Source organism: Xanthomonas sp. F14 (genome assembly GCF_014199865.1).
Genome location: NZ_JACHOM010000006.1, coordinates 1 through 377474, shown reverse-complemented (window position 1 = coordinate 377474; position 377474 = coordinate 1). Strand labels below are relative to the sequence as shown.

Annotated in this window: 311 protein-coding genes, 1 tRNA gene, 2 other RNA genes, 2 pseudogenes and 1 riboswitch; of the genes and pseudogenes, 142 read left to right on the top strand and 174 right to left on the bottom strand. The window is 66.6% G+C overall.

The genetic code is table 11. The annotated features are described in order from the left end of the window. Positions 1-358 precede the first annotated feature (358 nt). Entirely contained in the window at positions 359-1570 is a 1212-nt protein-coding gene (gene tyrS, locus GGR73_RS19995; protein ID WP_104577262.1) for a tyrosine--tRNA ligase, read from the bottom strand. 170 nt (positions 1571-1740) lie between these two features. On the opposite strand from tyrS, the gene GGR73_RS19990 reads away from it, so the two are divergent. Both GGR73_RS19990 and GGR73_RS19985 read left to right on the top strand, forming a co-directional pair. After that, positions 1741-3159: a M23 family metallopeptidase gene (locus tag GGR73_RS19990; protein ID WP_024940463.1), complete on the top strand. Its 1419-nt coding sequence runs from the start codon at positions 1741-1743 to the stop codon at positions 3157-3159. Between the two features lie 282 nt (positions 3160-3441). Next, positions 3442-4584 (top strand): anhydro-N-acetylmuramic acid kinase, encoded by a 1143-nt coding sequence (locus tag GGR73_RS19985; RefSeq protein WP_184458470.1) that lies wholly within the window; start codon positions 3442-3444, stop codon positions 4582-4584. Between the two features lie 91 nt (positions 4585-4675). Here the strand turns inward: GGR73_RS19985 and GGR73_RS19980 are convergent, their stop codons facing one another. The 3 genes from GGR73_RS19980 to GGR73_RS19970 all read right to left on the bottom strand — a co-directional run bounded on the left by GGR73_RS19980 (position 4676) and on the right by GGR73_RS19970 (position 7299). Further along, complete coding sequence (locus tag GGR73_RS19980; protein ID WP_016901952.1) at positions 4676-4903, bottom strand: hypothetical protein; 228 nt, start codon at positions 4901-4903, stop codon at positions 4676-4678. A 58-nt stretch (positions 4904-4961) separates the two neighbouring features. Next, on the bottom strand, positions 4962-6257 hold the full coding sequence (locus GGR73_RS19975) for an AmpG family muropeptide MFS transporter (protein WP_184458468.1): 1296 nt from the start codon (positions 6255-6257) through the stop codon (positions 4962-4964). 241 nt (positions 6258-6498) lie between these two features. After that, positions 6499-7299 carry an exodeoxyribonuclease III gene (locus tag GGR73_RS19970; RefSeq protein WP_184458466.1) on the bottom strand — a complete coding sequence of 267 codons (801 nt, stop codon included), beginning with the start codon at positions 7297-7299 and terminating at the stop codon, positions 6499-6501. A 127-nt stretch (positions 7300-7426) separates the two neighbouring features. On the opposite strand from GGR73_RS19970, the gene pyrE reads away from it, so the two are divergent. The 10 genes from pyrE (at position 7427) to GGR73_RS19920 (ending at position 14676) form a co-directional block, all read left to right on the top strand. Further along, positions 7427-8086, top strand: a complete 660-nt coding sequence (gene pyrE / locus GGR73_RS19965; protein WP_024940459.1) for an orotate phosphoribosyltransferase — start codon at positions 7427-7429, stop codon at positions 8084-8086. 22 nt (positions 8087-8108) lie between these two features. Further along, positions 8109-8771, top strand: coding sequence for a hypothetical protein (locus GGR73_RS19960; protein ID WP_184458464.1), 663 nt, complete (start codon positions 8109-8111; stop codon positions 8769-8771). A 115-nt stretch (positions 8772-8886) separates the two neighbouring features. Further along, positions 8887-9684, top strand: coding sequence for a ParA family protein (locus GGR73_RS19955; RefSeq protein WP_016901957.1), 798 nt, complete (start codon positions 8887-8889; stop codon positions 9682-9684). Further along, the gene (locus GGR73_RS19950; RefSeq protein ID WP_024940457.1) at positions 9684-10613 is read left to right on the top strand and encodes a ParB/RepB/Spo0J family partition protein; all 930 of its coding nucleotides are present in this window, start codon (positions 9684-9686) and stop codon (positions 10611-10613) included. Before GGR73_RS19955 ends, GGR73_RS19950 begins: the two co-directional genes overlap by 1 nt. A 33-nt stretch (positions 10614-10646) precedes the next feature. Further along, positions 10647-10955, top strand: coding sequence for a helix-hairpin-helix domain-containing protein (locus tag GGR73_RS19945; RefSeq protein ID WP_024940456.1), 309 nt, complete (start codon positions 10647-10649; stop codon positions 10953-10955). Positions 10956-10998: 43 nt separating this feature from the next. Then, on the top strand, positions 10999-11724 hold the full coding sequence (locus GGR73_RS19940; RefSeq protein ID WP_054591270.1) for a suppressor of fused domain protein: 726 nt from the start codon (positions 10999-11001) through the stop codon (positions 11722-11724). Positions 11725-11767: 43 nt separating this feature from the next. Next, complete coding sequence (locus tag GGR73_RS19935; protein WP_184458462.1) at positions 11768-12733, top strand: NAD-dependent epimerase/dehydratase family protein; 966 nt, start codon at positions 11768-11770, stop codon at positions 12731-12733. An 88-nt stretch (positions 12734-12821) separates the two neighbouring features. Beyond that, positions 12822-13544 carry a glycosyltransferase family 2 protein gene (locus tag GGR73_RS19930; RefSeq protein WP_024940453.1) on the top strand — a complete coding sequence of 241 codons (723 nt, stop codon included), beginning with the start codon at positions 12822-12824 and terminating at the stop codon, positions 13542-13544. Further along, positions 13544-13885 carry a lipid-A-disaccharide synthase N-terminal domain-containing protein gene (locus GGR73_RS19925; RefSeq protein WP_016901963.1) on the top strand — a complete coding sequence of 114 codons (342 nt, stop codon included), beginning with the start codon at positions 13544-13546 and terminating at the stop codon, positions 13883-13885. Before GGR73_RS19930 ends, GGR73_RS19925 begins: the two co-directional genes overlap by 1 nt. 257 nt (positions 13886-14142) lie before the next feature. Then, positions 14143-14676, top strand: a complete 534-nt coding sequence (locus GGR73_RS19920; RefSeq protein WP_456363012.1) for a hypothetical protein — start codon at positions 14143-14145, stop codon at positions 14674-14676. Between the two features lie 325 nt (positions 14677-15001). Here GGR73_RS19920 and GGR73_RS20405 read toward each other — a convergent pair. The 3 genes and pseudogenes from GGR73_RS20405 to coaBC form a co-directional block, all read right to left on the bottom strand. Beyond that, positions 15002-17339: pseudogene (locus tag GGR73_RS20405) on the bottom strand (phosphomannomutase/phosphoglucomutase). A 13-nt stretch (positions 17340-17352) separates the two neighbouring features. Continuing rightward, a complete protein-coding gene (dut, locus tag GGR73_RS19910) occupies positions 17353-17820 on the bottom strand; it encodes a dUTP diphosphatase (RefSeq protein WP_016901966.1) in 468 nt (155 codons plus the stop codon). Continuing rightward, positions 17817-19085 carry a bifunctional phosphopantothenoylcysteine decarboxylase/phosphopantothenate--cysteine ligase CoaBC gene (coaBC, locus tag GGR73_RS19905; RefSeq protein ID WP_024940449.1) on the bottom strand — a complete coding sequence of 423 codons (1269 nt, stop codon included), beginning with the start codon at positions 19083-19085 and terminating at the stop codon, positions 17817-17819. Before coaBC ends, dut begins: the two co-directional genes overlap by 4 nt. A gap of 96 nt (positions 19086-19181) precedes the next feature. Between coaBC and radC the strand changes: the two genes are divergently transcribed. The 5 genes from radC (at position 19182) to GGR73_RS19880 (ending at position 23911) form a co-directional block, all read left to right on the top strand. Further along, entirely contained in the window at positions 19182-19859 is a 678-nt protein-coding gene (gene radC, locus GGR73_RS19900; RefSeq protein WP_049818219.1) for a RadC family protein, read from the top strand. Between the two features lie 86 nt (positions 19860-19945). Beyond that, a complete protein-coding gene (gene argS, locus GGR73_RS19895; protein ID WP_016901969.1) occupies positions 19946-21634 on the top strand; it encodes an arginine--tRNA ligase in 1689 nt (562 codons plus the stop codon). Positions 21635-21679: 45 nt separating this feature from the next. After that, a complete protein-coding gene (locus GGR73_RS19890; protein WP_039524849.1) occupies positions 21680-22561 on the top strand; it encodes an SPOR domain-containing protein in 882 nt (293 codons plus the stop codon). Between the two features lie 5 nt (positions 22562-22566). Beyond that, positions 22567-23115 carry a hypothetical protein gene (locus GGR73_RS19885; protein WP_184458458.1) on the top strand — a complete coding sequence of 183 codons (549 nt, stop codon included), beginning with the start codon at positions 22567-22569 and terminating at the stop codon, positions 23113-23115. A 40-nt stretch (positions 23116-23155) separates the two neighbouring features. Further along, the gene (locus GGR73_RS19880) at positions 23156-23911 is read left to right on the top strand and encodes an SDR family NAD(P)-dependent oxidoreductase (protein ID WP_016901972.1); all 756 of its coding nucleotides are present in this window, start codon (positions 23156-23158) and stop codon (positions 23909-23911) included. A gap of 165 nt (positions 23912-24076) precedes the next feature. Here the strand turns inward: GGR73_RS19880 and GGR73_RS19875 are convergent, their stop codons facing one another. From GGR73_RS19875 to speA, 4 genes are all read right to left on the bottom strand, one after another. Continuing rightward, positions 24077-25204 carry an acyltransferase family protein gene (locus tag GGR73_RS19875; protein ID WP_179466000.1) on the bottom strand — a complete coding sequence of 376 codons (1128 nt, stop codon included), beginning with the start codon at positions 25202-25204 and terminating at the stop codon, positions 24077-24079. Positions 25205-25491: 287 nt separating this feature from the next. Then, positions 25492-26829, bottom strand: coding sequence for a glycosyltransferase (locus tag GGR73_RS19870; RefSeq protein WP_184458456.1), 1338 nt, complete (start codon positions 26827-26829; stop codon positions 25492-25494). Beyond that, on the bottom strand, positions 26822-30805 hold the full coding sequence (locus GGR73_RS19865; RefSeq protein ID WP_184458455.1) for a non-ribosomal peptide synthetase: 3984 nt from the start codon (positions 30803-30805) through the stop codon (positions 26822-26824). Before GGR73_RS19865 ends, GGR73_RS19870 begins: the two co-directional genes overlap by 8 nt. An 893-nt stretch (positions 30806-31698) precedes the next feature. Beyond that, positions 31699-33585 (bottom strand): arginine decarboxylase, encoded by a 1887-nt coding sequence (speA, locus tag GGR73_RS19860; RefSeq protein WP_104569597.1) that lies wholly within the window; start codon positions 33583-33585, stop codon positions 31699-31701. 234 nt (positions 33586-33819) lie between these two features. On the opposite strand from speA, the gene speE reads away from it, so the two are divergent. Next, positions 33820-34677: a polyamine aminopropyltransferase gene (speE, locus tag GGR73_RS19855; protein WP_184458453.1), complete on the top strand. Its 858-nt coding sequence runs from the start codon at positions 33820-33822 to the stop codon at positions 34675-34677. A 94-nt stretch (positions 34678-34771) separates the two neighbouring features. Here speE and GGR73_RS19850 read toward each other — a convergent pair whose 3' ends face one another. Both GGR73_RS19850 and GGR73_RS19845 read right to left on the bottom strand, forming a co-directional pair. Further along, positions 34772-35383 carry a PH domain-containing protein gene (locus GGR73_RS19850; RefSeq protein ID WP_184458451.1) on the bottom strand — a complete coding sequence of 204 codons (612 nt, stop codon included), beginning with the start codon at positions 35381-35383 and terminating at the stop codon, positions 34772-34774. 191 nt (positions 35384-35574) lie between these two features. Next, entirely contained in the window at positions 35575-36387 is an 813-nt protein-coding gene (locus GGR73_RS19845) for a hypothetical protein (protein WP_184458504.1), read from the bottom strand. A gap of 563 nt (positions 36388-36950) precedes the next feature. Here GGR73_RS19845 and GGR73_RS19840 point away from each other — a divergent pair. Continuing rightward, a complete protein-coding gene (locus GGR73_RS19840; protein WP_046344826.1) occupies positions 36951-37625 on the top strand; it encodes an RIO1 family regulatory kinase/ATPase domain-containing protein in 675 nt (224 codons plus the stop codon). A gap of 349 nt (positions 37626-37974) precedes the next feature. On the opposite strand, the gene GGR73_RS19835 is transcribed toward GGR73_RS19840, so the two are convergent. Together GGR73_RS19835 and GGR73_RS19830 are read right to left on the bottom strand one after the other, a co-directional pair. After that, positions 37975-39957 (bottom strand): beta-N-acetylglucosaminidase domain-containing protein, encoded by a 1983-nt coding sequence (locus GGR73_RS19835; protein WP_184458449.1) that lies wholly within the window; start codon positions 39955-39957, stop codon positions 37975-37977. A gap of 451 nt (positions 39958-40408) precedes the next feature. Next, positions 40409-40747 (bottom strand): P-II family nitrogen regulator, encoded by a 339-nt coding sequence (locus GGR73_RS19830; RefSeq protein ID WP_016904463.1) that lies wholly within the window; start codon positions 40745-40747, stop codon positions 40409-40411. Between the two features lie 191 nt (positions 40748-40938). Between GGR73_RS19830 and ubiK the strand changes: the two genes are divergently transcribed. The 3 genes from ubiK to GGR73_RS19815 all read left to right on the top strand — a co-directional run bounded on the left by ubiK (position 40939) and on the right by GGR73_RS19815 (position 43544). Further along, the gene (ubiK, locus tag GGR73_RS19825) at positions 40939-41217 is read left to right on the top strand and encodes a ubiquinone biosynthesis accessory factor UbiK (protein WP_167764405.1); all 279 of its coding nucleotides are present in this window, start codon (positions 40939-40941) and stop codon (positions 41215-41217) included. A gap of 15 nt (positions 41218-41232) precedes the next feature. Further along, positions 41233-42753 (top strand): YifB family Mg chelatase-like AAA ATPase, encoded by a 1521-nt coding sequence (locus GGR73_RS19820; RefSeq protein ID WP_184458447.1) that lies wholly within the window; start codon positions 41233-41235, stop codon positions 42751-42753. Between the two features lie 281 nt (positions 42754-43034). Further along, a complete protein-coding gene (locus tag GGR73_RS19815) occupies positions 43035-43544 on the top strand; it encodes a lipocalin family protein (RefSeq protein WP_065033484.1) in 510 nt (169 codons plus the stop codon). A gap of 624 nt (positions 43545-44168) precedes the next feature. Here the strand turns inward: GGR73_RS19815 and GGR73_RS19810 are convergent. Beyond that, entirely contained in the window at positions 44169-44345 is a 177-nt protein-coding gene (locus tag GGR73_RS19810) for a hypothetical protein (RefSeq protein ID WP_184458445.1), read from the bottom strand. A 383-nt stretch (positions 44346-44728) separates the two neighbouring features. On the opposite strand from GGR73_RS19810, the gene GGR73_RS19805 reads away from it, so the two are divergent. After that, positions 44729-46288, top strand: coding sequence for an EAL domain-containing protein (locus GGR73_RS19805; RefSeq protein WP_102582067.1), 1560 nt, complete (start codon positions 44729-44731; stop codon positions 46286-46288). Positions 46289-46603: 315 nt separating this feature from the next. Here the strand turns inward: GGR73_RS19805 and GGR73_RS19800 are convergent, their stop codons facing one another. Then, positions 46604-47728 (bottom strand): fatty acid desaturase family protein, encoded by a 1125-nt coding sequence (locus GGR73_RS19800; RefSeq protein WP_024939708.1) that lies wholly within the window; start codon positions 47726-47728, stop codon positions 46604-46606. A 9-nt stretch (positions 47729-47737) separates the two neighbouring features. Continuing rightward, positions 47738-48814 (bottom strand): ferredoxin reductase, encoded by a 1077-nt coding sequence (locus GGR73_RS19795; protein ID WP_184458443.1) that lies wholly within the window; start codon positions 48812-48814, stop codon positions 47738-47740. A gap of 93 nt (positions 48815-48907) precedes the next feature. Between GGR73_RS19795 and fabR the strand changes: the two genes are divergently transcribed. Together fabR and GGR73_RS19785 are read left to right on the top strand one after the other, a co-directional pair. Then, on the top strand, positions 48908-49555 hold the full coding sequence (gene fabR, locus GGR73_RS19790) for an HTH-type transcriptional repressor FabR (protein WP_016902665.1): 648 nt from the start codon (positions 48908-48910) through the stop codon (positions 49553-49555). Between the two features lie 618 nt (positions 49556-50173). Next, the gene (locus GGR73_RS19785) at positions 50174-50986 is read left to right on the top strand and encodes a hypothetical protein (RefSeq protein ID WP_102251070.1); all 813 of its coding nucleotides are present in this window, start codon (positions 50174-50176) and stop codon (positions 50984-50986) included. Positions 50987-51104: 118 nt separating this feature from the next. On the opposite strand, the gene GGR73_RS19780 is transcribed toward GGR73_RS19785, so the two are convergent. Continuing rightward, positions 51105-51971 (bottom strand): alpha/beta fold hydrolase, encoded by an 867-nt coding sequence (locus GGR73_RS19780; RefSeq protein WP_184458441.1) that lies wholly within the window; start codon positions 51969-51971, stop codon positions 51105-51107. Beyond that, positions 51971-53071, bottom strand: coding sequence for a DUF3182 family protein (locus GGR73_RS19775; RefSeq protein ID WP_184458439.1), 1101 nt, complete (start codon positions 53069-53071; stop codon positions 51971-51973). The genes GGR73_RS19780 and GGR73_RS19775 overlap by 1 nt, the downstream gene beginning before the upstream one ends. Positions 53072-53754: 683 nt before the next feature. On the opposite strand from GGR73_RS19775, the gene GGR73_RS19770 reads away from it, so the two are divergent. From GGR73_RS19770 to GGR73_RS19735, 8 genes are all read left to right on the top strand, one after another. Then, complete coding sequence (locus GGR73_RS19770) at positions 53755-54036, top strand: hypothetical protein (protein WP_003486531.1); 282 nt, start codon at positions 53755-53757, stop codon at positions 54034-54036. Between the two features lie 42 nt (positions 54037-54078). Beyond that, positions 54079-54345 carry a hypothetical protein gene (locus GGR73_RS19765; RefSeq protein ID WP_065033478.1) on the top strand — a complete coding sequence of 89 codons (267 nt, stop codon included), beginning with the start codon at positions 54079-54081 and terminating at the stop codon, positions 54343-54345. Positions 54346-54439: 94 nt separating this feature from the next. After that, entirely contained in the window at positions 54440-55033 is a 594-nt protein-coding gene (locus tag GGR73_RS19760; protein WP_024939702.1) for a DUF4142 domain-containing protein, read from the top strand. Positions 55034-55244: 211 nt separating this feature from the next. Then, a complete protein-coding gene (locus tag GGR73_RS19755) occupies positions 55245-56132 on the top strand; it encodes a TIGR01777 family oxidoreductase (RefSeq protein WP_102582074.1) in 888 nt (295 codons plus the stop codon). A gap of 154 nt (positions 56133-56286) precedes the next feature. Then, positions 56287-56952 (top strand): response regulator transcription factor, encoded by a 666-nt coding sequence (locus GGR73_RS19750; RefSeq protein ID WP_016902656.1) that lies wholly within the window; start codon positions 56287-56289, stop codon positions 56950-56952. Then, positions 56949-58133, top strand: coding sequence for an ATP-binding protein (locus GGR73_RS19745; protein WP_184458437.1), 1185 nt, complete (start codon positions 56949-56951; stop codon positions 58131-58133). Before GGR73_RS19750 ends, GGR73_RS19745 begins: the two co-directional genes overlap by 4 nt. 100 nt (positions 58134-58233) lie before the next feature. Further along, positions 58234-58524, top strand: a complete 291-nt coding sequence (locus tag GGR73_RS19740) for a hypothetical protein (protein WP_102257208.1) — start codon at positions 58234-58236, stop codon at positions 58522-58524. Positions 58525-58583: 59 nt separating this feature from the next. Further along, on the top strand, positions 58584-59246 hold the full coding sequence (locus GGR73_RS19735) for a DUF3313 domain-containing protein (protein WP_104577283.1): 663 nt from the start codon (positions 58584-58586) through the stop codon (positions 59244-59246). Positions 59247-59736: 490 nt separating this feature from the next. On the opposite strand, the gene GGR73_RS19730 is transcribed toward GGR73_RS19735, so the two are convergent. Then, the gene (locus tag GGR73_RS19730) at positions 59737-60555 is read right to left on the bottom strand and encodes a histidine biosynthesis protein HisIE (RefSeq protein ID WP_184458435.1); all 819 of its coding nucleotides are present in this window, start codon (positions 60553-60555) and stop codon (positions 59737-59739) included. A gap of 242 nt (positions 60556-60797) precedes the next feature. Between GGR73_RS19730 and GGR73_RS19725 the strand changes: the two genes are divergently transcribed. From GGR73_RS19725 to GGR73_RS19695, 7 genes are all read left to right on the top strand, one after another. Continuing rightward, on the top strand, positions 60798-62237 hold the full coding sequence (locus tag GGR73_RS19725) for a Do family serine endopeptidase (RefSeq protein ID WP_046344874.1): 1440 nt from the start codon (positions 60798-60800) through the stop codon (positions 62235-62237). Positions 62238-62352: 115 nt separating this feature from the next. Next, positions 62353-62715, top strand: a complete 363-nt coding sequence (locus GGR73_RS19720; protein ID WP_102251076.1) for a hypothetical protein — start codon at positions 62353-62355, stop codon at positions 62713-62715. A 3-nt stretch (positions 62716-62718) separates the two neighbouring features. Beyond that, positions 62719-63207, top strand: coding sequence for a hypothetical protein (locus GGR73_RS19715; RefSeq protein WP_054591248.1), 489 nt, complete (start codon positions 62719-62721; stop codon positions 63205-63207). Next, complete coding sequence (locus GGR73_RS19710) at positions 63204-63587, top strand: hypothetical protein (protein ID WP_054591247.1); 384 nt, start codon at positions 63204-63206, stop codon at positions 63585-63587. Before GGR73_RS19715 ends, GGR73_RS19710 begins: the two co-directional genes overlap by 4 nt. A gap of 184 nt (positions 63588-63771) precedes the next feature. Beyond that, positions 63772-64878: an AI-2E family transporter gene (locus tag GGR73_RS19705; RefSeq protein ID WP_024939693.1), complete on the top strand. Its 1107-nt coding sequence runs from the start codon at positions 63772-63774 to the stop codon at positions 64876-64878. 110 nt (positions 64879-64988) lie between these two features. Further along, positions 64989-65726, top strand: a complete 738-nt coding sequence (locus tag GGR73_RS19700) for an HAD family hydrolase (RefSeq protein WP_184458433.1) — start codon at positions 64989-64991, stop codon at positions 65724-65726. A 43-nt stretch (positions 65727-65769) separates the two neighbouring features. Continuing rightward, complete coding sequence (locus tag GGR73_RS19695; RefSeq protein ID WP_046344885.1) at positions 65770-67140, top strand: leucyl aminopeptidase family protein; 1371 nt, start codon at positions 65770-65772, stop codon at positions 67138-67140. 56 nt (positions 67141-67196) lie between these two features. On the opposite strand, the gene GGR73_RS19690 is transcribed toward GGR73_RS19695, so the two are convergent. Both GGR73_RS19690 and GGR73_RS19685 read right to left on the bottom strand, forming a co-directional pair. Continuing rightward, positions 67197-67952, bottom strand: a complete 756-nt coding sequence (locus tag GGR73_RS19690; protein WP_102251080.1) for an anti-sigma factor family protein — start codon at positions 67950-67952, stop codon at positions 67197-67199. Beyond that, the gene (locus tag GGR73_RS19685) at positions 67949-68464 is read right to left on the bottom strand and encodes an RNA polymerase sigma factor (RefSeq protein WP_184458431.1); all 516 of its coding nucleotides are present in this window, start codon (positions 68462-68464) and stop codon (positions 67949-67951) included. Before GGR73_RS19685 ends, GGR73_RS19690 begins: the two co-directional genes overlap by 4 nt. A 162-nt stretch (positions 68465-68626) precedes the next feature. Between GGR73_RS19685 and GGR73_RS19680 the strand changes: the two genes are divergently transcribed. Both GGR73_RS19680 and GGR73_RS19675 read left to right on the top strand, forming a co-directional pair. After that, the gene (locus tag GGR73_RS19680) at positions 68627-69724 is read left to right on the top strand and encodes a catalase family peroxidase (RefSeq protein ID WP_184458429.1); all 1098 of its coding nucleotides are present in this window, start codon (positions 68627-68629) and stop codon (positions 69722-69724) included. Next, positions 69721-70263 (top strand): cytochrome b, encoded by a 543-nt coding sequence (locus GGR73_RS19675; RefSeq protein ID WP_016902642.1) that lies wholly within the window; start codon positions 69721-69723, stop codon positions 70261-70263. The genes GGR73_RS19680 and GGR73_RS19675 overlap by 4 nt, the downstream gene beginning before the upstream one ends. A 147-nt stretch (positions 70264-70410) precedes the next feature. Here GGR73_RS19675 and GGR73_RS19670 read toward each other — a convergent pair whose 3' ends face one another. The 3 genes from GGR73_RS19670 to GGR73_RS19660 form a co-directional block, all read right to left on the bottom strand. Further along, a complete protein-coding gene (locus GGR73_RS19670) occupies positions 70411-71199 on the bottom strand; it encodes a ThuA domain-containing protein (RefSeq protein ID WP_184381515.1) in 789 nt (262 codons plus the stop codon). 169 nt (positions 71200-71368) lie between these two features. Continuing rightward, positions 71369-71971, bottom strand: a complete 603-nt coding sequence (locus GGR73_RS19665; protein WP_184458427.1) for a response regulator transcription factor — start codon at positions 71969-71971, stop codon at positions 71369-71371. A gap of 91 nt (positions 71972-72062) precedes the next feature. Next, positions 72063-73250: a sensor histidine kinase gene (locus GGR73_RS19660; protein WP_065033469.1), complete on the bottom strand. Its 1188-nt coding sequence runs from the start codon at positions 73248-73250 to the stop codon at positions 72063-72065. A gap of 290 nt (positions 73251-73540) precedes the next feature. Here GGR73_RS19660 and GGR73_RS19655 point away from each other — a divergent pair, with 290 nt between their 5' ends. The 5 genes from GGR73_RS19655 to GGR73_RS19635 all read left to right on the top strand — a co-directional run bounded on the left by GGR73_RS19655 (position 73541) and on the right by GGR73_RS19635 (position 79674). After that, complete coding sequence (locus GGR73_RS19655) at positions 73541-74785, top strand: efflux RND transporter periplasmic adaptor subunit (protein ID WP_161961239.1); 1245 nt, start codon at positions 73541-73543, stop codon at positions 74783-74785. Between the two features lie 384 nt (positions 74786-75169). Beyond that, positions 75170-75859: an ABC transporter ATP-binding protein gene (locus tag GGR73_RS19650; protein WP_024939051.1), complete on the top strand. Its 690-nt coding sequence runs from the start codon at positions 75170-75172 to the stop codon at positions 75857-75859. Positions 75860-75871: 12 nt separating this feature from the next. Continuing rightward, positions 75872-77032, top strand: coding sequence for an ABC transporter permease (locus GGR73_RS19645; protein ID WP_184458426.1), 1161 nt, complete (start codon positions 75872-75874; stop codon positions 77030-77032). Between the two features lie 13 nt (positions 77033-77045). After that, positions 77046-78365 carry an ABC transporter permease gene (locus tag GGR73_RS19640; RefSeq protein WP_039512617.1) on the top strand — a complete coding sequence of 440 codons (1320 nt, stop codon included), beginning with the start codon at positions 77046-77048 and terminating at the stop codon, positions 78363-78365. 193 nt (positions 78366-78558) lie between these two features. Beyond that, on the top strand, positions 78559-79674 hold the full coding sequence (locus tag GGR73_RS19635) for an alpha/beta fold hydrolase (RefSeq protein WP_184458424.1): 1116 nt from the start codon (positions 78559-78561) through the stop codon (positions 79672-79674). A 276-nt stretch (positions 79675-79950) separates the two neighbouring features. Here the strand turns inward: GGR73_RS19635 and rarD are convergent, their stop codons facing one another. Together rarD and yedA are read right to left on the bottom strand one after the other, a co-directional pair. After that, a complete protein-coding gene (gene rarD / locus GGR73_RS19630; RefSeq protein WP_102251087.1) occupies positions 79951-80862 on the bottom strand; it encodes an EamA family transporter RarD in 912 nt (303 codons plus the stop codon). Continuing rightward, positions 80859-81755 (bottom strand): drug/metabolite exporter YedA, encoded by an 897-nt coding sequence (gene yedA, locus GGR73_RS19625; RefSeq protein WP_102251088.1) that lies wholly within the window; start codon positions 81753-81755, stop codon positions 80859-80861. The genes rarD and yedA overlap by 4 nt, the downstream gene beginning before the upstream one ends. An 86-nt stretch (positions 81756-81841) precedes the next feature. On the opposite strand from yedA, the gene GGR73_RS19620 reads away from it, so the two are divergent. Next, the gene (locus GGR73_RS19620) at positions 81842-82258 is read left to right on the top strand and encodes a Rap1a/Tai family immunity protein (RefSeq protein WP_046344903.1); all 417 of its coding nucleotides are present in this window, start codon (positions 81842-81844) and stop codon (positions 82256-82258) included. 124 nt (positions 82259-82382) lie between these two features. On the opposite strand, the gene GGR73_RS19615 is transcribed toward GGR73_RS19620, so the two are convergent. From GGR73_RS19615 to rocF, 7 genes are all read right to left on the bottom strand, one after another. Continuing rightward, positions 82383-84035, bottom strand: a complete 1653-nt coding sequence (locus tag GGR73_RS19615; protein WP_456363015.1) for a M28 family metallopeptidase — start codon at positions 84033-84035, stop codon at positions 82383-82385. An 846-nt stretch (positions 84036-84881) separates the two neighbouring features. Further along, positions 84882-85826, bottom strand: a complete 945-nt coding sequence (locus GGR73_RS19610) for an MBL fold metallo-hydrolase (protein ID WP_184458422.1) — start codon at positions 85824-85826, stop codon at positions 84882-84884. A gap of 58 nt (positions 85827-85884) precedes the next feature. Further along, on the bottom strand, positions 85885-87174 hold the full coding sequence (locus tag GGR73_RS19605) for a tryptophan--tRNA ligase (RefSeq protein ID WP_184458420.1): 1290 nt from the start codon (positions 87172-87174) through the stop codon (positions 85885-85887). Between the two features lie 182 nt (positions 87175-87356). Further along, positions 87357-87566 (bottom strand): CsbD family protein, encoded by a 210-nt coding sequence (locus GGR73_RS19600; protein WP_016904514.1) that lies wholly within the window; start codon positions 87564-87566, stop codon positions 87357-87359. A 249-nt stretch (positions 87567-87815) separates the two neighbouring features. Then, complete coding sequence (locus GGR73_RS19595; protein ID WP_016904515.1) at positions 87816-87950, bottom strand: entericidin A/B family lipoprotein; 135 nt, start codon at positions 87948-87950, stop codon at positions 87816-87818. A 78-nt stretch (positions 87951-88028) separates the two neighbouring features. Further along, positions 88029-88181 carry an entericidin A/B family lipoprotein gene (locus GGR73_RS19590; RefSeq protein ID WP_006451340.1) on the bottom strand — a complete coding sequence of 51 codons (153 nt, stop codon included), beginning with the start codon at positions 88179-88181 and terminating at the stop codon, positions 88029-88031. Between the two features lie 109 nt (positions 88182-88290). After that, positions 88291-89214, bottom strand: a complete 924-nt coding sequence (gene rocF, locus GGR73_RS19585) for an arginase (RefSeq protein ID WP_046346094.1) — start codon at positions 89212-89214, stop codon at positions 88291-88293. A 478-nt stretch (positions 89215-89692) separates the two neighbouring features. On the opposite strand from rocF, the gene GGR73_RS19580 reads away from it, so the two are divergent. From GGR73_RS19580 to tmk, 5 genes are all read left to right on the top strand, one after another. After that, positions 89693-90145, top strand: a complete 453-nt coding sequence (locus tag GGR73_RS19580; RefSeq protein WP_054591235.1) for a roadblock/LC7 domain-containing protein — start codon at positions 89693-89695, stop codon at positions 90143-90145. 64 nt (positions 90146-90209) lie between these two features. Then, the gene (locus tag GGR73_RS19575; protein WP_016904518.1) at positions 90210-90569 is read left to right on the top strand and encodes a roadblock/LC7 domain-containing protein; all 360 of its coding nucleotides are present in this window, start codon (positions 90210-90212) and stop codon (positions 90567-90569) included. Positions 90570-90663: 94 nt separating this feature from the next. After that, on the top strand, positions 90664-91581 hold the full coding sequence (locus tag GGR73_RS19570) for a hypothetical protein (RefSeq protein ID WP_065033461.1): 918 nt from the start codon (positions 90664-90666) through the stop codon (positions 91579-91581). Continuing rightward, positions 91578-92120: a GTP-binding protein gene (locus GGR73_RS19565; protein WP_016904520.1), complete on the top strand. Its 543-nt coding sequence runs from the start codon at positions 91578-91580 to the stop codon at positions 92118-92120. Before GGR73_RS19570 ends, GGR73_RS19565 begins: the two co-directional genes overlap by 4 nt. A gap of 510 nt (positions 92121-92630) precedes the next feature. Further along, a complete protein-coding gene (gene tmk / locus GGR73_RS19560) occupies positions 92631-93308 on the top strand; it encodes a dTMP kinase (RefSeq protein WP_184434811.1) in 678 nt (225 codons plus the stop codon). A 178-nt stretch (positions 93309-93486) separates the two neighbouring features. Here tmk and GGR73_RS19555 read toward each other — a convergent pair. From GGR73_RS19555 to birA, 4 genes are all read right to left on the bottom strand, one after another. Next, positions 93487-93562: transfer RNA gene (locus GGR73_RS19555), tRNA-Thr, on the bottom strand. A 32-nt stretch (positions 93563-93594) separates the two neighbouring features. Next, the gene (locus GGR73_RS19550; protein WP_184458418.1) at positions 93595-94491 is read right to left on the bottom strand and encodes an SPOR domain-containing protein; all 897 of its coding nucleotides are present in this window, start codon (positions 94489-94491) and stop codon (positions 93595-93597) included. Positions 94492-94644: 153 nt separating this feature from the next. After that, positions 94645-95373, bottom strand: coding sequence for a type III pantothenate kinase (locus GGR73_RS19545; RefSeq protein ID WP_184434817.1), 729 nt, complete (start codon positions 95371-95373; stop codon positions 94645-94647). Continuing rightward, on the bottom strand, positions 95370-96383 hold the full coding sequence (gene birA / locus GGR73_RS19540) for a bifunctional biotin--[acetyl-CoA-carboxylase] ligase/biotin operon repressor BirA (protein WP_311542345.1): 1014 nt from the start codon (positions 96381-96383) through the stop codon (positions 95370-95372). The genes GGR73_RS19545 and birA overlap by 4 nt, the downstream gene beginning before the upstream one ends. 40 nt (positions 96384-96423) lie before the next feature. On the opposite strand from birA, the gene GGR73_RS19535 reads away from it, so the two are divergent. After that, positions 96424-96738, top strand: coding sequence for a hypothetical protein (locus GGR73_RS19535; protein WP_024939067.1), 315 nt, complete (start codon positions 96424-96426; stop codon positions 96736-96738). 8 nt (positions 96739-96746) lie between these two features. After that, entirely contained in the window at positions 96747-97502 is a 756-nt protein-coding gene (locus GGR73_RS19530) for a M90 family metallopeptidase (RefSeq protein ID WP_126966447.1), read from the top strand. Between the two features lie 159 nt (positions 97503-97661). Here GGR73_RS19530 and GGR73_RS19525 read toward each other — a convergent pair whose 3' ends face one another. The 14 genes from GGR73_RS19525 to aroE form a co-directional block, all read right to left on the bottom strand. Beyond that, entirely contained in the window at positions 97662-98849 is a 1188-nt protein-coding gene (locus tag GGR73_RS19525) for a DUF1501 domain-containing protein (protein WP_184458416.1), read from the bottom strand. Positions 98850-98932: 83 nt separating this feature from the next. Next, positions 98933-100414, bottom strand: a complete 1482-nt coding sequence (locus GGR73_RS19520; protein WP_456363011.1) for a DUF1800 domain-containing protein — start codon at positions 100412-100414, stop codon at positions 98933-98935. Between the two features lie 231 nt (positions 100415-100645). Next, the gene (locus tag GGR73_RS19515) at positions 100646-102016 is read right to left on the bottom strand and encodes an ATP-binding protein (protein WP_024939071.1); all 1371 of its coding nucleotides are present in this window, start codon (positions 102014-102016) and stop codon (positions 100646-100648) included. A gap of 74 nt (positions 102017-102090) precedes the next feature. Continuing rightward, positions 102091-102774 (bottom strand): response regulator transcription factor, encoded by a 684-nt coding sequence (locus tag GGR73_RS19510; RefSeq protein WP_002808458.1) that lies wholly within the window; start codon positions 102772-102774, stop codon positions 102091-102093. Positions 102775-102845: 71 nt separating this feature from the next. Then, positions 102846-103148, bottom strand: coding sequence for a hypothetical protein (locus GGR73_RS19505; protein WP_054591227.1), 303 nt, complete (start codon positions 103146-103148; stop codon positions 102846-102848). A gap of 334 nt (positions 103149-103482) precedes the next feature. Continuing rightward, a complete protein-coding gene (dusA, locus tag GGR73_RS19500; protein ID WP_065033495.1) occupies positions 103483-104487 on the bottom strand; it encodes a tRNA dihydrouridine(20/20a) synthase DusA in 1005 nt (334 codons plus the stop codon). A 454-nt stretch (positions 104488-104941) separates the two neighbouring features. Next, positions 104942-105166: a hypothetical protein gene (locus tag GGR73_RS19495; RefSeq protein ID WP_016902784.1), complete on the bottom strand. Its 225-nt coding sequence runs from the start codon at positions 105164-105166 to the stop codon at positions 104942-104944. Positions 105167-106010: 844 nt separating this feature from the next. After that, complete coding sequence (locus tag GGR73_RS19490) at positions 106011-106586, bottom strand: ankyrin repeat domain-containing protein (RefSeq protein ID WP_054591226.1); 576 nt, start codon at positions 106584-106586, stop codon at positions 106011-106013. 58 nt (positions 106587-106644) lie between these two features. After that, complete coding sequence (gene katB / locus GGR73_RS19485) at positions 106645-108150, bottom strand: catalase KatB (RefSeq protein WP_184458412.1); 1506 nt, start codon at positions 108148-108150, stop codon at positions 106645-106647. A 326-nt stretch (positions 108151-108476) separates the two neighbouring features. Further along, on the bottom strand, positions 108477-108863 hold the full coding sequence (locus GGR73_RS19480) for a hypothetical protein (protein WP_184458410.1): 387 nt from the start codon (positions 108861-108863) through the stop codon (positions 108477-108479). A 134-nt stretch (positions 108864-108997) separates the two neighbouring features. After that, the gene (dinG, locus tag GGR73_RS19475) at positions 108998-111133 is read right to left on the bottom strand and encodes an ATP-dependent DNA helicase DinG (protein WP_184458408.1); all 2136 of its coding nucleotides are present in this window, start codon (positions 111131-111133) and stop codon (positions 108998-109000) included. Positions 111134-111386: 253 nt separating this feature from the next. Then, on the bottom strand, positions 111387-111623 hold the full coding sequence (locus tag GGR73_RS19470; RefSeq protein ID WP_024939078.1) for a hypothetical protein: 237 nt from the start codon (positions 111621-111623) through the stop codon (positions 111387-111389). Then, complete coding sequence (locus tag GGR73_RS19465) at positions 111620-111994, bottom strand: hypothetical protein (RefSeq protein ID WP_016902791.1); 375 nt, start codon at positions 111992-111994, stop codon at positions 111620-111622. Before GGR73_RS19465 ends, GGR73_RS19470 begins: the two co-directional genes overlap by 4 nt. Next, on the bottom strand, positions 111984-112835 hold the full coding sequence (gene aroE, locus GGR73_RS19460) for a shikimate dehydrogenase (RefSeq protein ID WP_184458406.1): 852 nt from the start codon (positions 112833-112835) through the stop codon (positions 111984-111986). Before aroE ends, GGR73_RS19465 begins: the two co-directional genes overlap by 11 nt. A 52-nt stretch (positions 112836-112887) precedes the next feature. Between aroE and GGR73_RS19455 the strand changes: the two genes are divergently transcribed. Further along, complete coding sequence (locus tag GGR73_RS19455; protein ID WP_184458404.1) at positions 112888-113769, top strand: PD40 domain-containing protein; 882 nt, start codon at positions 112888-112890, stop codon at positions 113767-113769. Positions 113770-114650: 881 nt separating this feature from the next. On the opposite strand, the gene GGR73_RS19450 is transcribed toward GGR73_RS19455, so the two are convergent. The 3 genes from GGR73_RS19450 to GGR73_RS19440 form a co-directional block, all read right to left on the bottom strand. Further along, positions 114651-117170 (bottom strand): sulfite reductase flavoprotein subunit alpha, encoded by a 2520-nt coding sequence (locus GGR73_RS19450; protein ID WP_184458402.1) that lies wholly within the window; start codon positions 117168-117170, stop codon positions 114651-114653. 344 nt (positions 117171-117514) lie between these two features. Next, positions 117515-118504 (bottom strand): porphobilinogen synthase, encoded by a 990-nt coding sequence (hemB, locus tag GGR73_RS19445; RefSeq protein WP_126966439.1) that lies wholly within the window; start codon positions 118502-118504, stop codon positions 117515-117517. A 264-nt stretch (positions 118505-118768) separates the two neighbouring features. Further along, a complete protein-coding gene (locus GGR73_RS19440) occupies positions 118769-119011 on the bottom strand; it encodes a hypothetical protein (protein ID WP_024939083.1) in 243 nt (80 codons plus the stop codon). Between the two features lie 198 nt (positions 119012-119209). Between GGR73_RS19440 and GGR73_RS19435 the strand changes: the two genes are divergently transcribed. Together GGR73_RS19435 and GGR73_RS19430 are read left to right on the top strand one after the other, a co-directional pair. Further along, positions 119210-119671 carry a hypothetical protein gene (locus tag GGR73_RS19435; RefSeq protein WP_154832846.1) on the top strand — a complete coding sequence of 154 codons (462 nt, stop codon included), beginning with the start codon at positions 119210-119212 and terminating at the stop codon, positions 119669-119671. A 262-nt stretch (positions 119672-119933) separates the two neighbouring features. Then, complete coding sequence (locus GGR73_RS19430) at positions 119934-120287, top strand: hypothetical protein (RefSeq protein WP_102251106.1); 354 nt, start codon at positions 119934-119936, stop codon at positions 120285-120287. Between the two features lie 222 nt (positions 120288-120509). On the opposite strand, the gene GGR73_RS19425 is transcribed toward GGR73_RS19430, so the two are convergent. The 3 genes from GGR73_RS19425 to GGR73_RS19415 form a co-directional block, all read right to left on the bottom strand. Continuing rightward, on the bottom strand, positions 120510-122294 hold the full coding sequence (locus GGR73_RS19425; RefSeq protein WP_184458400.1) for a DUF885 domain-containing protein: 1785 nt from the start codon (positions 122292-122294) through the stop codon (positions 120510-120512). 342 nt (positions 122295-122636) lie between these two features. Then, positions 122637-124865, bottom strand: a complete 2229-nt coding sequence (locus GGR73_RS19420) for a S9 family peptidase (RefSeq protein ID WP_184458399.1) — start codon at positions 124863-124865, stop codon at positions 122637-122639. 349 nt (positions 124866-125214) lie between these two features. After that, positions 125215-125904, bottom strand: coding sequence for a glutathione binding-like protein (locus GGR73_RS19415; RefSeq protein WP_184458500.1), 690 nt, complete (start codon positions 125902-125904; stop codon positions 125215-125217). Between the two features lie 249 nt (positions 125905-126153). Here GGR73_RS19415 and GGR73_RS19410 point away from each other — a divergent pair, with 249 nt between their 5' ends. The 5 genes from GGR73_RS19410 to GGR73_RS19390 all read left to right on the top strand — a co-directional run bounded on the left by GGR73_RS19410 (position 126154) and on the right by GGR73_RS19390 (position 133777). Continuing rightward, entirely contained in the window at positions 126154-129168 is a 3015-nt protein-coding gene (locus tag GGR73_RS19410; RefSeq protein ID WP_184458397.1) for a TonB-dependent receptor, read from the top strand. A gap of 174 nt (positions 129169-129342) precedes the next feature. Next, positions 129343-130044, top strand: coding sequence for a SapC family protein (locus GGR73_RS19405; RefSeq protein ID WP_184458395.1), 702 nt, complete (start codon positions 129343-129345; stop codon positions 130042-130044). Continuing rightward, positions 130034-131047 carry a cupin-like domain-containing protein gene (locus GGR73_RS19400; RefSeq protein ID WP_184458393.1) on the top strand — a complete coding sequence of 338 codons (1014 nt, stop codon included), beginning with the start codon at positions 130034-130036 and terminating at the stop codon, positions 131045-131047. The genes GGR73_RS19405 and GGR73_RS19400 overlap by 11 nt, the downstream gene beginning before the upstream one ends. Positions 131048-131059: 12 nt before the next feature. After that, a complete protein-coding gene (locus GGR73_RS19395) occupies positions 131060-132625 on the top strand; it encodes a tryptophan halogenase family protein (RefSeq protein ID WP_184458391.1) in 1566 nt (521 codons plus the stop codon). A 132-nt stretch (positions 132626-132757) separates the two neighbouring features. Further along, positions 132758-133777, top strand: coding sequence for an energy transducer TonB (locus tag GGR73_RS19390; RefSeq protein ID WP_047127581.1), 1020 nt, complete (start codon positions 132758-132760; stop codon positions 133775-133777). Between the two features lie 360 nt (positions 133778-134137). Here GGR73_RS19390 and GGR73_RS19385 read toward each other — a convergent pair whose 3' ends face one another. Genes GGR73_RS19385 through GGR73_RS19365 form a run of 5 tightly spaced genes read right to left on the bottom strand, consistent with a single transcriptional unit; the run spans position 134138 to position 138546 of the window. Further along, the gene (locus GGR73_RS19385; protein ID WP_102251113.1) at positions 134138-135331 is read right to left on the bottom strand and encodes an ABC transporter permease; all 1194 of its coding nucleotides are present in this window, start codon (positions 135329-135331) and stop codon (positions 134138-134140) included. Further along, the gene (locus tag GGR73_RS19380) at positions 135328-136074 is read right to left on the bottom strand and encodes an ABC transporter ATP-binding protein (protein ID WP_104590278.1); all 747 of its coding nucleotides are present in this window, start codon (positions 136072-136074) and stop codon (positions 135328-135330) included. Before GGR73_RS19380 ends, GGR73_RS19385 begins: the two co-directional genes overlap by 4 nt. A 31-nt stretch (positions 136075-136105) precedes the next feature. Then, positions 136106-137701 carry an alpha/beta hydrolase gene (locus GGR73_RS19375; protein ID WP_054591276.1) on the bottom strand — a complete coding sequence of 532 codons (1596 nt, stop codon included), beginning with the start codon at positions 137699-137701 and terminating at the stop codon, positions 136106-136108. Between the two features lie 60 nt (positions 137702-137761). Continuing rightward, complete coding sequence (locus GGR73_RS19370) at positions 137762-137962, bottom strand: helix-turn-helix transcriptional regulator (protein ID WP_016903655.1); 201 nt, start codon at positions 137960-137962, stop codon at positions 137762-137764. Further along, a complete protein-coding gene (locus GGR73_RS19365) occupies positions 137959-138546 on the bottom strand; it encodes a hypothetical protein (RefSeq protein ID WP_184458389.1) in 588 nt (195 codons plus the stop codon). Before GGR73_RS19365 ends, GGR73_RS19370 begins: the two co-directional genes overlap by 4 nt. Before the next feature lie 328 nt (positions 138547-138874). On the opposite strand from GGR73_RS19365, the gene GGR73_RS19360 reads away from it, so the two are divergent. Further along, the gene (locus GGR73_RS19360; protein ID WP_184458387.1) at positions 138875-140440 is read left to right on the top strand and encodes a GH39 family glycosyl hydrolase; all 1566 of its coding nucleotides are present in this window, start codon (positions 138875-138877) and stop codon (positions 140438-140440) included. 392 nt (positions 140441-140832) lie between these two features. Here GGR73_RS19360 and GGR73_RS19355 read toward each other — a convergent pair whose 3' ends face one another. Next, positions 140833-141105, bottom strand: a complete 273-nt coding sequence (locus GGR73_RS19355; RefSeq protein WP_102582115.1) for a metal/formaldehyde-sensitive transcriptional repressor — start codon at positions 141103-141105, stop codon at positions 140833-140835. A 65-nt stretch (positions 141106-141170) separates the two neighbouring features. On the opposite strand from GGR73_RS19355, the gene dmeF reads away from it, so the two are divergent. Then, positions 141171-142145, top strand: a complete 975-nt coding sequence (gene dmeF, locus GGR73_RS19350; RefSeq protein WP_184434868.1) for a CDF family Co(II)/Ni(II) efflux transporter DmeF — start codon at positions 141171-141173, stop codon at positions 142143-142145. Positions 142146-142405: 260 nt separating this feature from the next. On the opposite strand, the gene GGR73_RS19345 is transcribed toward dmeF, so the two are convergent. Next, complete coding sequence (locus GGR73_RS19345; protein ID WP_024940738.1) at positions 142406-143233, bottom strand: ferredoxin--NADP reductase; 828 nt, start codon at positions 143231-143233, stop codon at positions 142406-142408. A gap of 35 nt (positions 143234-143268) precedes the next feature. On the opposite strand from GGR73_RS19345, the gene GGR73_RS19340 reads away from it, so the two are divergent. The 4 genes from GGR73_RS19340 to GGR73_RS19325 all read left to right on the top strand — a co-directional run bounded on the left by GGR73_RS19340 (position 143269) and on the right by GGR73_RS19325 (position 146920). After that, entirely contained in the window at positions 143269-144285 is a 1017-nt protein-coding gene (locus GGR73_RS19340; RefSeq protein ID WP_024940739.1) for an ABC transporter ATP-binding protein, read from the top strand. Next, positions 144282-145085 (top strand): ABC transporter permease, encoded by an 804-nt coding sequence (locus GGR73_RS19335; protein WP_046345017.1) that lies wholly within the window; start codon positions 144282-144284, stop codon positions 145083-145085. Before GGR73_RS19340 ends, GGR73_RS19335 begins: the two co-directional genes overlap by 4 nt. A gap of 5 nt (positions 145086-145090) precedes the next feature. Further along, positions 145091-146035 (top strand): 2-dehydropantoate 2-reductase, encoded by a 945-nt coding sequence (gene panE, locus GGR73_RS19330; RefSeq protein ID WP_184458385.1) that lies wholly within the window; start codon positions 145091-145093, stop codon positions 146033-146035. A gap of 369 nt (positions 146036-146404) precedes the next feature. Continuing rightward, complete coding sequence (locus GGR73_RS19325; protein WP_024940686.1) at positions 146405-146920, top strand: hypothetical protein; 516 nt, start codon at positions 146405-146407, stop codon at positions 146918-146920. 6 nt (positions 146921-146926) lie between these two features. Here the strand turns inward: GGR73_RS19325 and GGR73_RS19320 are convergent, their stop codons facing one another. The 9 genes from GGR73_RS19320 to mgtE all read right to left on the bottom strand — a co-directional run bounded on the left by GGR73_RS19320 (position 146927) and on the right by mgtE (position 159349). Next, a complete protein-coding gene (locus GGR73_RS19320; protein WP_024940687.1) occupies positions 146927-147331 on the bottom strand; it encodes an acyl-CoA thioesterase in 405 nt (134 codons plus the stop codon). Between the two features lie 38 nt (positions 147332-147369). After that, positions 147370-147822, bottom strand: coding sequence for a hypothetical protein (locus tag GGR73_RS19315; protein WP_184458383.1), 453 nt, complete (start codon positions 147820-147822; stop codon positions 147370-147372). Positions 147823-147862: 40 nt separating this feature from the next. Then, positions 147863-148189, bottom strand: coding sequence for a thioredoxin family protein (locus GGR73_RS19310; RefSeq protein WP_024940689.1), 327 nt, complete (start codon positions 148187-148189; stop codon positions 147863-147865). Continuing rightward, positions 148161-148646 (bottom strand): flavodoxin, encoded by a 486-nt coding sequence (locus GGR73_RS19305; RefSeq protein WP_039521114.1) that lies wholly within the window; start codon positions 148644-148646, stop codon positions 148161-148163. Before GGR73_RS19305 ends, GGR73_RS19310 begins: the two co-directional genes overlap by 29 nt. 200 nt (positions 148647-148846) lie before the next feature. Next, entirely contained in the window at positions 148847-149890 is a 1044-nt protein-coding gene (locus tag GGR73_RS19300) for a ribonucleotide-diphosphate reductase subunit beta (protein WP_046345022.1), read from the bottom strand. Positions 149891-150075: 185 nt separating this feature from the next. Continuing rightward, a complete protein-coding gene (locus tag GGR73_RS19295) occupies positions 150076-152574 on the bottom strand; it encodes a ribonucleoside-diphosphate reductase subunit alpha (protein WP_046345023.1) in 2499 nt (832 codons plus the stop codon). A gap of 1291 nt (positions 152575-153865) precedes the next feature. Continuing rightward, positions 153866-154906 carry a DUF475 domain-containing protein gene (locus GGR73_RS19290; protein WP_102252509.1) on the bottom strand — a complete coding sequence of 347 codons (1041 nt, stop codon included), beginning with the start codon at positions 154904-154906 and terminating at the stop codon, positions 153866-153868. 106 nt (positions 154907-155012) lie between these two features. Beyond that, positions 155013-157721 (bottom strand): bifunctional acetate--CoA ligase family protein/GNAT family N-acetyltransferase, encoded by a 2709-nt coding sequence (locus GGR73_RS19285; RefSeq protein WP_039521122.1) that lies wholly within the window; start codon positions 157719-157721, stop codon positions 155013-155015. Between the two features lie 260 nt (positions 157722-157981). Next, on the bottom strand, positions 157982-159349 hold the full coding sequence (gene mgtE / locus GGR73_RS19280) for a magnesium transporter (RefSeq protein WP_065033437.1): 1368 nt from the start codon (positions 159347-159349) through the stop codon (positions 157982-157984). A gap of 548 nt (positions 159350-159897) precedes the next feature. Between mgtE and GGR73_RS19275 the strand changes: the two genes are divergently transcribed. Next, positions 159898-161709 (top strand): monovalent cation:proton antiporter-2 (CPA2) family protein, encoded by a 1812-nt coding sequence (locus tag GGR73_RS19275; RefSeq protein ID WP_053051610.1) that lies wholly within the window; start codon positions 159898-159900, stop codon positions 161707-161709. A 309-nt stretch (positions 161710-162018) separates the two neighbouring features. Here the strand turns inward: GGR73_RS19275 and zwf are convergent, their stop codons facing one another. The 5 genes from zwf to GGR73_RS19250 all read right to left on the bottom strand — a co-directional run bounded on the left by zwf (position 162019) and on the right by GGR73_RS19250 (position 169670). Further along, positions 162019-163881 carry a glucose-6-phosphate dehydrogenase gene (zwf, locus tag GGR73_RS19270; RefSeq protein WP_184458381.1) on the bottom strand — a complete coding sequence of 621 codons (1863 nt, stop codon included), beginning with the start codon at positions 163879-163881 and terminating at the stop codon, positions 162019-162021. Next, positions 163878-165677 carry a glycoside hydrolase family 15 protein gene (locus GGR73_RS19265; protein ID WP_024940582.1) on the bottom strand — a complete coding sequence of 600 codons (1800 nt, stop codon included), beginning with the start codon at positions 165675-165677 and terminating at the stop codon, positions 163878-163880. Before GGR73_RS19265 ends, zwf begins: the two co-directional genes overlap by 4 nt. Before the next feature lie 63 nt (positions 165678-165740). Beyond that, complete coding sequence (locus tag GGR73_RS19260; protein WP_184458379.1) at positions 165741-166070, bottom strand: phosphotyrosine protein phosphatase; 330 nt, start codon at positions 166068-166070, stop codon at positions 165741-165743. A 26-nt stretch (positions 166071-166096) separates the two neighbouring features. Next, on the bottom strand, positions 166097-169417 hold the full coding sequence (locus GGR73_RS19255; protein ID WP_184458376.1) for an ankyrin repeat domain-containing protein: 3321 nt from the start codon (positions 169415-169417) through the stop codon (positions 166097-166099). Next, the gene (locus GGR73_RS19250; RefSeq protein ID WP_039529613.1) at positions 169410-169670 is read right to left on the bottom strand and encodes a YcgL domain-containing protein; all 261 of its coding nucleotides are present in this window, start codon (positions 169668-169670) and stop codon (positions 169410-169412) included. Before GGR73_RS19250 ends, GGR73_RS19255 begins: the two co-directional genes overlap by 8 nt. A gap of 218 nt (positions 169671-169888) precedes the next feature. Between GGR73_RS19250 and GGR73_RS19245 the strand changes: the two genes are divergently transcribed. The 5 genes from GGR73_RS19245 (at position 169889) to GGR73_RS19225 (ending at position 174649) form a co-directional block, all read left to right on the top strand. Next, positions 169889-171085, top strand: coding sequence for a beta-ketoacyl-[acyl-carrier-protein] synthase family protein (locus tag GGR73_RS19245; RefSeq protein ID WP_046345038.1), 1197 nt, complete (start codon positions 169889-169891; stop codon positions 171083-171085). After that, the gene (locus GGR73_RS19240; RefSeq protein WP_024940578.1) at positions 171085-171858 is read left to right on the top strand and encodes a beta-ketoacyl synthase chain length factor; all 774 of its coding nucleotides are present in this window, start codon (positions 171085-171087) and stop codon (positions 171856-171858) included. Before GGR73_RS19245 ends, GGR73_RS19240 begins: the two co-directional genes overlap by 1 nt. Next, complete coding sequence (locus tag GGR73_RS19235; RefSeq protein WP_184458374.1) at positions 171855-172676, top strand: glycosyltransferase family 2 protein; 822 nt, start codon at positions 171855-171857, stop codon at positions 172674-172676. The genes GGR73_RS19240 and GGR73_RS19235 overlap by 4 nt, the downstream gene beginning before the upstream one ends. Further along, positions 172673-174295, top strand: coding sequence for an NAD(P)/FAD-dependent oxidoreductase (locus GGR73_RS19230; protein ID WP_154832863.1), 1623 nt, complete (start codon positions 172673-172675; stop codon positions 174293-174295). Before GGR73_RS19235 ends, GGR73_RS19230 begins: the two co-directional genes overlap by 4 nt. 123 nt (positions 174296-174418) lie before the next feature. After that, positions 174419-174649 carry a hypothetical protein gene (locus GGR73_RS19225; protein WP_228911516.1) on the top strand — a complete coding sequence of 77 codons (231 nt, stop codon included), beginning with the start codon at positions 174419-174421 and terminating at the stop codon, positions 174647-174649. 262 nt (positions 174650-174911) lie between these two features. Here GGR73_RS19225 and fabG read toward each other — a convergent pair whose 3' ends face one another. The 10 genes from fabG to xanC form a co-directional block, all read right to left on the bottom strand. Next, a complete protein-coding gene (gene fabG, locus GGR73_RS19220) occupies positions 174912-175649 on the bottom strand; it encodes a 3-oxoacyl-ACP reductase FabG (RefSeq protein WP_046345042.1) in 738 nt (245 codons plus the stop codon). Between the two features lie 164 nt (positions 175650-175813). Further along, complete coding sequence (locus GGR73_RS19215) at positions 175814-176263, bottom strand: phosphotransferase (RefSeq protein WP_024940573.1); 450 nt, start codon at positions 176261-176263, stop codon at positions 175814-175816. Continuing rightward, a complete protein-coding gene (locus GGR73_RS19210; RefSeq protein WP_184458372.1) occupies positions 176250-178616 on the bottom strand; it encodes an MMPL family transporter in 2367 nt (788 codons plus the stop codon). Before GGR73_RS19210 ends, GGR73_RS19215 begins: the two co-directional genes overlap by 14 nt. Beyond that, complete coding sequence (locus tag GGR73_RS19205) at positions 178606-178881, bottom strand: hypothetical protein (protein WP_160954453.1); 276 nt, start codon at positions 178879-178881, stop codon at positions 178606-178608. Before GGR73_RS19205 ends, GGR73_RS19210 begins: the two co-directional genes overlap by 11 nt. Positions 178882-178923: 42 nt before the next feature. Then, positions 178924-179571 (bottom strand): LolA-related protein, encoded by a 648-nt coding sequence (locus GGR73_RS19200; RefSeq protein WP_039814875.1) that lies wholly within the window; start codon positions 179569-179571, stop codon positions 178924-178926. Beyond that, entirely contained in the window at positions 179495-180469 is a 975-nt protein-coding gene (locus GGR73_RS19195; protein ID WP_039524636.1) for an LpxL/LpxP family acyltransferase, read from the bottom strand. Before GGR73_RS19195 ends, GGR73_RS19200 begins: the two co-directional genes overlap by 77 nt. Beyond that, entirely contained in the window at positions 180466-180753 is a 288-nt protein-coding gene (locus GGR73_RS19190) for a dehydratase (RefSeq protein ID WP_024937534.1), read from the bottom strand. The genes GGR73_RS19195 and GGR73_RS19190 overlap by 4 nt, the downstream gene beginning before the upstream one ends. 11 nt (positions 180754-180764) lie before the next feature. After that, positions 180765-181514 carry a lysophospholipid acyltransferase family protein gene (locus GGR73_RS19185; protein ID WP_166771869.1) on the bottom strand — a complete coding sequence of 250 codons (750 nt, stop codon included), beginning with the start codon at positions 181512-181514 and terminating at the stop codon, positions 180765-180767. Positions 181515-181567: 53 nt separating this feature from the next. Further along, entirely contained in the window at positions 181568-182251 is a 684-nt protein-coding gene (locus GGR73_RS19180) for a ketosynthase (protein WP_184458499.1), read from the bottom strand. Positions 182252-182288: 37 nt separating this feature from the next. Continuing rightward, positions 182289-182558 carry a xanthomonadin biosynthesis acyl carrier protein XanC gene (gene xanC / locus GGR73_RS19175; protein WP_011260626.1) on the bottom strand — a complete coding sequence of 90 codons (270 nt, stop codon included), beginning with the start codon at positions 182556-182558 and terminating at the stop codon, positions 182289-182291. A 288-nt stretch (positions 182559-182846) separates the two neighbouring features. Here xanC and GGR73_RS19170 point away from each other — a divergent pair, with 288 nt between their 5' ends. After that, complete coding sequence (locus GGR73_RS19170; RefSeq protein ID WP_184458370.1) at positions 182847-184229, top strand: FAD-dependent oxidoreductase; 1383 nt, start codon at positions 182847-182849, stop codon at positions 184227-184229. Further along, entirely contained in the window at positions 184226-185233 is a 1008-nt protein-coding gene (locus tag GGR73_RS19165) for a chorismate transformation enzyme, FkbO/Hyg5 family (RefSeq protein WP_181140995.1), read from the top strand. The genes GGR73_RS19170 and GGR73_RS19165 overlap by 4 nt, the downstream gene beginning before the upstream one ends. Positions 185234-185304: 71 nt before the next feature. On the opposite strand, the gene GGR73_RS19160 is transcribed toward GGR73_RS19165, so the two are convergent. Further along, positions 185305-186648, bottom strand: coding sequence for an AMP-binding protein (locus tag GGR73_RS19160; protein ID WP_179466061.1), 1344 nt, complete (start codon positions 186646-186648; stop codon positions 185305-185307). A gap of 366 nt (positions 186649-187014) precedes the next feature. On the opposite strand from GGR73_RS19160, the gene GGR73_RS19155 reads away from it, so the two are divergent. The 4 genes from GGR73_RS19155 (at position 187015) to hemF (ending at position 192467) form a co-directional block, all read left to right on the top strand. Continuing rightward, the gene (locus GGR73_RS19155; protein WP_184458497.1) at positions 187015-189375 is read left to right on the top strand and encodes a S9 family peptidase; all 2361 of its coding nucleotides are present in this window, start codon (positions 187015-187017) and stop codon (positions 189373-189375) included. Positions 189376-189685: 310 nt separating this feature from the next. Continuing rightward, positions 189686-190402 carry a hypothetical protein gene (locus tag GGR73_RS19150; protein WP_184458368.1) on the top strand — a complete coding sequence of 239 codons (717 nt, stop codon included), beginning with the start codon at positions 189686-189688 and terminating at the stop codon, positions 190400-190402. After that, on the top strand, positions 190399-190977 hold the full coding sequence (locus GGR73_RS19145) for a hypothetical protein (RefSeq protein ID WP_184458366.1): 579 nt from the start codon (positions 190399-190401) through the stop codon (positions 190975-190977). Before GGR73_RS19150 ends, GGR73_RS19145 begins: the two co-directional genes overlap by 4 nt. A 590-nt stretch (positions 190978-191567) precedes the next feature. Next, a complete protein-coding gene (hemF, locus tag GGR73_RS19140; protein ID WP_024937543.1) occupies positions 191568-192467 on the top strand; it encodes an oxygen-dependent coproporphyrinogen oxidase in 900 nt (299 codons plus the stop codon). A 429-nt stretch (positions 192468-192896) separates the two neighbouring features. Here hemF and polA read toward each other — a convergent pair whose 3' ends face one another. Beyond that, the gene (gene polA / locus GGR73_RS19135) at positions 192897-195698 is read right to left on the bottom strand and encodes a DNA polymerase I (protein ID WP_184458364.1); all 2802 of its coding nucleotides are present in this window, start codon (positions 195696-195698) and stop codon (positions 192897-192899) included. Positions 195699-195775: 77 nt separating this feature from the next. Between polA and GGR73_RS19130 the strand changes: the two genes are divergently transcribed. Further along, on the top strand, positions 195776-196066 hold the full coding sequence (locus GGR73_RS19130; protein WP_026064381.1) for a DUF2782 domain-containing protein: 291 nt from the start codon (positions 195776-195778) through the stop codon (positions 196064-196066). 183 nt (positions 196067-196249) lie between these two features. Here GGR73_RS19130 and GGR73_RS19125 read toward each other — a convergent pair whose 3' ends face one another. The 5 genes from GGR73_RS19125 to GGR73_RS19105 all read right to left on the bottom strand — a co-directional run bounded on the left by GGR73_RS19125 (position 196250) and on the right by GGR73_RS19105 (position 201253). After that, positions 196250-198778, bottom strand: a complete 2529-nt coding sequence (locus GGR73_RS19125) for a serine/threonine-protein kinase (RefSeq protein WP_184458362.1) — start codon at positions 198776-198778, stop codon at positions 196250-196252. Beyond that, complete coding sequence (gene ecfK / locus GGR73_RS19120; RefSeq protein ID WP_046346102.1) at positions 198757-199296, bottom strand: ECF-type sigma factor EcfK; 540 nt, start codon at positions 199294-199296, stop codon at positions 198757-198759. The genes GGR73_RS19125 and ecfK overlap by 22 nt, the downstream gene beginning before the upstream one ends. A gap of 145 nt (positions 199297-199441) precedes the next feature. Beyond that, complete coding sequence (locus GGR73_RS19115; protein ID WP_258080531.1) at positions 199442-199651, bottom strand: DUF2147 domain-containing protein; 210 nt, start codon at positions 199649-199651, stop codon at positions 199442-199444. 185 nt (positions 199652-199836) lie between these two features. After that, positions 199837-200364: a hypothetical protein gene (locus tag GGR73_RS19110; RefSeq protein ID WP_104628246.1), complete on the bottom strand. Its 528-nt coding sequence runs from the start codon at positions 200362-200364 to the stop codon at positions 199837-199839. A gap of 463 nt (positions 200365-200827) precedes the next feature. Beyond that, positions 200828-201253, bottom strand: coding sequence for a hypothetical protein (locus tag GGR73_RS19105; RefSeq protein ID WP_126966203.1), 426 nt, complete (start codon positions 201251-201253; stop codon positions 200828-200830). Between GGR73_RS19105 and GGR73_RS19100 the strand changes: the two genes are divergently transcribed. Beyond that, complete coding sequence (locus tag GGR73_RS19100; protein WP_160954434.1) at positions 201246-201419, top strand: hypothetical protein; 174 nt, start codon at positions 201246-201248, stop codon at positions 201417-201419. The two genes, GGR73_RS19105 and GGR73_RS19100, sit on opposite strands and share 8 nt — an antisense overlap. Positions 201420-201497: 78 nt before the next feature. On the opposite strand, the gene GGR73_RS19095 is transcribed toward GGR73_RS19100, so the two are convergent. Beyond that, on the bottom strand, positions 201498-202535 hold the full coding sequence (locus GGR73_RS19095) for a patatin-like phospholipase family protein (RefSeq protein WP_326520868.1): 1038 nt from the start codon (positions 202533-202535) through the stop codon (positions 201498-201500). A gap of 515 nt (positions 202536-203050) precedes the next feature. Here GGR73_RS19095 and tagK point away from each other — a divergent pair. Beyond that, positions 203051-203677 carry a transcriptional regulator TagK gene (gene tagK, locus GGR73_RS19090; RefSeq protein WP_184458359.1) on the top strand — a complete coding sequence of 209 codons (627 nt, stop codon included), beginning with the start codon at positions 203051-203053 and terminating at the stop codon, positions 203675-203677. Between the two features lie 154 nt (positions 203678-203831). Here the strand turns inward: tagK and GGR73_RS19085 are convergent, their stop codons facing one another. The 6 genes from GGR73_RS19085 to GGR73_RS19060 form a co-directional block, all read right to left on the bottom strand. Beyond that, positions 203832-204278 carry a universal stress protein gene (locus GGR73_RS19085; protein ID WP_016902734.1) on the bottom strand — a complete coding sequence of 149 codons (447 nt, stop codon included), beginning with the start codon at positions 204276-204278 and terminating at the stop codon, positions 203832-203834. A 109-nt stretch (positions 204279-204387) separates the two neighbouring features. Next, a complete protein-coding gene (locus GGR73_RS19080) occupies positions 204388-204969 on the bottom strand; it encodes a sugar O-acetyltransferase (RefSeq protein WP_126966205.1) in 582 nt (193 codons plus the stop codon). A 182-nt stretch (positions 204970-205151) separates the two neighbouring features. Further along, the gene (gene uvrD / locus GGR73_RS19075; protein WP_184458357.1) at positions 205152-207338 is read right to left on the bottom strand and encodes a DNA helicase II; all 2187 of its coding nucleotides are present in this window, start codon (positions 207336-207338) and stop codon (positions 205152-205154) included. A gap of 239 nt (positions 207339-207577) precedes the next feature. Then, positions 207578-208969, bottom strand: a complete 1392-nt coding sequence (locus GGR73_RS19070) for an FAD/NAD(P)-binding protein (RefSeq protein ID WP_184458355.1) — start codon at positions 208967-208969, stop codon at positions 207578-207580. 262 nt (positions 208970-209231) lie between these two features. Beyond that, positions 209232-210650 carry a cardiolipin synthase gene (gene cls / locus GGR73_RS19065; protein WP_184381456.1) on the bottom strand — a complete coding sequence of 473 codons (1419 nt, stop codon included), beginning with the start codon at positions 210648-210650 and terminating at the stop codon, positions 209232-209234. Between the two features lie 13 nt (positions 210651-210663). Further along, positions 210664-211974, bottom strand: coding sequence for a LysR substrate-binding domain-containing protein (locus GGR73_RS19060; protein ID WP_184458353.1), 1311 nt, complete (start codon positions 211972-211974; stop codon positions 210664-210666). 101 nt (positions 211975-212075) lie between these two features. Between GGR73_RS19060 and GGR73_RS19055 the strand changes: the two genes are divergently transcribed. From GGR73_RS19055 to GGR73_RS19045, 3 genes are all read left to right on the top strand, one after another. After that, positions 212076-212747 (top strand): 4-carboxy-4-hydroxy-2-oxoadipate aldolase/oxaloacetate decarboxylase, encoded by a 672-nt coding sequence (locus GGR73_RS19055; protein WP_184458351.1) that lies wholly within the window; start codon positions 212076-212078, stop codon positions 212745-212747. After that, complete coding sequence (locus GGR73_RS19050; RefSeq protein ID WP_184458349.1) at positions 212740-213795, top strand: 4-oxalomesaconate tautomerase; 1056 nt, start codon at positions 212740-212742, stop codon at positions 213793-213795. The genes GGR73_RS19055 and GGR73_RS19050 overlap by 8 nt, the downstream gene beginning before the upstream one ends. A gap of 234 nt (positions 213796-214029) precedes the next feature. Then, complete coding sequence (locus GGR73_RS19045; protein WP_184458347.1) at positions 214030-215052, top strand: amidohydrolase family protein; 1023 nt, start codon at positions 214030-214032, stop codon at positions 215050-215052. Between the two features lie 342 nt (positions 215053-215394). Here the strand turns inward: GGR73_RS19045 and rpmG are convergent, their stop codons facing one another. The 8 genes from rpmG to rsmG form a co-directional block, all read right to left on the bottom strand. Continuing rightward, complete coding sequence (rpmG, locus tag GGR73_RS19040) at positions 215395-215562, bottom strand: 50S ribosomal protein L33 (protein WP_002809462.1); 168 nt, start codon at positions 215560-215562, stop codon at positions 215395-215397. A 13-nt stretch (positions 215563-215575) separates the two neighbouring features. Continuing rightward, the gene (gene rpmB, locus GGR73_RS19035; protein WP_002809459.1) at positions 215576-215812 is read right to left on the bottom strand and encodes a 50S ribosomal protein L28; all 237 of its coding nucleotides are present in this window, start codon (positions 215810-215812) and stop codon (positions 215576-215578) included. 202 nt (positions 215813-216014) lie between these two features. Next, positions 216015-219194, bottom strand: a complete 3180-nt coding sequence (locus tag GGR73_RS19030) for a CusA/CzcA family heavy metal efflux RND transporter (RefSeq protein WP_184458345.1) — start codon at positions 219192-219194, stop codon at positions 216015-216017. A gap of 323 nt (positions 219195-219517) precedes the next feature. Then, on the bottom strand, positions 219518-220780 hold the full coding sequence (locus GGR73_RS19025; protein WP_184458342.1) for an efflux RND transporter periplasmic adaptor subunit: 1263 nt from the start codon (positions 220778-220780) through the stop codon (positions 219518-219520). Positions 220781-220989: 209 nt separating this feature from the next. Next, a complete protein-coding gene (locus tag GGR73_RS19020; RefSeq protein WP_184458340.1) occupies positions 220990-222261 on the bottom strand; it encodes a TolC family protein in 1272 nt (423 codons plus the stop codon). Positions 222262-222316: 55 nt separating this feature from the next. Beyond that, positions 222317-222700: a hypothetical protein gene (locus GGR73_RS19015; protein ID WP_016902720.1), complete on the bottom strand. Its 384-nt coding sequence runs from the start codon at positions 222698-222700 to the stop codon at positions 222317-222319. Between the two features lie 509 nt (positions 222701-223209). Further along, positions 223210-225030: a DUF885 family protein gene (locus tag GGR73_RS19010; RefSeq protein ID WP_184458338.1), complete on the bottom strand. Its 1821-nt coding sequence runs from the start codon at positions 225028-225030 to the stop codon at positions 223210-223212. 139 nt (positions 225031-225169) lie between these two features. Beyond that, on the bottom strand, positions 225170-225811 hold the full coding sequence (gene rsmG, locus GGR73_RS19005; protein WP_184458337.1) for a 16S rRNA (guanine(527)-N(7))-methyltransferase RsmG: 642 nt from the start codon (positions 225809-225811) through the stop codon (positions 225170-225172). A 348-nt stretch (positions 225812-226159) separates the two neighbouring features. On the opposite strand from rsmG, the gene GGR73_RS19000 reads away from it, so the two are divergent. Beyond that, positions 226160-227788, top strand: coding sequence for an alkaline phosphatase D family protein (locus GGR73_RS19000; protein ID WP_184458495.1), 1629 nt, complete (start codon positions 226160-226162; stop codon positions 227786-227788). A gap of 262 nt (positions 227789-228050) precedes the next feature. Continuing rightward, positions 228051-229637, top strand: coding sequence for an alkaline phosphatase D family protein (locus GGR73_RS18995; RefSeq protein WP_184458334.1), 1587 nt, complete (start codon positions 228051-228053; stop codon positions 229635-229637). 111 nt (positions 229638-229748) lie between these two features. On the opposite strand, the gene GGR73_RS18990 is transcribed toward GGR73_RS18995, so the two are convergent. Beyond that, positions 229749-230345: a 4'-phosphopantetheinyl transferase superfamily protein gene (locus GGR73_RS18990; protein WP_184458332.1), complete on the bottom strand. Its 597-nt coding sequence runs from the start codon at positions 230343-230345 to the stop codon at positions 229749-229751. A 126-nt stretch (positions 230346-230471) separates the two neighbouring features. Between GGR73_RS18990 and GGR73_RS18985 the strand changes: the two genes are divergently transcribed. After that, the gene (locus GGR73_RS18985; RefSeq protein WP_016901812.1) at positions 230472-230723 is read left to right on the top strand and encodes a GlsB/YeaQ/YmgE family stress response membrane protein; all 252 of its coding nucleotides are present in this window, start codon (positions 230472-230474) and stop codon (positions 230721-230723) included. A 55-nt stretch (positions 230724-230778) separates the two neighbouring features. Here the strand turns inward: GGR73_RS18985 and GGR73_RS18980 are convergent, their stop codons facing one another. After that, positions 230779-231216 (bottom strand): GFA family protein, encoded by a 438-nt coding sequence (locus tag GGR73_RS18980; protein WP_043087731.1) that lies wholly within the window; start codon positions 231214-231216, stop codon positions 230779-230781. Further along, positions 231213-231992 (bottom strand): exodeoxyribonuclease III, encoded by a 780-nt coding sequence (gene xth / locus GGR73_RS18975; protein ID WP_039513469.1) that lies wholly within the window; start codon positions 231990-231992, stop codon positions 231213-231215. The genes GGR73_RS18980 and xth overlap by 4 nt, the downstream gene beginning before the upstream one ends. Positions 231993-232486: 494 nt before the next feature. Between xth and GGR73_RS18970 the strand changes: the two genes are divergently transcribed. After that, a complete protein-coding gene (locus GGR73_RS18970; protein ID WP_184458330.1) occupies positions 232487-233635 on the top strand; it encodes an ROK family transcriptional regulator in 1149 nt (382 codons plus the stop codon). Between the two features lie 85 nt (positions 233636-233720). Here the strand turns inward: GGR73_RS18970 and GGR73_RS18965 are convergent, their stop codons facing one another. From GGR73_RS18965 to GGR73_RS18935, 7 genes are all read right to left on the bottom strand, one after another. After that, positions 233721-234434 carry a hypothetical protein gene (locus tag GGR73_RS18965; RefSeq protein ID WP_425522050.1) on the bottom strand — a complete coding sequence of 238 codons (714 nt, stop codon included), beginning with the start codon at positions 234432-234434 and terminating at the stop codon, positions 233721-233723. A gap of 92 nt (positions 234435-234526) precedes the next feature. Beyond that, on the bottom strand, positions 234527-235417 hold the full coding sequence (locus GGR73_RS18960; RefSeq protein WP_081280687.1) for a peptidylprolyl isomerase: 891 nt from the start codon (positions 235415-235417) through the stop codon (positions 234527-234529). 90 nt (positions 235418-235507) lie between these two features. Beyond that, a non-coding RNA gene (locus GGR73_RS18955) (sX9 sRNA) lies at positions 235508-235583 on the bottom strand. A 61-nt stretch (positions 235584-235644) separates the two neighbouring features. Continuing rightward, positions 235645-236652, bottom strand: coding sequence for a glycerophosphodiester phosphodiesterase family protein (locus GGR73_RS18950; RefSeq protein ID WP_024937571.1), 1008 nt, complete (start codon positions 236650-236652; stop codon positions 235645-235647). A gap of 626 nt (positions 236653-237278) precedes the next feature. Then, positions 237279-239006, bottom strand: coding sequence for a cation acetate symporter (locus GGR73_RS18945; RefSeq protein WP_065033399.1), 1728 nt, complete (start codon positions 239004-239006; stop codon positions 237279-237281). Then, positions 239003-239320 (bottom strand): DUF485 domain-containing protein, encoded by a 318-nt coding sequence (locus GGR73_RS18940; RefSeq protein WP_024937573.1) that lies wholly within the window; start codon positions 239318-239320, stop codon positions 239003-239005. Before GGR73_RS18940 ends, GGR73_RS18945 begins: the two co-directional genes overlap by 4 nt. Positions 239321-239404: 84 nt before the next feature. Further along, on the bottom strand, positions 239405-240787 hold the full coding sequence (locus tag GGR73_RS18935; RefSeq protein ID WP_039521213.1) for a DcaP family trimeric outer membrane transporter: 1383 nt from the start codon (positions 240785-240787) through the stop codon (positions 239405-239407). A gap of 294 nt (positions 240788-241081) precedes the next feature. On the opposite strand from GGR73_RS18935, the gene acs reads away from it, so the two are divergent. Together acs and GGR73_RS18925 are read left to right on the top strand one after the other, a co-directional pair. Continuing rightward, on the top strand, positions 241082-243025 hold the full coding sequence (gene acs / locus GGR73_RS18930; protein ID WP_065033398.1) for an acetate--CoA ligase: 1944 nt from the start codon (positions 241082-241084) through the stop codon (positions 243023-243025). A gap of 257 nt (positions 243026-243282) precedes the next feature. After that, on the top strand, positions 243283-243951 hold the full coding sequence (locus GGR73_RS18925; RefSeq protein ID WP_016901792.1) for a response regulator transcription factor: 669 nt from the start codon (positions 243283-243285) through the stop codon (positions 243949-243951). Positions 243952-244033: 82 nt separating this feature from the next. On the opposite strand, the gene GGR73_RS18920 is transcribed toward GGR73_RS18925, so the two are convergent. Continuing rightward, positions 244034-244366, bottom strand: a complete 333-nt coding sequence (locus GGR73_RS18920; protein WP_226427882.1) for a hypothetical protein — start codon at positions 244364-244366, stop codon at positions 244034-244036. Between the two features lie 309 nt (positions 244367-244675). Between GGR73_RS18920 and GGR73_RS18915 the strand changes: the two genes are divergently transcribed. The 3 genes from GGR73_RS18915 to GGR73_RS18905 all read left to right on the top strand — a co-directional run bounded on the left by GGR73_RS18915 (position 244676) and on the right by GGR73_RS18905 (position 246863). Next, positions 244676-245596, top strand: a complete 921-nt coding sequence (locus tag GGR73_RS18915) for a DUF4424 domain-containing protein (RefSeq protein WP_184458328.1) — start codon at positions 244676-244678, stop codon at positions 245594-245596. 496 nt (positions 245597-246092) lie between these two features. Then, complete coding sequence (locus GGR73_RS18910; RefSeq protein ID WP_184458493.1) at positions 246093-246656, top strand: TlpA disulfide reductase family protein; 564 nt, start codon at positions 246093-246095, stop codon at positions 246654-246656. Positions 246657-246659: 3 nt separating this feature from the next. Beyond that, positions 246660-246863: a hypothetical protein gene (locus GGR73_RS18905; protein WP_016901788.1), complete on the top strand. Its 204-nt coding sequence runs from the start codon at positions 246660-246662 to the stop codon at positions 246861-246863. Positions 246864-246963: 100 nt separating this feature from the next. Here the strand turns inward: GGR73_RS18905 and GGR73_RS18900 are convergent, their stop codons facing one another. Beyond that, positions 246964-248592 (bottom strand): family 43 glycosylhydrolase, encoded by a 1629-nt coding sequence (locus GGR73_RS18900; RefSeq protein WP_184458326.1) that lies wholly within the window; start codon positions 248590-248592, stop codon positions 246964-246966. A gap of 362 nt (positions 248593-248954) precedes the next feature. Here GGR73_RS18900 and GGR73_RS18895 point away from each other — a divergent pair, with 362 nt between their 5' ends. The 5 genes from GGR73_RS18895 to GGR73_RS18875 all read left to right on the top strand — a co-directional run bounded on the left by GGR73_RS18895 (position 248955) and on the right by GGR73_RS18875 (position 254396). Continuing rightward, positions 248955-249956 carry an aldo/keto reductase gene (locus GGR73_RS18895; RefSeq protein ID WP_184458492.1) on the top strand — a complete coding sequence of 334 codons (1002 nt, stop codon included), beginning with the start codon at positions 248955-248957 and terminating at the stop codon, positions 249954-249956. After that, the gene (locus GGR73_RS18890; RefSeq protein ID WP_184458324.1) at positions 249953-250825 is read left to right on the top strand and encodes an amidohydrolase family protein; all 873 of its coding nucleotides are present in this window, start codon (positions 249953-249955) and stop codon (positions 250823-250825) included. The genes GGR73_RS18895 and GGR73_RS18890 overlap by 4 nt, the downstream gene beginning before the upstream one ends. Continuing rightward, positions 250822-251592 (top strand): SDR family oxidoreductase, encoded by a 771-nt coding sequence (locus tag GGR73_RS18885; protein ID WP_184458322.1) that lies wholly within the window; start codon positions 250822-250824, stop codon positions 251590-251592. Before GGR73_RS18890 ends, GGR73_RS18885 begins: the two co-directional genes overlap by 4 nt. Positions 251593-251734: 142 nt before the next feature. Next, entirely contained in the window at positions 251735-252592 is an 858-nt protein-coding gene (locus GGR73_RS18880; RefSeq protein ID WP_184458321.1) for a fumarylacetoacetate hydrolase family protein, read from the top strand. A 484-nt stretch (positions 252593-253076) separates the two neighbouring features. Continuing rightward, the gene (locus GGR73_RS18875) at positions 253077-254396 is read left to right on the top strand and encodes an L-fuconate dehydratase (RefSeq protein ID WP_184458319.1); all 1320 of its coding nucleotides are present in this window, start codon (positions 253077-253079) and stop codon (positions 254394-254396) included. Between the two features lie 257 nt (positions 254397-254653). Here the strand turns inward: GGR73_RS18875 and GGR73_RS18870 are convergent, their stop codons facing one another. Both GGR73_RS18870 and fucP read right to left on the bottom strand, forming a co-directional pair. Continuing rightward, a complete protein-coding gene (locus GGR73_RS18870; protein ID WP_184458317.1) occupies positions 254654-255022 on the bottom strand; it encodes an L-fucose mutarotase in 369 nt (122 codons plus the stop codon). Then, positions 255019-256326, bottom strand: coding sequence for an L-fucose:H+ symporter permease (gene fucP / locus GGR73_RS18865; protein WP_046345091.1), 1308 nt, complete (start codon positions 256324-256326; stop codon positions 255019-255021). Before fucP ends, GGR73_RS18870 begins: the two co-directional genes overlap by 4 nt. A 180-nt stretch (positions 256327-256506) precedes the next feature. Here fucP and GGR73_RS18860 point away from each other — a divergent pair, with 180 nt between their 5' ends. Beyond that, the gene (locus GGR73_RS18860) at positions 256507-257256 is read left to right on the top strand and encodes an IclR family transcriptional regulator (protein ID WP_016901778.1); all 750 of its coding nucleotides are present in this window, start codon (positions 256507-256509) and stop codon (positions 257254-257256) included. Between the two features lie 598 nt (positions 257257-257854). After that, a riboswitch (yybP-ykoY riboswitch) is annotated at positions 257855-258017 on the top strand. Positions 258018-258029: 12 nt separating this feature from the next. Then, positions 258030-258614 (top strand): manganese efflux pump MntP, encoded by a 585-nt coding sequence (locus tag GGR73_RS18855; RefSeq protein ID WP_046346108.1) that lies wholly within the window; start codon positions 258030-258032, stop codon positions 258612-258614. A 96-nt stretch (positions 258615-258710) separates the two neighbouring features. Here the strand turns inward: GGR73_RS18855 and GGR73_RS18850 are convergent, their stop codons facing one another. From GGR73_RS18850 to GGR73_RS18840, 3 genes and pseudogenes are all read right to left on the bottom strand, one after another. Beyond that, complete coding sequence (locus tag GGR73_RS18850; protein WP_184458315.1) at positions 258711-262160, bottom strand: hybrid sensor histidine kinase/response regulator; 3450 nt, start codon at positions 262158-262160, stop codon at positions 258711-258713. 257 nt (positions 262161-262417) lie between these two features. Then, a pseudogene (locus GGR73_RS18845) lies at positions 262418-264832 on the bottom strand (GH36-type glycosyl hydrolase domain-containing protein); the annotation flags it as partial. Positions 264833-264834: 2 nt separating this feature from the next. Then, positions 264835-266217, bottom strand: coding sequence for an MFS transporter (locus GGR73_RS18840; RefSeq protein WP_046345094.1), 1383 nt, complete (start codon positions 266215-266217; stop codon positions 264835-264837). A gap of 158 nt (positions 266218-266375) precedes the next feature. On the opposite strand from GGR73_RS18840, the gene GGR73_RS18835 reads away from it, so the two are divergent. Then, positions 266376-266960 carry a gluconokinase gene (locus tag GGR73_RS18835; protein WP_046345095.1) on the top strand — a complete coding sequence of 195 codons (585 nt, stop codon included), beginning with the start codon at positions 266376-266378 and terminating at the stop codon, positions 266958-266960. Between the two features lie 568 nt (positions 266961-267528). Next, positions 267529-269259, top strand: a complete 1731-nt coding sequence (locus tag GGR73_RS18830) for an outer membrane protein assembly factor BamB family protein (RefSeq protein ID WP_166771897.1) — start codon at positions 267529-267531, stop codon at positions 269257-269259. A 90-nt stretch (positions 269260-269349) separates the two neighbouring features. Here the strand turns inward: GGR73_RS18830 and GGR73_RS18825 are convergent, their stop codons facing one another. The 5 genes from GGR73_RS18825 to GGR73_RS18805 form a co-directional block, all read right to left on the bottom strand. Next, complete coding sequence (locus GGR73_RS18825; RefSeq protein ID WP_016903869.1) at positions 269350-269577, bottom strand: hypothetical protein; 228 nt, start codon at positions 269575-269577, stop codon at positions 269350-269352. Further along, positions 269558-270007 carry a 3-dehydroquinate dehydratase gene (locus tag GGR73_RS18820; RefSeq protein WP_164741721.1) on the bottom strand — a complete coding sequence of 150 codons (450 nt, stop codon included), beginning with the start codon at positions 270005-270007 and terminating at the stop codon, positions 269558-269560. Before GGR73_RS18820 ends, GGR73_RS18825 begins: the two co-directional genes overlap by 20 nt. Before the next feature lie 10 nt (positions 270008-270017). After that, positions 270018-270458, bottom strand: a complete 441-nt coding sequence (locus GGR73_RS18815; protein WP_184458313.1) for a hypothetical protein — start codon at positions 270456-270458, stop codon at positions 270018-270020. 286 nt (positions 270459-270744) lie between these two features. Next, positions 270745-274605, bottom strand: coding sequence for a translocation/assembly module TamB domain-containing protein (locus GGR73_RS18810; RefSeq protein ID WP_184458311.1), 3861 nt, complete (start codon positions 274603-274605; stop codon positions 270745-270747). Next, on the bottom strand, positions 274602-276383 hold the full coding sequence (locus tag GGR73_RS18805) for an autotransporter assembly complex protein TamA (protein ID WP_016903873.1): 1782 nt from the start codon (positions 276381-276383) through the stop codon (positions 274602-274604). The genes GGR73_RS18810 and GGR73_RS18805 overlap by 4 nt, the downstream gene beginning before the upstream one ends. 240 nt (positions 276384-276623) lie before the next feature. On the opposite strand from GGR73_RS18805, the gene GGR73_RS18800 reads away from it, so the two are divergent. After that, a complete protein-coding gene (locus GGR73_RS18800) occupies positions 276624-279314 on the top strand; it encodes a TonB-dependent receptor domain-containing protein (RefSeq protein ID WP_184381546.1) in 2691 nt (896 codons plus the stop codon). Positions 279315-279531: 217 nt separating this feature from the next. On the opposite strand, the gene GGR73_RS18795 is transcribed toward GGR73_RS18800, so the two are convergent. From GGR73_RS18795 to glyQ, 3 genes are all read right to left on the bottom strand, one after another. Then, the gene (locus tag GGR73_RS18795; protein WP_184458309.1) at positions 279532-281121 is read right to left on the bottom strand and encodes a sulfotransferase; all 1590 of its coding nucleotides are present in this window, start codon (positions 281119-281121) and stop codon (positions 279532-279534) included. Then, positions 281121-283349 carry a glycine--tRNA ligase subunit beta gene (gene glyS, locus GGR73_RS18790; protein WP_184458307.1) on the bottom strand — a complete coding sequence of 743 codons (2229 nt, stop codon included), beginning with the start codon at positions 283347-283349 and terminating at the stop codon, positions 281121-281123. Before glyS ends, GGR73_RS18795 begins: the two co-directional genes overlap by 1 nt. A gap of 295 nt (positions 283350-283644) precedes the next feature. Next, positions 283645-284553, bottom strand: a complete 909-nt coding sequence (gene glyQ, locus GGR73_RS18785) for a glycine--tRNA ligase subunit alpha (RefSeq protein WP_039513568.1) — start codon at positions 284551-284553, stop codon at positions 283645-283647. Positions 284554-284643: 90 nt separating this feature from the next. On the opposite strand from glyQ, the gene GGR73_RS18780 reads away from it, so the two are divergent. The 3 genes from GGR73_RS18780 (at position 284644) to GGR73_RS18770 (ending at position 288718) form a co-directional block, all read left to right on the top strand. Continuing rightward, complete coding sequence (locus GGR73_RS18780; RefSeq protein WP_184458305.1) at positions 284644-286458, top strand: GspE/PulE family protein; 1815 nt, start codon at positions 284644-284646, stop codon at positions 286456-286458. A 550-nt stretch (positions 286459-287008) separates the two neighbouring features. Beyond that, a complete protein-coding gene (locus GGR73_RS18775) occupies positions 287009-287773 on the top strand; it encodes a glutamine amidotransferase (protein ID WP_016904252.1) in 765 nt (254 codons plus the stop codon). Positions 287774-287818: 45 nt separating this feature from the next. Further along, positions 287819-288718 carry a BPSS1780 family membrane protein gene (locus GGR73_RS18770; protein WP_016904253.1) on the top strand — a complete coding sequence of 300 codons (900 nt, stop codon included), beginning with the start codon at positions 287819-287821 and terminating at the stop codon, positions 288716-288718. 269 nt (positions 288719-288987) lie between these two features. Here GGR73_RS18770 and tatC read toward each other — a convergent pair whose 3' ends face one another. From tatC to GGR73_RS18750, 4 genes are all read right to left on the bottom strand, one after another. Continuing rightward, positions 288988-289725 (bottom strand): twin-arginine translocase subunit TatC, encoded by a 738-nt coding sequence (gene tatC, locus GGR73_RS18765; protein ID WP_039513578.1) that lies wholly within the window; start codon positions 289723-289725, stop codon positions 288988-288990. Next, a complete protein-coding gene (gene tatB / locus GGR73_RS18760; protein WP_184458303.1) occupies positions 289722-290354 on the bottom strand; it encodes a Sec-independent protein translocase protein TatB in 633 nt (210 codons plus the stop codon). Before tatB ends, tatC begins: the two co-directional genes overlap by 4 nt. A 15-nt stretch (positions 290355-290369) precedes the next feature. Beyond that, on the bottom strand, positions 290370-290597 hold the full coding sequence (gene tatA, locus GGR73_RS18755) for a Sec-independent protein translocase subunit TatA (protein ID WP_016904256.1): 228 nt from the start codon (positions 290595-290597) through the stop codon (positions 290370-290372). Between the two features lie 73 nt (positions 290598-290670). Next, complete coding sequence (locus GGR73_RS18750) at positions 290671-291573, bottom strand: lipid-binding SYLF domain-containing protein (protein ID WP_024937602.1); 903 nt, start codon at positions 291571-291573, stop codon at positions 290671-290673. A 152-nt stretch (positions 291574-291725) separates the two neighbouring features. Between GGR73_RS18750 and hemH the strand changes: the two genes are divergently transcribed. From hemH to GGR73_RS18735, 3 genes are all read left to right on the top strand, one after another. Continuing rightward, the gene (hemH, locus tag GGR73_RS18745; RefSeq protein ID WP_039521260.1) at positions 291726-292691 is read left to right on the top strand and encodes a ferrochelatase; all 966 of its coding nucleotides are present in this window, start codon (positions 291726-291728) and stop codon (positions 292689-292691) included. A 2-nt stretch (positions 292692-292693) separates the two neighbouring features. Further along, positions 292694-293560, top strand: coding sequence for an alpha/beta fold hydrolase (locus GGR73_RS18740; RefSeq protein ID WP_184458482.1), 867 nt, complete (start codon positions 292694-292696; stop codon positions 293558-293560). Between the two features lie 140 nt (positions 293561-293700). Then, complete coding sequence (locus GGR73_RS18735; RefSeq protein ID WP_184458301.1) at positions 293701-293988, top strand: hypothetical protein; 288 nt, start codon at positions 293701-293703, stop codon at positions 293986-293988. A gap of 150 nt (positions 293989-294138) precedes the next feature. On the opposite strand, the gene GGR73_RS18730 is transcribed toward GGR73_RS18735, so the two are convergent. The 3 genes from GGR73_RS18730 to ttcA all read right to left on the bottom strand — a co-directional run bounded on the left by GGR73_RS18730 (position 294139) and on the right by ttcA (position 297565). Continuing rightward, entirely contained in the window at positions 294139-294924 is a 786-nt protein-coding gene (locus tag GGR73_RS18730) for a YgjP family zinc-dependent metalloprotease (RefSeq protein WP_184458299.1), read from the bottom strand. Positions 294925-295671: 747 nt separating this feature from the next. Further along, on the bottom strand, positions 295672-296577 hold the full coding sequence (locus tag GGR73_RS18725) for a recombination-associated protein RdgC (RefSeq protein WP_007974628.1): 906 nt from the start codon (positions 296575-296577) through the stop codon (positions 295672-295674). A gap of 67 nt (positions 296578-296644) precedes the next feature. After that, complete coding sequence (gene ttcA, locus GGR73_RS18720) at positions 296645-297565, bottom strand: tRNA 2-thiocytidine(32) synthetase TtcA (RefSeq protein WP_184458297.1); 921 nt, start codon at positions 297563-297565, stop codon at positions 296645-296647. 481 nt (positions 297566-298046) lie between these two features. On the opposite strand from ttcA, the gene xylA reads away from it, so the two are divergent. Next, positions 298047-299384 carry a xylose isomerase gene (gene xylA, locus GGR73_RS18715; RefSeq protein ID WP_046342382.1) on the top strand — a complete coding sequence of 446 codons (1338 nt, stop codon included), beginning with the start codon at positions 298047-298049 and terminating at the stop codon, positions 299382-299384. 69 nt (positions 299385-299453) lie between these two features. Here xylA and GGR73_RS18710 read toward each other — a convergent pair whose 3' ends face one another. Further along, a complete protein-coding gene (locus GGR73_RS18710; RefSeq protein ID WP_039527742.1) occupies positions 299454-300527 on the bottom strand; it encodes a LacI family DNA-binding transcriptional regulator in 1074 nt (357 codons plus the stop codon). Positions 300528-300688: 161 nt separating this feature from the next. Here GGR73_RS18710 and GGR73_RS18705 point away from each other — a divergent pair, with 161 nt between their 5' ends. From GGR73_RS18705 to GGR73_RS18675, 7 genes are all read left to right on the top strand, one after another. After that, positions 300689-302899 carry an alpha-glucuronidase family glycosyl hydrolase gene (locus GGR73_RS18705; RefSeq protein ID WP_456363010.1) on the top strand — a complete coding sequence of 737 codons (2211 nt, stop codon included), beginning with the start codon at positions 300689-300691 and terminating at the stop codon, positions 302897-302899. Then, positions 302896-304860: a sialate O-acetylesterase gene (locus GGR73_RS18700; protein WP_184458295.1), complete on the top strand. Its 1965-nt coding sequence runs from the start codon at positions 302896-302898 to the stop codon at positions 304858-304860. Before GGR73_RS18705 ends, GGR73_RS18700 begins: the two co-directional genes overlap by 4 nt. 11 nt (positions 304861-304871) lie before the next feature. Continuing rightward, positions 304872-306131, top strand: coding sequence for a D-mannonate dehydratase ManD (gene manD, locus GGR73_RS18695; RefSeq protein ID WP_184458293.1), 1260 nt, complete (start codon positions 304872-304874; stop codon positions 306129-306131). Continuing rightward, a complete protein-coding gene (locus GGR73_RS18690) occupies positions 306131-307825 on the top strand; it encodes a glycoside hydrolase family 43 protein (RefSeq protein ID WP_184458291.1) in 1695 nt (564 codons plus the stop codon). Before manD ends, GGR73_RS18690 begins: the two co-directional genes overlap by 1 nt. Before the next feature lie 77 nt (positions 307826-307902). After that, on the top strand, positions 307903-310521 hold the full coding sequence (locus tag GGR73_RS18685; RefSeq protein ID WP_456363014.1) for a glycoside hydrolase family 3 C-terminal domain-containing protein: 2619 nt from the start codon (positions 307903-307905) through the stop codon (positions 310519-310521). A gap of 229 nt (positions 310522-310750) precedes the next feature. Further along, positions 310751-312217, top strand: coding sequence for a mannitol dehydrogenase family protein (locus tag GGR73_RS18680; protein WP_184458476.1), 1467 nt, complete (start codon positions 310751-310753; stop codon positions 312215-312217). Between the two features lie 195 nt (positions 312218-312412). Then, entirely contained in the window at positions 312413-313516 is a 1104-nt protein-coding gene (locus GGR73_RS18675) for a type I restriction endonuclease (protein WP_104575852.1), read from the top strand. 91 nt (positions 313517-313607) lie between these two features. Here GGR73_RS18675 and GGR73_RS18670 read toward each other — a convergent pair whose 3' ends face one another. Then, positions 313608-313994, bottom strand: a complete 387-nt coding sequence (locus tag GGR73_RS18670; protein WP_184458289.1) for a bleomycin resistance protein — start codon at positions 313992-313994, stop codon at positions 313608-313610. Between the two features lie 473 nt (positions 313995-314467). Between GGR73_RS18670 and GGR73_RS18665 the strand changes: the two genes are divergently transcribed. The 3 genes from GGR73_RS18665 (at position 314468) to GGR73_RS18655 (ending at position 316449) form a co-directional block, all read left to right on the top strand. Then, positions 314468-314758 carry a SymE family type I addiction module toxin gene (locus GGR73_RS18665; RefSeq protein ID WP_456363009.1) on the top strand — a complete coding sequence of 97 codons (291 nt, stop codon included), beginning with the start codon at positions 314468-314470 and terminating at the stop codon, positions 314756-314758. 295 nt (positions 314759-315053) lie between these two features. Next, positions 315054-315212, top strand: a complete 159-nt coding sequence (locus GGR73_RS18660) for a DUF2256 domain-containing protein (protein ID WP_172454289.1) — start codon at positions 315054-315056, stop codon at positions 315210-315212. Between the two features lie 232 nt (positions 315213-315444). Then, a complete protein-coding gene (locus GGR73_RS18655; protein WP_184458287.1) occupies positions 315445-316449 on the top strand; it encodes a 2-hydroxyacid dehydrogenase in 1005 nt (334 codons plus the stop codon). 67 nt (positions 316450-316516) lie between these two features. Here GGR73_RS18655 and GGR73_RS18650 read toward each other — a convergent pair whose 3' ends face one another. Both GGR73_RS18650 and GGR73_RS18645 read right to left on the bottom strand, forming a co-directional pair. Continuing rightward, positions 316517-316888 (bottom strand): hypothetical protein, encoded by a 372-nt coding sequence (locus GGR73_RS18650; protein ID WP_167764304.1) that lies wholly within the window; start codon positions 316886-316888, stop codon positions 316517-316519. Positions 316889-316960: 72 nt separating this feature from the next. After that, positions 316961-317383, bottom strand: coding sequence for a hypothetical protein (locus tag GGR73_RS18645; protein WP_046345117.1), 423 nt, complete (start codon positions 317381-317383; stop codon positions 316961-316963). Positions 317384-317610: 227 nt separating this feature from the next. Between GGR73_RS18645 and GGR73_RS18640 the strand changes: the two genes are divergently transcribed. Continuing rightward, positions 317611-317769 carry a DUF2256 domain-containing protein gene (locus GGR73_RS18640; RefSeq protein ID WP_046346114.1) on the top strand — a complete coding sequence of 53 codons (159 nt, stop codon included), beginning with the start codon at positions 317611-317613 and terminating at the stop codon, positions 317767-317769. Between the two features lie 80 nt (positions 317770-317849). On the opposite strand, the gene GGR73_RS20230 is transcribed toward GGR73_RS18640, so the two are convergent. Continuing rightward, positions 317850-318872 (bottom strand): DNA-binding protein, encoded by a 1023-nt coding sequence (locus GGR73_RS20230; RefSeq protein WP_456363008.1) that lies wholly within the window; start codon positions 318870-318872, stop codon positions 317850-317852. 161 nt (positions 318873-319033) lie between these two features. Here GGR73_RS20230 and GGR73_RS18630 point away from each other — a divergent pair, with 161 nt between their 5' ends. Continuing rightward, a complete protein-coding gene (locus GGR73_RS18630) occupies positions 319034-320080 on the top strand; it encodes a Kelch repeat-containing protein (RefSeq protein WP_184458285.1) in 1047 nt (348 codons plus the stop codon). A 148-nt stretch (positions 320081-320228) separates the two neighbouring features. Here the strand turns inward: GGR73_RS18630 and GGR73_RS18625 are convergent, their stop codons facing one another. From GGR73_RS18625 to GGR73_RS18600, 6 genes are all read right to left on the bottom strand, one after another. Further along, positions 320229-321266: an SMP-30/gluconolactonase/LRE family protein gene (locus GGR73_RS18625; protein ID WP_184458283.1), complete on the bottom strand. Its 1038-nt coding sequence runs from the start codon at positions 321264-321266 to the stop codon at positions 320229-320231. Between the two features lie 76 nt (positions 321267-321342). Then, a complete protein-coding gene (locus GGR73_RS18620) occupies positions 321343-322461 on the bottom strand; it encodes an endo-1,4-beta-xylanase (RefSeq protein WP_456363013.1) in 1119 nt (372 codons plus the stop codon). 116 nt (positions 322462-322577) lie between these two features. Beyond that, the gene (gene galB, locus GGR73_RS18615; RefSeq protein WP_456363007.1) at positions 322578-325277 is read right to left on the bottom strand and encodes a beta-galactosidase GalB; all 2700 of its coding nucleotides are present in this window, start codon (positions 325275-325277) and stop codon (positions 322578-322580) included. Positions 325278-325440: 163 nt separating this feature from the next. Continuing rightward, positions 325441-326862: a glucuronate isomerase gene (gene uxaC / locus GGR73_RS18610; protein WP_184458281.1), complete on the bottom strand. Its 1422-nt coding sequence runs from the start codon at positions 326860-326862 to the stop codon at positions 325441-325443. A gap of 43 nt (positions 326863-326905) precedes the next feature. Next, positions 326906-327892: an endo-1,4-beta-xylanase gene (locus GGR73_RS18605; protein ID WP_184458280.1), complete on the bottom strand. Its 987-nt coding sequence runs from the start codon at positions 327890-327892 to the stop codon at positions 326906-326908. Between the two features lie 10 nt (positions 327893-327902). Next, entirely contained in the window at positions 327903-329411 is a 1509-nt protein-coding gene (locus GGR73_RS18600; protein WP_456363006.1) for an MFS transporter, read from the bottom strand. A 282-nt stretch (positions 329412-329693) separates the two neighbouring features. Here GGR73_RS18600 and GGR73_RS18595 point away from each other — a divergent pair, with 282 nt between their 5' ends. From GGR73_RS18595 to GGR73_RS18585, 4 genes are all read left to right on the top strand, one after another. Then, a complete protein-coding gene (locus GGR73_RS18595) occupies positions 329694-332636 on the top strand; it encodes a TonB-dependent receptor (RefSeq protein ID WP_184458278.1) in 2943 nt (980 codons plus the stop codon). Between the two features lie 99 nt (positions 332637-332735). Beyond that, complete coding sequence (locus GGR73_RS20400) at positions 332736-334223, top strand: MFS transporter (RefSeq protein WP_456363005.1); 1488 nt, start codon at positions 332736-332738, stop codon at positions 334221-334223. Between the two features lie 36 nt (positions 334224-334259). Then, positions 334260-335294, top strand: a complete 1035-nt coding sequence (locus GGR73_RS20395; RefSeq protein WP_456363004.1) for a glycoside hydrolase family 43 protein — start codon at positions 334260-334262, stop codon at positions 335292-335294. A 346-nt stretch (positions 335295-335640) separates the two neighbouring features. Further along, entirely contained in the window at positions 335641-336174 is a 534-nt protein-coding gene (locus GGR73_RS18585; RefSeq protein WP_039513140.1) for a lipocalin family protein, read from the top strand. A gap of 83 nt (positions 336175-336257) precedes the next feature. Here the strand turns inward: GGR73_RS18585 and GGR73_RS18580 are convergent, their stop codons facing one another. Continuing rightward, positions 336258-336611 carry a ribonuclease E inhibitor RraB gene (locus GGR73_RS18580; RefSeq protein ID WP_039520877.1) on the bottom strand — a complete coding sequence of 118 codons (354 nt, stop codon included), beginning with the start codon at positions 336609-336611 and terminating at the stop codon, positions 336258-336260. A gap of 189 nt (positions 336612-336800) precedes the next feature. Beyond that, positions 336801-337373, bottom strand: coding sequence for a hypothetical protein (locus GGR73_RS18575; protein WP_039527696.1), 573 nt, complete (start codon positions 337371-337373; stop codon positions 336801-336803). A gap of 156 nt (positions 337374-337529) precedes the next feature. Between GGR73_RS18575 and GGR73_RS18570 the strand changes: the two genes are divergently transcribed. Further along, the gene (locus GGR73_RS18570) at positions 337530-337733 is read left to right on the top strand and encodes a YdcH family protein (RefSeq protein ID WP_023905744.1); all 204 of its coding nucleotides are present in this window, start codon (positions 337530-337532) and stop codon (positions 337731-337733) included. 416 nt (positions 337734-338149) lie between these two features. On the opposite strand, the gene GGR73_RS18565 is transcribed toward GGR73_RS18570, so the two are convergent. The 3 genes from GGR73_RS18565 to GGR73_RS18555 form a co-directional block, all read right to left on the bottom strand. Beyond that, on the bottom strand, positions 338150-339130 hold the full coding sequence (locus GGR73_RS18565) for a zinc-binding dehydrogenase (protein WP_065033358.1): 981 nt from the start codon (positions 339128-339130) through the stop codon (positions 338150-338152). A 323-nt stretch (positions 339131-339453) separates the two neighbouring features. Further along, positions 339454-342123 carry a glycerol-3-phosphate 1-O-acyltransferase PlsB gene (gene plsB / locus GGR73_RS18560; protein ID WP_065033357.1) on the bottom strand — a complete coding sequence of 890 codons (2670 nt, stop codon included), beginning with the start codon at positions 342121-342123 and terminating at the stop codon, positions 339454-339456. Next, positions 342123-343097 (bottom strand): hypothetical protein, encoded by a 975-nt coding sequence (locus tag GGR73_RS18555; RefSeq protein WP_065033356.1) that lies wholly within the window; start codon positions 343095-343097, stop codon positions 342123-342125. The genes plsB and GGR73_RS18555 overlap by 1 nt, the downstream gene beginning before the upstream one ends. 406 nt (positions 343098-343503) lie before the next feature. Between GGR73_RS18555 and GGR73_RS18550 the strand changes: the two genes are divergently transcribed. From GGR73_RS18550 to GGR73_RS18535, 4 genes are all read left to right on the top strand, one after another. Next, positions 343504-344556, top strand: coding sequence for a LacI family DNA-binding transcriptional regulator (locus tag GGR73_RS18550; protein WP_016904027.1), 1053 nt, complete (start codon positions 343504-343506; stop codon positions 344554-344556). Positions 344557-344691: 135 nt separating this feature from the next. Further along, a complete protein-coding gene (locus tag GGR73_RS18545; protein ID WP_184458276.1) occupies positions 344692-347721 on the top strand; it encodes a TonB-dependent receptor in 3030 nt (1009 codons plus the stop codon). A gap of 317 nt (positions 347722-348038) precedes the next feature. Then, positions 348039-351074 (top strand): TonB-dependent receptor domain-containing protein, encoded by a 3036-nt coding sequence (locus GGR73_RS18540; protein ID WP_054592241.1) that lies wholly within the window; start codon positions 348039-348041, stop codon positions 351072-351074. 107 nt (positions 351075-351181) lie between these two features. Beyond that, a complete protein-coding gene (locus tag GGR73_RS18535; protein ID WP_184458274.1) occupies positions 351182-352702 on the top strand; it encodes a tryptophan halogenase family protein in 1521 nt (506 codons plus the stop codon). Positions 352703-352954: 252 nt separating this feature from the next. Here the strand turns inward: GGR73_RS18535 and pyrF are convergent, their stop codons facing one another. Together pyrF and GGR73_RS18525 are read right to left on the bottom strand one after the other, a co-directional pair. Beyond that, positions 352955-353686, bottom strand: coding sequence for an orotidine-5'-phosphate decarboxylase (pyrF, locus tag GGR73_RS18530; RefSeq protein WP_039520894.1), 732 nt, complete (start codon positions 353684-353686; stop codon positions 352955-352957). Beyond that, entirely contained in the window at positions 353683-354648 is a 966-nt protein-coding gene (locus GGR73_RS18525; protein WP_184458272.1) for a 5'-nucleotidase, lipoprotein e(P4) family, read from the bottom strand. Before GGR73_RS18525 ends, pyrF begins: the two co-directional genes overlap by 4 nt. A 281-nt stretch (positions 354649-354929) precedes the next feature. Here GGR73_RS18525 and GGR73_RS18520 point away from each other — a divergent pair, with 281 nt between their 5' ends. Next, a complete protein-coding gene (locus tag GGR73_RS18520; RefSeq protein WP_102252908.1) occupies positions 354930-355586 on the top strand; it encodes a YceH family protein in 657 nt (218 codons plus the stop codon). Positions 355587-355745: 159 nt separating this feature from the next. Here the strand turns inward: GGR73_RS18520 and GGR73_RS18515 are convergent, their stop codons facing one another. The 5 genes from GGR73_RS18515 to GGR73_RS18495 are packed head-to-tail and all read right to left on the bottom strand — an operon-like array spanning position 355746 to position 360826. After that, positions 355746-356597: an STM4011 family radical SAM protein gene (locus GGR73_RS18515; RefSeq protein WP_024937646.1), complete on the bottom strand. Its 852-nt coding sequence runs from the start codon at positions 356595-356597 to the stop codon at positions 355746-355748. Between the two features lie 7 nt (positions 356598-356604). After that, positions 356605-357966 carry an STM4012 family radical SAM protein gene (locus GGR73_RS18510; protein WP_024937647.1) on the bottom strand — a complete coding sequence of 454 codons (1362 nt, stop codon included), beginning with the start codon at positions 357964-357966 and terminating at the stop codon, positions 356605-356607. Next, positions 357963-358781, bottom strand: a complete 819-nt coding sequence (locus GGR73_RS18505) for an STM4013/SEN3800 family hydrolase (protein ID WP_104569492.1) — start codon at positions 358779-358781, stop codon at positions 357963-357965. The genes GGR73_RS18510 and GGR73_RS18505 overlap by 4 nt, the downstream gene beginning before the upstream one ends. Further along, positions 358774-359895, bottom strand: coding sequence for an STM4014 family protein (locus GGR73_RS18500; RefSeq protein WP_104569610.1), 1122 nt, complete (start codon positions 359893-359895; stop codon positions 358774-358776). The genes GGR73_RS18505 and GGR73_RS18500 overlap by 8 nt, the downstream gene beginning before the upstream one ends. 19 nt (positions 359896-359914) lie before the next feature. Continuing rightward, positions 359915-360826: an STM4015 family protein gene (locus GGR73_RS18495; RefSeq protein WP_102256370.1), complete on the bottom strand. Its 912-nt coding sequence runs from the start codon at positions 360824-360826 to the stop codon at positions 359915-359917. Positions 360827-360977: 151 nt separating this feature from the next. Between GGR73_RS18495 and GGR73_RS18490 the strand changes: the two genes are divergently transcribed. Genes GGR73_RS18490 through GGR73_RS18475 form a run of 4 tightly spaced genes read left to right on the top strand, consistent with a single transcriptional unit; the run spans position 360978 to position 367045 of the window. Beyond that, entirely contained in the window at positions 360978-362096 is a 1119-nt protein-coding gene (locus GGR73_RS18490) for an AAA family ATPase (protein WP_054592235.1), read from the top strand. Then, positions 362093-362506: a bpX5 domain-containing protein gene (locus tag GGR73_RS18485; protein ID WP_046345136.1), complete on the top strand. Its 414-nt coding sequence runs from the start codon at positions 362093-362095 to the stop codon at positions 362504-362506. The genes GGR73_RS18490 and GGR73_RS18485 overlap by 4 nt, the downstream gene beginning before the upstream one ends. Then, complete coding sequence (locus tag GGR73_RS18480) at positions 362503-364353, top strand: hypothetical protein (RefSeq protein WP_184458270.1); 1851 nt, start codon at positions 362503-362505, stop codon at positions 364351-364353. Before GGR73_RS18485 ends, GGR73_RS18480 begins: the two co-directional genes overlap by 4 nt. Then, on the top strand, positions 364346-367045 hold the full coding sequence (locus tag GGR73_RS18475; RefSeq protein ID WP_184458268.1) for a bpX6 domain-containing protein: 2700 nt from the start codon (positions 364346-364348) through the stop codon (positions 367043-367045). Before GGR73_RS18480 ends, GGR73_RS18475 begins: the two co-directional genes overlap by 8 nt. 90 nt (positions 367046-367135) lie before the next feature. Here GGR73_RS18475 and GGR73_RS18470 read toward each other — a convergent pair whose 3' ends face one another. Beyond that, positions 367136-368170: a DUF4272 domain-containing protein gene (locus GGR73_RS18470; protein WP_184458266.1), complete on the bottom strand. Its 1035-nt coding sequence runs from the start codon at positions 368168-368170 to the stop codon at positions 367136-367138. A 70-nt stretch (positions 368171-368240) separates the two neighbouring features. Here GGR73_RS18470 and GGR73_RS18465 point away from each other — a divergent pair. After that, a non-coding RNA gene (locus tag GGR73_RS18465) (sX9 sRNA) lies at positions 368241-368316 on the top strand. A 4-nt stretch (positions 368317-368320) separates the two neighbouring features. Here the strand turns inward: GGR73_RS18465 and GGR73_RS18460 are convergent. Both GGR73_RS18460 and rep read right to left on the bottom strand, forming a co-directional pair. Then, positions 368321-368911 (bottom strand): GNAT family N-acetyltransferase, encoded by a 591-nt coding sequence (locus GGR73_RS18460; protein WP_184458264.1) that lies wholly within the window; start codon positions 368909-368911, stop codon positions 368321-368323. A 62-nt stretch (positions 368912-368973) separates the two neighbouring features. After that, entirely contained in the window at positions 368974-370950 is a 1977-nt protein-coding gene (gene rep / locus GGR73_RS18455) for a DNA helicase Rep (RefSeq protein ID WP_024937657.1), read from the bottom strand. A gap of 113 nt (positions 370951-371063) precedes the next feature. Here rep and GGR73_RS18450 point away from each other — a divergent pair, with 113 nt between their 5' ends. Next, the gene (locus GGR73_RS18450; RefSeq protein WP_024937658.1) at positions 371064-371729 is read left to right on the top strand and encodes a thymidine kinase; all 666 of its coding nucleotides are present in this window, start codon (positions 371064-371066) and stop codon (positions 371727-371729) included. Between the two features lie 206 nt (positions 371730-371935). Next, positions 371936-373180, top strand: coding sequence for a sensor histidine kinase (locus GGR73_RS18445; protein WP_184458262.1), 1245 nt, complete (start codon positions 371936-371938; stop codon positions 373178-373180). Positions 373181-373327: 147 nt separating this feature from the next. On the opposite strand, the gene GGR73_RS18440 is transcribed toward GGR73_RS18445, so the two are convergent. The 4 genes from GGR73_RS18440 to GGR73_RS20225 all read right to left on the bottom strand — a co-directional run. Beyond that, positions 373328-374929, bottom strand: coding sequence for a glucan biosynthesis protein (locus GGR73_RS18440; RefSeq protein ID WP_039522777.1), 1602 nt, complete (start codon positions 374927-374929; stop codon positions 373328-373330). 68 nt (positions 374930-374997) lie between these two features. Then, positions 374998-376101, bottom strand: a complete 1104-nt coding sequence (locus GGR73_RS18435; protein WP_184458260.1) for a DUF4380 domain-containing protein — start codon at positions 376099-376101, stop codon at positions 374998-375000. Positions 376102-376285: 184 nt separating this feature from the next. Then, entirely contained in the window at positions 376286-377101 is an 816-nt protein-coding gene (mutM, locus tag GGR73_RS18430; RefSeq protein ID WP_184458259.1) for a bifunctional DNA-formamidopyrimidine glycosylase/DNA-(apurinic or apyrimidinic site) lyase, read from the bottom strand. A gap of 91 nt (positions 377102-377192) precedes the next feature. Then, positions 377193-377474 (bottom strand): hypothetical protein (locus tag GGR73_RS20225; RefSeq protein WP_221234274.1); only part of this gene is annotated, 282 nt, incomplete at its 5' end.

Here is a 377474-nt window from a genome sequence, read left to right as displayed (position 1 = left end):
AGAGGAAGTTGCCGCCGCTGCACTTCAATCCGCCGTAGCGTCTTTCCGTGTAGCGAGCCGCCCATCATAGCCGGCTTTTCCGTTTCGTCAACACCCTAAATCAAGGAATTTTCGAACCCTTTCCGCTCTGGTTCCGCGTTTGCGGGGCCGTTGCGTCGGGGGAGGCGAACTATAGGCCCAACCGGCGAGTTTGGGAAGGGTTTTGTGAAAAAAATTTCACGATTGTTCCCTTCCCCTGCGGTGACACGTTCTGATAGTCCGCTGTGGCAAGCCGCTGATCCGGCTCAGGCATTCCGGTGCACTTATATAGACGTCACCGCAGAGCGGAGGTTGCCGCCATGCAGCAAGCCTTCGCAGCTCAGCCGCTGACCAGCGCCACGCGGGCGAAATTACGTTTGCCCACCTGGATGACACCTTCGAAACCTGGCCCGAACTGGCGTGCCGGATCTTCGACCACTTCGCCATCGATTTTGACCGCTCGCTCCTTGAGCTTGCGCGTGGCCTCCGAATTACTCGGCGTCAGGCCGGCTGCGGTGAGCAGGCTTGCGATGCGCAGACCTTCGGCCGGTACAGCGACCTCATGCAGCGGCAACAGACTGGTGTCGCCCTGCCCTGTCACTACCGCGTGCCAGCCGGCAATGGCCTGCTCTGCGGTAGCAGCGTCGTGGAAACGTGCGGTGAGTTCGCGTGCCAGCCGCAATTTGACCTCACGCGGGTGCAGTTCACCCGAGGCGACCTGCGCCTTCAGGCGCTCTGCTTCGGCCACGCTGATGTCGAAAGACAGCAGATCGATCCAGCGCCAGGTCAGCTCGTCGCCGATCTTCATGGTCTTGGTGACGATGTCGATGGCCGGCTCGTCGATGCCGATGTAGTTGCCCAGCGACTTGGACATCTTGGCCACGCCGTCCAGGCCTTCCAGCAGCGGCATCGTCAGCACGACCTGCGGGGCCTGGCCGTAGTGCTCCTGCAAGCCACGGCCCATCAACAGGTTGAACTTCTGGTCGGTACCGCCCAGTTCGACGTCCGCCTTCAGGGCAACCGAGTCGTAGCCCTGCACCAGCGGATACAGGAATTCGTGGATGGCGATCGGCTGCTGGCCAGTGAAGCGCTTGGCGAAGTCGTCACGCTCTAGCATGCGCGCCACCGTGTGCTGCGCGGACAGCTTGATCATGTCCGCCGCGCTCATCTGGCCGAACCACTCGGAGTTGAAGCGCACCTCGGTGCGTTCGCGGTCCAGGATCTTGAAGACCTGCTCCTCATAGGTGCGCGCATTGGCCAGCACATCGTCGCGGCTCAGCGGCTTGCGGGTGACGTTCTTGCCGCTCGGGTCGCCGATCATGCCGGTGAAGTCACCGATCAGGAAGATCACCTGGTGCCCGAGCTGCTGGAACTGCCGCATCTTGTTGAGCAACACGGTGTGGCCCAGATGCAGATCCGGCGCGGTGGGATCGAAACCGGCCTTGACCCGCAGGGGCACACCTGATTTCAGTCGCGCTTCGAGCTGATCGAGCTTGAGGATCTCCTCGGTGCCGCGACCGATGAGTGCGAGGGATTCTTCGATAGTGGCCAACCACAGACTCCAGCGGCGTTTGCCGTCAACAACGTGAACGATGTTAAACGCGGGTTAATTCCGCGCCAAATGAAAATGTTGAACAGGCTCAATGGTTTGACGCGCTGTTACAGGCTGTCTATGGTACCGGCGATTGGGCTCGCACTTCGAGCCAGCGAGGAATTTGAACGATGCAGAATTCAGAGCAGGGCCGTGCACGCAAGCGGCGCTTTCACGAACGCCTCCACGTCCTCCACGACACTGCCCTGCATCGCAAGCTCAAGGCGCATCTCCCGGCGGCGTTCAACGACCGGTGGACACGCCGTCATTGGATCCATGCCAGCCTGTTCGCGACCATCGGTGCGCTGGTGGCCACGATCGTGCCGGGCTTCTCCAACGCCATCGATACCCCGCTGTCCAGCCATTCCACGCTGGCCTTGCCGCTGCCGCCGTTGGTGCCGAGCCGCAAGCAACTGGCGCCGAGCACCGATTGGGAAATTCTGCAGGTCAAGTCCGGGCAGACGCTGAGCACCTTGTTCGGCGAGTTGGGAATCCCGACCGCGGTGATGTACCAGGTGCTGGCGCATCCGGGCACCAAGGAGGCGCTGACCAAGCTGCGTCCGGGCGCCGAGATTGCCTTCGATATGCCGACGCCGGGCGAGTTGCGCGCATTGCGCTTCGACCGCGACGACAGCCACCGCGTGGAGTTGCGCCTGCTGGGCGATAGCGTGCGCGAGAACGTCACCGAGCGGGCGACGACCACGCGCACCGTGGTGGCAAGCGGGGAAATCAGCAGCTCGCTGTACGCCTCGGCCGGCAAGTCGGGGCTGTCGCCGGCGGCGGTGGCGGTCATGACCGACGAGATCTTCAAGTACGACATCGACTTCGACAAGGATCTGCAGCCGGGCGATCGTTTCAGCGTGGTGATGGACGAAACCTGGCGCGAGGGCGAGCGGATCAATACCGGCGACATCCTGGCAGCGACCTTTACCACCGGCGGCAAGACCTACACCGGCTTCCGCTTCGAGCGTGCCGGCAAGCCGGCCGAGTATTTCGACATCACCGGCCGGCCGTTGAAGAAGAGCTTCATCCGCATGCCGGTGGCCTACAGCCGCATCAGCTCGACCTTTGGCGCACGCAAGCATCCGGTGCTGGGCACCATGCGCATGCACAAGGGCGTGGACTACGCGGCAGCCTCGGGCACGCCGATCATGGCTGCCGGCGATGCGCGGGTGGTGTTCGTCGGCACCCAGCGCGGCTACGGCAATGTGGTGATCCTGGACCACGGCAGGAACTTCAGCACGCTGTATGGGCATATGTCGCGCTTCGGCAAGATCAAGGCCGGCCAGCGCATCAACCAGGGCACGGTGATCGGCTATGTCGGCATGACCGGCCTGGCGACCGGCCCGCATCTGCATTACGAATTCCGCGTTGCCGGGCAGCAGCGCAACCCGATGTCGGTGACCATGCCGCCGCCCGAGCCCTTGCAGGGTGCCGAGCTGGCCGCCTTCCGCGCGCAGACGGCGCCGGCGCTGGCGCGTATCGAAGGCATGGAGAAGTTGATCTACGCCGACGCCGGCAAGCCCGCCAAGGGCAAGCCGCGCGGTTGAGTGGCGGCGGCTGACTTCTTAGCCGCCGACATGGCCATCGCCGGTCGGATGGCTGCGCGGCGTTCGCGAAGGAGCTGATAGCTCATGCAACGTTGCGGCCGGCACCGGATCGCTGCCAGCGTCCAGTGGAAACCATGATGCCGACGCGACAGTCGGCGCTGCCGCTGCAGCGCTGACTGTCGAGCGTAGAGCCGATTGGCCTCACCGTGAGGCGTGCCGGGGCGGTTGACTCTCCCACCCCGGCTGCACAAGCTGCATGACCACTGTGCAACTGGCTCTGGCATGTCTGCTCCGGAACACCTGGAATCCCCGCTCTACCTGGGCCTGATGTCGGGCACCAGCGCCGACGGCATCGATGCCGCACTGGTGCGCTTTGCCGATGACAGCCATCGCTGCTGCGAACTGGTTGCCGGCACCACCGTGGCCTGGGAGCCGCGACTGCGCGACACACTGGTGATGCTGGGCCAGGGCGCCGACGTGATCGCCATCGATGCGCTTGGACACCTGGATGCGCAGGTGGGGCTGGCGTTTGCGGCCGCGGCCAATCAACTGATCCGCGACAGCGGCATCGCGCGTGGGCGCGTTCGTGCGATCGGCTCGCATGGGCAGACCATTCGGCATCGCCCCAAGGCCGATCCGGCCTTTACCTGGCAGATCGGCGATGCCAGCCGGATTGCCGAGCACACCGGCATTACCACGGTGGCCGATTTCCGCCGTCGCGATGTGGCTGCCGGCGGTCAGGGCGCGCCGCTGATGCCGGCCTTTCATCTGGCCATGCTGGGCACGGGCGATGAAGACCGCGCGGTGCTCAATCTGGGCGGCATCGGCAACCTGACGCTGATCCCGCGCGATGGCGCGGTGCTGGGCTTCGATACCGGGCCAGCCAATGCATTGCTGGACAGCTGGTGCCAGCAGCATCGCGGCACGGCGTTCGATGCCGACGGTGCGTTCGCCGCCAGCGGGCGCGTCGATACCCCACTGCTGCAGGCGTTGCTGGCCGACCCGTGGTTTGCGCTGGCGCCGCCCAAGAGCACCGGGCGCGAGCAGTTCCATCTGGACTGGGCGATGCGGGCGATGCGGTCGCTGGGAGACGTGGCGCTGTCTGCGGCCGATGTGCAGGCGACCCTGCTCGAACTGACCGCGGCCAGTGTCGCCGACGCGTTGCTGCGGCTGCAGCCCGATACCCGCCGGGTGCTGGTGTGCGGTGGCGGGGTGCGCAATCCGGTATTGATGGCACGACTGGCGGCGCGACTGCCGGGCGTGGTGGTGGAATCCAGCGCGCGGCATGGGCTGGATCCGGACTATCTGGAGGCGATGGGGTTCGCATGGTTGGCCGCGGAGCTGCTCGCAGGCCGGGCCGCCAATCTGCCGTCGGTGACCGGGGCGGCCGGGCCGCGGTTGCTGGGAGCGATCCATCCGGCGTGACAGGCCTGGATCAGTTGCGAGCGCCCGCAGTCGCAACATCCTCGCGCCGGATGGATTCGCACGCGAGGCAGCGCTGGCTGACCGTTTGCAGCTACGGGCTATTCCCCGCCGGCAGCGCCTTGAGCGCGGCAATCGCTTCGGCCAGGGCATCGACTTCCGGGTGTTGCAGGCCGCCGGTGACTTCGTATTCGCTGGCGAACAGGCCCTGTTCGAGCAGATGCATCACGGTCTGATGCTGGGTCCAGCCGCGAGCGACGGAGATGCGACGGATCCTGTCCACCAGCAATGGATCGATGTCCCGCAACACCAGATCGGTCATGCCCTGCCTCGTGCACTGCGCTGCCCCGCCTGCATCATCGGCAACCTGGGCGGCCGTTTCAATCCGGGCGCCCATCGCGGGCATCCAGCCGCGGCCACAGCCAGGCGAGCAGGGCCAGCGTGGGAACCACGGTCAGGGCGCTGAGGATGAAGAAGGTGCTGTAGGAGGTGGCCTCGACCAGGAACCCGGACACACCGCCGGCGAATTTACCCGGCAAATTGGCCAGCGACACCAGCAAGGCGTACTGGGTGGCGGTGAAATTGCGATTTGTCAGCGATGACATGAAGGCCACCAGCACGGTGCCGGCGAACCCCTGGAACAGATTGTCGGCACTGAGTGCGGCGTAGAACGCCCACAATTTGCCAGGGTTCTGCGCCATCAACAAAAACGCCAGGTTGGACAGCGCCACGCCCAGGGCGGCCACCAGCAGCATGCGACGGAAGCCGAACGCAGCCACCGCCGCACCGCCGGCGAACGCGCCGACGATGCCCATCCACACGCCGAACAGCTTGGACACTGTGGCGATGTCGGCCTTGGTGTAGCCCGAATCCAGATAGAACGGCCCGGCCATCACGCCGATCACCTGATCCGGGAATTTGAACAGGCCGACAAATGCCAGCAGGACGATACCCAGCGCCAGCCCATTGCTGGAGAAGAAACTGGAAATGGGCTGCCAGAATGCGCCGGCTACGTCGATGCGACGCACCACCGTGACCAGCGGCCGGTCCGGCTCGCGGCATACCAGGGTGGTGATGATCGGCAGCAGCATCAGCGCCGACATGGCCAGGTACGCCGAAGTCCAGTTGAGGTATTCGGCCAGATACAGCGCCCCGGCGCCACCGAGGATCAGGCCGATCCGATAGCCCAGGGTGTAAGTCGCCGCCAAGGCGGCCTGCGCGGTATCTGGAGCAATTTCGATGCGGTAGGCATCCACCACCGAATCCTGCGTGGCGCCCCAGAACGAGGCGAACAGCACCCAGGCGACCAGGCCGGTGACACTCATGTCCGGGCGCGAAAACGCCAGTGCGAACAGGCCGGCAGTGACGCCGAGTTGCGAGACCAGCAGCCAGGAACGCCGGCGGCCCAGAAACGCGATGATCGGGAACGCATAGCGGTCGATCAGCGGAGCCCACAGGAACTTGAGCAGGTAGAAGAAGCTGGCCAGGCTGATCAGACCGATGCTGCCCAGATCCAGCCCGACGTCGCGCAGCCGGGTGGACAGGGTCTGCGAGGCGATCAACAGAAACGGCAGACCGCTGCCGAAACCCAGCAGTGCCATGGTTGCCGCCGATGGCGTGGCGAAGGCCTGCCGGATGCCGCGCAGTCCTTTGTAGTTGGGTACAGGCTTAGTCATGCGCGTGGCCGCTGGGAACGGGTGCTGATTGTTGCCGGGCGGGCAGTATCGCTGGCCGCTGCACGGATTGACCTGCCGGAAAGGCATGATTGGCTCCATGAAGGATCAATCACCATCAGGCTGCGGCCAGGCACAGCCTGCACGCACTCGACGTTGATCTGCATGGGGTGGCTAGAAGCACACCGCTGGGGGGCCTGGCCAACCGTTCCCATGCTCGTCGCTGCCAGCCGCGCGCCCTCACTCACTCCGCGTAATCCACGATGTACGGCGCGTGGTCGGAGAAGCGCTGCTCGCGGTAGATGGAGCAGGCCTTCACCTTGTCGCGCAGGCCGGGGGTGACCAGTTGGTAGTCGATGCGCCAACCGACGTTGTTGGTGCGCGCTGCGCCGCGGTTGCTCCACCAGGTGTAGTCCTGGCCCTGGGGATGCAGCACGCGGTAGGTGTCGACCCAGCCGCGGCCGCTGGCGGCGCTGGCGTCTTCCAGCGCATCGGCGCACAGGCCGTTGAGCCAGTCGCGCTCGGGCGGCAGGCAGCCGGAATTCTTCTGGTTGGACTTCCAGTTCTTGATGTCCAGCGCCGAGCGCACGATGTTCCAGTCGCCGCACAGCACGTACTGCCGGCCGCTGGCCAGCCACTGCTCCAGGATCGGCCGCAGCCATTCCATCACCTGGAACTTGTAGCCCTGGCGCAACTCGCCCGAGGAGCCGGACGGGATATAGAAGGACACCACGCTGAGGTTGCCGAAGCGCGCTTCGACATAGCGGCCTTCTTCGTCGAACTCGGGCCAGCCCAGCGCAGTGCGCACTTCATCGGGCTCGTGCCTGCTGTAGATGGCCACGCCGCTGTAGCCCTTCTTGGTGCTGGCGTCGCGGAACCAGGCCTTGTAGCCGCTGGGCAGGAACTTGGGACCGGCCAGCTGATGCTCCTGGGCCTTGGTCTCCTGCACGCACAGCACGTCGGCGTCCTGGTCGGCGAACCACTCGAAGAAACCCTTGGTGACGGCCGAGCGCAGGCCGTTGGCGTTGAAACTGATGATGCGCATGAATGAAGAGCCGGGATTCGGGAATGGGGATTGGAGATTCGGGAAAGCGTACCGCATCAGCGGATGCCGCAAGGCGCGACCGGCTATGCTTTCCAATCCCGAATCCCCATTCCCCAATCTCGTCACCATGACCGACCACCGCACCCGTTTCCTGCAGCTGGCCCTGGGCGCCGATGCCCTGCGCTTTGGCGAGTTCACGCTCAAGTCCGGGCGGCTCAGCCCGTATTTCTTCAATGCCGGGCGCTTCGATTCGGGCGCCAAGACTGCGCAGCTGGCGCAGTGCTACGCCGATGCGATCGACGCGGCCGGGGTGGAGTTCGACCTGTTGTTCGGGCCGGCCTACAAGGGCATCCCGCTGGCGACCGCGCTGGCCTGCGCCTATGCCGGACGCGGGCGCGACCTGCCGCTGGCGTTCAACCGCAAGGAAGCCAAGGACCATGGCGAGGGCGGCAGCCTGATCGGTGCGCCGCTTGAGGGCCGCAAGGTGTTGATCGTCGACGACGTGATCACCGCCGGCACCGCGATCCGCGAGGCGCTGGGCATCATCCGTGGCGCCGGCGGCATTCCGTCCGGGATCGTGGTGGCGCTGGACCGGCAGGAGATCGCCTCCGAGCAGGATCGCCGCTCGGCTGCGCAGGCGGTGGCGGCCGAGGCCGGCATCCCGGTGATCGCGGTGGCCAACCTGGGCGACCTGCTTGCTTTTGCGGCAGGAAACGCCGACCTTGTCGGCTTCCGGGAACCGCTGCTGGCCTATCGTGGCCGCTACGGCACCGACACCACAGGCTGACGGCAGGCGACAGGGGGCTGCGATGATGCCGAGACACACCCGTTTGGCGTTACTCGCCGCCGTTGCGGCAGCCGTCGCCGCGCCTGCCATCGCGCAGGACAAGCCGGCCGCGAAGAAACTGTATTGCTGGAACCAGAACGGCGCCCGGGTGTGCAGCGATACGCTGCCGCCGGAAGCGGTCAATCAGGCGCGTGACGAATTCAACGCCAAGAGCGGCCTGCGCAGCGCCGAGGTGCAGCGCGCCATGAACAGCGACGAGCGCGCCGCAGCAGCCGCCAGCGAGCAGCAACGCCAGGCCGACCTGGCCGCCGAGCAGATGCGCCAACGCACCGACCAGGCGATGTTGATGTCCTACCAGAGCGAGGACGACCTGCGCCGGGTCTTCAACGAGCGCATCGCCATCGTCGACAACAACATCCACACCGCGCGTTTCAACGTGACCAGCCTGCGCGAAGGGCTGGCCAGCATGCTGCGCAGCGCCGGCGACCGCGAACTGGCCGGCCAGGCGGTGGCCGACAAGCTGGCCGCCGACATCCAGCAACGCCATCGCGAGCTGATGGCGCAATTGCGTCTGCAGACCAGCTTCGAGCAGCAACGGGTGGCGCTGGACGGCGAGATCGCCGACATCCTGCAGCGCTACCGGGCGATGAAGGAGCCGCCGGCCGGCGCGGCGCCCACCGGCTGACCGGCGCAGCCGTCATTCCCGCCCGTGCAGCGCACTGCGGCGGGCGGCATTTCCCGATCCGACGCCCTGCCCGCATAATGGCCGGTCTTACTCCCTGCCCACGAGGCTCTCCCGCATGGCCCGGATCATCGCCATTGCCAACCAGAAAGGCGGCGTCGGCAAGACCACGACCGCGGTCAATCTGGCGGCCGGCCTGGCGCGCGCGCCCAAGCGTGTGTTGCTGGTGGATCTGGACTCGCAGGGCAACGCGACCATGGGCAGCGGCATCGACAAGCGCGACGTGGCCGCCTCGACCTGCGACCTGTTGCTGGGCGAAAACACCGCCGCCGAAATCCGCGTCACCGCGCCGGAAGGCTTCGACCTGCTGCCGGGCAACATCGACCTGACCGCGGCCGAGATCCAGCTGATGGATCAGGGCGAGCGCGAGCAGCGGCTCAAGCGCGCCCTGGCGCCGATCCGCGACGAGTACGACTTCATCCTGATCGACTGCCCGCCGGCGTTGTCGCTGCTGACGCTCAATGCCCTGACCGCGGCCGATTCGATCATCGTGCCGATGCAGTGCGAGTACTACGCGCTGGAAGGACTGACCGCGCTGCTGGAAACCATTGAGGCGTTGCGCGCCAACCTCAATCCGGCGCTGGAAATCGAAGGCGTGCTGCGCACGATGTTCGACATCCGCAACAACTTGGCCAATGCGGTGTCGGCCGAGCTGACCGAGCATTTCGGCGACAAGGTGTTCCGCACCATCGTGCCGCGCAACGTGCGCCTGGCCGAGGCGCCCAGCCATGGCCAGAGCATCGTCGGTTACGACCGCACCTCGCGCGGTGGCGTGGCCTACCTGGGGCTGGCCGGCGAAATCGTGCGCCGCCAGAACGACCGCAACAAGGCCTACCGGCCCGTGGAGACCGTCTGATGAACAAGCCGATCCCCGCAAAGAAGCGCGGCCTGGGCCGTGGCCTGGAAGCGCTGCTGGGGCCGAAGGGCGCGGCCGCCGCCGCGGCGCCGAGCGTGGCCAGCGAGGAGGCCTTGCAGCCGGGCGACAGCCTGCGCCGGTTGCCGGTCACCCAGTTGCAGCCGGGCAAGTACCAGCCGCGCAAGGAGATGGACGAGGTCAAGCTGGCCGAGCTGGCGGAGTCGATCAAGGCGCAGGGGGTGATCCAGCCGATCGTGGCGCGCGAGCTGGCACCGGGGCAGTTCGAGATCGTGGCCGGCGAACGTCGCTGGCGCGCCTCGCAGCTGGCCGGGCTGAGCGAAGTCCCGGTGGTGGTGCGCGAGCTGGACGACCGCACCGTTATCGCGATGGCGCTGATCGAGAACATCCAGCGCGAAGACCTCAACCCGCTGGAAGAAGCGCAGGCGCTGCAGCGCTTGATCGACGAATTTTCGCTGACCCACGCCGAGGCTGCCGGTGCGGTGGGCCGCTCGCGTGCGTCGGTGTCCAACCTGCTGCGGCTGCTGGAATTGCCGGTGGCGATCCGCGTGCTGCTGGAAACCCGCCGCCTGGAAATGGGCCATGCGCGGGCGCTGCTGACCCTGGCGCCGGAGCTGGCCAGCAAGCTGGCGCAGGAAGCGGCCGACCAGGGCTGGTCGGTGCGCGAGGTCGAACACCGTGCGCAGCAGTTCGCCGCCGGCAAGGTGCCCGGCGCATTGCGCAAGGGCAAGCCGGCCGCCGCTGCGCCGCAGGCCGATATCGCCTCGCTGGAAACCGAACTGTCCGAATCGCTGGGCACCAAGGTGGTGTTCAACCACGGCCGCGGCGGCAAGGGCAAGCTGGTGATCCACTACACCGACCTGGACACGCTGGACGGCGTGCTCGAACGCCTGCGCCTGCAGCGCAGCTGAGCCTGTGCACCCGCACCAGGAGCATCCCCGGCAATGAATCCCGCCAAGGTCGATCGCAAGCACCTGCTGCATCTGACCGACCTGCCGAACGTGGGGCCGGCCTGCGAAAAGGATCTGCAGCGGATCGGCATCCGGGTTGCCGCGCAGTTGCGCGGTCGCGATGCCTACGACATGTATGCGCAGCTGTGTCTGTGCACCGGCGTGCTGCACGACCCCTGCGTGATCGACGTGTTCCTGTCGATCACGCGCTTCATGCAAGGCGAGGCGCCACGGCCGTGGTGGGCGTTCAGCGCCGAACGCAAGGCAACCCTGGCCAGCGAAGCACCGCTCAGTCTGGGGTGAGTGCGCGCATGCGATCAGGTGCGGCCATCAACCGGAGCAACCCATGAGCACTGAAGACGACCAGATCAGCCCCGGCGGCAGCACGCTGATGCTGCACGCGCAGGAAAAGGCGTTCGAGCCGGCACACGGCGGCGACTGCATCGAGCAGATCAGCGCACATATCGAGCAGCACCTGGGGCCGATCTCGGCCGTGCTGCACGAAATCATTTCCGACGCCGTGCATCTGGACGTACATGTGGTGCCCGCCACCGCGGATGTCCCGTACCTGCGGCTGGTGACCTCGGGCATGAGCGACCGGCCGATGACCCTGCCCGAAGGTGTGGAAGCGCCGCAGTACATGGAGCTGATGCTGAGCCTGCCCGCCGATTGGCCGATGGACCAGCGCGACTTCGAAGACCCGCGCCACTACTGGCCGGTCCGCCTGCTCAAGACCCTGGCCCGGCTGCCGCACAAGTTCGAGACCTGGCTGGGCTTTGGCCACACCATTCCCAATGGCCACCCGGCCGAACCCTACGCACCCGGCGTGCGCTTCGACGGCGCCATCGTGCTGCCGCCGGTGAGCACGCCCGAGGGATTTGCGCGCCTGGCCATCGATGCCGACAAGACCATCGTGTTCATGACGGTGGTGCCGCTGTATCCGGAGGAGATGGCGCTGAAACTGAAGGACGGCAGCGATGCGCTACTGGATCGCTTCGATGCCAAGGGGATTGGGGACATCATTGCGCTCGATCGCGTCAACGTCGCCAAAAAGCGCTTCGGGCTGTTCTGAGCGCCACCTGCCCGCCCGCTCCGATATCTCCAGGACCACTGCAATGACCATTCTCGTCACCGGCGCCGCCGGTTTCATCGGGGCCTACACCTGCCGCGCGCTGACTGCGCGCGGTGAGTCGGTGGTGGGCCTGGACAACTACAACAGCTACTACGACCCGCAGCTCAAACGTGACCGGGTGGCGGCGCTGTGCGCGGGCATCGATATCCGCACGCTGGACCTGACCGACCGCGACGGCCTGGCCGCGTTGTTCGACCAGATCCGGCCCACGCGCGTGGTGCATCTGGCCGCGCAGGCCGGGGTGCGTTACTCGCTGGAAAACCCGTCCGCCTACGTCGACAGCAACCTGGTCGGCTTCGTCAACATGCTCGAACTGTGCCGGCACCGCGGCGTGCAGCATCTGGTGTATGCCTCGAGCAGTTCGGTGTACGGCGACTCGGCCACCCCGCCGTTTTCCGAAGACCAGCGCGTGGACCAGCCGCGCTCGCTGTATGCGGCGACCAAGGCCGCCAACGAACTGATGGGCTATACCTATGCGCAGCTGTACGGCCTGCGCGCGACCGGGCTGCGGTTCTTCACCGTGTACGGGCCGTGGGGCCGGCCGGACATGGCGCCGCTGATCTTCAGCCGCGCGGTGCTGGCGGGGCGGCCGATCGAGGTGTTCAACCACGGCAGGATGCAGCGCGACTTCACCTTCGTCGACGACATCGTGGCCGGCGTGCTGGGCGCGCTGGACGCGCCCAGCGGCGAGCCAGTGCCGCACCGGGTGTTCAACCTGGGCAACCACACCCCGGTGGAGCTGGAATACTTCATCGACGTGATCGCCCAGGCCGCCGGGCGCCCGGCCGAGAAGGTCTACCGGCCAATGCAGCCGGGCGACATGATCCGCACCATGGCCGATACGCAGCGCGCGCACGCCGCCTTCGGCTTCGAGCCGGCCACCCCGGTCGAGCACGGCCTGCCGCAGGTGGTGGACTGGTGCCGCAGTTATTTCGGTGAGCGCGCCTAGGGCACAGGTTCGCTTCATGCCTGACTCAGACAGTCAGGGCACAATGCGCGATCTTTTTCGCTCAGCCTTCATCTGGCACCACGAATCCATGAGCCAACCCCAGCTTTCCGTCGTCGTCCCGGTGTTCAACGAGCGCGACAACGTCGCCGCCCTGGTCGGCGAGATCGTCGCCGCCTTGCGCGGGCTGGTGGCGTTCGAGATCGTCTATGTCGACGACCACTCGCGCGACGACACCCTGGCGGTGCTGCAAGGCCTGAAGACCACCACGCCGGAACTGCGCGTGCTGCATCACGTGACCCAGAGCGGCCAGAGCACGGCGGTGCGCAACGGCGTCAAGGCCGCGCGTGCGAGCTGGATCGCAACGCTCGACGGCGACGGCCAGAACGATCCGGCCGACATTCCCAAATTGCTGACCGCACGCGCCAGTGCCGAGCCGCAGGTGAAGCTGTTCGCCGGCTGGCGGGTGAACCGCCAGGATTCGGGGTCCAAGCGCTGGGCCAGCAAGTGGGCCAACGCGATCCGTTCGCGCATGCTGCACGACAACACCCCCGATACCGGCTGTGGCATCAAGCTGTTCGAGCGCGAGGCGTTCCTGGACCTGCCCTACTTCGATCATATGCACCGCTATCTGCCGGCATTGATGCAGCGTGCCGGCTGGCGCACGGTGAGCGTGCCGGTGCATCACCGCCATCGCACCGCCGGCGTGTCCAAGTACAACAACCTCAATCGCGCGCTGGTCGGCATCCGCGACCTGCGCGGCGTGGCCTGGTTGATCACCCGCAGCAAGCGCACCGTGGTGCAGGAGCGCTGATGGAACTGCATTGGCTGGATCAACCGCTGACCTGGCTGTACTGGACCGGGCTGCATGTCACCGGCTGGAAGCTGATCGGCTATGTGGGCGCACTGATGTTCGGCGGCCGCTGGCTGGTGCAGTTCGTCGCTTCCAAGCGCGCCGGCAAGCCGGTGATCCCGCGCATGTTCTGGTACATGAGCGTGGTCGGCAGCCTAATGACGCTGAGCTACTTCGTGTTCTCGGCCAAGCAGGATTCGGTGGGCGTGCTGCAGAACCTGTTTCCGGCGTTTACCGCGTTCTACAGCCTGTATCTGGATGTGAAGCATCGCGGCTGGAGGCGGGATCGGGCGGTGCATTGAGCGGGGATTGGGGAGTGGGGAGTGGAGATTCGTAAGTGCGGCACTCCTGCTCGACGTTTCCGGGCTTTGAGGCGATGCTGGTTGCGTAGCTGAGCTGATTGAGCGTGCTGCATTGGCTCTGCTTTCGGTGGATAACGTCAGGGGCTCGCTAGCTGCGGTCAACGCGTTTTTTCGTACGTCGCGATGCGCTGGTTACCGACCTGGAATGAGGCGCGTGGCCGATGCCGCGGCTGTTTGCTCATCGGCATGCTGTGCCTATGTCCAGCGCGCTCCTCCATCGTCCGTTGTCCGGGTCGGCGCCGCTTGCGGCGCATTGGCACCTGCGGCTGTACACGCATCAGCAGGTGCCGTTGTTTGCCGACTGGCGTTGCGCGCGGGCGGCAGCGGCCAGCCTTGCGGCGGCCGGTCATTGGCAGGGTGCACAGTTGCTGTGCTGGGTGCTGCTGCCGGACAGTTGGTGCGCGCTGTTGCAGGCGCCGGGCAAGGCTGCGCTGCTGCAACTGGCTTGGGTCGCACGACAGGCGGCTGCCGAGGCGGTCAATCGCGCGCGCGGCCGTGGCGGGACGGTGTGGCAGCCGCAGATGCAGGCGTCGGCGCTTGCGCCGACTGAGGACCATCGACAGTTCGCGCGCGCGCTGGTGGCGTTGCCATTACGCGCAGGGCTGGCCGCGCGGATCGGTGGGTATCCGTACTGGGATGCGGTCTGGCTGTTGCATGACCACGCTGCACACGGCGCCGCGATTGCAGCGCTTGATGATCGCGCACGTATGCCGGGTCCGGAAGGCAGGTGACCGTGATCGCGTGCAGTCGTCTGGCTTGAGCCGGAAAGACCGACCCGCGTCTTCGCCTGTCAGCCTTGCGGGATATCTGTGCGAGCGATGTCTGCTCGATCAACATTTGACGTCCAGCGGCACCTGCTCGATCAACGTCTGACGTCGAGCGGCGTCTGTTCGGTCGACGTCTGAGGTCGACCGCCTACGCCTGTCGGAGCGGGCTGCGCGCTGCGGTGATGGCCTGCATCTGCCTGCGCCGAGCACGGTGTGATCGGCAGCTGTGGCGACGCGACCTGCCCTGGCGGTAAGCCGGCAGGGCAGTCGCCCGGGACGCACCGGTCGATCAGAATTCCAGCGGATGGTCCGGCAGCAGGGCCTGCAACTGGCTGCGGAACAACCCGCGAATCCGCTGCAGTGCGTCTTCGGTGTCGGCCTCGAAGCGCAGCACCAGGATCGGCGTGGTGTTGGAGGCACGCACCAGGCCCCAGCCGTCGGCGAAGTCCGCACGCAGCCCGTCGATCGTCGATAGCCGCGCCGATTCGAATGGCGATTCCTCACCAGCCTGGGCACGCTCGACAATGCGCGCGACCAGCGCGTGCGCATCGCCGTCCACCGGCACCTTGATTTCCGGGGTGGACACGCTTTCGGGCAGGGCGTCCAACACCTCCGACGGGGTTTCCTCGCGCTGGGCCAGGATTTCCAGCAGGCGTGCGGCCGCATAGATGCCGTCGTCGAAGCCGTACCAGCGCTCCTTGAAGAAGAAGTGCCCGCTCATCTCGCCGGCCAGTTCGGCGTCGGTCTCGCGCATCTTGGCCTTGATCAGCGAATGCCCGGTCTTCCACATCAACGGGCTGCCGCCGTTGCGCAGCACGTGATCGGACAACTTGCCGGTGCACTTGACGTCGTAGATCACCAGCGCGCCGGGATTGCGCTGCAGCACATCGGCGGCGAACAGCATCAGCAGACGGTCCGGGAACACCATGGAACCCTGCTTGGTGACCACGCCCAGACGATCGGCATCGCCATCGAAGGCCACGCCGATATCGGCATCGAAGCGCTGCACCATCTTGACCAGGTCGTCGAGGTTGTGCGGCTCGCTCGGGTCGGGATGATGATTGGGGAAGGTGCCGTCGATCTCGCAGTACAGCGGGATGACCTCGGCGCCGATCGCTTCCAGCAGGCGCGGCGCGATATCGCCGGCCACGCCGTTGCCGGCATCCACCACCACCTTGATCGGGCGGTCCAGCTGCACGTCGTCGGCGATGCGCTGGATGTAGGCGTCGCTGATGTCGCGCTGTTCCAGATCGCCAGGCGTTGCCGCAGTGTGCAGGCGGCCTTCGTTGATGCGCTGGTGCAGTTCGGCGATCGCCGCTCCGGACAGGGTCTCGCCACCGATCACGATCTTGAAGCCGTTGTAGTCGGGCGGATTGTGGCTGCCGGTGACCGCCACGCAGCTGCCGGCGCGCAGTTCGTAGGCGCCGAAATACACCACTGGAGTGGGCGCCAGGCCGATGTCGATCACCTGGCAGCCGGCGCGGCGCAGGCCGTCGATCAGGCCATTGGCGAGCTCCGGGCCCGATAGCCGCCCATCGCGGCCGACCACCACCTCGCGCAGGCCCTGCGCCTGCATCACGCTGCCGATGGCCTGGCCGATCAACGCGGCGACGCCGGGATTGAGATCCTTGCCGACCACGCCACGGATGTCGTAGGCGCGGAACATCTCGCTGGCGACCTGCACGGCCGGCACCAGCGCTGGCGGTGAGGGCGGCGCATCTGCGTCCAGCGGGCGCGCCTGGCTGGCGAGGCTGGCGTCGTGCTGCAGGCTCTGGCTGAAGGTGGGTTCGTCGGCGGTTGGCTCGCCGGCCACGCGGCAAGGCGACGCGGCCACGGCTGGCCAGCACCAACAGCACGGCGATGACGAGCAGCAGCGCGGCCACGATCGCGCAGCCCACGGCGCCCAGACCCAGCGGGCCGTCATCGCGTTGTGGTACCGCGGCGGCCACGCGCAGGCCGCTGTTACCCAGGGGCCTGGCCAAGGTCTCGGCAGCATCGGCCAGCACCAGATCGCCCTGCTGGGCAACGTTGTAGCTGCCCTGGCGCAAGGCCAGGTACGCGCTGCCGGGCACTGCGATCGCATCCAGCGGGCCGGTCAGACGTAACAACGGCAGCCGCGCGTACGCCACCGCCGGTTGCGCGCCCAGGCGCACCGCTGCCGCTACGCCGAGACGGACCTGCTTGGCATCGCGCACCACGTGCACCTGCGCACGCTCGGCCACCAGTGCCGACTCGAGCAGGCTCAGCCGCGCGTAGCCGAAGTCCTTGGGATTGTCGTAGGCGGCAGCGAGGTCGCCGGACAGGACCTGCACATCCTCGGCGCCCTTGAAGCGCTCGCGGATGCTCGAAGCGGCCGCCAGCGCGTCGCCATTGGCCAACGCGGCGATGACCTGTGGCTGCTTGAGCACGGCATCGAGCTGGCTGGCCTGCTGGGCCATGGCCCGGCTGATGTCCTGTACGGCGCGGTCGCGCGCCTGTTCCAGCTCCTGCGCAACCGCATCCTGGCGCCATTGCGTGTAGCTGCTCCAGCCGAACCAGGCAGCCAGCAGCACCAACACCCCCCCCAACACCGGACCACTCGTACGCACGCTGGACATCGACTGCCTGCGCTCGTTCGCCTTGCTCATGTGACGTCCCCCGTCAGCGCACGCCGGTGTGGCCGAATCCACCCGCTCCCCGCGCGCTGTCGACGAAAGTATCCACCACTTGCAAGCCCACGCGCACGATCGGCAGGATCACCAGCTGTGCGATGCGGTCGCCCGGCTCGATGGTGAAGGCCTCACGGCCGCGATTCCAGGTGCTGATCAGCAGCGGCCCCTGGTAATCGGCATCGATGAGCCCGGTGCCGTTGCCGAGCACGATGCCGTGGCGATGGCCCAGGCCCGAGCGCGGCAGGATCACCGCGCACAGCTGCGGGTCGGCCAGATGGATGGCGATGCCACTGGGAATCAGCGCCGCATCGCCCGGTTCCAGCGTCATCGGCGCTTCCAGCGCGGCGCGCAGGTCCATGCCGGCGCTGGCGTCGGTGGCGTAGGCCGGCAGCGGCCACAGATCGCCAAAGCGCGGGTCGAGCAGCTTCACCTGCAAGGACTGGGTCGGGGTGCTCATGCCTGCAATCTCTCCGCGATCAGGGCCAACAGCTGGTCGGCCAATTCGGTCTTGCTGCTGCTGGGGAAGGCGCGCTCGCCGCCCTGCCAGTAGGCGGTGGCGGCGTTGTTGTCGCTTTCGAAGCCGCCGCCCTCGATCCCCACCTGGTTGGCGATGATCAGGTCCAGCCGCTTGGCGGCCAGCTTGCCACGCGCGTAATGCTCCACGTCGTGCGTTTCGGCGGCAAAGCCGACCACCAGCTTCAGCGCGCCGGTCTGCGCGGCGACCTCGGCCAGGATGTCCGGGGTGCGCACCAGTTCCAGGGTCAGCGTCTCGCCGGTCTTCTTGATCTTCTGCGCGACCACCCGCTTGGGGGTGTAGTCAGCCACTGCGGCGGCGCCGATGTAGATGTCGGCCGGGAACGCGCCCAGCACCGCATCGCGCATCTGCGCAGCCGAACGCACGTCGATCCGCCGCACCCCGGCCGGGGTGGTCTGGTGCACCGGGCCGCTGACCAGTACCACGTCGGCGCCCTGGCTGGCAGCGGCAGCGGCCAGGGCATAGCCCATCTTGCCGCTGCTGCGGTTGCCCACGTAGCGCACCGGGTCCAGGTCCTCGAAGGTGGGGCCGGCGCTGATCACGATGCGCAGGCCGTCCAGTTGCGCGCTGCTGGGCACGAACGCCGGGGCGGCAGCAGCCTTGGAGGCGAGCGGCGCGGCGCTGCCGGCACCGCCGGCCAGGGCGGCGATGATCGCCGCCGGCTCGGCCAGCCGGCCGGGGCCGGACTCGCCTTCGGCCAGCGGGCCGTCCTCGGGACCGACCACGCGCACGCCGCGCGCGGACAGGGTCGCCACGTTTGCCTGCGTGGCCGGGTGCAGCCACATGCGGTGGTTCATTGCCGGGGCCACGGTCAGCGGCGCGGTGGTGGCCAGGCACAGCGTGCTGACCAGATCGTCGGCCAGGCCGTGCGCCAGCCGCGCCAGCAGGTCGGCGGTGGCCGGGGCGACGATCACCTGATCGGCCCAGCGCGCCAGTTCGATATGTCCCATCGCCTGCTCGGCGGCACTGTCCCACAGCGTGGTGCGGGTGGGCTGCCCGGACAGTGCCTGGAAGCTGAGCGGGGTGACGAATTGTTGCGCGCCGCTGGTCATGGCGACCTGCACCTGCGCACCGGCGTCGCGCAGGCGACGGACCAGTTCGAGCGATTTGTAAGCGGCAATGCCTCCGCCGACGCACAGCAGCAAGCGCTGTCCGTCCAGGGGGCGGGCCTGAGTGGAGCCGATCACGTCGGAGTCGTCCTACGGTTACAAGGACAACTAGATTAGCCGATGCCCCCGTCCGGCCTGATAGGCGTGAGCGATGAGCACCGGCAATCTCGCCATATGCACATTCACGACTGGCCCACCCACGAACGCCCGCGCGAGAAACTGCTGGCGCGCGGGGCGCCTGCCCTGTCCGATGCCGAGCTGCTGGCGATCTTTGTCGGCTCCGGCCTGCGCGGCCAGGACGCCGTCCAGACCGGACGCAATCTGCTGCTGCGCCACGGCCCGCTGCGCGTGCTGCTGGATCACACGGCGCCCGCCCTGGCGCGCCTGCCCGGCCTGGGTCCGGCCTCAGCCTGCAAGCTCAGTGCGGCGCTGGAACTGGCGCACCGCCACCTGCTGAGCGCACTGGAACGCGGCGACGCGCTCAGCGACCCGCCCAGCGTCGGCCGCTACTTTTCGCAGCGGCTGCGTGCGCGCCCCTACGAGGTGTTCGCGGTGCTGTACCTGGACACCCGCCATCACGCCATCGCCTTCGAGGAAGTGTTCACCGGCACCATCGACGGGGCCGACATCCACACGCGCGAAGTGGTGCGGCGGGCGCTACTGCACAATGCCGCGGCGGTGATCGTCGGGCACAACCACCCTTCAGGCAATCCGGAGCCGTCCGAGGCCGACCGCGCGGTCACCCGGCGCCTGCTGGATGCGTTTGAGCTGGTGGATATCCGCCTGCTGGACCACTTCGTGATCGGCGACGGGCGTCCGGTCTCGCTGGCCGAGCGCGGCTGGCTGGGATGAGCGCGCGGCGGTGACCTGAACCATCGGCCCGACCCCGGGGCGCGCGGTCGGGTAAAATCGCTGGTTTCGTTCCAAGCAGATCCCACGTGAAAGCCCAACTCCGCGCACTGATCGGCCAAGGCATTGAAGCCTTGCGCGCCAACGGCACCCTGCCTGCCGACACCCTGCCGCCGGATTTTGTGGTCGAGCGGCCCAAGACGCGCGAGCACGGCGACTTCGCCACCAATGCCGCGATGCTGCTGGCCAAGCCGGCGCGCAGCAACCCGCGCGCGCTGGCCCAGGCGCTGGTCGCCGCATTGCCGGCCAGCGACGACGTGGCCAAGGTGGAGATCGCCGGCCCGGGCTTCATCAACTTCCATCTCGCCCCCACCGCCTACCAGCGCGAAGTGGCGCATGTGCTCAAGCAGGGCCACGACTACGGCCGCGGGCTGGCCGGCAACGGCCGCTCGGTGGGCGTGGAATACGTCTCGGCCAACCCGACCGGCCCGCTGCACGTCGGCCACGGCCGCGCCGCGGCGATCGGCGACAGCCTGGCACGCGTGCTCGATGCCAACGGCTGGAACGTCAAGCGCGAGTTCTACTACAACGATGCCGGCGTGCAGATCGAGAACCTGGCCCTGTCGGTGCAGGCGCGCGCGCAGGGGCTCACCCCCGACAGCGACGGCTGGCCGGAGAACGGCTACCGCGGCGACTACATCGCCGATGTGGCCACCGCCTACCTGGCTGGCGACACCGTCGACCTGGAAGGCCACCTGGTCACCGGCGGCAAGGACCCTGCCGATTTCGACGCGATCCGCCGCTTCGCCGTGGCCTACCTGCGTAACGAGCAGAACCACGACCTGGCCGCGTTCCGCGTCGATTTCGATATCTATTTCCTGGAAAGCTCGCTGTACAAGGACGGCAAGGTCGAAGAGGCGGTGCAGAAGCTGATCGCCTCCGGCCATACCTACGAGGAAGGCGGTGCGTTGTGGTTGAAGTCCACCGACTTCGGCGACGACAAGGACCGGGTGATGCGCAAGTCCGACGGCACCTACACCTACTTCGTGCCGGACGTGGCCTATCACCTGACCAAGTGGCAGCGCGGCTACGAGCGCGCGATCACCGAGCTGGGGGCCGATCACCACGGCTCGCTGACGCGCGTGCGCGCCGGCCTGCAGGCGCTGGAACTGGGCATCCCGCAAGGCTGGCCGGAGTACGTGCTGCACCAGATGGTCACGGTGATGCGCGGCGGCGAGGAAGTGAAACTGTCCAAGCGTGCCGGCAGCTACGTCACCCTGCGCGATCTGATCGAGGAAACCAGCGCCGATGCGGTGCGCTGGTTCCTGATCGCGCGCAAGCCCGACTCGCAGCTCACCTTCGACATCGACCTGGCCCGGCAGCAGAGCAACGACAACCCGGTGTTCTACGTGCAGTACGCGCATGCCCGCGTCTGCAGCGTGCTGCGGCAGGCGCAGGAGAAGGGCTACAAGTACGAGCAGGCGCATGGACTGGCCGAGCTGGCGCGCCTGGACGACGAGCATTCGCTCAACGTCATGGTCGAGCTGTCGCGCTATGCGGAGGTGGTGGAAATCGCCGGGCAGACGCTGGAGCCGTACCAGATCGCGCAATACCTGCGTGAATTGGCGCACGCCTTCCACACGTGGTATCACAACACCAAACTGCTGGTGGACGATGCCGCAGAGCGCGACGCCAAGCTCACCCTCGCCGTCGCCACGCAACAGGTGCTCGCCAACGGCCTGGAACTGCTTGGCGTCAGCGCCCCAGAAAAGATGTAAGCCGGGCCGCATGGCCCGCAACGACGTGATTCGGAGAAGTGGTAGATGGCAGCACGACGCGGTAAGAGTCAGGCGCGACGCAACACCAGCAATGGCACCCCCGGTTGGGTGTGGTTGGTGGCGGGCGCTGCGATTGCGGCAGTGATCTTTCTGGCCGCGCCCAACCTGTTCAAGAAGGACGGCGACGGCTTCCTGCGCGTAGGCCCGCGCGCCAACCCCGACGCACAGCCCGAGCCGGTGGCCGATGCCGACGTGGATACGCCGGCCGAGCTGCCCAAGCCCAGCGCGCAACCGCCCAAGCCGCAGGCCAAGCCGGGCGATGCGCAGACCCAGTACGACTTCTATACCTTGCTGCCCGGCAAGGAGGTGCAGATGTCCGATGCCGAGCTGGCGGCCAGCGCGCGCGCCGAGGAAGCTGCACGTGCGCGCGCCGCATTGGAAGGCAAGCCGGTCGCGCCTGCACCGGGTGCGAGTGTGGCGGCAGCCACGCCGGCCGCCAGCGTGCCGGTCCCGTTGACCGAAACGGCCGCCAGCGCGCCGAAGCCATTGGCCGAGACCGCCCCGGCACGCCCGGCCGCCACCCCGGCCCCGGCCAGCACTGCGGCACTGAGCACGCCGGCTGCAACCGCTGCGCCGAAGCCGGCAGCGACAGCAGCAGCTGCCACCCCGGCAGCTGCCTCTGCAGTGACCGACAACACCCGCTACATCCTGCAGGCCGGCTCGTTCGGCGCCTCCGGCGATGCCGAATCGACCAAGGCCAAGCTGGCGATGATGGGCCTGGCCGCACGCGTGGAGTCGGCCGACATCAGCGGCAAGACCGTCTACCGCGTGCGCATGGGGCCGTACGGCAGCGCCAGCGAACTGGCAGAAGCCAAGCAGAAACTGACCGGTAGCGGCTTGCCCGCCATTGCGATCAAGGCGCAGTAGCCGCCGTGCTGCAGCGCACCGCCGGCCTGTGGTTGTGGTGGGGACTGATCGGCGCGGCGCACGCCACCGAGCAGATTCCCGACCGCATCCGGATCGACGGGCAGGACGCGGTGCTGCTGGCCGAGCCATTGGCGCCGGTGCTGGACGACCAGGCCACCTGGCAACGGTTCGTGGCGCATGCGCGGCCGGCGCTGGGCAGTTGCAGTGCAAACTGGCGCGGCTACCAGGCCGATTGGCGCGTGGAGCAGACGAAGGTGCTGCTGGATCGCATCGTCATCGGTGCCTGCGACACCGCGCCGCCGGCGTTACCGCTCGAGGTGTTGTTCCCCGGACGAACCGCCCCGGTCGCCGCGGACTGGATCGACGGTGAGCTGCTGATCGCCCTGCCAACCGCCGCGAGCGCCGGCGACACCGCACCCGGCACCGCAGAAGCACCGTATCTGCTCCTGCAGGTGCAACACGGCCGCGTAGTGACGCGCGAGCCGCTCAGTGAGGCCGAGCTGCGCGCGCGCCGTGCCCAGGCCCACGCACCCGGCGCTGCCACCACCCCCTGATCCCTTTGCCTGACCCCCTCGTTCGCAGGAGTTATCCCCCATGTCCAAGACTGTTCTGATCACCGGTGCCACCTCCGGATTCGGCAGCGCCGCCGTGCGCCGGTTTGCCGCCGCCGGCTGGAAGATCATCGCCACCGGCCGCCGCGCCGAGCGCCTGGATGCGTTGGCGGCCGAGCTGCCCGCCGGCCAGGTGCACACCGCAGCCTTCGACATGCGCGATGCGCAGGCCTTGTCGGCAGCGATCGACGCATTGCCGGCCGAGTTTGCCGACATCGATGTGCTGGTCAACAACGCCGGGCTGGCGCTGGGCACCGCGCCTGCACAACAGGCCGACCTGACCCAGTGGCAGCAGATGATCGACACCAATGTGACCGCGCTGGTCACCCTCACCCACCGCCTGCTGCCGGCGCTGATCGCACGCCGCGGCGCCATCATCAACATCGCCTCGGTCGCGGCGACCTACCCCTACACCGGCGGCAACGTGTACGGCGGCACCAAGGCGTTCGTGCAGCAGTTTTCGCTGGGCCTGCGCGCGGACCTGCACGGCACCGGCGTACGCGTGACCTCGATCGAACCGGGCATGGCCGAAACCGAATTCACCCTGGTGCGCACCGGCGGCAACCAGGCCGCCTCCGACACGCTGTACCGCGGCGCCACCCCGATGACCGCCGAGGACATCGCCGAGCAGATCTTTTACGTCGCCAGCCTGCCGGCGCATCTGAACATCAATCGGCTGGAAATCATGCCGGTCACGCAGTCGTTCGCTGGTTTCCAGGTGGCGCGCGACGCGCAGTGACGATGGCCTGCAACGCCAATGCCTCGGTCGCGTCGCGATCCGATGGTGGGTTGGTCGGCGCGTTGGCAGATTGCGCCGCATCCAAGCTCGGTGCGGCGCGGCAACCGGCGTACCGCCAGGGCTGATGACAACGCCGCGCATTGCGCGGCGTTTTGCTCTGCCTGGTCAGCCGCGATCGGCGGCAGCCAACGGCTGCGCGCCTGGCCGCAGCATCCTGTCGCGCAGTTGCAGGAACGGGCGCTCCACCGCGTAGTGCAACAGCGCGCCGCCCAGCACTGCCACCAGGCCATACACCGCAAATGCCAGCACGCCCCGCCCCTCCAGCGCCGGGCCGAACCAGCCCTGGGTGAGATGGAAGACGGCCTTGTGGGTCAGATACAGGCTGTAGGAGATGGCCGCCAGCCATGCCGCGCCCGGCACACGCAAACCGCCAAGCACACCGCTGCTGGCAGTGCCGGCGAGCACCAGCAAGGCCAGCCCCAGCGACAGCACCGGCCAGCCCACCGCATTGCCGATCAGGCCGGTGCGCTCGCGGAACAGCCACAGTGCCAGCGCCAGAATCGCCACGCCGGCACACAGGATGGCGTTGCCGTGTTGCTGCAGCCGTTGCCAGAGCGTGGGGCGAAACACCTTCAGTACCGCCAGCACGACACCGGCCAGCAGACCGTCCAGACGGTTCCAGGTCGGGTAGTAGATGTCTTCGATAAACCAGTTGCGCTGCAGACCGACGCCAGCGCTGTCCAGGGCGGTGTTGTGCCACCAGATGCCGGCACGCAGCGCGATGCCTGCAACCACGACCAGCACGCAGAGCACGCCAAAGCGTGCGGCCGAGGGCCGACGCAGCAGCAGCGTCGCCAGCAACGGAAACACCAGATAGAAATGTTCTTCCACGCACAGCGACCAGGCGTGCGAGAACGCGGCATCACGGCCGTAGTCGACGAACAGGTTCAGGGTGAAGGTGACGAACATCCACCACGGCGCCAGCCCCGGCGACTCGCGAAAGTCCGGCCACGCCATGTAGATCACCAGCACCAGCAAGAACGCCGGCAGGATGCGAAACGCGCGGCGCAGATAGAACTCCTTGAAGTCCAGGCGTTGCCCGCGCGCCAGCGGCCTCAGCACCTGCGTGCCGATCAGAAAGCCGCTCAGGACGAAGAACAGGTCCACGCCCATCCAGCCGTAGCGCGACAACCACGCCCAGTCCGGCCCCAGACCGCCGACCACGAAGGAATGGAACAGCATCACCCAGACAATGGCGAGGCCACGCAGCAGATCGAGAGCGGGGTAGCGCATGCGGGCGATGCAAAGCCGAGGGAGCCCGATTGTGCCGCATCCTACCGATGCGACGATGCCGGCGCTGGCCGCATTCGCCAGCTCGGATCAGCAATGCAGACGCTGTTTCCACCTCACTCCGTCATGCAGGCATGGTCCGGCCGCCCCCCCATCGGCGACAGCAACACGCCAGCGACCCGCCCGTGCAGCAGCCAAGGGGCTTCGGTGAGGCCAGCCGCATTGCCGCAGCCAATCCAATGTTGACGCTGTGGCTCCCCACAGCGTCATCCATCACGCATCGGCCTGTGTCACGCGACGGCCTGCTGCTCGATCCGCACGGCCGGCGCCACCGACAGCGCCGGTTGCAGCAATCCCCAGGCTTCCAGCTGCTCCACCGCACGGCCGATTCCGTCCTCCTCGCGGATGCGCTGCCCCAGCGCGCGCGCCGCTGCGCGCATGCTCGGCGCGCTGGCCTGGCCGATGGCATCGGCCAGGGTCTCCGGCTGCAGCCCGACCCGTGCAAGCGCCGGCGGGGCGACGCCGCGTTGGGCCAGGCAGTGCGCCCAGAACGGCTGGTCATAGCCGAACGGCAGCACCACCGACGGAATCCCCGCAGCCAGCGCCGCACCGGTGGTGCCGGCACCACCGTGATGCACTGCCACCGACACCCGCGGAAACAGCCAATCGTGCGGTGCCTGCTCCAGCTGGAAGAAGCGCTCGGCATCGTCGGATGCGTCTTCCGCGGCCGCCAGCCCGCCCCAGCCGCTGGCCAGCAGCGCGCGTTGACCGGTCAGACGCACCGCCGCCTTGACGATGGCGGTGAGCTGGGCCGCATCGCTGCTGATCATGCTGCCGAAACCGATATACAGCGGCGGCGGGCCGGCCTGCAGAAACGCCTGCAGCGCGGCCGGTGGCTGCCACTGCGGCTGCGGCAACTGCCAGAAACCGCTGACCTGGGCCCGGTCCGGCCAGTCCGGCGGGCGTGGGCACAGATGCTCGCTGTAGCCATACACCACGCGCTGCGCACTGCGATCGGGGCCACTCCACGGATATGCCGGCAGTCCCAAGGCCGGGCGCACGATGCCGTTGAGCGCCGGGCGCATCAGCTGCCAGCCGGCAAAGCGCACCGCGTGATGCAGCGCCACACTCACCAGCCCGGGCAGGCGCACGGTGGGCATCACCATCAGCGGCACATGCCGCGAGGCGGTCAGCGGCTGCAATTGCGTGAACACCACCGGCAGGCCATAGGCCTGGCCCAGGCTATGCGCCAGCAGGCTGGCGCTGCCGACGCCGAGAATCAGGCCGGCATCGGCACAGGCCGCGCGGCCCTGCTCGGCCCAGTCGCGCGCCCACTCCAGCAGCTGCGCACGCAAGGTGCCCCAGATGCCGCGCCAGCCACCGCGCATCTCGGCGACATCCGGATGGCCCTGCAGCAGTTTCTGGTGGTCGCCGCTGAGTGGGAAGAAGTCCAGCCCATTGGCGCGGATCAGCGCTTCGAAGTTGGCGCTGGTCAGCACCCGCACCGGGTAACCGCGCGCCTGCAAGCCACGGCCCAGCGCGATGATCGGGCGTACATCGCCATGCGTACCCAGGGTGGCGATCAGCACCGGGCGCTGGCGTCCCGCGTTGAAGGAGGACTCAGGCATATTCGGCCACCCCGTCGCTGGCGGTGGCGATGCTGCCATCGCGTTGTGCGGCTTTCGTGGTGGCCGCGTGCAGCAGTGAGCTGAGCGTGGCCGAATGTGTGGACGACAGCATCGAGTGGTGGTCGCTGTCCAGCACATGCAGTTGCAGGTTGCGCACATACGGGCGCCAGGCCTGCGGCCGATAATCCACCCACACCGTATCGTCACCGCCGGAAGTCATGCGCACGCTCGCTTCGACGAACACCACATCCTGGTCCAGCGGCTTGGGACGGTGACGCCGCGCCAGATGCAGGTGGTGCTGGGTCATGCCGCCCATGTCGTCCAGCAGCGTGGGGCGTTGCTCGAGCAGCTGGCGCACCGCGGGCAGGTCGTTCAAGCCGTAGTGATCGCACAGCAGGCTGGCCAGTTCGGCCACCGTGGTCGGCATCGGCTGGCCGTGTGCCAGATGCAGACCCAGCGCATGCACCGATGCACGCACGTTTTCCGATTCCGGCAGCGACGCGGCCTGCTCCAGGTGCGGGTAGCTGTCGAGCATTGCCAGCAATTCGACTTCTTCGCCCAGCGCATGCAGTTCGGCGGTGATGGCATGGGCGATCAAGCCGCCCAGCGACCAGCCGATCAATCGGTACGGCCCCTGTGGCTGCACCGTGCGCAGCCGCGCCAAGTAATCGCGCGCGATCGCCTCGATGCTTTCCGGGCGATGCTGCGGGTCACTCAAGCCCGGCGACTGCAAGGCATACACCGGCCACTGCGGATCGAGCTGACCGAGCAAGGTGAGATACGACCAGCCCAGGCCGACCACCGGGTGGATGCAGAACAGCGGCGGCGTACCCGGGGTGCCCGCACGCAACGGCAACAGCACGCCGAGCGGGTCGTTCGGAGTCTGCGAGTTGCGCTTGATCACCTCGGCCAGGCCCGCAATCGTCGGCGCATGGAACAGGGTGCCCAATGGCAGTTCGACACCGAACGTCTGCGGGAAGCGTGCTGCCATTTCTGCCGCGCGCAGCGAGTCGCCGCCGAGCTCGAAGAAGTTGTCTTCGACACCCACCACTTCGATGCCCAGCACGTCCTGCAGCATCGCTGCCAGCTGCTGTTCGAGCGCATCGCGCGGCGCCACATGCGCGCGCTGCGGCAGCGCACCTGGCGAGGGCAAGGCGCGGCGATCCAGCTTGCCATTGGGTGTCAGCGGCAGTGCCTGCAATGGCACCCACAAGGTGGGAATCATCGACGCCGGCAGGCGCTGCTGCAGATGGGCGCGCAACAGCTCGGGTGATGGCGTCGCGCCATGCTTGCCCACCACATACGCCAGCAACTGCAGTGTGTCGTGGTCGCCATCGCGATGACCGACCACCACCGCCTGCGCCACCTGCGAGTGGAGCAGCAAGGCGTTTTCGATTTCGGCCGGCTCCACGCGATGGCCGCGGATCTTCAATTGCGCATCGGCGCGGCCGATGAATTCCAGCATGCCGTCGCGGCGCTGACGCACGCGGTCGCCGGTGCGGTACATGTTGCTGCCGTCGTCGGCGAACGGGTCGCGCACAAAGCGCTCGCTGGTCAGCTGGCGCTTGCCGCGATAGCCCTTGGCCACGCCCGCGCCACCGATGTACAACTCACCGATCGCGCCGGTCGGCAGCGGTTGCCGCTGCGCATCGAGCACATAGACGCGGGTATTGAGCAGCGGCCTGCCGATCGGCGGGGCGGCAGCGTCGGTGAGCTGCAACGGCATGATGGTCGACCAGATCGTGGTTTCGGTCGGCCCATACAACTGGGTCAGGCGCCCGACCCGGCTCAGCAACTGGGTCGCCAGTTCCGGCACCAGGGCTTCGCCGCCGACCAGGGCGTGGATACGGTCCAGCGCCAGATCCTGATTGGCCAGCAGGATGCGCCACAGCGACGGGGTCGCCTGCACCATGCTGATCTGCTCCTGCGCGATCAGCCGCGACAGGCTGCGTGGATCGTGGGTGATGCCGGCCGGTGCGATGACCACGCGCGCACCCACCAGCAACGGCAGATACAGCTCCAGCCCGGCGATATCGAAGGTGATGGTGGTGACCGCCAGCACGCGGTCGCGCGGACGCAACGCAAGCTCATGCTCCATCGCATGCAGGAAATTGAACAGGTTGCGATGGCTGATTTCCACACCCTTGGGTGCGCCGGTCGAGCCGGAGGTGTACAGCACATAGGCCGTACCGTCCGGCGTGGCCAGCGGCGCGATTGCCGCCGGCAACACCGCCGGGCGCGGATCCAGCCAGACCATGCCGCCGAGCAGATAGCGCTCACACAACGCCGGCTCGCAGACCAGCGCGATGGCACCGGAATCGTTGAGCATCTGCCGGTTGCGTGCGGCCGGGCTTTCCGGGTCCAGCGGCAGATACGCCGCCCCGCTCCACATCACCGCCAGCAGGGCCACCAGCAATTGCTCGCTGCGCGGCAGCGCGATGGCGACCACGTCGCCAGGGCGGACACCATCGGCCACCCATTGCGCGGCGATGCGCGAGGCCAGTTCGCACAGCGTGGCGTAGTCCAGGGTGCGGTTGTCGTATTGCACCACCACTGCCGCCGGCATCAGCTCGGCACGCTGCAGCATGCCGTGCAGCAGCGTGGCCGGCTCCGGCAGCGCTGCGGCGGTGGCGTTCCAGGTCTGCAACAGGCGGCGGCGTTCCGCATCGCCCAGCACATCAATCTGGCCCAACGCGCATTCCGGATCGGCCAGCACCGCATCGGCCAGATGGGTCAGGCGGCGGCAGTGCTCGGCCAGCTCGTCGCTGTCGTACAGCGCCGGATTGGCATCCAGATCGAAGCGCAACGCGGCACCGTCGCCGCGCTCGTAGCAGAAGATGGTCAGATCGTCGGCCGGGCCGTTGGACAGGTTATGCGGCATCGCATAGGCCTGGCCAAAGCGCAGTGCGTAGTCAAAGGCTTCGATGTTCACTGCCAGGCGTGCGAACTTCTGATCGATCCCGAACATGCCCAGATCGCGGCGCACGTCCTCGAAGCGGTATTGCTGGTGGCGCAGCGCATGCCTGACCACCGAGGACACCTGCGCGAACAGCGCATGCACCGGCTGCTGCGGATCCATTTTCAGGCGCAGCGAAATCACATTGGCCACCAGGCCTGCGGTCTGCCGGTAGCGCGCATTGATGCGGCCGGTCACCGGCATGGCCAGCACCAGATCCTCGGCACCGGTGCAACGGTAGTAGTACGCTGCGATCAGCGAAATCAGCATCTGCGGCAGGCTGGCGCCATAGTCCTTGCCGAGCGCGCGCAGCCGCACCACCTGCTGCGGCGAGAACTGTCCGGTGCCACGCAACAAGCCGGTCGACAGGTGATTGCCCGGACGCGCCAGGGTCGCCGGCGGCGGCAGGTCGGCCAGCTGCTGCATCCAGTAGCTGCGGTCGCGCTGAAAACGATCGGAGTCGCGATACTGCTGTTCCAGCTCGATCAGCGACAGCGCACTACCGTATTGCGCAGGCTCCGGCTCGATGTTTTCTGCGTAGGCGTTATACAGCACCGCCATGCGCTGCATCATGATCGAGGCGCAATAGCCATCCATCACCAGATGGCTGACGCATTGCACCCACATATGGTGGTCTTCGCCAAGGCGAAACACCGCGCAATGCCATAACGGCCCGTTCTGCAGATCTTCCGGCTTGCGGATTTCTTCGTCGACCCAATGCTCGGCGGCGTTGCGCGGGGAAGGATCTTCGCTAACGTTGAAATACGGAATCGCGGCGGTGTATTCGGGCAGGACCACCTGATGCGGCACGCCGTCGTGCTCGGCGATGCATAGCCGCAGCGTGTCGAATTCGCGCGTCAGCTGCATGCTGGCGCGGATCAGCAGCTGCGGATCCAGCGGGCCGAACATTTCCAGGGCTTCGGACAACATCAAGGTGTTGTCGGTATGCAACTTGCTGGCCACCCACAGGCCGCGTTGCGCTTTGGTCAGGGGAAACACGGGAGAGTCGTCAGTGTGCATTGCGTGCATCCTTCTTGTGTGGCGCGCAGTCGCCCGGTGCGCCATGTCCGCAATGCGGTCAGTGGGACGCCGGATCAGCACCTGGCCTTGAGAACGTGAGGTAAGAGACACCGACGACCGCCAACGCATGCCGGCGATATACGATGGAAACGCACAATGGGAACGCACCACGAAGCGACGTGCAGCGTCGCTACCACGACGTGCAACGACATTGCTAAAAGCACTTGTTTCCCGACAAGTTAAACAAACACTAACAATTAGCCACCGCGATAAACCGTGCAAAAATCACGAAATCCGCGTCGCCTGCGAAAATTTTTTGCCGAAGTGTGATTTCAACTAATGTTCTGGATGCATACGCCCATAGCGCGCGTTTTCCGGCGGTTGCGCGCTACCGAACCGACGGCCATGCATCGCACCGCAGCCGGTGAAGGCTTTTTTTCCGGGAATTTTGCATGGCCTGCGCCGCGCCCATGGCCGTATGTATTAAGACCATTGTGTGCAACGGCGTTGACGTTATTGCATTGCCGGCGCAACCACTTCGCAAAATACAGTGATTTTTTGCAATGCCGTCTGCAACCGTGCGGTCACGCCACGGTTACTTGATTGTCATTGCCATGCTAAGGCGATCACGTATGCACAGCTGTTGCTGGTGATTGCCTGGCCCTGGCTGGGCCGATGGCGTGGATCGTGGCACGCCGTCGTTGCAGGCAATGCCTTACCGGGCTCGGCCAGGGCGCGTAGAAACCATGGCGTCCGGCGATGGCACCGGATCATGAACATGAGTTACACCACATTACGGCCGCGCAGCGATGCTGCGGGCCATCGCGTCAATGCAGTGCGCTCGAAGGTGAAACAGAATGGCGCGCCACGGCCCGGCCGCAGCGCGCAGTGCCTCAGCCCAACGGTTCGTCGGACAGATAGGTGTAACCGGTCAACCCTGCTTCCAGCGCATCGCTCAATTCCTGTGCGCGCTCGGGCGACAGCTGCGCGGCGGCGATGCGCTCGGCATAGGTCGCACGCAGCGTGTCCAGCTGATAGCCCACGTAGTCCAGCATCACATCGGTGGTATCGCCGCGGCGCTGCTGCGCGATGCGATAGCCATCGCCGTCCACGGCCACTTCCACCGCATCGGTATCGCCGAACAGGTTATGGATATCGCCCAGGATTTCCTGGTAGGCACCGACCAGGAAGAAACCGATGCGATAACTCTCGCCCGGATTCAGCGTGTGCAGCGGCATCGAGCTGTCCAGGCTTTCGTTCTCGACGTAGGTCTTGACCATGCCGTCCGAGTCGCAGGTCATGTCGGCGATGATGCCGCGCCGCTGCGGCGCTTCGTTCAAGCGCTCGATCGGCACGATCGGGAACACCTGATCGATCGCCCACACATCCGGAATCGACTCGAACACACTGAAGTTGACAAAATACTTGTCCACCAGCCGCTCGTTGAGCTCGTCCAGCACCGGGCGATGGCTCTTCTCGTCGAAGCTCAGGCGTGCACGCACGCCATGCGCAATCGCATAGAACAGGTCGTCGATACGCGCGCGGTGGGTCAGGTCGATCTGGCCCAGTGCATACGCACTCAAGCCTTCGGCATGGAAGTGCTGCGCCTCCTGGAACAGTTCCACCGCCGGGCGCACATCGAGCTCGTCGTGGATCTCGCGCAGGTGGCGGATCGCTGCCGGCTCGTCGTCGTGTGCGTCCGGCACGCGACCTTCCGGCGCCTGCTCCACTTCGGACACGTTGGCGATCAGCACCGCGTGGTGGGCGGTCATCGCGCGGCCACATTCGGTGACGATGCGCGGCGGGGTCAGGCCGTGCTCCTCGCAGGCGCTGGCCAGCGGCTGCACGATGTTGCTGGCGTAGGAATGCAGGCCGTAATTGATCGAGCAATAGCTGCGCGAGCGCGTGCCTTCGTAATCGATGCCCAGGCCGCCGCCAACGTCCACATGGCTGATCCTGGCGCCCAGCCGCGACAGCTCCACGAAGTAGCGCGTGGCCTCGCGCATGCCGTTGGCGATGTCGCGCACATTGGAGATCTGCGAGCCCATGTGGAAATGCAGCAGCTGCAGGCTGTCGGCGTACTCGGTGTCGCGCAGGGTCTTCCACAGGTCCAGCACCTGCCGTGGCGACAGCCCGAACTTGGCCTTGTCGCCACCGCTGTTCTGCCACTTGCCCGCGCCAAGCGAGGCCAGGCGCATGCGCACGCCCAGACCCGGCTTGACGTCCAGCGCGCGCGCCTCCTCCAGCACCAGCTTCAGCTCGGAGGGCTTTTCGATGACGATGAAGGTCTGCAGGCCGAGCTTGCGGCCGATCAGCGCCAGGCGGATGTATTCGCGGTCCTTGTAGCCGTTGCAGACGATCAGCCCGCCCGGACGCGACAGCGCCAGCACCGCCATCAGCTCCGGCTTGCTGCCCGCCTCCAGGCCGAAGCCGTCGCCGTGGTGGCTGGCCAGCGTGCCGGCCACGCCGCGATGCTGGTTGACCTTGATCGGGTAGACGGCCGTGTAGCCGCCGGCGTAGTCCCATTCGGATTGCGCCCGCGCGAACGCCGCCTGCAGCTTGCCCAGGCGCTGGCCCAGGATGTCCGGGAAACGTACCAGCAGCGGCAGCTTGGCACCGGCTGCGCGCGCGGCGTCAACCACCTCGGGCAACGACACCGACGGACCGTCGCTGGTCGGCGTGACCACCACATGTCCGGCGTCGTTCACATCGAAATACCCGTCGGCCCAATGCGGGATCGAATAGGTCTTGCGGGCTTGGTCGAGGGACCAATCGCTCATTTCGCTGACTCGGCTGGGGCAAAAAGGGCGTGAAGTGTAACGCCTGGCACGCGCAGGGTCCGTTACAATCCGCGCCGACTTCACGCCCTGCTCCTGATTGGAGCGGGGTTGGCGGGGGTTCGGGATGGCCGCCAGCAGCTTGCCTGTGCGCGGCTGCGCCCGACCCTCATCCGGCGCTTCGCGCCACCTTCTCCCAAGTGGGAGAAGGAACAGCCCCATCTTTCAGGACCTTGCATGAGCGCCAACGACAACTGGTACATCGAACATTTCCAGCCGACCGGCTCGGCGATCGGCTTCCGCATCAGCGGCAAGCTGGACGAGGTGCAGTCCCCGTTCCAGAAGATCGAGATCTACCAGACCACCGACTGGGGCAAGCTGATGCTGATCGACGGCGCGGTGATGCTGACCAGCCGCGACAATTTCTTCTATCACGAGATGATCAGCCATCCGGCGCTGTTCACCCACGCCGCGCCCAAGCGCGTGGTGATCATCGGCGGCGGCGACTGCGGCACCCTGCGCGAGGTGCTCAAGCACCCGGGCGTGGAAAGCGCCACCCAGTGCGACATCGACGAGCAGGTCACCCGCATGTCGGAGAAGTATTTTCCCGAGCTGTGCGATTCCAACCACGATGCGCGCGCCGAGCTGCTGTTCGACGACGGCGTGGCCTACATGGCCAACTGCCCGGCCGGCAGCGTGGACATCGTGATCGTCGATTCCACCGACCCGGTCGGCCCGGCCGAGGGCCTGTTCAACAAGGCCTTCTACGAGAGCTGCTTCAAGGCATTGAAGGACGACGGCATCCTGGTGCAGCAGTCCGAATCGCCGCTGGCGCTGCTGGAGCTGATCGAGGAAATGCGTACCGAAATGGGCAAGGCCGGCTTCCAGTCGTTCAAGACCCTGCCGTTCCCGCAGCCGTGCTACCCGACCGGCTGGTGGAGCGTGACCATGGCCAGCAAGCAGGCCAACGCCGACTTCGCCTTCCGCCTGGACGCTGCGCAGGCCAAGGGCTTCGAGACGCTGTACTACACCGCGCACCTGCATACCGGCGTGCTGGTCGCACCGCCGTTCGTGGCCAAGGCACTGGGCGAGTAAGCACGGCTCACGCACCGTAGCGCGCCGCCAGCGGATGCGGGCGGCGCGCCAGTAATCACGGCCAGACCGTGACCAGGCAACCGTGCAGAGCGCGCTACAACCGCGCCAGCACCTCGGCTTTCTTGGCGTCGAACTCTTCCTGGGTCACCAGTCCCGCATCCAGCAGTTGCTTGAGCTTGCTCAGCACCTGGATCGGATCGTCCGCGGCCGCTGCCGTGCTCTGCGGTGACGAGGACGCGCTGCCCTGCGCGGTGGGTGCGTGCACCACCACGCCACCTGCCGATGCGCGCAACTTGTCGAACTCCAGCTGCTGGCGCTTTTCGTAGGCCGATTCCTCCACCTGCTGCGCATAGGCGTAGACCCGCCGGGCCTGCTTCTTGGGCAGGCTGTCGATGGACAGGTAACCGCCCTGCGTGGTGCGGCACATGATCGTCGCCCCCAGCATCTGCTCGCTCATATGCACGTCGAGCACCTCGCGCCAGGGGACATCGCGAAACGTCATTCCGAACAGCATGGGGTGCACCACGATGAATCTGCGCGTGGTCAGCACCACCGCGGCGGGCGACAGGTTCACCACCATTTTCTTCTGCACCGCGATGTACTCGACCTGCTCGTCCCGCGTCAGCAGCTCGTTCACCTTGGGCAGGATCTTGCCCACGGCCACCGGATCCTGCTCATCGGTCAGGAATTGCGTAAAGACCTCCATACCTTCCTCGTCGTGATCGCCTGCGCCGCAGCGTTGTCTTGTATGACACCACATCCAGCATGCAGGTTGCGGCATCGCACGCGCTGCAGGCCTCGGTTCATCCAAGGATTCAGCGCTCTCCACGCTCCAAACACGACAGGGCGGATGCCACCATCCGCCCTGTCGTTACACACTTTTGATCAAGCAACCGGTCAGAAGCGAACTTCAGCGCCAACGTTCAACACTTCGGCACGATTGATGGTGATGTCTTCGTCGGAGTAGTAATAGTCGTTGGCATAAAGATAGTTGGTATAGAACACGCTCAAACTGGCGTGCCGGCCAATGTCTACGCCAAAGCCGGCACCCGCGTACGCACCTGACACGCGCTCATTCGATTCGCCGTTGGAATTGGCCGACCAATAGCCCAGGCCTACCACAGCGAAAAGTGGACTGTCACCAAAGTTGAAACGCGCAGTGCCGCCCAGACTGCCGAATTCCACGCCGGGTACGTAGGAGTCCTCGTGATCGCTGATGCGGGCCAGCTTTCCCACCGCCGCTTCGATGCCGATCAGGGTCACCGGGCCTGCCCGCCAGCGATAGCCGGCATTAAAGCCGAGCATGTCCTGATCGATGCCTTCGTATACTTTCCCCTGACCGCCCTGCACACCAAGAAAGACACCGCTCTTGAGACGTTGCTCTTCCTCGCGTGGCGTCGCCGACCGATACGCGAGAGCCGGCGACGGCGCCACGGCCGTGGATGGAGCAGAAGCGATGGTGGTGGCTTCGGCAGGTCCAGCTGTGTAACTACCATTGGCTGCGGCTGACTGCAGCGCGTCGTCGTTCGTTTTTGCAGTGCTCGATGCCGCTGGCGTCGCCAGCTGCGCTGCGCCGCTCTGTGCAGCGGCCTGTTGCTGCTTTTGCTGTTGCCGATAGGTGTCCCAGCCACGCGACAACGACTGCGCGGCCGCGTCGGAAACGCAGCCCAGCGCCGTGCAGGCCAACAGCCATGTTGCGGTCCTTTTCATTGCATTCCCCAATGAGTCGTCCTCCATCGTCCCCGCATCCATGCGCACGCAGGCATGACCTGGCGGCGTCCGGAAGTGGCGCAGTTGCTGTCCCATTCGGGGGCTTTCCCAGCATCACCGGATCGTGCGCGTACTCGGCTTCAGGCATCGTCCGCGTGGACGTGCCGGTACTGACGTGTGATGCAGCCCCCTGACCGCAGCCGGCACAGTGGATCGAGTCTCAGCAGCTGTCAAGAAGGGCTGTGATCGTTGACCGTCGGTGCGCACAGTGCGCGGCCAGCCGCCCCGACAAGCGCTGCTGCCGACGGGTACGGGGTGCGCTGCGCTCCACGCACGCTCGCTGCGGGCAGCGCGTCGTAAGGACGTATCGACAAGATTGACTGCAGCTGACGCGGCAAGCTATTGATTCTTCGAACCGTTCCACTCCCGGAACATTACATTTGTTAAACAAATGTAATTTCAGTACTCGCAAGTTCTAAAATTCACCGGACCGATCCCCCGCGATCATCGTGAACCTGCCAGACGCGTGATTCCTCCGCGCCGCCAAGGTCCGGAGACTTGCCATGCATTACCAGCCGCTGGACACCTCCAGCCTGCAAATCGTCACGCCCGTGCTGCTCAAGCAGGGCACCCGGCTGCTCGAGCCCAACGTCTATCGCACGCATCTGGATGGGCAGCTGGCGGTGGTCAAGGACTACAGCCGCTACCGCCGTACGCTGCTGGCGCCGATCGCGCGGCTGATGGTGCGGCACGAGGCCAAGATGCTGGCCCGCCTGCACGGCTGGCGGCACGCGCCGGCCCTGCTCGGCACGCTGGGCGGGCTGGCGTTGGGCATGGAGTTCATCCCCGGCGACACCCTCAGCGCCAGTGCGGTGGTCGGCCAGGAAGTGTTCCAACAATTGCAGCAGGCGCTGCGCCGCCTGCACGCCGTCGGCATCACCCACAATGATCTGCACGGCACCAATGTGGTGATCAGTGCCGGCGTGCCGGTGCTGATCGATTTCACCTCGGCCTGGCGCTTCCCGCGCTGGTTGCGGCGCGGCACGCTGGCGCGGCAACTGCAGCGCAGCGACCTGGCCAATTTCCAGAAGATGCGCCAGCGCCTGGCCGGGATCGCGCCGACCGCCGACGAGGCCGCACGCAGCGCCGAGCCGCGCTGGGTACGCACCATCCGCGGCAGCTGGAAGCGGCTGTATCGGCACCTGAAGCGCGATGCGCAGCCAACCAGTGCCGACTGAAACCCGCTGACCGGCAGGCCGCAAGCCCGCCACCGAGGCAGCGCGCACGCGCCCTGATGCCTGGCTGGTGACGCGCACCGCGCCCTGCATCCAGCCCCGACACCAGCGCAACAACGCGCATCGATCTGCGTCCCGCATGCTGATCCGGCGACGCGGGCCACGTTCGCCGGGCTGCAAGCCTGGCCATCCCGATGCCACGCCAACGGTGCGCCGATCTTCCTGGCGAGCAATCGCCAGCTGGTGCGCAACGGCGCGGGGAAACCACAGTGGACTGGGTCACGCGCCGATGCCGTGCACCGGCGGCGCCCTCCAGGCGGCTAGCCGGTCGTCCGGTCGCCGCCCCGGCTCCTCACTGCGCGCTTGCCGCTTCGCCTGCCGGCGGCGCGCGGTAGGCGATCAATTGCGGCGCGTCGGCGACGAAGCGGTCCAGCACGCCATCGGCGATCTTGACCGGGCCACCGAAGCGCGTGGCGCCGGGGATCGAGGGGATCGCCGCGGCTTCGGCGGCGATCCGCTTGGCATCGGCAAACGCAACTGCTGCCTGCGCGTCACCGCGATTGGCGGCATCCAGCCCGGCTGCGGTCTGCTGCAGCGCGCGGCCCCAGCCTTCCATCGCCTCCAGCCAGGGGCGCGATTGTTCCGCAAAGCCCTTGTCGGCCACGCCTGCGCGAATGCTCTGCGGCGCGGCCGCGAACGCGTCGGCCGTACGCGCCAGCTCGGCGATGGCCTGGCTGCGCGCTGCCGCATCGCCCAAGGCAATCGTCTCGCGCACATGGTCGAGCACCGCCTTCAGCCGCGGCGCCTGTTCCTGCCACGGCTGGCTGCCGAAGGTCGGCGCCAGATGCTGGGTATCGAAGAAGGTCAGCAGCGCGGCGGTCACCTGCGCGTCGCCACCGGCCAGGTCGCGTGCGGCCGCATGCCAGGTGCGCTGGGCGTCGTAGCCAGTGTCGTTCCAGGCGAAGGCGGTCAGCCCCATCACCGCGACCCGGCTGGGCACTTCCTGATTCATCGGGTTGGAGACGATGCCGGACAACTCCGCCGACAGGCCGGCCTCGCGCCGCGCGTACGGCGCCATCAGCAGGCGCCCGGCCGAGGTTTCGAAATCGTTGACCGGGTAGTTGTCCCACAGCAGCGTCTTGCGGCCGAACGCCTTGGTGGCCGCGCGTGCATCGGGAATGGAAATGGCCGGCGGCACCACGTCGGTGCCGGTCCACTGCACCACGATCTTCGGGTCCAGATGCTTGCGCAGCGCTTCCTTGTACGGGCTTTCCTTGGCGTCGTAATACTCGGTCGGCACCATGATCAGCTCCGAGGCTGCATCGTGGCGGGCGACCAGATCGGCCTGCACCAGGTTGAGCAGATGCGACTGCGCGATACCGGCCGCCTGCGCGCCGGACGCGCCGAAGGTGGTCTTGTCGCGCTCGCAGTTCCACTTGGTGTATTCGATATCGTCCAGCGCCACGTAGAAGCTGCGGACGCCCAGCGCACGGAAGGCATCGAACTTGCGCAGCAGCGCCTTGGCATCGGCCGGATCGGAGAAGCACACCGACGGCCCCGGCGAGATCGCATAGACGAAGTCGACATGGTTGCGCCTGGCGGTGGCCGCCAGCTTGCCCAGCGCCTTCAGCATCGCGGCCGGATATGCCTCGCGCCAGCGATCGCGCGCGTACGGGTCGTCCTTGGGGCTGTAGATGAAGGTATTGGCCTTGCTGCGGGCGAGAAACGCGATGTGCTTGCTGCGGTCGGCCATCGACCATGGCGCGCCGTAGAAACCTTCGATGGTGCCGCGGATCGGCATCGCCGGATGATCCTGGATCGCCAGGGTCGGAATGGCCGGGCGCTCGACCAGCTGGCGCAGCGTCTGCGCCGCATGGAACAGCCCGTCGTTGTCATGACCGGCCAGCGTGATCAGGCTGCCGGTGCCGAGCGCCACGCTGGCGAGCGTATAGCCCTCCTTGTGGGTGTCCTGCACCGCCTTGCTGCGGGTCAGCGCATCGCGCACCACTGCCGCCTCACCGGTGCCGAGCACGATGTGCGGGCGGTCGAGCTTGGCTGGCAGACGCGCCGCGGTGGCGATCTTGGTGACGCCGGCCGTACCGAGGATGCGGCGTACCAGCGCGACCGATTCCGGATCCGCACCCGGCGCCGCCACCAGCACCACTGACTGACCCAGCGTAACGGTGCCGCCCTGCAGCGTGATCGAAACCGGCGTGGGGAAGATCGCCGGCTGGGTGACTGGCTGTGCCAGCGCGGGGACGGTTGCCGCTGCCAGGCCCGCTGCCAGCCAGAGCGAGAGCGGGCGCAAGCCCGACTTCCTATCGCGTCGCTTCATCCCCGAACTCCGGTATTGAAATGGTATTAGGCCCTAGAGTAGGCAAGTCGTCGCGTGGCGACAAGCGGGCCCGGCCTCACGACATTTCCTCAGAGCAGAACGACAGGCTGCATGACGGCACAACGCTGAGGCCGCTGCTGGCCTCAGGCGCCGGATTTAATCTGCGGTATTGAAATGGTATGAGCACACGCGTGGCGTGGTACCGCTCGGGTCATGTCGCGGGCCAACTGCCCCGGATGAGGTTGCGCACGGGGCACCGTCTCGCAGACGCGTCGGCCGTCGATGCCAAATGCCGCCTACCCACGGCGAACGGTGACTCACGACGCAGTGGTGGACGCCGTGGCGCTGTGTCGCGGCAATCGGGCGATGACGGGTGCGGTATCTCAGCAATCGGCCAATCGCCTGAGCACCAACGGCGCAGCAGCGGCCAAAGGCGCTGCCCGCTGACGCCTCACAGCGCGTCGCTGTCCAGCTCGCCGGTGCGGATGCGCACCACACTGCCCAGGTCGTAGACGAACACCTTACCGTCGCCGATCTTGCCGGTCCCGGCCGCGGTCACAATGGCTTCGACCACGCGCTCGGCCTGGTCGTCGGTCACCGCCACTTCGATCTTCACCTTGGGCAGGAAATCGACCACGTATTCGGCACCGCGATACAGCTCGGTGTGCCCCTTCTGGCGCCCGAAGCCCTTGACCTCGGTGACCGTGATACCTGCCACCCCGCAGCCGGCGAGCGCTTCGCGCACATCGTCGAGCTTGAACGGTTTGACGATGGCCATGATCATTTTCATCGGTGCAGATCCAGCGGCATGACAGGGCGCGCAGCATACCGTGGACGGCCGTAACACTCACCCAGCGGCGCGCGGCCGTCACCGCGGCCGACAGTCGAATGGGACTATCCTTACCGCCTGCCGACTGCCTTGCCGATGTCCCGCGTGTCCCGGCCTGCACTAGGCTTCCTACGGACCTGCGGAGAACACCCATGATCGATTTCAACCAGCTCGACGACCTCGCCCGCCGCCTCAGCGACCTGGTGCCGCCGGGCCTGCGCCAATCGCGCGAAGAACTGCAGAGCACCTTCAAGGGCGCGCTGCAGGCCGGCCTGGGCAAGCTGGATCTGGTCACCCGCGAAGAGTTCGACGTGCAGCGCGCGGTGCTGCTGCGCACGCGCGAGAAACTCGAGGCGCTGGAGCAAGCCGTGGCCGCGCTGGAAGCCCGTGCGCCCGCGACGCCGCCCACAGCGCCACCTGCCGCTCCCTGACCAGGGCCCTCCACCATGAGTCTGGCGCTGGTGCACAGCCGTGCCCGCGTGGGGGTGCATGCACCTGAGGTCCGGGTGGAGGTGCATCTCTCCGGCGGGCTTCCCTCCACCCAGATCGTGGGCCTGCCCGAGGCCGCGGTGCGCGAATCGCGCGAACGGGTACGTGCGGCGCTGCTGTGCGCACACTTTGAATTTCCCGCCCGGCGCATCACCATCAATCTGGCCCCGGCCGACTTGCCGAAGGAAGGCGGCCGCTTCGACCTGCCGATCGCCCTCGGCATCCTGGCCGCCAGCGGGCAGATCGATCGCCAGACCCTGGCCGACTACGAGTTTCTCGGCGAGCTGGCGCTGACCGGCGAATTGCGCGGCGTCGATGGCGTGCTGCCGGCCGCCCTGGCTGCCGCGCAGGCCGGGCGACGGCTGATCGTGCCGCTGACCAACGGCGCCGAAGCGGCTGTCGCCGGGCACGTCGAGGCCTTCACCGCGCGTACGCTGCTGGAAGTCTGCGCCGCGCTCAACGGCAGCCAACGGGCGCCCGCTGCCGAGGTAGCGATTCCGGCGCTCGGCGCGCGCGCGCTGCCCGACATGGCCGATGTGCGCGGCCAGCCGCACGCGCGTCGCGCGCTGGAGATCGCCGCTGCCGGTGGTCACCATTTATTGCTGGTCGGCAGCCCTGGCTGCGGCAAGACCCTGCTCGCCTCGCGCCTGCCCGGCCTGTTGCCGGAATCCAGCGAGGCCGAGGCACTGGAAACCGCAGCCATTACCTCGGTCAGCGGCCGCGGGCTGGATCTTGCGCGCTGGCGGCAGCGGCCCTACCGGGCTCCGCACCATACCGCCAGCGCGGTCGCATTGGTCGGGGGCGGCACGCATCCGCGCCCGGGCGAGATCTCGCTGGCCCACAACGGCGTGCTGTTTCTGGACGAATTGCCCGAATGGCAGCGGCAGACGCTGGAAGTATTGCGCGAGCCCCTGGAATCGGGCCTGGTGACGATCTCGCGCGCAGCGCGCAGCGTGGATTTCCCCGCACGCTTCCAGCTGGTTGCTGCCATGAACCCATGCCCATGCGGTTGGGCCGGCGATGGCAGCGGGCGTTGCCGCTGCAGCAGCGACAGCATCCGCCGCTATCGCAGCCGCATCTCCGGCCCGTTGCTGGACCGGATCGACCTGCATGTCGAAGTGCCGCGGCTGCCTCCGCAGGCCTTGCGCAGCGGCGATCCCGGCGAAGACAGCACCAGCATGCGTGCCCGCGTGGTCGCCGCACGCCAACGGCAACTTGCGCGTGCCGGCGCACCCAACGCGCAGCTGGATCAGGCACAGACCGATGACCACTGCCGCCTGGAAGGCGACGATCAGGTGCTGCTGGAACGCGCCATCGAACACCTGCAGCTCTCCGCACGCTCGATGCATCGCATCCTGCGCGTGGCCCGCACCATTGCCGATCTCGACGACAGTGCGGCCATTGCCACCCGGCATCTGACCGAGGCCATTGGTTACCGCAAACTGGATCGCGCCATCGGCACGGCGAGCGCGGCGTAGCAGCGCCGATCCAAACGCCTCAACGTGGTGGCATTGGTCCACCGTACGACGATGCCGCGCAGTTTCGTTAGGACGCTAAGAAATTCCAGACGGCAATGCGATCGATCGCTGTCTCCATCGAAGGGTTATCTGCTGCCGGTTCGTCGGCAGGGCGCGTACGCGTGCTTCCATCCGGCGGCACAGCATTCGCCGATACGTCCACACGCTCTCTCCAGCGTCGCAACATCCATTTCATGGCGATGCACGTACAACGTCCGCCTTCCCATTGCGCAGAGGCCATCATGAGCCGACTTCCCGACCTAGTCACCGTCCCGTCCCTGGATCTGAATCGTTATCTGGGCACCTGGTACGAAATCGCACGGCTGCCGATTCGCTTCGAGGATGCCGATTGCACCGATGTGTCGGCGCACTATTCGTTGCAGGACGATGGCACGGTGCGGGTGCAGAACCGCTGCCTGACCGCCGAGGGCGAGCTGGAAGAAGCGATCGGGCAGGCGCGCGCCATCGACGACAGCAATGCACGGCTGGAGGTCACCTTCCTGCCCGAAGGCCTGCGCTGGATTCCGTTCACCAAAGGCGATTACTGGGTGATGCGCATCGATGCGGACTACACCGCCGCGCTGGTCGGCGGACCAGACCGCAAGTACCTGTGGCTGCTGGCAAGGCTGCCGCAACTGGACGAAAACACCACCCAGGCCTATCTGGCGCATGCGCGCGAGCAGGGCTTCGATCTGGCCCCGCTGATCCACACCCCGCACACCGGGCGACTGACCGAGCAGCCACTTCCCTGACAGCGACGCCAAGCCGACAAAGCAGCCTTCAACGTTTCTCGCCTGGGCACGCTTCCTCGGCCAGCGAATGGCTTGTGTCTTTGGGGATCGGGGTTGCGGGTAGCTCGACCGTAGAGCCAGACCAACTCTAGAGCGGCTGATCTGCGGCCTGGCTGCAGGGCCCTTGCCCGCCCACCATCGCGGGACACGCTGCAAGTACATGCCTGTAGGCTCTTACGCGGCATCCATGCCGTGTAAGGTCCCGCGACGGTAGGCAGGCAAGGACCAGTGGAGATGGTCGGTGCGCGCGGGCAAGCAAGGCAAGACATCGGGTGTTCGGATCACGGTGTATGCCACCGGCTTCCCATCCCAAGCCGCGCGGCAGACAGGTTTTCAACGCGCAACCGACAAACGTCTCCTCTGCCCGCCACAAGCTCAGGAACACGCTTTCGAGAAAGCGGCCGACCAACTTGCTAGTGCGGGACCCCCGCCGGTTGCGGGACCCTTGGCGGCATCAATGCCGCCAAGGAGCCTATACGGACGGATTCACGGCGTGTCCCGCAAGCGGTGAGGGCGCCGCACCCTCGACCTACCCCCCCTCGCCTATCTGATATTGGACGACTGGCGACCGGACTGCAGCCCGACTCAATCGTCGAGCGCACCCAGATCCTTGGCCGCAGCCTGCGCGCCTTCCAGGCTGTCGAAGGCGACGCCGGTGTCGCCGACCACATACTTGGTCAGCTCGCCATCGCGGGTGGTTTCCTGCATCTTGAAGATCGGCACCGCATCGGTGCCGCCGACGCGTTCTTTCTGCGTTGTCATGGTGATTCCTCCAGGGAGAGTGCCTTGCACGGGGCCGGGTGGCGCCGTGGCTCCCGCTTGGGAGCACAGACACTTCGACCCTAGCGCGCCGCCTGGTGCAGGCGCGTGAATCCGTTGACGAGGCCGATTGCCACACCTGCCGGCATCGTCGTTTGCAGAAAATCACGTCTGCTTCGCTCCGCGGACGCGCGCAACCCGCGCGTCTGTCGTACATTCGCGACGTGCAGCCTCATCAGTCCACCGTCACTGTCTCCAGCGTCCTCGCGCGGCACGTCCGCGCGCGGCACCGGCAGGCTGCGCCAGTGGCGGGGCGATACGCGTCAGCGTCGCTCTGCACGGGCTGTCGTGCGTGAGCACCCCTCCACGCAGATGTGGGTGGTGAGGTGAAGCGTCAACGCATCATCAGTCTGACCGTGCTGCTGGTATTGCTGGGCGCAATGCTTCCGATCAGCCTGTCCTACTATCTGGCATGGCGGCTGGCGCTGGACCGCGAGGAGAGCAAACTCGCGCAACTCGCGGCGCTGTCGATCCGACGCACCGACACTGCCTTCGACGAGGCCCATGGCGCGCTCCTGAGTATGGGCGCATCGCAGCTGCCGCCCTGCTCGCAGTCGCATCTGGCGCAGATGCGCGCACTGGTACTGGCCAGTCACTACATCGTCGAACTCGGCTACATGCAGCAGGGCCGGTTGCGCTGTACCTCATGGGGGCCATCGCCGCAGGCGGTTGCGCACACCGCTGCCGACTTCGTGGTCAAGCGTGGCATTGCGGTCACCACGCGGCTGCGTCCGCTGGCCAATCCGCAACACCCGCTGATGGCCCTGCAACTGCGCGACTACAACGTCCTGATCAATCCGACCACGCTGACCGACATCAATCTGCCGCCCGGCCTGCAGTTGGCGATCGGCACGCCGGACGGACAGATACTGAGCAGTACAGGCACTGCCGCCGAGCGGCTGCTGATCGCAGCGCCGACCGACGCCTCCGGCACCGGCGCAGATGCCCAGGTGTTGTCCGGCCGCGACCGTCGCGGCGACTGGGCCGCGGTCGTCACCGAGCCGGCGGCCTATCTGCGCGGGCCGCTGGCGGCCGCGCGGCTGCAGGTGGTACCGGTCGGCATTGCGCTGGCGCTGCTGTTGGTCAGCCTGGTGATCTGGGTGTCGCGGCGGCGCTTGTCGCCGCTGGCACGGCTGGAAATCGCCGTCCAGCGCAACGAGTTCGTCGTGCATTACCAGCCGATCATCGCGCTCGACACCGGCGCCTGCGTCGGTGCCGAGGCGCTGGTACGCTGGCAGCAACCCGATGGCGTGCTGATCCCGCCCGATGCCTTTATCCCGCTGGCCGAAGAAAGCGGCTTGATCCTGCCGATCACCGACCTGGTGGTGGCCGAAGTCATCCGCGACCTCGGCCCCACCCTGGCGGCTGACCCCTCCCTGCACGTGGCCATCAATGTCTCTGCCGAGGACATCAAGAGCGGCCGTGTGCAGACCGTGCTTGCCCAGGCGCTGCACGGCACTAGTGTGGACAGCGGGCAGTTGTGGGTGGAGGCGACCGAACGCAGCCTGATGGACATCGAAGCGGCACGCACCACCATCACCCATTTGCGCGGTGCCGGCCACACGGTGTCGATCGACGACTTCGGCACCGGGTACTCGAGCCTGCAGTACCTGCAGGGATTGCCGCTGGATGCGCTGAAGATCGACAAGTCGTTCGTGGATACCATCGGCACCCATTCGGCCACCAGCGCGGTGACCTCGCACATCATCGACATGGCCAAGACGCTGCAGTTACGCACCATTGCCGAAGGCGTGGAACGGCAGGAGCAGCTGGACTATCTGCGCGCGCACGGCGTGGATCTGGCGCAGGGCTGGCTGTTCTCGCGCGCGCTGCCGGCTACCGGCTTCATCGCCTACCACGCACTAATGCGCGGCGCTGCGCACTGACCGGCGCCGGGACGGCGCCCTGCACTGACCTGGACCGTCAGGACGCGTAAGTCGACCAATAGCCACGGCGATCCAGGCACCACGATAAACGTTGTGCGCGCACGGCATGCTCGAATCGCAGCGCAGGTACTGATCTCGCCCGCACGCAAGCTCAAATTGCCCGAACGCGTGTTGCCCGAGCTGGCGCTACCGCTTTGCGTTCACCCCTGCCGCAAGCACCGATGCCGAGCACCCGGCAAGGTGCAATCTCGTGTGGCGATCCTACAGGGACTGACTGCACCCCAAAAAAAAGGCCGCCAATGGCGGCCCTTTCGATCAGGCGCTTTGCAAGGCGCCTTCGCGTTGGCGGCGTACCGGCTTGGGCCGGCTCGGGAACGCATGCCGCACGATCCGCCACATCACCTGGCCGAACTGACGCGGCAGCGAGCCGGTGTTGTAGTGCTGGCCGTAACGCGCACAGACTTGCTTCACCTCGACCGCAATCTGCGCGTAGCGATTGGCCGGCAGGTCCGGATAGAAGTGATGCTCGATCTGGTGGCTCAGATTGCCCGACAGCACGTTCATCAGCTTGCCACCGGTGAGGTTCGAGGAACCCCGCAGCTGACGCAGATACCAATGGCCGCGCGACTCGTTGCGGATCGACTCCTTCGGGAACACTTCCGCATCGGCGGTGAAGTGGCCGCAGAAGATGATCACGAAGGTCCAGATGCTGCGCAGCACGTTGGCGGCCAGGTTACCCAGCAGCACGGTCAGGAAGAACGGGCCGGCCAGCAGCGGGAACACGATGTAGTCCTTGAGCATCTGGCGGCCCATCTTGCGGCCGACCGGCAGGAACGAGGCGCGCAATTCGGCCGCCTTCATCTTGCCGGCGAACCAGCGGCCCAGGCGCAGGTCCTGGATGGCCACGCCCCATTCGAACAGCAGCGCAAAGAACACCGCCACGAACGGCTGCAGCAGGTAGAACGGGCGCCAGCGCTGTTCGGGGAAGATGCGCAGCAGGCCGTAGCCGATGTCGTCGTCCATGCCGCGCACGTTGGTATAGGTGTGGTGCTTGAAGTTGTGCGTCTTGCGCCAGTTGTCGCCGGTGGCAACGATGTCCCACTCGTAGGTGTTGCCGTTGAGCTGCGGGTCGCCCATCCAGTCGTACTGGCCGTGCATGACGTTGTGGCCCAGCTCCATGTTCTCCAGGATCTTGGACAGGGTCAGCAGCACCACGCCGGCGATCCAGGCCGGGATCAGCACGCTGTGCACGAACGCGCCCAGGAACAGCAGCGCGCGACCGGCCACGCCGGTCCAGCGCACCGCCGCCACGATGCGGCGGATGTAACGCGCATCGGCGGCGCCGACCTGGCTCTGCACGCGGGCGCGGATGGCATCGAGCTCGTCGCCGAAGGACTGCAGTTCGGCAGCGGACAGGGCGCGGTTATGGACTCGGCTCATGAAGATTCCTTACAGATCCAGGATCAGGTCAGTGCTCGGGGCACTGATGCACAGGCGGACCTGTGCGGTGGGTTCATTGCTGCGCTCACCGGTCAACAGGTGGCGCGTGGTGCCGGACTGGCGCGCGCAGGCGCAGCTGTTGCAGATGCCCATGCGGCAGCCGTATTTCGGGCGCAGGCCTTGCGCTTCCAGCCCTTCCAGCAGCGACTGGCCGCGCGGCAGGCTGAGCGTACGGCCACTGCGTGACAGCTGGACCTGCACATCACCGGTTTCGCCGTCTTCCAGCGTCGGCACGCTGAAGGCTTCGGCCTGGAACGCGGCCACGCGGCCCTGCAGGCGCGCACGCGCCGCCTGCACGAAACCGCCCGGCCCGCAGACCATGACGTGACGGCTGGAGAGATCGGCAATCTGCTGCAACGGATAGGTATCGATGCGCGCCGCCGGCGTGGCGCCTTCGCGGGTGGTCAGCAGCCGCACGCGCAAGCGCGGATGGGCGGCGGCCATCGCCTCGAATTCGTCGATGAAGCAGGCTTCGTCGCGCTGGCGCACCCAGTACAGCAGGTCCACGTCCATCGGCATGCCGGCCTGCGCGGCGGCCTGCAGCAGCGCGCGCATCGGGGTGATGCCCGAGCCGGCAGCAAGCAGCAACAGCGGCGTCGGGGTGGTCGGCAGCAGCATGTCGCCGAAGGCCGGATCCAGCGACACCACCGTCCCGATCGGCGCAGCGCCGGCCAGGTAGCGGCTGACCAGACCGCCCTCGATCGCCTTGACGGTGATCGCCAGGCGGCCATCGGCCAGCACGGTCGGGCTATAGCTGCGCAGCAGGCGGCGGCCGTCGATCTCCACGCCCAGGCTCACGTGCTGGCCGGCCTGCAGGCCCTGCCAGTGGCCATTGGGCCGCAGCACCAGGGTCACCGCGTCGCGGCTGGCGGCCGTGCGCGCGACCAGGCGGGCCATCGGCCGTTCCAGCGTCCACAGCGGGTTGAGCCGGGTCGCCCAGAAGTCGAACAGCTGCGGCGACACCAGCCGGCGCGCCAGACGCGTCGGCAATGGGGACTTGGACTTGGGAGGAGATGCCAGGTTCATGGATTGCACTATACGCATGCATGCACAGCCGTGTATACAGTTGTATATCGATCAGAGGAGCTATGATTCAGGCCCACGCCTAGCTGCTGCCTCATGACCTCCATCGCCCTGCCTTCCCAAGACGCGCCGCCGTCACGCAAGCCGGCGATTTCACGCGAGGACCTGATCGCCGCGGCGCTGTCGCTGATCGGACCGCATCGCAGCCTGTCCACGCTGAGCCTGCGCGAGGTGGCACGCGAAGCCGGCATCGCGCCGAACAGCTTCTACCGCCAGTTCCGCGACATGGACGAGTTGGCGGTGGCCTTGATCGATCTGGCCGGGCGTTCGTTGCGCACCATCATCGGCCAGGCCCGCCAGCGCGCCACCTCCACCGACCGCAGCGTCATCCGCGTGTCGGTCGAAGCTTTCATGGAGCAGCTGCGCGCCGACGACAAGTTGCTGCATGTGCTGCTGCGCGAAGGCGCGGTGGGCTCGGACGCATTCAAGCAGGCCGTGGAGCGCGAGCTCAGCTATTTCGAAGACGAGCTGCGGGTGGACCTGATCCGCCTGGCCGCCGCCGACAACGCCAAGCTGCATGCACCGGCGCTGGTGTCCAAGGCGATCACCCGGCTGGTGTTTGCGATGGGCGCGGTGGCGATGGACTCGCCGCCGGAAAAAGATCCCGAATTGATCGAACAGATCTCGCAGATGCTGCGCATGATCTTGACCGGCGCACGTACCTTGGGCACGCACGGCGGGTGAGCGTGGTTTGACGTTGGAAGCGGCGTGCCTGCCCTGCTTTCATCGATGACGCTTGATCGTTGAGCGCTGCAGCCCGGCTGGCTGCGGATGGATTGCATCGCACGTCTGCACTGCCATCGCGTCAATGACCTTGTGGTCATGCTGGCGTCGTCCACCTGCGTTGCCGCGTCGAGCATCGTTCAAGCGCCCGTGCATCGACATGGCCGCAGGTACTGCGTTTCGCACAGCCAGCCAGAAATATCGATCGCTGAAACATCTGTAGTGCCTGCTTTCGAAGGCATTTCGATGACCTGCAGGGCAATACGGCCGCATCTTCTGAAGGCCACCGCTTTGTGGAAATACGCTTGGCGTTATCGGCTGACGTCTTGGTACAGATTATCCGTACACACCAGCCACGTAAGGCCATTCGATAAATCAATACACCTGCGGTGCAAGCTTGCTTGAGCGCGATATTGCAGGCTGGCGTCAGCGACCTCATCCATACCGACAGATGCACAGTTCAGTCTTGTCGCGACGGCACTCACGTCCAAGCACACGCGTTTCACTCCTCGCTGGCCAAGGTGGCGCCACGTTCGCGATCTGCTCGACAGACGCACCTACAGCCACCCCGGAGACGACATGAGCAACCACGATACCCCTCTCGACAAGCAGGAACGCAAGGCCGAAGCGCAGGATTTGAATCGTGATCCGATCTCCGGCGCACCCGGTTCGCATCCGGTAGGCGTGGGTGTGGGCGGCGTTGCAGGCGGCGCTGCCGCAGGCGCGCTGGCCGGTACAGTGTTCGGCCCGCTGGGCACCCTGATCGGCGCTGCGGTGGGCGTGGTGGCCGGCGCTGCAGCCGGCAAGGGCGTGGCCGAGCGCCTGGACCCGACAGTGGAAACCGAATACTGGCGCCAGGAATATCAGAACCGTCCTTACTACAAGGAAGGCACCGATTACGATCGCGATTACGCCACCGTGTACGGCTTCGGCCTGCAGGCGCGTGAAACGCGCCCCACCAGCACCTGGGAAGAAACCGAAGCGACCCTGGCCGGTGAGTGGCCGCGCAATCGCGGCGAATCGCGGCTGGAATGGGAGGAAGCGCGCCTTGCTGCGCGCGATGCATGGGAGCGCGCCGATCGCACCCATAGCGTCTATCGCGAGGGCGACACGCATTACGAAGGCCGCTTCGACAGCGCGAGCTATCGTGATGCCGAGTATTCCTATGACGATTATCGTCCGGCCTATCGTTATGGCATGCAGGCGCGTCAGCAACACGCCGGCCGCCAGTGGGACGACCATCTGGAACGCGACCTGGGCGACGGCTGGGACCGGTTCAAGTCCAACTCGCGCCTGAGCTGGGAAAAGGCCAAGCACGCAGTGCGCGAAGCCTTCGATTCCGAGCATCACGGTGATGCGGCACGTCGCAACCCGACCGACCCGCGCGTCTAAGCTCATACGGCCTGGCGCCGAGCCAGGTTGAAGTCTTGGAAGAAGAACGGGCCCCACGGGCCCGTTCTTCTTTGTGGAAAGCACTGCCATGCACGAGGCGTTCTAGCCAACGCGCGAATCAGCTGGAACTGTTCTCCACCGCACGGATATCGCCACGGAATTCGTTCGTGCCCTGCCCCGGCGAGGAGAGCGCATCGCTCTGCTGCTTGAGCCTCTGCTTGCGCGCGGCCACCACTTCCTTGGCCAGGGCGATGCGCCGGCCGACCACCATCTCGGTCAGCCAGTCGATCAGCGTGCGCGTATATTCCTGCTGGTGTTCCTTGACGCTCAATGCGTGATCGGCACCGGCAATCACGCGCGCGCTCAGCGAGCGCGCATTGACGAAGGCATTGGCGTAGTTGCGCAATACCGGATGCGGCACGATCACATCGTGTTGCGCCTCCACCAACAGCACATCGCCTTTGTAACCGGCACAGGCGGCCAGGGCGATATTGTCGTCGGGGGTCAGCACGCGTTGCCGGTAGTCCATCAACTCCGGATCGGCGTTGAGGCTCACCTTGGGGTGATCCCAGTGCTCGTCCTTGTAGAGCGCGGGCGAGCGTAACGCCAGCCATTCCACCGGGCGTTCGCGCGTCAGCAATGCCGACAGGTAGCCGCCGTAACTGAGCCCGACCACCGCAATCGACTGCGGATCGACGTACGGCAGGCCAGCGAGCTGATCGTAGGCGGCCTTGATGTCGTCCAGGTTCTGTGCGCGTGTCACGCTCTGGCGCATCGATGCATAGCCTTCGTGACCGCGCAGATCGAAGGTCATGCAGATGCAGCCAAGGCCGACCGCTTCGCGCGCACGCACCAGGCTGTGATGCTGGCTGCCGCCCCAACCATGGACGAACAACACCGCGGGAATGCCGGTGGGCGTCAGCAAGGTGCCGCTGAGTTCGTCCTGGTCGACCGGGATCTGAATGCTGGAAAGTTTGGCTTCCATTATGGGGTGGATACCCTCCTGTATTTGAAGCGCGGACCCGGCCCGGCGCGCTCTGCGCGGTAGTAGATCTGCGCATCCGCGGGCGGTTCGCCCTGATAGATCTCATGCGTGGATGCATGCACCCACTGCAGGCTGGCGTCGTCCTGGAAGCTGGAGATCGCGGCAAGCTCGGCCGGTGTCGCGCCGCCGACCCGCCAGGATTGCTCCAGCACACCGCAGACCGGACCGGCCTGCCCGTCGTCGCCACTGACCACGTCGTAGTTGCGCCGCGAGATGTGCAACCCAGGATAGGCGGCGGTGATGAATCGATCGTATCTGCAGGCCTGCTCGACCACCCGCTGTTGCAGCGACGGAAGCGCGGTCGCGGCCAGTGCCTCGAGCGATCCGCGATACACATGCAGCGACGAGCCGCCGTAGACCTCTTCATCCTGCATGTTGCGCACGCTGCATTGCGTGCCGTAATACGCAATCTGGACACCCGCAAGGCAGAGCTCGCCCACGCTATGCGTCACGGGCTGCAGGATGTTGCGCTCCAGCACCGCGCCATGCGTGCGCAAATAGTGCTCCGGCAGGCTGTCCAGCACCTGCGCGAGGTGCGCTGCACCGGCGATACGCCACTGGCCGTTGCCACCCACGCCAGTCGGCAGCTTCAGTCGCACACCGCCATCCGGAAGCAGGAGCTCCAATGTACGCAGGGCATCGATGCGCGAAAATACCGTATAGCCCGCCAATGTGGCCGGAATCAGTGCAGTGGCCAGCGTCTGGTTCCATCCGGCGATGCTGGCTGCATGGTCGGCAATGAGCGGGTGGCCGATCACCTTGGTCGCCAGGAAGGCATGCGGCACGATGCCGCCCAGCAAATCCGCCGCATCATCGATACCGAGTCCATGCGCCTGTTCCGAGGTCAAGGTCTCATCGGGCACATGAAACACGGTCTCAGGGACAGCATGCTTGAAGTCACTGGCGTGCCCTGCGCCGCGAACGCCCAGCAACCGTGCGATTTCACCGCAGACCCAGGCATGCGTGGCACGCTCGTGACCGTCCTCGGGCACCGGACGCGTGACATGCCCCACGACCTGGCAGTACTGCTTGTGCGCCATCACGTCTCCCCTCGCAGCATCGAGCCGAGTGCCGTTGCTGGCTTGTTCAAACAGTTGAGACGCACGCAGGGATTGATGTATCGCTACGCGATGCCCGGGAGAACCGGCTTATTTCAGCGTCAGATAGAACGCGAATACGATCACAAGGACGACGATCAAGCTGATGGCGACACGTCCCCCTCGTAGCTCCACCAAGGCATGCCACCACACGCGTGCTTCGGAGGTACCGCTGGCGGCTTGCGGCTTACGGCTGCTTTCGCTGTCCTGCATCCTGAGTACTCTCATCTCCCTAAAGTCATCCCACATCCTAAGCATCAGACGTTACACAAGTGTGGAACGATTCAGAATCTTCCGTAAATTGCGGCATTGCGCAGGGGTTTTCTCGCTCACCAACGCAGCTACCAGCCGATGCGCGATGGCAAGCCTCACACCTCGATTGCCGACATTGCAGCCAATGCAATCGATTGCTGGCTATTGCTCAGCACGACGCTACGGCTTCGATCACAACTGCAGTTCTCGCGAGACATTGCCTGCATACGTAGCGTGTAGAGGCGCAAATGCAAGCTGACCAGTTAAGCACGCACCACTGCAGTGCGTTGAATAGTCGGGTTCGATGATCATTCGTTGACACAGCCGCAGTTACCCTGCATGTCAAGTTTGTTTAACCCGGACCACGCGAAGTCATGAGCAGAGACCCATCCGTCATCGATGTACAAGCCGAAATCGCGCATTGGCAGGCGCGGCACGCGCAGGGCAACCTGGGTGCAGGCAAGTTCAGCGAATTGTCCCCGGTGGTGAAAATGGCCTGCGATATCTACCTGCAGGCACCGCGTTCGAGCGATCAGGAACGTCTGCGCCTGTTTCGCGACCGCCTGGAACATCACTTCATTTCATCCAGCACCCAGTCCAATTACGAGCAATTGGCCACCGACTGCTGGCAGCGGCTGGGTGCACGCAATAGTTGAGCAGTATGTATTGAGCAAGACCGTTACTCATTGGAGAGCATCATGAAAACCCCGTATCAAGTGCAGCAGGAGCTGGAACGATTGGAGCGGTTGGTTCCGCACATCGTCAGCGACCAGGGCGACCGCGCGGAGGACATCCTAGGCTTCCATGTCGCCAGCTTGTTGGGCAGTGCCCCGGCTAGCGAACACGCTTTGATTCGCGAGCGCACCGCACGCATGGCGCGCGTGTGCCGCACCGCACAGGACAGCGTGCGTCCGCCAGCCAGACCGTTGGGCCTTGGCGCAGCCGCCCAGGCGCAGCTGGCCTGACCGGCAGGCGCCGATCCACGCATCACCGGAGCCGCGTAGCGGCTCCTTTGCATTTCACCGTCGGCAGTATTGGCCGCATTCTTTTAGGACCTCCATGAAATCCCTTCTTGTCGCGACATCACTCCTTGCCGTGCTCTCCCTGACCGCCTGCGATCGCCCCGGCGGCGATGCCTCGCGGACTGCGCCGGCAGTATCGCCCGAACCGACTGCCGCACCGGTCAGCGGCACCGGCGCTGCCGAACTGGCCAAGGGCGATCCCGCCGTGCTCGGCGTGCTGGCGGCGCTGGATGAAAACGAGATCGCGCTGGCCAAGCAGGCCATCTCCCAGGATCTGGGCGGTGCGACCGACACCTTCGCCAAGCAGTTGCTGCACGACCACGAAGCCAACCTGGAAAAGAGCAAGGCACTGGGTGCCACCGACAGCCCGCGCGCCGATGCAATGCGCGCCAAGGGCAAGGCAGCGGTGGACGCACTGGCAAAGACAGCGACCCTGCCCGATGGCAAGGACGCCTACCGCAATGCCTTCCTGCGCACGATGGTCAGCGACCACGGCGACACCATCAAGATCATCGACGCCGAACTGCTGCCCGCCGCCGAAAGCGCGCCGGTCAAGCAGCATCTGGAAGAAAGCCGGCGCGTGGTGTCGGCGCACTTCGAGCGTGCCCACGCGGTGTCATCCTCGCGCTGAGCCTGTTGCAGCGTCTGCAAGCACCCAACGCGCCGGCCTGTCCGGCGCGTTGGCGTTTGGGCCTTGCTGGTCTTTACTGGTGGACGCGCGCTGCGCCCGGCCGCCGTCCTGGTGTCGCACACGGCCATCGCAGCGGGTGCAGCAGCGACTTCACTTTGCAGCAGGCAGCGCTGGCCTATCGTGCCGCATCGATTCGGCGCAGGAATGTCCCATGCAGTTGCTCATCACCGGCGGCACCGGGTTCATCGGCCAGGCCTTGTGTCCGGCACTGGTGCAGGCCGGGCACCAGGTCAGCGTGCTGACCCGCGACCTACGGCGCGCGGCGCGTCGCCTGCCCGGCGTGACCGTGGTGGACACGCTGGACGGCGTGCAGGCCGATGCGGTCATCAATCTGGCGGGCGAGCCGCTGGCGGCCGGCCGCTGGACCGATGCGCGCAAGCAGCGCTTCCGCGCCTCGCGCCTGGGCATCACCGGCCAGCTGCATGCCTGGATCGCGCAGCAGCCGGCCGAACGGCGCCCGGCGGTGCTGATTTCCGGCTCGGCGGTAGGCTATTACGGCGAGCGGGGCGACAGCGTCCTGACCGAGGCGGACCACGCCGGCAACGATTTCTCTGCGCAGTTGTGCCGCGACTGGGAAGCCGAAGCGGCAAAGATCGGCGCACTCGGCCCGCGCGTGAGCTGGGTCCGCACCGGCATCGTGCTCGACCGCGACGGCGGCGCCCTGGCCCGCATGCTGCCGGCGTTCCGCTTCGGCGGCGGCGGCCCGTTCGGCGATGGACGCCACTGGATGAGCTGGATCCACCGCGCCGACATGGTGGCCTTGCTGCTGTGGTTGCTGGAACACGGCCAGCCCGGCGCCTACAACGCCACCGCACCGACCCCGGTCACCAATGCCGAGTTCGCGCGCACCCTGGCCCACGTGCTGCATCGTCCGGCACTGCTGGCGCTGCCAGCCGGCCTGCTGCGGCTGGGCTTCGGCGAGATGGCCGAGCTGCTGCTGATCAGCCAGCGCGTGCTGCCGCAACGCGCGCTGGATGCCGGCTTCCGCTTCCAGTATGTCCATCTGGAAGCGGCGTTGCGCGCCATCCTGCAGCGCTAGCGCCTGCGTGGCCCTGGGGCCCTGGGGCCCTGCGCAATGGCAGGGCTGCCGGCCGCCTGTAACGGCCCGGAGGGCCATGCACTAATATTTGCCTAACGACCATCTCCGACAGTGCTGCCGATCTCGGACTGGCCCTGGGCCCGGCGGAACACCTATGCACCTGCTGCTTGTCGAAGACGACACCATGCTGGCCAACGCGATCTGCGATGGCGTCCGCCAGCAGTCCTGGACCATCGACCACGTCGGCAGCGCCAATGCCGCCAAGACCGTGCTGGTGGACCACCGCTACACCGCGGTGCTGCTGGATATCGGCCTGCCGGGCGAGTCCGGGCTGACGGTGATCCGCTTCATGCGCGGCCATTACGACGCCACGCCGGTGATCGCACTGACCGCGCGCGGCCAGCTCACCGACCGCATCCGCGGCCTGGATGCCGGTGCCGACGACTATCTGGTCAAACCGTTCCAGTTCGACGAGCTGATGGCTCGGCTGCGTGCGATCACCCGGCGCAGCCAGGGACGCGTGGTGCCGCTGCTCACGCAGGGCGATGTCTGCGTGGACCCGAGCAGCCGCAAGGTCACCCGCGACGGCAAGTGGGTGGCGCTGAGCGCGCACGAATACCGCCTGCTGCTGGCGCTGATGGAACGCGCCGGTCGCGTGGTCACCAAGGATCAACTGGAAGAAGGCGTCTACGGCGGTCCATCCGAAGGCGGCAGCAACATGATTGCGGTGTACGTGCACCAGCTGCGCCGCAAGCTGGGCGACGAGCTGATCTCCACGGTGTATGGCCAGGGCTACATGGTCGGCAAGGCACCGGAATGAAATCGCTGCAGGCACGCATGCTGGCGGCGCTGGCCGCAATCGTGTTGTTGAGCTGGTCCACCTCGTTGTGGATCCTGGTCGCCCTGGTCACCCAGGGCCATCACAGCGTGTTCGAGCAGGAGCTCAACATGTTCGGCGACCAGTTGATCAGCGCCCTGCCCGACGCGCTGGAGCACCGCTTCGATACGCAACCGGAGCCGCCGGCCGCGGTCGATGCGCACACCCCGATCGGCAATGTGTCCTCGCGCATGAGCTTCAAGCAGACCTTGATTGCGATGGTGCTCAACACCTTGCAACTGGGGGTATTGGGCGTGCTGGTGTGGTGGGCGGTCCGCACCTCGCTCGCACCGCTGCGCGCCATTTCCAGCGCCATCGCGCAACGCACCGGGCTGGAAACCGAGCCGGTGCCGCTGGCGCAGGTGCCGGACGAGATCCGCCCGCTGATCGGCTCCTTCAATTCGCTGCTGACCCGCGTGGAAAAGACCGTGCAGGCCGAGCGCGATTTCGTGGCTGATGCGGCGCACGAACTGCGCACCCCGTTGTCTGCGCTGCATGCCTACGCCGAGGTCGCGCTGCGCGCACCCACGCTGGAGGCCAAGGACGCGGCGCTGCAGCAGCTGCTGGAAACCGCGCGCCGCAGCAATCGGCTGGCCGAGCAATTGCTGGATCTGGCGCGGCTGGATGCAGGCATCAGTTCGGCGGCGTACCAGCAGGTGGACATGGGCGAGCTGATCTCGCATGTGCTGGACGAATTCAGCGTGCAGGCAGAGGCCCGCCACGTCAATCTGCAGGTGGAAGCATCGCCGTGCCTGCTGCGTTGCGACGTGGATGCGGTGGGCATCCTGATCCGCAACCTGGTCGACAACGCCATCCGCTATGGCCGGCCTCACGGCATGGTGGAAGTGAGTTGCGGCTACTGCCTGCGCGCCGATGCGCTGCATCCGTTCGTGCAGGTCAGCGATGACGGCCCGGGCGTGCCGGAGAGTGCCCACGCGTCCATCTTCGAACGCTTCTACCGGGTTGCCGGCAGCCAGGTGCAGGGCAGCGGGATCGGGCTGTCGCTGGTGGCCGGCATCGCGCGCCTGCACGAAGCCAGCATCGAAACCTGCGAAGGCCACGAGGGCCGCGGCCTGTGCGTGCGCGTGGTGTTCGCCAGCGAGGGCGTGCGCCGCACCGGCTGAACGCAGGTGGCGCGTGGCGATCGCCCAGCGCCCAACCCAATAAGTTTCCAACACCCGCTACCTACAGTGCACTCACCGCACGCATCCAGGATGCATGGTGATGTTTCACTCGATCCGTTCCACCCCGCTCTCTCCCGCCGCCATCGCGCTGCTGGCACCGCATACGGCTGCCAACGACAGCGTTGCCCCTGCCCCGGTCGCCGATGTCCTACTGCTGGACTTTCGCTGTGGCCGCACCGGCACGCGCAATCGCGACATCTGGAGCGAACTGCCGGATATCCGCAGCGCGCGTCAGGCGCGCCGGCTGCAGCAGTGGGCCAAGAGCGGGGTGTTGTTCACTGCCGCCGCCGTGGTGTTTGCGCTGGCGGTGGCCAGCTATCTGATGCATTGAGCGCGCGGCCCCGTTCGCGCGTGCTTGCCCCTATCTGCTTCCTCTCCAGGTATTTGCCCATGTCGTTGCATTCCCTTGTCCGTTGCTGCGCGCTGCTGGTTGTCGGCGTGACGCTGATCGGTTGTGCCAGTACGCGCCCGATGCCGTACAGCCAGCTGCCGTCTTCAAGCTATCTGCGTCCGCACGATGGCAGCCGTGGTGACCGCATGCCATACGCCTACCAGGGCGAGGTGGATTGGACGCGCTACCGCGCCGCACTGATCGAGCCGGTCAGCATCTATCGCGGTCCTGACGCGCAATTCGAAGACGTGCCCGAGCAGGACAAACGCATGCTCGCCGATTACATGCAACAGGAGTTCGGCAATGCGATCGGGCAGCGTTGGCAGCGCGCGACGGTGGCCGGTCGCGACACCTTGCGCGTGCGCATCAGCCTGACCGGTGCCAAGCCCAGCAAGCGGGTGCTGGGCACCTTCATGAAGGTGGATCTGGGTGGCGGTTCCTATAACGCGGTGCAGGCCGCACGCGGCAAGGAAGGCGCGTTTTCCGGCTCGGTCAGCTACGCGGTGGAAATCTTCGACGCGCAGAGCAACCGCCTGCTCGCCGCCTATGTCGAAAAACAGTATCCGAGCGCAATGAACATCAAGGCCAGCCTGGGCGCCTACGACGCCGCCAAGGCAGGTATTCGCAAGGGCGCCGAGCAGTTGGTCAAGGGAATGGAGTAGCTGGGATTCGGGATTCGGGATTCGGGATTCGGGAATCGGGAATCGGGAATCGGATTAGCGGAAGCGATGGCTTCCAGTTTCCTTCTCCCATCGGGAGGAGGTGCTCCGCAGGGGCGGATGAGGGTACGGGCGAAGCCTCGCGACGACATGCGGCTTCGTCGGTTTCACGCTACCGCCGCTGCACACCCAACCCATTCTTGCAGCGCAGGCGCTCAAGGACGCGCGCCCATGGCGTGCAAGCCGTACCTTCTCGCTCCGTGAGGAGCGTGGCTTGATGTCCCGCATCTGGCGAGCGGTGCGGACAGATGCCCATCCGGTTCAAATGTCAGATCCAGTCACTTGCCCGATCACATGAGCGCAGCAAGCAAGGGACCGCCTCGTTAACGGTCACACCACAGAAAAGGCCGGCGCTGTACAGACAGCGCCGGCCTTTGTCAGTCTGCACGGCCAACGCGTCGTCAGCGTGCAATGCCATCTCGGCGTTGCAGCATCAACGCGTCACGCGCTTGGCCACTTTCTTGCCAACCGCCTTGCGGGCGGCGGTGGTCTTGGCCACGGCGCGCGTAGCCGGGGTCTTGGTGACCTTGGCAGCCTTCTTCAGGGTGGTCTTGGTCACCGCCTTCTTGAGCGGGGCCTTTTTCACTGCTGCCTGTTTGGTGGCGGTCTGCTTGGCCACCGGTGCCTTCTTGGCGGCGGGCTTGACGATGGTCTTGGCGACCGGCTTCTTGACCGGGGCCGCCTTGGCCGCAGCCTTCTTCGCTGCCGCACGCGCGCCCACCGTGGCCACTGCGCTCTTGCGCGCTGCGCTCTTGGCCGCGGTCTTGGCACTCAGTGCTGCGGCTTCGGCCTTGGCATTGGCCTTGGCGGTTTCCAGCTTCTGCTTGGCGCTGGCCTTGGTGTTGGCCAGTTTCTTCTTGGCAGCATCGGTGGTGCTGCTCAGCTTCTGCTTGGCGGCATCCTTGGTAGATGCAAGCTTCTGCTTGGCAGCGTCCTTGGTGGCGGTCAACTTGTCCTTGGCGGCCTCCTTGCCCGACACCAGCGAGCGCTTGGTCTTGGCCACGCTGCGCTTGACCGCGGTGGCTGCATCGCCAGCCCTTTCGACGACGCGCTGTTCGACCTTGACCACGGCCTTGCGGGCCTTGGCGACGCGGGTCTTGGCCTCTGCCACCGCCGTGCCGGCCGCGTCCTGCACGCTGGCCACCGCGTCGCTGGTGGTGCTGGCGATGGTCTCGCCCAGTTCGGTGGCAGTGCTCTTGACGCTATCGACAGCCTCGGACAGGGTTGCCGTCACACCATTGCCGTTGCTCATAGGACCCTCCTTAAGGGCATCAGTGCTGAAAACGCGGGCGATGCGCAGCGGCATGCGTATGCTGAACAGGCATCGGATCAAGCGGACGCTACGCCGGGCTCAAGCGACTGTCAACGCAGCGCCGGCAAGGGCTCGGCGGCGCTTTCACCAGGCGTTAAATTGCCCGCTGGCACTCTCGTTCAGCTTGATTTACGCAGTCAGACGCCCTATTCCTCTTCCACCGCGTAACCCGGACTCGTTGCATGCGCCCGCTGCCCACCTTGCTGACCCTTTCCCTGGCCGCTGCCTTCGGCGGATTTGCCGCCACCGGCATCAACGCCTGGATGGACAACCGCGCCGAGGCCGCACCGGCCGGTGCCTCCACTACCTTTAGCTTGCCCGCGGCCGCCGCGTTGCCGGCCGCCGTCGCCGGGCAACCGGTGCCGTCGCTGGCGCCGATGCTGCAACAGGCGATGCCGGCGGTGGTGAGCGTCAATACCAAGCAAGTGGTGCGCGTGCGCAACCCGTTCTTCAACGACCCGATCCTGCGCCGGCTGTTTCCGCAGGTGCCGCAGGACCGCATCAACGAGTCGCTGGGTTCTGGCGTGATCATCGATGCGCAAAAAGGCTATGTGCTGACCAATCACCACGTCATCGAAAATGCTGACGATGTGCAGGTGACGCTTGGCGACGGGCGCACGGTCAAGGCCGATTTCATCGGCTCCGATGCCGATACCGATATCGCGCTGATCCGCATCAAGGCCGACAACCTTACCGACATCAAGCTGGCCGACAGCAATGCGCTGCGCGTGGGTGACTTCGTGGTGGCGATCGGCAACCCGTTCGGCTTCACCCAGACGGTGACCTCCGGCATCGTCTCGGCAGTGGGCCGCAGCGGTATTCGCGGGCTGGGCTACCAGAATTTCATCCAGACCGATGCCTCGATCAATCCGGGTAACTCCGGCGGTGCGCTGGTCAACCTGCAGGGCCAGTTGGTAGGCATCAATACCGCCAGCTTCAATCCCCAGGGCAGCATGGCCGGCAATATCGGCCTGGGTCTGGCGATCCCCTCCAACCTGGCGCGCAATGTGGTGGAGCAATTGGTGACCAAGGGCGTGGTGGTGCGTGGCACGCTCGGGCTGGAAACCCAGAACCTCACCCAGCAGATGCTGCAGGGCCTGGGTGTGGATTCGTTGCGGGGTGCGCTGGTGACGCGTGTGTTGCCAGGGTCCGCTGCGGCCGCCGCAGGTGTGCAGCCGGGCGATGTGGTGGTGGCGGCAAACGACCAGCGCGTGGACAGTGCAGAAGCGCTGCACAACTATGAAGGCCTGCAGGCGGTTGGTAGCCCGGTCAGGCTGGAGATTCGCCGCGATGGCAAACCGCTCACCCTCACCGCCAAACTGAAAGAGCAGGACCGCGCAGTCACCGGCGACATGCTCGACCCACGCCTGGGCGGCGCCACCTTCGTTGACCTGCCCGAATCGCTGCGGCAGTCCGGCATTACCGGCGTCATGGTCAGCGAGGTCAAACGCGGCGGTCGTGCCGCAGCCAATGGTCTGGTCAGCGGCGATGTGATCGTGGCCAGCAGCGTGGGCGAGTTTGCCGATCTGGCCAGCTGGCGCGCCAATTTCCAGCGCAAGCCGCAGCAACTGGTCGTGCGCATCCTGCGTGGCAACGCGCAATACGACGCGTTGATGCGTTGACGTGGCGTGCACTGCCATCGGCGTGCACTAACACCTCCTACACCGCAGCGATGCTATTGCTGCACCACGCCCGCATGCTGTCGCGGCTGCCATCAATGACCGAAGGAGATATCACATGAGCCCCACCAATACCGACCAGCTGAAAGAAAACCTGAGCGAAGCCGGCACCCACCTGAAGTCTGCCGCCAGCGCCGCAGGCGAAGCCGTCAAGGGCGCCACCAGCGCTGCAGGCGATGAGCTCAAGCTCGGTCGCGCCAACGTCAAGGCTGAGCTTTCCGACACTGCACTGGCCGGCATGGCTGCTGCCGAGTTCGGCGGCGCCGCTGCCAAGGAGCAACTCGACGTGCTGGTCAGCAAGGGCAACGACCTGTTGGAAAGCGCAACCGATCTGATTCGTGAGCGCCCGCTGGCTGCGTTCGGTGTTGCGTTTGCGACCGGCTGGATCATTGCCAAGCTGGCACGCAGCAACGACAACTAAGCCGTGAGCGACCAGGCCTCTACAGCTGCCGCCTCCGACGCGCCCAACGCGCGGCCGGAAACGCCAGGACTGGACGAAAGCGTACGTGCGGTCGGCGCAGCCGGCCGCGCCACGCTGGGCTCGGCCAAGGACACCAGCCGCGCGTTGCGCCGACTGGTGTCGGCTGACTTGCAACTTGCACGCAGTGCCTTCGGGCGTGGACTGGCCTGGGCATGCGTTGCCGTGGTCTTCGGCGCGTCGTCGTGGCTGTTGCTGGCAGGTGCAATCATCGCGCTGCTGCAACGCGCCGGCCTGTCGTGGTTCCAGGCGATGTTTTTCACCGCATTGGCCAGCTTGTTGGTCACCGGTATTGCGGCGTGGCGGGTGTTCTTCTACTTCGACCATACCGGCCTGAATGCAACACGTCGTCAGCTGGTCAAGCTGGGCATCTTCGATGACAGCAACGACGACGACGATGCCCACGCATCGGCTGCCAATGGAGCACGCACATGAAGTTTGGCACCTTGCGTCAGCGCGTCGAACGCGCCGAATTCCTGGTGGAGGGGCGCGCTCAGGAAACGCGCCTGCATTGGGGACAATTGCGTGACACCTGGCGTGCTGGGTGGTCTCCGCTGCGAATCATGGTGGTTGGTTTCGGCCTGGGCTTTGTCACCGGCCGCAACGAACCGCAGGCGGCACTGGGCAGCATCGCCAGCAAGCTCGGCGGTATCCCGAAGATTCTGCAGATGATCAGCACGATCTCTGCACTGTTCACCGCACACCGTGCGCAGGAAGCCTCCGAGCAGGCCGAACGTGCCGCAGACAGTGCCGAAGAAGTCGCCGCCGATCCGCCGGTGACCGTGGTGCAGGCCCCGATCGACCGCGCCGCGTAATGAAGCGTTCCCGAGCGTCGCTCGGGATCACGCTGCGGATGTCTGCCGCCCGATGCGCGGCAGAGCCCGCTACCGGTGCTGTTAAGGACTGACGTTACGCGCACACCCTCTGTGCGCTGCGTTGACGTGTTCGGCTGATAATGGCCCACCGCTGGCAGCACGCCAGTCTGCTGCCAGGGCGCGCATGACTCTTCCCGTCGATTCTATGGATGCTGCCGCTGCGGCAGATTCACTCCCGCCGCCACCGGCACCACGCCCACGCGCACCGGTCTCGTTGGTGGTGCTGGCCACGCTTGCAGTGGGTTATACGCTGTGGGCTGCACAGACCATCATCCTGCCGGTGATGCTGGCCGCCTTCTTTGCCTTGATCGGCAACCCCATCCTGCGCGGTCTGCGCAAGCTGTACATCCCGCGCTTTCTCGGCGCCTTGATGGTGTTGTGCCTGGGCCTGGCCGGTACCGTGACACTGGCCGCGCAGCTGGCCGGGCCGGCCGCCGAGTGGGTGCAGCAGGCGCCCCGGCAGATGCGCCAAATCGCGCGCGACGTGCGCGATTTCACCAAGCCGGTGATGCAGGCCAACCAGGCCGCAGAAAACTTTGCACGCGCGGCCGGCGGCGATGGCCAGCGCAGCGTGCAGATCGTGCGCACGCAGATGGACGACCCCTACAAGGCGCTGGTGCGCACGCCGAAGCTGGCCGCCTCGGTGCTTGCGGTGGTGCTGCTGACGTTCTTCTTCATGGTCTACGGCGAAAGCCTGCAACGGCATGCGATCGCCTTGCTGCCCAACCGACAGCAGCAACGCTTCACCACCGAAATCATGCTGGACATCGAGCGCGAGGTCTCGCGCTACGTGCTCACCATCAGCGTGATCAATACGCTGGTCGGGCTGGTCTTCGCCGGCATTCTGTATGTGCTCAAGATTCCGCTTCCCGAAGCGCTGCTGTGGGGCACGGTGGTGGCGCTGCTCAACTTCGCGCCGTATGTGGGCCCGTTGATCGGTGTGATGCTGATGCTGCTGATGGGCTTTGTGGAATTCCGCACTACCTTGTCGGCGATGCTGCCGGCGATCCTGTACCTGGCACTGCACACCATCGAAGGCCAGGTGGTCACCCCGATCGTGCTCGGCCGCCGTATGGCGATCTCCCCGCTGATGCTGATCCTGGCGCTGATGCTGTTCGGCTGGCTATGGGGCATGGTCGGTTTGCTGCTGGCGGTACCGCTGCTGGTCTGCATCAAGATGGTGCTGAGCCGGGTGGAGGGAATGCAGCGTTGGGCCAGGCTGTTGGAGTAGCCGGGATTGGGGATTCGGCATTGGGGATTGGTAAACGCAACCGCGCAGTTGCCGTTGCCAATCCCCAATCCCGATTCCCCAATCCCAACGCAAGACCGTAAAATCTGGCGATGAGCTTCCAAATCAGCGCCATCACCCTCGACCTCGACGATACGTTGTGGCCCTTTGCGCCGATCGGGGCGCGGATCGACCAGGTGTTGTACGACTGGATGCGCGAGCACAGCCCGGTCACCGCCGAGCGGTTTCCGGTAGAGGCAATGCGCGAACTGCGCGAGCGCAGCTTTGCCGACAACCCGCACCTGCATCATGACCTCAGCGCGCTGCGGCGGTTGACGCTGGAAATGGCGCTGCGCGAGAGCGGCGGCGACCTGGCCTTGCTGGAGCCTGCGTACGACGTCTTCTACGCCGCGCGCAACCAGGTGGAGTGCTACCCGGATGCGCTGGACGCGCTGGCGCGTATCGCCGCGCATGTGCCGGTGGCGGCGCTCAGCAATGGCAATGCCGATCTGCAACGCATCGGGCTGATGCATCACTTCGCGTTTCAGCTGGGCTCGCGCGAGCACGGCAGCGCCAAGCCGGATCCGAGCATCTTCCTGGCCGCATGCGCGCGGCTGGAGGTGCCGCCGGCGCAGGTGCTGCATGTGGGCGACCACGTGCGCATGGACGTGCTGGGCGCGCTGGATGCCGGGCTGCGCGCCTGCTGGATCAACCGTGATGGAGTGCAGTGGTCGCACCCGACCCAGCAACCGGATCTGGAGTTCGACTCCATGACCGGGCTGGCCGACTGGCTGGACGCGCAGCAGCCGCACCCTGACCCCGCACACGCCGGCATCCGCCTTCCCGCCTGAGCCACTTTTTGCTCGGCGCATGGCGCCGCCTCCGAGGATTTCCATGTCGCAGCTCACCGGTTTCATCGATCCCAACGCCGCAGCCTTGCCGCTGCATGTGCTCGACCGCGAAGGCTTTGCACGTTGGTGCGCCGAGCAGCCCACGCACGTGCTGTCGTGGGCACAGGCGCAACGGTTCGATGCCGCGCCGGGCAGCGTGCTGTTGCTGCCGGGCGAACAGGGGCTGGCCGGCGCGGTGCTGGGCATCGGCGACCGCGCCGATGCCTACGCCTACGCGCATGCACCGATGGCGCTGCCGCCGGCCAGCCGCTGGATGCTGGCCAACACGCTGAGCGAGAGCGAGCAGGCGCTGCTGCACCTGGGCTGGGGCCTGGGTGCGTACCGCTTCTCGCGCTACCGCAAGGTACCGCGCGCACCGGCCGAACTGGCCGCCACGCCGACACCGCAGACACGCGCCTTGATCGAGGCCTGCATCCGCGTGCGCGACTGGGTCAATACGCCGACCGAGGACATGGGCCCGCAGCATCTGGAAGAGGCCACGCGCGCACTGGCGCAAACGCACGGCGCCCAGGTCGACGCCATCGTTGGCGAGCAATTGCTGGCGCAGAACTTCCCCACCATCCACGCGGTCGGGCGCGCCTCGCACCGGGCGCCGCGGCTGATCCAGTTGCAATGGGGCGATGCGGCGCATCCGCATCTGGTGCTGGTTGGTAAGGGCGTGTGCTTTGACACCGGCGGGCTGGATCTGAAGCCGGCCGATGGCATGCGCAACATGAAAAAGGATATGGGCGGCGCGGCACATGCCTTGGCGCTGGCCGGCCTGGTGATGGCGCAGCAGCTGCCGGTACGACTGACCCTGTTGATTGCCGCGGTGGAAAACGCTGTCGGCCCGGATGCGTTCCGCCCGGGCGAAGTCATCACCACCCGCGCCGGCGTCACGGTGGAAGTGGACAACACCGATGCCGAAGGCCGCCTGGTGCTGTGCGATGCACTGAGCTACGCCACCGAGCAGCGCCCCGATCTGATCCTGGATTTCGCAACGCTGACCGGTGCCGCACGCATCGCCTTGGGGCCGGACCTGCCCGCGCTGTTCGCCAACGACGATGCGCTGGCGCAGGCCTGGCTGCGTGCCGGCGAGCAGACCCGCGACCCGGTCTGGCGCATGCCGCTGTGGCGCCCGTATCTGCGTTACCTCAACAGCCACGTCGCCGACATGGCCAACGCCGGCTCGCGCATGGCCGGTGCGGTCACCGCCGCGCTGTACCTGGAGCGCTTTGTCGCGCCGGGCCAGCTGTGGGCGCATCTGGACGTGTATGCCTGGAACGACAGCGACCGCCCCGGCCGCCCGGCAGGCGGCGAGGCGCTGGCGCTGCGCTCGGCCTTTGCGATGCTCCAGCAACGCTACGGCGGCTGAGCTCGCCGCGCACGCAACGCATGCGGGCCATCAGCATGCGCCTCAAGTCGCGCCGGTCATCCCTGGCTGCGCAGCAACGGCGCGATCGTGCGCATGCGTGTCTGCGTCGCCGGGCCGACCAGCGCAAACGCGGTCTCGCCTTCGGCCCAGTACTGCGCCAGTAGACGGCCATCGCGCCGTTCGCCGGTGGGCATCGGCCCGCTGCGTGGACGCAGATACAGGCCGATACGCGCGCCGTCGGCATCGCTGTAGACCAGCATCGCTGCCGCGCCTTCGGGTGTGGAAAGCAACTGCCCGCCGCGCAGCACATAGCCCTGCGCACGCAGATCCGGCACCACACCGGCATTGCCGAAATGCGTGCGCAACCACGGCTCCAATTCCGTACGGCGCTGCACCTCCAACGCAACGCCCGGATGCGCGTCGACATCGGCAAACAGGCGGTAGGCGGCCACTGCATCAGCCATCGGCACGCGCTGAATGGCGAGCCGGCTCTCGCGCAACTGCCAGCCCAGCCCGGTGCCCAGGCCCAGCGCCAGCACGCAACTGGCGGCCATGGCCACCAGGGTCCGGCGGCGTTGCTGCAGGCCACGGCGAATCGCTGCAGGCGTCAGCGCCAGCGTGGCCATCTCCGGCTCCAGGCCGGCGTGCGCGGCGCGCAGCGCTTCGGCATCGCGTTTCCAGCCGGCCACGCGCGCGGCCTGCGCCGGGTGCGCCTGCAACCAGGCGGCCACCGCTGCCCGTTGCGCCGGCTCCAGCCGGCCATCGACATAGGCGTGCAGTGCGTGTTCGTCAGGCGGCGGCGTGCTGGTCATTTCAGGATCCTCAATGCAGGTGCGTGGTTCACATGCCCCTCGTTCAATGCACGCAGGCGTTCGCGCGCACGCGACAGCCGCGACATCACCGTGCCGATCGGGATGCCGAGAGTGTCGGCCACCTCGCGGTAACTGAAACCCTCCACGCTGACCAGGAGCAGCAAGGCGCGCTGTTCCGGCGGCAGCAACGCCAGGCTGGCCAGCATGGCGCGGCCGTCGTGCACCTGCTCGGCCGATGCGGACTGGCTGGGCTGCTGCGGTGCGAACAAGCCCACCACGCGCTGCCAGCGCGCGGCGCGGCGCTGCCCGTCCAGAAACTGCCGGTACAGGATGGCGAACAGCCACGGCTGCAGGGCCTCGGCGGTATGGCGGGTGCGCCAACGCCGCAGCGCACGTTCCAGCGTGGCCTGCACCAGGTCGTCGGCGCTGGCGGGCTCGCCGCTCAGCGAGCGCGCGAAGCGACGCAGCGCCGGCAGCACAGCACGCAGTTGGTCATCGTCCAGAGCATCCATCGGCAGGTTTGGTGGTGGCATCACAAAGTAGACGCGCTGGAGCGTGGACTATTCCCAAGTTCGATGCGCGTGCCACAACGCCTGGGCGATCACGGGAATAAGTCGGCCTGCACGTCGTCTCACTGCATCGACCACTCACCGCACCGACCCCTGGAGCCAGCCATGACCTTGCCACCTCCTTCCCCACCGCCACAGCATGGACGCGTTCGCGTGGCGCCCTTGCTGGGGATCGCCGCGATTGCCGGCGGCCTGGCGGTTGCGTTCGCCTGGACCGCCGGCTGGATCGGTGGCGACCGGCTGACCGCCGCGCGCATGACCGACACCATCGAGGCCAGCGGGCCGCCGCATCCGGGCTTTCGCCGCGCACATACCAAGGGCGTGTGTGTGAGCGGGGACTTCAAGTCCAGCGGCAAGGCCACCTGGCTGTCGTCGGCACGCATCTTCAGCCAGGCCAGTACGCCGGTACTCGGGCGCCTGTCGATCGGCGGCGGCGACCCGCATGGCGCCGATGGTGCGGCACGCGTACGCAGCATGGCATTGCTGTTGCGCAGCGACGACGGGCAGGAATGGCGCACCGCGATGAACAGTTTTCCGTTCTTCGTGGTGGCCACGCCGGCCGGTTTCCAGGCATTGAACGTGGCATCGCGGCCGGACCCGGCTACCGGCAAGCCAGATCCGGCCAAGCTGGCCGCGTTCGGCAAGCAGTATCCGGAAGCGGCCAAGTTCCAGCAGTGGGCCAAGACCGCACCGTGGTCCAACAGCTGGGCCAATACGCAATACAACGGGGTCAATGCGTTCCGCGCGATTGCCGCCGATGGACGCGAGCGCTACATCCGCTGGTCGATGCGTCCGCATACCCCGTTCCAGGAGCTCAGCGCCGAACAGCGCGCGCAGGCCGATGGCGATTTTCTCGCCACCGATCTGGACACGCGCCTGGCGCAGGGGCCGCTGCGTTGGGACCTGGTGCTGACCATGGCCGAGCCGGGCGATGCGGTGGACGATCCCTCGCAGCCATGGCCGGAAAGCCGCAAGCAGATCGTCGCCGGCACGGTATCGATCGATCATGCCGAGCCGCAGGCCACCGGCCCGTGCCGCGACCTGAATTACGACCCGCTGATCCTGCCCAAGGGCATTGCCGGATCCAACGACCCGATCCTGGCGGCGCGCTCGTCGGTGTATTCGCAATCGTTCAACCGGCGCGAGCATGAGATCGCCAATGGCACAGGCAGCGCCGCCACCGGCCAGGGAGCACGCCAATGAGCAGCCATACCCACTTCAATCTGCCCGCACGCGTGCTGCACTGGTTGATGGCCGCGATGATCCTGACCATGCTGTTCGTCGGCGTGGGCATGGTGGCTTCGGTGACGCAGCGGCCGTGGTTGATCGATCTGCATCGCCCCTTGGGCATTGCGATCCTGATCCTTGCGGTGCTGCGCCTGATCAATCGCCTGCGCAACCGCCCGCCACCGCTGCCGGCCGACCTGCCGGCCTGGCAGAAGGCCGCGGCGACCGCTTCGCACTGGTTGTTGTATGCGCTGATGCTGGGCATGCCGTTGATCGGCTGGGCGATGCTGTCGGCCGGCGCTTATCCGATCGTGCTATGGCCGGGCGCGAACCTGCCGGCGATCGCGCCGCACGATCCTGCGCTGTACGCCTGGTTGCGGAGCGCGCACGGCTGGTTGGCGTACCTGTTGTTCGCCACCGTGCTGGGGCATCTGAGCGCGGCGCTGTTCCATGCCTGGGTGCGCCGCGATGGCGTGTTTTCCAGCATGGCGCGTGGCGAGCGGTCTGCGCGTTGATGGATGGCTGCTGGCTCCCTTCTCCCGCCGGGAGAAGGTGCCCCGCAAGGACGGATGCGGGTGCGGGCGAAGCATCGGGTTGACCGCCATCTGGAGTGGCGTTGCCGCGCACCCTCACCCCTCTCCCGGCGGGAGAGGGGCTAGGATTTAACGCTGGCGTTTTGTCTTGGCCGCTGGCGCGGATGCTTGGATGCCCTTGCCGGTGGCGGCCCAGTAAATCCCGCCGTACAGATGCTCAAGATAACGTGGGTCGTTGTAGGCCTCGGCCAGGTGGCCGAGCGCGGTGGCGAACACGCGGCCGCCTTCGAAATGGTGGTACCAGGCCACCGGGTGCTGCTTGCCCATGCCCTTGGCGACCTGGCCCGGCCAGATCAGCGTGGGGTCGTAGCTGGTTTCGTCCACCGTCATCAGCGTGACCAGGTCGTCGCTGTACGGCGGATCGTATTCGTACCATTCGTCGGTCCACACCCAGCGCGCGGGCAGGCCGGCAGTGGCCGGGAAGTTGGCGTCCACCACGTCGACCATCGCGGTCTGCATGTACGGATGGGTGCGGAACGAGCGGCCGATCAGATGGTCGTACCACTCCCACTCGCCGCGCTTGATCGCAAACGCCTTGTGCACCGCCACCACGCCGCCGCCGTTGCGCACGTAGGCCTGAAAGTTCGCACGCTGCGTGGGATCCAGATCGGTGGCCGGCGTATTGAGCAGCACGATTGCCGCGTATTGCGATAGATCGCCATCGAAGGCCTTGGCATTCCACGCCCACACCAACTCGACATAATGCTTGCGCGCCATCGCTTCGAATTGCGGCTTGGCGACCGGGATATAGTCGTGGTGATACTGGTTGGGAATCGCCGCCACCAGGATCTTGAACTGCTCGGCAGACGCGTTGAATGCGCACACCATCAGCAGGCCCAACAGCCACAGGGATTTCATGCCGTTCGCTCGCAGGGATCGTTCTGGCCCGGCAGTGTACCCGCGCCTGCGCGGCATGCTTTTCGCGTTATTTGGAATAGCGGCAGGCAGCAATGCACAACGGATACGCGGCGCAGCATGCCATCCATTGCTGCGCTCGCTGATAGCGCAACGCGTCTGCGTCACCGCGTCACAGCCAGCCTTTCTGCCGCGCCAGCCGATACGCTTCGATGCGATTGGCCACGCCCAGCTTGCCGATGCATTCGGACAGGTAATTGCGCACCGTGCCATGCGACAACTGCAATTGCTGCGCGATCTCGCTGGCCGTGCGGCCTTCGCCGGCCAGCCGCAACACCGTGCGCTCGCGTTCGCTCAAGGGATCGGCTTCGACCCAGGCGTCCAGCGCCAGTTGTGGGTCGATCACCCGCCCGCCACGCTGCACCTGACGCAGGGCGCCGACCAGTTGTTCGGCCGGCGCGTCCTTGAGCAGATACGCCGCCACACCGGCATCCAGCGCGCGGCGTAGAAATCCCGGGCGGGCGAAGGTGGTGACGATCATCACCCGCAGCGGCAGCGCCTGGCGCTGGATGCGCTGGGCCAGCTCCAGGCCGGTCAGGCCAGGCATTTCGATATCGGTGATCAGCACGTCCGGCTGCAGTCGTTGCAGCTCGCGCCAGGCAGTTTCGCCATCGCCTGCGCTGCCGACCACCTCGATATCGTCTTCCAGCCCAAGCAAGGCGACCAACGCGCCACGCAGCAGCGCCTGGTCTTCGGCCAACAACACCCGGATCATCGCGCGCGCTCATATGCAGACAACGGTGGCGCACGATAGCAGCGCTTGGGCCCGCCGTGCATTGCGTGCAATGCGGTGGACGTGTGCGCGATCAGCGCGACGGTGGCAGCAGCGGCACCGGCAAGGGCGGCTGCGCCGTCGCCAGCGTGGGCTGCGGCAACGGCACGCTGGCGCGCAGGCGCATGCCGCGCGGCAGCGCTTCCACTTCCAGCGCGCCGCCCAGGCCGTGCAGGCGTGTGCGCATGCCGTCCAGGCCATTGCCGGGCACGATCACCCCGCCACGCCCATCGTCGCTGATGTCCAGCACCGCCTGCTCGCCCTGCGCGCGCAGGCTCACGCGCATCCGCCTGGCCTGCGCATGCCGTTGCACATTGGTGGCCGCTTCGCGCACCACCAGTGCCAGTGCGGTTTCGTGTTCGGGCGGCAAGGCCAGCGTTTCCAGTGCGTGTTCCAGCACGATGCCGTCCATCTCCAGCAGTACCCGCGCCGACGCCAGCTCGGCCACCAGCCCGGCGGCGCGAATGCCGGTAACCGCACGCCGCACCTGCGCCAGGGCATCGCGCGAAATCTGCGCCACCGCATCGATCTCGCCGCGCGCGGCCTGCGGATCGCGCGCGATCAGGCGCGCGGCCAGATCGGACTTGAGTGCCACCAGCGACAAGGTGTGGCCGAGCAGATCGTGCAGGTCGCGGCCGATGCGTTCGCGCTCGGCGGTGGCGGCCAGCCGGCGCACTTCGTCCTGCGACAGGCGCAGCAACGCGTCCTTGCGTTCGTTGATGCTGTACACCGCACCGACACCGGCCATGCCCAGCACCGACACCGGCAGCCACACCAGCGATTGCAGGCGCATTCCCAGCCAGTGCGCCCAGCCCAGGTAGAGCACGTTCATCACCACCAGCATCGCGAAGTGCCGCCACAGGGCCTGCCGTGTGGACGGGGGCAGGCTCAGGCAGGCGAAGACGAAATAGCTGATCCCCGAGGGATACACCGGCAGCAACGCGGCGCTGAGCACACCCATCGCCCAGGCATAGCGATACAGGGTGCCGCGCGGCGCCAGCAACATGCGCGCATACAGCAGCAGGAAGACCGGATACGACAGCAAGGTGCACAGCAGCCAGGTGCTGTCGTACCCCCGCGAGGAAAACACCGGCACCACGAACACCCAGCTCGACCACAGCAGATGCACACCATCCATCCACGGCGACTGGCCCTGCGCCAGCCGCGCGGCAACCTGCGAATTGGCGGCGGGGCGAAGCCAGGCGGGTAACGACACGCGCATCGGGGTGGGTCCATGTGGGTGATCGGATTCTGCCACTGCCGGGCCCGACCGGGCGCCCGATGCTGCAGCCTCGCCCATCCTGAGGGGCGCGGCCAGTTGCCACTGTCATGCACGGCAGGTGACAGCTGTCACTGGTGGATGCCGCCATCGCGGTCGCATGCTGCGCAGCACCTGGCAGCAGCGTTGGTCGCGCTACCGTTCGTCGCCGCGATCGCATTGGTGACTTCCGGCAGCTTGCGGCGCCGCCTGCGGCCGGTCACATTTCGCGCAGCATCCCGTCCTGGTCATCGATGAATACTTCCGCCGATCTGCTCAAGCAACTCCGCATCGACCGCCAGCGTCCTGCCGCCCCCGAACCTGCACGGCGCGGCGGCTGGGTCATCGCCGCCGTGATCGTCATCGTGCTGCTGGCGGCCGCGGCGTGGTGGTTCACCCGCCGCCCGGTGGCGAAGGTACAGACCGCAGCGGTGGTGGCGATCAGCGCCGGCAGCAGCAGTGCCTCGGTGCTGGACGCATCGGGCTACGTGGTGGCGCGGCGCATGGCCACGGTGTCGGCGCAGGTCACCGGCAAGGTGCGCGAGGTGATGATCGAAGAAGGCATGCGCGTCGAACAAGGCCAGGTGATGGCCACGCTGGACCCGCTGGATGCCGATGCGCAGCGCACGCTGTCGGCATCGCAGCTGTCGGCCGCACGCAGCCAGGTCGACAACATGCAGGCGCAACTGGCAGTGGCCAATGCCGATGCGGCGCGGCTGCAATCGTTGGTCGGTGCGCAACTGGTGTCGCGCTCGCAGTACGAGCAGGCCACCGCACAGCGCGATGCCTTGCGCGCACAGCTGCAGAATGCGCAACGCAATGTGCGCGTGGCATCGGACCAGCTGGCGATCTCGGCAATCCGCTCGGACTTCAACGTGGTGCGTGCGCCGTTTGCCGGCGTGGTCACCGCCAAGGCCGCGCAGCCCGGCGAAATCGTCTCGCCGCTGTCGGCCGGCGGCGGCTTCACCCGCACCGGTATCGGCACCATCGTGGACATGGAATCGCTGGAGATCGAAGTGGAAGTGGGCGAGTCCTACATCGGCCGCGTGCAGCCGAAGATGCCGGTGGAAGCGGTGCTCAACGCGTATCCGGAATGGAAGATTCCCGGCGAGGTGATCGCCATCATTCCCACGGCCGACCGCGGCAAGGCCACGGTGAAGGTGCGCGTGGCGCTCAAGCTCAAGGACCCGCGCATCGTGCCGGAGATGGGCGTGCGGGTGAGCTTTCTGGAGCGGGCCAATACGCAGGAGGCCAGCAAGCCGCAAGGCGTGCGCGTGCCGGCTGCGGCACTGGTCGAACGCGACACGCGCACGGTCGCGTTCGTGGTCGGCGAGCGCAACACCGTCAGCATGAAGACGGTCACTCCCGGGATGGTGATGGGCGAGGACCGCCAGGTGGTGTCGGGTTTGAGTGCGGGCGACACTGTGGTGCTGGATCCGCCGCAAGGCCTGAAAGACGGCGACACGGTGGCCGAAGCCGACGCGGCCGCTGCCGAGTAACTGCGCCGGTCACTGCAGTCACCAGCTGGGCAGCGACGCCGCTCCGGGGAGCGCGGCGCCCACGGTGGCGGCAATGGCTGATGCGGTCGTGGCACCTGGATGGCGCTGCGATCGCGCAAGGCGATGCAACCACATAGCAACGATCACAGCGGCGTTGGTGATCCACAGCCAGCGGCTGTCATCGGTCAGTGCAGACCTAGCCGCCTGGCTTGTCGCCGCCATGCGTCGTCGCGCACGTCACCCAGCAGTTGCGTCTGTCGTCATCCAGCCTCGCACCGTCTTGCCGCCTCACCGTCACCGCATCGCCGTGTTGCCGCCTCATGCAATCGCGGTCGCCATGCCGCATCGCGCTTGCCTCTTTCCATTGCACCGCCAGGAGTCGCCATGACCGCTCTCGTCAGCTTGCGCAACATCACCAAGACCTACCAACGCGGCCCCGAGCAGGTGCAGGTGCTGCACGGCATCGACCTGGAAATCGCCAGTGGCGACTTCGTCGCGTTGATGGGTCCGTCCGGCTCGGGCAAGACCACCTTGCTCAATCTGATCGGCGGGCTGGACAACCCCAGCGGTGGCGAGATCGAGATCCAGGGCGAGCGCATCGACCGCATGAGCGGCGGCCAGCTCGCGACCTGGCGCAGTCACCACGTCGGCTTCGTGTTCCAGTTCTACAACCTGATGCCGATGCTCACCGCGCAAAAGAACGTGGAGCTGCCGTTGCTGCTCACCGCGCTCAACGCCGCGCAACGCAAGCGCAATGCGGAAATCGCCCTGACCCTGGTCGGCCTGCAGGAACGCCGCAACCACAAGCCCAGCGAACTGTCCGGCGGCCAGCAGCAGCGCGTGGCGATTGCACGCGCGATCGTGTCCGACCCCACCTTCCTGATCTGCGACGAACCCACCGGCGATCTGGACCGCCATAACGCCGAGGAGATCCTGCGCCTGCTGCAGGAACTCAATCGCGAACACGGCAAGACCATCGTGATGGTGACCCACGACCCCAAGGCCGCCGAGTACGCTACCCATACCATCCATCTGGACAAGGGCGAGCTGGCCGATGCGCCGCTCGTGCTCTAAGGGAGTGCTGCCATGAAGTATCTCTGGCTGGTGTGGGCGCAGTTGTTCCGCAGCAAGACCCGCACCTTGTTGACCTTGCTGTCGGTGGTGGCGGCGTTCCTGCTGTTCGGCATGCTCGATTCGGTGCGCGTGGCCTTCACTTCCGGCGGCAGCGTCAGCGGCGTGAACCGCCTGGTGGTGGCCTCGCGCCTGTCGATCACCCAATCGCTGCCGATCAGCCTGGAGCCGCAGATCCGCAGCGTGCCGGGCGTGCGCGATGTGACCTCGGCGATGTGGTTCGGCGGCATCTACCGCGACCCGAAGAATTTCTTCCCGAACTTTTCGGTAGCGCCCAATTTTTTCGACGTCTACAGCGAGTACGAGCTGCCCAAGGAACAGCTCAAGGCGTTCCAGACCACGCGCACCGGCGCCATCGTCGGCGAGACCCTGGCCAAGGCCAATGGCTGGAAGATCGGCGACACCATTCCGCTGCAGGCCACCATCTTCCCGCGTGGCGGCAGCAACGACTGGCCGCTGCAACTGGTGGGCATCTTCCGCATGAAGGACCGCGCGGTGGCAGCCAACCAGGAACGCCAGTTGATGATGAACTGGAAATACTTCGACGAGTCCAACGACTACATCAAGAGCAGGGTCAGCTGGTACACGGTGACGTTGCGCAACGCCGACCAGGCCTCGCGTGTGGCGCAGGCGATAGACGCGTTGTCGGCCAACTCCGATCATGAAACCAAGTCGCAGACCGAATCGGCGTTCCAGCAGGCCTTCATCAAACAGTTCGCCGATATCGGCCTGATCGTCACCTCGATCATGGCCGCGGTGTTCTTCACCTTGCTGCTGCTGACCGGCAACACCATGGCGCAGGCGGTGCGCGAGTGCATACCGGAGCTGGCCACGCTCAAGACGCTGGGCTTTCAGGACCGCACCGTGTTGAGTCTGGTGATGGTGGAGTCGGTGCTGTTGATCGGCCTGGGCGGGTTGATCGGCATGGGTCTGGCATCGCTGGTGATCCCGCTGGTGGCCGCACGCAGCGGCGGGGTGATGCCGGTGCAGGGCGTGCCAATGCAGACCTGGTTGGTCGGGCTGGGCCTGATGGCCGGCATCGGCATCGTGGTGGGTGTGCTGCCGGCGCGACGCGCGCAGCGCTTGAAGATCGTCGATGCCCTCGCCGGCCGCTGACAGGAGCAGGCAAATGCAAACCCAATGGAAGAACCGTCTGGTCAATCTGCTGTCGGTCGTGTCACTGGCCGTCGGGTTGGCCGTGTGGATCGCGCTGCCGTGGATCGGCGTGCTGGTCCTCGCCGCCTTGCTGGCGGTGTGGCTGGTTGTCACCCGCAGCGGCCGGCTGTCGTTGGCCGCTGCACGTATCGGCATCGCCACGCTGCCGCAACGCTGGGGTGCCAGCTCGGTGATCGTGGTCGGCATCGCCGGTGTGGTCGGCGTGCTGGTGGCGATGCTGGCGATGGGCCAGGGGTTTCAGGCCACGCTCAACAGCACCGGCGACGACACCACCGCGATTGTTCTGCGCGGCGGCTCGCAGGCCGAGACCAACTCGGTGATCACCCGCGACCTGGTGCCGCTGATCGGCAGCCTGCCCGGCATCGCCGCCGATGCCAGGGGCCGCCCGCTGCTGTCGCCGGAGCTCTCGCAGGTGGTCAACATCGCCTCCAGATCCGATGGCACCGACGTCAACGCACAACTGCGTGGCGTGGGCGAACAGGCCTGGGCGGTGCACGACAAGGTCAGGCTGGTGCAGGGACGGCGCTTCACCCCCGGCCTGCGCGAGATCGTGGTCGGCAAGGGCGCGTTGACTCAGTTCCGCGGCCTGCAGCTGGGCAAGACGCTCACCCTCGGCAGCCAGCAATGGACCGTGGTCGGCGTGTTCGCCTCCGGCGATGCGCACGATTCGGAGCTGTGGACCGATGCGCAGACGCTGGCCACCACCTACAACCGCAGCGCCTACCAGTCGATCAGCGTGCGCACCGCCGGCAAGGCCGGTTTCAGCCAGTTCAAGACCGCCATGGCCGCCGATCCGCGGCTCAAACTGGATGTGGAAACCACCCGTGCCTACTACGGCAAACAGGGCGGTGGCTTGAACAGGTTGATCAGCATCCTGGGCACGGTAATCGGCGCGATCATGGCGGTGGGCGCGGTGTTCGGCGCGCTCAACACCATGTATGCGGCGGTGGCCACGCGCGCGCGCGAGATCGCCACGATGCGCGCGATCGGTTTCCGCGGCACGCCGGTGATCATGGCGCTGATGCTGGAGACCATGCTGCTGGCGCTGCTGGGCGGCTTGCTCGGTGGCCTGATCGCCTGGGCCATCTTCAATGGTTACAGCGTGTCCACGCTGGGCAGCAACTTCAGCCAGATCGTGTTCCAGTTCAAGGTCTCGCCGGAGCTGTTGTGGAGCGGGCTCAAATGGGCGCTGGGCATTGGCCTGGTCGGCGGGCTGTTCCCGGCCTTGCGGGCGGCGCGGTTGCCGATCACCACTGCCTTGCGTGAGGTGTAGCGCGGGCCTTGGCCCGCCGGGAATCGGGAATCGGGAATCGGGAGTGGGGATTGGTGACAGCCAAAGCGGAGCAAGTGCGCTGCTGCGGCTGAACGCAGTGCGGGCTGTCATCGTTCTGTCACTGCACTGCGGTAGATGCGCGGGTCGGGCAGGCCGTAGGCTGCCCGGCCGTTGCATCCATCGATCTTCGCCCATGACGCGCCTGATTCTGCTGGCCTGCGCCTGCCTGTGGCTGGCCGGCTGTTCCTCGTCCTCCACCTCGCTCAGCGAGCGCCTGGTTGCACCCGGCGGCACCTCGCCATTGCTGGATGAGGAGCGCATTGCCGCCACCATCGCCACGGTGCCCAACCGCAGCGGGCATGTGGTCACGCGCGATCAGGTGCCGATCTTCTGGCGCGCGATCGACCCCGGCCAGTACGCCATGCACTACCGCTATCTCGGCCAGCGCCACGATCCGGCGCATGCGCTGGATGTCGATTTCAGTTTCAAGGTGCCCACCGCGGCCCCACCGACGCCGCGCGGCACCGTGGTGCTGCTGCATGGCTGGATGATGGATGGCGATTCGCTGCTGCCATGGTCGCTGGAGCTGGCACAGGCCGGCTACCGGGTGATCACCATCGACCTGCGCAACCACGGCCATTCCGGCGGTGGCCCGTCCGGTTACGGCACGCGCGAATCCGACGATGTCATCGACGTGCTCAATGCGCTGCAACCGCGTGGCGAGATCCGTGGCCCGCTGTACCTGTTCGGCATTTCCTACGGCGCCGCCACCGCGCTGTTCACCGCCGACAAGCTCGGGCCGCGTGTGACCGGCGTGGTAGCGATGGAATCCTTCGCCAACGCCGGGCGCGGCATTCGCGACATGGTCCCGCACCTGCTCGCCAGCCAACCGAATGGCTGGCGTGGGCAGGCGGTGGCCGCGTATGCGCGCTGGCGCTATGCCGACCAGGATATCGATGCGGTGATCGCCGCCGCCGACCGCCAGCTGCAGCTGGACCTGGACCACGTCGATGTCACGCAGGCCTTGGCCGACACGCGCAGCTGCGTGCTGCTGGTGCACGGCGATGCCGATCAGCACATCCCGGTCGCGCATGGGCGTGCGCTGGCGCTGGCCAGCCCGCGCGCGCACTACGTCGAGCTGCCTGGGGAAACCCATCTGAGCCTGCCGCTGCGGCTGGATCTGCTGGGTGGACCGATCGACCAATGGCTGGCGCAGACGCAACAGGATCCAGGCCACTGCCCCGCGCCGCAGGCACTGCCGACCTCCACGCTGGCGGTGGCGACACCGGCGTTGGCGCCGCGCGGCTGAGAGCGGCTGTCAGACGTCGCCAACGGTCGTCAGGCGGGAGCGGACCGCGCGTTCCGAAACGCTGGGTCTGAATGACATGCCGATGACTGCACCCGCACCGCGGTGAACGCAGTCGTCTGTTGCTCGCTCTGAATCCAGGCAGGAGCTGCGCATGTTGCTCGCCCTGAATCCAGGCAGGAGCTGCGCAACGGCAGGCTGTCGAAGCGCGCACCGCGCTGCTGCCCACCGCGCAACGCAGCCGCTGCGCGATTGCCCGGATCGCGCAGCGGCCGATGCTTAAGGCGTCACCACCACCGGCCGCCGCTGCCGCCACAGGCTATCGCCGACGAACAGCAGCAGCCCCACCCAGATCGCGGCAAATCCGATCGCGCGCCCCTGATCGAACGGCTCGTGGAAGAACCACACGCCCAGCAGCAACTGCAGGCTCGGCGCGATGTATTGCAGGATGCCCACCAGCGACAGCGGAATCCGCCGCACGCCATACGCAAACCCGATCAGCGGCACCGCGGTCAGCACGCCGCCCAAGATCAGCAGCAGATCGGTACGCAGATCCCAGCCGCTCAGGAAGGCGCCGCCATGGCCCTGCTCGCCCCAGCCCGCCAGCAGCAGCGCCGGCACGAACAGGTACACGCTTTCCACGCCCAGCCCGGCCACCGGATCCACCGCCACCAGCTTGCGCAGCAGGCCATAGGCACCGAACGAGAACGCCAGCCCCAGCGCGATCCACGGCGGCGCACCGGCATCCAGGGTCAGCCACAGCACGCCCACCGCCGCACACACCACCGCCACCCACTGGATGCGCTGCAGGCGTTCCTTCAGCACCAGCACGCCCAGCAACACGCTCAGCAGCGGATTGATGAAATACCCCAGGCTGGCCTCGATCACGTGCCCGGCGTTGATCGCCCAGATATACAGGCCCCAGTTGAACGCAATCGCCACGCTGCTGCCGGCCAGCATCCATAGCGCGCGCGGCTGCGCGGCGATGGCGCGCCACCAGCGCAGGCCCGAGCTGGCCAGCAACCACGCCACCACCAGCAGCGCGCTCCAGACGATGCGGTGCGCGATGATCTGCAGCGACGGCACCGCCTTGAGCAGGTGCCAGTACAGCGGCACCAGGCCCCAGATCACGAAGGTCGATGCGGTGATCAACAGCCCGCGACGCGCCTCGGTCGGCGAGACCGCCGTCATCGCCGCGCCTTGGCCAGGGTCACCACCAGCACGCCGGACAGGATCACCGCCATCGCGCCGATGTCGTGCGCGCTGAAACGCTCATGCCCCAGCCACGCACCCAACGCCACCGCAATCACCGGGTTGACGTAGGCGTAGCTGCCGGCCAACGCCGGGCGCACGTGATGCAGCAGCCACACGTAGGCGGTAAATGCCACGATCGAGCCGAACACGCACAGATAGGCCACGGCCAGCAGCCCCTGCGAGGTCGGCAGGCTCTGTGGGCGCTCGCCGATCAGCAGGCCGGTGCTGACCAGCAACACGCCGCCGCACAGCATCTGCCCGGCGGCAGTCATGAACGGCGACGGCAGGTCGCGTCCGCGCGACCACACCGAGCCGAAGGCCCAGCCGATCGGCGCGATCAGCAACAACACCAGCCCGCCCGGCGTGGCGGTCAGGCTGCTGCCGGCGTTGAGCCAGACCACGCCCAGAAAGCCGATCACGATACCCAGCCATTCGCCACGGCTGGCGTGCTGCCCGCGCAAGGCGCCGAACAAGGCCATCCACAGGGGCACCGATGCCACCGAGGTGGCGGCCAGGCCCGACGACACGCTGCGCTCGGCCAGCACCACCATGCCGTTGCCCAGCAGCAACAGGGCCGCGCCCATCATCGCCACGTTCTTCCATTGCGCGCGCGTCGGCGCAGCCACCCCGCGCCAGCGCAGTACCGCATACAGCACCGTGCCGGCCACGACGAAGCGCGCCCCGGACACCATGGTCAGCGGCAACGCGCCGCCTTCCAACGCAAAGCGGATCGCCAGATAGGTCGAGCCCCAGACCACATAGACCAGCAACAACGCGACAACGACCAGGCCGCTGCGCGCAGGCGCCACAGCATCGTGTGAAGAGGACATCGAAGATTGCCAAATACAGCGGAAGCTTCAATTCTAGATCACCTGCCCACGCCAACGTCGTACGCCTCTCGGGCGCCTGCCGCGGTATGGTGCGCATTGATCCCCGGCCCGGAGTGCATATGCAGCGTCGCGTCCCCTGGTTGATGTTGGCCGCCCTGACCGTGCTATCGGCCAGCGCATTGGCACGCGTACCCGAACCCTGGGAGCCCAGCGGGCGCAAGCTCCTCGAGGCCGGGCTGGACGGTTCGTTGGCGCCGGAGATCGCGCCCGAACAAACCGAGCTCAAGGTCATGCTCTCGGCGAACCGCGCCGGCGCTTACCTGCTCGGCGTCGCCAGCAGCAGTTACCGCACGCAATGGTGCATGCCGGCCGGCAAGAGCGGCCCGCCGGACATGCAGGCGATCATCAGCGATATCGGCGCGCTACCCGATGCACGCCTGGACGAGGCCGCACCCGCATTGATCGTACAGGCGCTGGCCAAGCGCTACCCGTGCCGCAAATAGGCGGCGCGGTCGCCGCAAGCCGGCTCGACCAACCGCCACGCAAGGGCCGGATGCACTGACGTTCGCCTCGCCGATCGCCCGACGCCCGGGCTCGAAAGCAGCAGGCGTTTGCATACCACCGGCCCTACTTGCGCGCGGCGTCGCTGCTGGCGCGGATCGCCTTGAACTCCGAACCGTCCTGCCAGCTCGGCCACTGCCGGCCGTTGGCCAGCGCCACGCCGACATCGTAGACCAGGGTGGTGTCGGCCGCGTGGCCGCTGGCATCCCATTGCGGGGTCCAGCGATCGCAGGGCTGGTGATAGCACTCGGCAAAATACTTGTCGCGCAGCGCCTTGCCGGCCGCCACGCCGCCGTCGAGCATGTCCAGCCCGGGACCGGCGGTGATCGCCGGCACGCCCATGCGCGCAAAGGCGAAATGGTCGGCGCGGTAGAAGAAGCCCGCTTCCAGATTCGGGTCCGGCGAATAGCTGCGGCCGCGCGCCTTGGCCGCGGTTTCCAGATCGCCTTCCAGCGACACCCGTCCACGTCCCCACGAGGCGATATCGCGGGTGGGGCCATCGGGGCTGAACATCTCCATGTTGAGCACCGCCACGGTCTTGTCCAGCGGCGCCAGCGGATGCGCGGCGTAATAGTTGGCGCCGAGCAGGCCCTTCTCTTCTGCCGTCAACGCGATGAAATACAGCGTGCGCTGCGGCTTGGGGCCGGCCGCGAACACGCGCGCCAGTTCCAGCACGCTGGCCACGCCGGTGGCGTTGTCCACCGCGCCACGCCGCACCGTGTCGCCGCCGGCATCGGCCTTGCCCACGCCGAAGGCATCCCAGTGCGCGGAGAAGATCACCGTCTCGTCCGGATGCTGGCTGCCGGTGAGCTTGGCCACCACGTTGTGCGTGACCACGCGCTCGCGCTTGAGCTTGAAGTCCACCGACAGCGTCGCATCGCCCAACGCCACCGGGGCGAAGTCGCGCTGCTGCGCGCGCAGCTTGGCCTGCGCAAAATCCAGCCCGGCGCGCTGAAACAGCGACACCGCCAACGTCTGCTGCATCCAGCCACGCACCGGCACATGCTGCGCCTTCGCATCGGCATCGCTGCGTTCGATATCGAACAACGGCGACAGGCCCGAACTCTGCACCGTCGCCCAGCCGTACGCGGCCGGCGCGGTCTCGTGCACGATCAACACACCGGCGGCACCACGACGCGCGGCCTCTTCGTACTTGTAGGTCCAGCGGCCGTAGTAGGTCACCGCCTTGCCATCGAAGGCGCCAGGCTGGCTGGATTCGAAGTCGGCATCGTTGATCAGCATCACCGCGATCTTGCCGCGCAGGTCCACGCCCTTGTAGTCGTCCCACTGCCGCTCCGGCGCACTGATGCCGTAGCCCACGAACACCAGCGGTGCATGCTTCAAGCGCACCGCGTCCTGCGGACGCAGGCTCTGCAGGGTCACATCGGTGCCATTGACCAGTGTCTGGCTCTTGCCGCCGACACGCAGGCTGGCGCGCACCGGGCCATCGACCTGGGCGCGCACCAACGGCACCGCCTGGGTCCAACCGCCCTGCTCGCCACCCGGCTGCAGGCCGCCAGCCTTGAACTGCTCGACCAGGTAATCGACCGTGCGCTGCTCGCCGGCACTGGCCGGCGCACGGCCCTCGAACTCGTCCGAGGCCAGCAGGCGCACATGCCGCGACAACGCTTCGGCATCGATGCCGCCACCGGGCAGATCGTTGGCGGCCTGCGCCACGCCCCCCACGAACAGGCAGGCGGACAACAACAGGATGCGCATCGGATTCACGGCATGGCCTTGCAACAGATAGATGACACACAGTTTACAAGCGCGCGGCCGCCACGGGAGCGCTTTGGGCCGCGTTGGCAGGCGCGATGTCTTCTTTCTCTAGCAGGCCCCTTGGGCTGCATGGATGCTGTCACGGAGCTCGATGGCGGATTTACCGTGTGTCCTGCAAGCGGCAAAGACACCGCGCGCTCCGCTCACAGAGCTCTTGGTTCACGCCTCTGATCGCGCCTAAACATGACTAGGGTTCGAAGTCTCGATTGCTTTGGCGTTGTGCTTCGAGAGCCTGGACAGTGCGGATAGATCAGCTGCAGAGCTGATGATTTGCAGCTTGGCTGCAAGGCCCTTGCCCGCCCACCATCGCGGGACACGCCGCAAGTACGTCCATGTAGGCTCTTACGCGGCATCCATGCCGCGTAAGGTCCCGCGACGGTGAGCGGACAAGGACCCGTCGGGATGGTCGGTGTGCATGGTTGCAAGCAGAGCATGAAGCGCACTGGCCGGTCACTTGTGCGTTCGACCAGGCCTCACCATCTTTCGATCACAAGCCGAGCGGCGGACAGGCGTCAACACGCAACTTAAAACGTCTCAGCTACTACCACTAGCCGAGCAACAAGCTTTCAAAAGCAGCCGACCAACTCTCTGGTGCGGTGTCCTCGCCGATTGCGGGGACCGTGTGGCGGCGTGGATGCCGCCACCGCGCCTCCACGCACGGATTCAAGGCGTGTCCCGCAAGCGGTGAGGGCACCGCGCGCTCGACCGACGCGGCTTTTGACTGTTGCCGAACGACGCGACGACTCGCTGCAGCGTTCTAGTGGGGTGTTACCCACTCCAGTGGTGCTAATTGGTACGCGTCGCGCGATCCAGCCAGCACGCCAGGCCCTGCGCGTTGAGTTCGATATCGGTGCCCAGTAGCTGCGCCACGCGTGCATCATCCAGCCGGCAGCCGTGCAGGCGGGCGCGTTGCAGATACAGGTCGGTCAGCGCCGCCACCATGCAGCGATGGCGGTCAGCATGCTGCGCGCAGTCCAGCGCGATGGCGGTCATCGCATGGATCTGCTCGACCAGTGCCTGCGCCAGCGGTGCCGGCGATTCGACCCGGCCGTAGTGGGTGAGATACATCGCCTGCGGCGCGGCCTCCATCAGCCGCGCGATCGAGTGCAGCATCGCCTCGGCTTCGAATTGCACCGGCGAGGAGGTCGGCAGGATGAAGGCGCCTTGCGCGCTATCGAGCTGGCGATACGACAGGCCGAAGGTGTCGCCAGTGAACCAGCTGCGGCTGCGCGCATCCCACACGCACAGATGATGCCGTGCGTGGCCCGGCGTCTCGATGGTGCGCAGCGCGCGCTCGCCCAGCATCACGGTCTGTCCGTCGGCCGCTTCCACCACGCGCTCGGCCGGCACCGGCACGATCGCGCCGTAACTGCGCGCCATTTCCGCCGCGCCGTACACCGCCGTGGCCCCGGCAATCAGCCGGGTGGGATCGATCATGTGCGGTGCGCCGCGCGGATGCACCAGCACCCGCGCATTGGGCAGATGCTGCAGCAAGGCACCCGCTCCTCCGGCGTGATCCAGATGCACGTGGGTCAGGATCAGCCAGTCCACCTGCGCCGGCGTCAGCCCGGCCGACTGCAATGCGGCCAGCATCTGCGGCACCGACAGCGAAGTGCCGCAATCGACGAAGGCGCCACGTTGCGCCTCGACGATCAGGTACGCCGCATCGAACTGCACACCGCCAAAGCCGGTGTCGATGGTGTGGATGCTGGAATCGGCAGTCGCTGTCATTGCTCCCCCCACGGCTATGCGAGAGGCCACAGTCTAGCCACCGGCTCCACGAGTGTCGTTACGCCTCGCGCAACACGCGCAGCGCCGCCAGGATCACCTCCGCCTCCACCTGCGCATGCACGCCCGGCAATTGCAGGTCGCTGCCTTGCCCGGCCTGCTTCAGCCGCGCAATCAGTTGGCCCGCATCGCGTGGCGAGGCGAAGCCATCGCTCTGCAGCAACAACGCACCGGCGCCATCGGTCAACTTGAAATAGAACTGCCCGTCGCTCTCGCGGTATTGCTTGAACACCGGCGGCGCGCTCTTCTCGCCCACCGGCGTCGCAGCCGCATCGCCCTGGCTGGACAGATCGCGCAGCCCCACCGCAGCACGCAGCTCGGCCAAAAACGGCGTGGCGTAGCGTGCGCGCAGACGTGCGCCACCGGCGCGCAGGATCGCCTCGATCTTGGCCGGCTCGGCCATCAGCGCCTCGTAGCGCGTGCGCAGCGGTGCGATCTCCTGGTCGATACGCTCGAACAGCTGCTGCTTGGCGTCGCCCCAGCCGATGCCATCGGCAAAAGCCTGCGCAAAGGCCGCCGTTTCCTGCGGCGTGGCGAAGGCCTGGTACAGCTGGAACAGTGCCGACCCCTGGGTGTCCTTGGCTTCGCCCGGCGCGCGCGAATCGGTGAGGATGGAGAACACCAGCTTGCGCAGTTCCTCGCGCGGTGAGAACAGCGGAATCGTGTTGCCGTAACTCTTGCTCATCTTGCGGCCGTCCAGACCCGGCAAGGTCGAGACCTGCTCGTCGATCACCACCTCGGGCAGGGTGAAAAACTCGCGGCCATACACGTGGTTGAAGCGCTGGGCGAAATCGCGCGCCATCTCGATATGCTGGATCTGGTCGCGCCCCACTGGCACCTTGTGCGCGTTGAAAATCAGGATGTCTGCAGCCATCAGCACCGGATACATGAACAAGCCGGCGGTCACGCCCGCATCATCGTCTTCGCCGTCGGCGCGATTCTTGTCCACCGCCGCCTTGTAGGCATGCGCGCGGTTGAGGATGCCCTTGCCTGCCACGCAGGTCAGCAGCCACAGCAACTCGGTGGTCTCCGGCACATCGGACTGGCGATAGAACCACACCGTTTCCGGGTCCAGGCCGCAGGCCAGCCAGCTGGCGGCGATCTCCAATGTGGAGCGCTGCGTCCGCGCCGGGTCCTGCGCCTTGATCAGGCTGTGCAGGTCGGCCAGGAAGTAGAAGCTTTCCGCATCGGCAGCCGTACTGGCCTGGATGGCCGGGCGGATCGCGCCGACGTAATTGCCCAGATGCGGGGTGCCGGAAGTGGTGATGCCGGTAAGGACGCGAGTGGTCATCTGCGTAAGGCCAGGGAGTCAGCACGCAAGTTTAGCGGTTCCGTGCCCCTGGCATGACCGCAACCGTGCCTTGTGCCTGCCGCTACCGGCTTCGGCGGCAGACGCAAAACGAGCCGCATCGAGCGGCCCGTCCTGTGCAGTTGGCGCTCACCACGGCGGGTGGGCGCGGTTGCGCGGCACCGTCAGGTGTCGTCGCGCAACGACTTTTCGAAGGCGCGCACCTCGGTCTGGGCGCGGTCGCGGTCCCAGCCGTAGCGCTCCTGGAGCTTGCCCTGCAGATATTCGGCGTTGCCCTCGGCAACCTTGAAATCGTCGTCGGTGAGGTCGCCCCACTTGGCCTGCGCCTTGCCCTTGAGCTGGGTCCACTTGCCGGAAATGATGTCAGTGTTCATTGCGTCGACTCCGCTGATGCGGCCGCGATTGACCGTCTGCGCAGGTTGACCACCGCACCGTTCGCCGCAGATCAAAAGCCGTCAAACCCGCACTCACCGCACTGAACGGTTGCCGACGCTTGCGGCGCAGTTCTATGTATGGCCGCGCCGTCGCATGCCCAGATGCGTCGCCGCGCTGCCCTGCCTGCGCAAGGCATCAGGCAAAAAAAACGGGCCTTGCGGCCCGTTTTTTCTGCATGCAGCGCTAGATTACTTGCGCGCAGCGTCTTCCACCTTCTCGCCAGCGCCCTGCACGTCCTTGCCGGCACCTGCGACGGTGTTGCAACCCGACAGCATACCGACCGACAACACCGACAGCACCAGCAGCACAATTGCACGCTTCATAACAGACTCCTTCGTGGGTAAAGCGGCGGCTTGCCGCAGATCAATCAAATCAAACAACTAGGATTCAAAACGCAAGGATCAGCACTTACCGTCGCTGCAATTGTCGGCCTTCTTTTCGACCTTCTCACCTGCACCCTGCATGTCCTTGCCCGCGCCGGCCATGGTGTTGCAGCCAGTCATCACGCCGGCCGAAAACAGGCCCAGTACCATCAGTGTCAGCAGTCGCTTCATCGGTCTTCCTCAGTTCTGCGTTCGGTGCAGACGCACCGTGTCTGGCGACAAATCTGACTGCGCGGCCGTGGATTTGATGTGAACGCGGCGTGCTGCGTTCAGCGATTGATCAATCTCGCATCAGTGTTGACTTGCCGAACAGGCTCTCGACCAGATCCACCGCCAGCTCGGCGGTGGCGTTGCGGTTGTCCAGGACCGGATTGAGCTCGACGATGTCCAGCGACCCCATGCGCCCGGTGTCGGCGATCATCTCCATCACCAGCTGCGCCTCGCGGTAGTTGGGCCCACCCGGCACGGTGGTGCCCACGCCCGGTGCGATGCTCGGGTCCAGGAAATCCACGTCGAAGCTCACATGCAGATGGGTGTCATCACTCATCCCCTGAAGGGCGGTCTCCATGGTGCGCTTCATGCCGGCCTCGTCGATGTAGCGCATGTCGTAGACATCGATGCGGTGCTGTTTGATCAGGCGCTTTTCCTCCGGGTCCACCGAGCGGATGCCGATCTGCCGCACCTGCTCGGGCAGCAACGCCGGTGCGCTGCCGCCCAGATGCGTCAACGCCTGCGGGCCCAGCCCGCACAGGCAGGCTACCGGCATACCGTGCACGTTGCCCGACGGTGTCACCTCACTGGTATTGAAGTCCGAGTGCGCATCCAGCCACAGCACCCGCAGCGGGCGTTGCTGCTCGCGGCAGTACTTGGCCACCGCGGTGATCGAACCGATGCCCAGGCAGTGGTCGCCACCGAGCATGACCGGCATGCGGCCGGCGCGCAGCTGCGCATAGCTGGCCTCCATCAGCGCCTGGTTCCAGGCCACCACCTCGTCCAGATGCCGGTAGCCGGCCTGCGGGGCTTGCCAGGGATTGCGCGGGCCGTCCAGGTTGCCCAGGTCGTGCACCTCCACGCCGCGGCCGATCAAGGCCTCCTGCAGCCCGGCGATGCGCAACGCCTCCGGCCCCATCCGCGCACCACGGTGGCCGGCACCGATGTCGGTGGGAACGCCAATCAGGGAAACCGGCAGGTACTGCGTCGCCATGCATTGCTCCAGCATCGAGAAAGCGCTGCAGTCTAGTCGCCGGCTCGTGCGCTGACGCGCGGCAGCGCAGCACGACGTCCGGCCTGCGTCACCGATCACGCAATCGCATTTGCCACTGCAGCAATCGAAAGTGCGGCCGATAGTGCGTAGCGGGCAATGGTCGGACCGGTACGGATGGCAGGCGCAACACCGCGGTACAGGCGCGCTGCAGTCAGGCCGGAGCACTGGCAGTGCATCGGCCGCGCCCGCTTGGCGGCGGCGACCAGCGCGTGCTGGCCGCTTGAAGTGACGTGGTTGGGCAGTTTGTGGCGTATCTGCGCTTTGCGGACTGTGCTTGTCTGACCGCACAGTTAAGAGATTGAGGGTGCTATGACGATGACGGAAGGTGCCGATGCTACTGTTCGCCCGCCAGCGCGGGACCCGGTGTCATCGACAAGGTCTTTCATCGCGCAGCGGGTTTCGTACAGGGGAGGATTTCATGCCGCATAACGCCGTCAACCAGGTCGTCAAGGCTGCCGTGGGCGAGGTCGCGCGGGCGTCGCACCAATACGATCTGCAGCGCATCGGGCGCGAGTTCGCGCAGACCATCGAGCGCGAGCCGGGCATCCGTCTGCTGATGCTGTCCACTGCCGACGGGCGCGCCATCGCCGAACAATCCAGCCTGGATGTGGACGGTCGCCGGCTGGCAGCGATGGCCAATTCGTTCCTGACCCTGGGCGAGACCCTGGCACGCGAATCCAGTCTGAGCGAAGCCGACTACGCCACCATCAGTACGCGCGGCGGGCAGCTGGTGCTGATCCGCATTCGCGCCGACAAACCGCTGACGCTCACCGCGGTGGGCAGCAGCGATCTCAATGCCGCAGCGCTGCTGTTCAACGCACGCGACTGCGCCGGCCGCCTGGCGACAGCGCTGGCGCAGCCGGCCGACTGAGCGTTTGGCACTGTTCGTGCTTGTGCCAGTGCACTGAATTTCTCACCGCTCGTAAGGACGACCCGTGTCAAAACTCAATCTGGAACACCTGCATTCGATCGCCGGCTTCGTCGGCGCTGCCCTGGTCGATAGCGACAGCGGCATGGCGCTGGGCATGACCGGCGGCACCGATCTCAACCTGGAACTTGCCGCAGCCGGCAACACCGAGGTGGTGCGTGCCAAGCGCCGTATCGCCGAGCAGCTCGGCCTCAACGACACCATCGAAGACATCCTGATCACCCTGGCGCGTCAATACCACCTGCTGCGCCCGCTGGAGAGCAACGGCACCTTGTTCCTGTACGTCGTGCTGGATCGCGCCAAGGCCAATCTGGCCATGGCCCGTCATGAGCTCAAGGCGTTCGAGAAGACCCTGGACTTCGGTTGATGCCAACCAGGCGGCGCGCACGCGTCGCCTGCCCGGCCTGCCGGTCCGTACCGGCAGCCACCGTACTTGCTACGCGCCGACGCGGCGCCCTGTCATGACCTCACCCATTCACACCATGCGGGTCGCCACGGCCGGCCTGGACCTGCTGCACACCACGCGCCTGAAACTGGCGTGCTCGTTGCTGCTGGCCGAGCGCATCGACGTGCAGTTGGGGCAATGGCCGCAACACGCCGCCGAGGTGGTGGTGCTGGGGCTGGAAAGCCCCGATGGCCTGGCCGCCTGGCAGGCCTTGCAGGGGCAACCGGTGCGCGTGCTGGTGGTGTCGCGGACACCGGTCGGCGGCGCATGGCTCAAGCACGGCGCCACCGTGCGCGAACTCAACGAGCAGATGCGCCTGTTGCTGTCGTCCTCCGATCATGCGCAGGTCGCCGAGCCGGCCTTGCTGGTCCGCCATTGCCGCGGCGAATTCGGCACCGCTGCGGTGCTGCTGCGCAACGGACATTTGCAGGTGCGCGTGGACCCGGCCGACAGCTGCGTGCAGCTTCCCGCCGGCATCGCCTTGACCGAGCTGCTGGCGGCCCTGGATCGCCCCGGCTGGCAGGTTGCGCCGGACACCGCCGGTAGCGCACTGAGCCAACGTATTTCCTTCGAGGCGCTGTATTTCGCCCTGCCCGAGCACCTGCGCCCCGCGCTGCCGGCGGTCGAACCCAGCCATGCGCTGCGGTTGCGGCAATGGCCGGAGCTGAGTGCCGAGACCAGTTCGCCGGCGCAGCTGCTTGCCATTGCCCACCTGCATGCGCGCCCGTGGCGCCCGCAGGCGCTGGCCAATGCTTGCAAGCTGCCGCTGCAAACGGTGGAATGCCTGTTCGCCGCTGCACTCGCCAGCGGCCTTGCCCAGACTGCGGAGATTCCCGTGCCTGCAACGCAGCCCCGTCCGGACAGCAGCAACTCCCGGTTTTTCTCCTGGGTCGCACGTCGCTTTGGCCTCTCTCTCTTTCAGGCGCAGTCATGAGTCTTCCGGCCAACAAACTGGTGTTCGTTGGCGGCATGGGCGCCGGCAAGACCACCGCCGTGCGCGCCATCTCCGACGTGGAGCCGGTCAGCACCGAGATGCCGCTCAGCCAGGATGCCTACGGCGACAAGACCTACACCACGGTCGCACTGGACTACAGCTCGATCGAACTGGAAGACGGCGAGTTGCTGCACGTCTACGGCGTGCCCGGGCAGAAGTACCTGGATTTCATGTGGCCGCTGGTGTGCGACGGCGCGTTGGGCGTGATCGTGCTGGTCAGCGCGCGCGATCCGCAGATGCGCGATGCCACCGTGGCCTTGCTGCGCGAGTTTTCGCAGATCGCACCTGCGGCAAGCCTGGCGGTGGGTATCACCATGACCGACGAAATGCAGGACTTTTTGCTGCCGCCGTTCCGCGATGCGCTGGTGGCCGAAGGCTTCCGCATCCCGGTCATGCGCGTGGACGCACGCTCGGCCACCCAGATCACGTTCCTGGTGAAGTCGCTGCTGTCCTATCGTTACACCTCGGCGACCAGCTGAGCGGGCGCGTACGTGGCATTGCCGACGTGGTCGGCGCGCGAGAAAAACAAGGAATCCGGTCACGACGGTGCCTGAGAGGGCGTCACGCGGGGGATGCCGCCTCTAGGGTGACGGCGACGCGTCCATCTTCCTTGTTGCCAGGCACGCGACGCGGACGTCATACATTCGGGTGCTTTGCCTGACTTGTTCAGTATGCCGCGCAGCCAGAAATCAGGGCATCGGGACGTTCCCGACATCGCGCAGGACATACCGGTCATACGGCATATGCAATAGCGCCAGCAGCCGGCAGCGCCTGCAACCGGCGGTCGTGATGCGGTTGTTGTGCATGCCCGGCACTGCGGTGGACATGACGGTCGTCAAGCCATCTCGCACAGGCATCGACGCGCGGCAGCGGCGGTGCCATCGGTGACGCGCAGCGCAGACCCGATGCGCCGGGATCGGCCGCTGCAGGGCGACGTCCGCACCAATGCCAGGTGCTGATCCAGCACCACGATCGGATAAAGTAGCGCGATGACAATCGAACTGAAGCCCGGCGGTCTGCTGATCGCGATCGAAGGTATCGACGGCGCCGGCAAGACCACCCTCGCCCGCAGCCTGGCCACCACGCTGGAATCGGCCGGCGCGCGCGTGGTGCTGAGCAAGGAGCCGACCAACGGCCCCTGGGGCACCCAGCTGCGCCAGTCCGCCGCCACCGGCCGCCTCAGCGCCGACGCAGAAGCCGAGCTGCTGATCCGCGACCGCCACGAACACGTCGACACCCTGATCGCGCCGGCGCTGGCACGCGGCGACATCGTGATCCTGGACCGCTATTTCCCCTCGATGGTCGCCTACCAGGGCGCCGCCGGCCTGCCGCTGGACGACCTGCTGGACCGCAACGCCTTCGCGCCGCGCCCGGACGTGCTGCTGCTGCTCGACCTGCCCCCGCCCACCGGCCTGGCGCGTATCCGCGCCCGCGGCGATGCACCCAATCACTTCGAAACCCAGGACAACCTGGAGCGCTGCCGCAGCATCTTTGCCCAGCTGCAGTTGCCGGGGAAGCACGTCGTGGACGCCAGCGCCGATGCGGACAGCGTGCTCCGCCAGGCCCACGCCATCGTCGTTGCCGCACTGGCCGAACGCCTGCGCGTCGATGCCACCGATGCCGACCAGGCCACGTTGGAACTGCTGTCGGCCGGTCGCCCGGCCTGAGTCGCTGCGCGTCCTGCGCGCAGGCAACAGCAACTGGCGCGCTGTGATTGGCGGGCCGCGGGCAGATAGCTGTTTCGGCCGATCACACCGGACAAGGCGCGGCCCGGAGACGCTGACCCAACAGCGCAGTCAGCCCCGAGCTACATGGACATTTCGGGATAGGACGAGAGAACCTTCGTGGTGCCGGCACCCGGATTCGAACTGGGGACCTACCGCTTACAAGGCGGTTGCTCTACCAACTGAGCTATGCCGGCAAAGGCAGGCGCGTTGCGCGCCGGTGCGCATTCTAGCGCAGCGCGGCGCAATCTAGCGACCGCTGACGCGTTGCACCTGCGGTGCCTTGCAATGTGCCGATCGCAGCCGTGCTGCGCACATCGATCCACCAGCGCGATTGCCCGGTGCCGCTGGGCAGCAACTGCGCCGGAAACCCTGCACCGACCAGGCTGGCCTGACGGCGCTCGGCACGCTCGCGACTCTGGTACTGCCCCAGCGCGATGCTGTTGTCCTCGCCCTGGGCAATCACGTAATAGTCGCCCATGCCGGCGGCGGCGATGCGCTTGACCAAGGCTTGCGCCGCTGCACGATCGCCGACATTGGGCAGCATCACCCGGAACGTACTGACCCCGGCGTCCTTGTCCTCGCGCACGCGGGTGCGCGTGGCCTGGCCACGCAGGCGTGCCAGCGCGGCATCGGCATCGGCGCGCGCCGCATACGGCCCCAGGCTGGCGCAACGCTCCGGCGCAGCGGCGGGAGTAGGTACCGCTGGCGATGGTTTGATCGCCACTGCCGCAACCTCGTTCGGTGTTGGAGCGACCTTGGTTGGTGGTGGAACCTGTGCCGACGTCTGCGACGTCGCGGCCACCTTCGCGGCGGCCGCATCTATCGAAGAAGACGCTGCCGCGGCTGCCGTCTGTGTCTGTGTCTGTGTCGATGCAGGTGCAGGTGCAGGTGCAGGTGCATCCGATGGTGCGGTGACCGCAGCTGCCGGGACCATGCCTGCCTCGCTCGCCTCGCCTGGCGCTGCTGGCGATGCTGCCGCAGTGCTCGGCAGCACTTCCAGGCGCGCCACACCGGCCGGCTGCGGCGGTGCCGCCACCGCTGCCGGTGCCGGCTGCAATGCCCACCACAAGGCCACACCGGCATTGAGGACGATCAGGACGACGATGAGTGCGCGGACATACATGCGATGGATTCTAAGCGCCGGCAGTCACAACCGGCGAGCGCTGGTCGGCTTGCTGCCCACGCCAGGCGGTAGGCGCAGTGTACGAGCGCTGCCGACCGATTCCGTCTCCCGGCCGCGCCCGCCGCGTGGCCCTGCGATCACGTGACTCGCCGTTCAAGGCGCCGACGCAGACCTTGCCCAGGTCGCCAGCCCGTCCAGCACCAGCGCGGCGCGGAAGCTGGCATCGGGCAACAACGGCAGCAGCGGCGGCGCGCCGCCCCCGTGCACCAGCAGCCGTACCGGCACGCCCAGACTGCGTTGCGCGTGCTGCAGGCTACGCTCGATCAGCGCCACCGCCGCGCCATCGCAGCCGGAGGTCAGCGCGTCGTCGGTGTCGTCGGCCAGCTCGACATAGGTCCCGCCACTGGCCGGCAACTGCACCGCGCGCGCATGCAGCGCCTCGCGCATGGTAGTCGGCGAGGCGGCGATGCGGCCGCCATGGTGCCGCCCATCGGTGCCGAGCACATCGATGGTCAGCGCGGTGCCCACGCCGGCCACCAGCACCGGCACGTCGCCGCGTGCGCCCAGCAGCGCCAGGAAGCGATCGACCCCGAAGCGGCCCGGGTCTGCATAGGCGATGCGGATGCCGGCGCATTCGGCCGCGGTCCGCACGATGCGCACCTGTTCGAAACGCTCGCGCAGGCAGCCGAGCATGCGCTGCGTCAACGCCGGCGCAGCCACGCTGGCCACATGCGCGATGCGTCCGGTGGGCAAGGCCGACAACGCGGCCGCGTCCATCGCCTCGGCACCGTGCGGCCAGGCCTGCACGTCGCCGGCGCGGTCGCCCTGCAGCGGTGCGTATTTGAACCGCGAATTTCCCAGGTCGAACAACCACTCGCTCATGCAGGTCTCACGCTCACTTCTCCGGAGTGGAACAGCCGTACCGTCTCGCCCAGTTGCACCCGCAACGCGCCGTCGGCTGCCAGGCCAAGCGCAATGCCGTGATGCCGGGTGCCGGCCTCCTCGACCTGCACCGCGCGGCCGCTCAGGACGTCCAGGTCCGCATAGCGGCCCAGGAACGGGGCCAGCCCCTGCGCCTCGAACAGCTCCAGCGCCGGCAGCAGCGCCGACAACACTGCGGCCACCACGGTATCGCGCGACACCGCGTGGCCGGCCAGCGTATCCAGATCCACCCACGGTTGGTCGATCGCAGCGGCCGCTGCCGCGGGCATATGCACGTTCAAACCCAACCCGATCACCGCGCGCGCGTTGCCGGCCATTTCGCCGCCGCCTTCGATCAGCAGGCCGCCCAGCTTGCGCTCGCGCGCCAGCAGATCGTTGGGCCACTTCAACCCGACATCGGCAAAGCCACAACCGCGCAGGGCCTCGGCCACCGCCACGCCCACGGCCAGGCTGAGCCCGGCCAGCTGGCCCAATCCGCCGCTGAAACGGCGCGAGGCCGACAGATAGATGTGCGCACCCAGTGGCGAGGTCCATTGACGCCCACGCCGGCCGCGCCCGCCGGTCTGCCGCTCGGCCAGCAGCACCGCCACGCCCTGCTCCGGCGCCGGGCGCGCCAGCAAGCTGGTGTTGGTGGATTCCAGGGTCCAGGCAATCTCCAGCGCAGCCAGGCCTGCCAGCGCTTCGGCCGCCATCGCCGCACGAATGCGCGCGTCGTCCAGCAGGTCCAGCGGCGCCGCCAGGCGGTAGCCGTCCCCGGCCCGCCCTTCGATCTCGACCCCGGCCGCGCGCAGGTTCTGAATCCGCTTCCACACCGCCGCACGGGTCAACCCGGCATCGCGCGCCAACGCATCGCCGGATAGCCGGCCGCTCGCAAGTTTGGCCAGCAAGGCGCGGTCATCCACGGCAAGTCCCCAAATCGATCCGTGAAAGTATGCGCCAAGCGTCCGCACCCGCCCAGCCTGGCTTGCGTGAGGGAGTGAAAAGCACGTTATGATCGGCGACTCACGCCGCTTGCCCTGGATGTGGACGATGCGCCGAATCACGGTTTGCCTGCTCCTGTTGTTGGCTCCGCTTGCCGCACTGGCATCGGACCAGCTGGCCGATGGCGATCATGAGAGCTGCGTCAGCAGCAACTCGGCGGCACGCGGCAGAACCCCCAACGGCGAGCCGGCAACCCCGGCACGTGCTCCCGCGCACAAGCCCGCGCCGGCCACCGGCGGTGGTGGTGGCGACGGCGACGGACTGTTCCCCCGTATGCGCACGATGCCGCGCTGGCATAGCTTCCTGCCGGGCATGTTCCGCTGATCCAGTGGTTGTTGCGCCGGCTGCGCCGGCCGCCGGCCGATATTCCCGATGCCTTATGGCTGCCGGTCAGCCGCCGCTGCGCCTGGGTCGCTGCGCTCGATCCGCCCCGCCAGCACCGTCTGCGTGCACTGACCGCGCAGTTCCTGCAGCAAAAAACCATTTCCCCGCTCGACGGGCTGCAGCTGCAACCGCACGATCACGTTTTGCTGGCTGCCATGTGTTGCCTGCCGCTGCTGAACATCGGCGCGGCCGGCTGGCGTGGCTGGTCGCAGCTGATCGTTTACCCGGACGCATTCCGCGTGCAACGCACGCATGTGGATGCGGCCGGAGTGATGCATGCCTGGGACGACACCCTGATTGGCGAGGCCTGGGAGCAAGGGCCGCTGATCGTCAGCTGGGCCGACGTACAGGCCGACTTGGACGACCCGCAGGCCGGCTTCAACGTGATCGTGCATGAGATGGCGCACAAGCTCGATGCACTCGATGGCGCGCTCGACGGCACCCCGCCGCTGCCGCACGCTGCGCAGCGTGCCTGGGCACGCGATTTCCAGCGCGCCTTCGATACGTTTTGCCAACGCGTCGATGCGGGCGAAGACACCGAGATCGACCCGTATGCCGCCGAGGCACCGGAAGAATTCTTCGCGGTCGTAAGCGAATACCACTTCTCCGCGCCACAGCTGCTGGCGCGCCTCATGCCGGATGTCGCTGCACAGCTGACGCGTTTTTATGGACCATCGCCGTTTGCGGCGTCAGCGCAGCGCTGATGGTGCGCTGACATGCCTGCATGCGTTGGGCTGTCGTCTCATGCAACGCTGTCGCGCGCATCAATCGCAGGCGTTTCAAGCGACTGAGCACACCAATGCGCGATGCCGCACGCGGCCACACGCGGGACGGATCGACATCGCTCGCGCATTGCCAGGCATTCACACCAACCCAAGATCGCGCGGCCTGGCACCGGGAAACACCCGTTCCAGCTGCGCAGCCGACAATCCCCACAACCGGCTCAGTACACCGCCGAACAGGCTGCGGTAATTGGTGAGCACCGGATAATCGCGGTTCTGCAGCAGCTGCGCCTGCGCAACTTCTACCTGCTCGCCGGCGATCCGGCCGCCACGCACGCTGCCACCCAGCACCCAATAGGTGGTGCCGTGCCCGTGATCGGTGCCCCTGCTGCCGTTCTCGCGGAAGGTGCGGCCGAACTCGGACAGCACCACCACCACGGTATCCTTCCATGCCGGCCCGAGGGCGTCGGCGTATGCCGCCAGCCCTTCGCCCAGATTGCGCAGATTGTTCGCCAGCCCACCTTCGACACTGCCCTGATTGGCGTGCGTGTCCCAACCGCCGACATCGACAAAGCCCAGCCGATAACGCTCGCGCATCAGGCTTGCCATGCGCCGGGTTTCGTCGGCGAAGGTGCGCGCACTGGCGGCGCCGCGACCGGCCTGCTCCATCTCTTCGCGCAGCTGCGCGGTGACCTGCTGACGCAGTGCCAGTCCCTCGCGCGCAGCGGCCGCCAGCGGGGTTGCGTCGTACATTTGCGACAGGATCTGTGCCTGACGCGCATCCAGACCGCCCTTGCCGATGCCCCGCAACGACACGTTGGGCAAGTCGCCGCCGCCCTGGAAGGTCAGCGGTAAGGAATCGGTGAAGGCAATCGCCGGCACTCCGCTGAGCACACCCGACAGGCGCGCCATGAAGCCGGAACGATAATCGCGGCGCTGTCGGCCGGATTGCCCGGATTCGATATCGTCCTGGGTTTCGAAGTGACTGCGCGACAGATCGTCGGTACCGGCAAACGGCACAAACGCCAGTTGCCGGCGTTGCCACAGCGGCAGCAGCGCATCGCGCATCACCGGGTTGAGACCCCATTGCGTATCCAGCGCAACGGCACTGTTCGGGTTGGCCGCATCCGGCCGCGCGATCGCCAGGGTCGGACGCGCCTGATAATAAAAATCGCTGGCATGCGGTACCAGCAGATTATTGCTGTCGTAGCCGCCGCGCAGGAACACCACCAGCATGCGCGCACTGTCGCGTGGCGCAGCAAACAGGCGACCGCTCCAGGGCAGACTTGCGGCCGCTGCAGAGGCAAGCAGAAATTGACGTCGTTGCATGGCGCGCTCCCGTGGCGGTGATCGCTGGTCGAACGTTGAACAGCGGGTTGGAATCGGCAACCGTCGACTCGGCGACCCTCGAATCAGCGATAGTTGAAGTCCGGCGATGACAGCAGGAATCCGTTCCATTCCGCAGGCGAACGCGCCTGCGCCAAGGCATCGTGCGTGCCGCTGGAGAGCGACGGCGCCACCCAGCGATACGATGGACGCGTGTCGATCTGCGTCAGCGCCGGCAGTGGCGTGTCGTTATCGCCATCGAAGCGGAACAGTTGCTTGGGTCCGCTGCCCAGCGAACGTGCCACCTCGAAGCGTCGCGCCAGTTGCCCGGAGCTGGTCCATGCCTGCGATTGCAGCGACCAGCCATCCGGGGTGATGCGCCCGAACAGCGGCTCGCCGAGTTGCTGCAGCCAGCTCGCCATCGGCGCGGCATTGACCACCGGCTGGCCCTCGTACGTCAGCCGCATGGCCGAAACCACGAACCGATTCGGATCCTTGAACTTGCGCGGTTGCGCCTGCGCAAATTCCGGCGCGTCCAGCATGGTCTGCATCACCTTGGCGATATCGCCATCGCTGCGTTGAAACGTGTTCGCCATGCGCTCGACCAGCGCGGCCGGCGGCTTGTCGCTGACAAAGTACTCGGCCAAACGCTGCGAAATGAACTGTGCGCATGCCGGCTGCCGCACCAACAGCTGCACCGCGCGCTCGATCTCATCCAGGCCGCCCGCAGCGATGCGCTGGCCCAGCAAGGTCTTGTCGCCGGGTTGATGGCGCGCAGGATTGAATTCGAACAGCCCCTTGCGCACCACCTGCGGTTGCCCCGGCACGGCAGTCGGCAAGGGCGGAGCGCCCTCGGCCTTGACCGGCACCAGGCCGGCACCGGTGAGTATCAGCGCCAGTTGCTGCACATCCTGCTGGCTGTAACCGCCATGCACACCCAGCGTATGCAGTTCCATCAGTTCGCGCGCGTAATTTTCGTTGACCTTGCCCTTGGCGTTCTTGGCGTTGTCCAGATATTCCAGCATCGCCGGACTTTCCAGCGTCGCCATCACCAGGTCGGCGAACTTGCCGGTGGCATGCGGGCGGATCGCGTTTTCCATGTAATCGGCCGCCATCCATTTCACCCGCCCCTTGTCGGCGTACACGCTGAAATGATTGAGCCAGAACCACACCAGCTGCTCGCGCGTCTGCTCCGGCGCATACACCGCACGCAACAGCTGCGCCTGGCGCGCCTGGGTCAGCATCTGCCCACCACGCGCCTGCCATGCCTTGCGCAACGCGGTCTTTTCCTCACCATCGGGCATGTCTTGCAGGCGGATCTTGTCGGCCTCGTACTGCGTGAGCAATGTCAGCAACGGCGTGTGCAGCGCATCGAAGTGCTGCAGCTGTGCACGGATCGGCGCTGGCAACGCCGCATCGTCGCTGGCCTGCAACAGCGACCTGCCGTAGCGCTTGGGGCCGAGCCGCTGCAGTTGCGCGGCGCTGTCGGCATCCACGCCGTAGGTCGCACGCTGCAGCCAGCGCGTCTGCGCCGGCGTCAGTGCTGAATTGGCAGCACTGCACGACATCGCCAAAGCACAGCCCGCCAACAGCCATGCCAGCTGCCACCGGTGATGGCGGGGCGCGCCTGCTGGACGTGCGCTCAGCCAGCGCGTCTGTGCATTGCACTCGAACATGCAGCTCTCCATCGCAACGGCCTGCAACCGGCCCAGTATGGTCAAGCCAACGCGCGGGGCGTTAAACGGTTGTCGGAGCGCGCCGCAGCGTTGACCACGGGTTCATTCCGCACCCCATGCCGGTCACAGTCCCGGTGGCAGGGTCACGTCGAAGCGGGCGCCGCCCAGTTCCTGCGAGCGCACCACCTGCAGCTCGCCGCGGTAGGCCTTGATCAGATCCTGCACGATTGACATGCCGATACCATGGCCTTGCACGCGCTCATCGCCACGCACGCCACGCTGCAGGATCTTGGCCACGTCTTCCGGCGCGATGCCGGGGCCGTCGTCTTCCACCGACAAGATCAATCCGGCGCGACGGCTACCAGTGGTGGGACCAGGCTGTGCGGTCAGCAGCACGCGGCTGCGCGCCCACTTGAAGCCGTTTTCCAGCAGGTTGCCCAGCAATTCCTGCAGATCGCCCGGCTCGCCATGAAAGCGCGCATCGGGCGAAATATCGAATTCGCACAACACGCCCTTGACCGAATAGACCTTCTCCAGCCCGCGCACGATCTCCTCGGCGGTCGACTCGATCGGCAGCGGTGCGGCGAACAGCTTGTGCCCGCTGGAGGCCGCGCGAGCGAGCTGGTAGGACACCAGATCGTTCATGCGACGCAACTGCACATCCATTTCCTCGTGCAGGTCGCGCTCGGACTGGCCGCTATCGAGCTGGGTGCGCAACACCGCGATCGGCGTCTTGAGGCTATGCGCGAGATCGGCCAACGTATTGCGCTGGCGGTCCAGATTGTCGCGCTCGCTCTCGATGAAAGCGTTGATGCTTTCGGTCAGCGGCTCCAGTTCGCGCGGATGCTGCTCGCTCATGCGCTGAATCTCACCGCGCTGCACCTTGGTCAACTCGTTGATGACCCGCCGCAGCGGACGCAGGCTCCACTGCAGGATGAAGGCCTGCAGCACCAGCAGCACCACACCGGCACTGCCGAGGTAGAACCACACTGCGCCACGGAACACGCGCAGCTGCGCGCCCATCGAGCGCGCATCTTCCATCACGTAGATGGTGTACGGAATCTCGCCGCCGTGTTCGCGCTCGACATAGCTCACGCCCAGGCCGTAGCGGTACAACTGGCCCACGCTGCCGTCGATCTGGGTCATCTCCAGCGGGCCGATGAATTCTTCCTGGCGCGGCTCGAGCATGCGCCCGTGCGGAATGTTCGGGCCTTCGGCCGACATCGAGGTCCAGCTTTCGTCCGGTCGCACGACTTCCACGTAAAGCCCGCCGCCGGGCACATCGAAACGTGGATCCGGCGGCTGGCCGCCGATGTACAGCGAGCCATCGCGGACGAAATCGATATTGGCGGCATACGCAGAGGCGTAGTTCTTCAGCCGCTCGCGCAGGTTCTTTTCGGCGGTGTCGGCGAACGCCACATCCAGCGCGTAACCCGCCAGCGCCAGGAAGGCCACCAGACTGAGGCTGGCGGCCAGCAGCTGGCGGGCCTGCAGCGAGCGCGGCCGCCAGCGTCTATACCACTTGGAGCGGCCCGGCACCTGATCTTCCTGCTTGCCGATGCGCGGACTCAGCCTTCGGTACGCGGAATGGCGAAACGGTAGCCGCGACCGCGTACGGTCTCGATCGGCTTGAGCTCACCATCGGGATCGAGCTTCTTGCGCAGGCGGCCAATGAACACTTCCAGCACGTTCGAATCGCGATCGAAATCCTGCTGGTAGATGTGCTCGGTCAGATCGGCCTTGGAGACCAGTTCGCCGGCATGCATCATCAGGTATTCGAGCACCTTGTACTCGTAACTGGTCAGGTCCACGTTGGCGCCATTGACGCTGACCGTCTGCGCGGCCAGATCCAGCGCGACCGGGCCGCATTCCAGCGTCGGCTTGCTCCAGCCCGCCGCGCGCCGCAGCAGCGCATTGACGCGCGCCAGCAGCTCTTCGACATGGAACGGCTTGACCAGGTAATCGTCGGCACCCTGCTTGAGGCCCTCGACCTTGTCCTGCCAGCTCGAACGCGCGGTCAGGATCAGCACCGGGAATTTCTTGCCTTCGTCGCGCAGCGCCTTGATCAGCTCCATGCCCGACATCTTGGGCAGGCCGAGGTCGATGATGCCGACATCGAACGGGACTTCGCGGCCCATGTACAGGCCTTCTTCGCCGTCTTGTGCAGCGTCGACAGCAAAGCCCTCACGCTTCAGGCGCGCGGCAAGGGTCTCGCGCAGCGGAGCTTCGTCTTCGACCAAAAGGATACGCATGCACTCTCCCTAGTTACGTTGTCGGCCAATGGCCGGGGAATTTATGAGACTGAACGCAGAACTATCTACGTCTAGTGGTTATCGTCGCGTGGTGGCGCATCCGGCGGCGCCTGGCTGCGCGGCGGCGCGGCCTGCATCTGCTCCGACTCGTACACGGTATGCACGCGGCCGTCCTTCATGTACTTGACGCGGTTGAGATTGCCCCCGTCGAACGGCACGCGTTCGGCGCTCAGGATCTGTCCACCGGTGGACCGCTGCACCTGTCGGATGGTGTCCGAGAGCGTGCGCCCGTTACCGCGCGCGGAAGGCGGCAATGGATCGCGTCCCGCGTGCGACATCGGATATGCCTGCCCCCACGCCAATGGCGCTGCCATGGCTAGCCCGAGGGCAACCAGGACGACATAGCAAGCGCGGCGGGAGGGCTGGGTCACAATGAATCCTAGCGGGTTGTTCAGGAACATTCAAAATTCGTGAAACCGGCCACCAGTGACAGCATGGTCGAGCCCGAGAATGGTCCAAATTCTTGATTTTTCGGGGTGAATCCCATCTGAACTTTTTAGCTTTGTGTTAACGCTGTTCAGTGAAATGAATATCTGGACGCCTGGAACGGCACTTTTCTGGAACTCTTGCCCGTGCCCGGCAGTTGGCATCCCGGTCAGATGCAGACAGCGGAAATGCCTGTTCAGGTAATGCAAGCGGCAGGCCAGTTCAGGCCACCACGCGCCAGCCCTGGGTGTCGGTCCGCTGCAAGGCCTGCTCGACCAGCTCCCAGCCGGCACCTGGCCGGTGTGCGCCCTCGCTCAGGACCTGCCGGAACGCGCGTCCGCCCGGCTGGCCATGGAACAACCCCAACACGTGTCGGGTCATGTGTTTCAAGGCCAGGCCTTGCTCCAGTTGGGACTCGACGTAGGGCCGCAAGGCGCGCAGCAATTGGTCGCGCGGCTGTTCCGCACGATGCGTCAGGGCTGCATCCAGGCGATGCAGTACGTAGGGGTCGTGGTAGGCGGCGCGGCCGAGCATGACGCCGTCGGTCTGGTGCAGATGCTCCATCGCGGTCTCCACCGCCGCGATGCCGCCATTGAGCACCACTGGCAGCGCGGGGCGCTCCTGCTTGAGGCGATACGCCCAGTCGTAACGCAGCGGCGGCACTTCGCGGTTTTCCTTGGGCGACAGGCCCTTGAGCCACGCGTTGCGGGCATGCACCACCACCATGGCGGCACCGGCTGCGACCACCTGATCGACGAAGCTGGCGAACACGGCGTAGTCGTCATCGTCGTCCACGCCGAGGCGGCACTTGACCGTGATCGGCAGCGTGGTCGCCGCACACATGGCGGCAACACAGTCGGCCACCAGGCCCGGCTCGCGCATCAGGCAGGCACCGAAGCGCCCGGCCTGCACGCGATCGGACGGGCAGCCGCAATTGAGGTTGATCTCGTCGTAGCCCCACTCCTGCGCGATCGCCGCCGCCTGCGCAAGCAGCGCCGGCTCGCTGCCGCCCAGTTGCAGCGCCAGCGGGTGTTCGACCGGATCGAACCCGATCAGGCGCGTGCGATCGCCATGGATCACCGCATTGGCGTGCACCATCTCGGTGTACAGACGTGCCGAGGGTGCCAGCAGGCGATGGAAGACCCGGCAATGGCGGTCGGTCCAATCCATCATCGGGGCGACGGACAGGCGCAGGGAGGCGGCGTAGCGATCGGCGGAAGCGGTCATCGACATGTGGCCGCAGCGGGCAGCCATCGGAATGCGGAGCAGGATCAACAGCTTACACGGGTGTCGATGAATCTGCCGCAGCGCGGCATGGCCTCATGAGAGGCCGACCTGCCGGAGCCCGCTGGTCGATCGCCGGTTCACTGCGCCATGTGATTGACCCATAGGGGCTGGCGAAGGTCGGCATGCCGCGCGTTGATGGAACCCGCTGGCGGCGCACCTCGGCGTCCGGTATCGCGGCTATCACTGCCATCGAAAGAGACGAACGACACCGCGCTGGCGCTGCTGTCGTTGCCCTCGCTCGCCAGGTGCGCGCGTTATCGGGCGGCATCGCTGCAGGATGCGCAGTGCCTGGGCGTTCGCCCATGTCGAGCGAACGCGGTGCATCGTCAATGACGAGCGGAGCTTGTGTCGTCCAGTGCTGGCGTCGTGCACTGCGCCTGGACAGGATCTGCAGTTACGGGTTGCGGAAGCCCACACGCTCTTCGGCGCTCAGCGGCTTGCCGAGCGCATGGTACGAGGCAACCAGGGTGATCAGGGCGGTGCCCAGCACGGTGTAGAAGCTCCACGACGTGGCCAGCACGTGTACCTGACCGAACACCAGCGCGACCACGGCGGTGGCGGTGCACAGCACCATCGCCAGCAGGGACATCAGGAAAGGGATGGAGGGATCGAGCTTCATGGTCCGGGGGTTCCAGTGTGCGATAGCGGAAGCATCGGCGTTCGCAGCGCTTTCTTGAACTGTTTTTTGCGATTTTTCCGAACAAATTTCAGGCAAGTCAGCGCGCACTCAGACTTATGTCAAACCCTTGGCGCACAAAGGTTTCCATGTCAGGGGACTCCTGACGCAGTGGCGCAAAAATCACCACCTCCGCCAAAGATCCAACGCGCCTGCGGCAGAAAACCGGCGGAGGCGGTGGCTGCATTTTTCAGCGGGTCGTGGAGGCAAATCGAGCAGGTCGGCGAGCCGCTGGCCGATCCGGGAGCGACGATTCACCGCGCGCGGTGCACAGTGGTTGACCTCCGAACCTGGCCGAGGCGATGGTTGCGCCTCTCGGCAGGTGATGAAGGCAGATTGAGTAAGTCACCGCGCGGCCAGCCGATCTAAGAGCGAGCATGCGGTGCGCTCGGTACGCAACGGCTACCCTCCCGAACCACGTCGGTGGTCATAACCGAGCGGGTGTCGCCGGTACGCGCGGTGGAGTGCTGCAGGCGAGGCCGTCGAGGCTCCGGGTATCGAGGTGCAGGACTCGGGCGATACCAATCAGCGACTCATCCGACGGCCACCGGGATGGAGCTGCCGTCGCAACCACCTACAGCGCTTCGAAGACGGCCGAGCGCTATGCGTGCAATCCGCCAGGATGCGGGCTGCAGGCGATTGGCCTGTGCATCAGGTGCATCGTGGTACGGCACGCTGCAGCACGCATCGCCGTCGGCTCACGCCGGTATCGGCCGCATGGCGCCGGTGCGAGCCTGCTGACGCCTGGCGTCACGCATACCTGCCCCGCCACGCATGACAGGCGCGCTCAGCGCGCCGGGGTCGTCGCAAACTCGCCGCGCTGCAGCTTGGTCACATCGTTGCCCTGCCCATCCTTGAGGCTGAGGTCTGCGCCCTTGGCGGCCAGATCCTTGAGCACGTCGGTGCGCTGGAACAGCGCTGCGTACATCGCGGCGGTCTGACCGGCATTGTTGCGCTGGTCCGGCGCGCAGTCGGCCTGCATCAGCCGCTTGGCGATACCCAGCTCGCCCTTGAAGATCGCGCCCATCAGCGCAGTGTTGCCGCGCTTGTCCTGCGCGCAGGGGTCGGCACCGGCGCTGAGCAGTTGCTCCACTGCCGGGCGCTGGCCGTGATAGGCCGCCAGGATCAGGGCGGTGTAGCCCTTCTCGTCACGGGTATTGAGGTCGTAGTGCGAGCGGATGAACTCGGCCAGCATGTCCTGCCGCCCTTCGCGTGCCGCGTCGAAGAAGTACTCGCGCAACTGCAGCTTGATCTGCGCCGGGTCGGCGGCGGCAGCGGTGGCGCTGGCGGACATCGGCGCGGGCGAGGCAGCATTGGCAGCTGCAGACAGGGTGCCAAGCATCAGAAACAGCAGGGTGCGCATATGGCTCTCCCGATAGCGAAAACGGCACCGCGGCACAGGCCGCGATGCCGTGGGTGGGTCAGTCCTGCAGGCTGGAGGCCAGCTGCTTGACCCGGGCCAGGTCGCCCTTGGCGACACGCGTCACGCCAGCGCCGTACTCGGGGTCGGCTTTGTACAGGAACGACAGCAGGAGATGCTTGCTCTCGGTGTCGGTGGTGGCCAGCGACTCGCCAAAACTCTGCACCAGATCGGCGCGATCCTTCTTGCTGTAGGACCGATACAACTCACCGGCCTGCTTGAAGTTCTGCTCGCGGGTGATCTTGGCCTGCTGGGTGGTGCCCGACAGCGGCAACGCGCTGTAACGCGCAGCGGTGTCCTGCGGCCGCGGCTCCAGCCGGCTCGGCTCGTAGTTCACGCCGCTGGTGGTGTGGCCGTTATTGCCTTCGCCATCCTGGTTGCCGTTGTTGACGGCCACACGCGGACGGTTGACCGGCAGGTTCAGGCCATTGGCACCGATGCGATACAGCTGGGTGTCGGCGTAGGAGAAGATGCGCCCCTGCAGCAGACGGTCTTCCGACGGCTCGATGCCCGGCACCAGGTTGGCCGGCGCCATCGCGACCTGCTCGGTTTCCTGGAAGAAGTTGTCGACGTTCTTGTTCAACACCATCTGGCCGACCTTCTGCTCCGGCACGTCGGGCCAGATCTTGGTGGCGTCCAGCGGATCGAAATCGAACTTGGCCAGATCTTCCGGCTTGAGCACCTGTACGTACAGGTCCCACTTCGGGAAGTCGCCCTTCTTGATCGCACCGACCAGATCGTTGGTCAGGTGGCTGTAGTCCTTGGCCTGGACGGCAGCGACCTGCTTGGGGTCGAGGTTCTTGATGCCCTGCAGCGTCTTCCAGTGGAACTTGACGTAATGCACTTCGCCCTGCGCATTGACCAGCTTGTAGGCATGCACGCCGTTGCCATCCATGAAGCGATAGCCGGCGGGGGTGCCTTCGTTGGAGTACAGCAGGGTCAGCGTGCGTGTAGCCTCGGGCACGTGCGAGAAGAAATCGAAGCGGCGCGAATCGTCGTCCAGATTGGTGCGCGGGTCCGGCTTGAACGCGTGGACCATGTCGGGGAACTTGATCGCATCGCGGATGAAGAAGGTCGGGAAGTTGTTGCCGACCAGATCCCAGTTGCCTTCGCTGGTGTAGAACTTGGTGGCGAAGCCATGCGGGTCGCGCAAGGTTTCCGGCGAGTGGTTGCCGTGCACCACCGAGGAAAAACGCACGAAGACCGGGGTCTTTTCGCCGGCGCTGAATACCTTGGCCTTGGTCAGGCTGGACAGATCGGCGGTGGCGGTGAACTCGCCTTTGACGCCGGTGCCGCGTGCATGCACCACGCGCTCGGGGATGCGCTCGCGATCGAAACGCTGCAGCTTCTGGATCAGCTGCACATCCTGCAGCAGGGTCGGGCCATCGGCTCCGGCGGTCTGCGAATTCTGGTTGTCACCGACCTTGGCGCCGTTGTCGCGGGTCAGGACGGATTGGGCGAAGACCGGCGGTGCGATCAGCGTCGGGGCTAGCAGGGCTAGCACCATGAGGGATCCAGGGCGCATGGCGTCAGCTCGTTTGAGGGAGCTGAATCATGGCCAGCGGACCGAAGCGTGAGAAGTCGTTAGTTATGATCGCTGCGATAGGCGAACATGATGATGACTGCGTTGCGTGATAAGCATCGCTTTCGATGTGGCATCGTGTTGCAGATAACAGCGCTTTCCTGGGCGGCGCTGCGTTATCGATGTCTGCAATGCATGACGAAACTGCCGAATGCGATGCACCGATGCTGCAATGCAACGCTGGCGCTTGAAGTGTTATTCAATGCCTCACTTTAGCCGGCTCACGAAGCAGACGTGGCTCCGACACACGCTCAGGCGGCGTGCGCACGGCATCTGGGCACTTGTAACGAACCAAATGTCTTCCCTGGCATGGTCACCGTGTCCGCTAACTGCATCCCGTCTGGGGACAGCGTGAACTGTGCAGTTGACAGCCACGTCTCGCCCTCACCCGAGAGCTCGACGATCAACGCAATCTCCGCATCTCCCCGAACCACAACCGCCTTGATTGGGCCGTCACTCTCCCAGTAGGTGATATGCCCAGGCGCAATGCGCAGCATCAAATCGTCTGCGTCCGACCCGCAAGGCTCGGCCCTCCCAGCCCACTGACCAACAAAGCGATCCGGCACCGTGGTCATGCCACTGCCTGCATGCGCCAAGAGCATCAGGAACAGTTCCAAGGCATAAAAACGAGTGCTCATGGCTCCCCTTGGCGGGCCAGTAAGTTGGGCGGGCAGGTGTGGTGCAGCAGCAGTGTAGTGTTGATACGCGCGCAACGGGTGACTTATTCACCCGTTGCGCGCTTTGTCGCTGCACGGCACGCGCAATGCCAATATCAGCGCCCGATCACCCGCTTGAACGGCGGCAGCGCGTCGATGATGCGTTTGCCGTAGCGACGCGTCAGCAGGCGCGAGTCGAGAATGATGACGCGGCCGTGGTCGCTCGAACTGCGGATCAAACGGCCGGCAAACTGCGTCAGCGTGCGCAGCGCATGCGGAATGGCGATCAGGTTGAACGCATTGTGGCCGCGGCTTTCCAGCCATTCGCTCAAGGTGGAGGTCTGCGGATCGGTCGGCACGGCGAAGGGCACCTGGGTAATGACCACCGTGGTGCAGGCATCGCCGGGCAGATCCAGGCCTTCGCCAAACGAGTTCAAACCGAACAGCACCGAGCCCTCGCCGGCGGCGATACGGCGCAGGTGTTCGGTGATCAGCTGCGACTTGTTGCCCTCGCCCTGCACCAGCACGCGGTTGCGCTGCGCCAGCGGCATCAGGTCGGCGACCTTTTCCATCTTCCAGCGCGAGGTGAACAGCACGATGCTGCCCTTGGCGGTCCAGTCGAGTTCGCGCACCAGGTAACGCGCAACTTCCTTCGGGTGGCCTTCGCGATCGTCTGGGGTGACCGGGAAATTGGGCACGATCAATTCGGCCTGATTGGGCAGGTCGAACGGTGAGGCCAGCGAGGCCATTTCGGCGTGATCGGGCAGGCCGTTGTCGATCGCGAACGCTTGGAAATCGCCGCCGCCGGTGAGTGTGGCCGAGGTCATCACCACCGAATCCACTTCGTTCCAGATCATCGTGCGCAGCACCTGCGCGGCCGACACCGGCGAGCAATGGCAGATCAAATCGCCGTCGCGCGAGAGGGTGATCCAGCGCGCCATCGGCGGCTGGCCTTCCTTGTCTTCGCGCCGCCAGCCGCTCCACAGATTGTGTTGCTGCTCGGCCATCTCCAGAGCCAGGCCGAGGCTGCGCTGCAGGCGTTCGCGCGCCGAGTCGTCCTGCTTGCCCTTGGCAATCGCGCTGTGCGCGGCATGCACCCAGTTGAACAACGCGCGGGTTTCTTCGCCGAGTTCTTCGATGGCCGGGCCCCATTGCGGCGGCAGCTTGCCGTTGGCCGCACGCCACAAGGGATCGCGCTCGCCGGGCTCGGGCTTCCACACGCGCTCGACCTCGGCGTGGAAAGCCTTGAGCAGCTTGGACACGCGCGCGGCCACCTCGATGGCCTCGTTGGGCAACAGGTTGCCGAGCTTGTCCTTGTCCACCGCGCGGTAGGCGGCAGCGATGAGGATCTGCAACCGGCCGGTGCGCTTGGCCATCTCGTCCAATGGCAGGCTGGCGGCGCCCTGGTCGATCGCCACGCCGGCGATGTGATGGCCTTCGTCGAGCACCAGCAGCATGTCGGCGGGCGGGGCGATCAAGGGCTGGCCATTCTCGGCATCGCCCAGCGACAGCGACGACAGCAGCAATGCATGGTTGGTGACCACGATCTGCGCTTCGCGCACGTCGGTGCGCGCCTTCAGCACCGGGCATTGCGCGGCGTAGCTGCAGCGGCGGCCGGCACAGCCGGAGGCCGGCGTGGTGATGCGCAGCCGCAGCGGCACCGAGACCTGCTCGGGCGCATCGTCCAGATCGCCGTTCCAGCTGCGCTCGGCGTAGGCCGTGGCCAGGCGCCTGGCCAGATCCGCGTCGGCTGGGCTGAGCGGGCGATCGTAGAGCACCTGCTCGTCATCGAACATGCCTTCCTGGCTGGTCTCGCCCTGCAGCTCGGCGGCGTTGCGCGTGCACAGGTAGCGGGTGCGGCCCTTGGCCAGTGCGACCGTGGCTTCCAGCCCGGTGGCCTTGAGGAAGGCCGGGATGTCGCGCTCAACCAACTGCGACTGCAGCGCCACGGTGCCGGTGCTGATCACCAGCTTCTTCTTGGTGGCCAGGGCGATCGGCACGCCGGCGGTGAGATAGCCCAGGCTCTTGCCGACGCCGGTGGGGGCCTCGGCAATGCCGATGCCGCCGGAGGTGGCCAGCGCGCGCGAGACCAGGCCGATCATCTGGCTCTGCGCCCGCCGTGTGGCAAAGCCGGGCGTGTTGGCCTGCAGCTTGGCGTAGGCCTCGCGGATGCCGGCCTTGATCGGGTCGGTCAGAACGCGCTGGGTGGGAACCGGCGCCGACGGCGCGGCCGGTGGGGCGACTTCATTCATCGCGCTATTTTCGCACGGACCGGCGCAGCGCCTGCGACCGGCGTGGCACTCGGCTGAACGTGTTTGCTGGCGCGGGGCGGCGCCACCGCCATCTTGGTCCCGGGTACGCACGCTGCACGGCCACTGCATGCGTCGGATCCGCTCATCGCTGGCGGGCACTGCCCGCAAGTTCTGACCCGAAGGGGCGCGCAACGGATGCCGCCCCAATCACCCTGCGCTGCCTGCAACGAGCAGGCAGCGTCGCTCCACGTTGTCAGCGGCCTTGCGTCCGCGGCGGCCATGCATGGCGCGCCCAGACCAGCCCGATAACCACCATTGCGACGCCCATCAGCAACATGCCGGCACCCACGCCAGTGGGCCCGAAGCGCTCATACAGCAAGCCGCCGCGATTGACCGCAGCCAGCGCCTGCGGATGCAGCAGCGTCCACCCGCCCTGCCCGGCACTGACCAGCCCGACCACCACCAACGCGATGGCTTTGAGCGGAATCATGGGCGCGGGCCGGCGGCGGGCGGCACGCGTTGCAGGCTGCCTGCCAGCGTCCACACCAGCACGCCGATGCCCACGCCTTGCATCGCCATCAGCACGAAGTGGGCGATGCTGGTCACCATGCTGATCTGACGCACATTGCCTTGCTGCAGCAACAGCATCGGAATCGCCTGGAAGGCAACCTCGGCAAACAAGCAGCCCAGCAGCAACCAGAGCGCGGCCAGCCCGGCACGCCGCAACGGGCTTTGCGAGGCACGCCACAGCAGAACCAGCCCGAGCAGCAACGCGATCAGCATCGGCACGCGCGACAGCAGGCTGGTGACCAGGGTCAGCAGGATATCGGTGGCGGTGACGCTGCCCACCTCAGTCGGCACTGACCAGAACGGCCTCGCGCGCGCGCAGCGCGGCGTAGACCGGGTCGGTGTCCGGGCGCACGCCGTGCCACAGCGCGAAGCTCTCGGCGGCCTGCTCCACCAGCATGCCCAGGCCATCGACGGCGTAGCGGCATTGCGCCGCGCGTGCCCAGGCCAGGAAGGCGATGGCGGTGGGGCCATAATTGAGATCGACCGCCGCGGTGAGGCTGTTGACCAGGCCCAGCGGCATGGCGAACGCACCGGCGTCGCGATCGCGCCCAGCCGCGGTGGCATTGACGATCAGTTCGAAGTCGCCCAGATCGCGCAGGTCTTCGATGTAGCGCGAGACCACCCGCCCCGGCTCGCCGAGCGCATCGCACAAGGCATCGGCACGCTCGGGCGAGCGGTTCACCACCACCATTTCGGTGATGCCCGCTTCCAGCAGCGCCGGTGCCACGCCGCGCGCGGCACCACCGGCGCCGAGCAGCAGCACACGGCGACCGCGCAGATCCAGCCCGTGGCGGTCGGTGAGGTCACGTACCAGACCGGCGCCATCGGTGTTGTCGCCCTGCCACTGGCCGTCGTTGCGCACCAGCGTATTGACCGCACCGGCCAGACGCGCGCGATCGCTCAGGCTGGTCGACAACGCACAGGCGGCCTCCTTCAGCGGCAGGGTGACGTTTGCGCCCTTGCCGCCTTCGTCGGCGAAGCGCTCCAGCGCGGCAGCGAACTCTTCCGGCGGTGCGTCGATGGCGGTGTAGTCCAGCGCGATGCCGGTCTGCTTCCCGAAGTCGGCATGGATGGCCGGCGACAGCGAATGGGCGACGGGGTGACCGAACACGGCATAACGGGATACGGGCATGAAACGCTCTCTGGTTGACTAGACTGTGCGCGACTTGAGGCAGGAACCCCGCATGCAACTTCGATGGACACTGCTCGCGCTGGCGGCAAGTTTACTCTGCGTCCCGGTCGCGCCGGGGCTTGCCGAATTCGGCATCGAAGGCATGGGCGTGGTCTCCACGCCGGCCAACGAAGCGCGCGCCACGCTGAGTCCGGACGGGCAACGCATCGTCTGGGCCAGCGACCGCGCCGGCGGCAGCGGGGGCTGGGATCTGTGGCAGGCCCGGTTGAACGGCGGGCGCTGGCAGGACGCAGAAGTGCTGCCGATCAACACGGCGCAGGACGAGACCTCCCCGCTGTTCAGTGCCGATGGCCGCTGGCTGCTGTTCGCCTCCAGCCGCCCTGGCGGTGCCGGCGGCGCCGACCTGTATCGCGCGCCGGTGGATGCGCAGGGCCGGATCGGTGCGGTGCAATCCCTGGGCGCGGCGATCAACAGCCGCGGCGACGAGCGCTCCCCGACACTGTCGCTGGACGGCACCCGCCTGCTGTTCGCCAGCAACGGCCACGGTGGCGCCGGCGGCATGGACATGTTCGTGGCGCGCTGGGATGGGCAGACGTTCATCGCGCCGGTGGCGTTGAGCGATATCAACAGCGCCGACGACGAGCTGGATGCGGCCTGGCTTGGCGATGGACGGGGGCTGGTATGGGCACGCGGCCGGCAGGATGGTCCCAGCCAGTTATTGCTGGCGACCTGCAACAACGGCCATTACACCGTGGGCCAGGCAGTGCCGCTGTCGTTCAACGGGCCGCAGGAACGCACCTTCGGTGCGGTGGTGGATGCGGCCAAGCCAGGCGAGTTGCTGGTGACCGGCAGTGCGCGCGCACCGCGTGCGGGGCAGCTGGACATCTACCGGATGAAGGCGCCGGCGGTGGATGGAGATACGAGCTGCCATTGAGGATGGGTGGATGCGCAGACCCTTGCCAAGGGGCTGCTGGGAATACGACTTCACGCCAAGCTGTTGCAGAGCGGATGATCTGGGTCCTCGCTGCAGGACTGCTGATCTGCGGTTTGATTGCAGAGCTGCTGATCTGAGGCTTGGTCGCAGGGCCCTCGCCCGCCCACCATCGCGGGACACGCCGCAAGTACGTCCGTGTAGGCTCTTACGCGGCATCCATGCCGCGTAAGGTCCCGCGACGGTGAGCGGGCAAGGACCTGTCGGGATGGTCGGTGTGCATGGTCAGCAGCAGGAGCAGCGGCCGGTGGGTCAGACGCAGCGGTGGTTGCATGATCCTTATGATCTGGCCGACGTGGTCTGATTTACAACAGCGCTTTCCGTGGGATGCAGGCAGTGTGAGGCGATTGGGTTTTCCTCTATCGCTACATCGCCATGAAGTTATGCAGTCATGCATACAAGCGGCTAGGCCGCTGCGTTAAGTCGTCTCGCTTAAGTCATCACGCTTTTTGCAGTTCCATCAGCGCACGACCAACTTGGCAGGCGTGATGTCCTTACCGGTTCCGGGACCCTTGGCGGCATGGATGCCGCCACGGAGCCTCCACGGACGGATTCACGGCGCGTCCTGGAAGTGGTGAGGGCATCGCGTCCTCGACCAACCGGGCTTTTGATTCAAGCATCGGACCGCGCTTAGACGCCGCCATGGTTGGCAGCTAACAAAACCACCGTACACGCTGCAAGGAGGGCGCGGTCGATGCTTGCTAGGACGCAGCATGTCTCCGTCGTTCACCGGGATTTTCCCAAACCGTTCGCACCCGCTTGACGACCGCACGCCACGTTTTACTGGCCGCTCCAACCCAGCGATGCAGCGGCCATGACCGCGCTCAATACACATCGCGCCGATAACGTCCCGCTGCGGTCAGCGATTCCAGCCGCGTCTCGCCCAGCAATTCGCGCAGCGTGACATCGACCTCACGCGCCATGCTGTCCAGGCTGCCGCAGACATGGATTACCGCACCGCGATCGATCCAGTGGCGCAAGGTGTCGCCGGTCTCGCGCAAGTGATGCTGCACGTAGCGCTTGTGCGCCTGGTCGCGCGAGAACACACGGTCCAGCTGCTGCAGGTGGCCACGCGCGTGCCAGGCCTGGAGTTCGTCGGCAAACAGACCATCGTGCGCGGCTTGCCGTTCGCCGAACAGCAGCCAATGCCCGTGCACGCCAGCCAGCTCGGCCTCGCGCAGCAGACTGCGCAAACCGGCGATACCGGTGCCGTTGCCGATCAACACCATCGGCGCCTGTTCGATGCGATGGAATCCGGGATTGGTGCGCAACCGTGCGCGTATCTGCCCACCGACGGGTGCGTGGCAGATCAGCCAGCCCGAGCCCAGGCCGGGGCTGCCGTCGGCGCCTGTGGTCAGGCGCACCACCGCGGTCGCAACGCCATCGGCCGGCACGCTGGCCAGCGAGTAATCGCGGGTCGGCAGCCAGGCGCAGGCGTCCAGCCAGGTCTGCGGATCCGGATGCGGCGTGGGCGGGCGCGTGGGCGGCTCCGGCAGCACGCGCTCGGCGACGGCCTGCTGCAGCGGCAGCAACTGCGCATCGACATGCACCAGCGCGTCGGGCGGCAGGCCCCAGGCGGCCAGACACGCGCGCACGTGCGTGTAGGCGTGCGCCGGCTGCACTTCGAGGATGTCGCCGGCCTGCCAGTGCGTGCCGGGCGATGGCAGCAGATCGATCTGCCAGATCGGTGCTCCCTCGCTGCCCGGGTTGAGATGCGTACGCGCCGCCAACGTCCAGTGCAGCAGCGTCGGGCGGGCCAGCGGCACGGCGGCCACCGGCGCACCGGCAATCTGCGCCAATTGCGCATGCCATTGCGCCAGGGCCTGCGGATCGGTGTTGTCCATCTCCACTGCCGGAAACAACGGCTGCGCGCCCTGCGCCTGCAGCCACTGCTCGATGCGTCGGGAAAACCCGCAGAACTGCGCGTACTGGCGGTCGCCCAGGGCGAGCACGGCATAGGTCAGCTGTGACAGCGTCATGCGCTGACGCAACAGTTCGCGCTCGAAGCTGCGGGCAGTATCGGGCGGCTCGCCATCGCCAAAGGTGCTGACCACGAACAAGGCATGCCGGGTGCCCTGCAGATGCTGCGCGGTGAGCTGTGCCAGCGAGCGCACCTGCACCGGCAGACCGGCCGCCTGCAGATGCCCGGCCGCCTGCCAGGCCAGCCGTTCGGCAAACCCGCTCTGGCTGGCGAACCCGATCAACCACGGCTCGGCCTGCGAGGCCGCCGGGGCACCGTGCAGGACATCGCGCGCGGCACGCAGCGCGCGCTTCTTGCGGCGGCGATCCAGGTACAACATCCAGCCGGTCACGAAGAACACCGACATGCCGACACTCGCCAGCATCACCACGATGCGGCCCGGCAGCCCGAAGAAGCTGCCCGAATGCAGCGGAAACATGCTCACCAGCAACTGCTGCCCGCGCGGCAGCAGTGCATAGTCCTGGCGACGCAGCAACGCACCGCTGCCCAGCTCGATCTCCAGATTGTCGTAGGCGCGATCGTGATCGGGATGGTCGGGCAGGAACCGCACGCTCAGCGGTTGCCCCGCACGCGGCGGGATACGCAGGTCCAGTGCCGCGCTGTGTGTGGCCGGGATGGCATCCAGGGTGCGTTGCACGGCTGCAAAATCCACCGTGGCCGGGCGGTGATCGCGCCCGTCGCCACGCATCGCCGGCTCGGTGCCGAGCAAGGCCACCATGCCGTCGCGGTACCAGTTGTAGGACCAGGTCAGCCCGGTCAGCGCCACCAGCAGGTACACCAGCAGACACCAGGTGCCGAACACCGCGTGCAGGCTCCACAGAAAACTGCGCCCCTGCCGCCGCCATTCCACTGCCCACCAGGTGCGCAGACTCCACCAGCGTCGCGGCCAACGCAGATACAGGCCGGAAGCGCAGAAAAACAGCAGGATCAGGGTGCTCGCACCGGTCACCGCCTGGCCACGCTTGCCGGCGGTCAGATGGCGATGCAGGTCTTCGATAAAGGCAAACGCGCCGCTCAGCCGCGGGGCGGCGACCCTGTCGCCGGTGTAAGGATCGAAGTACACCCGGCCTCCGTCCTTGCCGGCCAGGCGTGCATTGGACGGACGCTTACCAGTCGGATCGATCAGCATACGGGTGACCACCTGTTGCTGATCCAGGTCCAGCCGGCGCAGCAGCACATCCACCGGCAATGGCCGCTCGCCTGCGGCATGCCGCTGTGCCAGCTGCGCGATGGCCGGATTGGCCAACCGCACGATCTCGTTTTCGAAGGACATCAACGCGCCGGTCAGCCCCATCACCGACAGCACCAGCCCGGCCGTGATGCCGAACAGCCAGTGCAATTGGAACAGGACGGTCTTGAGCACGCGCGAGCAGCCGCAAACAGTGGGCTCGCCATTGTAGATGAGAATCGTTATCGCAGTTTGCGTGGGGTTTTGGAGGCTCGCGCCGTTGACGCAACGCCGTCAGACAGCGACTGCTGTGTCACTCGATCGTTGCAGCAACGCCGGTACTCATCGATCCGCGGGAAGCAGATTGATCAAGCTGCCTGCGCCACACCTTCCCTCCCCATCCGGAAGGATGGCGCGCGCCGCACACAGCGCAGGCCGCGAGAGAACGCGGCCTGCGAGATCGTTGGGTTTTCGAATCGGGCCAAGCCTGCAGGCGCCAATTGCGGCCTGGAGGGCGTCACAGCGCCGCCTCGGCGCACTCAGCCTTCCCGCAACCACCGCGCCACCTGCGGTGCGAAATAGGTCAGCACGCCATCGGCGCCGGCGCGCTTGAACGCCATCAGCGCTTCCAGCACGCACTTGCGTTCGTCCAGCCAGCCATTGGCGGCGGCGGCCTTGAGCATCGCGTACTCGCCGCTGACCTGATAGGCGAAGGTGGGCACGCGGAATTCCTGCTTCACCCGCCGCACCACGTCCAGATACGGCATGCCCGGCTTGACCATCACCATGTCCGCGCCCTCTTCCAGATCCAGCGCGATCTCGCGCATGGCCTCGTCGCTGTTGGCCGGGTCCATCTGATAGGTGGTCTTGTCAGCCTTGCCCAGATTGCCGGCGCTGCCGACCGCATCGCGGAACGGGCCGTAGAACGCCGAGGCGTACTTGGCCGAATAAGCCATGATGCGCACATTAAGATGGTCCTGCGCATCCAGCGCGCGGCGGATCGCACCGATGCGGCCATCCATCATGTCCGACGGCGAGATGATGTCCACACCGGCTTCGGCATGCGACAGCGACTGCCTGACCAGCGCCTCGACGGTGATCTCGTTGAGCACATAGCCCTTGGCATCGATGATGCCGTCCTGGCCGTGCGTGGTGTACGGGTCCAGCGCCACGTCGGTCATGATGCCGAGTTCGGGAAACCGCGCTTTCAGTGCGCGTACCGCACGCTGCGCCAGGCCGTCCGGATTCCAGGCCTCGGCCGCGTCCAGGCTCTTGCCGACCGGGTCGATCACCGGGAACAGGTCGATCACCGGAATGCCCAGCTCCAGGGCCGCTTCGGCTTCGCGCAGCAATTCGTCCAGCGACAGGCGCTCGACGCCGGGCATGGATGCGATCGGCGCGCGGCCGGACAACTCATGCACGAACACCGGCCAGATCAGGTCATCGGTGGTCAGCGTGTTTTCGCGCATCAAACGGCGCGAAAACGCATCGTGGCGCATGCGGCGGGGACGGTAATGGGGATGGGCCATCATGGGCTCCTGTCAGCAGCCCGCAAGTTTACGCCCGCGACCCGCCGCCGGACGCGCTGCGACGCTGTGTCGCAGCGGTGCAACGGGCCGGATCACGCCGTGATCAATGCAAATGCAAGCGTGATCCGCTTTGACCACGCGGTCAGCTCACCCCACAGGGAACGCGCCCGGCTGGCGGCGGTGCCACGCGTCGATCTTCTCCATCGCCAGCCGGTGCACGGCCCTCCGAACTCGCGCGACCTGCCTGGAAGGCGACGCCGCGTGCTAGATCACGCCGCCGCCCAGGCTCAGGCGGATCACCCCGACCACGATCACCAGGCCGTTGAGCAGCAGACCGGTCTTGGCACGTCCGCGATTGCCGGCCGAGGTGAACAGCAGCGCGATCGCCGCGATCAGCGCGCCCAACGCCGCAAACGGGATCAGGAACCAGTTGCCCCAGCCCAGCAACGGGATGAAGGCCAGCACCATCCACAGCAGCGCCACAATGCCCCACAGCAGGCTGATCAATCCCACGTGCCACCTCGCCATTCAAAGAATCCCCGAGCTTAGCGCCGCACCCGCCAAGGCGCTGTGGGCAGATGGTCACCCTGACCAATGGCGGCTTGGCGGTAGCCTCACGTGGGCATGGCTAGGGTGCGGCAAAGTCCAGAGCGATTCAGTCCGGGCGCCGGATCATCGTTGCCATTACCCACAGGGGGTTCCACCATGTACATGCAATCGCTGATCAGGAATGCCGCCATCGCGGCTGCCACCGTTGCCTTGCTGGCCGGTTGCGCCAGCAGTTCCAAGGTGATGCTGGGCCAGGCGCGCGCGCCGATCGACCCGTCACTGGTGCAGGTGTACTCCAATGCACCGGTCGGCTCGGTGGAAATCGCCCAGCTCGAATCCACCAGCGCTGCCGGTTTCGGCACCCAGGGCCAGACCGATGCGGCCGTGCAACGGCTCAAGCGCGAAGCCGCCAAGCTTGGCGCCAACGGCGTGGTCATCGTCGGCGTGGGCTCGGAACGCTCCGGCGGCGGCCTGTCGGTCGGCGGCGGCAGCTACGGCGGCCGGGTCGGCGGCGGGCTGGGCATCGGCATCCCGACCACACAGAAGCGTGCGGCCGGCATGGCGATCTGGGTGCCGGCGGGGGCAAGCGATGCCGCTCGCTCGCCGCCGGGGCAGTGAACCGATCGACTTGAATGCGGGGGATTTCGACTAGCATCAATCCAGCACCGGACGGGGGCTAGCCCTTTCGTTGATGCTTTTTAGTCACACAGCGCCCTAGGCCGGCTTGTAGTGAAACGCCAAATCGGATGCAGTATCCTTCGCCGGCAGACAGGTCGAGCCGGCCAGGCGATGGTTCACTGAAGGGTTGCTGCTGACTCGCAAGACATCACTCGCACTTGGCAAAGCGCAAGCCTTGATCTCAATCACCTAAGGAATAGCCATGAAAAGCTGGATAGGGATGTTGATGTTGGCGGGATGCTTTGCTGGACAGGCGACGGCGCAGACCAAGGGCGTGACGCTGGTATGCCGCATGAACGATCCTTTCCTTTTCTGCTCAGACGGCTGTGCGGACCCTGACCACCACTGGGCACCGCTGGACCCAATCAAGGCCACCATAAAGCCCGTTGTGCCCTATTGCCCGTTTCCGACGACTGCGGATACGAATTACTGCAAAGGCTGGTCACAACGTGCCTTCACGGCGTATTTCCAATACGTAAGTGTCTGCCCGAAAGCGAATAAGACGGGCGAGTGGACCGGTAAAAAGCCTGCGGACATGGTGCCGTTCAAGCATTGATTCCGATCCGGACGGTATGAAACAGAAATCTCGCCTCGCTACTCCAGAGGCGATGTTGACGAAGACGCGTTAACGAATATCTGCGCAAACGCATCTCCATCGACTGCCGAACCTTTCAATGCTCAGGTACTGAAATAGTCAATACCCCGGCTAGCGGAGAGCTCGCCAGGGTATCGAGCAACACAAGGCCAAGGCGCCCTGAATCCTGTAGCCGCTCTGTCTCTATTTGGCCTGCGCTGGGATGAACTGCGTCTCCACCGCCTTGGCCAGCTGGTCCGGCGGCAGCAGGCCCTGGTCGAGCAGGAAGTTGTTGAAGGCCAGGCGGTCGAACTTCTTGCCCAGGACCAGCTCGGTGCGCATGCGCAATTCGAGGATGCGGGTGTAGCCGTAGAAGTAGCTGCCGGCCTGGCCGGGCGCGCGGACGGTGTAGCGGTCCAGTTCCTGGCGGGTCATCGCTGGCGAGAGGCCGACGTCGTCTTCGAGCACCTGGCGTGCGCGTTCGCGGTCGATCAGGCCGAGGTTGAGCATCGGGTCGAGCATGGCGCGGGCGGCGCGCAGCAGGCGGAACTGCAGGGCGATCAGCTGACCGTCGAGCGGTTCGTACGGGACCATTTCGGCTTCGGCATACAGCGCCCAGCCTTCGACGTTGACCGAGTTGAACGCGAACAGGCTGCGCGCCAGCGACACGCCGCGTTCGACCATGGCGGTGAACTGCAGCTCGTGGCCGGGGCGGCCTTCGTGCGCACTGAGCGTCCAGGCGGCCGAGCCGAAGTTGAAGTCGTCGTACTGTTCCTTCTTGGCGCCGTCGGCGGTCGGGTTGCCCAGCGGCAGCACGAACTGGCCCTGCTGGCCGGTATTGCCGATCAGCGGGGCCGGCAGGAAGTGCGGTGCCGGTTGCGCGGCGCTTTCGGCGGCACTGCCCAGGCGCATCTGCATCGGGCGATTGGGCACATCGACGATGCGCTGCTGGCGGATGATCGGGTCGATCTGGTCGATCACGCCGCGGTAGTGAGTTTCCAGCTGGTCGTCGGCGATCTTGTTGCCCTTGAGCGCACGGATCACCTGTACATAATCGCTGCCCTGCACGCCCTTGGCCTTGGCCACCAGCGGCGCGAGCTGACGCATCGCCGAGCGGGTTTCCATGAATTCCAGCTGCGCGCGCTGGATCAACTGCTGCGGGGCGATATCGATGCCGACCTGCTTGAGCTGGAAGGCATACAGCGGTTCGGGCAGCCGGGTGTCCTTGCGTGCCTTCGGCAGTACCGTGGTGCGGGTCCAGCTGGCGTAATCCTTCAACTGGGTGGACATCGCCTTGAGCGCTTCGTCACCGCCGGCGATCTTGTACTTGGCGAACAACTCGCCGATGCCGGCGACGTAGGTGTCCACGTTCGCCAGCGCCTGCTCCACTTCGCGCTGGGTGGGCTGCAGCAAGGTGGTGTTGCCAAGCTGCTCTTCGTAGCGCTGGCGAGCCAGCGTGGTGGTCGGCGTGCTGCCCGGCACCAGGCCGACGTAACGCTTGAGGCGGTCCAGCGCCTTGGCGCGGCGCTCGGGCACGGTCTGGTCGGACAACAATCCATTGAGGCCGCTGAAGACCAGCTGCGGAGCATCGTTCCACGGCAACAGATAGCGCTCGTTGAGTTCGCTGCCTTCGATGTTCTGCTCGGCCGCAGCGATCATGATCTGCAGGTCCTGGCGCACATTGACGTCGCGCTCGGTGGCCAGCTTGGCCTGCAACGCGGCGCGCGCCTTGTTCATCGCATCGCGGTAGCGCGCGGCATTGTTTGGCCCCAGGTCGATGACCTGGTCATCGTAGCCGGGCACGCCGAAGAAGCTGGCGTATTCGGGCTGGAATGGCGCCTGCGCGTTCAGCAGGATCTGTGCATAGCCATTGCTGGTCTGCACCCAGGCCGGCGTGGCAGGTTGGGCCTGCGCGGCCTTACCGGTCTGTGCCTGCAATGGCAGCGAAGCACCGAGCGCCAGCGCAATGGCGAGAACAAGTGGTTTCATCGGGCGGATCCGCAAGTTGAGTAGCGCGACCCTACCCATCCGCGGCGGCTGCGGCAATGCGTCTTAGGTCATGGTCGGCAGGAGTGCGGCGGCGCTTGCGGGTCGGCTACCAGGTTGATTGGATCGGCGGTGTGCTGGCGAATGTCAGCATTTGCTAGCGCCATCGCCCGTGCTTGCGGCTGGCGTCCATCTGGCGCCGGCTTCCCTCGCCGCGCGGCCCGTGCAGGCCCACGCTACAAGGGGAATCTCCTGCCCGACCGCTCTGGTGAATGTCGCCGATGCCTGGCATCGGCGACCGTTTACCACTGCAGTTCCGTCTCCCCGGCACCGATTGCCGGCCGCTCAGGGCATCAGGCAGCGCTGGATAAATGCCTCCGCGGTCTTGTAGCGATGCAGGGCGGTGCTGCCGGACAAGCCGTGCTTGGCGCCGGGATAGGTCATCAATTCGAAGGCAGTGCCGCGCGCCTGCAACGCGCTCATCAGTGCGGTGGAGTTGGTGAACAGCACATTGTCGTCGGCCATGCCGTGGATCAGCAGCAACTTGGCACGCAGGCCGTCCAGATGGGTGGCGATGCGTGCGTCGCGATAGCCGGCGGCGTTGCCGGCCGGCAGGTCCATGTACCGCTCGGTGTAATGAGTGTCGTACAGCCCCCAATCGGTGACCGGTGCACCGGCCACGCCGCAGGCATAGGCCTCGCTGTGTTTGGCCAGCAGCATCAGCGTCATGTAGCCGCCGTTGGACCAGCCCTGCACGCCGATGCGGCTGGGATCGACCCAGCGCTGCGCCTTGAGCCAGGCCACGCCTTGCAGCTGGTCGTCCACTTCCACCGTGCCCTGCTTGCCGTACAGCGCGCCACCGAAGGCACGGCCACGCCGCGGGGTGCCGCGGTTATCCAGCGAAAACACCACGTAACCACGTTGCGCAAGATATTGATCGAACAGCGCATCGCCACGGCTTGGCCAGGCGTCGAGCACGGTCTGCGCGGCGGGGCCGCCATACACGTACACCATCACCGGATAGCGCTTGGCCGGGTCGAAGTCGTCCGGTTTGATCAGGCGATACTGCAGCGGCGTGATGCCGTCGGCGGCGGTGAGCGTGCCGAATTCCACCGGGCGCTGCGCGTCACGGTATCTGGCATACGGGTGCTGCGGATCGGCCAGATCGTTCTTCAACAGTGTGGCGATTTTTTCGCCATTGGCGCGAAACAGCTCGATCTGCGGCGGTGTGGAGGTGTTGGACCAGCTGTCGACATACACGCTGGCGTTGTTGGCGAAGCTGGCGGCGTGCGTGCCGTGGGGTGTCGAACGTTGTTCGATCGCACCGCCGGCCAGCGGCACGGCGTAGATGTGGGCCTGGGTCGGCGACTCCTTGCTGGCGGAAAAATACACCGTGCCGGCTTGCTCATCGACGGCGAGCAGTGCATCGACCACCCAGGCGCCGGAGGTCAGCGGCGTGAGCGTGCGGCCGTCTTCCGATGCCACATACAGATGTTCGTAGCCGCTGCGCTCGGAATTCCAGATGAAACGGCCGTCCTTGAGAAAACGCAGATCGTTGTGGAGCGGCACCCAGGTCGGCGAGGTCTCGGTGATCAGCACGCGTTGCTTGCCACTCGCCAGCGTGGTTTCGATCAACTCGAGGGTTTTCTGGTCGCGCGACTGGCGCTGGAAGGTCAGCCGCTGCGCATCGCGCCAATCCACCCGTGCGAGATAGATATCGGGGTTGTTGCCCAACTCGATCCAGCGCGGCGCGGCGTTGGAACGTGGCGCGATCACACCCAGTCGCACGGCCACATTGGGCTGGCCGGCCTGCGGATAGCGCTGGCTGATGACCTCGGTGTGGTCGGCATAGACTTCGGGGCGCTTTTGTACCGGCACGCCGGATTCGTCGATACGCGCGAAGGCGATCGCCGAGTCGTCCGGCGCCCACCAATAGCCGGTGTGGCGATCCATTTCCTCGTCGGCGACGAACTCGGCCACACCGTTGCCGATGGTGTCGCTGCCGTCGCTGGTGAGCTGCAGCTGCTTGCCGCTGACCAGGTCGATCACCCACAGGTTGCGCTCGCGCACGAAGCTGACGAAGCCGCCCCTGGGCGAGAGCTTGGCGTCGGTGGCGAAGCCTTCGCCGTGGGTGAGCTTGCGCACTGCCGCCGCGCCGGTCTTGCGCAGGTCGTACAGATACAGTTCGCCACCGAGCGGGAACAGCAGTGCATGTGCGTCCGGCGCCCATTGGTAATCGACGATGCCGGCGAAGGCGGCGATGCGTTGGCGCTCGCGGCGGGCCTTTTCGACATCGCTGAGCGTTTCGGTGCCGGGCAGTACGATTTTGGAATCCACCAGCAGCCGGGTCTGGCCGCTGGCGATGTCGTACTCCCACAGATCCAGCTGATTGCGGTCGCTGTCCTTGCCGCGCAGGAAGCTCACGCGCGAGCCGTCGGGGGCGACCTTGGGTTTCATCAGCGTCGGGCCGGACAACGGCAATGGGCCGGTGATGGCGTCGAGGGTGAGTTTTTCGGCGTGGGCGGTGGTGATCGTGCTGAGCATGAGGGCAAGGGCGGCGAACAGGGCGCGCATCGAAGATCCTGTCTTGAGATAACGCACAGGATGCGGGCGCGTGCGGTGTTTGAGAAGCGCGGCGATGCTGCGCGTGCGCGATGAAGGGCTGCGCGCGGTTCTGCGCGTGTGCTGCAGCATGGTGCTGGGGTTGTTGTCGCTCAGTTTCTAGCGAGCAGAGGTGCGTTTGGGCTGATGGTCGCAGTTGGCGGGCTGCGGATGGTGCATGCGCGTTTCGTGGTGCGCAGGTTACGGGGGGCGGTGGGTCTGGCTCCACTTGCGTACCTTCACCCCAACCCCTCTCCCGGGGGAGAGGAACTCAGCCGCCGTGTGGAACTGCCGTGCGTGCCGCGCTGTTGTTACTGCGCCTTCAGCGTTTACCGAACAGATGCTTGCGCTCTTCCTCGCTCAGCGGCTTGCCGGCGTTGGGGTTGACCTGCTCCTTGAGCGCATACGCACGTTGCGTGGCCGGGCGCGCGGCGATGGCGTCGTGCCAGCGCTTCAGATGCGGGAGCTCGGCGTAATCGGGGCGGATGTCGGCGTAGACCTCGATCCACGGATAGCTGGCCATGTCGGCGATGCCGTACTCGGGGCCGGCCAGGAATGCCTGCTCGGCCAGGCGCTTGTCGAGCACGCCATGCAGGCGACGCACCTCGGCGTTGTAGCGTTCGATCGCGTAGGGAATCTTTTCCGGCGCGTAGACGTTGAAGTGGCCCATCTGGCCACTCATCGGCCCCAGTCCACCCATCTGCCAGAACAGCCACTCCAGCGCGGCGATGCGGCCACGCGCATCGCGCGGCAGGAAACGGCCGGTCTTCTCGGCCAGGTACAGCAGGATGGCGCCGGATTCGAACACGCTCTGCGCCGGGCCGCCGTCGGCCGGTGCGTGGTCGACGATCGCGGGCATCTTGTTGTTGGGCGAAATCTGCAGGAAGGCCGGCTCGAACTGCTCACCCTTGCCGATGTTGACCGGCTTGAGCGTGTAGTCCAGCCCGGCCTCTTCCAGGAACAAGGTGACCTTGTGGCCGTTGGGGGTGGGCCAGTAGTACAGGTCGATCATCGTGCGCTCCAGTTCGGCAAGGGGTGGCACGCAGCGCGCGCCTTGGCGATCGATGGTACGACCAAGCCCGCGACCGGTGCGTGCGCGTGCGGTGGTGCTGGCTGGAACGATGTGTGACGCGATTGGCTCGTGGCCGATGCTGCAGTGCAAATTGACTTGGTTAAGCCTGCGCTCACAAATGCACGATTGTGTCATCGACCTTTGCCTGCCCTCTGGGACCGGCTATCTTCATTTGGGGAAGAAATCGTTGTGAGAGAGCCACGCACCCTGCCGCGCACGCGGCGTCTGACGTCTGCCCTGCTGTTTGCCCTGTCGACGCCGCTGGCCGCGCAGACCGCGCCGGCACCGCAGTCCGCATCCACCGTCCCCGGCGCGAGCCAGGCCGATCCCGCCACGCTCGATGCTGTGCAGGTCACCGGCATCCGCGGCAGCCTGACCTCGTCGATGAACGTCAAGCGCGATGCGCAAGGCATCGTCGACGGCATCGTGGCCGAAGACATCGGCAAGTTCCCCGATACCAATCTGGCCGAATCGCTGCAACGTATCAGCGGCGTGTCGATCGACCGTTCGCTGGGCGAAGGCTCGCGCGTCACCGTGCGCGGCGTCGGCCCGGACTTCAACCTGGTGCTGTTGAACGGCCGGCAGATGCCGGGCGCCAGCATCGAGGAATCCAACGCCTCCAATTCGCGCGCGTTCGACTTCGCCAACCTGGCGTCGGAGTCGATCTCCGGCATCGAGGTGTTCAAGACCAGCCGCGCCAGCACGCCCACCGGCGGCATCGGTGCGACCATCAACATCAAGACCAGCCGGCCACTGGACAACCCGGGCCTGCATGCCAACGTCGGCCTCAAGGGCGTGCACGACAGCTCCAACGAGAATCTGCCCGGACGCCTGCAGGGCGATTCGCTGACCCCGGAAATCTCCGGCATCTTCAGCAATACCTCGGCCGATGGGCGCTTCGGCGTATCGCTGAGCGGCAGCTACCAGGAACGTGACTTCGGCTATAGCCAGGTCGGCGTGCCCAACGGCTGGCGTTCGTTCCGCGGCGATTCCACCGCCTACGGCACCATCCCGCAGCCGGGTACACCGGGCTCGGAAAACATCGTCAACCGCCCCGGCCCGAATGACATCTATTCGGTGCCGCAGAACCTCAACTACCGCGTGGTCGGCGTCGAGCGCCAGCGCACCAACGGCCAGTTGACGCTGCAGTACAAGCCGCTGGACAACGTCACCACCACGCTGGATTACACCTATTCGGAAAACAAGATCCAGCAGCAGCGCAACGAGATGTCGGTGTGGTTCAACTATGGGCCGTCGGCCAGCGCCTGGACCAATGGCCCGGTCGCCGGGCCGGTGAGCTATTCGGAAATCGTCAATCCGGCCACCAGCGATCTGGCCACCGCCGGCTCCAACGCGGCCACGCGCAACCAGAACAAGTCACTGGGTTTCAACGTGGATTGGGCGGTGAACGACCAATTCAAGCTCAACTTCGACATCCACCGCTCCACCGCAGAAGCCGGTGCGGACAGCCCGTTCGGTTCCAGCAATTCGCTGGGCGTGTCCGGCTTTTACCGCGGCACCTCGGTGGTGGATTTCAGCAAGGATTTCCCGGTGTTGCAGCAGCAGCTGGGCTTTGGCCTGACCGGGCTGGATCCGTCGCGCACCTTGGTCACCGGCTCGGCGTTCCGCAACAGCTACATGAAGTCGGAGATCGACCAGGCCCAGGTCAACGGCGACTTCACCTTCGAAAATTATTCGCAGTTGAAGTTCGGTATCGGCAGCACCGAGGTCAAGAACCGCTCGGCATTCTCCAACGTGCAGCGCGACACCTGGGGCGGTGCCGGCACCGCGGCCGATTATCCGGACGATCTGTGGATCCCCAGTTCGTTTGCGCAGTACTTCGATGCGATCGACGGCAGCGGCAATCCGGCACAGTTCAACCAGCTGTTCCTGTTCGACTTCGAACGTGCCCGCCAGGCGGCCGCGCAGGTGGCCGGCGACGATGCGCTGTACCGCACCTCGCCGGTGTTCACCACCGACCGCCGCGTGACCGAAAAATCCAAGAACGCCTACCTGCAGTGGAACAACAGCTGGGACGATCTGCGCGTGCCGATCAGCCTGGCCGCCGGTGTGCGTTACGAAGAAACCAAGGTGGAGGCGCAGGCACTGGTGCCGGTGGCGGTGGGCATCGACTGGGTCGCCAACAACGAGTTGCCGATCCGCCTGGCCGACTCGGCGTTCGCCAGCGGCAGCGGCAAATACGAATACTGGCTGCCCAGCCTGGACCTGAGCTTCAAGCTCACCGAGGATCTGGTGCTGCGCGGCAGCTACGGCGAAACCATCGGGCGGCCCGGCTGGGGCGATATCCAGGGCGGGCAGACGCTCAACCAGATCGCGCGCCTGGAAGGCGGCACCGGCCAGGAAGGCAATCCCGGCCTGAAGCCGCTGCTTTCGCACAACATCGATTTTTCGCTGGAGTGGTACTACAGCGATGCCAGCTACGCCTCGGTGGGCTTCTTCCGCAAGAACATCGACAACTACATCGGCGTGACCACGCGCAACGACACCTCGCTGGGCCTGAACACGCCAGTGGGTGGTGCGTACTGGAACGAAGCGCTGGGCAACGGCTGCGCCTCGGCCGACCTGACCTGCATCCGCAACTACATCTTCCGCAACCGCGGCGGTGCGCCGGGTGTGGCGCGCGGGCCGGACGACTCCAACGGCAACGCCACCGGCGTGATCAGCGGGCAGCCGGGCGATCCGGTGGCCAACTTCGCCATCACCGCGCCGGCCAACCAGCGCTCGGCCTCGCTGGACGGTTGGGAATTCAACCTGCAGCACATGTTCGGCGACAGCGGCTTCGGCGTGTCGGCCAACTACACCAAGGTCGACTCCGGCCTGACTTACGACAACTACGTGATCGGCGAGCAATTCGCGCTGGAAGGGCTGAGCGATTCGGCCAACGTGGTCGGCTTCTACGACCGGGACAAGTGGCAGGTGCGTGCGGCCTACAACTGGCGCGACGAGTTCCTGGCCGCACGTTTCGACGGCAGCGGCCAGCCCAACCCGGTCTACACCGAAGCCTATGGCCAGCTGGACCTGAGCATCGGCTACCAGTGGACCGAGAACCTGTCGCTGAGCCTGGAGGCGATCAACCTCACCGACGAGGTGCAGCGCCAGCACGGCCGTCACCCGAACCAGATCATCTACGCCACCCAGACCGGCCCGCGCTACATGCTGGGCGTGCGTTACAAGTTCTGGTGATGCAGCGCGTTAGTCATGCAGTGATGTTCTTTTAAGCGTTCCCGGCAGCGAGTCTGCCGGGGCGTTCGCACGGCGCTCTCGTGGCGTTTCCCGGATGTGTCGCATCCGGGACTTGCCATGCCGAAGCAACTGTCCAAGCATGGGCCACGCGCCCCGCGTGATGTGTCTCCCCCCATGACCAATGCCGTGTTGTTGAACAACCTCGATCACCGCGACCTGCGCGTGATCACCGTGCACGGCGCCGCCTACGGCGACGACGTGATGTCGGCCGCGACCTTTCCGCAGGAGTTCCGCCAACTGCAGGCGCAGTACCCGATCGTGTTCCATCGCAGCGGCGAGCGCAGTTTTCAGCCGCTGGCATTGCTGGGATTACGCTTGGGCGAGAACCTGTTCCTGGATGGTGCGCGCTGGGATGCGCCGTACGTGCCTCTGGCGATCCAGCGGCAACCGTTTTTGATCGGCGAGCAAGAGGACGGGCCGATGGTGCACGTGGACCTGGACAGCCCGCGCATCAGCCGCAGCGAAGGCGAGGTGCTGTTTCGCGAACACGGCGGTACCACCGAATTTCTCGACCACATCGGCCAGGTGTTGCGCACCTTGCACGATGGCCTGGCCGCGAGCGAGGCGTTCGTCGACCGCTTGCTTGGCTACGACTTGCTCGAACCGTTCGTGTTCGAGGCCACGCTGCAGAACGGCCTGGAATGCCGTCTGACCGGGCTCTACGCCGTGCACGAGGAACGCCTGCGCGCACTCGACGATGCGGCCCTGCTCGACCTGCACCGGCATGGCGATCTGGAGCCGTTATACATGGCGGTGGCCTCGGTCGCGCAGTTCCGCCATCTGCTCGACCGCATGCAGCGCCGTCATGCTGGCTGAGCCGCGCGCCATCGAAGAACGGCACGGGCTGGACCCGCAGCAGCTGGACCCGGCCGTGCTGCGCTCGACCACGCCGTTGGTATTGCGCGGGCTGGTGCACGACTGGCCACTGGCGCAGGCCGGCGCCACCTCGGCGCAGGCGGCGGCGGCCTACCTGCGCGGTTTCGATCGCGGCGAAGCGGTGGTGGCACAGGTCGGCCCGCCGGACATCGGCGGGCGCTTCTTCTACAACGCGGACATGAGCGGCTTCAATTTCCGTCCCGAGCGCGTGCCACTGGGCGTGGTGCTGGAGACCTTGTTGCGCGATCTGCACAACCCGCAGCCACCGGCGATCTACGTCGGCTCCACCACGCTGGACACCTACCTGCCCGGCCTGCGCGCGCATAACCCGATCGCGCTGCCGCAGCGCGAGCCGCTGGCCAGTATCTGGATCGGCAACCGCACCCGCATCGCCGCCCATCAGGACCTGCCCGACAACCTGGCCTGCGTGGTCGCCGGGCGCCGCCGCTTTACCCTGTTTCCGCCGCAGCAACTGGCCAATCTGTATATCGGCCCACTCGATCTCACCCCGGCCGGTCAGCCGGTCAGCCTGGTGGATATCGCCGCGCCGGACCTGCAGCGCTTTCCACGCTATGCGCAGGCGCTGGAACACGCGCTGGTGGCCGAGCTGGAACCGGGCGATGCATTGTTCATTCCCAGCATGTGGTGGCATCACGTCGAAGCGCTGACGCCGTTCAACGTGCTGGTGAATTTCTGGTGGCGGCAGAGCCCGGCCTACATGGATTCGCCGATGAACGCGCTGATGCTGGCGCTGCTCACCCTCCGCGACCTGCCAGCGGAACAACGCGCGATCTGGCAGGACGTGTTCGACCATTACGTGTTCGATGCCGATGCGGACACCGCCGCACACATGCCGGAGTCTGCGCGCGGCGTCCTGGCGCCGATGGACGAGGCCCGTGCCCGCAGCCTGCGCGCGCGGTTGCTGCAACGCCTGAATCGCTGAGGATCTGACGCCATGACCGACACCGCCCCTTCCGACCCACAACAGCGCCCGGTACGCCGCGTCGTCATCGCCGGTGGCGGCACCGCCGGCTGGATGGCCGCCGCCGCGTTATCCAAAGTGCTGGGCCGGCACCTGCAGATCACCCTGGTGGAATCGGACGAGATCGGTACGGTGGGCGTGGGCGAAGCCACCATTCCCAGCCTGGTCACCTTTCACCGCCTGCTGGAGATCGACGAGGCCGCGTTCATGGCCGCCACGCAGGCCACCATCAAGCTGGGCATCGGCTTCGAACACTGGCGTGATGTGGACCGGCATTACATCCACTCCTTCGGCCACACCGGCACCGATCACTGGAGCGCGGGCTTCCAGCATTTCTGGTTGAAGGGCCGGCAGCGTGGCCTGGCGCGCGACTTCGGCGACTACTGCCTGGAACTGCGTGCCGCGCAGGAAGGCCGCTTTGCGCATCTGCCCAATGGCGGCATGAATTACGCCTACCACCTGGATGCCGGCCTGTACGCGCGCTTCCTGCGCCGCTTCTGCGAAGGCTTCGGCGTGCAGCGCATCGAAGGCCGCATCGGCAGCGTGGAGACCCACGCGCACAGCGGCTATCTCACCGCGCTGACGCTGGACGACGGCACGCGGGTGGAAGGCGATCTGTTCCTGGATTGCACCGGCTTTGCCGGTCTTCTGATCGGCAAGGTGCTGGGTGTGGGCACGGACGACTGGTCGCAGTGGCTGTTCGCCGACAGCGCGCTGGCGGTGCAGACCGAATCGGTCGGCGCGCCGGTGCCCTACACCCGCTCGCGCGCCGATCAGGCGGGCTGGATGTGGCGCATTCCGCTGCAGCACCGCGTCGGCAACGGCATCGTGTACTCCAGCCGCTACATGGATCAGGACAGCGCCGCGCAGGTACTGCAGCGCAATCTCAGCGGCCGCGCACTAACCCAGCCGCGCGCACTGCGCTTCACGCCCAATCAGCGGCATCGGGTCTGGGAAAAGAACTGCGTGGCGCTGGGGCTGGCCAGCGGCTTCCTGGAGCCGTTGGAATCGACCAACATCCATCTGATCCAGCGCGGCATCATCCGGCTGATGCAGACCTTTCCGCAGGTCATCAACGATGTCGACATCGCCGAATACAACCGCCAGGCCGCCGCCGAAATCACCCATATCCGCGATTTCGTGATCCTGCACTACCACGCCACCGACCGCCGCGACACGCCGTTCTGGCGCGATTGCGCGGCGATGGACATCCCCGACACGCTGCGGCACCGGGTGGAGTTGTTCCGCCAGAGCGGGCGGGTATTCCACCAGGCCAACGAGCTGTTTGCCGAAAATTCCTGGGTGCAGGTGATGCTGGGCCAGGGCATCACACCAAAGCAGCACCACCCGGTGGCCGACCTGATGGGCGATGCCGAGCTTCGTCATTTCCTGGAGACCATCCGCACGCGGGTCGATGCCGCATTGGCGCGGCTGCCTGCGCATGCGGACTTCCTGCGCCGCTACTGCCCTGCGCCGCCGCTGCCCGAGCCGGCCACGCGGCTGCCGGCCAACGCCGCACTGGCCACCGGAGCGCGATGAATTTCGCGCCCGGCAGGCGCCCCCCTTGGCTTAGACCGCCCCAGCAATGCTAGATTGCCGCTTTGCCGTCCATTGCGGGAACAATGGCCGGCCTCGCCGCAGCATCTTTCGCAATCGGGGTAAGGGGGACGCATGTTGGATCTGACACAGGGCCGTATGGCACGCCGGATCGCGCCGGTCATTTTGTTGGTCGGCCTGGCCGCCTGCTCCAAGCAGGACGACAAGGCCGCCGCCACCGCGCCTGCCACCGGCGCCACGCCTGCGGCACCTGCCGCCGCGCCGACGCCGGCCACCGCAGTGTCGCCGCAGGTGCAATCGATGGCCGCCGACCAGTTGCGCGCATCGGCCACCAAGGCCTTGCAGGACAATCGCATGTACGCCCCGGCCGGCGACAACGCGGTGGAGTACTACCTGGCCTTGCGTGAAAAGCAGCCGCAGGACGCCACCGTCAACAGCGCGCTGACCGACCTGCTGCCGTACACGCTGATCGCCGCCGAACAGGGCATCAGCCGCGAAGAATTCCCCGAAGCGCAGCGCCTGATCGCGTTGATCGAAAAGGTCGACCCCAAGGCACCGGCACTGCCGCGCCTGAAGAGCGGCCTGGAGACCGGCATGAAGACCGCCGCCAGCCGCTCCGAGCAGGATGCCGAGCAGGCCAAGAAGCTGGTCGAAGACAAGGCCAAGCAGGCGGCCGAGCAGAAGCGTCTGGCCGAGCAGCAGACCCGCGAGGCGGCCGCTGCGCAGCAGATCGCCGCGCAACAGGAAGCCGCCCGCCAGCAGAGCGCAGAGGCCGAACGCCAGGCTGCGGCGCGCCGTCAGGCCGAGACCCCGACGCCTGCTCCGACCCCGGCCGCCCCGCGCCCGGCCCCGGCGACTGCCGCAGCTGCACCGGCCGCGCAGTCGCTGCGCCCGATCAGCACCCCGGCACCGCGTTATCCCCCCGAGGCGCTGCGCGCCGGCACCTCCGGCGAAGTGCTGGTGGAGATCACCGTCGGCACCGATGGCTCGATCACCGCCTCGCGCGTGCTGCGCGCCACCCCACCGCGCGTGTTCGACCGCGAAGCGCTCAATGCGGTCAAGCGCTGGCGCTTCGAACCGGTGGCCGCACCGGTGACCACGCGGCGCACGCTGTCGTTCAACCCCGGTGGTTGAGTGGTGCGTTGGGCGATCGAGTGCATCTGCATGCGGCTGAGTGAGTGAGTCTGTTGGTTGCTTGGTTGCTTGATTGGTTGCTTGATTGGTTGCTTGGTTGCTTGGTTGCTTGGTTGCTTGGTCGTTGATCGCTTGATTGGTCGATCGTTTGTTGATTGCTGGCTGATGGCTGATGGCTGATGGCTGATGGCTGATGGCTGATGGCTGATGGCTGATGGCTGCCGATGATCGATGCACTGCACTCCCGGCGAATGTCGGGCACCAAACAAAAAGCCCGCATCGCTGCGGGCTTTTTGTTTGCTGGTGACCCCTAGCCTCATCCGCCCTGCGGGCAGCTTCTCCCGAGGGGGAGAAGGAACATCAGCCGGAAATCGCCAGCCGCTCCTGGTGATAGCGCCGCACTGCCGCGTACCACAGCACCGCCGCCACACCGAAGCCCGCCAGCAGATACACCGCCCAGGTCTGCGCGTTGATCTGCTCGTGGCGGATCACCTTGAGCAGCATCTGGTTCTGCGCCAGAAACGGCACCGCGAAATGCCAGAGCTGCGTCTTCAGCGGATACGCCATCAGCGCATAGCCCGGCAGCATCGGCAGCAGCAACAGCCAGGTCATATGCCCCTGCGCTTCCTTCATGCTCTTGGCGGCGGCGGCCAGATAGGTCAACAGCGAGGTGCCGATGAACAGCATCGGCACCAGGATGAACAGCATCTGCAGCATCGGCACGAAGCCGACGTTGAGCTGGCGGCCCAGGTTCGAGGTGGACAACTGCGCACTCAACTTGAAGGCCAGCAAGGTCAGCAACAGCGACACCATGCCGATCACGCAGGCGGCGGCGATCTTGCCGCTGACGATCGCACTGCGCGGCGCCGGGGTGGCCAGCAAGGGTTCCAGCGACTGGCGTTCGCGCTCGCCGGCAGTGGCATCCAGGATCAGCGAGGCGCCACCCAGGAACGAGGTGATCACCAGCAGCACCGGCAGCAGCATCGCCATCATCTGCCCGCGCTTGGCGTCGGCGGTGGCCAGATCCTGCGCGGCGATTTCCAGCGGCCTGCCCACCTGCGCATCGATACCGCGCGCCAGCAGGCGCAGTGCACCCACCTGCTGGCTATAGCTGCCGAGCGCAGCCTGCAGGCGCAGGCTCGGCACGTCGGCCTCGCGCCGCGTGCTGTCCTTGATGACCTCCACCAGGGCCGGGCGCCCGGCGCGCCAATCGTCGGCGTAGCTGTCGCTGATGCGCAGTGCCACATCCACATCCTGATTGCGGATCGCGGCGGTCAGATCGGCCGGCGCATCGACCGCATTGAGCCCCTGCGCGGCCAGGAACCGCACCAGATTGGGCGCGTTCTCGCGGCCGAGCATTGGGATCTCCAATGGCTTGTCGATCTGCGTACGCACGCGGCTTTCGCTCAATGCGCCCATGCCCAGGATCAGCACCGGATACAGCAATGGCGACAGCAGCAAGGCCAGTGCGAGCGTGCGGCGATCGCGGCCGATGTCGCGCAACTCCTTGCGCAGCACCGTCCATAGCGTGGACAACAACGATGTGGTGCTCATGCGTGCAGTCCCTCGTCCGAGCCGATCGCCTTGACGAAGGCGTCCTCCAGATTGTCTTCGCCGGTGCTGGCGCGCAGTTCGTCGGCGCTGCCGCAGGCCACCACCGTGCCCTTGGCGACGATGACGATGCGATCGCACAACGCCGCCACCTCCTGCATGATGTGGCTGGAAAAGATCACGCAACGCCCCTCGGCACGCAGTTGCTGCAGAAAGCCACGCATGGCGCGCGTGGTCATCACATCCAGCCCGTTGGTGGGCTCGTCGAGGATGACGTTGCGCGGGTCGTGCACCAGCGCGCGCGCAATCGCGGTCTTGGTGCGCTGGCCCTGGCTGAAGCCTTCGGTCTGACGGTCGAGAATGTCGTCCATGTCCAGCGCGGCCGACAGCAGGCGCGTGCGCTCGGCGATCCGCGCACGCGACAGGCCATGCAGCTCACCGAAGTAGGCAATGTTCTCGCGCGCGGTCAGCCGCTTGTAGACGCCGCGCGCATCCGGCAACACGCCCAGCGCGCGGCGCACGGTCACCGGGTCGCGGGCGGCATCCACGCCATCCACGAGGACGCTGCCCTGGTCGGGCGACATCAGCGTGTAGAGCATGCGCAAGGTGGTGGTCTTGCCGGCGCCATTGGGACCGAGCAGGCCGGTGATCTGGCCATCGGCAGCACTGAAACTGACCCCATCGACCGCCTTCACCAGCCCGGTCTTGGTCTTGAACGACTTGTGCAGCTTGTCGACGACGATCATGCGTGCGCCTCCGTGGCGTGGTCGGTGCGGCTCATGGTTCCCATCCGTTGAACGAGGTAAACGCGGGCACATTGTTGAGGCTGGCCACGCACTGCGCATCCAGTGCCTTGGCATTGGCGGTCTGCAGGAACTGGCCCAGCACCTTGGGCATGCAGCCCAGTCGAAACACCCCGTGGCCCTGCCCCGGCGCCACCAGGTGACGGCCATTGGGCAGGCCCTGCAGCACACGCTCGGCATAGCGCGGCGGCGTCACCGGATCCAGCTCGCCCGACAGCAACAACACCGGCAGGTTGGATTTGAACGGTGCGGCGTCCGCAGCCGGGGTCGGCTTGGTCGGCCAGGCCTTGCAGGGCGCAAAGAACATCTGCGCCACTTCCGCTCCCAGCAAGGTGTCGTCCTTGCCGGCTGGCGGCGTGTAGCGGCCGGCGTCTTCGCTGCACAGCACCGACCATTGCATCGGGCGATTCATCTGGTCGGACATGTCCGAGGCGCTCATCTGCGCCAACGCCATCAGCGAGGCGTAACGCCCTGCCGCCGCCTCGTCCAGCACCAGCGGCAACAACGAGGCGGTTTGCGGCACATACGAAAACCCGAACGCCAGGCCGACCACGGTATCGGCCGTCACCTGCTCGTGGTGCAGTTCACCGGTACGCGGGTCGCGGTAATCCACGGCCACCGGCGCCTGACGCAAGCGCTCCACCACCTGCCGTAGCTGCGTGCGCGTGTCCACCGGAAAGCGTTTGGCGCATGCCGCGTCCTTGCGGCATTGGGTGGCCTGCAACGCGATCGCATCTTCGAACGTGCGCGCGAACTCGCCGCCGATCACCAGATCGTTCGGCGCCACGCCATCGATCACCAGCGTGCGTGTGTGTTGCGGATAGCGCGCCGCATAGTGCTGTGCGACCCGGGTACCGTAGGAGCCGCCAATCAGGTTGAGCGTCTGCACGCCCAGTGCGGCGCGCACCGCATCCAGATCGCCAATCGCCTCGCTGGTGGTGAAATAGCGCGGATCGGCATCGTTGCGTAGCCCTTGTGCACATTGGCGTGCGTAATCGGTCAATTGCTCGGCGGTGGCGGCGCTGCTGTTTTCCAGTACGAGCGGCTTGCCGGCGGCATCGCGGCACGCAAGCGGATGCGAACCGCCGGTGCCGCGCTGGTCGACCAGGAAGATGTCGCGCCGTTTGCGGACTTCATGCAGCCCCATGTCCACGATCGCGGCGACCTGGGTGGCCGATTGTCCCGGTCCGCCGGCAATGAAGAACACCGGATCCGGCGTGCTGCCGGCGCCGGCCTCGCTTTCCAGCCAGGCGATCTTCAGATCGATGCTGCGCCCGGTCGGCGCGGCCGGGTTTTCCGGCACGCGCAGGCTGGCGCATTGCGCCTCGATATTGCCGGCCGCGCTGCCGGAACTCAGCGTGCACGGTGCAAATTGCAGCGTGCCGTAACGATTGCCTGCGGCGGTGACGGGCTGCGGCTTGGCCTGCGGCTGCGCGAGGCCGGGCGTGGCTGCGCCCGTCTTGGTCGTGGCAGCCGTGTTTTCAGCCGGCTGGTCCGCAGGCTGGCATCCGGTTGCCAGCAATGCGATCAGCAGCGCCGCCACCAGTGTGGGTTGCTTCACCATGTTCACCATCTCTCCTGATAGTTCCTGTCCCCTGACGCCGCATCCGGTCGGGTGTGACCGGCGCGGCTACTGCCCGTCTTCGTAAAGAAAGACGTGCTCGATCGATTCCCCGAACAGACGCGCGATGCGAAATGCCAACGGCAGACTGGGATCGTACTTGCCGGTTTCCAGCGCATTGATGGTCTGCCGCGATACGCCCAGGCGTTCGCCCAACTCGCCCTGTGACCAGCCGCTGGCCTCGCGCAATTCGCGCACCCGGCTATTCATTCGAACCGTCGGGCATTGATGCTTTTGGTGACGCCGTAGATGGCGCACAACATCGGAAACACCCACAACATTGCCACCGTCGCGGGGATGTCGATCAACTCGGCGGCCTGCAGGAACCCGCCTGTCATGTATGCGCCGCTGACCAGGCCGGCGGCAATGGCGATCGACTCCAGTTCGATGCGCCGCTGCATCTCGTCCGAGTCGCGCACGTAGCGCGCCACCGCGCGGATCACCAGGGCGACCAGCACGGCCGGCAACAAGGCGATCAGCACGCGTGCCCAGCTCGGATCCACATGCGCAAGCAAATATCTCCAGAACAGCATCACCACCACATACAAGCCCATCGGCACGCCGAATTCGCGGTAATAGCGCCGCGCCAATGCCGGCCGTGTGCTGTCGCGCAGGCTGCCGCGCGACAGCAAGAGCAGCAGCGACAGCACCAGGCAGGACACGCCCGCGCCGGCACAGAGCCCGGCAAGGTGGGCACTCAGCGGCAGCAGTTGCCAACGACCGAGCGCGCTGACGGCGAGCAGGCCGGCTCCCAGGCAGAGCGCCAGTAGCGCATTGCGTCTGCAGCGGGTCATGCGCGTTGCCTCGCGCGGTCCGATGGACGCACTGGCAGGTCAGTGCCCTCCATCCCGGTATCGCTGCGCAGCGGTCGCTGCGCCGACCACGCCGGTATGCAGTCCCATTGCCGATGCTGCTGACGCATTCCCTTCGCCTGTCAAGTCAACTTGACAGGCACGATGCGCCGGGCGCGGCCAGCTGTCAAGCACCCTTTACACACTCGACAGCGTGCAATCCCTGCCCATCGCCACGCAACGCTGGCAGCAGGAAGACCAAGCACGCCCGTCCGCAGCACCGGGCCGGAGCTGGGTTACGCTCCGCGATCGAACATTGGCGGGAGCGGTGATGCGTCTGAAGATCTGGTTGGCAATTGCACTGAGCGGCTGCATGGCGAGCTCTGCCATGGCGCAGGAGGCGGCGCCTCGCACGATCGAGCTGGATCTGGCCAGCGCCGCCGGGCCGGTCGACCGGTTCTACGACCTGTCGATCGGCTCGGACTTTCCCGGCACCTTGATCCGCAGCGACAGCCAGGCGCAACTGGTTCCGGCGGTGCAGGAGCTGGGGTTTCGCTATATCCGCTTCCACGACGTGTTCCATGACGTGCTCGGCACGGTGAAAGACGTCGACGGCACGCTCGTCTACGACTGGACCAAACTGGATCAGCTCTACGATGCGCTGCTGGCCAAGCGCATCCGTCCGTTCGTGGAATTGGGCTTTACGCCCGGCGCGATGAAGACCTCCGAACAGACGCTCTTCTACTGGAAGGGCAACACCTCGCATCCGGACCCGGCCAAGTGGACGCAGCTGATCGATGCGTACGTGCGCCACATCCGTGCGCGCTACGGTGCCGACGAAGTGCGGCAGTGGTATTTCGAGGTGTGGAACGAGCCAAACCTCAAGGATTTCTGGGAGAACGCCGACCAGCAGGCCTACTTCGACCTGTATGCGAACACCGCGCGCACGATCAAGGCGATCGATCCGCAGCTGCGCGTCGGTGGCCCCTCCACCGCCGGTGCGAACTGGGTGCCGGAACTGCTGGCCTTCGTTGCCAAACACAAACTGCCGATCGACTTCGTCACCACGCATACCTATGGCGTGGAGGGCGGCTTTCTCGATGAAGACGGCAAGCAGGACGTCAAGCTGTCGGCATCGCCGGATGCCATCGTCGGCGACGTGCGCCGCGTGCGCGCGCAGATCCAGGCCTCGCCATTTCCGGATCTGCCGCTGTACTTCACCGAGTGGAGCAGCAGCTATACGCCGCGCGATTTCGTCCACGACAGCTACATCAACGCGCCCTACATCCTGACCAAGCTCAAGCAGGTGCAAGGCCTGGTGCAGGGCATGAGCTACTGGACCTACACCGATCTGTTCGAAGAACCCGGTCCGCCGCCCACGCCCTTCCATGGCGGCTTCGGGCTGATGAATCGCGAGGGCATCCGCAAGCCGGCGTGGTTTGCCTACAAGTACTTGAACGCGCTCAAGGGCCGCGATGTTCCGCTGCGCGATGCGCACGCATTTGCGGCGGTGGATGGCCAGCGCATCGCCGCGCTGGCCTGGGATTGGCAGCAGCCGGTGCAGGCGGTGAGCAATACCCCGTTCTATACCAAACAGGTGCCCAGCACCGACAGCGCAGCGCTGGTCTTCCGCCTGGCGCACGTGCCGGCCGGCAACTACCGGCTGCAGGTACGCAAGACCGGCTACCGGCGCAACGATCCGCTGTCGCTGTACATCGACATGGGCATGCCCAAGGACCTGGCGCCGCGGCAGCTGGCGCAGTTGCAGCAAGCCACGCGCGACACGCCCGAGCAGGACCGGCGCGTACGCGTCGGCGCCGATGGCGTGGTGGAGATCCGCGTGCCGATGCGCAGCAACGATGTGGTGCTGATGACGCTGGAGCCGTCGGCACGCTGAGCGCCCGGCACGCCGTTGCGCCTGCAATCAGGCGAGGCGTTGGGTGTGGATTGCGTGCGCGCAACGATGCGCGCAGTTCGGCGCGATGTCCCGACCGTGCATCGTTCGCGACATCGGGTGCGGCATGCGTGCGCTGCGGCATGTCGCGCGCATCGCCGCAGGACATTGCAGGCACGACATCATCAAGGTCCAGCGCGCTGGGCCGTCGCTCAGCCCGCGCAGCGCACAAGGTTGAAATCGAATCGGCGGGATCGCTTGGACCCGATGTGCAGGACTTGAAGCTGCAAACAAAACGTAGCGCGCAGGAGCCGCAGTGCACGAGTGGTACACGCCCATTCCAAGCACCGGCCGCGCCTATCTGACGGTGAGCGCAGTCGTTTTGATGACCGCTCTTACTTGAGATAGGTCTTGAGAATGGCGGTGATGTCGTCGACCGCCAGCTCGCGCTCGCCCAGCGCCTCCGGTGCCGCGACGTGGTGCTTCAAGTGCTCGCCGAGCAGCTCGACCATCAAGCCCTGCGCAGCGCCACGAAACGCCGCCACCTGCGTCAGCAACGCGGTGCAGTCCACGTCCTGCGCCAGGGCTTTCTCCAGCCCCTCCACTTGCCCGCGGATCCTGCGCACGCGGGCGAGCAGTTTGGATTTGTCCTGATTCAGATGTGCCATTGCCGTATACCCCCCGGGGGTACCTGAGATACCCTAGGGGGGTATCGTAGCCAGAGCCCCCTCCGATGTCGATCACGCACGCCGCACCGCACTGCGCGCAGTCGCACACATTCGCCAGCGCCAACCCGCTTGCCGAGCGCAGCACCCGCAAGGCCGTCATCCTGACCGTGGTCATGATGGTGGTGGAGATCGTCGGCGGCTGGACGCTCAATTCCATGGCCCTGCTCGCCGATGGCTGGCATATGAGCTCGCACGCACTGGCGCTGGGGCTGGCACTGTTTGCCTACCGCTTCGCGCGGCGCAATGCCAACGACCTGCGTTTCAGCTTCGGCACCTGGAAGGTCGAAGTGCTGGGCGGCTATACCAGCGCCATCCTGCTGTTGGGCGTGGCCGGCCTGATGGCGTTCCAGTCGCTGGAACGGCTGTTCTCGCCCAAGCCCATCCAGTACCAGGAAGCCACCGTCATTGCCGTCATTGGCCTGCTGGTCAACCTGATCTGCGCCTGGTGGTTACGCGACTCGCACGGCCATGCGCATGGTCATCACCACGACCACGCGCATGACGGTCATGGTCATGGTCATCACCACGATGGGCATGCCGATCTCAACTTGCGTGCCGCGTATCTGCACGTGGTGGCCGACGCGGCGACCTCGGTCCTGGCGATCGTCGCGCTGCTCGCCGGCATGTACTGGGGCGTGACCTGGCTGGATCCGATCATGGGCATGCTCGGCGCGGTGCTGGTCACCGTGTGGGCGTGGGGGCTGCTGCGCAGTACCGGCCGCGTGCTGCTGGATGCGGAAATGGATGCGCCGGTGGTGGAAGAAGTGAAGCAGGTCATCGCCGAGCTGCCGCACGCCATCGACATCGGCGACCTGCATGTCTGGCGCGTGGGCAGCGATCGTTATGCCTGCGTCGTCAGTCTGGTCACGGCGGCCGACATCGATGCGGACCTGGTCCGCGCTGCCCTGCAGATCCACGAAGAACTGGTGCACATCACCGTCGAGCTGCAGCGCCCGCCAGCGACGCGGGCTGCAGCCTGACGATTCGGCGGCGCGCTGCATTCGGCGCCCTGCAGTAGTGAGCGCGGAAGCGGTCAGCGAGAATGCCAGCCCGAGCAGCAGTGGCTCCAGTTGCACCACGCGCCGGAGCACAGGATGCGACTGCAGCAGCGCACAGTGGGCGGGAGGGATGGCCGGGACAGCATCGCAATGCTGTCGAGCGGCCTTGAACGCGTCGGGAACCGCGTACCGGGCGCGATCGGCGGGTACCGAGCAAGCCAGCCCGGCACCGCGCGACTGGCTCAGGTTTTCGCCGGAGCCGGGCTGACGTATTTCTCGCGGCGGATCTGCGCGTTCGGCAGGCCGGCTGCCTTCAACGCCTCGATGCAGCTGTCCACCATGTCCGGGTTGCCGCACAGGTAGGCGATATCGCCCTGCGCGTCGGGCGCGCATTCGGCTAGCTGCTGCTGCACGTAACCCTGGCGCACATCGGCATGCGGCTGCTCGGGCAGCTCGCGCGAAAAACACGGCACGTAGCGGAACTGCGGGTGCGCATCGGCAAACGCGCGGAAGTCGTCGCCATACAACAGCTCGGCCGGCGTGCGCGCGCCCTGCAGCAGCAGCACCTGCACGCCACGGGTGGCGATCGCCTCGGCCAGCAGCGGCAGCATCGAGCGGTACGGGGTGACGCCGGTGCCGGTGGCGATCAGCACATAACGCCGGTTGTGGTCGCCCGGCGGCAGGCAGAAGCGCCCGTAGGGCCCGCTGGCCTGCAACTGGTCGCCAATCTGCAGGCCTTCGAACAGCGCGGTGGCCGAGCCGCCGGGCACGAAGCTCACCGCGATATCCACCGCCTCGCCCGGTCCGAGCGCATGGTCGTGGATGGTCGCCAGCGAATAGCTGCGCTTGGTCGGCGTGCCGTCGGCGGCATCGAAATGGATCTGGATGAACTGCCCGGGCTGGAAATCCAGCGGCTGCCCGTCGTCACGCAGGAACTGGCAGTGGGCCACGGTGGGCGCAATCATGCGCCGGTCGACAAGCTTGAGGGGGAATTGAACGGGCACGAACGTATTTGGGACAGTCTGTGATCGGGGCTTGCCCCCGCGGGCTTCTATAATAACGGCCTGCAACTCGCTGCGCCGTCACGCTGACGCGAAGGAATATCTTGAATTCTCCATCTCCGATCACCGCACCCGCGTTGCGTGTGTGCGATCTGCGCAAGACCTACGACAACGGCACCCAGGCGCTCAAGGGTGTCTCGCTGGACGTGGCGCCAGGCGATTTCTTCGCCCTGCTCGGCCCCAATGGCGCCGGCAAATCCACCCTGATCGGCATCATCAGCTCGCTGGTGAACCTGTCCGCCGGCCAGGTGGAAGTGTTCGGCACCGACCTGGTCGGCCAACGCAGCGATGCGATGCGCCTGATCGGCCTGGTCCCGCAGGAGGTCAACTTCAACCTGTTCGAAAAACCCTTCGATATCCTGGTCAATTACGCCGGCTTCTACGGCATGCCGCGCGAGCAGGCCGCCGCGCTGGCCGAAGCCGAGCTGCGCCGCTCGCACCTGTGGGAAAAGGCCCAGGTGATGAGCCGCACGCTGTCCGGCGGCATGAAGCGCCGGCTGATGATCGCCCGCGCCATGATGACCCAGCCGCGGCTGCTGATCCTGGACGAGCCCACCGCCGGCGTGGACATCGAGATCCGCCGCGACATGTGGCGCGTGCTCAAGGAGATCAACGCCGCCGGCACCACCATCATCCTGACCACGCATTACCTGGAAGAAGCCGAGCACCTGTGCCGCAACCTGGCCATCATCAACCACGGCCAGATCGTCACCCAGGGGCCGATGCGCGAACTGCTGGCCAAGCTGGACGTGGAAGGCTTCCTGTTCGATATCGACGGTGTCCTGCCGGCCGAACTGCCGGTGATCGAAGGCACCACGCTCACTGCCATCGATGGCCACACGCTGGACCTGGACATGCCGCGCGCGATGGACCTCAACCGCGTGTTCGCCACGCTCGGCAGCGCCGGCATCCGGGTGCGCTCGATGCGCACCAAGAGCAATCGCCTGGAAGAGCTGTTCGTGCGCCTGACTGGTGACGCCCCGGTACCGGCCACCGCCCCCACGCCCGTCGCCCCCAACGGCACACCGCCCGCGCAGCCGCGCAGCGGAGGCCAGCCATGAACGAGATCCGCACCGTGACCGAACCCACCAACGCGCGCCGCAACTGGACTGCGCTGGGCACCATCGTGCGCCGCGAAGTGCAGCGCATCCTGCGCATCTGGGGCCAGACCCTGGTGCCGCCGGCCATCACCATGACGCTGTACTTCTTGATCTTCGGCGGGCTGATCGGCTCGCGCGTGGGCGACATGGGCGGCTACTCGTACATGCAGTTCATCGTGCCGGGCCTGGTGATGATGAGCGTGATCCAGAACAGCTACGGCAACATCTCCTCCAGCTTCTTCGGCGCCAAGTTCGGCCGGCATGTGGAAGAGCTGCTGGTCAGCCCGATGCCCAACTGGGTGATCCTGTGGGGCTACGTCTCCGGCGCGGTGCTGCGCGGGGTGATGGTCGGCGCGTTGGTGCTGATCATCGCGATGTTCTTCACCCCGGTGCGCATCCCGCATCCGCTGGTCACGCTGACCACGGTGCTGCTGGGCGCGACCATCTTCTCGCTGGCCGGCTTCGTCAATGCGGTGTACGCCAAGAAGTTCGACGACGTGGCGATCGTGCCGACCTTCATCCTGACCCCGCTGACCTATCTGGGCGGCGTGTTCTATTCGGTGAAGCTGCTGCCGCCGTGGGCCGAAGCGGCCACCCACGCCAACCCGATCTTCTACATGGTCAACGCGTTCCGCTACGGCCTGCTCGGCAGCTCGGACGTGCCGATCTGGGTCGCCTACGCGCTGATGCTGGGCTTTGTCGCGGTGCTCAGCGCGCTGGCGCTGTGGCTGCTGCGCCGTGGCGTGGGTCTGCGGAGCTGATGACGATGGCGATGCGTATCCTCATCCTCGGTGCCGGCGGCACCGGCGGTTATTTCGGCGGACGCCTGGCACAGGCCGGGGTCGATGTGACCTTTCTGGTACGCGCTGCGCGGGCGGCGCAACTGCAGGCCGATGGCCTGCGCATCCGCAGCCCGTTGGGCGATGCGGATCTGCCGGTGGCGCATGTCACCGCGCAGGACCTGCCGGCCCTGGTGGCGCAGCGGCCGTTCGATCTGGTGATCCTCAGCTGCAAGGCCTACGACCTGGATAGCGCGATCGAGGCGATTGCGCCGGCGGTGGGCGAGCACGCGACGGTGCTGCCGATCCTCAACGGCCTGCGCCATTACGCGACGCTGGACGAGCGTTTCGGTGCGGCGCGGGTGCTGGGTGGGTTGTGCTTCATCAGCGCGACCAAGGGCGAGCACGGTGAGATCCTGCACCTGGGCAAGCCGGCGGCGATGACCTTCGGCGAGCGCGATGGCCGCGCCGCATCGGCACGGGTGCAGGCGCTTGCGGCGGCCTGCGCGCAGGCCGGCATCGATCATGTGGCCAGCGAGCAGATCGCGCAGGAGCAGTGGATCAAGTACAGCTTCCTCACCGCGCTGGCCGCTGCGACCTGCCTGATGCGTGCACCGGTCGGGGCGATCGTCGCCACCGACGACGGCCGCGCGTTGATCAACGGCCTGTACAACGAATGCCTGTGGGCCGCCGATGCGGCCGGGCAGCCGATCCCGGAAGCTGCCCGCGCCAAGGCGCTGCAGACCTTGTTGCAGGTGGATTCGCCGCTGAAGGCCTCGATGCTGCGCGATCTGGAAGCCGGCCAGGACGTGGAAGCGGCGCAGATCGTCGGCGACATGTTGAAGCGGGTGCGCGAGACAGGGCGCAACGCGCCGCTGCTGATGGCGGCGAATGTGCATCTGCAGGCGTATCAGGTGTTGCGGCATAGCTGAGGGTGTTGGGGTGTGCGTGAACCGTGCCCCCATCCGCCCTGCGGGCACCTTCCCCCGGTGGGGGACGGGCTGTGACCTGGAGCGGACGGCTTTTCGCGTGGCGCCCTCCCTCTCTGGCACCTCCACGCTTGTTGCAGCTGATTGACGCCCTTTCGGCGCTGATCGTTGAAGCGGTCTTCGCAAAGAAGCCGGTTCCTGATGCCTGCTTCGATCAGGCGCATGCGTCGCAGTGCCAACGCATGACCACTGCAAGGCGACATCGCCGCAACGCGCCACCGCCGACATGGGCGTGGGCATTGCCATTGCCTTCGCGCTGCAACGACGCGGTGCACACGATGCTCTGCGTCCCCCTTGTCCGTGTCGCCGCCGATGAAAGCGCTCAGCCACCTGTTCCGTGCCGGTCATTTCGTGATCCTGGCGTTTTTCGTGCTGTGCGCGGCGGGTCTGGTGGCGATGGCCGGGCTGGAGCTGTGGCATGGCTTTACCCCGGGCGGCGACATGGTGGTGCGCGACCGCTTCAACGTGGTGCTGGAGGCGATCGGCCTGCTCACCGTGGCGCTGGTGACGCTGGAGCTGGGCCAGACCATCTTCGAGGAAGAGATCCTGCGCGACGTCAAGGTCAGCGGCCCCACGCGCGTACGCCGCTACCTGTCGCGGTTCTTCGTGGTGATCGTGATTGCGCTGGCGATCGAAACGCTGGTGTCGATCTTCGAGCTGATGCACGACGACCCGGCCAAGCTGCCGTATGCGGCGGCGGTGGGCCTGTGCGCGGCGCTGTTGCTGATCGCCTGGGGCGTATTCGTCAAACTCAATCGCAGCGCCGAAGAGCTGGAGCCCGAGGCGATGGCGGAAACCAAGCGCGAGGACCGCGAGGTCGAGGAATAAGCACCCTCAGCTGCTGACCGCGGGCAGCGGCGGCACCGTGGTCGGCTTGCCGTCGTCGCCGAGCGCGATCATCACGAAGTGGCCGCGGGTACACAGCTCGCGTGCGCCGCTGAGCAGGTCTTCGGCGATCAGTTCCACTTCCACCTTGATCGAGCTGCGCCCCACCGCCACCACCCGCGCGATGGTTTCCACCATCTGGCCCTGGCGGATCGGCAGCTTGAAATCCACCTGGTCCGAGCGCGCGGTCACCACCGCACGACGCGCATAGCGCGAGGCGGCCAGGAAGGCGGCCTTGTCCATCCACGCCAGCGCCTGCCCACCGAACAGTGTGCCCATGTGGTTGGTGTGGTTGGGGAACACGATCTCGGCCATGCGGGCCTCGGTCGGTGCAACGGTGGTGGAGCTGCTCATGAAGGCGGTACCGGGAGAAGGAAGGAAAGCCAGCCAGATCAGCTGCGCAGCGTCGGCAGGAAGCTCAGGTCCATGTGGTAGCGCGCCGGGCGTCGTGGATCGACCAGGACCCGCAGCGGTTGCCCGTCGACCAGAAACGGCTGCGGATCGATCCACAGGTTGTCGCTGCGATACTCAGTCAGGGTGTTGTGCGTGCGGTCTTGGTGATGGGCAAGGATACGGAACGGGTGCACGCCGTTGACCTGCAAGGACGCATTGCGTTCGACGCACACCAAGTGGGCTTCCACCACCGTGCCATACCGGCGCAACCACGCAGCACGCCGCGCATGCCAGACGCGATAACCGAGGATGCCACCCCCCACGCCGCCGAACGCCACACCCAGCAGCAACAGGATCCAGCGCGCCTGATCGGGCAACAGCGCCGCACCGGTCAACAACCCCAGCCCCGCCAGCAGGAAGCTCCAGGCGACGATGGTGACGGTGGCGTTCATCGCCGGAAGCCTGCGCCGTTGCGATGGACTTCCGGCGCGCTCACAGCCCGCTACGGACCGCCGCTTCGACCTGCGCCGGCGACTGGAAACCGGGGAGACGTGTCACTTCCGCGCCGTCCTTGAACAAGGCCAACGTCGGCGTCTGCCGCAGGCCCAGGCTGCGAAAGAACTCCTCGCCAACCACTTCCAACTTCACCTTGAGCAATGCGACGCCCGCGGCGTCCTCGCTCGCGGCGAACTTGGTCAGCGACATGTCGAGCATCTTGCAGCCCGGGCAATTGTCCTTGTAGTAGTCGACCAGCAGGCGCGGATGCGCGGCCAGGGCGGCGGTGTAGTGCTCAGGCGACGTGACGGTAATGGTCTGCATCATGGGGATCGTTCTTGCATTGGGCCAGGACCTCGTCGGTCCAGGCGGCGATGGCCTGCGCGTCGCGCTGGCCGTGGGGCATCTGTTCGATGGTCAAACGTGGAAACGGGCTGGCGAAGAACTGGGCGATGCGATGCACCGCGCCGCAAAAATAGTCCTCGCCCCATTGCGTTTCGCCGGTGCCGAACACCGCCACCCGCGGCGGCTTGCCCAGCGTCTCGACCAACTCGACGATGAAGCGTTTCATCTCTGCCGGCGTACGGCCGCCGTTGTCGGTCCAGCTACCGAGCAGAAACAGTTCGTACTGCCCCGGCGCATGCGGCACCTGCGCCAGCGTCTGCACATCGGTTTCCACCCAGGTCACCGCATGCCCGGCCGCTTCGCAGCGCAGTGCAACACTGCGCGCGACATCGCGCGTGTTGCCGCTCAACGAGGCCAGTGCGAGCAGGATGTTCATGGGGCGGCGATTCGGGAGTCGTGATTAGGGATTCGTCTAAAGCAGGGATTGGAGAGTCGAAGTGGAGATTCGTCAAAGCACATCAAGTTGCTGTTGCAAATCCCACCTACCCACTCTCCAATCCCGGATCTTGATGATTCGTAAAGCGCATCGATGCGGCTGCGACGAATTCCAAATCCCGAATACCTAATCCCGGCTCCTCACAGATCGTCGAAGCCGTTATCCGAATTGGTCTTCTTGTATGAGGCATTGCGCATTTCGAAGAAGTCGGTCTTGGTTTCGGTGAAGTTGTCGGCGTAGGCCTTGATCCACGGCATCACGTTGTCGTTGGCGCCTTCGTACAGCTTCTCGATGCCGAGCATGCCGGCCATCTTGTTGGCGCGGTACTTCACGTAGCGGATCATCTCGTCGACATCGATGCCGTCGATGCCGTCCAGCACTTCGGCGGTCCACTGGGTTTCCAGGTCGATCGCGTGCTCGAAGGCCTTGTGCACGTAATCGGTGAGCTGGTCGCCCTGCAGCGCCTGGTTCTCGCCGATGATGGCGCGAATCAGCTCGCTGATGAACTTGGAGTGGGCCAGCTCGTCGCGGTTGATGAAGCTGATGATCTTGCCGGTGCCGGTCATGCGGTTCTGGCGGACCAGATTGTAGAAATACGCAAAGCCGGAATAGAAGTTGATGCCTTCCAGGATCGAGGACTGGATCAGCGCGCGGATCAGCGTTTCGGCCGTCTTGTCGCGCATGAAGTCTTCGTACGCGCCCATGATCGGCGCATTGCGCTTGATGATGGTCGGATGCGTGCGCGCGATCTCGAACACGCGGTTCTGATCGGCCAGGCCGGTGATCGAGGCCAGCACGTAGCTGTAGCTCTCGTTATGGATCACTTCCTGCTGGCCGATGATCGCGGCATTGGCATGCGCGGCCGGGTCGGTGATGTATTCGGCGACGTTGTAGATGAAGCGCGTCTGCGGCGAATCCAGCGTGGCCAGCAGGCCGATGATCGAGTCGTAGGCGTTCTTTTCGCGCGCCGACAGCTCGTTGTACTGGCGCGCGTCGCCCTTCATGTCCACTTCGTCGGGGATCCAGAAGTTGGTCGACAGCTCCTTGTAAGCCCGATAGAAGGACGGGTACGGGATGTCGTTCCAGTTGAGGATGCCGGACGTCTGGCCATTGATGATGGCGGTGGAGCGGTTCGGGTGACGCGGCTCCAGGATCTTGATGCGCTCAAGCGATGTTGCGGACATGGGTTTCTACTCGTGTTTCAGGCGTCGCCTGCACGGCGGCGCAACAAATCAATCTGGAGGAAAGCCCCCTTAAGTCAGGGGGCGCGCCGAAGGCGCGGGGTGTGGGAGCTGGTGAAGCAGGGTCCACGGTTCGCAACGCGAACCGTGGAAGCGAAGCGCGAATGCGCTTAGCTACTGCATGCGCTTTAGCTCGAACACCACTCGCATTCGCTGATGTCGATGTCGTTGGAGCGCACGTAGTACGTGGTCTTCAGGCCTTCGCGCCAGGCGGTCATGTGCAGGTCCAGCAAGGTGCTCGCACGGATGGTGCTGGGCACGTAGAAGTTGAAGCTGATCGACTGGTCGACGTGCCGCTGGCGGCGCGCGTTCTGGCGCACGCTGGCGAACTGGTCGACCTTGTAGGCGCCCTTTTCGTAGTACGGCCAGGTTTCCAGCGACAGGCCCGGAGCGGCGACCGGACGGCGGAAGTCCTTCTTCTCTTCGTAATAGAACGCGCTGTAGATCGGGTCGATCGAGGCGGTGGAACCGGCGATCTGCGCGGTGCTCATGTTCGGCGCAACCGCCAGCATCCAGGCATTGCGCACGCCGTTGACGGCCACCTGCGCGGACAGCTCCAGCCACTGCGGGCTGTTGTAGTCGCGCGCACGGAAATACTCGCCGGTGTGCCAGTCGCTGCCGCGGAACACGCTGTAGGTGCCCTTTTCCTTGGCCAGCTCCATGCTCGCCTGCACGGTCAGATAGTTGATGCGCTCGTACAGCTCGTCGCTGTAGTCCTCGGCTTCCTTGGCATTCCAGTGGATGGACTTCTGCGCCAGCAGATGGTGCCAGCCGAAGGTGCCCAGGCCGATGGCGCGGTACTTCTGGTTGGTGATGGTGGCCTGCGGCACCGGCAACTGGTTCAGATCGATCACGTTGTCGAGCATGCGCACCTGGATCGGAATCAAGCGCTCCAGCACGTCGGCACCCAGCAGATCGGCCTGGTCTGCCTGCACGGTGATCGCACGGCCCAGGTTGATCGAGGACAGGTTGCACACGACGAAGTCGCCGGCCTTCTTGGTGGTGACGATCTGATTGCCGCTGATGATCTCCTGCATCATCCGCGTCGGGCTCATGTTCTGCAGGATCTCGGTGCACAGGTTGGACGAATAGACCATGCCCTCGTGCTTGTTCGGGTTCTTGCGATTGACTTCATCGCGATAGAACATGAACGGGTTGCCGGTTTCCAGCTGGCTGACCATGATCCGCTTGAAGATCTCGATCGCCTTGACCGTCTTGCGGGTGATGCGCTCGTCGGCGACCACTTCCTCGTACTTGCGACGGAAGCTGCTGTTGGCGTCGCCCTTCTTCTCGTCGTAGAAGTCCTGCAGGTACCAGCCCTTGATCCGCTTCACTTCGTGCGGATCGAACAGGTACCAGTCGCCGCGACGCTCGACCGCTTCCATGAACAGGTCGGGGATGCACACCGAGGTGAACACGTCGTGCGCGCGCAGACGCTGGTCGCCGTTGTTCAGGCGCAGATCCAGGAACGCCTCGATGTCGCGGTGGAAGATGTCCAGATAGACCGCGATGGCGCCCTTGCGCTGGCCCAGCTGATCCACCGACACCGCAGTGTTGTTGAGCTGCTTGATCCACGGCACCACGCCGCCGGAGGAATTGGACACGCCGCGGATCGCCGAACCGGACGAACGCACATAGCCCAGGTACGCGCCCACGCCGCCGCCGTGCTTGGACACGCGCGCCACGTCGGTATTGGAGTCGTAGATGCCCTGCAGGCTGTCGTCGACGGTGTCGATGAAGCAGCTCGACAGCTGGCCGCCGACCTTGCCGGCATTGGCCAGGGTCGGGGTGGCCACGGTCATGTACAGGTTGGACAGCGCCCAGTAGGCCTCGCCGACCAACTGCATGCGGCGCTCGCGGCTGCCCTTGCCGTTGCCGATCTCGTCCTGCATCAGGTACAGCGCGATGGTCAGCCAACGCTCCTGCGGCAGCTCGAACACGCCGCGCGAGTTGTCGGTGGCCAGGTAACGCGTGGCCAGCAGGTACAGGCCGTTATAGGCGAACAGCTTGTCGCGCTCAGGCTCGATCATCTTGCCGGCTTCGATCAGCTCGTCCTTGGAATAGCGGCGCAGGATGTCGTTGGAATAGACATTGCGGTCGGCCAGGCTCTCCTGCAGGCCGACGAACGAGCCGTACTTCTGGCTGGCGTCGTAGAAACGGTTGCGGCTGGCGCGCTTGTACAGGCGGCGCAGGTACAGGCGCGCGGCAAAGTGCTCCCACTCCGGGGTGGTCAGATCGACGCGGGCCTCGGCCTCGCGGATCAGGTGGTCGACCAGATCGTCAGCGTTGACGCTGTCCTTGCGGTCGACGAAGCCAAACACCGAGCGCTTGTAGTCGGCCACGTCCAGCTGCGGGAATTCGGCATGGATCTGGTCGATGGCGCGCTCCAGGCGCTCCGGCTCGAACGGAATCCGACGGTTGCCGGCTTCCTTGGTGATCCAGGTGGCGACGGCTTGTTCTTCGATGGTCTGTGCGTGCATTGCAATGGCTTGGCGGGGAGGCGGCACGATGTCCGACGGGTCGGTCAATTCCGGCGCGCCGCAACCGGGCGCGCTGACACTGGCGGGAACGCTGGTGGGTGTTGCGGTACCGGTGGCGATCGCGGCAAGGGTGTCGTTGGTGGTCATGCGTCCTCCATGCGTAGGCACACGAACCCGGCTGGGGACGGGTTGCGGCCGGATCCGGACTCCCTGGACAGCGATGGCGGTGCGCGACGACCAGCACGCAAGACCCACGGTCTGCGGCGGCATCGCCTTCACCAGCCATCTCCTTACCGGAGATTCCACGGCCGCCACCGCGCGGTGTGCTGTCGCGCAGTGGTCGGTGGCGAAACAACCGCGGCGCAACGAGACCACGCCGCCCGCTCCAGGCGACGCCCGGATGGCTGTGATCGTTCGTTGCTGCCGCCGCGGAGAGGCGTTTGATTGGCAATCTGCTGCAAATCATGCTCTCACTGGTCCGGACGCCTTGGGGCGACCAACCACCGACTCCCCCAAGATAGTGGGGTCCCCCGGAGGGGTCAACACCAAATGTAGGAAAATCCCGAAAACCCTTACAGCACAAAGCACTGTCTGACGAACGGTCGGCGCAAGGCTGCGAACCCGTCCAATTGGACTGCGCAGTCAAGGCCCAAACCGGCAATTTTGTCGATCAGTTGGGTCCGGTTGGGTTGGCTGCGACACCCATCGACACTGAAGCCGGTCACGGTTGGCCGTGACTGCCTCAGGCGGCACCGCACACCTGGGGCGACTCCCCGGCCCGGCAGTGGGAGGAACTCGCCGCTGCCGACGTCGGGTCGAGGGCGCGGCGCCCTCACCGCTCGCGGGACACGCCGTGAACCCGTCCCTGGGGGCTCGGTGGCGGCATCCATGCCGCCACACGGTCCCGCAATCGGCGAGGACACCGCGCAAGACAGTTGCCGGCTGCTTTGTTGAAAACCATGCGCGCCGGCCAACTCAACTGGTCCTTGTCCGCCCACCGTCGCGGGACCTTACGCGGCAGGGATGCCGCGTAAGAGCCTACATGGACGTACTTGCGGCGTGTCCTGCGAGGGTGGGCGGGCAAGGGCCCTGCAGCAAACTCACAGCGTAGAGGGCGCGCGAGGACACCGCACCGATTGCCGGTTGCTTTGTCGAAAACCACGCGCGCCGGCCAACTCAACTGGTCCTTGCCCGCCCACCGTCGCGGGACCTTACGCGGCATGGATGCCGCGTAAGAGCCTACAAGGACGTACTTGCGGCGTGTCCTGCGATGGTGGGCGGACAACGGCCCTGCTGCAAACCCACAGCGTCGAGGTTGGGCGTGCAAAGGCATGCAGCCAAGCCACCGACAAGCCGCGCCGTCCGATGGCCACGAAGGCACTGTCAGCCGCTCTCAAGTAAACGGCATGACGCCTTGCGCGCTGCCCGTGCGCAGGAATCAGATCTCGGTCGGGCCGATGTGGTGGCGCTTGCGGTAGCGGATCGACGACCACACCGAGGCGGCGATGAAGGCCACGCCGATCAAGCCGGTGAGTACTTCCGGGACGTGGTACACGGTGCCGACCAGCATGATGATCGCCAGCACGCCGATGGCGTAATGGGCGCCGTGCTCCAGGAACACGAATTCGTCCAGCGTACCCTTGTGCACCAGATAGACCGTCATCGAACGCACGAACATCGCACCGATCGCCAGGCCCAGCATGATGATGACCACATCGCGGGTGATCGCAAACGCGCCGATCACCCCGTCGAACGAGAACGAGGCGTCCAGCACTTCCAGGTACAAGAAGGCGGCAATGCCCGAGCGCTTGGCCGGGCCCATGCCGTCTTCGCTCTCTTCGGACTCGAACAAGGCATCCACGCTGCCGACCAGCAGGTACAGCAGGATGCCGCCCAGGCCGGCGAACAGCACGCTCTGGAAGATGGCCTCGGGCAGGAACAGCTTGGTGCACAGCAGCACCGTCACCGCCACGATCACCGACATCGCATCGGCCTTGCCCAGCTTGCCGACCAGCCGTTCCACCGGGCCGAGCCAGTGCAGCTTGCGCTCCTGGTCGAACAGGAAGTTCAGGAATACCAGCAACAGGAACATGCCACCGAAGGCGGCAATGGACGGGTAGTTGTCGGTCAGCACCTGGCTGTAGCGGTCCGGCTCCTTCAGCGCCATCTGCATCACCGGCACCAGGCCCATGCCGGTGGCCACCGACACGATCACGATCGGAAACACCAGGCGCATGCCGAACACCGCGATCAGGATGCCGACGGTGAGGAACAGCTTCTGCCAGAACGCGTTCATGTGCTTGAGCACGCCAGCGTTGACCACCGCGTTGTCGAACGACAACGACACCTCCAGCACGCTCAGCACCAGGCACAGCCACAGCGCCTGCCACAGTCCCATTGCGGTGGTGTGGCCCCACCAGGCGGCAACGCCCAGGCAGACGGCGGCGACTAACAACGACATTCTGAACTCGCGAAACATTGACACTCCCAGGCGGGCCGAGACGACAGCCGAAGCAACCGGCCAGGGTGAGGCCCGGCAGATCCGGCATGCGGTGGAGGATGGGGGACCGCGGCGTGACGCGAGGTCAGGCCGGGCGTGGCTCGCCCATTATAGGGAGTGTCACCGCCATCAGGGTCGCATCGTCCGGATCCGGGCGGACCCCGAAGCCCAGGCTCTGGCACATTGCCAGCATGGTGCGGTTCTCGCGCAGCACCTGGCCTTCGATCTGCTTCAGGCCCAGCCAGCGCGCGTACTCGATCATGATGCGCATCAGCTGCCAGCCGATGCCGTGGCCCTTGAGGTCGGAGCGGATCAGGATGCCGTATTCGCCGCGCTCGTAGTCGGCGTCGGCATGCAGCCGCACCGCGCCGAGCATGTCGCCGGTCTTGGGGTCGATGGCCACCAGCGCGATCGAGCGCGCGTAATCGAGCTGGGTCAGCCGCGCGATGAATTCGTGGCTGAAATGCTTGACCGACTGGAAGAAGCGCAGCCGCAGGTCTTCGTCGGTGACCCGTGCGAAGAACGCGCGGAACAGCGCGTCGTCCTCCGGGCGCACCGGGCGCACCAGCGCATGCGTGCCATCGCCCAGCCCGATCTGGCGCTCCCATTCCTTCGGGTACGGGAAGATCGCAAAGCGTGGATGGCCGCGGCCCTTGTGCAGCTTGCGCGCCGGCGCCACCGCCACGCGCGCGTCCAGCGCGATCACGCCGTCGCGGTCGGCCAGCAGCGGGTTGATGTCCAGCTCGGTGATCTCGGGGATGTCGGCGGCCAGCTGCGCCAGCTTGACCAGCACCAGCGCCACCGCGCGCTCGTCGGCGGCCGGCACGTCGCGGTAGGCCTTGAGGATACGCGACACCCGGGTGCGCCCGATCAGCTCGTGGGCCAGGCGCAAATCCAGCGGCGGCAACGCCAGCTCGCGGTCGTTGATCACTTCCACCGCAGTGCCGCCGCGGCCGAACACGATCGCCGGGCCGAACACCGGGTCGTCGGCGATCCCGGCGATCAGTTCGCGCGCCTTGGGCCGCAGCACGGTGGGCTGCACGATCACTCCTTCGATCAGCGCATTGGGATGCGCGGCGCGGGCACGCGCCAGGATGCCGGTCGCCGCTTCGCGCACCGCCGCCACGCTGGAAAGGTTCAGGCGCACGCCATCCACATCGGACTTGTGCGCGATGTCGCTGGACAGCACCTTCAAGGTCACCGTGCGGCCGACGGCCAGTAACGGGTCGGCCAGCAATGCGGCCTCGTTGGCGGTGGCGGCCACCTGCAGCGGCACGATCGGGATGCCGTAGGCGGCCAGCAGGCGGTTGGTGGCGACCGGGTCCAGCCAGCGCCGACCGGCGGCCAGGGCGTCGTCGACCACCGCCCGGGCGATGCCGGCATCCACCACAAAATCTTCCGGCAGGCTGGGCGGGGTCTCCATCAACGCCGCCTGCGCCTCGCGGTAGCGCACCAGGTGGGTGAAGCCGCGCACCGCGTCCGACTCGGTGGCATAGGTGGGCACGCGCGCGGCATTGAGCGCGGCGATCGCCGCATCGTCCTGGCCCAGCCACACCGCGAACACCGGCTTTTCGCGCTGGTAGCGGTTGCGTTGGTCCAGCGCGCGGGTCAGCGCCTTGGCCGCATCGGCCGAGGAGGTGAACGCGGTGGGCACGTTGACCACCAGCAGCGCGTCGTTCTCCGGGTCGTCCAGCAGGGCTTCGATCGCCGCCGCATAACGCGGCCCGTCGGCATCGACGATGATGTCGACCGGATTGCTGCGCGACCAGCCCTGCGGCAGCGACTGATCCAGCCGCTCCAGCGTCTTGGCCGACAGCTCGGCCAGGGTGCCGCCGCGCAGCACCAGCTGGTCCACCGCCAGCTGCCCCACCCCGCCGCCGTTGCTGAGAATGGCCAGCCGCCGGCCGGGAAAACTGCCGAGCCGGCCCAGGGTTTCGGCGGCGGCGAACAATTCGTCCAGCGCGCCCACCCGCAGCAGGCCGGCACGTGCGAATGCCGCGCCGTACACCGCGTCCGAGCCGGCCAGCGCCTGCGCGTGGGTGTCGGCATTGGGATTGATGCGGAACTGGCGCCCGGACTTGACCACCACCACCGGCTTGGCGCGCGCGGCGGCGCGTGCGGCCGACATGAACTTGCGCGCATCGCCGATGCGTTCGACGTACAGCAGGATCGCGCGGGTACGGTAGTCGGTGGCGAAGTAGTCGAGCAGATCGCCGAAATCCACATCCAGCGTATCGCCCAGCGACACCACCGCCGAGAACCCCACCGAGCGCGCCACGCCCCATTCCACCAAGGCTGCGGCAATCGCGCTGGATTCGGAGATCAGCGCCAGGTCGCCGGCCTGCGGGCAATGCGCGGCGATGCTGGCATTGAGCCGCGCATGCGGGGCGATCACGCCCAGGCAGTGCGGGCCGAGGATGCGCATGCCCTTGGCGCGCGCGGCCGCCTCCATGCGCGCGGCCGGCGAGCCGGGGCCGCTGCCCAGCCCGGCGGTGAGGATGATCGCCGCGGCCACCCCGCGCCGCGCCGCGATCGACACGATGCGCGGCACGATGCGCGCTGGCGCGGTGATCACCACCAGGTCCGGCACCCACGGCAGATCGGTCAGCCGCGCCACCGTGCGCACGCCATCGATCTCGCTGTAGCGCGGGCTCACCCAGCCGATCTGCCCGGGAAACCCGGCCGCGCGCAGATTGCGCACCACCGCCCGCCCGGCCGAGCGATCGCGCGGACTGCCGCCGACCACCGCCACGGTGGTGGGACGAAAGACCTGCTGCAGGTGGTAGGTACTCATCGTGCGGAAGAGAACAATGCCATCGCGCTACGGTACACGCACTGATGGATCCAGGCATCGGCGCGCTGTGCACCATGAGTGTGTCACGCAGGGGTCACCTCCCCAACCGGGGGTGCAGAGGCATCGCTAGAGTCGGCGATGCACCAGGCCGATGCACCTGATGCGCCAAGGACGCAGGCACTCACCCTTCCGGTCAGTCGAGACACGTCCCGCATGGATAGAGGCCTGGCGACTGCTCGCCAGGCCTCCAAGGCAACCGATTACAACAGCGTGCCACTCAAGATCGCGGCGGCAATGCTGAAATAGATCACCAGCCCGGTGACATCCACCAGCGTGGCCACGAACGGCGCCGAGGCGCTGGCCGGGTCGAAGCCGAGCCGTTGCAGCACGAACGGCAGCATCGAGCCGGACAGCGAGCCGAAGGTGACGATGCCGATCAGCGCCGCGCCGATGGTCAGCGCCACCATCTGCCAGTGCGGGCCGTAGTCGTACAGGCCGGCGGTCTGCCAGATGGTGATGCGCACGATCGCCAGGAGGCCCAGGATGGTGCCCAGGGTGAGCCCGGTCGGCAGCTCGCGCAGCGCCACCTTCCACCAGTCGCCCAGGCGCAGCTCGCGCAGTGCCAGCGAGCGGATCAGCAGCGAGGTGGCCTGCGAGCCGGAGTTGCCGCCCGAGCTCATGATCAGCGGAATGAACAGGGTCAGCACCACCGCCTTGGACAGCTCGTCCTCGAAGTGCTGCATCGCGCTGGCGGTGAGCATTTCGCCCAGGAACAGCACGCTCAGCCAACCGGCGCGCTTCTTGATCATCTGACCGAAGCCGATCTGCATGTAGGGCTTGTCCAGCGCTTCCATGCCGCCGAACTTGTGCACGTCCTCGGTGGATTCGGCGATCAATGCGTCCAGCACATCGTCCACGGTGACGATGCCGAGCACATGGCCGTGCGCATCCACCACCGGGATCGCCAGCAGGTCGTGGCGGCGGATCAGGCGGGCGACTTCTTCCTGGTCCAGCGCCGGGTCCACCGTGACCGGCGGATTGACCTGCGCCACCTCCAGGATCGGCGCCTCCGGCGCGCCGGTGATCAGCCGGCGCATGGTGACCACCTGGGTCAGCACGCGGCTGTGCGGGTCGAGCAGATAGATCGCATAGACCGTCTCGCGGCTGCGCTCCACCTCGCGGATGTGCTGCAACGTGCGGCCCACCGTCCAGTCGGCCGGCACCGCCACGAACTCGGTGGTCATCAACGCGCCGGCGGTATTGGGTGGGTAGCGCATCAACGCCTGGATCGACAGCCGCGCCTCGGCACTGAGCAGCCACAGCAGCGGCTGGCGCTGCTCGGCATCCAGGCCATGGAAGATGTCGGTGGCGCGGTCGTCGGCCATCTGCCCGAGCAGGGAGGCGGCCTGCTCGGCCGGCAGCAGCGCGACCAGCGCGCTGGCGGCATGCAGCTCGGGTTGTTCGAGCAATTTCACCGCACGCGGCTGCGGCAGCGCGGCCAGCACCTGTGCGGCCTCGTCGCGGTCGAGGGTGTTGAGGTATTCCACCGCATCGGCCGTGTTGAAGTCGGCGATGGGTGCGATCAAGGCATCGACGCCTTGGGCAAGGCGCAGGGTTTCGTTGTGCATGGTGGTTCGCCTGGTGACGACCGTCGTCGATGACAGCCAGCGAACCTGAGCCTCAGGCGCGCGCCAGCTGGGTCATCGACCCGGGTCTAGGGTGACTGTCGCTGGACATGAGTAAGGGCTCCGAAAAGTGCGTACCGGCCGGTGATCCGGGCGGCAGCGCGGCGCAGTCTGCGCGCCTGCGCCCGCTTGGTCAATGCCCTGCGCAGGCCATGCTCAGCGGGCGTCCAGGCGGACGCCACAACGCCGGGCCTGTCATGTCGACAAGCGCCTGCACTGCACCCGACGACCAGCCGTGCGCGACCGACCAGGACCGTGGGTCATTGCCTGCAACGGCGGCTGCGTGCACGCATGCAATGCGGAACGACGTGGCGACATGCGGCTCAGTCATGCGGACGACGTGGCGCATTGCTGCCCGCGAGGTGGTGCTGCCGGCTCGCATCACCGGACCAGCGCACACCGCCAATCCACACAGTTGCACGCAGCGCACGCCGATCCAGGCCAGCAGCCGACCGCGGGCGGCATAATGCGAACCTCAACGGAGAACGTGCATGCATAGCGGTGGTCTGGAACTGGCTCTGGTGCTGATGCTGGCCGCCATCGTGGCGGTGCCGGTGTTCAAGCGCTTCGGCCTGGGCGCGGTGTTGGCCTATCTGGTCGCCGGTGTGGTGCTCGGGCCCGATGGCGTGGGCGTGGTGCAGGATGCCGAGCGCATCAGCGGCGCGGCCGAGATCGGCGTGGTGATGCTGCTGTTCGTGATCGGCCTGGAACTGTCGCCGGCCCGCCTGAAGGTGATGCGTCATTCGGTGTTCGGTGCCGGCGCCACCCAGGTGGTGGTGACCACGCTGATCCTGGGTGGCCTGCTGATGCTCGGCAACCTGGGCTGGAAGAGCGCGTTGATCGTCGGCGTGGCGCTGGCGTTGTCGTCCACCGCGGTGGGCCTGCAGCTGCTGGCCGAGCGCAAGGCGCTCAATAGCGACTACGGGCGCCTGGCGTTCGCCATCCTGCTGTTCCAGGATCTGATCGCCATTCCGTTGCTGGCGGCCATTCCGCTGCTCGGCGGCAGCAAGAACGCCACGCTGGCATGGCCGGACGTGGCCAAGGCGGTCGCGGCACTGGCGCTGGTGATCCTGTGCGGGCGCTTCGTGCTGCGCCATCTGTTCAACGTGGTGGCGCGCACGCGCATGCCGGAAGTGTTCACCGCCAGCGCCCTGCTGGTGGTGCTGGGCACCGCCTGGATCATGCAGGAAGCCGGGTTGAGCGCCAGCCTGGGCGCCTTCATCGCCGGCGTGCTGCTGGCCGATTCGGAATTCCGCCATGAGCTCGAATCGCAGATCGAGCCGTTCGAAGGATTGCTGCTGGGGCTGTTCTTCATCTCGGTCGGCATGGGCATCGATCTGAACCGGGTGGTCGCCGAGCCAGGCCTGATCGCCGGCGGCGTGGCGATCCTGCTGGTGGTCAAGTTCTCGCTGCTGGTCGGCATCGGCAGCGTGGCGAAGTTGCCGCTGCGCAGCAGCCTGATGCTGGGCAGCGTGTTGTGGCTGGGTGGCGAATTCGCCTTCGTGGTGTTCAACGAGGCCGATCGGGTCGGCTTGCTGGAGCGTGCCAACCACGACCGGCTGGTGGCCGTCGTCGGCGTGTCGATGGCGCTGACCCCGCTGTTGCTGCTGGGCATGCAGCGCATCCTCAACGGGCCGCTGCGGCTGCATGCGCCCAAGTCCGACCGCCCGTTCGACACCATCGATGCGCAGACGCCCAAGGTACTGGTCGCCGGCATGGGCCGCTTCGGTCAGGTGGTCGCGCGCCTGCTCACCGCGCGGCATGTGCCGTTCGTGGCCCTGGAACACAACCCGGACACCGTGGAAGATCTGCGCCGCTTCGGCAGCCAGCTGTACTACGGCGACCCCACGCGACCGGAACTGCTGCGCGCCGCCGGCGCCGACCGCATCAAGGTGTTCGTGATCGCGGTGGACGACCCGGACACCAACATCAAGACGGTGCGGCTGATCCGCCGCCTGTACCCGCAGGCCACGGTGCTGGCCCGTGCACGCAATCGCCAGCACGCCTGGAAACTGATGGACCTGGGCGCCGAACCGTTCCGCGAGGTGTTCGCCTCCAGCCTGGAACTGAGCGAACGCGTGCTGACCTCGCTCGGCCTGGGCGAGGCGGTTGCCAAGGATCACGTCAAACGCTTCCGCCAGCACGACGAAGAGTTGCTGCATCGCCAGCACCTGGTCTATGACGACGAAGCCAAGGTGATCCAGACCTCGCGCGACGCACGCGCCGACCTGATGAATCTGTTCGAAGCCGACGTCAAGGCCGATGTGGACGGCGAGCCCGCGCCTACCACACAGGATCGCTGAGCCCTGCGTAGGAGCGTGCCTGCGCGCGACCGGGCGTTACCGATAAAGCCTCGTCGCGCGCAGGCACGCTCCTACGTGGATGTGGTGCATCGTTCGTCAGCGGTAGTGACGCAGTCGATGCCTTGGAAACGACCTGCACGCAAGCGGCCGATTGCGTCCAAGTCATACGCCAATGTGACGGCGAGCCCCACCAACCACCCACCATCACTTCGCCCTTCGTAGGAGCGTGCCTGCGCGCGACCGGGCGTTACCGATAAAGCCCGTCGCGCGCAAGCACGCTCCTACGTGGAGCTGCGGCGGCTGCCTCCGTCAGCGCCGTGGCGTTCGCGCCGCGGGCTTGCTGGCCGACTTCTTGGCTGCGCTCTTGCCAGCCGCGGTTTTGCCGGCGGTCTTTGCGACCTTGCCGGTTGCGCGTTTGCCCGCGGCTTTCTTTGCCGCACTGCCCGGCGACGTAGCCGCATCCTGCGATGGTCTTGCTGCAGCCGCGGATGCGCGCTTGGCTGGCGCCTTGGTGACCTTTTCGGCTGCCGCCTTGGTGATCTTCCTGGCCGGCGCCTTGGCAGCCTTCTTGACCGTCTTCCCGGTGGCTTTCTTGATCGGCGTGGTGGCGCTGCTGCGCGCTTCCGGTGCGCGGCGCGGCGGTGGCTTGCGGCCGGGGGTGAGCGCGCGCCAGGCGTGTCCACCGTTCATCGCCAGCAGGGCGTCGGCGGCCGAGGGGCCGGCGCTGCCGGCGGCGTAATTGGGGAAATCGCTGGGCGGTTGCTTCCAGGCATCCAGGATCGGTTGCACGATGCGCCAGGCACCTTCCACCATTGCCGCATCCTGGAACAGGCCGGCCTCGCCGTTCATGCAGTCCTGCAGTAGGCGCTCGTAGCCCACCGTGTATTCCTTGGGGAACCAGTCGCGGTAGCGGAAGTCCATGCGCACCGGTGCCAGGCTGACCTGCGCGCCGGGGCGTTTGACGTCGAACTGCAGCGAGATGCCTTCGTCGGGCTGGATGTGCAGCACCAGCCAGTCGGGGCCATAGCCGCCCACTTCGGTGCTGCGGAACGGCGCCAGCGGCGCAGGCTTGAAGCGGATCGCGATCTCGGTGGTGCGCTCGCGCAGACGCTTGCCGGTGCGCAGGTAGAACGGCACACCCGCCCAGCGCCAGGTGTCGACCTGCAGCTTCATCGCCACGTAGGTTTCGGTTTCCGAATCGTCCGGCACCGTGTCTTCTTCGCGATAGCCGGGCACGGCGCTGCGATTGACCGCACCGGAGGCGTACTGGCCACGCACCACGTCTTCGGGCTTGATCGGGCGCACCGCTTCGATCACTTCGGCGCGGCGGCGATGCATCGCTTCGGTGGTGAACGCGGCCGGCGGCTCCATCGCAATCATCGCCAGCAGTTGGAAGAGGTGATTGGGCACCATGTCGCGCAGGCAACCGGTGGGATCGTAAAAACGCCCGCGCCCTTCCACGCCGATGGTTTCGGCGGCGGTGATCTGCACATGATCGATGCGGTCGCGGTTCCACACCGGCTCGAACAGGCCATTGGCGAAGCGGAACGCCAGGATGTTCTGCACGGTTTCCTTGCCGAGGAAATGGTCGATGCGGAACACCTGGTCCTCATGCAGCACCTTGGCGACGGTGGCGTTGAGCGCGACGGCGCTGGGCAGGTCGTGGCCGAAGGGTTTTTCCACGATCACCCGACGCCAGCCCTCGCCCTCGCGTTGCCTAACCAGCCCGGCCTCGCCCAGGTTGAGCAATACCGGCTCGAAGAAGCGCGCGGCGGTGGCCAGGTAAAACAGCACGTTGCCCTGGGTGCCGTAGCGCTTGTGCAGCTTCTCCAACGCGCCACCCAGGGTTTGATAGGCGCCCAGGTCGGTGAAATCCCCGCGCAGATAATGCATGCGCTCGCGCAGCCACTCCCAGGTGTCGGTGTCGAATTCGTCGGTCTGGAATTCGGCATCGCGGCTGCTGAGCAGCTGGGTCATCGACTGGCCCATCATGGTGCGCCACGAACGCTCGCTGATATCGCCGTGATCCATGCCGACGATGGCGAACTGCTCGCCCAGCGCACCGGAGCGGCGCAGGTTGTACAGCGCCGGCATCACCAGGCGCTTGGTCAGATCGCCGCGTGCACCGAACACCACGATGATGCACGGCGGGGTGGTGGCTTGTTCGTTCATGGATGTGTTTCCTCTTTGCCCATGCGTCCGTGCAGGCGCAATGCCGCATTGACCAGAGCCACGTGGGAATACCCTTGCGGGAAGTTGCCAAGCATGCGCTTGCTGCGCGGGTCGTACTCTTCGGCGAGCAGGCCCACGTCGTTGCACAGCCCGAGCAGGCGCTCGAGCAGCACGCGTGCCTGCTCGGTGCGCCCGAGCAGGGCGTAGTTTTCCACCAGCCAGAAGCTGCAGGCAAGGAAGGTGCCCTCGCCGGCCGGCAAGCCGTCGGCGCTGTCGTCGGCGCGATAGCGCTCGACCAATCCATCGATGGTCAGATCGCGTGCGATCGCATCGGCGGTCGCGGCAATACGCGGATCATCGGCCGGCAGGAACCCCACGATCGGGATCAGCAGCAACGCCGCATCCAGGCGATCGGAGCCGTAGCTCTGCACGAAGTGCCCGTCCGGGTGCACGCCTTTTTCCAGCACTTCGGCGCGGATGTCGTCGGCGATGCGGCCCCAGTGCGCGCGCTTGGCCGCATCGGCATTGGTGATGCCATCGCGCGCGCCGCAGTCGAATGCCAGCCAGGCCATCACCTTGGAATGCACGAAATGACGGCGCTCGTCGCGGATTTCCCAGATGCCTTCGTCGGGCAGGCGCCATAGCGTTTCCAGCGTCTCCAGCACCTTTTCCAGCAACGATGCCGACGAGCCATCGTCATCGGACGGCGGCGCCACGCCCTTTTCGCGTGCGTAATGGAACGCGCCGATCAGCTCGCCGTAGACGTCGAGCTGGAACTGGTCCACCGCGCCGTTGCCGATCCGCACCGGCCCGGAATTTTCATAGCCGGGCAGCCAGTGCGCCTCCCACTCCTGCAGGCGGCGCTCGCCGGCGATGCCGTAGAGCGCCTGCAACTGATCCGGCGAACCGGCGATGGCGCGTTGCACCCAGTCGCGAAAAGCTTCTGCTTCGTCGCGATAGCCGGCCTGCAGCAAGGCGATCAGGGTGAACACCGAATCGCGCAGCCAGCAGTAGCGGTAATCCCAGTTGCGGCTGCCGCCCAGATGCTCGGGCAGCGAGGCAGTCGGTGCGGCGACGATGCCGCCGGTGGGCAGATAGCTGAGCCCTTTCAGTACCACCAGCGAGCGGCGCACCTGCGCGGTCCAGGGGCCGACATCGGTGCAGCGCCGCGCCCAGCCATGCCAGAACGCGGTCGTGCGTTGCAGCGCCTGTTCCGGATCGATCGCCGCCGGCGTGGGCTGATGCGACAGGCCGTGGCTGAGCACAAACCAGGTGCTCTCGCCCTGCCGCAGCGTGAAGTCGGTTTCGGTGCCCATGTCCTCGCCGTGCAGCGCCTGCGGCGAGCGCAGCGCCAGTTGGTCGGGGCCGGCAATGGCGCGGATGCCACCGTCGATGCGCGTCACCCATGGCACGGTGCGGCCATAGTTGAAGCGGAAGGTCAGGCGCATGTGCATTGGCACCTGGCCCTGCACGCAACGCACGATCCGCACCAGGTGCTGGTGGCCGTCGCCTTCATCGCTGGCGACCATGAAGTCGACCAGTTCCACCGTGCCGGTGTCGGTGTGCATGCGCGTGCACAACACCAGGCTGTCGTCTTCGTAGGCACGCTCGCTGCGAAAGTCGCCGGCCGGCGACAACGCCCATTGCCCGTGCTGCTCATCGCCCAGCAGGGACGCGAAAAACGCATCGGAATCGAAACGTGGCAGACACAGCCAGTCGATGGTGCCGCGGTGGTCGACCAGGGCCGCGCTGTGGCAATTGCCCAGCATGGCGTGGTCCTCGATACGCACGCTCATCGTAGAGGCGCTTCCTTCGTGCGAGGGAGGGCCAAGTTTTGCATGCGCGGTGTCGGGATCAGGTTACGACTGCACCGGCAAACGCAGCAGCGGTGGCACCGTGTGTTCCAGGCGACGGATCAGTGCCGGATCCATATACGCGTAGTCGTCGGGAATCTGCAGGCAGATCACCCGGCAATGGCGCAGATGCGCGACGAAGCGTTTGCGCAACAACTGCAGATGGCGACGCTCCATCACCAGCACCAGCTGCGCCTCATGCAACAGCTCCGGTGTGAGCTGCACCTCCGCATCGGCGGCCAGCCCGGCCGATTGCGTCTGCACGCCCGGCCACTCGGCCAACACCCGCTCGGCAGTGGGGCTGCGCAGGCGGTTGCGGCTGCACACGAACAGCACCCGCAGCGGTGCGCCGCCGCGCTGGCTCAGCGGCCTTCGCGCAGGAAGCGCGCCATCGAGGACACCCCCGGCAAGGCGGGTTCGAACTGGCCGGCCACATCGATGAAGCCGCGCATGATCGCGATCTCGCGCGGGGTGCGGTTGAGCGCGTCGCGGCGGTCGGCATCGGCGCCGGCACGCAGCAGGCGCTGCACCAGCAGCGGCAGGCCATGCAGTGCGGCCAGGTGCAACGGGCCGAAACCGCGTTGATCGGCCACGTCCAGCGAGACGTCTTCGTCGAGCAGGCGTTCGACGCCGGCCAGCACCACCTGCTCGTCGCAGGCGGTACCCGGTTCGGCGCGCGCACCCAGCACCAGCAGCAAGGGGCTGACCCGGCCGCCGGCCAGGTAGTCCGGGTCGGCACCGGCCAGCAGCAAGGTATCCAACAAGGCCAGCAGGCGGCTCTTGTCGCGCGCGGTGAAGCCGTACAGCGCGGCGCAATGCAGCGGCGCCAGGCCTTGATCGTCGTTGGCGTGCACATCGGCCGCCGCGGTGAGCAGGCGCGCCACGATATCCGGCAGGCCCAGCGCGCAGGCCAGCATCAGCACGGTGACGCCGCCGGGCAGGCGGTGCTCGATCTGCGCGCCGGCCTGCAGCAGCGCGGCCACGATCTCGGTCTGACGCATGCTCACCGCCGCCGACAACGGCGTGGCGCCGCTATTGGCCGCGCGTTGCGGGTCGGCGCCGCGACCGAGCAGATGCGCCACCACGCCCAGATGGCCGCCACCGGCGGCACGCAGCAACGCGGTGCAGCCCTGGGCATCGATCGCATCGACCGGCAGGCCGAGATCGATCAGCCGGCGCACCGCATCGGTGTCGCCGACCATCGCGGCGGCCGGCACGTCCGCCTCGCGCAGGCTGCGCTGCGGCAGCGACCAGATGCGCCAGTCCAGCCAGTCGGCCAGGTCGCGGCGGCCGATCGACAGCGCCACGCCCAGCGGGGTCTGCCCGTCGGCAGCGCGCGCTTCCGGCGAGGCGCCCTGCTTGACCAGCAATTTCAGCGACGCCTCGCGGCCCAGCGCGGTAGCCAGATGCAGCGCAGTCATGCCGTGGCTGTCGCGCGCCTCGCGGTCCACGCCGTGTTCCAGCAACCACTGCTGCAGGCGCAGCCAGCCCAGCCGCACCGCCAGCGACAACGGCGGATCGCCGGCCGCCGACGCGGCGAACGGGTCGGCGCCGCGTTCGAGCAATTCCAGCGCGAACTGTTCCAGCCCGCGCGATGCCGCATCGTGCTGCACGCAGGCGCTGAGCAGCCGCGTCAGGCCGCCGGCCCCGGCCGGCGACACGCCATGGCGCAGCAGCGCCTGCAGCGCCGGCACCGCCTCCACGCCCCGCGACAGCAGCGCAAACATCGGCACATCGCCGCAGGCATCGCGCACTTCGGCATCGGCCCCGTGGCGCAGCAGCCAGTCCACCGCATCGGCGTTCAAGGCCAGATGCGCGTCGTGCAGCAGGCCGCCGAGTTCTTCCGGGCCGCACAGGCGGGCCAGTGCGACCAGACCGTCGCGCTGGCCGAACTGCAGGCCTTCGCGCAGCAGCACCAGTGGCGGGCGATCGGGCAGTACCGTCACGCCGGGGCTCTCGCCGTGCGCGTCACTGACCGCCGCCGGCAAGGGATAGGCGGGATCAAGCAACTGCACGATCGCCCAGCGCCCGGCTTCGGCGGCCACATCCACCGCGCGACGGCCGTGCGCGTCGGCGCTGTCGGCCGGCACCTGCAGCTCGAGCAGGCGCCGGATCAGCGCCGGCGACACGCTGTCGGCCGCGCAGGCCAGCATCACCGCATTGCGACCCTCGCCGTCGGTGGCCAGCACATCGGCCTTGCGTGCGACCAGGCGTTCGAGCACGCCGCTGCGCGCCTGCCGCGCCGCATCCAGCCACGGCGTGCGGCCGAGCAGGTCGCGCGCTTCCAGGTTGGCGCCGGCCGCCAGCAGCGCCTCGACGATGTCGCCGTGTCCGGCCAACGCCGCTTCGTGCAGGGCGCTGCGGCGCTGGCGGTCGCGCGCATCCACGCGCGCCTTGTGCTTGAGCAGCAGCTGCACGCCGGCCGGGTCGTCTTCCTCGGTGCCGGCCGCGGCCAGCAGCACCGGTGCGCCACCTTCCGGTTCGGAGTGCGCGCCGCGTTCCAGCAGGAACTTGGCCAGCCGCCAGTTGCCGACCTGGCAGGCCATCGCCAGCGGCGAGTGGCCTTCGTTGTTGAGCGCATCGAGTTCGGCGGCGGCATCGCGCAGCAGCGCGGCCACGCCCGGGTCGGAACTGCGCACCGCGTGGTGCAGCGGCGTGTTGCCGTCGTTGTCGCAGGCGCGCGGGTCGGCCCCGTTGGCCAGCAGCGTCATCACCGCATCCGGGCGGCCATGCCAGCTGTCGCGGGTGGCGGCCAGCAACGGGGTCATGCCGCGATGCGGCTGGTTGACGTCGACGCGGCGCACGATCAGCTCGCGCAGCAGGCGCAGATCCGGCAGCACCGCGGCCAGCGCGGGCAGGCTGCGTTGGTCGCGCCACTCCGGCAGCGGCATCGCCTGCGGGTCGGCCCCGGCGTCGAGCAACTGCAGCGCGCGGTCCACGCGTCCGCTGCGCGCGGCCTCGAACAGTTCGGGCACCAGTTGGTGCTGGGCCACCGGCTCCAGCGGACGCGGCTCGGCCGCCGCTTCGGAAAAGAAATCGGCCGCCTGCAGGGCCGCCGGGGCATCGCTGCGCGCCGGGGCGGCGGTGCGTTGCAACAGCAGGTGGGCAGCGGGCAGCAGCACGCTGGCCGCGATCGCCAGACTCCAGCGCAGGCTGCTCGACAGCCAGCCCGGCCAGGCCAGCGCCACCACCAGCGTGCACATCGCCAGCACCAGGGCTGCGGCCAGCAGGCCGCGCCAGGCGTGCAACTCCTGCGTTGCCAGCGCATGCCACCGTGGGGCCAGGGCGCCGCCATCGCGTTCGACCTCGCCCCACAGCGGCCAAGTCCGCCACAACCCGAGCAACGCGGCGCTGACCGCCACACTCAAGGCCAATGCGGCGGCCAGGCTGCCGCTGTCGCGCAGGGCGGTCAGCGGCCAGCTGATCAGCGCGGCCAGCGCCAGCAGGCCCACACCCCAGATCGTCAGCAACGGCGGCACTGCCTGCGCAACCGCACGCGGCTGGCTGGGCAATGCGCGGCTACCGCGCGCCCACGACACCGCCAGTGCGAACGCCGGCTGCGCCAGCCACAGCGTCACCGCGGCGACACCGCCGCCGATGCCGCCCAGCAACGACAACGCCACGCCGGCCAGGCCGGCCAGCGCTGCGGCCCGCGAGCGTGCGGCCCGTGCGGCCTCAGTCATAGTCGCACTCGCCCGCCAGCACCACCGTCTTGGGCAGTTGCAGATAGAAGCCGTGCCTGGCGAGCGCTTCGCGCACCGTGGCCACGTCGGCCTGCGCCAGACGGCGCTCCGGCGTCAACGCCACCTCCAGCACGAACGCGAACGGCGCCAGCTGCGCGTGCACGGCGGCGGGAAGACCGGAGAAGTCGTCGCGCGTGGCGAGATAGACGAAGGTGTCCTGCTTGCGTTGGCTTTTATAGACGTAGGCGTGCATGCGCGCGTGGTCGCGCTCGATCGGCAAGTGTGTCGCAGGATTGTGTCCCAATTGCGCCGATGGCGAAAGCGCGGCAACGCGCGAAAACTCCAGCCCCGTCAGCGACATGACCGGCACGTTCAGTTGCGCCATCGACGGGAGGCGCACCCGCCATCGATATACTGAGCCCACTTCTTGCCAGCCAGACCACCGTGAGCCAAGCGCAGCATTCGTCCCAGATGGCCCCGGTCGCCGTCACCGCTTTTACGTCCACCACCGCGCTCGGCGCCGGGCTCGATGCCCAGGCCGCCGCCCTGACTGCTCGCCGCAGCGGCATGCGTCGCAACGATTTCGGCCCGCAGCCGCTGGCGTGCTGGATCGGCCGCGTCGACGGCGTGGAAGACGTCGTGTTGCCGGAGGCCCTGCAAGGCTGGGACTGCCGCAACAATCGCCTGGCCTGGCTGGCCCTGCAGCAGGACGGCATGGCCGAGGCGGTGCAGGCCGCCGCGCAGCGCTACGGCGCCGAGCGCGTGGCAGTGATCATCGGCACTTCCACCTCCAGCATCGGCGCCAGCGAAGAAGCCTACACGCGGCTGGTCGAAGACGCCGACGGCGCGCGCTTTCCCGACGACCTGGATCGCCCGATCGTGCACACCCCGCACTCGCTGGGCGACTTCGTGCAGCACGCCACCGGCCTGCGCGGCCCGAGCGTGACCGTGGCCACCGCCTGTTCGTCCAGCGCCAAGGTGTTTGCCCAGGCCGCGCGCCTGATCGACGCCGGGGTGGTGGATGCCGCCCTGGTCGGCGGCGTGGATACCTTGTGCGGCAGCGTGCTGTTCGGCTTCAACTCGCTGCAGGTGGTGGCACCGGAGCTGTGCCAGCCGTTCGATGCGCGCCGGGTCGGCCTGAGCCTGGGCGAGGCCGGCGGCTTTGCCATGCTCGAACGCACCGCTGCCGCACCGGACGCAACGCTGTGGCTGTACGGCTATGGCGAATCCAGCGATGCGCACCATATGTCCGCCCCGCATCCGCAGGGCCTGGGCGCGCAGCTGGCGATGCGCGGCGCGCTCGAACGCGCCGGCCTGGAGCCGGCCGCGGTGGGCTACCTGAACCTGCACGGCACTGCCACCCCGGCCAACGACAGCGTCGAAGCCGCCGCGGTGGCGGCGATCTTCCCGGCCACCCTGCACGCCAGCTCGACCAAGGCCTGGACCGGCCACACCCTGGGCGCAGCCGGCATCGTCGAGTCGGTGATCGCGCTGCTGGCGCTGCGCGACGGCGTGCTGCCGGGCACGCTCAACAGCGAAGTGCCCGACCCCGCCTGCGGCCCGCAGATCCGTTTCGACAATGCCCATTCCAAGATCGATTACGCAATGAACAACTCCTTCGGTTTTGGCGGCAACAACTGCTCGCTGCTGTTCGGGCAGGCCCGCTGATGCTGGCTGCCACCATCGAGGGGATCGGCTTCTGGACCCAGGGCCTGCCGAGCTGGGACGCCGCTGCGGCGTTCGTGCGCGGCGGCGCGCTGCAGGACACCGGCGCGCGCCCGGCGCCGCAGCTGCTGGCCGCCAACGAGCGCCGTCGCGCACCGGACACGGTGGCGGTCTCGCTGGAGGCCGCGCTGGCCGCCTGCACCGCCGCCGGCCGCGAGCCGGCCAGCCTGCCGTCGATCTTCACTTCCACGTACGGCGACCTGGCCATCTCCGACTACATGTGCACCACCCTGGCCAGCGACCCCACGGCGATCTCGCCGACCAAGTTCCACAACTCGGTGCACAACGCCGCGGCCGGCTACTGGACCATCGGCGCCGGGGCGATGACCCCGGCCACCGCGATCAGCGCCAGCCTGGGCAGCTTCGCGCAAGGCTTGCTGGAGGCGCTGGTCCAACGTGCCGCCGGCATGGACGCAGTGCTGCTGGCCGGCTACGACGCCCGCTCGGTCGGGCCGCTGGGTCGGGTCGCCCCCAGCCAGGGGCTGCTCGGTGGCGCGCTGGTGCTGGGTGCGCCAGGCCAGGCCGGCAAGCCGCAGCTGCGGGCGTGGCTGGACGACGGCACGCCGACGCCGGGCGCCGGCCCGCTGGCGCGGCATGTCGCCGCCAATGCGATGGCGCCGATGCTGCCGTTGTTCGACCTGATCGCCACTGGCGGCGAACGCGTGGCGCTGTACGCCGGCCCGGGCCGGGTGTTGCGCGTGGAGCTCCAGCAGTGAGCCGGCAGCCACTGACCCGCGAGGACACCGCGATCCTGGTGCCGGCGCTGAACGAATCGCTGCGCATCCGTGAAGTGGTCAACGATGCGCTGACCTATTGTTCCAACGTGATCGTGATCGACGACGGCTCCGATGACGGCACTGCCGACTGCATCGCCGGCCTGCCGATCACCTTGATCCGGCACCCGCAGCGCAAGGGCAAGGGCGCCGCGTTGCGCAGCGGGTTTGCGCAGGCGCAGCGGATGGGCATGCGCGCGGTGATGACCATGGACGGCGACGGCCAGCACAAGGCCGCCGATTTCCCGCGCCTGTTGGCGGCGGCCAATCGCCACCCCGGCTGCGTCATCGTCGGCGCCCGCATGCGCAAGCGCGCCACCCAGCCCACCATCCGCCGCATCGGCAACGATTTCGGCGACTGGGGCATCGCCTGGGCCTGCGGCTTCCAGCTGGTCGACAGCCAGAGCGGCCAGCGCCTGTATCCGGCCTCGGTGTTCACCCTGCCCGACGTGCCCGGCGAAGGCTTCGTGTTCGAAGCGCAGCTGCTGATTTCCGCCGCACGCCAGGCCGGCGCGCGCGTGGTCGCGGTGCCGATCGAAACCCGCTACGCCGGCACCTCGCCGGGCGCGTTCCGCAAGAGCCATTTCCGCCTGGTACGCGATCTGTGGGAAATCACCTCGCATGTGGTGGTCCAGGCCTGGAGCTACGGGCATATCTGGCGCGAGTACCGCCGCGTGCGGGCCAACCCGGTGCTGATCGACGACGCTGACGGCGAATTTGCTACTGTGCCGGCGGTTACCAAGAGCAAGCCATCCCAATGAATGCACAGCGTGCCGATGTCGTTATCACCGGTGGTGGCCTGGCCGGCCTGAGTCTGGCCCTGCAGCTGCGCCAACGCGACCCCGAACTGGCGATCACCGTGCTGGAGCGGCGTGCGCACCCGGTGCGCGAGGCGGCGTTCAAGGTGGGCGAGTCCACGGTGGAGATCGGCGCGCATTACTTCGCCGAGGTCTTGGGCCTGCGCGAGCATCTGGAGACCGAGCAGATCCGCAAGTTCGGGTTCCGCTTCTTCTTCTCCGACAAGCGCGAGGACATCGACCGCTGCACCGAGCTGGGCGTCAGCCAGATCCTGCCGACGCCGTCGTGGCAGATCGACCGCGGCCGCTTCGAAAATTTCCTCGGCGAGCGCGCCCGCGCGCAGGGCATCACGTTTGTCGACAACTGCAGCGTCAAGGGCGTGGACCTGTCCGATGACCAGGCCGACCACGCCGTGCGCTACGAGCGCGCCGGCGAGGCCGGCACACTGAGCGCACGCTGGGTGGTGGATGCCAGCGGCCGCGCCGGCCTGCTCAAGCGCAAGCTCGGCCTGGCGCAGGACAATGCGCACAACGCCAATGCGGTGTGGTGGCGTGTGGAAGGCCTGATCGACCCCAATGGCTGGTCGCAGGACAGCAACTGGCTGCAGCGCTGCACGCCGCCGGACCGCTGGCGCTCGACCAACCACATGTGCGGGCCGGGCTACTGGTTCTGGCTGATTCCGCTGTCGTCCGGCGCGCATTCGCTGGGCATCGTCTGCGATGGGTCGATGCACCCGCTGGACACGATGAACACCCACGACAAGGCGATGACCTGGCTGCGCACGCATCAGCCGCAGGTCGCCGCCACACTCGACAAGGCCGACTACCGGCTGCAGGACTTCCTGTTCCTGCGTAACTTCTCCTATGGCTGCAAGCAGGTGTTCTCGCCGCAGCGCTGGGCACTGACCGGCGAGGCGGGCTTGTTCCTGGACCCGTTCTATTCGCCCGGCAGCGACTTCATTGCGATTTCCAATACCTACATCTGCGAACTGATCGGCCGCGACCGCGCCGGCAGATCGCTCAGCCCGTATGTGGAGCTGTATCAGCAGCTGTATTTCTCGTTCTACGAAAACACCCTGACCCTGTACCAGGACCAGTACGCGCTGTTCGGCGACGCGCAGGTGATGCCGGTCAAGGTGATCTGGGACTACACCTACTACTGGTCGCTGCTGGCGCCGCTGTTCTGCAGCGGACGCATTGCCGACCTCAGCCTGCTCTCGCGCATGAAGTCTGATTTCTTCTATGCGCGCGACATGAATCTGGCCATGCAGCGTGTGCTGCACGACTGGGGCCAGCACAACACTGCACAAGGCCTGGCCACCGACGATGGGCGCCTGCTCGATCAATACCTGATCGGCTGGTTCAACGAACTCAATGGCGCCTTGAACGACACCCTCGACGACGATGCCTTTGCCGCACGCATCCACAGCAACGTGGCGCAGATGGCGGTGCTGGCACGCGAGATCCTGCAGCAGGCACGCCAGCGCCATGCCGCACTGCCGGACCACGGGCTGGACGCCTTGACCGCCAACGCCATCGGCGAGCCGATCCTCACCGCCGCCTGGTACGCCGACGCGGCGTGAGTTTGAGGACCGCGCCGGCAACGGCGCGTGCGTTTCTGCAGTCAGACCTAGCTCCTATACTTCGGGCATCCGCACTCACAGGAGGTGAGCCATGTCGTGCAGTACGTCCCCGAACCGCTGCTAATGAACGGTAGCGACCTGGTTCCTGCGTGTCGGCGTGCCGCTGAAACCCATTACCTTGCACAAGGTGCCAGCATCTACAACTGGACGGCGTCGTATCACGATCGCGGCGATGGCCTGTATGTCGACGGCCGCCTGCGCGCCAATGGTAATACCGTGTCGGTGCATTGGAGCGCCGCGCGGGGTGCGCACGAGCGCGATCTGGTCATGAGGATCGACGAGACCGGTGGCTAATTCGGTATGCACTGCTGTCGATGTGCAGCGCAGTGTTCGGATGAAACTGAGCTGATCCCAGACCGCACCTCATCTAAGGGCCGCGCAGCGTGCATTGCTTGCACCATGCACACCGACCATCTCGACTGGTCATTGCCCGCCCACCGTCGCGGACCTTACGCGGCATGGATGCCGCGTAAGAGCTTACAAGGACGTACTTGCAGCGTGTCCTGCGATGGTGGGCGGGCAAGGACCCCGCAGCAAACCAGCAGATCAGCCGCCCTCAGCCCATCCCACCATTGATGCCGATGACCTGGCCGTTGATGTAGCCGGCTGACTCCGAACACAGAAACGCCACCAACGCGGCCACTTCGTCGGGCTTGCCGACCCGGCCGGCCGGTACCAGTTGCTTGATCACTTCCGGCGCGAAGCTTTCGCCGACCATCTCGCTTTCGATCACGCCCGGCGCGACCACGTTGACGGCGATGCCGCGGCTGGCCATCTCGCGCGACAGCGATTTGCTGGCGCCGTGCAAGGCGGCCTTGGCCGCGGCGTAGTTGGTCTGCCCGCGATTGCCCAGCACCGCCGCCACCGACGACACGCTGACGATGCGGCCCCAGCGCGTACGCGCCATCGGCAGCAGCAGCGGCTGAGTGACATTGAAGAACCCGTGCAGCGACACGTCGATGACCCGATGCCACTGTTCGGCGTTCATGCCCGCCATCGGCGCATCGTCGTGGATGCCGGCGTTGTTGACCACGATCTGGATCGGGCCGCCCTCCAGCAGGCTTGCCAGCGCCACCGCACTGGCCTGCGCATCGGCCACATCGAACGCCACCGCCTCGGCGCTGCCGCCGTCGGCCACGATCGCTGCAACCACGTCATCGGCGCGGGCGATATTGCGATTGGCATGCACGATCACATGGCGCCCCTGCGCCGCCAGCTGACGGCAGATCGCACCACCAAGATCGCCGCTGCCGCCGGTGACGAGTGCGCGGCGCTGTGGAATGGAAGTGCTCATGGAAGCCTCGATGAAAGCCGCAGACGCGACGGCGGAAAGAGCCTCATCCTAACGACTCGCAGCAGGCGCAGGAATAGATCCAGCATTGATCGCCTACATCTTGTAGGAGCGCGCTTGCGCGCGATGCGGCGTCAGCGGTAAGGCCATCGCGCGCAAGCGCGCTCCTACGGGGCTTGGGTGGCCTGCGCGGCGCCCAGCATGACCGTGGCGCGACCTTCGGCGAGCAATTGCGCGCCGTGGCTCAGGCGAAAACTGTATTGCTGGCTGTCCTCGCCCTGCAGCAACACCTGCGCTTCGCAGACGATCGCATCGGGCAGGTCGTCCAGATACGCGACGTGCAAGTCCACCGCACGCAGCGCCACCAGCATGCCCGGGCGCACCGGCTTGCCCGATTCCCGGCCGAGCAAGCCGCCATGCACAGCCATGGCTTGTGCGCCGTATTCGCATAGATGCAGCGCGCGCAGGCGGCCATTGCAACGCAGCGGATGCGTGTCGCTGCGATGGGCATCGCTGCGCAACACGATGCGCTGCGCATCCCATTCCAGCACTGCTTCCCACAGGCACATGCTGCCCTGGTGCGGAATCAGCGCGGCAATTGCCTCACGTCCCTGCATGTGCATCTCCGTGTCTTGCGCGCTCCAGCGCCGGCTCGCGCGACACCAGCAAGGCGAGGATGAAATTGAACAATACCCCCAGCGCCACCGTGCTGCCGATCGCACGCAACACCGGGATGCTGGAGGCAGCCAACAACGCGAACACCAGCAGCGTCATCAGGCTGCACACGATCAGCGCATGCAGCGTGCGCAGCTGGTCGGCGTGATCGTCGCCGGCATGGTCGAAGAACAATGCGTAATCCAGGCCCAGGCCTGCCGCCAGGATCAGCGCGATCAGATGGAACAGGTTGAGCTCCACCCCCATGCCGCGCAGGATCGCCAGGATCAGCACCGTGGTCAGCGCCATCGGCAGCAATACGCGCACGATCCGGCGCGGGCTGCGCAACGCGATCGCCACCGTCACCGCCAGCAACAGCGCGGCCAGTACCAGCGCGCCGAGCACACGCCCGCGATACGCGGCCACCAGGGACTCTGACGCGTCCTTCAGATCCAGCAACTGCGCGCCGCTGCCTTTCACGGCGGCAGCCAGTACCGACGGATCGCGCAGGCCGGTCAACGACACCAACGCAGTGCTGCGATCGCCGCGACCCAGCAGCAGTCCGCCGACCGACGTTGCCAGCGGCGAGCCGGCCAGGTCCTTCGGCAACAGCGGGGCGGCGCGCTTGGCAGCGTCCAGGTCCTGCAGGAACGGCGCGAACGCATCGCTGCGAAACGGTGTGGCGGCCACCGCACTGTCGGTCAATGCGCGCGCTTGCGCAGCATCCGGCAAGGCAGCCTGACGCGCATGCTGGGTCTTGATGCTGGGCAGATAGCGCGCGGCCATGTCGTAACCGGTCAATGCGCCGTCGCGCACCAGGGCATCCAGGCGCGGGCGCAACTGCTCGCTGGCCTGCAGCGCGGCCTCGTCGTTGGCGGCAGACAGCGCGAGCACGTAACGCACGTCGGGGGCGCCCAGTTCCTGGCGCAGATGCGTGTCCTGCGCCAGGGCCTTGGGCGGCACCGGGGTCAATTTCGACAGATCGTTCTGCCAGAACTGCCCCGGTGCGAACGCGATCACCGCGATGCCGATCAGCGCAATCACCGCCAGGCTGATGCGCGGCCGTGGCAGGCGCGCGATGCCGCGCCACAGCGCGGAGAGCATGCGTGAATCGGCGTAGTCGCGCGGTGCCGGGTCGATCAACGACGGCAACAGCCACCGCGTGGTGATCGCGGCGGTCGCCAGCCCGGCGATGGTGAACACCGCCAGCTGCCGCAAGCCGTCCACACCGGAAAACAGGAAGGTCACATAGGCAATGCAGGTGGACACCACGCCGGTGGCCAGCGTCGGCCATAGATGACGCGCGTTGTCGCGTGGATCCAGACCCGGGCGCTGATGACTGAACAGGTGGATCGGGTAATCCTGCACCACGCCGATCAGGGTAAAGCCGAAGGCCACGGTGATGCCATGCACGCCATCGAACAGCAGCGCCACCGCAGCCAGACCGGCCAGGCCGGCGCTGGCCAATGGCAGCACGCCGAGCACCGGAATCTTCCAGCTGCGATAGGCGACCAGCAGCAACAACACCAGTCCCACCGTATCCAGCGTCCCGATCCATTGCGCCTCGCCCTGCGTGCGCGCGGTGATTTCCACGGCGAATGCACCGGGGCCGGTCAAGGTAAGCCGGGTCGTGCTGCCCTTGCTGACCTTGGCGAAGGCCGCCTGCACCGCGTCGTAGGCCAGTTGCTGGCCGGTGGGATCAAAGCCGGCTGCGCGCGTCTGCACGACCAGCAAGGCCGAGGTACCGGCACGGTCGAACCACACCGCGTTGCGCGTCTGCGGCGCCGCGGCCGGCTGCAGGGTTTCGGCCAGATGCAGCACTTCCAGCGTGGGGTCGCGCGGTAGCAACGGCTCCACCAGCGCCGCCGCCGGCGACCCCAGATCCTGCACGCGCGACTGCAATGCCGCTTGCAGGGTGTGCGCATCCAGCGGCGTGGTGTCGAAGCTGTCGCTGAGCAGATAGCGATACGGCAGCAGGCGCTCGGGGATCGCATCCAGCCCCGCAGTGCCGCCATTGCCGACCAGCTCGAACAGTTCCGGTTGTGCGGCCAGGGCCTGCTGCAGGGCCTGCGACTGCGCGGCAAGCGTGGCCGGGTCGCTGTTGGACAACGCCATCAGCAACAGGCGCGAGCCGGGGCCTTCGCCCAGCTCTTCGATCAGCAGTTTCTGCGCCGGCGTGCGCGGGGCGGGCATGAATTTGCGCAGATCACCAGTGACCTTGAGCGTCTCGCTCAACCAGAACCCGGCCACCGCCAGCAACGCCAGCCACAGCAGCGCCAGGCCGATGCGGCGATTTGCGTTCAACTTAAACGCCATGCGCAAGCCTCGCTGTGCCAGCGGAACGTCCACCGGCCGCGCGCGCGGCATCGGGCTGTGCGGGCGCCTTTGCGTTGCTGCGGGCGGGCATGAATTTGCGCAGATCGCCGGTGACTTTCAGCGTCTCGCTCAACCAGAACCCGGCCACCGCCAGCAACGCCAGCCACAGTAGCGCCAGGCCGATGCGGCGGTTTGCGTTCAACTTAAACGCCATGCGCAAGCCTCGCTGTGCCAGCGGAACGTCCACCGGCCGCGCGCGCGGCATGGGATCGTGCGAGCGGCTTGCTTGCGCCGTGGGCGCGCTGCGTCACGCGCCCGATCCGTGGCATAGCGTGGTCAGCGCGGCCGCATCGGTCACGCTTGCGGCCGCGCGCGCCGCACCGGCCAGCAGCGTGCGTTGCACGTCGCCCTTGGCCGGCTGGCTCTCAATGCAGCGCAACTCGTCATTGCGCCCATACAGCCGCAACTCGCGCACCTGCTTGGCCACGGCAGCGTCCTTGGGCTGCAGCGTCAGTTGCCAGGCCTGCGGCTGGCCCTGCCCGCTGATGCGGTAGTGCTGCTCCAGCAGCGCGCGGTCGCCGGCCAGCAACGCGCCGAAGCCGGACTTCAGGCCGGCCAGTTCGGGCACCCGGCTCAGCGAAAAACGCCGCGGCGATTTGCCTTCGCGTTCCAGCACGCCTTCGTCGCCCTGCAACGTGGTGGTCTCGCGATACGGCGCGCTGACCTCGCGCACCAGGGTCTGCGCATCCGGGCGACGGTAATGGCCCTGGACGCGCAGCGGCGTCTTCAGCAGCGCCGAGCCACGCAGTTCGACGAACTCGGTACTGACCGGTGCAGGGCGTGCCAGGCGCTGCAGCACCTGGCCGACGTCCAGCGTCTCAGGCGGTGCGGCGCATAGCGGTGCGGCGCTGAACAGCAGTATCAGCATCCACGGCAGGGTGCGGCACATCGGCATGGTGGGTGTTCCAGAAATCGTAGAAGTTGAACCAGTTGTACGGCGCATAGCGTGTGTAATGTTCCAGCCTGGCGGCGTAATCGCGCATGAGTACCGCCAGCACCGGTGCGCGCTGGCGACGCGGCACGTCCAGGCCCTCGCTGAAGGTCTCGAACGCCAGCTCGTAATGATTGCCGCCGCGGTACAGGCCGAACGCCAGCACCACCGGCACCTTCAGCGCTGCGGCGATCAGCCACGGCGAGGTCGGGAACATCGCGTTGCGGCCGAGGAACGTCGCCGGCAACGCCGGGTCGCCCTCGCGCGGGCGATCGATCAGCAGCGCCACCAGCGCACCGGCGTCGGTGGCGTCCTTGATCGCCATGACGATCGAGGTCGCGTCCATGCCGGCGTCGATGATGTTGGCGGCCAGCTGCGGATTCAGCGCGCCCAGCAGCTCGGTCATGGCGCGGTTGTGGGCCTTGTCCAGCACCACCTTGACCTGCACGTCCGGCCGCTCGGTGGCCAGCACGCGCAGCGCATCGAAGCTGCCCAGGTGCGAGCCGAAGATCAGCACGCCGCGGCCGCGATCCATCTGCGCATGCAGCTGGTCCAGCCCGGTGATGTCGACCCGGAAGCGCTGCATCTGCCCACACAGCATGTACACGCGGTCCAGAATCGTCGAAGCGAAGGTGTGGATATGCCGCGCCACATCGCGCAGCGTGGCCGGGCGCTCCAGCACGCGCGTCAGATAGGCACGCGAGGCGCTGCGCTCGGGCGCACGCACCAGCAGGAAGTACAGCGTGATCGGGTACAGCAGCGCGCGTCCCACCGCACGCCCGGCATGCTGGGCGATGCCGCGGATCAGCCACAGCGCGAAACGTCCGCCGCCTTCCGGGCGTTGCTTCCACTGACTGCTCATTGCGCCGCCTCCGCCACCAGTTCGCCGCTGACCAGCAGCTCGTCGGCGCGCTGCACGCGAAAGCGCCAGCGTGGGCCGGCGCCGTCCAGCATGACCGATGCCGTCTGCCCGGGCAGCAACGGCTGCACGAACTTCACCTGCGGCAGGCGTGCCGCCGCGCGTGGGCCATGTGCGGCCTCCACTGCCTGCAGCACATGGTCGAGCACGACCACGCCAGGCACCACGGGGCGCCCCGGAAAGTGCCCGGGCAGGCAGGGATGATCATGCGGCACGACGAAATCCATAAGCGGGTAACTCAAATCCTGGGTTGGAGCATCGCAGCCACGGCGTCGTGTGCCTGCTTGGTCAATTGCTGGCGGTCCGGCGCATCCGGCCCGGTCACCGGGATCGGATCGCCGATACGTACCCGGATGATGCCCGGGCGCACCCTGAACACACCCTCCACCGGCAGCACCTTGCCGCAGCCATCCACCGCCACCGGCACCACCGGCACACCAGCATCGATAGCGGCCTGCAACAGCCCGGCCTTGAACGGCAATAATGCGCCGCTGCGGCTGCGGGTGCCTTCGGGAAACAGACACAACTGCTTGCCCTCGCGCAGCAGCGCGGCGGCCTGCCGGCGCACCATCGCCCCGGCACGCCGGCTGTCGCGGTCCAGGAACAGCATGCCTGTGGCCCGCGCATACCAGTTCACGAACGGCACCTTGAGCATTTCGTCCTTTAGCAGGAACCGCAGCGGCACCGGCAAGGCGTAGAACAACGCGCAGATATCGATGATGGACTGGTGGTTGCTGACGAACAGGTAGTTCCTGGACCAGTCCACGCGCTCGCGGCCTTCCACGATCACCGTGGCGCCGGCACCGCGAAACAGCACCGGCGACCACATCCACGCGCCCATGCGCAGCAGGCGGTCGGTGTCGCGCGTGATCGCCAGCGACGCCAGGCCATAGGCGATTCCGCCCGCGGTAAACGTCAGCGTGAAGGCCAGTTGCAGCAGATTGAACACGGCCCACGCCAGGCGCGACGGCATCCTTGCCAGCGGCATCTTTGTCTTGTCCCCGAAAATGTGCACGTACGTCGCTGCCCCTGGCCACGCACTCAGCGCAGCAGATCGCGCCAGAATTCCGGCCCGAGCCGCGCCATCTGGCGCAAGAAGTCTGGCAGATTACGATAGGGGCGCTGTGGAAACCAGCGGCCGCGCAATAGATATTCGCCTACAAAGAACCCGCCAACCACCCCGTACGCCAGCAGATTGGCGAACAACGATGCGCGCGCGTCGCTGATCGGCAGCGGCGAGACATAACCCAGTTGCGTCAGCACGCCACTGGGTTCGGCGCACAGGCCCAGCACCAGGTTGACCAGGGTCAGCGCGCACAGCAGCAGCGCCCAGGCCAGGGTGAGGCGGCGCGTGTAGCGGTACTGCTCCGGAGTGATCGGCATGCCGGCCTGGCGATACAGCCCCTCGACGATGCGCGTGATCAACGGCATGCGCCCACGGCGCAGGCTGCGACCGAAGAACCAGGCGACCCAGCCGGTGAACACCACCGGCGGCGCGGCCAGCACCAGCATCGCGTACGGCGAGTGCCACAACGCACTCAGGCCCAGCAAGGTCAGCACGGCCAGCGCCCAAGCCCAGGCACGGCGCGCGACCATCGGTTCGATCAGCACCATCAGCACCAGCAAGCCACCGGCGATGACGGCCAGCTCCGGGCGATGGCTGGCGTTGGCCCAGTGCGCCAGCGGCGAATACGCCACCGCCAGCAACACGCCCAGCCCCAGCACCCACGGGGGCGCATCGCCGGGCGCGGCGGTCGCGACCTCAGACGGTCTTGTTGGCTTCGACATGCGCCGACAATGCGCGCAGCGACGCGAAGATGCGACGATTCTCGTCATTGTCCGAGCGCAGCTGGAAGCCATAGCGCTTGCTGATCGCCAGCGCCAGTTCCAGCGCGTCGATCGAATCCAGTCCCAGCCCGGTATTGAACAACGGCGCCTCCGGGTCGATGTCGGCGGGCTGGACGTCTTCCAGGTTCAGGCTTTCGACCAGGAGTTCGGCCAGTTCACGTTCGGCAGCGGTTTGCGAGGACATCCAGAGAGCTTCCAGGTGAGGGTCGGGCAACAGATTCACAGCGAAATTGCAGAACAACCACAGCGGCGCAGACAACCGTCAGGCCGGCATCGGCGATGCTGCAGGGCACAGACAGTGTACGTTGCCGTGCCGGCCGATTCCGAGCACTCGCCACGCCGGCCTTGCGGCCGCATTGGCGAGGGTGTCGATCGGTCTGCAACAGCGAGTCGGCGGCCGGCATAGCTGTCCGGGCCGCCGGTCAGGCTATCATGACTGCATGACGCTCGCCCGCTGCAGGTTCGTTCCAGGATGACTTCCACCGCTGTTGGCCCTACCCCGACCGCCAAGCCGGCAGCCGGGCCGGCCCCCGGACCCGAGTGTCCGGATGTCCTGATCATCGGCGGCGGGCCGGCGGGCTGCGCGGCGGCCATCGTCCTGGCCCAGCATGGCTGGCAGGTGACCTTGCTGGAGAAGGCGCAGCATCCGCGCTTCCATATCGGCGAGTCGCTGCTGCCGATGAACATGCCGATTCTCGAACGCCTGGGCGTGTTGGAAGAGGTGCGCAGCATCGGCGTGCTCAAGCGCGGTGCGGACTTTCCCAACGACAGCGGCGGCTACAACACCTTCCGCTTCGCGCATGCGCTGGAGGCCAAGGCCGATTTCGCCTTCCAGGTGCCGCGTGCGCAGTTCGACCAGGTGCTGTTCGAGCGCGCGCGCGCGGTGGGCGTGGATGCGCGCGACCAGGTCAAGGTCGACGCGGTGGAGTTCGACGGGCAGCAGCCGGTACTGCAGGCGCAGGGCGTGGCGGGTGCGCAGCAGTTCCGCCCGCGCTACCTGCTCGATGCAAGCGGCCGCGACACCTTCCTGGGCAACCGCCTCAAGCTCAAGCGCGCCAATGCCAGGCATCAATCGGCCGCATTGTTCAGCCATTTCCGCGGCGTGACGCGCCGACCGGGCGAGGATGCCGGCAACATCAGCATCTACCGCCATGCGCATGGCTGGATGTGGCTGATCCCGTTGCCGGACGACATCATGAGCGTGGGTGCGGTCTGCTACCCGGAATACATGAAGACCCGCAAAGGCGACAGCGAGGGCTTTTTCATGCGCACGCTTGCGCTCAACACCGAGCTCAGCACGCGCATGCTCGGCGCCGAACGCGTGGCCCCGGTGCATGCCACCGGCAATTACGCCTACGAATGCACGCGCATGTCCGGCCCGCGCTGGTTGATGCTGGGCGATGCCTACACCTTCGTCGACCCGATGTTTTCGTCCGGCGTGTTCCTGGCCATGCACAGCGCCGAGCGCGGTGCGGCGATGGTGGACCAGGCCCTGCGCATGCCGCAGCACGAGGCAAGACTGCAGCGCGCCTTGCAGCGCGAGCTCAAGCGCGGCGTGGACGAGTTCAAGTGGTTCATCTACCGCTTCACCTCGCCGACAATGCGCGCCCTGTTCGCACAACCGCAGAACACCTGGCAGATCGAGGAAGCGGTGGTGGCGATGCTGGCCGGCGACGTGTTCGACAGCCCCAGGGTGCGCCTGCGTCTGCGCGCGTTCCGCGCCATCTATGCACTGACCACCTTGTCGATGATGCCGCGCGCCTGGCAGTCCTGGCGCCAACGCCGACGTCAGGCCACGCTCGGCTTCGATGGCGACACCTTGCAACGCGACACGCAACAACGAGACACACGATGACCGCTTCCCCGGCCCAGACCACGCACACCGTGCGCCATCCCCGCCTGCAGGTCGACTATGTCGATCAGACCGACCCGTCTGCACTGCTGGCCGACCCGCAGGTGCTGGCTGTGTTCGGCTTCGGCACGGCGGCGCCGCGCCTGGACGACCCCCGCTACCTGCGCGTGCCGCTGCAGCCGTACCACGCCGACGTGCTGGAAGTATGGCGGACCGACGCGGCGGTGCACAGCGGCCGCGATGGCAACATCGCCTGGGCCAGCGACGGCCGCCTGCAGTTCGGCGTGATCGAAATCGACGAGCAGGATGTCGATATCGAAGCCGCCGCCGCCAAGGCCTATGCGGAAATCACCGCCTTCGTCACCCGCAGCCAGACCCCGCGCCTGCTGCGTATCTGGAACTATCTGGACGCCATCACCCTGGGCAGTGGCGACCGCGAACGCTACCGGCAGTTCTGCGTGGGCCGTGCGCGCGGCCTGGGCGCCTTCGACAATGCGCAATTGCCGGCCGCCACCGCGGTGGGACGCTGCGATGCCGAGCGCATCATCCAGATCTACTGGCTGGCCGCCAGCGACGCCGGCACCCCGCTGGAAAACCCGCGCCAGGTCAGCGCCTACAACTACCCGCGCCAGTACGGCCCGCAGCCGCCGAGTTTCGCGCGCGCCATGCTGCCGCCGGCCGGCAGCGACATGCCGCTGCTGCTGTCAGGCACCGCCGCGGTGGTCGGGCATGCCTCGATGCACACCGGCCAGTTGCTGGCGCAGCTGGAAGAGACCTTCGCCAACTTCGACGCCCTGCTGGGTGCCGCCCGCCAGCATGCCCCCGCCCTGCCCACGCAGTTCGGCGCCGGTACCCGCCTGAAGGTCTACGTGCGCGAGCAGGATGATCTGCCCAAGGTGGCGCAGGCGCTGGACGCCCGCTTCGGCGATGCGGTACCGCGTCTGCTGCTGCACGCGGTGATCTGCCGCGACGAGCTGGCGGTGGAGATCGATGGGGTGCATGGGTGAGCGATTGCGGGCGTCAGTACTGATACCTGCTGCAGCCACGCAGCAGCAATGCTCCGTGGCGACACCTGCAATCAGCCGTTGAGCAAACCCAGCACCACATCGCGTGGCAGCTTGCCGGTTTCGTTGCGTGGCAGGGCGGCGAGTTTGCGCAGGCGGCGCGGCAGGAACACCGGGTCGACGCTGACGCGCAGGGCGGCGAGGATCTGCGCTTCGTCCAGGGTCGGGGCGACCACCAGTGCGGCGATGCGGCCGACCGCCTGACCGGGCTCGGGTGCGAGCTGCACGATGGTGCCGTCGACGACGCCCGGGATGGCCAGCAGGCGACGGGTCAGATCGGCCAGCGAGGCGCGTTTGCCGGCGATTTCCAGCAGATCGGCCTGCCGGCCGCGCACCTGGAAGGTGCCGTCGGCAGCCACGTCCATCATGTCGGCCAGCAGCACCGGCGTGGCCAGATGCGGTGCGTGCACCAAGGTGCCTGCCGCCTGCGTTTCCAGGCGCACACCGGGCAGCGGTGTCCACGCCGCCTCCAGCGCGGTGCGGCGCACCGCGAACACGCAGGTTTCGGTGGAACCGAACATCTCGCGTACCTCGCCGCCAAACCGCGCTTCGGCGGCCGCGGCCACGTCCTGCGCCAACGGCGCGGTGGCCGAGACGATGCCGACCAGCGGCGGCAACGCCACGCCGGATTCGACCAGCGCGCGCAGGTGCACCGGCGTGGTCACCAGCACGCGCGGGGCAGGAATGTCCGACAGCGCGCGCGCCACATCGTCCGGAAAGAACGGGCGGCCCGCATGCACCGCAAGCTCGGTCACCATCGGCAGCAGCACCGACAGTTCCATGCCGTACATATGTTGCGGCGGCACCGTGGCGACCACGTGCGGCACCGCATCGGTGTGCGCCCACAGGCTTTCCAGCGCGACCAGATCCTGACGCGTACTGGTCAGGAAGCTGCCCCAGGTCTTGGGGTTGGGCTGCGGGCTGCCGGTGCTGCCGGAAGTGAAGCCGATGGCCACCAGGGCATCGTCGGCCAGCTGCGGAATCGGGCCTGCGGCCTGCGGCAACTCGGCCGGCAGCTGCCAATAGCGCGGCGGTGCCAGCTCCAGTGCCAGATCGCCCAGGCAGTAGGCATCGGCATGCCGCGCCTGCACTTCGCCGACCACGGCCGGCGCGCGCGAGGACGGCAGCAGCGACACCTGCCCGCGCAATGCGCACGCATAGAACGCGACCATGAAGCGATAGCGGTCTTCGCACAGATTCACCGCGTGGCGACCGTCCGGCAATAGCTGCGCCAGGCCATGCACGTGCGCGATGAAGGTGGCCAGATCGACCGACTGCCCTGCGCGCCAGGCCAGCGGCCGGCCGGGCGCGCCGACGGCCATCGGGTGGGAAACGGCAGGAACAGGCAGGCTGGACATGAGAACCGGCAATCGCAAAAGCGCGCTAGCTTGGCCGCCACCTGCCCTGCTGGCAAGTCGGGAGGTTTCCGGCTGCGCCACGGAAGCGGCGGTCGGGAACCTTGGCAAGGCCCGTGCGCCAAGCGCATTCCAACTCATTGCAGCAGCGCATCGCACCTGGCGTGCATTGGCCGTCAAGCGCGTACGCCCGTGCGAGCCAATGCGCGCACAACCGCTTGTGGTCGCGTCCGCCACTCGTCCATGCCTTGCCTGTTCGACGACGCACTCGCCCCACCGCGCACATGACCTGTGGCCCAAGCCCCCGGCGGAAGCGAGCTGCTAGGCTTGTCCGCTCCTCGTTGCGTCCAGTTGTTACCGATGCCCAGATTGTTGCCGCTGTCCTTGTTGTTGCTGGCTGTCACCGCGCATGCGCAATCCGCCACACCGCTCACCATCGAACAGGTGATGGCCGATCCGGACTGGATCGGGCCGTCGGTGGATCAGGCCTGGTGGCAGTGGGACGGCAAACAGGTGCAATACCTGCTCAAGCGCGACGGTTCCCCGGTGCGCGACACCTATCGCCAGGGCGCCGGCGGCGGCGGCGCCGAACGCGTGGCCGACAACGCACGCGCCGGCCTGGATGCGGATAACCCGAGCTACGACGCGGCCCGTCAGCGCATGCTGTTCGCGCGCAATGGCGACATCTTCCTGCGTGACCTGCGCTCCGGCGCACTGACCCAGCTGACCCGCAGCAACGAGGTCGAATCGCGGCCGCAATTTGCCAGCGATGGCGGCGCGATCTGGCGCGCGGGCAACAACTGGTACCACTGGCGCGCCGACGGCGGCACTGCGCAGGTTGCAGTGGTCAAGGCCGAGCGCGATCCCAACGCTGCGCCCAAGGCCGATGTGTTGCGCGAGCAGCAGTTGGCCACGCTGGCCACGCTGCGGCGCGACCGTGAGCAGCGTGATGCGTTACGCACCCAGGAAGACGCCTGGCGCCGCGCCGATGCCACGCGTGCGGCGGCGCCGGTGTACCTGGGCGATGAGGTGGAGATCGTCGACAGCGCGTTGTCGCCGGACGGCCGCCACCTGCTGGTGGTCACCCAGGCCAAGGGTGCCGAAGAGGGCCAGGCCGGCAAGATGCCCAAGTACGTGACCGAATCCGGTTACGAGGAATTCCAGGAAGTGCGCACCCGCGTCGGTCGCAATGCGCCGGTGGCGCATGCGCTGTGGTTGGTCGATGTCAGCGCCGGCACTGCAAGACCGCTGTCCTTCGACACCCTGCCGGGTATCGCCACCGACCCGCTGGCCGCGCTGCGCAAGGCCGCCAAGCGCGACGCGCTCAAGGGCAACCGCGCCGTCCGTGTGGAAAGCGACGGCGACGGCAGCGGGCCGGCGGTGCACTGGAGTGACGACGGGCTCAACGTGGCGGTGGAGATTCGCGCGGTGGACAACAAGGACCGCTGGATCGCCAGCGTGGACTTGGCCAACGCCACGTTACAGCCGCGGCACCGCCTGAGCGACAGCGCCTGGATCAACTGGGACTTCAACGATTTCGGCTGGCTGCCCGACAACCGCACGCTGTGGCTGCTGTCGGAAGAATCCGGCTATTCGCAGCTGTACACGGTGGAAGGCAACGGCAAGCCGCGCCAGCGCACGCGCGGCAAGTGGGAAGTGTCGATGCCGGTGCCCAGCGCCGACGGCAGCAGCATGTTCTTCCTGTGCAACCAGAAATGGCCGGGCGATTACGAGGTGTGCAAGCTGGATCTGCGCAGCGACCAGCTCAGCGAAGTCACTGCGTTGAATGGCGTGGAAGGCTTCAGCCTGTCGCCGAACGGGCAGCAACTGCTGGTGCGTTACTCAGGCAGCTACCTGCCACCGCAGCTGGCGGTGGTGCCGGCCGCAGGCGGCCAGGCCACGCTGCTGACCGACACCCGCACGCCCGCGTTCAAGGCGCAGCCGTGGATCGCACCGCAGTATGTGCAGGTACCGTCCAGGCATGGCGCCGGCACGGTCTGGGGCAAGTACTACGGGCCGCAGAACCCCGAGCCCGGCAAGCAGTATCCGATCGTGATGTTCGTGCACGGCGCAGGCTATCTGCAGAACGTCTCGCAGCGCTACACGCCGTACTTCCGCGAGCAGATGTTCCACAACCTGCTGGTGCAACAGGGCTACATCGTGCTGGACCTGGACTACCGCGCCTCGGAAGGCTACGGCCGCGACTGGCGCACCGCGATCTACCGCAACATGGGCCACCCGGAGCTGGAAGACTATCTGGACGGGCTGGAGTGGCTGGTGACGCAGAAGCAGGGCGACCGCGCGCGTGCCGGCATCTACGGCGGCTCGTACGGCGGCTTCATGACCTACATGGCGCTGTTCCGCAGCCCCGGCACCTTCAAGGCCGGCGCGGCGCTGCGTCCGGTCGGCGACTGGATGCAGTACAACCACGAGTACACCTCCAACATCCTCAACACGCCCGAGCTCGATCCCGAGGCCTACAAGACCTCATCGCCGATCAACTACGCCGACGGGTTGCGCGACCATCTGCTGATCGCGCACGGCATGATCGACGACAACGTGTTCTTCAAGGACTCGGTCGACATGACCCAGAAGTTGATGGAGCTGCACAAGGACAACTGGCAGGTGGCGCCGTATCCGCTGGAACGCCACGGCTTTACGCGTGCCGATTCGTGGCTGGACGAATACAAGCGCATCCTCAAGCTGTTCAATGAGCAGGTAAAGCCGTAAGCCATGCCGCTGCGGCCAGGCGATGCGTGCTGCATCGCCCGGTCGATGACATCGCGCGCGGCGCCGGCATCCCCATGCTGCAGCAAGCGACAGATCGCCCAGGTTGCACGCGTGATGCGCTGCCACGGTAGCCATCGCCATGCGTCACCCTGCCCGGCACTCACCTGCACGTACGCAACTGGCCCTAAGCTTGGCGCAGGATCGGCAGACCGCTGGCGCATTGCGCTCCCCTTTGCCGGCCCGCCGCCCGACCGGAGCGCCGCCGGCACCGCAGCGGTTTCCGATTCGCGGCGCGCAGAAGGTAATCGCGATGGGCCTGTGGGACCGTTTGTTTGGACGCAAGACCCCGGTGGCGAAGACGCCCCGAGCCGAACCGACCGCAGCGCCGGCAGCTGCAACCGATGACACCGATACCGAAGTCCAGATCGACCCGGCATTGCAGCCCGCACTGAGCCTGTTCCAGCGCGGCGATCAGCTGGGCGCCTACAACGCTGCGCAAGCGCAGCTGCACCTGGGTGCCGACGCGCAACGCCTGTGCGCGTTGGCATTGAGCGCGCTGGACCGCTATCGCGAGGCGTACCCGCACTGGCTGGCGCTGTACGAACTGGAGCCCACCGCGCACAACGCATTGCAGTTGGCGACCACCTCGGTGATGTGCAACGAGATCGATCGTGGCGAACAGTGGTTGCTGACCTTCGACGATCTGAATGCGCAGGAGCGCTCCACCTCGCCGGCCACCGCGCGCACCAGCTTCCTCACCGCGCTGACCCGCGCCGGCCACGGCGCGCACGCGTTGCCGCATCTGGAGTGGTTGCGCGAGGCCTACGCCGGCATGTCGATCACCGACAGCCACTTCCTCTACGTGCGCGGGCTGCCCTTCTTCGAAGCCTTCCTGGAGCGCAGCACACCGTTGTTGCGCCAGTGCCTGCCGGCCGACGCCCTGCCCGGTTGGTACGCGCAACTGCAGCCGGCCCTGGATCCGGCTGGCCAGGCCGCCGTGGCCGCCCATATCGCATCGCTGCAATGAGCGCGCCGACACCGCGCCCTCGACCGCGCGGCGGCTTCGTCACGCCGCTGGCATGGGTGTCCCTGCTGCTGGGTGTCGTCAGTGCGATGTCCAACCTGCTGCAGATCGTGATGATCGTACTGATGCCCGACGCGGCGGCGCTGGGCTTGCCCGAAGGAATCATCCTGCCCACCTCGTTGCAGTGGTTGATCGATCATGCGTTGTCATTGTCCGTCGTAGGCGTGGTGCTGTCGGTGGCCTTCGCATGGTTGAGCTGGGCCTTGCTGCAGCGACGCGAGTGGGCGCGGGTCGGGTTCGTGGCGGTGCTGCTGGTGACTGCACTGCTCAATGTCGGTGGCCTGGCGTTGATCGGGCCGTTGTTCGAGGGCGTGCAGGCAATGCTGCCTGCCGATGTCGTGCACAGCCCCGAGTGGCCGCAGCTGCAGGCACGCCTGCAGGCAACCCGCCAGGCGGCGTTGCTGCTGACAGGCCTGGGCGTGCTGGCAATCGGCTGTCTCCACGCAGCGCTGGCATGGCGGTTGTGCACGCCCGCAGTGCGCGCCGAATTTGCCGCCTCGCGCGGGCGCAACGCATGAGGAAATCGAGACGTCGAGCCTTGGCGACGGTTAGACACGGCACGAGGCTTGAATCACAAGCCCGGTGGGTCGAGGGCGCATGCCCTCACCACTTCCGGGACACGCCGTGAATCCGTCTGTGGAGGCTTCCTGGCAGCGTCCATGCCGCCAAGGGTCCCGGAACCGGTAAGGACACCGCACCGGTTACCGGTTGCTCTGTCGAAACCATGCACACCCACCATCGCGACGGGTCCTTGCCCGCCCACCGTCGCGGGACCTGACGCGGCATGGATGCCGCGTAAGCGCCTAAAGAGGGACGTACTTGCGGCGTGTCCTGCGATGGTGGGCGGGCAAGGGCCCTGCAGCCAGACCGCCGATCGCATGCCCTGCTTCTGCTTCTGCTTCCTCTTCCGCTTCTGCTGCTTCTGCCTCGCCCACACTGCCCGGTCCCAACTAGAAAACAGCCGGCATATGAATCCTGGCGTGGGACGACCCGGTAAAGCCCGGCTGGCCAAGCACCCGTTGCCTACACGCCGCAGCGCCTCGCCCTGCGACAAACGGGCGCGTTTGCCCGACTGCATGAAGCGCGATGCACCGCTTAGAATCGTGGCATGAACGAATTCGACCGTGTACGCGATTATTTGACCGGCCTGCAGGACCGTATCTGCGCTGCTGTGGAAGCCATCGATGGCAGCGCGCGTTTTGCCGAAGACCTGTGGCAGCGCGAGGAGGGCGGTGGCGGGCGCACCCGCATCCTGCGCGATGGCGCGGTGTTCGAGCAGGCCGGCATCGGGTTTTCGGACGTGTCCGGCTCGCGCCTGCCGCCTTCGGCCAGTGCGCACCGGCCAGAACTGGCAGGGGCGACGTGGCGCGCCTGCGGCGTGTCGCTGGTGTTCCACCCGCACAACCCGCACATCCCCACCACCCACGCCAATGTGCGCTACTTCCGTGCCGAGCGCGATGGCGAGGTGGTGGCGGCCTGGTTCGGTGGCGGCTTCGATCTGACCCCGTTCTATCCGGTGGACGAGGACGTGCTGCACTGGCACCGCACCGCGCAGGCGCTGTGCGCGCCATTCGGCGAGGAGCGCTATGCCGCGCACAAGCGCTGGTGCGACGAATACTTCTTCCTGCGTCACCGCAACGAGACGCGTGGCGTGGGCGGGCTGTTCTTCGACGACCTGGGGCAGGATTTCGAACGCGACTTCGCCTACCAGCGCGCGGTTGGCGACGGCTTCCTGGATGCCTATCTGCCGATCGTCGAGCGCCGCAAGGACACGCCCTACGGCGAGCGTGAGCGCGAGTTCCAGCTCTACCGCCGCGGCCGCTACGTGGAGTTCAACCTGGTCTACGACCGCGGCACCTTGTTCGGCCTGCAAAGTGGCGGGCGGGCCGAAAGCATCCTGATGAGCCTGCCCCCACGGGTGCGCTGGGAATACGGCTTTACGCCAGAACCGGGCAGCGCCGAGGCGCGGCTGATGGACTATCTGGTCCCGCGCGACTGGCTCGGTTGAATCCCTCAATTAAAAAACGCAGCGCTAATGAAACGCTGTGTTGATCGATTGAGTTAATTCGACCTATTTAAATTTGTGATTTCCCGCGACGCCGGTGGAGCGTGCAATACGATGAACCGGTTATGTTGCGTAGCAAAATAATTGCAGGCCGGAAATAAAAAGCCCCGCAGACCAGGGGGAGGTCGGCGGGGCCAGGGAACGGAAACTTGGGGAGTAGTTTCCGCTCCGAGATCTGCTCCAGGGGATGGGAGAGATCTGCCGACAGGCGTTGCGCCCGTCGAGGGATATGACACCATTTTCTACATTGATGGATCGTGAAGATAACTGTTAAAAATATGTAGAATTTAGCGGTTATTCATTCCATCGGCGCAGGCTCGATTCGTATTATGTCTGGTCTGCGCATTCAGCATATCAGCCTTATCTGCTGCGTCAGTGCGCCTCATCCCAGTTATCGCCAACCCCGGAATCGACCACCAGCGGCACGCGTAATTCGGCCGCGGCCGACATGCGCGTGGTCACTTCGCTCAGCAGCGTGTCGACGAAATCGGTCTCGGCTTCGAACACCAGTTCGTCGTGCACCTGCAGGATCATCAGCGCACGCTCGGCGTGGTCGGCGATCCAGCCGTCCACGCTGACCATGGCGCGCTTGATGATGTCGGCGGCGGTGCCCTGCATCGGTGCGTTGATGGCGGCGCGCTCGGCGCCGGCGCGCTGGCCCTGGCTGCCGGCGTTGATGAAGTCCAGATACAGCCGGCGGCCGAACACCGTCTCCACGTAGCCCTTGTCACGTGCCTGCTGACGGGTGGTTTCCATGAAGTCGCGTACGCCCGGGTAGCGGCTGAAGTACAACGCGATGTAGTCCTGCGCCTCGCCGCGGCCGATGCCGAGCTGCCGGGCAAGACCAAACGCGCTCATGCCGTACATCAGGCCGAAGTTGATCGCCTTGGCGGCGCGGCGCTCGTCGGCGCTGACGGTGTCGATGGTGCGGCCGAACACCTCGGCGGCGGTGGCGCGGTGCACGTCGGCGCCGGACTCGAACGCACCGACCAGGCCCGGGTCGCCGGACAGGTGCGCCATGATGCGCAGTTCGATCTGCGAGTAATCGCAGGCGATCAGCTTGCGCCCGGCCGGGGCGACGAAGGCGCGGCGGATGCGGCGGCCGTCTTCGGTGCGGATCGGGATGTTCTGCAGGTTCGGATCGGACGAGGACAGCCGCCCGGTGGCCGCGCCGGCCTGGTGGTAGCTGGTGTGCACGCGCCCGGACTGCGGGTGGATCATTTCCGGCAGCTTGTCGGTGTAAGTGCTGCGCAGCTTGGTCAGGCCGCGGTATTCCAGGATCACCCGCGGCAGCTCGTGCTGGTCGGCGATGGCTTCCAGCGCCTCTTCGTTGGTCGAAGGCTGGCCCTTGGGCGTCTTGACCACGGCGGGCAGCTTGAGCTCGTCGAACAGCAGCGCCTGCAGCTGCTTGGGCGAATCCAGGTTGAAGCTGCGCCCGGCCAGCTCGGTGGCCTTCTGCTGGGCGGCGAGCATGCGCTTGGACAGGTCCGCGCTCTGGCGGCGCAGTTCGGCCGCGTCCACGCACACGCCGTTGGCTTCGATGCGTGCCAGTACTTCCACCAGCGGCATCTCGATGTCGCGGTAGACCTGCTCCAGGCCCGGCTCGGCCGCCAGCCTGGGGCCGAGCACCTGGTGCAGGCGCAGGGTGATGTCGGCATCTTCGGCGGCGTAGCGGGTGGCGTCGTCCAGGCTGATCTGGGCAAACGGGATCTGCTTGGCGCCCTTGCCGCAGACGTCCTCGTACTTGACCGTGTCATAGCCCAGGTAGCGCTTGGCCAGGCTGTCCATATCATGGCGGGCGCTGCCGGAATTGAGCACGAAGCTTTCCAGCAAGGTGTCGTCGCTGTAGCCGGCCAGGGCGATGCCGTGGCGGCGCATCACGTGCAGGTCGTACTTGCCGTGCTGGCCGAGCTTGCGCACCGCAGGGTCGGTGAGCAGCGGCGCCAGCTGCGCCAGCGCCTGGGCACGGTCGAGCTGGGCCGGGGCGCCGGGGAAGTTGTGGCCGAACGGCAGATATGCCGCCTGGCCGGGCTCGGCGGCCACGCTCAGGCCGATCAGGTCGGCCTGCAGCGGGTCCAGGCTGTCGGTTTCGGTATCGAAGGCGAACTGGCCGGCGGCGCGCAGGCGCGCGATCCAGCTGTCGAGCTGTTCCTGGGTCAGGATGGTCTCGTACTGGCCGGGCGCCGACAACGCGGGGTCCAGGTCCACCGGGGCGCTGGCCGGGCCGGACACGAAGCCGGTGCCGCGCGCGCGTCCGGGTTCGGTACGGGCGCTGGCTGCGGCGGCTCCCAACGGCATCGGTTCGGTCGACAGGCCGGCCTGGGCGGCTGCACCGCCGAGTTCGCGCAGCGCCTGGGTGAAGCCGTAGCGTGCGTACAGCACCGCCAGCGTTTCGGCGTTGGGCTCGCGCAGGTCCAGCGCGCGCGGGCCGCTGGCCAGGGTCACGTCGGTCTTGATGGTGACCAGTTCGCGGTTGAGCGGCAGCCGCGGCAGCGCGGCGCGCAGGTTGTCGCCGATCTTGCCCTTGATCTTGTCGGCGTTGGCGATCACCCCATCGAGGGAGTCGTATTCGGCCAGCCATTTGGCGGCGGTCTTGGGGCCGCACTTCTCCACGCCGGGCACGTTGTCCACGGTGTCGCCCATCAGCGCCAGCAGGTCGACGATCTGGTCGGGGCGCACGCCGAACTTGGCGATCACCGCCTCGTCCGAATCCATGCGGCTGCCGCTCATGGTGTTGACCAGTTCGATGCCCGGGCGGACCAGCTGGGCAAAGTCCTTGTCGCCGGTGGAGATGGTCACGCTCAGGCCGTCGGCGGCGGCCTGCAGGGCCAGCGTGCCGATCACATCGTCGGCTTCCACGCCGTCGATGCGCAGGATGTCGATGCCCAGCGCATGCACGATGTCGCACATCGGCTGCACCTGCGCGCGCAGGTCGTCGGGCATCGACGGACGATTGGCCTTGTAGTCGGCATACAGATCGTCACGGAAGGTCTTGCCCGGCGCATCCACCACGAACGCGACATAGGCCGGGCGTTCCTTCAGGGTGGCGCGCAGCATGTTGACCACGCCGAACAAGGCACCGGTGGGCTCGCCCTGGGCATTGGTCAGCGGCGGAAGCGCGTGGAACGCGCGATACAGGTAACTGGACCCGTCGATCAGGACTAATCTGCTCATGCGCCAATTCTACGCTGCACGCTCACGCCACATCGTGCCGGCGCATACTTGCCGACGACCTAGAACGGATGACGACGATGAAGAGAGCGAGTCTTTTGCTGCTGCCGTTACTGCTGCTCGGCGGCTGCGCCACCACCTCCGGCGGTACTGCCGGCGACGGTATCCCCGCCGGTGCCGATGTCACCAGCAAGACCATGGGCAACGGCGACAAGGTCGACGAGTACCGGGTCAACGGCCAGCTGGAAATGGTGCGGGTGACGCCTGCCCGTGGTGCGCCCTACTTCCTGTACGACCGCGACCACGACGGGCATACCGATGCGGAGAAGGACAAGGTCAATAAGGTGTATTGGAAGCTGTATAGCTGGTGATTCGGGAGTCGGGAGTCGGGAGTCGGGAATCGGAGAGCGTAAGCCTCGCGGGTCTTGCGGCGCTGGTTTCGGTGACAGCCTAGTGCCGGGCTAGATGGCCGATGGTCTCGGTACGCTGCCGCATGGCGACAGGGATTGCCTGTGCTGTCGGCCGGCGGCACTTGGCCGGCCCGATACTTCATCTCAGCGTTGCGCCACCGACTCCATGGTTTCTGCGCTGGAGGTTGCGGCAAGCGCCTTGGCCGGGGCGACCAGTGCCAAGGTCTGGCGTGCGGCGCGCAAGGGTTGCTCGGCATCGCCATAGATGCCGGTCAGAATCTGCAATGCCTGCTGCGCGTGGTCGCGCGCGGCGGCCAGCTGGCCGAGCCTGCGCTCGGCTTCGGACAGGCCGCGCAGGATCTCGGCGGTCTGTGGATGCGCACGGCCCAGTATCCGCATGGACGACGCCAGCGACGCGCGCTGTTCGGCCAGCGAGGCATCCAGCTGACCACTGTCCAAGAGCCACAACGCATGGTTGCTGCGATAGCCGATGGTGGCCGGCGCATCGTCGCCGAACAGGGTGCGCGCGCGCTCCAGGACGGCGCGGTAATGCGGGCCGGCGTCGGCCAGCTTGCCCTGCTGCCGCAATGCGTGGGCCAGGTTGCTTTCCACCATCAAGGTGTCGGCGGCGTTGTCGCCGTAGAGCTTGCGGGTGAGGCGCAGCAACGAGGCCAGTTCGGTTTCGGCAGCGGCAAAGTCGCGTTGCATCAGCAGGAACACCGCCAGGCTGTTGCGCATCGACAGCACCAGCGGGTGCTCCGGCCCGCGCATGGCGATACGCTCGCGCAGCAGGCTGCGCTGCAGGGCGATCGCCGGCAGCAGCTGGCCGACGTCGGCCAGCAGGCCGGCATAGACATTGCCGGCATCAATGCGTTGATCGGCGGTGCTGGCGCCGTTGGCCAGCGCGGCGACATAGGCATGCCGGCCCTCTGCCATGGCATCGGCCATGCGGCCCTGGTCGCACAACGCCCATGCCAGCCGCGCGCGCATCTCGTTGCCCAGCGCCTGCTGTTCTGCATCGCCGCCTGCCGCCAGCGCGATGCTCTGGCGCAGCACATGCTCGGACTCGCTGGCCTTGCCGGCGCCGGTCAGCGCCTGGCCAAGCATCGAGGCCGCTTTCAGGGCCGGCACGCTGGCCGCGCCCATGTGCTGCCGCGCCAAGGTCTGGGCGATGCGCAGATGCAGCACCGCCTGCGGATAGTCGCCCAGCGCGATCAGCGTGCGGCCCAGGGTCAGCTCCACGTGCGTACGAGCATCCGGCTGCTCGGCCAACTCACGCGCGGCACGCTGCGAGGCCTGCTGCAGCACACGCAGCATCAGCGTCTTGTCCAGATCCTGCGCAATGCCCGGGTCCACGCTGGACAGCACCGAACCCATGAAGTCGCCGGTGACCTGCGCGCGCTGCGCATCGCGCGCAGCGTGTTGCAGCGACCACAGTGTTGCACCCAGGCCGGCAACCAGCGCGATCGAAACAAGTGCAGCAGCCAGCACGCCGCTGCGATGGCGCTGGGTGAACTTGCGTAGCCGCAACCAGCCGCCGGCCTGCGACGCGCCTGGCGGATAACCATCCAGCCAACGGTGCAGATCCTCCAGCAAGGCCGACACCGACGCATAGCGCGCGCCCGGTTCCGGCGCCAGCGCACGCAGCACGATCGCATCCAGGCCATCGCGCAGCTGATCCTGCAGCTTGCCGTGGCTGGTCGCACGCGCCGCGCAGATCCGCGCGCGCGCATCGGCCGGCACTGCCGCCACCCGCTGCGATGGCGGCTGCGGCACGCCGTCGCGGCCTGCCACCGGGGCCAGCCCGCAACTCAGTTCGTAGAACATCGCGCCCAGCGCATAGATGTCGCTGCGTGCGTCCACCTCCGGCGCGCCGCGCGCCTGTTCCGGGCTCATGTAGCCGGGCGTGCCACGGCCATGCGCTGAGGTCATGCCGGGGTTGGACGCATCGACGGCGATGCCGAAATCGATCACGCCCGGCATCGGCCGCCCGTCGACCGCGCTGACCAGCACGTTGCTCGGTTTGAGATCGCGATGGATCACGCCTTTCTGGTGCGCGTGCTGCACCGCCTCGCCCACCCGCAGCATCAGCAGCACGCGCGCCTGCAGCGACAGCAGGTGCGCATCGCACCACCAGGTGATCGGCTCGCCGCGCAGATACTCCATCACCAGATACGGACGGCCGTGCGCATCGGTGCCCACGTCGTGGATCTGCGCGATCGCCGGGTGCACCATCTGCGCCAGCAGCCGGCATTCGAATTCGAACAAGGCCCGGCCCTGCGCATCCAGGGCTTCGGCGGCCACCAGCTTGATCGCCACCTCGCGCTCGTAGGCACCGTCGGCGCGATGGCCCAGATAGACCTGGCCCATGCCGCCGGCGCCGATCAGGCGGTCGATCGCCCAGGCACCAAAGCGCGTGCCGGCCGGCAGTTCCGGCAGCGGCGCGCGCAGTGCCGCGGCGGCCTGTTGCAACGGCGCACGCACGCGCAGCGTGGCCTGCGATTCCACCGCCAGCATCGCCAGCAACTCATCGCGCAGGACCGCATCGTCGCCTGCCTGCGCACGCGCGAATGCCTCGCGCGCCTCTACCGGCAGCTGACAGGCCTGATGGAACAAGGCCTCCAAGCGCTGCCAGGAGGTGGCGGCGCCGCTCACAGCTGCGCCGCCAGCCATACGCGCGCGAAGCGCAGATCGCGCTCCAGCGTCGGCACCGACACCTCCAGTTGCTCGGCCGCCTCGGCCACGCTGAAACCCACCAGCTCGGTCAGCGCGAAGGCCTTGGCCTTGCGCTCGTCCACCCGCGCCAGCTTGTCGAAGGCATCGGCGACCACCATCAAGGCCTCCGGCCGTGGCGTACCGTCGGACAGGCTGATCGTCAAGGTCACTGCCTGCCCCAGCCGCTTGGCGCTGGCATGGTGGCGCGCCAGATCCACCAGCAAATGGCGCATCTGCAGCGCCGCCACCGCATAGAAATGCGCGCGCGAGCGAAACGCCTGCTGGCCCTGCTCCAGCCGCATCCACGCCTCGTGCACCACCTCGGTCGCCTGCAGGCCGGCACGCACATCGCGCCGCAGCTCGCGCAACGCGGTGGCGCGTAGCACCTCGTAGACCTGCCGCGCCAATGCGTCGCCCGCGCCGGGCTCGTCGCGCTGCCAGGCCTGCAACAACTCGGTGATCGGCAGCTCGGACATCCGGTCCATCTCGCCTGCGTGGGAGCGCAGTATCCCGCATTGGCGACCGGGCAGGCACTTCAAAACCAAACGGTTTAGCTCGCCTGCCTGGTCCCCCGACCACGCGCGTCGGGCCGCCCGGGTCGGACAGCCACCACGGTGCGGGCTACCAGGTCCGCCCCTGACGGAAGAACGCCACGCAGCCCGCCACCGTCAAGAAGCCATCCGCCCCATGCGTGAGCGTGGCATTGCCGGTCTTGCCGGATGCCGGGCCGTAGATCCTGCTTTTCCACAGAGCCACGGCATCCACCAGTTCGCTGCGGATCAGCGTGCCTTCCATCGGGTTGTTGCGCTTGCCCGGATCCGGATTGACGATATCGCTCCTGGCGCTACAGGGTTTTGCTCCTCACGACCCGGTATTGCGCTCTTCCGGCAGCGTCTCCTGCGCTGCATGCCTTCCAGTCCTTCCCCGCTGATGGGAGAAGGTACTGGACCGTCACGGATCCAACAGTCCGCTTGATGTGCGGCATGTGAGCTCTGTAAATCCCCGCTCAAAAAAGACTAGCTCAAGTTCAATGTCGAACCTTCTGCACCGGCACGGAACTGTTGCGCGCCGCCGCCCACGGCGGTGTAGACGATGGCAAAACTCTTCTTGACGTTGGGATCTGGGTCCCCGCCGAACGTCGCGTTGCTCACCGGGATCGCTGTGCCGCCGTTGTTGAGCAGCCACTGGCAGATCGAGGTGACGTCGTAACCGTTGTTGCCTGTCCCGTACATTGCACGCACGACGGTAAAACTGGGGTTGCTAGGCACCGGAACGGGCGTACTGGCAGTAGGCGGATTAGGCACCAGATCGATCTGGCCATTTTCCGCACAACCGAGCGCAATGGGATTCCCATTGTTCAACGCCGGATTCTTGTAAAGAATCGCAAAGTTTTTGACTGTGCCCGGATCGGGGTCGGTCCCGAAGAAGGTATTGCTTGCGGTGATATCGTCATTGCCTGTATCGACGCTACTCTGGCATAGCTGGGTGACATCGACTCCTGCATTGCCGGTACCGTATACAGCGGAAAGGATCGTGATAGCCATGATAAGTGCCCTTTTTCCGGGGCTGGGAAGGCTGCCCCGACTCGCCTCTCGCCATGGGCTGCCGGTCACCCGGCACCCTGGCACACCATTGACGCAGCCTGCAGCGACCCTGGATGCGCAACTCCGCATTCTTCATCGGGTTTCCAGGACATCGTGACGCGGGTGGTGGCAACAGACGTGGGACTGACGCACAACGCACCCGGTTTCGGTCTAGCGGCTCCTGCAGTGGCAAACAACCCTGAGTCGCTGGACGCCGCAGTCGTGAATGTCGCCAGAGCATGCACACCATTTGGGGCGGCGCCTGCACTCATGCCGCTTCCAACCTCTGCCACGTTCGCTCGACATCAGGGAGCAGATGGACGCGCCCACCGAGACAACATTTCAGGTCCTTGCCGGGATCGAGATGCATTGACGCCGGCCGCAATCGCGGCGTTGCGACCGGCGCCTGGCCGACGTCCGGCAATCAGCTGCCTTTGATAAAGGCAATCGCCGGATCACTCGAGTTGTAGCGGACGTAGTGATCGCCGTTGCGATAGGTGTTGACCTGATAGCTATCGCCTGTCTTGTCGTAGAAATAGTAGTCGTAGTGCTCGGTGTTGCTGAAATATAGGATGTAGGCCCAGGTTCCGCCGTAGGCTCCGAGACTGTAGCGAGGAATCGCAGCAATCGATTTGACCTCTGCGGTGGTATCGGTCCAGTTGTTTCCGGTCAGCGGCCAAGCGACCGCAATGCCGAAATCTTTCTTCGTTTCTTCACCTGCAGCATCGGCTGGCACCGTCTCCTGGTTGCTGCCGCGAAACCCGACCTGATAGGGAATGCCCTTGTCACTGACGGCGTCGGTCCATTCGATGCCGGATTCATCCTGCAGATGTGGCGATGCAATGCTCATTCTTTTTCTCCTGGTGGCAAACCAACACAATGTGTTCCGGCTGGAACACAGCTACGACCTGGAAACGACGACGCTGGCGCTGCCAACGCGTCCGGATTCCGGGTCAACGCCGGGCCGGCACGCCACGCACGGCGCGCTGCCTGGTGGCTGCGGGCAAAACGATTGAATCCCGCGAGCGGGCTGTCGACGCGGCTGCACGCACGGAAGCTCCACGCTGCGCGTGCGCACAGATCCGCTAGCCGCCCTATGTCCAGCGGCTGGCGACCCAGTCACGCGTCTGTTTCCAGGCATCTGTCTGCAGGTAAGCCTGGGTCTGGCTGGCCAGATCGGCGACATGCTTCCAGTCATCCAGTGCGTAGGGATGTTGCAGCTCGACATTGGCGCGCCTGAAGTTGCCGGCCAGCACCTGCTCGGCCTGGATGCTTGCAAGCTCGGCCGTCGCGTCCATGGTCAGATTCAGCAACGGCATGGCCGGGACCGGGCCGCTGGCCCAGGGATGCAGCCAGGACGTTGCGCCCCAGCCCAGCGGATTACCGATCGCGGCGGCCGGAATTCCTTGCGGGCTGCTGCCGGTTCCAAGCGACAGCAGCTGGATATCGCCGATGTTGGTCACCTGGCCGCTGGCGATGGCCTCGGCCACTGCGGTCATGGCCGGATTGTTGGCGAACACGCCGCCGTCGGCGAAGAAACCGTAATCCTCGTTCGTGTTGGCGATCCGATAAGGCGGGAAGTAGGTTGGCGCGGCAGACGTCGCCAATGCGGCATCGACCATGCTGATCTGCCTGTATGCATTGTTGGCGCCGTTGGAGAACGTGGCAGGCATCCAGTTTGCACTGCTCGCATCCCACAGGCGTGCGGCGTTGACGACGACGAGGCGCTGCGCTTGTGCAAGTTGCGTTGTACCCAAGAGACCGCTTGCGATCTGGATCAAGCCATCATTCTTGTACTGACTGCTGAAGAAGCCCGGCCCGCTTCCCAGTGCCGCATCCACCCCTTGCCGTTGCACCTGCGCCTGTTGATCGAGCAACCACCCATTGGGTTCGAAAATGCTGGCGCCCTTGGTCATGTACATCTCGATGATCGTGCCGATCGGGACGTTTTTCACCAATGCCAGCGCAAGCAGGCCGCCAGTGGAAGTGCCGGCAAAGCAATTGGCGTGGCTGAGGATACTGCTGTGTTGATCCAGGTCCTGGATGAGGATCGCGGTGATCAGGCCGCGAATTCCGCCGCCATCGCAACTGATGATATTGAACGACATTGAAGTCTCCTGCAGAGCGGGCACTGGCTTGAAACGTGTGCGGCAAAGGCGCCAAGAACAAGCTGTCCGACTGCCCGTCCAGCGCGCGATACCGATGGCTGTCGGGATCAATCGCAGGTGTGCGGAAGTGATTGCGACGGCTGTTGCGTCTACCGTTGCACCACCTTAGAAGCGGCTCCGCCCACCACCCGACAAATCGTCTCGCGACATCGAGCATGTGATCTGCGACCGCTTTTGCCGCGGGTCGTCGGGCCGTGGTGCCCTCGGTATTCGCTTGGCGACCGGCATCGCGCTGCAGGACCTGTCCATTCGACGCGGCGAATCAGTGCGACCCCACGCAACCCCGTGCCGGCCGTTGCCAGCCCCGATCTCGATGCGATGCCATTGGCTCCGCATCAGCCACCACACCGACGCTTAAGCCGGGCCAGGCGCTTCCAGTGTCGCGGTGCAGCGAGGAAAGGGCCGGACGATCGATCTGGACTGCGGTCGATCGCACCAATGCGTGACGCAGCACCGGGTTCACGACAGGCAATGATGGGTTGGCGCCGCTTTTCTCGGTTGACCAGATGACAGGCCCCGGGGAGTGGGCCGCAGGCAGCACCCGCATGCGCAACACCAACTATTACGGCGCCATCGTCCCGCAGGCAGCGGTGCAGGCGCATGCGCCGCTGATGAGCGGTCTGCTGGCCTACATCGAGCAGCACATCGGCGAGGCCGAGCTCGGTACCGAGTCCCTGCAGCAGGCGTTCGGGCTGTCGCGTGCGTCGTTGTACCGGCTGTTCCAGTCGCGCGGGGGCGTGGCCAGCTATATCCGCGAGCAGCGCCTGTACGCCGCGTACCGTTACCTGCAGGCCTACCCGGAGTGCAGCCTGACCTGGCTGCTATATGAGATGGGCTTTGCGTCGGAGCGGCAGTTCCAACGCTGTTTCCAGCAGCGTTTCGGCATGCCGCCGATGCACTGGCGCCGCCAGTGCCGCGCCGCACCGCCGACGCATGCGCCACGCCGCGGACACTACATTCCGGTGGGGCGCTTCCTGCGTGAGCTCAACCAGCACATACACCGGGATGACGCGCCGGTGCGTGCCGGCCTGCCACCGGTGCGCCCCGCTCCCTTGCATACCGACGCGTTACGGCATCTTGCACGGCCGGCACCAATGGAAAACTGACCTCCAATCCGCAATCCGCGTAGGAGCGCGCCTGAGCGCGATGAGGCTTTACCGATAACGCCCCGTCGCGCTCAGGCGCGCTCCTACGAGAGATTGTGCGACTTGGAACGTAGGACGCTTTGCATCTGCTCTGGCGCAGCAAAACATCCGACGATCAGCGGATCACCAGCACCGGGATCGAACTGTGCGTCAGCACCTCCACCGTCTGGCTGCCGAGCAGCATGCGGCGCATGCCACGGCGGCCGTGCGAGGTCATGATGATCAGATCGCTGTTGCACTCCTTGGCGGTCTGCACGATGCCTTCGGCGGCGAAGCGGTCCAGCACGTGGCGCGACGTGGCCTTGATATTGGCCGCGGCCGCCAGCTCCAGCGCCGGGCGCAGGATCTTCTCTGCGGCAGCTTCGCGTTCCTTGCGGTACTCCGGACTTGCCTCGTAGCCCACGCTCCAGCCCATCGCGTCGTACATGCCCATCGCCCACGGCTCGGACACGGTGACGATATCCACCTTGGCACCGGTGGCCTTGGCCAATTCCAGGCCTTGGAACAAACCGCGATGCGACAACTCGGACGCATCGATGGCGATCAGGATACGTTTGTACATGGTGACCTCCTTGGATGACCGGCCTGGCTGCCGGCGCACTCAGCCTGACAGTGCGCTGCGGTACACGCATTGATGCGCATCAATGCGGCCACGCGGCGTGCTGCAACACTCAGTCGGTTGGCGCGGCATCGGCAGCGTCGCGGCTTGCGCGTACGCGCGCCGGATTGCCCAGCGCGATCGCGCCGGCCGGCACGTCGCGGGTGACCACCGCACCGGCGCCGATCACCGCGCCGTCGCCGATGCACACGCCCGGCAGGATGATCGCACCGCCACCGATCCACACGTTGCGCCCGATGCGGATCGGCCGCCCGAACTCCAGCCCGCTGGCGCGGCCTGCCGCGTCGCGCGGATGGTCGGCGGCATAGAACTGCACCGCAGGGCCCACCTGCGTGCCCTCGCCGATGCTGACCTCGCAGACATCCAGGATCACGCAATTGAAGTTGAGGAACACGCCCGCGCCCAGACGAATGTTGTAGCCGTAGTCGCAGTGGAACGGCGGGCGGATCACCGCGCCTTCGCCCACCTCGGCCAACCGCTCGACCAGCAGCGCGTGCCGTTGGGCGGGCGGCTGCGCGGCACAGGCGTTGTAGCGCGCCATCCAGTCGGCGGCTGCAGCCTGGTCGGCCTGCAATTCGTCATCGGCAGCGTTATAGAGCTCGCCTGCCAGCATCTTGTGTTTTTCGGTGCGCATCGGGCCGTGGATCTCTGGACGTTCGATTCGAACGCAAGGGTGTCACGGATGCCGCAGGGAATGCATCGGGCGATGCACCAATACTGGCCAGCGGCGTGTTGGCGACGAACACGCCGCCCCGGCCGGATCCGGGCGCGTAATCCCTGCCGCGCATTGCCCGGCGATGCGACGCGGTTGCCGGCCTACACCACCGTCAGATTGGCGTATGCCATCACCAGCCACTTGGCGCCGACGTCGTCGAATTGCACCTGCACGCGCGCATGTGCACCGGCGCCCTCGTAGTCCACGACCACGCCGCCGCCGAACTTGGGATGTTGGACATTGGCGCCGAGCTTGATCGGCGCAGCTTCGACCACGCCATGCACCGGTCCGCCGCGGGCCGCGCCCAGCGAGGCGGTGCGCGAGACCTGCACTTTCGGGCGTACCTCGTGCAGCAATTCGCGCGGAATCTCGCGCAGGAAGCGCGAGGGCACGTTGTAATTGTCCTGGCCGTGGATGCGCCGCGATTCGGCGTAGCACAGCACCAGCTTCTGGCGCGCGCGGGTGATGCCCACATAGGCCAGGCGGCGCTCTTCTTCCAGCCGGCCGCTTTCTTCCAGCGAGCGTGCACTCGGGAACAGGCCGTCTTCCAGGCCGACCAGGAACACGATGGGGAATTCCAGGCCCTTGGCCGAATGCAGCGTCATCAGCTGCACGCCTTCTTCGCCGGCCTGGGCCTGGCCTTCGCCGGCTTCCAGCGAGGCGTAGGCCAGGAAGGCCACCAGCTCGGTCATGCCCTGGCTGTCTTCATCGTCCGGGCGGGTGAAGCGCGAGGCCACCGACACCAGTTCGTCCAGGTTCTCGGTACGCGATTCCGAATCCAGCCCGCTGCGGCTTTCCTTGGCCCAATGCTCGCGCAGGCCCGAGCGCATCAGCACATGGTCGATGCGTTCGGCCAGTTCCATGTCGCCGGTTTCGGCATGCAGCTGGCCGACCAGGCTCAGGAACGTGGCCAGCGCATTGCGGGCGCGCGCGGCCAGGGTGTTTTCCTGCGTGGACAGCATCGCCGCTTCCCACAGCGACAAGGCGTTGGCGCGTGCCAGGCGGCGCACTTCATCCAGCGTGCGATCGCCGATGCCGCGCGTGGGCGTATTGACCGCGCGCTCGAACGCAGCATCGTCGCTGCGGTTAGTGAGCAGGCGCAGGTACGCCAACGCATCCTTGATTTCGGCACGCTCGAAGAAGCGCATGCCGCCATACACACGGTACGGCAGCTGCTCGGAAATCAGCGCTTCTTCCAGCGCGCGCGACTGCGCGTTGCTGCGATACAGCACCGCCACTTCGCCATAACTGCCGCCGTCGCGCACCCACTGGCGCGCGCGCTCGACCACATAGCGCGCCTCGTCGACCTCGTTGTAGGCCGCATACAGGTCGATCGGATCGCCGTCGCCGGAATCGGTCCACAGCTGCTTGCCGATCCGGTCCGGGTTATGCGCGATGACCGCATTGGCCGCGCCCAGGATATTGGCGCTGGAGCGGTAGTTCTGCTCCAGCCGCACGGTCCGCGCGCCGGGGAAATCCTTCAGGAAGCGCTGGACGTTCTCGACCTTGGCGCCGCGCCAGCCGTAGATGGCCTGGTCGTCGTCGCCGACCACGAACACGTGGCCGGTCTCGCCAGCCAGCACGCGCACGAAGGCGTACTGGATGGCGTTGGTGTCCTGGAATTCGTCGACCAGGATCTCGCGGAAGCGCGCACGGTAATGCGCCAGCAAGGCCGGGGTGTCGCGCAGCAGTTCGTGCGCGCGCAGCAGCAACTCGGCGAAATCGAGCAGGCCGGAGCGGTCGCAACGTTCCTGGTAGGCGGCGTAGACCTGCCGGCGCACCTCGGTCCAGTCGTCGTTGGGCTCGGGCTGGATATGCTGCGGACGGCGGCCTTCATCCTTCTGTTCGTTGATCCACCAGCTCATCTGCTTGGGCGGATACTTGCCCTCGTCCAGCTCCAGCGCCTGCACCACGCGCTTGACCAGCCGCAGCTGGTCGTCGCTGTCCATGACCTGGAAGCCTTCCGGCAGCCGCGCATCCTGCCAGTGCAGGCGCAACAACCGGTGCGCCAGCCCATGGAAGGTGCCGATCCACATCCCGCGGCTGCCGTTGCGCAGCTGCAGGTCGGTGCGGTGGCGCATTTCGCCGGCGGCCTTGTTGGTGAAGGTCACCGCGAAGATGCCGTGGTTGGGCACGCCCTGGACTTCGTTGAGCCAGGCAATGCGATGGATCAGCACGCGCGTCTTGCCGGAGCCGGCGCCGGCCAGCACGAGGTAGTGCCCCGGCGGCGCGGAAACGGCCTCGCGCTGGGCGGGGTTTAAATGATCGAGCAAATGAGAGACATCCACCGCCGTATTTTACCGGTTGTGGCGTCGCTGCGGCTGAGATTGCGATGAAGCGGTTGGGTAAGCCGCTCTTGCATCGGCAGAGGGGTTGGAGTGAGGGTACGGGGCGAAGCAGTCGGTGCATCACTTCCGAAAGCGCGTGGCGACGCGTTTGTCACTGCAGGCACTGGTAGATGTCTGAGGCGCCCTCATCCGGCGCTACGCGCCGCCTTCTCACGGCGGCAGAAGGGAAAAATGGCCCCTCACCGCCCCGGCAATGCCAACACATCCCGCGCAATCGCCGCTGCCTGCTCACGCAGCTCCGGCACTGCCAGGCTCTCCCACAACGACCCGATCCGCAGGCTGCCGATCACCCGCAACCGCGGATTGGCGCGCCCCTCGGCGTCGATCAGACAGCCATCGGCAGCGGTATCCACCCCGATCCCATGCGGCCCGGCCACCGCAATGCCCTGCCCCAGCAGCTGCTGCAGCAGCGGGTTGCGCATCGCCTGCACGCGCATTTCCACGCCGGTGGCGTTGACCAGCGTCTGCACATCCAGCTGCAAGGCATGCCCGGCACTGGCGCCGGCACTGAGCCGCACGCAGGCGCCGGCCTGGAACGCCACCTCCAGCCGCGCGCGATGCAGCTGCAACTGTCCGCGCGCCCGCATCGCCTGCAGTTGCGCATGCACCGGCGCGGCGATGCGGTGACGATGCACATCCCAATAGCGCACCACGTGGCGCAGGAAGCGGCGTTGGTCGGCAGCCGACAGCGTTTGCCACAGAGCCTGACTCAGCGGGCGCACACGCTCCATCACGCTCTGCCAGGGCAGGCCTTGCGCCATCGCCACCCGCGCATGCTGCCGCAAGCTGCGCATGCGCGCACGCAGCGACAGCGCCAGCAACGGCTGCGGATCGAAGTCCGCCGCAACGCAGTGCGCCTGCGGCAACGGCAGCAGCCCATGCCGCGACACCACGTGCACCGCCCCGCGATGCGCCTGCGCGGCCAGCGTCACCACCGTGTCGGCCATGCTCAATCCCGAGCCGACGATGCACACCGCCGCGTCCTGCGGCAACGCGGCGACCGCCTCGGTATCCCAGGCTTCCACCCGCTGGGTTGCCGACAGGCCGGTGGCCCCGCGCAGCGGCAACGGCCGCAACGCATTGCCTACCGCCAGCACCATGCTGCTGGCGTGCAGGGTCTGCCCATCGTCGAGCTGCAACCGCGCGCCATCGGCATCGGCTTGCAGCGTCTGCACACGGGCGCTGTGCACGGTGAGCGTCGCCGGGCTCTGCGCGCGCGCGGCCTGCAGGCGTTCGCACAGGTAGGGCGCGTAGTGTCGGCGCCCGACGAAAGCCTGCGGCAGCCGTGCGTCTTCCAGCTCCGGGCAGCAGGCGTGCGCACGCAGGTAATCGACGAAATCCTGCGGCGCCTCCACCAGCGCACTCATCCGCGCGGCGGGCACATTGAGCAGATGTTCGGGACGCGCGGTGGAGTAGGCCACGCCCTCGCCCAGCACCGGGTGCGGCTCGATCAGCACGATCTGCACCGGCGCCACGGCCTGACGCAACAGCTGCAGCGCCACCAGCACCCCGGATGCGCCACCGCCAACGATGGCGATCACTGCATCGCCGGGATCACGCAATTCATTCATCCGGCAATTGTAGGCGATGCGTCGCGTCGCACCGATGACAGCGGCCATGCCCGCCGCGATGGCCGGGATAGCCCCGCGCGTACGTGCCGACGCGACGCACCCGTCCAACAAAGCGGTCGCCGGACGCGTCCATTCGAGCGCGGGCGCGTTTGCATGCGGCGCAATCTTGCCGCCCCAGACGCGCCCCCTCCCACTTCACCTGCCACCGCAGGCATCGCGCTGCGCCACAACCGGCACTGCGCGCGCATGGACCGCGCACGGACTACATCAACGCATCGGCCAGGCGCGCAATGCCCTCGCGACTGCGGCGCCAGGCCGGGCGCGTGCGCCACTGCTCCAGCTCCAGCTGGCGTGCGTTGGCCAGGTAATCCTGCTCGATCACACGCAGGCGCTGCACCACGCCCTGGTCGTAGCAGAGCATGCCGATCTCGGCATTGAGCGCGAAAGAGCGGATGTCCAGGTTGATCGAGCCGACCAGCGCGATGTCCTCGTCCATGCTCAGGTGCTTGGCATGCAGGAAGTGCGGGCGATACAGCGCGATCTTGACCCCGCAACGCAGCAGCTCCTCGAAATACGCCTCCTGCGCCCAGGCCGCCAGGATCTGGTTGTTGCTCTCCGACAGGATCAGCTGCACATCCACGCCCGACACCGCGGCAATGCGCAAGGCACTGAGCAAGGCTTCGTCGGGGACGAAATACGGTGTCACCAGCACCACCTTGCGCCGCGCCAGATGGATCACCGCGTTGATCGCATCGCGCGCATTCTCGAACGGATACGCCGGCCCGCTGGGCAGGAGCTGCGTGGCGATATTGGCCTCGCACACCGGCGCGTCCGGCCATACGTCCAGGCGCTGCCCGGTTTCGGTGAACCAGTCGCTGGCGAACACCGCTTCCAGATGATTGACCACCGGCCCGCGCACGCGCGCCACCAGCTCGCGGTTGGGCACCCCATTGATGAACCCGGCCTCGGCCAGGTTCTGCGAGCCGACAAAGCCCACCTGGTTGTCGATCACCGCAATCTTGCGGTGGTTACGCAGATCCATGCGCCCGCTGCGGCGCCAGCGCAGGCCACCGGGCAACACCGCCAGCACCTCCACCCCGCCAGCCTGCAGCTGCTTGCGGTAATGGCGCAGACCGCGCTTGGCGCCCACCGCATCCAGCAGCACGCGGCAGCGCACGCCGCGCGCACCGGCACGCAGCAGCGCGGCGACCACCGCATCGCCCACCGCATCGTCGAACATCAGGTAATACAGCAGATGCACGCGCTTTTCCGCCATGTCGATCGCGGTGATCAAGGCCTGCAGCGACTGCGTGTAGTCGTCCAGCAAGTCCACCGCATTGCCCAGCGTGGGCATGAAATCGCCCTGGCGTTCGATCAGCGGTACCACCTCGGCGCTGCTGGTGTCCGCCTGCGGGGTCCAGCGCAAGGCATGCAGCGGCAGTTGCTGCTCGCGGATCACCTGCGAGGCAGTGGCCTGGCGTTCCACCCGCACCCGCGATAGCCACGGATGCCCGAACAGCAGATACAGCGGCAGGCCGACCACCGGCACGAAGCCGATCAGCAGCAACCAGCTGCGCGCCGCACCCGGCGTGGTGCGGGCCGGAATCCACAACAGCGCGGCCAGGCGAATCGCCCAGTCCAGTGCCAACAGCCAGGTCCCTTGCAACCAGTCAGGCAGCATCAGCGATCCGTTCTCAAGAAGGCTCCGATTCTGACCGCCCGGTGCGTGAACGCAACGGGGCGGGCGCGTCGATCGGCGCGCAATAGCGAAACGGCCCGCCCTGCGCATCGGCCGGCTGCACGCGCTCGGCACAGACCTGCCGCAGCGTCTGCACGAATGCCGACTGCGCGCGGGTGGGATGCCAGTCGCTGCGCAGCGTCATGCCGATCTGGCGGCGCAGCTGCGGCCCGGCGCGGCCGACCTCGCACAGCAAGCCGGCGCGGCGCTCGAACAGGAACTGGTCGCGCGACATCAGCGTGAGCCAGTCGCCTTCCAGCAACAGCCCCCGGATGGTCAGCTCCGCGCCGCATTCGATGCGCAGCGCCGGTGGCTCGATCTGCTGATCGCGAAACATCTGCTCCCAGCGTGCGCGCACCGGCGTGCCGGTGGTGGCGATCACCCAGGGGTACTCCAGCAACTGCGCGAACGCGTAGGCGCGCCCGGCCAGCGGGTGCCCACTGCGCGCCACGATCACCGGCTCGTCGTCGAACAACGGCTCCTGCAGCACATCGCGCACCGGCAACGGCTCGCGCAGCGCACCGATCAGCAGGTCCAGCCCGCCCTCGCGCAGATGCGCCAGCAATTCGTCATACGGGCCTTCGACCACGTTGACGCTGGCACCGGGATGCGCGCGCGCAAACCGCGCCAGTACCTGCGGCAGCAGGATCGCCCGCGCCAGCGGCATCACTCCCAGTGCGATCCGGCCGGCGTGCTGCGAGCGCAACGCGCTCACTTCGTCCAGCCCAGCGCGCAATTCGGCCAGCGCCAGGCGCACCTGCCGCAGCAGCCGCGTGGCCACCGGCGTGGCCTGCATGGTCTTGCCGCGGCGCACCGTCAGCGGCACCTCGATCACATCGGCCAGCGACTGCACCGCGCGGTAGATGGCCGGTTGCGAGACCCCGGCGCGCGCCGCCGCCAGCGAATAACTCCCGGCCACATCCACCGCGACCAGCGCCTGCAGTTGCCCCAGCGAGACCCGTCGCTCCAGGCCGGGGTGGGCCGGCAGCCGCAACGCCCGCCGCGCCACCCGGATGCCGCGACCCAGTTGCTCCAACGCCCGTGCGATGCGCGGCACCAGCAACTGGGTGGCCTCGGTGGCGACCATGCCGCCCGGATGCCGCTCGAACAGGCGCACGCCGAGCTGCTGTTCCAACCGCGCCACCGCCTGGGTCAATGCCGGTTGCGACAGATTCACCTGCGGCGCGGCCGCGCTGATGCTGCCCAGCCGGTGCACCACCACCAGGGCGTAAAGATGGCGAAGGTTTGGCTCGGGAGTCGGCGGCATGCTCTAACTATAAGCAAAACCAATATGCATACCTCAAATGAATCTTGAGCCAGCAGGCGCTCGCCGCACAGACTCGGTGCACGCCTAACGAGGATGGATGGATGAGCCAGGTCGTCACCCAGATCGCGCGCACCCCGTTGGCCGTCGTCGACGGGCTTGCGCAGGCCGGCGTGGCCACCGTGCACGAGGCACAAGGGCGCAGCGGCCTGCTGCACCGTCGCCTGCGGCCGATCTACGCCGGCTGCCGCATCGCCGGCACCGCCGTCACCGTGTCGATCCCGCCCGGCGACAACTGGATGATGCATGTGGCCATCGAGCAACTGCAGCCCGGCGATGTGCTGGTGGTCGCCCCCACCAGCGCCTGCTGCGATGGCTATTTCGGCGACCTGCTCGCCACCTCGGCGCAGGCGCGCGGCTGCCGCGGGTTGATCATCGATGCCGGGGTACGCGATGTGCGCGACCTCACGGCGATGCAGTTCCCCGCCTGGAGCCGCGCCATCTGCGCGCAGGGCACCATCAAGGAGACGCTGGGCTCGGTCAATGTGCCGCTGGTCTGCGCCGACGCGCTGGTGCAGCCGGGCGATGTGGTGGTGGCCGACGACGATGGCGTGTGCGTGGTGCCGCGCGCCAGCGCCGCCGCGGTGCTGGCCGAAGCGCAGGCACGCGAAGCGCGCGAACTGCGCAAACGCGAGCGCCTGGCACGCGGCGAACTGGGCCTGGACATCTACGCCATGCGCGAACGCCTGGCGGCCAAGGGCCTGCGCTATGTCTGAGCAGGTCCGCGCGATGTGGATGCGCGGCGGTACCTCCAAGGGCGGCTTTTTCCTGGCCGACGAGTTGCCGGGCGAGCGCGCCGCACGCGACGCCTTCCTGCTGCGCGCCTACGGCTCGCCGGATGTCCGCCAGATCGACGGCATGGGCGGCGCCGACCCGCTGACCTCCAAGGTCGCGGTGGTATCGCGCTCGGCACGCGCCGATGCCGACGTGGACTATCTGTTCCTGCAGGTGTCGGTGGACCAGGCACAGGTCAGCGACACGCAGAACTGCGGCAACATGCTGGCCGGCGTTGCCCCCTTCGCGTTGGAGCGGGGTTTGTTGCCGGCACGCGATGGCGAAACCGAGGTGCGCATCTTCATGCGCAACACCGGCACGCTGGCCACCGCCAGCGTGCAGACGCCCGGTGGCCAGGTGCGCTACGACGGCGACGCCCGCATCGACGGCGTACCCGGCACCGCTGCGCCGATTGCGCTGGCATTTGCCGACATCGCCGGCTCTTCCTGTGGTGCGTTGCTGCCCACCGGCAATAGCGTCAACATCCTGGATGGCGTGGAGGTCACGCTGATCGACAACGGCATGCCCTGCGTGGTGCTGCGCGCCAGCGATCTCGGCATCAGCGGTTACGAAGACCGCAACACCCTCGATGCAGATGCGGCACTGAAAACCCGCCTGGAATCGCTTCGCTTGCAGGCCGGCCCGTTGATGCAGCTGGGCGATGTTACCGAGGCCACCGTGCCCAAGATGATGCTGGTCGCCGCACCGCGCCATGGCGGCGCAATCAGCGTGCGCTCGTTCATTCCGCACCGCTGCCACGCCTCGATCGGCGTGCTCGGCGCCGTCACCGTGGCCACTGCCTGCCTGCTGCCCGGCTCGCCCGCGCATGCTCTGGCGCAGCTGCCGGGGGGCACCACCCAGCAGCTGGAGGTCGAGCATCCCAGTGGTGCGAGCAGTTGCGTGATCACGGTCGATTCGCACGGCGAGGTGGTGCGCACCGCCGTGCTGCGCACTGCACGCAAGCTGTTCGATGGGCAGTTGTATGGCTGAGCGGATGGATGCGCCACCACGCTGGATCGATCGCCATCGGCCATGCCCGGCCCACGACCTGCGCCTGCCGCGCGGCGTGGCCGACACCGCGTGCCGCAGCGACGTGCGCGTGAGCATCCATGCGCGCACCACACCCGACGTGGGCACCTGTAGGTTCCGCGCACCGGGCGGGTCAGCCTTTCGCGCGCGTGGCCGTTTGCTCACCGATCCCGCCGCCTCAACAAGACCCTTGCCATGATCATCGACTGCCACGGCCACTACACCACCGCGCCCGCGGCGCACGATGCCTTCCGCAAGGCGCAGATCGCGCAGTACGACGATCCGAGTTTGCCCGCGCCGGTGTATCCGTCCATCTCCGACGACGCATTGCGCGAAAGCATCGAACAGCACCAGTTGCGCCTGTTGCGCGAGCGCGGTGCCGACATGACGATTTTCTCGCCACGCGCCAGCACCATGGCGCACCATATCGGCGACGAAGCAGTCAGCCAGGTGTGGACGCGCCACTGCAACGACCTGATCGCGCGCGTGGTGCAGCTGTATCCGCAGACCTTCATCGGCGTGTGCCAGTTGCCGCAGTCGCCGGGCGTGCCGATCGCCCAGTCGATCGCCGAGCTGCAACGTTGTGTCACCGAACTCGGATTTGTCGGCTGCAATCTCAATCCCGACCCATCCGGTGGCCACTGGAACGGCGTGCCATTAACCGATCGCGCCTGGTATCCGTTCTTCGAAAAGATGGTCGAGCTCGACGTGCCCGCGATGGTGCATGTGTCGGGCAGCTGCAACGCCAACTTCCACGCCACCGGCGCGCATTATCTCAATGCCGATACCACCGCGTTCATGCAGTTTCTCCAAGGCGATCTGTTCGCTGATTTCCCGGACTTGCGCTTCATCATCCCGCACGGCGGCGGCGCGGTGCCGTATCACTGGGGCCGCTTTCGCGGCCTGGCCGACATGCTCGGCAAGCCACCGCTGTCCACGCATGTGATGCGCAATGTGTTCTTCGACACCTGCGTGTATCACCAGCCCGGCATCGATCTGCTGTTCGAGGTCATCGACATCGACAACATCCTGTTCGGCTCGGAGATGGTCGGTGCGGTGCGCGGCATCGACCCGCAGACCGGCCAGTATTTCGACGACACCAAGCGCTACATCGATGCCTTGGCGATTTCCGACGCCGACAAGCGCAAGGTATTCGAAGGCAATGCGCGACGGGTGTATCCACGCCTGGATGCGCAATTGCGTGCGCGCGGGCTGTAACTCTTTCTTATCTGCCAGAGAAGGTGCCCCGCAGGGGCGGATGAGTGGCGCCTCGCAGAGCGGTCACCGTCTGCGATGTCAAACGCGTCGCCACGCGCCTTCAGAAGTGAAACGCCGGCTGCTTCGCCTCGAACTGCCAGCGACTGACGGAGCGTGCAATCGGAAAAACGACGTTTCGCTTGCGAGTGGCCTCGCCCCGTACCCTCACCCCTACCCCTCTCCCGAAGGGAAAGGGGGAGTGCACGCCGACCATTGTTGCGATCACCCCCGCAACACTCTTCAAACGCAAACACCCGCCTTGCGGCGGGTGTTTGCCTGGATGCAGATCGGGTAATCGGTGGATTACTTGATCTTGCCTTCCTTGTACATCACGTGCTTACGCACGACCGGGTCGTATTTCATCATTTCCATCTTCCCCGGAGTGTTCTTCTTGTTCTTGTCCGTGGTGTAGAAGTGGCCGGTAGCGGCCGAGGAAATCATACGAATCTTGTCACGCTTGCCTTTTGCCATGACTGCTTACTCCTCAGACCTTTTCGCCGCGCGCACGCAGCTCTTTCAGAACGGCATCAATCCCGTTCTTGTCGATGGTGCGCAATGCATGCGCGGAGACACGGAGCTTCACCCAACGGTTCTCGCTGGCGACCCAGAAGCGGCGCTCGTGCAGGTTGGGCAGGAAGCGACGACGGGTTCTGTTGTTTGCGTGGGAGACGTTGTTACCCGTCTGCACACGCTTGCCGGACACTTGGCATACGCGGGACATTACGCACCTCGATAAATGAATTGCCACCCATAGCCTGGGGAGCGGCGGCCCCGACAGCGTCAAGCTGCCACGCAACGTTGGGAATCAAGAACTTACGCTGGGAACAAGCCGGCAACCCCATCGCGCTGGGTGCCGCCATCCGGAGCGATCCGGGCACAGCGAGCCGCGCATTATGCACGGCTTTCCTATGTGCCGCAAGCACTTAGCCTGCACTTCCCGCCCGCTCGCGGTGCAGCCAGCGATACAGCACCGGCAGCACCAGCAGGGTCAGCAAGGTCGACGAAACAATACCGCCGATCACCACCGTGGCCAGCGGGCGCTGCACCTCGGCCCCGGCGCCGACATTGAAGGCCATCGGCACAAAGCCCAGTGCGGCCACCAACGCCGTCATCAACACCGGGCGCAGGCGGCTCAGCGCGCCTTCGCGCAAGGCCTGCTCCAGCGACATGCCCTCGGCCCGCAGGCTGCGCACGAAGGCGATCATCACCAGGCCGTTGAGCACCGCCACCCCCGACAGCGCGATAAAGCCGACACCAGCGGAGATCGACAACGCCAGGCCGCGCAGCGCCAGCGCCACCACGCCGCCGGTCAGCGCCAGCGGCACGCCGCTGAACACCACCAGCGCATCGCGCAGCGAACCGAACGACCAGTACAGCAGCGCGAAGATCAGCAGCAAGGTGCCCGGCACCACCCAGGCCAGGCGCTGGCCGGCGGAGATCAGTTGCTCGAAGGTGCCGCCGTAGCCGATCCAGTAACCGGTGGGCAGCACGACCTCGGCCTGCACACGCTGCTGCACCTCGGCGACGAACCCGCCCAGGTCGCGGTCGCGCACATTGGCGGTGATCACAATGCGGCGCTTGCCGTCTTCGCGATTGATCTGGTTGGGCCCGAGCACGGTTTGTACCTTTGCGACCTCGCGCAGCGGCACCGTGGTCGGTTCGCCACTGCGCCAGCCGGCCGCGCGGCTGGACTCGTCGACATCGGCGCGCTCGCCATCGCCACGCAGCGGGATCGGCAGATCGGCCAATGCGGTCGGGTCCTGTCGCAGGCCTTCGGGCAGGCGCACCACGATGTCGAACCGGCGGTCGCCTTCGAACAACTGCCCGGCCGCCTGCCCACCCACCGCCGCCGACACCGTGTCCTGCACCACGCCGGGATTGAGGCCATAACCGGCCAGCGCGGCGCGATCGGGCACCACCGCCAGCATCGGCAGGCCGGTGGCCTGCTCCAGGCTCACGTCGGCCGCACCCGGCACCGTGCTGGCGACTTCCTGGACGCGCTGCCCCAGCTTGACCAACGTGTCCAGGTCGTCGCCGTAGACCTTGATCGCCACATCCGCACGCACGCCGGAAATCAGCTCGTTCATGCGCATCTGGATCGGCTGGGTGAACTCGTAGTTGTTGCCGGGCAGCTGCTTCACCGCTTCCTCGATCTCGGCCACCAACTGCGCTTTGGGTTTGCGCGGGTTCGGCCACCGCGCGCGCGGATGCATGATCAAGAACGTATCGGCCACCGACGGCGGCATCGGATCGGTCGCCACTTCGGCAGTCCCGAGCTTGCCGAACACATGCGCCACCTCCGGAAACTGCTTGATGCGTTTTTCCAGCGTGGACTGCATGGTGATGGCCTGTTCCAGGCTGGTGCCGGGAATGCGCAAGGCGTGCAGCGCGATGTCGCCTTCGTCCAGGTTCGGGATGAACTCGCTGCCCAGGCGCGTGGCCAATACCGCGCACAGCGCCACCGCCACCACCGCGCCGAGACCGACCCAACGGCCGTGATGCAGCGCGCGATCCAGCAAGGGCGCATACACGCCGCGCGCCCAGCGCATCGCGCGGTTCTCTTGCTCGGCCACCTTGCCGCCGAGCAACAAGGCGATCGCTGCGGGGACAAAAGTGAGCGACAGCAACATCGCACCGCTCAGCGCCAGCACAACAGTGATCGCCATCGGATGGAACATCTTGCCTTCGATGCCGGTGAGTGCGAACACCGGCAGATACACCGCCGTGATGATGCCCAGGCCGAACAGGCTGGGCCGGATCACCTCTGCCGTGGCTTCGGCAGTCAGTTCGAAACGCTCGTCGCGCTCGAGCACCCGCCCCAGGCGCAATTGCGCCTGGCCGAAGCGGCGCAGGCAGTTCTCCACGATGATCACCGCGCCATCGACGATCAAGCCGAAATCCAGCGCACCCAGACTCATCAGGTTGCCGGACACGCCACCGCGCACCATGCCAGTGAGGGTGAACAACATCGCCAGCGGAATCACCGCCGCTGTGATCAGGGCCGCACGCACATTGCCCAGCAGCAGGAACAGCACCACGATCACCAGCAACGCGCCTTCGATCAGGTTCTTGGCGACGGTGACGATGGTGCGGTCCACCAGCGCGGTGCGGTCGTAGACCGGCACCGCCTGCACGCCGGCCGGCAAACTGGCATTGGCCACTTCCAGGCGCTGCGCGGCGGCCTGCGCCACGGTGCGGCTATTGGCGCCGACCAGCATGAACACCGTGCCGAGCACCACTTCGGTGCCGTCCTGGGTGGCCGCACCGGTGCGCAACTCGCGCCCCTCGCCGACCTGCGCCACATCGCGCACCCGGATCGGCACGCCTTGGCGCCGATCCAGCACGATCGCCCCGATCTGCGCGATATCGTCCACCTGCCCCGGCACCCGCACCAGGAACTGCTGGCCGTTGCGTTCGATATAGCCGGCACCGATGTTGCGGTTGTTCGCCTCCACCGCGCGCGCCACATCGTCCAGCGTGAAACCCAGGGCGACCAGGCGTGCCGGATCCGGGGTGATGTGGATCTGCCGCGCGTAGCCGCCGATGGTATTGACCTCGGTGACGCCGGGCACATTGCGCAACTGCGGGCGCACCACCCAGTCCTGCAGGGTGCGCAGGTCGGTGGCCGTCCACGCACTGCCATCGGGCTTGCGCGCATTCGGTTTGGCTTCGACCGTGTACATGAAGATCTCGCCAAGCCCGGTCGCGATCGGCCCCAGCTGCGGCTCCAACTCGGCCGGCAGTTGCGACTTGACCTGCTGCAGCCGCTCGGCCACCTGCTGCCGCGCAAAATACAGGTCCGTGCCATCGGCAAAGACCGCCGTCACCTGCGACAAGCCGTAGCGCGACAACGAGCGTGTGGATTCCAGCCCTGGCAAGCCCGCCAGCACCGTCTCCAGCGGAAACGTCACCCGCTGCTCCGACTCCAACGGCGAGTACCCCGGCGCGGCCGTATTGACCTGCACCTGCACATTGGTGATGTCCGGGGTGGCATCGATCGGCAGGCGCGAAAAACTCCACGCCCCGATCGCAATCAACACCGCCGTCAACGCCAGCATCAACCACCGCTGCGCGATCGCGAACCGAATGATGTTAGTGAGCATGACGCGCACCTCCGCGCACACTCGGCGCAACGGCGTGCGCAGCCACGTCGATCAACGCGTGCGTACACACGCACGACGCCTGTGCAATCGCAGCGTGCTGCCGTCGGCCGGCGGCACTGCAGCCAGGATCCCGACCCTCGCCGCTATCGCGATCGACCCCAACACGTCGAAGCTTCGCAGTACAGATTCTCACGCTGTTGCAGGCGTGATCGCCTGCGCCGTGAGTGCGTGGACGACGTAAAAAACGTTTCACCGAAGAATGGACGAGCCGGTCGCAAGCACGCGCTTGCGGTCGAGGCAGACGCAAACCGGAAGCGCAGCGATCAATGATCATGCGATGCCCCCGACTTCTCGATATCGGCCTTCACCAGATAACTCTGCTCCACCACCACCGCGTCACCCGCGGTCAGACCGGACACCACCTGCACCTGCTGCGCATCGCGCGCGCCCAACTTCACCGGCCGCACCTCGTACACATCCCCCACCCGCACGAACACCACCTCCCAGTCGCGAAACTGCTGCAGGGCCCCCACCGGCACTACCATTGCCGCCGGCTGCTGCGCCACCGTCACCCGCGCCTTCACCGCCGAGCCCGGCCGCCATAAGCCATCGCTGTTGCGCAGCACCGCGCGCGCCACCGTGCTCTGACTTGCGGTGGCCGTGCCCGGCAACACGCGCTCCAACGTGGTCTGCGCCACCACGCCATCGCTGATGCGCGTCACCGTCACCGGTGCGCCGGCGGTGATGTGCCCGGCATCGGCGCCGAAGATGTGCAGATCCACCCACAGGCTCGACAGGTCGGCAATCTCGAACAACGCCTGGCCTTCGCTGGCGTTGCTGCCCAGGCTGGCATTGCGGGCGAGCACGGTGCCGCTGATCGGCGCGCCGACCGAATACGTGGTCAGGCTCAGGTTGCTCTCCACCGTGGCCAGCACCTGGCCGGCGCGCACCTGGTCGCCGACATTGACGCGCAGGCTGCGCACCGGCCCGGGGAAGCGTGCGGTGGCCTGCGCCTGCGCACCTTCTGCCGGCGTCAGCAGGCCTTGCACTTCGTGCTGGTCGGCGATGCTGCCGGGACCGACCGGCGCGACCCGGATGCCGGCGTCCTGCGCGATTTTCGCCGCGATGGTGGTGCGCCCTTCGTAGCTGGGATAGGCCCAGCGACGCGCTTTGCCCTGCACGGTGGCGCGCACTTCCACATCGAACGAATGCGGCTCGCCGACCGTGCTGTCGGCCAGCAGGCTGCCATCGTCGCGTGCGCGCAATCGATGCACTTCGTTGACGCCGCCGAGCCGGGTCAGGCGCACTTCGATACTGCCGGCGCTGGGCGGCAACGGCTTGCCGTCGCGGTACAGCCAGGCGCGATAGGTCGGCGGTGTGCCGTCTTCGGCAATCGCCAGCTCAACGCTGTCGCCGTCCTGGTGCAGCAAGCGCCCGCCGTGCGTGCCTTTTTCGGCTTCCTCGCCATGTGCGTCGGCGTCGCCCTCGGCACCGGGCGTTGCGTGGTCATGCGATTGTTCGCCGTTGCGGCCGCAGCCACCCAGCAGCAGCGCCAGCAACAGCGGCGCGAGCAGAAAACGTGTCATCGAAGAAAATCCTGGTTGGCGCCGACGCTGTGCGTCGGGCGAACGAACGAAGATGGTGTGCGCCGGATGTCTTGGATGCGCAGTAGGCGCGCGCAGCACTTGGCGACTGCTGGATGCCGATGCGGTTGCAAGCGTCGAGGCCGGTACCGACGCAGCAGATCCAGGCGGACGCAGGCAGGCAGGGCGAAAACGCGCAGCGGAGGTAGCGCTCATGGCCCCACCTGCGCAGTGCTGTCGGCCACGAACGGCTGCCCGGTCAGGCGCTGGATCTCGATCAATGCGGTCTGCGCTTCCAATGCGGCGGCCAGTTGCTGCTGGCGTGCATCGCTGCGCTGTGCCTGCAGCTGCGCCCAGTCCAGATAACTGGTGGCGCCGGCGCGGTACGCGCGCTCGGCGGCGGCATCGGCGCGCGCAAGTGCGGGCAACACATCGCTGCGCATGCGCGCCACTTCCAGCTGCGCGGCGCGGTAGCGGCCATGCGCGTCGGCCAGCGTGGCGTAAAGCGCCAGTGCCTGCGATTGGCGTTCGATCTCCAGCAACGACAGCTCCGCTTCGGCGGCGCGGATCTCCGGTTGCGCACGCGCGGCGCTGCCCAGCGCCAGCGAAACGCTGCCCAGCAGTGCGGTGGCATCGTTGGCTTCGAGCCGGCGCACGCCCACCTGCCAGTCCAGGTCCGGGCGCGCCTGGCTGCGTGCCAGCCGCACCCGCGCCTCGCGCACGCGCTGCTCACCGTTCAAGCGCGCCAGTTCGGGGGTGGCATCGAGCAGCTGCGCCAGCACCTCGAACTCGGGAACCGCCGGCAGCTGCAATGGGTCGCCGGTGACATCGCCGAAGTCCGGCGTGCGCTGCCCCCACAACACCGCCAGCTGGCGGCGCGCGGCCAGCAGTTCCTGCTGCGCGCGATCGCGCTCCAGTTCCGCCCGCGCCTGCAGGGCCTGGGCGGTCAGCAGCACCGATTCGGGCGATGCGCCGGCCTGCAGACGCTGGCGCGCGGCACTGACGGTGCGTTGGCGCTGGGCCAGGGTTTCCAGCGCGGCCGCATGCCGTTGCGCGGCCATGCCGATGGCCAGATAGCGCCGGGCGACTTCGGCCAGCACGTCCAGCCGCGCCAGCGCCCGCTGCGGGGCGAGTGCGTCGATGCGTGCCTGGGCCAGGGTGCGGCGCGCGTCCAGCTTGCCGCCCCGTTCCAGCACGCCGGCCAGGGTGACGGTGAGTTCGGCCTGGTCCAGCGCGCGGGTCGGGCCGCTGCCGAACACGTTTTCCAGTTCGGCGCCGATGCGCAACGGCGGACGCAGCGCGTCGCGCTCGGCGTCGGCGGTGAGGACCGCGCGCTGACCATCGGCCAGGCGCAGGTCGGGGTGCTGCCGGGCGACGCGCGCAATGGCGTCGTCCAGCGTCAGCACGGGCTTGGGCGGTACGTCCTGCGCCATGGCGCACGGCACGACCGCGAAGACGGCAAGTGCCGTCAGTCGCAACCACATGAGGGTGTCTCCGGAATCGGGATCGATGGACAGGCCGGCAGCTGCCGGCGATGCATCAGGCCGCGATCGGGGGACGCAATCCGGTCTCGCTCAGGTGCGAGCGGTAGTACGCGAGCACGGCCACGGGCTGGGCCTGCGTGTGCGTGGACAACGGCAGCCAGGCCAGCGCCGGCAAGACGGCCGGATTCTGGCCGTGGCAGTAGCCGCTATGCATCAGGGCGTGCATCAGGCCGGCCCCATCGCGCTCGCCGGCATCGCCTTCGTCGGCGCCGTCATGGCCGTGCGGCGCGGTGTCTTCCAGGTGCATCTGGTCGTGCGCCAGCGCATGCACATCGCCCAGCGCGCAGGCCACCGGTGCGACCAGTACGCCCATGGCCAGCACCGCCAGCGCCATCAGGCGCAGCAAGGGGTGCAACAGGCGGGCGCGACGCAGCAGCATGGGCGCAGCCTATCGGGGCCAGGGCAGTTACACAATCGCATGCCTGCCGCGCAGCATCGCAGGAGCGGACCTGGCCGCGACGCCGTCCTGGTCAGCGCGATGGCACTTCGCCTACATGCTGGTTGATCGCAGACAGCGCCCCGGAGGGCGAGAAGCTGCCGACGATTACCTGAAACTGGGATCGAGGCCATGACGGCGCCGGGGTCGGGGACAGCGTCGCGGCCGGGTCCGCTCCTACGTGGAGCGGACCGTTTGGCCAGCGCCATCAGGCGCAACAGGCGGGCGCGACGCAGCAACACGGGCGGTCGTAGGAGCGGACCTGGCCGCGACGCCGTCCTGGTCAGCGCGATGGCACTTCGCCTACATGCTGGTTGATCGCAGACAGCACCCGGGAGGGCGAGAAGCTGCCGACGATTACCTGGATCTGGGATCGAGGCCATGACGGCGCCAGGGTCGGGACGGCGTCGCGGCCGGGTCCGCTCCTACGTGGAGCGGACCGGTGGCCAGGGTCAGGGCGCGGCAGCGCTGGGCTTGGACGTTGCCGGGCGCGCCTTGCTCTCGGCGATAAACGCGCGCACCTGCTGCTCCAGCACCGGCAAGGTGACCGAACCCTGCTTCAGCACCGCGTCGTGGAAGGCCTTGATGTCGAAGCGGTCGCCCAGTTCCTGTTCGGCCTCGGCACGCAGCTTGACGATGCTGATCTCGCCCAGCTTGTAGCTCAGCGCCTGGCCGGGCCAGGAGATGTAGCGGTCCACCTCGGTGGTGACCTCGTGCTCGCTCAGCGCGGTGCGGTCGCGCAGGTAGGCCAGCGCCTGCTCGCGGCTCCAGCCGTCGTGGTGCACGCCGGTGTCGATCACCAGCCGGCAGGCGCGCCACATTTCGTAGGTGAGCCGGCCGAATTCCTCGTATGGGGTCTCGTAGATGCCCATCTCCTGGCCGAGCTTTTCGGTATACAGCGCCCAGCCTTCGCCGTAGGCGGAGATGTAGTTTTCGCGGCGGAACGCCGGCTGGTCGCCCTGCTCCAGCGCCAGCGAGCCCTGCAGCGAATGCCCGGGCGAGGATTCGTGCAGGGTCAGCGCCGGCAGGTTGTACAACGGCCGCGACGGCAGGTTGTAGGTATTGACCCAGTAGGTGGTGGCGCCGCCGCGGCCGGCAGTCCAGAACGGGGCGATATCGTCCGGCACCGGCTTGATGGTGAAGCGCCCGCGCGGCAGCGTGCCGATGAACCTGCCGACCTGCCCGTCCACCCGCTTGGAAATCCACGCAGCGCGATCGAGCAGTTCCTGCGGGGTCTTGGCATAGAACTGCGGGTCGGTGCGCAGGAAGCTCAGGAACTGCGCGAAGCTGCCCTTGAAACCGACCTGTTTGATGATCGCGTCCATCTGCGCCTGGATGCGCGCCACCTCGTCCAGGCCGATCGTGTGGATCTGCTCCGGCGTCAGGTCCAGCGTGGTGTATTCGCGGATCTGCTGGCGATAGAACGCCTTGCCGTCGGGCAGCGCTTCGGCCGCCAGCGTGGTGCGCGCCTTGGGCATGTACTCGTCGCGGAAAAAGCTCAGCAACTTGCTGTAGGCCGGCAGCACTGCATTGCTCAGCGCGGCCTTGGCCTGTTCGCGCAACTGCGCCTGTTCGGCGGCGGGGATCTGCGCCGGCAGCTGCTTGAACGGCGCGTAGAAGCTGGACGCGGTGGGATCCTTGACATCGGCCACGGTGGCGATGGAAACGTCGCGGCCATCCAGCACCGCGCGCGGCACGCTGAACCCTCGCGCCAGGCCGGCGCGCATGTTGGCGGTCTGCTGCTCGAAGTAGCGCGGCACATCGTTGAGGCGCGCGATATAGGCGCGGTACTCGGCAGCGGTCTTCATCGGCCGCTGCGCCATGAAGCCGAGATTGGACCAGAACGAGCTGTCCGAATTGAACGGCATCTCGTACAGGCGCAGGCGCACCTCGGCGGCGAGGTTTTCCACCTGCGGGCGGTAGATGGCGTAGTTGACCTGGTTGGCGGGCGAGAGCTGTTTCGGGTCGATGCCGTCGAGCTGCTTGAGCACGCCGTCCCATACCGCCAGGCGCGCCTGCTGCGCGGCCGGGCCGACATCGGGCAGATGGGTATTGTCGCCGGTGGTGTCGCTGTCTTCGTCGGCCTGGCCGGTCTCGGCCTGGCGCCAGCTCCACTCTTTTTCGTAGATGGCGCGGAAGCGCGCATCGGCGGGGCGCTCGGCGGTCAGCGTGGCAGGCGCCACTGGTGCCGGTGCGGCGGCCTGCGCCGAGGTGGCGGCGAAGCTTGCGCCCAGCAGGGCGAGCGAAAGTGCGGCGGCGAGAGGAGATGTCACGTGCGGGCGGCCTGCGTTCGGATCGAACGTTCGATCATGGCAGCCCGGGCGGCAGCTGCCATGGGCCGGAAGTCCCAGCGCGGGGATTGGGGATTGCGGGTTGCGGAGTGAATGCGCGCGACCGGACAGGCCGCCCGCTTCAGCCCGCCTTGCGCACCACCACCAGATGCCGCTCGCCGTCCAGGCCGGGCACCTGCAGCGGATGCGCCTCGCCCACCGTCCAGCCGGCGGGCAGCGCGGCGATCTCGTCATGCGGGTAGACGCCCTTCATCGCCAGCAGGCTGCCGCCCGGGCGCAGCAGGTGGCCGCCGACGTCAATGATGCCGGCCAGCGTATCCAGCGCCCGCGCGGTGAGATGGTCGTAGGCGGCCGGCTCGTCCAGCGCCTCGGCGCGCGATTCGGCCACGCGTGCGTTGCCCAGCGCCAGCTGGCGCAGCGCCTCGCGCATGAAGCGGGCCTTCTTGCCGTTGCTTTCCACCAGGGTCACCTGCAGCTGCGGGCGGGTGATCGCCAGCGGGATGCCGGGCAGGCCGGGGCCGGTGCCCAGATCGGCCAGCGTACCGCTGGCGATGTAGGGCTGCATGGCCAGCGAATCGAGCAGATGGCGGGTGACCATCTCGCGCGGGTCGCGCACGGCGGTAAGGTTGTAGGTCTTGTTCCAACGCACCAGCAGCGTCAGATAGCGCAACAACGGCGCGGCAAAGGCCGCATCCAGGGATTGGGCCTGCAGGCCATTGGCCAGCGCAGCGGCTACATCGGGGGCAAGTGCGGCATCGTTCATGCCGCGATTATCGCAGCTGGCTGGCGTGCAGGTGCGTGCCGCGCAGGCCGGCGATGCGTGGCGCGTGAGCGCGTGGGCCGCAAGCCGACGTACGTGAACTTGCCCAGCACAAGGTCCCGGCCTGCGATGCCGCAAGACCTGCCACCCACGACAGCGGCCGCTGCACCGGCGTATGGGCATCGCTGTGGGCAGGGTCACCGGCCACGGTGGCACATCCGTATCAGTGTCCACCAACCGCAGTCGATGACGCAGGCAAGCCTGCGCCGACAGCGACACCACTGCCGCTGCCATTGAACGGACATGCGCCCGTCGCACTATGGTCGCGTTCGCCAGATCGCCTGTATGCCCATGTCCTCGATCGACCCGTCGTCCGCATCGCCCCTGCCTGGCCCCGGCAACACAGCTGCCGCCGTGGATCACGGCCGGCGCCGTCTTCTCGTCGCCGGTGCCGGGCTGGCGGCCGCCGGACTGCTCAGCCCGTTCGCACGTGCCAGCGGCAGCCCGGACCCGTTCACCCTGGGCGTGGCCGCGGGCGACCCGCTGGCCGATGGCTTTGTCATCTGGACCCGGCTGGCGCCACGCCCGCTGGAGCCGGATGGACGCGGCGGGCTGACCGCCCCGGTGCAGGTAAGCTGGCAGGTGGCCAGCGACCCGGGCATGCGCCACGTCGTGCGCCAGGGCCAGACCATCGCCAGCCCGGCCTGGGGCCATGCGGTGCATGTGGAGGTCGCCGGCCTGGCCGCCGATCGCCCGTACTGGTACTGCTTCCAGGCGCTGGGCGCGCGTAGCGCCATCGGCAGCGCACGCACCTTGCCGGCGCCGCACCAGTTGCCGGATGCCGCACGGCTGGGCTTTGTGTCCTGCTCGCACTGGGAGCTGGGCTATTTCAGCGCCTACCGCCACCTGGCCGCCGAACAGCCGGACCTGGTGTTCTTCCTCGGCGATTACATCTACGAATACAGCAACCACGGCGAGGCGGCGACCAAGATCGTGCGCCCGCATGGCAGCGGCGAGTGCCTGGATCTGGCCGGCTACCGCAACCGCTATGCGCTGTACCGCACCGACCCCGACCTGCAGGCGCTGCACGCCGGCAGCGCCTGCGTGGCGACCTGGGACGACCACGAGGTGCAGAACGATTACGCCAACCGCTGGTCGCAGGACCCGTCGATTCCGGTCGACACCTTCCTGGCCCGGCGCGCGGCCGCCTACCGTGCCTTCTACGAACACTTCCCGCTGCGCGCACGCAGTCGCCCACACGGCGCCGACATGCGCATCTACCGCTCGCTGGACTACGGCCAGCTGGCGCGCTTCTACGTGCTCGACGGGCGCCAATACCGCAGCGAACAACCTTGCCCGCAGGCCAACGGCTGGCGCGGCGGGCATGTGGTGGACGACAGTTGCCACGAACGCACCGACCCACGCCGCAGCATGCTCGGCTGGGAACAGGAGCGCTGGCTGCATGGCGCCTTCGCACACTCGGCCGCGCGCTGGAACGTGATTGCGCAGGATCTGCTGGTGGCACCGATGCAGCAGCACGGCCGCGACGGCGTGTTCGGACACTGGACCGACGGCTGGGACGGCTACCCGGCCACGCGCACGCGCATGCTCGACGCCATCGCCAAGATCCGGCTGCGCAACCCGGTGTTCTGGGGCGGCGACATCCACTCGTACTGGGTCACCGATCTGAAGGCCGATCCGGCCAACCCCGACTCGCCGACGCTGGCCACCGAATTCGTCGGCACCTCGATCACCTCCGACGGCCAGAGCAACGCCGAGCTGCAACAGACCATGGCGCTCAATCCGCACGTGCACTACGCCGAAGGCGAAACCCGCGGCTATGTCTCGGTGACGCTGACGCCGGGCCGGATGGACACGCGCCTGCAAGGCATCTCCGACCGCCGCGACCGCCAGGCCACGGTCTCGACGTTGAAGCGCTTCGTGGTCGAAGACGGCAAAGCCGGTGCGGTAGAGGCTTGAGCCTGCGCTGCGCTGCCGCGGGTGGCGGCGACCTCCTGCCTCACCATCCACCACAACTTGCCTTTGCCGATCTCTACGACCGTGGCAGCACGCGTGAACCCCCCTGCCACTGCCTTGCCACGCAGAGCTTGCGGTGCGTGCTGCACAACGCGGTGACTGCATCCATCCCCGCAGGCCGGGCGCGTCGTGCAGCGCAATGGACACGCGCCGGTAAGACGACGGCGCTATATCTGGGCGCCGCTGCCAGACGTTCGAGGATCCCATGACCGCCTCCGATCCCGCCCGCCGCCGCGTGTTGCAAGGGCTGGGTGCCGGCCTGTTGCTGCCGGCCACTGCCGGTTGGTCCACGCGCAGTCTGGCTGCGCCGTCCGGGCGGCCGCTGATCACCGATGGGGTGCAGAGCGGCGATGTCGTGGATGGCCGGGCGTTGCTGTGGAGCCGCTGCGATCGGCCGGCGCGGCTGCGGGTGGAATGGGATACGCGCCCGAGCCTGCGTCAGGCGCGTCGCGTGGATGGGCCGGTGGCTTCGCCAGCGCACGATTTCACTGCGCGGGTGGATCTGGGTGCATTGCCGCGCGATCAGGACATCTTCTACCGGGTGCGCTTCGAAGATGCCGACAACGGCGTCTTGAGCGCACCGGTGCACGGCCATCTGCGCAGTGCGCCGCAGGCGCGTGGCGATGTGCGCTTTGTCTGGAGTGGCGACACCGTCGGCCAGGGCTTCGGCATCAATCCGGACATCGGCGGCATGCGCATCTACAGCGCGATGCGCGAGCGCAACCCGGATTTCTTCCTGCACAGCGGCGACACCATCTATGCCGACGGCCCGATCCCGGCCGAGCTGATCGTGGAAGAAGGCAAGCGCTGGCGCAACCTCACCACCACGGCCAAGAGCAAGGTGGCCGAAACGCTGGACGAATTCCGCGGCAACTACCGCTACAACCTGCTCGATGAGCATGTGCGCCGCTTCAATGCCGAGGTGGCGCAGGTCTGGCAGTGGGACGACCACGAAACCACCAACAACTGGTCGCCCGGCAAGCGGCTGGACGAGCGCTATCAGGTGCGCGATATCGGGGTGCTCGCTGGTCGTGCGCGTCAGGCATTTCTGGAATACGCGCCGATGCGCGGCGTGCATGCCGATGGCAATGGGCGCATCTACCGCAAGATCAGTTATGGCCCGCTGCTGGATGTATTCGTGCTGGACATGCGCAGCTATCGCGGCGCCAACAGCGACAACCTGCAGCCGCAACCGGCCGCGGACGCGGCCTTTCTGGGCCCGCAGCAACTGGCCTGGCTGCAGCGCGAACTGGCCGGCTCGCGCGCGCAATGGAAGGTGATTGCCGCCGACATGCCGATCGGCCTGCAGGTGCCCGATGGGCAGGACGCCGCAGGCCGCGCGCGCTGGGAGGCGATCGCCAACGGCGATCCGGGCGTGCCGCGTGGACGCGAACAGGAGATCGCCACGCTGCTGCGTTTCATCAGCACAGCGCGCATTCGCAACACGCTGTGGCTGACTGCCGATGTGCATTATTGCGCGGCGCATTACTACCACCCGGATCGGGCGGCGTTTCAGCAATTCGAGCCGTTCTGGGAGTTCGTGGCCGGCCCGCTCAATGCCGGCAGCTTCGGCCCGAATGCGCTCGATGCCACCTTCGGCCCGACGGTGATCTTCCAGAAAGCACCGCCGGCGCCCAACCTGTCGCCACTGGCAGGATTTCAGTTCTTTGGCGAAGTGGAGATCGATGCACGCACCGGCGTGCTGACGGTGACCTTGCGCAATCTGGATGGGGTGGCGCAGTTCCGTCAGCCGATTTTGCCGCACGCTGCGACGCGGCCGGAACATGCTTGAGACGCCGGTCGGGCCGCCACGGCAAGCATCCACGGCCGGCACTTGCTGCATCAAGGTCTGGGATGCAACGCGCGCTTGCGCTGCAGCCACACAGTGAAGCGATCGCCGCGCCTATTCGGCCGGCAACGGGTAGAACGCCAGCGCAGCGCGGCAGTCCGGTGCGGCCCACCATTCGTGCAACTGCCAATGCGTGGCATGGCCGAGCGCGGGGTCGCACCACTGCAACTGCAATGCGCCGTCGGGTGCCACTGCGTAGGCAAGCCGATGCAGGCCAAACGACAGGCCATGCCCGTACGCCTTGAGCAGCGCTTCCTTGGCGCACCACAGGCGGAAAAACAGCGCCTGTTGCGCGTCCGGCTGCAGGCCGGCCAGCAATGCGATTTCGTCGGCATGGAAAAATCGCTGCGCGATTTCCAGCAGACGCGGGCGCGCGCGGATGCGTTCCAGATCCACGCCCAGCCGCACGCCCTGCCCCAGGCCGACCAGCAGGTAGTCGCCGCTATGGCTCCAGCCGGTGTCCCGGTCGGGCAGGGCCGGCTGCAGCGACGGCCGCCCGCGCTCGTCGCGCCGCAGCGGCACCTGGGTCGGTTGCAGCGCCAGGGCCTGGCCCAGCAACTCGCGCGCCTGCGGTTCGCCACGCTCGCCATGCCGGTGCGGGCGCAGCCACAGCTGCACCGGCCCGATGTGCCAGCTTGCGTGCGCTGTCACGCTGCGTGCACCAAGCACAACAGCCGCGTGCGCGTGCGACCGCGCTCGACAGTCACTTCACGCCGGCCTGCGTTGAATGGCGCCCATGCACTACTTCCGGTGCAATCGCATGAGGAGTTCGGCAACATGGGCATCATCATCTGGTTGATCGTCGGCGGCATCGTGGGTTGGCTGGCCAGCATCATCATGCGTCGCGATGCGCAGCAAGGCATCATTCTCAATATTGTGGTCGGCATCGTCGGCGCGCTGATTGCCGGGTTCCTGTTCGGTGGCGGTATCAATCAGGCGATCACGCTGTGGACCTTCGTGTGGTCGCTGGTGGGTGCGGTGATCCTGCTGGCAATCGTCAATCTGTTCACCCGTGGCCGCGTGCGCTAAGCATGCATCCACTGATGGAACATTCAACGCCCGGGCTTGCCCGGGCGTTGTCGTTTCAGCCATCGACCGGAGCGCGATCCAACGGATGGTGTACCCCATCTTCCACCGGCACGGCGATGTTCAACGCATAGGGATTGACGCCTTCCAGGCAGCCGACGTTGTAGCCATACTCGTTGGGATTGGAGCGCCGCCGATGATGCGTGTAGATACCGCAAACGCCGCAGAAGTAATGCGCCGCCGCATGCGTGTTGAACTGATACAGCCGCAGCACATCCTCGCCCTGCAGCACGTGCAGGCCATCCAGCGTCACCGAGGCGACGATGGCGCCCCGGCGGCGGCACATCGAGCAGTCGCAACGACGTGGATCGAGCAGGCCGTGCGGCAGATCCAGATCGATCTGTACCGCGCCGCAGTGGCAACTCAGCCGATGCACCGGGCTGATCGTGACCTCGCCAACCTTGTATGTGCTACGCCGCAGATGCCGCTCGCTCATGCGCCCGCCTCGGCCAGGCGCACCCAGGCCGGTGCGTGGTCGCTGGGGCGCTCCCAGGTGCGCGGTTCGCGATCGATGCCCGCGTCCACCGCGCGTGCGCGCAAGGCCTCCGAGACCAGGGTCAGATCGATGCGCAGGCCCAGATTGCGGCGGAATCCGGCCTGGCGGTAATCCCACCAGCTGAACTGCTCGGCTTGCTCATGATGCAGCCGGAACGCATCGTGCAGGCCCAGCGCCAGCAGTTGTTCCAGCGCGGCGCGCTCGGCGCTGGAGGTGAGGATGTGGTGCTCGTTCCACACTGCCGGATCGTGCACATCGCGCGCATCCGGAGCGATGTTGAAGTCGCCCAGCACCACCAGCTGGGGATACTTGTGCAGCTCCTGCGCCAGCCAGTCGTGCACCGCGGCCAGCCAGCGCAGCTTGTAGGCGTACTTGTCGGTGCCCACGTCCTGGCCGTTGACCACATACAGGTTGACGATGCGCACGCCATCGACGGTGGCGGCGATCACGCGCTGCTGCACGTCGTCGAAGCCGGGGATTCCCATCTGCACGTCCAGCGCCGGCGAGCGCGACAGGATCGCCACGCCGTTGTAGGTCTTCTGCCCGCAGAACACGCTGCGATAGCCGGCAGCGGCCAGCGCCGCATCCGGAAACTTGTGGTCTTCCAGCTTGGTTTCCTGGATGCCGACCACGTCGGGTGCGAACGTGCCCAGCCACTGTTGCAGGTGCGGCAGGCGCACATTGAGCGAGTTGACGTTCCAGGAGGCAATCTTCATGGCGTGGCGCGGACCGTGGTTCAAACCGCCAATGGTACCGCGCCGCCGGAGTGTGCTCAGGGGCGTGGGGCGATGCGCACGCCGAGCTGGTTGGCAACCGGGCGTTCCCGCTCGGAATGCCGGTGTGGATGAGACGATTGAGCGCGCGCAGGCGCACCGTCCACGCGCACGGTCAGGGTGCTGGAGCCGCAGTCGGCGACCAGCATCTATCGCTACTTGCGCGCGATCCAGTCCAGCGCGCGGCGCGGTTGGGCGCCTCGCCGTAGTCGGCGCGGCTGGCCTCGCGTGGCTGGCGCTTGCCGTCGGCCATCTCCAGCTCGGCGGTGCAGGTCGAGCAGGGGGGCAGCAGGCCGCGGCCGGGAACACGGACAGGTGCGCAGGCGTGAGGCGGGATGACCGCTGATGACAGAGGCCGGCAATTCAATAACTTACTGTAAATTAATTATTTCGACCGGACCGGGTAAGCTGGCCCCTCCCCCGCGCCACCGCTCGCCATGCCGTCCACTGCCGCTGTCGCATTGCCGCCGCATGCGCCGAATTTCCCCGGCCTGAGCCGCAACGAGCGCGACATGCTCGACCGCCTGCGCCTGGCCGGCGTGCTCACCCGCGCCGACCTCAGCCGCGGCACCGGGCTGACCGTGCAGACTGCGGTGCGCCTGATCGAAGGCCTGCAGGCGCGCGGCATGGTCCACATGGGCAGCGGCGTGGCACGTGCCGGCCGCGGCAAGCCGGGGGTGGCGGTGTCGTTGAACCCGGCGCACGGCCACACCTTGGGCGTCTCCATCGCCACCGACGCGCTGAGCCTGGCGCTGGTGGATTTCGCCGGCCAGGTACTGGCGGTCAGCGAGCTGCCGCTGGACGCGCGCAGTGCCGGCGCGGCGTTGCTGCAGTTGCAGGCCGGCGACGCAGCGCTGCTGGCAGGCCTGGACCACGCGGTGGGGCCGCGGCTGGGGATCGGGTTGGCGATGAGCGGGTTCTTTACCGGCGAGGACGGGCGCATCAATCCGCCCGAACCGCTGCGCGCGCTTGGCGAGTTCGCCCTGGCGCCGTGGCTGGCGCAGGCCTGCGCGCAGCCGGTGTGGATGGACAACGACGGCAGCGTGGCCGCTGCCGGCGAAGCGATGCTGGGCGTGGGCCGTCGACATCGCGACTTTGCCTACCTCTATCTCAGCTACGGGTTCGGCGGCGGCCTGGTCATCGACGGCCAGGTCATGCGCGGTGCGCGCGGCAATGCCGGTGAATTCGCCGGCATGCTGCCGGCGCAGAAGCTCGAACGCGCCACGCTGGAACTGCTGCGCGAACTGCTGGCCGACGACGGCGTGGCGTTTGCCGACGTGCGCAGCCTGCTGGCCGCCTACGACCCGACCTGGCCGGCGATCGAGCGCTGGATCGCACGCAGCGCGCCGGGGGTGTCGTTGATCGTCTCGGCAATCACCGCGGTGTGCGACCCGGAAGCGATCGTGTTCGGCGGCCGCCTGCCGGCCGATCTGGCCCGACGCCTGATCGCCGCCGTGCAGATCGACAACCTGCCGCGTCGCGGTCAGGGCAGGCCGATGCCGCTACTGCTACCGGCCGAGGCACCGGCCGACGCCTGCGCGATCGGTGCGGCGACGCTGCCGTTGAAGGCGCGCTACTTCCGTTGACTGAAGGTGCCCCGCCCCTGTCGCGGGTGCTGACAGTCTGCGTTGCCGTTGGATGGGCGCTGGTTCGTGCGTCGCAGAACCGGCGTCAATCTGCGGTGGCAGCGCGCCCACGGCAGCAATAGCCGAACAACTCAACCGCCAGCTCACGTGCCTGTTGCTGCTGTTGTTGGGTGAGCGACTCCAGCAATTCGTCTTCTGCCTGCAACGGTGCCGATGGATCCAGCGCGTGGTCCGGCGGTTGGCGCGACGCCAGCCGCCACGCCGCCGCATACACCGGGTCGGGCGCATGCAACAGCGGCGATTCCACCACCTGCGCCAAGGTGTCGATGGCATCGCGATGGCCCGCCAATGCCAGCGCTTCCAACTCGGCCACAATCGCGGCCACCTCCTGTTCGTCGCTCGCCGACAGGTGCGCAGGCATGCCGGCAGGTACGCCGGCCACCGCACGTTGCAGCAACTCGGCCGCACGCTGCGCAAGTAGATAGCGTTGCGCATCGGTATCGCCGTGCGCCGCGGCCGTGCGTAGCAGCGCCTCGATCTGCAGCTGCGTGCCGGCGACGCAGCGACGGCCCTCCAACGGCGGCACCTGTGCACCGCCGTGCGCGATCTGCGCGGCTCGCTCCTCACCCTGTTGACGACAGGCCAGCTGTTGCATGGCGCTGTCGAACAGGCCCTGAGCGACGCGCGCCGGCAGCTGCGTCGATGCAACGCCGGCATGCACCGCAGGGCGCGCAGCGACGCTGCTCTGCGGGTGCAACGCAGCAGGCGTGCGCAGGCTCCACATTCCGGCGGCCGACATCGCTACGGCCACGCACACCGCGCCCGCCACCGGCCAGCGCGACCGCCTCCGATGCCATGGCCGCGCGCCAGCGTTCAGCGCAGGCGCCGGCATCAACGCAGTGCCGCTTCCAGTGCGGCGCGATCGAACTGCAACGGGTTGTCCTGGCGCAGACGTTCCAGCGCAGCGGTGGCCGCCTGGTCGCGCAATTGCACTTCGATCTGTCCGCGCGCTGTCTCCAGCGTGGCGGGTATGCGCGCATCCACACGGATCAGGTGATATCCCTCCGGCCCGCGGACGGGGGCCGAAACCTGCCCCACGCCCAGCCCCTGCACGGGCGCAGCAAAGACATCGGCCACGTTGCGCAGGAAGATCGATGACAGCTGGCCGCCCTCGGCCGCAGTGCTAGCATCGTCGGATTCGCGCATTGCCAGTTCTTCGAAGGGCGTGCCGGCATCCAGCTGCTGCTTGAGCCGCTGTGCGCGTGCGAGCGCCTGCGCATCGGTCAACGGTGTGCCGCGCCGGGCATCGCCTTGGGGCTGCAGCGCCACGAATAGATGGCTGAGGCGAACCTCGTCGTAATCGTGCGGATGCGCATCGAACTGGGCCTGCACCTGCGTGGCGTCGATAGACGCGGCATCGCGTGCGCGCCGCTGCATTGCCTCGGCAAGAATGGCATCGGTGGCCTGACGGATGTGCGCGGCCACCACCGGGTCGTCTTGCAGATGCGCCTGGCGGGCCTGGTCCACCAGCAGCAGCCGGTCGGCAAATTCACGTACGAAACTCGGGTCGGCCGCAACGGCCGGATTGGCATTCTGCGGCAGGTCGGCCAGGGCCAGCGCGCGATATTCCGGCGCACTGAAGGTCTGGTGTCCAATCTGCAGCACCTTTCCGGAAGCCGGGCCAGTGTGCAGGTGTGCATCGGGCGTGGCGGCCTGCGCCAGCGGTGTGGAGCAGGCAAGGCTCAACCAAAGCAGCCTGAAACAATGCGGTGTGGAAAACATGGGCAATCTCCGTCATGGCATGAACCGGCGGCGGCAGGTGCCGCCGCCGGGGCCGCCGGCCCGCATGGGCCGGCAACAGCTGCTGAGAGCGGCTAACGAAACGTAGCGAGCAGTCGTCAGGTGGGCGTGGGCGACGCGGAGGGACCGGCGTGTACGAGTGGTACATGGGGGTTCCGAGCACCGGCCGCGCCCGCCTGGCGGCTGCGCAGTAGTTTTGTCAGTTGCTCTTAGTCGTGCTTGCCGCGCGCACGCAGGTAGGCGATGGCCGCTTTCGGGTCGTCGCTGGTGATCAGGCCAAAGGCCTCGTCGCGTACGATGAAATCCAGATTGCCGCGATTGTCGGCCGTGTCGCGGCCACCGCCGTAGGAGAAATACAGATCCGACAGCGCGTAGCAGCAGGCGCCGCTGTTTTGATAGAACTTGCCAGCAGACGGGCCATCCGGAATCGCCTGGAAGACGCCCACGCGATACCCACGCTCGCGAATGAAATCGGCATCGCTCTGCAGCAGGCCGCCGAGTTGCTTGACGTTGATCTCCATCGTCTGGTGACCGTTGTTCATCCATGCCGAAATCGTCTGGCGCACATTGATCTTGCCCAGCATGTTGGTGGTGAACACCGGTATGCCGACCATGCCGCTGCCATCTGCACGGTAGGCATCGCGACTGGTGTACAGCGTTGCGTTGACCTTGGCGGCCACATAGCTGCCCGATGCCGCGCCGAACTGGCTTTCGGCGGCCTTGCGCACTGCGCGTACCGTGGCCGCATCCTTGATGTCGAACACCATCGGCGTACGCAGGTTGTGCTGCTTGTAATAGGCAAACAGCTCATCCACACGCGGTACGTGATAGCCGGTGGTGGTACGACGATCAGGCGTCAGCAGGAACAACTGGCTGACCTGCGACCACGGGGTGACCAGAATCGACGGGTTGACGCCCTGGTTGGTGATCGGGTCGTACTTCACTCCAGGATGTTGCTGCCACACGGTGGTGGTGCGGCCCAGGTTGTAGTCGTGCAGCAATACCGGCACGCCATCGCTGGTGAGCTTGACGTCCAGTTCCACGCCATCCATGCACTGGTCGTTGGCGATCTGCAGCGAGCCGCGCGAGTTTTCCGGCATGTCGGCGATGCCGGCGTATTTGCCCCATAAGCCACGGTGCGCCAGCACAACGGTATTGGAGGAGTTGAACAGGATGCGTTGCATCTTGATATCGGAGCTGTCGTTGCAGGCGGCCATCGCCAGCTGCGGCAGTGCAGCCAGCAGGGCCAGGGCGCCGAACAGGCGGCAGGCGCGGGCCAGCGGATGTGGAGCGAGGAGGATAGGCATGGTCTCGGTGTCCCGGTTCGTAGGTACAGGAAGGGCAAGAGGTGGACGAGAGCCGACGGGTCGACGCAATCGGCGGACTCGCTTGCAGCGCACTCGCCAACCGGTCGATACCGGGGGAGAGGCCAAGCCGGGCGTGATCAGCGTTCGGCTTGCGGCCAATTTAGTCACCCTAGATGACTTAATTTCTTCGCTGGTGTTGCGGTTGTTCGCGATCGCGCAGGCATTGCGTGCAAAACGAAGCGGGCGATGCAATCGCATCGATGCCACGCAAGGACGCAGCGCTGTCGTGCATGCGCGCGCAGCGCGTCGCACGCCCGCGCACCGAGGTCTGATGGGGCGTTGCGCACGGGTCGTCACGATGCTGGATCGCTGCTGGCACCCGCGCGGTGCGCGCGCTCGACCGATACCCCCCGGCCTTCGCGTCAGAAGACGATCGTAGGGGCGTGGCAACACAGACGCTGCCCGCTGTCAGCCTTAGCCAAAACGCAAAACGCCGGCACAAGGCCGGCGTTCTGCGACTGCGCAGTGACTGTACGTCAGTGACCCGACGCACCGCTGGCACCCAGGCCGGTTTCGGCACGGATCTGCTGCGCCTTGAACGCTGCACGTTCGTTGGCGGCCTGCGGGCTGTGATCCAGGATCGAGAACAGCCAGATGCCGACAAAGCCAATGGTCATCGAGAACAGCGCCGGCGAGGTGTACGGGAACGGCGCCGAGCCGGCTGCATTGCCCAGCGTGTCCACCCACACCGACGGCGACAGGATGGTAAGCACCAGCGACGAGACCAGGCCCAGGAAACCGCCGACCACCGCACCGCGGGTGGTGCAGTTCTTCCACAGCAACGACAGGATCAGCACCGGGAAGTTGGCCGAGGCCGCGATGGCGAACGCCAGCGACACCATGAAGGCCACGTTCTGCTTCTCGAACACGATGCCCAGCAGCACCGCGATCACGCCCAGCACCAGGGTGGTGGCACGCGAGACCTTCAGCTCCGAACCCGGCGCCGGATTGCCCTTCTTGATCACCGTGGCGTACAGGTCATGCGACACCGCCGAGGCGCCGGACAGGGTCAGGCCTGCGACCACCGCCAGGATGGTGGCGAAGGCTACCGCCGAGATGAAGCCCATGAACACGTTGCCGCCGACCGCATTGCCGACCAGCACCGCCGCCATGTTGGCCGCACCCTTGCCGCCGTGGATGGTGCCGGTGGCGACATCGGCGAACTGCGGGTTGGTCAGCACCAGCGCGATCGCACCGAAGCCGATGATGAAGATCAGGATGTAGAAGTAGCCGATCCAGGTGGTGGCCCACAGCACCGACTTGCGCGCCTGCTTGGCATCGGGAACGGTGAAGAAGCGCATCAGGATGTGCGGCAGGCCGGCGGTGCCGAACATCAGCGCCATGCCGAACGAGATCGCCGAGATCGGGTCCTTCACGAAGCCGCCCGGGCCCATGATCGACAGGCCGGCCTTGGCCGCGTCCTCCGGCGATGCGCCGCCATTGGCCGCAATGGCCGTCTTCACCCGCACGCCCTCGGCAAACAGCGCCTCGAAGCTGAAGTTGAAGTGCCACATGATCGCCACCGCCATGAAGGTCACGCCGGTCAGCAGCAGCACCGCCTTGATGATCTGCACCCACGTCGTGGCGGTCATGCCGCCGAACAGCACGTAGACCATCATCAGCACGCCGACCAGGGTCACCGCCACCCAGTAGTCCAGGCCGAACAGCAGCTTGATCAAGGCGCCGGCGCCGACCATCTGTGCGATCAGATAGAACAGCACCACCACCAGCGTGCCCGACGCGGCAAAGCTGCGGATGGCGGTCGGCGCGAAGCGGTAGCCGGCCACGTCGGCGAAGGTGTACTTGCCGAGGTTGCGCAGCCGTTCGGCCATCAGGAAGGTCAGGATCGGCCAGCCGACCAGAAAACCGATCGCATAGATCAGGCCGTCGTAGCCATTGGCCATCACCGCCGCGGTGATGCCCAGGAACGAGGCCGCCGACATGAAGTCGCCGGCGATCGCCAGGCCGTTCTGGAAGCCGGTGATGCCACCGCCGGCGGTGTAGAAGTCCGAGGCCGACTTGGTCTTGGCCGCCGCCCACTTGGTGATCCACAAGGTGCCCAGCACGAAGAAGCCGAACATGCCGATCGCCACCCAGTTGGTGGGCTGCTTGTCGACCTGGCCCATGTCGCCGCCGGCGGCCAGCGCGATGCCGGCCGGCATCAGCCCGGCCAGGATCAGGAGAAGGCGCGAATACTTGCTCATTTGCGTGCGTCCTCGAGGATCTGCGCGGTCAGCTGGTCATAGGTGTTGTTGGCGCGGCGCACGTAGATGGCGGTGATGACGATGGTGAACACCATCACCCCGATCGCGATCGGGATGCCGATCGAGGTCACGCCGGCACCGATCGGCTTGGCGAGGAATTCCTTGTCGAAGGCGATCAGGCCGATGTAGCCGTAATAGGCCAGCAACATCAGCACGGTGAGGGTCCAGCCCAGCGCGTTGCGCTGGCGCTTGAGTGCGTGGTACTTCGGATTGGCATCGATCTTGGCGATCAGTGCGTCATTCGAGACGGTCATTGTCTGTCTCCTGGTAGAGCGCGGGTAAAACGACGGTGGCCTTGCCCGTCCCACCGCAGTGGAACGAGCCGCCGGTGGCGGAAACTAGAAGCTGTACTTGGTGGTGAATTGCAGGCGCGAAATGTCGCCGCTGTCGCCGTTCTCGGCTTCGCGACGGCCATACATCAGCTCCGCGCCCACATCGACCTTGGGCAGCGGCGAATAGAACACGTTGGCGCGGATGCTCTGCTGCGATTTGCTCGCAAGCGCGCCGGTATTGGCGATGTCGTGGTCGTAGTTCACCCGCGAATACATGATCGTGCTGCGCAGCTTGGCGTTGTAGTCGTGGCGCCAGGCCACCCAGCCGGCGATCGTGCTGACGGTCTGGATATTGCCGTCCATGTCGATCTCCACATCCGAGCCGTTGCCCAGGCCCAGATAGCGCCCCAGGCCCTCGCCGTAGCTGAGCTGGTAGCGCAGATCGTTGTTGGAATTGATGATCCAGCGGCCGCCGCCGGCAATCGCGCCGCCGAAGTCGGTGTCGTTGGTCAGCGCGCTGCGCGTGCGGTACTGCCGCGCGATCGCCGATAGGCCGAACGTGCCCCAGGTGCCCTTCCAGTTGTAGCGCGCGGTCAGGTCCGGCATCGCGCCATGGTCGGAGGCCAGGATGGTGTTGCCGCCCTGGTAGGGCGTGGTCAGCGTCTCGGGGTTTTCCGCCGACACGCTGAAGGCGCCACGGGTGTAGCGGATCTGAGTCTGACGGCTGAACAGCGCGCCATCGGTCGGCCCGACGATGTCGGCGGCCTCGGGCAGGATCGTGGAATCGATGAAGTTGGACCAGGTCTGGCCGGCCAGCCAGTTGTTCCAGCTCACGTAGGCGTGGCGCAAGGTGCCGCCGTACAGGTTGTTGACCTGGTTGGCCAGCGCGTTGCCGAAGAAATCCAGTTCGATGAAGCCGGTGATCTTGTCGCCGTTTTCGGTGACGGTGTCCACGCCCAGGTTGAAGCGCGAGAACTTGGCATGGAAGTCGGTATCGGTGCTCGAGGCCTGGCCACCGACCGGCGTCTGGGTCGGGATGTACAGGTAACGGCCTACCGCGCCTTCGGGCAACGCGCCGTCGGAGGTGCGGGTGGTCATGAAGTCGGCCTTGATGAAACCACCGTAACGGAACGTTGTCCCCGCCGCTGCGTTCGGTGTGATGCTGGTCAGCTGGATCGGCCGCTTGCCGGCCGGCACTGCAGGCGCGGCCGGTGCCTGTGCCTGCGCGGCGCGCACCTCGGTCACCTGGGTCTGCGTCTGCGTGATCTGGCCCTGCTGTTGTTGCTGCGCCGACACCAGCAGCTGGACCTGACGCTCGAGCTCGGCAATGCGTGCTTCCAGCGCCTTTTCCTTGGCGGTCTGCGCGAACGCCACGCCCGGCAGGATGCTCGCCACGAACAAGGCAGCCGCCAGCGGATGGCGCACCAACGGTGCAGTACGGTGTGTCATGGACCCCTCTCCCCGATAAGGCCTCGCGCTTAATGGCGATGCTGTGCGGAGCGTGAGGCAGTCCGCGCTTTGGAGCCTATTCGCCTTTGGTCGTAGCTGCAACGCAGCATTCCGCAAGGTGACCGATCGTCGCACCAGGGCCGGCAACCGATTGCCGATCGCGCGCTGCGGCGGTTAAGACCAAGGTCTAAGGCGCGGTTGAACGCCGGGACAGAATGGATGCGGCACACTGATTGCCTACCGAGGGCAGCCGCAACGTCCTCTTCCGACAAGTTCATCGCAAGTGAGGGTGCCATGGCTGATGTTTATCCCGTCGATCCCGCGTTCGCCGCAGATGCGCGCATTACGCGTGAGCAGTACGCAACGCTGTACCGCGAATCGATCGAACACCCCGAGCAATTCTGGGGCAAGGCCGCGCAGCGGCTGGAATGGTTCAAGCAACCCACCGAGGTGAAGGACGTCAGCTACGCGCTGGACGATTTCCATATCCGCTGGTTCGGCGACGGCGAGCTCAATGCCAGCGTCAACTGCCTGGACCGCCAGCTGGCCACGCGCGGCGACAAGACCGCGCTGTTGTTCGAACCCGACAGCCCGGACGCGCAGTCCTACCCGGTCACCTATCGCGAGCTGTACGAGCGCGTCTGCAAGCTCGGCAATGCGCTGCGCAATCTCGGCGTCAAGAAGGGCGACCGCGTCACCATCTATCTGCCGATGATCGTCGATGCCGCCGTGGCCATGCTCGCCTGCGCGCGCATCGGTGCGGTGCACTCGGTGGTGTTCGGCGGGTTTGCCGCCAACTCGATCGCCGACCGCGTGGTCGATTGCCAGAGCAAGCTGATCATCACCGCCGACGAAGGCCTGCGCGGCGGCAAGAAAATTCCGCTCAAGGCCAATGTCGATGCGGCGCTGAAACTGCCCGGCACCAACACCGTGGAAACGGTACTGGTGGTGCGCCACACCGGCGGTGCGGTGGAGATGCAGGCACCGCGCGATCGCTGGTTCCACGATGTGGTCGACGGCCAGCCGGCCGAGTGCGAACCCGAGCGCATGAACGCGGAAGATCCGTTGTTCATTCTCTACACCTCCGGTTCCACCGGCAAGCCCAAGGGCGTGCTGCACACCACCGCCGGCTACCTGCTGTTTGCCAGCTACACGCATGAGGTGGTGTTCGACCTGCGCGAGGACGACATCTACTGGTGCACCGCCGACGTGGGCTGGGTCACCGGCCATAGCTACATCGTCTATGGCCCGCTCGCCAACGGCGCCACCGCAGTGATGTTCGAAGGCGTGCCGAACTACCCGAACGTGTCGCGCTTCTGGGAAGTGATCGACAAGCACAAGGTCAGCATCTTCTACACCGCGCCCACCGCGATCCGCGCGCTGATGCGCGATGGCGAGGAGCCGGTCAAGAAGACCTCGCGCAAGAGCCTGCGCCTGCTCGGCAGTGTCGGCGAGCCGATCAATCCGGAAGCCTGGCGCTGGTACTACGAGGTGGTCGGCGACAGCCGCTGCCCGATCGTGGACACCTGGTGGCAGACCGAAACCGGCGGCATCCTGATCTCGCCGCTGGCCGGCGCGGTCGATCTCAAGCCGGGCTCGGCCACCCTGCCGTTCTTCGGCGTGCAGCCGGCACTGGTGGATGCCGAAGGCAAGATCCTGGAAGGCGCCACCGAAGGCAACCTGGTGCTGCTGGATTCGTGGCCGGGCCAGATGCGCTCGGTCTATGGCGACCATCAGCGTTTCATCGACACCTACTTCCGCACCTATCCGGGCAGCTACTTCACCGGCGACGGCTGCCGCCGCGATGCCGATGGCTATTACTGGATCACCGGCCGCGTGGACGATGTGATCAACGTGTCCGGCCACCGCATCGGCACCGCCGAGGTGGAAAGCGCGCTGGTCTCGCACCCGAAGGTCGCCGAAGCGGCCGTGGTCGGCTTCCCGCACGACGTCAAGGGCCAGGGCATCTATGCCTATGTCACCCTGATCGCCGGCGAAACCCCGAGCGAGGAACTGCACAAGGAACTGGTGAGCTGGGTGCGCAAGGAGATCGGTCCGATCGCCTCACCCGATCACCTGCAATGGGCACCGGGCCTGCCCAAGACCCGCTCGGGCAAGATCATGCGCCGCATCCTGCGCAAGATCGCCGAAAACGCACCCGATCAACTCGGCGACACCTCGACCCTGGCTGATCCGTCGGTGGTGGATTCGTTGGTGAGCGAGCGGTTGGCGCGCTGACGCGCATCGGGAATGGGGAATCGGGAGTGGGGAATGGTTAGAGCCGTTCCCTGAGGAGCGGGGAGTAAATATTCGGATTGGGGACTCGTAAAAGCGGTCCCCGGTCCACTCCTCTCCACTGCAGATCTTGATTTTCAACCCCGTCACACTGACGTCGCCGTTACCTCGCCGTCTTGCTGTTGCTTGCCTTGCTGCCTTCGCTGTTGCCTTTGCGATTCCCGATTCCCCACTCCCAATTCCCCAATCCCAGCCCCTCAATGACCACCCTGCTGATCGCCGATGACCATCCCCTGTTCCGTGAAGCCTTGCGCGGGGCTGTGCAGCGCGTGATGCCGGGGGTGCAGTTGTTCGAGGCCGACACGGTGGATGCGCTGTACACCCTGGCCGATGCGCAACCGGATGCCGATCTGCTGTTGATGGATCTCAACATGCCGGGCGCGCAGGGATTCAGCGCGCTGGTGCATATGCGCTCGCTGCATCCGCAGTTGCCGGTGGTGGTGGTGTCGGCACGCGAAGAGCCGACGGTGATGCGGCGTGCGATCGACCATGGCGCGTTCGGGTTCATTCCCAAGTCCGCCGATTCGGACACCATCGGCCGCGCCCTGGCCACGGTGCTCGATGGCGAGCGCTGGATCCCGGCCGAAGCGCAGAACCTGCCGCCGACCGACAGCGAAGAACGCGAAGTGGGCCAGCGCCTGCGCGATCTCACTCCGCAACAGTTCCGCGTGCTGCAGATGCTCGGCGCCGGGCGTCTCAACAAGCAGATCGCCTACGACCTGGGTGTGTCCGAGGCCACCATCAAGGCGCATGTCACCGCGATCCTGCGCAAGCTCGGCGTCACCAACCGCACCCAGGCGGTGCTGATGGCCGGCAAGCTCGCCATCGATGCCGACGGCATCGTGCTGCCGCCGCCTGAAGAAGATTGAGCGCGTTCGTCAGCCGGCCTGCGAAAACGAAGGCCGATCGCCGCAGCGAAGCGGCGCGTGAGGTCACCACCGCAGAGGACAATCAGCGCAACGGCTGGCCCGTGCAGACCTTCGACGCGCTTTGCGGCGAGGGCACATGCCACACCGCGTTTTCGTTTTCGTCCTCGCCTTCATAGATCGCATAGCGCCCATCGTCCTGGCGATGCATGGTGGGGCTGAAGGTGACGAAATCGGTGCGGCCGTCGGGGCCGATGAAATGCATGTCGCCTCCGCACACGATATTGGAATTGGTTTCCGGCCCCAGGGCAGCGCAGGTGACCTGCGAGGTCTCCGCGCGCACCACGCGACTGACGCGTGGCCGGACCAGCCCGCGATCGGCGGCCTCGCAGAAGTAATCGGCAAGCACCGTGCGCATCTCACGCTGCGACGGCATCCAGGGCGGACAGCTGCTGTACGCATCGGCGGTGCAGCTTGAGACCACGGCGGCAGGCTGGCTGCGATCGGGCGCAGCAGCGAGGCTGTCTTGCAGTGGCAGCATCAGGCAGGCGGCGACAGCCAGCAGGGAAACGTAGGAAGGCATCGGAGCGTGGGATTGGAGTGCGCAGGGCGTGCGACTGTACGCCATGCGCAGTTGATGCCATGCATGCCCGCGCTGCGGCATCGGCAGGTGCGTGGCATGCTGTGCGCCTGCGGCGCGTCGGTGCGTGCCAGTGCCAGGGGATCCATGCAGCCACTCTCTTTTCCGCGCGGCCCGCTCGGGTTGGTCCTTGCGCTGGCCGTATTCGGCTGCGGCAGTGCGCAGGCTAACGACAGCAGCTTCGGCGACGACAACGGCACCATCCGGCTGTTGCATCAGCCCGATATCAGCATGGACAAGGAAGCGCTGCTGCTGAGCGAGGAGCGCGTGCAGGTGGACTACGTGTTCACCAACCACAGCGCGCGCGCATTGAGCGTGCCGATCGCCTTCCCGATGCCGCCGATGTATGTCGGCATGGCCGATCACAGCGAACTGACCGATTTCAACCTGTGGGTGGACGGCAAACCGGTGACCACCACGCGCAAGCTGGTGGTGTTGCTGGACGATGGCAGCGACATCTCCAAGGCATTCGCCGCCACCGGCTGGAGCACCGACGATATCGCCGCGTTCGCCGAATCGGGCAACGTGCCGACCGGGCGCACGCCGTTGCCGGCGCGCTGGATCGACCGGGACCAGCAACCGCGCTTCACGCTCAGCGAGTACTTCGTCTGGCAACAGCTCTTCCCGGCACGGGGCAGTGTGCAGATCCGGCATGCCTACGCGCCCAGCCTGTCCACCGGCGTGCCGCAGGGCAGCGCGTTCCTGCTGGAGTCGTATGCAAAGCGCACCTGCATCGAACCGGCGACCAAGGCCAGCATGCAGCGGCGCGAGGGTGCGCACGGCCTGGGCTGGGCCAACCTGCGTTATGTGCTGACCACCGGCAAGAACTGGAACGGCCCGATCAAGGACTTCCAGCTGACCATCCGCAAGCAGAACGCCAGCGACATCCTCAGCCTATGCTTCGACGGCGCGCTGAAGAAGATCGATCCGCTGACCTTCCAGTTCAGGCAGGCCGACTTCGTGCCGATGCGCGATCTGGAGCTGCTGTTCGTGCGCGGCGTGGAGTGACCGGCGGGGCTAGCACCGGCTAGCCGAACGCGCGTCTGCCTGCTGTCGGCGCGTTGGAGCCGCACTGCAGATCAGCGCTGATGGATCGCGCACCGCTTGTGTTCGCCTGGCGGCAGGGCGCCGCGTCATCAATCGGCAATGGTCGGTGCCAGCGGCCAGAATCAGATGACGGCGGTAACGCTCGCAGCCACTTATAGTAGGAACACGCGCAGTCGCCGCACGCACTCTCATCGATGGTTCGGATAGTGCTGCGTGCCTCGCAGACACCGGCAGTGCTTCTGATCGACACGCCACATCACAGTTGCGCAATCGATCCCTGCCAACCGCTGCGAGACTGGCAAGCCCAAGCGCAGCGGCGTGACCGCCTCCACACCCCCGCACCGCGCGACATCGCAGTTGTCGATATCACCATTGACCATCAGCTCATGCCTGGGCAAGGCTCGGGCTTGATGACGCTACTGGAGCTGGCATGGCGCGACGTTTCCCCTGGCTCTGGATCGGGCTGCTGATTGCCTGTGCATTGATCGCCATGCTGGCATGGCAGAACAAGCAGCTGCGCGCGCAGCAGCAGTTGCTGCAGGCCCGCATCAGCGCGCCGTATGACGGCATGTACGTGCCGCGCATCGAGGTCACCGATACCGCCGGCCAGCGTCATCTGCTCGGCGTGCCGCAGGGACAGGCGCAGGTGCTGTTCTTCTTCACCACCACCTGCCCGTATTGCCAGCGCTCGGCACCCACCGTGCTGCGTGCAGCGCAGCAGTTACAGGCCAATCTGCCCGGCCGTCCGCAGTTGCTCGGCGTGTGCCAGTGCGACGCGACGCAGGCTGCGCGCTATGCGCATGTGCATGGCTTCGATTTTCCAGTGGTCACGTTGACCGATCGTCGCGCGTTGATGCTGTTTCGCGCGCGCAACGTGCCACTGCTGATGGCCATCGACGGGCAGGGGCGCGTGCGCCATTCCCGACTTGGCGTCTTCGATACCACGGAGCAGGTGCAGGACCTGGTCGCCGCCTTGCGCCGCACGGATGCGCCAGCGGCTTTGGCAACGGTGAAGGAGTAATGCATGAAGAAGCGTTGGGGTACCTTGCGGACGGCGTTGATGGCGGCCACGTTCCTGGCCAGTACCGGTTTCGGTGCGTTCCAGGTGATGGCAGTCGATAACGCACAGCCGAAGACCGAATCGTGTAGTGCGTGGGCCTGCAAAGCCGAATGTCCGGAGTTTGGCGGCGACCTGGGGCAGGGCAACGTCTGCTACTGCTGCGGCTGACAGCGGCTATCACACCTACTGCGCAGTTACGCTTGGTCGGTCACTGTAGGTCTGACGGCGGGGTCCCCCCGGGCCCCGCCGTTTGCCGGCAGCACCGCGCTCAGCGCAGCGCGCGATAGCGGAAATCGCGCAACACCACTGCGCCCTGCTGTGCGGCGTAGATGCCGAGCTGCAGGCTCAGGAAGCCGCCGAACACGTTGTGGTGGAAGCCGGACATTTCCATGCGCGTCGGGTGGCGGATCCACTGCCGGCCATCGTCGAACGAATAGTCGAAGGTCACCACATGCGCCTCGTTGCCCAGACGCAGGCGGATGCGTCGGCGCGTGTTGGGCGCGCGTGCCCACACCAGTTCTTCTGAATACTCGTAGGTCTTGATGGTGTCGGGCGTAACGCCGATGCCGACGAAGGCCTTGTGGTTGTAGAACAGCAACAGGCCACCCTCGGCATTGCCGATGAGTTCCAGCGTGACCTCGGCGACGTAGCCGCGATCGGGCACGCCGCAGGTCAGTGGCGAGCTGTCGGCCGGCGAGCTGCCGGAACAGGCCAGCGTGAGCGACCGATCTGCCCGTTGCACGCGCGCCTGTTCGCCAGGCCCGGGCGCATGCAGGCTCCATTGGGTGCCGAACCTGTCGCTGGAAAAATCGTCGGACAAGGCGAAGCCGCTTAGCGTCGCGTTGCCGGTGGCGTTTGCGCGTGCAGGCGTGCGCAATGGCCTGGACAGATCGCCACCGGTGGCGCGGAACCAGCCATCGGCGGTCCACTCGATCGGCTCCAGCAGGGTCTGCCGGCCCAGCGTGCGGAAGCCGTTTTCGTAGCCGTGATAGACCATCCACCAGTCGCCACGCGGGCCTTCCACCAGCGTGGCATGCCCGCGCGACCACCACGGCTCCTGTTCGGACTGGGTGCGCACCAGCGGGTTGCGCGGGCAGTGCTCCCATGGCCCATGCACCGAGCGCGCACGCGCGGCGATGACCATGTGCCCGGTCACCGGACCGGCGGTGCCGCCGACTGCGGTGACCAGGTACAGCCACCCATCGTGCCAGGTCAGCTTGGGGCCTTCGGGGGCAAAGTTCTCCACGATCCAGTCGTCGGGATAGCGCCAGGGCGCGTAGGCCGGTTCCACCTGCCCGTCGGTGGCCAGGCCGTCGTCGCGCAGGCGCACCTTGCGGATGCCGTTGACGAACAGGTAGCGCTTGCCGTCCTCGCCCAGCACATGGCCGGGATCGATGCAGCCGGCGATCTGCAGATCGATCGGGTCGCTCCAGGGTCCGCGGATGTCGTCGGCCCAGATCACGAAGATCGACCAGCCGGTGTCGTCCGGATTGGCCGGGATATAGATGAAGTAGCGGCCATCGTGCTTGCACAGGTCCAGTGCCCAGATCGTGCCCAGCTGCTTGCGCAGCGCCGGGCCGAGCGGCGTCCAGTTGACCAGGTCGGTGGAATGCCACAGCACGATGCCCGGATAGGAAAGGAACGACGAAAACGTCATGTAGTAGTCGTCGCCATCCTTGAGGATGGTGGGGTCGGGGTGATCGCCGGCCACGATGGGATTGAGGTAAGTGCCATTGCCCAGGTCTGCCTTGCGCTGGCCTTCGATACCGCGCGCCCACTGCGGGGTGCCGGTGCAGACGCCGCGCGCGTCGCCCGCCAGTGCGGCCGGCGACAGCGGGGCGACGACGGCGCCGGCGGCAAGCACCTTGAACAGGTCCCGGCGGGTGGTGGTTGGCATGGGTGCGCGTTCGTGCGGGACGGGCTGGTATCTAGCCCCAGGTATCGGACCGGGGCAACCGCGCAGGCGGCGTTATAGGAAGCGCTCATGCCAGCTGCGGATTTCGACATAGATCAGCTGCCACGGCGTGTGGAGCTTGCAAGCGGGCAAGGTGCTGGAATCCACACATGTCGCACGTGCTGAACACCACCAGCTGCAATGCTGCACTGCAGCGTGATCTGTTCACTTATGATTGCGATATTCATATGCGAACAGTCCGGCACCGGCCGGCTGGTGGACGTTGCGATGGCCAGTAACTGCTTCAACGATTGCGTCAGCACCTGTTCGGCGACCGCCAGCTACGCGGAGCGTGCAGCGTGACCATTGCACGGCAGCGTCTGGGCAACACCGACGTGCAGCTCTCGGCACTGGGCTTTGGTGCCGCGCCGATCGGCAATCTGTATGCCGAGGTCGCTGAAGACCAGGCACTGACCGCCGTGGCAGCTGCGTTCCAGGCCGGCATCCGCCACTTCGATACCGCGCCGTACTACGGCTACGGGCTGAGCGAGACCCGCCTGGGCCGCGGCTTGGCCGGTGTGCCGCGCGGCGCCTACACGCTGTCGACCAAGGTCGGCCGCTGCATCTACGACGATGCGCAGGCCGCCGCCGGGCGCGACGGCTTTGCAGTGGCGGGCCGCCGCGCCGAGTTCGACTACAGCGCCGACGGCGTGCGGCGCGCGTTCGCCTCCAGCCTGGAGCGCCTGGGCACCGACTACGTCGACGTGCTGCTGCTGCACGACATCGGTGCGCTGACCCACGGCGACAACCACGCCAACGTGCTGCGCCAGGCCTTGGAGGAGGCCTTGCCGGCGATGGCGGAGCTGAAGGCGGCCGGTGCCTGCGGGGCGATCGGGCTGGGCGTCAACGAGCAGGACGTGGCACTGGAGGTGCTGCCACGCTTTCCGCTCGACTGCGTGATGCTGGCCGGCCGCTACACGCTGCTGGAACAGCACGGCGCCCGCGCCCTGCTCGAGCAGGCGCAGCAACGCAACGTGGCGATCCTGTCAGCCGGCCCATACAGCTCCGGCCTGCTCAGCGACGCACGCGGCCCCGGCGCCACCTACAACTACGCCCCGGTCGACGCCGCCACCCTGCAGCATGCGCAGCGCCTGTACGCGGCCTGCGCGGCATTCGAGGTGGATATCGGCGCGGCGGCGTTGCAGTTTCCGCTGGCACATCCGGCGGTGACCACGGTGGTGGCCGGCATGCGGACGGTGGCCGAGGTGCAGTCAGCCGCCGCGCGCCTGCAGGCGCCGATCGCACCGGCACTGTGGCAGCGCCTGCGCGATGGCGGCTTGCTCGACGCGGACCTGCCCACGCCATGAGCCGCATCGACGCACACCTGCATTTCTGGCAGCTGGCCCGTGGCGATTACCACTGGCTGACGCCCGAGCTGGCGCCGCTGTATCGCGACTTCGGCCCCGCCGATATCGGCCAGGCGCTGGACGCTGCCGATATGGAGGGCGTGGTGGTGGTGCAGGCGGCCGCGACCGAGGCCGAGACCCGTTACCTGTTCGAGCTGGCGCGCGCCGATGCGCGTATTGCCGGCGTGGTCGGTTGGGTCGATTTCGCCGCGCCCGATGCCGCCGCGCGCATCGACGCGCTGGTGCAGGCCGGCGGCGGCGTGCTCAAGGGTCTGCGCCCGATGGTGCAGGACATCGCCGATGTGCAATGGCTGGCCCAGCCCGAACTGGATGCTGCCTTCGACGCCCTGCTCGCGCACGACCTGGCCTTCGACGCCCTGATCCGCAGCGTGCATGTGCCGGCGCTGCAGGCACGCCTGAAGCGCCATCCGCAGCTGCGCGTGGTCATCGATCACGGCGGCAAGCCGCAGATCGCCGCAGGCGAATTCGTCGCCTGGGCCGCCGGCATGGCCGCGCTGGCCCAGCATCCCAATGTGCACTGCAAACTCTCCGGCCTGCTCACCGAAGCAGCGCGCGGCGCCGGCGTGGAGGCGCTGGCACCGTATGTCGCGCATCTGTTCGCACGCTTCGGCCCGCAGCGTGTGCTGTGGGGCAGCGACTGGCCGGTGCTGACCCAGCGTGCCGATTACGCGCAGTGGTTCGACATCGCACAGCAGCTGGTCGCCACACATGCCGACGGCCATGCCGGAGCGGTGTTCGGCGACAACGCACGCACGTTCTATCGTCTGCCACGGCCGGCGGCCCCCACCTACGGAACCTCTTCGGTATGACTGTCTCGATCCCTGCAACTCCCAACGACCGCCTGCATGGCAAGCGCTGCCTGATCACCGCCGCCGGCGCCGGCATCGGCCGCGAAAGCGCGCTGGCCTGCGCACGCGCCGGTGCGCAGGTGATCGCCACCGATATCGACGCCGCTGCCCTGCAGGCGCTGGCGGCCGAATCGGAGGCCATCACCACCCAGCTGCTGGATGTCACCGACGCGGCGGCGGTTGCCGCGCTGGTCGCGGCGCACGGCCCGTTCGATGTGCTGTTCAACTGCGCCGGCTTCGTGCACCAGGGCAGCATTCTCGATTGCGACGAGCCGGCCTGGCGGCGCTCGTTCTCGATCAACGTCGATGCGATGTACTACACCTGCAAGGCGGTGCTGCCAGGCATGCTCGAACGCGGCCGCGGCAGCATCATCAACATGTCCTCGGTGGCCTCCAGCATCAAGGGCGTGCCCAACCGCTTCGTCTATGGCGTCACCAAGGCCGCCGTGATCGGCCTGAGCAAGGCCATTGCCGCCGATTACGTGGCCCGGGGCGTGCGTTGCAACGCGATCTGCCCCGGCACCATCAAGACGCCGTCGCTGGGCCAGCGCGTCAAGGCACTGGGCGGCGACGAACAGGCGGTGTGGAAGAGCTTCACCGACCGCCAGCCGATGGGCCGCCTGGGCGACCCGCGCGAGATCGCGCAGCTGGTGGTGTACCTGGCCTCGGACGAATCGTCGTTCACCACCGGCCAGACCCACATCATCGATGGCGGCTGGTCCAACTGAGCGCGCTGCGTACCCCAACGTGGGCGGCCAGTGCCGGATGCGAGCCGTACTGGCTTGATTTGAGCACGCCGTCCTTATCCACCCGATGCATGCGCGCTAGCGTTGCTGGCCGCTCCATTCCTCACCTGCAAAGGAAGACTGCATGAAACTCGTACGCGTTGGCGCCCCCGGCCAGGAACGTCCTGGCCTGATCGATAGCGAAGGCCGCATCCGCGATTTGAGCGGCGTGATCGACGATGTGGCCGGCGAGCACATCACCAATGCCGGCCTGGACAAACTGCGTGCGCTGGACGTGTCCACGCTGCCGCTGCTCGACGGCGAGCTGCGCTATGGCGCCGCAGTGGGGCAGATCGGCAAGTTCATCTGCGTGGGGTTGAACTACGCCGACCACGCGGCCGAATCGGGCATGGATGTGCCCAAGATGCCGATCCTTTTCATGAAGGCCACCACTGCGGTGACCGGCCCCAACGACACCGTGATCATCCCGCGCGGCTCGGTCAAGAGCGACTGGGAAGTGGAACTGGGCGTGGTGATCGGCGATGTGGCGCGCGATGTGTCGGTGGACGACGCGCTGAACCACGTCGCCGGCTACGCAGTCATCAACGATCTGTCCGAGCGCGAATTCCAGCTCGAGCATGGCGGCCAGTGGGTCAAGGGCAAGAGCGCCGACACCTTCGGCCCGATCGGCCCGTGGCTGGTCACCCGCGATGAAATCGCCGACCCGCAGAACCTGTCGATGTGGCTGGAGGTCAACGGCCACCGCTACCAGAACGGCAGCACCCGCACGATGGTGTTCGGCGTGGCCGAACTGGTCAGCCACATCAGCCGCTATATGACGCTGATGCCGGGCGATGTGATCAGCACCGGCACCCCGCCGGGCGTGGGCCTGGGCCAGAAGCCGCCGGTGTACCTGAAGCCGGGCGACGTGATGGAGCTGGAGATCGAAGGCCTTGGCCGCCAGCGCCAGCCGGTGGTGGCGCATCCGCGTGATGCTGCCTAAAGCCCCTCTGCCACCGGGGCACTAAGGCACGGCTTGCGCGCCACTGGCGCGCGTGCGTTGGTGCGCCCGCGCCGCAAGCGCGGGCCGGGGCGCGTAGCGGGGTTGGGGTAAGGGTACGTAGCGACATATCCAGGCAGTTCGTCGCGATGTGCGTTTGCCGTCAGGCGTGACATGTCGGCATGTGTGTTGATGTGTCATGCGCAAATTTTTCAAGTGATGTGCGAGGGCGTTGAACTTCCAGGCGCTGTCGCGCGTTGGTAGTGACACGCAGTTGGTCGTGCAGTGATGCGTTGATCTGTGTTGTTCGTTGATCTGTGTTGCAAGCGCATGCGTACCTGCAACGCTTCAATGCAGTCGGCGCTTCGCGTCCGTACCCTCACCCCTCTCCCGGGGGAGAGGGGCTCTGGCGCCCGTCTCCGTTTCCTTCCTCCGTTTCCGTTTTATTTCGCGCGTTTTATTCCCGTTTCCATCGCCCAGGACTTCCATGAGCACCATCATCGCCCTCGACACCCACGACGTCCGCTTCCCCACCTCGCGCGAGCTGGATGGGTCGGATGCGATGAATCCGGATCCGGACTACTCGGCCGCCTACGTCGTGCTGCGCACCGATGCGCCGGATGACCTGGCCGGCTACGGCCTGGTGTTCACCATCGGCCGCGGCAACGATGTGCAGACCGCCGCGGTGGCCGCACTGGCCGAGCACGTGGTCGGCCTGTCGGTCGAGGAAGTCATTGCCGATCTGGGTGCGTTCGCGCGCCGGCTCACCAACGACTCGCAGCTGCGCTGGCTGGGCCCGGAAAAGGGCGTGATGCACATGGCGATCGGCGCGGTGATCAACGCCGCCTGGGACCTGGCCGCACGCGCGGCGAAAAAGCCGCTGTGGCGCTACATCGCCGAGCTCAGCCCGGAGCAGTTGGTCGACACCATCGACTTCCGCTACCTCACCGACGCGCTCACCCGCGACGAAGCGCTGGCGATCCTGCGCGCTGCGCAACCGCAGCGTGCGCAGCGCATCGCCACGCTGATCGAACAGGGCTATCCCGCCTACACCACTTCGCCCGGCTGGCTCGGCTACTCCGACGAAAAGCTGGTGCGCCTGGCAAAAGAAGCCGTCGCCGATGGCTTCCGCACCATCAAGCTCAAGGTAGGCGCCAACGTGCAGGACGACATCCGCCGCTGCCGCCTGGCGCGTGAGGCGATCGGCCCGGACATCGCGATGGCGGTGGATGCCAACCAGCGCTGGGACGTGGGCCCGGCGATCGACTGGATGCGCCAGCTGGCCGAATTCGACATCGCCTGGATCGAGGAACCGACCAGCCCGGACGACGTGCTCGGCCACGCCGCGATCCGCCAGGGCATCACCCCGGTGCCGGTCTCCACCGGCGAGCACACCCAGAACCGCGTGGTGTTCAAGCAGCTGCTGCAGGCTGGCGCGGTGGACCTGATCCAGATCGACGCCGCGCGCGTGGGCGGCGTCAACGAAAACCTCGCCATCCTGCTGCTGGCCGCCAAGTTCAACATCCGCGTGTTCCCGCATGCCGGTGGCGTCGGCCTGTGCGAACTGGTGCAACACCTGGCCATGGCCGACTTCGTCGCCATCACCGGCAAGATGGAAGACCGCGCGATCGAATTCGTCGACCACCTGCACCAGCACTTCCTGGACCCGGTGCGCATCCGGCACGGCCGCTACCTGGCCCCGCAAGCCGCCGGCTTCTCCGCCGAGATGCACCCGGACTCCATCGCGGAATTCAGCTACCCCGACGGCCGTTTCTGGGTCGAGGACCTGGCCGCAGCAAAGGCCTAATCCAACACACCGCCTCACCTAATCCCAGGATGTCGTAGGAGCGGCTCAAGCCGCGACAGGCGTTCCCGATTGCCTGATCGCGACAGAGGCCGCTTCTGCCTGGCGCATCTGCGATGCAGCTGTCACGCCTGCGCTGCGCCACTCACGCTGCGCCCGCAAAAGACACCTGTTTCGACGCCCGGCGGCAGCGGCAAGATACCCAAGACCAGCGCCCCACTGCGGGGCCAACACATCCGCAAAAAACTTAGGCCAACACCCTACCCCTGCCCCGCTTCAACCGCCGCACTCAAGGCAAAGATCTGCCCGGCCTCGCGCCACTTCTCTCCCGGCGCACTGCCAGGCAACGGCTTTTGAAACCGCCACATCAAGTCTTCCCAGGCCTGGATACGCGGATCGGCCGCATCCCGCGCCGCCTTGGCCGCCGGATCGTAGTCGTCGCCGACCTCCATCAGCATCACCAGGCGGTCGCCGCTGCGAAAGATCTCCAGCTCCTGGATGCCGGCCTGCTGCAGCGAGGCCACCACTTCCGGCCAGACCTCGCTGGGCCGATGCCAACGCTCGTACTCGGCGATCAACTGCGGGTCGTCGTGCAGATCCAGCACGTAACACAGACGCCGCGCGCTCATGCGACGGCTCCTGCAACTGCAGGCGCAGCGCGGCGCGCACGCAACGCGAACAGCAGGATCACCGCAAAGCACCCACCCGGTACCACCATCGCCCAGTGGATACCGGCCATGTCCGACACCGCGCCCATCACCGCCGTCAGCAGCGCGCCACCGATGATGGACATCACCAGCAGCGACGAGCCCAGCTTGCGCGCATCGTCATGCATGCCATCCAGGCCCAGCGCAAAGATGGTCGGGAACATCACCGACATGAACACGCTGGCAGCCACCAGCGCGTACAAGCCGGTCCAACCCGGCAACGCGATGGCAACGGCGCACAACACCAGATTGATCGTCGCAAAACTCGCCAGCAACCTGGCCGGCGCCAGATAGCGCAACAGCGCGGTGCCGACGAAGCGGCCGGCCATGAACAGCACCAGCGAGATGGTCAGGTAGGTGGCGGCGGTTTTTTCCGGCGTGCCCGGCACCGCATCCTGCAGATAGCGGATCAGATAGCTCCAGATGCCGACCTGCGCACCCACGTAGAAGAACTGCGCCACCACCGAAAACATGAAGCGCCGATTGCGCAGCAGTTCGCCGAAGCGTGCACGCTTGGGCGCCACGCCGCTATCGCTCTCCGGCGCGCCGGTGGGAAAGCGCACCAGCGCGATCAGGATCGCCCACAGCACCACCACGGCGCCGATGATCAGATAGGGCGTCTGCACGGCTGAGGATTCGGCGGCAAAGAACGCCTCGCGCGCGGCGGGCGCCATTGCCGCCAGCTCGGCCGGGGTGTGCTCCACCCCGGAGAAGATGAAGTGCTGGCCGACCAGCACGCCGGTGATCGAGCCCAAGGGGTTGAATGCCTGGGCCAGATTTAACCGCCGCGCTGCGCCTTCTGCCGGGCCGAGCACGGTCACCAGTGGATTGGCGGTGGTTTCCAGGAAGGCCAGACCGCTGGCGATCACGAACAAGGCCAGCAGGAACAGCCAGTAGGTATGCACCTGCGCAGCCGGATAGAACAGGAACGCGCCGCACGCATACAGCAGCAGGCCCAGCACCACGGCCGCCTTGTAGCTGTAGCGGCGCATGAACATCGCCGCCGGCATCGCGAACACGAAATAGCCCAGGTAGAACGCGCTCTGGACCAGCCCTGCCTGCAGGTCGGTCAGCTCGAAGGCCTTCTTGAACTGCTTGATCAGGATGTCGTTGAGGTTGTTGGCCATGCCCCACAAAAAGAACAGGCTCACGATCAACAACAGGGGAACCATGGCGGTACGCGCCAGGTTGCCGCGCGGTGACGCGGCAATGTCACTGTGATGCATGCGACCGATCCCCTCCCAAGGCTGTGGCGCTTGCGTTGCTGTGCGGCGAGCGTACTGCGCACGCCAGCGCCATGCAAATATAAAATCTTTGTTTATATTTGCACGCAAGCGCCACATCTCACCGCAGCCCGCGATGCCTGTACCCTGGCGCGCCGCAGCCTTGCCTGGAGCCGCAAACGGATGAGCACCGAACCCGCCAAGTACCGCGCCCCCGCCCTGGACAAGGGCCTGGACATCCTCGAGCTGCTCGCCCGCCAGGCGCAGCCGATGAGCATGGGCGCGATCTCGCAGGGCATCGGCCGCTCGCGCGGGGAGATCTTCCGCATGCTGCAGGTGCTGGAGGAGCGCGGCTATCTCACCCGCGACGGCGAGGGCGACTACGTGCTGACCAATCGGTTGTTCATGCTCGGCATGCAGCAGCCGCAGGTGCAGAGCATCAGCGAAGCGGCACTACCGGTGATGCGCCGGCTGGCCGATGCGATCTATCAGCCCTGCCACCTGGTGGCGCCGTCCGGCGACCAGATCGTGGTGATCGCGCAGATGGACGTGCCCAGCGACCTGGGCCTGGTGGTGCGCCCGGGCCACCGCCGCCCATTGACCCATTCCAGCTCCGGGCTGGTGCTGTTCGCGTTCCAGCAGCCAGAGGTGCAGGCGCGCTGGCTGGACATGCTCGACGCCAGCGAGGTGCCGTTCGAGCGTGCGCAGTTCCTCGCCGCCGCCGCGCAGGCGCGCAACGATGGCTACGCCATGCAGCCCAGCGAAGCGGTGGTGGGCGTGGTCGACTTGACCGCACCGATCCTGCAACGCGGCAGTGCGACCTATACGCTCACCGTTCCCTTCATCGCGCGCCGCCCCGAGCTGGTCGGCCCGCACGCGGCCTTGCAGGCCCTGTGTGCGGCGACGGCGGAGATTTCCGCCGCATTGATGTAGCCGCGACCCGCACCGGGAGTCTGCGTCGGCGCTGGTGTTTCTGTTGCTCGCTTCCGAAGGCTGACTTCTGCGGTCCTCCCGCAGCGCGGCCGGCCCTGTGCGTGGAGCGCAGCGCGCTCGTTCCGCAGCGCTGCGATGGCAGCCTGACCATCGCCGTCCACCCGAACCGCTTAGGCAGCACCTGCGGCATCGCAAGCCGTGCACATCGAGACGCCGGGGAGATCGCGGCATCGTTGCCGATCGCTGCACTCCTGCACGACGTCTGGAAAGACAGCACGACGCAGGCGCTGGCTCACGCACGCGCAGCCAGACATGACGTTTCCATCTCGCACTGCTTGCAGCACACCCCACATCAACGGCTTTCCCCGCGTTCTTCGCTACCTCGGTCACCGGCATGCAGACCGTTGGTCGCTATAGCCAAGGCTATCGGGTGCCGCATCGCGCCGTTGCGTGGACATGCCTGCCTGGCTTTGATGCCTGAAAACAAGACAAAAACCGTGTCACCCCTGCTCGCAATAGCCACGGCTATAAAGATCAGACCGACCTTCGCGTGCGCGGCAGACGCACCGAACGCGGCCATGCGTTGGTACACTGCGCGCCCCTTGGGGAGTAGCCTGCTTTCGCATCGTCGGAAGCGCCTGCATCAACATACTCGGCCGTTGCGCCGTGGTGCAGGCAACCAGTTCCGGTTTGGCGAGACCAGCGGCATGCGTGCACGACGACGGTTGGCGCGGGCGCATGTCGTTGTGACCGTGCCCAGCCCGAGAATGTCGATGTCCCCTTTTTCCATTGTTTTGATCGGTTTCGCGATGTCGACCGATGCGTTTGCCGCGGCGATCGGCAAAGGCGCGGCGATGCGCAAGCCGCAGTGGCGCGATGCGTTACGCGCCGGCTTGATCTTCGGCTGCATCGAGGCGATCACCCCGGTGATCGGCTGGCTGCTGGGGCGCGCCGCGTCCAGCTATGTGTCCGACTACGACCACTGGATCGCCTTCGTGCTGCTCGGTGCGCTGGGCACGCACATGATCGTGGCCGGGCTGCGAAGCGATGCGGACGACGCTGACGAAGCAACGTCCGAGACGCCGAAACGGCATGGCTTGCTGGCCCTGGCCACCACCGGTTTTGCCACCAGCATCGATGCGATGGCGGTCGGCGTGAGCCTGGCGTTTCTGGACGTGCATATCGGCGTGGTGGCGGTGGTGGTCGGGCTGTGCACCTTCAGCATGGTCACCGCAGGCGTCATGCTGGGCCGCGTGCTCGGCAACCTGATTGGCAAGCGCGCCGAGATCCTCGGCGGCTTGATCCTGGTGATCGTCGGCAGCGTCATCCTCTACGAGCACCTGAGCGGCGCAGCGTAAGCGCCTCTCCTCGTAGGAGCGTGCCTGCGCGCGACCGGGCGTTATCGATAATGCTTCGTCGCGCGCAGGCACGCTCCTACGCTGCAGTCGCACCGGTCAGCGCGTTTTCGCATCGTGATGCGCGCTCAGAAACGCGCGTAACGAGGCCGGCTTCACCGGTTTGGTCAGCAGGCGATAGCCACGCGCACGCGCGAGCTGCTTGAGTTCGTCGCGGCCGTCGGCGGTGAGCAGGGCACCGGCAATCGGCGCGGTGGCGACGGCCTGCAGCGCATCCAGCGTGTCCAGGCCATCGAGCCGGTCGTGCAGGTGGTAATCCACCAGCATCAGGTCCGGCTGTTCGCGCGCGCGTTCCAGCGCCTGGTCCACGGTGCTGGCGGTGATCACCTCAACCTGCCAGCGACCGAGCAGGGCACGCATGCCGTCGAGGATCTCGCGGTCGTTGTCCACGCACAGCACGCGCAGGCCTGCCAGCGAATCGCCGCTGGGCAGCGCACGTGCAACGGCCACCGGCAGCGCCGGCGGCAGCGGGACCGCCGCCACGCGCGGCAGCAGGATCGAGAACATGCTGCCGCGGCCGACCTGGCTGCGTGCGCTCAGGTCGTGGTCGAGCAGGCGCGAGATGCGCTGGCAGATCGACAGGCCCAGCCCCAGGCCCTGCTCGCCCCAGTCGAACGGCTGCTGATAGCGGCGGAATTCTTCGAAGATCTGCCGCATGTGGTGCTCGGGAATGCCCGGGCCGGTGTCCCACACCTGCAGCTCCACGTGCGCGCCGCGGCCGCGCATGCCCAGCACGATGCGGCCCTGGCGCGTGTAGCGCAGCGCATTGGCGAGGAAGTTCTGCATCACCCGGCGCAGCAGGCGGCGGTCGCTGCGCACCCACAACGGGCGACTGTGCACTTGCAGCTGCAGGCCGCGGCTGGAGGCCACCGGCGCGTATTGCGCGGCCAGTTCGTGCATCAGCGCGCTGGCATCGAAATCCTCGACCGTGGGCCGCAGGCCGCCGGCATCCAGCCGCGAGACGTCGAGCAGGCCATCGAGCAACTCCTCGGCCGCACGCAGCGAGGCATCCACGCGCTCGGCCAGATGGCGTTGTTCCTCGTTGTTCTGATGGCTCTCGCGCAGCGCCGAGGCGAACAGCCGCGCGGCATTGAGCGGCTGCAACACGTCGTGGCTGATCGCGGCCAGAAAGCGCGTCTTGGATTGCTGCGCCAGCTCGGCCTCGCGCGAGCGGTCGGCCACGCGCTGCTCCAGGTTCTCGTTGGCGTCCAGCAGCGCGCGTTCGGCACGCTTGTAGTCGGTGATGTCGTTGTAGCTGGTGACATAACCGCCGCCGGGCAGCGCCTGGCCGCGCATCTCGATCACCTTGCCGTCGCTGCGGGTGCGCTCGAACACATGCGGCGAGCCGGCGCGCATGTGGCGGATACGGCGATCGATCTGATCTTCGATATCGCCCTCGCCCAGCTCGCCGCGTTCGGCGTTGTAGCGGATCAGATCGGCCACCGGGCGGCCGACATACAGCATGCCGTCCGGATAGCCGAACAGCTGCTGATAGCGGCGATTCCACGCGGTCAGGCGCATCTCCGGGTCGACCACGCTGACAGCGGCGCTGATGTTTTCCAGCGTGGTGGACAGGATCTCGCGATTGAAGCGCAGCTCCTGGCCGGCCTCGTCCAGCACCGCCACCACCTCGCCCAGGTCCATGCCCGAGCCGCGCAACAGGCTGGTCAGCACCAGGCGTGCGGAGGCCGCGCCGATCGAGGCGGCCAGCAGGCGTTCGGTGAACTGCACCCAGGCGCGGTCGGCCACCACGGTGGGTTGCAGCTCGCGCTCCAGCAGCACCGCCTGGTCGACGAAGGCGCGGTGCGCATGCCGCTCGCCCACCACGCGCTCGGCCAGGGCCTGCAGGTCGGCCACGCGCACATGCCCGGGCCAGTCGCCGGCCACCGCCGGCCGCTGTGCGTACGGGTCCAGGAAGGGCGCGGCGCGCAGGCGTTCGTCCACCCCGGGGCGCCAGCGTGCGGAGACCAGCATCATCGCGCCGACATTGATCAGCAGCGACCAGAACGTGCCATGCGCCAGCGGGTCCCAGCCGCGCATGCCGAACAGCTGCTGCGGCTGCAACCAGGCGATGCCGAACGGCCCGTCCACCAGCCAGTCCGGCTGCAGCCAGCCCGCGCGCGTGGCGGCCGGCAGCAACAGCGTGTAGATCCAGGTCATGAAGCCCAGCACCATGCCGGTCTCCACGCCCTTGCGGCTGGCGCCGCGCCAGTACAATCCGCCGATCACGCCGGGGGCGAACTGCGCCACTGCCGCAAAGGCCATCAGGCCGTAGGCCGCCAAGGTGGTGTCGTTGGCCACGCTGCGGTGGTAGCCGTAGGCGATCAGCGCCAGCAACAGGATGGCGACGCGGCGGATCCACAACACCCGCGAAGCCACCGCCGCGCGCGCATCGGCACTGCCGCGGCGGCGCAGCAGCACCGGCATCACCAGGTCGTTGCTGACCATGGTGGCCAACGCGATGCTGGCCACGATCACCATGCCGGTGGCGGCCGAGAACCCGCCCACATAGGCCACCAATGCCAGCACGGTATTGCCCTGGCTCAGCGGCAGCGCCAGCACCACCGCGTCGTCGACCACCGTGCTGCCCTTGCCGAACAAGGCCACGCCGGCCGATGCGATCGGCACCACCATCGCCGAGATGATCACCAGGTACGCACCGAACAACCAGCGCGCGCGACGGATGTCGCCGACGTCGCTGCATTCCACCACCGCCACATGGAACTGGCGCGGCAGGCAGATCACCGCCAGAAAGCTCAGCAAGGTCTGCGAAATGAAGCCCACCGACGGGGTGTGCTCGAACAAGGTGCGCGCCGAGTCGGCGATGGGCACCTGGTGGTCGCTCAGCCACACCCAGGCGAACAGGCCCACCGCGACGATGGCGATCAACTTGATCACCGACTCCAGCGCGATCGCCAGCATCATGCCGCGGTGGTGTTCGGTGGCATCGACCTGGCGGGTGCCGAACAAGGTGGCGAACAAGGCCATCAACAGCGCCACGTACAACGCCGGATCGGCAAGAATGCCGCGCCCGGCACTGCTATGCCCGGTCAGCACCTCCAGGCTCATCGCCACTGCCTTGTACTGCAGCGCCAGATACGGAACGATGCCGACCAGCGCGATCACCGCCACCAAGGCCGCCAGCCGCCGCGAGCGGCCATAGCGCGAGGAAATGAAATCGGCGATGGAGACGGTGTTTTCGGCGCGTGCGATCAGCGCCAGCCGCTCGATGATGCGCCAGCCGAACAGCAGCAACAGCAGTGGGCCCAGGTAGATCGGCAGATAGCCGATGCCGTTGCGCACCGCCGAGCCGACCGCGCCGTAGAAGGTCCACGACGAGCAGTACACCGCCAGCGCCAGGCTGTAGACCGCCGGCCGCAGCCACGGCCGCTCCGGGTACAGCGGACGACGGTCGCCCCACCAGGCCACGCCGAACAGCAGCACGGCATAGCCGACGGAAACCAGCAGCAGGATCCAGCTTGATACCAAGGGGCGTTCCTAGGCCAATGCGAACGGGGAGTTTACGCAGTGGGGAATCGGGAGTGGGGAACAGCCCGCCTGGCCGCACGTGCGTAGGAGCGCGCTCGCGCGCGACAGGGCACTGGCGGGAAAGCCTCACCGCCCGTAGGAGCGCGCCTGCGCGCGATAGGGCACTGGCGGGAAAACCTTATCGCGCGCAAGCGCGCTCCTACACCAGCTTGGCAGTTATCGCAGTTGCCCCCGATCAGGCGCCGCGGACGCGCCACTCAGCCCGGTAGCCGCACCTGCACCTGGTACGTGCGTCCGGCGACTATGCCGTGCACGCGCTGGTCCGGGCAGGCTTCGCCGTCCACCAGCACCTCGATGTCGCGCCGCCCCGGTTCACGCGTCAGCGTCACCTCGAACTGCGCGCCGCGGAACTGGCGCGTCACCTGGGCCTGCGGCCAGTGCGAGGGCAGCTGCGGGCGGATCGCCAATGCATCGCCTTCGCCGACCAGGCCGAACAGCCCTTCCAGCACGCAGCGATACACCCAGGCCACCGTGCCGGTGTTGAACAGCTGGCTGGAACGCCCGGCCGTGCGCGGGTACTGGTGCCAGGCGCCGCGATAGTAGTTGGGCAGCGATACCGGCAGGTGGCCGCGCTGCAGCACGTCCTCGCGGGTGGGGCCGGGCAGCAGCGCGCGCAGGATCTCCCAGGCGCGGTCGGCTTCGCCGATCTGGTACAGGCTGTACAGGTAGAACGCCGCCGCGTGGTTGTAGACCGCGCCGTTTTCCGCGGCGCCCGGCCACTTCTGCGTCAACCGCCCCACGTCATCGCGCATGTGCGTGTAGGCCGGGGCCAGCATCACCGGCCCGTACGGCGTATGCAGCTGCTCGCGCACCGCCTCCAGCAAGGCCGCGCGCTGCGCGCTGTCGGCGGTGCCGGCCAGCAGCGCAAAGCTCTGCGGATTGAGATAGATGCGTCCCTCCACATCCTCGGCGATGCCGAAGCGCACGCCATCGTCGGTGATGCCGCGCGCATACCAGTTGCCGTCCCACAGCTCGCGGTTGGCATCGGCGTTGATCGCCTGCACGGCCTGCGCAAACGTCTCCGCCTGCGCGCTTCGCCCATGCGCGGCGCAGATGCCCGACCACAGCCGCAATGCATACGCGGTGGCCACGGTGAGCCAGCCGGACACGCCCTTGCCGCGCCAGCCGACCATGTTCATCGGGTCGCACCAATCGCCCTGCGCGATGAAACTCAAGCCACGTGCATCGCGCGCGTCCAGCAGCCACTGCATCGCTGCATCCAGTCGCTCGGCCACGCTGAGCGCCTGTCCATCGTGCGTGCGGACCACCGCATCGAGCACGCTGGCATCGCCGGTTTCGGCCAGATAGGCGCTCAGGAAGATCGGCAACCACACGCAGTGATCGGTATGCGGCACCTGGTTGATGTATTTGAGCTCGGCGCCTTCCACCAGCAGGATGCCGTCCGGCATCGCACCGCTGGGCTCCTGCTGCGAGAGCGCGTGCAACAACGCCGCACGTGCGGTGGCCGGCTGCAGGTAGGCCATGCCCATGTGGTCCTGCAGATAGTTGCGCGTCTGCGGATCGGTGGTCAGGCGATTGACGTCGCCGTGATAGAACACCTGCCGCGGCAGCCAATGGTTGACCAGGTTGTCCAGGGCCGGATCGGGCGTGGCGATCTGCGCGCAACCCCGCCCGCCCTGCAGATACTGCGCGTAGTCGCGCGCGGCGGCGGCAAAGCCGGCTTCGGACAGATAACGCGCACGCAGCGCGGCGATCTCCGCATCGTCCTTGGCCGGCCCGAACGCGAAGCGGTACACGCTTGCCGCATCGGCGTCCAGCGTCAGTCGATACTGCAACGCGGCGGCCGGGTTCTCGTAGTGCGCATCGCTGTTGCCCAGCTGCTCGGCCTGGATGGCCGAGGGCGCATGCAGGCCGCCCTCGCCTTCGAAGGCCATCTGCTGCGCATCCCAGGCCACCGGCGGCTGCTCGTGCAACAGGAAGGTGCAGTCCTTGAAATCGCGCTGACGGAAATAGTCGTCCACCTTCTGGTACGGCGCCACGCTACGGCAGACGATGCCGCCCAGCGCCGGCTCGTAAGCGCCGCCCTGATGCATCCACGACATGTAGCCGATCGGGAAGTAGGGGTACAGGCTGAGCCGGCGCGTACGCCCGGACTGGTTATGCACGCGGCATTCCCACAGCTCCACTGCATCGTCGGTGGGCAACGCCACGCACAGTTCCACCACGATGCCGTCGTGGCGCACCCGCCAGCGCACATCGTGCTTGCCCGCGGAAAACGCGAACTGCTCCGGCGTTGCGCGCACCGGTTCGTGCGGCACCGAATACAACGCACCGCTGTCTTCGTCCTTGAGATAGAAGAAGCGACCGGGATGATGCGCGTAGTACGGCTGCTCGGGCATCATGAAGTTGCGCGCTTCCAGCAGCGGCGCATGCGCGTACTTGGCCGGCTCCGGCTGCATGAACTGCCCGGTGGCGTAACCACGGCAGGTCAGCTGCAGCATCATGCGGCGGTTCCACAGGAACCCGCCCGCGTTCGGCATCGCGGTGGGGCTGTAGAGCGCATAACGCGTGCCGTCGGCGCTGGGCGCCAGCAACGTGGACAGATCGTCGTCGGACGTGGACCTGGAATCGGCGTGGGAGAGTGCAGACACGGTCAGCGGTGCTCCTGTTCGTCGCGCTTGCGCGCGGCCAGTTCGTGTTGGATGCGGCGCAACAGGCCATCATCGAGTGGATAGAAACGCATGGTCCAGGCTGCCAGCAGCGCCACCGCGCCCGGGATCACCGTCAGCAGCAGCACGATGCCGGTCAACGAGGCGGCCGACTGCGCGCTGTTGGCCACATAGCCCATGCCCGCCAGCACCCAGGCGATGCCGGCCGAAGCCAGCGCGCCACCGAGCTTTTGCGAGAAGGTCGCGGCGGCGAAGGTCATCGCGGTGGCGCGCCGGCCGGTGCGCCATTCGGTGTAGTCGGCGCTGTCGGCATACATCGAAAATGCCAGCGGCGACTTCGGCCCCAACGCCAGCCCGATCAGCATGTTCAGCGCGAAGATCGCCCACACCGCATCGGCAGGAATGAAAAACATCAGGCAGCTCAACACGCCCACCACCGCCATCAGCGCGGTCATCAACTGGCGCTTGTCCCAATGCCGTGTCAGCAACGGCGTGATCGCCGCGCCCACTGCCAGCGACACCGAATAGCCACCCAGAAACAGCCCGGTCAGGTCCGGCCGCTGCACGTAGTACTTGAGGTAATACACGCCCGCACCACCGCGCATGACAATGGTGATCATGATGATCAGCGACAGTACGAACAGCACGCACCACGGCTTGTTCTGCAGCAGGTCGGCGATATCCCGGCGGATCGGCGTGCGCTGTTGCGGCGGTGGCTGCACGCGCTCGCGCGTGGTCAGCGCCACGGTCACGAACAACGCCACCGCCACCGCGCCGTACAGCATCATCGTGCGCTGCCAGCCCAGTGCATCGTTGCCGGCACCGAACCAGGCCACCAGATCCAGCGTGCAGTAATTCACCAACGTGGTGCCGGCGAACGCGGCGATGAAGCGCAGGCTGATCAAGCTGGTGCGCTGGCTGCTGTCGGCGGTGATCACGCCGGACAATGCCGAGTACGGAATGCTCACCACCGTGTAGGCCAGCATCATCACCAGGAAGCTGATCGTGGCCCACCACATGCGTCCGTTCTGATCCAGCGCAGGCGTGGTGTAGGCGAGCACGCCGGTCACCGCCATCGGCACGGCGCCCCACAACAGATACGGGCGGAATTTGCCCCAGCGGCTGCGTGTGCGATCGGCCAGTGCACCCATCGCCGGATCGGCGATCGCATCGGCGATCTTGGTCAACAGGATCATCGTGCCCACCGCCGCTGCCGGCAGATGCATGGTGTCGGTGTAGAAGATCAACAGGAAGGCGGAGATGTTGGCCCAGTACAGATTCAGGCCCAGATCGCCGGCGCCGTAGCCCAGTTTTTCGCGCCAGCGCAGGCGCGCCGATGCAGGAGACGTTGCAGGCGATGACGGCATCGGCAGACCTTGGAGTGCGTTGAACCCGGCCGAGCGCGCCGTTACGCTGGGCGGCCCGCTCACCTGGCGAGGAGCGCCGACGCTACACCACGCATCGACTGCCGCCAACGTGAAATCCGGCAAAATGCCGAATCGATCCGGAGATATAACCTGACGTGATGGACACCGCCGCCCCCGCTACACCCGCGTCCGCTTCGCCCCTGGCCATCGTGGTGATGGGCGTTTCCGGCAGCGGCAAGACCACCATCGCGCAGGCCCTGGCAGCGCATTACGGCTACCGTTTTCTGGACGCCGACGACTATCACAGCGTGGCCGCACGCGCGCAGATGGCCGCCGGCCAGCCACTCACCGATGCGATGCGTCTGCCGTGGGTGGAGTTGCTGGCGGCCACCTTGCGCGACTGCGTACAGGCAGGCGAGTCGGTGGTGCTCGCGTTCTCGGGCTTGCGCGGCACGCATCGTCAATTGCTGCGCCGCAGCGGCATTCCGATCCGCTTCGTGTTCCTGCACGCCGCCCCGCACGTGATCGCCGCGCGCCTGAGCGCACGCGCCGGCCACTTCATGCCGGCCAGCCTGCTGGACAGCCAGTTGCAGACCCTGGAATTGCCGTTGGACGAAGCCGATGTGGTGTCGGTGGATGTGGACACCACGGTGGCGGAGGTGGTGCAGGATGCGATCGCGCAGCTGGCGCTGATCGCTCACGCTGCAGTGCACACCGCCGTGCCCTCGCCGCAAAGCGCATAACGCGCCGGATAGCGCAGCTACATGGCTGTTTCCTTCTCCCAGCGGGAGAAGATGCCCCGAAGGGGCGGATGAGGGGACGTGCGAAGCCTCGTGCATTTTGACGACACAGAAGCTTCGCACCGTACCCTCACCCAACCCCTGCTCCGCGACGCGGCCCGCGTTTGCGACGCGGGCGCTCCAAGGCACGCGCGCCGGTGCGCGCAAACCGTGCCTTCTCGCCCCGTAGGAAGAGGGGCTGTGTTCGACACAGTGGCCAACCTCACAAGGTGGCGCAACATTTCCTGGTTACTTTTTGCAGACCATTGATTTGCATGCAAATACGCATGCATCGCAACCAATCATTTTTTCTATCGCAGCGGCCGCCGATCGTGATGAATCATCAGCATTTGTGCGAATAGCGAACACCTTGAACGCAATTTTTTCGAGCTGGTGGCACCAGATGCGAGCGGACCCGACCGTTGAATGAATGCGGGAAGGTGCGTGTGTTGCACGGTCGCCACAATCGGCCATCTTCACTCGGCAGATCCGGGGGGATCCAGCGCTTCCTTCCATCTATGGACATGCCGTGATGACAAATTCAATTCGCCGCTTGCGATTTCGCAGTTTGACGCTCATTCCCTGCCTGCTTGCCAGCGCAGTGGCTTTCGCCCAGGCCGGCTCCGCAACCGCACAACAGTCGGTGTCGTCGCTGGATACCCAGGCTTTTGCACGCTCCGGCCAGATCTGGCGCAGCTTCGGCAATCAGCTGCCGTTCGCCAGCCCCACCAGCTGGACCACCGCCGGCGGCGGCTACTTGAATCAGCGCTTTGCGCCGGGCGAGTGGAAGATCAACCGCACCACCGTCAAAGGCCTCAAGCCGGCCTGGACCCTGACCACCACCGGCGACATCTCGGCCACGCCGAGCGTGGAAGGTGGAACGTTGTATGTGCCCGACTGGGGCGGCACGCTGTATAGCGTCGACACCCAGACCGGCAAACCGAACTGGCAGGCCAAGTTGTCCGACTACACCGGCAATGCCAACTCGGTGACGCGCAACACGCCGGCCATCAGTGCCAACAGCATCATCGTCGGCGACCAGGCCGCCGGCACCGTGCTGGCGATCGACAAGAAGACCGGCAAGCTGCTGTGGAAGACCACCGCCGAAGCCAACCCGCAAGCGCGCATCACCTCCTCGCCGGTGATCTACGGCAACCGCGTGTACGTGCCCGTGTCCTCCGGCGACTGGGGCAACCTGGACCCGACCCACACCTTCAGTTTCCGCGGTAGCGTGGTGGCGCTGGATCTGAACACCGGCAAGAAGGTGTGGCAGTTCTACAACGTGCCCGAGGGCTATACCGGTGCATCGGTGTGGGGCCAGGTGGCGATCGATCCGATCAACCGCCGCCTGTATTTCGGCACCGGCAACAACTACAACATTCCCGCCAGCGTGGGTAACTGCGTGTCCAACGCACGCTCCTACCGCGGCAGTGAACTCACCGTGCAGGACGAACTGGCGTGCATGGCGCCGGACAACTACGTCGACTCGGTGATCTCGCTGAATCTGGACACCGGCAAGCTGGTCTGGGCCGACCGTGCACAAGGCTACGACGCCTGGAACCTGTCGTGCATCGTGGCGCCCACCAATGGCCTGTGCCCGAACACCCAGGCAACCAACCTGACCGGCCCTGATTACGACTTCGGCGGCGCCGGCGTGCAGCTGTTCACCGTGTGGCGCGACGGCAAGGCGCAGCAGCTGGTCGGCGCAGGGCAGAAGAGCGGCATCTACTGGGCCTTCGACGCCAAGACCGGTGCCAAGGTCTGGTCGACCCAGGTCGGCCCCGGCGGCACCACCGGCGGCGTCGAGTGGGGCACTGCGTTCGATCCGTACAAGTCGCAGGTCTATGTGGCCATCAACAACAGCACCAACGCCACCTATACGCTGGGGCCTGCGAATACCCAGAGTCACAACGGCGGCTCGTGGGCAGCGCTGGACGCCGCCACCGGCAGGATCAAGTGGCAGGTCAAGGTGCCCGGCATCAACCGCGTGAATCCGAACGTGCCGGCCGGCGGCCAGGGCTCGCTGACGGTGTCGCCGAACCTGCTCTACGCCGGTTCGATGGCCGGCAATATGGTCGCCCTCGACGCCGACACCGGCGCCACGCTGTGGAACCACGACGCCACCGGCTCGGTGATCAGCTCGCCGGCCATCGTGGACGGTGCGCTGTACTGGGGCGCCGGCTACGGCCGCTTCAACTTCGGCACTGCCGCAACGGCCAACCAGCTGACCAAGTTCGTGCCGGAGGCCAGCCCGGCCAAGTAAGCGTCAACCCCTGTGATCTGCGTCGAGCGACGCACAAGCACGGCAGAACGACGGCGCCACCTTCGGGTGGCGTCGTTGTGTGTCACGCCGCTACAGCCGCGTGACTTGGCACAAGCGGATCTGCCCTGCTTCCAGCCCATGCGCCTCCGCCGCACGGCGGCGCAACGCGGTGACCAGCCCGGCGGCATCCAGCACGCCATCGGCAGGCACGTCCACGCTATGGGCCAGTTGCCCCCACAGCACCGGCCGACCGTCGCAATAGCCCTCGTAGTCGGCGAAATAATGCAGTTGGCGCAGCTCAGGTACCGACGTGGACATCGCCCTGGATCTCCGTGCAGCCCAGATGTTCCAACGCGATTTCCAGCCCGAGCAGATAGCTCTGCGCGCAGTAACCGCGCACCGTCGCAATGCGCTGCCCGAAACCCTCCGGCAGGCAACGCTCCGGACGGTCCACGCTATCGTCGTGAGCCTCCACGAACGGGTACGGCAACGCGCTGAGTACACGATGCAGGCGCGCACTGTCCACGCAGCTGCCCGGATCGATCAACGCGATTTCCATCCGCGCCTGCCCGGCCACACGCAAGGCATCCAGCAACTCCTGCTCGGATCCGCACGCACGCAACGCCACCGTCTTGCCCGCATCCCCCGCGCATGCCACCAATTGCCGGATGACGGCACGCGGCAACGGCTGCGGACCACGCACCAGCGGCATCGCCGCCTCCGGCCCACGCACGATCATGATCGACATATCAGCCTCCTCAGGCAGCAGCGCGCAACGGCGCGTGCAAGGACGGCAGACAGCGCGCGGCAATGCCCAACGACATCGCATAGGCGCGCGATGCATCGTGCGGCGTAATCACCACCGCAAGCGGTGCATGCTGCGGATGCAGCCATGGCTCCAGTTCCTGGTCGGCATCGGTATGCAGTTCGATGTAAGGCGTGGGTAGCGCATCCAATGCTGCGCGCAAGGCTTTCGCATGCACATGCGCATGCGCATGCGCGGACGGCGAAAGATCGCCTGAGTCCAACAACACCAGCTCCACCTCGACATCGCCAGCAGCGGCCTGCAACCCAGCGATCAAGCTATCGACATCCGCACACGCCAGCCTGCGCAACGCGCGTCCCGCACACTCGGGCAGCTGCAGCGGCGCCATCTGCGCCGGATCGGCCTGCGGACCTTGCAAAATCAGGATACACATCGTGTTCGACTCAACGCACCACAGTGCGGGAGTGCCAAGGTAGGCCTGCGGGGCATAAAGGGGCTATTTGCACCCTGGCGTGCGGGCATAAAGAGTGCGTAATGCCTGCACGATGCCGGGCGTGCCCTGCCCCGCAACGTCGCGCGCCGGTTCTAGATCACCGCAGCGCTCGACGTAGCCGTGCCTTACGCACGGCCGATCATCCTGGACATCCGCATTGCGTCATGTCCTGACCTGACGCAATGCAACACCACACACCGTCGATGCGCCGATGCACGGCGGGCGGCTACTTCTCCCGCCGCCAGTTCACCGAGCCCTTGGTCTCCACCGTGCTGGATTCGGCTTCGATATCGAAGCCGCGACTGAGCAAGTATTTCAGCGTCAGGACCGAGCCGCTGCCGACCATCGAGACGCCGTAGCCGACGTAGAGTTTCGGCGAGAGATACTTGCCGAAGCCCACCACCGAGCCGACGGTGCTGGATTCGCTCACCCCCGCTTCGTCCAGGCCGAGCTTGGCGCCGATCTGCGAGGCGATCAGGCTGCTGCCGGCCGACAGGGCGGCCGAAGCGGCGCTGACCTGCTGGGTTTCGTCGCTGCTGGCGGTGGACAGGCCACGGCCGAGCACCAGGTAAGACAGCGCTTCGGATTGCGACATCGCCGGCTCGGACCACACATCGGCGCGCGGCGATTCGGCACGGCCGCTGACGTCGATGCCGGCGGTGACATCGCCGACCTTGCGCTCGGCGCGCAGGCTCACGCGCGGGTCGGAGACGATGTTGTTGTTCCAGGTCAGCTGGCCGCGGCTGATGGTCAGGTCCTGGCCGTAGGCCTTGTAGCGGCCGCGCACGTCCAGCCCGCCGTTGGCAGTCATCTCGCGGCCCGGGCGGGCGCGGATCTGCATCTGCCCGCTCAGCCCGCCCTTCAAGCCGAAGCCGCTCATGTTGACCTTGTCGCCAAGCACGATGGCCAGATCCATATCCAGCGGCGAGGCGGGCGCTTCTTCCGGATCCACCGGGTCCAGCACCACCACGTCCTCGGATACCGAGGTGCCGCGATCCAGGCGTTCCAGGTCGATGTCGGCTTCGGGCACGGTGACCTTGCCACGCAGTTGCATGGTGTTGTCGGTGATGCCGAACTGCATGTCAGGGTTGGCGATGATGCGCAACTCGCTGGTGTTGTAGGCCAGCACGTTTTCGCCGCGGATATTCAGCAGCAACGGCGTGCTGGTGCCGAACCACGACAGCCCGCCATCGATGTTGAGCGTGCCCTGCCCCGACTTGGCAGAAGCAGTGATCTTGGCCGAGCCATCCGGTAGCGCGTCGAAGCGGCCCTTGCCCTCGCTCAGGGTCAAACCCATCGACGGATATTCGGCAGTGAAATCGCTCAGGGTGGCATCGCCGCCCAGCAGCGGCTTGTCGCGAGTACCGCGCAGGCTCACATGACCTTCGACCAGACCCTTGGGCCGCACCACATCGGCCACCACCAGCTCCAGCCAGTACAGCCGCGACATGTTGAGATACAGCTCGCCGTTGAGCGGCGCGTACGCATCCCAGCCGGTGTTGAACTTGGCATCGACAAAGCCGGCGCCCTGGAAGCCGATACCGAGCTTGGCCTGGATCTGCTGCGGGGTGAAATCGGCCTGCACGCTGAATTGGTCGTAGCGCAGCAACTCGCCGCGATTGGGGTTGCCGGCCACTGCGGCGTAGCGGGTTTCACCCAGGCGAATGCCGCCCTCGGGCGAGGCGATGCGGAACGAGCCTTCCCAGGCATTGCCGCGCGGCTTGAAGCTGCCGTCCAGCGACAAATCGCCACGCAGATAGATCTGCCGCCCTTCCTGCTTGGGCAGCCACGGTTGCACCAGCGACAGCGGCAGTGCATCGCCGTGCACCACCATGCCCTCGCGCGGCCAGTTGGCGCTGGCGCACAGCGCGCCGCCGGTGGCCGCGCCCAGGCAGGTGTCTGACAGCGTAAACGCGGCGCCATCGGTGCTGAACTGCGCCGGCTGGCGCAACGCCCAGGCATCGCCCTTGGCCGGTGCGATCCGCAGCGTGGCGACTTGGCCCTGCCAACGCTCGCCATTGCGACGGACATCGCCCTGCAGCGCGACGTTGGCCATGCTGTTGGCGATATCCGCATCCAGGCGCAGCGCTTCCACCGCACCGCGTGCCTGCACGCGCACGCTGTCCAGCACCACGCCGGCTTCGATCGCCGTGCCCTGCAAGGCCAGCTGCCCGTCGCTGCCGCGCCACGGCAAACGCCCGCGCAAGCTGATGCTCTGCGCGCTGTAGTCGTTCCAGCGCAAGCCGTTGCCGACGAGGTCGGCAGTGATGTCGGGCGCATCGCGACGGCCGCTGACCTGCAGCTGCCCGCGCATCGTGCCGGTGGCGCCGGGCAAGACATCGTCCAGCTGCAGCGGCTGCAGTTGCGCGGCGATATCCAGCTGGTCGCCGACCTTGCCCATGGCAGTGATGCGGCTATTGCCCAGCGACAGCTGCAATTGGCCCTCGCCCTGTTCACCACGCAGGGCGAACTTGCCGTTGGCCGACAGCGCGCGTTGACGCAGCTGGCCGGTCAGGCTCGGGATATCGGCCGTGGCCTCGAAGCCCGGCGACACGCCACCGGCCGGTGCCGGCAACTGGCGGCCCTTGGAGGCGACCTTGCCGGAGAGATTGCCGTTCCAGCCCGGCGCGAAGTAGCCCGGATCGAACTTGGCCAGTTGGGCAGTGACATCCCACTGCAGCTCCGGGGTCCAGCCCACCTCACCGGTGAGATCCAGCGAGCCGCCCGGGGTCTTGGCCTGCACCTGCTTGAGCTGCGCACGTTGATCGTTGCCGCGGCTGTCGAACACCAGCGCGGCCTGCTGCCCGTCGCGCTCCAGCGTGGCGCGGCCGATCGCCGCCCACGCCTTCAGGTTACCGGCCACGCCCAGGCGCGCATCGACCAATTCCACCGGCACCACCGGCGCATCGGGGGTGGCCGGGTCCGGCGTCGGGGTGAAGCGCAGGCCGCTGGCATTGACCGCAAAACGAAAGCTCGGATTCTGCGTGTCGCGGAAATCGGCAGTCCCACGCAACTGCGCGCGGCCTTCGAAGGCATCGATCACCAATGGTTCGACGGTGATGACCTGGTCCAGCAGGCTGATGTGCGAGGGCTGCAAGGTGGCGCTCAACTCGCCCTGCTTGACGCTGCCTTGCAGGTCGGCGTTGCCGCCCTTGCCGGAGGCCTGCAGGTTCAGCGCGATCGGTGTGGCCGGGGCGGCGTACTCCCCATTGGTGGCCGGCGTCAGCAGCGAGGTATCCAGCGCGTCGGTGACGGCCTTGAAGGCCCAGGTCGGATCGTCACGCCCGGTGAACACCAGGCTGGCCTGCAGCGGTGCCGGCGCGCGGCCGGCGATGGCCACTTCCATCTTGTCCAGATCGCCGCGTGCGACCAGCCCCAGGCTGGCCGGGGTGCGCCCACGTGCGGCCGGCAGCACCGCGGTGGCGGTCAGGTCGGCGCGGTAATCGTCGTTGGGCACGTAGTCGCCGTGCAGGCGGAAGTCGCCCATGTCGGTATCGACCACCAGATTGCGCGTGCGCAATTCGCCGGTGGCCACTTCCAGCCCGCCCTGCACCTTGTGCAGGACGATCATCGGCTGCTGCAGCTGGGTGATGCGCAGATTTTCCACGGCGATCTTGTCGGCCTGGATCGCCAGCGGCACGTTGATCTGCGGCAGCGATTCGGGCCAGCTCGGCAGCGTGAACGGCTCCTCGCTCTTGCCCAGATTCAGGCTGGCATTGCTGACCTGCACCGCATCCAGTTGCAGCTTGCGCCCGAGCAACGGGCGCAGGTCCGGTTCCAGGTACACACGCTCGGCGGTGAAGTGGATGTCCTGATAACGGAAATCGACATCGCGCAAGGTCAGTGGGCCGGCCACTGGGCCTTCGACCTTGCTATAGGTAAAGGTGGCACCGACCGGCAGGCGCGCGGTCACCTGCGCCAGCAACACGTCGCGCCCGGCCACGGTCTGCAGCAGCCAGTACACCGCGATCAGCGCCAGCAACACCAGGCCCAGCAAGGTCAGCCCCGAGCCCACCCAGAAGCGGCGGCGGCGGTAGAAACGCGCGCGGCGCGGTGCGGGGGGTGGCGTAGGGGTCGGCGTACTCACAGGTTGGCCCCGATATCGATATAGAGCTGGAACTGCGAGTCGGGGTCGTTCAGGCCATGCGCGATGTCCACGCGCACCGGGCCCACCGGCGAGCGCCAGCGCAGGCCGAAGCCGATACCGGTGTGCCAGTCGGGCGTGTCGTCAAAGGCGCTGCCGCTATCGACGAACACCGCGCCGCCCCAGGGGCCGCCCTTGAGGTAATGCTCGTATTCGGCACTGGCGGTGACCACGTTCTTGGCACCGAGCGCGAATTCGTCCGGCTTGGGCGTGCGCGGGCCCACTTCGCGGAAGGCATAGCCGCGGATGCTGTTGGCGCCGCCGGCAAAGAAGCGCAGGCTCGGCGGCATCGCCACCAGATCACTGGTCCAGGTGGTGCCGCCTTCGCCGCGCAGGATCACCCGGCCGTTGTCGCCGGCTCCCAGGAACCAGCGCAGCTGGCCGTAGAGCTGGCCGAAGTTGGTATCCGAGCCGGCGCCTTCTGCACCGCCGCGGATGAATGCCTGCCCGGATACGCCGCTGCGCGGGAACAGGCGGTCGTCGACATTGACGTAATTGACCTGCAACTGCGGATAGATCAGCGTGGAGGTCTCGTAGACCGCATCGGTGAAATCGCTGCCGCTGCTGAACCGCCAGCGCTCGCGCAGGGCGTTGATCGAGGCGATCGCACTCCAGCGCTCGTTGATCTGGCCGCTGCGGCTGCCGGTGAGTTTGACGTTGCGCAGGTCGATGTATTCGGTCTGCTCGTCATAGAGCCGAGCCGACGCGGTGTACCAGCCATCCAGCCAGCGGAACGCCGGCACGCGGTAGCTGGTGGTCAGGCTCTTGCGGTTCTGCGCGTAATCCAGCTGCGTGTCCATCTTGTGGCCGCGCGAATTGACGTAGCGGCGCTCCACGCCGCCACGCACACCGGCACCGCTCTCGCTGCCGTAGCTCAAGCCGGAGGTGTAGACGGTGCGCTTGGCGCGGGTGAGCTTCACATCCACCGGCACCCGGCCCTGGTCGTCGGCTTCTTCGGGCTTGGGCTGGATGTCGATGGTGCTGAAGTAATCCAGCTTGGTCAGCGACTCGCGCAGGCGATCCAGCTTGCCTTCGTGGTAGTAGCTGCCCTCGTCCCAATACACCAGCGGCTCGAACAGGCCGGGACGGAAATAGTCGTAGTCGAAGCGCACCTTGCCCATGTCGTAGCGGCGGCCGCTGTCCCAGTTCAGATCGATATCGGCGGCGTGCTCGGCGCGCGTCACCGCGACGCGGCGCTGGGTGAAGTCGGCATCGAAGTAACCGCGCTCGGCCAGCCGGCGGGTGATGCGCACCTTGCTCGCTTCGTACTGCGGATGGCTGAAGACCTGGCCTTCGCGCGGTTCGAACTGCTTGAGATCCTGGCCCAGGTAACGGTCCTGCTCGGCCCAGCCGGTGATGGAGATATGCGACTGCCGCACGCGTACCGGTTCGCCGCGCTCCACGGTGATCACCACGGTCACCTTGTCGCCGGTGCGCGGCGCAGCCAGCTCGATGGTCGGCGAGTAATAGCCGAACGGTTCCAGTGCCTCGCGCGTCTGCCGTTCGGCCTGCGCCAGCAGGTACTCCAGCCGCGACTCGCCCTGCTCCTTGCCGACGGCCTCATACAGAGACAGGGAGACCTCGATGTTCTCGATCATCTCGGCGTCGGCGTCGTCGTCCAAGCCCTTGATTTCGATCTTGTCGATGGTCGCCCGGGCAACCGCTTGCAGCGGAACGAACAGGGTGCACAGCAGGGAGAGAGCAAACGCGGCTTTAAGCATCGGCAAAGGATACCCAGCCTGGGCGTGAAGGGACAAAAAAACTGAAGAAACACGCCTATACGGCATCGGATAGAACTCGGTACAGTCGGTACGTTGTTAACGTTTCGTTGACACCCATTGCGTGCGGCCCCCCCGATTGCCGCGCGCCCGTTCATACCTTTGGAGAGAGAGGTGCGTTTCATGAAACGTCATTTGCTGGTCACCGCCGTGTGCACCGCCCTGACCATGCCATCGCTTGCGATGGCACAGGATTCAGGTGAAGTGACTCAACTGGACAAGGTCACGGTGACAGGGTCGTTGATTCCCCGGTCCCAGGTCGAAACCGCGACCCCGGTGTTTTCGATCACCGCCCAGGACATCCAGCGCCGCGGCTTCAAGGACGTCTACGACGTGCTGCGCTCGCAACCGATGGCCACCGGCTCGGTCCAGGACGGTCAGTTCAGTGGCGGCTTCACTGCCGGCGCCAAATCGCTGAGCCTGCTCGGCCTGGACCCCGGCTTCACCCTGGTGCTGATCGACGGCCGGCCGATGGCCGATTACCCACTGCTCTACAACGGCCAGAGCAATTTCGTCGACCTGGCCAGCGTGCCGGTGGGCATGGTCGAACGCATCGACGTGGCGCCGGGCAACCAGTCCTCGATCTACGGCTCCAGCGCCATTGCCGGCGTGGTCAACATCATCCTGAAGAAGCGCATGGACGGCGTGCAGATGAATTACCGCATGGGCACCTACGACGGGGGTGGCGGCAACAACCAGCGCTTCCAGCTCACCGGCGGCAACGAGATCGGCGGCGCCAACATCGTGTGGGGCCTGCAGCTCAACAATCAGGATCCGATCTACGGCTACCAGCGCCGCGATTTCGATTCCACCAGCGACAATCCTGACCCGACCCTGCGTTACGGCTCACGCATTGCCTTGCATAACCTGCCCACCACCTATCTCGATCCGGGCGCCGAAAATTGCGCTGCATTGGGACCGCTGTTCAATGGCTCGGTGCAGTACGACAACCGCGCCAACCGCGGCAACTTCTGCAGCAGTCGCACCGAGCCGGGCTACGCCAGCATCCTCAACAAGGAACGCAGCGCCAGCGGCTATGCCAACCTGAGCTATGCCTTCAACGATAACGTCGAGCTGTACTCGACCCTGCTGCTCAATCGCACCAAGGTCGAGGTCAATAGTGGCCCCCGCTTCTGGCAGACCTCCTCCGATACCGGTGGTTTTTTCTACAATCAGGACAGCCAGCAGCTCGAAAGCTATCAACGCATCTTTGCGCCGGAGGAAACCGGCAATCAAAACTTCAACAACGACCGCCAGACTGCCGACTCCTACAACATCGCGCTTGGCCTGAAAGGCGGCCTGGGTGCCAGCAACTGGACCTACGATGCCTACTACGCACGCTCGGAATATCGCATCGAAAGCCGTCAGCAGTGGCCGCTGGCCGACCGCATCGAAGATTTCTTCCGCGAACAGTTCCTTGGCGCTCCGCAGGGCGAGTACTACGGCTACCCGATCTATTCACCCAACGATGCCAACTTCTATCGCGCCTTGACGCCGGCGCAGTACCGCAGCTTCAACGACGAAATCCGCACCAAGTCCCGGACCTGGACCCAGAACGTCAACCTGCAGCTGACCAACACCGAGTTGTTCAACCTGCCGGCCGGTGCGGTCGGCGTCGCCGGTGTGGTGCAGGCGGGTAATCAGTACTGGACCAACCCGACCGACCAACGCGTGATCGCTGGCGACTTCTACCAGCTGACCGGCACCCAGGGCAGCGGCAAGCGCGAGAACTGGGCGGCGGCCTTCGAAATGCGGGTGCCGATCCTGAGCACCTTGACCGCCAATCTGTCGGGCCGCTACGACGACTACAAGAACCAGGGCGGCGGCGGCGATTCCAAGTTCACCTACAAGGCCGCGCTGGAATTCCGTCCGATCGATTCGCTGCTGTTCCGCGGCAATTACGCCACCGCGTTCAAGGCACCGGACATGGCGTTTTCCTTCGCTGGCGACAGCGGCTTCTTCCAGGGCGTCAACGATTACTACCGTTGCGCACTCGAAGAACCCAACGTGCCGATCGCCGACTGCACCTATGGCGGCACCAGCATCCAGGGCCGTCGGTCCGGCAATGCGGATCTGAAGTCGATCACCGCAAAGTCCTGGGGTGCCGGCGTGGTGTGGTCGCCGAGCGCAAGCTTCAGCGTCAACGCCGATTACTACAACATCAAGATCGATGACAAGGTCAGCGACCTGAGCACCGATGCCCTGCTGCAGAACGAATCGGCCTGCCGGCTCGGCGCCCTGGATATCAACTCGCCGACCTGCGTCGACGCGCTGTCGCGCATCGATCGCACGGCCGCCGATGCGCCGGTACCCAATCGCCTGAGCAACATCCGCATCAACCCGGTCAATATTTCCAACGAGGAAATCTCCGGCGTGCTGACCAAGGCGACCTACAACCTGGCTACCGACTCCTGGGGCCTGTTCGTGTTCGACGCGCAATACAACCTCACGCTCAAGCATGAAAGTCAGCAGTTCCCGCAAGACCCGGTGCGCGACCTGCTGAGCGAGCCGTTCTTCTCTTCCGAGTTCCGCAGCATCACCAATGCCTCGATCACCTGGCAGAAGGATGCGTGGACCACCACCTTGTTCGGCCAGCGTTACGGACGTACGCCCAACTTCACTGCACAGCAAAGCACCGATGGCTATGCGGTGGAAGGCGCACGCAAGGTCGGTGCGTGGACCACGCTCAATGCCACGCTGGACTATGCGGTCAACGACGACATCTCGCTGACCGCCACGGTCAACAACCTGGCCGACACCCGGCCGCCGCGCGATCGCACCTACAGCAGCTATCCGTACTACAACATCTTCAACTACACCGGTTACGGACGTTCCTACATGCTGGAGCTCAACTGGCGTTTCGGCGCGCACTGAGTCAGCCAGGGTGGTATTTGCCAACGGCAGCCACGGGGCTGCCGTTGGCGTTTTGAGACAAGCGTTTTTGGGTCGAGCGCTTGGGGATCGCCGCTGCTGCGAGTGGGCGAACTTGGAGTGGCCAGACACGACGAGGCTGGCGACACGCAGGCGTTTTCGATTGCGGGCATAGCGCATACATCGCGGCGGCGTCTCCGCGTCGTTTCGCTGGCCGTTGTCAGCGTGCGTCGGTCTGGATCAGGCCGGCATGCAACATGGCCTGCCGCAGCGGCTCCAGCTGCGTGGCGTAGCGCCGCCATTCTTCGACGTTGCGCCCATGCACGCCTTCGCGCACCTGCACGCTGCTCAGCGTGGCCGACGCGGCCGCATTGCGGGTGATATCGATCTGCCCGGGCTCGATCTGCAACCCGCAGCGCGCCATCAACTGCTGCAATACCGCGGATGGATCGCGCACCATCTGCGCATAGTCCACATCGACCACCCGGCCCGGCAATGCCGCGCGCCATTGCGCCATCAGGGCGTGATACGCCTGATAGTGGCGCGCCAGCGTGTGCAGGTTGTAGCTGTAGGCGTAGGAGTCGCCGAACAGTGCGCGGTAATTGGAGAAGCACACCGCCATCGGCTCGCGTACCAGATGCACGATCAATGCCCCCGGCAAGGCACGGGCAATCGCGCCGATCGCCACTGCGTTGGCCGGTAGCTTGTCGATGTACCAGCGTGCCGATCCGGCTCGCCATTGCGTCTGTTCCAGGTAACGCGCGCCGATCTGCGCGTAGTCCAGCGTCGGCAAGGCCTGCAGCAGGCGCGCATCCAGCAGGCTGCGACCGGCCTGGTCGGCGCCCCAGCGCAGTTGATGGCCGAAGTCGTTCAACTCGCCAGCCGACACGATCTGGGAATGGTTGCCCAGCATCCGCTCCAGCACCGTGGTGCCCGAGCGCGGCAAACCAAGCACGAAGATCGGTTGCGGGCCGTGTGCGACGGGGGCTTGCTGCGCGGCGAACAAGCCCTGGCCGGCCAGCGCACCCAGCTGCGCGTACAACGCCGCCTCGGCATCGGCGTCGTGACGCAGGCGTGCATGCATCACCGCGTTGCCGTGCTGTAGCGCGTCCCAGGCGGCCTCGGTCTGGCCGAGGTCTTCCAGCTCCTTGTACAGCGCGAACGCCAGCCCGGCGCGATCTTCGCTGTCGGGCTTGGCGAGCTGCAACTGTTGACGCAGTTGTTCCACATGGTTGCTGCTGGCGCTCTGCCGGCGCAGGCGCGCACGCGTCAACGCCGCGCGACCATAGCCGGGCGTGTGCGCCAGCGCATGCTCCAGCGCCTGCGCCGCTTCATCGAGGCGACCATTGAACTGCAACTGCACCGCTAGAAAAAACCGGAAATCCGGTCCATCGAATCCGCAGGCCTGCGCCCGCTGCATCATCGCCAGTGCGTCGACATGTTCGCCCAGGGATTGATGCACGTGCGCGAGCAGGGCCAAGGTCGCGCCGTCCTGGCACCGCATCACCGACGGGTGACGCAGCAAGGCATGCAGTGCGCGATGCTCGCCGACGCGCAGCAAGGCCTGCGCCACGCGGCAACGCATCGTCACGTCGTCGCCCAGATCGCCTGCCGCCAGCCGCAGCTGCGCAACCGCCTCGCGCATCCTGCCGTTGGCCAGCACGGTGCCGGCCAGCAGCACGCGGGCCGCCACATGCGCTGGCTCCACCTCCAGCAGCGCCTGCAACGCAGACGCCGCCACAGCCAGGTCGCGGCGTGCCAACGCGGCCTGCGCGGTCTGCCAGTGCACCGCGCCGGCGGACGCGGCCATCAGCTGGACAGATGCTCGATGGCGGCGACGCTGCCGAGGCGGTCGCCGAGCTTCTTCAGCAGGGCCAGGCGATTGGCGCGCAGTTGCGCGTCTTCGGCATTGACCATCACGCCATCGAAGAACGCGTCCACCTGTGGGCGCAACCGCGCCAGGCGTGCGAGCACGGCGACGTAGTCGTGCCGGTGCAGCGCATCGCCGGTATCCCCGATGGCCGCTTCCACCGCTTCGGCCAGGGCTTCTTCGGCCGGTTCGCGCAGCAGGCTGGTGTCGATGTCGCCGGGGATCTCGCCCTCGACCTTGCGCAGGATGTTGCGGATGCGCTTGTTGGCTGCGGCCAGGGCTTCGGCTTCGGGCAGCGTGGCGAAGATGCCGATCGCATCGATGCGGCGGTCGAAGTCGTAGAGGGAGCCATGGGTCGCGCCCAGGTGCGCTCCTACGAGCGCTGCAGGAGCGCCCTCGGGCGCGACCGAGAACAATGCGGCGACCGCGTTGAAGTGCGTGGCAGGAACGCCCTTGTCTGCGTAGTAGCCGCGTAGGCGGTCGAGGATGAAGTCGAAGAGCTCAGCCAATTCTTCCAAATGCAGCGATCGCTGATTCGCATGTGACGTGGGGGCATCTACACCTGACGCACGTGCTTTGTCTGCAACATCTTTTTTCTGCCGCAGCACAACCTCAGACATCGACTGTTTTGCAGAGCTGTAGGCGTGATAGAGCAGATCCTTGAGGTCCAGATCAAACCCACTCTCAATCACCGTCCGCGCCAACCCCAGGGCATTGCGCCGCAGCGCGAACGGGTCCTTGTTGCCGGTCGGCTTCAAACCGGCCGCAAAGCCACCGGCCAAGGTATCCAGCCGTTCTGCAATCGCCAGCACCTTGCCCAGCGGCGACAGTGCGATGTCGTCGCCGGCAAAACGCGGCTGGTAGGCCTCGTCGATCGCCAGCGAAATCTCGCTCGGCTCACCGGCGGCCTTGGCGTAATGGCGCCCGGCAATACCCTGCAGTTCCGGGAATTCATTGACCATGCGCGACTGCAGGTCGTTCTTGGCCAACTGCGCAGCGCGACGCGCCTGCGCAGGATCGGCGCCCACCTGCGGCGCGATCGCCTCGGCCAGCGCCGCCACACGCGCGGTCTTGTCGGCCACCGTGCCCAGCTTGGCCTGGTAGGTCACGCTGGCCAGGCCCGCACCCATCGCCTCCAGGCCCTGCTTGAGGTCCTCGTCGAAGAAGAACTTGGCATCGGCAAAGCGCGGACGGATCACTCGCTCGTAGCCCTTGGCGACTTCAGCCACGTCCTTGGAGACGATATTGGCGATGCCGATGAACTGCTCGGTCAACTTGCCGCCGTCGTCCAGTACCGGGAAGAATTTCTGGTTGATCTCCATGGTTTCGATCAGCGCTTCCTGCGGCACCGCCAGGAAGTCGCGCTCGAAACTGCACAGCACCGCCGACGGCCATTCGACCAGGTTGACCACCTGCTCCAGGTTGTCGTCGCTGATGCGTGCGCTGCCGCCGGCCTGCCTGGCGGCGGCTTCGACCTCTTCGACGATGCGCGCACGGCGTGCGTCCGCATCCACCAGCACATGCGCCGCGCGCAAGGCCTCGATGTAATCGCCCGGTGCCGCCAGCGACACCTCGCCCTGATGCATGAAGCGGTGCCCGCGGCTGAGGCGATCGCCACGCACGCCCAGCAGCTCGGCCGGAACCACGCTGTCGCCGAACAGCAGCACCAGCCATTGCACCGGCCGCGCGAAGGCGTATTCGTGCGCGCCCCAGCGCATCGGCTTGGGGATCGGCATCGCGGCGATCGCTTCGCGCAGGATGTCGGGCAGCAGGTCGGCGGTGCGCGCGCCCGGCGTCACCGCGCGGTGCACGAAGCGCTCGCCCTTGGCGTCGCTGGTGCGCTCCAGCGCGGTCCAGTCGATCCCGGCCTTGGCGGCGAAACCGGCCAGCGCCTTGGTCGGCTTGCCCTCGGCATCCAGCGCGATGTTGAGATACGGACCCAGCACTTCGGAGCGCTGCTCGGGCTGCTCGGTGGCCACGCCCGGCAGCAGCACCGCCAGGCGGCGTGGTGTGGACAGCGGCTTGGCATCGCCCCGGGTGACCGCGACGCCGCGCTTTTCCAGACCGTGCAGCACGCCATCGAAGAAAGCCTGCGCCAGACCCGGCAGCGCCTTGACCGGCAGCTCTTCGGTGCCCAGTTCGATCAGCAGGGGAAGTTGTTCGCTCATAAGACGTGGACCTTTACGTGTTCCCTTCTCCGGTCGGGAGAAGGTGCCCCGAAGGGGCGGATGAGGGTACGGGCGAAGCTCTGTGGTGTTTGGGTGCAGGAGGGCTGCGCCCCGTCCCCTCACCCCAACCCCTCTCCCGTGGGGAGAGAAGCTTGCGTGTTCCTTCTCCCGTCGGGAGAAGGTGCCTCGAAGAGGCGGATGAGGGGACCGGCGAAGCTCTGTGGAGTCTGGGTGCAGGAGGACTGCGCCTCCGTCCCCTCACCCCAACCCCTCTCCCGGGGGAGAGAGGCTTTGGTTACTTCTTCACTCCGGGAAAGCCCAGCTTCTCGCGTTGTGCGTAATACGCCTGCGCCACGCCCTGCGCCAGCGCGCGCACGCGCAGGATGTAGCGCTGGCGTTCGGTCACGCTGATCGCGCGGCGCGCATCCAGCAGGTTGAACGCATGGCTGGCTTTGGTGACCTGCTCGTAGGCCGGCAGCGGCAGGCCGACCTCGACCAGGTGCCTGGCTTCGGCTTCGCAGGCGTCGAAGCGATGGAACAGCTCGGCCACGTTGGCATGCTCGAAGTTGTAGGCGCTCTGCTCCACCTCGTTCTGGTGGTAGACATCGCCGTAGCTCACCGGTGTGCCGTCCGGGCCGTAGGTCCACACCAGGTCGTAGACGTTGTCGCAGCTCTGCAGGTACATGCACAGCCGCTCCAGCCCGTAGGTGATCTCACCGAGCACCGGCTTGCACTCCAGTCCGCCGGCCTGCTGGAAGTAGGTGAACTGGGTGACTTCCATGCCGTTGAGCCAGACTTCCCAGCCCAGGCCCCAGGCACCGAGCGTCGGCGATTCCCAGTTGTCCTCGACAAAGCGCAGGTCGTGCACCAGCGGATCGATACCCAGGGCCTTGAGTGACCCCAGGTACAGGTCCTGAATGTTGTCCGGGTTGGGCTTCATCGCCACCTGGTACTGGTAGTAGCGCTGCAGGCGGTTGGGGTTTTCGCCGTAGCGGCCGTCGGTGGGGCGGCGCGAGGGCTGCACGTAGGCCGCATTCCACGGCTCCGGTCCCAGTGCGCGCAGGAAGGTGGCCGGATGGAACGTGCCTGCGCCCACTTCCAGGTCCAGCGGCTGGATCAGCACACAGCCTTGCTCGGCCCAGTACTGGTTGAGGGTCTGGATCAGGCCCTGGAAAGTGATTGGAACGCGCCGGGAATCGGACATGCAGCAAAGGCCGTGCGGAAGGGGTGCGCTAGTATACCGGCCGACCCGCAGCGCTTTGCCGCGGAGCACCGCTGCAGGGGAACATCGAACATGGAACAGCGGCGTACGGCCGATCCAGACAGCGCAGCGGCGATCCTGCCGCGCGGCCGGTTGATGTTCGACCCGGTGGCTGCCGCGTTGCTCGCCGATGGCATGGTGGTGCCACACGAACACGAGCGCGTGCAGTTCTCCACCGCCGGCGTGCGCAATGCCAGCGAGGTGCATCCGCTGGTGCTGCTGGCCAATCTCAAGCTGCATGCCGCGCAGCCGCCGGCCGGCGAACTCGGGCTGGAACGGCTGACCGAATGGCTGGCCACCCGCACCGGCCTGCGCTATCTGCGCATCGATCCCACCCGCATCGATGTGGCCGCGGTCACCGGTGTGGTCTCGCATGCGTATGCGCGCCGCCACCGCATCCTCCCGCTGGCGCTGGATGCCGAGCGCGTGCTGATCGCCACCAGCGAGCCGCTGGCACTGGAATGGCTGGCCGACGTGCAGCATCTGAGCCGGCGTCGCATCGAGCTGGCACTGATCAACCCACTGGACCTGCATCGCTACACGATGGAGTTCTTCGGCGTGACCCAGTCGGTGCGCGGCGCGCGCGGCGATGTGCGCAGCGCCGAACCGGGTGCCGGCCTGCCCAGTTTCGAGCAGCTGGTGGAACTGGGCCGCGCCGGCGACGTCAATGCCGACGACCACCACATCGTGCATATCGTCGACTGGCTGCTGCAGTACGCCTACGAACAGCGGGCCAGCGACATCCATCTGGAGCCGCGTCGCGAGGCCGGGCGCATGCGCTTCCGCATCGACGGGGTGCTGCACAAGGTGCTGGAAGTGCCGCCATCGGTGATGACCGCGGTGGTCAGCCGCATCAAGGTGCTCGGCCGCATGGACCTGGCCGAACGTCGCCGCCCGCAGGACGGCCGCATCAAGACCCGGTCGCCGGGTGGGCGCGAGGTGGAAATGCGCCTGTCCACGATGCCCACCGCGTTCGGCGAGAAGTGCGTGATGCGCATCTTCGACCCGGATTCGGCGTTCAAGAGCATCGAGCAGCTCGGCTTCAGCCCGGAAGAGGCCGCCGGCTGGAGCGCGCTGGTCGAGCGCCCGCACGGCATCGTGCTGGTCACCGGCCCGACCGGCTCGGGCAAGACCACCACGCTGTATTCCACGCTCAAGCGCCTGGCCACGCCGGACGTGAACGTATGCAGCGTGGAAGACCCGATCGAAATGATCGCGCCCGAGTTCAACCAGATGCAGGTGCAGCAGAACATCGACCTGGATTTTGCCAGCGGCGTGCGCACGCTGCTGCGCCAGGACCCGGACATCATCATGATCGGCGAGATCCGCGACCTGGAGACCGCGCAGATGGCAGTGCAGGCTTCGCTCACCGGGCATCTGGTGCTGTCGACGCTGCACACCAACGACGCCGCCTCGGCGATCACCCGCCTGCTGGATCTGGGCGTGCCGCATTACCTGGTGGCGTCCACGCTCAACGGGGTGCTGGCGCAGCGGCTGGTGCGCACCCTGTGCGTGCACTGCAAGCGCCCGCATACGCTCAGCGACGACGAGTGGGCGGCGATCCGCGAGCCGGGCGAAGCACTGCCGCAGGTGCTGAACGTACACGCGCCGGTCGGCTGCCTGGAATGCCGCCGCACCGGTTACCTGGGCCGTGTCGGCCTGTACGAGTTGCTGCCGGTGAGCCCGCGCCTGCGCAGCCTGATCCGCGCCGACACCGACCTGGCCAGCTTCAGCCACGCCGCACGTGGCGAGGGCCTGCGCACGCTGCGGCGCACCGGCCTGGAAAATGTCGCCGCCGGGCTGACCACGGTGGAAGAGGTGTTGTCGGTGTTGCCGCCGCGGGACTAGGCGGATCGCCTGGGACTTGCACGATTATCGGCACAGGCGCCCCTCACCCCCAACCCCCGCTCCGCTCCGCGCCCCGGCCCGGCCCGCGCTTGCGACGCGGGCGCCCCAAGGCACGCGCGCAAGTGGCACGCAAGCCATGCCCTCTCGCTCGGCGGGAGAGGGGCCCGCTCCGTTCTTCCACCGTTTGCTCCCTTCTCCCACCGGGAGAAGCTGCCCGAAGGGCGGATGAGGGTACGTCGGCACACACATGCCGCCATTGGCAGGGACTCGGCATCGCCATTGACCAGGTACACGGCACGGCCGAGTACAACCAGATCAGCGGCGCACGATCACCGCGGCAACCGAGTCGGCAACCGACGTGGCACAAACCATCTCCAGCCATCGCTGCTCTTACATCCACACAGCGCAAGTAACCAGCGCCCCGCCCCCAGCCATCAGCACATAGCCATCCGGAATAACCTTAGCTGCATGCGTTGGCACGCCACTTGAAAAAAACCGCCTGGAGCTGCCTACAATCGGGCACATCAGTCGCTGCTGGATTTCCGTCCGCATGTCCGCCTTGCCGTTCCTGATCATCGAAACCGGGCATCCCGTGCCGGAGATGAAGCGATACGGCCGTTTTCGGCACTGGATCCGCGTCGCGGCCGGGCTGGCCGAGCATGAGACCGTCGCCGTCGATGTCGCCAATGGCGGCCGCCTGCCCGACCGCGACGGCTTTGCCGGCACCATCGTCAGCGGCTCGGCCGCCTACGTCACCGACCGCGCCGACTGGAGCGAACGCAGTGCCGCCTGGCTGCGCGATGCCGCCCACCAGGGCATGCCACTGCTCGGCATCTGCTACGGGCACCAGCTGCTGGCGCACGCGCTGGGTGGCGAAGTCGACTACAACCCGGCCGGGCGCGAGTCCGGCACCATCGCGCTGGAATTGCACCCACCGGCCGAGCAGGACCCGTTGTTTGCCGGCCTGCCGGCGCATTTCCCGGCGCACGCCACGCACATGCAAACCGTGGTGCGCGCCCCGGACGGCGCCATCGTGCTGGCGCATTCGCGGCAGGACCGTTGCCATGCCTTCCGCTGGGGGCAGGCCACCTGGGGCGTGCAGTTCCACCCCGAGTTCGCCACCCACCACATGCGCGGCTATGTGCAGGCGCGCGCCGAGTGCATTGCCCGCCACGGGCACTGCGCCCGCACGGTCGCCCGCGAGGTCACCGCCGCGCCGATCGCCCGCAAGCTGCTGCGCCGGTTCGTGCATCACGCACGCGGCCTGCAAACAGTGACCACTCATCCCGCCGCACACACGCAAAAGCAGCGATAATCGCGCCACGCCGGATGGTCCGGTGCGTATCGATCCGGAATGGGAATGAGCGAAATCCGCAAGGTGCCGGCGTCTGCCGGCGCAGAATGGCTGTTGACCGGTTTCTCGCTGTTGAAGCGGGCGCCGCTGGCGCTTGGCTCGCTGGGGGTGATCTGGAGCGTGGCGGCCACCCTGGTGGTGTCGCTGTCGGTGCTGGTGCCGCTGCTGGGCCCGGCCCTGCAGTTCCTGCTGGTGCTGGCCGGCCCGCTGTTCATGGGCGGCCTGCTGTGGGCGATCCGCGAGGTCGACGAAGGCCGCATCGCCAAGCCGTCGCATCTGCTGCACGGCCTGCAGGACGGCCGCGCGCCGCATCTGCTGGTGTCGCTGCTGCCGCAGCTGATCGCCGGCCTGCTGCTGGGCGTGCTGCTGCTGGTGATGATCGGCGCCAGCGGGCTGCAGCAGTTGTCCGAGGTGATGATCAAGATCAACCAGATCAGCCAGTCCGGCGCGCAGCCGGACCCGGTGCAGATCGAGCAACTGGCCGCCAGCCTGCCGGCCGGGCGCATCCTGCTGTGGCTGCTGCTGACCATCGCCACCTTCGCGGCGATGACGCTGGCGCTGTTCGTGATGCCGCCGCAGGTGATGTTCGACCGCAGCACCGGCGGCCATGCGCTGCGCGAGAGCCTGCGCGCCAGCCTGCACAACCTGCCGGCGATGCTGGTTTTCTTCGTGCTGGCCTTCATCGCCATCTTCGCCATCTATTTCGCGGTGATGATCGTGGCGCTGATCGTCGGCCTGGTGGCCGGCCAGACCGTGGCGATGTGGCTGGCCCAGCTGCTGCTGATGGCGGTGCTGATGCCGGTATTCGCCGGTTCGGTGTACGCCGCATGGAAGCAGATGTTCACCCACGCAGGCGCAACCGCGCAGCCCACGGCACCGTCGCGCCCGGATGTGTTCGCCGCCTGATCGCCTTGACCGGCGATGTGCCGACAACGAAACCCTGATCCGTAGGAGCGCACCCGGGCGCGACGAAGCTTTCCCGGGGACGCCCTAGCTCGCGCCAACGTGTTCGCCGCCTGACCATCCCAACCCGTAGGAGCGCGCCTGAGCGCGACGAAGCCTTCCACGGGAGAGCTCCGGTCGCGCCCGGGTGCGCTCCCACGTGGGTGATCGCGTCCGGGTGATGCCGGGTTGCGCAGCTGCATGTCGGCACGCGCCTAAGCGCGGCGAGTGCGCTAGGCGGGCTTCGGCCCCACCGCGCGCGAGGCGATGATGCCCAGCTCGTAGAGCAGGCACATCGGAATGGCCAGCATCAGCTGCGAGACCACGTCCGGCGGGGTGAGCACCGCGGCCAGGATGAAGATGCCGACGATGGCATAGCCGCGGCCTTCGCTCAGCTGCTTGGGGCTGACCCAGCCCAGCAGTACCAGGATCACCAGTGCCACCGGCAGCTCAAAGCTCGCACCGAAGGCGAAGAAGATCGCCAGCACGAAATCCAGGTAGGAATTGGCGTCCGGAGTAATGGCGATCACGTCCGGCTTGAACGTGGTCAAAAAGTGGAACACCGCCGGCAACACCAGAAAATACGCGAACGCGCAGCCGATGTAGAACAGCGCCACCGCCGAAGCCAACAACGGAAATGCGAGTTTCTTTTCGCGCTGGTACAGGCCCGGCGCCACGAAGGCCCAGGCCTGGTACAGCAGCCACGGCACGCTGAAGAACACCGCCACGAAGAAGGTCAGCTTGAGCGGTGCGAAGAACGCGCCGGCCGGATTCATCGCGATCATCGTCTGCCCCAGCGGCAGCTGCGAAATCAGCGGCGCGGCCAGCCACGAATAGATCGCACGGGAGAACGGCAGCAACGCCAACAGCACCACGCCCAGGCCGATCAGGGCGCGCACCAGGCGCGCGCGCAATTCGACCAGATGCTCGATCAGACTGCTTTCGGCCTGTGCGTCGTCGAACAGGCTCACGGCTGTTTCTCCTGGATATTGCCCGGCGCAGCCGGCTCGGTCGGCGCTTTCAGCGTGCTCGGCTCCATCGGCGTGGTGGTGGCCGGCGTCTGCGCGCCGATGCTGCTGAGATGCGCGGCATGCGGCGCCGGCACCACGGTGTCGTGCGGGGCCGGTACCAAGGTTTGATGCGGCGCCGGCGCAATCGGCTGGGCCTGGGCAATGGCCGGTGCGGCCTCATGGTCGGCCGCATCCGCAGCGCCCGCTGCCGACGTGGCATTCGCCCCGGCCAACAGATCCGCATGCGCCAGCTCCAGCGGTGTCGCCACCGGTGTGGCCGGGCTGCGGATATCGATATCGCGCCCCACCTCGTCGTGCAGCGCGCGGGCGCCCTGCTCCAGGTGCTGCTGCTTGGTGCGCAGCTGGTCTTCGGCTTCGCGCAGAGAGGCCTGCACATCCTGCAGGCTGCGCTTGAGCTCTTCGGCTTCCAGCTCGCGCTCCAGTTCCTGCTTGACCGAATCCCACTGCATGCGCGCGCGGCGCACCCACAGTCCGGCAAACCGGGCCGCCTTGGGCAGGCGCTCGGGACCGAGCACCACCAGGGCGACGATCGCAATCAGCGTCAGTTCGCCAACACCTATGTCAAACACCGACGCCGCTCCGGATCAACGCGCGTCGCGATCGCGCTCGGCCTGCGCCTCACGTGCCTGCTCGGCCGTGCGGGTGTCGTCACCGAGCTTGCCGGCCGGCTTGTCGTCGTCGTGCATGCCTTTCTTGAATTCCTTGACCGCGCTGCCGAGATCCTTGGCACCGCTGGTGAGCCGCTTGGTACCGAACACCAGCAACACGATCACCAGCACGATCAGCCAGTGCCAAATGCTGAAACCGCCCATGATCTGCTCGCTTGCTGAAGAAGAAGGAAGACGCAGGATACCCCAGCGCACCGCGCAGGGGGATGACAGCCTGTCAGCGGTTGCCGTCCAGCGATTCGGTACGGATTTCGCCATCGGACACCGGCTGGAAGCCCTGCTGCGGCGGTGGCGTCGTGCTGGGCTGCATCGGCACGGTGCTGGCCTCGTTCACCGCTGGCGGCGGCGTAGTGGTCGCCGGTGCCGGCGGCGGCGTTGCCGGACGCGGCGCGCTGGCCCCATCGTCGGCGCTGCCATCGGTACCGCGATTGGCGCGTGCGGTGTAGGTCGCCTCTTCCAGGCGGTCGCGGAAGGCGATCACGTCGGTGGAGGCACGCTCGTTGGTGCGGCCTTCGAAGATCATGCGCGGGGTGGCGCCGCCACCGTAGGCGTTGAGGTCGGCGGCATCGTCGATCTGCAGCACCGCACCGTCCAGCGCCACGCCGGCGAACAGGCCACGGGCGCGCGACCACGACCAGATTTCGGCCTTGAGCTGGCCGTCGGTGGCGGCGGCGGCATTGCGGCCGACCGGGCCGGCGGCTACGCCGGCATCGGCACCGAGGGTGAACTTGCCGTTGACGATGTTGTCCAGGCTGCGGTCGTTGCGGAACACCAGCACCACGTCGGAGGACTGCACGCCGGCCTGGAAGCCGATGCTGCCGCCGGTGAGTTTGACGAACACCGGCTGCGACCAGCTGCCATCGGCATTCTTCATCGACATCAGGCCGTGCCCGCGCCGGCCGCCGATCACCAAGCCGGCCTTGAGCGTGTCGGGGATGACCACGATGGCGCGCGCCTCGTCGAGCAGCTTGTCCGGGATCGCCTGCTCGGGGATCTTCATGATCTCGTTGAGCACGCGCACCGCGTTACGCGCGCGCTGGTCCTCTTCCGGGCCGGCGACGGCATGGCCGGCGGCGAAGGTCAGCGACAACAACAGGGCCAGGCGCGACAGACGAGGCATGACAAGCTCCAGAGGACAATCCGTCAAAGATAGCAATGGCGCGACGTTAGTGGTGGCGCAATGAATCGGTGGTGAGCGCAGCCAGGCGGCAGAGGCGGTCAATGGCGGCGATCGATGCGCTGTCCTCGGCAGCGCTGCTGCGCTCTGCCAGAATGGTGCGCATGAACACCACCCCCGATACCGCCCTGCTGGTTGTCAATCTCGGCACCCCCGAGTCGCCCACCGCCCCGGCCGTGCGCCGCTACCTGGCCGAGTTCCTCAGCGACCGCCGCGTGGTCGCAATCCCGCCGCTGTTCTGGAAGCCGCTGCTGTACGGGGTGATCCTGCCGATCCGCGGGCCCAAGTCGGCCGAGAAATACGCCAAGGTCTGGCTGCCGGACGGCTCGCCGCTGGCGGTGTACACGCGCCGCCTGGCCGAGGGCCTGAAAGAGGTCATGCCGGACTGGCACGTGGAGTGGGCCATGCGCTATGGCGCCCCGGCGCTGCGCAAGACGCTGGATGGCCTGCGCGCGCGCGGCATCAGGCGCATCGTGGTGCTGCCGCTGTATCCGCAGTATTCCACCACCACCACCGCCTCGATCCAGGACGTGATCGATGCCTGGCGCCCGAGCGCGCCGGAGATCGCGGTCGAGGTGATCCAGGACTATTGCGAAGACGCCGGCTGGGTCGCGGCGATCGCCGATTCGATCCGCGCGCACTGGCAGGCGCATGGGCGCAGCGAGAAGCTGATGTTCTCCTTCCACGGCCTGCCGCAGCGCGTGGCCAATGCCGGCGACCCGTATCCGCAGCAATGCGAGCGCAGCGCGCAGGCCATCGTCACCGCGCTCGGCCTGGGCGCGGACGAATGGCAGATGGGCTACCAGTCGCGCTTCGGTTCGGAACGCTGGCTGCAGCCGTACGCCGAGCCAACCTTGTGGAAACTGGCCGAAGGCGGCGTGCGCAGCTTCGACCTGGTCTGCCCGGGCTTTGCCACCGACTGCCTGGAAACCCTGGAAGAAGTGGCGCTGGGCTTTGCCGAAACGCTGGCCGAACGCGGCGCCACGCTCAGCTACATCCCCTGCCTCAACGCCAGCCCGGCGCATGCGCAGGCACTAGCCGCAGTGGCCCGACGCGCGTGAGGTTGGAGCCGTTTGCGTGCGACCTGGCGATCGGCCGGGTCACCGGGCTGCGCAATCCCGAACGTGGCCCGCGCCGGGTGCTGGCCCTGCATGGCTGGCTCGACAATGCCGCCAGCTTCCTGCCGCTGAGCGCGCATCTGCACGCGCAGGACCTGGATCTGGTGCTGCTGGATCTGCCCGGCCACGGCCACAGCGCGTGGCTGCCGACCGGCGCCGAATACACGCTCAGCAGCGCGATCGCGATCCTGCTGCAGGTGGCCGATGATCTGGGCTGGGATCGCTTCAGCGTGCTCGGCCACTCGCTGGGCGGCGGCGTCGCCAGCCTGCTGGCCGCTGCGGCGCCGGAACGCGTCGAGGCCTTGATCGCGATCGAGGCCTTGGGCGCGCTGGCCGAGCCGGTCGAGAGCACCGCCACCCGCCTGCGCGATGCGGTGGCGTCGGCACGCACGCTGGCGCAGCGGCCGTTGCGGGTGTTTCCGTCGATGGAGATGCCGGTGCGCGCACGCATGATGGCCAACCAGCTCACCGAACCGGCCGCGCGGCTGCTGGTGGAGCGCGGGGTCTGCGCGGTCGAAGGCGGCTACAGCTGGTGCAGCGACCCGCGCCTGACCTTGCCCACCGCCATCCGCATGACCGAAGCGCAGATCGACGTGCTGCTGGCCTCCATCGCCTGCCCGACCCAGGCCATCTTCGCCACGCCGGCGCAGGTGTACTTCCCCGATGCCCTGCGCGATCACCGCGTGGCACTGATGCGCGATGCACGCCTGCATCTATTGCCGGGCACGCATCATGTGCACATGGAAGCGCCGGACGCGGTGGCGGCGGTGATCAATGGTTTTCTGGCGTCGTTGCCGCCGCCGCACGCGTGATGCGTGGAATGCGTGCATGCGTCCTGCGCGATGCCACGGCGCTGACGTTCGTGCTTGCTGCCTTGCATGCGACAGCAGACCTAAGTGCCAGCAGGCATCGTCAGCGGCGCACGGCATCCTGGCACCGTTGAGCTAGCGCAATGGGCCATCCAGACCCGCTTGTCGCCGCGATCGAATCCTTCGAGCAGTGGAGTTTGCCAGGGACGTTCCTGGAGACGGTGCACGCGTCGCCGCAACTGGATCCGGACGATCGCCGGCGCCTGGATGAGGTCTGGTCGGTGGCCTGTGACGCCGACCATTGGGGACCGGCACGCGAGCTGCAGGCCGGCATCGCGGCCATCGAGTGTGCCCTGACCAGGCGCTTTGCGTGGCTGTCGCCGCTGGCCTGCCGGCACCTTGCGCGCGCCGCGTCTTACCAATGGCGCTAGCGCAGCCGCGTGGCGCTATGTCACTTCGCTAGCCGCGCCATCGCGCAGCAGCTCTCCGAAAGCCCGAAGAGCATTGGCGCCCCGACTTCGCGCCTTGATCGTTGCAGGAGCGGCGCCACAGCGACGGCAACTGCATCGCGACGACCCGCGTCACTCCACCTGCAACAAGCGCCGCAGTTGCGCCTTGAGCTGGCGGCCGTGCTTGTGGAAATAGCTGCGTTCGTCGCGCCAGGCGGGAAAGCGCTGTTCCACCTCGGCCCAGAACGCCGGCGAGTGGTTGGCCTGCAGCAGGTGGCAGAGCTCGTGCACCAGCACGTATTCGAACGCCGACGGGCGGCCGAGCACCAGCGCCAGATCCAGCGCCATCGAGCCATCCGGTGCCAGCGAGCCCCACTGCGAGGACATCACCTTCAGCCGCACCCGCGCCGGGGCGCGCGGCAGGCCGGGCAGATAGCTCGGCAACCAGCGGCCGACATCGGCGCGCGCCTGCGCTTCGTAGAATTCTTTCAGCGTGCGGCGCAGGCCTGCATCGCCCAGGCGGGTCGGCACATGGAACTGCGCGCCGTCATCGGTGACCTCGATGCGTGCGTAGCGCCCGTCGTGCCAGCTCAGCGGCAACAAGGCGCCGCGTAACGGCAGCAGCCCCGGCACGCCACGCTCCAGCGCCGGAAACGCATCCACCTGCTGATAACGCGACAATTGCGTGCTCAGCCAGTCCAGATGCGCCTGCAGAAAGCGTTCGCCGGCCACCAGGCTTGCGCGCAGTGGCAAGGTCAGCCGCGCGCCGCGTTCGTCCACACTGAGCTTGATGCGCCGCGCACGCGGGTCGCGCACGCGCAGCACCGCGATCTCGCGCCCGTCCAGCTGCAGGCGCAGGCAATCGCGTTCGACAACCTGCGGGGCGGGCGCGATAAGGCGGCGGACGGGCTTGAACATGGGCACAGGATAGCGCTGCGATGTGTCAGGTGGTGAGACGAAGCGATTGATGCATTCGATGTTGGCACGACTTCTTTGAGCGACTGGCAAACGACGCTGCCCATCGCCAGGTGCGCGCAGCCGGCGTCGCTAGATCCGCGGACTGGCTGCAGGGCTATTGCCCTGCCCGCCCAGCACGGCCGAGTCTCTGTGCTTTGGGCGTCGTACTGGATAGCGCGAATGGAACAGTTGCAGAGTGGCTGATCGGCGACTTGGCTGCAGGGCCCTTGCCCGCCCACCATCGCGGGACACGCCGCAAGTACGTCCATGTAGGCTCTTACGCGGCATCCATGCCGCGTAAGGTCCCGCGACGGCGAGCGGGCAAGGGCCAGTCGAGATGGTCGGTGTGTGGTTGCAAGCAGGGCATGACCTGCGCCGGTCGGATCACTGTGCGTCGACCAGCTTTTCACTCCCCTCCTTCGCATGCCGAGCGGTGGACAAGTTTTCGACACGCAAGCTGCAAACATTTTCAATGTCTGGCGCAGCGCAGCCGGACGACACGCTTTCAAGAAAGCAGCCGACCAACTGACTGATGCGGTGTCCTTGCCGGTTGCGGAACCCTTGGCGGCATGGATGCCGCCAAGGAGCCTCCACGAACGGATGCACGGCGTGTCCCGCGAGCGGTGAGGGCACCGCGCACTCCACTCACCGGGCATTTGACTCGAGCATCGATCGCGATGACACCACGCCACCGCTCGACCGTTGCGCTTACTCGGCCTTGCTCAGTTTCAACGCGGTTTCCAGCAGCAGGAACAGGCGCCGGATTTCGGCGCTCATCAGCGCAAAGCGCGCATCGAGTTCGGCGCGTGCGCCGTCGTCTTCGCTGTGTTCGAGCTGGTCCAGTGCGCCATCGAGGAACTTGAGCTTGCGGATCACCAGATCGTCGCCGAGCACGAACGACAGATTGTCGTCCAGCACCAGCGCCAGCTTGGTGACCTGCTTGCCGGCTTCCAGATGCTTGTCGATCTCGTCGCCGCGCAGTTCCTGGTGCTGGCACTTGACCACCGCGCCGCCTTCGATCGGGTCCTTCATCTCGCACTCTTCGCCCAGGCTCAGGCCTTCGGGCAAGGGTTCGCCGGCGATCCAGCCGGTGAGGATGGCGCGCGGTGCGACTTCGGCATTCAACGGCAGTGCCGGGAAGCTGCCGAGTGCGCCGCGGATCTCGCTCATCACGTTCTCGCCGCTCTTGCGGCTTGAGCTGTTGACCGCGATGTAGCCGTGCTGCAGATCCAGGATGGCATCGGTGCGCGAGCTCTTGACGAAGGCACGCGGCAGCAGCTCATGGATCAGGTCGTCCTTCAGGCGCTTGCGCGCCTTGCCACCGGGACGACGGCCTTCCTTCTCTTCGATCTCGGCGACCTTGCGCTCGAGCAGGTCGTTGACCACCGCGCCGGGCAGGATCTTGTCCTCGCCACCGACGGTGAGCCAGAGGAAATCTTCCAGACGGTGCGAGAGCACTTCCTGCTCGTCGCGGCCGAACGGGGAGATGAAACCGCGCGAGCTCATTTCCAGCGGGCCGACCGGCTTGAGCTGCACTTGCGGTAGCAGCGTGTCGATCTCGGAGAAATCCAGCGTGGTCGGGAAACGAAACAGGGTGAGATTACGAAAGAACATGCGTCGGACCGAAGAGGAGGAAGAAACGGGGGAGGGTGGAAAGACTGCCGGTGCTGCGATGGCCGCGTCAGTCGCTGTCATGTGCGCTGTCGCCGGCGGCGAGCCAGGCGCTGGAATCGGGATCAGGATCGGGCGGTGCTGCATCGCCATTGCGGCCCAGCGCCAGGAAATCGAACAGGGTGCGGTCGGCCAGTTGCTCGGGCCGCACATCGCCCAGCGCGCGGGCGATCTGCTCGACCCGCCCGGGCTGCTCGCGGTCCCACTGCTGCAGCATCCGCCCGACCTGTTGGCGCTGCAGGTTTTCCTGGCTGCCGCACAGGTTGCACGGAATGATCGGGAACTGGCGCGCCTGCGCGTAGGCGGCGATATCGGCTTCGCGCACGTAGGCCAGCGGACGGATCACCACATGCGCGCCGTCGTCGCTGCGCAACTTGGGCGCCATCGCCGCGAGCCGGGCGTGGTGGAACAGATTCATGAAGAACGTGGCCACGATGTCGTCGCGATGGTGGCCAAGCGCGATCTTGGTCACGCCATGCGCCTGCGCGTAGGCATACAGCGCGCCCCGCCGCAGCCGCGAGCACAACGAACACATGGTCTTGCCGGCCGGAATCACCCGGCTGACCACGGAATAGGTGTCCTGCTCGACGATGTCGAACGGTACGTCCAGCCCGCGCAGGTAAGTGGGCAGCACCTGCGCGGGGAAGCCGGGCTGCTTCTGGTCCAGATTGACCGCCACCAGGGTGAACGGCACCGGTGCCTTGCGCTGCAACTGCAGCAGCATGTCCAGCAAGGTGTAGCTGTCCTTGCCGCCGGACAGGCAGACCATGATCTTGTCGCCGGGGGCGATCATGCCGAAGTCGGCAATCGCCTGGCCCACCTGGCGCTGCAGGCGTTTGCCCAGGCGCAGCTGCTCACGCTGCAACCGCTGGCGCGGGTCGCGCGGCGTGGGGTCGGCCAGGGGTTGCGGCAGCGGCAGGACAGCGGTCATAAGCCGGCCATTGTAGCTGCCCGGCGCGCGGCGGGCCGACGCCGCGCGTGCGCGGCTGAACGGGCGGTCAGCCGCTTGCGGGCGGGGTGTTCGGCGCTGGTTTGGCGGTGCCGGGGCGCTAGCGAGCCGATCACCGCTGGAGGTGTGCCGCAGGTGCTCGGGGCAGCGCACATCTCGCAGCGCAGCAAGCCTTTCGGCGCCGGGCTGGGTAAAGTCGGGCAGACCGCTTCACTCGGGATCGGCATGGCATCTTCAGCTTCGCTCCATCGCGCGGCTTTTTTCGGTCGCGATTGTGGTAGCGCTAACATTCTGCGCGGCACGGGTCAGGCCCCGTGCCGGCGTCCGTCCCCGGCGCTGATTGAGAGTGCGCGCCGGTGGCGGCGGTGACGGCCTGCATGCGCGATCGCTGCGCTGCGTGGCTGGTCACTCGCATGCGACACCTTTCCCTTCTCCCCTCGCCTCTCTGCAGGAGTTCCACCCCATGAGCAACACCGTCTACATCGGCGCCAAGGAATATTTCCCCGGTATCGGCAAGATCGGCTTCGAAGGCCGCGACTCGGACAACCCGCTGGCGTTCAAGGTCTACGACGCCAACAAGCAGGTCGGCGACAAGACCATGGCCGAGCATCTGCGCTTTGCCGTGGCCTACTGGCACAGCTTCTGCGGCAACGGCGCCGATCCGTTCGGCCCGGGCACGCGCGCGTACCCGTGGGATATCGGCAACACCGCGTTGAATCGCGCCGAAGCCAAGGCCGATGCCGCGTTCGAGTTCTTCACCAAGCTCGGCGTGCCGTACTACTGCTTCCACGACATCGACCTGTCGCCCGATGCTGACGACATCGGCGAGTACCAGAGCAACCTCAAGCACATGGTCGGCATCGCCAAGCAGCGCCAGGCCGACACCGGCATCAAGCTGTTGTGGGGCACCGCCAACCTGTTCTCGCACCCGCGTTACATGAATGGTGCGTCGACCAATCCTGACTTCAATGTCGTCGCGCGTGCGGCGGTGCAGGTCAAGGCCGCCATCGATGCCACTGTCGAGCTGGGCGGCGAGAACTACGTGTTCTGGGGCGGCCGCGAAGGCTATGCCTGCCTGCATAACACCCAGATGAAGCGCGAGCAGGACAACATGGCGCGCTTCCTCACCCTGGCGCGCGACTATGGTCGCGCCATCGGCTTCACCGGCAACTTCCTGATCGAGCCCAAGCCGATGGAGCCGATGAAGCACCAGTACGACTTCGACAGCGCCACGGTGATCGGCTTCCTGCGCCAGCACGGCCTGGACCAGGACTTCAAGCTGAACATCGAAGCCAACCACGCCACGCTGTCGGGCCACAGCTTCGAGCATGACCTGCAGGTGGCATCCGACGCCGGCCTGCTCGGCAGCATCGATGCCAACCGCGGCAACCCGCAGAACGGCTGGGATACCGACCAGTTCCCGACCGACCTGTACGACACCGTCGGCGCGATGCTGGTGGTGCTGCGTCAGGGCGGGCTGGCACCGGGCGGGCTGAACTTCGATGCCAAGGTGCGCCGCGAGTCGTCCGACCCGCAGGATCTGTTCCTGGCGCATATCGGCGGCATGGACGCGTTCGCACGCGGGCTGGAAGTGGCCAATGCGCTGCTGACCTCCTCGCCGCTGGAGCAGTGGCGCGCCGAGCGCTACGCCAGCTTCGACAGCGGTGCAGGCGCGGACTTTGCCAACGGCAGCAGCACGCTGGTGGATCTGGCCAAGTACGCCGCCGGCAACGAACCCAAGCAACTCAGCGGCCGTCAGGAAGCCTACGAGAACCTGATCAACCAGTATCTGACGCGTTGATGTTGTGCCGATGGTCGCCTGCACGCGCAGGCGACCATCGGCGGCCTGCACGCAGAACCGCGTGCAGCGTCATGGCTGTTCCGTTGCATCCGGCGCCGCCGGTGCGGCCACCGAATCCCGCTTGACCAGCAGGTGCGCGACCACATGATCGACCATCTTCGCCGTGCGCTCCTTGGCGCGAATCGTCTTCAACAGGATGTCCAGCGCAGCGTCGGCCATGGCGGCGATGGGCTGCTGCACGGTGGTGAGTTCGGGCCATACCGCAGTGGCAGCGGAGGTGTCGTCGAAGCCGACCACCGACAGATCGCGCGGCACATCCAGCCCGCGCCGATGCGCGACCGAGATTGCGGCGGCGGCCATATCGTCGTTGCTGGCGAAGATGGCGCTGGGGCGGCGTTTGCGCGCCAGCAGTTTTTCCGCAGCGACCAGGCCGGATTTGTAGGTGTAGTCGCCCGGTTGCACCAGATGCCGGTCCAGCCGCAGGCCCGCATCGGCCAGCGCGGCCTGGAACCCCTCGAAGCGACGCGTGCTGGCAGACAGGTTGGGATGCCCGGCGATGTAACCGATACGCGTGTGGCCCTGCGCGATCAGATGCTCGGTGATTTCCTTGGCGGCAGCGAATTCGTCGATGCGCACACAGGCCACATCCGGGCTGAAATGGTTGGAGGCGATCGCCACCACCGGCACCTTGGCGCGTACCAGCTCCAGTACTGCGGCCTTGGATTCGCACAGCGGCGGCGGCAGGATCACCCCGGCCACGCCCTTGGCGAGCTTGCGTGCGGCACGGCGTTCGGCGTCGGCATCCAGGTCGTCCCAGCAATCGATCACCAGCTGGATCGGCGTGCGCGAGGCAACCCGCAACACGCCCAGCAGCAACTCACGCAGGTAGGCGCCGCTAGGATCGCTGTAGATCAACGCAATGCGCGTGCTCTGCGCGGCGGCCAGGGCACTGGCCGCCAGGTTGGGCGTGTAGCCCAGCTTGTCGACCGCGCGCAGCACGCGAGCGCGGGTGGCATCGCGCACGCTGCCGTTGTTGTTGACCACGCGCGAGACCGTCATCGGCGAGACCTTCGCCAGCGCCGCCACCTCGTCGATGGTGGTCGCGCGGCTGGTGCGGCGGACCGATTTCCTGACCTTCTCCAAGCGTGGCCTCTTCAAGTGGGTGGCGAACCTGCACGATGCACACAACCCGCTGCAGTAACGCAAGCGCCGACTGCGTGCATGACGATGCGACGCATGGTACCGGGAAGCAGGCAGAGCGGCGATACACCGCGGCGTGCGGTGATGTCGCTGGAGCATGCCGCATGAGCGCGCGTGCAACGCGGCGCTGCGGCGCGTATTGCACTGCGTTGACGCAGCCGTGGTGGCTGGCGCTGACGTTGCTGTGCGGATTGATGCTGGCCAGTGCCGGCGCGCGGGCCGAGGATGGCTACGATTTATGGTTGCGCTACCACCCGCTGGCCAACGCGGCGCAGTTGCGTGGCAGCGCAAGTGAATTGATCGTCGCCGGCGACTCGCCGACGTTGCAGGCTGCACGTGAGGAATTGCAGCGTGGACTGTCGGGCCTGCTTGGTGCTGCGCCGCAGTCGTCCGCCAATGTCACGCGCGATGGGGCGATCTTGCTGGGCGCGGCCGCTGCGCCGCAGATCGCGGCATTGCAGCTGCAGACCACCGACCTGGGCCGCGAGGGCTATCTGATCCGCAGTGTCAGCGTGGACGGGCATCGCACGACCGCAATCGTCGGCGGCAGCGATGTCGGTGCGCTGTATGGGGCATTCCACTTCCTGCGCCTGCTGCAGACCGGCCAGTCGCTGGCCGCGCTGGACCTGCGTGAGTCGCCGCGGCTGCAACTGCGCATGCTCAACCACTGGGACAACCTGGACGGGGTGGTCGAGCGCGGCTATGCCGGCGCCTCGTTATGGAACTGGCAGACCCTGCCGGGTTACCTGGATCCGCGCTACACCGACTACGCGCGCGCCAATGCATCGCTGGGCATCAACGGCAGCGTGCTCAACAACGTCAACGCCAAGGCCTGGAGCCTCACCCCACAGTACCTGGACAAGGCGGCGGCACTGGCCAAGGCGTTTCGTCCCTACGGCATTCGCGTGTTTCTCAGCGCGCGCTTCAGCGCGCCGATCGAGATCGGCGGTTTGACGACCGCCGACCCGCTGGATCCGCAGGTGCGCCAGTGGTGGCGCGACACCGCCGAGCAGATCTACGCACGCATTCCGGACTTCGGCGGTTTCCTGGTCAAGGCCAATTCCGAAGGCCAGCCCGGCCCGCAGGACTACGGACGCAGCCATGCCGATGGCGCCAATCTGCTGGCCGACGCGCTGGCGCCGCACGGCGGGGTGGTGATGTGGCGCGCATTCGTCTATTCGCACGAGCAACCGGACGATCGCGCCAAGCAGGCGTACAGCGAGTTCCTGCCGCTGGATGGCCAGTTCCGCGACAACGTGATTGTGCAGGTCAAGAACGGCGCGATCGACTTCCAGCCGCGCGAGCCGTTCCATCCGCTGTTCGGTGCGATGCGCAAGACACCGTTGATGCCGGAGTTCCAGATCACCAAGGAGTATCTGGGCTTTTCCACCCATCTGGCCTATCTGGCCACGCTGTTTGCCGAAACCCTGCAGGCCGACACCTATGCACGCGGCAAGGGCTCGACGGTTGCCAGAACCGTGGATGGCACGCTCTTCAACGATGCCAAACGCACGCGGCTGACCGGTATTGCCGGGGTGGCCAACATCGGTGCGGACCGTAACTGGAGCGGCTCGATCTTCGATCAGGCCAACTGGTATGCGTACGGGCGGCTGGCGTGGAACCCGCAGTTGTCGCCGCAGGCGATCGCGCAGGAGTGGGCACGCATGACCTTCTCCAACGATGCTGACGTGGTGACGCCCGTGGTCGACATGATGCTGCGCTCGCGCGAGGCAGTGGTGGACTACATGACCCCGCTCGGCCTGCATCACCTGATGGGGCGCGGCCATCACTACGGCCCGGCACCCTGGGATGCGGGCAGCGAGCGCCCGGACTGGGACCCGGTCTACTACCACCGCGCCGACCGTAACGGGATTGGCTTTGACCGCAGTGCCAGCGGCAGCAATGCGGTGGCGCAATACGCCAGGCCGGTGGCACGCGTGTTCGGCGATGTGCAGCGCGTGCCGGAGCGCGACTTGCTCTGGTTCCACCATGTGCCCTGGGATCACCGCATGGCATCGGGGCGGCCGCTGTGGGACGAGCTGGTATGGCATTACGACCATGGCGTGGACGAGGTGCGTGCCATGCGCGCGACCTGGCAGGGCCTGGCCGGCAGGATCGATCCACCGCGTTACCGGCAGGTGGCCAGTTTCCTGGCGATCCAGCAGGACGAAGCGCAGTGGTGGCGCGATGCCAGCATCGCCTACTTCCAGCGCGTGTCCGGGCGGCCGTTGCCGGCCGGCACGGCGCCGCCGGCGCATCCGTTGGCGTATTACCAGGCACTGCAGTTTCCGTATGCACCGGGGAATCCGAAATGAGCGCGCGCCTCTCGACGGTCATCATGGCAACGCTCTGTGCAGCACTGCTGCCGCGCCTGGCGCAGGCGGCCGATGCGCCGCTGCTGCATGCGCTGTTTCAGGAGCATGTGGTGTTGCAGCGCGATGCGCCGATCCGGGTGTGGGGCGACGCACCCCCTGGCGCGCGCGTGAGCGTGCAACTGGATGCGCAGCAGGTGCAGGCACGCGCAGATCGGCAAGGCCACTGGGAGGCACGCCTGCCCGCGCACGCCGCGGGTGGCCCGTACACCTTGAGCGCACGCACCAGCACCGGCGTGACGCAACAGGTCAACGACGTGCTGATCGGCGATGTGTGGCTGTGCTCGGGCCAATCCAACATGGAATTGCAGGTGCATCGCACCCTGGATTCACGCAGCGAGATTGCCGATGCCGACAACCCGCGCATCCGCATGTTCAAGGTGCCGGCGCAGTCCAGCCCGACGCCGCAGCGCCGCTTCGGTGGCGCTGCGGCATGGCAGCGCACCACGCCGGAGACGGTGAAGGAGTTTTCTGCGGCCTGCTATTACTTCGCGCGTGAATTGCAGAAGACCGTCGATGTGCCGATGGGCCTGATCAACGCCTCCTGGGGCGGCTCGCAACTGCAGGCCTGGATCGGCGAGAAGGCACTGCGCGCTGCCGGCGACGATGGCCCGGCGCTGGATGTGCTGGCGCGTTACGCACGCGACCCGGTGGATGCCGCACCGCATTGGGGCGCGCTGTGGGAGGCCTGGTGGCATGCGCACGGCGAAGGCGAGCCCTGGCAGGCGGATGCGCCCGGCGCCTGGCAAACCGCACCGGCGGCATTGGGCGCGTGGGACGACTGGGGCGTGCCGCAGTTGGTCGGCTTCAACGGCATGGTCTGGTACCGCACCAGCGTGGAGCTGACGCCGGCGCAGGCCGCGCAGGACGCCAGCTTGCTGCTCGGGCCGGTGGACGAGCTGGACCAGACCTGGGTCAACGGGCACAGCGTGGGCAGCAGTTACGGCGCCGACCAGCCGCGTCGCTACAGCGTACCGCGCGGGCGCCTGCATGCCGGGCGCAACAGCATCGTGCTCAATGTGCTCAACACCTATCGGCGCGGTGGGCTGCTGGGCGATGCGCAATCGCGTGCGCTGCAGTTCGCCGATGGCAGCACGCTGCCGCTGGATGCGCCCTGGCAGTACCGCATCGTGCCGCCGCAACTGGGCTCGCCACCGCGCGCGCCGTGGTCGTCGGCGGCCGGGCTGACCACCTTGTACAACGGCATGATCGCCCCGCTCGGCCAGCTCGGCCTGCGTGGGGTGCTGTGGTACCAGGGCGAATCCAATGCCGGTGATGCGGTGCATTACCCGGCCTTGCTCGCTGCATGGCAACGCGATTGGCGGCAGCGCTTCGGTGCGCAGTTGCCACTGCTGATCGTGCAGCTGGCCAACTATGGCGCGCCGCCCACCCAGCCGGTCGACAGCGGCTGGGCGCAGCTGCGCGAGGCGCAACGCCGCTTCGTCGCCAACGATGCACATGCGGGCCTGGCGGTGACGATCGACATCGGCGACCGCTACGACATCCATCCGGCCAACAAGCAGGAACTGGGCCGGCGCCTGGCGCGTGTGGCGCGGCAGGTGGTGTACGGCGAGGCGCTTGCGCCCTCCGGCCCGGTGCCGCGCAGCGCGCAACGCGAGGGCGACAGCGTGCGCATCGCCTTCGACGAGGTGGACACCGCCTTGCTCAGCTATGGCGCCGATGCGCCGATCGGCTTCGAGCTGTGCGGCGCCGCGTCCAACAGCTGCCGCTATGCCGTTGCCAGCTTGCACGACCACGCTATCAGCCTGCGCGTTCCCACCGGCCTGGCCGTCACGCGCGTGCGCTACTGCTGGGCCGACAGCCCGGTATGCACCTTGTACGACCGCAGCGGCCTGCCGGCCGGCCCGTTCGAACTCCCCCTCACTGCCGCCACTTCTCCCTGAGCGAGACCACGATGTCACAGACTCCCGACTCCCCTGCTCCGCTGCAAGGCTCGGCCCGCGATCGCGAGATCGTCGAGGCGCGCGTCATCGTCACCTGCCCGGGCCGCAACTTCGTCACCCTGAAGATCCGCACCCGCTCGGGCATCACCGGGCTGGGCGATGCGACGCTCAACGGCCGCGAACTGGCGGTGGCGGCGTACCTGCAGGAACACCTGGTGCCGAACCTGATCGGCCGCGATGCCGGCCGTATCGAAGACATCTGGCAATTCTTCTACCGCGGTGCGTACTGGCGGCGCGGCCCGGTGACGATGAGCGCCATCGCTGCGGTGGACGTGGCCTTGTGGGACATCCTGGGCAAGATGGCCGGCCTGCCGTTGTATCAGCTGCTGGGCGGGCGCTCGCGCGAGGGCGCGCTGGTCTACGGCCATGCCAATGGCCGCGATATCGCCGAAACCAGCGATGAGGTGGGCCGCTTCCGCGAGCTGGGCTTCATCGCCATCCGCGCGCAGTGCGGCGTGCCCGGCATCAAGAAGACCTACGGCATTTCCAGCGGCGGCAAACCGTATGAGCCGGCCGAGAGCGAACTGCCGACCGAAACGCTGTGGTCCACGCCGCGCTATCTCGGCGTGGTGCCAAAATTGTTCGAGCAATTGCGCAGCGATCATGGCGACGAGATCGAACTGCTGCATGATGCCCACCACCGGCTCACCCCGATCGAGGCCGCGCGCCTGGGCCGCGACCTAGAACCGTACCGGCTGTTCTGGCTGGAAGACGCCACCCCTGCAGAAAACCAGCGCGCGTTCGAAGTGATCCGCCAGCACACGGTCACCCCCTTGGCGGTGGGCGAGGTGTTCAATTCGTTGTGGGATTGCAAGCACCTGATCGAGCAGCAACTGATCGACTACATCCGCACCACGATTGTCCACGCCGGCGGCATCACCCATGTGCGCCGGCTGGCCGATTTTGCCGCGCTGCATCAGGTGCGCACCGGCTTCCACGGCGCCACCGATCTGTCGCCGGTGTGCATGGGCGCGGCATTGCACTTCGACACCTGGGTGCCCAACTTCGGCATCCAGGAATACATGTTCCATTCCGACGAGGCCAACGCGGTATTTCCGCACGATTACGTGTTCCGCGAGGGTCGCCTGCATTGCGGCGAAACGCCCGGGCATGGCGTGGACATCGACGAGGCCCTGGCCGCGAAGTATCCCTACGTGCCCAAGCAGTTGCCGATCGCGCGACTGGAAGACGGTGCGATGTGGGACTGGTAATGCGCTGGCTGCCGGCCGCGCTTGCGGCACTGCTGCTTGCGGTGGCCGCGCCTGCGCGCGTGCAGGCGCAAGCACACGCCGATGTCGCCTTCGACTGGTTCGAGTATCGCGGCGACGATGCGGTGTTCGCCACGCCATTGCCACCCGGCTACTACCGCAACCCGGTGCTGGCCGGGTTCTACCCGGACCCCAGCGTGACACGCGTGAGCGAGCGCTATTACCTGGTCAATTCCACGTTCGCGTATTTCCCGGCGATCCCGGTGTTCGAAAGTACCGACCTGGTGCACTGGACGCAGGTCGGCAATGTGGTCGAACGCCGCGAACAGCTCGACTACGACGGGCTGGGCGTGTCGCGCGGCATGTTCGCTGCCAGCATCCGTCATCATGCCGGGCGTTTCTATGTCGTAGGCACCTCGGTCGACAGCGGTGGCAACTTCATCGCCAGCGCCAGCAATCCCGCCGGCCCATGGTCGGCATTGACGTGGTTGCCGGGCATCGACGGCATCGACCCGTCGTTGTTCTTCGATACCGACGGCAGCGCCTACCTGCTCAACAACGGCCCGCCGGAAGGCACGCCGTTGTACGAAGGCCATCGCGCGATCTGGATGCAGCGCTTCGACCTCGCCAACAATCAACCGGTCGGCCCGCGCAAGGTGTTGCTCAACGGTGGGGTGGATCTGGCCAGCAAGCCGATCTGGATCGAAGGCCCGCATCTGTATCAACGCGACGGTTGGTATTACCTCTCGTGTGCCGAAGGCGGCACCGGGCCGCAGCATTCGCAGGTGGTGCTGCGCAGCCGCACTGTGTGGGGGCCGTTTGAGCCCTCGCCGCACAATCCGATCCTGACCCAACGCGACCTGCCGGCCGGGCGCGCGCATCCGATCAGCAATGCCGGGCATGTGGATCTGGTGGACACACCGGACGGGCAATGGTGGGCGGTGTTCCTGGCCAGCCGCCCGTATGCGGGCGAACGCTACAACACCGGGCGCGAAACCTTCCTGCTGCCGGTGCACTGGCGCGATGGCTGGCCGTCGATCCTGCCGGCCGGCGAGCCGATTCCGTCTGTCGCACAGAGCCCGCGCGGCGCCAAGACCCCGGCAGATCAAGCCCCGTTGTCGGGCAACTTCACCTGGCGAGACGACTTCGCCGGCACATCGCTGCAGCGCGAATGGCTTTCCTTGCGTGTGCCCAAAGCTGAGGTGGCCGACCTGCGCACACGCGCCGGTTGGCTGACCCTCCATGCCAGTGCGCAAGGGTTGGATAGCACCGCCACACCCGCCTTCCTCGCGCGGCGCCAGCAACACACGCGCTTTGCCGCAAGTACCGCGTTGGCGGTGCCCACGCAGGCCGGCGTCAGCGCCGGGCTTGCGGTCTTGCAGAATTCCAATGCGTGGTATGCGTTGGGCGTGCGACGCAACGGCGATGCGCTGGACGTCTTTCTCGACAAGCGCGAGGGCGCAAGAACCACCACGCTCGCACGCACCCGCGTCCCCGCAACGGCGCAGCTGCGCCTGCAAATCAGCGGCGATGGCGGTACGTATAGCTTTGCCTTCGATGCCGATGGGCGCGGCTGGCAATCGCTACACCGCAACGATGCTGCGGGCATGCTTAGCACCGCACAGGCCGGCGGCTTCGTCGGCAGCATGATCGGGCCGTTTGCCCAGCTGGAACCGCACCGCACCCAGGAGGACTGACCATGCATTCGCACCCCGCCCACCGCGCCACCACCCCGCGTCGCCCATTTGCGCGCGTATTATTGCTGGCGATGGCGATGGCGCTGGCCGCCACCGGCACGCAGGCCGCAACGCCGCCGCCGTATCTGGACACCCAACGCCCGTTCGACGCACGTGCGGCCGACCTGGTGTCGCGCATGACGCTGGAAGAAAAGGCCGCGCAGATGCAGAACGCCGCCCCGGCCATCCCGCGCCTGCAGGTGCCCGAATACGATTGGTGGAACGAAGCGCTGCACGGCGTGGCGCGTGCCGGCGGCGCCACCGTGTTTCCGCAGGCGATCGGCCTGGCTGCCACGTTCGATACCCCGTTGATGGCCGAGGTGGCCACCGCCATCAGCGACGAAGCGCGCGCCAAGCACCACGCCTTCCTGGCGCGCGGCGAGCACAAGCGCTACCAGGGACTCACCTTCTGGTCGCCCAACATCAACATCTTCCGCGACCCACGCTGGGGCCGCGGGCAGGAAACCTATGGCGAAGACCCGTTCCTGACCGCGCGCATGGGCGTGACCTTCGTGCAGGGCCTGCAGGCGCAGCAAGGGCCGTACCGCAAGCTCGATGCCACCGCCAAGCACTTCGCCGTGCACAGTGGCCCGGAGGCCGACCGTCATCACTTCGACGTGCATCCCAGCGAGCGCGATCTCCATGAAACCTATCTGCCTGCGTTCCAGGCCCTGGTGCAGGAAGGCAAGGTCGCCGCAGTGATGGGCGCCTACAACCGCGTCAATGGCGAATCCGCCTCGGCCAGCACGCGGCTGGAAGGCCTCCTGCGCCGCGACTGGGGCTTCGATGGTTACATCGTCAGCGACTGCGCCGCCATCCGCGATATCTGGCAGAACCACAAGATCGTGCCCACGCCCGAGGCCGCCGCCGCGCTCGGCGTCAAGCACGGCACCGACCTGGATTGCGGCGACACCTATGCCGCGTTGCCGGCGGCGGTGCGTGCCGGCCTGATCGACGAGGCCAGCATCGACACCGCGCTCAAGCGGCTGATGACCTCGCGCATGCGGCTGGGCATGTTCGACCCGCCGGCCAAGGTGCCGTGGGCGCAGATTCCTGCATCAGCCAATCAATCGCCAGAGCACGATGCACTGGCCCGCCGCACCGCGCGCGAATCGCTGGTGCTGCTGAAGAACGACGGCCTGCTGCCGCTCAAACCCACGCTCAAGCGCATCGCCGTGATCGGCCCCACCGCCGACGACCCGATGTCGCTGCTGGGCAATTACTACGGCACGCCGGCCGCGCCGGTCACCATCCTGCAAGGCATCCGCGACGCCGCACCGCAGGCGCAGGTGGTCTACGCGCGCGGCAGCGATCTGGTGGAAGGGCGCGAAGACCCCAATGCCGCGGCACCGATCGACACCCGCTATCTGCGCCCGGCGCCGGATGCCAAGCAGAACGGCCTCACCGGTGAATACTTCCGTGGACGTGCGTTGGTCGGCCAGCCGGTGCTGACCCGCGTCGACCCGCGTATCGCCTTCCGCTGGGACCGCAATGCGCCCACCGACGATGCCATCGGCCGCGGTGAACTGCAGGCCGACCGTGCGCTGGCCAAGGACGACTTCAGCGTGCGCTGGCATGGCCAGCTGCTGCCGCCGGTGTCGGGCACCTACGAGCTGCAGATTGCCGCCGACGATGGCGTGCGCCTATTTCTGGACGGCAAGCTGCTCATCGATCAATGGAGCGAGGCCCCGCGCATGCGCGGCGGAAATGCCAGCGTCGCGCTGGAAGCGGGCAAGGCCTACGACCTGCGCGTGGAATACTTCGAGGCCACACGCGATGCCGGCGTGCGTCTGGCCTGGCGCATGCCCGGCGCCAAGCCGCCGCTGCAGGAAGCGGTGGACGCCGCACGCAACGCCGAGGTGGTGGTGTTCGTCGGTGGCCTCACCGGCGATGTCGAAGGCGAGGAGATGGACGTCAACTATCCCGGCTTTGCCGGCGGCGACCGCACCGACACCCGCCTGCCCAAACCGCAGCGCGAATTGCTGCAGGCACTGCAGGCCACCGGCACGCCGGTGGTTGCGGTGCTGACCACCGGCTCGGCGCTGGCGATCGACTGGGCGCAGCACCACGTGCCCGCCATCCTACTGGCCTGGTACCCCGGCCAACGCGGCGGCAGCGCGGTCGGCGATGTGCTGTTCGGCCAGGCCAGTCCCGGTGGCCGCCTGCCGATCACCTTCTACAAGGAAGACGAACGCCTGCCCGCCTTCGACGATTACGCCATGCGCGGCCGCACCTATCGCTACTTTGCCGGCAAGCCGCTGTACCCGTTCGGCCATGGTCTGTCGTACACGCAGTTTGCGTATTCGGATCTACGCCTTGATCGCACCACCGTTGCCGCCGATGGCACGCTCACGGCCACGGTCACGCTGAAGAACACCGGCCAACGCGCAGGCGATGAAGTGGTGCAGCTGTATCTGCATCCGCTCAAGCCGCAACGCGAACGTGCCATCAAGGAACTGCGCGGCTTCCAGCGCATCACCCTGCAACCCGGCGAGCAGCGGCAGCTGCGCTTCACCCTCAAGGCGCAAGACGCCCTGCGCATCTACGACGAGCAGCGCAAGGCCTACGCAGTGGATCCAGGCGACTACGAAGTACAGATCGGCGCTTCCAGCGCAGACATCCGCAGCACACAACGCTTTACCGTCACCGGCAAGTAGCAGCCGTTGACACCCTCGCCATGCGGATGTGGGCGAAGAACCCACTCAGCCGCGATTGCCCTAAGCCCCTCTCCCGCCGGGGCGAAGAGGCACCGCTTGCGCGCCACTGGCGCGCGTGCCTTGGAGCGCCCGCGTCGCAAGACGTGGGCCGGGGCGCGGAGCGGGGGTTGGGGTGAGGGTACGGCCACGGGCGAACTTGCAGCACCCCCACGATTCCAAACAAAAACCCATGCCAATTCCAACGCTCTCCATCGCAACACTCACGCACCTACCACCCACCGTCCTCACTCCCAGCTACGACCCCAAACAGACCACCATCGGCATCGTCCATCTAGGCGCAGGCGCCTTCCACCGCGCCCACCAGGCCGTCTACATCGACGACCTGCTCGCACATGACCCCACCTGGGCCATCTGCGCCGTCTCGCTACACAGCCCAAGGGTGCGCGACGCCCTGCGTCCACAAGACGGCCTCTACACCCTCGCCCTGCTCGACGAACACCCGCAGCTGCGCATCATCGGCGCCATCCGCGAGGTGCTGTGCGCAGCCGACGAGCAAACAGCGGTGCTCGCGCGTCTGTCAGACCCCGCCGTGCGCCTGGTCACTCTCACGATCACCGAAAAGGGATATTGCCTCGCAGGCGACACCCTCGACCTCGCCCATCCCGACATTGCGCACGACATCGCCAACCCCGGCACACCGCGCAGCGCCATCGGCTATCTCGTCGCCGGCCTGCAACAACGCAGGCAGCAGGGCAGCGCACCGTTCACCGTGCTCAGCTGCGACAACCTGCCCGACAACGGCAGCCTGCTGCGTAGCGCGGTGTTGCGGCTCGCCCAGCAACACGATCCAGCGCTTGCGGCATGGATCGACCGGCAGGTCAGCTTTCCGCGCTCGATGGTCGACAGCATCACCCCCGCCACCGACGACGCACTGCGCACCAACGTACAAGCGCAAACCGGTCTGCACGACGCCTGGCCGATCCAGCGCGAGCGCTACAGCCAGTGGGTGATCGAAGATCGCTTCTGCAATGGACGCCCCGCCTTCGAGCGCGCAGGCGTCACCCTCAGCGACGACATCGCCGGCTATGCACGCGCCAAACTGCGCCTGCTCAACGGCCCGCACTCCACACTCGCCTATCTCGGCAGCCTGCTCGATCTGGAAACCGTCGCCGACGCCATGCGCCACTCGCAACTGGCCACCTTTGTCGAAGCCCTGATGCGCGAGGACATCGCCCCCACCCTGCAACCGATGCAAGGCTTCGACCCGCAGCACTACTGCGGCGCCATCCTCGCCCGCTTTCGCAACCCCGCCATCCGCCACCTGCTCGCCCAGATCGCCTGGGACGGCTCGCAGAAGATTCCGGTGCGCCTGCTCAGCGCGATCAGTGATGCATTGGACGCCGGGCAACGGATCGACCGGCTCTGCATTCCGGTAGCGGCGTGGCTGCAGTTCGTGCGCAGGCAGGCGGCCAACGGCGTGGCCCTGGTCGATCCGCTGGGCGAAGTCCTCAGCGACATCGCCCATTCGACCACCGGCGATGCCAGCCATGACATCGCGGCATTCCTCACCGTGGATGCGGTGTTCGCTGCGCTCTCTGGCGATGCGCGTTTTGTGGAGGCCTTAGAGCGTTCATACGCAGCGCTGCATCCCGGAGGTCCGGCAAATGCGCAAAATGCCCTATCGACACAGGGCTGAATTTCCTCATATCAGCAGTCAATCGGGCTCAGGCAATAGCATTTTTTTATTCCCAAAATGGTTATACACACGGCATTGCTGCTTCAATTCGATAAAGCGAGCTGATCCATAAGCCAGACAAAATTCGGTGTAACTGCATCACCAGTCGCCTTTGCTGTGGTAGAAATTGCCAAATCGGGGAAAGGAGCAACGGGGATGGATTTCATTGATCAACTGCGCGTGCTTGCAACGCGCATCAGTACGACGCGCGCATTGATTCAAACAGAAGAAGCCACCAAGAATGCGATGGTGATGCCGTTGATCCAGATCCTTGGATACAACGTCTTCGACCCGCTCGAAGTCACACCAGAAATTGTGGCAGATGTAGGAACCAAGAAAGGCGAGAAGGTCGACTACGCAATACTTCGCGACGGCAAACCGATCATCCTTTTCGAGTGCAAGAAGGCAGGCGCTGAACTTAACATCAACCATGCCGGTCAACTCTTTCGCTACTTCCACGTTACTGCTGCGCGCTTTGGGGTTCTCACAAACGGCTTGGTCTACCGGTTCTTCACCGATCTTGAGCAGCCGAACAAGATGGATGAGAAGCCGTTCTTCGAGTTCAACATCCTCGACTTCAAGGACCGCGACGTCGAGGAATTAAAGAAATTCGCTAAGGCTGCGTTCGATCTGGATACGATCCTGACGACTGCCAACGAGCTGAAGTACACGCGCGCGATCCAAACCAAACTGACGGAGTGGATGCACCAACCGACCGAAGAGTTCGTCAAACTGGTTTCAGCCGACCTCGTCGGAACTCGGCGCTTTACGCCGGCGATCCGCGATCAGTTCACATCAATCACGCGGCGCGCATTCGATCAGCTGGTTAGCGAGCGGATCAATGAACGGCTTAAAGGCGCCATGGCACCTGAAGCAATCTCAATCAGCGATCACCCTGCGCCTGTCATGACGGAGCAACCTGCCGCGACGACGCAGCCATTGCTAGCCGACCCTCTGATTGTCACCACTGCGGAGGAGATTGAAGCGTTCCATATTGTTCGGGCCATCGTGCGCGAGGTGATTCCTGGCAAGCGCGTTTTCATGCGGGATGCCCAGAGCTACTGCGCCGTGCTGCTCGATGACAACAACAGAAAACCGATCTGCAGGCTTCGCTTCAACAATCTTCAAAGACTTCGACTTGGCATCTTCAATCAGGATAAAGAAGAAGAGCAACTCGACCTCGGCTCGATCGACGACATCTACAACTTTGCGGACAGGATCAAGGCCACCGTCGCATCCTACCTGCCTCAGGAAGCTTGATCATAGGTTAGTGGAGCCTGGTTGATGCATCCAATCAACCGGCTCCAGTCCTTCCTACCCGAGATAATCAGGTTCCCGTTGGACGGAAGGCTCAGCTTTCAATCACCTGCCCAGTCCTGATCAGATTGCCGTTCTCATCGACAAGCGCAAATTCCCGCATGCCCCAGGGCTTGTCGCTGACAGCATCGAGCCTGGGGATGCCGTGCGCCGGAAGCTGCGCGGCACGCATGGCGGCGTAGACCGCATCGACATCGCCAACCCGGATATAGCAGCCCGCATAGCAGGCCGCAGGATCCAGGTCCGGGTGTGCGAAGAAATGCAGCTCCACCTCGCCACGCGTCAGGATCGCGTAGCCCGCATCGTGCGGGTGCGCGTCGCCGACAAAGCCCAGCCGTCGATAGAAGGCGACCGTGTGTTCGATCGAGCGACCGGGGAGCAGTGGAATCGCACGGTCTGGTGTTTCGGCAGTGGAAGTCATCGCTTTCTCGTAGTGGGATAACGAAGCCGTCTTTGAGCACAACGATACGCCAGATACGAGGGATCGGTTGGGAGCCGTGCCGTGCTGTCTTGACTCGCTGCATTGGCGAGTAGCAAGATCGCTCTGCTGCGGCACATTCCGCAGCCGGGTTTAGCAGCCCGTAATCACAAGGCGCATCAGCGCCCATTGCACGATGTCGGCGCTTTTCTTTTGCCCGACTTATCGCATGGGCAGGCGTGCTCGCTTTACGGCGGGCGGTGCGCGGAGACCGCAAGGTCTGCCGGTTCCTTGTGACCGGTCTGCTAACCGCGCATCGTCCGCCACCCTCGTTTAGCAGCGAGATGGCGGACTTCCTATCGCACAAGGAGTTCGATATGACCCGTCCAAAAGCAACCGCCCGTGCACTCGCTGCATCGCCTTCCAGGCGATCTGTTGTGACACGCGCCAGAGCCAAGCACCGCCCGGCCGCCAGCATGACCGACGCTGAGCCAGCGGTGGATCCATCGCTGGCGCCTACCCCGCCCTTGCGCAAGCCCGGCTTCCGCATTCCCGAGCAGGTCACCATGAGCTACCAACACTACGACGTGCGGCGTGCCGAGGATGTCATCGGTTGCGCGGTGCCCAAGCTGCGGCTGTCCGGGCGCTGGCTGGAACACTGCGGTTTCGCAGTGGGTGATGCGTTGCGGGTAACAGTGGGACGCGGCGTGCTGTTGATCAGCCGCGTGGCGCCTGCGGTGCCTGCGGTGAGATCGCGCCGCAGGTGACACGCCTGGGGCAAGCGCCCTTGCCCGGCGCTTTGCGGTTCCTTCTCCCGTGCACGGGAGAAGGGACGCATCCTGCTCTTGTCTGGATTGCAGAAGGGAGGCCGGCTGTTCCTGTTTGCGCGTGAGAGAACAGGTGTCTGTTGCGGTGCGGAGCAGCAAAGCAAGGCTGCGTAGCGCAGGGGCTGTCAGCGGCAGAGAGCTTCGTGCCTGCAATGGCATCTGCACCGCATCGCTCGACATGCCATGCTTGGCCTCACCTACGCCCCGCCCACGTTCGGACAGGTTCAAGCGCCACATGGCCATGCGCAAGAAACACGAGTTGCCGGAAAAGCCCTGCATGCAATGCGGGCGACCGTTTCGTTGGCGCAAGAAGTGGGAGCGCGTGTGGGACGAAGTGAAGTACTGCTCCGACCGTTGCCGTGGCGAGAGCAAGCGGACGCGTCCGACTCCGTGACCTACGCGGTGTGTTGATCGCCGATCGACAACACGCGCAACCCCATCGCCAAACCAGCGCACACCGACGCATACGCGTAGTGTTGGTGCGCGACATGCTTAGACTCTATCCGTCAGGCTGACGTCCATGCCGCCGCTTGAGCTAGCCACATCCGCACTGATTGGCGAATGTCAGTGGCAGACACATGGCATCTGATGGGTCACTGTCCTTCCGTATCGATGGAGTTCTCTGCATGAAAATGGCTGTCTTCAGCACGCGCCCTTACGACAGGCGCTTTCTCGATGAAGCGAAACTACGCCCAGGCACGCAATGTGCAGCCGAGTTCGTTTATTTCGAGGCATCGCTCGATCTGCGGACGGCAGCATTGGCGCAGGGCTGCGAGGTGGTCTGCGTGTTCGTCAACGACCAGCTCGACGCGCCCGTGCTGCAGGCACTGCACGCGACCGGTGTGCGCGCGGTGCTGCTGCGCTGCGCCGGTTTCAACAATGTGGATCTTGCTGCGGCCACCGCACTTGGGCTGTTCGTGGCACGCGTGCCGGCCTACTCGCCCGAAGCGGTGGCCGAGCACACCCTGGCGCTGGTCATGACGCTCAACCGCCAGACGCACCGCGCCTACAACCGCGTGCGCGAGGGCAACTTCATGCTTAATGGCCTGCTCGGCCGCACCTTGCACGGCAAGACGGTGGGCCTGATCGGGCTGGGCAAGATCGGGCTGGCGACTGCGCGTATCTTTCGGGGGATGGGCTGCGACGTGCTGGGCTTTGACCCTTATCCCACGCCTGGGTTCGATACGCTCGGGCAGCGGGTCGAGCTGGAGACACTGTTCGCCCGCTCGGACATCGTCTCGCTGCACTGCCCGCTGACACCGGCAACGCAGCACCTGATCGATGACGCGGCGCTGGCGTCGATGAAGCCGGGTGCGATGCTGGTCAACACCTCGCGCGGTGGCTTGGTGGATACCGATGCGGTGATCCGCGCGCTCAAGTCTCGCCAGCTCGGCCATCTGGCCATCGATGTCTACGAACAGGAAAGCGCGTTGTTCTTCCAGGACCGCTCGGGCGAGATCATCGACGACGAAGCGTTTCAGCGCCTGATGACCTTCCCCAATGTGCTGGTGACCGGGCACCAGGGGTTCTTCACCGCAGAGGCATTGCAGGAGATCTCCGACATCACCCTGCGCAACCTTGCCGATTTCGCTGCCGGTTCCCCATGCGCGAATCGTGTTCCGGCACCTTAGCGTCGCTTTCCTCGCTCACCAGCCGCGCAGGTTCGACTCATCGACTCCTCTGTCGTGGTACTCGGGTTCAAGCCGGTACGGCAGTTGCCTGGCGACGCAGCGCACAGATCCGCGTGCAACCAACCGCGGCGGCCAGCCCCAGCTGACCGGTGTACCAGCTCACCTGCCGCAAGTATCCACCCAGGCGGCAGTTGACTGCATGGCCCAGTGGCCGCACCCGCCTGTGGCCCCGGCGCATGTATGCATCCCGGATCACCGGCGCCACGCCCTGCAGCAGAACCGGGCCCAGCCGGCTTGCCAACAAGTATGCAAACACGTCGATACCCACCATCTCCAGCAGTGGTATGGCCGCTGCAACCCCCGGATTGGATGCGATGCAGGCAATCGCCAGCGTGGTGATGGCAATGACCGCCCTGCGGTTCAAGTTGACCGGCCACATGTCGATGGTCCTGAGCGCTCTCTGGATGTCACGCAGATCTGTGCCATTCAGACACCTTGGCTTGCCTGTCGGTCACGATACCCGGACGCCCTGGCTGCCGCCGGATGTATTGAAGATGCGCGTCAGCACCAGCACGAGCAGGACCACAAAGCTCAACTCCCACACATAGAATGCGGCGCCCACGTGATCGATCATGACTTGCTGGCCAGCCTCGTTCTTGTCGAACCGGGTTGCGCGAAAGGTATCCAACCCGATCAGGCAAGCCGCTACCAACAGGGCCGCCGCCATCTTGTCCGCCTTGAGGAAATAACACAGCCATGCCAACAGGAACACCGGGTTACTCATCCAGGCCAGGCACTGGCCATCGAGCACCTGCATCCAGCCAAACAGCAGGATGACAAATCCACCCAGTTGATCATTACCGCCATGCAGTGCAGGAAGGCACAGCGAAATGCCGTACAGCAGGGCAGATAGCAGAAGTGGAAACAGCTTCATGGGCGTCCTTGTCTGATGATGAGGCGAGTGCATGTCCCCGCGTTAGGGAGGCTCGTTCCATCTCGGCACAAGCCAACCTGCATCACTATAGACACTGCGCGTGCCGCTTTCACGACCACGCTGCCAAGCCCGCCGACGCATCTCGTGGAGCGGCGGAGGCTTCGGCCCAATGCATCGCTATGGCATGCTTGAACCCCTGCCGCACAGCGTCCGACGTCCGCCTTGCCATGGCCGCCCACAAGAAGCAGAACTTGCCGGAAAAGCTCTGCGTTCAATGCAGGCGACCCTTCTGCTGGCGCAAGAAGTGGGAAAAGGTGTGGGACGAGGTGAAGTATTGTTCGGACCAATGCCGCCGAAACAGCAAGCGGCAGCGCCCGGAACAATAGTCTGCCCACGCGCAACCCGTCTCTCCCGTGGCGTCGCGCGTGAGCCGAGCGGGTTCGGCCATTCTGACAGCCGGTTGCGGCTAACGTTTACCAGCTTTTTTCGCAGCACCCGATCCACTCGCCCGCTTGGCAGCGCTGCCTTTACCTGCCACTGCCATGTTGTCCACCAGATTGGGATAGGGGCGGCCTGCTGCCTTGGCGCGTTGTCTGGCCTGTGCCTTCTGCGCCGGGGAAAGCGGACCTGAGCGCGAGCGACTCTTGGGGTTGGGCCTTTTCCATGGCGCAGACGTCTTGCTTGTGCCTTTCTTCGCTGCACCGCGCGTGGAAGCGCTCTTCCCGGCTGCAGTTCGGCGGGCGACCGTCTTGTTTACCGCTTTCTTCGTCGATGCTGCCTTCTTTGCAGGAGATTTCTTGGCCGCAGTCTTCTTGACTGCCTTCTTGACTGCCTTCTTGACTGCCTTCTTGCCGGTCGCCTTGCGGGCACCGGCCGAGGGCGCCGACTTGCGCGTCGCTGCGTTACCGGCGCTCGTTTTCTTGGTCGCGGCCCGTGTTGCCGACGGTTTCCTCGCTGGCGACGTTCCGGTTGCCTTCTTTGCGACCGCCTTCTTTCTCGCGGCCTTCTTCGGGGTGCGCTTGTCCGCGGCACTGGCATGGGCGGCGGCCGTCGTGGTCGCGCTTGCTCGTTTTCCTGCCGGGGTCTTCGCGCTCGCCGCCTCTTCCAGACGCTGGTACAGCCGCGCCGCCCAGCGCTGGCCGGCATCGCCGCCCCAGAGCAGCCAGGCAATGTAGCCGGCCGATGGCGCGCTACGGTCGGCCCAGCCCTTGCCAGTCTTGTCCACGCTGTGGCGCGCGAAGTACGCATGCATGCGCCGGATGGTCTGCGTGGAAAGCGATTTCCGTGCCGAAAGATCGCGCGCACGCGCAACGCCGATTGCGGTGCCACCACGCCCATGCTGCTCGCGCAGCCGCAGTCCGCGTGCCGCCGCGTCGGCAACTGTCTTGGGCGGTGTTGTCGAAGACGCCTGCTTTGCCGGTTTGCGTGCCACACCTTTCTCCTGTCGTATCGCGTTGCCGTAGTGTTCGCATGCGCGGTGCTGCTGCATGTGAAGAACCGGCAACCAGGACTGCCTAGGCAACCTGCCGGGGGACATCACGGCAATGCGCAAGCACGCGCGACCTGGCCCTGGATCAGCCTGCTTGTGCGAGTGGATCATCGCGCGCGTGTCGCTACACTTGCCTGCCCACGCCATCGGAGGAGTGCTGCATGCGCCTGTTGACGAGCTGGTTCCGCGCAAGCCTGTTTGCTGCCGCGGTCGGCACTTTCCCCGCGCTTGGTCAGGCCACCGACAAGGCGGTGCCGGTGGCCACCTCGGCACAATCGAAGCAGGTGGCCTCCTGGCAGACGCTGACCCCGCACAACAAACCGCACGCGCGCCATGAGAACAGCCTGGTGTCGGTCGGCGACAGGCTCTATCTGATCGGAGGGCGCGACGACCGCCCGCTGGACATCTTCGACACCACAACACGCCGTTGGTCCAAAGGCAGCACGCCGCCGCTGGCGGTCAGCCATGCGCAGGCAGTGGTGTCGTCGGGGAAGATCTACGTCGTCGGCGGCCTGACCGGCGACTACCCGGAAGAAGCCGCGCTGACCCACTTGTTGATCTACGACCCTGCCACCGATCGCTGGCAGGCAGGCGCGGAGATTCCCAAAGGCCGTCGCCGCGGCGCGGCAGGCGCGGTGGCGCACGACGGCGTGCTGTACCTGGTCGGCGGCAACACGCGCGGCCATATGAGCGGGTACGTGCCGTGGCTGGATGCGTTCGACACCAGGACGCAGCAATGGACGCAGCTGGCCGACGCACCGCGTGCGCGCGATCACTTCCATGCAGTGGTGCTCGACGGCAAGCTGTACGCGGCCGGTGGCCGCAGGTCATCGCACGAGAGCGGCAACACCTTGGCGCAGACCATTTCCGAAGTCGATGTCTATGACATCCAGCGCGGCACCTGGAGCGTTGCCCCGGCCGCACTGCCGACGCCGCGCGCCGGTGCCGCCGCCATTGCACGCAATGGCCAGCTGCTGGTCATGGGCGGCGAGAGCACGCGCCAGGTGAAGGCGCACGACGAGGTCGAAGCCTACGACCCGGCCACCTCCACCTGGACGCCGCTGGCCGCATTGCCGCGAGGGCGCCATGGCACCCAGGCCGCAGCGGTCGGCGACGCTCTGTACATCGTGGCGGGCAGCGGCAACCGCGGCGGCGGGCCGGAGCTGGATGATGTGCTGGTACTGGGTGAGGCGGAAGCCATTCGGTAAGCGACCTGGCTGCATTCGAGTCGCATCGCGCTGCTGGCTCGGAGAGAATGCGACTTGTCATGCACGGCGATCGGTACAGCTCCATCGCGGCCAGGGCCGCTCCTACAGAGCGGCGACTGCTGTGCTGCGGTTTGGCGGCAAATGGACGCTACGGCGCAAACTCCAAGCCAAGCGCCTTGACCCGCACCCGCGCCAGCATCGCGTGCGAGGTCATGTACAGCGTATGGCCGTCGTTGCCGAAGGTGCAGTTGGAGATGGGCTCGCCGGTTTCGATACGGCCCAGCCTGCGGCCATCGGGGGCGAACACGATGACGCCGCCGGGGCCGGTGGCAAACAGGTGGCCGTCGGCGGAGACCGCCATGCCGTCGGGCAGGCCGGGCGCGTCCTTGGCGACCAGATCGGAGGCGTCGGCGAACACGCGCTTTCCGGTCACTGCACCGGCTGCGTCGAGCGTGTAGGCCATCCAGATCGGGCGCTCCGGATCGGAGTTGGCCACGTACAGGGTGCGCGCATCGGGCGACAGTGCGATGCCGTTGGGAAGGCTGAGACTGTCGTCCAGCAGATGCACGCTGCCGTCGGTGTCCAGCCGGTAGACGCCGTTGTAGCGCAGCTGCTTGACCGGCGAATCGTTCATGCCCTTCAGGCCGTACGGCGGGTCGGTAAAGAACACCACGCCATCGCTACGGCGGACCAGATCGTTGGGGCTGTTGAAACGGTGGCCTTCGAACTGCGTCGCCAGCGGCGTCTTCTTGCGCGTGGCCGGGTCGAGCCTGGCGACGATGCGCGTGCCCGAATCGGCCAGCAACACGGTGCCGCCCGGTTCGGCATACAGCCCATTGGCGCCGGCTTCGCGCAGCGTGGCCTGCTCCGGGCCGCTGTAACCGGATGGCGACAGCAGCACCGACAGGCCTGCGTCCTCGGACCAGCGATAGAGCTTGTTTTCCGGCACATCGGTGAACAGCAGATAGCCACCGTTGCGGACCCAGGCCGGGCCCTCGGACCAGGTGAAGCCTTCGCTGAGCTTCTCGATGCGCGCATCGCCAGCGACCACGTCGCTGAAGCTGCGATCGAAGCTCTGCAGATGCCCGATCGCGGCAAAGCGCGGTGGCGGCACCTCCTTCCTGGTGCAGGCGGCGAGGATTGCCAGCAGCGGAACGGCCAACAGCAGATAGGGCGGCAAGCGCATCGGTCTGTCCAGTAACGAAGTCGGGCCATGATGCCACCATGCGCGTGCAGGCCTGCTGCGCACGCCGGCAGCCGTGCTAGCGCTCGCCAGCGTGCGCGGGTACCGCCAACACCGCATCCAGTGCCGGTTTGGGCTGGTAGTTTCGATCGAACAGCAGCGGATAGTTGGTACGGCCGGGCACGGGGTAATCGTTCTTCCAGGACATGCCATCGCTGACACCCCACACGCTGACGCGCGCGAGCTTGTCGCGCTTGCGCCAGAACAGCGCGAACAACTCGGCGTAGCGATCGCGCAGCTGCGCCTGTACCTGCGGTGGCAAGCCCTCGCGATACGGGTCGAGAAAGCGCTTGAATTCCGGCAGCTGGAACTGCTTGTGCGCAAGCCCGGTCCCGATGACCTGGCCTTCCCTGGTCAGTGGCAACACGTCGATGTCCAGCTCGGTGATCATGACCTTGATGCCGAGCGCGGCGTAGGCATCGATGGCGTCTTCGATATCGCGCAGGCTGGGATAGTTGAGCCCCCAGTGTCCCTGCATGCCGACGCCATCGATGCGGATGCCCGATTGCTGCAGCATCCTGACCATGCGCACGATGCCATCGCGCTTGCTCGGCCGCCATGCGTTGAAATCGTTGTAGTAGAGCTCCGCATCCGGCGCATACCGTTGGGCAAAGGTGAAGGCGTTGCGCACCACGGTGTCGCCATCGCCGACGCGCTGCACCCAGTTGGTATCGCGGTAACGTCCGTCTTCATCGATGATCTCATTGACCACGTCCCAGGCCTGCACCTTGCCGACGTAGCGCCCCGCCACGCGCTCGATGTGCGTGCGCATGCGCTCCAGCTGCGCGTCGGCGCTGTTGGGCTTGCCTTGTGCATCGACGAAGAACCACTCCGGCGTCTGGTTGTGCCAGACCAGGGTATGGCCGACCACGAACATGGCGTGATCGCGCCCATAGGCGACGAAGGCGTCGGCCGCGCCGAAGTCGAACACGCCCGGGCGTGGGGCGACCACTTCGGCCTTCATCACGTTCTCGGCAGTGATGGCATTGAAGTGGCAGGCGACCAGCGCGGCAGAGGCAGCGTCCTTGCCGGAGACGATGTCGGCATTGACGGCGGTGCCGATCAGAAAGCCGTCGGCGTAGGCGTGCTTGAGCGAGGTGCTGCGGGTGTCGCAGTCAGCCAAGGCCGGCACTGCCATCACAGCGCCGATCAGGGCCAGAACAAAACGCAAGCATGCTGCTGGGCGCTCGTGGGTCTGCTGCATCGCCGGATTCCTGTGCAGGTACCGCAGGTAGTGCGTCATCGGGAACTCCATCACTCCACCACCACCTGCGCACTGGCGGCCTGCAAACTGTCGGAGTCCACATGCAGCGTGATGGTGCCACGCGCGCCGGGCTTGGCACGCACGATCGCCAGGCACAACCCGTTGAACGCGTTGCGCTGCGGCGCGGCGAAGGATTCCAGGTTGGTGGGATCGCCGTTGTCGGTGGCGACCAGCTCGCCCGGGCCTTCGATGTGGAAACGCAGGCGGTCGCCGGCGGTCGGCGCAGGGCGTCCATCGCGATCGAGCAAACGCACGGTGACGAAACTCAGATCCTGCCCGTCGCCACGGATGCTGCCGCGGTCGGGCGTCACCTGCATGCGCGCGGCGCTGCCGGCGGTTTGTACGCGGTCGTCGGCCCAGGGTTTGCCTTCCTTGTACGCCTGCACGCGCAGCTCGCCGGGTTGGTAGACCACCGCGTCCCAGCGCAGCCGGTACTGCAGCGGCACCTTGCGCTTGCGCCCCTGCGAGACGCCATTGACGAACAGCTCGGCCTCGTCGCCGGAGGTGAACACATGCACCGACGTGACCTGGCCCTCGCGGCCGGGCCAGGTCCAGTGCGGTAGCAGATGCGCCATCGGCAGATCGGGGCGCCAACGCGATTGATACAGCCAGTAGCGATCCTTGGGAAAACCGGCCAGATCGAAGATGCCGGAGTACGAACTGCGCGAGCTGTAGTACGGCGTGGGCTCGCCCAGATAATCGAAGCCGGTCCAGACGAATTCGCCGGCGACATACCGATGCCGGTCCTGCGCCGCGAACACCTTGTCGGCGCTGGAGCCGAAGTCCACCGCATGCAGTTCGTAGGCGCTGACCTGGTGCGCGACCGAATCGCCGCCGCGCCCATCGCGCACCGGTGCGCTAATGTCTGGCGTCACCGGAAACAGATACACACCGCGGCTGCTCAACGCCGAGGCGGTCTCGCTGCTGAGAATGGGCTTGTGCGGGAACCTGCCATGGAACGCGGGATATTGCGGTTGTTTGCGGATGCGCTCGGTGCCTGCGAATTCCGGCGCGTCGCGGATGCCTTCGCCCTGGTAGTTGAGGCTGATGACATCCAGCGCAGCGGGCAGCGGCATCTCGGGCGAGGCGTAGTTCATCGCCACCGTGGCGGGGCGCGTGGGGTCTTCCTCATGCACGATGGCGTGCAGTGTGCGTGCGATCGCCGCACCCGGCTCGCCGGTGTATTGCTCACCGACTTCGTTACCGACGCTCCACAAAATCACCGAGGGATGATTGCGGTCGCGCCGCAGCATCGCGCGCAGGTCCGGCTCGTGCCACTGCGGGAACACCAGGTGGAAATCCAGCGGAGTCTTCTTCATCTCCCAGCTGTCGAACACCTCGTCCACCACCAGCAGGCCCATGCGATCGGTCAGCTCCAGCAGCTCCGGTGCGGGCGGATTGTGACTCATGCGGATGGCATTGGCGCCCATCTGCTGCAGCAACTGCAGTTGCCGCTCGGCGGCGCGCAGGTTGAACGCCGCACCCAGCGCGCCGAGGTCGTGATGATTGTTCACGCCGCGAATCGGCACATGTTCGCCGTTGACCAGCAAGCCCTTGTCGGCATCGAACACGATGCTGCGGACACCGAACGGTGTTTCGTAGCGATCCACCACGTGCCCGTCCTGACTGACCTCCGTCACTGCGACATAGCGGTGCGGGCACTGGGTCGGCGGCGGGCCCCACAGACGCGGGCGGTCGATCTGCGTGCTGCCCTGCACACGGGCGCTGCCACCGGCGGCAACCGCAACCTGCACGGCGGCAATGCGCGCGACCGGCTCGCCGCTGCGTGTGCCGCGTGCATCGTCGAGCACATAGATGGCGGTGCTGACCTGCGCCTGCACCGCGCTGCGCGCGGCATTGTCCAGCGTGATCGCCAGCTGCACCTGCGCGGTGTCGGCCGACACCTGCGGCGTGGTCAGCTGCGTGCCCCAATGCGCGACATGCAGCGGCGCAGCTTTGGTCAGCCACACATTGCGATACAGCCCGCCGCCCGGATACCAGCGCGCCGAGTCGGGCGGGTTGTCCAGGCGGATCGCCAGCTGGTTGCGCGCACCAAACACCACATAGGGGCTCAGGTCCACGCGCCAGGAGCTGTAGCCATACGGCCAGCCGCCGACCAGCTTGCCGTTGAGCCAGACCGTGGCATAGGCCATCGCACCATCGAGATCCAGAAACAGCGCGCGCCCGCGATCGCTGGCGGGGATGTCCAGGCGCTTGCGATACCAACCCACGCCCCAGCTCGGCAGGCGCCCCATGCCACCGTAGGGACCATCGGCCAGGAACGGCCCGGCGATGGCCCAGTCGTGCGGCAGATCCACGCGCTCCCAGCCGCTGTCGTCGAACTGCGGCTGCACGAAAGCGACGCTGCTGCCGGGGTGGCCGGGCGGGCGTCTGTGCCGCTTCGCGGGATCTGCAATCAAGGCATTGGCCGTGGGCAGGATCCATGGCTTGAGCACGCGGGTTGCGGTGGCATCGAGGCGCTGCGCCTGCTCGGGCTGCGCGTCGGCCACCTTGCCGTCTTCGCTGCGTAGCACGTGCGGGCGGATGTCGTAGTCCAGGATTTGCCGATTGTCTGGAGGATCGCCGCGATGGAAGCGCCACTGCGCGTTGAGCGAGACGCGCTCGCGCGGCAACTGGGTCGGCGCCGGTAGTGCTGCCAGCGCGGGCACTACCAGGCAGATGCAAAGCATCGCGACACGCGCGAGGCGTGCGCAATCCCTGAGCGCGCGCATCACCCTCGCCTGCATGCCCGTGTGCGTCATATCGCGCCTCGCATCGACCATGCATGCAGGCGTGTCCTATCCGCACCGCCTGCACGCGTGCAGGCATCACCACGTGCTGCCTCGCTCAGCCTCACAGCTTGTAGGCTTGCTTGGGCAGGCGATACGCCAGATCGATCGCAACCTCGACCGCCTCGTCCTCGTCCAGCCTGTGCTCGGCGACCAGTTTGGCGAGAAAGGCACTGTCCACGCGCCGCGCCACATCGTGCCGCGCCGGAATCGACAGGAAGGCGCGGGTATCGTCATTGAAACCCACGGTGTTGTAGAAGCCGGCGCTGGCCAGCGTCTGCTCGCGGAAGCGCCACATGCCTTCCGGCGCGTCATGGAACCACCATGCCGGCCCCAGCAGCAACGACGGGTAATGGCCGGCCAGTGGCGCCAGCTCGCGGCTGTAGCTGGTTTCGTCCAGTGTAAACACGATCAGGCGCAGGCGCGGGTCGTTGCCGAACCGGTCCAGCAAGGGTTTGAGCGCGTGCACGTAGTCGGTGCGCATCGGAATATCGGCGCCCTTGTCGCGCCCGAAGGTCTGGAACAACTGCCGGTTGTGATTGCGAAAGCAGCCCGGGTGCAACTGCATCACCAGGCCATCGTCCAGGCTCATCGCCGCCATCTCGGTCAGCACCTGCGCGCGGAACAGCTCGGCCTGCGCCAGTGTGGCGGCACCACGCACCACGGTGTCGAACAGGCGTTGCGCCTCGGCCGGCGACAGATCGGCCGTGGCCGCGCTGGGGTGGCCGTGGTCGGTCGAGGTGGCGCCATGCGCGGCAAAGAAGGCGCGGCGCTGCCGGTGCGCGCGCAGATAGCCTTGCCAGCTCAGCACATCTTCGCCGGTGAGCGCGCCGAACTGCTGCAGCGCAGCGGCAAACTGCTCGTGTTCGGGGTCGACCACCGGGTCCGGGCGGTACGCGGTGAGCACGCGTCCCTTCCAGCCACTGTCGCGAATGGCCGCGTGGTGCTGCAGCGTGTCCAGCGGCGACTCTGTGGTGGCAATCACCTCGATGTTGAAGCGCTCGAACAGGGCACGCGGGCGGAATGCCGGCGTCTGCAGCGCAGCGGTGATGTGGTCGTAGTAATGATCGGCAGTGCCGGCATCCAGGCGGATGCGCAGATCGAACACCTCATGGAAGACATGATTCAACCACAATGCAGAGGGGGTGCCGCGCAGCAACGTGTAGTGCTCGGCGAACACGCGCCACGCTGCGCGCGGGTCCACCGCCGCGCGCGACCCATCCGCACGCGGAATGCCCAAGGCATCCAGTGCGACGCCCTGGCTGTAGAGCATGCGGAACACGTAGTGATCCGGCACCAGCAACAACGCGGTGGCATTGGCGAACGGCGCGTCGGTAGCGAACCACGCCGGGTCGGTATGGCCGTGCGGGCTGATGATCGGCAGTGCGGCGATCTGCGCGTACAGGCGGCGCGCAATCGCACGCGTGCCGGGGTCGGCGGGCAACAGGCGGTCGGCGTGCAGGGTCAGCGGAATGGAGGTAGGCATCAGTCGGTCGCCGAACGGGCAGGAAAAAGGCAGGGCACCGGGATCACCGCGCCGCACCGTGGCTGGCAACGTAATCGCGCAGCCAGATCAGCGCCGGCCGCTCGGTGCCATCGGCGCGAATCAAATAGGCCGCTTCCTTGTCGCGCCACAGGCCGGGACGAAAGCCCCACAGCGTGATGCCGCGCACGCCGGGGTGCTCCCAGAACACCGGGAACACACGTTGGTAGGCGGCCAGCTGCTGCGCATCGGTGGGCCCGTCCAGATCGAACTCGGTGATGTAGATCGGCAAGCCGGTCGCGGCCAGTGCATCGAGATTGTCGCGGTGCACCGACATCGCCACATTTGGGGTGGTTTCGAAGGCATGCTCCTGCACGCCGATCGCATCGACCAGTTGCTCGCGCTGCAGCAACTGCACGATCTGCAGGTACTTCTGCGTGGCCTGGGGGCTGTTGGTGATGCTGTAGTCGTTGATCATCAGCCGCGCACGCGGAAAATGCTGGCGTGCCAGCCGGAACGACTGCAACACCCATTCCCAGCCGCTGGCGCCGTTGCCGCCGAGCGCCTGCAGATAATTGCCGCCGCCGGTGTCGTTTTTGCTGGGCGGGTCGTTGAGCGGCTCGTTGACCACTTCCAGCAGGTCGATATCTGGATAGCGCTGCGCCACCGCGGCAAACCACTGCTCGATCTCGCGGCGTTGCTCGGCCGGCCGCAACGACTTGATCCACTGCGGCTGCTGATTGCCCCATACCATCACGTGCATCTGGAACGGCATGCCGTTGGCCTTGGCCAGCCGGTAAGCAGTATCCAGCCCGCTCCAGTCCATCTGGTCGCGCACCGCCTCCACGCTGCCCCACTTGCCGCTGTTTTCCGGCGTGAGCTTGTTCCAGTACTGCGCAAATCCCGGCGCCTGTTGCGGACTGTAGGCGCTGCCCAGGAACTTGGGCGCGCCGGAAGCCAGCGGTGCGGCCTGCGCAAGCGTTGCGACGTTCACCGCCAACAACAACCCGATTGCCAGTGTGCGTAATTGCATGATGATCCCCTCAGGAAGATGCGTTGGCTGTCGGTGCGGCATCTGCCGGCAGCTGCGCCGGCGCCAAGCGTGGCACCAGCATGTGCACCACCGCCAGCGCCAGCAGATACGCCGAGCCTGCCATCAGAAACACCGGCACATAACTGCCGGTGGCCTGCAGCAGGAACCCGATGAAGGTGGCGATCAGCATGCCACCGACCGCGCCGGCAAAGCCGCCGATGCCGACCACGGTGGCGACCGCGTGGCGTGGAAACATGTCCGACGGCAGCGTGAACAGATTGGCCGACCACCCCTGGTGCGCAGCGGTGGCCAGGCCGATCAAACCAACCGCCAGCCACAGGTTATCGGCGCGTGCGGCGAACACGATCGGCACCACCGAGATTGCGCAGATCAGCATTGCGCTCTTGCGCGCACGGTTGACGCTCCAGCCGCGCGCGATGAAGCGCCCGGCGACCCAGCCGCCGGCAATGCTGCCGATGTCGGCCAGCACGAAGATCACGATCAATGGCGCGCCCAGTTGCAACAGACTCAAGCCGTATTCGGCATGCAGGAACTTGGGCAGCCAGAACAGGAAGAACCACCAGATCGGGTCGGTGATGAACTTGCCCAGCACGAACGCCCAGGCCTGCCGGTGCCGCAGCACCTGCAACCACGACAGCCGCCGTTGCACCGGCTCGTGCGCATCGCTGCGGATATGCGCCAGCTCTGCCGCCGACAGGCCGGGTTGCTGCTCGGGCGGGTGATAGCTGAGCCACCACACCAGCAGCCAGGTGGCGCTGAGCACGCCGGTGAACAGGAATGCCGCCTGCCAGCCCCAGGCGGTGGCGATCAGCGGCACCAGCAACGGCGCCACGATCGCACCGATGTTGGAGCCGGAATTGAAGATGCCGGTGGCCAGCGCACGCTCGCGTCGCGGGAACCATTCGGCCACGGTCTTGAGCGCGGCGGGAAAGTTGCCCGACTCGCCCAGCCCCAGGAAGAAGCGCGCAATCGCAAAGCCCACCACGCTGGTGGCCAGCGCATGGCCCATCGCCGCCAGACTCCAGATGCCGATCGCCAGCGCGTAACCGACGCGCGTGCCGAAGCGGTCGATCACCGCACCGCTGCACAACAGGCCCAGCGCGTAGGCGGCCTGGAACGCGGTGACGATATAGCCATACTGGATTTCGTTCCAGCCGATCTGCGTCTGCAGAAACGGCGCCAGCACGCCCAGCACCTGGCGGTCGACATAGTTGATGGTGGTGGCGGCAAGCAGCAGTGCGCAGACGCGCCAACGCATGCGGCCCAGGCGCGCCAGCGTGCCGGCAGGTGCAGCCGCTTGCGGCAACTCGCTCATGCGCGCGGGCGCCATAGCGCTGCTGGACGCAGCCTGCGATGGGCTGTCGCGCAACGGCCACTGCAATGCGCTGCCACATGTCGCGTGTGGCCCGGCCTCTGGCTGCCGCGTTCTTTGGTTCGATTCATCGAGCACTGCACCTGCACGAAGGTGGCCTTGCGCCACGGGTGATAGCGCTACCATTACCACGCTGCCGGGCAAAAACCATCGCGCAGTGCAACACGCCAGTGCGCCATATGCGGCCGGCACCAATCCGATCAGCGCCACTGCCGCAGCCGCCACGATGCCTTCCGTCGCCTATGCTGCCCTGCAGCGTGATGTTCTGAATTTGGTAGCGCTAACATCGGCCACCGCTGATCGCCCGTCTCCCCCATCGCACCATCGCCGCGCCGCTACCGGCAGCGGCACTCCCTGCGCAGGGGCGATGCGTGGGACATCTGCTCACCTGTTAGGGAAGGGATTACGGTGAAGAACAGCTACGCACAAACCGCGTTGTCCTGCGCGTTGGGGTCCATCCTGCTGGGCATGACCAGTACCACCGCCTGGGCGCAGTCCAGCGACGCCGACAGCGCTGCCGCCACCGCACAACCGCCCACGGCCGCCGCTGCCAGCGGCGATGCGGTGACCCAGCTCGACACCGTCACCGTCTCCGGCTACCGGCGCAGCATCCAGTTTTCCACCGATGCAAAGCGCGACTCGGTGGGCTTTGCCGACACCGTGTTTGCCGAAGACATCGGCAAGTTCCCGGACATGAACATCGCCGAGTCGCTCAACCGCATCCCCGGCGTGCAGCTCTCGCGCGACGTCAATGGCGAGGGCCTCAACATCGCCATCCGCGGTCTGGGCACCAGCTTCACCAAGACCACGCTCAACGGCGCCAGCATCGCCACCGCCTCGATCGGCCTGAACGCGCAGAACCAGAACCGCGAAGTCGATCTGAACCTGTTTCCCACCGAGTTCTTCACCCAGCTCACCGTCAGCAAGACGCCCACCGCCAGCATGCTCGAAGGCGGCGTCTCCGGCGTGGTGGACATGCGCAGCGCGCGTCCGTTCGATCGCCCCGGCGTGCACTTCACCTATCAGGCCCAGGCGGACTGGAACAGCACCAGCGAAAAGACCACCCCGCGCGGCGCCTTCATGGGCAGCTGGACCAACGAGCAAGGCACCTTCGGCGCATTGCTGGGCGTGGCATCGGTCCGCAGCAAGCTGGGCGTGCGCGGCTTCGAAAGCGTGGGCTGGACCAACCCCGGCCTCACCTACACCCAGTGCGGGCTCACCCCGCCTGCCGGCACCCCGGCCACCAATCAACCGGCCGCGTGCAACGTCAATGGCGGCGGCAACTGGCGCATTCCCGACCGCGTGCCGGCCACCGCCGGCAGCGGTCTGACCACCGGCGAGACCATCGATGCGGCCTGGCTGCTGGCGCGCAACCCGGGCCTGAGCATCGACCAGATCAGCGACGCGCTGATTCCGCGGCTGGGCCGCAGCGTCTACATGAATGGCGATCGCGACCGCGATGCCTCGGTGATGTCGCTGGAATGGCGCCCGTCCGACAGCATGCATTTCTACCTGGACACGCTGTATTCGGAAGCCAAGCGCACCACCGAGCGGATCAGCATGAATCTGATCGGCCGCAACGGCAACATGATCCCGCTGGGCATGCAGCTGGACCAGAACAACGTGGTCACCAGCGCCACGTTTGCCAATGCGCAGTACTTCCTGGAAGCGCGCCCGTACCGGGAACAGGTCAAGTTCTGGAGCGTCAATCCGGGTGCCGAGCTGTTGTTCGGCGAGAACCAGGACATCAAGCTCAACGTGCAGGCCAATGCCACGCGCAGCTGGCTGGAGCGCGAGTCGCCCAGCATCCTGGTCACCTCGCCGTTCACCACCGTCGATTACCGCAACGAAGGCGGCGACCGCCCCTCGATCAGCAGCCCGCTCGATCTCAACGACCCCAATCTGGGCTGGGGCTGGAACGGCGGCCGGGTCAATATCCAGAACGAAAAACGCGTGACCGAAACCCGGGGCGCACGCGCCGACCTGCAGTTCGGCGAAGACAAGCGCAACATCAAGATCGGCGCCGCCTACGACCAGGCCGAGCGCACCATCCGCGGCTTCGACAACAGCATCGCCTGGGAGCAGGTGGTCTGCCGCGGTGGCGGTGGCAATGTCTGCAACGGCGGCCCTGGCTCGGCAATCCCGAATGCGGCGCTGGCCGGCTATCTGCGCCCCGGCCCGGATGGCTTCATCACCGCCGATTTCAACCGCTTCCTGGGCGACACCAATTACTACGCGCTGCGCGATTCCGCACCGGAGACCAACTCCGCCAACACCGGTGCCTCGGCCGGCGGCATCCGCGAAAAAAACTGGGGTTTCTATATCGAAACCAACGCGGAAACCGAAGTGTGGAACCGCACGCTGCGCTTCAATGCCGGCGTGCGCTACGTGACCACCGACCAGACCATCACCGGCCCGGTCACCATCAACGGCATCCGCCGCGTCCAGGTGCTGGATTCGGACTACAAGGAGACCCTGCCCTCGTTCAACGCCGCCTGGGACGTGGCCGACAACGTGGTGCTGCGGCTATCCAGCTCGCGCACGCTCACCCGGCCTGACCCCAGCGCGATGTTGCCCAACACCAACTTCAGCGACCCCTCCGCGCAGACCGCAACCCAGGGCAATCCGAACCTGGCGCCGTACCTGTCCACCAACGTGGATTTCGGTGGCGAGTGGTACACCGGCGGCGAAGGCTATGTGGGCCTGACGTTGTTCAACAAGCGCATCAGCGGCTTCACCGTCAACGGCGTGCGGCGTATCCCCTTCAACGACCTGGGCGTGCCCTACGACAGCCTGCTGCCGATCCAGCAGGCCGGCCTGGACCAGCGCGGCGGCCCGAATGCGGCCACCGTGGATGTCCAGACCCAGGTCAACGCCGACGGCGTGCTCAACATCCGCGGCACCGAGGCGATCTGGGTGCAGCCGCTGGACCGGCTGGTCGACGGCCTGGGCTTCAGCGTGAACTACACCCATGTCACCCAATCCTCCGAAGGCGAAGGCATTCCGGCAGTGGCGGTCGGCGTCGCACCCAACCTGTGGAACGGCACCGTGTACTGGGAAAAGGACGCCGCCTCGGTGCGCCTGTCCTACACCTGGAACGACGACATGGTGATCTCCGGCGCCAACCAGAACGGCATTCCCTACGCGCGCCTCAACGCCGATGCGCGCGGGCAGCTGGATCTGTCTGCCAGCTACACGCTGGAGTCGCTGCCGTCCAAGCCGCAGATCACCCTCAACGTCACAAACCTCACCGACGAGCCGCTGCGCACCACCTACGCCTGGCCCAACGCCACCTACGATCTGTACGAGCCCGGGCGCACGGTCATGCTCGGCATCCGCGGTACCTTTTGAGTGCTGTGTTTGCCGGTCGCGATCACCTCCCATCGCGACCGGCAGCCTGGCGCGCGCCGCGGCGTTTTCCGCAGCACTCCCTGAGCCCCGCCCCACCTCATGAACGATCGCTCACAACAGCTCTCCTTGCGCGAAAAGATCGGCTACAGCCTGGGCGACCTGGCAGCCAACCTGATCTTCCAGACGCTGGTCACCTTCCTGGCGTTCTTCTATACCGATGTGTTCCGCATCCCGGCGAGTGTGGCCGCCACCCTGATCTTCGTGGTGGGCATGCTCGGCGCGTTCGTGTTCACGCCCATCATCGGCATCCTGGCCGACCGCACCCGCACGCGCTGGGGCAAGTTCCGCCCATGGATCCTGTGGACGGCAGTGCCGTTCGGTGCCTTGTCGCTGGCCGCGTTCAACACACCCGCACTCGGCGAGCAGGGCAAGATCGCCTACGCCTTCGCCACCTACACGCTGCTGATGCTGGTGTACGTGGCCAACAACCTGCCGTACTCGGCATTGAGCGGCGTGCTCACCGGCAGCATGGAGCAACGCAATAGTTTGTCGGCGTACCGCTTCCTGGCGGTGACGTTTGCACAGTTCATCATCCAGGTGTTGTTGCTGCCGCTGGTGCTGATCCTGGGCAATGGCGACAAGGCACAGGGCTTTCGCAACACCATGGCGCTGTTTGCCGCCGTCGGCACGCTGTGCTTTCTGATCACCTTCTTCACCACCCGCGAGCGCGTGCTGCCGATCAGCGAACAACGCAGCAGCGTGCGCCAGGACCTCACCGATCTGGTCCGCAACAAACCCTGGCTGGTGATGCTGTCGCTGACCATCCTGGTCTTCATCAATCTCGCCATGAAGGGCGGGATGTACATCTACTATTTCAAGTACACCCTCGACGCGAACGCGTTGACGCTGTTCCTGGACAACGCCGGGTTCAACCGCTTCATCGCTGCAATCAACAGCATGCTCACCGGCGCCGGCCTGAGCGCGCTGCAATGGCCGCAGGACGCACCCACCTCGGCCTTCAGCGTGTTCAGCGCCGGCGGCATCCTGGCGATGATCGTGGGCATCGGCTTCTCCAAGCGGCTGGCCGATCGCTACGGCAAGCGCAACGTGTTCGGCGGCGCGCTGCTGATCTCCACGCTGTTCCTGCTGGCGTTCTACGTGTATCCGCCGACTGCGATCGCCTGGGTGTTCGCCTCCTACGTGCTGCACGGCTTCTTCTACGGCATCACCATCCCGCTGCTGTGGGCGATGATCGCCGACGTGGCCGACTACTCGGAATGGAAGAACCACCGCCGCGCTACCGCGATCATTTTCTCGGCGATGTTGTGCGGCCTGAAGATCGGCCTGAGCGTCGGCGGCGCGCTGGTCGCCGGCATCCTGGCGTTCTATGACTACGATGCCGCCCTGCCGCTGCAAAGCGATGCGGTGACAAACGGCATTCGCCTGGCCATCAGCGTGTATGCGTCCATCCCGTTCCTGCTCGGTACCGCGTTGCTGGCGCTGTACGAGATCGACAAGCCGCTGGAAACCCGCATCGAACACGAGCTGGGCCTGCGCCGACGCAGCGCCGCGCTCGCCACCAGTTGACGCCCTCTTCCTCCCACCTCATGCACAGGTACGCGCATGTCCGATGAACTGCACACCGCTGCACTGCAGGCGCTGGCGCGCACCGCCATTTCCGCACCGCTGGTCACCCACCTCTATACCGCCGACCCTTCCGCACACGTGTTCGACGGCGCCTTGTACATCTACCCCTCGCACGACATCGATGCCGGCGTTGCCTTCAGCGACGACGGCTCGCACTTCGACATGGCCGACTACCACGTCTTCCGCATGGCGCATCCCGGCGCGCCGGTGGAAGACCTCGGGCAGGTCCTGCACGTGCGCGACGTGCCCTGGGCGCAGCGCCAGATGTGGGCACCAGATGCCGCGCAGCGCGACGGCAAGACCTATCTGTATTTTCCCGCCAAGCGCGCCGACGGCATCTTCCAGATCGGCGTGGCGGTCGGCGATGGCCCGCAAGGCCCGTTCGTCGCCGCAGCCGAGCCCATCGCCGGCACCTACTCGATCGACCCGGCGGTATTTGCCGACCACGACGGCGCGCATTACCTGTACTTCGGCGGGATCTGGGGCGGCCAGCTGCAGCAGTACCGCGACAACGTCTATGCGCCGGACCATCAGGAACCGGGCGACGACGCGCCCGCACTCGGCCCGCGCGTCGCCCGCCTGCGCGAGGACATGACGCAACTGGCCGAACCCACCCGCGAGATCATCATCCTCGACGAACACGGCACACCATTACGTGCCGGCGACCATGCCCGCCGCTTCTTCGAAGGCCCCTGGGTCCACCACCACGCCGGCCGCTATTACCTGTCGTATTCCACCGGCGACACCCACCGCATCTGCTACGCCACCAGCGATACCCCGTACGGGCCATTCGCCTACCAGGGCGTACTGCTCGCACCGGTGGTCGGCTGGACCACGCATCACTCCATCTGCCTGTTCGACGGCCAGTGGTATCTGTTCTATCACGACGCCGTGCTGTCGGGCGGGCAGACGCATCTGCGCAGCATCAAGATGGCATCGCTGGAGCACGACGCGGATGGAAAGATCGCGACGATTTATCCGTATGGGGAAGACGCGGTATCGCCCTGGTGAATGCCGTCGGGCTACCGCCTGCCGGAACTCCGACCAGCCCGTCATGGCTCGACCGTCGGCGCTGAACGACACGTCCTGTCACCGCTGCGCTTTCAAAGCGCGCCGTAATCCTCGTGCGGCTGACCGTCGACCCGGCGCTCACCGCTCCGTGATCGCGCGTTTCCTGGCATGCGCAAGGCGTCGGCCTGGCGCTTCAACACCGCCATGACATGTCGAGCGTTACGGTCGTGCCGCTGGCACACCACGCCAGCGTGCACTCAGTCCGGAACTGCATCGCATGGGGTTGCATCCGGACGCACAGTAACGCCGTAGGCCTATCTACGGGTTCTTTCTGGTGGAGGTTGCCATGCGAGGTGGTTCGATGCTGTTGTTGCTGACGCTAGCGGTCTACGGGAGTGCAAGTGGGAGCGAGTCGCGTGCCGCCCTGCCCCGCGCAGACAGCGTCGACGTGCCGCGCTTCATGGGCGACTGGTACGTCATCGCGCATATTCCCACCCGGCCGGAGCGCAAGGCCTACGATGCCGTGGAGCGCTATGCGCTGCGGCCGGATGGCCGCATCCAGACCACCTTCACCTACCGCAAGGGCAGCTTCCAGGCGCCGCTCAAGTCCATGCACCCGATCGGCCAGGTGGCGAAGGAAGGCAATGGTGCGCTGTGGAGCATGCAGTTCTTCTGGCCGTTCAAGGCCGAATACGTGATCGCCTGGCGGGATGCGGAGTATGCGCAGACCATCGTGGCGCGCAGCAAGCGCGATTACGTTTGGTACATGGCGCGTACTCCGCAGGTCTCCGATGCCGACTATCAGCAGGCCGTCCAACGCATCGCCGCCATGGGCTATGACGTGTCGCAGCTGCGCCGCGTACCGCAGTCGCAGCGCTGATGCGGTAACGCGGTAACGCGGTGAGGGTGTAACGGGCTCAGCGATGCAGTGACTGCATCGCTGGCTCTCGCACACGGGCTGCGTCAGGCGTCCTTGTCATCCACGGAAAACTCCCAGCCGTCATTCAGGCCACCCAGGGGCTTGGCCTCCACGGCCAGCTCCTCCTCGAATGCCGAAATCGCTTTGTGCGACGGCACCATGGTCGGATATACCGTCACGTCCATCGGAAAAGCGGTGTTTTCCGGATAGTGGCAGCAACGCACCTTTTGCTCGAAGCGCAGCAGCATCACCGAGAACTCCAAGGCCGATTCCTTCGTGGGGAAGACCACGGAGAACGCAATCTCGCGCGGCTTCGACAGGTCCACGCCTTGCTGGGCAATGTGCCAGAGGGTGTCGCCGTTATCGTCGTTGGGATACAGGTCCGGATGTCGTTGCATGTGAGCTTCGGTTTTTGGCGGCCGGTGGCCGGGGAATAGCGCTGGCGCTGATTGTGCGCTCTGATCGCGTGTCGCCAGGATCCAGACCTCGGCTGCTGGAGCCTACCGTCTCCCGGTGTTCGAGGTGCCTGCTCAGGCAATGAACCTGCTACGCAGATGGCCGCACGATGTGCGACCACCTCGGGCAATTCACGGCAGCCAAACCAGATTCATCAGCTGCGGATCCGCGGTGACCTTGACCAGCTTGCCGCTGGGGCCGAACTGCACCTGGTACTCGGAGAAGCTGTCGCGCCAGTAGCGCCACAGCGAGGCGTCCAGATTCGGGTTCTCGCTGCTGATCGGGTAGCCGACGGCCATCAGCACCTGTTCGCGGGTCATGCCGCCGGTGAGCTTGCCGTCATTGATGGCCTGGCGGATCTTGGGCGGGAAGGTGGCCAGCTTGAGCTTGGGGTCGGCGGTGACGACATAGCGGGCGGCGAAGGCGGTGTTGTCCAGGTCGCGGCTGTAATCGTTGCCGATGGACTGCTTTTCGCCGGCGATCTTGAGGTTGACGCGGTTGCGGCCGAAGCCGGTGACGCTGACCGGGGTGCCTACGGGAAGCATGCGCTTGCCGTCTTCGGCGTAGTTGCTGTCGCTGATCCAGCTGCCGTCGGTGCGCAGGTTGCAGCACAAAAAGCCGTCGTACTTGGCGACGTCAGCGGCGCTGGCCAGGTTGGCGGCGGTGAGCAGGCTCAGGGCCAGCAGGGAAGAACGCAAACGCATCGTAAAGACTCCTTTCTCGACGGCCATGGCCGCGCGGCAATGATGGGATCAGGCGCGCCGCCGTTTCCCCAACGGCGCGCAGGCATTGTCGCAGCCCCGGACAGCTTGGCAAGCACAGGTGACGCGGCCGGCCCGTGGTTGTGTATGCTCGGAGCCGTGGAAACTCTCTCACCCGCCGAGATCGCCGAGCAGATCGCCGAGTTGCGACGCGCCCACCGCGCGTTGGACGAGGAGATCCAGCGCGTGCCCGCCAACATGGACGACGAGCTGCAGATGAAGCGCCTGAAGAAGCGCAAGCTGCATCTCAAGGACTGCATCACACGGCTGGAAATGGAACTGGTGCCTGACGAGCCGGCGTGAGGTTGGTGCGTGCGGCCGCCTGGGTTTGCTTTGCGGTAGTGGATATCAACGTCGCGGTGACAGGCAGTTGAGTCAGTTGGTGACGCAGGCAGGGGTTTGTCCGCATGGCGCCGGCTTGAGCTGAGGCGTGTCGCGTTGGTCGCTTGGGCCACACCCTCACCCCAACCCCGCTGCGCGTCCCAGCCCACGTCTTGCGACGCGGGCGCTCCAAGGCACGCGCGCCAGTGGCGCGCAAGCGGTGCCGCTTCGCCCCGAGGGGAGAGGGGCTTGATATGCCGGCCTTGGAGAATTGTCGATCTCTTCGGCCGATCTCGGCAACGGATCCGGGCGCTTGTTCGCGTCAGCGGACGTGCAAGCGCCTCACCGCTTTTGCGCGTCAGGCGCCGACTGTCGTAAGACGACCCGAGCCGCCGTCCTCAGCCTGCGCGTAGCAGGATCTTGCCGCGGCGGCCCGGTTCGGCGCTTGCCGCGGCGGCCTTGGCTGCATCTTCCAGATCGAACACCGCTTCCACCGGCAGGGCCAGGCTGCCATCGACGGCGGCCTTGAGCAGTTCGCCGATCATGCGGCGCTTGTCCTCGGGCTTGGTGGCGGCCATGACCTTGCTGCCCCAGAAGCCGCGCACGCTGGCCTGCTTGAAGATCACATCGCCGCTGGAGATCTGCAGCGGCTCGCCGGTCATCGAGCCGAACGAGATCAGCTCGCCGCCCTCGGCAAGCAGCCCCATCAGGTCGCCGGCGGCGCTGCCGGCGACAGAGTCGATTGCGCGCACGATCGGCGCCTCGCCGACCAGCGCGCGCACACTGTCCTGCCAGCCCTCCCGGGCGGTGGAGACCGCGTTCCCGATACCTAGTTCCTTCAACTCCTCCACGCCGGCGTCGCGGCGCACCAGGTTGACCACGTTGATGCCGCGCGCGGCGGCGAGCATGGCGACAGTCTTGCCGACCGCGCCGTTGGCGGTGTTCTGCAAGATCCAGTCGCCTTTTTCGACCTGCAGGAACTCGATCAGCATCAGCGCGCTCAGTGGCATGGCGATCAACTGGCAACCGCGGTCGTCGTCCAGCGCGTCGGGCAGCGGCACCACGCCGGACGCGTCGGCCAGGAAAAACTCCGCCCAGCTCTCGTGCACGCCGGCGGCGACCACGCGCTGGCCGGTCTGCAGGCCCTGGACGCCTTCGCCCAGGGCGTCGATCACGCCGGCCGCCTCGCTGCCGCCGATTGCGGGAAGCTCCGGCTTGTAGCCGTAATTGCCGCGCACCGTCCACAGGTCGTGGTTGTGGATGGGCGAGCGACGCATGGCGATGCGCACCTGGCCCTTGCCGGGCTGCGGGGTGGGCCGTTGCCCGAGTTCGAGCACCTTGGCCGGGTCGCCGAATTGGGTGTGGATGGCTGCGCGCATGGAAGTCTCCTGCCGGGCACGCCAGTGATCCAACGCACCCGATCGTGATGAAAGGTGGCGCGATGCTATCGGCACGGCTGCAAGAGGCGGATGAAACGAACGGAACTGTTGTGTGAAGTTGCGCGCGTTGGTGGAGGACGCCTGGTGTGACTCTGGCCTACTACAGCGCCGGGGAGCGCGTGCTGACCGACCCTCATCCCCCTTCGGGCACCTTCTCCGGGTGGGAGAAGGGAAGCGTGGTGCGCATCTGCGCTTCCCTGCGGGTGCGCTGCCATTGCCCGCATCACCTACCGCAGGGAGAGGCTGGCGTTTGTACTGCCGCCTTACTCGGCCGGCGGCAGCACCACGTCCGGCTTGACCGCCTCGGGGCTGACCCGCTCGATGGTGTGGCGCAATTCGCGGCCAAGGATGAACTTGGCGTCCTTGGCCCAGGCATCCAGGCGCTCGTCGAACAGCAGCTTGCTGTTCTCGTCCGGCCACACCAGGCGCAGCTCGCGCAGTTTCTGGATGAAGCTGCGGAACAGGGTCTTGTCGAAGAACTCCGGGGCGGCCGGGGCGTACAACAGGCTCAGGCGTTGCGCGGCCTGCTGGCACAGGCTTTCCAGTTCGCCGGCACCGAGCACGCCGGGGCCGTTCTTCACCAGCACCGAGATGGCGATGTAATAGCGCTCGAAGGCCTGCTGCAGCGAATGGCCGATCGCACGCAGGCGGAACACCTCATCGGTCTGCCCGGTGTTGCGGGTGAGGATGCCGCCATCGTCGTCGGTGACGTTGAGCAGCAGGCCTTCGCGCACGAACATGTCGATGGTCTGCTCGATGCGTTCGGCAAAGCGGTCCTCGCTCCACGGCAGGAACAACTCCGCCTGCAGGAACGGGTACACGGTGCGCCCCAGGCGCAACAGACCGGCACGGCTCATGCGGCGGTTGTTCTGGAAACAGCACGCCACCCACGACGAGGCGGTGAACAGGTGCAGCACGTTGTTGCGGAAGTAGCTCAGCAACACCGCGGTGTCGCCGCTGACGCTCAGCACATCGCCCAGCGGGTGCGACACGCGTGTGAGCACGTTGATCTCTTCGGCGTGGGTGATGATGCGCGCCGGGGTGTGCGGGGTGACGGTGACGCGGTCCGAATACGGCATCTCCGCCAGCAGCTTCTTGCACAGCTCGATCTGCGCGATCAGGTCGGCCTCGCCCATCGCGTGCTTGGGCGTGGACAGCAGCGCCAGCGCCAGCAGGTTGATCGGATTGACGTCGGCGGCGCAGTTGATGCGGGTCTGGATCTGGGTGGACAGCGTGTCCACCGCCGGTGCCAGCCAGGTGGGCTTTTCGTCGTCGGGCAGCGGTTGGCCGTCCCAGTCGGGCGCATGTTTGGCCAGCACGTCGTTGAGCGCGATCGGCTCGCCGAAGTTCACCACCACCTGGCCGTAGTTTTGCTTGAGCACCTTGGGGATGGACCACAGCAGGCCCCAGATGGATTCCTTCTCCTTGGGCCGGCCGGTGAGCTCGTCCAGGTAGCTGTTGCCTTCCATCAGCTTCTCGTAGCCGATGTAGACCGGCTGGAACAGCACCGGCTTGCGCGGCTGGCGCAGGTAGGCGCGCAGCGTCATCGCGATCATGCCGCCCTTGGGCTGCAGCAGACGCCCGGTGCGCGAGCGCCCGCCTTCGACGAAGTATTCGATCGAATAACCGCCGGCCACTAGCTGGGCGACGTACTCGCTGAGCACCGCCGAATACAGCGCATTGCCCTTGATCGAGCGGCGGATGAAGAACGCGCCGCCCTTGCGCAGCAGCGTGCCGACCACCGGCAGGTTGAGGTTGATGCCGGCCACGATGTGCGGCGGCACGATGCCGCGTTCGTACAGCAGGTAGCTCAGCAGCAGGTAATCCATGTGGCTGCGGTGGCTGGGCACATAGACCACCTCGTGCCCGGGCGCGGCCTGCTTGAGCTTGTCCAGGTGATGCACCAGCACACCGGCGTAGATGCGGTTCCACACGTGGGTGAGCAGGAAGCTGGCCGAGCGCACCACCGGGCTGGAATAGTCGGCGGCGATTTCCCAGGCGTAGGCATGCGCCTTGCGCCAGGCATCGACCGGCTTGGAGTTGTCGCGCTTGGCCTGGGTAGCGATGGCCTCGCGCACCGAGTCGGCCGCCAGCACCTGGTCCACCAGCAGGCGGCGGGTGGACAGGTCCGGCCCGATCACCGCCTCGCGGATGCGCCGGAAGTGGGTGCGCAACACGCGCTGCAGCTTGCGCAGGGTGCGCTCGGGCGGCAGGCCCTCGGCCATGGTCTGGCGCAGCGAGATCGGCGGGGCAAAGCGCACGATGGTGGTGCGGCCGTTGAGCAGCACCGCCAGCAGGCGCCGGAAGCGGCCGACCAGTGCCCAGTTTTCCGAGAACAGCACCGCGAACCAGCCGCTCTGCTTGTCCGGCGCGCGGCCGACGAAGATCGACACCGGCACCAGGTGCACGTCCAGGTCGGCGCGCACGCGATGCGCCTGCAGCAGCTTGGCCAGCGAATCCGAATGGGTCTTGCCGCCGCGCTGCTCGGGGATCAGCGAATTGCTGCTGCTGCGCCGCGACAGCGCCAGGTAGGCGCGCTTGCGCTGCAGCGGGTCGCCCGGCAGCGGCACCAGTGGCGAAGGCAGCCCGGCCTCGCGGCAGGCCTTGTCCAGGATCAGCGCGCTGGACAGGCCGTAGTCCTCCAGCACGTAGACCACCGGCGTGCCGTCGTCGTAGCGGCTCGGCTGGTCCGGTTCGATGGTCAGGCTCAGCCAGGGGTCGGCCAGGCGGCCGAGCAGGCGCGCCCACCACGGGCGTTTGGCGCTGCGGGCAGCGGCGACGGCGGGCGCGATCAACGGCGCAGCGTCCGGCGGAACCGGAACGGCGGTCGGCAAGGCGGCGGTCGTGGCACCGAGATCGGTGGCGGCAGCGCTGGGCGGGGCGGGCTGGCCGTCCGGGAACGGCAGGGGATTCTGTTCTGGCATCACGGTCATTATCGCCCAGCCGGGCGTTGCCCGGTGGCGGCGGGCGTGGCGGGCGCGGCCGCCGGGGTGTCAGGCGTCGCAGCGGCGTCGGGTGCGGGCGCCGCCGGCGCAGCGCCGAGCAGCGCCTGCACCTCGTCCTGGGTCTGCTGCTGGTACCAGTGGCCGTCGCGCTTGATCAGGCCGATGCTCAGGTCGATGTCGTGCGCGGCCAGCGGATAGCGCAGCCGCACCTGGGCGCGGTCGCCATCTTGCCTGATCAAGCCGGTGCGCAGCGCATCCAGGCTGCTGTCCAGCGACAGGCCGTAACGCTCCAGCACCTGCTTGGCCGCGGCCCAGAACGGCCCGAGCCGGCGCAGGCTCTCTTCCATCCCCAAGCGCTGCAGATCGGCGTCCGAGCCGATGCCGGTGGCGCGGGCGGCAGTCACCAGGTCGGCGATGCTGGCCTTGGCGCGCGCGCGGTCGGCCAGCGGCGCGGTGGCCGCCCAGGCGCTCAGGGCATCGACCAGCTGCACGTAATGGGCGCGCTGCTCGGGCTGGTAGTCGCTGCGGCTGCGCAGGTATTGCACGCCGAACTGGCCCAGCGACTGCGCGGCCTGGCGGATGCCCTGCGACTGGCCGGCCAGCTGTGCATCGAAGGCCTGCTGCAGCTGGCGCTCGGCGCCGGGCGCCGACAAAGTGCCGAGCAGGCTGCCGACCTCGTTGGGCAGCGGTAGCTCGGTCAGCGGCCAACGGCTGGCGCCGCTGCGCCAGGCCGCCTCCAGCTGGGTGTATTGCGCAGGTGTGACCCGGATCCGCGCATAGGCGACCAGGTCGTTGCGCCGCAAGGGCAGGGTCATCGACTGCATCGCTGCGGCTGGCTCGGCGCTGGCGCCCGGCAAGGCGGCGGTCTTGTCGGCGCGCTGGCAGCTGCCCAGGCACAGCGCTGCCAGCAGCACCCACGCGATGGACTGGAACCGGCCGGCGCGGACGGTGGATGGCGACATGCGCACGCTGTTCCCCTGATCGATCGGCGCATCTTGCTGTCTGAACGCACTGGCGGCAAGGCGCGCGACAACCGTGCGCCCGGGTACGGTGCGGAAACGTTAGATTTTCGTAGTTCCATGCATGTTGTCGCCCAGTGTCCGACATTGACTGCCGTTGTCCTTCCCGGACAAACTTGTCCAGGGGATGCCGCCAAGCCCTTGTGCCACCTGCGTTTGGCCCAATGGTGCGGCGCATCATGTAAGCGCTTGCAGTTCCTGCTAGCGTGCGCGCCATCTCGCTCTGAGGTCGCCATCGGTTGGGGCCGATGTCATTCATGTGCATGTGTGACACGAACGTTCTGCGCCAGCGGACCGTGCGACCCTTCCCGGCGTGCGGCGGCAGCCGCGTTGTCCTGGAGGTTTTGCCATGAGTCGGCCACGCTCCGAAGGCGGTAGCGTCACCATCAAGGACGTCGCGCGCGAAGCGCAGGTGTCGGTGGCAACGGTCTCGCGCACCATGAATGGGCACCAGCATGTGGCCGAGTCGGTGCGCGAGCGCGTGCTGCAGGTGGCCCGTGCGCTGCATTACATCCCGCACCACGCCGCGCGCAGCCTCAGCAGCCGGCGCACCCATACCATCGGGGTGGTGTTGCCGGACCTGCATGGCGAGTTCTTTTCCGAACTGATCCGCGGCATCGACCAGGTGGCGCGCGAGCAGGGCTACCACCTGCTGGTGTCCAGCTCGCACGGCGACCCGCAGGCGCAGCGCAAGGCGCTGGAACGCCTGCCCGGGCGCGTGGACGGGGTGGTGGTGATGTCGCCCTCGCTGGGCGACTCCGGCGTGCACGAGGACGCCCTGCCCGGCGGCCTGCCGGCAGTGCTGCTCAACTGCGCCGGCACGGCCAGCCAACGCCCGGTGCTCAACGTGGACAACTACGGCGGCGCGCGGACGATGACGCGGCACCTGCGCGACAGCGGCCACCGCCGCATCGCCTTCATCGCCGGGCCGGCCGACAACTTCGATGCGCACGAGCGTCTGCGCGGCTACCGCGACGAGCTGGCGCTGGATGCCGACGTGCAGCCGTGGGTGCTGCCGGGCAACTTCGACGAAGAGTCCGGCTACCGCGCCGGCCAGACGCTGGCACAGGGCGCGCGCCCGGATGCGGTGTTCGCGGCCAACGACATGATGGCGCTGGGCTGCCTGTTCGCGCTCGGCCATGCCGGGCTGAAGGTGCCGCAGGACATCGCGCTGGCCGGCTTCGACGACGTGCCGATGGCGCGCTACGTGCTGCCGGCGCTGACCACCATGCGGGTGGATATCGCCGGGCTGGGCGCGCGGGCATTGCAGTTGCTGCTGGGCCAGCAACTGGTCGATGCGCCCGCCCCGCCCGCCGATGCCGCCCCCCCGGCGTTTTCCGAGATGGTTCCCGAACTGATCGTGCGCGCGTCCAGCGCGCCGCGGGCGGCGCCTCCCACCTGAAACGCGCCACCACGCTTTGCCGAACGTGTGTTGCTTGCAGTCCGTTGCCGTTGTTGCCAGCTGTCCCGCTTGACGCAGTACCGACGCGCCAGCCACTCCGCTGGTTCGCGCTTTACCCCTGGGAGGGGGAAAGTCATGAAGAATTACCGCACCGTCTCCACCCTGCCCGCGCGCAGCCTGTTGTGCTGCGCCCTTGCCGCCTCGTTGCTGGCCAGCACCCCGGCCATGGCCCAGTCCAGCAATGCGACCTTGCGCGGCCAGGTTGCGGCAGCACAGGCCGGCACCACCGTGACCGCGACCAATGTCGCCAGCGGTGCCGTCCGACGCGTGCCCACCGGCGCCGACGGCAGCTACGCGCTGGTCGGCCTGCCCCCGGGCACCTACAAGGTGGATGCCGGCCCCGGCAGCGAGCAGACCGTGACCCTGTCGGTGGCCTCGTCAGTCACCTTGAACCTGGGCGGCAGCGCAGCCGCGGCGCCTGCCGGCGATGCCACCACGCTGGATGCGGTGCAGGTCACCGCCACCACGCTGCAGGAGGTCAAGACCTCCGAAGTGGGCACCAACGTGTCGCTGAAGCAGATCAGCACCGTGCCGCAGCTGACGCGCAACTTCCTGGAGTTCGCCGACACCGTGCCGGGCATGCAGTTCGAGACCAACTCCAACGGCAACAGCCAGATCCGCGGCGGCGCGCAGGGCAGCTCGGCGGTGAACGTCTACATCGACGGCGTCGGCCAGAAGAGCTACCTGTTCGGTGGCGTGTCCGGGCAGGAGCAGAGCGCGGGCAACCCGTTCCCGCAGCTGGCCATTGGCGAGTACAAGGTCATCACCTCCAACTACAAGGCCGAGTTCGACCAGGTCGGTTCGGCAGCGATCGTGGCCTCGACCAAGTCTGGCGGCAATGAGTTCCACGGCGAGATCTTCGGACGCACTAGCAATACCGATTTCCGCGCGCGCCAGCCCGACGAACGCGCCGGCGCGCCCAACTCCGATGGCAGCAAGCGCAAGACCCACCAGGACGAATACGGCTTTGCGCTGAGCGGGCCGATCGTGCAGGACAAGGCGCATTTCTTCTTCAGCTACGAAGGCAAGGGCTTCGAGGTCTCGGCCGATCCGGTGGCCGTGCCCGATCGCTTCAGCGCGCTCAGCGACGACCTGCCGGCCGGCGTGCAGAGCCGGCTCGGCTCGGTCACCCGCCCGTTCAACGAAGACCTGTACTTCGGCAAGGTCGACTGGGACATCGGCGAGAACGACCGCCTCGAGCTCACCGGCAAGTACCGCGACGAGGAAAGCCGCGACAGCGTCGGCGGCCAGACCACCGCGATCGCCTCCAAGATCAACCTCAACACCGAAAAGCGCTTCGACCTGCGCTGGCAGCATTACGGCGAGCGCTACGTCAACGAAGCGCGCGTGTCCTATGAGGACGTGCTGTTCAATCCCACCGCCTATACCGTGGGCAGCCAGAGCGTGTACACGCGCGGCATCGCCGAAGACGACGTGCTGCTCAACGACGGCGCCACCAGCGGCCTGGCGATCCAGCGCAAGGGCCAGAAGGGCCCCAGCTTCCAGAACGACCTGACCTTCAACAACCTGGAGTGGCACGGCAACCACGTCATCAAGATGGGCGTGAAGTACAAGGAAGTGGAGCTGACCCAGAGCGAGAACTCTGCGGCCAACCCGTCGTTCTACTACGCGGTGGGCGATGGCGCGGGCACCTCGGCCATTCCCTACCAGGTGCGCTTCAACCTGCCGTTCGCCGGTGCCGCACCGTCGGTGACCACCACCAGCAAGCAGCTGGGCCTGTACATCCAGGACGATTGGGACGTCAACGACAAGCTGCAGTTGAATATCGGCGTGCGCTGGGATGGCGAAAAGATTCCCTCGTACCTGGACAACGTGACCCCGCCGGAAGTGGTGGCGGCCTTGAACGACCCCGGCACCGATCCGGCCGTGAGCGCCACCTACGCCGAGCAGCTGGCCAAGGGCGGGGTGGACATCAACGACTACATCAGCAACGGCCGCAATCGCAAACAGGACAACAACAACTTCGCACCGCGCCTGGGCTTTTCCTACGACTTCCGTGGCGACGAGTCGCTGGTGCTGTTCGGCGGTGCCGGCCGCAGCTACGACCGCAACCTGTTCGACGTGATGGGCCTGGAGCAGATCAAATCCGCGCTGGCGCAGTACACGATCCGCTTTGCCGGGCCCACCAACTGCGTCCCGGCGCCGGGTACCTGCACCGCCTTCGATCCGACCTATGTGAGCAATCCCGACAGCCTGGCCAACCTGGTCGATGCGCGCGTGCGCAATGGCGAAATCGACCTGCTCAACAACGATCTGAAGACGCCGTATGCCGACCAGTATTCGCTGGGTCTGCGCACCCAGTTGGGCGACTGGAACACCTCGGCCACGCTGTCGTACATCCACAGCAAGGATGGTTTCATCTTCACCCTGGGCAACCGCTATGCCAACGGCGATTTCTTCCAGAACGGCAACCAGGCGTTCGGCCAGACACCCCGCGGCTTCGGCAACCTGATCATCGGTAACAACGGGGTGGAGACCAAGACCGGCCAGTTGCTGCTGTCGGCAGACAAGCCCTATACGCAGGAGAGCGGCTGGGGCCTGACCGCGGCCTACACCTTCTCGCGTGCGCGCGGCAATCGCGGCAACGACGATCGCTACGGATTCGATGCGGCCACCATTGCCGACTACCCGTTCCTGGATCTCAATGCGGTGCCGCGCCACCGTCTGGTGCTTACCGGCATCTACGACCTGTTCTGGGGCATCAGCGGCTCGGCCAAGCTGACCCTGGCCACGGTGCCGCCGCGCAACGAGGCGATCTCCTACGACCAGTACGGCGGCCCGAGTTCGGACAATATCCGCGTGGTCTCGGTGGATGCCCCCGGCGGCAAGTTCATCGCCGGCGGCGACATCTTCGGCACCCGCCAGCTGGACCTGTCGTTGTCCAAGGACATGCACATCACCGATGCGGTGACGGTGCAGGTGCGCGGCGATCTGATCAATGCGCTGAACTTCCGCAACTACGATCAGTACAGCATCGACTGGGGCAGTGCCGGCGTGTACGACCCGCGCGTGAGCATCAACCAGTACGGCGCGATGTCCACTCCGCCACGGACCTTGTTCATGAGCGCACGCATCATCTGGTAACGGCTGCGTTGGCGGCATCCGGCGTCTCGGCGCCGGTACCGCACCCGCTGCCTAAGCTGCATCGGCCCCACGGCAATGGGGAGGGGCCGGCCGCAGGCTTGTTGCATCGTCCCGATTGAGGTGTGTTGCTGCGGCGCGACGCGCGATGCGCGCGATGCCGCAGACGCCATGCTCCGGTTGGCGACCGTTTTTGCTGTGTTTGCCGTCCCTGCTGTTTGTTTGTTGCCCGCTGTACCCGTTCCATCCACACCAAGCACCAACCTCGACGCGCCAGTCACTTCACTGGTTCGCGCTTTACCCCTGGGAGGGGGAAAGTCATGAAGACTCACCGCACCGTCTCCACCCTGCCGGCACGTAGCCTGTTGTGCTGCGCCCTGGCTGCCTCGTTGTTCGCCACCACCCCGGCCATGGCCCAGTCCAGCAACGCCACGTTGCGCGGACAGGTCGCTTCCGCACAGAGCGGCAGCGAGGTCGTCGTCACCAACCTCGCCACCGGCTCGGTGCGACGCGCACCGGTCAATGCCAACGGCAACTACACCATCGTCGGTCTGCAGCCGGGCACCTACAAGGTCGAATCCAACGGCGCCAGCCGCACGGTGACCCTGTCGGTGGCCTCCAGCGCCACCGTCGATCTCGGCACGGAGGCGGCGGCAGCGCCCGCCGGCGACGCGACCACACTGGACACGGTGACGGTCAGCGCGCCGATGATTCGCGACGTCAAGACCTCCGAGGTGGGTAACACCATTTCGGCGCGACAGATCCAGCAATTGCCGCAGGCCACGCGCAACTTCCTCGAGTTCGCCGACACCGTGCCGGGCATGGTGTTTCAGGTGGATGGCAACGGCAACACCAAGCTGCGTGGTGGCGCCTCCAATGCCAGCGCCGGCAATCTGTATATCGACGGCGTCGGCCAGAAGAGCTACGTGCGCAGCGGCGGCGTTGCCGGCCAGAGCGACACCCAGGGCAACCCGTTCCCGCAGCTGGCGATCGGCGAATACAAGGTCATCACCTCCAACTACAAGGCCGAATACGGCCAGATCAGTGGCGCGGCGATTACCGCGGCCACCAAGTCCGGCACCAACGAATTCCACGGTGAAGCCTTCTATCGCTACACCGACCAGGATCTGCGCGACAAGCGGCCCGACGAGGAAGCCAACGGCAAGATCGATTCGCAGACCAAGGAATACGGGTTTGCGTTGGGTGGGCCGATCATCCAGGACCGCATGCATTTCTTCGTTGCCTACGAAGGCAAGGAAAACGTCGCACCCAAGAGCGTGCAACCGAGCGCAGAGGCAGCCGCGTTCCTCAACCAGCTGCCTTCCGATCTGGCCAGCCAGTACGGCCCGGCCAACATGCCGTTCGAAGAAGACCTGTTCTTCGGCAAGATCGATTTCGAACCCACCGATCGCGATCGTATCGAGCTGAGCACGATCTATCGCGACGAGACCCAGACCGCCAATGTGGGCGGCACCAACACGCTCGCGCAGGCCACCGACAAGATCAACAAGGACAAGCGCACCAACCTGCGTTGGCAGCACAGTGCCGACAACTGGTTCAACGAGGTCATCGTCGGCACCGAAAACTCGGAGAACAACCCGACCCCGCGCACGCTGGGCAACGGCATCGTCTACACGTATTTCCAGCCGCGTGCCGGCTCCACCGATATCGATGAGCGCACCTTCCTGACCACCGGTTCGGCCGGCGGCAGGAATGCGCAGCGCAAGAGCCAGAAGGGCTGGTTCCTGCAGAACGATCTGACCTTCACCAGCTTCCAGTGGCACGGCGAACACACCATCAAGATGGGTGTGAACTACAAGGACATCGAGCTGACCTCGCAGGACGCGGCCGCGCTGAATCCGCAGTTCAGCTACCGCGTCAACGGCGGCAGCGTGGAATCCACGCCGTATCGCGTCGACTTCATTGCGCCCTACACCACACCCGGCCAGCGGGCGACGGTGGTATCGCCGTCCAAGCAGTACGGCATCTATCTGCAGGACGATTGGGCAGCCACCGACAAGCTGATGATCAACATCGGCGTGCGCTGGGATTACGAGGACACACCGGCCTACACCGACTTCGTGACCTCGCAGGCCTTCGTCGACGCGCTGTACGCCAACGATGCGGAAAACCCCGGTCAGCCATGGGCCAACCGTCTGCTGCCCAGCGGCATCAACGTGGCCGATTACATCAGCACCGGCAACAACCGCAAGAACTTCAAGGATGCCTGGGCTCCGCGCTTCGGTTTCTCCTACGACTTCTTCGGTGACGAGGCCGCCATCCTGCACGGCGGTGCCGCGCGTTCGTACGACCGCAACCTGTTCGAGCAGCTGGCCCTGGAAACCAGCAAGGCGGCGTTGTCGCCGGTCGCGGTGTATTTCGAAAACCCGGCAACCCAGCAGTGCTATCGCGCAGACCGCACGTGCGTTGCGTTCGACCCGCGTTACCTCAACGGCATCGATCAGCTCAATACCATTCCCGGTGTCGCTGGCAGCGCCGAGTTGTTCATGTTCAACAACAAGCTCAAGACGCCGTACAGCGACCAGTACAGCATCGGCATCACCAACCAGGTGGGCGACTGGCTGACCGATGTGACGTTCCAGCGCATCCTGAGCTACGACGGCTTTGCGATGGGCCTGATCAACCGCTATCCGGATGGCTCCTACTTCCAGAACGGCAACGTGCCGTGGGGCGAGCCGGTGCCGGGCTACCAGAACACCATTCTGGGCAGCAACGGCCTGGAGCAGCGCAACAGCCAGGTCCTGCTGTCGGCCGACAAGCCGTACACCAAGGAATCCGGTTGGGGCCTGACCCTGTCCTACACCCACACCAGCGCGCGCCAGAACCGCAACATCGATGAGCCGTACGGTTTCGACAAGGCGACCATCCGCGGCTATCCGTTCGTGAAGTCCGATGCCGTGGCCGCACATCGCTTTGTCGCTTCCGGTTCGATCGATGGTCCGTGGGGCGTCACCTTCGGTGCCAAGCTGGTGCTGGCAACGCCCGAGCCGATCAACACGATCGCCTGCTTCGGCTTCACCGATCCCGATGGCGCGACCTGCCAGCAGGTTGGTGTCACCCCGCCGGGCAGCGGCAAGTTCCTGGTCGGTGGCGATATCTGGGGCTACCGCACGGTGGACTTCCAGGCCACCAAGGAGTTCACCGTGGTCGGGGACTTCAAGCTCAACGCGCGCGTGAATCTGCTCAACGCCTTCAACTTCAAGAACTACAGCGCGTACGCCTACAACGGCTTCGGCAGCAACGGGCAGTTCGATCCGGACATCGCCATCAACACCAGTGGCGAAATCAACTACGTGCCGCGCAGTGTCGTGCTGGAAATCGGCGCCAAGTTCTGATTGGCCCCATCGCCACACGCGCCGACATGGGCGTGTGGTAGTTCGAACGGGGCCGGCTGGCCCCGTTCGTTTGTCCGTCCGCCATCTTTGCCCAGGAACACACAGGCATGATCCCCGCTCCCCTCCGCAATATCGTCATCGTCGGCGGTGGCACCGCTGGCTGGATGGCCGCCGCGGCGTTCGCGCGCGTGCTTGGCCCCGGCTTCAAGGTGCAGCTGATCGAGTCCGAACAGCTCGGCACCGTCGGCGTCGGCGAGGCCACCGTGCCGCACATCAAGGCCTTCAACAATTTGCTCGGCATCGACGAAGCCGAGTTCGTCCGCCAGACCCAGGGCAGCTTCAAGCTTGGCATCGAGTTCGTCGACTGGCAGCGGCCCGGCACGTCGTATATCCATGGCTTCGGCACCCAGATTGGGCACCCGCTTGGGCTGCTGCCGTTCCACCAGTACTGGATCAAGCAGCACGCGCGCGGCAAGGCGCAGCCGTTGGGCGCCTATACGCTCAACACCGTGGCCGCGGTGCGCGGCAAGTTCATGACCTCGGCCGGCGATGTGCCGGCCAATTCGCCGCTGGCCAATATCGCCTACGCGTATCACTTCGATGCCACGCAGTACGCGCGCTTCTTGCGCACTTACGCCGAACAGCGCGGCGTCACCCGTATCGAAGGCCTGGTCGAGCAGGTGCAGCTGCATGCGGACAGCGGCCACGTGCAATCGCTGCAGCTGGCCTCCGGGCAGGTCGTCAGCGGCGACCTGTTCATCGACTGCTCCGGCTTCCGTGGGCTGTTGATCGAAGAAACGCTGCACACCGGCTACCACGACTTCACCCATTGGCTGCCCTGCGACCGCGCCCTGGCGGTGCCGAGCGAAAACGTCGGCCCGCCCACGCCGTATACGCGCTCCACCGCGCGCGCGGCCGGCTGGCAATGGCGCATCCCGCTGCAGCACCGCACCGGCAACGGCTATGTGTACTCCAGCGCGCACATCAGCGACGACGAAGCCGCCGCGACGCTACTCGCCAACCTGGAGGGCAAGCCGCTGGCCGACCCGCGCCCGCTGCGCTTCACCACCGGGCGCCGCAAGCAGTTCTGGAACCGCAATGTGGTGGCGCTGGGCCTGGCCAGCGGCTTCCTGGAACCACTGGAATCGACCAGCATCCACCTGATCCAGGCCGGCATTTCCCGGCTGCTGGAGCTGTTTCCGCGCGAGGGCATCAGCCCGGTGCTGGTGCAGCGCTACAACGACCGGCTGGCATTCGAGTTCGACCGCATCCGCGATTTCCTGGTGCTGCACTACCACGCCACCGAGCGCGACGACAGCGCGTTCTGGCGCCACTGCCGCACCATGCCGATCACCCCGGAGCTGCAGACCACGCTGGACCTGTTCCGCGACAGCGGGCGCTTCTACCGCAATGCCGAGGAGATGTTCGCCGAGATCAGCTGGGTGCAGGTGATGGTCGGCCAGGGCATCCTGCCGCGGGGCTACCACCCGCTGGTGGACCAGGTGCCTGATCACGACGCCGAACGCTTCCTGGCCAGCGTGGCGCAGACCATCGGCCACTGCGTGGACGTCATGCCGACCCACCAGCAGTTCATTGATCGCTACTGCAAGGCAGCGGCGCCGCGTTGAGCGACGGCACCGCCGACGCAGTCGCTGCAAGCACCGATCGGCAGGCAAAAAAAAGGACCGGGCACAAGGCCCGATCCCTTCGAAAACCGGGACAAGCCCGGTGGACAATGAGTGGCACAGCTTCCGACTGACATCGGACGAGGGGCATCGTACGCAGGCTTTAACGTTAAAGCAACACTTTAATTCTATCGCTTTAACTTATTGATTTTGCTCGCTTGCACCATGCGCAGCGTGCACTATCCCCATGCTCCGTCAGTGCTGCTCCGCTCGCAGCACTGCCTGGATCTCTGCCTGGATCGCATTCGCCGCAGCGGCCGGATCGGCAGCCAGGCGGATCGGGCGGCCAACCACGATGGCATCGGCGCCGTCGTGGAAGGCCTGCGCCACACCCACGGTACGTTGCTGATCGTCGCCGACCGGGCCGCCGGGGCGGATGCCGGGGCAGACGATCGAAAACCCTGCGCCGGTGGCGCTGCGGATCGGGCCGGCCTCCTGGCCGGAGGCGATCACCCCGTCGATGCCGGCGGCCTGCGCGGCCAGCGCGCGCTCCACCACCACCTCCACCGGTTCGCGGTCGATGCCCATCGCCGCCAGGTCCGGCCGGCCCATCGAGGTCAGCACGGTCACCGCCAGCAGGCGCATGTCGCCGTGGTTGGCCTCGGCGGCGGCCTGCAGCATGCCGGCGTGCCAGCCGTGCACGGTGCAATAGCTCACCGGCCACTGCGCCAGGCGGCGGATGGTGCCGGCCACGGTGGCCGGGATGTCGAAGAACTTCAGGTCCACGAACACGCGCTTGTCGCGCCTGGCCAGGGCGTCGAGCACCTGGAAGTACTCGCCAGAGGCCAGCAGCTCCATGCCGATCTTGTAGAAGGACACCGACTCGCCCAGGCGGTCGACCCAGGCGATCGCCTCGTCGTGGCCGGGCACATCCAGCGCAAAGATCAACCGCTCATGCGCGGCCAGCGGCAACGGGGCGCGGCTCATCGGGCCACCTCCAGCGCGGCGCGCTTGGCATCGTGGCGCTGCTGCCAGGGCTGGGCGTAATCGTTGTTGAACTGCGCCGGCTCCCAGCCGCCGTAGCTGGGGTTGGGCAGCATCCACCAGCGCTCGCCGAACCAGTCGTGGTATTGCTGCAGCAGCGCGCCACGCGCCTGGCCGGTGTTGGCGGTGACCTGCACGAAGTCGCCCAACTGGTCGCCGAACTGCATCAGCACGCGGTACTTCTGGCCGGCCAACTGGCGCCGGCAGTTCTTCTCGCTGCCGTTCTGCTCGCAGCCCTGGACCACGGTGCCAAGGCCCAGAAACACGCTGTCATCGGCCACCGGCAGCCCGACGCTGCGCAGGTTGGCCAGCGTGGCGTCCTTCAGGTGCACGGCGCGGTTGGAGATGTAGACCAGGGTGATGCCGCGGGCGTTGGCGGCCTTGGCGAAATCCACCACGCCCGGAATCGGCTTGGCCTTCTTCTCGGCCACCCATTGGTCCCAGCTCAACTCGTCGTATTCCTTGCCATCGCGCAACAGACGCGCCTGGTACGGCGAGTTGTCCAGCACCGTCTCGTCCACGTCCAGCACCACCGCCGGCTTCAGCCCGGTGGCGGCATTGCCGCGTTCCTCGGGCACCAACGCGTCCCAGTTGGGCTGCTTCAGCGCAGCGTCCAGCTTGTCGGCAGCGGCGCGGTAGGTCTGCTCGGCCACGGCGCGGTATTCCTCCGAGCGCTGCATCCACAGCACCGCGTTGAGGTTGTCGTCGCCGGCCGGCACGGTGGCGGCTGCGGGCGGCGTGGCGGTCTTGGCTGCGGCGGCGCCGGCGGTCGCATTGGCGGACACGGCCGCGTCCTGCGCGCGCTGCGCGAGCTCCTTATCGCCGGGTTTGCAGGCGCTCAGGGCCAGCGCAGTGCAGGCGAGCAGGGACAACGGGGCGTAAAGCGAGGGGCGCATGGCATCCACCAGGACAGGAGCGGCAATTAAGACCGCGATTTTAGCGGGTTCGCGCCGCCCCGCCCGCTCCGGCCGACGGCAGTGCTGCGGGCAGCGGCACGTGCGCACGCATGGCGACGTGGCCACTGCGGCATTTGCTGGCGATGCGCGCGTGCTTCATGCGCCCTCAACGACTGACGGCCGCTTCGATCCCGTTGCCGCTCTGGCTGCCCTGCATGGGATCGCGGCCTGAAGAACGCCAATGCAGGATCGGCATATGCTTGTGCGCTGATTGCCCCGGAGTCGCCCCCATGACAGATGCACCTTCCCCGCCCGTCCTCGATACCGCCCAGGCCCGCGTGCTTGGCTGCCTGATCGAAAAAGAGGCGACCACGCCGGATGCGTATCCGCTCACGGTCAATGCCGCGCAGGTGGCCGCCAACCAGAAGACCGCACGCGAGCCGGTGCTGAACCTGCAGACCGGCGTGGTGCATCACGCGCTACGCCAGCTGGAAACGTTGGGCCTGGTCCGCCAGCAGTTCTCCTCGCGCGCCGAGCGTTACGAACACCGGCTGGGCAGCGTGCTGGATCTGACCCGCCAGCAGGTGGCCCTGATCGGCCTGCTGCTGTTGCGCGGCCCGCAAACCCTGGGCGAACTGTTCGCGCGCAGCGAGCGGTTGGCGCGCTTCAACGATGCCGACGACGTGCGCCACCATCTGGACCGGCTCATCCAGCGCGGCCTGGCGGTGCAACTGCCGCGTGCCAGCGGCCAGCGCGAGGACCGCTACATGCATCTGCTCAGCGGCGAGCTGGATCTGGACGCACTGCAGGCCGCAGCTGCCACGCGCGAGAGCACGCCGCGCGGCGCCGACAGCGCTGCCCTGGAAGCGCGCGTGCAGAGCCTGGAAGAGCAGCTGCAGGAACTGCGCGAGCAGGTGACCGCGCTGCTTACCCGCCTGGGCGCGTAAGCGCAGGAAGCGAAGCGCTCGCCCCGCCGCCAGTCGCACGCGGCCAATGCCTGGTGCGGCACGGCCCGCGCGTGCACTGCGGTAACTGCGCGCCGTCCCTGACAACTGCCCGCCACGGTGCGAGCCGCTCCGGGCAAGTCACCGCTCGGTACTGACGGATCACACCGTCGCCGGCACCCGTTCCAGCACGCCGCCCGCATAGTCGGCCTGGAACGGCAGGTCCGGCCGATGCACATAGCCGATGAAGCAATCGCACCGCGTATTGGGGCAGCTGCGGGCACGCAGCTGCGCGGCGAAACTGCCGTCGTAGAGATTGCCCAGCGGCGTAGCGACGAAGTGGCAGCGCCGCACGGTGCCATCGCCATCCACCGACAGCACCGACTCGCCGGTCAGGCAGGGCGCGCCGAAGCTGGGCGGCGGGGCGAGGTTGTAGCCGAAATGCGGATCGATCCGGCTCAAACGCTGCACTTGCTCGGGCGTGTAGTAGTTCGGCGGGCGCGGATCGAAGGCGTTGAGCCACATCGGCGTGGCGGCAGGCAGTGCAGCACGTAGCGCCTCGATCTCGTCCATGTGCGCGTGCGAGGCGACCATGCCCACGCTGTGGCGCACGCCGCGTTCGCGCAATGCCTGGCAGCGTCGCAGGAAGGCCGCGCGCGTCACCTGGCTGGGATGGTAGGTGCACCACAGCGCCAGGCGGTCGAGATTGGCCGCGTCCAGCCAGCGCATGCCCGTGCACAGGTTGGTCTGGATCGCCACGCGGCGCAGCTGCGGCAACTGGCTCAGCTGCACCATCGCGTCGCGGTAATGCCGCCGCACCAGACCCTCGCCCCAGGGCGTGAACAGGATCGACAACGGCCGCGTCTGTGCCTGCGCCCAGCCGACGAACCGCGCCAGATCCTGCGCATCGCGGCGCAGCGCGGCGGGGCTGTCGTAGGTCTTGGCGAACGGGCAGTAATCGCAGGCGTAATTGCAGCTGCTCAGCCGTCCCCGATAGAGCAATGACAGATGCATCGGCCGCTTACCCGACCTGGTACTGCTGCATGCGCTCGACAATCGGCGCAGAGGTCAGCCACGGGCCGATGGTGTCGGCCCGCTCCATGCCTGCGGCGGTGAGCGACAACAGTGCTCCGTGCTGCTGCGCCAGCCCCAGCGCCAGCAACTCCTGCAGCTGCGGCAAGGCCTGCAGGCAATCCAGGCCGAAGCGCTGACGGAAGTCGTCGCGGTCCAGCCCCGGGAACACCAGCAACGACTGGATCGCATGCCGCCGCATGGCATCGTCGGCATCCAGCGCGATGCCGTAGTCGGCGCAGGCGAAGCTGGCCGGATCGCGCGCCAGGTAGTGATCGAGAATCTCCGCCACCGAGCGCCGGCTGACACCGTATTCGCTGGAGTAATGCAGGCCGGCGGTATACGAGCGCGCGCCGCAGCCGATGCCCACCATGCCATCGCTCTGGCAGCAGTACACCGGCGCGTCGCCATCGCGCGCATGCGGGGCGCGGAACATGCGCATCGAGACCTGCGTGTAGCCGGCCGCCAGCAGATGATCGCGTCCGGCCCGGTACAGCACCAGGCGCTCGTCCAGCGGCTCTGGGTGCAGCATGAAGCTGCGTCGCCCGCCGCTCTTGGCCTCGATCCGGCCCAGGCCGGTCATCGGCCGCACGTACAGCGGATACAGATACAGCTCTTCGGGCGCATGCCGCAGTGCGCTGTCGATGGAGGCCAGGAAGCTGTCCACGGTCTGCCCGGCGATGCCGTAGATCAGATCCAGATTCAGCGTCGGGATGTCCTGGGCGCGAATGGTGGCGATCGCCCGCTCCACCGTGTCGCGCTGCTGCGGCCGCACCAGTGCGCTCACTTCGGCGGCGCTGAAACTCTGGATGCCCATGCTGACCCGATCGATGCCGGCCTGCCGGCAGACCCGCAGCCGCTCGGCATCCACGGTTTCCGGCGAGACCTCGATGCCGGCCGGAATGGTGTCCAGCGCAATCGTCGCGTGCTGCGCCACCATGTCGAACACGCGCTGCAATTGCGGAGGAGTCAGATAACTCGGCGTGCCGCCGCCCATCGCAAAGCGCACGAAGCGGTGCGTGCCCAAGGCCTGCACGGTGGCGCGCAATTGCTGCTCCATCTGCAGCAGATAGGCCTCCACCTGCGCCGCTGCCGGGCGTGCCAGCGCGAACAGGTTGCAGAACCCGCAGCGGTACGAGCAGAACGGGATATGCAGGTACAGAAACAGCGCCTGCCGGGGTTCGTCGGCCCAGACCTGCGACAACGGCACGGCCGGCTGCAGCGGCCGGTAACTGGTCTTGTGCGGATACGAGTACGAATAGGCCTGATAGGGCGGCTGGCGCAGCAACTCGGCCAACGAAGGCAGGCTCATGGGGTCACCAGGAAATGGGCATAAGGCACGGTCATCACCACCTCGTGGGCCAGGCGATGGCCATGGTAGCCATCCTCGCCGTAGGCCGTGCCGTGATCGGAACAGACGATGGCAAACGCGCCACCACGCGCACGCAGTGCGGCAAACAACGGCGCCAGCGCCGCATCCACATAGCGCAGCGCGGCGCAGTGGCTGTCGAAGTCGTCGCGTACCGCACCGGGGAGGTAATGGCAATTGGGCTGATGCAGGGCCGAGACGTTGATGAAGAGAAAACAGCGGGTATCGCGCAGGGCGGGATCGCCCAGGCGTGCGCAGGCCAGGGCGACCTGGCGCTCGGTCGAATCGGCGGCAGCGACGCCAAACGCCGGCGACCAGTGGCTCTCGCCGAACAGGCCGGGCAACTGCGCACCGAGCGCGTTGGCCTTGTTGAAGAAGCCGGTGCCACCGATGCACAGCGTGTGATACCCGCAGCGCGACAGCCCATCGACGATATCGCCGCTGTCGGCAAACACCTGGGTCTGCGCGACGATGGTCTCGCTGCCGTCGAAGGCCAGCGCGAACAGGCGCGGGTGCGGGCCCTGGCGCGCAGGGGTCGGTAAAAACCCAGCGAAAAAGGCCATGTGGGCCGCGTAGGTAAAGCTGCCCGGCGTGTGCCGCCGCTCCCAGCCATCGGCCGGCAGGTACGGCGCCAGCACCGGCAGCTCGCCCCGTGCAAAACAGCGCTGCGCAGCGTCGTAGCGCAGCGTATCCAAGGTGATCAGCACGATGTCGTACGCACCGACGATGGCGTGCATGTCCGGCAGCGTCTCAACCATGCAGGCGGTTCTCGCAATCGGTGTCGGCGACGCTGCCGACGGCGGCGCCAAGTGCTGCCTGATCCTCGTAAGTCGTGCGCCCCTGCCAGCGCAGCTGCGGCAGCAGGTCGCCAAAGCCGTTGGCTTCCAGCACATGGCAGCGCCCGGCGCGCTGTATCAGGTCGAAACCGATCATGCGACAGTCGGCAAACGCGCTGGCCGCCTGCGCCACGGTGCTGGCTACCGCCGCATCCACGTCGGCACGCTGCCAGGCCTGCGCCGGCAGGCGCCGGTTGCCCAGGTGCAGATTGGTCAGCGGGCCGCGGCTGGCACGCGCCACACGCTGCCGCGCCGCACCGTCGAACGCGATCACGCGCAGGTCGTAGTGATAGCCGGGCAGGCCGGGCGCGCGCGGCTTGGGAATCCACCGCTCCAGGTAAGCGCCCTGCGCGGCGATCGCATCCACCAGCGGCGCGATCTCCTCGCTGCGGGTATAGCGGCGCTGGCGCAATGCGTTGAACACCCGCACCTGGCCGCCCTGCACCACCAGCTCGGCCGAGCCGCTGGCGATCTGGCGCCCATCGCGGTGCCAGCGATACGCCAGCACCCCCGCGCCGGACGATCCGTAGCGCGGCTTGAGAAATGCCTGGTTGCAGCCGCTCGCCTGCAGGCGTTCGCGCAGGCCGGCGTAGCTGTCGACCGTGCCCAGCAGGGCAGGCACGGTGACACCTGCCGCAGCCAGGCGCTGCTGGCAGCCAAGCTTGTCGGTCATTGCCAGCAGATCCGCCGGTGGATTCAGATAGCGCGCCGCCGGCAAGGTCGCAAACAGGTCCGCAAACCCCGCATGCCACAGATGCTGATGCGCGAGTTCGCCATGCGCCAATGGCGCAGGTGCCGGCCCAGGCCGGCCCAGACACTGCCAACCGCGCACGATCAGCGCCTGATGCAACCCCGGCGCCTCGCCCGGCGATTCCAGCTTGACCAGCGCGGCCGGATGCCGCACCAGCCAGTCCTGCAACGGCGCTGTGGTGTCCAGCAGCTGCAGATAATCGAACACCTTGGCCGCAGGCTGGCCCTGCGCCTGCAATGCCTGCTGCAGGGCGGCAACCCTGCGGCTGTCCCGTGGCCCCACCACGACCCAATGCGCGCTCACGTCATTCGGAGACAGCGACGTAGCGCTCGTCTTCTTCTTCCTCTTCGGGGTCTTCCAGGATCACCGTGACCGGCAACGTCGTCAGACGGGCCTGCCAGTCGGCAGAAATGTAGTGATGGCTCAGATCGATCCGCTGCAGCTGGCCCAGCTGCGTGCTTTCGACCAGGGCCCGCGCGCCGACATCGCCGATGGTGCCCAGCGACAAGTCCAGCGTGTCCAGGCTGCCCAGCCACGGCTGGGTCGCCAGCCAGCTCGCCAGTTCGTCGGTGTTGGCTGCATTGCGCAGGCCCAGATAGCGCAGACGCTCCGGGCCGATGGCTGCCAGCAGCCGCTGATAGGTGCCCAGATCGCCGTCGTAGCCGTAATCCTCCACGCCCAGCCAGAGCTCCAGGTGCTGCAGCGCCGGCAGCGTGGAGTCGGCGATCGCCTGCACGATGGCTGACGGCAGCCCGCCGCATTCGATCGCCAGTTCCTGCAGCTGCGTATGCGTGAACGGGGTCAGCACCAATTTGGACGAACCGCGCACGCGCAGCGATTGCAGCGCCGGAAATGCGGCCAGCAGCGGGGTGTAGTCGGTCTGGATGATCCACGACACCTCGCAGTCCTCGCAGACCATGTCGCCGACGAACAGCGCGCGCAACGCGGTCAGTTCGTCGCGGCGTTCGATCAGCCGCTGCAGATAGCCGCTGGGGCCTTCCTCGTAGGATTCACGCCAGGGGCCGATGATCAATGCCTGGATGCTGGCCGGGTCGACCTGCGCCAGCAGGCTGTCGAGCAACTCCGCCTGGCTGCCTTCGCCTTCGTAGTCCTGGCGCAGCCGGTACACAACGTCGCCGCCGCTGGCGGGCTGGTCCACACTGAAGTCCACCACGCGCTTGCCGCGATAGAATTCCGAATACTCGCCGATCGTCATTGCATTGCCTCCCTGGCTCGGTGAGCGCACAGGATACCCGCACGCTCGTGGCAGCCTCGTTAATGCCATGCGCCACCGCTTCATCACCCGTTCCACAGGCGGTCGCCGGTGCCTGCACCGCGCCGCACGTCTTGCTCGAAGGACCGATCGCATGCACGCCCATCCCGCCGCCGCGCGCATTCGCGCCACCGTCCAGGCCGCCACGACCGGATTGATCGAGCGCGATCAGCTGGCCGAATTGATCGTGCTCGCAGCGGTGGCGCAGGAACATCTGCTGATCATCGGCCCGCCGGGCACCGCCAAGAGCGCGGTCGTGCGGCGCGTCGCCGCCGCACTGGGCGGTCGCTATTTCGAATATCTGCTGGGCCGCTTCACCGAACCGGCAGAGTTGTTCGGCCCGGTGGACCTGCGCAAATTGCGCGAGGGCAGCGTGCAGATCGACGTGACCGGGATGTTGCCCGAGGCGGACATCGCCTTCCTCGACGAAGTCTTCCTGGGTTCCACCGCCATCCTCAACACCTTGCTCGGGCTGCTCAACGAACGCCGCTTCCGGCGTGGCCAGACCGATCTGCACTGCCCGTTGCGCCTGTGCGTGGGCGCGGCCAACGCGCTGCCGGACGACGATGCGCTGGCGGCCTTCAGCGACCGCTTCCTGCTGCATCTGTTCGTCGACCCGGTGGCGGACCATCAGCTCGAAGCGCTGCTGTCCGGCGGATGGCAGGCCGAGCGTGCGCCGCTGCACCCGGTCGCCGGGCTGGCCGACCTGGACCTGTTGTGCGAACAGGCACGTGCGGTGGACATGGATGGCGCACGCACGGCGCTCGCCGCAGCGATCCGGACATTGCGCGGCGCAGGCGTGCAGCTGTCGGACCGTCGCCTGGTCAAGACCCAGCGGCTGATCGCCGCCGCCTGCGTGCTGGCCGGACGCACCCAGGCCAGCGAGGCCGATCTGTGGCCGCTGTTCTATGTGCTGCCGACCCGCGAGCAGCAAGCCAGCGCACGCGACCTGCTGCGCGGCACCCTGGCCGCCGCCACCAATCCCACCTTGCGCGCGGCCGTCGAACAGGCCGCCCTGCAACCGCTCTCGCGCACTGCCCGGCTGGTGGAGGCCGCCCAGTGCTGCCTGCAGGATCAGCACAATCCCGCCGTGCGCACCATGGCCGAAGCCTTGCTGCGCGAGATCGATGCCAACTTCACGGCCGCCTCGCTGCCGGCCGAGCTGGCCCACGAACGCACGCGCCTGATCGAGCAGATCGGCAGCGGCGCGTGAACTGGTCGTGGCAGGACGAGCCGGTGCCGGTCGCCCCGCAGGGGGTGATCGGCGTGGGCGATGCCGCACGCGGGTTGCTGGCGGCATGGGCGCGCCTGTCCGACGGCGCGGGCTTGCTGGTCACCGCCACCGCGCAGGCCTTGCTGCTGACCGGCCCTGCGCCGCAGCTCCCCTGGGCCGACGGCGTGCAGTACGTGGCGCCGCGCGCGGACGCCCCCGGCCTGTGGTTGCCCACCGCCGAACGTCCCGACCTGCCGCTGGAACTGCTGGAGCGTGCGCTGCGCCGCCAGCACGGGGCGCAGCCGCTGTTGCTGCTGCGCTCACCGGCACTGGTACTGCCGCTGCATCGGTTGCTGCCGGCGCGTGCCGAGGTCGTGGCGCAGATCCGTCAGCGCTGGGAGGCCGCGTGAGCGCCGTGCTGCAGATGCCTGCACCGCTACAGCCCTGGCGGCTGTGGCTGGACTGGTTCGACCCGCAGATCGCCGCCCAGCTCGGTCCCTGGTTGGTGCGCCTGGACCCCTTGCTCGGCCGCGCCAGTCGCCTGCGCCGCCAAGACGGCGACAGCGAGCCGGACGGCATCGACGATCTGCGTCGGCGCGGCAGCTACGAGCACCTGCTGCTGAGCGAGTGGGCCCTGGCAGACGCACTGCCGGAGGAATTCCTGCGCCGCGCCGCACACGCCGAGCACCTGTTCCTGGTGCCCCGGATGCAGACCCGCACGCGCGATGCGCGCCTGGTGGCGATCTTCGATGCCGGCCCGGCGCAATGGGGCGCACCGCGCCTGGCACAGATCGCGTTGTGGATCCTGCTGGCACGCCGTGCGCAGGCGGCCAATGCGCGCCTGGTCTGGGGCCTGGCGCATCTGCCCGGCGAGCTGCACGACGCCGACAGCCCCGCCCGGCTGCAACAGCTGCTGCAGGGCCGCACCTTCGAGGCGACCGGCACGCAGCACGCGCACGCCTGGGCCACGCAGTTGGCAACCGCCACGCCGACCACCAGCGAGTGCTGGTGGATCGGTGCGCAACCGGTGCGCGCAGCACCGTTCCACCACCAGGCCAGCATCGCGCCTGCAGCCGATGCGCATCTGCAGGTGGGGCTGCAGACGCGCCACGGCACCCGCAGCAGCCTGTTGCCGGTGCCTGCCAGCATGGCCGCCACGCAGCTGCTGCGCGGGCACTTCATCGACACCCAACGCCCCGCCGAGGCCGACGCCGCAAAACACGTGGTCAAGGGCAAGTTCTCGCTGCGCCACGCACCGCTGTTCAGCCCGGACGGCAGCCATGTCGCGTTGCTGCTGGCAGACGGCTACCGCAGCGCGATGGTGAAGGTGCAGCCCGCCGACAGCGTCAAACGGGCGGCGCCGCGCTATCACCAATGGACGCAGGGCGGACAGCTGCTGTGCCTTGCGGCGCAGAACAAGCACGTGGGCGGCATCGTCGCGATCGGTCAGCAGGCCGAGTGCTGGAATCTCGATGGCATGCCCCGCTCCATCGAGGCTGGCGGTCAGAGCATCTGTCCCGTACCCGGCCAGGTGCGGCTGCGTCCGTGCGTGTGGCTCAACAGCGGCGGCCAGCCGCAGCGGTTCCTGCTGTGGGACCAGCACGGCCGGCTGATGTCGTGGACGCGCGATAGCGCCCAGCGGCAGCGGGTTGCGCACGGCAGCGAGATCGCCGGGCAGGTGGTGGCGCTGGCGCAAGGCGATGCCGAGCACGCGGTCTACGCCACCCATGTCGCGGGCGAACTGCGGCTGCTGCGCCTGCATCGCACCGGCAAGCAGGACCTCGTCCTGCAGCTGGCGCTGGGGTCGCGTCCGCCGGTCGTGTTGCTGCGCAACCTGGTCCAGGAGGGCCAATGGCGTGGCGCCATCGCCCTGGAACTGGCAAGCCGCCAGGCCGGCGGCGACCGCTCGCTGGCCTACCGGGTACTGCACGGGGGGCCGGCCGATGGCTTCCAGGAATTCGAGGCGATCGTGGCGTCCGGCGACAGGGCGATCGGCCTGATCGGCGACCCCGACGCGCCGCAACACAGCCTGCTGCTGGTGCTGCGCGCCGATCGTCGCGCACTGCTCGCCATCGGGGCCACCGGACGCCGGACACTGCATCACGCCGCCAGCGAGATCAGCGCTGCGGCGGTGTCCAGCGATGGCGCGCGGGTCGCCCTGGTCACCCTGCAGGGGCAGGCCTGGATCCTGGGCGATGGCGGGCTGACCCCGTTGATGGTGGTGCAAGGCCAGGCAGAGCAACCCGGCCATGACTAGCCCCGCGCGCACGGACAACGCTGGCGGCAGCGTGCGGTACCCGCTATGGCACGGCAGCCAGATGGTGTCGGCGTTGTGGTTCTCGGCGGCGTGGCTCGGCCCGGAGCAACGCCTGGCCAGGCTCGTACGCGCCTGGCAACCGGGCAGCCGGGCGCTGCGCTTCGCCGACGGCGATGTGCTGTGCTTCGCCGCGCCGCGTGCGCTGGTCTGCGAGCAGGCGCCCGGCCTGGCGCTGTGCCAGGCGCATGGCGGCCTGTTTTCCGGCGCGTTGACCGCCGCCGAGGCGGCGCAGTTGCCCCCCGCCGATATCGGTCTGGTACATGGCGCCCAGGTGATCGCGCTGCAGTGGCACCAGGCGCTACCGCTGGATCCTGCCGAGGCGATCGACATGACCGGCTACCCGCTGCACACGCCCTACGACTGCAGCCCGAGCGCGCCACCGTTGGAGGTGGACCGGCTGCGCGGCAAACCGCTGCGGCAACTGCTGGGCGATGCCGTCCCGCCAGCCAGCGCAGAGCGCGATGCGTTCCTCCGCGCGCTGAAGACGCAGCGCCCCGAGGTGCAGAACAGCACGCTGTGGCAACGCCTGCTGGCGCGCGCTCAGCGCACGCTGGGCAGCGCGCATGCGCCGGCATCGAACCGATCCGCAGCCACCGGGCAGCGCACGCACGTGCCGGCACGCCGGGACGCAGCAGCGGTCTCGGCCTGGCGCACGCGGCTTGCCCGCGCACTGGTTGCCTCGCGGCTGGCCGGCCTGGTCGGACATCGCCAGGGTGCCTACATGCGCCGGATGCTGCGCCAGTTCGAGAACGGCGATCTGGACGAAGCCTTGCGCAATGCGCTGCCGCTCGATGGCGTGGGCGAGTCCTTGGGGCAGGCGTTCGGGGTGCCACAGCGGCGCAGCGACCTGAGCTTGTCGCGCACGCGCGGCGCCGGCACCCGCATCGGTCTGGGCGAAGACCTGCAGGCGCATCTGCGCGCGACCTATCGCAGCGCCTTCGCGCGCCTGGACCGCGAGGGGCAGATCGATCGTGCGGTGTTCGTCCTGGCCGAATTGCTCAATGCGCGCCACGAGGCGCTCGACTATCTGGTCAAGCACGCCCGTTACACACAGGCCGCAGAGCTGGCGCTGGGCTGGGACATGCCGGCGGCGATGATCATCCGGCTGCTGATGCTGGCCGGCGATCATGCACGTGCCGTGCAGGTCGCGCGCCGCGATGGCGCCTTCGCCGCGGCAATCCAACTGCTGCACGGCACCGACCGCGCACTGGCCGACGCGCTGCGGCTGGAATGGGGCCAGGCACTGGTGCAGGCCGGCGACTGGCTGGCCGCCGTGGACGCGGTGTGGCCATTGCACGCGGCGCGCAACCAGGCCGCGCAGTGGCTGCTGGCCGCCGAACAGGCCGGCAGCACGCTGCGCGCACGCGCCCTGGTCAAGCGCGCGCAGCTGTTGCCGGACACGCTGGAACACTATGCCGAGCGCATCGCCGCGCTTGCAGACCCCACCGCCGACGCCGCACCGCGCAGTGAAATGGCAGCGGCGCTGCTGGTGGATGCTTCCCCCAACCGCTCGCTGCAACAGCTGGCGCGGCAGCTGCTGCCGGCGATCGCCGCCGATCATGCGTTCGCACGCAACAGCCTGTCCGTCGGCGATCTGACCACGCTGCTGAAGCTGGCCAAGGACCCCCTGCTCAGCGCCGATATCCCAGCCTTCAAACCACGCGCCGCGACCAGCCAATCCAGGCTATGGGAGGGCGCCACCACCGTGCACCTGCAGGCACCGCAGGCCGGCCTGGCGGCCATCCACGACGTGGCCGCACTCCCGGATCGCCGCTATCTGCTGGCCCTGGGCGAAGCCGGTGCGGCGGTGGTGGACGCGCACGGGCGCCTGCTGCGGCGCTACCCGGCGCCTGCATTCGGAGTCGTCATCGCCGATAGCGGACAGGTCGCCCTGGCAATCGCCCCCCGCGAGCGCGTGTCCACCGTCCATCGGCTGGATCTGATCACCCACGCGATGCGCGACCTTGGCCAGATCGCGCTGCAATACGCCGCGCCCAGCTACAGCGGAATCGGCTGGAGCATCGTGGTCGACAACCGGCTGCTGGTCGTCGATACCGACAAGGATCTGCACAGCGTGCTGTGGCATGTCGGCGACCTGCCTGGCCCGGTGATTGCGGCGGGATTCTTCAGCGATTGCGAGGTGTATCTGGTGCAGGCCCGCGAGCAGCTGGAGGACTGGACCTACAGCCTGCCCGAGAGACGCCTCAAGGCGCGCGATCCCCTGCGCGTGGACCCGCAAACACCGGTGCTCGCGCATCGGCTCGGCAGCGTGCAGCAAGCGGATGTGCGCACCGATCCCGATGGCGACATCTGCCTGCACTACCAGCACCTCGGCAACGCCCGTCAGTGCCGGTTGCATCACCGCAGCGACGCATCCGGCGCGCCGGATGGATCGAGCGTGGTGGCGCTTGAACTGGGATTCCTGGTTGGCCTGCATTGGCCGCACGGCGCGCGCTATTTCCTGGTGCGCCACCATGACGGCGGCATCGTGGCGTCGCTGGACTGGCCTGCGGGCATCGCGGTCAAGGTGCGAGAGCAGCCCGGCCACCTGCTGTTGCATGACGCACACGGCCGCCTGCTGGATCTGCAGACCGACCGCTCGCTGACCCACGCCATGTCCTTCCTCGGCTAGCGCGCAAGATCCCACCGCGCCACGACGCCATGCGGATGCACGCCGCTGAGGGGCTTGGCAGCACCAACGTCGCAGCGGTGCCCGCTCCGCTCAGGTCGGCGTATCCACCTCGTCCCAGTCGGCGTCTTCGAAGTGCAGCAGCCAGTTGAGGGTGTAGTGACGCTCGTAGACCACGCCCGGCACGATGCCGGCCGGTGGCGGTTGCTCGCTCTGGCCGGCCTGGCGCACCGCCCAATGCAGGCGTAAGTGCCGGTCCAGCGCATCCAGCAGTTCCGGCACCGGCCGTAGCGTCAGCGACGGCCGCATCGCGGCTTCGGCATGCTCCAGCGCGCGCTGGGCGGCCAGGGGCACATCGCACAGGCTGGTCGGCTCCGGCAACGCCTCGGCCAGCCCCAGGGCCCACTGCAGCACGGCCAGGCTCTCGTAGCGCCAGCCGAAGTTGGCGAGCTGCTGCGGCTCCGGTGCAGGCTGGGCAAAAAAGGCGCGCTCCTGCGGCGACAGTGCCGCCGCCACACCGGGCAGGCGGGTGTCCATCGCTTCCAACGCCGGTGGCGTATCGCCGGCGGCCAGCATCTCCGCGCGCAAGGCCGCCGCAAACAACGCCAGCATGCGCTGCGTCACCGCCGCCGCATCGCGCACCCGTGCTTCGGCCTCGCCAGGCACCGGCGGCAGGCTGGGTGGCACGCGGATGCCTTGCGCGGTCAGCTGCGCGAGTTGCTGCGCACGCCGCTGCAAGGCATCCGGCGGATACGGCACCTGCGCCTGCTCATCGATCGCCGGCTCGCCCTGGCTGATCAGCACACGCCCCTGCGGGTCGCGCACGCTGCCATCGGCCAGAAAACACACCGCATTGGCCTGCTCGGCCCATTGCGCCAATTCCCCGAAAGCCGCATCGTCGACCTCGAAGGTGAAGTGCTGGCGCACCCGCTGCACATGCCGCATCAGGTGATAGCGCGGCTGGGTCATCTGGCCGTCGCCGGCCTGACTCACGTAGCCGACGAAACCATGCAGATGCGTGGCCAATTCCGGATCGGCGTGGTCGCGGTGCTGCACGGCGGCGCGCGGCAGGAAATCCGGCCACAACGGCTCGCGCAGCGTGGAGTAGGCGTTGACCAGCAATGGCATGCAAGTGTCCTTGTTGGGGCGACGGACACAACGACGGCGCTCATCGCCAGGCAGGTGCGGTGCGGAGGCGCTGCGCCGCTCGTCCACCGAAGTGCCTGCGCGCCGTCCCCGCCACGCTGACGACTGTTTGCTGCGTTGTGTCGGCCGCGTTCAGCGGTGAGAGTCGCCGCCAGGGTGCCGCAGGCCTGCCCGGCTGTCCATGTCGGCCGGAGCGAGCGCGATCGTGTAATACAGCACCGGATGGTCCTCCTGGCTCAACACGCGCAGGCCTTGCCGCTGCAACCCAAGTTTTTCCAGCGCACGAATCGAACCGGCATTGTCCGGCGACACGATCGCGCACAGCTGCGGCAACCCCAGCACATCGCGTGCATGGTCCAGCACTGCGCGCCCGGCCTCGCTGACATAGCCCTTGCCGCGGTGCTCGGGCAGCAGTGCAAAGCCGATATGCGGCATCGGCAAGGTATCGCGGCACAACAACCCCAATGTGCCGGCAAACGCACCTTCGGCGCGCGTCTCCACCGCCCAGTGCGCAAAGCCGTATTTTTCCTGGTGGGCCTGCGCCCACTCACGCAGATGATCACGCGCCTGCTCGCGGGTGCGCACACCGCGGTCGTTGATGCCGGCGATGAAACCGGGGTCGTTGACCAGCGTCAGCACTGCGTCGGCATCGCGCTCGGGATCCAATGTCCGCAGGCGCAAACGCGGGGTTTCGATCACGACAGTCACGGCGCACTCCGGCATCAGGGCAAACCAGACTGCCGTGCAGGCGTGTCGCTGGCAAGCCTGCGCCTGCGCAATAACCGCTAGTCGAACAACGCCTGGATCGCCGCCAAGCCCGCGCTGGCGCGCTCTTTCTTGCGCTCGGCATCGGCCACCGGGTCGGCGCCGTCGCGCTGCAATTCTTCGGCCGGGATCTCGTCGAAGAAGCGGCTGGGCTTGAGCCGCACATGCTCGCCGAACTTGCGCGTCAATTTGCTGTGGCTCATCCACAGCTGCTCCTTGGCACGGGTGATGCCCACATACAGCAGGCGGCGCTCTTCCTGCAGGTTGCCTTCTTCCAGGCTCACTTCATGCGGCAGCACGCCGTCTTCGCAGCCGACGATGAACACATAACGGAATTCCAGGCCCTTGGACGCGTGCATGGTCATCATGCGTACCTGGTTGCCGCCATCGTCCTTGTCGTTGCGCGACAACAGCGCCAGCTGCGCGGCCAGATCGCTGGCACTTGCACCACGCGGGCCGCCTTCGAACCACTCGGCCAGCTCGTCCAGATTGCGCTTGCGCCGCTGGAAGCCGGTTTCGTCCTTGGACTGATTGCGCAGGTCGTTGAGCAGGCCGGATTTGTCGGCCAGCATGCGTACCAGCTCCCCCGCCGGCAGCCTGGCCGAATGTTCACGCATATCGCGCAGGATATCGGTGAACGCACTCAGGCCATTGGCCGCACGCGGCGGCAGGTGCTGCAGCGCGCCCATCGACTCGGCTGCGCGCGACATCGGCACCGACTTCGCACTGGCAAGCTCGGCCAGCCGCGCCAGCGAGGTCGCACCGACCTCGCGCTTGGGCGACTGCACTGCGCGCAAAAACGCCGCGTCATCTTCGGGGTTGACGATCAGCCGCAACCACGACAGCACGTCCTTGACTTCCTGCCGCTCCAGAAACGCAGTGCCACCGGTCAGGTGATACGGCACGCGCAGCAGCTGCAGCGCCTTTTCCAGTGGCCGCGATTGGAAATTGCCGCGAAACAGGATGCAGAAATCGCTCCACGGCACCTGCTTGGCGGTACCCAGGAACGAGATCTCGGCAGCGACCTTTTCCGCTTCGTGCTCGCTGTCGCGGCATTCCCACACGCGGATGCGCTCACCGTCGGCCTGGTCGCTCCACAGGGTCTTCAAGTGCTCGTGCGGGTTGTGCGCGATCAAGGCATTGGCCGCACGCAGCACGCGGTTGGAGCAGCGGTAATTCTGTTCCAGCTTGATGATTTCCAGCGCCGGATAATCGCGCCCCATCTGCTGCAGGTTTTCCGGATTGGCACCGCGCCAGGCGTAGATGCTCTGATCGTCGTCGCCCACGCAGGTGAAGTTGCCGCGCGGCCCGGCCAGCATTTTCAGCAGCCGGTACTGCGCATCGTTGGTGTCCTGGCACTCGTCCACCAGCAGGTAGCCGATGCGCTCGCGCCAGCCCATCACGATCTCTTCGTTGGCCTCCAGGATCTGCACCGGCAGGCGGATCAAGTCGTCGAAGTCCACCGCGTTGAAGGTGGTCAGCCGCGCCTGGTAGCGCTCGTACAGGCTGGCGGCTTCCTTTTCGCGATTACTGCGTGCCGCCGCCATCGCCTGTTCGGGCGACAGGCCGGCGTTCTTGGCGCGCGAGATCAGGTTCTTGGCATCTTCGATCGCATCGGGCTTGGCGCCGTGCATCAGGTCCTTGATCTGGGCGGCGGCATCGTCGGAATCGAAGATCGAAAAGCCGCGCTTCAAGCCGGCAGCGGCATGCTCGATCTGCAGGAACTTCAGCCCCAGCGCGTGGAAGGTACAGATGGTCAGGCCATCGGCGCCATCGCCACGGATACGCTTGGCCACACGCTCGCGCATTTCCTTGGCCGACTTGTTGGTGAAGGTGATCGCGGCGATGCGCTTGGCCGGATAGCGGCCGGTGGCGATCAGGTGCGCGATCTTCTCCACGATTACGCGCGTCTTGCCGCTGCCGGCACCGGCCAGCACCAACAAGGGACCTTCGCAGTGCAGCACTGCGGCGCTTTGCGGGGGATTGAGACCGTGCATAGAGGCTTCCAACAGAGCAGGCCATTGTACCGGCGCCGCGCCGGGCAGGCCTGCGCCGCCGGTTCATGCAGATGGCCGTCACCGCCGGCCGCCCGGCCCGGTAAAATCCACCAATGGCCAAGCTCTACTTCTACTACTCGGCAATGAATGCCGGCAAGACCACCACCTTGCTGCAGTCGGCGCACAACTACCGCGAACGCGGCATGCGCACCTTGATCCTCACGCCCAAGCTCGATCATCGCGCCGGGAGCGGCGTGGTGGCCTCGCGGATCGGCCTGCGCGCGGACGGGCGCACCTTCGATCGCGGCACCGAGTTGCAGCAACTGATCGAACGCGACATCCAGGCCGAAGGCGCGCTGCATTGCGTGCTGGTGGACGAGGCGCAGTTCCTCAACCGTGGCCAGGTCTGGCAGTTGAGCGAGGTGGTCGACCGCCTGCGCATTCCAGTGCTGTGCTACGGCCTGCGGACCGACTTCCGCGGCGAGCTGTTCGAGGGCAGCCAGTTCCTGCTGGCCTGGGCCGACGAGCTGGAGGAGATCAAGACCATCTGCCACAGCGGCAGCAAGGCCACCATGACCGTGCGCGTGGATGCGCAAGGCCACGCGGTGCAGGACGGCCCGCAGGTGGAGATCGGCGGCAACGAGCGCTATGTGTCGGTCAGCCGCGCCGAGTTTAAGAAGATCATGCGTGGCGAAGGCCGCATCGACCCGCTGCAGATCGCACTGCCGCTACCGCCGGCGGGCTCGTCGGACAGGGAAACCGGCACGGGGACGGGCTGAAGAATTCAGCCGAAATGCCGTTGAAGCGCTGCTCCGGTATGCACGTGTGATGCGCCGCTAAACCCCTGCAGGCATTCGATCGCCGCTGTATTTCCGCTACACATCAACAGGCGTATCGTTGCGGTGCCGTTGCAGCGATCCACGCGCAACCAGGCGCAACCGCAGTCCTGTAAACTGGCGACCATCCACTTGTCGGGAGGCAATTCATGGGTCCGCTTCCTCCCGAGTTACGCGCAGATATCGCGCGTGTTGGCCGGCTATCGTCGGTCCCGGATGTCCTGACCATTCTCACCCGTCTGACCGGCATGGGGTTCGCGGCTGTTGCACGCGTGACCGATACGCGCTGGATCACCTGCCAGGTCCGCGACGAGCTGTCGTTCGGCCTGGCGCCCGGCGACGAGCTGCCCCTGGTCACCACCTTCTGCGACAGCGTGCGCACCCAGGGCAACGCAGTGTGGTTCGGCCATGCCTCCGAGCACCCGGTCTTCCGCGACCACCCCACGCCGCGGCTGTATGGCTTCGAGAGCTATGTGTCGGTGCCGATCAAGTTCGACGACGGCAGCGTGTTCGGCACCTTGTGCGCGCTGGACCCGTTGCCGCGCGTCATGGACGCGCCGATGGTGGAAAAGGTCGAGCTGCTGGCGCAACTGCTGGCAGCGCAGATCCAGGCCGAACAACGCGCCGAAGAGAGCGCGCAGGAATCGCGGCGCGCACGCAGCGAACTGGGGCGTATCGGCGCCTCCGCGCGCCTGCGCGAAGAATTCATCGGCATCCTTGGCCACGATCTGCGCAACCCGCTGCAGTCCATGCATGCGGTGGTGGACATGCTGGCGATCGACCCGCTCAACCAGCGCCAGGGCGGCGCGATCCGGTCGATGCAGCGCAGCCTGCGGCGCATGGAAGAACTGATCGACTTCGCCAACGATTTCGCGCGCGGTATCGAACGCGACTGGCTGCAGCTGGACTACGGCAACGGCAGCGATCTGCTCGATGCCTTGTCGCAGGTCGTCGACGAAACCCGCGCCGCGTATCCGAACCAGGTGCTGTCCACGCATGTGGCCATCGACGAGCCGGTGCATGGCGATGCGGTGCGCCTGGCGCAGATGTTCGGCAGCCTGATGATCAACGCCGTGGTGCAGGGGCAACAGAGTTCGCTGATCAAGGCGGTCGCGGTCACCGAGCAGGGCCGCCTGCGCATCGAGGTCTGCAATCTGGACGGGATCGATCCGCGCCGGCTCGACGTGCTGCAGGCCTCCACCCACGTACACACCGGCGGACGCGCCTTGCCCGAAGTGGATCTGGGCCTGCACATGGCCGCCCAGATCGCCCGGGCTCATCAGGGCGAACTGCGTATCCTCAGCGGCAAGGACGGCACCTGCTTCCGGGTGGACCTGGCCTGCGTGCGCCCGCGTGCGCGCATGCAGTTGGTCAACAGCTCGACGTCGGCCTGAGTCCGCGACGCCTGGGCGCCGCATCAGCGACTGTGCGGCTGTAACGCAGCCGCGGTCGCCATTCGAGATCGGCGGCCTGTCGTCACTGCGCCATCCGCACCTGCCTGACAATCGCCCACCTCATCGGTCGCGCGACGTCCCTGTGCGCTAGTAGACCTTGCGCTCGCTCGCCGGTGGCGGCGTCCACTGGTACAGCCAGGTCTCGGTCAGCGGCTTGCCGTTGGCGCGCAGGAACAGGCGGATATCGATCTGCCGGGTGCTGTCATCCGGAGGCACCAGGTCGAACATCGCCCGATAGCCCTTGAGCTCATGCAGCGGACGCGCCGACACGATCTCGGTGCTGCCACGCGACACCTGGAGGATGGCCTCGACCTTGGCTTTGGGGTCCTTGGCCAACGCAGCCAGTTCGCCCCCGGCAAAATCCACCGCAAACCGCCACGAGAAATGGCTGCGCTTCTGCCCGACGATGCCGCCCAGGCCGGTGCGCGTGGCCACACAGTGCGCCAGCGGCGAGCTTGCCGGCGGATGCGCGCCCCAATACAACCGGTACCCCATCAGCAACTCTTGCCCCGGCTGCGGCTTGTCCTGCGGATTCCAGAACGCCACGATGTTGTCGAAGGTCTCGTCCACGGTCGGAATCTCGACCAGCTGCACCGAGCCCTTGCCCCAGCCGTTCTTGGGTTCCACCCACAGGCAGGGGCGCTTCTCGTAGAACACGCCGTCGTCCTGGTAATGGTCGAAGTTGCGATCACGCTGCAACAGGCCGAATCCGCGCGGATTCTCATCGACGAACATGTTGAAGCGCAGCTGCGGCGGATTGCACAACGGCCGCCAGATCCACTCGCCGCCACCGGTCCACATCGCCAGGCCATCGGTGTCGTGGATTTCCGGCCGCCAGTCCCAGTCCATGCGGCGATCGTTTTCGCCGACCTGGTACATGCTGGTGCACGGGCCGATGCCCAGCCGTTCGATGGTCTTGCGCGGGTAGAGCGCGCTGTCGATCTCCATCACCAGCACCTCGCCATTGGTGATGGCAAAGCGATACGCACCGGCAACGCTGGGCGAGTCCAGCAGCCCGTAGACCACCACGGTGTTCGAATCGTCGGCCGGCTGTTCCAGGTAATAGGCGATGAAGTCCGGGAACTCCTCCGGCCCACCGGTACCGGTGTCGATCGCCAGCCCGCGCGCCGACTGCCCATACTGGCCTTCCTTGCCGACCGCGCGGAAATAGCTCGCGCCCAGGAAGGCCGAGAAATCGCGATCGGTGTCCTTGCGCGTGTTGAGACGGAACCCGGCAAAGCCCAGGTCCTTAGGCAACTGCTTGCCGCCCAGCCCGCTGCTGCCGTAATCGAACGCCGCCGGGTCGTAGGCCAGTTGCTGTGCCTGGCCGTCGACGATGTCGTAGATATGCACGGGGGTATGGAAGTACAGCCCCAGATGAAAGAACTTCGCCTGGAACTTGCCGTTGCCGTCTGCCCATAGCGCATGGTCCTGGCGGTAGCGGATCGACTGGTATTGATCCCAGTTCAATGCTTCCAGCGACCCGGGAAGCAGCTGCTTGTGGCTCTTGTAAGGCGCCGTGGCCAACGCACGCGCCTGCCCCTTGAGCCAGCCATAATCGAATGGTTGCGGCTGTCCCAAGCGACGCAGACCAACGGCCTTGGCCGCCAACGCCCACTGCGGCAGCGCCGGCAAACCGAGCGCGGCCAATGCGGCGGCGGCATTCTTCAGGAAGTGGCGTCGTTGCATGCGCATCGGTCTGCTCAGGGAATGGCCGCCATCATAGCCACAGCTCGGCACGGAGGTGAATGCGGAGGTCAGGGCGCGGCAGACGAAGGCGCGCACGCATTGGTCAGCTGCAGCTCCTGCGCCTTGCTGCACAGGAACTGGTGTTGCGCCTGCTGCGCGTCGGGTCCGGTGTAGCGCAGCAAGGTCCACTGCTCGTTCGCCTGCATGCGCTCGCCCGGCGCCAGCTGCCGGTACGGTGCGTGTACTTCCATTTCCAGCAGTCCGCGCTCGGGATGCTGCGGCGGCGCGTCCAGATACAGCTCCACCTGCCCTTGCTCCGGATGGATCGCGGACAGCGGCTGATGCGCAAAGCGGATCACCAACACCTGGTCGCCCGCAAAGCCCACCATCCAGCCTGCCGAAGGCTGCAACAACACCTTGCCGCGCTGAATCAGACCGTCCTGTCGTGCATCGGCACGCAACGCAAACACGCCGCCTTGATGCCGGTAGGTCGGCGCAACCGTGCCGACCTCGGTCGGCGGCTGAACACGGATATCAGCTGCATTGGCCACCGGTACGAATACACGCGTGCCCGCCGCGACCCGCGTGTTGAACCACAGATCCCAGGCGATGGACTCGCTGCGGATATTGCGGGCGGTGGCCTCAACCTCCACGGTATCGGCACGCGTGGATGAAAGAGCCACGCGCTTGCGTAGCTGCACGCCGGTGACCGGACTAGGCACGCCTTCCAGGATCAGGTGATCGCCACTACGTGTGACTGCACGTGTGGTTGCCAACGACAGATACGGATCCGGTGGCCAGACCGCGGTGGCCGCCTTGCGTGTCGGGTTGACCTGTTGATGCACCCACCACTGACTCTGCGGCCCTACCCAGACATCGTGGCCGAGGTACGGGATATCGCCTGCGGTCGCGGACACTTCTGGCACGGGCTGCTGATCAACTGCCTCACCCGTCTTCAACACGTTGGGGTGTCCACGCAAATTAAAGGACAACACGCGCCCACCGAACGCGGGCGTAGCACTGAGTTCAACAACTCCGTTGTGCAACTGGATGCGCTCAACTGCAGGTTTGGTGCTGGACGCAAGCTCATCCGCGCATGCGCCTGTTGCCAGCGGCAACGCTGATGCACCCACAAGCATGATCGGCATCAAGTAGCGCAGTGAGGCAGGCATGGACGACTCCAATCACAGGACGTCACGATTGTGGCGCGATGCACGGCAACGCACCATCAAGCAATCGGCCACTGTGGCTCCAAGGGTGCCGTTTGCTGTTATCCAAGGGCTACTCGCCAGCTGTCGTAGCTGATGCAGAACTGGAGGTTGGTGTTTCGATCAGCGTGGGTCACGTGGCCGGCGTTCAACGTTGGCAACTGCTGCACCACACCGTCGCACGTTGCCCGATCGTGGCGTGTTTCAACGCACGTCCACACTGCTTGCAGGCTTCACCCTCGCGCCCATACACCGTGAGTTCCTGCTCGAAGTAACCGGGCGCCCCGTCCGGGCTGATGAAATCGCGCAGCGTGGTACCGCCGCGCTGGATGGCGTAGCCGAGGATGTCTTTCACTGCCGTGGCCAGACGCCGGTAACGGTCCAACGACACTTTGCCCGCTTCGCGTAATGGGCTGATTCCGGCGCGATGCAGGCTTTCTGCCGCATAGATATTCCCCACGCCGACGACGACCGCCTGATCCATCAGAAAGGTTTTCACTGCCGCGCGCCGGCCATGCGCCAATGCATGCAGATAATAGCCAGTAAATGCATCCGATAAGGGTTCCGGGCCGAGTGCCGCCAGCAGATCGTGCACGTGTGCATCGCTCTGCCACAACAGGCAACCAAACCGGCGCGGATCGTTGAAGCGCAGGACACGGCCATTTTCCAGGCTGATATCCACGTGATCGTGCGCCCGCGGCGGGGTATCGCCGGGTAAGACGCGCAGGCTTCCGGACATTCCAAGATGCATCAGCGCGCTGCCGCCGGCATCTGTATCGATCAACAGGTATTTGGCCCGGCGACGCACATCGGTGATGGTCGCACCGGGCAACAAGCGCTCGATCTGCTCGGGAATGGGCCAGCGCAGGTCGGGGCGTCGCAGGATGACGCCATGGATGCGTTGGCCAACCAGATGCGGAGCCAGGCCACGCAAAGTGGTTTCGACTTCGGGCAGCTCGGGCATGCAGGTCTCCAATCGTCCAGGCCGGCGGTACGCCGGCACGGATCAATATGGTGGCCAACGGCAGTAAATCCAGCTCGTCGCCCCAGTCTCGTTACGGTGCTCGATTGCGCCTGAAACGTCCGGGTGCCGTGGTGAGATTCGGACCTTTGCCTCTGGCTTTGGCTTTGGCTTTGGCTTTAGCTTTAGCTTTAGCTTTAGCTTCAGCTTTGGCTTTGGCTTTGGCCAGCTCGCTTAAATTTAGCCCCGGCTCTGGCTCTGGCTCTGGCTTTTCGCGACCGAATTTCGCACAAAAAGAAACCCTCAGTCCTGTTGGACTGAGGGTTTCGGGTAAAGCCCCTGGCGATGACCTACTCTCGCATGGCTTGAGCCACAC

Excerpts from the sequence above, each read along its gene's own strand:
- GGR73_RS19970 (WP_184458466.1), bottom strand. The coding sequence starts at position 7,299 with ATGCGCATCATCAGTTTCAACGCCAACGGCCTGCGCTCGGCCGTCACC.
- GGR73_RS18730 (WP_184458299.1), bottom strand. The coding sequence starts at position 294,924 with ATGTTCAAGCCCGTCCGCCGCCTTATCGCGCCCGCCCCGCAGGTTGTC.
- glyQ (WP_039513568.1), bottom strand. The coding sequence starts at position 284,553 with ATGTCCGATTCCCGGCGCGTTCCAATCACTTTCCAGGGCCTGATCCAG.
- ubiK (WP_167764405.1), top strand. The coding sequence starts at position 40,939 with ATGATCGATTTCAACCAGCTCGACGACCTCGCCCGCCGCCTCAGCGAC.
- GGR73_RS19295 (WP_046345023.1), bottom strand. The coding sequence starts at position 152,574 with ATGACCACCAACGACACCCTTGCCGCGATCGCCACCGGTACCGCAACA.
- GGR73_RS19300 (WP_046345022.1), bottom strand. The coding sequence starts at position 149,890 with ATGTCCGCAACATCGCTTGAGCGCATCAAGATCCTGGAGCCGCGTCAC.
- rarD (WP_102251087.1), bottom strand. The coding sequence starts at position 80,862 with ATGACGGCGGTCTCGCCGACCGAGGCGCGTCGCGGGCTGTTGATCACC.
- GGR73_RS18445 (WP_184458262.1), top strand. The coding sequence starts at position 371,936 with ATGGGTCCGCTTCCTCCCGAGTTACGCGCAGATATCGCGCGTGTTGGC.
- katB (WP_184458412.1), bottom strand. The coding sequence starts at position 108,150 with ATGGTGCTAGCCCTGCTAGCCCCGACGCTGATCGCACCGCCGGTCTTC.
- GGR73_RS19760 (WP_024939702.1), top strand. The coding sequence starts at position 54,440 with ATGAAATCCCTTCTTGTCGCGACATCACTCCTTGCCGTGCTCTCCCTG.
- speE (WP_184458453.1), top strand. The coding sequence starts at position 33,820 with ATGAGCGCCAACGACAACTGGTACATCGAACATTTCCAGCCGACCGGC.
- GGR73_RS19145 (WP_184458366.1), top strand. The coding sequence starts at position 190,399 with ATGAGCGCGCCGACACCGCGCCCTCGACCGCGCGGCGGCTTCGTCACG.
- GGR73_RS19060 (WP_184458353.1), bottom strand. The coding sequence starts at position 211,974 with ATGCCGCCGACTCCCGAGCCAAACCTTCGCCATCTTTACGCCCTGGTG.
- GGR73_RS19025 (WP_184458342.1), bottom strand. The coding sequence starts at position 220,780 with ATGACACGTTTTCTGCTCGCGCCGCTGTTGCTGGCGCTGCTGCTGGGT.
- GGR73_RS19200 (WP_039814875.1), bottom strand. The coding sequence starts at position 179,571 with ATGCCGATGTGCCGCACCCTGCCGTGGATGCTGATACTGCTGTTCAGC.
- GGR73_RS19975 (WP_184458468.1), bottom strand. The coding sequence starts at position 6,257 with ATGACTAAGCCTGTACCCAACTACAAAGGACTGCGCGGCATCCGGCAG.
- GGR73_RS18645 (WP_046345117.1), bottom strand. The coding sequence starts at position 317,383 with ATGAAGCTGTTTCCACTTCTGCTATCTGCCCTGCTGTACGGCATTTCG.
- GGR73_RS19000 (WP_184458495.1), top strand. The coding sequence starts at position 226,160 with ATGTCCTCGATCGACCCGTCGTCCGCATCGCCCCTGCCTGGCCCCGGC.
- GGR73_RS19470 (WP_024939078.1), bottom strand. The coding sequence starts at position 111,623 with ATGATTCCGCTCAAAGCCATCGCGTTGGTGGTGGTCGGGCTGGTCAGT.
- GGR73_RS19750 (WP_016902656.1), top strand. The coding sequence starts at position 56,287 with ATGCACCTGCTGCTTGTCGAAGACGACACCATGCTGGCCAACGCGATC.
- GGR73_RS19160 (WP_179466061.1), bottom strand. The coding sequence starts at position 186,648 with ATGTCCAGCCTGCCTGTTCCTGCCGTTTCCCACCCGATGGCCGTCGGC.
- GGR73_RS18535 (WP_184458274.1), top strand. The coding sequence starts at position 351,182 with ATGATCCCCGCTCCCCTCCGCAATATCGTCATCGTCGGCGGTGGCACC.
- GGR73_RS19785 (WP_102251070.1), top strand. The coding sequence starts at position 50,174 with ATGAGCAACCACGATACCCCTCTCGACAAGCAGGAACGCAAGGCCGAA.
- GGR73_RS18440 (WP_039522777.1), bottom strand. The coding sequence starts at position 374,929 with ATGCAACGACGCCACTTCCTGAAGAATGCCGCCGCCGCATTGGCCGCG.
- GGR73_RS18515 (WP_024937646.1), bottom strand. The coding sequence starts at position 356,597 with ATGCATCTGTCATTGCTCTATCGGGGACGGCTGAGCAGCTGCAATTAC.
- GGR73_RS19990 (WP_024940463.1), top strand. The coding sequence starts at position 1,741 with ATGCAGAATTCAGAGCAGGGCCGTGCACGCAAGCGGCGCTTTCACGAA.
- GGR73_RS18605 (WP_184458280.1), bottom strand. The coding sequence starts at position 327,892 with ATGCAATTACGCACACTGGCAATCGGGTTGTTGTTGGCGGTGAACGTC.
- GGR73_RS19950 (WP_024940457.1), top strand. The coding sequence starts at position 9,684 with ATGAACAAGCCGATCCCCGCAAAGAAGCGCGGCCTGGGCCGTGGCCTG.
- GGR73_RS19390 (WP_047127581.1), top strand. The coding sequence starts at position 132,758 with ATGTTGGATCTGACACAGGGCCGTATGGCACGCCGGATCGCGCCGGTC.
- GGR73_RS19185 (WP_166771869.1), bottom strand. The coding sequence starts at position 181,514 with ATGCCGCTGGCAAGGATGCCGTCGCGCCTGGCGTGGGCCGTGTTCAAT.
- GGR73_RS19945 (WP_024940456.1), top strand. The coding sequence starts at position 10,647 with ATGAATCCCGCCAAGGTCGATCGCAAGCACCTGCTGCATCTGACCGAC.
- GGR73_RS19495 (WP_016902784.1), bottom strand. The coding sequence starts at position 105,166 with ATGAAGCTCGATCCCTCCATCCCTTTCCTGATGTCCCTGCTGGCGATG.
- GGR73_RS19565 (WP_016904520.1), top strand. The coding sequence starts at position 91,578 with ATGAGTCTTCCGGCCAACAAACTGGTGTTCGTTGGCGGCATGGGCGCC.
- GGR73_RS18950 (WP_024937571.1), bottom strand. The coding sequence starts at position 236,652 with ATGGCCGCCTGCAACGACAGCTCCGATATCAAGATGCAACGCATCCTG.
- GGR73_RS19550 (WP_184458418.1), bottom strand. The coding sequence starts at position 94,491 with ATGTATGTCCGCGCACTCATCGTCGTCCTGATCGTCCTCAATGCCGGT.
- GGR73_RS19705 (WP_024939693.1), top strand. The coding sequence starts at position 63,772 with ATGACTCTTCCCGTCGATTCTATGGATGCTGCCGCTGCGGCAGATTCA.
- GGR73_RS19740 (WP_102257208.1), top strand. The coding sequence starts at position 58,234 with ATGTTTCACTCGATCCGTTCCACCCCGCTCTCTCCCGCCGCCATCGCG.
- GGR73_RS19365 (WP_184458389.1), bottom strand. The coding sequence starts at position 138,546 with ATGACCCGCTGCAGACGCAATGCGCTACTGGCGCTCTGCCTGGGAGCC.
- GGR73_RS19070 (WP_184458355.1), bottom strand. The coding sequence starts at position 208,969 with ATGAATGAATTGCGTGATCCCGGCGATGCAGTGATCGCCATCGTTGGC.
- GGR73_RS19355 (WP_102582115.1), bottom strand. The coding sequence starts at position 141,105 with ATGGCACATCTGAATCAGGACAAATCCAAACTGCTCGCCCGCGTGCGC.
- GGR73_RS19190 (WP_024937534.1), bottom strand. The coding sequence starts at position 180,753 with ATGGATTTCGTCGTGCCGCATGATCATCCCTGCCTGCCCGGGCACTTT.
- dmeF (WP_184434868.1), top strand. The coding sequence starts at position 141,171 with ATGTCGATCACGCACGCCGCACCGCACTGCGCGCAGTCGCACACATTC.
- GGR73_RS19310 (WP_024940689.1), bottom strand. The coding sequence starts at position 148,189 with ATGCAGACCATTACCGTCACGTCGCCTGAGCACTACACCGCCGCCCTG.
- GGR73_RS19815 (WP_065033484.1), top strand. The coding sequence starts at position 43,035 with ATGAGCCGACTTCCCGACCTAGTCACCGTCCCGTCCCTGGATCTGAAT.
- GGR73_RS18505 (WP_104569492.1), bottom strand. The coding sequence starts at position 358,781 with ATGGTTGAGACGCTGCCGGACATGCACGCCATCGTCGGTGCGTACGAC.
- GGR73_RS19875 (WP_179466000.1), bottom strand. The coding sequence starts at position 25,204 with ATGCGCTACCCCGCTCTCGATCTGCTGCGTGGCCTCGCCATTGTCTGG.
- GGR73_RS19935 (WP_184458462.1), top strand. The coding sequence starts at position 11,768 with ATGACCATTCTCGTCACCGGCGCCGCCGGTTTCATCGGGGCCTACACC.
- hemH (WP_039521260.1), top strand. The coding sequence starts at position 291,726 with ATGGTGCGCATGAACACCACCCCCGATACCGCCCTGCTGGTTGTCAAT.
- GGR73_RS18435 (WP_184458260.1), bottom strand. The coding sequence starts at position 376,101 with ATGCCTGCCTCACTGCGCTACTTGATGCCGATCATGCTTGTGGGTGCA.
- GGR73_RS18625 (WP_184458283.1), bottom strand. The coding sequence starts at position 321,266 with ATGCGCTTGCCGCCCTATCTGCTGTTGGCCGTTCCGCTGCTGGCAATC.
- GGR73_RS18540 (WP_054592241.1), top strand. The coding sequence starts at position 348,039 with ATGAAGACTCACCGCACCGTCTCCACCCTGCCGGCACGTAGCCTGTTG.
- GGR73_RS19015 (WP_016902720.1), bottom strand. The coding sequence starts at position 222,700 with ATGCTGCTGCGTCGCGCCCGCCTGTTGCACCCCTTGCTGCGCCTGATG.
- GGR73_RS18630 (WP_184458285.1), top strand. The coding sequence starts at position 319,034 with ATGCGCCTGTTGACGAGCTGGTTCCGCGCAAGCCTGTTTGCTGCCGCG.
- rsmG (WP_184458337.1), bottom strand. The coding sequence starts at position 225,811 with ATGAACGATGCCGCACTTGCCCCCGATGTAGCCGCTGCGCTGGCCAAT.
- tatA (WP_016904256.1), bottom strand. The coding sequence starts at position 290,597 with ATGGGCGGTTTCAGCATTTGGCACTGGCTGATCGTGCTGGTGATCGTG.
- acs (WP_065033398.1), top strand. The coding sequence starts at position 241,082 with ATGGCTGATGTTTATCCCGTCGATCCCGCGTTCGCCGCAGATGCGCGC.
- GGR73_RS19800 (WP_024939708.1), bottom strand. The coding sequence starts at position 47,728 with ATGAGCCGAGTCCATAACCGCGCCCTGTCCGCTGCCGAACTGCAGTCC.
- dusA (WP_065033495.1), bottom strand. The coding sequence starts at position 104,487 with ATGACCGCTTCCGCCGATCGCTACGCCGCCTCCCTGCGCCTGTCCGTC.
- GGR73_RS19655 (WP_161961239.1), top strand. The coding sequence starts at position 73,541 with ATGAATACTTCCGCCGATCTGCTCAAGCAACTCCGCATCGACCGCCAG.
- GGR73_RS19765 (WP_065033478.1), top strand. The coding sequence starts at position 54,079 with ATGAAAACCCCGTATCAAGTGCAGCAGGAGCTGGAACGATTGGAGCGG.
- GGR73_RS18545 (WP_184458276.1), top strand. The coding sequence starts at position 344,692 with ATGAAGAATTACCGCACCGTCTCCACCCTGCCCGCGCGCAGCCTGTTG.
- GGR73_RS19840 (WP_046344826.1), top strand. The coding sequence starts at position 36,951 with ATGCATTACCAGCCGCTGGACACCTCCAGCCTGCAAATCGTCACGCCC.
- uxaC (WP_184458281.1), bottom strand. The coding sequence starts at position 326,862 with ATGCCTACCTCCATTCCGCTGACCCTGCACGCCGACCGCCTGTTGCCC.
- GGR73_RS19830 (WP_016904463.1), bottom strand. The coding sequence starts at position 40,747 with ATGAAAATGATCATGGCCATCGTCAAACCGTTCAAGCTCGACGATGTG.
- GGR73_RS19050 (WP_184458349.1), top strand. The coding sequence starts at position 212,740 with ATGTCTGAGCAGGTCCGCGCGATGTGGATGCGCGGCGGTACCTCCAAG.
- GGR73_RS19080 (WP_126966205.1), bottom strand. The coding sequence starts at position 204,969 with ATGCGCACCGAAAAACACAAGATGCTGGCAGGCGAGCTCTATAACGCT.
- GGR73_RS19605 (WP_184458420.1), bottom strand. The coding sequence starts at position 87,174 with ATGACCACTCGCGTCCTTACCGGCATCACCACTTCCGGCACCCCGCAT.
- GGR73_RS18700 (WP_184458295.1), top strand. The coding sequence starts at position 302,896 with ATGAGCGCGCGCCTCTCGACGGTCATCATGGCAACGCTCTGTGCAGCA.
- GGR73_RS19520 (WP_456363011.1), bottom strand. The coding sequence starts at position 100,414 with ATGTCGTGCAGTGCTGCCAATTCAGCACTGACGCCGGCGCAGACGCGC.
- GGR73_RS18735 (WP_184458301.1), top strand. The coding sequence starts at position 293,701 with ATGGGCCATCCAGACCCGCTTGTCGCCGCGATCGAATCCTTCGAGCAG.
- GGR73_RS18685 (WP_456363014.1), top strand. The coding sequence starts at position 307,903 with ATGGCGCTGGCCGCCACCGGCACGCAGGCCGCAACGCCGCCGCCGTAT.
- GGR73_RS19690 (WP_102251080.1), bottom strand. The coding sequence starts at position 67,952 with ATGACCAGCACGCCGCCGCCTGACGAACACGCACTGCACGCCTATGTC.
- GGR73_RS19850 (WP_184458451.1), bottom strand. The coding sequence starts at position 35,383 with ATGGAGGTCTTTACGCAATTCCTGACCGATGAGCAGGATCCGGTGGCC.
- GGR73_RS19480 (WP_184458410.1), bottom strand. The coding sequence starts at position 108,863 with ATGAGCACTCGTTTTTATGCCTTGGAACTGTTCCTGATGCTCTTGGCG.
- GGR73_RS19505 (WP_054591227.1), bottom strand. The coding sequence starts at position 103,148 with ATGGCAGCGCCATTGGCGTGGGGGCAGGCATATCCGATGTCGCACGCG.
- GGR73_RS19580 (WP_054591235.1), top strand. The coding sequence starts at position 89,693 with ATGCCGCATAACGCCGTCAACCAGGTCGTCAAGGCTGCCGTGGGCGAG.
- GGR73_RS19285 (WP_039521122.1), bottom strand. The coding sequence starts at position 157,721 with ATGAGTACCTACCACCTGCAGCAGGTCTTTCGTCCCACCACCGTGGCG.
- GGR73_RS19400 (WP_184458393.1), top strand. The coding sequence starts at position 130,034 with ATGCTGGCTGAGCCGCGCGCCATCGAAGAACGGCACGGGCTGGACCCG.
- GGR73_RS19370 (WP_016903655.1), bottom strand. The coding sequence starts at position 137,962 with ATGAATAGCCGGGTGCGCGAATTGCGCGAGGCCAGCGGCTGGTCACAG.
- GGR73_RS18960 (WP_081280687.1), bottom strand. The coding sequence starts at position 235,417 with ATGTTTTCCACACCGCATTGTTTCAGGCTGCTTTGGTTGAGCCTTGCC.
- GGR73_RS19820 (WP_184458447.1), top strand. The coding sequence starts at position 41,233 with ATGAGTCTGGCGCTGGTGCACAGCCGTGCCCGCGTGGGGGTGCATGCA.
- GGR73_RS19590 (WP_006451340.1), bottom strand. The coding sequence starts at position 88,181 with ATGAAGCGACTGCTGACACTGATGGTACTGGGCCTGTTTTCGGCCGGC.
- GGR73_RS18805 (WP_016903873.1), bottom strand. The coding sequence starts at position 276,383 with ATGCTTAAAGCCGCGTTTGCTCTCTCCCTGCTGTGCACCCTGTTCGTT.
- rocF (WP_046346094.1), bottom strand. The coding sequence starts at position 89,214 with ATGGCGACGCAGTACCTGCCGGTTTCCCTGATTGGCGTTCCCACCGAC.
- GGR73_RS19865 (WP_184458455.1), bottom strand. The coding sequence starts at position 30,805 with ATGCACACTGACGACTCTCCCGTGTTTCCCCTGACCAAAGCGCAACGC.
- radC (WP_049818219.1), top strand. The coding sequence starts at position 19,182 with ATGCACATTCACGACTGGCCCACCCACGAACGCCCGCGCGAGAAACTG.
- GGR73_RS18825 (WP_016903869.1), bottom strand. The coding sequence starts at position 269,577 with ATGTCCACGTCGGTACCTGAGCTGCGCCAACTGCATTATTTCGCCGAC.
- GGR73_RS18565 (WP_065033358.1), bottom strand. The coding sequence starts at position 339,130 with ATGCGCGCAGCCATCCACACCCAATTCGGCGACCCGGCCAAGGTGCTC.
- GGR73_RS18965 (WP_425522050.1), bottom strand. The coding sequence starts at position 234,434 with ATGTCGGCCGCCGGAATGTGGAGCCTGCGCACGCCTGCTGCGTTGCAC.
- GGR73_RS19510 (WP_002808458.1), bottom strand. The coding sequence starts at position 102,774 with ATGCGTATCCTTTTGGTCGAAGACGAAGCTCCGCTGCGCGAGACCCTT.
- cls (WP_184381456.1), bottom strand. The coding sequence starts at position 210,650 with ATGCTGCCTGACTGGTTGCAAGGGACCTGGCTGTTGGCACTGGACTGG.
- GGR73_RS18860 (WP_016901778.1), top strand. The coding sequence starts at position 256,507 with ATGAGCACCGAACCCGCCAAGTACCGCGCCCCCGCCCTGGACAAGGGC.
- GGR73_RS19420 (WP_184458399.1), bottom strand. The coding sequence starts at position 124,865 with ATGCGCGCCCTGTTCGCCGCCCTTGCCCTCATGCTCAGCACGATCACC.
- pyrE (WP_024940459.1), top strand. The coding sequence starts at position 7,427 with ATGACCGACCACCGCACCCGTTTCCTGCAGCTGGCCCTGGGCGCCGAT.
- GGR73_RS19645 (WP_184458426.1), top strand. The coding sequence starts at position 75,872 with ATGAAGTATCTCTGGCTGGTGTGGGCGCAGTTGTTCCGCAGCAAGACC.
- GGR73_RS18995 (WP_184458334.1), top strand. The coding sequence starts at position 228,051 with ATGACCGCCTCCGATCCCGCCCGCCGCCGCGTGTTGCAAGGGCTGGGT.
- fucP (WP_046345091.1), bottom strand. The coding sequence starts at position 256,326 with ATGCATCACAGTGACATTGCCGCGTCACCGCGCGGCAACCTGGCGCGT.
- GGR73_RS20400 (WP_456363005.1), top strand. The coding sequence starts at position 332,736 with ATGAACGATCGCTCACAACAGCTCTCCTTGCGCGAAAAGATCGGCTAC.
- aroE (WP_184458406.1), bottom strand. The coding sequence starts at position 112,835 with ATGCCCGTATCCCGTTATGCCGTGTTCGGTCACCCCGTCGCCCATTCG.
- polA (WP_184458364.1), bottom strand. The coding sequence starts at position 195,698 with ATGAGCAGATTAGTCCTGATCGACGGGTCCAGTTACCTGTATCGCGCG.
- GGR73_RS19640 (WP_039512617.1), top strand. The coding sequence starts at position 77,046 with ATGCAAACCCAATGGAAGAACCGTCTGGTCAATCTGCTGTCGGTCGTG.
- GGR73_RS18520 (WP_102252908.1), top strand. The coding sequence starts at position 354,930 with ATGACAGATGCACCTTCCCCGCCCGTCCTCGATACCGCCCAGGCCCGC.
- tmk (WP_184434811.1), top strand. The coding sequence starts at position 92,631 with ATGACAATCGAACTGAAGCCCGGCGGTCTGCTGATCGCGATCGAAGGT.
- GGR73_RS18840 (WP_046345094.1), bottom strand. The coding sequence starts at position 266,217 with ATGCCGTCATCGCCTGCAACGTCTCCTGCATCGGCGCGCCTGCGCTGG.
- GGR73_RS19925 (WP_016901963.1), top strand. The coding sequence starts at position 13,544 with ATGGAACTGCATTGGCTGGATCAACCGCTGACCTGGCTGTACTGGACC.
- panE (WP_184458385.1), top strand. The coding sequence starts at position 145,091 with ATGGCGATGCGTATCCTCATCCTCGGTGCCGGCGGCACCGGCGGTTAT.
- yedA (WP_102251088.1), bottom strand. The coding sequence starts at position 81,755 with ATGTCCTCTTCACACGATGCTGTGGCGCCTGCGCGCAGCGGCCTGGTC.
- GGR73_RS18940 (WP_024937573.1), bottom strand. The coding sequence starts at position 239,320 with ATGACCGTCTCGAATGACGCACTGATCGCCAAGATCGATGCCAATCCG.
- GGR73_RS19635 (WP_184458424.1), top strand. The coding sequence starts at position 78,559 with ATGACGCGCCTGATTCTGCTGGCCTGCGCCTGCCTGTGGCTGGCCGGC.
- glyS (WP_184458307.1), bottom strand. The coding sequence starts at position 283,349 with ATGAGCGAACAACTTCCCCTGCTGATCGAACTGGGCACCGAAGAGCTG.
- GGR73_RS18675 (WP_104575852.1), top strand. The coding sequence starts at position 312,413 with ATGGATTTCATTGATCAACTGCGCGTGCTTGCAACGCGCATCAGTACG.
- GGR73_RS18510 (WP_024937647.1), bottom strand. The coding sequence starts at position 357,966 with ATGAGCCTGCCTTCGTTGGCCGAGTTGCTGCGCCAGCCGCCCTATCAG.
- GGR73_RS18875 (WP_184458319.1), top strand. The coding sequence starts at position 253,077 with ATGAGCACCATCATCGCCCTCGACACCCACGACGTCCGCTTCCCCACC.
- GGR73_RS18725 (WP_007974628.1), bottom strand. The coding sequence starts at position 296,577 with ATGTTCTTTCGTAATCTCACCCTGTTTCGTTTCCCGACCACGCTGGAT.
- GGR73_RS19275 (WP_053051610.1), top strand. The coding sequence starts at position 159,898 with ATGCATAGCGGTGGTCTGGAACTGGCTCTGGTGCTGATGCTGGCCGCC.
- GGR73_RS18660 (WP_172454289.1), top strand. The coding sequence starts at position 315,054 with ATGGCCATGCGCAAGAAACACGAGTTGCCGGAAAAGCCCTGCATGCAA.
- GGR73_RS18670 (WP_184458289.1), bottom strand. The coding sequence starts at position 313,994 with ATGACTTCCACTGCCGAAACACCAGACCGTGCGATTCCACTGCTCCCC.
- GGR73_RS19170 (WP_184458370.1), top strand. The coding sequence starts at position 182,847 with ATGACTTCCACCGCTGTTGGCCCTACCCCGACCGCCAAGCCGGCAGCC.
- GGR73_RS19795 (WP_184458443.1), bottom strand. The coding sequence starts at position 48,814 with ATGAACCTGGCATCTCCTCCCAAGTCCAAGTCCCCATTGCCGACGCGT.
- GGR73_RS18770 (WP_016904253.1), top strand. The coding sequence starts at position 287,819 with ATGAGCGAAATCCGCAAGGTGCCGGCGTCTGCCGGCGCAGAATGGCTG.
- GGR73_RS18460 (WP_184458264.1), bottom strand. The coding sequence starts at position 368,911 with ATGCCGGAGTGCGCCGTGACTGTCGTGATCGAAACCCCGCGTTTGCGC.
- GGR73_RS19650 (WP_024939051.1), top strand. The coding sequence starts at position 75,170 with ATGACCGCTCTCGTCAGCTTGCGCAACATCACCAAGACCTACCAACGC.
- GGR73_RS18980 (WP_043087731.1), bottom strand. The coding sequence starts at position 231,216 with ATGAGCGAGCGGCATCTGCGGCGTAGCACATACAAGGTTGGCGAGGTC.
- GGR73_RS19675 (WP_016902642.1), top strand. The coding sequence starts at position 69,721 with ATGAGCAGCCATACCCACTTCAATCTGCCCGCACGCGTGCTGCACTGG.
- GGR73_RS19315 (WP_184458383.1), bottom strand. The coding sequence starts at position 147,822 with ATGAACGCCACCGTCACCATCGTCGCCTGGAGCTTCCTGCTGGCGGGG.
- GGR73_RS19600 (WP_016904514.1), bottom strand. The coding sequence starts at position 87,566 with ATGAACACTGACATCATTTCCGGCAAGTGGACCCAGCTCAAGGGCAAG.
- GGR73_RS18600 (WP_456363006.1), bottom strand. The coding sequence starts at position 329,411 with ATGGTAGCGCTATCACCCGTGGCGCAAGGCCACCTTCGTGCAGGTGCA.
- GGR73_RS19685 (WP_184458431.1), bottom strand. The coding sequence starts at position 68,464 with ATGGATGCTCTGGACGATGACCAACTGCGTGCTGTGCTGCCGGCGCTG.
- rpmB (WP_002809459.1), bottom strand. The coding sequence starts at position 215,812 with ATGTCCCGCGTATGCCAAGTGTCCGGCAAGCGTGTGCAGACGGGTAAC.
- GGR73_RS19610 (WP_184458422.1), bottom strand. The coding sequence starts at position 85,826 with ATGACAGCGACTGCCGATTCCAGCATCCACACCATCGACACCGGCTTT.
- GGR73_RS19525 (WP_184458416.1), bottom strand. The coding sequence starts at position 98,849 with ATGCAACGACGTCAATTTCTGCTTGCCTCTGCAGCGGCCGCAAGTCTG.
- GGR73_RS19225 (WP_228911516.1), top strand. The coding sequence starts at position 174,419 with ATGAACGGTAGCGACCTGGTTCCTGCGTGTCGGCGTGCCGCTGAAACC.
- GGR73_RS19700 (WP_184458433.1), top strand. The coding sequence starts at position 64,989 with ATGAGCTTCCAAATCAGCGCCATCACCCTCGACCTCGACGATACGTTG.
- GGR73_RS19265 (WP_024940582.1), bottom strand. The coding sequence starts at position 165,677 with ATGAGCGTGCGTATCGAGGACCACGCCATGCTGGGCAATTGCCACAGC.
- GGR73_RS19045 (WP_184458347.1), top strand. The coding sequence starts at position 214,030 with ATGATCATCGACTGCCACGGCCACTACACCACCGCGCCCGCGGCGCAC.
- hemB (WP_126966439.1), bottom strand. The coding sequence starts at position 118,504 with ATGGCCCATCCCCATTACCGTCCCCGCCGCATGCGCCACGATGCGTTT.
- GGR73_RS19665 (WP_184458427.1), bottom strand. The coding sequence starts at position 71,971 with ATGATCCGGGTGTTGTTGGCCGAAGACCAGGCGCTGCTGCGTGGCGCG.
- GGR73_RS19395 (WP_184458391.1), top strand. The coding sequence starts at position 131,060 with ATGACCGACACCGCCCCTTCCGACCCACAACAGCGCCCGGTACGCCGC.
- GGR73_RS18655 (WP_184458287.1), top strand. The coding sequence starts at position 315,445 with ATGAAAATGGCTGTCTTCAGCACGCGCCCTTACGACAGGCGCTTTCTC.
- GGR73_RS19775 (WP_184458439.1), bottom strand. The coding sequence starts at position 53,071 with ATGGCGCACAAGCAGTACTGCCAGGTCGTGGGGCATGTCACGCGTCCG.
- dut (WP_016901966.1), bottom strand. The coding sequence starts at position 17,820 with ATGAGCACCCCGACCCAGTCCTTGCAGGTGAAGCTGCTCGACCCGCGC.
- GGR73_RS19595 (WP_016904515.1), bottom strand. The coding sequence starts at position 87,950 with ATGAAGCGTGCAATTGTGCTGCTGGTGCTGTCGGTGTTGTCGGTCGGT.
- GGR73_RS18650 (WP_167764304.1), bottom strand. The coding sequence starts at position 316,888 with ATGTGGCCGGTCAACTTGAACCGCAGGGCGGTCATTGCCATCACCACG.
- GGR73_RS19545 (WP_184434817.1), bottom strand. The coding sequence starts at position 95,373 with ATGAGCGAGTGGTTGTTCGACCTGGGAAATTCGCGGTTCAAATACGCA.
- GGR73_RS19535 (WP_024939067.1), top strand. The coding sequence starts at position 96,424 with ATGATCGGCGACTCACGCCGCTTGCCCTGGATGTGGACGATGCGCCGA.
- GGR73_RS19615 (WP_456363015.1), bottom strand. The coding sequence starts at position 84,035 with ATGCGCATCCTGTTGTTGTCCGCCTGCCTGTTCGTGGGGGGCGTGGCG.
- GGR73_RS18920 (WP_226427882.1), bottom strand. The coding sequence starts at position 244,366 with ATGCGCACGGTGCTTGCCGATTACTTCTGCGAGGCCGCCGATCGCGGG.
- dinG (WP_184458408.1), bottom strand. The coding sequence starts at position 111,133 with ATGAATGAAGTCGCCCCACCGGCCGCGCCGTCGGCGCCGGTTCCCACC.
- GGR73_RS19930 (WP_024940453.1), top strand. The coding sequence starts at position 12,822 with ATGAGCCAACCCCAGCTTTCCGTCGTCGTCCCGGTGTTCAACGAGCGC.
- GGR73_RS19030 (WP_184458345.1), bottom strand. The coding sequence starts at position 219,194 with ATGCTCACTAACATCATTCGGTTCGCGATCGCGCAGCGGTGGTTGATG.
- GGR73_RS18555 (WP_065033356.1), bottom strand. The coding sequence starts at position 343,097 with ATGTCGCCATCCACCGTCCGCGCCGGCCGGTTCCAGTCCATCGCGTGG.
- GGR73_RS18585 (WP_039513140.1), top strand. The coding sequence starts at position 335,641 with ATGCGAGGTGGTTCGATGCTGTTGTTGCTGACGCTAGCGGTCTACGGG.
- GGR73_RS18680 (WP_184458476.1), top strand. The coding sequence starts at position 310,751 with ATGCCAATTCCAACGCTCTCCATCGCAACACTCACGCACCTACCACCC.
- GGR73_RS18915 (WP_184458328.1), top strand. The coding sequence starts at position 244,676 with ATGCAGCCACTCTCTTTTCCGCGCGGCCCGCTCGGGTTGGTCCTTGCG.
- hemF (WP_024937543.1), top strand. The coding sequence starts at position 191,568 with ATGAACGAATTCGACCGTGTACGCGATTATTTGACCGGCCTGCAGGAC.
- GGR73_RS19380 (WP_104590278.1), bottom strand. The coding sequence starts at position 136,074 with ATGATCGTCGTCGACAAGCTGCACAAGTCGTTCAAGACCAAGACCGGG.
- GGR73_RS19110 (WP_104628246.1), bottom strand. The coding sequence starts at position 200,364 with ATGGCTATCACGATCCTTTCCGCTGTATACGGTACCGGCAATGCAGGA.
- GGR73_RS19250 (WP_039529613.1), bottom strand. The coding sequence starts at position 169,670 with ATGCACGCCTACGTCTATAAAAGCCAACGCAAGCAGGACACCTTCGTC.
- GGR73_RS19870 (WP_184458456.1), bottom strand. The coding sequence starts at position 26,829 with ATGCCTGAGTCCTCCTTCAACGCGGGACGCCAGCGCCCGGTGCTGATC.
- GGR73_RS18620 (WP_456363013.1), bottom strand. The coding sequence starts at position 322,461 with ATGGCAGTGCCGGCCTTGGCTGACTGCGACACCCGCAGCACCTCGCTC.
- GGR73_RS19150 (WP_184458368.1), top strand. The coding sequence starts at position 189,686 with ATGGGCCTGTGGGACCGTTTGTTTGGACGCAAGACCCCGGTGGCGAAG.
- GGR73_RS18985 (WP_016901812.1), top strand. The coding sequence starts at position 230,472 with ATGGGCATCATCATCTGGTTGATCGTCGGCGGCATCGTGGGTTGGCTG.
- GGR73_RS19255 (WP_184458376.1), bottom strand. The coding sequence starts at position 169,417 with ATGACTGAGGCCGCACGGGCCGCACGCTCGCGGGCCGCAGCGCTGGCC.
- GGR73_RS19735 (WP_104577283.1), top strand. The coding sequence starts at position 58,584 with ATGTCGTTGCATTCCCTTGTCCGTTGCTGCGCGCTGCTGGTTGTCGGC.
- GGR73_RS19835 (WP_184458449.1), bottom strand. The coding sequence starts at position 39,957 with ATGAAGCGACGCGATAGGAAGTCGGGCTTGCGCCCGCTCTCGCTCTGG.
- mutM (WP_184458259.1), bottom strand. The coding sequence starts at position 377,101 with ATGCCCGAGCTGCCCGAAGTCGAAACCACTTTGCGTGGCCTGGCTCCG.
- GGR73_RS19125 (WP_184458362.1), bottom strand. The coding sequence starts at position 198,778 with ATGGCTGGCGGCGCAGCTGTGAGCGGCGCCGCCACCTCCTGGCAGCGC.
- pyrF (WP_039520894.1), bottom strand. The coding sequence starts at position 353,686 with ATGAGCCGCGCCCCGTTGCCGCTGGCCGCGCATGAGCGGTTGATCTTT.
- GGR73_RS19720 (WP_102251076.1), top strand. The coding sequence starts at position 62,353 with ATGAGCCCCACCAATACCGACCAGCTGAAAGAAAACCTGAGCGAAGCC.
- GGR73_RS19660 (WP_065033469.1), bottom strand. The coding sequence starts at position 73,250 with ATGCGCGTGTCGTTACCCGCCTGGCTTCGCCCCGCCGCCAATTCGCAG.
- GGR73_RS18665 (WP_456363009.1), top strand. The coding sequence starts at position 314,468 with ATGACCGACGCTGAGCCAGCGGTGGATCCATCGCTGGCGCCTACCCCG.
- GGR73_RS19725 (WP_046344874.1), top strand. The coding sequence starts at position 60,798 with ATGCGCCCGCTGCCCACCTTGCTGACCCTTTCCCTGGCCGCTGCCTTC.
- GGR73_RS20395 (WP_456363004.1), top strand. The coding sequence starts at position 334,260 with ATGTCCGATGAACTGCACACCGCTGCACTGCAGGCGCTGGCGCGCACC.
- galB (WP_456363007.1), bottom strand. The coding sequence starts at position 325,277 with ATGCTTTGCATCTGCCTGGTAGTGCCCGCGCTGGCAGCACTACCGGCG.
- GGR73_RS18970 (WP_184458330.1), top strand. The coding sequence starts at position 232,487 with ATGCCGTCCACTGCCGCTGTCGCATTGCCGCCGCATGCGCCGAATTTC.
- GGR73_RS19960 (WP_184458464.1), top strand. The coding sequence starts at position 8,109 with ATGATGCCGAGACACACCCGTTTGGCGTTACTCGCCGCCGTTGCGGCA.
- GGR73_RS19205 (WP_160954453.1), bottom strand. The coding sequence starts at position 178,881 with ATGCCGCGCGCGCGGCCGGTGGACGTTCCGCTGGCACAGCGAGGCTTG.
- GGR73_RS18475 (WP_184458268.1), top strand. The coding sequence starts at position 364,346 with ATGACTAGCCCCGCGCGCACGGACAACGCTGGCGGCAGCGTGCGGTAC.
- rpmG (WP_002809462.1), bottom strand. The coding sequence starts at position 215,562 with ATGGCAAAAGGCAAGCGTGACAAGATTCGTATGATTTCCTCGGCCGCT.
- rep (WP_024937657.1), bottom strand. The coding sequence starts at position 370,950 with ATGCACGGTCTCAATCCCCCGCAAAGCGCCGCAGTGCTGCACTGCGAA.
- GGR73_RS18750 (WP_024937602.1), bottom strand. The coding sequence starts at position 291,573 with ATGCCTCGTCTGTCGCGCCTGGCCCTGTTGTTGTCGCTGACCTTCGCC.
- xth (WP_039513469.1), bottom strand. The coding sequence starts at position 231,992 with ATGAAGATTGCCTCCTGGAACGTCAACTCGCTCAATGTGCGCCTGCCG.
- GGR73_RS18575 (WP_039527696.1), bottom strand. The coding sequence starts at position 337,373 with ATGCGTTTGCGTTCTTCCCTGCTGGCCCTGAGCCTGCTCACCGCCGCC.
- GGR73_RS18830 (WP_166771897.1), top strand. The coding sequence starts at position 267,529 with ATGACAAATTCAATTCGCCGCTTGCGATTTCGCAGTTTGACGCTCATT.
- GGR73_RS19455 (WP_184458404.1), top strand. The coding sequence starts at position 112,888 with ATGCAACTTCGATGGACACTGCTCGCGCTGGCGGCAAGTTTACTCTGC.
- fabR (WP_016902665.1), top strand. The coding sequence starts at position 48,908 with ATGACCTCCATCGCCCTGCCTTCCCAAGACGCGCCGCCGTCACGCAAG.
- GGR73_RS19745 (WP_184458437.1), top strand. The coding sequence starts at position 56,949 with ATGAAATCGCTGCAGGCACGCATGCTGGCGGCGCTGGCCGCAATCGTG.
- GGR73_RS19680 (WP_184458429.1), top strand. The coding sequence starts at position 68,627 with ATGACCTTGCCACCTCCTTCCCCACCGCCACAGCATGGACGCGTTCGC.
- GGR73_RS18470 (WP_184458266.1), bottom strand. The coding sequence starts at position 368,170 with ATGCCATTGCTGGTCAACGCCTACTCCACGCTGCGCGAGCCGTTGTGG.
- GGR73_RS19320 (WP_024940687.1), bottom strand. The coding sequence starts at position 147,331 with ATGAGCAGCTCCACCACCGTTGCACCGACCGAGGCCCGCATGGCCGAG.
- GGR73_RS19165 (WP_181140995.1), top strand. The coding sequence starts at position 184,226 with ATGACCGCTTCCCCGGCCCAGACCACGCACACCGTGCGCCATCCCCGC.
- plsB (WP_065033357.1), bottom strand. The coding sequence starts at position 342,123 with ATGACCGTGATGCCAGAACAGAATCCCCTGCCGTTCCCGGACGGCCAG.
- GGR73_RS18890 (WP_184458324.1), top strand. The coding sequence starts at position 249,953 with ATGAGCCGCATCGACGCACACCTGCATTTCTGGCAGCTGGCCCGTGGC.
- GGR73_RS18885 (WP_184458322.1), top strand. The coding sequence starts at position 250,822 with ATGACTGTCTCGATCCCTGCAACTCCCAACGACCGCCTGCATGGCAAG.
- GGR73_RS20230 (WP_456363008.1), bottom strand. The coding sequence starts at position 318,872 with ATGCAGCAGCACCGCGCATGCGAACACTACGGCAACGCGATACGACAG.
- manD (WP_184458293.1), top strand. The coding sequence starts at position 304,872 with ATGTCACAGACTCCCGACTCCCCTGCTCCGCTGCAAGGCTCGGCCCGC.
- GGR73_RS18800 (WP_184381546.1), top strand. The coding sequence starts at position 276,624 with ATGGCACAGGATTCAGGTGAAGTGACTCAACTGGACAAGGTCACGGTG.
- GGR73_RS19240 (WP_024940578.1), top strand. The coding sequence starts at position 171,085 with ATGCTGGCTGCCACCATCGAGGGGATCGGCTTCTGGACCCAGGGCCTG.
- GGR73_RS19105 (WP_126966203.1), bottom strand. The coding sequence starts at position 201,253 with ATGAGCATTGCATCGCCACATCTGCAGGATGAATCCGGCATCGAATGG.
- xanC (WP_011260626.1), bottom strand. The coding sequence starts at position 182,558 with ATGTCCTCGCAAACCGCTGCCGAACGTGAACTGGCCGAACTCCTGGTC.
- GGR73_RS19955 (WP_016901957.1), top strand. The coding sequence starts at position 8,887 with ATGGCCCGGATCATCGCCATTGCCAACCAGAAAGGCGGCGTCGGCAAG.
- GGR73_RS19845 (WP_184458504.1), bottom strand. The coding sequence starts at position 36,387 with ATGAAAAGGACCGCAACATGGCTGTTGGCCTGCACGGCGCTGGGCTGC.
- GGR73_RS19880 (WP_016901972.1), top strand. The coding sequence starts at position 23,156 with ATGTCCAAGACTGTTCTGATCACCGGTGCCACCTCCGGATTCGGCAGC.
- GGR73_RS18705 (WP_456363010.1), top strand. The coding sequence starts at position 300,689 with ATGAGCGCGCGTGCAACGCGGCGCTGCGGCGCGTATTGCACTGCGTTG.
- ttcA (WP_184458297.1), bottom strand. The coding sequence starts at position 297,565 with ATGACCGCTGTCCTGCCGCTGCCGCAACCCCTGGCCGACCCCACGCCG.
- GGR73_RS19210 (WP_184458372.1), bottom strand. The coding sequence starts at position 178,616 with ATGGCGTTTAAGTTGAACGCAAATCGCCGCATCGGCCTGGCGCTGCTG.
- GGR73_RS19415 (WP_184458500.1), bottom strand. The coding sequence starts at position 125,904 with ATGATCGACCTGTACTACTGGCCCACCCCCAACGGCCACAAGGTCACC.
- GGR73_RS19780 (WP_184458441.1), bottom strand. The coding sequence starts at position 51,971 with ATGGAAGCCAAACTTTCCAGCATTCAGATCCCGGTCGACCAGGACGAA.
- GGR73_RS19670 (WP_184381515.1), bottom strand. The coding sequence starts at position 71,199 with ATGAAATCCCTGTGGCTGTTGGGCCTGCTGATGGTGTGCGCATTCAAC.
- GGR73_RS19490 (WP_054591226.1), bottom strand. The coding sequence starts at position 106,586 with ATGCGCACCCTGCTGTTTCTGATGCTTGGCACCCTGTCTGCAGCTGCC.
- GGR73_RS19890 (WP_039524849.1), top strand. The coding sequence starts at position 21,680 with ATGGCAGCACGACGCGGTAAGAGTCAGGCGCGACGCAACACCAGCAAT.
- GGR73_RS18925 (WP_016901792.1), top strand. The coding sequence starts at position 243,283 with ATGACCACCCTGCTGATCGCCGATGACCATCCCCTGTTCCGTGAAGCC.
- GGR73_RS18450 (WP_024937658.1), top strand. The coding sequence starts at position 371,064 with ATGGCCAAGCTCTACTTCTACTACTCGGCAATGAATGCCGGCAAGACC.
- GGR73_RS19620 (WP_046344903.1), top strand. The coding sequence starts at position 81,842 with ATGGTGCGCATTGATCCCCGGCCCGGAGTGCATATGCAGCGTCGCGTC.
- GGR73_RS19920 (WP_456363012.1), top strand. The coding sequence starts at position 14,143 with ATGTCCAGCGCGCTCCTCCATCGTCCGTTGTCCGGGTCGGCGCCGCTT.
- GGR73_RS19770 (WP_003486531.1), top strand. The coding sequence starts at position 53,755 with ATGAGCAGAGACCCATCCGTCATCGATGTACAAGCCGAAATCGCGCAT.
- GGR73_RS19570 (WP_065033461.1), top strand. The coding sequence starts at position 90,664 with ATGACCTCACCCATTCACACCATGCGGGTCGCCACGGCCGGCCTGGAC.
- GGR73_RS19430 (WP_102251106.1), top strand. The coding sequence starts at position 119,934 with ATGAAAAGCTGGATAGGGATGTTGATGTTGGCGGGATGCTTTGCTGGA.
- GGR73_RS19980 (WP_016901952.1), bottom strand. The coding sequence starts at position 4,903 with ATGACCGATCTGGTGTTGCGGGACATCGATCCATTGCTGGTGGACAGG.
- GGR73_RS19810 (WP_184458445.1), bottom strand. The coding sequence starts at position 44,345 with ATGACAACGCAGAAAGAACGCGTCGGCGGCACCGATGCGGTGCCGATC.
- xylA (WP_046342382.1), top strand. The coding sequence starts at position 298,047 with ATGAGCAACACCGTCTACATCGGCGCCAAGGAATATTTCCCCGGTATC.
- GGR73_RS19360 (WP_184458387.1), top strand. The coding sequence starts at position 138,875 with ATGCGTCTGAAGATCTGGTTGGCAATTGCACTGAGCGGCTGCATGGCG.
- GGR73_RS18880 (WP_184458321.1), top strand. The coding sequence starts at position 251,735 with ATGAAACTCGTACGCGTTGGCGCCCCCGGCCAGGAACGTCCTGGCCTG.
- GGR73_RS19245 (WP_046345038.1), top strand. The coding sequence starts at position 169,889 with ATGGCCCCGGTCGCCGTCACCGCTTTTACGTCCACCACCGCGCTCGGC.
- GGR73_RS18550 (WP_016904027.1), top strand. The coding sequence starts at position 343,504 with ATGAGTCGGCCACGCTCCGAAGGCGGTAGCGTCACCATCAAGGACGTC.
- GGR73_RS18490 (WP_054592235.1), top strand. The coding sequence starts at position 360,978 with ATGCACGCCCATCCCGCCGCCGCGCGCATTCGCGCCACCGTCCAGGCC.
- GGR73_RS19290 (WP_102252509.1), bottom strand. The coding sequence starts at position 154,906 with ATGTTTCGCGAGTTCAGAATGTCGTTGTTAGTCGCCGCCGTCTGCCTG.
- zwf (WP_184458381.1), bottom strand. The coding sequence starts at position 163,881 with ATGAACGAACAAGCCACCACCCCGCCGTGCATCATCGTGGTGTTCGGT.
- GGR73_RS18935 (WP_039521213.1), bottom strand. The coding sequence starts at position 240,787 with ATGACACACCGTACTGCACCGTTGGTGCGCCATCCGCTGGCGGCTGCC.
- GGR73_RS19405 (WP_184458395.1), top strand. The coding sequence starts at position 129,343 with ATGACCAATGCCGTGTTGTTGAACAACCTCGATCACCGCGACCTGCGC.
- GGR73_RS19305 (WP_039521114.1), bottom strand. The coding sequence starts at position 148,646 with ATGAACATCCTGCTCGCACTGGCCTCGTTGAGCGGCAACACGCGCGAT.
- GGR73_RS19215 (WP_024940573.1), bottom strand. The coding sequence starts at position 176,263 with ATGCAGGGACGTGAGGCAATTGCCGCGCTGATTCCGCACCAGGGCAGC.
- GGR73_RS18580 (WP_039520877.1), bottom strand. The coding sequence starts at position 336,611 with ATGCAACGACATCCGGACCTGTATCCCAACGACGATAACGGCGACACC.
- fabG (WP_046345042.1), bottom strand. The coding sequence starts at position 175,649 with ATGAGCACTTCCATTCCACAGCGCCGCGCACTCGTCACCGGCGGCAGC.
- GGR73_RS18640 (WP_046346114.1), top strand. The coding sequence starts at position 317,611 with ATGGCCGCCCACAAGAAGCAGAACTTGCCGGAAAAGCTCTGCGTTCAA.
- GGR73_RS19230 (WP_154832863.1), top strand. The coding sequence starts at position 172,673 with ATGAATGCACAGCGTGCCGATGTCGTTATCACCGGTGGTGGCCTGGCC.
- GGR73_RS19100 (WP_160954434.1), top strand. The coding sequence starts at position 201,246 with ATGCTCATTCTTTTTCTCCTGGTGGCAAACCAACACAATGTGTTCCGG.
- GGR73_RS19085 (WP_016902734.1), bottom strand. The coding sequence starts at position 204,278 with ATGTACAAACGTATCCTGATCGCCATCGATGCGTCCGAGTTGTCGCAT.
- GGR73_RS19730 (WP_184458435.1), bottom strand. The coding sequence starts at position 60,555 with ATGAGCAACGGCAATGGTGTGACGGCAACCCTGTCCGAGGCTGTCGAT.
- GGR73_RS18495 (WP_102256370.1), bottom strand. The coding sequence starts at position 360,826 with ATGACGATCGGCGAGTATTCGGAATTCTATCGCGGCAAGCGCGTGGTG.
- GGR73_RS18795 (WP_184458309.1), bottom strand. The coding sequence starts at position 281,121 with ATGGCCGCGTCCGCCGGCGCGGTGCACTGGCAGACCGCGCAGGCCGCG.
- GGR73_RS18945 (WP_065033399.1), bottom strand. The coding sequence starts at position 239,006 with ATGAGCAAGTATTCGCGCCTTCTCCTGATCCTGGCCGGGCTGATGCCG.
- GGR73_RS19940 (WP_054591270.1), top strand. The coding sequence starts at position 10,999 with ATGAGCACTGAAGACGACCAGATCAGCCCCGGCGGCAGCACGCTGATG.
- GGR73_RS18870 (WP_184458317.1), bottom strand. The coding sequence starts at position 255,022 with ATGAGCGCGCGGCGTCTGTGTTACGTGCTGGATCTGCACGACGACCCG.
- GGR73_RS19055 (WP_184458351.1), top strand. The coding sequence starts at position 212,076 with ATGAGCCAGGTCGTCACCCAGATCGCGCGCACCCCGTTGGCCGTCGTC.
- GGR73_RS18900 (WP_184458326.1), bottom strand. The coding sequence starts at position 248,592 with ATGCCAACCACCACCCGCCGGGACCTGTTCAAGGTGCTTGCCGCCGGC.
- GGR73_RS18690 (WP_184458291.1), top strand. The coding sequence starts at position 306,131 with ATGCGCTGGCTGCCGGCCGCGCTTGCGGCACTGCTGCTTGCGGTGGCC.
- GGR73_RS18815 (WP_184458313.1), bottom strand. The coding sequence starts at position 270,458 with ATGTGTATCCTGATTTTGCAAGGTCCGCAGGCCGATCCGGCGCAGATG.
- GGR73_RS19755 (WP_102582074.1), top strand. The coding sequence starts at position 55,245 with ATGCAGTTGCTCATCACCGGCGGCACCGGGTTCATCGGCCAGGCCTTG.
- GGR73_RS19195 (WP_039524636.1), bottom strand. The coding sequence starts at position 180,469 with ATGAGCAGTCAGTGGAAGCAACGCCCGGAAGGCGGCGGACGTTTCGCG.
- speA (WP_104569597.1), bottom strand. The coding sequence starts at position 33,585 with ATGAGCGATTGGTCCCTCGACCAAGCCCGCAAGACCTATTCGATCCCG.
- GGR73_RS19985 (WP_184458470.1), top strand. The coding sequence starts at position 3,442 with ATGTCTGCTCCGGAACACCTGGAATCCCCGCTCTACCTGGGCCTGATG.
- GGR73_RS18835 (WP_046345095.1), top strand. The coding sequence starts at position 266,376 with ATGGACACCGCCGCCCCCGCTACACCCGCGTCCGCTTCGCCCCTGGCC.
- GGR73_RS19335 (WP_046345017.1), top strand. The coding sequence starts at position 144,282 with ATGAACGAGATCCGCACCGTGACCGAACCCACCAACGCGCGCCGCAAC.
- GGR73_RS19325 (WP_024940686.1), top strand. The coding sequence starts at position 146,405 with ATGAAAGCGCTCAGCCACCTGTTCCGTGCCGGTCATTTCGTGATCCTG.
- GGR73_RS18780 (WP_184458305.1), top strand. The coding sequence starts at position 284,644 with ATGGAACAGCGGCGTACGGCCGATCCAGACAGCGCAGCGGCGATCCTG.
- GGR73_RS19385 (WP_102251113.1), bottom strand. The coding sequence starts at position 135,331 with ATGAGCACCACATCGTTGTTGTCCACGCTATGGACGGTGCTGCGCAAG.
- GGR73_RS19425 (WP_184458400.1), bottom strand. The coding sequence starts at position 122,294 with ATGAAACCACTTGTTCTCGCCATTGCGCTGGCGCTCGGTGCTTCGCTG.
- GGR73_RS18855 (WP_046346108.1), top strand. The coding sequence starts at position 258,030 with ATGTCCCCTTTTTCCATTGTTTTGATCGGTTTCGCGATGTCGACCGAT.
- GGR73_RS18820 (WP_164741721.1), bottom strand. The coding sequence starts at position 270,007 with ATGTCGATCATGATCGTGCGTGGGCCGGAGGCGGCGATGCCGCTGGTG.
- GGR73_RS19130 (WP_026064381.1), top strand. The coding sequence starts at position 195,776 with ATGAAGAGAGCGAGTCTTTTGCTGCTGCCGTTACTGCTGCTCGGCGGC.
- GGR73_RS19695 (WP_046344885.1), top strand. The coding sequence starts at position 65,770 with ATGTCGCAGCTCACCGGTTTCATCGATCCCAACGCCGCAGCCTTGCCG.
- GGR73_RS19435 (WP_154832846.1), top strand. The coding sequence starts at position 119,210 with ATGTACATGCAATCGCTGATCAGGAATGCCGCCATCGCGGCTGCCACC.
- GGR73_RS18905 (WP_016901788.1), top strand. The coding sequence starts at position 246,660 with ATGAAGAAGCGTTGGGGTACCTTGCGGACGGCGTTGATGGCGGCCACG.
- mgtE (WP_065033437.1), bottom strand. The coding sequence starts at position 159,349 with ATGCACAACGAAACCCTGCGCCTTGCCCAAGGCGTCGATGCCTTGATC.
- GGR73_RS18775 (WP_016904252.1), top strand. The coding sequence starts at position 287,009 with ATGTCCGCCTTGCCGTTCCTGATCATCGAAACCGGGCATCCCGTGCCG.
- GGR73_RS19710 (WP_054591247.1), top strand. The coding sequence starts at position 63,204 with ATGAAGTTTGGCACCTTGCGTCAGCGCGTCGAACGCGCCGAATTCCTG.
- GGR73_RS19020 (WP_184458340.1), bottom strand. The coding sequence starts at position 222,261 with ATGTGGTTGCGACTGACGGCACTTGCCGTCTTCGCGGTCGTGCCGTGC.
- ecfK (WP_046346102.1), bottom strand. The coding sequence starts at position 199,296 with ATGTCCGAGCTGCCGATCACCGAGTTGTTGCAGGCCTGGCAGCGCGAC.